Source organism: Dyadobacter sp. HNCC25DJ185 (assembly GCF_056895195.1).
The window spans coordinates 115344-576716 of the sequence record NZ_JBXHAR010000006.1 but is presented as its reverse complement, the minus strand read 5'-3'; the positions used below and the strand labels follow the sequence as shown (position 1 = coordinate 576716).

Annotated in this window: 405 protein-coding genes, 7 tRNA genes and 1 riboswitch (2 of these 413 running past the window's edge); of the genes, 246 read left to right on the top strand and 166 right to left on the bottom strand. The window is 45.2% G+C overall.

The genetic code is table 11. The features are described 5' to 3' along the window. On the bottom strand, positions 1-350 hold the start of the coding sequence (gene atpD / locus AC1XUF_RS20025) for a F0F1 ATP synthase subunit beta (RefSeq protein WP_483343598.1). It extends 1165 nt beyond the left edge of the window; the window shows 350 of its 1515 coding nt (coding positions 1-350); its start codon is at positions 348-350; its stop codon lies off the left edge, out of view. Positions 351-521: 171 nt separating this feature from the next. Between atpD and AC1XUF_RS20020 the strand changes: the two genes are divergently transcribed. From AC1XUF_RS20020 to AC1XUF_RS19995, 6 genes are all read left to right on the top strand, one after another. After that, positions 522-3185: a tetratricopeptide repeat protein gene (locus AC1XUF_RS20020; protein ID WP_483343597.1), complete on the top strand. Its 2664-nt coding sequence runs from the start codon at positions 522-524 to the stop codon at positions 3183-3185. Positions 3186-3224: 39 nt separating this feature from the next. Beyond that, on the top strand, positions 3225-3677 hold the full coding sequence (locus tag AC1XUF_RS20015) for a hypothetical protein (RefSeq protein ID WP_483343596.1): 453 nt from the start codon (positions 3225-3227) through the stop codon (positions 3675-3677). Between the two features lie 44 nt (positions 3678-3721). Continuing rightward, entirely contained in the window at positions 3722-4432 is a 711-nt protein-coding gene (locus tag AC1XUF_RS20010; protein WP_483343595.1) for an ABC transporter ATP-binding protein, read from the top strand. Between the two features lie 133 nt (positions 4433-4565). Further along, the gene (locus AC1XUF_RS20005; protein ID WP_483343594.1) at positions 4566-5288 is read left to right on the top strand and encodes an RluA family pseudouridine synthase; all 723 of its coding nucleotides are present in this window, start codon (positions 4566-4568) and stop codon (positions 5286-5288) included. Positions 5289-5362: 74 nt separating this feature from the next. Continuing rightward, positions 5363-6088 (top strand): hypothetical protein, encoded by a 726-nt coding sequence (locus AC1XUF_RS20000; RefSeq protein WP_483343593.1) that lies wholly within the window; start codon positions 5363-5365, stop codon positions 6086-6088. Positions 6089-6145: 57 nt separating this feature from the next. Next, positions 6146-6919 carry a hypothetical protein gene (locus AC1XUF_RS19995; protein WP_483343592.1) on the top strand — a complete coding sequence of 258 codons (774 nt, stop codon included), beginning with the start codon at positions 6146-6148 and terminating at the stop codon, positions 6917-6919. A gap of 60 nt (positions 6920-6979) precedes the next feature. Here the strand turns inward: AC1XUF_RS19995 and AC1XUF_RS19990 are convergent, their stop codons facing one another. Together AC1XUF_RS19990 and msrA are read right to left on the bottom strand one after the other, a co-directional pair. Beyond that, positions 6980-7510 (bottom strand): hypothetical protein, encoded by a 531-nt coding sequence (locus AC1XUF_RS19990; RefSeq protein WP_483343591.1) that lies wholly within the window; start codon positions 7508-7510, stop codon positions 6980-6982. 140 nt (positions 7511-7650) lie between these two features. Then, the gene (gene msrA, locus AC1XUF_RS19985; RefSeq protein ID WP_483343590.1) at positions 7651-8244 is read right to left on the bottom strand and encodes a peptide-methionine (S)-S-oxide reductase MsrA; all 594 of its coding nucleotides are present in this window, start codon (positions 8242-8244) and stop codon (positions 7651-7653) included. 200 nt (positions 8245-8444) lie between these two features. Between msrA and AC1XUF_RS19980 the strand changes: the two genes are divergently transcribed. After that, positions 8445-8984 (top strand): CopD family protein, encoded by a 540-nt coding sequence (locus tag AC1XUF_RS19980; protein WP_483343589.1) that lies wholly within the window; start codon positions 8445-8447, stop codon positions 8982-8984. Between the two features lie 38 nt (positions 8985-9022). Here the strand turns inward: AC1XUF_RS19980 and AC1XUF_RS19975 are convergent. From AC1XUF_RS19975 to hpt, 3 genes are all read right to left on the bottom strand, one after another. Beyond that, positions 9023-9106, bottom strand: a tRNA-Leu gene (locus AC1XUF_RS19975). 69 nt (positions 9107-9175) lie between these two features. Further along, complete coding sequence (locus AC1XUF_RS19970) at positions 9176-10576, bottom strand: MBL fold metallo-hydrolase RNA specificity domain-containing protein (protein ID WP_483343588.1); 1401 nt, start codon at positions 10574-10576, stop codon at positions 9176-9178. A 44-nt stretch (positions 10577-10620) separates the two neighbouring features. Next, the gene (hpt, locus tag AC1XUF_RS19965; RefSeq protein ID WP_483343587.1) at positions 10621-11148 is read right to left on the bottom strand and encodes a hypoxanthine phosphoribosyltransferase; all 528 of its coding nucleotides are present in this window, start codon (positions 11146-11148) and stop codon (positions 10621-10623) included. Between the two features lie 111 nt (positions 11149-11259). On the opposite strand from hpt, the gene AC1XUF_RS19960 reads away from it, so the two are divergent. Beyond that, positions 11260-12483 carry a tetratricopeptide repeat protein gene (locus AC1XUF_RS19960; RefSeq protein WP_483343586.1) on the top strand — a complete coding sequence of 408 codons (1224 nt, stop codon included), beginning with the start codon at positions 11260-11262 and terminating at the stop codon, positions 12481-12483. Here AC1XUF_RS19960 and AC1XUF_RS19955 read toward each other — a convergent pair whose 3' ends face one another. The 5 genes from AC1XUF_RS19955 to AC1XUF_RS19935 form a co-directional block, all read right to left on the bottom strand. Then, entirely contained in the window at positions 12484-13845 is a 1362-nt protein-coding gene (locus tag AC1XUF_RS19955; protein WP_483343585.1) for a dipeptidase, read from the bottom strand. Between the two features lie 99 nt (positions 13846-13944). Further along, positions 13945-14601, bottom strand: coding sequence for a glycerol-3-phosphate 1-O-acyltransferase PlsY (plsY, locus tag AC1XUF_RS19950; protein ID WP_483343584.1), 657 nt, complete (start codon positions 14599-14601; stop codon positions 13945-13947). 153 nt (positions 14602-14754) lie between these two features. Beyond that, entirely contained in the window at positions 14755-19446 is a 4692-nt protein-coding gene (locus AC1XUF_RS19945) for a hypothetical protein (protein ID WP_483343583.1), read from the bottom strand. 55 nt (positions 19447-19501) lie between these two features. Then, entirely contained in the window at positions 19502-20335 is an 834-nt protein-coding gene (gene prmA / locus AC1XUF_RS19940; RefSeq protein WP_483343582.1) for a 50S ribosomal protein L11 methyltransferase, read from the bottom strand. A gap of 117 nt (positions 20336-20452) precedes the next feature. Further along, a complete protein-coding gene (locus AC1XUF_RS19935; RefSeq protein WP_483343581.1) occupies positions 20453-22267 on the bottom strand; it encodes a glycosyltransferase in 1815 nt (604 codons plus the stop codon). A gap of 380 nt (positions 22268-22647) precedes the next feature. Here AC1XUF_RS19935 and AC1XUF_RS19930 point away from each other — a divergent pair, with 380 nt between their 5' ends. After that, positions 22648-24165, top strand: a complete 1518-nt coding sequence (locus AC1XUF_RS19930) for a glycoside hydrolase family 10-like protein (RefSeq protein ID WP_483343580.1) — start codon at positions 22648-22650, stop codon at positions 24163-24165. Between the two features lies 1 nt (position 24166). Then, a complete protein-coding gene (locus tag AC1XUF_RS19925) occupies positions 24167-25384 on the top strand; it encodes an NADH-quinone oxidoreductase subunit D (RefSeq protein WP_483343579.1) in 1218 nt (405 codons plus the stop codon). Positions 25385-25524: 140 nt separating this feature from the next. On the opposite strand, the gene AC1XUF_RS19920 is transcribed toward AC1XUF_RS19925, so the two are convergent. Further along, entirely contained in the window at positions 25525-26535 is a 1011-nt protein-coding gene (locus tag AC1XUF_RS19920) for an aspartate-semialdehyde dehydrogenase (RefSeq protein ID WP_483343607.1), read from the bottom strand. An 81-nt stretch (positions 26536-26616) separates the two neighbouring features. Continuing rightward, positions 26617-27207: a 5-formyltetrahydrofolate cyclo-ligase gene (locus tag AC1XUF_RS19915; RefSeq protein WP_483343578.1), complete on the bottom strand. Its 591-nt coding sequence runs from the start codon at positions 27205-27207 to the stop codon at positions 26617-26619. A 153-nt stretch (positions 27208-27360) separates the two neighbouring features. Between AC1XUF_RS19915 and AC1XUF_RS19910 the strand changes: the two genes are divergently transcribed. From AC1XUF_RS19910 to AC1XUF_RS19895, 4 genes are all read left to right on the top strand, one after another. Further along, a complete protein-coding gene (locus AC1XUF_RS19910) occupies positions 27361-28572 on the top strand; it encodes an NADP-dependent isocitrate dehydrogenase (protein ID WP_483343577.1) in 1212 nt (403 codons plus the stop codon). Between the two features lie 187 nt (positions 28573-28759). Then, on the top strand, positions 28760-29956 hold the full coding sequence (locus AC1XUF_RS19905) for a BamA/TamA family outer membrane protein (protein WP_483343576.1): 1197 nt from the start codon (positions 28760-28762) through the stop codon (positions 29954-29956). Between the two features lie 104 nt (positions 29957-30060). Further along, positions 30061-31290 carry a pyridoxal phosphate-dependent aminotransferase gene (locus AC1XUF_RS19900; protein WP_483343575.1) on the top strand — a complete coding sequence of 410 codons (1230 nt, stop codon included), beginning with the start codon at positions 30061-30063 and terminating at the stop codon, positions 31288-31290. Positions 31291-31437: 147 nt separating this feature from the next. After that, positions 31438-32508, top strand: a complete 1071-nt coding sequence (locus tag AC1XUF_RS19895; RefSeq protein WP_483343574.1) for a 2Fe-2S iron-sulfur cluster-binding protein — start codon at positions 31438-31440, stop codon at positions 32506-32508. Between the two features lie 63 nt (positions 32509-32571). Here AC1XUF_RS19895 and AC1XUF_RS19890 read toward each other — a convergent pair whose 3' ends face one another. The 11 genes from AC1XUF_RS19890 to lipB all read right to left on the bottom strand — a co-directional run bounded on the left by AC1XUF_RS19890 (position 32572) and on the right by lipB (position 44865). Further along, entirely contained in the window at positions 32572-34428 is a 1857-nt protein-coding gene (locus tag AC1XUF_RS19890; RefSeq protein WP_483343573.1) for a M56 family metallopeptidase, read from the bottom strand. A 2-nt stretch (positions 34429-34430) separates the two neighbouring features. Further along, positions 34431-34805 (bottom strand): BlaI/MecI/CopY family transcriptional regulator, encoded by a 375-nt coding sequence (locus AC1XUF_RS19885; protein ID WP_483343572.1) that lies wholly within the window; start codon positions 34803-34805, stop codon positions 34431-34433. 190 nt (positions 34806-34995) lie between these two features. Continuing rightward, positions 34996-36120 (bottom strand): DNA polymerase III subunit beta, encoded by a 1125-nt coding sequence (gene dnaN, locus AC1XUF_RS19880; RefSeq protein ID WP_483343571.1) that lies wholly within the window; start codon positions 36118-36120, stop codon positions 34996-34998. Between the two features lie 104 nt (positions 36121-36224). Continuing rightward, on the bottom strand, positions 36225-37877 hold the full coding sequence (gene gldG / locus AC1XUF_RS19875; RefSeq protein WP_483343570.1) for a gliding motility-associated ABC transporter substrate-binding protein GldG: 1653 nt from the start codon (positions 37875-37877) through the stop codon (positions 36225-36227). A 115-nt stretch (positions 37878-37992) separates the two neighbouring features. Continuing rightward, positions 37993-39000 carry a phytanoyl-CoA dioxygenase family protein gene (locus AC1XUF_RS19870; RefSeq protein WP_483343569.1) on the bottom strand — a complete coding sequence of 336 codons (1008 nt, stop codon included), beginning with the start codon at positions 38998-39000 and terminating at the stop codon, positions 37993-37995. Positions 39001-39026: 26 nt separating this feature from the next. Then, the gene (locus AC1XUF_RS19865; protein ID WP_483343568.1) at positions 39027-39920 is read right to left on the bottom strand and encodes a 3-keto-disaccharide hydrolase; all 894 of its coding nucleotides are present in this window, start codon (positions 39918-39920) and stop codon (positions 39027-39029) included. Between the two features lie 87 nt (positions 39921-40007). Continuing rightward, positions 40008-40379: a GxxExxY protein gene (locus AC1XUF_RS19860; RefSeq protein ID WP_483343567.1), complete on the bottom strand. Its 372-nt coding sequence runs from the start codon at positions 40377-40379 to the stop codon at positions 40008-40010. Positions 40380-40461: 82 nt separating this feature from the next. Next, positions 40462-42897, bottom strand: coding sequence for a ribonuclease R (gene rnr / locus AC1XUF_RS19855; RefSeq protein WP_483343566.1), 2436 nt, complete (start codon positions 42895-42897; stop codon positions 40462-40464). Between the two features lie 46 nt (positions 42898-42943). Then, on the bottom strand, positions 42944-43687 hold the full coding sequence (locus AC1XUF_RS19850; protein WP_483343565.1) for a 3'-5' exonuclease: 744 nt from the start codon (positions 43685-43687) through the stop codon (positions 42944-42946). A gap of 38 nt (positions 43688-43725) precedes the next feature. Continuing rightward, positions 43726-44139 (bottom strand): hypothetical protein, encoded by a 414-nt coding sequence (locus AC1XUF_RS19845; protein ID WP_483343564.1) that lies wholly within the window; start codon positions 44137-44139, stop codon positions 43726-43728. Positions 44140-44142: 3 nt separating this feature from the next. Then, the gene (gene lipB, locus AC1XUF_RS19840; RefSeq protein WP_483343563.1) at positions 44143-44865 is read right to left on the bottom strand and encodes a lipoyl(octanoyl) transferase LipB; all 723 of its coding nucleotides are present in this window, start codon (positions 44863-44865) and stop codon (positions 44143-44145) included. 169 nt (positions 44866-45034) lie between these two features. Between lipB and AC1XUF_RS19835 the strand changes: the two genes are divergently transcribed. From AC1XUF_RS19835 to AC1XUF_RS19795, 9 genes are all read left to right on the top strand, one after another. Continuing rightward, positions 45035-45394 carry a YraN family protein gene (locus tag AC1XUF_RS19835; protein WP_483343562.1) on the top strand — a complete coding sequence of 120 codons (360 nt, stop codon included), beginning with the start codon at positions 45035-45037 and terminating at the stop codon, positions 45392-45394. Between the two features lie 80 nt (positions 45395-45474). Continuing rightward, positions 45475-46344 (top strand): sugar phosphate isomerase/epimerase family protein, encoded by an 870-nt coding sequence (locus tag AC1XUF_RS19830; protein WP_483343561.1) that lies wholly within the window; start codon positions 45475-45477, stop codon positions 46342-46344. A gap of 2 nt (positions 46345-46346) precedes the next feature. Beyond that, complete coding sequence (locus AC1XUF_RS19825; protein WP_483343560.1) at positions 46347-49253, top strand: PVC-type heme-binding CxxCH protein; 2907 nt, start codon at positions 46347-46349, stop codon at positions 49251-49253. A gap of 111 nt (positions 49254-49364) precedes the next feature. Continuing rightward, positions 49365-52118 (top strand): DUF1553 domain-containing protein, encoded by a 2754-nt coding sequence (locus AC1XUF_RS19820; protein WP_483343559.1) that lies wholly within the window; start codon positions 49365-49367, stop codon positions 52116-52118. Positions 52119-52204: 86 nt separating this feature from the next. Further along, entirely contained in the window at positions 52205-53680 is a 1476-nt protein-coding gene (locus tag AC1XUF_RS19815; RefSeq protein WP_483343558.1) for a DUF1501 domain-containing protein, read from the top strand. A 14-nt stretch (positions 53681-53694) separates the two neighbouring features. Continuing rightward, positions 53695-54018, top strand: a complete 324-nt coding sequence (locus AC1XUF_RS19810) for an L-rhamnose mutarotase (protein ID WP_483343557.1) — start codon at positions 53695-53697, stop codon at positions 54016-54018. A 15-nt stretch (positions 54019-54033) separates the two neighbouring features. After that, positions 54034-55530 (top strand): c-type cytochrome domain-containing protein, encoded by a 1497-nt coding sequence (locus tag AC1XUF_RS19805; RefSeq protein WP_483343556.1) that lies wholly within the window; start codon positions 54034-54036, stop codon positions 55528-55530. A gap of 52 nt (positions 55531-55582) precedes the next feature. Beyond that, complete coding sequence (locus tag AC1XUF_RS19800) at positions 55583-56488, top strand: sugar phosphate isomerase/epimerase family protein (RefSeq protein WP_483343555.1); 906 nt, start codon at positions 55583-55585, stop codon at positions 56486-56488. A 3-nt stretch (positions 56489-56491) separates the two neighbouring features. Next, on the top strand, positions 56492-56935 hold the full coding sequence (locus AC1XUF_RS19795; RefSeq protein WP_483343554.1) for a barstar family protein: 444 nt from the start codon (positions 56492-56494) through the stop codon (positions 56933-56935). Here AC1XUF_RS19795 and pnuC read toward each other — a convergent pair. Continuing rightward, positions 56932-57549 (bottom strand): nicotinamide riboside transporter PnuC, encoded by a 618-nt coding sequence (gene pnuC / locus AC1XUF_RS19790; RefSeq protein ID WP_483343553.1) that lies wholly within the window; start codon positions 57547-57549, stop codon positions 56932-56934. The two genes, AC1XUF_RS19795 and pnuC, sit on opposite strands and share 4 nt — an antisense overlap. Positions 57550-57752: 203 nt before the next feature. On the opposite strand from pnuC, the gene mfd reads away from it, so the two are divergent. Together mfd and AC1XUF_RS19780 are read left to right on the top strand one after the other, a co-directional pair. Continuing rightward, the gene (mfd, locus tag AC1XUF_RS19785) at positions 57753-61109 is read left to right on the top strand and encodes a transcription-repair coupling factor (protein WP_483343552.1); all 3357 of its coding nucleotides are present in this window, start codon (positions 57753-57755) and stop codon (positions 61107-61109) included. Positions 61110-61211: 102 nt separating this feature from the next. Then, positions 61212-62480: an SUMF1/EgtB/PvdO family nonheme iron enzyme gene (locus AC1XUF_RS19780; protein ID WP_483343551.1), complete on the top strand. Its 1269-nt coding sequence runs from the start codon at positions 61212-61214 to the stop codon at positions 62478-62480. A gap of 56 nt (positions 62481-62536) precedes the next feature. Here the strand turns inward: AC1XUF_RS19780 and AC1XUF_RS19775 are convergent, their stop codons facing one another. Then, positions 62537-63229: a ComF family protein gene (locus AC1XUF_RS19775; protein WP_483343550.1), complete on the bottom strand. Its 693-nt coding sequence runs from the start codon at positions 63227-63229 to the stop codon at positions 62537-62539. Positions 63230-63297: 68 nt separating this feature from the next. Here AC1XUF_RS19775 and AC1XUF_RS19770 point away from each other — a divergent pair, with 68 nt between their 5' ends. After that, positions 63298-64659 carry a dihydroorotase gene (locus AC1XUF_RS19770; RefSeq protein ID WP_483343549.1) on the top strand — a complete coding sequence of 454 codons (1362 nt, stop codon included), beginning with the start codon at positions 63298-63300 and terminating at the stop codon, positions 64657-64659. On the opposite strand, the gene AC1XUF_RS19765 is transcribed toward AC1XUF_RS19770, so the two are convergent. The 3 genes from AC1XUF_RS19765 to AC1XUF_RS19755 form a co-directional block, all read right to left on the bottom strand. After that, a complete protein-coding gene (locus AC1XUF_RS19765; RefSeq protein ID WP_483343548.1) occupies positions 64645-65067 on the bottom strand; it encodes a (deoxy)nucleoside triphosphate pyrophosphohydrolase in 423 nt (140 codons plus the stop codon). The genes AC1XUF_RS19770 and AC1XUF_RS19765 overlap by 15 nt on opposite strands. Before the next feature lie 83 nt (positions 65068-65150). Then, the gene (gene ruvB, locus AC1XUF_RS19760) at positions 65151-66176 is read right to left on the bottom strand and encodes a Holliday junction branch migration DNA helicase RuvB (RefSeq protein ID WP_483343547.1); all 1026 of its coding nucleotides are present in this window, start codon (positions 66174-66176) and stop codon (positions 65151-65153) included. 65 nt (positions 66177-66241) lie between these two features. Then, the gene (locus tag AC1XUF_RS19755) at positions 66242-68998 is read right to left on the bottom strand and encodes a PKD domain-containing protein (protein ID WP_483343546.1); all 2757 of its coding nucleotides are present in this window, start codon (positions 68996-68998) and stop codon (positions 66242-66244) included. A gap of 338 nt (positions 68999-69336) precedes the next feature. On the opposite strand from AC1XUF_RS19755, the gene AC1XUF_RS19750 reads away from it, so the two are divergent. Continuing rightward, positions 69337-70368: a PorP/SprF family type IX secretion system membrane protein gene (locus AC1XUF_RS19750; RefSeq protein ID WP_483343545.1), complete on the top strand. Its 1032-nt coding sequence runs from the start codon at positions 69337-69339 to the stop codon at positions 70366-70368. 93 nt (positions 70369-70461) lie between these two features. Continuing rightward, the gene (locus AC1XUF_RS19745; RefSeq protein ID WP_483343544.1) at positions 70462-71250 is read left to right on the top strand and encodes an NIPSNAP family protein; all 789 of its coding nucleotides are present in this window, start codon (positions 70462-70464) and stop codon (positions 71248-71250) included. A gap of 65 nt (positions 71251-71315) precedes the next feature. Here the strand turns inward: AC1XUF_RS19745 and murQ are convergent, their stop codons facing one another. After that, positions 71316-72122: an N-acetylmuramic acid 6-phosphate etherase gene (gene murQ / locus AC1XUF_RS19740; protein ID WP_483343543.1), complete on the bottom strand. Its 807-nt coding sequence runs from the start codon at positions 72120-72122 to the stop codon at positions 71316-71318. Positions 72123-72437: 315 nt separating this feature from the next. Between murQ and ilvD the strand changes: the two genes are divergently transcribed. The 13 genes from ilvD to AC1XUF_RS19675 all read left to right on the top strand — a co-directional run bounded on the left by ilvD (position 72438) and on the right by AC1XUF_RS19675 (position 87231). Beyond that, positions 72438-74120 (top strand): dihydroxy-acid dehydratase, encoded by a 1683-nt coding sequence (gene ilvD / locus AC1XUF_RS19735; RefSeq protein ID WP_483343542.1) that lies wholly within the window; start codon positions 72438-72440, stop codon positions 74118-74120. 328 nt (positions 74121-74448) lie between these two features. Continuing rightward, positions 74449-76209 carry a biosynthetic-type acetolactate synthase large subunit gene (gene ilvB / locus AC1XUF_RS19730; protein WP_483343541.1) on the top strand — a complete coding sequence of 587 codons (1761 nt, stop codon included), beginning with the start codon at positions 74449-74451 and terminating at the stop codon, positions 76207-76209. 20 nt (positions 76210-76229) lie between these two features. Continuing rightward, positions 76230-76763: an acetolactate synthase small subunit gene (gene ilvN / locus AC1XUF_RS19725; RefSeq protein ID WP_483343540.1), complete on the top strand. Its 534-nt coding sequence runs from the start codon at positions 76230-76232 to the stop codon at positions 76761-76763. A 59-nt stretch (positions 76764-76822) separates the two neighbouring features. Next, positions 76823-77869 (top strand): ketol-acid reductoisomerase, encoded by a 1047-nt coding sequence (gene ilvC, locus AC1XUF_RS19720; protein ID WP_483343539.1) that lies wholly within the window; start codon positions 76823-76825, stop codon positions 77867-77869. 86 nt (positions 77870-77955) lie between these two features. Further along, a complete protein-coding gene (gene ilvA / locus AC1XUF_RS19715; protein ID WP_483343538.1) occupies positions 77956-79212 on the top strand; it encodes a threonine ammonia-lyase IlvA in 1257 nt (418 codons plus the stop codon). 51 nt (positions 79213-79263) lie between these two features. After that, positions 79264-79572 (top strand): nucleotidyltransferase family protein, encoded by a 309-nt coding sequence (locus AC1XUF_RS19710; RefSeq protein WP_483343537.1) that lies wholly within the window; start codon positions 79264-79266, stop codon positions 79570-79572. Then, positions 79553-79906, top strand: a complete 354-nt coding sequence (locus AC1XUF_RS19705; RefSeq protein ID WP_483343536.1) for a HepT-like ribonuclease domain-containing protein — start codon at positions 79553-79555, stop codon at positions 79904-79906. The genes AC1XUF_RS19710 and AC1XUF_RS19705 overlap by 20 nt, the downstream gene beginning before the upstream one ends. A gap of 5 nt (positions 79907-79911) precedes the next feature. Continuing rightward, on the top strand, positions 79912-80760 hold the full coding sequence (locus AC1XUF_RS19700; RefSeq protein WP_483343535.1) for an AraC family transcriptional regulator: 849 nt from the start codon (positions 79912-79914) through the stop codon (positions 80758-80760). Positions 80761-80948: 188 nt separating this feature from the next. Further along, the gene (gene leuC, locus AC1XUF_RS19695) at positions 80949-82352 is read left to right on the top strand and encodes a 3-isopropylmalate dehydratase large subunit (protein WP_483343534.1); all 1404 of its coding nucleotides are present in this window, start codon (positions 80949-80951) and stop codon (positions 82350-82352) included. A 22-nt stretch (positions 82353-82374) separates the two neighbouring features. Beyond that, complete coding sequence (leuD, locus tag AC1XUF_RS19690; RefSeq protein WP_483343533.1) at positions 82375-82971, top strand: 3-isopropylmalate dehydratase small subunit; 597 nt, start codon at positions 82375-82377, stop codon at positions 82969-82971. A 21-nt stretch (positions 82972-82992) separates the two neighbouring features. Beyond that, positions 82993-84558 (top strand): alpha-isopropylmalate synthase regulatory domain-containing protein, encoded by a 1566-nt coding sequence (locus AC1XUF_RS19685; RefSeq protein ID WP_483343532.1) that lies wholly within the window; start codon positions 82993-82995, stop codon positions 84556-84558. Between the two features lie 185 nt (positions 84559-84743). Next, positions 84744-85814 (top strand): 3-isopropylmalate dehydrogenase, encoded by a 1071-nt coding sequence (gene leuB / locus AC1XUF_RS19680; protein WP_483343531.1) that lies wholly within the window; start codon positions 84744-84746, stop codon positions 85812-85814. Between the two features lie 262 nt (positions 85815-86076). Beyond that, positions 86077-87231, top strand: a complete 1155-nt coding sequence (locus AC1XUF_RS19675; RefSeq protein ID WP_483343530.1) for a 2-isopropylmalate synthase — start codon at positions 86077-86079, stop codon at positions 87229-87231. A gap of 140 nt (positions 87232-87371) precedes the next feature. Here AC1XUF_RS19675 and purU read toward each other — a convergent pair whose 3' ends face one another. After that, complete coding sequence (purU, locus tag AC1XUF_RS19670) at positions 87372-88205, bottom strand: formyltetrahydrofolate deformylase (protein WP_483343529.1); 834 nt, start codon at positions 88203-88205, stop codon at positions 87372-87374. 135 nt (positions 88206-88340) lie between these two features. Here purU and AC1XUF_RS19665 point away from each other — a divergent pair, with 135 nt between their 5' ends. Next, positions 88341-88826, top strand: coding sequence for a GAF domain-containing protein (locus tag AC1XUF_RS19665; RefSeq protein WP_483343606.1), 486 nt, complete (start codon positions 88341-88343; stop codon positions 88824-88826). Positions 88827-88906: 80 nt separating this feature from the next. Here AC1XUF_RS19665 and AC1XUF_RS19660 read toward each other — a convergent pair whose 3' ends face one another. Beyond that, positions 88907-89203 carry a muconolactone Delta-isomerase family protein gene (locus AC1XUF_RS19660; RefSeq protein ID WP_483343528.1) on the bottom strand — a complete coding sequence of 99 codons (297 nt, stop codon included), beginning with the start codon at positions 89201-89203 and terminating at the stop codon, positions 88907-88909. 273 nt (positions 89204-89476) lie between these two features. On the opposite strand from AC1XUF_RS19660, the gene AC1XUF_RS19655 reads away from it, so the two are divergent. The 6 genes from AC1XUF_RS19655 (at position 89477) to AC1XUF_RS19630 (ending at position 95404) form a co-directional block, all read left to right on the top strand. After that, the gene (locus AC1XUF_RS19655; protein ID WP_483343527.1) at positions 89477-90046 is read left to right on the top strand and encodes an RNA polymerase sigma factor; all 570 of its coding nucleotides are present in this window, start codon (positions 89477-89479) and stop codon (positions 90044-90046) included. Beyond that, positions 90018-91553: an outer membrane beta-barrel protein gene (locus tag AC1XUF_RS19650; protein ID WP_483343526.1), complete on the top strand. Its 1536-nt coding sequence runs from the start codon at positions 90018-90020 to the stop codon at positions 91551-91553. The genes AC1XUF_RS19655 and AC1XUF_RS19650 overlap by 29 nt, the downstream gene beginning before the upstream one ends. Positions 91554-91626: 73 nt before the next feature. Continuing rightward, entirely contained in the window at positions 91627-92856 is a 1230-nt protein-coding gene (locus AC1XUF_RS19645; protein ID WP_483343525.1) for a serpin family protein, read from the top strand. Positions 92857-93051: 195 nt separating this feature from the next. Continuing rightward, a complete protein-coding gene (locus tag AC1XUF_RS19640; RefSeq protein ID WP_483343524.1) occupies positions 93052-94350 on the top strand; it encodes an LVIVD repeat-containing protein in 1299 nt (432 codons plus the stop codon). 1 nt (position 94351) lies between these two features. Then, positions 94352-94936: a hypothetical protein gene (locus tag AC1XUF_RS19635; RefSeq protein ID WP_483343523.1), complete on the top strand. Its 585-nt coding sequence runs from the start codon at positions 94352-94354 to the stop codon at positions 94934-94936. A 93-nt stretch (positions 94937-95029) separates the two neighbouring features. Further along, complete coding sequence (locus AC1XUF_RS19630) at positions 95030-95404, top strand: META domain-containing protein (protein ID WP_483343522.1); 375 nt, start codon at positions 95030-95032, stop codon at positions 95402-95404. Positions 95405-95418: 14 nt separating this feature from the next. Here the strand turns inward: AC1XUF_RS19630 and AC1XUF_RS19625 are convergent, their stop codons facing one another. Both AC1XUF_RS19625 and AC1XUF_RS19620 read right to left on the bottom strand, forming a co-directional pair. Next, entirely contained in the window at positions 95419-96540 is a 1122-nt protein-coding gene (locus AC1XUF_RS19625) for a glycosyltransferase family protein (protein WP_483343521.1), read from the bottom strand. A 4-nt stretch (positions 96541-96544) separates the two neighbouring features. Then, positions 96545-97411: a UDP-2,3-diacylglucosamine diphosphatase gene (locus tag AC1XUF_RS19620; protein WP_483343520.1), complete on the bottom strand. Its 867-nt coding sequence runs from the start codon at positions 97409-97411 to the stop codon at positions 96545-96547. 174 nt (positions 97412-97585) lie between these two features. Here AC1XUF_RS19620 and AC1XUF_RS19615 point away from each other — a divergent pair, with 174 nt between their 5' ends. From AC1XUF_RS19615 to AC1XUF_RS19595, 5 genes are all read left to right on the top strand, one after another. Further along, a complete protein-coding gene (locus tag AC1XUF_RS19615; RefSeq protein ID WP_483343519.1) occupies positions 97586-99034 on the top strand; it encodes an energy transducer TonB in 1449 nt (482 codons plus the stop codon). 127 nt (positions 99035-99161) lie between these two features. Beyond that, a complete protein-coding gene (locus tag AC1XUF_RS19610; protein ID WP_483343518.1) occupies positions 99162-100025 on the top strand; it encodes an SPFH domain-containing protein in 864 nt (287 codons plus the stop codon). Position 100026: 1 nt separating this feature from the next. After that, entirely contained in the window at positions 100027-100212 is a 186-nt protein-coding gene (locus tag AC1XUF_RS19605; RefSeq protein ID WP_483343605.1) for a type II toxin-antitoxin system antitoxin, read from the top strand. Positions 100213-100260: 48 nt separating this feature from the next. Beyond that, positions 100261-102441 (top strand): S9 family peptidase, encoded by a 2181-nt coding sequence (locus tag AC1XUF_RS19600; RefSeq protein WP_483343517.1) that lies wholly within the window; start codon positions 100261-100263, stop codon positions 102439-102441. A gap of 16 nt (positions 102442-102457) precedes the next feature. After that, positions 102458-102730 (top strand): hypothetical protein, encoded by a 273-nt coding sequence (locus tag AC1XUF_RS19595; protein ID WP_483343516.1) that lies wholly within the window; start codon positions 102458-102460, stop codon positions 102728-102730. A gap of 31 nt (positions 102731-102761) precedes the next feature. Here AC1XUF_RS19595 and AC1XUF_RS19590 read toward each other — a convergent pair whose 3' ends face one another. From AC1XUF_RS19590 to AC1XUF_RS19580, 3 genes are all read right to left on the bottom strand, one after another. Further along, entirely contained in the window at positions 102762-104282 is a 1521-nt protein-coding gene (locus AC1XUF_RS19590) for a M28 family peptidase (protein WP_483343515.1), read from the bottom strand. Positions 104283-104345: 63 nt separating this feature from the next. Further along, the gene (gene hemB, locus AC1XUF_RS19585) at positions 104346-105326 is read right to left on the bottom strand and encodes a porphobilinogen synthase (RefSeq protein ID WP_483343514.1); all 981 of its coding nucleotides are present in this window, start codon (positions 105324-105326) and stop codon (positions 104346-104348) included. 96 nt (positions 105327-105422) lie between these two features. After that, positions 105423-106109, bottom strand: coding sequence for a response regulator transcription factor (locus tag AC1XUF_RS19580; RefSeq protein ID WP_483343604.1), 687 nt, complete (start codon positions 106107-106109; stop codon positions 105423-105425). Between the two features lie 168 nt (positions 106110-106277). Between AC1XUF_RS19580 and AC1XUF_RS19575 the strand changes: the two genes are divergently transcribed. The 3 genes from AC1XUF_RS19575 (at position 106278) to AC1XUF_RS19565 (ending at position 109193) form a co-directional block, all read left to right on the top strand. Further along, complete coding sequence (locus tag AC1XUF_RS19575; RefSeq protein ID WP_483343513.1) at positions 106278-107297, top strand: alpha/beta hydrolase; 1020 nt, start codon at positions 106278-106280, stop codon at positions 107295-107297. Between the two features lie 114 nt (positions 107298-107411). Then, positions 107412-108233 carry an enoyl-ACP reductase FabI gene (locus tag AC1XUF_RS19570; protein WP_483343512.1) on the top strand — a complete coding sequence of 274 codons (822 nt, stop codon included), beginning with the start codon at positions 107412-107414 and terminating at the stop codon, positions 108231-108233. A 150-nt stretch (positions 108234-108383) separates the two neighbouring features. Beyond that, a complete protein-coding gene (locus AC1XUF_RS19565; RefSeq protein WP_483343511.1) occupies positions 108384-109193 on the top strand; it encodes a hypothetical protein in 810 nt (269 codons plus the stop codon). A gap of 10 nt (positions 109194-109203) precedes the next feature. Here the strand turns inward: AC1XUF_RS19565 and AC1XUF_RS19560 are convergent, their stop codons facing one another. After that, a complete protein-coding gene (locus tag AC1XUF_RS19560) occupies positions 109204-109851 on the bottom strand; it encodes a Uma2 family endonuclease (protein ID WP_483343510.1) in 648 nt (215 codons plus the stop codon). Positions 109852-109918: 67 nt separating this feature from the next. Next, a complete protein-coding gene (locus tag AC1XUF_RS19555; protein ID WP_483343509.1) occupies positions 109919-111460 on the bottom strand; it encodes a YifB family Mg chelatase-like AAA ATPase in 1542 nt (513 codons plus the stop codon). Positions 111461-111595: 135 nt separating this feature from the next. Between AC1XUF_RS19555 and AC1XUF_RS19550 the strand changes: the two genes are divergently transcribed. Continuing rightward, the gene (locus AC1XUF_RS19550; protein ID WP_483343508.1) at positions 111596-112582 is read left to right on the top strand and encodes an N-acetylmuramoyl-L-alanine amidase family protein; all 987 of its coding nucleotides are present in this window, start codon (positions 111596-111598) and stop codon (positions 112580-112582) included. A 225-nt stretch (positions 112583-112807) separates the two neighbouring features. Here the strand turns inward: AC1XUF_RS19550 and AC1XUF_RS19545 are convergent, their stop codons facing one another. After that, positions 112808-113656 carry a TIGR01459 family HAD-type hydrolase gene (locus AC1XUF_RS19545; protein ID WP_483343507.1) on the bottom strand — a complete coding sequence of 283 codons (849 nt, stop codon included), beginning with the start codon at positions 113654-113656 and terminating at the stop codon, positions 112808-112810. A 52-nt stretch (positions 113657-113708) separates the two neighbouring features. After that, positions 113709-114749: an aminoglycoside phosphotransferase/kinase family protein gene (locus AC1XUF_RS19540; protein ID WP_483343506.1), complete on the bottom strand. Its 1041-nt coding sequence runs from the start codon at positions 114747-114749 to the stop codon at positions 113709-113711. Positions 114750-114864: 115 nt separating this feature from the next. Here AC1XUF_RS19540 and AC1XUF_RS19535 point away from each other — a divergent pair, with 115 nt between their 5' ends. Further along, a complete protein-coding gene (locus AC1XUF_RS19535) occupies positions 114865-115842 on the top strand; it encodes a 1-acyl-sn-glycerol-3-phosphate acyltransferase (RefSeq protein WP_483343505.1) in 978 nt (325 codons plus the stop codon). Positions 115843-115844: 2 nt separating this feature from the next. On the opposite strand, the gene AC1XUF_RS19530 is transcribed toward AC1XUF_RS19535, so the two are convergent. Beyond that, positions 115845-116900 carry a VOC family protein gene (locus tag AC1XUF_RS19530; RefSeq protein WP_483343504.1) on the bottom strand — a complete coding sequence of 352 codons (1056 nt, stop codon included), beginning with the start codon at positions 116898-116900 and terminating at the stop codon, positions 115845-115847. A gap of 286 nt (positions 116901-117186) precedes the next feature. On the opposite strand from AC1XUF_RS19530, the gene aroB reads away from it, so the two are divergent. Further along, the gene (aroB, locus tag AC1XUF_RS19525; protein WP_483343503.1) at positions 117187-118221 is read left to right on the top strand and encodes a 3-dehydroquinate synthase; all 1035 of its coding nucleotides are present in this window, start codon (positions 117187-117189) and stop codon (positions 118219-118221) included. Between the two features lie 88 nt (positions 118222-118309). Beyond that, positions 118310-118885 (top strand): DUF4136 domain-containing protein, encoded by a 576-nt coding sequence (locus tag AC1XUF_RS19520; protein WP_483343502.1) that lies wholly within the window; start codon positions 118310-118312, stop codon positions 118883-118885. Positions 118886-118947: 62 nt separating this feature from the next. On the opposite strand, the gene mraY is transcribed toward AC1XUF_RS19520, so the two are convergent. The 5 genes from mraY to rsmH all read right to left on the bottom strand — a co-directional run bounded on the left by mraY (position 118948) and on the right by rsmH (position 125239). After that, positions 118948-120159, bottom strand: coding sequence for a phospho-N-acetylmuramoyl-pentapeptide-transferase (gene mraY, locus AC1XUF_RS19515; protein WP_483343501.1), 1212 nt, complete (start codon positions 120157-120159; stop codon positions 118948-118950). A 71-nt stretch (positions 120160-120230) separates the two neighbouring features. Then, positions 120231-121712: a UDP-N-acetylmuramoyl-L-alanyl-D-glutamate--2,6-diaminopimelate ligase gene (locus tag AC1XUF_RS19510; protein ID WP_483343500.1), complete on the bottom strand. Its 1482-nt coding sequence runs from the start codon at positions 121710-121712 to the stop codon at positions 120231-120233. 8 nt (positions 121713-121720) lie between these two features. After that, positions 121721-123865, bottom strand: coding sequence for a penicillin-binding protein (locus AC1XUF_RS19505; RefSeq protein WP_483343499.1), 2145 nt, complete (start codon positions 123863-123865; stop codon positions 121721-121723). Between the two features lie 6 nt (positions 123866-123871). Beyond that, positions 123872-124288: an FtsL-like putative cell division protein gene (locus AC1XUF_RS19500; RefSeq protein WP_483343498.1), complete on the bottom strand. Its 417-nt coding sequence runs from the start codon at positions 124286-124288 to the stop codon at positions 123872-123874. A 33-nt stretch (positions 124289-124321) separates the two neighbouring features. Further along, a complete protein-coding gene (gene rsmH / locus AC1XUF_RS19495) occupies positions 124322-125239 on the bottom strand; it encodes a 16S rRNA (cytosine(1402)-N(4))-methyltransferase RsmH (RefSeq protein ID WP_483343497.1) in 918 nt (305 codons plus the stop codon). 139 nt (positions 125240-125378) lie between these two features. On the opposite strand from rsmH, the gene AC1XUF_RS19490 reads away from it, so the two are divergent. The 4 genes from AC1XUF_RS19490 to AC1XUF_RS19475 all read left to right on the top strand — a co-directional run bounded on the left by AC1XUF_RS19490 (position 125379) and on the right by AC1XUF_RS19475 (position 130281). After that, positions 125379-126623 carry a peroxiredoxin family protein gene (locus AC1XUF_RS19490; RefSeq protein WP_483343496.1) on the top strand — a complete coding sequence of 415 codons (1245 nt, stop codon included), beginning with the start codon at positions 125379-125381 and terminating at the stop codon, positions 126621-126623. 139 nt (positions 126624-126762) lie between these two features. Continuing rightward, on the top strand, positions 126763-127236 hold the full coding sequence (locus tag AC1XUF_RS19485; RefSeq protein ID WP_483343495.1) for a MarR family winged helix-turn-helix transcriptional regulator: 474 nt from the start codon (positions 126763-126765) through the stop codon (positions 127234-127236). 18 nt (positions 127237-127254) lie between these two features. Further along, positions 127255-129660: a 3-hydroxyacyl-CoA dehydrogenase/enoyl-CoA hydratase family protein gene (locus AC1XUF_RS19480; protein WP_483343494.1), complete on the top strand. Its 2406-nt coding sequence runs from the start codon at positions 127255-127257 to the stop codon at positions 129658-129660. A gap of 174 nt (positions 129661-129834) precedes the next feature. After that, positions 129835-130281, top strand: coding sequence for an RrF2 family transcriptional regulator (locus AC1XUF_RS19475; protein ID WP_483343493.1), 447 nt, complete (start codon positions 129835-129837; stop codon positions 130279-130281). Here the strand turns inward: AC1XUF_RS19475 and AC1XUF_RS19470 are convergent. The 7 genes from AC1XUF_RS19470 to AC1XUF_RS19440 all read right to left on the bottom strand — a co-directional run bounded on the left by AC1XUF_RS19470 (position 130273) and on the right by AC1XUF_RS19440 (position 138225). After that, entirely contained in the window at positions 130273-131889 is a 1617-nt protein-coding gene (locus AC1XUF_RS19470; RefSeq protein ID WP_483343492.1) for a hypothetical protein, read from the bottom strand. The two genes, AC1XUF_RS19475 and AC1XUF_RS19470, sit on opposite strands and share 9 nt — an antisense overlap. Positions 131890-131893: 4 nt before the next feature. Beyond that, a complete protein-coding gene (locus AC1XUF_RS19465; RefSeq protein WP_483343491.1) occupies positions 131894-132841 on the bottom strand; it encodes a glycosyltransferase in 948 nt (315 codons plus the stop codon). Positions 132842-132896: 55 nt separating this feature from the next. Beyond that, entirely contained in the window at positions 132897-133973 is a 1077-nt protein-coding gene (locus AC1XUF_RS19460) for an NAD-dependent epimerase/dehydratase family protein (RefSeq protein WP_483343490.1), read from the bottom strand. A 240-nt stretch (positions 133974-134213) separates the two neighbouring features. Then, positions 134214-134468 (bottom strand): hypothetical protein, encoded by a 255-nt coding sequence (locus AC1XUF_RS19455; protein WP_483343489.1) that lies wholly within the window; start codon positions 134466-134468, stop codon positions 134214-134216. A 77-nt stretch (positions 134469-134545) separates the two neighbouring features. Continuing rightward, the gene (locus tag AC1XUF_RS19450; protein ID WP_483343488.1) at positions 134546-136279 is read right to left on the bottom strand and encodes a M3 family oligoendopeptidase; all 1734 of its coding nucleotides are present in this window, start codon (positions 136277-136279) and stop codon (positions 134546-134548) included. A 395-nt stretch (positions 136280-136674) separates the two neighbouring features. Continuing rightward, a complete protein-coding gene (locus AC1XUF_RS19445; protein WP_483343487.1) occupies positions 136675-136905 on the bottom strand; it encodes a DUF433 domain-containing protein in 231 nt (76 codons plus the stop codon). Between the two features lie 48 nt (positions 136906-136953). Further along, the gene (locus tag AC1XUF_RS19440) at positions 136954-138225 is read right to left on the bottom strand and encodes a cation:dicarboxylate symporter family transporter (protein WP_483343486.1); all 1272 of its coding nucleotides are present in this window, start codon (positions 138223-138225) and stop codon (positions 136954-136956) included. Positions 138226-138443: 218 nt separating this feature from the next. Here AC1XUF_RS19440 and AC1XUF_RS19435 point away from each other — a divergent pair, with 218 nt between their 5' ends. The 6 genes from AC1XUF_RS19435 (at position 138444) to AC1XUF_RS19410 (ending at position 145478) form a co-directional block, all read left to right on the top strand. Further along, positions 138444-138791 carry a DUF6686 family protein gene (locus AC1XUF_RS19435; RefSeq protein WP_483343485.1) on the top strand — a complete coding sequence of 116 codons (348 nt, stop codon included), beginning with the start codon at positions 138444-138446 and terminating at the stop codon, positions 138789-138791. Positions 138792-138799: 8 nt separating this feature from the next. Then, the gene (locus AC1XUF_RS19430) at positions 138800-139633 is read left to right on the top strand and encodes a heme/hemin ABC transporter substrate-binding protein (RefSeq protein WP_483343484.1); all 834 of its coding nucleotides are present in this window, start codon (positions 138800-138802) and stop codon (positions 139631-139633) included. A 5-nt stretch (positions 139634-139638) separates the two neighbouring features. Beyond that, a complete protein-coding gene (locus AC1XUF_RS19425) occupies positions 139639-140748 on the top strand; it encodes a FecCD family ABC transporter permease (RefSeq protein WP_483343483.1) in 1110 nt (369 codons plus the stop codon). Then, positions 140745-141542 (top strand): heme ABC transporter ATP-binding protein, encoded by a 798-nt coding sequence (locus AC1XUF_RS19420; protein ID WP_483343482.1) that lies wholly within the window; start codon positions 140745-140747, stop codon positions 141540-141542. Before AC1XUF_RS19425 ends, AC1XUF_RS19420 begins: the two co-directional genes overlap by 4 nt. A 30-nt stretch (positions 141543-141572) precedes the next feature. Beyond that, positions 141573-142622: a hemin-degrading factor gene (locus tag AC1XUF_RS19415; RefSeq protein WP_483343481.1), complete on the top strand. Its 1050-nt coding sequence runs from the start codon at positions 141573-141575 to the stop codon at positions 142620-142622. A 303-nt stretch (positions 142623-142925) separates the two neighbouring features. Beyond that, positions 142926-145478 (top strand): adenosylcobalamin-dependent ribonucleoside-diphosphate reductase, encoded by a 2553-nt coding sequence (locus AC1XUF_RS19410; protein WP_483343480.1) that lies wholly within the window; start codon positions 142926-142928, stop codon positions 145476-145478. 73 nt (positions 145479-145551) lie between these two features. Here the strand turns inward: AC1XUF_RS19410 and purB are convergent, their stop codons facing one another. After that, the gene (gene purB / locus AC1XUF_RS19405) at positions 145552-146907 is read right to left on the bottom strand and encodes an adenylosuccinate lyase (RefSeq protein WP_483343479.1); all 1356 of its coding nucleotides are present in this window, start codon (positions 146905-146907) and stop codon (positions 145552-145554) included. Between the two features lie 152 nt (positions 146908-147059). Here purB and AC1XUF_RS19400 point away from each other — a divergent pair, with 152 nt between their 5' ends. Beyond that, complete coding sequence (locus AC1XUF_RS19400; RefSeq protein ID WP_483343478.1) at positions 147060-147800, top strand: MIP/aquaporin family protein; 741 nt, start codon at positions 147060-147062, stop codon at positions 147798-147800. 2 nt (positions 147801-147802) lie between these two features. Here AC1XUF_RS19400 and AC1XUF_RS19395 read toward each other — a convergent pair whose 3' ends face one another. Both AC1XUF_RS19395 and AC1XUF_RS19390 read right to left on the bottom strand, forming a co-directional pair. After that, positions 147803-153265, bottom strand: a complete 5463-nt coding sequence (locus AC1XUF_RS19395; RefSeq protein WP_483343477.1) for an alpha-2-macroglobulin family protein — start codon at positions 153263-153265, stop codon at positions 147803-147805. A gap of 139 nt (positions 153266-153404) precedes the next feature. Further along, a complete protein-coding gene (locus tag AC1XUF_RS19390) occupies positions 153405-154628 on the bottom strand; it encodes a 4-hydroxy-3-methylbut-2-enyl diphosphate reductase (RefSeq protein WP_483343476.1) in 1224 nt (407 codons plus the stop codon). 200 nt (positions 154629-154828) lie between these two features. Between AC1XUF_RS19390 and AC1XUF_RS19385 the strand changes: the two genes are divergently transcribed. The 3 genes from AC1XUF_RS19385 (at position 154829) to AC1XUF_RS19375 (ending at position 157124) form a co-directional block, all read left to right on the top strand. Next, entirely contained in the window at positions 154829-155392 is a 564-nt protein-coding gene (locus tag AC1XUF_RS19385) for an RNA polymerase sigma factor (protein WP_483343475.1), read from the top strand. 90 nt (positions 155393-155482) lie between these two features. Beyond that, on the top strand, positions 155483-156091 hold the full coding sequence (locus AC1XUF_RS19380) for a hypothetical protein (protein ID WP_483343474.1): 609 nt from the start codon (positions 155483-155485) through the stop codon (positions 156089-156091). Further along, a complete protein-coding gene (locus AC1XUF_RS19375) occupies positions 156051-157124 on the top strand; it encodes a hypothetical protein (protein ID WP_483343473.1) in 1074 nt (357 codons plus the stop codon). Before AC1XUF_RS19380 ends, AC1XUF_RS19375 begins: the two co-directional genes overlap by 41 nt. An 8-nt stretch (positions 157125-157132) precedes the next feature. Here AC1XUF_RS19375 and bshC read toward each other — a convergent pair whose 3' ends face one another. The 7 genes from bshC to AC1XUF_RS19340 all read right to left on the bottom strand — a co-directional run bounded on the left by bshC (position 157133) and on the right by AC1XUF_RS19340 (position 167448). Then, the gene (gene bshC, locus AC1XUF_RS19370; protein ID WP_483343472.1) at positions 157133-158683 is read right to left on the bottom strand and encodes a bacillithiol biosynthesis cysteine-adding enzyme BshC; all 1551 of its coding nucleotides are present in this window, start codon (positions 158681-158683) and stop codon (positions 157133-157135) included. Between the two features lie 135 nt (positions 158684-158818). After that, positions 158819-160633, bottom strand: a complete 1815-nt coding sequence (locus AC1XUF_RS19365) for an acyl-CoA dehydrogenase family protein (RefSeq protein ID WP_483343471.1) — start codon at positions 160631-160633, stop codon at positions 158819-158821. A gap of 131 nt (positions 160634-160764) precedes the next feature. Further along, entirely contained in the window at positions 160765-163653 is a 2889-nt protein-coding gene (locus AC1XUF_RS19360; protein WP_483343470.1) for a putative Ig domain-containing protein, read from the bottom strand. A gap of 1 nt (position 163654) precedes the next feature. Further along, on the bottom strand, positions 163655-164770 hold the full coding sequence (locus AC1XUF_RS19355; RefSeq protein ID WP_483343469.1) for a glycosyltransferase: 1116 nt from the start codon (positions 164768-164770) through the stop codon (positions 163655-163657). Further along, on the bottom strand, positions 164770-165774 hold the full coding sequence (locus AC1XUF_RS19350; RefSeq protein WP_483343468.1) for a glycosyltransferase family 2 protein: 1005 nt from the start codon (positions 165772-165774) through the stop codon (positions 164770-164772). Before AC1XUF_RS19350 ends, AC1XUF_RS19355 begins: the two co-directional genes overlap by 1 nt. A 105-nt stretch (positions 165775-165879) precedes the next feature. Then, the gene (locus AC1XUF_RS19345) at positions 165880-167058 is read right to left on the bottom strand and encodes an acetyl-CoA C-acyltransferase (protein ID WP_483343467.1); all 1179 of its coding nucleotides are present in this window, start codon (positions 167056-167058) and stop codon (positions 165880-165882) included. A gap of 156 nt (positions 167059-167214) precedes the next feature. Then, positions 167215-167448, bottom strand: coding sequence for a PspC domain-containing protein (locus AC1XUF_RS19340; protein WP_483343466.1), 234 nt, complete (start codon positions 167446-167448; stop codon positions 167215-167217). Positions 167449-167745: 297 nt separating this feature from the next. Here AC1XUF_RS19340 and secA point away from each other — a divergent pair, with 297 nt between their 5' ends. Further along, on the top strand, positions 167746-171087 hold the full coding sequence (gene secA, locus AC1XUF_RS19335; RefSeq protein WP_483343465.1) for a preprotein translocase subunit SecA: 3342 nt from the start codon (positions 167746-167748) through the stop codon (positions 171085-171087). A gap of 146 nt (positions 171088-171233) precedes the next feature. Next, positions 171234-171893: a phosphatidylserine decarboxylase family protein gene (locus tag AC1XUF_RS19330; RefSeq protein WP_483343464.1), complete on the top strand. Its 660-nt coding sequence runs from the start codon at positions 171234-171236 to the stop codon at positions 171891-171893. Positions 171894-171905: 12 nt separating this feature from the next. Here the strand turns inward: AC1XUF_RS19330 and AC1XUF_RS19325 are convergent, their stop codons facing one another. After that, entirely contained in the window at positions 171906-172535 is a 630-nt protein-coding gene (locus AC1XUF_RS19325; protein WP_483343463.1) for a rhomboid family intramembrane serine protease, read from the bottom strand. 25 nt (positions 172536-172560) lie between these two features. After that, the gene (locus AC1XUF_RS19320) at positions 172561-173535 is read right to left on the bottom strand and encodes a polyprenyl synthetase family protein (RefSeq protein ID WP_483343462.1); all 975 of its coding nucleotides are present in this window, start codon (positions 173533-173535) and stop codon (positions 172561-172563) included. A 218-nt stretch (positions 173536-173753) separates the two neighbouring features. Here AC1XUF_RS19320 and AC1XUF_RS19315 point away from each other — a divergent pair, with 218 nt between their 5' ends. Next, entirely contained in the window at positions 173754-174584 is an 831-nt protein-coding gene (locus AC1XUF_RS19315) for an aminotransferase class IV (protein WP_483343461.1), read from the top strand. Between the two features lie 56 nt (positions 174585-174640). Here AC1XUF_RS19315 and AC1XUF_RS19310 read toward each other — a convergent pair whose 3' ends face one another. The 3 genes from AC1XUF_RS19310 to AC1XUF_RS19300 form a co-directional block, all read right to left on the bottom strand. Beyond that, complete coding sequence (locus tag AC1XUF_RS19310) at positions 174641-175498, bottom strand: hypothetical protein (protein ID WP_483343460.1); 858 nt, start codon at positions 175496-175498, stop codon at positions 174641-174643. A gap of 134 nt (positions 175499-175632) precedes the next feature. After that, complete coding sequence (gene thiL, locus AC1XUF_RS19305) at positions 175633-176652, bottom strand: thiamine-phosphate kinase (protein ID WP_483343459.1); 1020 nt, start codon at positions 176650-176652, stop codon at positions 175633-175635. Positions 176653-176731: 79 nt separating this feature from the next. Further along, positions 176732-177187, bottom strand: a complete 456-nt coding sequence (locus AC1XUF_RS19300) for a hypothetical protein (protein ID WP_483343458.1) — start codon at positions 177185-177187, stop codon at positions 176732-176734. A 135-nt stretch (positions 177188-177322) separates the two neighbouring features. Here AC1XUF_RS19300 and AC1XUF_RS19295 point away from each other — a divergent pair, with 135 nt between their 5' ends. The 31 genes from AC1XUF_RS19295 (at position 177323) to AC1XUF_RS19145 (ending at position 207543) form a co-directional block, all read left to right on the top strand. Then, a complete protein-coding gene (locus tag AC1XUF_RS19295; RefSeq protein WP_483343457.1) occupies positions 177323-177556 on the top strand; it encodes a cytochrome b5 domain-containing protein in 234 nt (77 codons plus the stop codon). Between the two features lies 1 nt (position 177557). Then, complete coding sequence (locus AC1XUF_RS19290; RefSeq protein WP_483343456.1) at positions 177558-178409, top strand: N-acetylglucosamine kinase; 852 nt, start codon at positions 177558-177560, stop codon at positions 178407-178409. 16 nt (positions 178410-178425) lie between these two features. After that, positions 178426-179679: a sensor histidine kinase gene (locus tag AC1XUF_RS19285; RefSeq protein WP_483343455.1), complete on the top strand. Its 1254-nt coding sequence runs from the start codon at positions 178426-178428 to the stop codon at positions 179677-179679. Further along, positions 179676-180362, top strand: coding sequence for a response regulator transcription factor (locus tag AC1XUF_RS19280; RefSeq protein WP_483343454.1), 687 nt, complete (start codon positions 179676-179678; stop codon positions 180360-180362). Before AC1XUF_RS19285 ends, AC1XUF_RS19280 begins: the two co-directional genes overlap by 4 nt. 92 nt (positions 180363-180454) lie before the next feature. Further along, the gene (gene rpmB, locus AC1XUF_RS19275) at positions 180455-180694 is read left to right on the top strand and encodes a 50S ribosomal protein L28 (RefSeq protein ID WP_254561589.1); all 240 of its coding nucleotides are present in this window, start codon (positions 180455-180457) and stop codon (positions 180692-180694) included. A gap of 88 nt (positions 180695-180782) precedes the next feature. Beyond that, positions 180783-181274 carry a 2-amino-4-hydroxy-6-hydroxymethyldihydropteridine diphosphokinase gene (gene folK / locus AC1XUF_RS19270; RefSeq protein ID WP_483343453.1) on the top strand — a complete coding sequence of 164 codons (492 nt, stop codon included), beginning with the start codon at positions 180783-180785 and terminating at the stop codon, positions 181272-181274. A 285-nt stretch (positions 181275-181559) separates the two neighbouring features. Further along, positions 181560-183932: a TonB-dependent receptor gene (locus AC1XUF_RS19265; RefSeq protein WP_483343452.1), complete on the top strand. Its 2373-nt coding sequence runs from the start codon at positions 181560-181562 to the stop codon at positions 183930-183932. Between the two features lie 23 nt (positions 183933-183955). Continuing rightward, positions 183956-184885: a DUF4249 domain-containing protein gene (locus tag AC1XUF_RS19260; protein ID WP_483343451.1), complete on the top strand. Its 930-nt coding sequence runs from the start codon at positions 183956-183958 to the stop codon at positions 184883-184885. A gap of 86 nt (positions 184886-184971) precedes the next feature. Further along, positions 184972-186093, top strand: coding sequence for a DmpA family aminopeptidase (locus AC1XUF_RS19255; RefSeq protein ID WP_483343450.1), 1122 nt, complete (start codon positions 184972-184974; stop codon positions 186091-186093). A 308-nt stretch (positions 186094-186401) separates the two neighbouring features. Further along, positions 186402-187052 carry a response regulator transcription factor gene (locus AC1XUF_RS19250; RefSeq protein ID WP_483343449.1) on the top strand — a complete coding sequence of 217 codons (651 nt, stop codon included), beginning with the start codon at positions 186402-186404 and terminating at the stop codon, positions 187050-187052. A gap of 145 nt (positions 187053-187197) precedes the next feature. Next, the gene (locus tag AC1XUF_RS19245; RefSeq protein WP_483343448.1) at positions 187198-187380 is read left to right on the top strand and encodes a response regulator transcription factor; all 183 of its coding nucleotides are present in this window, start codon (positions 187198-187200) and stop codon (positions 187378-187380) included. A gap of 22 nt (positions 187381-187402) precedes the next feature. Then, positions 187403-188566, top strand: coding sequence for a hypothetical protein (locus AC1XUF_RS19240; RefSeq protein ID WP_483343447.1), 1164 nt, complete (start codon positions 187403-187405; stop codon positions 188564-188566). A 235-nt stretch (positions 188567-188801) separates the two neighbouring features. Beyond that, a complete protein-coding gene (locus AC1XUF_RS19235; protein WP_483343446.1) occupies positions 188802-189746 on the top strand; it encodes a hypothetical protein in 945 nt (314 codons plus the stop codon). Positions 189747-189775: 29 nt separating this feature from the next. Further along, positions 189776-192268 (top strand): ATP-dependent Clp protease ATP-binding subunit, encoded by a 2493-nt coding sequence (locus AC1XUF_RS19230; protein ID WP_483343445.1) that lies wholly within the window; start codon positions 189776-189778, stop codon positions 192266-192268. Between the two features lie 27 nt (positions 192269-192295). Next, entirely contained in the window at positions 192296-193150 is an 855-nt protein-coding gene (locus AC1XUF_RS19225; RefSeq protein ID WP_483343444.1) for a hypothetical protein, read from the top strand. Positions 193151-193204: 54 nt separating this feature from the next. Continuing rightward, positions 193205-194350 (top strand): fibronectin type III domain-containing protein, encoded by a 1146-nt coding sequence (locus AC1XUF_RS19220; protein WP_483343443.1) that lies wholly within the window; start codon positions 193205-193207, stop codon positions 194348-194350. A gap of 52 nt (positions 194351-194402) precedes the next feature. Then, the gene (locus AC1XUF_RS19215) at positions 194403-195227 is read left to right on the top strand and encodes a fibronectin type III domain-containing protein (protein ID WP_483343442.1); all 825 of its coding nucleotides are present in this window, start codon (positions 194403-194405) and stop codon (positions 195225-195227) included. Between the two features lie 6 nt (positions 195228-195233). After that, positions 195234-196364, top strand: a complete 1131-nt coding sequence (locus AC1XUF_RS19210) for a hypothetical protein (RefSeq protein WP_483343441.1) — start codon at positions 195234-195236, stop codon at positions 196362-196364. After that, on the top strand, positions 196361-197749 hold the full coding sequence (locus tag AC1XUF_RS19205; protein WP_483343440.1) for an OmpA family protein: 1389 nt from the start codon (positions 196361-196363) through the stop codon (positions 197747-197749). The genes AC1XUF_RS19210 and AC1XUF_RS19205 overlap by 4 nt, the downstream gene beginning before the upstream one ends. Before the next feature lie 17 nt (positions 197750-197766). Beyond that, positions 197767-198771 (top strand): hypothetical protein, encoded by a 1005-nt coding sequence (locus AC1XUF_RS19200; protein ID WP_483343439.1) that lies wholly within the window; start codon positions 197767-197769, stop codon positions 198769-198771. Next, positions 198771-199070 (top strand): PAAR domain-containing protein, encoded by a 300-nt coding sequence (locus AC1XUF_RS19195; RefSeq protein WP_483343438.1) that lies wholly within the window; start codon positions 198771-198773, stop codon positions 199068-199070. Before AC1XUF_RS19200 ends, AC1XUF_RS19195 begins: the two co-directional genes overlap by 1 nt. A gap of 42 nt (positions 199071-199112) precedes the next feature. Further along, on the top strand, positions 199113-199562 hold the full coding sequence (locus AC1XUF_RS19190; RefSeq protein WP_483343437.1) for a hypothetical protein: 450 nt from the start codon (positions 199113-199115) through the stop codon (positions 199560-199562). Positions 199563-199644: 82 nt separating this feature from the next. Continuing rightward, a complete protein-coding gene (locus AC1XUF_RS19185; protein ID WP_483343436.1) occupies positions 199645-201021 on the top strand; it encodes a DUF5458 family protein in 1377 nt (458 codons plus the stop codon). Continuing rightward, positions 201021-201428 (top strand): type VI secretion system tube protein TssD, encoded by a 408-nt coding sequence (gene tssD, locus AC1XUF_RS19180; RefSeq protein ID WP_483343435.1) that lies wholly within the window; start codon positions 201021-201023, stop codon positions 201426-201428. The genes AC1XUF_RS19185 and tssD (AC1XUF_RS19180) overlap by 1 nt, the downstream gene beginning before the upstream one ends. Before the next feature lie 2 nt (positions 201429-201430). Further along, positions 201431-201931 carry a type VI secretion system tube protein TssD gene (tssD, locus tag AC1XUF_RS19175; protein WP_483343434.1) on the top strand — a complete coding sequence of 167 codons (501 nt, stop codon included), beginning with the start codon at positions 201431-201433 and terminating at the stop codon, positions 201929-201931. After that, on the top strand, positions 201932-203773 hold the full coding sequence (locus tag AC1XUF_RS19170; RefSeq protein ID WP_483343433.1) for a type VI secretion system Vgr family protein: 1842 nt from the start codon (positions 201932-201934) through the stop codon (positions 203771-203773). 44 nt (positions 203774-203817) lie between these two features. Next, a complete protein-coding gene (gene tssD / locus AC1XUF_RS19165) occupies positions 203818-204234 on the top strand; it encodes a type VI secretion system tube protein TssD (protein WP_483343432.1) in 417 nt (138 codons plus the stop codon). A gap of 51 nt (positions 204235-204285) precedes the next feature. Continuing rightward, complete coding sequence (locus tag AC1XUF_RS19160) at positions 204286-204813, top strand: T6SS effector amidase Tae4 family protein (protein WP_483343431.1); 528 nt, start codon at positions 204286-204288, stop codon at positions 204811-204813. 54 nt (positions 204814-204867) lie between these two features. After that, a complete protein-coding gene (locus tag AC1XUF_RS19155) occupies positions 204868-205875 on the top strand; it encodes an OmpA family protein (protein ID WP_483343430.1) in 1008 nt (335 codons plus the stop codon). Positions 205876-205912: 37 nt separating this feature from the next. Next, a complete protein-coding gene (locus AC1XUF_RS19150) occupies positions 205913-206800 on the top strand; it encodes a hypothetical protein (RefSeq protein WP_483343429.1) in 888 nt (295 codons plus the stop codon). A gap of 11 nt (positions 206801-206811) precedes the next feature. Further along, positions 206812-207543 carry a hypothetical protein gene (locus tag AC1XUF_RS19145; RefSeq protein ID WP_483343428.1) on the top strand — a complete coding sequence of 244 codons (732 nt, stop codon included), beginning with the start codon at positions 206812-206814 and terminating at the stop codon, positions 207541-207543. Between the two features lie 5 nt (positions 207544-207548). Here the strand turns inward: AC1XUF_RS19145 and AC1XUF_RS19140 are convergent, their stop codons facing one another. Next, positions 207549-208316: a TssN family type VI secretion system protein gene (locus tag AC1XUF_RS19140; protein WP_483343427.1), complete on the bottom strand. Its 768-nt coding sequence runs from the start codon at positions 208314-208316 to the stop codon at positions 207549-207551. Between the two features lie 81 nt (positions 208317-208397). On the opposite strand from AC1XUF_RS19140, the gene AC1XUF_RS19135 reads away from it, so the two are divergent. From AC1XUF_RS19135 to AC1XUF_RS19110, 6 genes are all read left to right on the top strand, one after another. Further along, complete coding sequence (locus AC1XUF_RS19135) at positions 208398-208826, top strand: GPW/gp25 family protein (RefSeq protein WP_483343426.1); 429 nt, start codon at positions 208398-208400, stop codon at positions 208824-208826. A gap of 209 nt (positions 208827-209035) precedes the next feature. Continuing rightward, complete coding sequence (locus AC1XUF_RS19130) at positions 209036-210820, top strand: type VI secretion system baseplate subunit TssF (protein WP_483343425.1); 1785 nt, start codon at positions 209036-209038, stop codon at positions 210818-210820. A gap of 9 nt (positions 210821-210829) precedes the next feature. After that, positions 210830-211732 (top strand): type VI secretion system baseplate subunit TssG, encoded by a 903-nt coding sequence (locus AC1XUF_RS19125; RefSeq protein WP_483343424.1) that lies wholly within the window; start codon positions 210830-210832, stop codon positions 211730-211732. A 172-nt stretch (positions 211733-211904) separates the two neighbouring features. After that, on the top strand, positions 211905-212312 hold the full coding sequence (locus tag AC1XUF_RS19120) for a hypothetical protein (protein WP_483343603.1): 408 nt from the start codon (positions 211905-211907) through the stop codon (positions 212310-212312). 135 nt (positions 212313-212447) lie between these two features. Continuing rightward, positions 212448-215426 carry a protein translocase subunit SecDF gene (secDF, locus tag AC1XUF_RS19115; protein WP_483343423.1) on the top strand — a complete coding sequence of 993 codons (2979 nt, stop codon included), beginning with the start codon at positions 212448-212450 and terminating at the stop codon, positions 215424-215426. A gap of 129 nt (positions 215427-215555) precedes the next feature. Then, positions 215556-217208 (top strand): amino acid permease, encoded by a 1653-nt coding sequence (locus tag AC1XUF_RS19110; protein WP_483343422.1) that lies wholly within the window; start codon positions 215556-215558, stop codon positions 217206-217208. A 73-nt stretch (positions 217209-217281) separates the two neighbouring features. On the opposite strand, the gene AC1XUF_RS19105 is transcribed toward AC1XUF_RS19110, so the two are convergent. The 9 genes from AC1XUF_RS19105 to recQ form a co-directional block, all read right to left on the bottom strand. Beyond that, on the bottom strand, positions 217282-217569 hold the full coding sequence (locus tag AC1XUF_RS19105) for a hypothetical protein (RefSeq protein WP_483343421.1): 288 nt from the start codon (positions 217567-217569) through the stop codon (positions 217282-217284). Positions 217570-217698: 129 nt separating this feature from the next. Then, positions 217699-217911 (bottom strand): hypothetical protein, encoded by a 213-nt coding sequence (locus tag AC1XUF_RS19100; RefSeq protein WP_483343420.1) that lies wholly within the window; start codon positions 217909-217911, stop codon positions 217699-217701. 48 nt (positions 217912-217959) lie between these two features. Next, positions 217960-218541: a hypothetical protein gene (locus AC1XUF_RS19095; RefSeq protein ID WP_483343419.1), complete on the bottom strand. Its 582-nt coding sequence runs from the start codon at positions 218539-218541 to the stop codon at positions 217960-217962. Next, positions 218507-218680 (bottom strand): hypothetical protein, encoded by a 174-nt coding sequence (locus AC1XUF_RS19090; protein WP_483343418.1) that lies wholly within the window; start codon positions 218678-218680, stop codon positions 218507-218509. The genes AC1XUF_RS19095 and AC1XUF_RS19090 overlap by 35 nt, the downstream gene beginning before the upstream one ends. A gap of 168 nt (positions 218681-218848) precedes the next feature. Continuing rightward, complete coding sequence (gene lhgO, locus AC1XUF_RS19085) at positions 218849-220048, bottom strand: L-2-hydroxyglutarate oxidase (RefSeq protein WP_483343417.1); 1200 nt, start codon at positions 220046-220048, stop codon at positions 218849-218851. 28 nt (positions 220049-220076) lie between these two features. After that, the gene (locus AC1XUF_RS19080; RefSeq protein ID WP_483343416.1) at positions 220077-221270 is read right to left on the bottom strand and encodes an anhydro-N-acetylmuramic acid kinase; all 1194 of its coding nucleotides are present in this window, start codon (positions 221268-221270) and stop codon (positions 220077-220079) included. A gap of 78 nt (positions 221271-221348) precedes the next feature. After that, complete coding sequence (locus AC1XUF_RS19075) at positions 221349-222464, bottom strand: PSP1 domain-containing protein (protein ID WP_483343415.1); 1116 nt, start codon at positions 222462-222464, stop codon at positions 221349-221351. A 118-nt stretch (positions 222465-222582) separates the two neighbouring features. Further along, complete coding sequence (purD, locus tag AC1XUF_RS19070; protein WP_483343414.1) at positions 222583-223872, bottom strand: phosphoribosylamine--glycine ligase; 1290 nt, start codon at positions 223870-223872, stop codon at positions 222583-222585. Between the two features lie 51 nt (positions 223873-223923). Then, positions 223924-226137 (bottom strand): DNA helicase RecQ, encoded by a 2214-nt coding sequence (gene recQ / locus AC1XUF_RS19065; RefSeq protein WP_483343413.1) that lies wholly within the window; start codon positions 226135-226137, stop codon positions 223924-223926. Positions 226138-226233: 96 nt separating this feature from the next. On the opposite strand from recQ, the gene AC1XUF_RS19060 reads away from it, so the two are divergent. Then, positions 226234-227208: a KpsF/GutQ family sugar-phosphate isomerase gene (locus AC1XUF_RS19060; RefSeq protein ID WP_483343412.1), complete on the top strand. Its 975-nt coding sequence runs from the start codon at positions 226234-226236 to the stop codon at positions 227206-227208. A gap of 67 nt (positions 227209-227275) precedes the next feature. Here the strand turns inward: AC1XUF_RS19060 and AC1XUF_RS19055 are convergent, their stop codons facing one another. The 5 genes from AC1XUF_RS19055 to rpmG all read right to left on the bottom strand — a co-directional run bounded on the left by AC1XUF_RS19055 (position 227276) and on the right by rpmG (position 230674). Next, on the bottom strand, positions 227276-227752 hold the full coding sequence (locus tag AC1XUF_RS19055; RefSeq protein ID WP_483343411.1) for a DUF4293 domain-containing protein: 477 nt from the start codon (positions 227750-227752) through the stop codon (positions 227276-227278). Positions 227753-227822: 70 nt separating this feature from the next. Next, positions 227823-229133 (bottom strand): 30S ribosomal protein S12 methylthiotransferase RimO, encoded by a 1311-nt coding sequence (gene rimO, locus AC1XUF_RS19050; protein WP_483343410.1) that lies wholly within the window; start codon positions 229131-229133, stop codon positions 227823-227825. Between the two features lie 128 nt (positions 229134-229261). Further along, the gene (ftsY, locus tag AC1XUF_RS19045; protein WP_483343409.1) at positions 229262-230224 is read right to left on the bottom strand and encodes a signal recognition particle-docking protein FtsY; all 963 of its coding nucleotides are present in this window, start codon (positions 230222-230224) and stop codon (positions 229262-229264) included. A gap of 86 nt (positions 230225-230310) precedes the next feature. Further along, entirely contained in the window at positions 230311-230463 is a 153-nt protein-coding gene (locus AC1XUF_RS19040) for a DUF4295 domain-containing protein (protein WP_483343408.1), read from the bottom strand. A 28-nt stretch (positions 230464-230491) separates the two neighbouring features. After that, entirely contained in the window at positions 230492-230674 is a 183-nt protein-coding gene (rpmG, locus tag AC1XUF_RS19035) for a 50S ribosomal protein L33 (protein WP_026632037.1), read from the bottom strand. A 275-nt stretch (positions 230675-230949) separates the two neighbouring features. On the opposite strand from rpmG, the gene AC1XUF_RS19030 reads away from it, so the two are divergent. The 3 genes from AC1XUF_RS19030 (at position 230950) to AC1XUF_RS19020 (ending at position 234266) form a co-directional block, all read left to right on the top strand. Next, positions 230950-231495, top strand: a complete 546-nt coding sequence (locus AC1XUF_RS19030; RefSeq protein ID WP_483343407.1) for a c-type cytochrome — start codon at positions 230950-230952, stop codon at positions 231493-231495. An 87-nt stretch (positions 231496-231582) separates the two neighbouring features. Next, positions 231583-233079 (top strand): Asp-tRNA(Asn)/Glu-tRNA(Gln) amidotransferase subunit GatB, encoded by a 1497-nt coding sequence (gene gatB, locus AC1XUF_RS19025; protein ID WP_483343406.1) that lies wholly within the window; start codon positions 231583-231585, stop codon positions 233077-233079. Positions 233080-233111: 32 nt separating this feature from the next. Further along, a complete protein-coding gene (locus tag AC1XUF_RS19020) occupies positions 233112-234266 on the top strand; it encodes a redoxin domain-containing protein (RefSeq protein WP_483343405.1) in 1155 nt (384 codons plus the stop codon). A gap of 72 nt (positions 234267-234338) precedes the next feature. Here the strand turns inward: AC1XUF_RS19020 and AC1XUF_RS19015 are convergent, their stop codons facing one another. Continuing rightward, complete coding sequence (locus AC1XUF_RS19015) at positions 234339-235217, bottom strand: Rossmann-fold NAD(P)-binding domain-containing protein (protein WP_483343404.1); 879 nt, start codon at positions 235215-235217, stop codon at positions 234339-234341. A 19-nt stretch (positions 235218-235236) separates the two neighbouring features. Between AC1XUF_RS19015 and AC1XUF_RS19010 the strand changes: the two genes are divergently transcribed. Next, positions 235237-236247: a gliding motility protein GldB-related protein gene (locus tag AC1XUF_RS19010; protein ID WP_483343403.1), complete on the top strand. Its 1011-nt coding sequence runs from the start codon at positions 235237-235239 to the stop codon at positions 236245-236247. A 50-nt stretch (positions 236248-236297) separates the two neighbouring features. Next, complete coding sequence (locus tag AC1XUF_RS19005; RefSeq protein WP_483343402.1) at positions 236298-237383, top strand: complex I subunit 1/NuoH family protein; 1086 nt, start codon at positions 236298-236300, stop codon at positions 237381-237383. Positions 237384-237386: 3 nt separating this feature from the next. Here the strand turns inward: AC1XUF_RS19005 and AC1XUF_RS19000 are convergent, their stop codons facing one another. From AC1XUF_RS19000 to AC1XUF_RS18990, 3 genes are read right to left on the bottom strand one after another with little or no spacing between them, the layout of a single operon-like run. Then, entirely contained in the window at positions 237387-237854 is a 468-nt protein-coding gene (locus AC1XUF_RS19000; RefSeq protein WP_483343401.1) for a DUF3299 domain-containing protein, read from the bottom strand. A 59-nt stretch (positions 237855-237913) separates the two neighbouring features. Then, positions 237914-239155, bottom strand: coding sequence for an ABC transporter permease (locus AC1XUF_RS18995; protein WP_483343400.1), 1242 nt, complete (start codon positions 239153-239155; stop codon positions 237914-237916). Between the two features lie 41 nt (positions 239156-239196). Continuing rightward, the gene (locus AC1XUF_RS18990; RefSeq protein WP_483343399.1) at positions 239197-239823 is read right to left on the bottom strand and encodes an ABC transporter ATP-binding protein; all 627 of its coding nucleotides are present in this window, start codon (positions 239821-239823) and stop codon (positions 239197-239199) included. Between the two features lie 145 nt (positions 239824-239968). Here AC1XUF_RS18990 and AC1XUF_RS18985 point away from each other — a divergent pair, with 145 nt between their 5' ends. From AC1XUF_RS18985 to AC1XUF_RS18970, 4 genes are read left to right on the top strand one after another with little or no spacing between them, the layout of a single operon-like run. After that, on the top strand, positions 239969-240979 hold the full coding sequence (locus AC1XUF_RS18985; RefSeq protein ID WP_483343398.1) for a hypothetical protein: 1011 nt from the start codon (positions 239969-239971) through the stop codon (positions 240977-240979). 46 nt (positions 240980-241025) lie between these two features. After that, entirely contained in the window at positions 241026-241688 is a 663-nt protein-coding gene (gene porG / locus AC1XUF_RS18980; protein WP_483343397.1) for a type IX secretion system protein PorG, read from the top strand. Positions 241689-241692: 4 nt separating this feature from the next. After that, positions 241693-242235 carry a DUF2911 domain-containing protein gene (locus tag AC1XUF_RS18975; RefSeq protein WP_483343396.1) on the top strand — a complete coding sequence of 181 codons (543 nt, stop codon included), beginning with the start codon at positions 241693-241695 and terminating at the stop codon, positions 242233-242235. Between the two features lie 25 nt (positions 242236-242260). Further along, entirely contained in the window at positions 242261-243148 is an 888-nt protein-coding gene (locus AC1XUF_RS18970; protein ID WP_483343395.1) for a S1 family peptidase, read from the top strand. A gap of 30 nt (positions 243149-243178) precedes the next feature. Here the strand turns inward: AC1XUF_RS18970 and AC1XUF_RS18965 are convergent, their stop codons facing one another. Then, the gene (locus AC1XUF_RS18965) at positions 243179-243910 is read right to left on the bottom strand and encodes a YjjG family noncanonical pyrimidine nucleotidase (protein ID WP_483343394.1); all 732 of its coding nucleotides are present in this window, start codon (positions 243908-243910) and stop codon (positions 243179-243181) included. A 342-nt stretch (positions 243911-244252) separates the two neighbouring features. On the opposite strand from AC1XUF_RS18965, the gene AC1XUF_RS18960 reads away from it, so the two are divergent. From AC1XUF_RS18960 to AC1XUF_RS18945, 4 genes are all read left to right on the top strand, one after another. After that, positions 244253-244852, top strand: a complete 600-nt coding sequence (locus tag AC1XUF_RS18960) for an RNA polymerase sigma factor (RefSeq protein WP_483343393.1) — start codon at positions 244253-244255, stop codon at positions 244850-244852. Continuing rightward, complete coding sequence (locus AC1XUF_RS18955; RefSeq protein WP_483343392.1) at positions 244827-245075, top strand: hypothetical protein; 249 nt, start codon at positions 244827-244829, stop codon at positions 245073-245075. Before AC1XUF_RS18960 ends, AC1XUF_RS18955 begins: the two co-directional genes overlap by 26 nt. Before the next feature lie 62 nt (positions 245076-245137). Further along, positions 245138-245791: an endonuclease III gene (gene nth, locus AC1XUF_RS18950; protein WP_483343391.1), complete on the top strand. Its 654-nt coding sequence runs from the start codon at positions 245138-245140 to the stop codon at positions 245789-245791. An 86-nt stretch (positions 245792-245877) separates the two neighbouring features. Further along, on the top strand, positions 245878-246732 hold the full coding sequence (locus AC1XUF_RS18945) for an FKBP-type peptidyl-prolyl cis-trans isomerase (RefSeq protein WP_483343390.1): 855 nt from the start codon (positions 245878-245880) through the stop codon (positions 246730-246732). A 64-nt stretch (positions 246733-246796) separates the two neighbouring features. Here AC1XUF_RS18945 and AC1XUF_RS18940 read toward each other — a convergent pair whose 3' ends face one another. Genes AC1XUF_RS18940 through AC1XUF_RS18925 form a run of 4 tightly spaced genes read right to left on the bottom strand, consistent with a single transcriptional unit; the run spans position 246797 to position 251545 of the window. Beyond that, a complete protein-coding gene (locus tag AC1XUF_RS18940; RefSeq protein WP_483343389.1) occupies positions 246797-247930 on the bottom strand; it encodes a DegT/DnrJ/EryC1/StrS family aminotransferase in 1134 nt (377 codons plus the stop codon). After that, on the bottom strand, positions 247927-248532 hold the full coding sequence (locus tag AC1XUF_RS18935) for an acetyltransferase (protein ID WP_483343388.1): 606 nt from the start codon (positions 248530-248532) through the stop codon (positions 247927-247929). The genes AC1XUF_RS18940 and AC1XUF_RS18935 overlap by 4 nt, the downstream gene beginning before the upstream one ends. Then, positions 248529-249122 carry a sugar transferase gene (locus AC1XUF_RS18930; RefSeq protein ID WP_483343387.1) on the bottom strand — a complete coding sequence of 198 codons (594 nt, stop codon included), beginning with the start codon at positions 249120-249122 and terminating at the stop codon, positions 248529-248531. The genes AC1XUF_RS18935 and AC1XUF_RS18930 overlap by 4 nt, the downstream gene beginning before the upstream one ends. Before the next feature lie 14 nt (positions 249123-249136). Continuing rightward, a complete protein-coding gene (locus AC1XUF_RS18925; RefSeq protein ID WP_483343386.1) occupies positions 249137-251545 on the bottom strand; it encodes an alpha-ketoacid dehydrogenase subunit alpha/beta in 2409 nt (802 codons plus the stop codon). Positions 251546-251751: 206 nt separating this feature from the next. On the opposite strand from AC1XUF_RS18925, the gene AC1XUF_RS18920 reads away from it, so the two are divergent. Next, the gene (locus tag AC1XUF_RS18920) at positions 251752-252150 is read left to right on the top strand and encodes a DUF1573 domain-containing protein (protein ID WP_483343385.1); all 399 of its coding nucleotides are present in this window, start codon (positions 251752-251754) and stop codon (positions 252148-252150) included. A gap of 52 nt (positions 252151-252202) precedes the next feature. Here AC1XUF_RS18920 and AC1XUF_RS18915 read toward each other — a convergent pair whose 3' ends face one another. After that, on the bottom strand, positions 252203-255109 hold the full coding sequence (locus AC1XUF_RS18915; RefSeq protein WP_483343384.1) for a putative LPS assembly protein LptD: 2907 nt from the start codon (positions 255107-255109) through the stop codon (positions 252203-252205). Between the two features lie 73 nt (positions 255110-255182). On the opposite strand from AC1XUF_RS18915, the gene AC1XUF_RS18910 reads away from it, so the two are divergent. The 4 genes from AC1XUF_RS18910 to AC1XUF_RS18895 all read left to right on the top strand — a co-directional run bounded on the left by AC1XUF_RS18910 (position 255183) and on the right by AC1XUF_RS18895 (position 259595). Next, a complete protein-coding gene (locus tag AC1XUF_RS18910; protein WP_483343383.1) occupies positions 255183-255980 on the top strand; it encodes an N-acetylmuramoyl-L-alanine amidase family protein in 798 nt (265 codons plus the stop codon). 27 nt (positions 255981-256007) lie between these two features. Further along, on the top strand, positions 256008-256973 hold the full coding sequence (locus AC1XUF_RS18905) for an MlaD family protein (RefSeq protein WP_483343382.1): 966 nt from the start codon (positions 256008-256010) through the stop codon (positions 256971-256973). Positions 256974-257081: 108 nt separating this feature from the next. Next, complete coding sequence (locus tag AC1XUF_RS18900; RefSeq protein ID WP_483343381.1) at positions 257082-258695, top strand: acyl-CoA carboxylase subunit beta; 1614 nt, start codon at positions 257082-257084, stop codon at positions 258693-258695. A 21-nt stretch (positions 258696-258716) separates the two neighbouring features. After that, entirely contained in the window at positions 258717-259595 is an 879-nt protein-coding gene (locus AC1XUF_RS18895; protein ID WP_483343380.1) for an NAD(P)-dependent oxidoreductase, read from the top strand. A 35-nt stretch (positions 259596-259630) separates the two neighbouring features. On the opposite strand, the gene AC1XUF_RS18890 is transcribed toward AC1XUF_RS18895, so the two are convergent. Beyond that, positions 259631-259918: a hypothetical protein gene (locus AC1XUF_RS18890; protein WP_483343379.1), complete on the bottom strand. Its 288-nt coding sequence runs from the start codon at positions 259916-259918 to the stop codon at positions 259631-259633. Positions 259919-260016: 98 nt separating this feature from the next. Here AC1XUF_RS18890 and AC1XUF_RS18885 point away from each other — a divergent pair, with 98 nt between their 5' ends. From AC1XUF_RS18885 to AC1XUF_RS18875, 3 genes are read left to right on the top strand one after another with little or no spacing between them, the layout of a single operon-like run. Then, a complete protein-coding gene (locus AC1XUF_RS18885) occupies positions 260017-261954 on the top strand; it encodes an SGNH/GDSL hydrolase family protein (RefSeq protein WP_483343378.1) in 1938 nt (645 codons plus the stop codon). Further along, the gene (locus AC1XUF_RS18880) at positions 261951-262265 is read left to right on the top strand and encodes a DUF4160 domain-containing protein (protein ID WP_483343377.1); all 315 of its coding nucleotides are present in this window, start codon (positions 261951-261953) and stop codon (positions 262263-262265) included. Before AC1XUF_RS18885 ends, AC1XUF_RS18880 begins: the two co-directional genes overlap by 4 nt. Then, positions 262262-262561: a hypothetical protein gene (locus tag AC1XUF_RS18875; RefSeq protein ID WP_483343376.1), complete on the top strand. Its 300-nt coding sequence runs from the start codon at positions 262262-262264 to the stop codon at positions 262559-262561. Before AC1XUF_RS18880 ends, AC1XUF_RS18875 begins: the two co-directional genes overlap by 4 nt. A gap of 1 nt (position 262562) precedes the next feature. Here AC1XUF_RS18875 and AC1XUF_RS18870 read toward each other — a convergent pair whose 3' ends face one another. Continuing rightward, positions 262563-263474 (bottom strand): 2-oxoadipate dioxygenase/decarboxylase family protein, encoded by a 912-nt coding sequence (locus AC1XUF_RS18870; protein WP_483343375.1) that lies wholly within the window; start codon positions 263472-263474, stop codon positions 262563-262565. 220 nt (positions 263475-263694) lie between these two features. Between AC1XUF_RS18870 and AC1XUF_RS18865 the strand changes: the two genes are divergently transcribed. The 3 genes from AC1XUF_RS18865 to AC1XUF_RS18855 all read left to right on the top strand — a co-directional run bounded on the left by AC1XUF_RS18865 (position 263695) and on the right by AC1XUF_RS18855 (position 269793). After that, complete coding sequence (locus AC1XUF_RS18865) at positions 263695-266016, top strand: PSD1 and planctomycete cytochrome C domain-containing protein (protein ID WP_483343374.1); 2322 nt, start codon at positions 263695-263697, stop codon at positions 266014-266016. Positions 266017-266152: 136 nt separating this feature from the next. Continuing rightward, positions 266153-267610, top strand: a complete 1458-nt coding sequence (locus AC1XUF_RS18860) for a DUF1501 domain-containing protein (RefSeq protein ID WP_483343373.1) — start codon at positions 266153-266155, stop codon at positions 267608-267610. Next, positions 267610-269793 (top strand): chitobiase/beta-hexosaminidase C-terminal domain-containing protein, encoded by a 2184-nt coding sequence (locus tag AC1XUF_RS18855; protein WP_483343372.1) that lies wholly within the window; start codon positions 267610-267612, stop codon positions 269791-269793. The genes AC1XUF_RS18860 and AC1XUF_RS18855 overlap by 1 nt, the downstream gene beginning before the upstream one ends. Here AC1XUF_RS18855 and proC read toward each other — a convergent pair whose 3' ends face one another. Continuing rightward, positions 269794-270597 (bottom strand): pyrroline-5-carboxylate reductase, encoded by an 804-nt coding sequence (gene proC, locus AC1XUF_RS18850; protein WP_483343371.1) that lies wholly within the window; start codon positions 270595-270597, stop codon positions 269794-269796. 303 nt (positions 270598-270900) lie between these two features. Between proC and AC1XUF_RS18845 the strand changes: the two genes are divergently transcribed. The 5 genes from AC1XUF_RS18845 (at position 270901) to AC1XUF_RS18825 (ending at position 279488) form a co-directional block, all read left to right on the top strand. Next, entirely contained in the window at positions 270901-274329 is a 3429-nt protein-coding gene (locus tag AC1XUF_RS18845; protein WP_483343370.1) for a transglutaminase family protein, read from the top strand. A 29-nt stretch (positions 274330-274358) separates the two neighbouring features. Next, on the top strand, positions 274359-276917 hold the full coding sequence (locus AC1XUF_RS18840; RefSeq protein WP_483343369.1) for a circularly permuted type 2 ATP-grasp protein: 2559 nt from the start codon (positions 274359-274361) through the stop codon (positions 276915-276917). Beyond that, positions 276907-277782 (top strand): transglutaminase family protein, encoded by an 876-nt coding sequence (locus AC1XUF_RS18835; RefSeq protein ID WP_483343368.1) that lies wholly within the window; start codon positions 276907-276909, stop codon positions 277780-277782. Before AC1XUF_RS18840 ends, AC1XUF_RS18835 begins: the two co-directional genes overlap by 11 nt. A gap of 149 nt (positions 277783-277931) precedes the next feature. Further along, positions 277932-278912, top strand: coding sequence for a pyruvate dehydrogenase complex E1 component subunit beta (locus AC1XUF_RS18830; protein WP_483343367.1), 981 nt, complete (start codon positions 277932-277934; stop codon positions 278910-278912). A 189-nt stretch (positions 278913-279101) separates the two neighbouring features. Further along, on the top strand, positions 279102-279488 hold the full coding sequence (locus AC1XUF_RS18825; protein WP_483343602.1) for a TraR/DksA family transcriptional regulator: 387 nt from the start codon (positions 279102-279104) through the stop codon (positions 279486-279488). An 80-nt stretch (positions 279489-279568) separates the two neighbouring features. Here the strand turns inward: AC1XUF_RS18825 and AC1XUF_RS18820 are convergent, their stop codons facing one another. Then, positions 279569-280789 (bottom strand): metallophosphoesterase family protein, encoded by a 1221-nt coding sequence (locus AC1XUF_RS18820; RefSeq protein WP_483343366.1) that lies wholly within the window; start codon positions 280787-280789, stop codon positions 279569-279571. A gap of 45 nt (positions 280790-280834) precedes the next feature. Between AC1XUF_RS18820 and AC1XUF_RS18815 the strand changes: the two genes are divergently transcribed. Then, positions 280835-281668 carry a polysaccharide deacetylase family protein gene (locus AC1XUF_RS18815; protein ID WP_483343365.1) on the top strand — a complete coding sequence of 278 codons (834 nt, stop codon included), beginning with the start codon at positions 280835-280837 and terminating at the stop codon, positions 281666-281668. An 11-nt stretch (positions 281669-281679) separates the two neighbouring features. On the opposite strand, the gene AC1XUF_RS18810 is transcribed toward AC1XUF_RS18815, so the two are convergent. The 4 genes from AC1XUF_RS18810 to AC1XUF_RS18795 all read right to left on the bottom strand — a co-directional run bounded on the left by AC1XUF_RS18810 (position 281680) and on the right by AC1XUF_RS18795 (position 284993). Continuing rightward, positions 281680-282843, bottom strand: coding sequence for an acyltransferase family protein (locus AC1XUF_RS18810; protein ID WP_483343364.1), 1164 nt, complete (start codon positions 282841-282843; stop codon positions 281680-281682). Then, positions 282822-283343, bottom strand: a complete 522-nt coding sequence (locus AC1XUF_RS18805) for a KdsC family phosphatase (RefSeq protein ID WP_483343363.1) — start codon at positions 283341-283343, stop codon at positions 282822-282824. The genes AC1XUF_RS18810 and AC1XUF_RS18805 overlap by 22 nt, the downstream gene beginning before the upstream one ends. Before the next feature lie 63 nt (positions 283344-283406). Continuing rightward, positions 283407-284210, bottom strand: a complete 804-nt coding sequence (locus tag AC1XUF_RS18800; protein ID WP_483343362.1) for a Rossmann-like and DUF2520 domain-containing protein — start codon at positions 284208-284210, stop codon at positions 283407-283409. 51 nt (positions 284211-284261) lie between these two features. Next, positions 284262-284993: a 3-keto-disaccharide hydrolase gene (locus AC1XUF_RS18795; RefSeq protein ID WP_483343361.1), complete on the bottom strand. Its 732-nt coding sequence runs from the start codon at positions 284991-284993 to the stop codon at positions 284262-284264. 223 nt (positions 284994-285216) lie between these two features. Here AC1XUF_RS18795 and AC1XUF_RS18790 point away from each other — a divergent pair, with 223 nt between their 5' ends. The 15 genes from AC1XUF_RS18790 to ftsZ all read left to right on the top strand — a co-directional run bounded on the left by AC1XUF_RS18790 (position 285217) and on the right by ftsZ (position 299666). After that, entirely contained in the window at positions 285217-285834 is a 618-nt protein-coding gene (locus AC1XUF_RS18790; protein ID WP_483343360.1) for a hypothetical protein, read from the top strand. 180 nt (positions 285835-286014) lie between these two features. Further along, on the top strand, positions 286015-286458 hold the full coding sequence (rplM, locus tag AC1XUF_RS18785; protein WP_483343359.1) for a 50S ribosomal protein L13: 444 nt from the start codon (positions 286015-286017) through the stop codon (positions 286456-286458). A 3-nt stretch (positions 286459-286461) separates the two neighbouring features. Next, positions 286462-286848 carry a 30S ribosomal protein S9 gene (rpsI, locus tag AC1XUF_RS18780; protein ID WP_483343358.1) on the top strand — a complete coding sequence of 129 codons (387 nt, stop codon included), beginning with the start codon at positions 286462-286464 and terminating at the stop codon, positions 286846-286848. A gap of 84 nt (positions 286849-286932) precedes the next feature. Next, positions 286933-287757, top strand: a complete 825-nt coding sequence (rpsB, locus tag AC1XUF_RS18775) for a 30S ribosomal protein S2 (protein ID WP_483343357.1) — start codon at positions 286933-286935, stop codon at positions 287755-287757. Between the two features lie 126 nt (positions 287758-287883). Further along, on the top strand, positions 287884-288720 hold the full coding sequence (tsf, locus tag AC1XUF_RS18770; RefSeq protein ID WP_483343356.1) for a translation elongation factor Ts: 837 nt from the start codon (positions 287884-287886) through the stop codon (positions 288718-288720). Between the two features lie 135 nt (positions 288721-288855). After that, positions 288856-289443 (top strand): RNA polymerase sigma factor, encoded by a 588-nt coding sequence (locus AC1XUF_RS18765; protein WP_483343355.1) that lies wholly within the window; start codon positions 288856-288858, stop codon positions 289441-289443. Between the two features lie 100 nt (positions 289444-289543). Then, positions 289544-290473 carry a DUF3078 domain-containing protein gene (locus AC1XUF_RS18760; RefSeq protein WP_483343354.1) on the top strand — a complete coding sequence of 310 codons (930 nt, stop codon included), beginning with the start codon at positions 289544-289546 and terminating at the stop codon, positions 290471-290473. A 25-nt stretch (positions 290474-290498) separates the two neighbouring features. Continuing rightward, the gene (gene mscL / locus AC1XUF_RS18755; protein WP_483343353.1) at positions 290499-290828 is read left to right on the top strand and encodes a large-conductance mechanosensitive channel protein MscL; all 330 of its coding nucleotides are present in this window, start codon (positions 290499-290501) and stop codon (positions 290826-290828) included. A gap of 149 nt (positions 290829-290977) precedes the next feature. Then, positions 290978-292321, top strand: a complete 1344-nt coding sequence (murD, locus tag AC1XUF_RS18750) for a UDP-N-acetylmuramoyl-L-alanine--D-glutamate ligase (RefSeq protein WP_483343352.1) — start codon at positions 290978-290980, stop codon at positions 292319-292321. Between the two features lie 30 nt (positions 292322-292351). Then, positions 292352-293506, top strand: coding sequence for an FtsW/RodA/SpoVE family cell cycle protein (locus tag AC1XUF_RS18745; protein ID WP_483343351.1), 1155 nt, complete (start codon positions 292352-292354; stop codon positions 293504-293506). Between the two features lies 1 nt (position 293507). After that, the gene (gene murG, locus AC1XUF_RS18740; RefSeq protein WP_483343350.1) at positions 293508-294605 is read left to right on the top strand and encodes an undecaprenyldiphospho-muramoylpentapeptide beta-N-acetylglucosaminyltransferase; all 1098 of its coding nucleotides are present in this window, start codon (positions 293508-293510) and stop codon (positions 294603-294605) included. A 30-nt stretch (positions 294606-294635) separates the two neighbouring features. After that, on the top strand, positions 294636-296027 hold the full coding sequence (murC, locus tag AC1XUF_RS18735; protein ID WP_483343349.1) for a UDP-N-acetylmuramate--L-alanine ligase: 1392 nt from the start codon (positions 294636-294638) through the stop codon (positions 296025-296027). A gap of 25 nt (positions 296028-296052) precedes the next feature. After that, a complete protein-coding gene (locus tag AC1XUF_RS18730; RefSeq protein ID WP_483343348.1) occupies positions 296053-296829 on the top strand; it encodes a cell division protein FtsQ/DivIB in 777 nt (258 codons plus the stop codon). Between the two features lie 15 nt (positions 296830-296844). Further along, positions 296845-298194, top strand: a complete 1350-nt coding sequence (gene ftsA, locus AC1XUF_RS18725) for a cell division protein FtsA (protein ID WP_483343347.1) — start codon at positions 296845-296847, stop codon at positions 298192-298194. A gap of 41 nt (positions 298195-298235) precedes the next feature. Next, positions 298236-299666, top strand: a complete 1431-nt coding sequence (gene ftsZ / locus AC1XUF_RS18720; RefSeq protein ID WP_483343346.1) for a cell division protein FtsZ — start codon at positions 298236-298238, stop codon at positions 299664-299666. A 52-nt stretch (positions 299667-299718) separates the two neighbouring features. Here the strand turns inward: ftsZ and AC1XUF_RS18715 are convergent, their stop codons facing one another. Next, the gene (locus AC1XUF_RS18715; protein WP_483343345.1) at positions 299719-300261 is read right to left on the bottom strand and encodes an NADPH-dependent FMN reductase; all 543 of its coding nucleotides are present in this window, start codon (positions 300259-300261) and stop codon (positions 299719-299721) included. A 253-nt stretch (positions 300262-300514) separates the two neighbouring features. Between AC1XUF_RS18715 and accD the strand changes: the two genes are divergently transcribed. Both accD and AC1XUF_RS18705 read left to right on the top strand, forming a co-directional pair. After that, the gene (accD, locus tag AC1XUF_RS18710; RefSeq protein ID WP_483343344.1) at positions 300515-301357 is read left to right on the top strand and encodes an acetyl-CoA carboxylase, carboxyltransferase subunit beta; all 843 of its coding nucleotides are present in this window, start codon (positions 300515-300517) and stop codon (positions 301355-301357) included. Between the two features lies 1 nt (position 301358). Further along, on the top strand, positions 301359-302336 hold the full coding sequence (locus tag AC1XUF_RS18705) for a radical SAM protein (RefSeq protein ID WP_483343343.1): 978 nt from the start codon (positions 301359-301361) through the stop codon (positions 302334-302336). Here AC1XUF_RS18705 and AC1XUF_RS18700 read toward each other — a convergent pair. Further along, positions 302333-302812 carry a nuclear transport factor 2 family protein gene (locus AC1XUF_RS18700; RefSeq protein ID WP_483343342.1) on the bottom strand — a complete coding sequence of 160 codons (480 nt, stop codon included), beginning with the start codon at positions 302810-302812 and terminating at the stop codon, positions 302333-302335. The two genes, AC1XUF_RS18705 and AC1XUF_RS18700, sit on opposite strands and share 4 nt — an antisense overlap. Before the next feature lie 62 nt (positions 302813-302874). On the opposite strand from AC1XUF_RS18700, the gene smpB reads away from it, so the two are divergent. The 21 genes from smpB to AC1XUF_RS18595 all read left to right on the top strand — a co-directional run bounded on the left by smpB (position 302875) and on the right by AC1XUF_RS18595 (position 325730). Next, the gene (gene smpB / locus AC1XUF_RS18695; protein WP_483343341.1) at positions 302875-303333 is read left to right on the top strand and encodes an SsrA-binding protein SmpB; all 459 of its coding nucleotides are present in this window, start codon (positions 302875-302877) and stop codon (positions 303331-303333) included. Positions 303334-303480: 147 nt separating this feature from the next. Then, positions 303481-303990, top strand: a complete 510-nt coding sequence (locus tag AC1XUF_RS18690; protein WP_483343340.1) for an HNH endonuclease — start codon at positions 303481-303483, stop codon at positions 303988-303990. A gap of 209 nt (positions 303991-304199) precedes the next feature. After that, positions 304200-306014, top strand: a complete 1815-nt coding sequence (gene rpsA, locus AC1XUF_RS18685; protein WP_483343339.1) for a 30S ribosomal protein S1 — start codon at positions 304200-304202, stop codon at positions 306012-306014. 83 nt (positions 306015-306097) lie between these two features. Then, positions 306098-306168 (top strand) — tRNA-Cys (locus AC1XUF_RS18680). Positions 306169-306443: 275 nt separating this feature from the next. Further along, positions 306444-307733, top strand: a complete 1290-nt coding sequence (locus AC1XUF_RS18675; protein ID WP_483343338.1) for a c-type cytochrome — start codon at positions 306444-306446, stop codon at positions 307731-307733. Between the two features lie 48 nt (positions 307734-307781). After that, complete coding sequence (locus AC1XUF_RS18670; RefSeq protein ID WP_483343337.1) at positions 307782-310877, top strand: TAT-variant-translocated molybdopterin oxidoreductase; 3096 nt, start codon at positions 307782-307784, stop codon at positions 310875-310877. 48 nt (positions 310878-310925) lie between these two features. Continuing rightward, on the top strand, positions 310926-312359 hold the full coding sequence (gene nrfD, locus AC1XUF_RS18665) for an NrfD/PsrC family molybdoenzyme membrane anchor subunit (protein WP_483343336.1): 1434 nt from the start codon (positions 310926-310928) through the stop codon (positions 312357-312359). 37 nt (positions 312360-312396) lie between these two features. Further along, positions 312397-312927 (top strand): DUF3341 domain-containing protein, encoded by a 531-nt coding sequence (locus AC1XUF_RS18660; protein WP_483343335.1) that lies wholly within the window; start codon positions 312397-312399, stop codon positions 312925-312927. A 14-nt stretch (positions 312928-312941) separates the two neighbouring features. Then, entirely contained in the window at positions 312942-313550 is a 609-nt protein-coding gene (locus AC1XUF_RS18655) for a c-type cytochrome (RefSeq protein ID WP_483343334.1), read from the top strand. A 35-nt stretch (positions 313551-313585) separates the two neighbouring features. After that, entirely contained in the window at positions 313586-314947 is a 1362-nt protein-coding gene (locus tag AC1XUF_RS18650; RefSeq protein ID WP_483343333.1) for a quinol:cytochrome C oxidoreductase, read from the top strand. Between the two features lie 21 nt (positions 314948-314968). Next, positions 314969-316075 (top strand): cytochrome c oxidase subunit II, encoded by a 1107-nt coding sequence (locus AC1XUF_RS18645; protein WP_483343332.1) that lies wholly within the window; start codon positions 314969-314971, stop codon positions 316073-316075. A gap of 28 nt (positions 316076-316103) precedes the next feature. Continuing rightward, positions 316104-317987 (top strand): cytochrome c oxidase subunit I, encoded by a 1884-nt coding sequence (locus AC1XUF_RS18640; protein ID WP_483343331.1) that lies wholly within the window; start codon positions 316104-316106, stop codon positions 317985-317987. Next, on the top strand, positions 317962-318990 hold the full coding sequence (locus tag AC1XUF_RS18635; RefSeq protein WP_483343330.1) for a COX15/CtaA family protein: 1029 nt from the start codon (positions 317962-317964) through the stop codon (positions 318988-318990). The genes AC1XUF_RS18640 and AC1XUF_RS18635 overlap by 26 nt, the downstream gene beginning before the upstream one ends. Before the next feature lie 17 nt (positions 318991-319007). After that, positions 319008-319898, top strand: a complete 891-nt coding sequence (cyoE, locus tag AC1XUF_RS18630; RefSeq protein WP_483343329.1) for a heme o synthase — start codon at positions 319008-319010, stop codon at positions 319896-319898. 23 nt (positions 319899-319921) lie between these two features. After that, positions 319922-320509: a cytochrome c oxidase subunit 3 gene (locus tag AC1XUF_RS18625; RefSeq protein ID WP_483343328.1), complete on the top strand. Its 588-nt coding sequence runs from the start codon at positions 319922-319924 to the stop codon at positions 320507-320509. A gap of 12 nt (positions 320510-320521) precedes the next feature. Further along, positions 320522-321292, top strand: coding sequence for a cytochrome c oxidase subunit 3 (locus tag AC1XUF_RS18620; protein WP_483343327.1), 771 nt, complete (start codon positions 320522-320524; stop codon positions 321290-321292). A gap of 29 nt (positions 321293-321321) precedes the next feature. After that, a complete protein-coding gene (locus AC1XUF_RS18615) occupies positions 321322-321651 on the top strand; it encodes a cytochrome C oxidase subunit IV family protein (protein ID WP_483343326.1) in 330 nt (109 codons plus the stop codon). Between the two features lie 7 nt (positions 321652-321658). Further along, positions 321659-322288 (top strand): hypothetical protein, encoded by a 630-nt coding sequence (locus tag AC1XUF_RS18610; protein WP_483343325.1) that lies wholly within the window; start codon positions 321659-321661, stop codon positions 322286-322288. A gap of 2 nt (positions 322289-322290) precedes the next feature. Then, complete coding sequence (locus AC1XUF_RS18605; RefSeq protein ID WP_483343324.1) at positions 322291-322830, top strand: DUF420 domain-containing protein; 540 nt, start codon at positions 322291-322293, stop codon at positions 322828-322830. Then, complete coding sequence (locus AC1XUF_RS18600; RefSeq protein ID WP_483343323.1) at positions 322827-323108, top strand: hypothetical protein; 282 nt, start codon at positions 322827-322829, stop codon at positions 323106-323108. Before AC1XUF_RS18605 ends, AC1XUF_RS18600 begins: the two co-directional genes overlap by 4 nt. Positions 323109-323207: 99 nt before the next feature. Further along, positions 323208-325730: a glycosyl hydrolase gene (locus AC1XUF_RS18595; protein WP_483343322.1), complete on the top strand. Its 2523-nt coding sequence runs from the start codon at positions 323208-323210 to the stop codon at positions 325728-325730. Here AC1XUF_RS18595 and murI read toward each other — a convergent pair whose 3' ends face one another. After that, positions 325731-326540, bottom strand: a complete 810-nt coding sequence (gene murI / locus AC1XUF_RS18590; RefSeq protein WP_483343321.1) for a glutamate racemase — start codon at positions 326538-326540, stop codon at positions 325731-325733. Between the two features lie 186 nt (positions 326541-326726). Here murI and AC1XUF_RS18585 point away from each other — a divergent pair, with 186 nt between their 5' ends. The 22 genes from AC1XUF_RS18585 to AC1XUF_RS18480 all read left to right on the top strand — a co-directional run bounded on the left by AC1XUF_RS18585 (position 326727) and on the right by AC1XUF_RS18480 (position 349798). After that, complete coding sequence (locus tag AC1XUF_RS18585) at positions 326727-327317, top strand: RNA polymerase sigma factor (RefSeq protein ID WP_483343320.1); 591 nt, start codon at positions 326727-326729, stop codon at positions 327315-327317. Then, positions 327298-328110 carry a hypothetical protein gene (locus tag AC1XUF_RS18580; protein WP_483343319.1) on the top strand — a complete coding sequence of 271 codons (813 nt, stop codon included), beginning with the start codon at positions 327298-327300 and terminating at the stop codon, positions 328108-328110. Before AC1XUF_RS18585 ends, AC1XUF_RS18580 begins: the two co-directional genes overlap by 20 nt. Before the next feature lie 11 nt (positions 328111-328121). Then, positions 328122-329228 (top strand): hypothetical protein, encoded by a 1107-nt coding sequence (locus AC1XUF_RS18575; RefSeq protein WP_483343318.1) that lies wholly within the window; start codon positions 328122-328124, stop codon positions 329226-329228. Positions 329229-329393: 165 nt separating this feature from the next. Next, positions 329394-329476: transfer RNA gene (locus AC1XUF_RS18570), tRNA-Tyr, on the top strand. Positions 329477-329531: 55 nt separating this feature from the next. After that, positions 329532-329604 (top strand) — tRNA-Gly (locus AC1XUF_RS18565). A gap of 86 nt (positions 329605-329690) precedes the next feature. Further along, positions 329691-329762, top strand: a tRNA-Thr gene (locus AC1XUF_RS18560). A 188-nt stretch (positions 329763-329950) separates the two neighbouring features. Continuing rightward, complete coding sequence (gene tuf, locus AC1XUF_RS18555) at positions 329951-331138, top strand: elongation factor Tu (protein WP_483343317.1); 1188 nt, start codon at positions 329951-329953, stop codon at positions 331136-331138. A gap of 100 nt (positions 331139-331238) precedes the next feature. Beyond that, positions 331239-331309 (top strand) — tRNA-Trp (locus tag AC1XUF_RS18550). A 17-nt stretch (positions 331310-331326) separates the two neighbouring features. Beyond that, a complete protein-coding gene (secE, locus tag AC1XUF_RS18545) occupies positions 331327-331518 on the top strand; it encodes a preprotein translocase subunit SecE (protein ID WP_031528323.1) in 192 nt (63 codons plus the stop codon). 24 nt (positions 331519-331542) lie between these two features. Next, positions 331543-332097, top strand: coding sequence for a transcription termination/antitermination protein NusG (gene nusG, locus AC1XUF_RS18540; protein ID WP_015812908.1), 555 nt, complete (start codon positions 331543-331545; stop codon positions 332095-332097). A 76-nt stretch (positions 332098-332173) separates the two neighbouring features. Continuing rightward, complete coding sequence (rplK, locus tag AC1XUF_RS18535) at positions 332174-332623, top strand: 50S ribosomal protein L11 (RefSeq protein WP_138368218.1); 450 nt, start codon at positions 332174-332176, stop codon at positions 332621-332623. A gap of 36 nt (positions 332624-332659) precedes the next feature. After that, on the top strand, positions 332660-333358 hold the full coding sequence (gene rplA, locus AC1XUF_RS18530; RefSeq protein ID WP_483343316.1) for a 50S ribosomal protein L1: 699 nt from the start codon (positions 332660-332662) through the stop codon (positions 333356-333358). Between the two features lies 1 nt (position 333359). After that, the gene (gene rplJ / locus AC1XUF_RS18525; RefSeq protein ID WP_483343315.1) at positions 333360-333890 is read left to right on the top strand and encodes a 50S ribosomal protein L10; all 531 of its coding nucleotides are present in this window, start codon (positions 333360-333362) and stop codon (positions 333888-333890) included. A gap of 86 nt (positions 333891-333976) precedes the next feature. Then, positions 333977-334363 (top strand): 50S ribosomal protein L7/L12, encoded by a 387-nt coding sequence (gene rplL / locus AC1XUF_RS18520; protein ID WP_138368220.1) that lies wholly within the window; start codon positions 333977-333979, stop codon positions 334361-334363. Between the two features lie 322 nt (positions 334364-334685). Continuing rightward, complete coding sequence (gene rpoB, locus AC1XUF_RS18515) at positions 334686-338549, top strand: DNA-directed RNA polymerase subunit beta (protein WP_483343314.1); 3864 nt, start codon at positions 334686-334688, stop codon at positions 338547-338549. Positions 338550-338629: 80 nt separating this feature from the next. After that, positions 338630-342952, top strand: a complete 4323-nt coding sequence (gene rpoC / locus AC1XUF_RS18510) for a DNA-directed RNA polymerase subunit beta' (protein ID WP_483343313.1) — start codon at positions 338630-338632, stop codon at positions 342950-342952. 140 nt (positions 342953-343092) lie between these two features. Next, positions 343093-343419: a DUF3467 domain-containing protein gene (locus tag AC1XUF_RS18505; RefSeq protein WP_483343312.1), complete on the top strand. Its 327-nt coding sequence runs from the start codon at positions 343093-343095 to the stop codon at positions 343417-343419. A gap of 69 nt (positions 343420-343488) precedes the next feature. Further along, complete coding sequence (locus tag AC1XUF_RS18500; protein WP_483343311.1) at positions 343489-343950, top strand: (2Fe-2S)-binding protein; 462 nt, start codon at positions 343489-343491, stop codon at positions 343948-343950. 2 nt (positions 343951-343952) lie between these two features. After that, positions 343953-346097 carry a xanthine dehydrogenase family protein molybdopterin-binding subunit gene (locus tag AC1XUF_RS18495; RefSeq protein ID WP_483343310.1) on the top strand — a complete coding sequence of 715 codons (2145 nt, stop codon included), beginning with the start codon at positions 343953-343955 and terminating at the stop codon, positions 346095-346097. Positions 346098-346234: 137 nt separating this feature from the next. Beyond that, positions 346235-347200 (top strand): hypothetical protein, encoded by a 966-nt coding sequence (locus tag AC1XUF_RS18490; protein WP_483343309.1) that lies wholly within the window; start codon positions 346235-346237, stop codon positions 347198-347200. A 43-nt stretch (positions 347201-347243) separates the two neighbouring features. Continuing rightward, positions 347244-349184, top strand: coding sequence for a KUP/HAK/KT family potassium transporter (locus AC1XUF_RS18485; protein ID WP_483343308.1), 1941 nt, complete (start codon positions 347244-347246; stop codon positions 349182-349184). A 248-nt stretch (positions 349185-349432) separates the two neighbouring features. Further along, entirely contained in the window at positions 349433-349798 is a 366-nt protein-coding gene (locus tag AC1XUF_RS18480) for a hypothetical protein (protein WP_483343307.1), read from the top strand. Positions 349799-349902: 104 nt separating this feature from the next. Here AC1XUF_RS18480 and AC1XUF_RS18475 read toward each other — a convergent pair whose 3' ends face one another. After that, the gene (locus AC1XUF_RS18475) at positions 349903-350154 is read right to left on the bottom strand and encodes a hypothetical protein (protein WP_483343306.1); all 252 of its coding nucleotides are present in this window, start codon (positions 350152-350154) and stop codon (positions 349903-349905) included. 223 nt (positions 350155-350377) lie between these two features. Between AC1XUF_RS18475 and AC1XUF_RS18470 the strand changes: the two genes are divergently transcribed. From AC1XUF_RS18470 to AC1XUF_RS18455, 4 genes are all read left to right on the top strand, one after another. Then, on the top strand, positions 350378-350683 hold the full coding sequence (locus AC1XUF_RS18470; protein WP_483343305.1) for a hypothetical protein: 306 nt from the start codon (positions 350378-350380) through the stop codon (positions 350681-350683). A 543-nt stretch (positions 350684-351226) separates the two neighbouring features. Further along, on the top strand, positions 351227-351649 hold the full coding sequence (locus tag AC1XUF_RS18465; RefSeq protein WP_483343304.1) for a DUF1801 domain-containing protein: 423 nt from the start codon (positions 351227-351229) through the stop codon (positions 351647-351649). Between the two features lie 106 nt (positions 351650-351755). Continuing rightward, the gene (locus tag AC1XUF_RS18460) at positions 351756-353009 is read left to right on the top strand and encodes an MFS transporter (RefSeq protein WP_483343303.1); all 1254 of its coding nucleotides are present in this window, start codon (positions 351756-351758) and stop codon (positions 353007-353009) included. A gap of 32 nt (positions 353010-353041) precedes the next feature. Continuing rightward, a complete protein-coding gene (locus AC1XUF_RS18455) occupies positions 353042-353269 on the top strand; it encodes a hypothetical protein (protein ID WP_483343302.1) in 228 nt (75 codons plus the stop codon). A 12-nt stretch (positions 353270-353281) separates the two neighbouring features. On the opposite strand, the gene AC1XUF_RS18450 is transcribed toward AC1XUF_RS18455, so the two are convergent. After that, positions 353282-354034: a GntR family transcriptional regulator gene (locus tag AC1XUF_RS18450; RefSeq protein WP_483343301.1), complete on the bottom strand. Its 753-nt coding sequence runs from the start codon at positions 354032-354034 to the stop codon at positions 353282-353284. 186 nt (positions 354035-354220) lie between these two features. On the opposite strand from AC1XUF_RS18450, the gene AC1XUF_RS18445 reads away from it, so the two are divergent. Continuing rightward, entirely contained in the window at positions 354221-355804 is a 1584-nt protein-coding gene (locus tag AC1XUF_RS18445; protein WP_483343300.1) for a family 43 glycosylhydrolase, read from the top strand. Positions 355805-355841: 37 nt separating this feature from the next. Here the strand turns inward: AC1XUF_RS18445 and AC1XUF_RS18440 are convergent, their stop codons facing one another. The 6 genes from AC1XUF_RS18440 to AC1XUF_RS18415 form a co-directional block, all read right to left on the bottom strand. Next, entirely contained in the window at positions 355842-356309 is a 468-nt protein-coding gene (locus AC1XUF_RS18440) for a hypothetical protein (protein WP_483343299.1), read from the bottom strand. Then, the gene (locus AC1XUF_RS18435) at positions 356306-356659 is read right to left on the bottom strand and encodes a hypothetical protein (protein WP_483343298.1); all 354 of its coding nucleotides are present in this window, start codon (positions 356657-356659) and stop codon (positions 356306-356308) included. The genes AC1XUF_RS18440 and AC1XUF_RS18435 overlap by 4 nt, the downstream gene beginning before the upstream one ends. A 26-nt stretch (positions 356660-356685) precedes the next feature. Beyond that, positions 356686-356886, bottom strand: coding sequence for a hypothetical protein (locus tag AC1XUF_RS18430; RefSeq protein WP_483343297.1), 201 nt, complete (start codon positions 356884-356886; stop codon positions 356686-356688). Next, complete coding sequence (locus AC1XUF_RS18425) at positions 356883-357065, bottom strand: hypothetical protein (protein ID WP_483343296.1); 183 nt, start codon at positions 357063-357065, stop codon at positions 356883-356885. Before AC1XUF_RS18425 ends, AC1XUF_RS18430 begins: the two co-directional genes overlap by 4 nt. 95 nt (positions 357066-357160) lie before the next feature. Then, entirely contained in the window at positions 357161-360517 is a 3357-nt protein-coding gene (gene porU2 / locus AC1XUF_RS18420; RefSeq protein WP_483343295.1) for a putative type IX secretion system sortase PorU2, read from the bottom strand. Positions 360518-361113: 596 nt separating this feature from the next. Continuing rightward, positions 361114-361302 carry a hypothetical protein gene (locus AC1XUF_RS18415; protein ID WP_483343294.1) on the bottom strand — a complete coding sequence of 63 codons (189 nt, stop codon included), beginning with the start codon at positions 361300-361302 and terminating at the stop codon, positions 361114-361116. Positions 361303-361809: 507 nt separating this feature from the next. Between AC1XUF_RS18415 and AC1XUF_RS18410 the strand changes: the two genes are divergently transcribed. The 8 genes from AC1XUF_RS18410 to AC1XUF_RS18375 all read left to right on the top strand — a co-directional run bounded on the left by AC1XUF_RS18410 (position 361810) and on the right by AC1XUF_RS18375 (position 368799). Continuing rightward, the gene (locus AC1XUF_RS18410; protein ID WP_483343293.1) at positions 361810-363048 is read left to right on the top strand and encodes a phage integrase SAM-like domain-containing protein; all 1239 of its coding nucleotides are present in this window, start codon (positions 361810-361812) and stop codon (positions 363046-363048) included. 4 nt (positions 363049-363052) lie between these two features. After that, positions 363053-364120 carry a hypothetical protein gene (locus AC1XUF_RS18405; protein WP_483343292.1) on the top strand — a complete coding sequence of 356 codons (1068 nt, stop codon included), beginning with the start codon at positions 363053-363055 and terminating at the stop codon, positions 364118-364120. A gap of 66 nt (positions 364121-364186) precedes the next feature. Continuing rightward, a complete protein-coding gene (locus AC1XUF_RS18400; protein WP_041735500.1) occupies positions 364187-364486 on the top strand; it encodes a helix-turn-helix domain-containing protein in 300 nt (99 codons plus the stop codon). After that, positions 364476-365681, top strand: coding sequence for a primase-helicase family protein (locus tag AC1XUF_RS18395; protein ID WP_483343291.1), 1206 nt, complete (start codon positions 364476-364478; stop codon positions 365679-365681). The genes AC1XUF_RS18400 and AC1XUF_RS18395 overlap by 11 nt, the downstream gene beginning before the upstream one ends. 218 nt (positions 365682-365899) lie before the next feature. Further along, complete coding sequence (locus tag AC1XUF_RS18390; RefSeq protein ID WP_483343290.1) at positions 365900-366835, top strand: toprim domain-containing protein; 936 nt, start codon at positions 365900-365902, stop codon at positions 366833-366835. A gap of 122 nt (positions 366836-366957) precedes the next feature. Beyond that, positions 366958-367335 (top strand): plasmid mobilization protein, encoded by a 378-nt coding sequence (locus AC1XUF_RS18385; RefSeq protein WP_483343289.1) that lies wholly within the window; start codon positions 366958-366960, stop codon positions 367333-367335. 43 nt (positions 367336-367378) lie between these two features. Further along, positions 367379-368263 (top strand): relaxase/mobilization nuclease domain-containing protein, encoded by an 885-nt coding sequence (locus AC1XUF_RS18380; protein WP_483343288.1) that lies wholly within the window; start codon positions 367379-367381, stop codon positions 368261-368263. Next, on the top strand, positions 368260-368799 hold the full coding sequence (locus AC1XUF_RS18375; RefSeq protein ID WP_483343287.1) for a hypothetical protein: 540 nt from the start codon (positions 368260-368262) through the stop codon (positions 368797-368799). Before AC1XUF_RS18380 ends, AC1XUF_RS18375 begins: the two co-directional genes overlap by 4 nt. 561 nt (positions 368800-369360) lie before the next feature. Here the strand turns inward: AC1XUF_RS18375 and AC1XUF_RS18370 are convergent. Continuing rightward, a complete protein-coding gene (locus AC1XUF_RS18370; protein WP_483343286.1) occupies positions 369361-370620 on the bottom strand; it encodes an epoxide hydrolase family protein in 1260 nt (419 codons plus the stop codon). 64 nt (positions 370621-370684) lie between these two features. Further along, the gene (locus AC1XUF_RS18365; protein WP_483343285.1) at positions 370685-371542 is read right to left on the bottom strand and encodes an SDR family oxidoreductase; all 858 of its coding nucleotides are present in this window, start codon (positions 371540-371542) and stop codon (positions 370685-370687) included. Positions 371543-371802: 260 nt separating this feature from the next. Here AC1XUF_RS18365 and AC1XUF_RS18360 point away from each other — a divergent pair, with 260 nt between their 5' ends. Together AC1XUF_RS18360 and AC1XUF_RS18355 are read left to right on the top strand one after the other, a co-directional pair. Further along, a complete protein-coding gene (locus AC1XUF_RS18360) occupies positions 371803-372837 on the top strand; it encodes an SDR family oxidoreductase (protein ID WP_483343284.1) in 1035 nt (344 codons plus the stop codon). Between the two features lie 47 nt (positions 372838-372884). Continuing rightward, on the top strand, positions 372885-373703 hold the full coding sequence (locus AC1XUF_RS18355; protein ID WP_483343283.1) for a helix-turn-helix domain-containing protein: 819 nt from the start codon (positions 372885-372887) through the stop codon (positions 373701-373703). A gap of 117 nt (positions 373704-373820) precedes the next feature. Here the strand turns inward: AC1XUF_RS18355 and AC1XUF_RS18350 are convergent, their stop codons facing one another. Both AC1XUF_RS18350 and AC1XUF_RS18345 read right to left on the bottom strand, forming a co-directional pair. After that, positions 373821-374219 (bottom strand): hypothetical protein, encoded by a 399-nt coding sequence (locus tag AC1XUF_RS18350; protein WP_483343282.1) that lies wholly within the window; start codon positions 374217-374219, stop codon positions 373821-373823. A 165-nt stretch (positions 374220-374384) separates the two neighbouring features. After that, positions 374385-374870 (bottom strand): Crp/Fnr family transcriptional regulator, encoded by a 486-nt coding sequence (locus AC1XUF_RS18345; RefSeq protein WP_483343281.1) that lies wholly within the window; start codon positions 374868-374870, stop codon positions 374385-374387. A 350-nt stretch (positions 374871-375220) separates the two neighbouring features. On the opposite strand from AC1XUF_RS18345, the gene AC1XUF_RS18340 reads away from it, so the two are divergent. From AC1XUF_RS18340 to AC1XUF_RS18315, 6 genes are all read left to right on the top strand, one after another. Beyond that, positions 375221-375625 (top strand): nuclear transport factor 2 family protein, encoded by a 405-nt coding sequence (locus tag AC1XUF_RS18340; protein ID WP_483343280.1) that lies wholly within the window; start codon positions 375221-375223, stop codon positions 375623-375625. Positions 375626-375908: 283 nt separating this feature from the next. Then, on the top strand, positions 375909-376265 hold the full coding sequence (locus tag AC1XUF_RS18335; protein ID WP_483343279.1) for an SDR family NAD(P)-dependent oxidoreductase: 357 nt from the start codon (positions 375909-375911) through the stop codon (positions 376263-376265). A gap of 84 nt (positions 376266-376349) precedes the next feature. Next, the gene (locus tag AC1XUF_RS18330; protein ID WP_483343278.1) at positions 376350-377261 is read left to right on the top strand and encodes a helix-turn-helix domain-containing protein; all 912 of its coding nucleotides are present in this window, start codon (positions 376350-376352) and stop codon (positions 377259-377261) included. A gap of 42 nt (positions 377262-377303) precedes the next feature. After that, complete coding sequence (locus AC1XUF_RS18325; protein ID WP_483343277.1) at positions 377304-378221, top strand: oxidoreductase; 918 nt, start codon at positions 377304-377306, stop codon at positions 378219-378221. Between the two features lie 132 nt (positions 378222-378353). Beyond that, entirely contained in the window at positions 378354-379313 is a 960-nt protein-coding gene (locus tag AC1XUF_RS18320; RefSeq protein ID WP_483343276.1) for an SDR family oxidoreductase, read from the top strand. 108 nt (positions 379314-379421) lie between these two features. After that, positions 379422-380129, top strand: coding sequence for a helix-turn-helix transcriptional regulator (locus AC1XUF_RS18315; protein WP_483343275.1), 708 nt, complete (start codon positions 379422-379424; stop codon positions 380127-380129). Between the two features lie 338 nt (positions 380130-380467). On the opposite strand, the gene AC1XUF_RS18310 is transcribed toward AC1XUF_RS18315, so the two are convergent. The 5 genes from AC1XUF_RS18310 to AC1XUF_RS18290 form a co-directional block, all read right to left on the bottom strand. Beyond that, positions 380468-380541: transfer RNA gene (locus tag AC1XUF_RS18310), tRNA-Pro, on the bottom strand. Positions 380542-380836: 295 nt separating this feature from the next. Continuing rightward, positions 380837-384268 carry an efflux RND transporter permease subunit gene (locus tag AC1XUF_RS18305; RefSeq protein ID WP_483343274.1) on the bottom strand — a complete coding sequence of 1144 codons (3432 nt, stop codon included), beginning with the start codon at positions 384266-384268 and terminating at the stop codon, positions 380837-380839. Positions 384269-384382: 114 nt separating this feature from the next. After that, entirely contained in the window at positions 384383-385516 is a 1134-nt protein-coding gene (locus AC1XUF_RS18300; protein ID WP_483343273.1) for an efflux RND transporter periplasmic adaptor subunit, read from the bottom strand. 45 nt (positions 385517-385561) lie between these two features. Further along, positions 385562-386935, bottom strand: a complete 1374-nt coding sequence (locus AC1XUF_RS18295) for a TolC family protein (protein ID WP_483343272.1) — start codon at positions 386933-386935, stop codon at positions 385562-385564. Next, positions 386925-387485, bottom strand: coding sequence for a TetR/AcrR family transcriptional regulator (locus AC1XUF_RS18290; protein ID WP_483343271.1), 561 nt, complete (start codon positions 387483-387485; stop codon positions 386925-386927). Before AC1XUF_RS18290 ends, AC1XUF_RS18295 begins: the two co-directional genes overlap by 11 nt. 609 nt (positions 387486-388094) lie before the next feature. Here AC1XUF_RS18290 and AC1XUF_RS18285 point away from each other — a divergent pair. Further along, entirely contained in the window at positions 388095-389582 is a 1488-nt protein-coding gene (locus AC1XUF_RS18285) for a type III PLP-dependent enzyme domain-containing protein (RefSeq protein WP_483343270.1), read from the top strand. Between the two features lie 243 nt (positions 389583-389825). On the opposite strand, the gene AC1XUF_RS18280 is transcribed toward AC1XUF_RS18285, so the two are convergent. Genes AC1XUF_RS18280 through AC1XUF_RS18270 form a run of 3 tightly spaced genes read right to left on the bottom strand, consistent with a single transcriptional unit; the run spans position 389826 to position 393861 of the window. Then, the gene (locus tag AC1XUF_RS18280) at positions 389826-390350 is read right to left on the bottom strand and encodes a D-glycero-alpha-D-manno-heptose-1,7-bisphosphate 7-phosphatase (RefSeq protein WP_483343269.1); all 525 of its coding nucleotides are present in this window, start codon (positions 390348-390350) and stop codon (positions 389826-389828) included. A gap of 10 nt (positions 390351-390360) precedes the next feature. Beyond that, positions 390361-391386 carry a uroporphyrinogen decarboxylase gene (hemE, locus tag AC1XUF_RS18275; protein ID WP_483343268.1) on the bottom strand — a complete coding sequence of 342 codons (1026 nt, stop codon included), beginning with the start codon at positions 391384-391386 and terminating at the stop codon, positions 390361-390363. Positions 391387-391413: 27 nt separating this feature from the next. Continuing rightward, complete coding sequence (locus AC1XUF_RS18270) at positions 391414-393861, bottom strand: TonB-dependent receptor (RefSeq protein ID WP_483343267.1); 2448 nt, start codon at positions 393859-393861, stop codon at positions 391414-391416. A 74-nt stretch (positions 393862-393935) separates the two neighbouring features. Further along, a riboswitch (TPP riboswitch) is annotated at positions 393936-394029 on the bottom strand. Between the two features lie 695 nt (positions 394030-394724). Between AC1XUF_RS18270 and rocD the strand changes: the two genes are divergently transcribed. From rocD to AC1XUF_RS18225, 9 genes are all read left to right on the top strand, one after another. Continuing rightward, positions 394725-395987, top strand: coding sequence for an ornithine--oxo-acid transaminase (gene rocD, locus AC1XUF_RS18265; RefSeq protein WP_483343266.1), 1263 nt, complete (start codon positions 394725-394727; stop codon positions 395985-395987). Further along, the gene (locus tag AC1XUF_RS18260; protein ID WP_483343265.1) at positions 395984-397375 is read left to right on the top strand and encodes a S41 family peptidase; all 1392 of its coding nucleotides are present in this window, start codon (positions 395984-395986) and stop codon (positions 397373-397375) included. The genes rocD and AC1XUF_RS18260 overlap by 4 nt, the downstream gene beginning before the upstream one ends. Before the next feature lie 118 nt (positions 397376-397493). Next, the gene (locus AC1XUF_RS18255; RefSeq protein ID WP_483343264.1) at positions 397494-399008 is read left to right on the top strand and encodes a GH3 auxin-responsive promoter family protein; all 1515 of its coding nucleotides are present in this window, start codon (positions 397494-397496) and stop codon (positions 399006-399008) included. Positions 399009-399108: 100 nt separating this feature from the next. Continuing rightward, positions 399109-402204 (top strand): AAA family ATPase, encoded by a 3096-nt coding sequence (locus tag AC1XUF_RS18250; protein ID WP_483343263.1) that lies wholly within the window; start codon positions 399109-399111, stop codon positions 402202-402204. An 84-nt stretch (positions 402205-402288) separates the two neighbouring features. Next, entirely contained in the window at positions 402289-403485 is a 1197-nt protein-coding gene (locus AC1XUF_RS18245; protein WP_483343262.1) for a hypothetical protein, read from the top strand. 257 nt (positions 403486-403742) lie between these two features. Then, the gene (locus AC1XUF_RS18240; RefSeq protein WP_483343261.1) at positions 403743-404129 is read left to right on the top strand and encodes a sugar 3,4-ketoisomerase; all 387 of its coding nucleotides are present in this window, start codon (positions 403743-403745) and stop codon (positions 404127-404129) included. Then, a complete protein-coding gene (locus AC1XUF_RS18235; protein ID WP_483343260.1) occupies positions 404126-405223 on the top strand; it encodes a DegT/DnrJ/EryC1/StrS family aminotransferase in 1098 nt (365 codons plus the stop codon). Before AC1XUF_RS18240 ends, AC1XUF_RS18235 begins: the two co-directional genes overlap by 4 nt. Next, a complete protein-coding gene (locus tag AC1XUF_RS18230) occupies positions 405220-406140 on the top strand; it encodes a glycosyltransferase family 2 protein (protein ID WP_483343259.1) in 921 nt (306 codons plus the stop codon). The genes AC1XUF_RS18235 and AC1XUF_RS18230 overlap by 4 nt, the downstream gene beginning before the upstream one ends. Then, complete coding sequence (locus tag AC1XUF_RS18225; protein WP_483343258.1) at positions 406137-406904, top strand: class I SAM-dependent methyltransferase; 768 nt, start codon at positions 406137-406139, stop codon at positions 406902-406904. The genes AC1XUF_RS18230 and AC1XUF_RS18225 overlap by 4 nt, the downstream gene beginning before the upstream one ends. 23 nt (positions 406905-406927) lie before the next feature. Here AC1XUF_RS18225 and AC1XUF_RS18220 read toward each other — a convergent pair whose 3' ends face one another. Then, positions 406928-407806, bottom strand: coding sequence for a PIG-L family deacetylase (locus AC1XUF_RS18220; protein WP_483343257.1), 879 nt, complete (start codon positions 407804-407806; stop codon positions 406928-406930). A gap of 114 nt (positions 407807-407920) precedes the next feature. On the opposite strand from AC1XUF_RS18220, the gene AC1XUF_RS18215 reads away from it, so the two are divergent. Beyond that, positions 407921-408715 carry an SDR family NAD(P)-dependent oxidoreductase gene (locus AC1XUF_RS18215; RefSeq protein ID WP_483343256.1) on the top strand — a complete coding sequence of 265 codons (795 nt, stop codon included), beginning with the start codon at positions 407921-407923 and terminating at the stop codon, positions 408713-408715. On the opposite strand, the gene AC1XUF_RS18210 is transcribed toward AC1XUF_RS18215, so the two are convergent. The 7 genes from AC1XUF_RS18210 to AC1XUF_RS18180 all read right to left on the bottom strand — a co-directional run bounded on the left by AC1XUF_RS18210 (position 408708) and on the right by AC1XUF_RS18180 (position 415628). Continuing rightward, positions 408708-410093, bottom strand: coding sequence for a high affinity choline transporter 1 (locus AC1XUF_RS18210; RefSeq protein ID WP_483343255.1), 1386 nt, complete (start codon positions 410091-410093; stop codon positions 408708-408710). The two genes, AC1XUF_RS18215 and AC1XUF_RS18210, sit on opposite strands and share 8 nt — an antisense overlap. A 108-nt stretch (positions 410094-410201) precedes the next feature. Beyond that, positions 410202-410504: a hypothetical protein gene (locus AC1XUF_RS18205; protein WP_483343254.1), complete on the bottom strand. Its 303-nt coding sequence runs from the start codon at positions 410502-410504 to the stop codon at positions 410202-410204. A 226-nt stretch (positions 410505-410730) separates the two neighbouring features. Continuing rightward, on the bottom strand, positions 410731-411030 hold the full coding sequence (locus tag AC1XUF_RS18200) for a Dabb family protein (protein WP_483343253.1): 300 nt from the start codon (positions 411028-411030) through the stop codon (positions 410731-410733). Positions 411031-411058: 28 nt separating this feature from the next. Beyond that, entirely contained in the window at positions 411059-412150 is a 1092-nt protein-coding gene (locus tag AC1XUF_RS18195; RefSeq protein ID WP_483343252.1) for a sensor histidine kinase, read from the bottom strand. A gap of 166 nt (positions 412151-412316) precedes the next feature. Continuing rightward, positions 412317-413591: a Glu/Leu/Phe/Val family dehydrogenase gene (locus AC1XUF_RS18190; RefSeq protein WP_483343251.1), complete on the bottom strand. Its 1275-nt coding sequence runs from the start codon at positions 413589-413591 to the stop codon at positions 412317-412319. 287 nt (positions 413592-413878) lie between these two features. Continuing rightward, the gene (locus tag AC1XUF_RS18185) at positions 413879-414595 is read right to left on the bottom strand and encodes a LytR/AlgR family response regulator transcription factor (protein WP_483343250.1); all 717 of its coding nucleotides are present in this window, start codon (positions 414593-414595) and stop codon (positions 413879-413881) included. A 1-nt stretch (position 414596) separates the two neighbouring features. Further along, a complete protein-coding gene (locus AC1XUF_RS18180) occupies positions 414597-415628 on the bottom strand; it encodes a sensor histidine kinase (protein WP_483343249.1) in 1032 nt (343 codons plus the stop codon). Between the two features lie 242 nt (positions 415629-415870). On the opposite strand from AC1XUF_RS18180, the gene AC1XUF_RS18175 reads away from it, so the two are divergent. Together AC1XUF_RS18175 and AC1XUF_RS18170 are read left to right on the top strand one after the other, a co-directional pair. Continuing rightward, entirely contained in the window at positions 415871-418312 is a 2442-nt protein-coding gene (locus AC1XUF_RS18175; RefSeq protein WP_483343248.1) for an outer membrane beta-barrel protein, read from the top strand. Between the two features lie 138 nt (positions 418313-418450). Further along, positions 418451-419110 carry a hypothetical protein gene (locus tag AC1XUF_RS18170; RefSeq protein WP_483343247.1) on the top strand — a complete coding sequence of 220 codons (660 nt, stop codon included), beginning with the start codon at positions 418451-418453 and terminating at the stop codon, positions 419108-419110. Positions 419111-419179: 69 nt separating this feature from the next. Here the strand turns inward: AC1XUF_RS18170 and typA are convergent, their stop codons facing one another. From typA to AC1XUF_RS18155, 3 genes are all read right to left on the bottom strand, one after another. Further along, positions 419180-420994, bottom strand: a complete 1815-nt coding sequence (typA, locus tag AC1XUF_RS18165) for a translational GTPase TypA (protein WP_483343601.1) — start codon at positions 420992-420994, stop codon at positions 419180-419182. Between the two features lie 277 nt (positions 420995-421271). Next, the gene (locus AC1XUF_RS18160) at positions 421272-421472 is read right to left on the bottom strand and encodes a hypothetical protein (RefSeq protein WP_483343246.1); all 201 of its coding nucleotides are present in this window, start codon (positions 421470-421472) and stop codon (positions 421272-421274) included. A 1-nt stretch (position 421473) separates the two neighbouring features. Beyond that, positions 421474-421737, bottom strand: coding sequence for a DUF4160 domain-containing protein (locus AC1XUF_RS18155; RefSeq protein ID WP_483343245.1), 264 nt, complete (start codon positions 421735-421737; stop codon positions 421474-421476). Positions 421738-421884: 147 nt separating this feature from the next. Between AC1XUF_RS18155 and AC1XUF_RS18150 the strand changes: the two genes are divergently transcribed. Both AC1XUF_RS18150 and AC1XUF_RS18145 read left to right on the top strand, forming a co-directional pair. Then, positions 421885-423477, top strand: coding sequence for a M28 family peptidase (locus AC1XUF_RS18150; protein WP_483343244.1), 1593 nt, complete (start codon positions 421885-421887; stop codon positions 423475-423477). Positions 423478-423486: 9 nt separating this feature from the next. Continuing rightward, positions 423487-424347, top strand: a complete 861-nt coding sequence (locus AC1XUF_RS18145) for a TraB/GumN family protein (protein ID WP_483343243.1) — start codon at positions 423487-423489, stop codon at positions 424345-424347. A 21-nt stretch (positions 424348-424368) separates the two neighbouring features. On the opposite strand, the gene AC1XUF_RS18140 is transcribed toward AC1XUF_RS18145, so the two are convergent. Both AC1XUF_RS18140 and AC1XUF_RS18135 read right to left on the bottom strand, forming a co-directional pair. After that, positions 424369-424662 carry a hypothetical protein gene (locus AC1XUF_RS18140; RefSeq protein WP_483343242.1) on the bottom strand — a complete coding sequence of 98 codons (294 nt, stop codon included), beginning with the start codon at positions 424660-424662 and terminating at the stop codon, positions 424369-424371. Between the two features lie 158 nt (positions 424663-424820). After that, a complete protein-coding gene (locus AC1XUF_RS18135) occupies positions 424821-426278 on the bottom strand; it encodes an NADH-quinone oxidoreductase subunit N (protein ID WP_483343241.1) in 1458 nt (485 codons plus the stop codon). Positions 426279-426381: 103 nt separating this feature from the next. On the opposite strand from AC1XUF_RS18135, the gene AC1XUF_RS18130 reads away from it, so the two are divergent. After that, on the top strand, positions 426382-427044 hold the full coding sequence (locus AC1XUF_RS18130) for a hypothetical protein (protein ID WP_483343240.1): 663 nt from the start codon (positions 426382-426384) through the stop codon (positions 427042-427044). On the opposite strand, the gene AC1XUF_RS18125 is transcribed toward AC1XUF_RS18130, so the two are convergent. The 12 genes from AC1XUF_RS18125 to AC1XUF_RS18070 all read right to left on the bottom strand — a co-directional run bounded on the left by AC1XUF_RS18125 (position 427045) and on the right by AC1XUF_RS18070 (position 438587). Then, complete coding sequence (locus AC1XUF_RS18125) at positions 427045-428286, bottom strand: alkaline phosphatase family protein (RefSeq protein ID WP_483343239.1); 1242 nt, start codon at positions 428284-428286, stop codon at positions 427045-427047. Positions 428287-428384: 98 nt separating this feature from the next. Further along, positions 428385-428885, bottom strand: coding sequence for a hypothetical protein (locus AC1XUF_RS18120; RefSeq protein ID WP_483343238.1), 501 nt, complete (start codon positions 428883-428885; stop codon positions 428385-428387). Between the two features lies 1 nt (position 428886). Continuing rightward, positions 428887-430209: a signal recognition particle protein gene (ffh, locus tag AC1XUF_RS18115; protein WP_483343237.1), complete on the bottom strand. Its 1323-nt coding sequence runs from the start codon at positions 430207-430209 to the stop codon at positions 428887-428889. Between the two features lie 124 nt (positions 430210-430333). Then, a complete protein-coding gene (locus AC1XUF_RS18110; RefSeq protein WP_483343236.1) occupies positions 430334-430669 on the bottom strand; it encodes a DUF6787 family protein in 336 nt (111 codons plus the stop codon). A gap of 152 nt (positions 430670-430821) precedes the next feature. Then, a complete protein-coding gene (locus AC1XUF_RS18105) occupies positions 430822-432357 on the bottom strand; it encodes a PepSY-associated TM helix domain-containing protein (protein ID WP_483343235.1) in 1536 nt (511 codons plus the stop codon). Positions 432358-432361: 4 nt separating this feature from the next. Continuing rightward, on the bottom strand, positions 432362-434707 hold the full coding sequence (locus AC1XUF_RS18100; RefSeq protein ID WP_483343234.1) for a TonB-dependent receptor: 2346 nt from the start codon (positions 434705-434707) through the stop codon (positions 432362-432364). 45 nt (positions 434708-434752) lie between these two features. After that, on the bottom strand, positions 434753-435139 hold the full coding sequence (locus AC1XUF_RS18095; RefSeq protein WP_483343233.1) for a hypothetical protein: 387 nt from the start codon (positions 435137-435139) through the stop codon (positions 434753-434755). A 2-nt stretch (positions 435140-435141) separates the two neighbouring features. After that, a complete protein-coding gene (locus AC1XUF_RS18090) occupies positions 435142-436272 on the bottom strand; it encodes a cytochrome-c peroxidase (RefSeq protein WP_483343232.1) in 1131 nt (376 codons plus the stop codon). A gap of 15 nt (positions 436273-436287) precedes the next feature. Then, positions 436288-437106 carry an MbnP family protein gene (locus AC1XUF_RS18085; protein ID WP_483343231.1) on the bottom strand — a complete coding sequence of 273 codons (819 nt, stop codon included), beginning with the start codon at positions 437104-437106 and terminating at the stop codon, positions 436288-436290. An 83-nt stretch (positions 437107-437189) separates the two neighbouring features. Then, positions 437190-437588, bottom strand: coding sequence for a hypothetical protein (locus tag AC1XUF_RS18080; RefSeq protein ID WP_483343230.1), 399 nt, complete (start codon positions 437586-437588; stop codon positions 437190-437192). A 74-nt stretch (positions 437589-437662) separates the two neighbouring features. After that, on the bottom strand, positions 437663-438352 hold the full coding sequence (locus AC1XUF_RS18075; protein ID WP_483343229.1) for a hypothetical protein: 690 nt from the start codon (positions 438350-438352) through the stop codon (positions 437663-437665). Continuing rightward, positions 438318-438587 carry a hypothetical protein gene (locus AC1XUF_RS18070; RefSeq protein WP_483343228.1) on the bottom strand — a complete coding sequence of 90 codons (270 nt, stop codon included), beginning with the start codon at positions 438585-438587 and terminating at the stop codon, positions 438318-438320. The genes AC1XUF_RS18075 and AC1XUF_RS18070 overlap by 35 nt, the downstream gene beginning before the upstream one ends. A 411-nt stretch (positions 438588-438998) precedes the next feature. On the opposite strand from AC1XUF_RS18070, the gene AC1XUF_RS18065 reads away from it, so the two are divergent. After that, positions 438999-439679, top strand: a complete 681-nt coding sequence (locus AC1XUF_RS18065) for a MotA/TolQ/ExbB proton channel family protein (RefSeq protein WP_483343227.1) — start codon at positions 438999-439001, stop codon at positions 439677-439679. Between the two features lie 11 nt (positions 439680-439690). Beyond that, positions 439691-440083, top strand: coding sequence for an ExbD/TolR family protein (locus AC1XUF_RS18060; RefSeq protein ID WP_483343226.1), 393 nt, complete (start codon positions 439691-439693; stop codon positions 440081-440083). Between the two features lie 63 nt (positions 440084-440146). Here the strand turns inward: AC1XUF_RS18060 and AC1XUF_RS18055 are convergent, their stop codons facing one another. The 8 genes from AC1XUF_RS18055 to AC1XUF_RS18020 all read right to left on the bottom strand — a co-directional run bounded on the left by AC1XUF_RS18055 (position 440147) and on the right by AC1XUF_RS18020 (position 451124). Further along, the gene (locus tag AC1XUF_RS18055) at positions 440147-441172 is read right to left on the bottom strand and encodes a Gfo/Idh/MocA family protein (RefSeq protein ID WP_483343225.1); all 1026 of its coding nucleotides are present in this window, start codon (positions 441170-441172) and stop codon (positions 440147-440149) included. Between the two features lie 69 nt (positions 441173-441241). Then, complete coding sequence (locus AC1XUF_RS18050; RefSeq protein ID WP_483343224.1) at positions 441242-443089, bottom strand: TonB family protein; 1848 nt, start codon at positions 443087-443089, stop codon at positions 441242-441244. A 3-nt stretch (positions 443090-443092) separates the two neighbouring features. Continuing rightward, on the bottom strand, positions 443093-444895 hold the full coding sequence (locus tag AC1XUF_RS18045; RefSeq protein WP_483343223.1) for a TonB family protein: 1803 nt from the start codon (positions 444893-444895) through the stop codon (positions 443093-443095). Between the two features lie 12 nt (positions 444896-444907). Continuing rightward, complete coding sequence (locus tag AC1XUF_RS18040; protein WP_483343222.1) at positions 444908-445282, bottom strand: BlaI/MecI/CopY family transcriptional regulator; 375 nt, start codon at positions 445280-445282, stop codon at positions 444908-444910. 257 nt (positions 445283-445539) lie between these two features. Then, positions 445540-446979: a pyruvate kinase gene (gene pyk / locus AC1XUF_RS18035; RefSeq protein WP_483343221.1), complete on the bottom strand. Its 1440-nt coding sequence runs from the start codon at positions 446977-446979 to the stop codon at positions 445540-445542. A 26-nt stretch (positions 446980-447005) separates the two neighbouring features. Then, entirely contained in the window at positions 447006-449501 is a 2496-nt protein-coding gene (gene priA, locus AC1XUF_RS18030; protein WP_483343220.1) for a replication restart helicase PriA, read from the bottom strand. 32 nt (positions 449502-449533) lie between these two features. Next, on the bottom strand, positions 449534-450136 hold the full coding sequence (locus AC1XUF_RS18025) for an aminotransferase class IV family protein (protein ID WP_483343219.1): 603 nt from the start codon (positions 450134-450136) through the stop codon (positions 449534-449536). Continuing rightward, complete coding sequence (locus AC1XUF_RS18020) at positions 450114-451124, bottom strand: aminodeoxychorismate synthase component I (RefSeq protein WP_483343218.1); 1011 nt, start codon at positions 451122-451124, stop codon at positions 450114-450116. The genes AC1XUF_RS18025 and AC1XUF_RS18020 overlap by 23 nt, the downstream gene beginning before the upstream one ends. 119 nt (positions 451125-451243) lie before the next feature. On the opposite strand from AC1XUF_RS18020, the gene AC1XUF_RS18015 reads away from it, so the two are divergent. Beyond that, positions 451244-452251 (top strand): YpdA family putative bacillithiol disulfide reductase, encoded by a 1008-nt coding sequence (locus tag AC1XUF_RS18015; RefSeq protein ID WP_483343217.1) that lies wholly within the window; start codon positions 451244-451246, stop codon positions 452249-452251. A gap of 3 nt (positions 452252-452254) precedes the next feature. On the opposite strand, the gene AC1XUF_RS18010 is transcribed toward AC1XUF_RS18015, so the two are convergent. Continuing rightward, positions 452255-453334 (bottom strand): WD40/YVTN/BNR-like repeat-containing protein, encoded by a 1080-nt coding sequence (locus AC1XUF_RS18010; RefSeq protein ID WP_483343216.1) that lies wholly within the window; start codon positions 453332-453334, stop codon positions 452255-452257. A gap of 131 nt (positions 453335-453465) precedes the next feature. Here AC1XUF_RS18010 and AC1XUF_RS18005 point away from each other — a divergent pair, with 131 nt between their 5' ends. Next, the gene (locus AC1XUF_RS18005; protein WP_483343215.1) at positions 453466-453768 is read left to right on the top strand and encodes a YtxH domain-containing protein; all 303 of its coding nucleotides are present in this window, start codon (positions 453466-453468) and stop codon (positions 453766-453768) included. A 64-nt stretch (positions 453769-453832) separates the two neighbouring features. On the opposite strand, the gene AC1XUF_RS18000 is transcribed toward AC1XUF_RS18005, so the two are convergent. The 7 genes from AC1XUF_RS18000 to AC1XUF_RS17970 form a co-directional block, all read right to left on the bottom strand. After that, the gene (locus AC1XUF_RS18000; RefSeq protein WP_483343214.1) at positions 453833-454381 is read right to left on the bottom strand and encodes a DUF4136 domain-containing protein; all 549 of its coding nucleotides are present in this window, start codon (positions 454379-454381) and stop codon (positions 453833-453835) included. A 23-nt stretch (positions 454382-454404) separates the two neighbouring features. Continuing rightward, the gene (gene dnaG / locus AC1XUF_RS17995) at positions 454405-456405 is read right to left on the bottom strand and encodes a DNA primase (protein ID WP_483343213.1); all 2001 of its coding nucleotides are present in this window, start codon (positions 456403-456405) and stop codon (positions 454405-454407) included. Positions 456406-456410: 5 nt separating this feature from the next. Then, positions 456411-457166, bottom strand: a complete 756-nt coding sequence (locus AC1XUF_RS17990) for a TerC family protein (protein WP_483343212.1) — start codon at positions 457164-457166, stop codon at positions 456411-456413. A gap of 324 nt (positions 457167-457490) precedes the next feature. Further along, positions 457491-458480 (bottom strand): glycosyltransferase family protein, encoded by a 990-nt coding sequence (locus AC1XUF_RS17985; RefSeq protein WP_483343211.1) that lies wholly within the window; start codon positions 458478-458480, stop codon positions 457491-457493. Then, positions 458473-459414, bottom strand: coding sequence for an O-antigen ligase family protein (locus AC1XUF_RS17980; RefSeq protein ID WP_483343210.1), 942 nt, complete (start codon positions 459412-459414; stop codon positions 458473-458475). Before AC1XUF_RS17980 ends, AC1XUF_RS17985 begins: the two co-directional genes overlap by 8 nt. A gap of 449 nt (positions 459415-459863) precedes the next feature. Next, positions 459864-461219 (bottom strand): CDP-glycerol glycerophosphotransferase family protein, encoded by a 1356-nt coding sequence (locus tag AC1XUF_RS17975; protein ID WP_483343209.1) that lies wholly within the window; start codon positions 461217-461219, stop codon positions 459864-459866. Continuing rightward, a protein-coding gene (locus tag AC1XUF_RS17970) for an acylneuraminate cytidylyltransferase family protein (protein ID WP_483343208.1) crosses the window boundary here: on the bottom strand, positions 461206-461373 show its 3' portion. The gene runs 576 nt beyond the window's last position; only the last 168 of its 744 coding nucleotides appear in the window; its start codon lies off the right edge, out of view; its stop codon occupies positions 461206-461208. Before AC1XUF_RS17970 ends, AC1XUF_RS17975 begins: the two co-directional genes overlap by 14 nt.

Sequence of the window (461373 nt, the reverse complement as noted above, 5' to 3'; positions counted from 1 at the left end):
TGGATAGAGATACCGTTTGATGAATCAAGAGGGGTAAGACCGTCGATCGCTTCACCGATCACATTAAAAAGACGTCCTTTAATTCCTTCGCCTATTGGCATTTTAATGGGTGAGCCCAGCGGAGTAACTTTCATTCCGCGTTGCATACCTTCTGTACTGTCCATCGCAATGGTGCGGACACGGTCCTCACCCAAATGCTGCTGGGTTTCCAGTACAACTTTCTGACCGTTTGGTTTGATGACTTCTAACGCATCAAGGATAGCCGGGATGCTCGCGCTGTCCTCAAACGATACGTCTACAACTGGTCCAATTACCTGCGTAATTTTTCCTATGTTTGTCGCGTTTGCCATTATATAAATTTGATTATCTCAGGTGAGGTTATTTTCAGACCGCAAAAGTATGGGATAATTTGGTTAGTACCAATAGTTAGCAAGCTGAATTATTGGATATTTTTTAGATAATCCGGCGATTTTCAATCGAATAATTTTAAAGAATTCCGGAAATGGAGTTTTAAATAATTTATGAAGGAATTTTTTTTCTGGAAAGTCTGGTCTTCCTCCGAGCGTAGAATGACGGTTGCGGCTTTTGTAATCCTGCTCTTGGCTGTGACATTCTTTGTTTTCAAAATCATTGATCCGCTGCAAAATGCAGTGCGCTGGAACGTAGTCAGCGAAATGTCAGATATCAGTACGGTGGTTGACGTCATACAATTAGGGCAGTGGCAATACGGGGTATCCATACCTTCGCACCTGGTTACCGAAACCTTCATGGCCTCTGTGATGGAAGTTGATTTTCAGGTCGTCTACATATTCTGGTTTCTGGCATTGACTGGCCTGACGCTGGTCCTGGCAGCTATGACGACCATGTCCCGGTTCTGGTATCTCACGGGCATGGTGGCGTTTATCCTTTTTCTTGCCTTCTCGAGACTCGAGACATTGGGTGTTCTGGGCGAAGGAAACCGGTTTCTGTTTTTGATAACGGTGATTTTGTATGCCGCAATCACGTACTATTTTCATGCATTCAGGCCTGATCTCGGAATCGCACTTCGCATTGGAGGGGTTGCATTGGTTTCGGTCCTGGTTGTTTTGCTGGTCACTTTCGCATCAAAGTCTGGGATTCCTGCATTAACAGCCGCGACCTATTCTTTTCCCATGTGGCTATTCATAACAGTAGTTTTTTTGTTGGTCAGCTCAACAGAACTAATGGCGGGAATGGTGTGGCTCAGCACTAGCGGCTCAGTTATCAAGGGAAGGTCAGGCCCTCTTAATTTTGTTGTAATCAGTGTATTGTACCTGCTTCTGCTTCTTTTACTATATCTAAAAAACACCAGGAAAATAGATTGGGAGATGACGTTGGTAAACCCGGTGTTTCTTGGGTTGGGCGCGGCTACCCTGGGATTGTGGGGTTTTCGTCGCAGGGCCGATTCAACAGGAAGCATCATTCCGTTCCGGAGCACCGGTTTCTGGCTCTATATTGGGATGTTTATCATTTCTGTCGCATTCGTCGCTTTTTTGGCTGGAACAGCGAATGATCCTGTGCTGGAAACATTGGAAGATGTTGTGGTACAAGGACAACTTGCAATGGGATTGCTCTTTTTCTTCTACATACTCGTAAATTTTTATCCGCTTTTCCGACAGAGACTGGCAGTATATAAGGTACTCTATAAACCGATGCGTTTCGGCCTTACTCAAACACGACTTTTCGGGTTTGCCGGAGTTGTTATTTTGTTTTCAACACAAAAGCTGCTGCCTGTTCATCAGGCTATTGCAGGCTATTTCAATGGATTGGGGGATTTGCACACAATTACGCAGGAGTTTGCTCTGGCCGAGCAATATTACAAGCTCGGATTGCAACAGGAATTCCAGAACCATAAATCCAATTACGCATTGGCTTCGCTTGCATTGAAGCAAGGTGACCGGAATGCTGCTGCTTATTATTTCAGACGGGCTCTTCTTAAAAATCCTTCACCGCAGGCATATGCAGGCTTAAGTGGGATACTGGTTCAGGAAGATCTTTTTTTTGATGCCGTTTATAGTTTGCAGGAAGGGATCCGGAGGTTCCCGGAAAGCGGGGAACTGCTCAATAACCTTGGAATGCTGTATTCGAAGACCAATGTTGCCGACTCCGCCTATTATTATGTGGAAAGGGCCCGGGCTAGCGCCGCTCGTCCGGAGATCCCTGCTACGAACATGCTCGCGATTCTTGCAAAAAGTACAGATTCGGGCTTGTTAGACTCTCTTACCTCTGGTTCTGAAAAGCAAACCTATCTATCCTGGCAGGCGAATTGGCTGGCGGTGCAGAATTTAAGGCAAAGTTTTTCAAAAGAAGGATTCAGCACACAATCAGTTCCGGCAGATTCCCTGCTGAGTGTTTCCGGTCTCGCATATCTTCTGAATTACGCGACCAACCAGGCCAAACACGACAGTTTCCCCGCAAAATTGTTGCCAAAGCTTGCAATAAAAAACCCGATGCTGGCCCAAGACCTTAATTTTGCGGCACTGTACCCTGAGTTTTACAGCGGTGATAAATTGAAAGCCATCGAAACCCTCTCTGCTTGGTCGGCGGAAGATGGGGAAACCAGTAATTTGTACCATAAGGTTTTAGGACATTGGCTGTTGCAATTGGGATTGTACGACAAAGCTATGGAAACCCTATCGGTAGTCGAGGGAGTAGAGGGGACAATAGGGATGGCAGTGGCTAATGCTCTTTCTGACAAAAAGGAAATCGCGGCGGTTTTGTTGGACAAAATTCGGGAAAAGAAAAAAAATGCAGCTATTGAGCAGTTGAAGCAGACACTGTTTTCCGGGGCTAAACCTAAATCATCCGCCGATTCGCTGCTGCTGGCGGCAGAGAATGCGCCTTCCGACGCGAATTATGAAAAGGCAGTCCATGCTAACCCGTTCAAATCAACTGTGGTATCCACGGCCGCGGAATATTTCCGAAAAAAGAAACTAACAGCCAAAGCCTACAAGATTGTGGTAAACGCGCTGAGATATAATGAATATGCCCCCGAAATATGGGAGCAATACGCATATCTGAGTTTGGAACAGGGCTTGATAGCTCAGGGAAATGAAGGTGAAGCGAAAGTCAGGCAATACGCGTCGCCAGCCGATTATCAGCGATTTATGAGTCGCTATCAACCTATGCGGGCACTTATCGAAAAACAACGGGCGGAATTTCAGTGATTTAATATTTTAGTTAGCGCAAATTACACTTCATCAGCAATGTCCTTAACCTGGAAATCTAATTTTACCGGTACGGAAATCAGGATTTTCCGGGGTAAGGTTATCACTGGATTGCTAAAAACCAGCGGCTGGAAAAGCAAAGGTTACGGAGAACTGGATGGAAACCTTATGAGGTTCAAAACCAGGGGTTTTTGGCAAAAGCTTACGGAAATCACCGACATCGATGGAGAAAAGGTTCTTGGTCAGATTCGGTACCGATTTATCAAAGGCGCAGCAACCATTACTTACGATAACCTGGATTATGAATGGAAGTTTGATTCCTGGACTCGCAGAAAATGGACCCTCAGAAATGAGGAGCAGGTTGCTGCATTTAAGCTAAAGGATTTTTGGCAGAAGGAGGGCGAAATAGAAAAAGACGGCATTCCGTCAGCTGTAATTCTTGCGGCGCTGTATGCGTACATCCATTTTCGGAAGGTATCAGCCGTTGCCTGAAAAACCCCATATATTAAGATATTCCGTACTGAAAATATTTCTCCATGAAAATTATAGAAACCACTGACATTTCGAAACGTTACGTAATGGGCAGCGAGGTGATACAGGCGCTGAAATCAGTTACCATTTCGGTTAATAAAGGAGAATATGTAGCCTTTATGGGCCCGTCAGGGTCAGGGAAATCTACATTAATGAATATTATAGGGTGCCTGGATACACCAAGTATCGGGAGATATATCCTGAATAGTAAGGATGTAAGCGATATGACAGAAAGCGAGTTGGCTGAAATCAGGAATAAGGAAATTGGCTTTGTATTTCAGACTTTCAACCTTTTGCCACGTATGTCTTCATTGGACAATGTAGCACTTCCATTGATATACGCGGGTTTGAGCAAGTCCGACAGGACTGAAAAGGCAATGTTATCCCTTAAAAATGTCGGTCTCGAAAATCGTGCGGGACATAAGCCCAACGAGCTTTCAGGGGGACAAAGGCAAAGGGTAGCTATTGCCAGGGCATTGGTTAACGACCCCAGTATTTTGCTCGCTGATGAGCCGACGGGAAATTTGGATTCCAAAACATCTTACGAGATCATGGACTTGTTTGATCAGCTTTACAGTAAGGGAAATACGATCGTCATGGTAACACATGAAGAAGACATCGCCCACTATGCACATCGTATTGTCCGTCTCCGCGACGGACTGGTTGAATCGGATACGATTAACCCGAACCCTACGAAAGTGAGTGCTTTGGTCTGAATGATAACAAACCCGCTTATTAAGATTGGAATAATTACCTTTGTAAAGAAAAAGCTCAGATATTAAACAAGGTCAATCCGAATGAGTTATCCTTAAATGATAATTCATTCGGATTGTTTTTATTGGAACGATTATGAAATTGAATTTCAAAGACATCATATTATTCGAAAATGAAGACTTCCTGGTGGTTAACAAACCACCGCATTTGGCTACACTGGATGAAAGAACCGCGGATAGGGGGGGGAGTGTACTGCGTTTGGCAAAAGAATACAATTCGGAACTTCAGGCCGCTCACAGGTTAGATAAAGAAACGTCAGGTGCACTGGCATTTGCAAAAAATCCAGCTGCATACCGGCACCTTGCCATGCAATTTGAACATAGGGAAGTTACCAAACGCTACCATGCGGTTGCGAACGGCATCCATAACCTGGATAGTATTTCTGTATATCTGCCTATTTTACCCCTCAAAAATGGTACTGCCGTTAAAATAGACCGTGCAGAGGGTAAGGTAGCCGAGACGATTTTTAATACTTTACAGGTTTATCGTGGATACACTTTAGTGGAATGTATACCCATAACCGGAAGAATGCACCAGATCCGTATCCATTTATCGTGTTTGAAAGCTCCTATAGTGTGCGACCCTCAGTACGGTGGAGAGCCTATTTTTCTTTCGAGCCTGAAACGCAAATTTAATTTAAAGAAAGAAACAGAGGAACAGCCTCTTATACAGCGTGTTGCGTTACATGCCCATTCGCTGTCTTTTGCATTGATGAATGGTGAGCCAATACGGGTTGAAGCTCCGTATCCCAAAGATTTTGAAGTGCTTGTGAAGCAGTTGAATAAGTTTGGAATATAATAGCATAGTTTTTTAGTGCAAGTCAGGAAAGTTTGAATAGGTTTAAATCTATTTTTCATCCTAACCATGCCACTATGCGACTACACACATTAAGAAATCTGCTCGTCCTTTTTTCGTCTCTCTTTTTTATTTGCAACGCAAACGCCCAATCTGTCCGAAAAAATGATGTGATTGTGAAACGCGACAGCTCGCGTATTCAGGCGCTTATTATTCAGATGAGCTATGAAAAGATTAATTACAGGGATTTGGGCACTCCTGACAGCGCCAAAACTTATATCTACCTGGACCAGGTTGCACGTGTCCTTCTCAAAAATGGGAAAAATATCAATGTCCGGGATTCAGTGCTCGCAGGAAAGATACCTCCGGATAGTGTCGGTCAATACGCTGATTTGAACAATTTGCCTGCCAATGCTTTTGAGAAAAGTGTCGTGATGGCAAACTCAGATCAATTGCGTGATAAGTTCCGCTATCATAAAGACCGATCGATCGATGGCAAAACCGGGGCCATCGTGTTCACTTCCGTCGCAGTTGTCTCATTGGTTTCAGGAATTATCATTTCTACGACTGGCGACAGTCCCGATAATAAGACGATTGGAAATTCGCTTGCGATAGCCGGCCCCGCAGTGGGGATTGTGCTAGGCACTGTTGGATTCAAGAACTACAAAATACATAGGGCCAAGGCGGAGAAGGTCAAAGCCGAGCTGGAAAGGCGGAACCAGCCACTCACTACTTTCAGGCTGAGCCCAGGTTTTGATCCGTTTAATAAATCAGGCCATCTTACCTTGAGCTTGTCATTTTGATAAGGATTAATTTATTACTTGATTAGGTGAAGATTAACTGATTAAGATCTTTGCGCAATGAAAGTAAATTTACCTAAGCTGCCCGCCCAGCTTTTAGCCCTGCTCTTTATGATCTTCCTGGGTGAGCTCAATGCACAAACGCCCCGGAAACCGGATGTTATCATCATGAGAGATGATAGCAAGCTTGAAGTTTTTATTCAGGAAGTGGACGAAAATTCAGTGAAGTATAAAAAAATAACCGATACAGAAGGGCCGGTTTTTACTATACGCAAAACTGAAATAGCTTCGATCCGCTACGGAAATGGGGATGTCGAAACTTTTGAAGCAGTTTTGGAAATGCCCAGTTACTATGCCCCGTCCCAAACTACGAAGGGGATGAGGCCTCAGGTTACAACTGCTCCTAAAACCGGCAATAAGTTTCTGGACGAAATCCGGTCTTCAACCCCAGACCACCTGAGGGCGACTTACAGATTTTACAAATCGAGATCTAAGGGCGGAATGATCATGGGGATTGCAGGAACTTCTGCTGGCATAATTGTAGCGGGCATAGGTACCGGCATTGTGGCAAGTGCTACGGACGCGAATGGAAATTTTAAAAGTTACCAGGACGAAAGACGCGCCATAAGAGGTGCCTGGATGATGATCGGAGGATTTGCAGGTGCGGTAACTTTCGGGACGGTGGGATTTATCAAGGCAGGGAAAAATGGTTCAAAGGCTGGAAAAATCCGCAGGGAATTGCTGCAAAGAAATGAACCATTGACGTTTCAGGTGGGTCCTGGCTTCAATCCGTCGACTGGCGCTGCTTATGTCACATTACGAATTGGGCTTTAAACGAAAAATCGGCCTGGAATTTCTCCAGGCCGATTTTTAATGCATAGAATTTCGATCTTATCAAAATTTGAAAGCAATACCGGCTTTCAAGGGTGAAGCATTGTAACCAACCTCTGCAAATACACCCATTGTTGGTTTGAAGTAGTAACGTGCACCTGCAAAAGCTCCGAAGAAAACACCGCTGCCATATCCATCATTGTACACTCCGCTGTATCCATCAGGATCGCTAAAAGAAGAAACGCGGTATCCAAGAGCTGGACCAGCATAAAGATCTAGATTGTCGATTTTCAAAAAGTGCTTGCCGTAGTGGTACGAGCCTCTTGCGGCGATGGTTAAAAAGTTGTATCTCCATTTGTAACCGAAATAACCGTAATTCCAGGTGACAAAGTCAGCTTGAGCCCCAACACTTATAAAATCGTGAACGCCACCCTCAAAAGATGCACCGACACCCACGCCGCCGCCGCCGTAGGTGCCGCCTAAGTTAATTCCAGCATTCAACAATTTATCTCCTTTTTCAAACTGAGCAAAAGCTTTTTCCGAAGTTACACTCAGGACAGAGGCAACTAAAAACATAAATAGAATCTTTTTCATCGTAATAGATTAGTTATTGTTAAATAATAATGGCACAAATTAAAGCCTTTATTTTAATGCTTCAAAACTTGTGCCATTCATACTTATTATCCGGGGACTTCTGCCTTATAAGCGGTTTTTCACCACTTTCCGGACAAAGATCAGATGTGTTTGCGGAGTTTGTCCTTGAAGACTTTCTTAAACTTGTCGAGTTTTGGGGCAATCACGAATGCACAATATCCCTGATCGGGGTTGTTTGCAAAATAGTTCTGATGATAGTCCTCTGCCGGATAAAATTTTTGCGCTTTGGAAATCTCCGTCACGATTGGTTTTCCATAAGCGCCGGATTTATCCAACTCCGTCTTTGCCTGCTCGGCCAGGTTCTTTTGTTCGTCGTTATGATAAAAAATGGCCGAACGATATTGCGTTCCCACATCATTTCCCTGACGGTTCAGTGAGGTCGGGTCGTGGCTGCGAAAAAATGCTTCAAGCAGGTCAGCATATGTAATTACTTTAGGGTCATAAGTAACTTCTACACATTCGGCATGGCCGGTTGTGCCTGTACAAACGTCTTTATAATTCGGATTGGGGTCATGTCCACCCGAATAACCGGAAACCACTTTTTTGACACCGTCGAGCGACTCCATCACCGCTTCTGTGCACCAGAAACATCCGGTGGCAAAAGTGGCAATCTGGGTGCCGGTTGTATCGACATGATTTTCGTCCAGTAAGGTAGATGCAGTTTCTTTGTCCATATTTTTCTTATGTTTTTTTTCCGATTGAGCGCAGGATATGACAACCATGCAACACAAAAAAAGAAATGTTAAAACGGGGATGGTGGTTCTCTTCATGTGATATACGTTATTTTTCAATTGGTAACGATTAGCTGAGAAAGAAAGTTTTATCAGCCGTATTCATAAGATATTTACGAAATTTGCCTGCGAAAAGATCTACCATGACGTATCTTCATTTTAAAGCGCTCCATATCATTTTTGTCGTCAGCTGGTTTGCCGGGTTATTTTATATGCCCAGGCTTTTTGTATACCATACAGAGGCGAAGGACAAACCCAGCCCAGAGAAAGAAATCCTTTTGACCCAGTTTACCAAAATGGAAAAGCTGCTGTGGAACGCGATCATGAAGCCGGCGTGCTGGCTTGCATTATTGTGCGGAACAGCGATGCTATATCTAAACCCTGCGTGGCTGGATCAGGACTGGATGCGATTGAAATTGTTATTCGTGTTGGGACTACTGGGTTACCATTCATTTACGCGCAAGCTACTCCTGGAATTGCGGTCTGAAAAGTTTCGGTATACCTCCTTTCAATTGCGCCTATTTAATGAAGTTGCAACCATATTTCTTTTCTCTATTGTGTTTCTCGTCGTTTTGAAGAATACAGTCGACTGGCTTTGGGGGGTGCTTGGGCTTATTGCGTTTGCAGTTGTGATAATGACTGCAGTGAGGATTGTAAGAAGGATAAGGGAAAAGAAGTTATAACTAAAAACGCTGCTCCTGATAACAGGAACAGCGTTTTGTGCCGAAGGCGGGACTCGAACCCGCATGGGGCAACCCCCACACGCCTCTGAAACGTGCGTGTCTACCAGTTTCACCACTTCGGCATTTGAAATTGGGTTGGCAAAAATAGGAAAGACTTGGCAAGTTTTCCAAACTTACTAAGTTTATATCCTTCAAATTTCTACATTTTCGTAAAGGGCGGGAATATATACTTCCTTAAAGCCCGCGTTTTGCAGCTTCAACTTAAATGAAACCTGTGTTTCATACTCTCCATGTACCAGGAAAATTTTCTTTACCCGATCTGCAGTCTGGCAGGATAGGAAATCCAGCATTTCATTGTAGTCTCCGTGTCCCGAAAAGGACTCCATAGATGTTACGTGGCAGCGCACTTCAAATTGTTCGCCAAAAATATCTACATGCTTGTCGCCACGTTTCAAGGCTCCGGCAAGTGTATTGGCCGAAGCATAGCCGACCAGCAAAATGGTGGCAGTCGGATCACCTATGTTGTTCTTGATATGATGCTTGATCCGCCCTGCCTCGGCCATCCCCGAGGCTGAAATGATGATGCAAGGTTCCTTCTTATCGTTCAGGGCAATGGAATCCTCCACTTCTGAAATGTAGTGAAGATAAGGGAACGCAAAAGCATCCCCATCTTTTTCAATATATGCCAGGATCTCGGGATTGAAACATTCGTCATGCTCTTTCATGATTGCGGTAGCGCGTACAGCCAGCGGGCTGTCTATGTAAACCGGGATGTGCGGCAGCTTTCCAGAACTATACAATTGGTCAAGAGCGTAAATTAGCTCCTGTGTCCGGTCGATCGCAAATGCCGGTATGATCAGTTTTCCGCGATTTTGAACGCAGGTTTCCCTCACAATCTTTAGGAGATGCGCATGCATATCGCCTTCCTTCTCATGCAGACGATCGCCGTAGGTAGATTCACAAATGATGATATCGGCTTGCGGGAAACTGTCTGGCTTTTTGAGTATCCTGTCTTCTGGCCTGCCAATATCACCTGTGAATGTCAACTGCGTAAATGTGCCTTTGTCAGGAATGGTCAAATGTACCGCAGAGCTACCTAGCAAATGTGCGGCATCGGTCAACACCACCGCAACTTCACTGTTTTTCCCCAGATAAAAAGTCTGGCCATATTTGACTGTCTTTAACAAAGTCAGTGCATGCGCCGCGTCCTCCGAGTCATATAATTCTTCTAGGAGTGGTCGACCTTGTTTTTCGCGACGTTGATTGATTCTCTCGACATCCTGTTCCTGAATGTGTGCGCTGTCCATCAGCATGACCCGACAAAGATCAGCTGTGGCAGAAGTACAGTAGATCGGCCCGTTGAAGCCCTGCTTGACAAGTCTCGGGATCAGACCAGAATGGTCGATGTGTGCATGTGAAAGTATCAGATAATCAACCTCAGAAGGTTTGAAACCAAATTTCTGGTTAAATTCATCTGTTTGGATGCCCTGAAATAACCCGCAATCGAGTAATATTTTGGTGCCTTTTTCGGTGGTGATCAAATGCTTGCTGCCGGTGACAGTGCGCGCGGCACCAAAAAATTGAATATGCATGCCTGGAGGTTTAGTTGTTGAGATTTGAATGAAGTAATTTTTGGTCAGGCCAGAACATATATCGAATCAAGATTACGGCCCATTCCATTGTAGTCGAGACCATAGCCGACAACAAATTTATTGTCAATTTCAAAACCCTTGTAGCGCATCTTGACGGGAGATTTTAGTGCTTCAGGTTTGTGGAGCAAGGTCGCGATTTCGAGCGATTTTGGGGACATGTCATTAATTTTATCTAGTAACTGTCTCATTGTTAGTCCTGTATCTACAATGTCTTCAATAATAACAACATCGCGATTTTCAAGACTTCTATCCAAACCAAGGATTTCTTTGACCTTACCGGTTGATTCTGTTTGTGCGTAGGACGAAAGCCGGATAAATGTAATTTCGCAGGATAAAGGGATTTTCTTGACCAGCTCACTGGCAAACAAAAAGGCGCCATTCAAAACCACCAGAAAAACAGGGCAACTTTCTTCATAATCCTTGCTGATAAGCGCTGCAAGCTCGGCTATGCGGGTTTCAATGTCTTCTTTTGAAATAAAAGGGACAAATGTTTTATCAAGAATGTGAATCATGTTTGGCGGTGTCGGCTTAATCTGGTCAATATTAACTCTTTTTTCAAAAACCGGGCCGGTGACAAACGTAAAATAAAAAACCCGCGTTAAATAGGACACATTACCCCTGCTATGAAAAGTATTATTAACACCATCATATCCTGTTGTTTAGCTGTAATTGTAATTCCAAAGGCTTCTGCTCAGCTGTATTCTTCTGCCGATCTGGATAAGAATTACGACATGATCCTCAAAAACCCGAGCGTGCAAATCGAGTCGACGGAGGCGATCAATATGCTTTATAATTACAAGTTCGCAGAAGCCGATGCCGAGTTCAGATGGCTCAAATACCGTTATCCGAAACACCCGATGCCCCACTTTCTGATGGGTCTGGCAGAATGGTGGAAGATCGTACCCAATACAGATGACGAATCCCACGACGACGCCTTTCTTGCCCAGATGGATTCGACCATTAACCTTGCCGAGGAGCTTTACGACAAAGAAAACAGTAAGGTAGAGCCGGCCTTTTTCCTTGCAGCGGCTTATGCATTCAAAGGCAGGCTGTATGCAGAACGTGAAAGCTGGGCGAAAGCTGCCATTGCGGGTAAAAGGTCTCTTAAATATTTTGAGCAATGCAAAGGAAACGGTGACCTTACACCAGAGCTACTTTTTGGCGATGGACTCTATAATTATTATGCGGAGTGGGTACCAAAAGAATATCCAATCCTAAAACCGATCCTGGCTCTTTTCCCCAAAGGCAATAAAAAGCTGGGAGAACAGCAGCTTGAGAAAGTGGGCAACAATGCATTTTATACCAGAGTGGAAGCCCGTTATTTTCTCCTGCAGATTTACAGCATGGAAAACGAGTACAGTAAGGCCTACGAAATGGCGAAGTATATGTGGCAGACGTTCCCAAATAATCCTTATTTTGAAAGGTATTTCTGCCGGACCGCTTTCGTTACAGGTAAAATGGTAGAAGCTGAGAAGGCTGCCCAAAATATCATTGACAAGATCAACCAGGGCATGCCCGGGTATGAGGGTGTAAGCGGGAGAAATGCTGCATATGTACTGGCTTACTACAACATGAATTATCACCGCGATTACGATGCTGCAAGCGGTTATTTTAAAAAGGCCATTGAATATTCGACTCAGACCAAATCAACGAATGCGGGATATTACCTTTCGTCATTGATTGGTTTGGGTAAAATCGCAGAGATCAACAAAGATTACGACGAAGCCCTGCGGTACTATAAGATCGCTCAGGATAAGGCGGATAAAAAGTCGAGCCAGGATAAAGAGGCAAAAGCTGCGATTGCTAATTTGAAGAAGATGAAGCGCGAGCAGCGGCGCAAGCGATGATCACTTCTTCAAGTTAGCGTAATGTTTGAAAAACAGTGGTATCGTTTCAATCCCCTTATAATAATTGAACAAGCCGTAACTTTCGTTGGGTGAATGTAGTGCGTCAATATCCAGTCCAAACCCCATCAATATACTTTTTCTTCCTAATTCCTGCTCGAAAAGCGCGACGATTGGAATACTGCCGCCGCCGCGGGTTGGAATAGGTTTTTTGCCAAAGGATTCTTCCATTGCCAGTTCGGCAGCCTTATATTCCACGGAATCGGTAGGGGTAACGTAAGGTAAGCCACCGTGATGCGGCGTCACTTTTACCTTCACGGAGGCCGGCGCTATGGATTCAAAATGTCTCGTAAATAGCTCGCAAATCGCATCGTCATTTTGGTTGGGTACCAGACGCATGGAGATTTTTGCATTTGCTTTGGAAGGTAGAACGGTCTTGGCCCCTTCGCCTATATATCCTCCCCAAATCCCATTTACATCCAAAGTTGGGCGGACAGAAGTTCTCTCAATGGTTGTATAACCTTTTTCTCCTGATACATCATCAATGGCAAGGTCCCTCTTATATTCTTCCAGATCAAATGGAGCAGCATTTAGTGCATCGCGCTGCTCGGTCGTCAAATCCTCAACTTCGTCGTAAAAACCCGGGATAGTAATGTGCCCATCTCTGTCTTTCAGCGAAGCGATCATTTCACAAAGTATATTGATCGGATTTGCAACGCCACCGCCGTACACGCCTGAATGCAAATCCCGATTGGCCCCTACGACTTCTACTTCAACATAAGTTAATCCGCGCAAACCGGTTTCGATGGAAGGAACATCATTGGCGATAATACTCGTGTCCGAGATCAGAATGGTGTCGCATTTGAGCATATCTTTATGATCTCTGACGAATGTGCCGAGATGGGAGGAGCCGATTTCTTCTTCGCCCTCGATCATGATCTTCACATTGCAAGCGAGGGAACCCGTCGCGATCATGGTTTCCAATGCCTTGATATGCATATAAAACTGGCCTTTGTCATCGCAGGAACCTCTTGCATAAATGCGGTCGTTTTTAATTACGGGCTCAAACGGTGGCGAATTCCAGAGCTCATACGGATCAGCCGGCTGCACATCGTAGTGTCCGTAAATCAGTACAGTAGGTAGAGCCGGATCGATCATTTTTTCACCATAAACAACAGGATGCCCTGCGGTTTCATAAATCTCAGCCCTGTCCGCTCCGGCCTTCAAAATGCTGTCTTTTACATATTCCGCAGCTTTTAACATATCATCTTTGAAATTGGAATCAGCGCTTACAGACGGAATTCTGAGCAAATCCAGCAGTTCATCAAGGAATCTGTCGCGGTTATCTTCAATATATTTGTTCATGTCTTAATGTTGTAGTCGAATTGGTCGAAAGGGAAGCCAAGATAAAAAATAACCCCTAAGGTCTGGCCTCAGGGGTTGCTATTTCTTAAAAAAAGAAGGTTACGAGTGACGGTTTGTTTTTGACCTGGCAAAAATGTTAACCCGGTTTTCGTTTCCATTGAGCAATCGTATAATATTCTTTTGATGCGTGAGTACGACCAGCAGGAACATCGTAAACCCGAAAACGACCAGCAACGGCTCCGGATGCCCAAATACGCCCAGCCAGGAAAGTACCGGAAAAGCCAGTGTCGCCAGGATTGAACTCAGCGACACATATTGAGAAGCAATCAGTGTCAGAATAAAGATGGTAATGCAAACCAATGCAAGCTCAGGATGTATTGCGAGCACCATACCCAGCAATGTCGCAATTCCTTTGCCCCCTTTGAAATTTACGAACACAGGAAAAATATGGCCAATGATAGCAACAATCCCGAAGAGTATTTTGTAGACGAGCAATTCTGTCTCGCCGATTTCATTCATGTAAAAAAGCATAGATGCCAGGCAGGTAGCTGTCCACCCTTTGAGCACGTCGATAAGCATGACGATAGTCCCTGCGCGTTTTCCTAAAACACGGAACGTATTGGTGGCGCCGGCATTTCCGCTTCCCTGCTTGCGAACATCAATCCCAAAGTATCCTATTCCGTACCACACTGAACTTGGGATGGATCCCAACAAATACGCTGCTATAATCGAAACTATTACTAAGACAATACTCATTTTGCACTATTCAATGATTAATTTAAATTTCGTTAAGTTTTTCTCAAAAATACAATACTTTAAGGATTTTGCAAGAAATAGTGGTGCAAAACTACGTTTATATATGCGCATTTTCAAATTGTAGCATAAAGTATTGCAATTCTTAAAATTAGATTAGAAACCTTCGGTTGGTTCCGCCTTTTTCTTTTTTTCTTCGGCAGGAGTGGTTACGGCTTTCTTTTTGGTCGTTGCTTTTACAAGCTTGGCCTTCTTCACTGCAGGCTGATAAAAATCATCAAAGCGGTTCACGAACATATCCTTCTCCTCACTTCCGATTGCAACCAGCGACATGTCTTTCGATTTTACATTCTTGGATTTTGCGGTGATCTGGTCATTAAAATCAATCTGCGAAGAAACCACGCCCAGTTCGCCTTGTTTCAGATCAAAATAGTACCAGATATCCGGTGAAGCCTGCAGGTAAAGGCTGAATTCGTCGCCTTCGACACCGCGACGAATTTCAAGCACGCCTTCCATTTGCGCATTCACGTTGTTTCTTCCAAAATGAGCAACTCCAATGGGCCCTTGAGAGTAGTAGGCGGCATGCGCAGCGGACCAGCGCAGGTTTACATTGGATAAGACCATCGGTACATCCAAAATCGGAGAAGCATCAAACAGCGGTTTGTAACCTGCGGCGGTTAATTTAGCATATGCATCCGTTGCTTTGGAGCCTATCAATGCAGACAATTTTTGCGTCAATTGCTCGAAGTCGTCATCCGCAGCAGTGCTGTTTTGTTCTTCAAGATTGGTCTCAACGATTTTTGCTACCAAAGGCTGAGCGATCGGTTCGAGTGCCGGCAGTTTCATCAGAAGCATTGCATTGAAGCCAAATTTCGCACTGTCTACCTGCACTTCCGCACTTCCAACCGTCTGCAGCCAGTCAGCTCCGGTAAGCTTGAATGCGCCGGCGAAAGTAGCCAGGCCGGTTTTATCATCAAATCGTAAAGAATTGGCTTCGTCGATCAATCCATCTGGTCCGGGTGGCGGAGTCACTTTAAACGCTTTGTTATCCTCATCGTAATTCAAAGCTCCCTGCGCCAGGTAAATATCTTCGTCACCGTCGGATTCTTTGGGTGAAAGAAAACTCATATACATTCCCCTGGCTTCATTATAATGCAATCCGACAGAAAGCGGTATTTCGTGCTCGTTTTTAAGGTCTTTGTTGATTTTGATGGCAATGGTTTCTCCGGGATTCTCTTTGTAAACAATCCAGGAACTCTGGAAATCTTTTCTGAATTTGATCACCGGCTTTACAAACCCGTCCAATTGCAGTGAAGGTTCGTAGGCGATCAGATTAATACCGCCTTTAAATTGAATGCGTGGAGAAAGGACCAAATTGTCGGTTTCTTTCACGTCGGCACGGGCAGTGGTGTAGTATTTTACGGGGGCCGCAGCCTGATTGTTATTGTTCCTTGACCTTTTTCCTTCGCTTGCGGCACCCATTTCCCTTAGCTCGAAATTCTGCATTTTAATATTGAAGGTATCCTTCCGGGCAGTAATATATTGGTAGGTCGCGGAGCCTTCAAAGTGGTTGCGGGAATCAATACGAATGTCGGCGTCGCGCATTCTATGGGAGACATTCAAAGTATCGATTTCAATGCGGGCTTTTTTCAGGGGAGCGATTTTTCCTTTGCTGTCTACACTCACATACCCTTTGTCGGGAATAATCTTTACGTCGGCGGTTTGAATAAACGGCACTCCCTTGATGTTAAGCGAAACCTTTTCGATGTCGTACAGTGCTTCCGTACCGTTAAAAGTAAGCCCTTCCTGGTCCGGATCTGTGGAAGTATAAGATGAAGTTTCACCGATACCTTTCATTAAAATCGTTTTTTTCAGCATATCCCACTTCGCGCTTCCAATCAAAGTCTGGTACGAAGCCGTGGGTATCTGCATACCGGACGAATCATTTCCAAAGCCTGTTTCATCCGTAAGGAAATTGGCGATGCCGGTTTTGAAATTGAAATCAACATTGACGTTATTGCCTGTCAGAAGCTTTTTGGTCGACTTAACATCGCTGCTGTTGATCGCAAATGAAGACCTGTTTGCCAGAAACCCGTCCTTGTTGAATTTAATGTCTGCAGAAGAAAGCTCGGAGTCGGCCCTTTTTAATTTGCCATTTCCATATAATCCTGTCGAACGCATCAGCAGGCTGCCTTCCAGATTTGTTGTTCCTTTATAGAATGAGAATGACTTGCCCGTTGTATTGATAAACATGCTGTCTGCGTTGGGGTACCATTTCAATGCATAGTCTTTCAGTTCAACGGCAGGGAAGTAGCCTTTGCCGATGGTCGCTTCTTTAATGCTCGCCACATCTCCGGAGGCCATGAGCGAGTCGGATGTGAGCAGCACATTCTTCGCAGTCATGGACGCAGACATGTATTTCAAAACGGCTTTTGAATGCAAACCACTGTTATCCATCGTCAAGGTATCGGTAAATCGCGCCAGGGCTTTTCCGTCATAAAGTTTGATATCCGTAACCGGCGGCTTATAATCGAAGCCAAGCGAGTTATCAGGCATGCTTTTCAAGATAGTCTGGATAGGAGGGATGATGCCATTGGAATTGAAGGTTCCTTCGAAAATCACATCACGCTTGTCCAGGCCATCCATATCTATTTTAGGGATTTTGAAAAAAACCTCGCGCGGATACAACACGGTACCACGCTCAGGCTGATCGAAAAATACGGTCATGCCGCTTTCGACCACCAAACGCGGCGATTTCTTAATCCCTTTCTGGATACCCGACTTGTTTTTCGGATCACTTAAGTAAAAGGTCCCTCCTTTGTCGTACTTCACGTGACCGCCTACTTCTCCCTGTTGCCCTTTGGCGAATTTTTCTCTTGGCGTAAATGTGATCGAATCGGACGGTGCTACATTAACGAAGAACTGGTTATAGTCAAATTTGATGTTCTGGCCACGAAACTGGTAATTGGAAGCGACCATTTGGCCATTTAATGTAAAGTTCCTGTTTTTGCCTATCACGAGCTTTTTGTCCGAAGGGGTTGCATATATTTTCAGGGAATCGCTGACAATAAATCTCGATACACCCAATACGGTAAGCAATGTGTCGGGCAGGTAGATTGTCGCATTTGCAATTTCTTCATTGGCGGTATATTGGGACGAAACCTGAAAGTTGTCATAATCCGCTTTATCCAGATTGGCGAGCACATACAAAACACCTTTTTTGCTTAATGCAAACTCATCTGTTGTTTTGTTATAAACAAAATAGCCATCCAGGGCCAGCCGCTGCAATGCGTTGCGCAGGATTTTAGGATTTTGCTTGAAATGCGTGGCCAGCTCCTCAGCCAGAAATGCAGACTTTTTGGTTGTCTGCACATAATTGGCAGCCATATTAAGTGGCTGAGAACCATATTCCTTTGCAATTTCCCTGAACCGTTCCTTTTTGAAGAAATCCTGGGATTCCAATCTTACGGGAACAACCGTTTTTCCGTCAATCCGCAAAAACTCAACCTTTTCGGTCGGAAACCGCCATCGCATCGCTTGCGACCAGATATTCATTTTGTGATAAGTGTCCTGGTAGGGCAGGGGCGCATAATCTGTCTTTTCGGCTCGTCCTAATTTGACCAGTCCTTCATCATCATTGTATTTAAAGGTAATGCCGGGATGAAACAATGAATCGCTGCCCAACGGCATTGTATACGAGGCAAACAAAGACGAAATCACAGAATCTTTGAGAACGAATTTCTTGCTTTGCGCAGTAAATGCGAGCTTATCCTTGTACTTGACCTTGATGGTGGAGGGCAACTCACTCAGTGAAGAACTGTACATTTCTTTACCGATCAATGCAAAACCACCTTTGTAATCGATGTTTTTCCTGGATTCTTTCAGCCGGGCGTCAATACCATTGGACACAAACCGGGGATAAGGCGCAGCTTGTCCTCTGGCTTTTTTCACACCGCGATACTCCAGCGTACCCTTGATGGGCGCCGCCAATTGCTGATCATCATGGAGCGTAACATTTTCCGCCAGTAGCTTTGGCTGACTGATGTTGAAGGAATAGCGATCGAGATCTGCGTAAATGGACGAATCTCCGGCCGCCTGCCAGTTGAACTTCCCGTTTTTACCCACAAAAATGCCGCTCTGGAGAGATATGCTCCCATTTGTGGGCCCGAAAACAACAGAATCACTGCCTGTTACCATTGCAAAAGTTGCGTTTTGCAGATCCAGCAGCGCTCCTGAAATAATGGGAAGGGGATTAGATTTGGGGGTGATTACGAAATTGGTATCGACAGGCGTATCCCAGCTGTCGTTCCCGGCTGCTACGTTGGCTTCAGCATTCGCTTTTTCAGCATTGGTGGTGTCGAAACGATATTGATAAGTCCCTTCAAGCAGGTACAGCGAATTGTAATTGGCCGAGTACAGCTTGCGCGTTTCATTGAGGATCCTGATTGTTTCAAATATCTTTTGCAGTGTTTTGCCGTCGGACTTCTCTCCTGCGCTTGAAGCCAGATTGAGAAAACCGTCCAGATTTTCTGGCGATTGTTTTGCGTAAAAATGGGCATTACGCGTAATTAAGTACAATACTGGCCCCGCTTTTTGTCCTTTTGCTACCTGCGTTTTTACAATTGAAGTAAACTTCATCTGCTGGGCAGTGTTGAAAGAGGACATCCAGATGCTGTCCAGCTGAGCTACCGATCGCATATACTGTGCATTGCGGCTGCCGTCCATCATCTTTTTAAATTGCGTCATGAACTGGGTGGGCTCGTCCGGCAATTTCAGATTTTGGGACATTGCATGCTTTCCAAGCAGCATGAAGCAATAAAGGAGTATAGTAAAGCGAATTATTTTCATGTGTCTAGCTATTGGCGGTTAGCTGCTGGCTTCGATTTGCGAAGCTTACTATGGATCAGATTTTCTCAAATACAACGCAAGCCCATTGATTTCGCGTATTTGACCTTAGTTTCCTTAGGCTGTTTTTGAAAGCGCAGTTCTCAATATCAACTTGATCGGCCTCGTAGAAGCCACTGGTAACCAGCCATCCGCCAGGCTTTAAGTGATTAACATATTTGGGTATTTCACTGAGCAGGATATTCCGGTTGATATTAGCCAGGACCCCGCCGAATATTTTTTCCTTTTGAACCTTGTCAATGGTTCCTTGGAAAACCTCGGTTTCAGCAGATAATTCGTTCATTTCAAAATTTTCAACAGTATTTTCAACGGCCCACTCGTCTATATCAAAACCCAGTAAACTTGCTGCTCCCAGTTTTGCGGCCAAAACAGACAAAATCCCGGTGCCGCACCCCACGTCCATTACTGCCAGGCCTGCATGCGGAAGGCTCAGTTGCTCGTTCATGACCAGCCACGTCGTTTCGTGATGCCCGGTGCCAAACGACATTTTAGGCTGAATCAGCAAATCATATGTAAAAGAAGGGTCGGGTTCGTGAAAGGTTGCTCTTACCCGGATTTTATTGCCGACTTCTATCGGCTCGTAGCTCTTTTCCCACTCCTCGTTCCAATTCCTTTTTTCTAACGATTTCCAGCACACTGCTATTGTCGTTAAATTGAGGTATTTGGCCGTCAGGTTCTCCAATTCACTTTGATTAAAATCGCTTTCCTGAATGTAAGCCAGCAAACCCTCGTCCGTTTCCACAAAAGACTCGAAGCCTGCCTCACCCAACTCAGCCATGATTATTTCGGAAAAGTCGGGTTCTACTTTTAATTCTACCTCTATGTAGTTCATTTTGATGCCTGCTTAAATAAAAATAATACCGTTAATTTAAAATCGAATTTTAAATTAACGGTATTATTTTGAATCCGGGGTCGGATCGTGGTTATTAGCCGATTTATAAAGCCAAATTTATGGTTTCTTGCGCTTATTGGCCAGATCATGTGCAGTATCATAATACGACCGCAAATTCGTCCAGTCAAAGACATCGGATATATTTTCAACCCTGTTCCGTTGCATAATCCGGTCACGGCGCTGCATTCTGACAAATTTGAAAAGAATATCGGCCAGTTGATCGGCTGCCTGGGAGAAGGTCTGTGATTTTCTGTTGATCACATAAATACCCCGGTTTTCATAGTCACGCATAATCTGCATGATATAATCCCCGAAACCGGATAAATCGCTGGTCACCGTAGGAACTCCCCGGACAACACATTCGAGCGGGGTATAGCCCCAGGGCTCGTAGTAGCTAGGGAAAACGCCTAAATGGCAACCGCGAACAAACTGGCCATAGTCGAGCCCGAAAAGGGGATTGGTAGAAGAAATGAAATCAGGGTGGTAAACGATTTTCACGCGGTCCCTTTCATTATTAACGAGATTGGCCCTTTTGCAAAAATCGGTAATGCCATCCTCCTCTTTCAAATCGTGCGTAACAAAGGCAGGAAGCTTGTCGGTTTTCCAGCTTTGTATAGTCCTTCTTAGCCGGAGACGCCAATACTCATCCACGAAGTTGTTCAGATCCGGCATTTTATGGTCCGTTCCCGAAGCGGCTGCAAGGAATAGCTTTTCACCAACCTCTTTTTCGATGGCGCGGCAGGTTTCCTGTAATTCGTTCAAGACAGCCCGCGATTGAAGTACGTCGGGATTTACTGAATAATAGGGTTGTTTGGTGACGATGAACATCACTACCGTCATATCCATATTGGCTTGCACCATTTTCCAGTTCAAACGGGCAAGTGCTTCCAGGGTCAGGTCATAACCCTTGTTGCTATATTCGTAGCGGCCAGAAGTAAAGAAGTACAGCGTTTTATCCAGATCAAAGGAATAACTGGGGAAGAAATGGCCCAGGACAAATTCGTGAATCCTTTCTTTATGCTTCAAATGGAGGTTTTGAAATTCATGAACAGCCTGGAAGCGGACTACATTGAGTCCGTTCGGTGTCACCAGGTCAGGCATTCTTCCCAGGAACACTTCACACTCACGGGCAGTAACATCACTCACCGTAGTGAGTACGTGCGCGCTGAGCGCCGCCTGTCTTTCGACCGAGCATTGGGCCAGGATCCCATAATTTTTGGCTTCCTGCTCCCAGTCAAAGAACGGCAGCTTGTTGTAAAAGCCCGAAACATTCTGGGCGAGGTAACGGCCCAGCATGGTGGCGTGGGTGGTAAATGTCATTGCCACTTTCACATTGTCACGTTTCAGGTCGGGGAGTCCGCTGCTCGCCATCCATTCGTGAAATTGGGCTGAAATGTCCTCGCGCTTTGCATTTTCTTCGGCATATTCTTTGAGGAATATCCGGACCAATTCACCGAAGCAAAGGGTTTGGTTAACAAGCGGTTCAACATTGATGGTGGGAATCCGGCTTCGTTCCCATAGGTTAAATTTGATCGTGTCCAGTTCGTGGGCGATACTTGGCAGATCAAAAAGGATTACCCGTGGTTTTCCGGTAACGAGCCAATAGCCGTAATAAACAGTATAGCCCATATCCCTCATTCTCCTCACAACCCTGCCAGCGGGGGAGTCTTCGAGATCAGTGATTAATTCAAATTCGGATGATGCTTTTTTCTCGAAATAAGGACCCAGTAAAAAGTAGTTTTCATCCCACTTTTCCACCATAGCAGGGACCTTGGTTCTTATAACAGTGTATATTCCTCCAACTTGATTACAAACCTCCCATGCAATTTCAAACAGGACGTTTTTCTTTGTGGTTTTAACAAAAGGTTCCAAAATGGGATGTATGTTTAAACGTTACTGGCGGCATTTATAAAGATTGATGTTTCCGTTAAATCACAAAAATCCTTGTAATTACACAATAAATATGCAGAAAAATTATTCACAATTACAATAGTATGTTGTTTGTCTGCCCCCCTCCCTCAACGGCAATTCCCGTCACTTTTAACTTAAAATATGAAAAAGTCAAGAATGCCCAGAAAAGTGTCAGGCTTTTCCATGGGGTTGAATCAGACCTTGATTACATGAATTTAAGTCGCTTCTCGGCTAACTTTGTTTCAAATTACGTTACTTTGATCGGATTAACATTTTGCATTGGTTAGATAGTGAAAAAATTTAAAATAGTTGCGCTTTCCTTTATAATCGTGATGTTTTTAATGGAAAGTTGCATCGCTCAGACCGCTGAAACAGAAATTTTATTGCCTCCTAAAAGAGAATTCAGAGCGGTTTGGATAGCTACTGTTGACAACATAGACTGGCCGAGCAGTAAAAATCTTATTCCAGAGGAACAGCAGGAGGAGTTCTCAAATCTTCTCGATTTTCATAAAAAAGTGGGTATGAATGCGGTCTTCGTGCAAGTCCGTGCAGCGGGGGACGCTTTCTATGCCAAAAGTCCCGAACCCTGGTCGGAATGGCTTACCGGACGCCAGGGTAAGCGGCCTGACCCGATGTGGGATCCATTGGATTTCATGATCGTCGAAGCGCACAAACGGGGCCTCGAATTCCATGCGTGGCTCAATCTGAACCGCCTCGTTCATAAATCTTCAACCAGTGTATCGTCCGAAAATATCAGCCGCATTCATCCCGAATGGATTTTGACCTATGACGGATATAAACTGTTTGATTTCGGCCTTCCGGAAGTGAGACAGTTTATTACGGATATGACGGTCAATGTGGCCCGAAATTACGATGTGGATGGAATCCATTTTGATGATTATTTCTACCCCTATGCTTCTCCGGGCCAGATTATCCAGGATGATGCAACTTTCAAAAAATATGCGGACGGATACACCAATAAGGCGGACTGGCGCAGGCATAATGTGGATCTCCTGGTAAAACAGATCCATGACGGCCTAGAAGCTGTAAAGCCCAAACTGAAATTTGGCATAAGCCCTTTCGGAGTTTGGAGGAATAAGGACAGGGATGCGGAAGGATCAAAAACATTCGGTGCATTGGCATCCTATGACGATCTTTTTGCCGATAGCCGCAAATGGGTGAAAGAGGGGTGGGTGGATTACATTGCACCGCAGATCTATTTTTCATCCGGTTTTGCAAGAGTACCTTATAAGAACATGATCGACTGGTGGACCGAGAATTCCTTTGAAAGACATTTGTACGTTGGCATTGGTGCCTACCGTGTGGGGTATAAAGACAAGGATACACACTGGTCCAATCCTGTGGAGGTACCCAATCAGATCCGGTATTTCAGGGAAAGTGAAACAGACGGAGCTATCTTTTTCAGCTCCAGATCGCTTAAGGCCAATAGCCTGGGCTTTGTGGATTCATTACGGAGAGATTTTTTCCGTTATCCTGCGCTGGTTCCTACCATGCCGTGGAAGGATAAGGTTCCACCACTTTCACCGAAAAGCCTCAAAGCAACGTTGTTATCCAAGGGTTTGGAGCTGGTCTGGGATAAACCCGACGAAGCCTCAGACGGAGACCTGGCCTGGTATTATGTTATTTACCGATTTTCTGCGGATGAAAAAGCAACTGCACACGACCCAAGACGAATCATAGGGATGTGTTATGAAGGAGAAAAATTTGTTGATGTGTCTGCGGAATCCGGAAGGAGATATGTATACTATGTTACCGCAGTTGACAGGCTGCATAATGAAGGAAGGCCGATTGGTCCGCTGAAGGTTGAAGTTCACGATCAGAAATTAGTCAGATTTTAAGATGAGCAATGCGATACAATACGAGTACAAACCAGAGTACCTGACCGTTTCTGTACCTACGAAATATACCGCTGAAAACCTTCGTACTGAGGAAATGGTTCTTAATATGGGGCCGCAACATCCTTCTACTCACGGAGTTCTGAGATTGGAGGTGGTTACTGACGGAGAAGTGGTCGTCGACGTGGTGCCCCATTTAGGTTATCTGCACAGATGTTTTGAAAAGCACGCGGAGGCGCTTCCATTCAACCAGATTATCCCTTATGTCGACAGGATGGATTACGTGGCGGCAATGAACTCCGAGCACGCATATGTAATGGGTGTTGAACGGATGCTGGGTATCGAAAACGATATTCCAAAACGGATCGAGTATATCCGCGTCGTTGTTGCAGAATTGAATCGGCTGGCCTCTCACTTTGTAGCGCTGGGGACTTATGCAATGGATATTGGCGCTTATACTCCGTTTTTGTGGATGATGCGTGACCGGGAACAGATCCTGCGTCTGCTGGAATGGACTTGCGGGGCAAGAATGCTTTACAATTACGTTTGGATCGGAGGGCTTTTCTATGATTTACCGGTGGGCTTCGAAGAGAGATGTCTGGAATTCATCAAGTATCTGAAGCCGAAACTGATCGAATTGCAGCAACTGGTGGTCGATAACAAAATATTTATTCAGCGAACAGCCCATGTAGGTGTGCTGCCTTTGCCGGTCGCGATTAACTACGGTTGTACCGGACCCATGCTGAGGGGCTCTGGATTACGATACGATCTTCGAAAAGTAGACGGATATTCTGTTTATCCAGAACTGGATTTCGAGATACCTGCCGGTGAAGGCAAAATGGGTACGGTAGGCGACTGCTGGGACCGAACCTGGGTGCGTGTTGTTGAATGCTGGGAATCGGTGAAACTCATCGAACAATGCATCATCCAGCTGACCGGTGATTACAAAAGAACGCGCGACTTCGATCCGCAGGCAATGGTCCCCAAAAAGATTCGGCCCAAAGCGATGGACTTTTATGTTCGGGCAGAAAATCCCAAGGGAGAGCTAGGTTTTTATTTCAGAACGGATGGACGTTCGGATATTCCCGTCCGCTGCAAGGCAAGAGCCTGCTCGTTCAATAACCTTTCGGTCATTGGTGAAATGTCAAAAGGCGCGCTCCTGGCGGACTTGGTGGCGATAATCGGCTCGATTGATGTGGTAATGGGAGAGGTGGACAGGTGAGGTTCTTCCTTCACCTCAAACCCCAAAAGGGCTTCATTTCGTACCTGCTAAGAAGTAGAAGTTCCCTTTAAGAGATCAGGGAAAAGAAAAAGAGAGAGCCACTTTTCAGTAACTCTCTCTGCCTATCTTAGTCTCAAACACTAAACTTCCTGTGCAACGCCTACCAGATCATGTTTTGCCAGAAACTCTGCGATCTGAATGGCGTTGGTTGCTGCGCCTTTTCTCAGGTTATCGGCTACGATCCACAAGTTCAGCGTTTTGGGCTGTGACTCGTCGCGACGGATGCGGCCGACGAAGGTTTCATCTTTTCCATGCGCCGTCAGTGGCATTGGATACAGCGCGTTTTTGGGATCGTCCTGCAAAATCACGCCCTCAGACTCACTTAGTAGCTGACGAACTTCGTCCAGGTCAAACTCATTTTCGAACTCAATATTAACTGCTTCTGAATGACCTCCAATTGTGGGGATGCGAACGGTTGTGGCTGTTACCGCAATGCTATCGTCACCCATGATTTTCTTGGTTTCATTCGTCATTTTCATTTCTTCTTTGGTATAACCATTGTCGAGGAACACATCGATATGCGGTAACACATTCAGGTCGATCTGGTGCGGATACACTTTGCCTTTGCTGTGGTCACCGGCACGTTCTGCAAAAAGCTGGTCTACTGCTGCTTTACCCGTCCCCGTTACCGACTGATAGGTGGACACTACAACGCGTTTGATCTTATATTTTTTGTGCAAGGGATTCAGAACCACTACCATTTGAATGGTTGAGCAGTTTGGGTTTGCGATAATCTTGTCTTCTTTGGTTAGTTCACCTGCATTAATTTCAGGAACTACCAGTTTTTTTGTTGGGTCCATTCTCCATGCAGAAGAATTGTCGATAACTGTAATTCCTGCTTCTGCAAATTTTGGTGCAAGTGCAAGTGATGTCCCGCCGCCTGCCGAAAATATCGCAATTTCAGGTTTGGCTGCGATCGCGTCCTCAAATCCGATCACCTTTATCTGTTTACCCTTGAATGTAACTTCCTTGCCAACAGATTTTTCTGATGCAACGGCCAATAATTCCGTTACCGGGAAATTACGCTCTTCGAGCACTTTGAGGATTTCGCCGCCCACCAAACCGGTAGCGCCTACTACTGCGATTTTCATTCTTGCATTGTGATTAAAATGGATAATAATGATTTTCATTTTGCCGGACAGGCAAAAAGTGCCGCAAATTTACAACGAAATTTAGAATTGATAAATATATTCAGGTGTAACACACATATTTAACGGAACATCATATTCATCCAAGTCACTTATTTCCTCAATGGGTTCAAAAAAGGACAAGCCGATTTTAAGTACGTCATTAGTGCATTTTTCCAGAAAACGGTCATAATAGCCCCCTCCATACCCCACCCGGAAACCTTTTTTATCAAAAACCAAAAGTGGGATCAACACAATATCAACCAGCGCTTCATCTACCTTTTCAGAGGTGCCGGGATTAGGTTCCTGTATCTTCCAGCTGTTTAACCGAAGCTCTGTTTGCGGGGTTAATATGTAATGTTCCATTTCACGGGAGCCCGGAATGATGTACGGGACCACGGTTCTGGTGGTGGGTAAATACTTCCATATCCAATGGATTATTTTCCATGTATCTACCTCATTGTTAGTTGAATGAGGTAAAAAAGTGTGGATTGTGCCGGGCTGGATTTTGGCAAAAATGTTTGTGATGACACTGGAAATGACATCGTTTTTAGCTTCAATTTCGCCTGTGACCAAAGCCAGGCGTTTCTCTAAATATTGCTGCCTTAGATCGGCTTTTGTGATCATCTGATTCATGATTTGTATGCAAGCAATATCGTCATTTAACCCAATGCTCCCAACTCCCAACATTAAGTCCAACTTATCCAGCCTATTTTTCAGCTTTTAGCCGATTGTTCGTACTTTCACGGTTTGATTTCAAAATCTTTAACTATCGTATAGAATTAGGACATGAGCAAAATTAAAGTTGACAATCCGGTCGTGGAACTGGATGGCGATGAAATGACCCGGATCATCTGGAAGTTTATCAAAGAAAAACTCATTTTACCGTATCTGGATGTAGATATTAAATACTACGATTTGGGTGTAGAATACCGTGATGAGACCAACGACCAGGTTACAATCGATGCTGCCAATGCGATTAAAGAATATGGTGTGGGTATCAAATGTGCAACCATTACACCGGACGAGGACCGCGTTACAGAATTTAATCTGAAACAAATGTGGAAATCTCCGAACGGAACAATCCGTAACATCCTGGATGGTACTGTTTTCCGTGAGCCGATTGTTATGAGTAACGTTCCGCGTCTCGTAACCAACTGGACTGCACCTATAATCGTTGGACGTCACGCTTTTGGCGACCAGTATAAAGCGACGGATTTCGTGGTGCCTGGTAAAGGCAAGCTGACCATCAAATTCGAAGGAGAGGATGGGCAAGTGATTGAGCATGAGGTGTATCAGTTTAAAGGTCCAGGTGTTGCGATGGGGATGTACAATATCGACGAATCGATCCGTGGATTTGCACGTGCCTGCTTCAATGTGGCATTGGATAAGGGCTGGCCTTTGTACCTGTCTACAAAAAATACGATTCTTAAAAAGTACGACGGTCGTTTCAAGGATATCTTCCAAGAAGTTTACGATCAGGAATACGCAGGCAAAGTGCATTATGAGCACCGTCTGATCGATGACATGGTTGCATCTGCCTTGAAATGGAATGGTAACTTTGTTTGGGCTTGTAAAAATTATGATGGCGACGTTCAATCGGATACCGTCGCGCAAGGTTTCGGTTCGTTGGGTCTAATGACTTCCGTTTTGGTTACACCAGATGGCAAAACCATGGAAGCGGAAGCAGCGCACGGCACTGTTACCCGCCACTACCGCGAGCACCAAAAAGGAAAACCAACTTCTACCAATCCAATCGCTTCTATTTTTGCATGGACACGCGGCCTTGCGTTCCGCGGAAAGCTGGACGGTAACCAACCATTGATCGATTTCTGTCTCGCTTTGGAAAAAGTGTGTATCGAAACCGTGGAAAGTGGCCAGATGACCAAGGATTTAGCAGTTGGTATCTATGGAAATGACGTGAAACATGGCGAGCATTACCTATATACAGAGGAATTCCTTGAAGCTATTGATACGAATCTGAAAGCTTCTTTGGCATAAATAGAATAAATTGTTGAAAGCGACCTGGTTTCTTGCGGAATCAGGTCGCTTTGTTGTTTCCGGGTATCATTTTAGTATTGTAAAGTCAGTACTAAAATATAATCACGGACGCTAATTGGAATTCAGGAATTTAGGTATATCATTTTTATCCATCTTTTTGATCATCAAAGGTCTACAAGGAAATGGCATGCCCTTAGAGACACAAGTTGAAATGATACAGAACGCGGATACAATTCGTCAGCAGGTGCCGATAGCAGATACAACCCTCAAACCGGTGCCACTGAAAGACATCATAGACGTTCTTAAACAAATCGGAAAAAAGAACAGGCAGGATTCTGTTAAAAGTGATACTGCGTTAAAAGTCGGGAAAATATTGTTTTCGATCGTCCCCGCATTTGGTTACACCTTATCTTCAGGGTTTATTGGATCTATTAATGTAAATACTGCATTTTATTCCAGTAACCCACAGAAAACAAGGATTTCGAGCATTACAACCAATTTCATTTACACGCAGTACAAGCAGATCACTGTTCCTCTGCAAGCCAGCATCTGGACACGCAATAATGATTATAACTTCCTGATAGACTGGCGTTATTTTAAGTACCCTCAAGATACCTACGGTCTCGGGCCGGATAGCAAAATAAGTAACGCCGCACAGATAGACTATTCACATTTGCGTTTGCACCAAACGGTTTTGAAAAAGATCGGGGATTCTTTTTTTGTGGGTGCAGGGTACTTCTACGATTATAGATGGAAAATAAAGCAGGAGGATAAAAATGACGATGTTCAGAAATACGGCCTAACGCCAAAATCCACATCTGCTGGCCCGGTGGCTACTTTTTTGTACGATAGCAGGACAAATTCCATCAATCCGCTGAGGGGTTTCTATGCAAGTGCGCAATATAGATCGAGCCTTAAGTTACTTAATAGTACAGCCAACTGGCAGTCCGTCATTGTAGATATCCGTAAGTACTTCAACCTGCCTCAGGGAAGTCAGAATACCCTGGCGTTTTGGAATTATAACTGGCTTACCGTAGATGGAAAACCTCCTTATTTAGACTTACCAAGTACTGGCTGGGACCCTACCAATAATATTGGCAGAGGTTACATTCAGGGGCGTTTCCGGAGCCCGAGGCTTCTATATTTTGAGTCGGAGTATCGTTTTGCGCTGACCCGCAATGGTTTGCTCGGGGCCGTTATTTTTGGAAATGCCCAAAGCGTGTCCAATTGGCCTGCAAACAATTTTACAAAAGTCGCCCCTGGCGGAGGAGTGGGTTTGCGGATTAAAGTCAACAAGAAGTCGCGCACCAATGTTGCGATTGATTACGGTTTCGGGATGAAGGGATCAAGGGGGTTATTTGTGAATCTTGGCGAGGTCTTTTGATAAATCTTAATTGCATTCCATGATCAAAGTGTAAAAACCTGTACCTTTGCGGGCAATTTGTTGATACCGATAGCAGTACCTTCTTTAACTAAATTTTTATTGCAATGTCCGCAGTAGCAGAGCAAGCCCAAACGGGAACACGGTTGTTGGCCGACCGTATCAATGCCCTCGAAGAATCTTCGACACTGGCGATGACCAAAATGGCCCGCGAATTGGCTGCCCAAGGCCATAAAGTAATCAGTCTGAGCGTGGGAGAGCCAGACTTCAAAACGCCCGCACATATTTGTGAGGCTGCCAAGAAGGCCATCGATGATGGTTTTCATGGATATTCCCCGGTCGCAGGTTATCCTGATCTGCGTAAAGCTATTGCCGACAAATTAAAGCGTGATAATCATATAGACTGGAAACCCGAAAATATCGTGGTTTCGACAGGTGCAAAACATTCTCTGGCGAATGTAATCCAGGTTCTGATCAACCCAGGCGACGAGGTAATCATCTTTGCGCCATATTGGGTGAGTTATTCAGAAATGGTGAAACTGGCGGAAGGAAAGTCAGTGGTGGTCAACGGGGCTTTTGACAACGATTTCAAAGTGACGGCGGAGCAACTGGAGGCGGCAATAACACCGCGTACCAAAATTGTAATGTATGCTTCTCCAAATAACCCAACAGGCGCTGTATACACAGAAAAAGAATTAAGAGAAATCGCGGCTGTCTTGGAAAAACACGACGACATATTCGTACTCGCCGACGAAATCTATGAATATATCAATTTCACTGATGAGGGCCACTTCAGTATCGGTTCTATCCCCGAATTGAAAGACCGTGTGATAACAGTAAACGGAGTTGCGAAAGGCTATGCAATGACCGGCTGGCGTATCGGGTTTATAGCGGCGGCGAAGTGGATTGCCGATGGGGTTGAGAAATTACAGGGACAGGTTACGTCCGGGACAAACTCAATTGCTCAGAAAGCCGCGACAGCAGCCTTCAACGGCCCGATGGAGCCGACCATCGAAATGTCAAAAGCATATCAACGCCGCCGTGATTTGGTTGTTGGTTTGTTGAAAGAGATCCCAGGGTTCAAGGTAAATGTACCCCAAGGCGCATTCTACGCTTTTCCGGATGTGAGCTATTATTTCGGAAAATCTGATGGAACTACCACCATCAATAACTCAGATGATTTTTCAAACTGGCTATTGAATAAATCTTTCGTTTCTACCGTTGCGGGCTCGGGTTTTGGTGCCCCTGATTGTATCCGGATATCGACTGCCGCAGCTGATGAAGCATTGGTTGAAGCAGTTGAACGTATTAAGACAGCGGTCGCAACTTTAAAATAAAGTATATTGAAATCTTAAAAGCCTCATAGGTGTTACCTGTGAGGCTTTTGCATTCATTTCATTTATACAAAACATTTATATATCCTGCAAATCAGGATATTTTCGTCGATAAAGTTTACTAATAGCCAGGCGCAAAGGCTCCCCAAAATGAGCAAATATTATTTTTTAAAAGTAAAGGAAATCGAAAAGGAAACCGAAGAGGCCTCGACCATTCACTTTTGGCATCCGATCAATGAAGTGATTTCGTATCGTCCAGGTCAGTTTTTGACTTTATTGCTTCCTCAAGATGATAAAAAAGTGAGGAGATCTTATTCAATGTCCAGTTCGCCCTATACGGACGTTTCTCTGGCCATTACGGTTAAAAGGGTCCCGGGTGGTTTCGCCTCCAATATGTTGCTGGATACCATTCAAGAAGGGGATGTATTGGAAGCAATGGAGCCGATGGGTTCGTTTTTTCCAAAGCAGGCCGATGATCAGGTCAGGCAAGTCGTATTTATTGGAGCCGGTAGCGGGATAACGCCCCTGTTTTCTATTTTGAAATCGATCCTGATGGTTGAAGGAGAGAGTGAGGTTTTTCTGATCTATGGAAGCCGCAACGAAGACAGCATTATTTTCAAAGATAAAATAGCCGCGCTCGAGGCTAAGTATGGAGAACGTCTTAAGGTTATCCACACTTTAAGCCAGCCCTCGGACGAGTGGAAGGGACAAACCGGACGTTTGAACAAATCCCACATTTTGAAGATTATTGAAGCGCTTCCGACTTTGAAGAAAACAGAGGCAGAATTCTTTATGTGCGGACCAGAGGATATGATGGAAGAAGCGCAGCGGGCTTTGGCAATTCTGGCTGTTCCGCAGAGCAAGATCAGACGGGAAAGTTTTTTGACTGCCACCACTGCGCAGCCTGGAGAAGTATCCCTGGAAGACGACGACGAAAATGATTTGAAAGAGAGAGAGATTACTTTATTCTACGAAGGAGCGGAGTATAAGCTTTCGGTCAAGCCACACGAAACCGTTTTGGAAGCCGCACAAAATATGGACATAGATTTGCCTTATTCTTGTCAGGCGGGTATGTGCACAGCCTGCCTGGGACGATGTGTTTCAGGAAAAGTCCATATGGATGAAGAGGATGCGCTTTCACAAGCGGAGATCGATGAAGGTTTTATCCTGACCTGCGTATCGCATCCAATGAGCGATGATGTCATTATCGAAGTGGAATAGAATTGTTTTTCGGAATATATAAAAATGAGCCATAGGGAAACCATGGCTCATTTTTATATCAGATTATTTTTTGGGCGGCGGTGGTGGTGGATTGGGTGTGAGTGCCGGAGCCTTTGCTGGTTTCGCAATGGGTGAAGGGGCCCTTGGTACTGGTGCCTTGGCTGGTGGTGGGAGCAGTATGCTGCGCCTGTTCCCATTTCTGTTCAGGACTGCGATCCTTGCACCTGTCGAATTGTGTACCGACTCGAATCTTTCGAAACCAAGCGTTTCCAATCCCATTTTCGCATTCAGTTCTTCAATTTTTTCATTGATTTGCTGGATTTCGCTTTCCAGCTTACGAATGGGCTCTTCGGCTTTGAACGTCTCCCTGCGATTGGCCGCGATTTGAGAATTTAACTCCGAGATGGCCTCTTCCTGTACTTTGATTTGTTGTTCAAAATCAGCAAGTTGCTTGTCGACATCCGCGTCTCCTGCCTTCCGGTCACGGTCAAAAATTGCCGACCTTTTTTCCATCAGGTCAGACCTCAATTCCATCGCTGTTCTCTTTTTCCATTCTATCTTCTCCATTTCTCGTTGGAAACGCTCCACTTCGAACCGTTGCTTCTCCATTTCCAGATTGATTTCTTCCACACGACGGTTCAAGGGCTCCATTTCGGTTTGGATAGCCTCCATTCTGCGATGGATCTCGTTCATCTTTTTATTCAAAGAATCGTTATCGAAATGAATGTCGGGCACTTCATCAATTTCGACGTCCGTGAGCACTTCGATGTCTGCTTCCGGCGAAACCTCAGTAAGAACAGGTACTTCCATATCTTCAAGGTCCTCGGATACGGTCTTACTTTTCTTCTCAATTTTATGAATTGATTTTTTGGTTTTTGCTTTTTCGACCTTTTGTGCAACAGCATAAACGGACACACCAATTACCAGGCTCATCACAAGCAACATTACGGGCAGGCTCCCAAACGTCCGGGATGACTTGGGCGACAATCCAAGAACACGCTGCACCCTTTGCAATAAAAGCGGTCGTTTCGAAGCAAAAGCCATAGCCATTCTTGGGGCGGTTTGCCACTCAGCTACCTTCACCAATGCATGTGCCAGTGACATTTTGTCTCCGCAGACGCTCAGCGCAATATCGTCGCAGCAATGCTCGCGCTCGGCCCTGACCCTGTCGGAAAGCCACCAGATCGCGGGATGGAAAAAGAAAACCACTTCAACAAATGATTGTAACATGTTAATCAGGTAATCATTTCTACGGATATGCGCCAATTCGTGTGCAAGTATTGCTTCGACCTGAGCCGTTGAAAAACCGGATAGCAGTCCTATCGGGATGAGGACAACCGGACTGAATGCGCCGATGACCATTGGTGTCAGGATTTTTGTTGACTCTTTGAATTCAATGGATTTAGAAATGTTCATTTTTGCAATGATCACACCAAACCTTGAACGCCACTCCCTGTCCATCACAAGCTTGGCATTAAACCGAAGCCTTTCCGTAAAAATCCACCCACCTGCAAATCTTAGCAGCAGAAATGCAGCGCCGATCAGCCAGCAAACCACAAGCTCATTCAGGTGGGCCGACAGCCATAACTGAATTTTGATGGTAAGAGGAAGCTGGTATCCAACAGCCTTTAAAACAGGCGCAGACGCGGAGCCTGTGTAGGAAACAATCGATTTTCCGGCGGAAGCAACAGGGGTATTTTTCATCTGATAGTACATGAATGTCGCACCTGAAACCAACACCTGCATAGCTAAAAAGCCAATTCCTGTCGCATAACGAATGTTGGCTGAGCGTTTACGCAGGAGGTAAAGCGTTGCTGCTGCAAAAATCAGCAAAAGTGTTCCCTGCCAGAGAGAGTGGACCAGGGTCCAGCCAAATGCCGTAACCACAGAGTCGGAAAATAGGTTGGAAATGATTTTCATGGCTAACGATTGTTTTCGAGGTTGTTTAAAAGCTCACGTATTTCGTCTAATTCTTCTTTTGAAGTGGAATGGTTCCCTAATGCCTGCATGACCATTTGCGCAGCCGAGCCTTGAAAAACAGTATCGACCAGTTTGCCTAAAAGATTCTGCTGCGTTTCTTCTTTGCCGAGCAATGCTACATAAATATGGGACCGGCCATTCTCGGTGCGGTACAGCAACCCTTTGTCATGCATGATCTGCATTAGCTTAAGGGTGGTAGTATAACCGACGTCTTTGGTTGCCGAAAGGGCGTCGTGAACTGCCCTAACGGTACTTGGTCCCTCTTGCCAAAGGAAATTTAAAATTTCCAGTTCGGAGTCTGTGGGTTTGATATACATGGCTTGTTATTTACTTACGATAATCTTCGTATCAAATGTCTACGAAAAAAATCGTACTTGCAAGACCTTACTACGATTTTTTTCGTAGTAAAAAGTTAAAATTTGTTAATGTATTGATTAGTAAGGTATTAAAATTAAAAATCCGGGTGACAATCACCCGGATTTTTAATAAAATTTGAATTAGTGGATGCTAAACGTAAGTATTTAGCATTACCGGCATGACAAGCATCAATATGTCTTCATTTTCCTCCTGGTCAACAGGAATAATTAATCCGGCACGGTTTGGAGCAGAAAGCTCGAAAGTAATAGTCTTGCTCGACAGGTTGCCCAACACTTCAATCAGGAACTTGGCATTGAAACCAATCTCCATGTCATCACCATTGTATTCGCACATCAGGCGCTCATTGGCCTCATTGGAGTAATCAAGATCTTCTGCGGAAATGACCAGGTCGTTCAATGCCATTTTCAGGCGGACCTGATGGGTTGTTCTGTTGGAATAGATCGAGATCCTTCTGAGAGAGCTTAGGATTTCCAGCCTGTTAATAGTAAGTGTATTCTGGTTATTGGTCGGGATTGCATTTTCATAATCCGGAAAACGCTCGTCGATCAGACGACATATCATCCTGATATTTCCGAAGCTGAAAAATGCATTGGATGATGTGAACTCGGCTTTAACCGGTACGTCTTCGGAAGGAAGGCAGGATTTCAGCAAATTCAAAGCTTTGCGCTGAATGATCATGGACGTGTCCACATCCGACTTAATATCTGTGCGACGATATCTAACAAGCCGGTGTCCGTCGGTAGCAACGAATGTCGCATTTTCAGTACCCATTTGAACAAAAACACCAGTCATAGCCGGACGAAGATCGTCGGTACTGGTCGCGAAAAGCGTATTTGCAATAGCAGCTCCTAATGAGGAAGAAGAAAAATCGACTGACTGTCCCCGGTTTACGGCAGGAGTCTTGGGGAAATCAATCGGGTTTTCACCGGATAATTTATAGCGTCCATTATCTGAAATAATTTCCGTTCCAAAGGTTTCGCTGTTCACCTGCAATGTAATCGGTTGCTCAGGAAGGCCGCGAAGGGTATCCAGTAACAACTTGGCCGGAATGGCGATAGCACCCTTCTCTGAGGATTCGACTTCGATCTCCGTAATCATCACGGTTTGGAGGTCAGAAGCGGTGACAGTCAGTGAATTTCCTTCCAGAGTCAGCAGGAAGTTTTCGAGTATAGGGACAATTGGGTTCGTTGAAACGACACCGTTTATAGCTGAAAGCTGTTTGAGAAGAACTGATGACGAAACGACAAACTTCATAATTCTTGACGTAAGTGTTTAGATGATAAATTTAATATAGGATCATTCCTAAATCATTTTGTAGGGAACAAAAGTATAAAAAATTACCGAGGTAGCACGGTCTGTCAACCGAATTTTCGAATGCGGATGTAGTATCGCAACGCGCCAAAAATTGCAATCAGCGCGACAGGCAGTAGCAAATTAAGCGCCTGCCAGAATTTTCTGTTTTCCTGGATCTGGATTTTGTCCAACGCCCGTATTTCGATCTGCTTAGTCCTTGCGCTGATCAAACCTTTGGCATCGGTCATGAAATCCAGTGCATGCATCACGAAGTCCTTATTTCCGAAGGTTTGCTTTGTGACCCGGTCGTATCCCAATGGCAAGGGGGCATTACGTTTATAATCATAATCGTTCACAATGATATCCCCGTCCGAACAAATAATGACTTTGCCGGGAATGCCTGTAACCTTGAACTGAGGTGCGCGAGGATCGCCGGGTAAAATGCGATTTTGAAAAAGTGAAGTGAAGGCTCCTTCCAGGAGCACGGCACTCAGCTTTATTCCGGATGTATATTCGGAAGGCTCGGGGTCCTTACGCGCTTCGTTGTAACCTATCAATGCAGGAGCGTTCAGTAACTGCGTATACCGGGAAGTCATCAGCAGAGGGGTTTTCTGTACCTGTGAGCTTCCGCCAACAGTGTCGATAGAACTCAAAAATCTGGAATAGACCGCGTTTAAATTTCTGGTAATCGGGTGTGTCCCGAAATGATTGAGTAGCGGGAAAAACCGCCAGGGCAGGGGCTTGATTTCGGGCTTATCGCCCATATTGCCGACATTCAACAAAATTTCGGCACAATTGAGATCTTTTACAAGGTTGGTGTTAACGCGTGCGCCCCATTTGAAAAGCAGGTCGTTCAGGTTCAGGTCCAATGGCTGGGCATAATTTCCATCCAGGCTGACACTATCGATCCGTGTACCGTCAATGAAGAAGATTGCTTTGCCGCCGCCAACAACATATTGGTCGAACTTATATTTTTCATCTTCCGAAAACGCACTATCGGGTTTAAGCACCATTAAAGCATCCAAACCCTCGTAAGATTCAGGATTGTTCATATCCAGGAACACATCGTAACTCTGCTGGATTGTCGCAATCAGGTCACTTAGCCGGGCAGGTGATATCTGTGTATGGCTTACGATCAGACCGACTTTCTTCCGCTCCTGATTTTCCAGCAGGCGTATCGCCGACGCGATTTCAAATTCCACGCCTTCAACAGATTGGTTAAGCTGTTCTTCGGGCGTATTTGCCTTGTTTCCTTTCAGTAACTGAACCGGAACTGACAAGGTATCATACTGTACTATCACTCCTGGAAAAATAATTTTCTCAGTCCGTTTCCCGTCCTCGTTAGCAAACACATTGGTTGGTACCAATCCACGGTCAACCAGGTTCAAATATTGTTTTTGCCTTTGTTCTTCATTGGAAGCCTGCGAGGGGTCCGAATAATTAATGGTCAGATGACCGTTGGAGTAATTCTTGAATTCGTCCAGCGTTTCGCGTGTCGCGCTTTCGAGACGTTCGAAGCCTGCGGGAAATTCACCGGATAAGTAAACATTTACTGTAATGTTCTTACCCAGGCCATTTAGGAGTTGTTTGGTCGCATCAGAAATGCTGTAACGCTTATCCCCGGTCATATCCAGCCTGAAAAACAGCACGGACGCCAGCCAATTCACTACGGCCAGCACACTTATCAGCAGAACAAACCGAAGTATTGGATTTTTCATTAACCTTTGATTTCCCGTAAGAATATAGAAACAAAAAATGGACGAATCTGTATTGCAGCATTAACGTCCATTTTTTTGCAAAAATATAAAAAACCCGAAACGCGGGGCTTAATAGTTATTTCAGGATATCCTCGGATTGCGGAAAAATCGGATTGTTATAGATATATACGCCATTATAATCCTGCTTTATCGGAATTTGGGTTGGGAAGTTTCGGTGGTAAGGCAACGCTTTTTCGGTGGAATAATGACAAACAAAAGATTTCCTGGTCTGATCGGGATTCGTGATCATCGATCCCCCATGCGCCAGTGCAGCATGCCAGATCAGTACGTCGCCTTTTTTGATCAGAAGTGTTTCCTTGGGAAGTTTGTGTTCGGCGCTGGTTTTGTCCAGGTACTCCGCGAATTCCAGAGGCGATTTTGTAGAGTCGGGTTTAAACAATATGCCCGAACCAAAGTTAAATTTCGGCATTTTATGCGAACCAATATAGTAGTATAGGGGGCCCGAATCGATTTTGATATCTTCGAGCGCAATCCAGGCTGCCGCAAGATGGCTCGGGATTTTAGCAGTGACCCAGGGGAAATCCTGATGCGACGGCTGCTGGCTTCCGTACATGAAGACCAGGCTTTGCATAACTACGACTTTCTGATTAAAAATCGCTTCCAGAAATGACACGATGTAAGGATGTGTCATCAGTTTTTTACCGGCCACGGAGGAATTATGAAAATCATTGATTTTCACGTATTTACCTTGTAAAGCCTGCTTGGGAAATTCCTTAATGTTTCGCTCCTGGTTGGGTTTGAACTCTTCCAGGTCAATACGGACCGACAAATCGTATTTTTCGGGATGGTTAACGAGCTCCCTGAAATCTCCCCAGAACTTATCGATCATGGCCTCGGGAATGATGTTTTCAAGTACCACATAACCGTTTTGGCTCCAATTCCTCAGCTTGTCCGCCATATCATACGGCACATCGAAACGGGGTGGATTTTTCTTGAGAAATCCAGCTATATCTGGGTTTTCCTGATCTATCCAAGGAAGTGTTGATTTTTCAAATTCCTTGAGAGGGAAGTACTGGCTCTTAAGGGATTCTGCCTTGCGTTTGACGCGTTGTAAAATGCTCATATGGTGTATATAGGTTACGTTTTATTTCACTTTCTGAACTTACAGGTCGCATTATCCGGGAATTGGTAATAAGACTTATAATTCGATGCTTTTGGATTCATGCACCCTTTCAGGTTCAGCAACTCGATATTCCTGAAATCGATCGGGTGGCTTTCCGCCTGCAAAGCAATGTATCCGCTCCCCAAAGGTGTATTGTCCTTTTTGATCCACTCCTCCTCGTTACCCACTTTACCGTCTTTAAAAGTATGGTTTTTTCCGACATAACCGCCGCCTATCTTCGGATTTGTAAAGACCAGCACGGTATCTCCTTCGATCAGGTGGTATACAATTGAATCCCCAAGCACGATTGCCTCCGCGCTGACCCATTGGTCTCCATTGTATGTTTTCGAAGTGGAATTGATGCAATGTGCTTCAGCCAGTTTGCCGTCGATATCTACGATTGTCCCAGGTGTGCACAGGTTTCCGGTGGTACGTTCTCCGGCGTTCAGGCCGCCCAGGTATTGCATTTCCAATGAAATCGGGAAATCCTGGTCGAGGCCAAGGCTGGCAGCCGATTGCGAATGCAGCATGATGCCGCTGTTTCTCACATTCCAGGAAGCGCCGCCAGGTACTTGATTGCCTGTAAAGCGATATTGCAAGCGGATTTTGTAATGTGAAAATGGCTTGTTGTAATACATATGACCGTATTCGGTTGTGAATTTGTCATATTCCTTGTAGTTCACACGGATCATGTTGTCTTCAACAATGAAGGTGTGCTTGTAATTATCGTTGACCTTATGCCCTGCGATTTTAATATCCCAGCCCGTGAGGTCCTTACCGTTAAAGAGGGATTGCCACTCTTCTTTGTCGGAAGGTTTCTGGGCGGAAGCGGAGAGGGAGATTAAAAGAAATAGTAATTGAAGATAGCGTCTTGCGTACATACGGACTTTTTGAGTTTTTTGATGCCACGGATTCACGAATAAAACACGAATGCCTTAGTGATCTATTCGTGAATCCGTGGCATCAAATCAAAGTAGTAACCGCCTATATTCTAATCTACCACGGCCAAAATTAACCAACAGACCTAGTTTGTTCCCCGAAACTTTGAGGTAATTAATAGTCTGGGAAACATGCTCATCCGTTAACACAGAAACGCATTTAACTTCCAATATAATCTTGTCAAAAACTACAAAGTCCGCATAGAATTTATGCCTGAGCAAAACTCCGCGAAAATAAACCAGATACTCCCTTTCTCGCTCGAAAAAAATGCCTTTTTGCCCAAACAAAAGCTCCAAAGCATCTTTATAAACGATCTCTGAAAATCCGTGTCCAAGCTCTTTATGGACCTCAATACATTTGCCGATGATGAGATATGATTCCTCTTTGTAAACCAGTTCCACTCTAGAATTTAAAGGTGTATACCTTTAGACGCCAGGAATTGTAGTAAGTAACTGACAGCCGAAAACGATTTGGAAAATGAATTTACCTTTTCCGCTTCTTAGGCTTAGGAGAAGAAGCAGCCGAAACTGGTTTACGGCTGTTGCCTCCGGATTTTCCGTCCCGGGGCTTTCTGCTGCTTTCGCGTGGACCTTCACCACTTCGTGAGCTGCTCCCACTTCTGGATCCACCGCTTCGTGAATTTGCATTACGAGAGCTGCCGCTCCGGGAGCTCCCTCCTCGGCTGAAATCAGGTATAACCCCATCCAGATACAGATCCATGCTACGACGAGCCAGATTGGTATCCTTCACTTTCACTTTCACTGCATCGCCAAACGTGTAAATCTTCTTGGTGCGCTGACCAATGACCCGGTAATTTTCTTTATCCAATTCATAATAATCATCTCCCAGATCGGTCATTCGGATCAAACCTTCTGACGCAGTTTCCGTGATTTCCACGAAAATTCCGAATTCGGTGACACCTGTTATGATGCCGTCAAACACGATTTCTTTGTCCATGCTGCTCATGAACTCGACCTGCTTATATTTAATAGAGGCTCTTTCCGCTTCGGCAGCCAGCCTCTCTCTTTCGGATGAGTGCTTTGCCGCCGCTTCGTAAGCCTCTTTATCCACAGAAGACCCGCCACTAAGATAATGCTGCAGTAACCGGTGCGCCATCACATCTGGATAGCGCCGGATTGGGGATGTAAAGTGAGAGTATCTTTTAAAAGCGAGTCCGAAGTGGCCAAGATCTTCGGTACTGTACCTTGCCTTCGCCATGGTGCGCACAGCAAGTGACTCAATCAGATTTTGCTCAGGCTTTCCTTCCACTTTGGCCAACATTGTGTTCATAGATTTGGCGATTTTGCTTTCCTCGTCCAATTCCAGTTTGAGGCCGAGCTTGGCCGCGAAGGTCGCAAACGTTTTGAGCCGGTCGGGATCCGGCGCTTCGTGCACGCGGTACACCATCGTATTTTTAACATCGCCTTTCGAAAGTGCATATACGTATTCTGCTACCCGCTTATTGGCCAGTAGCATAAATTCCTCGATCAGCTTATTGGAGTCGTGGCGCTCTTTTTGATAGATACCAAGTGGCTTCCCGTTTTCATCGAGGCGGAAACGCACTTCCGGCGTTTCAAAATTGATCGCCCCATTTTTAAACCGTTCTTTCCTGAAAATTTTTGCAAGCGTATTCAATGTCGTCAGCTCTCTTGGAAAATCTCCCTCGCCTGAGTCGAGTACTGCCTGTGCCTCTTCGTAACTGAACCGTTTGTCGGAATGAATGATCGTTCTTCCAAACCATTGTTTGATCACTTTTCCCTGCGGGCTGAGCTCAAAAATGGCTGAGAATGCCAGCCTATCTTCATTTGGGCGTAGCGAACAAAGGTTATTGGATAGTTTTTCGGGAAGCATCGGCACCGTTCTGTCCACCAGATAAACCGAAGTCGCCCTCCTGTAAGCCTCTTTTTCTAATTCTGTACCCGGCAAAATGTAATGCGAAACATCGGCGATATGAACGCCCACTTCCACAATGCCGTCTTCCAGATATTTTACCGAAAGCGCATCGTCAAAATCTTTTGCGTCAACGGGGTCGATGGTAAAAGTGAGCACATTGCGAATGTCCAGACGATTGGAGATCTCCTTTTTTGAAATCTTGTCCGGGATTTTCTTTGCCTCCGCTTCCACAGCTTCAGGAAAATGATAGGGAAGTCCAAATTCTGCCAGTATGGCGTGCATTTCCACATCATTGTTTCCTGCCTCTCCAAGTACCCGAACAATTTTCCCCTCGGCCTGACTTCTCCTGGTAGGCCATTCGGTCACCTTCACAATGACCTTATCACCGTTTTCGGCACTCTCAGTTTCGTTTAGTTCAAGAAAGATCGGGTCGAAAAGTTTCTTGTTATCTGGCTGTACGACTGCATAGCGAGGATTGATTTCGATCACACCGACAATCTCGGCATTGGATCGTTCCACAATCTCTGTTACGCGACCTTCTACCCGGTTTTTGGCGGCATCATTCCTGCCGTTTCGTGAACTCCGGCTATTTTTTGTAAGTATCTGCACATAAACGATGTCGCCATCCCATGCACCGTTCAGTAATTCAGTTTCAATAAAAATATCGTCATCCCGGCCATCTATAACAGCAAATGCAAAGGATTTGTTAACACGGTCGATGCGTCCTTTAAGTCCTTTGTTTACCTGTTTACTTTCAGGTGCCGAAGCGTAAGACCCATTGTTGTAAACCAGTCGCCCGGCTTCTTCCAGTTCGTGGAGTATTTCGTTGAACAACTGACGTACCTTTTTGTCCTGAACACCGAAATGATCGTGGACGTCAAATGTCCGGAAAGTATGTTCGCTGTTTAAATCAAAGAAAGCCGTAATATCCGCTTTCAGGTTATCTATATAGGAAACGATTTGATGAGGCGATTTTTCTGCCCGGTTTTCTTTAAATGTTTTTGTTTTAATCTTGTTTTCTTTCATGTATTCTTTAAAATCTTTGAGTAGTATTTAGCCGAAAGCCGATCGCCTACCGTTCACTTTCAACCCTTGTTATGTTCTCTGTCGGCACTTGTTGGAAGCAATTTAACCGAAGATAAAGCTGTGCCAGCACCACCACATCTTCCCTGCAATACCGGGCAATTTTTGCCAGGTCGTTTTCCTCATAATAAACACGCGTTACCTGATCACCGCTCATTTCATTTTTGCTGCCTGGTACGTTCAATACGGCTGCAAGCAAATCGAGAGAGGTGTAACTTTTATAATCACCAAATTTCCAAAGGTCCATGGTGTCCTGGTGCAAAACTTCCCAGGGTTTCTTGCCGGTTATTTGCAAAGCCTTTGGGATCTCAATACAATGGACCAGCATGCGGCGACAAAGAAAAGGAAAGTCGAACTCTTTACCGTTGTGAGCGCAAAGAACCAGCTGTTCGGCTGGATATTTCTCGATTAATGCTTTAAATTGTAAAAGTAACTGGTGTTCGTCGTCGCCGGAAAAGCTGCTTACCTTAAACGAGAGCTCGTCTTTGTCGTTCCAATAATAAGCGCCGAAAGCAATACAAACGATCTTTCCGAATTCGGCATAAATGGCACCACGGTCGTAAAAGTGCTCGGCATTGCCAACCGATTCGTCGCCTCTTTTTATGGTTAATGCCTTTTTGTCCCAGAGCTTTTGCATCCTTTCCGGGAGCTCGTCGTAGGATGCAAACGCGGAAACCGTTTCAATATCGAGCAGTAAGAAGTTTTTCGCCCGTCTTCTAAATTCATCTGTCATAGTGTGAGTGGTTTTTGGGTAATTGAATGTGCAGGGCTTTAATTGTGCAATACGCCAGGTAAACCGGGAGGGTCGACTTTTATCAGATTCGCCTCGACGATACTGTCCGGCACGAAGATAAACTTTTTATCGTAGATCTGTTTTCCAATGAAATAGCTGACCCAGAATTCGTTATTGAGGTGAAATACATCAGGCATGATCGGTTCTACCACAGCGTGCTCACCGGCTCCGATCTCCGGGAAAAAGTGCCGTAGCGTCGAAGTCCGCTGGTCCGACTTATCGCCCGACTCGCTGTTGCCGTAACCTTTTGAAGTAACAAAAACATTCGTGACCGGCTGCTCATTGCGGTTGATTACGATCACATTCCACTCGTCCTGATCCAATTCATTGGTATGCCTGACAATGGCTACCTGGATTCCTTTGACAGGATGAAAAATAATATCCTTTTTCATTCATTATACTGGTTCCAATTCCATGTGGAACAACTGCGCCAAATGGTTTTTAAGTTTATACGAAACCTCCTCTAAATTTACTTCCGAGCCTAGCTCTTGCGACATAGAAGTTACAGCTTTATCCTCGATCCCGCAAGGGACAATATTTCCAAAATAGGACAAGTCTGTGTTGACATTCAACGCAAAACCGTGCATGGTGACCCACCGGCTGGCTTTAACGCCCAATGCACATATTTTGCGCGGATAAAGCTGCTCTTCAAAATCCAGCCAAACGCCCGTCAACCCTTTGATGCGCCCAGCTTTTAAGCCATAATCCGACAAAGTGAGAATGATCGCCTCTTCCAGCGTCCGCATGTAAAGGTGGATATCTGTAAAAAAGTTGTCCAGGTCAAGGATAGGATAGCCTACGATTTGTCCCGGCCCATGGTAAGTGATGTCGCCGCCGCGGTTGATGCGGTAATATTTGGCTTGTCTTTGGGATAAATCGTCTTCCGATAGAAGCAAATGATCGGGCTTGCCGCTTTTGCCCAATGTGAAAACATGCGGGTGCTGGCAAAAAAACAGAAAATTGGGGGTTACGATCTTTTCATCATCTGCCAATGTGCGGTTCCGCGTCTTCAAAGCCAGTGTTTCGGCAAAAACCTTCTCCTGAAAATCCCAAGCCTCCTGATAATCAATCAGTCCCAAATCACGGAATTGTACTTGCTTATTGATGAGGGTATTCATTTTATCTCCTTCAAATTCATTTTCAATTTTACTAAAACATCGGTTACTTTTCCCTGAATCCAGCGTCTTATGGAAAGGTGGCGAGTGTAGAAGTTTAATACTCCTGAACATCACAACGCTATTTAAGTAGTGAAATGTTCGATTCGGGATTTTTCAAAACAAAAGATAAATGGCAGCACACAACGATACAGGGCACTGGGGAGAAGCCAAAGCGGCGGCGTTTCTTGTTGAAAAAGGATTTGAAATTGTTGAAAAGAATTTTAGAAACCGGTACCAGGAAATCGATCTGATCGTCAAAAAAGATAAGATGCTGATTTTCGTGGAGGTAAAAACCAGGAGCGGCATTGCATATGGAATGCCCGAGGAATTTGTAAATGTGACCAAGGCGAGAGGTATCATGAAGGCTGCCGAAAATTACATTTTCGATAATGATTGGTTATTCGATGTGCGGTTTGATATCATTTCTATTTTGATTTTCACAAACGGGAAAATAGATATCAGGCACATTGAAGACGCATTCAGCAAGTAACGGGCCCGTGCAAAGAGATAAGTAGAATCGGCCCATCCCGCGATTTAGATGTTAACTTTAAGTTTCCTAAATCCGTCATAATGAATTCTGCATCAACAATTGATCGTCGGAAGATGATCAAAGGCAGCGTGCTTTTGTCCGTAGCTGCCTCCAGCGGCATTTTACTCGAACCTCCCTCGGGGCTTCACCTCGGCGCATGTGACTGGTCGGTTGGAAAAACCCTGAACCCCGAAGCCTTTGACCGGGCAAAAACCATTGGATTGCAAGGGATACAGGTTAGCTACAATACCGGCAAAGATCCAATCGGACTCTCAGATCCAGCCACATTAAAATCCATTCAGGAAGCCGCGGCGAGGACTGGCATCAAAGTATCCAGTCTGGCGATTGGCGAACTTAACCGTACACCTTATAAATCCAGGCCAGAAACAGAACAATGGGTCCGTAGCAGTATAGACGCCGCCAAAGCATTGGGCGTGAAGGTGATTCTGCTTGCATTTTTTTCTGACGGCGACTTACGAAATGACGATGCTGGTAAAAAGGTCGTAATCGAAAGACTAAAGAAAGTGGCCCCGCATGCAGAAAAACAAGGAATAACCCTGGGCATTGAATCCTATCTCACAGCACAGGAACATATCGATATCATCGACGCCGTCGGATCGAAAGCTGTGAAAGTCTATTACGATTTTCGGAATGCCGCCGATGCGGGTAACGATGTTTTCAAAGAAGTGCCGATGCTTGGCAAAAACCGCATCTGCGAGCTGCATATCAAAGAAAACGGGTTCAAGCTGGGTGAAGGGACCATGGATTGGCCAAAAATCGCAAAAATGGTCAGGGACATTGGCTACCAGGGCTGGATGCAGATCGAAGGGGCGACACCTCCCGGCGCCGATATAATTACCTGCTACCAGCAAAACCGAAAGTATCTCGAAAGCCTTTTTTCTTTTCGCTAACCATGACTTCAACTACTTTCAATCAGCCCAAAACGGCTCTTTTTCTAGCCGGGACAGCTATGCTGATTCTTTCTGCGATACAGTTCGGCAATCAAAAACCGATTGCCCCAAAACAGTCCGGAAGTCTCGTCAGCATGGCGGAAGATTCGTCGAAACTGTATGTTCCGGATGACCTGGAAGCCACGCTTTGGGCGGAAGCGCCGATGTTTTACAATCCGACGAATATGGATATCGACGCCAGGGGTCGTGTCTGGATTACCGAGGCGGTGAATTACCGTGATTTCAACACCAAGCCTGCCGAGCGATTGAGCCACAAGCAAAAGGGCGACCGCGTCATGATCCTGGAAGATAAGGACGGCGATGGCAAAGCTGAATCCTCCAAAGTTTTCGTAGAGGATACCTTGCTGACTTCCCCATTGGGCATCGCAGTCATTGGAAATAAAACCATTGTTTCGTGTGCCCCAAACCTGCTCATTTATACCGACAACGACGGCGACGACAAGCCCGACAGCCGCGAAGTGTTCCTAACCGGTTTCGGTGGTTTTGACCACGATCACTCTTTGCATTCCCTGATCGCCGGTCCGGACGGTCGCTATTATTTCAATACCGGAAATGCGGGACCGCACAAGGTTACCGACAAGAGCGGCTGGACTTTAAGAAGCGGAAGCCTGTACGTCGGAGGAACGCCTTACAGCAAATTCAATCAGGGAAACCAGAAATCGGATGATGGTAAGGTATGGGTGGGCGGCTTGGCGTTAAGGATCAACCCGGATGGTACCGGGCTCAAAGTATTAGGGCATAATTTCCGTAACAGTTATGAAGTTTGCCTGGACAGCTATGGTAATATGTGGCAGAATGACAATGATGATCAGGTGATTACCTGCCGGGTTTCGTTTTTGCAGGAAGGTGGTAACGCCGGATATTTCTCGGCAGACGGTACCCGTTACTGGCAGGCCGACCGTCGGCCCGGACAGGATATTTTCACAACACATTGGCATCAGGAGGATCCGGGGGTTATGCCGGCAGGCGATAATACCGGCGCAGGTTCACCTACCGGGATTGTCTTTTATGAAGGTGATGCATTGGGCAAAAATTATCGCGGCACTTTGCTGAGCTGTGAAGCGGGGAGAAATGTGATTTTTGCTTATCAGCCTGTAAAAAAGGGGGCCGGATTTACGCTTGACCGTAAAAATCTGATCAGTTCCTTTCCACAAGCCAATGAACGATATGAATGGTATGAAACGGACAATGATTACAGGAAATGGTTCCGCCCGTCCGATGTGGCAGTTGGTCCGGATGGCGCGCTTTACATTGCCGACTGGTACGATCCTGTCGTGGGCGGCCATGCGATGAAAGATAAAAAAGGCTATGGCCGGATTTATCGGATTACCCCCAAAGGCAAAAAAATCACAAACCCAAAACTCGATTTTTCAAACACGGCGGGATTGATCGAGGCATTGCGAAACCCTGCAATTAACGTTCGAACACTTGGTTTTGAAGGATTAAAGAAGAAAGGCGACGCGGTTTTAGGGGACGTTAAAAACTTATTGACCGCTGAAAATCCATTTCATCAGGCCCGGGCAATCTGGCTGATGGCGCAATTGGGTGAAAAAGGAAAGAAGGAAGTTGAAATGCTTTTGACCTCTTCCAATGTTTCGCATCGTTTGACTGCTTTCAGGGCATTGAAGTCGATTGGAGAAAGTGACCCATATCTGGTGCAAATGGCCAAAGATCCGTCGGCTGACGTGAGAAGGGAAGTAGGGATTGCGCTTCGGGACCTGAGTTCTCAACAGACTTTACCAGCGATAAAAGAACTGGTCAATCGTTTCGACGGTGAGGATCCCTGGATGCTGGAAGCGATCGGCACTGCGGCCTTGGGTAAAGAAAAGGAGGTTTACGCTTATGTTCAGCAAAAATTTCCCTCCAGTCCGGACAGATGGGAAAGTGCCAAAGCAAACCTTATTTGGAGATTACATCCGGCTGAAGCGGTCAATGACCTGAAAATAAGGGCATCGTCCGACAAAGTGCCGATGCTTTTACGTCGCAAAACACTTACTGCGATTGGTTTTATTCATGATAAAAAGGCGGTCGGGGCAATGATGGAATTGTCGAAATCAAACCTGCCGGATGTGGCGACGCTGGCTTCTTGGTGGCTTAACTTCCGGAAAACGAATGATTGGGCTGATCTGGCCAATTGGGAAGAAGCAGGTGCTGTTGCCATGACGCCGGGTTATCGCCAAATGCTTGAAATGAAAAAGATTGTCGGAGACAAAAGCCAGCCGCTGCCGCTCAGAATCGAATCTGCGAAAAAGATGGCAGTTGATCCCGACGGAGGCAACATTCTGGTTGATATGCGGGTTCAGGGACAATTGCCGGATACCATTGCCAAATCGGTCAGCGATATTATTTTCAAACATCCCGACCAGAATGTGCGCGTCGTTGCCAGCCAGTTTTTCCCTAGGAATGGAAAGGTTTTGAAGACTGATTTCATTGCCCGGATGACGGCGGTACCGTCCCATGGCGAAAAGATTTTCTTCAATACTTGCGCTGCCTGTCACAAACACGGTGAGAAAGGTGCGGAAATAGGCCCGGACCTGACGCTAATCCACAAGAAATTTGACAAAGCCGGACTACTCGATGCGATCATTAACCCGTCGGCTTCTATGGTTTTCGGATACGAGAGCTATACGATTGTTACCAAGTCGGGCGAAACCTATTTTGGGTTTTTAATGAGCGACGGCGCGACTGTTGTGATCAAGGATGGCGGTGGACAACAGCATTCGATTAAGGCGGACCAGATCAAGAGCAGGGAAAAAATGCCCGCGTCCCTGATGCCGGAACCTACTGCCCTGAACCTGAATGAACAGGATTTGGCTGACCTGACCGGTTATTTGCTGAATTTTAAGTAAATTAAAGCTCCTAAACACGATTTTAACCCAAGTAGGTGGTCTGTTGAAAATTCTTTTTACACCAAATAAAAGGAGCCGAAACACCATTTACTGAAAGAGAATATCCAATCCATGTTTAAAAAAGTAGTCATATTAACCGGCATTTTGGGCCTTACCTATGGCCTATGGTCGTGGTGGAAGAGCAGCGGGGACTCCGGAATTGATTATAACACCCAGGTCAAACCGATTCTTAACAAGCATTGCATGGGTTGCCATGGCGGTGTGAAAAAAGCGGGCGACGTAAGCTTTCTTTTTGAACACGAAATGCTGGAACCGGGCAAATCCGGGAAGATACCTGTAGTCCGTGGCGACGCAGATGCAAGTGAAATGATTCGGCGCATCCTCAGCGACGACCCGGAAGAAAAAATGCCGAAAAACGGTACACCATTGAATGACCACGACGTGGACATTCTCCGCCAATGGATCAATGAAGGCGCTAAATGGGAGAAGCATTGGTCCTATAAAAAAATTGAGAAGCCGGACGTTCCCTCACTGAATAACATTGGAAATTTATTCGGCCTTTTAAATATCGGAGATAAAAAATGGGCCCGGAACGAGGTAGACCATTTTATTCTTCAGAAAGTAAAAGAGAAAGGACTTACCGTTTCGCCAGAAGCGGATCGAGCTACATTGATCAGACGGGTTAGCCTGGACCTGACAGGACTTCCGCCCACAGAGAAGGAGGTCAAGGATTTTGAAAATGACCAATCAGAAAATGCTTACGAAAAGGTAGTTGACCGGCTGCTGAAATCCCCGGCCTACGGCGAGCGCTGGACTTCCATGTGGATGGACCTTGCCCGCTACGCGGATACAAAGGGCTACGAAAGCGACGGAGGGCGTACTATGTGGCGTTACAGGGACTATGTCGTCAAATCGTTCAATGACGACAAGCCTTTCGACCAGTTCACCATAGAACAGCTCGCAGGCGATCTGCTTCCCCGCGAAAAAGATGGCTTTCCAAAAGAGGAAAACATGATAGCGACTGGTTTTCACCGTAATACAATGACCAACAACGAAGGTGGCACAGATGACGAAGAGTTTCGTACTGCCGCTTTGATCGACCGGGTGAATACAACCTGGGAAGTTTGGCAGGGTACTACATTCGGTTGCATCCAGTGCCACAGCCACCCCTACGATCCGATCCCGCACGAAGATTATTACAAATACATGGCGTTTTTCAACAATGCCAGGGATGAGGATGTGTGGGATGAATGGCCGAAGCTGCGGTTTTACAAAGGGGAAGATTCTGCGCGGGTTGAAAAAGTAAAGGACTGGATCAGGCAGAATGATCCGAAGCAATTGCAGGAAGTAACGCAGTTTATGAAGGTGATGGAGCCGAAAATCAATGCCCATAGCTTTGTAAAAGGCGACCAGTCGACGGTGCTGCTGATTTCCTATTATGGAGTAAAAGACAAAGGCAATGCGCGGATTCCCCAGGTCAACCTCTCGGGAGTGGATAATGTGGTGATGAATGTGGCGACCAAAGCCGAGAATGCTGTTTTGACCCTGCATCTAGACAAACTGGATGGGCCAGTGCTCTCACAGATCAAGCTTCCGGTACGGGATACAGTCATTATTGCGCCAATCGCCAAAGCCATTGGCAAACACGATGTTTATCTTTCTCTCAATAGTCCGAAAGCACCAGAAGAGTGGCTGAGGATTACCTGGATGTCGTTTCAGAAAGCATTGCCCGGGGCTGGAAAGCCTGACTATGACAAAATCGTCGCCGATTATGCGACTGTTTTAACCCGTCCGACGGAAGGGATGCCTGTTGTTTGGGAAGGCAAAGGAGATTTTGCAAGAAAGACGAATGTCTTCGTACGCGGCAATTGGATGGTGAAGGGAGCAGAAGTAAAACCTGACGTGCCGAAGCTGTTAGCACCTTTGCCCGCCGGGCGGCGGAAAGACAGGCTCGCGTTGGCCAAATGGATTGTTAACCGCGATAACGCATTGACCGGGCGGGTGATTGTAAACCGTTTCTGGGAACAGCTTTTCGGAAAAGGTATTGTCGAAACTGTGGAAGACTTCGGATCACAGGGCAGCGAGCCAACGCATCCCGAATTACTGGATTGGCTGGCCGTCAAATTTATGGAAGACGATCATTGGAGTGTGAAGAAACTTCTCAAGACCATTACCATGTCCGCGACCTACCGGCAAGCCTCTAAAACGGACCAGGACAAGCTTGAAAAAGACCCTTATAATATCTGGATCTCCCGTGGCCCGCGTGTGAGGTTAAGTGCGGAACAGGTCCGGGATCAGGCATTGGCATGCAGCGGGTTGATCTCGCATAAAATGTATGGCCCGGGAGTCATGCCTCCGCAGCCGGACAAAATCTGGCAGTCACCTTACAGTGGCGAGAAATGGACTTTGAGCGAAGGAGAGGATCGTTACAGAAGAGGCGTTTACACTTATTGGAAACGTACTGCACCTTACCCTTCCATGGTAACGTTCGATGCCCCAAGCCGTGAGTTCTGCCAATCCAGAAGGATATTGACGAATACACCATTGCAGGCATTGGTTACGTTAAACGACCCGGTGTACCTGGAAGCCGCTGAAAAACTGGCGACCAAAATGCAGAAGCGCGGTAAAACACCTGAACAACAGCTGACAGAAGGTTATCGGATGCTTACATTCCAGCCTATCGAACAGAAGAATTTGAATGTACTGGTAAAAGTATATAAACAGGCGCTTACGGCTTACCGGAAAAAGCCTGTTGATGCAGATAGCATCCTCGCTTACGGGAAGGAGCGGTCGCCCGAATTGGCCGCATTAACTGTTTCAGCAAATGTGATGCTCAATCTGGACAATGTGGTAACAAAAGAATGAAACCGTTGGCTTAGGCCGAACGGGCATGGACGGAAGAAAAGATCATTTGCCCCGGGCTTCAGCCCGGGGAGATTTGAAAAAGAAATATGGAAAAGCTGTTAAAAGAATTTCAACACGCGGATTTGCAGCGCCAAACCAGGCGGCACTTTCTGCAATCTGCTGGTTTTGGGTTGGGTGCGCTTGGCCTTGGATCTCTTTTGGGCTCGTGCAGCACCTCTTCTGCCGAAACTATGGGGACTTCCGGGGTTGCCAATGCACGAATCCCACAATTTTTGCCTAAGGCCAAAAGAGTGATCTACATTCATATGGCTGGCGCCCCGTCGCAACTGGAGTTGTTTGACTATAAGCCTGAACTGGTTAAATACCACGGTAAGGATTGCCCTGCTGAATTTCTGGAAGGAAAGAAATTTGCATTCATCCAGGGCGTACCCAAAATGCTTGGTCCACAGGGTAAATTTGCCCAATACGGTCAATCGGGCGCCTGGATGTCCGACTATGTGCCTTATCTGCAAACTGTTGCCGACGAGATCACATTTCTGAAAGCGATGCATACCGATCAGTTTAACCATGCGCCGGCGCAACTGCTGATGCATACGGGAAGTGCCCGGTTAGGGCGCCCGAGCCTTGGTGCATGGTCCGTTTATGGATTGGGATCGGAGAACCAGAATTTACCTGGGTTTATCGTGCTCGCATCCGGAGGGCAGCAGCCTGACGCCGGTAAAAGCGTATATGGAAGTGGCTTTCTTCCGTCGGTATACCAGGGGGTTCAATGCCGCACAGGTGGTGACCCGGTTTTGTATGTGAGCGACCCAAGCGGGATGAACCGTGATATGCGGAAGCAGACCATTGAGGCGATCAATGAAATAAACCGCCAGACTTACGAAGAAGTACAGGACCCCGAGATCCTGACCAGGATCAGCCAATACGAAATGGCTTTCCGGATGCAGATTTCGGTACCTGAGGTAATGGATGTTTCCAAAGAGCCTCAGTTTATATTGGATATGTATGGGGTAAAGCCCGGCGAAGGAACCTTTGCGATGAACTGCCTCCTGGCCCGCAAACTGGTAGAAAACGACGTACGTTTTGTGCAGCTTTTCGATTGGGGATGGGACGGGCATGGTACTTCAAAGGACCATAATGTAGAAGGCGGCTTGCGCCAGAAGTGCAGGGAGTCGGACCAGCCCATCGCAGCATTGATCAAAGATTTGAAAATGAGAGGTTTATTAGAAGAAACGCTGATTATCTGGGGAGCTGAATTTGGGCGGACGCCCATGCAGGAAAACCGTAATGGCCTGGTGATGCCATTTATGGGTCGCGACCACCATTTGGATGCGTTTACCATGTGGATGGCCGGCGGTGGTGTGAAACAAGGATTTTCACATGGAGAGACAGATGAGCTGGGGTATTATGGTGTCAAAAACCGTGTCCATGTCCACGACTTGCAGGCAACAATCCTCCATTTAATGGGTTTCAATCACGAGAAATTCACCTATCCATTCCAGGGAAGGAATTTCCGGTTGACGGACACCGAGGGAAAGGTAGTTAAAGAGATAGTCGCATAAATCATTGATTTTGAATGGAAAATACTAAGGTTAAGGCGTTCCGGATGCAGTTGAAACCGGGTTTTGAAGCAGAGTATAAAAAACGGCACGATGAGATCTGGCCGGAGCTTTCGGAACTTCTTAAAAATGCCGGTATCACCGAGTACTATATTTTTTTGGATCCGATAAGCTTAGCTCTTTTTGCATTTCAGAAGCTGGGAGAGAATGATACAACATCCACGCTTTCGGGATTACCCATTATGAAAAAATGGTGGGACTATATGGCTGATTTGATGGACGTTAATAAAGATAACTCCCCCAAAGTAATCAGTTGTCCGGAAGTTTTTAATTTATACTAAACCCGAAGCAAAAGAATGTCTTACACGCTCCTTCAGGCTTCCTCCTGGGCGATTTTTATTGGAAGGTTCCATCCTGCACTGGTTCATTTTCCCATTGGCTTTTTGTTGATTGCGGCGCTGCTGGAAATTGGGAGGCGCAGCGGGAAAATTCCAGTTTCAGAGCATACAGTCCGCTTCATCCTGTTGTGGTCCGCAGTGGGAGCGACCATCGCCTGTATTTGTGGTTACCTGCTGTCATTGGGCGGAGGTTACGACGAAAAGCTGCTGGGCAACCACATGTGGCAAGGCATTGGCGTGGCTGTCTTTGCTTGGGTGGCCTGGCTGATCAAATCAGATGCTTTGACACGAAAAATCCCTGTTGGCTCAGTTATTTACCTTCCGGCATTGCTCATTGCAACGATATTAACATTAACAGCCGGGCATGATGGCGGTTCGTTGACGCATGGCCAGGGTTATCTTACTCAATACACGCCGGAGCCGTTCCGTGGATTAGCAGGAATGCCCCCGCTTGAGGAAAAAGCGGAGGAAATAAAACCGATTGCAAATGTGGAGCAGGCGGTGGTTTACCATGATATTGTGCAGCCCATATTACAAGCCCGTTGCGCCCAATGCCACAATGCAAGCAAGCAAAAAGGCGATTTGAGGGTCGACCAGCTTACCTTGTTGCTAAAAGGCGGTAAAGGCGGCCCGGCCCTGATTCCAGGCAAAGGCTCGGAAAGCGACATGATCAAACGTTGCCTGCTCGATGAAGGCAACGATGACCATATGCCTCCAAAAGGTAAGCCCCAATTAACGCCTGACCAGATCGCATTGCTATCCTGGTGGATTGACCAGGGCGCGCCTGCCGATAAAAAAGTTTCGGAATTGAAGGCTACAGAAGCCGTGAAGCCGGCACTCGCTTCTTTGAGCGAAGGAGCAGCCCCCGGCGGGGCGCCAAAGCAGGAATCTGCGATTTTAGCAATCAAAGTAAAACCGGCAAGTGAGCAGGCCATTGCGGCATTAAGGAAAGCGGGATTGATCGTCAATACATTATCTCAGGATCAAAATCTCATCGAAGTGAGTGCTGTAAATGCGCCGAATTTTGATGACAAGCAGGTCGAACTGCTTAAACCAGTTTCGGAGCAGATTGCCTGGCTTAAGTTGGGCGATACCAAAATCACGGATGCCGCATTAGAACAAATTGCAAAGCTCCCTAACCTGAATAAGCTGCATTTGGAACATACCGCCATTTCCGACAAAGGTATCGGCGCATTGAAAAATTTGAAATTCCTGGAATACCTGAACGTGGTAGATACCAAAGTGGGCGACGAAGGGCTGAAAGGCGTTGCGGCTATGAAAGGTTTGAGGTCCGTATATGTCTGGCAATCGGCTGTTACCGACAGTGCAGTGAACCAGGTGAGCAGGCAAAATCCTGGTTTGCAGGTTGTAAACGGATTTAATGAGGCTGCGGTAGCGGCGTTTCTGAAAGCGGGCGACACTACTTCTACCAAAGCGGAAACAAAAAAGCTTTGATCCATTCGTTTACATCCAGAATATCCGTTATCCAATGAACCGCCGGAATTTTATGAATACAGCCCTCGCCTCCGCTGGCGTTTTGACGGGCTTCGAAGCTATTGCCGACGCAAATGTCGCCCCTTTTCAGTTTGAAAATAAATGGTCGTTGAAGGTTTTAGGAACAAATTGGGGCTTTGCAGGAAGTACGGATGCTTTTTGCGCGGCCATTAAGAAAGAGGGTTACGACGGGACAGAGATGTGGTGGCCGGGCACTCCTGAAAAACGGAGTGAGCTGCTTGCTGCATTGAAAAAATACAACCTGGAAGTAGGGTTTCTTTGCGGCTCTGGCGAAGCGGATTACACAATGCATCTGGATAATTTCAAAAAGCAGATTAATGCGGCGTCCACGGAATTCGGTCAAAAACCTTTGTATATCAATTGCCACAGCGGCCGCGACTATTTTACTTACGAGCAGAACAAGGCGTTTATAGACCATACTACGGAGGCTACTGCAAAAACGGGAATTCCAATTTACCACGAAACGCACCGCAGCCGGATGCTTTTCGCGGCGCATGTCGCCCGGAATTTTATAGAGAAAAATCCGCAACTGCGACTTACGCTCGACATTTCGCATTGGTGCAATGTGCATGAAAGCTTACTAGCCGATCAGCAAGAGACGGTGAAGCTGGCCCTGTCGCGGGTGGGGCATATCCATTCCCGCATTGGGCATGAAGAAGGCCCGCAAGTAAACGATCCGCGTGCGCCGGAATGGGAGGCAACGGTGAAGGCACATTTGGCCTGGTGGGACGCGGTGGTAGAACACAAAGTGAAAAGCGGCGAGACATTGACAGTTTTGACAGAATTTGGCCCGCCCAATTACCTGCCGACTGTACCTTATACGCACCAGCCGCTAGCCGACCAGTGGGCGATAAATGTGCATATGATGCATTTATTAAGAAAGCGATACTTAAAATAGCTTATGAAAAACACGCACTTTCTGATTGCTAATCAAGAATCAGACATACGGAAGTTTTATCCCAAAGCTTTTCTAGCCAAAGTAGAAGGGAAAAAGGCCGCTACGTTAAAGGAGTTTTTTGATCAGATTGTTGCCGCTCTTCATTTCGAAGAGGGGCCTCTCAAAAATCTGGAAGCTTTTGATGCCATGCTCAATGATCTGGAGTGGATCAAAGAAGAGCAGGTCATTCTTTATATCAGCGATTCGGCGGATTGGCTCTCCAAAGAAAAATCGAAGGAAAAAATCCTTTCTGTAATTGATGTCCTGGACGCTACGGCTGAGGATTGGAAATGGCTGGATGACGATGAAGGTGTGTCAAAGAAAGACCTTAAAATCATTTTTCAGGAATCTTCAGGTATTAAACAACTGTTGGAAGACCAGGAGATTCCCTTTTCAAATCTTGATTAAACCGGGTTGGGCTTGGCCAGTACTTCTCTCCTCCATTGCACATATCCAATCATGGCGAGTACCAGAAAAACGGCATAAAGCAGTGCGGTAAGATGCAGTGATTTGTAAAAATACATAATCACATAGCAGGCATCTGCGATGATCCAGACAATCCAATTCTCGAGGTATTTCCGGGCCATCATCCATTGCCCGATCAGGCTGGCGACGGTTAAGGCAGAATCGGCATAGCTGAAACTGGCATTTGTAAATTGATTGAGCAGAAACCCCCATAACAGGGTAACTACAACGAATATTCCTCCGAAGACGGGATAAAGTTGCCTGGGTGTGAAGGAAACAGTTACGCCTTCATGATCTTTACCACCAAATTTCCACATCCACCAGCCATAAATGCTGGTCACAAAGTAATATCCCTGTAAGCCCATATCGGCATATAATTGTACCTGCCAGAATACGGCTGCATATAAAACGGCATTTACAATCCCGAAAAACCAGCCCAATACGTTCTGCCTCGTATTTAGGTATACACAAATAGCGCCCGTTAAAAACCCCAGGATTTCAAGGGGAGTAGTTGTAAAGCCCCAGAGTGAAATCAATTTATTGAGCCAGTCGATCATGATTAATGAATTGGTAATCGTAAAAATAGGCTATCTATGCGATTTCAGCTTATTTTTGTGTGTAGAGCCAATAGTTAAACAAAAGTGACGTAACTGTTGTTATCTTTTTTTGCCGGTCGGGTAATTTCCTGAAACGGCTTTTTGCGTTTATATTCACCGCGAAGGCACCAACCAAAAAATCTTCGCCCTATTACTTAGCATAATTGGAAGTTAAAGACTTATTAACACTTTACGGAGGGGATAGCTACCTCGATCTTCTGATCACACAGATTGCCTCAAAAAGTCCGGAAGCCGCCCATATTCAAATTAAGGGGCTGGTCGGCAGTCTTGACGCCGTAGTAACTGCTGCGATCCAGCAAAGAAAAAAGAGTCCCGCGCTTTATGTATTGAGCGACCGGGAAGAGGCGGCATATTTTCAGAATGATTTTCAAAACCTGGTAGGAAAGACAGAAGTTTTGTTTTACCCGACGTCTTATAAAAGGCCTTATCACTACGAGGAAGTAGATAATGCCAATGTTTTGATGCGTAGCGAAATTTTGAATAAGCTGAATGTAGGCCGTTCCACGCCTCTTCAGGTTGTAACTTTTCCCGAAGCATTATTTGAAAAAGTAATCAACAAGCGCTCCCTGAAAGCTAATACTTTTTCCGTAAAAATTGGTGAGAGGCTTGATCAGGCATTTTTATCCGAATTCCTGACCAATTATGGATTTGAAATCACCGATTTTGTTTTTGAGGCAGGACAGTTTTCGGTGCGCGGGGGGATCATTGACGTGTTTTCATTTGCCAATGAGCATCCTTTCAGGATCGAATTGTTTGGCGATGAGGTGGAAAGTATCCGCTCCTTCGACCCGGACACGCAACTGTCGATTGAAAGTGCCAAACAGATCAATATCGTGCCGGATATTCAGCAAAAGCTTTCCCAGGAAACAAGGGAATCGTTTTTGAGCTTTTTGCCTGCCGATACGACGATCTGGTTCAAAGACGCCGAGCTCACCTTGGAGGTGATTGAAAACTGTTTTGAAAAAGCGGAAAAAGCTTTGCAGGAAGTGACAAGCGGCGGAATCCAGATTGTCTCGAACCCACAGGATCTTTTTGAAACCCGTAGGGGGTTTCTGAATCATGTGAAACAATTCAAAACAGTTGAATTTGGCAAAAAAGGCTATTTCAAGACAGAAAGCAAGCTGCCTTATTCGTCGAAACCGCAGCCGTCATTTAATAAAGATTTCAAAAGGCTTTTGGATGATTTGTCGGAAAATCAATCCAAAGGGTATGTCAATATCATTACTGCTGACCAACCCAAGCAATTGGACAGGCTGGAGAGGATCTTTGAAGACCTCGACCCGTTTGTGAAGTTTCAGCCCATGCATATTTCCTTACGTGAAGGTTTTGTAGATGATAATGTGAAGGTTGCCTGCTATACAGATCATCAGATTTTTGCCCGTTTTCATAAATACAGGCTCAAGGAAAAATTCACCAAATCTAAAGCAATTACGCTCAAAGAGCTTAAATCATTGCAGCCGGGCGACTTTGTCACGCACGTGGATTATGGTATTGGCAGGTTCGCCGGGATGGAGCGTAAGGAAGATGTGAACGGAACGCCGCAGGAAGCAATCAGGCTGATTTACAGGGACAATGACTTGCTTTACGTAAGTGTTCATAACCTGCATAAAATCGCCAAATACACCGGAAAGGAAGGTTCCCCGCCTGCCATGAGCAAACTGGGTTCGGGCGAGTGGGAGGCAAAAAAATCGAAGGTCAAGAAGCAGCTCAAAGATATTGCACATGAGTTGATCGAGTTATACGCAAAACGCAGGCAAGCCCACGGTTTCCCATTTTCTCCTGATAATTATATGCAGGCGGAGCTGGAATCGTCCTTTTTATATGAAGATACGCCCGATCAGGCAACTGCTACGACCAGTGTGAAAGAGGATATGGAAAAAGGCAGCCCCATGGACAGGCTCGTTTGTGGCGATGTTGGTTTTGGTAAAACTGAAATTGCGATCCGGGCGGCTTTCAAGGCTGTTTGCGACAGCAAACAAGTGGCGGTTCTTGTACCTACCACGATTCTGGCGATGCAGCATTTCAAAACATTCAGCGAACGTTTGGCAGATTTTCCTGCCAAAGTGGGCTATATCAACCGATTTAAGTCGGCTAAACAAATCAAGGATACGTTGAAGGAAGTCGAGGAAGGAAAAATCGATATCCTGATTGGCACGCACCGCATTCTCAATAAGGATGTGAAATTCAAAGATCTGGGTCTTCTTGTCATCGATGAAGAGCAAAAATTTGGTGTAAAAGCCAAAGACAGATTAAAGGAAATGCGTGTTAATGTAGATGTGCTTACCTTAACCGCCACGCCAATTCCAAGGACGTTGCATTTTTCATTACTGGGCGCGCGCGACCTTTCGGTTATTGCGACTCCGCCGCCAAACCGTCAGCCGGTAACTACGGAAGTCCATACTTTCAGTGAAGAATTTATCAGAGATGCAGTTAGTTTCGAGGTACGCCGGGGAGGTCAGGTTTTCTTTGTCCATAACCGTGTGAATGATATTGAGTCGATTGCAAATATTATCCTTCGTCTTGTTCCGGATGTGCGGATTGGCGTTGCCCATGGCCAAATGGATGGCGATAAGCTGGAAAAAGTGATGGTGAGCTTCATAGAAGGAGAATACGATGTGCTGGTTTCTACCAATATCATTGAATCCGGAATTGATATTGCCAACGCCAATACAATTATCATCAATTCGGCGCATATGTTCGGGCTGTCGGATCTTCACCAGATGCGCGGGCGCGTGGGACGTTCCAACAGAAAAGCGTTTTGCTATCTTTTGACACCCTCAGCGGCTACTTTGGCCAGCGATTCCCGTAAACGTTTACAGACGTTGGAAGAGTTTTCGGAATTGGGGGATGGTTTCAAGGTTGCCATGCGCGATCTGGATATCCGCGGTGCAGGTAACTTGCTGGGAGCTGAGCAAAGCGGTTTTGTGAACGATCTGGGATATGAATTGTATCATAAAATGCTGGACGAAGCGGTACAGGAGCTAAAAAATAACGAGTTCAAAGACTTGTTTTCGACCGCCTTGGGATTACCTAAGAACCTGGTGCCAGATACGCAGATTGAGACCGATTTTGCGACTTTGATTCCGGATACTTATGTCAAAAATATTTCAGAGAGGCTATCGTTATATACCCGCCTTGACAATATTGAGACAGAAAACGAGCTGGGTAAATTTGAACAGGAAATTCTGGACCGCTTCGGCCCGATTCCTTCCGAAGTTCAGGACTTATTAAAAACCGTCCGTTTACGCTGGGAAGCAGAGATTTTGCACTTTGAAAAACTAACTTTGAAGAGCAATACAATGAAAGGCTACTTCGTTACTTCGCAGAATGATGAGTTCTTTCAATCGGCCAAGTTCGGACTGGTTATAGATTACATTAAAAAACACCCCAAACAGATTGCATTGAAGGATCAAAAGGGTAAATTGATGCTGATCTGTGAAGATGTAAAAACCATAGATCAGGCCCGGAACATTTTAATGGCGATGACTAAGTCGGAATGACCAAGCCAGAATGATGAAGATATTTTCGATTGATTTCATACATTTGCGGTTTCGCATACTATAAATACCAAACTATTAAGTCACTTTAAAGCAATGATTTGCATGCAAAAGATGGGTACCCGGTCGATCGCGTTGATGTTGATTGTGTTATTAGCGGCTACTTCATGTAGTAAGAACAAGAAGCCAACCAGTCTTAAACCAGGCAAAACCAGTTCAAAAACAGGTTTGGCTTATAATGGTAAAGACGGCTTCGAGGTAAAGCAATACAAAGCTTTGCCAGCAGGTCCCGACCTTGTATATATCGAAGGAGGACGCTTTACAATGGGCTCGCTTGAGGAAGAGGTAATGAGCAGACGGGACAATCCAAAAAGAACCGTAAGTATCCAGTCCTTTTATATGGACCAGACCGAAGTGGCTAACGTCCACTATCTGGAATATTTGAATGCAGTTCAAAGAGACTCATCTGAAGAATTTTACGCAAAAGCGCTTCCCGACACGACTGTCTGGTACAATGAGTTGTCGTTCAACGATTCATATGTGACTATGTACCTGCGCCATCCGGGTTTCCGGCTTTATCCCGTAGTAGGTGTTTCATGGGTTCAGGCCAATGATTATTGCGCATGGCGTACTGCTGCCGTGAGCCAGGCAAACAATACTGCCGGTGCAGCTGCTTCGGGAGGCAAGAAGAAAAAAGGTTTCTCATTCGGTAAGAAGAAAAAGGCTGCTGCTGCTGATGCCGCGGTTGCGGAAGCAGCCGGACCGGCTCCACAGCTCAGAATCGAGAGTGGTTACGTAATGCCTCCTTATCGCCTTCCGACAGAAGCAGAATTTGAGTATGCTGCGATGGCTATGATCGGAACGCAGTATTCTGATGAAAATCAGGCTAATTCAAGAATTTATCCATGGGACGGTTCAACGATGCGCCAGCCGCGCGGACGTAAGCAGGGAACCATGCTCGCTAACTTCAAACGTGGCCCAGGTGATTATGCTGGTATCGCTGGTAAATCCAATGACGGAGCGATTATTACTCAGGAAATCCGCTCGTATCCAGCTAACGATAATGGTTTGTATGATATGGCTGGAAACGTGAGCGAATGGGTTTATGACGTTTATCGCCCGCTTTCCAATAGTGACGTGAACGATTTGAATTCATTCCGTCGCAATGGATATCAGGATGAGGCTAAAAATTATGACTCGAAAAACAGCAACTCGCTGGTGGATGATAAGTTAAGAGTTTTTAAAGGTGGATCCTGGGCTGATGTTGCTTACTGGTTGTCACCAGGAACACGCCGGTATATGGACCAGGATTCTGCGACTGCAATGGTAGGTTTCCGTTGCGCAATGATCGCTACCGGAAGCCATAAAGAATAGTACAATACAGTAAATTTTAAAATAAGAGCCGCTCTCTTTGGGGAGCGGCTCTTATTTTAATGTTGGGCCAATGCGATGGTAAGAATGTAAAACTTCTCGCATCCGGCCTTTAACAGCGTTTGCACGCATTCTTCCAGCGTTGCACCTGTAGTGAGCACGTCGTCCATGATGATTATTGACTTTTGGCTTATTTTCTCTTTGATTTCAAATACGCCTTTTACATTCTCCCGGCGTTCTGTTTTACTTTTGCCGGTTTGCGTTTCCGTATACTTAACTCTTTGTAAAACTGTCCCCGACCACGGTATGCCTGTCGCGAGTGAGAAACCTTCGGCTAGGAGATCACTTTGATTATAACCCCGGATTTTCTTTTTCTTTTGATGAAGGGGCACGCTGACAATTAGGTCAGCCGCAGGCAAGTAACCGGATTCAAGCATTTCCTGCCCGAACATGGACCCCAATAGAACCCCTACGTCCTTATTACCCCTGTATTTGAAAGCGTGAAGCAGTTTCTGGACCTTTCCTTTTTTTGTAAAAAGTAAGAAAGAATGCGTCGAAACCACTTCCGGGGTATTTACAAATTTGTATCGCAAGGCATCCTGATGCAGACTTTTATGGCCAATTCTTGGCAAAGATATACGGCAGGCTGTACATAAAGTTTTCTCATTTCCAACGAGCGCTTTGTCACAACCTTCACAACAGCGTGGGAAAATCAGATCAACAAAATCACTTAGAATAGCTCTTAAATTCATTTTTGAAAGTTTACATTAACTTAATTGGGCCTGACTGAATACCTTTGCGCAATCAATTTTCAGCCGATATGATAACACTGATCGTTAATGCGCTTGTAGTAAATGAGAATACCGTTCAGGAATTAGACGTAATAATTCAGAATGGTCACATTAAAAAAATTGGAAAGGATTTGCAGCACATACCCGCCGACCGGGTTATTGATGCAAGAGGCCAATATTTAATGCCGGGAGTGATTGATGATCAGGTGCATTTCCGGGAGCCTGGACTTACCCATAAGGCTAATATCTACACAGAATCAAAGGCTGCGGTTGCGGGTGGGGTGACTTCCTTTATGGAAATGCCCAATACCGTCCCGAATACGCTGACGCAACAGTTGTTAGAAGATAAATATCAGATTGCAGCAAACACTTCTCTGGCTAATTACTCATTTTTTATGGGAGCCTCCAATGATAATTATGAGGAAGTGATGAAGACTAATCCCGCTAATGTATGCGGGATTAAGATATTTATGGGTTCTTCTACCGGCAATATGCTTGTGGATGCGCCCGAAGTTTTGGAAAAGATCTTTGCAAATGCACCGTGCATTATTGCCACCCACTGCGAAGATGAGCCGACGGTTCGCCAGCGGATGGAATACTTTAAAGAGAAATACGGTGATAAGGTCCCTTACAATATCCATGCTCTGATCAGGAACGAAGAAGCTTGCCTCACTTCTTCTTCATTTGCTACCTCACTTGCGCATCAGAATAAAACAAGACTACACATTCTGCATATCTCTACCGGGGATGAAGTGATTCTTTTTGAACCAGGTATTCGTAGAGATGGTCAAATTTTGTTGGCAGATGGCGAAAAGAAACTGGTGACCGCAGAAGCTTGCGTACATCACTTGTGGTTTGACGCAGAAGACTACCACTCTTTAGGGAATAAGATCAAATGTAACCCAGCTATTAAAGCGCCACATCATAAAGAAGCGATATTGCAGGCGGTACTGGATAATCGGATCGACGTAATTGCGACAGACCACGCACCGCATACCATTGAGGAAAAAGCGCAGCCTTATTGGCAAGCCCCTTCCGGTCTGCCCTTGGTCCAGCATACATTAAATGTAATGCTAGAACTAAGCAAAGCCGGTAAGATTTCTATTGACAGGGTGGTTGAAAAAATGAGCCACGCTGTGGCCGATTGTTTTGAGATCAAAGACAGGGGATATATTAGGGAGGGATATGCCGCGGATCTGATCTTAGTAGATACCAATGCGAATACGCTGGTAGAAACTTCGAATATTTACTCCAAATGCGGCTGGTCTCCTTTTGAGGGCATTAATTTCGGCTCCAGAGTGACACATACGTTTGTATCTGGACATCTGGTATTTGCAAACGGGGAGTTTGATGAAAGTGTAAAGGGGGAGAGGTTACTATTTAGCCGATAGATATTGGTAGTAGTTCTCGATGACATTCAGATCAGCCTCGGTCCAATCGAGGGAGGGCAATTCTTCGGGTTTGAGCCAGAGAATTTGCTCGTGCTCTGTTAAGGTAATTTTGTAAGAATTGAGTTTACAGACAAAAGGGACCAGAACAATTTCACGCCATCCCTGGTCTTTGGTAGTTACGGGCAGCTTGTGAATGATCTCAACTTCTACGTCCAATTCTTCCCTGATTTCCCGAAGCAAAGCTTCTTCATCAGATTCGTTTCTCTCAGCTTTCCCACCAGGGAATTCCCATTTTAATGGAAATGAAAGTGCAGGACTACGTTGGCCTGCGAGCACTTTTCCGTTATGTTCAATCACAGCACAGGGCACCCTCACAACCAACTTTTCGGAAACAAGTACTTCAATCATAGAGGCGGTCAGTAATTTACCGCAAAAATACTACTTCTATCTCTAATTTACACGTTATTGTGAAAAGTTCACATAAAGTACATTCAGAATAATTCGCCGGACCTATGCCGGGGCAATATGCCAAGGTGTTTGAATGCCTTTTCAGTTACTTCCCGGCCACGAGAAGTTCTTTTCATATAACCTTCTTGAATCAGGAAAGGCTCGTATACTTCCTCGATCGTTTCGGCTTCCTCTCCGCAAGCAGTGGCAATGGTCGATAAACCAACAGGGCCGCCTTTGAATTTGTGGATAATGGTATTGAGAATCCGGTTATCCATTTCATCCAACCCGTTTTGATCTACATCCAACGCCTTCAGGGCTATTTCTGCGATGGCGACTGTTACTCTGCCATTGCCTTTTACCTGGGCAAAATCTCGCGTACGGCGCAACAGGTTGTTTGCGATCCTGGGTGTTCCCCTGCTGCGCCGCGCAATTTCGTAGGCAGCATCATCTTCAATCGGAGTTCCCAATATCGCTGCGGAACGTTTTAAAATGGAAGTAAGCAACTGGGCATCATAATATTCGAGGCGGGCATTGATACCGAATCTTGCACGTAATGGAGAGGTCAACATTCCCGCACGGGTAGTCGCGCCGATTAGCGTAAAAGGATTAAGCCCGATCTGAATGCTCCTTGCATTTGGCCCGCTATCCAGCATGATATCGATCTTATAATCCTCCATGGCGGAATACAGATATTCTTCTACAATAGGATTAAGGCGATGAATTTCATCAATAAAGAGTACGTCGTGCTCCTGAAGATTGGTAAGCAGGCCAGCCAGGTCGCTGGGTTTGTCGAGTACCGGGCCCGACGTGATTTTAATACCTGCGCCTAATTCATTGGCAACAATATTGGATAGTGTAGTTTTTCCTAATCCCGGAGGGCCATGCAGCAAAACATGATCTAATGCATCTCCTCTCTGTTTGGCAGCCAGTACAAAGATTTTGAGATTTTCAAGGATTTTGTCCTGCCCTGTAAAGTCGTCAAAAGTGAGCGGGCGTAATGCCCTTTCGATTTCTTTTTCGGTATTGGAAAGGTTTTCTTTATCTCCGGACAGGTAATCCTGGCGCATAATGAAGTGCAGATTAAAACTATTATTTAATCAAAAATAGCGGTTTTAATCTGCAAAAAGAAGGATTATCTGATGACCATGATGGACCCGCGTTTCATAATCGGGGCACGTTCGGGATAATAAAGACTTTCATAAGAGAGCACATAAGGATAGGCTCCCGGCTGCACTTTCAGTCCCTTGTAGGTTCCGTCCCAGCGTTCTTCCAGGTTGTTAGTAGCATAGATTACCTCGCCCCAACGATTATATATCCTGATCTGGAAATTGGTGTAATAGGCCCCGAAAATCTGAAGTATCTCGTTATGTCCCTCTCCGTCGGGCGTGAAAGCATCTGGGATAAAGAAACGCGGCTCGCATTTATCAAGAACATTGGTCGATTGTTCTGTAACACATCCCACAGAGTTAGTCGCCCTGACTATATATTTTCCTTCCTGGCTGACCGTGATTGTTCGCGTTGTATCGCCGGACTGCGGCCATAGATAGGAAAGCTGCCCGACGCCGTTTGCATCAAGAATGACGGACTGGCCATCAGGGATGCATATCATGTTTTCGGGAGCAAGATTAAGGATTGGTGACGGTAATTCTCCAACCTGTATTGTATCAGAGTTGAAACAGTCGTTCCGGTCCCTTACGATCACAAAATAAGTACCAGGCTGCCCAATCGTTACGTCCCTTGTTTTTTCTCCGGTACTCCAATTAAACTCTATCCATCTTTCACTTTGCACGCTCAAAACAATGGAGCTGTCGCGACATAAAGTAGTATCCGGTCCAATTGAAAATGCCGGGGGGCGTCTTAATGTGATTTCGATGGTGTCGGCGGAGAAACATTCTCCTTGTGGGCCGTTAAAGGCGACCGCAATATATCGGCCGGTAGCGACTGCATTGTAGGTTTTTTGACGGCCTACCACCCTTCCGCGATAAATCCACGCGTAAACTTCCGCCTGAACATTCATATCTAGTGGCACGAAATTACCGCAGGTATCTTTATCCGCACCCAAATTGATTTGCGGTGGAGTTTCATATATGGTTACTTCCTGCACAATGGTCGTATCCTTACACTTATTGGTCGCACGCATTCTGACCATGTAAGTTCCGGGCTTGGTGTAGGTGTAAGTAGCTGTTGTTTCTTTCGAAGGTGAGGTAAAGCTACCGTCACCCAGGAAATCCCACTGATAAGTATCCTGGATGGGATCGCAAATGGGACTTGCCTGAAATGTTGTGGGCGCATTGGTACAAAAACCATCCGCTTCAAACCCTGGCCCCGAAGATTCCTGCGTGAAATCCTGGACCATGTTCGGCAAACCTAACTCGCTTTTTTTGCCTCCAAGATTTACGCCATCTCTTTCATATTCTACTCCCGTCAAGGAGTTACCTTCCGGCTCACCGATTACAGCCAGGTATTCGCTCCCCTGAATGGCCATGTAAATACGTCCATCGGACCCAAACTGCAGTGCCCCGAACGTCTGGGTGGAGGAGCTGTCAATGATGATAGCAGTTTCCTCCAATAAACTGTCTGGCAGGGTTAGATCGTATTGTTTCAGATAGGAACTGGTCCCATTTTCTCCCTTGAAGGAGATATACATTTTTTCTCCGGTGGGTGAAAATTCGATACCATAAGCAACAGGCGGGGCAGGCCCGAGGTCAATTAATTTATCATAGGTCAAAACCCCGGTCGAATCATCGAAGTTATATAATTCGACATAATTCTCTGGAGGCCCAGGTATGATCACGGCAAGCTTTCGTTGACCTGTTGTACTATCGGGTGACGAAAATTTCATGTATCCTTCGCCCTTGTTCAGGCTATCGTGCGCCATTCCAAGGGAGGGAGAACTGGTTTCGACCAGGCCCCCCGTCGTAGCATGAAAAATCCTGAATTTATTGGTGCCGTAGTCGTGAGAAATAATCCAATAAGTGCTGTCGCGGTCGTTTCGTGCTGATACTATACGTTCTGTTGTAGGCTGCTGAAGTGTTGTATTTTGTTCAATGATAGCGCCCAGTCCATTATTCCTACGCATGTCCACGACACTCACCGTCAAGAGCTTTTCGCCGTTGATATCAGAAGTTGTAAACACATTAAAAAGGTACTCACAACCTTTGCAGGTAGGTTGGGGCACAATAAGGACGGATTGCGTCGAATTCGGGCTCCCCTTCAAAGGTGCGCAAGTCCCAGAAAAACAGGGCATGACGTCCCCATTCTTGTTCCAAACGGTAATTCCGTCTGAGTAAAAGAGCAGTTGACCTTTTGAATTAGCTATGGCAGATGTTCCTTCGGGGGTGTTTAGCTTTCCATCCGTAATCGGCGTGGGCGGATTATTAGAAAAATCGAGCCCGGCATTTTCGCCAAAATACCATTTTGCACCTTCCTGATTGGAAGGCTCCATACATATTTTCACATTGATCCGATCCTGGATTTTACATCCGTTGGGCATAATCACCTCTACGGAGTAACAGCCCGAGCTATCCACTTTTAGTGTTTGAGTGGTATCGCCCTTCGGGTACCATACGTATCTGGCGCCATCGGGAGCTCCATTTGGATAAGGATCCAGAATGAGCGTATCTCCAGGACAGATAGTCGTGTCGGTTTTCCATTGCTGGAAACTAGGGGGAAGTTCGCCGACCTGAATCACCTGGGATACCGTTTGTGTTGTACCGCCGTTTATCGTCCGGACCAATGTCACAGTGTACGTTCCGGGTGCCATATAGGAATGTTGTGCATTGCGACGCGTATCGGTAGCACCACCTTCGCCAAAGCTCCATTTCCACGCAATGGAAGTACTTAACGTATCACGAAAGGAAGTTGAATCCGCACAATCCGGGTTCTGCATACACTGATTTTGTACCAAAAATGGAGCCTGTGCCTTTGCATATACCGTTGATAACAGTATCAGAAAGAAAAAACAACAAAATATTTGTTGGTACCTATTATAAAATCGCCCCATGTTTCGTTAACTGTTCAAACACCCCTAGCCACCACATTTGATATTCGGATTACTCGACAATACTAACGAAAATAAAATCTTAAAATTTTGTGGGTTATTGTCGCGAAAACCTCTCTAATTTGAATATTAATACGCAATTTGAAGATATTTTGTTAAATTAAATTGGGTAATTTTTTAGAGCCCGTAACCCAACCGCGTTTCGTACGCGGCGCCAAGTTAAATATATGAGCAAGCGTTTACTTTGCATTTTTTTACTGACACTGCTTTGTGTGAAAGGTTGGGGCCAGGATCCGCAGTTTTCTCAATTCTATGCCAATCCATTGTATCTGAACCCGGCCCTTGCCGGAGGTGCATTAGCGCCTCGTGCAACGATTAATTACCGTAACCAGTGGCCATCACTTTCCGCGAATTTCGTAACCACTTCTTTTGGCGCTGACGCCTTTTTTTCCAATTTCAATAGCGGGGTTGGCGTACTGGTTACGATGGATAGCCAGGGCCTGGGTAACCTAAAATCGACTGATGTGGCCTTACAGTATTCCTATCAGATCCAGCTGAACGATCTTACATCTCTGAGATTGGGAATCCAGGGCGGTTTTGCCTCGCGCACCCTAGATTATTTTGGCCTCACTTTCGGTGATCAGTATGACAATGGGGGGCTTACCGGGCAGCCCTCACAAGACCCATTTGCGAAAGGCGGACCAAACGTCTTTTACGCCGATTTTGGCGCCGGAACCATGCTTTATTCCGATTGGTACTGGGTTGGTCTTTCGGCTCACCATTTGAACAGGCCTAATCAGGCATTCTCTTCTTTGACAGAGGCAAGACTTCCGGTAAAGGCAAGTTTACAGGCCGGGTTGCGTATTCCTTTTGCCGGGTACACCTTTCTGGGTGATGAAATTGATAAGGAAAAATCCATATCCCCGGCAATTATGTATAAAAAACAGGGAAAATACGACCAGTTTGATGCCGGTATGTATGTGACGATCGAGCCGCTGGTTTTGGGCGCATGGTACCGTGGTATTCCTTTCAAGAAGTATGCTCAGAATATCAATAATCACGAGTCCCTGATATTTTTGGCCGGCTTCCGCCAGGATAAGTTCTCGATAGGTTATAGCTATGACCTTACTATTTCCACCCTCGGGGCAGGCAGTGGCGGTGCCCATGAGATCTCACTTTCTTATATTTTCCCGCCTCTGGACCCGAAGCCTAAGCGCTCCAAAAGCAGCAAGAGACAGCTTTCTTGTCCGAAATTCTAAAATCAGGAAACGTTTGAAATACTAATTAAGGGTAAACAAGTTGGTTTTTGATCTTTTGAAATAATAATCAACCTGTTTCTTTATTATACCTGTATGTACAAAACTTTAAAGGGTTCCTTTTACATTTCTCTGATGCTTTGCCTGATCAGCTCTTTTGCCCTGGCTACAGCTCCTAAAAGGGAATTCTACCAAATTAAGCTTTATCATTTAAAAAGCAAGGAGCAGGAAAGTCGGGTTGATAGCTATTTGAAAGATGCATTCATCCCGGCTATGCATCGCGCAGGAATAAAGGATGTTGGGGTGTTTAAACCTGTTCTCTCCGATACGGCTGCCGGTAAACTGATTTACGTTTTGATTCCGTTGAAATCTCTGGATCAATTGCTATCTCTTCCGAAAGCACTGGAAAAAGACGCTGCTTACCAGTCGGCTGGAAAAGACTACATTGATGCCGAATATAAAAACCCGCCTTACTTTCGCGTTCAGTCAACGGTTTTGCGGGCTTTTGAAAATAGTCCAATCATGAAAAAGCCTAATTTTTCTACACCGAGAAGTGAGCGGATTTATGAATTAAGAAGCTATGAAGGACATACCGAAAAAATCCACGTCAACAAAGTGAAACAATTCAATGCTGGTAACGAGATTGGTATTTTTGATCGGCTTGGATTTAATGCGGTTTTCTACGGAGAAGTGATTTCTGGTGCTACGATGCCCAATCTGATGTATATGACCACGTTTTCAGATAAGGCTTCCAGAGATGCGCATTGGAAGTCGTTTACGGATGACGCCGAGTGGGGAAAAGTGAAAACGATGCCTGAATACCAGAACAACGTGTCAAAGAACATCACGCTGTTCCTATATCCAACAGATTATTCGGATTACTGAAATTCTAAGGAATATAACAATGAAGTCCCGGCCAGATAACTTCGCCCGGGACTTCATTGTTTGCATCAGCGATTTCTTACCGCATTAATCGCTGCACGGACGTTTCCGTATTCATTTAAAAGTGATTCTGCCTCATCGGAAGAAACATGAAGCTCATCGATAATCATCCGGAGCGCACGGTCCACCAGTTTTTCATTTGTTAGCTGCATGTCCACCATTTTATTTCCTTTTACCTTTCCCAGGCGGATCATGACAGACGTGGAAATCATGTTTAAAACAAGCTTTTGAGCGGTTCCCGCTTTCATACGGGTACTACCGGTCAGAAATTCCGGCCCAACAACCACCTCCACGGGAAATTCAGCGGCCTTTGCTACCGGAGAGCCGTCATTACATACGACACAGCCTGTAAGTAAGCCGGATTCGCGCGCTTTATCTAAACCTCCAATAACGTAAGGCGTTCTCCCTGAGGCGGCTATTCCAACTAGAGTGTCGTTTTCATTGGGCTGATACAACTCCAAATCGATCCACGCCTGCTTATCATCGTCTTCGGCATTCTCCACTGCTTTTCTGATCGCCCCGTCGCCGCCGGCAATGATTCCTACAACCAGGTCAAAAGGCACGCCAAAAGTAGGGGGACATTCAGAAGCATCGACAACACCCAAACGTCCGCTGGTGCCGGCCCCAATGTAAAACAAGCGGCCGCCCTTCTTCATCCTGGGTACGATTTGTTCGACAAGTGCCTCTATTTGTGGAATTGATTTTTTGACTGCGCCGGGCACAGTCTGATCTTCCTGGTTAATGGAGGTCAGAATGTCCGCGACACTCATTTTTTCGAGGTCGTTATAATGAGAAGATGATTCGGTTGTCAGCATTTGATTGGCGTTTTAGAAAAATCAAAATTAAATGTTTTCCTTTTATTGCAGTTTGCAGGGATGAAATTTGGTATTAATCATAGAATATTAACAAAAAAGGAAGCGAAAGTTTGGAAAATAAAAAGATACCCTTCTAATTTGTAACAGATTCCAAAAATTAGCGAAATTTCGCTGGATACATTAGTTACGCTATGAAAGTTTTACTAGTCATTCCACTCATGTTGGTCATGCCCTGAGGCGTGAGTGGGATGATTATAGTTAACACCTCACTCACTGTACTGAGTGAGGTGTTTTTATTTTAATACAAAATTCACCATGACAGAATTAAACAAATTTTCGAAAACCCTTACCCAGGAAGTTACCAATCCAGCAGCTCAAGCCATGCTTTATGGCATCGGTTTGAAGGAGGAAGATTTTGTTAAGCCGCAGATAGGCATTGCCAGCACAGGATACGAGGGCAACCCTTGTAACATGCATTTGAATGGTCTTTCTGTGTATGTAAAGCAAGGAGTTACCGCTAATGATATGGTCGGATTGATATTCAATACGATAGGCGTGTCTGACGGTATGACAAATGGGAACGATGGCATGCGCTACTCGCTTCCCAGTAGGGATATCATTGCAGATTCTATTGAAACAGTCGTTGCCGCACAGTGGTATGATGGGGTCATTGCCGTGGTAGGCTGCGATAAAAATATGCCTGGCGCCATCATGGCGATGGCGCGTCTGGGTCGGCCCGCCATTATGGTTTATGGTGGAACGATCCGTTCAGGACATTATAAAGGTCAGAAACTGGATATCGTGTCTGCTTTTGAGGCATTGGGTAAAAAGTTTGCAAATAATATTTCGGAGGAAGATTTTAAAGGCGTAATCCAGAATTCAATTCCCGGACAGGGTGCCTGCGGAGGGATGTATACAGCGAATACCATGGCATCTTCGATCGAGGCGATGGGATTGAGCCTGCCTTTTAGCAGTTCTTACCCGGCTACCCACGAAGGCAAGCAGGAAGAGTGCAAAAAGATCGGCGCAGCAATGAAAAAGTTGCTGGAACTGAATATTACGCCGAAAGAAATAATTACCAAAAAGTCTCTTGAAAATGCTTTGACCGTAGTGATGGCGCTTGGCGGTTCCACCAATGCAGCTTTACATTACCTGGCGATCGCCAGGTCAGCTGGTCTTCCGCTGACATTGGACGATATTCAGGCGATTTCCGACCGTACGCCGTTTATTGCGGATTTGAAGCCAAGCGGCAAATATTTCATGGAAGATATTTTAGCCATCGGTGGGGTACCTGCGGTTACTAAATATCTATACTCCAAAGGATTAATTCACGGAGACTGCATTACAGTGACAGGAAAAACAGTTGCCGAAAATCTTGCAGAAGCGCCTGACCTTAATTTTGAAACACAGAAAATGGTCTTCCCTTTGGAAACGCCAATCAAATCTAGCGGGCACATTCAGATTATGTATGGTAATCTTGCTCCTACCGGTGCGGTTGCGAAAATCACGGGTAAGGAAGGGATGACTTTTGACGGCGAAGCGAAGGTTTGCGAACATGAGTCTGAGATCATCGAGATGCTTTCCAAAGGCGAGATCAAAGCGGGGCATGTGGTGGTAATTCGAAATTCGGGTCCCAAAGGCGGACCTGGAATGTCGGAAATGCTCAAACCTACTTCTGCTGTGATGGGCGCCGGACTCGGCGACAAAATAGCATTGATTACCGACGGCCGTTTTTCTGGCGGAACGCACGGATTTGTAGTTGGGCATATTACACCGGAGGCATTTGACGGCGGACCGATCGCATTGGTAAAAGACGGGGACAGAATTACAATCGACGCCAATACGCGGCAGCTTATTCTGCACATTTCCGATGAAGAAATGGCAGCCCGCAAAGCAGCATGGGTACAGCCTAAGCCATTGTTCACAAAGGGGATGCTTGGACGATATATCAGGACCGTGAAGTCCGCCAGTGAAGGTTGCGTTACGGACGAAGCATAAGAGCGGATATGGAGAGCAGCGATTTTAGACTAGATAGGACGGTCCTCCTGCGGGGATCATTCGGAGACCAAAAAATACTATTCGAAAAATCGGCTCAGAACAGGCAAGGAGAGATTGGAAGCAGCCCATTATCTAAACTGTATTGCTTTCCAATTTGATTTAGCAAATCCTTTTAAAATGGACAGAAATGTTTTTTCGATGCGAAAGCACTCTTTGATAATGGCAAATCAACGATTTGATTGCGGCAAAAAAGGCAGCAGGGAGGGCAAGGGATATTAATGACATCGAAAATTTTGAAAATTCAGTAGACTAAATAAAAAGACGAGTCATGGAATTTAATGAAAATCAAACACAGACAGTACAAATCGCGGAGCCTGCGGTTTCTGTTGCCAAACCGGAACTGATCAATGGTTCGCATGCGCTGATCCAATCGCTGATCAAAGAGGGTGTCGAAACAATTTTTGGATATCCTGGCGGCGCGATCATGCCGGTTTATGACGCTATTTATGATTATCAGGAGGATATTAATCATATTCTGGTACGTCATGAGCAGGGAGCTGCGCATGCTGCAGAAGGCTTTGCAAGAATGACTGGTAGAGTTGGTGTGTGTTTGGTTACCTCAGGGCCTGGTGCTACAAACCTTGTTACGGGTATTGCCGATGCGATTATCGACTCTACTCCGATGGTTTGTGTGGTAGGACAGGTAGCTGCACATTTGCTTGGTACGGATGCTTTTCAAGAGACAGATGTAATTGGTATTACGATTCCGATCACCAAATGGAATTACCAGATTACCCGGGCGGACGAAATTCCGGAAATCATGGCGAAGGCATTTTACATTGCCAAATCAGGTCGTCCTGGCCCTGTTTTGATTGATATCACTAAGAATGCACAGCAGGAACTGATGTCGAAGTCATTTTCCTACAAAAAGTGTGAAAACCTGATCAGTTACCATCCAAGACTCTCTCCAAAACAGGAACAAGTTGAAGCTGCTGCGAAACTGATCAATGAAGCCAAACGTCCTTTCCTATTTTTTGGACATGGCGTTCAGATCGCCCATGCAGAGCAGGAACTGATCAAATTCATTGAAAAAACAGATATTCCCGCGGCATCTACGCTGCTCGGATTATCATCTGTTTCCGTTGACCATCCTAATTATGTGGGCTGGCTCGGTATGCATGGCAATTATGGAACCAATGTCCTTACCAATCAATGCGACGTGATTATTGCGGTCGGAATGCGTTTCGATGACCGGGTAACCGGAGATTTGAGCCGGTATGCCAAGCAGGCAAGGGTCGTACACATCGAAATAGATCCCGCTGAAATTGACAAGATCGTGAAAGCAGAAGCACCAGTGATTGGCGACGCTAAAATTGCTTTGGAAATGCTCCTGCCGCTTTTGAAAGAAAATAATCACGAAGCGTGGAGAGCGGAATTCAAGAAGTTCGATAAAATCGAAGATGAAAAAATTACGCAGCCCGAACTTGCGCCTACTACCGAGAAAATTAAGATGGCGGAAGTGATCAGGACACTTTCCAATAAAACCAAAGGAGAAGCGGTGGTCGTTGCGGATGTTGGTCAGCACCAAATGATGACTGCCCGTTACTATCAGTTCAAAAAACCAAACTCATTCATCACCTCCGGTGGCTTGGGGACAATGGGTTATGCATTGCCGGCAGCATTTGGCGCGAAGGTAGGTGCCCCTGACCGTGAAGTAGTTGCGATGATCGGCGATGGATGCTTCCAAATGACGATTCAGGAATTGGGTACCATTGCACAAAGCGGTTTGCCGGTTAAGATCATCATTCTCAATAACAATTTCCTTGGCATGGTACGCCAGTGGCAGCAATTGTTTCACCAGAAACGCTATTCGTTTGTGGAACTGCAAAATCCTGATTTCATCACGATTGCAAAAGGTTTTGGTATTGAGGGACATACTTGCGGAAAGCGCGAAGATCTGAATGCTTCATTGGATCAAATGCTGGCGTCGGATAAGCCTTATCTGTTAGAGGTTCTGGTTGAGAAAGAAGAGAACGTATTCCCAATGGTACCGACAGGGGCGTGTGTTGCAGATATCAGGTTAGAGTAAAAGAATAAATATTAGAAATTATGACAACATACACCATTTGTGTTTTTACCGAAAATACGATTGGCATTCTGAACAAGATTACCACAATCCTGACCCGCCGACGTATCAACATCGACAGTCTGACGGTTTCGGAAACGGAACGTAAAGGAATATCGCGGTTTACCATCGTCATCCGTCACGAGTCGCGCGAGGCCGTTGAAAAGCTGGTTCGCCAGATCCGGAAAGTGATTGAGGTATTGGCCGTTTTTGGATATTTAAATGATGACATCGCGTACAATGAGATCGCTTTGTTCAAAGTTTCAACCCCAATTGGCGCTAAGCCTATTGATATTGAAACAATCAATAAAGTTTACAAAGCATGGGTAGTCTATTGGCACCTTACCTATGTAATTATCCAGAAAACGGGTACAGAAGAGGAGATTTTCGAATTTTTCGATTATATCAAACCACACGAAATCCTGGAATTTGTAAGGTCTGGAAGAGTGGCGGTGAGCAAATCCCCTCAGACGTTGGTGGACTATCTTCCTGAGGCTGAGTGGGAGTATTATCAGTAATCGAGCAGCTTTAATATCATATCACTTTAATCGTAGTAAATCAATTTAATCAATAATCAATGGCAAAATTAAATTTCGGCGGGGTCGAAGAAGAAGTAGTAACCCGTGAAGAATTTCCTCTTGAAAAAGCACGTGAAGTACTTTCTACTGAAACTATAGCTGTAATTGGTTACGGCGTACAGGGCCCAGGCCAAAGCTTGAATATGCGCGACAATGGTTTTAATGTAATTGTTGGTCAGCGTAAAGGAGGTAAGTCATGGGACAAAGCCGTCGCCGACGGATGGGTACCGGGCGAGACCCTTTTTGAACTGGAAGAAGCACTGGCAAAAGGGACCATTATTTGCTACCTGCTTTCTGACGCCGCTCAGATCGAACTGTGGCCAACTGTAAAAGCGAACCTTACTGCCGGAAAATCATTGTATTTCTCACATGGTTTCGGTGTAACTTATAAAGACCAAACAGGAATTATCCCCCCGTCTGATGTAGACGTTTACTTAGTAGCCCCCAAAGGATCAGGAACATCACTTCGCCGTATGTTTGTAGAGGGAAAAGGATTGAACTCTTCATTCGCGGTTTTCCAGGATGCAACAGGCAAAGCGCGTGAAAAATGCATCGCCATGGGAATTGGTGTGGGTTCAGGTTATTTGTTCGAAACTGATTTTTATCGTGAAGTGACTTCTGACCTTACCGGCGAGCGTGGAACATTGATGGGTGCAATCCAGGGAATTTTCGCTGCCCAATATGAAGTACTTCGTTCAAACGGACATACTCCATCAGAGGCATTCAACGAAACAGTTGAAGAATTGACACAATCATTGATGCCATTGGTGGCTGAAAATGGAATGGACTGGATGTACGCCAACTGCTCTACAACAGCACAACGCGGTGCATTGGATTGGTGGAAACCTTTCCGTGACGCTACCAAGCCTGTTTTCGAACAACTTTATAATTCTGTAAAAAGCGGCGAACAGGCTTCTATCTCCATCACCCGTAACTCACAACCTGACTACCGCGTGAAACTGGAAGAAGAACTGGCTGAACTGCGCGAATCAGAAATGTGGCAGGCAGGCTCAACCGTTCGCGGCCTACGCCCAGAAAGAAACTAATAAGGATTTCAATTGCCCCGGGCTTCAGCCTGGGGATACAGATAATGGGCTTTGCGAAATTCGCGAAGCTCTTTTTTTAAAATGTCATGGATCACTCGCACTCGACTCCTACTCTCGATAATATTTTTCTGGCCGCAGAGCGCCTTCGCGGTGTGATCAATCACACGCCGATTTTGTACAATGCACATTTGTCAGAGCAATACCAGGCCAATATTTATCTGAAAAGGGAAGACTTGCAAACAGTACGATCCTACAAAATCCGCGGCGCTTACAACAAAATGGCGAGCATGACTCCCGAAGCATTGGCGGTCGGAATTGTGTGCGCAAGTGCAGGTAATCACGCGCAGGGCGTAGCCTATGCGTGCAGGAAAATGGGAGTCAAAGGGGCAATTTTCATGCCGACCACCACGCCGGCGCAAAAGATCAAGCAGGTCCGGTTATTTGGGAAAGAGTGGATTGAAGTGCACTTGGTCGGGGACACGTATGATGATGCCTATCATGCGTCAAAAGAATATCAGGCGGCCACCAATGCTGTTTTCGTGCATCCTTTTGACGATTTGCAGGTAATTGAAGGTCAGGGTACGGTGGGTTTGGAAATCTTCAAAGACGTCGATTTCAAGGTTGATTATTTGTTGATGGCCATTGGTGGCGGCGGTTTGGCGGCAGGGATCTCGACCGTTTTTAAACAACTTTCTCCCAAAACGCAATTGATTGGCGTAGAACCGGAAGGATCACCCACCATGCAGAAATCGATTCAGGAAGGCCACGTGGTGACACTGGAAAATATTGACAAGTTTGTGGATGGCGCGGCAGTTCGCAGGGCGGGAGATATCACTTATGACATTTGCAGCAAAAGTCTGGCTACTGTGCTCCTGGTACCCGAGGGAAAAGTTTGCTCCACCATTTTGCAATTGTACAATGAAGAAGCCATCGTAGCTGAACCGGCTGGTGCACTGACAGTTGCCGCATTGGATCTGATCAAGGATGAGATCAAAGGAAAAAATGTGGTTGCATTGATCAGCGGAGGCAATAATGACATCACCCGGACCGAGGAAATTAAGGAGCGTTCGCTGCTGTATGAAGGTTTGAAACATTATTTCATTATCCGTTTTCCACAACGCTCAGGTGCATTCCGGGAGTTTTTGAATGTACTTGGACCAAACGACGATATAGCTCGATTTGAATACGTGAAAAAAACCAACCGGGAGCAAGGCCCCGCATTGGTAGGGATCGAGCTAAAAAACCGCGAAGATTTCGCGCCTTTGATTGAACGAATGAATGAGAATCGCGTCGTTTATGAATATTTGAACGATCAACCAGATTTGTTTCAGTTTATGGTTTGAATTCAGGATTCATTATATTGTGCTATTATCTGTCTGTTAAACCGGATGTTTATGGTTCAGAACAAGCAACAAATTTTAGATGTACTTCAAACCCAAAAATCCGCAATTAGAGAATTGGGTGCGGAACGATTGGGCTTATTTGGTTCTTTTGCCCGTAATGAGCAAAAAGAGACTAGCGATGTGGACCTTATCGTCGAATTCAAATCAGGTATGAAAACTTACCGAAATTTGTTAAACCTTGCGGATTTGCTGGAAGAAATATTACAGAAGAAAGTGGATTTGTTAACTTGGGAAGGTCTGCCTTCATTTGTTCAGAGAGAAGCAAAAAAAAATATTGAATATGTCTCCTTCGCAGATTGAATTCTTAGAACATATTCAGACTGAGCTTAATTTTCTCTCGCACCATTCAAAAACCGTTACTTTTGAGCAATTTTTAGAAGACGATCTAATTAATCGCGCATTTTTAAGAAGCCTCGAAATTGTGGGCGAAGCGGCTAAAAAAGTCCCCGATGAGCTCCGATATCAGTTTCCGGAAGTAGATTGGAGGGGAATGACCGGCTTGCGGGATGTATTGATACACCAGTATTTTCAGGTCGATTATAAAATCGTGTGGGAGGTCATTACGAACCTTGTTCCCCTCGCAAAGACATGGATTGATCACATCGTCGAAAACGAACGCGATTCTTTGCGATAACCAGGATGCTCCGCGTACCTTCCGACATCAGCTCCCAGGAGTTTGAATCCCTTAAAATTCAGGATATGACTTTTGTTGCTTACCGCAATGAGGTTTATCCATCCAAATACGATGTGTTTTTTGAAGAACATGCGGTTATTGTCGTGCTGGAAGGGGAAAAAAAATTTACAAGCCCGACCCAAGAGGTACATGTTGAAAAAGGGGATATCCTGTTTGTTCAAAGGGGCTTTTATCTGATGTCGGAATCGATTAATGAGTCTTATAAAAGCCTGGTTTTCTTTTTTGATGAAAAACTGCTGAAAGAGTTCGTCAGCTTACATCCCGAGCTTTTTAGCTCAGAAGAACCTGTGACGGTTCTGGAAAATCCAATTCTGTTGCTGAGGTCGGACGATAACTTTGAGAAGTTTATCCAATCGGTATTTCCTTATTTCCGGTCACGGACGGATTTGAAAAATCACTTTCTACGCCTCAAATTTCAGGAGTTATTGCTGCATTTATTGGAGCTCGATAATTCCCGCCAGCTTCGCGCAATACTTTACAGTTTATATAAAGGAGAAAAAGTGGATCTGCCTTTTCTGATGAATAGTTACTATCTCAAGCCACTTACATTGAACGAGTTAGCGAGAATGTCTGGCCGAAGCTTATCGGCATTCAAGCGGGATTTTCAGGATGAATTCAAGACTTCACCGGCACTTTGGCTTAAAAATAAAAGACTGGACTATGCAGACTTTCTTTTGAGAAACAGTACGAAGAATGTGTCTGAGATTAGTACGGAAATTGGCTATGAAAGTGTTTCGCATTTTATTAAGACGTATAAAGAAAAATTCAGTGTTACCCCCAAGAAGCAAGGGTGAGCCTATCCAATAAAGATTTTCGCTCAACTTAGCCCCTGAGACCAAAATCATTATTTTTTGAACCTTTACCGTTATACTTATTCCCTTGAATTTATAGTTATTTGTATCCTCATTTCTGCTTTACGGATAGCTAAGTCTTTGTATTTCTGAAAGTAGTAATGAAGAGGCGAAATTTTAATATTTAAAAAATGAGTAATCAAGCCAGTACCCTTTTTGACAAAGTTTGGGATTCCCATGTTGTCCGCAAAATTGAAGATGGTCCGGATGTATTTTTCATCGACCGTCATTTTATCCACGAAGTAACGAGTCCGGTTGCATTTTTAGGACTCGAAAGCAGAAATATCGGCGTGATGTACCCTGAGCGGACATTCGCCACTGCCGATCACAATACACCAACCATCAATCAGCACCTCCCTGTACAGGATCCGCTTTCGGCTAATCAGCTTAAAGCATTGGAAACCAACTCTTTGAAATATGGTATTTCACACTGGGGACTTGGCCATGCCAGAAATGGGATTGTACACGTCGTAGGACCTGAAAATGGAATTACGCTTCCCGGAATGACGATTGTCTGCGGGGATTCGCATACTTCTACACACGGCGCATTTGGCGCAATTGCCTTTGGTATAGGAACTTCTGAGGTCGAAATGGTTCTTTCGTCCCAGTGTATCATGCAGCCTAAGCCGAAGAAAATGCGGGTGAATGTAAATGGAACATTGGGGAAAGGCGTAACCCCCAAAGATGTTACATTATATATTATTTCAAAACTCACTACAGCCGGTGCTACCGGTTATTTTGTGGAATATGCGGGCGATGTTTTCCGGAACATGAGCATGGAAGGTCGCATGACCGTCTGCAATATGAGTATAGAAATGGGTGCGCGCGGGGGAATGATAGCTCCTGACGAAACCACTTTCGCATATATCAATGGTCGTGAGCAGGCTCCTAAAGGCGAGAAATGGGATGAGGCACTGGCTTACTGGAAAACACTTAAAACCGACGAAGGAGCTGTTTTTGACAAAGAATATAACTTCGATGCTGCTGACATTGAGCCAATGATCACATATGGTACCAATCCGGGGATGGGTCAGGGGATTTCTAAGTCAATTCCTACTTCTGATCAGGTCGAAGGTGGAAAAGCCACTTATGATAAATCCTTGAATTACATGGGATTCCATGAAAACGAATCCATGTTGGGCAAGAAAATTGATTATGTGTTCATTGGAAGCTGCACCAACGGACGAATTGAAGATTTCAGGGCATTTGCTTCGATCGTTAAAGGCCGCAAAAAGGCAGACAATGTTACTGCATGGGTTGTTCCAGGCTCACATATTGTGGAGGCGCAGATTAAAGAAGAAGGTATTCTGGATATCCTGACCGAAGCTGGTTTTGAATTGCGGCAGCCAGGTTGTTCAGCTTGTCTTGCAATGAATGACGACAAAATTCCTGCCGGAAAATACGCGGTAAGTACCTCAAATCGCAATTTCGAAGGTCGTCAGGGTCCTGGGGCAAGAACTTTGCTGGCAAGTCCGCTCGTTGCGGCGGCAGCGGCGGTTACAGGTGTGGTTACAGATCCACGTGAACTTCTTTAATTCAAATCGGAAAAGAAAAAAAATGGCATACGATAAATTCACAGTATTGACAAGTACGGCGGTTCCTCTGCCGATTGAAAATGTGGACACAGACCAGATAATTCCAGCGCGCTTTTTGAAAGCGACCAAAAGGGAAGGATTTGGTGATAATTTGTTCCGGGACTGGCGCTATAACGGCGACGATACCCCAAAGGAGGATTTTGTGCTTAATAATCCCATTTACTCTGGCAAAATCCTTGTAGGGGGACATAATTTCGGAAGCGGGTCAAGCCGTGAACATGCGGCATGGGCTATTTACGATTATGGTTTCCGTTGTGTGGTTTCCAGCTTCTTTGCCGATATTTTTAAAGGTAACTCATTGAACATCGGTATTCTGCCAGTTCAGGTTAGCCCTGAATTTCTGGATAAAATTTTCCTTGCGATTGAAGCCAATCCAAATACCAAATTGGAAGTGAACCTGCCCGACCAAACTATTACAATTCTTGCAACCGGAGAGCAGGAGTCCTTTGGCATCAACGGTTACAAAAAGCACAACATGATGAATGGCTTTGATGATATCGATTATCTCCAGGCGATGAAAGGAGAGATCAGAGAGTTCGAAGAAGAGAGAATTTACTAGTGTGATTGCCGTCAGCCGCTCATGAACAGTCGCTATATTGAAATAATGGATACCACTCTCCGCGATGGCGAACAAACCAGTGGAGTATCGTTTTCCGCATCAGAAAAGTTAACCATTGCGCAGATTTTACTTCAGGAAGTAAAAGTGGACCGCATTGAAATCGCTTCGGCACGCGTGTCGGAAGGAGAGTTTCAAGCGGTGAAGCAGATTACCGATTGGGCCAAGGTCAATGGTTTCTTGGATAAAATTGAAGTCTTAACATTTGTGGATGGCGATATATCCATTAACTGGATGTTGCAATCGGGGGCAAGGGTGATGAATTTGTTGACAAAAGGTTCACTGAACCATCTTACCCATCAACTGAAAAAATCCCCTTACGAACATTTTGAGGATATCCGGAATGTCATTGAACTGGCCGAATCCAAAGGAATTGATTGCAACGTATATCTCGAAGATTGGAGTAACGGCATGCGCAGTTCCCCGGAGTACGTCTTCGCATCGCTCGATTTCCTCGTAACCCAGCCAGTCAAGCGGATCTTGTTGCCAGACACGCTGGGGATTCTGACGCCATCGGAGTCCTATTCTTTCGTAAAGGCCATCGTTGACCGCTATCCAAATCATCATTTTGAGTTTCATGCCCATAATGATTATGACCTGAGCGTTGCGAATGTCATGGAGGCGTTGCGTGCCGGAGCTCACGGACTTCATTTAACGGTGAACGGGATGGGAGAAAGAACAGGTAATGCGCCGCTGGCCAGCACTATTGCCGTTCTTAATGACCTGATGCCGGAGTATAAGACGTCGGTTAACGAAAGGTCGCTTTATACCGTTAGCAAATTGGTAGAGACTTTTTCAGGGATCCGGATACCATCCAATAAGCCAATTGTAGGTGAAAGTGTTTTCACCCAAACAGCGGGTATCCATGCAGACGGTGATAAAAAAAACAATCTGTATTTCAGCAAGTTAATGCCAGAGAGGTTTGGTCGCCAGCGACTTTATGCTTTGGGCAAAACTTCGGGAAAGGCAAATATTGAGAATAATCTGCGGGATCTGGGAATTACGCTTTCGGATGCAGACCTGAAAAAGGTAACTCAGAGAATTATTGAGCTGGGCGACCGAAAAGAATCGGTAACACCGGATGATCTGCCGTATATCATTTCGGACGTATTAGCCAGCAACGCCATCGAAGAGAAGGTGGTAATAGTTAATTACGTCCTGACTCATTCAAAGAACCTGAAACCCTCTGCGACCCTGCAAATTAAGTTCGGAGATGAGGTTTTCGAAGAAAATGCGCAGGGGGACGGTCAGTATGATGCATTTATGAATGCATTGAAAAAAATTTACTGCATAAAGGGGATCAGCCTGCCGATGCTTACGGATTATGCGGTACGTATTCCGCCCGGGGGTAAAACAGACGCTCTTTGTGAAACCATTATTACCTGGGAAATTAACGGTAAGGATGTCAAAACACGGGGACTGGATTCGGATCAGACCGTTTCTGCCATAATGGCTACACAAAAAATGCTGAATTTGATTGGAATACCGGATGAAGTACCGCTCGCGTCGGCTGTGATAGGTATCTCGTGATGACCAGGGGCTAACGCAAACACTGAAAGCTAATCTTTGAGTAATGTAACAAAGCTTTGTTGTGTTTGACCCCTTCGCAGAAACCTGCACCAGCGATTTGATTTGCTTATTGAAGCGGAAGAACTTGCATCGTTTTTTTCTAAACCCAAACAAATATCTTACTGATTATCAATTAATTTAATTTAATGAAAAAAAATATCCTAATCGTTCCAGGAGATGGAATCGGACAAGAAGTAACTGAAGTCGGAAAGAATGTGTTGATAAAAATTGCCGAAAAATTCGGCCACGAATTTGTGTACGATGAAGCTCTGATGGGCCATGTGGCTATCGAAGCTACAGGTAACCCTCTACCAGATGAAACGCTTGCAAAAATGCGTGCGTCTGACGCAATCCTTTTCGGTGCCGTGGGCCATCCAAAATATGATAACGATCCAACCGCGAAAGTACGTCCTGAACAAGGGCTGTTGAAAATGCGCAAGGAGCTTGGATTATATGCAAACCTGCGTCCAATTAAGTTGTTTGATGAATTACTGGGGGCATCTTCGATCAAACCTGAAATCTTAAAAGGATCGGATATCCTTTTCTTCCGCGAATTGACCGGCGATATTTATTTTGGAGAAAAAGGCCGGAAAAACGATAATGACACAGCTTATGATATTGCAGAATACAGCCGCTATGAAGTGGAACGTATCGGGCGCAAAGCATTTGAAGCAGCACGCACCAGGAGCAAAAGATTATGTTCTGTTGATAAGGCGAATGTATTGGAAACAAGTCGTTTGTGGCGCGAGGTTATCCAGGCGCTTGCTCCTGAATATCCAGACATTCAGGTCGAACACCAGTTTGTTGATTCTGCTGCAATGATGTTAATTAAAGATCCGCGCCGGTTTGATGTTGTGGTTACCGCCAATTTGTTCGGTGATATTCTGACGGACGAGGCAAGCCAGATAGCAGGTTCAATGGGAATGCTCGCGTCCGCTTCGGTAGGCGATAGCACTGGCGTTTATGAACCTATTCATGGATCCGCGCATGACATAACCGGAAAGGGAATTGCAAATCCGTTGGCTTCGGTACTCTCAGCCGCATTGCTTCTCGATATATCCTTTGGCCTTAAAGAGGAATCGGAAGCAATTATTTCGGCTGTCGACAAATTGCTGAAAGATGGTTTCAGAACAAAAGACATTGCCGATGCAAGCACTCCTGCCGACAGGCTTCTGAACACGGAAGCCGCTGGTATTGAGCTTTTAAAAAGAATTTAAAATTGGCTAAGTTTCGCCAAATAATATTTGTTAGAACCAAAAGTTATACTTTCTTTGCAGAAGAAACTCGCGGTTAGCGAATTTTCGCAATAGTTTATGAACGCACTAAGAAAAAACTTAAGTCTTCTCATTCTAACAATTCCGTAAGAGCGGGAAAGGTTATGTTTTGATTCTTTCGGAACCCTTTCCTTTACTGGGGAAGGGTTTTATATTATCTGAAAATTATTAAATTAGTGTCCCATTAAATTTTCATTATCTATCAATGAGTAATCGAGTTCAGATCTTCGACACAACCTTACGAGACGGCGAGCAAGTACCAGGCAGCCAATTAACCACGGAAGAAAAGATTGTTGTAGCCAGGCAACTCGAAAAACTAGGGGTAGACATTATTGAAGCTGGTTTTCCCGTTTCAAGTCCGGGCGATTTCAGGTCGGTAGTCGAAATTTCAAAAGCGGTTCGGGAACCCATTATCTGCGCATTATCCCGTGCTGTCCAGGGGGATATCGATGCTGCTGCAAGTGCTCTGGAATATGCGCAAAGAGGAAGGATTCATACGGGAATAGGCTCCTCCGATATCCATATCCAGCATAAATTCAATACAACACGTGAGAAGATCATTGAAAGGGCGATTTCTGCTACGAAATATGCCAAATCAAAAGTGGAGGATGTCGAATTTTACTGCGAAGACGCGGGGAGGGCAGACCTTGTTTTCCTTTCCCAGCTTGTTGAAGCAGTGATCGGTGCAGGCGCGACCGTGGTCAATATCCCTGATACCACCGGCTACTGCCTGCCCGAAGAATATGGTTCCAAAATAAAGTACATATTTGAGCATGTATCCAATATCCATAAGGCTACGATCTCAATCCACTGCCATAATGACCTCGGTTTGGCTACGGCTAACACAATTGCGGGAGTCAACCAGGGAGCCCGCCAAGTAGAGGTGACCATCAACGGTATTGGCGAAAGAGCTGGAAATACTTCATTGGAAGAGGTGGTAATGGCTTTGAATGTTCATAAAGAACTTGGCTTGGAAACAGGTATCAATACGCAATTCATATATCCGACAAGTCAGCTGGTTTCCAAAATGATGCGGATGCCGGTTCAGGCAAATAAAGCGATCGTTGGGCGCAACGCTTTTGCACATTCGTCAGGAATTCATCAAGACGGTTTCTTGAAAAATACGCTTAATTATGAGATCATGAACCCACACGATGTTGGGGTAGATAAATCAGACATTGTTCTGACAGCCCGAAGCGGAAGACATGCGCTGAAGCATCGTTTTGAGCTTCTTGGGTTTAGTTTTGACAAATCAGCATTAGATGAGCTGTATACCCGGTTTCTTGAGGTAGCAGATTTAAAAAAGGAAGTAAACGATGCAGACCTGGTGGACCTGGCAAGAACGGCAATTCCGGTTTAATTAGAATATCATTAGAATTGGTTAACCCCTTGAATCTGAATTTGATGTTTTAAAGATTTTTTTGTAACATTACATATTCAATAACATCCATCAGATTGCAAAAAGCCCTCGGTGATTCTGACTAAGGGCTTTTTTCTTGTTCAAAGGATAATCGTCCTGTTATTGTGAATAAAGACACGATCGTTAAACACGAGCTTTAACGCCTTTGATAAAACAGCCTTTTCAGTGTCTTTTCCCAGCGTAGCCATATCGGAAGCCGTTTGCCGGTGATCGACCGATTTTACATCCTGAGCAATGATCGGTCCGTCATCAAGATCGTTATTAACAAAATGTGCCGTCGCGCCAATGATCTTTACCCCTCTTTCGTAAGCCTGCCGGTAGGGGTTTGCCCCAATAAATGCCGGAAGAAATGAGTGGTGGATATTAATGATTTTATCAGGGAAATGATTTACAAATTCGGGTGTAATGATCCGCATATATTTGGCCAGGACGAGGTATTCCGGGCGATAAATATCCAGCGTTTTGAGGATCATTTGTTCATGTTCTTCGCGCGTTTTGTTTTCGTGGGAAATATAATGAAAGGGAATACCAAATTTTCCTACCAGAGGCTGCAGCAAATTGTAATTGCTGACTACCGCGAGAATATCAGCGTCCAGTTCGTCAAATGCGTAACGGATAAGGAGTTCTCCGAGGCAATGATGTTCTTTCGTGACAAAAAGAACGATATCCTTCTTCTTTTTCGGGTTAATCCTAAGGTTCAGACCTGCCGGCAATTCGGTTCGGAGTACCGTTAGCAATTCGGTAACATCTGTGTCGCCCTCGAATTCGGTACGCATAAAAAAATATTTGGAAGGACTTACATATTCGTCATTGCGGATAATGTTTTGATTATGGTCAAACAGTATTCTTGTAACCTGATAAATTAATCCTTTGTGATCAGGGCCATCCATCAACAGGATATTTCTTTGAGCCATTATTGAGCATGTAAATTAAGGGGCTTCAAATATAGCTTGTTGGAAGCTCATATTAAGTCCCAAATGCAAGTTTTCGATCCATCTGGTAACGATTGGCAAAGAACTTCTGTTTGCCAAGTATTAATTGTTTTGAATATGGCCGAAGAACTTATTATTCCGTTAAATACGGACCGGGCAACTATTTATAGCTCGCTTTTTCCACAAATCCAGGCTTTAGTTGAAACCGAAAGCGACCTGGTGGCTAATCTCGCTAATGTAGCCGCCGCATTGAAAGAAGCCTTTGATTTTTTCTGGGTGGGTTTTTATATTGTAAAAGAGGGACAATTAGTTCTGGGACCTTTCCAGGGGCCAATCGCTTGCACTAGGATCGCTTTCAACAAGGGGGTTTGCGGAGCAAGTTACACCCGAAGAGAAACCATCATTGTTCCCGACGTAGAAGAGTTTCCGGGTCACATTGCCTGCAATTCTGCTTCGAAGTCGGAAATTGTCCTTCCCATTTTCCACAGGAATGGCACTGTAGCCATGATTCTGGACGTTGACAGCGACGAGCTGAATGACTTTAGTGAGGTTGACGCCAGGGAATTAAAAAAAATAGTGAATCTGATAGAAAGGAAGCTTTAAGCACCGAATCAATAAGACCCTTGCTGCCGATCAGGTAACAAGGGTCTTATATTTGAAATTAAGTTCTATAAGGTTAAGTATTAATTCAACGAAAACATCGGCAACCTTAAAGCCACCACATTGTTGAACATCAGTTTCGAAATTTTTGGATCCATATAATCAATCAGCGGGAATTCCGAAACGAGGGACATTACCTCAAATTCAGTTTCTGCCCTTACCACACACCAAAGCCTCGAATAGTCGTCAGACAGTGCATAGGACATCAATTTTCCCTGCTCCATCAATTCATTGATCTTTTTCCTCTGCGCAGGTATTTTTGCAGTAAAGTCTTCTGACATGATCGCAGGAAGCTGAATTTCGACCATATATTGGCTCATAACGATAGAAATTAGGGTTACTAAAATACCTTTTACTTTATTTGGATTCCCTATAGAAGGATATGAACCAATTATTAGTTCCTGAAAGGAATATATCAAAAATGACGAATGCTTTCCTTTTTTCCAACCATTTTAGAAAAGAAGGTGTCGTACCCTTTACGGGTTGTGGCACTCAGGATATTCAAGCCAAACAGACCAAAGCAGTAATCGGCTATCTTTGGATAGAGGTGCTGAAATTAATCATAAACCGAACGAAGCACCCCTAAACTTCGGATGACTTTTAACGAACAGGAATTGGTGAGAGGCTGTAAACAGCGCAACCGGATCGCCCAGAAACAACTTTATGATGTTTTTGGAGGTAAGTTGTTCGCTATTTGTCTCCGATACACCAAAAACCGCGCAGACGCCGAAGATGTTTTGCAGGACGCATTTATAAAAATTTACGAGAATATCGATTCATTTAGAGCCGATAGCCCCCTGGAATATTGGCTGCGTTCGGTGGTAGTAAATACGGCTCTGAACCACTTGAGGCAGCAAAAGTATCTTAAGGAATTAGATGATATCGACGTGCATCATAACGGAATTGCGGACAGGGAATTTACATTGGGTAATTTCCAGATGCAACAATTACTGGAGTTGATTCGGGAGTTGCCGCCGGGATGTCAGACAATCTTCAACCTATATGCGATTGAAGGTTATCAGCATAATGAAATTGCAGAGAAATTAGGAATATCAGAAGGAACATCGAAATCGCAGTATTCGCGGGCGCGATCATTACTTCAACAAAAATTGAACAAGGAAAAAAGATTTGACGATGGATCCGTCCGAAATAAACAGTTTTGAAGGCCAGTGGCGAAATGCGTTGAGAGATGCTTCTGAAACACCTCCCCCTTCTGTATGGGAGGGAATAGAGGCGCGTATGGAGAAGGATAATGAAAGGGGGGTGATCTTGCCGTTATGGTGGCAATCACCAAAAATGTGGTATGCAGCTGCATCGATCGCCTCATTAATATTGGTTGGAGCAGGAATATGGTATTCGGAAAGGGGTATGGGCCGCCATAAAGACGAGGTGCAAATAGTAGCTCAAAAGCCACAAAGTTCGTCGAAGGAGTCTGCCGCATCCACTTCTGAACACCTGGCAGGCAGTGAGCAACAGGATGTTATGGCCAAAAAAGAGGCTTCTCAACCGGAAGCGGTTGTAACGGGACCAAATAAGGGTAGAGGATCTTTGGAAATAGCTTCTAATATTTCACCTGAGAAGAAATCCGCACAAGTTAAAGACAGTCCAGCCAGCAGTCTCAACACAGATAATTTCCAGGCTAATCGGGAAGAGAAAGAGACGATGATTGCGAAACGAGCACTGTCCGGGAGCAAGGAGAGCAAAGAATTTACACCCGCTTTGGAAAATAGTTCAAATGAGCAGGCGCTCTCGAAAGCAGGCATAGCAACTACGGTGGATGAAAGCAATCAGCGAAATATTTCTGTTGAATTACGATCATCGTTACCATACAGTGAGCTTGATGTTCATATGCAAAAGCGATATGTGTTCTTTCGTCCGGAGTTAAAATCTGATGAGCCGGAAAAGTTGAAGACTCATAAGGAATATTGGGCTGGTATTGGCCTGATGCCAGCGGCATTTAATCCGGATGTAAAGATAAAGGAAGCGCCACTGGCATTCTCGAACCAGACACTATCCAATAAAAAGTCCGTTTCTGGATCCAGTGAAGCCGGCGTTTCGTATGCTTTGCAAACGCAGGGAGGCATGCGCCTTTCTAAACATTGGTCTGTGGAACTCGGCGTCAGTTATTTGAAAGGAAATTCAGATTACCAGGGAGGCGGATATGTTCTGAGCGCCTATAATAGCAGTTCTGCCAATGTTTTGGAAAATGCGCTTGCTGGCCTCGCGTCAACACCTGCCCCGCAGGGGCTTGCTGATAAAGGCGGGAATTTTTTTAATGGCGGCTCAATTTATATTGATGTCTCGAAAAAGGTGAGCAACAACTATCAATATTTGCAGCTTCCTGTTCAGGCTGGTTTTACGATTAATCCTGATAAGAGGCTTAGTTATTCGGTTTTGGGTGGTATGATGGCTAATTTCTTCATTAGTAACGATTTGGAATCGGCGTCGGGCGAGATAATTACAACCACCGCAAGTGATGATATTTATCGGAGTATGAACTGGGCCGCGACAACTGGTCTCAGGTTTAATTACAGGCTATCATCCAAATGGAAAGCCAGTTTAACAGGCTCTTATCAGAAAGCGGTTTCCTCTGGTTTTAGATCAAATCAAAGCCTGGATGCGCGTCCATATTTGTATGGTGTTGCTTGGGGAGTTCGGTATTCTTTCTAATACAAGGAGCATGTTCCAACCTTTAATATTCCTTTTGTATCTGAGAATTTAGCCATTCTTGAATTTATTAGCCATGAAAACTTTAAAACAAATCACACTCGTGCCAATTTTGACAATCGCTTTTTTTTGCGGTTGTACCAAAGATAACCCCTCTCCGGTTAATGAAGTAAATCCGATTCAGATCCCGTCAAATATTGCAGAAGGGACATCGGCATTTGCGTTTAATCTCCTTCATAATTTGCAGAAAACTCAGCCCTCGGAAGACAATCTGTTTATTTCACCGCTAAGTTTGCATATTGCATTAGGAATGCTTTTAAATGGCTCGGAAAAAGAAACTGCAGACGAAATTACTAAGACGCTGCAAATGCAAGGTGTTTCCATCTCTGATTTAAACAACGCTTACAAAACATTGATAAATGACTTGCCTGTTGCAGATTCAAAAGTAAGCCTGGGACTTGCAAATTCAATGTGGTATAAAAGTGGATTTCAAGTTGAAAATGATTTTCAAAATATTCTAAAAAATTCGTTTAATTCCGGAATGACTGGTTTGCCATTTGATGACACCGCAAAGGATAAAATCAACCAATGGGCAAGTGACAAAACAAATGGGAAGATAAAGAAAGTACTTGACAGGATAGATCCTAGTAAGGTAATGTTCCTGCTGAATGCGCTTTATTTTAATGGGGATTGGAGCGAAAAATTTGATCCTAAGCAAACAATCGACCTACTTTTCAGAATGGAAAATGGAGAGAGTAAAATGGTCAAAATGATGAACATTGAATCTACCTTCAAAATTTCCAGGGAGGCTAACTACGGGGTGATTGAGCTCCCCTATTCAAGCGGGCAATTTAATATGACGTTGGTGATTCCGCAGGAGGGCAGTTCTATTGATTCGATCTTATCAACGTTTACGGACGCCAAATGGAAAGAATTGTCCGGCCGTATGACCGAGCGGAAAGTCAAGTTAGGTTTGCCCAGATTTAAGCTTGATTATTCTGTTGATTTAAATTCGACATTGAAGCAAATGGGTATTCAGAAGGTCTTTACGCCTGCAGCCGACCTGGGCAAGATCAATAAATTGGCAGAGTTATATGTAGATTTTGTCAAGCAGGACACTTACCTGGCTATCGACGAGGAGGGGACAGAAGCGGCGGCAGTAACTACGATAGGATTTGATCTCACATCGGTTAGCCCCAATGAGCAACGGTTTATATGCGATCGGCCTTTCGGGCTCATAATCAGTGAAAATACTTCCAATACAATTCTGTTTATGGGAAGGATTAAGAATCCGGATAGCAAGTAAGTATGATCTGTTAGCCATTAAAATATTAAAAATAAAAAATGCCGGAAAACCGGCATTTTCGGGGTGCGTTATCGTCCGAAGGCTTTGCTTTCGGACGATTTTGTTTTGAATTACAACCAATTGCAAAATTGAACTGTCATTCGTTTTCAAATGCCTCAGAACTATCTTTTGCTCAACCCCTTAACCTTGAAAACAATGACGCCTAAACTTTTCCGACTACTTCTCTTTTTTACAGCGACTGCGCTATGGTCATGCAATGATCAATGTAAGGAGACACGTGTTACACGCAAATTTACCAATGCAACTTATTCCCTGATGGAACTGCGGAGTCAGGTTAAATCCGAATCGCCGCGTGCGATGGAAAAGCCGGGGAAAATGTATGTTAAAGGAAATTATTTGTATGTCAATGAGATTAAGGAAGGCATCCATGTCATTGACAACAGCAATCCATCTGCTCCTAAATTTATATCCTTCATTAATATTCCTGGTAATGGTGATATAGCAGTCAGGAACGACGTTCTTTATGCCGACAGTTTCTCGGACCTTGTAGCGCTCGATATCAGCAATCCCCAAAAACCGACCGAAGTAGAAAGAATCAAAAATGTATTCAAGTATGGTCTTTTTGATGGAGGCTCTTGGACATTAAATGAATCTATTGGCGCGATAAATGACCAGAACGTCGAATATGTCACAGAAACTGTCAGTGTGAATTGTGAGGAAAATGTGACTCCAACTTGGTGGGGCGGCATTATTATGCTGGCCGACAGGGCTTTCCTGAGCAGTTCGGCAAATGCTTCTGCTTCTCCTCAATCGTCTGGTAGTTCGAGCGGGCAGGCCGGTTCTATGTCGCGTTTTGCACTTCATCAACAATTTTTATATACAGTCGGCCAGAGCGAGCTTCATTTATTTAATATATCCGATCCTGCCAAGCCGAAGGATTTTGCTTTGGTCAATATTGGTTGGGGAATCGAAACCATATTCCCTTATGAAGACAAGCTTTTTATCGGATCTTCGACCGGAATGTTCATATATGATAATAGTAACCCAGCCGAACCCAAACAACTTTCTTCTTTTCAACACGGGCGTGCCTGTGACCCGGTTGTAGTGCAAAACGATATTGCTTATGTTACGCTGCGTACCGGGACAGCTTGCGCGGGAACGCAGAATCAACTGGACCTGGTTGATGTAAGCAATCCCTCTTCACCTCAGCTGATCAAAAGCTACCAAATGGAGAATCCTCATGGATTGAGTATCGATTTCCCGACTCTGTACTTATGCGAAGGAGAGCATGGCTTAAAAGTTTTTGATGTAAAGGACAAGTTTGGGGTAGACAAGCATCAGCTGGCCTATTTCAAGAATATGGATGCATACGATGTGATATCATTAGGCAAAACGCTACTGCTGATTGGTAAGGATGGTTTCTATCAATACGATTCGTCGAACCCGCTGGATCTGAGGTTACTGAGCAAAATTCCAGTTGGTAAAGTAATCTGAAATGAAACACAGCATTTGGATTTTAGTGGCATTAATGTCGCTGAGCAACGGCGCTGAAGCTCAAAATCCTTTTAAAGTCAGATATGTCAATCATACTGAATTTGGAGGATTGTTTGGCCGCGTAAAATATCCCAACGTTTATAATGGTAATCAGGAGCAGGTCGACAATAAGCTTAGTATGACCGTTCAGACATTCAATGGGATACAAGTCAGTAAACGCATAGCAGCCGGGCTAACAGTGGGAATGGATTGGTACAAGGCAGCATTGGTGAATCCTGTTGCGGCAGGATTGCGGTATGATCTTACGCGAAGAGGAAATGTCAAAGTTTTTGGGACACTTGATGCGGGCTATGGTTTCGCCTGGTTTCACGATGATGCGGATGGATATCGTACTAAAGGAGGCATAATGCTTAATCCAGGAATTGGGCTTCGGCTTGGAAAGGATGGGGCAGCGGGATTCACCTTAGCATTTACTTACAAAAGACAAGAGGCATTCGTGAGCAAGCCCCCTCTTTGGGATCAAACTGAACGATCAGAGGACAGAATATATAATCGCCTGGCAATCAGATTAGGTATTAGCTTTTAAATAACCATGAAAAAAATTGTGTCATTCTTCTCCGTAGTTCTTGTATTTGGGCTTACGGCGTTTCAATGCAGTAGGGAACTAAATTGTTGCGTAATGCCGCCCTGCAGTGAAAAATCGACATTAACGGGGTCATGGAATCTAGAATATTTTCAAAATTTCGTAACCGGAACAACGGAGGCTAACCCGCAGCTGGGGCAGGAGGACGTGGTTTTTATATTGAATGATAATGAAAAAGAAGGCCAGATCGACGGCCATACATTTGTAAACGAAGTTTCGGGAACTTATCAACTGGAGCCTGGCTGCGTGATCAAAATTGTCGGATTTGGAGGTACCAAGGTAGGCGAGCCGGGATGGAGCAATAAAGCCTGGTTGACGGCAGGAGCAAAGGGCAACTATCAGATTGTGGGAGATAAACTGACATTGACCTTCACAGGCTCCTCGGAACAAATGGTATTCAGGAAGAAATAAATCGGACGAAGTGATCAATATGAACTCTCAGATTTGATCTTCGACCTGCCCGATTTCTCAAAGCCCTCAATCTCCTTAATAAACGAGGCTTTTCCGGTACTGTACCACGACCTGAATTTCTCAGACTGGTCAATGTGTTTTGGCAGGTAATCCAAAAGAATTGACAGATCGAAGGTTTTGGAAGTTATTCCTGCGCCCGAAATAACCCCGTCTATTGCGTTGCATTCCTGTTCAAAATGGTTGGGTACAGGAACCATCATGACGGGCTTTCCGAAATACCTGGCCTCGCATATCGATTCAAAACCTGCAGTAGTTACCAATGCCCTGCAATTCGCAAGCATATGCAGGTATTTCTCGCTGTTGATGCGGTGGAAAGTGAGTGTTTTACCGTACGCCATTTCGTCCGGAGCGTCGGGATTGTCCCAAAAGCAATTCAGCCTTACTTCGGGATGTTCCGAGTGCCACGAAATAATTTGCTTGCTGAGGCTGTGATGTGTCATGTAAACAAGAAAATAGTCGCCTTTACCGGGTTTGAGACTGATTACTTCCTGACGCAATAAAGGCGGCACCACATTCAGTTTCAGGTCGGGCCTGGAAGTGATTTCCCTGAAGGACAGCGCAAGACGTTTTGCTGCTAACCAAGAGGTCGACCTGGAATTAAGATTAATTAGAAACTGGTTAAAACGACTTCCCTCAGGGAAAACAAATTTAGGATGGAGCAGCAGATATTGATGAGCAATGCACACCATCGGTATTTTTGACCGGTAAATCAGATTGTACAGCCCTCCGTATGTTTCATAGAAGCTGATAATCAAATCAGGCTGGATTTGTTTGATTGACCGGTGGATATATCTTAAGCTTCTGAAATATTTGGGCAAATTGGAAAGATGCGTGTAAACCGTTTTCTGGACATTCATTCCACCGCTCTGAGCATTGTAAATGATATTTGGTGCATCCACATGAAGCAAAGGGGCCTGAATTTGTTCATCAAAAAACTTTGGGATATTCCGTCCTGGTGAGGTTCCAACCATTGCGGCAACAACTTCGTGACCCGCAGAACGCAAAATCTGGCCCATAGAGATAGCCTGGGTCAAATGTCCCCGCCCTTCCCCCTGAACCATAAACAGGATTCGCATATTCTTACAGATAACGTTGGTTTCTCCCGGTCAGAAAGCCGGTAAATGCAACTTGTTTTTCGACAACCGGAAAATTCTCAGCCTGATTTTTAGCTGGGGCCGTCTTCTGAGGCTTTTGGGCAAAAGCTTGCTGATCATAGTAAAGCAGGCTCCAGTTACCGTCAAAATCCTCAACCAACGCGCTTAAAGTTTCAACCCAGTCTCCCGAGTTCATGTACATTACACCATCTATCTCGCGAATCGCGGGATGGTGGATGTGCCCGCAGATCACCCCGTCGCAGTCACGGGATTTGGCAAGTTCAGTCAGCTTTTCCTCAAAATCGGTCATGTAATTCACGGCCATTTTCACCGACTGCTTCACGCGTTGCGAAAGTGAATAATAGGATAGCCCTCTCCATTCGCGGTATTTATTGTAAAATTTATTGACCCACAACAGAAAAGTGTAGCCCATATCACCCAGGTAGGCAAGCCACTTAAGGTGCGTGGTGATCGAGTCGAACACATCGCCGTGGGTTACATAAAATCGTTGTGAACCTGAGTTAAGTATGTAGTCTTTGCGGATTTGAAAATGTTTGCCGAGTCTTAAAGGGATAATCTGATCCAGGAAATCGTCGTGGTTCCCACGTATGTAAATGACCTTGGTTTTGTTTTCCTCGATCATTTTGAGCACCCTTTTAAAAAACATGGTATGCTTACGTTTCCAGACGCCATATTTTTTCAGCTGCCAGGCGTCGATGATGTCACCGTTCAGGATAAGCTTTTTGCAGGTATAGCTCTTGAGGAAACTAGTTACCTCCTCCGCCTTGGAACCTCCCGCTCCTAAATGCAGATCAGAAATGATAATGGTACGAAAGTGAGTTGTATCTCCCATGATACAAATTTTCTCATTTTATATTACCTGGATATTACTCCCAGGTTATCAGTAGGTTAAGTTTTGACTTAAAACTACTTCTACTATAGGGGCTGATATTTTTCAAATAGTAACTATCAGTTAATAAAGAAAGATAACGATCTGGTTTATATTTGCTTTAAAAGCTACTCACCCATGAAAGTTATTGTTACGCTGTTTCTTTTTATCCATTTGACCGTAGCCGGGCAAACGGTTTATCAGGCGCACGAAGTAGAGAAGGTGGCGGAACCCGGCTCCGGAGTCGCCTTTCTGAACCAGTTTATTGCTGCAAACCTTCTAATTCCGTTCAGAAGCTCAGTAAAGGGCTTAAATGGGAGGGTCTACTTAAAGGGGACGGTTGAAACGGATGGAAGTATGACAAACATTGAGGTTATTCGTGGATTGGACACTTTGTGCAACCAGGAAGCGGTGCGTGTGATGGGGTTGTTCAAAGCCTGGCACCCGGCGTTGCTGAAAGGCGAAAAAGTAAGGCAATATGTTTCGTTCCCGGTCACCTTCAAAGCGTTCCCGCAAAATAACTTTGATAGTACCCGGTCTGTGCTGGTCGATTATTTTGACGAGAAATATCTTCCGACGTCAAATCCGAAACAATCTGAATTCAGGCTTATCCTCCCTGTCGATGAGAGAGGTTTTGTAAGTCACGACATTGTATATGAACAAAACAAAGGCGGTAAATGGAAAGAAATAGGGTCCGCGATTTTTGAAAAAAAGGAGATCTGGCACAAGCTGGAATATCCCGGATCCGCAACCGATTCCGTAAAGGCGTATCAACTATCAGCCCGTGACAAAAATATGGCCAGCCATTCTTCTGAGTCGGTTTTTCAGATGGATGGCAAATTACTTGCACACACGCAGTATGGACTACTGAATAAGGTAACCGAATATAAAGCCTACGATCTCGATGGTATGCTTAGGGTTATGCGCGTGTTTTCGGATAGTGTCACCACAGAGATAACGTGGTATGAAAACGGGCAGATCAGGAATGCCACCGAAACAACGGTCCCCAAACCTCCATCCATTGAACAGAAGGTGTATGTGAATGCCTGGGATAAGGATGGCGTGCAGAAAGTCAAGGATGGCGATGGTTATTGGAAATCAATTGAGAAAACATACAATGGAAAATGGTTGGTCGAGGAAGGGCGGGTGTTGTCCGGTGTGAAAAACGGGAAATGGATCGGGAAATGGACCGATAGTACCTTGCACTATGAGGAAAACTACGAACTCGGTGTCCTGGATAAGGGTTTTTCCTTTCATGATGGACAAAAAACGGAGTACACGGTTCCGAAGATCAATCCACAGTTTAAGGGAGGAATTAACGAATTTTATAAATTTCTCGGAACAAATATCCAGTATCCCTGGGATGCTTCGAGAAGGGGCGTTTCGGGCAAAGTGAAGCTTTCTTTTGTAGTCTGCGAAGATGGAAGCCTTTGCGAATTCAAAGTAGAGAACCGCCTCGGTTTCGGGCTGGAAGACGAAGCAATGAGGGTAGTGAAAAAAATGAACGGTATGTGGGAACCGGGAGTACTCAGAGGAAAGACCGTTCGCGTTAAATATTATCTGCCTGTCAATTTCCAATTGAACTAAACGAAAACCATTTATACTTTCTCAAAGCCGGTCAAAGGCTTTGAGATTTTTTTTATCCTAATTTTTTTCGGATGTGATTTTGATTTGATAATATTGTGATATCAATTTACTATCAAAAATCTAAACTATGAATGAGAAGGAATTACGTTCAATGTCGGGCTTCTTGCTCTTTGCAATAGGCCTGGTGATGTTATTTGGGGGTATCCTGTATGTGGTCGTCACTGGGAACCCGCTGGAAGGTATTTTGATTTCGATCATCGGTTTTATTATTCTCATTGGGCTTACGGTTATCAATCCGAATGAAGCGGTGGTTACCACTTTCTTTGGAGATTACATGGGTACCATGAAGCAGAGCGGCCTGCGTTGGGTTAACCCGTTGTTTCGCAGAAAGAAAATTAGTCTGCGGGCACGTAACCTGAATGGACAGAAGCTGAAAGTAAATGACAAACTAGGTAATCCGATTGAAATTGCTGCGGTGGTTGTGTGGAGAGTGGGCGATACTGCAAAATCTTCGTTTGAGGTAGATGACTATGTAAAATATGTGGAGATCCAGTCAGAAGCAGCGGTGAGGCATTTGGCCGGGATTTACGCTTATGATACCATGGAGGATGAAGATCTTAAAATACAGGAAGTCACACTTCGGGACGGAAGCGGAAAAATCAACGAAATGTTAGAGGCAGAGCTTACCGAAAGGCTTAGCCGGGCCGGAATTGACGTATTGGAAGCAAGGATAAGCCATTTGGCGTATGCACCTGAAATTGCAGGGGCAATGCTTCAGAGGCAGCAAGCCTCAGCAGTAGTTGCCGCACGTCGCCAGATCGTTAACGGAGCGGTGGGCATGGTGGAAATGGCTTTGGGCATGTTGTCTGAAAAAGGGATCGTAAATTTGGACGAAGAGCGCAAGGCGGCAATGGTAAGTAACTTACTGGTGGTGCTTTGCGGTGAAAAAGCAGCGACCCCCATTCTGAATGCTGGCACATTGTATCCCTGATATGGCGGAAAAAAAGGCATTTGTTTTACGCGTTAATCCTGATATGCTCAAGGAACTGGAAGCCTGGGCACAGCAGGATTTTCGTAGTTTGAATGGTCAGATTGAATATTTGCTGAGCGAGGCATTGAAAAAGCAAAAACGGACGAGATCAAAAGGCGAAGGACCGCCTGATGAAAAGAGCGATTAAAGTATTAAAATTGTATTATTATAGTTGTCGTACCAATTTCCCAATTCAATGAAGCACCTCATCAGGATTCTATTCCTCACTATTTTATCTGCCCAACTGGTTGCGCAGGTTCCCCCAACTTTTCAGTGGCTCGCAGATGGAACGGGATACCGTGATGTCGATGAAAATGAAATTATCGAGGTAACACTTCCAGCTAACCAACCAAAAGTAGTTATTTCGAAAGCACAGCTTACGCCGACGGGAGGCTCGCCGCTCTCGATAAGAAGTTATACATTCAGCAAGGCTGGGGATAAAGTATTGGTATACACAAATACAAAAAAAGTATGGAGGTACGATACACGCGGCGATTATTGGGTGTATGACATTACTGGTAAAACCTTAAAGCAATTGGGGAAAGGGTTGCCTGCCTCGTCACTCATGTTTGCTAAATTCTCACCTGACGGCAAGCAAGTGGCCTATGTGAGCAAGCATAATGTGTACGCCGAAGATTTGCAGAGCGGCGAGGTCAGGGCACTAACCAAAGATGGTACGGAACGGATCATTAACGGGACGTTCGACTGGGCTTATGAAGAGGAATTCGATTGCCGTGACGGATTCCGGTGGAGCAACGACAGTAAATCCATTGCATATTGGCAGCTGGATGCACGTAAGATCCGTAACTTTTTAATGATCAACACAACGGATTCTATTTACTCCTTCAACATTCCGGTTGAATATCCCAAAGTCGGTGAAACACCGTCTCCATACAAAATCGGTGTGGTAGATATTGCCAGTGCGCAGACCAAATGGATGAACATTCCAGGAGACCCACAAAATACCTATGTTCCGATCATGGAGTGGTCAGGAATGCCTAATGAGTTGGTTATCCAGCAATTGAACAGAAAACAGAACGAGAGTACACTTTTTTATCTCAATACAACCGACGGCAGCGCCAAACCTTTTTACACAGAGAAAGATGCAGCCTGGATCGATATCAAAAGCCGGTGGGAAGACGAACCTGTGGGCTGGGATTGGATCAACAACGGTAAGGAATTTCTATGGGTAAGTGAAAAAGACGGATGGAGACATACTTACCGGGTGAGCCGGGACGGCAAAAAGGAAACTTTGGTTACAATCGGCAATTTCGATATGATCAAACCGGTGCGCATCGATGAGAAAAACAATGCGTATTATTTTATGGCGTCGCCGGATAATGCAACGCAGAGCTACCTTTACAAGATTTCACTGGACGGTAAAGGTAAAGCTATAAGGGTAACTCCGGCGGATCAGCAGGGCACGCATGCTTACGAGATTTCTCCTGAGGCAAAATTTGGCATGCACCGTTTTTCCAATGCAAAAACGGCGCCTTTGACAGAATGGATCTCATTCCCCAAGCACGTATCCATTGACCCTGCTAACTCCATCGCACAATCTGCAGGCAAAATCAATTCGGCTAAGCTGGATATCGAGTTTTTTAAAGTAAAAACTGCTGAGGGGGTCGAAATAGATGCATGGCTTGTTAAGCCAACCCACTTTGATGCGAATAAAAAATACCCTATTGTTTTCTCCGTATATGGAGAGCCTGCGAGCAGTACGGTAAAGGATTCTTACGGAACGGGCAGAAACCGCTTGTACAACGGAAGCATGGCGGACGACGGTTACATTTACGCTTCGATGGATAACCGCGGTACTCCTTCGCCAAAAGGAGCTGCCTGGCGTAAAGCGATTTATAAAAACATCGGAAGGATCAACATCAGGGACATGGATGGCGCCGCCACGGAAATATTCAAAAAGTATCCTTTTATAGACACATCAAGGGTGGCCGTGCATGGATGGAGCGGCGGTGGGTCATCCACCTTGAACCTGCTTTTCCAATATCCTGAACATTTTAAAACCGGTATTGCGGTAGCAGCAGTTGGAAATCAGCTGACTTACGATAATATCTACCAGGAGCGGTATATGGGCGTTCCGCAGGAGAACCGGGAAGATTTTGTAAAAGGATCGCCCATTACATATGCTAAAAACCTGCGCGGGAATTTGTTATATATTCACGGCACCGGAGACGATAACGTGCATTATCAAAACGCTGAAATGCTGGTGAATGAATTGATTAAAGCCAATAAGGTTTTCCAATTTATGCCTTATCCCAACAGGACCCACAGTATCAATGAAGGCGTGGGGACTTCGCAGCATCTCAGGACTTTGTTTACGGATTATTTGAGAAAGAATTGCCCTCCTGGAGGCAGGTAGTTAATGTTATTTTCTAATGGTACCATATCCCTTAGCAGATGTATTGAAAAGACGTTTCAATGTCAATGCATTTGTGAAAGATTGGCCAAAAATCCTTTTGGACGAGTTGACCAATTGTAAAAATCCTCAGCAGGCGGAAATGTTTAAGAAGCAGTTATTTGAAGTAATTGCGGAAAAAATAATAAGTCCAAAGGAATATGAGGATCTCACGGGAGAAGACTTCGATGATCAGGATGACCTGATAGAATGGCTAAAGGAAGTGTGGAGATTACTTTATGGCGACTGGTAAAAGCCAAGAGTAATCTCCTTTGCTAATGACATCATTTCCCATATAATTTCCTGGCGGCCGGCTCATATTTATCGCCGGTGGACCATTGGGGGGCCGTTTTCCGATCCGCGATCAGACGTGCAGCGTAAGTGAATGCCTGGCTGAATTTCAGCAGATAATTAAAATCAATGCTCTCGGGATTATCAGAGACCTGGTGATAGTTTTTCATGATATCCCCATTGAATTCTTTAAAGCCGGGAGTAAATGTAGGTGCCGGAATTCCTTCTTTGGCAAAACTAACATTGTCTGACCGGTCGAATAATCCTTGTTCAGGGGACGGGTCCGCGAAAACGCCCAGCCCAAATGCTTTGCTGGCCGTTTCAATTTCGACACGTGCGCCAGTTCTGTCAAGACCCATTACCGAAACAATGGTCGTGTCATTATAACCAGCGCCATCTGAATTCAGGTTAAATATGCATTTGTTAAGAGGCAATAATGGATGAGCAGCATAATATTTGCCACCCAGAAGCCCAACTTCTTCGCCGGTCAACGCGACGATCAGGACCGAGCGTTTGGGTGGATTTTTGGAAAAGGCCTCCGCGGCAGTTAATAATGCAACTACTCCAATCGCATTGTCCCGTGCTCCATTGAAAATGCTGTCTGCTGGCGTAAAAGCTTGCCCACCTTGCTTACCAACGCCAATGTGATCATAATGAGCAGTCAGGAGAACATATTCCTCTTTTAATTTAGGATCGCTTCCCTGGATAAGACCCGCTACGTTATAACTATTGATCATTTGCGACTTGCGTCCGGCAGTTTTGAAATCCACCTCTTTGGCTGCTCTCAGTGCCCGGGCAAATCTGGCTTCTTTCCCGTTGACCCATGCGTGAGGAATGGAACTGGACGCGGATTTGTCGCCTTCCGCGAGCGACATTTTTTCCCGATCAAAGTTGCGCGTTACAACATTCCAGGGAATGGGGGCATTGAACAGCTCAATAACTCCGATCGCGCCCTTATCGGCAGCAATTTTCCGTTTCTCTGTCGACGTAGCTACAATTTCCGATGGTGTCTGTGTTTCCGGCGTACCGCTTTCGACCAGCACAATTTTGCCTTTCACATCCAAGCCTTTGTAATCATCCCAGCTTTTTGAGGCATTTTCAAGACCAAAACTGGCGTAGACGACAGGTGCTTTCAGATTGGTTTCACCACCATTCATCAATATCCAATCCTGTCCGCTCTTCATGATTTCTGCGTCTGCGGTAATTTCGCCGGTGCCGGCCGGGCCCATTTTTTCAAAAGGGACAGTTTGGAAATAAGAGGAAGTTCCTGTGCCGGCGGGAACAGCGCTAAGGCCCAGCCTGCGAAACTGCTCAGCAATGTATCGTGCTGCTACAAAATTGCCTTGCTCTCCGGTACGACGTCCCAGCAGTTCGTCGGCTGCCAAAAAACGCATATGCGCCTCTGCCTCCGATTTCTTAGCCTGGAATTCAGGGAGCATCGGGGTTTTCTTTTGAGAAAATGTGGGTTGGGTGATGTTGAGAAGCAGGAATGAAAAGAGGAGAAAATTTCTCATGGTTATAGAAAGTAATGCTGTCTAGTGAGATTTAATGCAGGATAACAATTATGAAAACCAAAATTACCCATTCAATATCACCGCTGCTTCCTTCGCGAAATAAGTCAGAATACACTTGGCCCCAGCCCGGCGGATGCTCATCAGCACTTCCATCATGGCGCGGTCGCCGTCGAGCCAGCCGTTCAGTGCCGCCGCTTTGATCATGGCATATTCTCCCGAAACGTTGTATGCGGCAATGGGAATATCAAAGTTTTCATCTAAAAGACGAATGATGTCGAGGTAGGATAATGCAGGTTTAACCATCAGCATATCAGCCCCTTCTTCAAAATCCAGTTGAGCCTCAAGCAGCGCTTCCCGCTTGTTGGCCGGGTTCATCTGATAGCTTTTTTTGTCGCCAAATTTGGGTGCTGATTCCAGTGCATCGCGGAACGGGCCATAAAACGCGCTGGCGTATTTGGCAGAATAAGACATGATACTCACATCCGTAAAGCCATGCGAATCGAGGTGTTTTCTGATATAACCCACCCGTCCGTCCATCATATCGCTTGGTCCCAGGATGTCAGCTCCGGCCTTCGCCTGTGCCAGCGACATATTTCCAAGAATCTCCAAGGTGGGATCGTTCAATATCTTGCCATTTTCAACCAGGCCGTCGTGCCCATCGGAACTGTAAGGGTCCATAGCCACGTCCGTCATGATGACGAGTTCGGGAAATTGCTCTTTGATCGCAGTTATCGCTTTGAGATAAAAGGTATTCTCTTGGTAGCTTTCACTGGCAAACCTGTCTTTTTTGCCTTCGGGATAATTAGGGAAAAGATCGATGACACGAATACCCAGATCGGTCACTTCTTTGAGTTCTTCCAGCAGGTTATCCAATGAAAAACGATAAATGCCAGGCATTGATTTGACCTCAGCTTTTTGGTTAAAACCTTCCTGGACAAACATCGGATATATAAAATCGGAAACGTGCAGGCTCGTTTCCTGGACCAGATCCCTGATTCCTGAAGATTTTCTATTACGTCGGGGACGACGGGATAAATAGATCATTGTAGCTTGTGCGACCAGCTGTCGGCCTTTTTATTTGAGGTAAACACTGAGATATCTTCGGAGAGAACCAACCCGGGAAAACGGAAGTTCCTGTTTTTATCCGACCATTAGTTTAAAACCCTCTCCGTGAAGGTTCATAATCTGGATACTTGGGTCGTCCCTGAGATATTTGCGCAGTTTGGTAATGTAAACATCCATACTGCGTGCATTGAAATAAGAATCGTCGCCCCAGATGGTCTTGAGTGCGAAGCTGCGGCTGATGGGCTGATTAAGGTTTTGACAAAAAAGCTTCAGCAATTCCGACTCCTTGCTTGTTAGCCTTGCCGATTTCTCATGGGTAGTAAGCTGCTGGTGGCTGTAATCAAAAACATACTGGCCCACTTGAAAGACTTTCGGCTCTTCCGGGGCGTCAGGCTGTTTCTTATACCTCCTCAGAATTGCTTCAATGCGCAGCAGCAATTCTTCCCGGTCAAAAGGTTTGGTGACATAATCATCCGCACCTACCCGGAATCCCTGCATGGTATCCTCTTTCATTGATTTGGCTGTCAAAAAAATGATAGGGACATCCCTTCCGCTCATCCTTACTTCTTTTGCCAGGGAAAACCCATCTTTTTTTGGCATCATTACATCAAAAATGCAGAGATCATATTCTTTATCAACAAAACTCTGCCATCCTTTCTGGCCATCAGTAGCTAGGTCGGTAGGGAAGCCTTTATCTATCAAATATTCCTGCAGCAAAGATCCAAGATTGGCGTCGTCTTCGACAAGTAAAAGATTGGGCATTGTGAAAGGCATTTATAATGATGTTTGCAAGATACTAAATCTCAATCTGGAGAAAGGGATCAGGGTGATATTGCTTTTGTGAGAGGGCAGATTACTAATTAAATTAACAATTAACTGCTTAAAACTAACGATCTTTCGAATCTCAGAAACCTTCTTAACTCATAAAAAATGTTAAAATTTCTTCTTTGGATTATTGTACTGATCGCGGTTCTCGGCATCGTGTACTTTGTAGGCCCTAAAATTCCGGAGGCGCGGCTAACCCCGGTTTTACCCACCATTACCTCCGATCTGCCCAAACTGGAAGAGGATATCAATAAGGCCGAACATGCTACTCCGCTGCTGAAACCTGATAATGAGGCCCGCATTGTCTGGGCTGATAGTTCAAAAAAGGAAAAAACGACATATAGCATCGTTTACATCCATGGCTTTGGTGCAAGCTGGGCCGAGGGCGACCCAATCCATAAGCAACTTGCCGCAAGGTATGGCGCCAATCTTTATTTGTCGCGTATGCACGATGCCGGTATCGCCGATACGAATGCTTTTGATGATCTGACGCCGGCCAACTTCCTTGCCGGGGCCAAGCGTGCATTGGCGATCGGTAAAGCGATCGGGGACAGTGTGATTGTGATCGGCACTTCTGCAGGAGGGCTTCTTACGGTTTACCTTGCTGCCACCCATCCGGAAATCAAAGGTGTCGTGCTTTATTCTCCATGTATCGCAGTGGCTAACCCGGCTTTGAAATTGATCACCGGACCTTGGGGCAGGCAGATTTTACATCAGGTCATGGGCGAGCATAACATGGGCAAGGATTCTGTTCCAGAGCAGGCGCAATTCTGGCTGCAGGGTTATCATACCAATGGGTTGATGACCCTGCAGCAAACGATCGACGCCATTGCAAAGCCCGAAATTTTTGAGCAGGTAAAAATGCCGGTTTTTGTAGGGTATTATTTTAAAAATGAAAAAGAGCAGGATCAGGTGGTGTCGGTAAAGGCCATACAGGATATGTTCCGTCAATTGGGCACACAAGCGGAACTGAAAGTGGAGAAAGCATTTCCGGAAGCCGGTGACCATGTTATTGGATCGAGGTTACGGTCAAAAGACATAAAGAGTGTTTATGAGGCCACAGACGCGTTTTTTCAAGAGAAGCTTCATATGAAACCAGTAGAAAAGGCGGTTTCCCGGCCTTGAAAATATAGCCCGGAGATTTTCCCAGGCACGTAAGATGTGGATTAAGCCGTTAAAATGCGTTACTTTGCCGCCTTAAACGGACATATCCTAATTAACTAACAATAAAAGGAAAACATGGGTTACGGTTTATTAAAAGGAAAAAGAGGGATTATATCAGGGGCATTGGACGAGAATTCAATTGCCTGGAAAGTGGCACTGAAAGCGAAAGAGGAAGGCGCCATTTTTACATTAACAAATGCACCGATTGCCATGCGGATGGGTGCAATTAATGACCTGGCCAAACAATGCGACGCCCAGATCATCCCAGCCGACGCCACTTCTATTGAGGATATCGAAAACCTGTTTAGCAAATCTGTCGAGATTCTCGGCGGTAAAATTGATTTCGTGCTGCACTCGATCGGAATGTCGCTGAACGTACGGAAAGGCAAAGAATATGGCGACCTTAATTATGACTGGTTTCAAAAAGGAATAGATATATCGGCGATATCGCTGCACAAGTTTTTGCAGGTTGCCGAAAAACAGGACGCGATCAACGATTGGGGATCAGTTGTGGCATTATCCTACATTGCCGCGCAGCGTACTTACTCTTTCTACAGTGATATGGCTGAGGCAAAGGCCCTTTTGGAAAGTATAGCGAGAAGCTATGGTTATCGCTATGGGAAAGCCAAAAATGTGAGGGTTAATACCATCTCTCAATCCCCCACTAAAACAAAAGCAGGGTCGGGCATTGAAGGGTTCGATGCATTCTATGAATTTGCCGAAAAAATGAGCCCTCTTGGCAATGCTTCGGCAGATGATTGCGCCAATTATGCCATCACCTTGTTCTCCGATCTGACCCGTTACGTGACCATGCAAAACCTGTATCACGACGGAGGATATTCTTCAACAGGTATTTCTGAAGAATTGGTTGAGCTAATCCAAAATCAACATAAGTAGGCTTAATAATATTGCTACTGCGCATAAGAGACCCTTCAAGGCACACGTTTTGAAGGGTTTTATTTCTTTTGTGAAATATTTGCGCCGCTCACCCGTTTGGCGTTGTGTGCTATTTGTGAACGAATTAGTTTAGCCAACTCAATTTGATATATGGATCCTCAACCGAATCGCCCCTTTTTCAGAATCGACAAGCCGATGAAGCTTGTTGTGCTTTCAACAATCGTGACGTTTCTCTTTTCCTGCGGAGCTGAAAGGGAGAAGCCCGCAGCCATACCGGATGCGCCGCTGTATTCCCTCATTTTTTTGGACAAAACGCAAAGCGTACACGTCGACAGAAATTATGTCAATGACAAATACCGGCAGGCCCTGACAGATATCGTTGAAAATAACATGAAGAATAAGGGCGATAAGCTGGAAGTGTATTTTATTCATGAAAACACTTCCAAAGCAAGGGCATTGTCGCTGACTGTCAGAAGCGAAAAGGATAATATGGAAGGCGCCAATGCCACAGACCGGGAAGGTATCGAAACGGCCTTTCAACTTTCTCTTCAGAAGGAGAAGAGCATTTACCTGCGCCAGCTTCTGGCCAAACTCAATCAGCAGAATACAGGTGCCTCCAATTTATCCACCGATATCTGGGCAAGTTTGCCGGTTATTGCAAAAGCCGGGGAAAGCGGTTCGGAAGTCAAAGTGTATTATTTCAGTGATATGGTCGAAAGTGTAAAAGGGCCCGACAGAAGAGATTTTCATATCAAACCACCCAAAGATGATCCGGAGGCTGAGGCAGATGCAAAGGAAGATTCTAAAAAGCTCAGCCAATATGCGATCGGTTCGCCCCAGGTAACCATTGTTTCACCTTTTGAACCTACGGCATCGACGAAAGAAAACAACCCGCACGTAACCCATTATTGGCAGACGTTGTTTCAGGAATTGGGGGGAGTGAGTATAGAAGAGCTTTGAAAGTGGTTTTTTAAAAGCACTGGATGGCTTTCAGATTTTCGGCTTCATTAAAAATCGCTGTAACCGGGATTTTAAAGCCTTCCAGGACGATACTGTTAACTTCACCTTGCGATGAATTGAACATCAGCTGATATTCATTGTCAACAAGATAGTATTGTTCAAGCGTCTGATTTTCAGGATCTATGATCCAGTATTCCTGAATTTTATGAGCCTGGTAGTCTTTGAATTTTACCCCTCTGTCGCGCATTTCGGTGGAATCTGATAGAATTTCTACAACAAAGTCCGGCGCGGGAAATAATGTTTGATTTTCGGTGAAGCGATCTGATTTCTCTTTTAAGAAAAAGCAGATATCCGGTTCATAATCATTTCTGCTAAGAGATATCATTATTTTCTCAATACCTACAAAACCTAGCTCATGCTTTCCGGAGTAAATGCTCAGCAATCTGTATAATAGGCCACAAGCAACATTATGCTTTTTCTTGACAGGCGAATGAACAATAATCTCTCCATTGATGAATTCGATCTTTTCTTGTTCAGTTATTTCGTTGTAGAATCTTATTCTGCGTTCCCGCTCCTTATCCAGAACTTCATTCACTTCCTGAAGCAAAAAATATGCATCAGGCTCGTTAAGAATTTCGGAAAGAATGCGTCGGCTCATCTCTCTTTTTAGAAGTAGTGTTTCCAAATTTAAGAAAATTAAGGTATAAAAGAATGCGGTAACTTCTCTATCCAGCCCAGTTATCCCGGTCCAGGCTCCGATATTGAATCGCCTCTGCCAGGTGCTCTACCTTGATATCGTCACTCTCGGCCAGGTCAGCAATGGTGCGGGAAACTTTTAGAATCCGGTCGTAAGCCCTTGCTGATAAGCCCAGTCTTTCCATAGCTTTGCGCAAAAGTGTTTTGCCAACTTCCTCGATCACGCAGATTTCCTTGACCATTTCGGGAGTCATCATGGCATTGGAATAGATATCTTTCCGGTCTTTAAAGCGTTCGGTCTGACGTTTTCTGGCTTTGATAACCCTTTCCCTGATCTGCTCACTGTTTTCCGATTTACGGTTGGAAGATATCTGGTCAAAAGAAACAGGGGTTACCTCCACATGCAAGTCAATGCGGTCCAAAAGCGGGCCGCTTATCTTGTTAAGGTATTTTTGCACTACCCCCGGAGCGCATACGCACTCCTTTTCCGGATGATTGTAATATCCGCACGGACAGGGGTTCATGCTGGCGATCAGCATAAAGTTGGCCGGAAATTCGACGGACATTCTTGCCCTTGAAATGGTCACTTTTCGTTCTTCGAGAGGTTGCCGCATGACTTCGAGGACAGTCCTTTTGAATTCGGGCAGTTCGTCCAGAAAGAGTACGCCGTGGTGGGCCAGGGATATTTCACCGGGCTGGGGAAATCCTCCTCCACCTACCAGGGCAACGTCGCTGATGGAGTGATGCGGGGCACGGAATGGCCTGCGGGAAATAAGCGTCGCTTGTTTCCCAAGCTTCCCGGCGACAGAATGGATCTTCGTGGTTTCCAGTGCCTCGGGCAGGCTAAGCGGCGGAAGTATGCTGGGAATACGTTTGGCCAGCATGGTTTTACCGGCTCCGGGCGGCCCGATCATGATCGCATTGTGTCCGCCAGCGGCTGTTATTTCCAGTGCCCGTTTGATATTCTCTTGTCCCTGAACGTGTTCAAAGTCGGCATCATATTCATTTTGTGACGTAAAAAACAGGTCCCTGGTGTCTACAACCAATGGATCGATGTGCAGTTTTCCTTCAAAAAAGGCAATTGCATCCGTCAGCGTCTCAACTGGAATTACGTCGATGTTGTTCACAATCGCCGCTTCGTGCGCGTTTTCGGCAGGCAATACAAATCCTTTAAATCCCTGTTTCCGGGCTTCAATGGCGATCGGGAGAACTCCTTTGATTGGCCTTAATATTCCATCAAGAGAAAGTTCTCCCAGAATGATGTAATCTTCGGTATTGAGCTCACAATGGAGCTGCTCGGAAGTAATGAGCGTGCAGAGCGCAATGGGTAAGTCGTAGGACGAGCCTTCTTTTTTGATATCGGCCGGGGCCAGATTGACCACCAGCTTTTGCCGGGGCATTTTGTATCCAAAATATTTGAGAGAAGCTTCTACCCGCTGCTGACTTTCCTTGACAGCACTGTCTGCAAGGCCAACCATGAAAAAACCAATGCCCTGGCCTACATTGACCTCGATGGTGATGATTTGTGCATCTACGCCAAAAACGGCGCTGCCGTATGTTTTTGCTAACATGTGTGTGTAGTTTGAATAATGAATAGGAAGATTTTCGGCAAAAATAGCAGGAAATTGCAGAAATAAATCAATGCCAGGGTAATGCTTGGCCGTCCCCGCAATGCTGCCTATTTTATACCGAAATTGAGAATCACGATGAACAAAATCTATTCTATATTATTCTTGCTCCTGAGTTTTGGCACGTCCGGACAGCATGTGCTTTTGAAAGGAAAGGTTATTTGCATAGACCCCGGACATGGAGGTACTGCTGCCACAGATAGTTACCGGGTTGGGCCGTCCGGCGAGCGGGAGGAATGGATTAATCTCCGGGTGGGGTTAATGCTTCAGAAAATGCTTGAAGCAAGAGGCGCCAAAGTAGTTATGACCAGAACGGAGGATAAGTTCGTACCTCTGCCTGATCGCGCCAAGCTCGCAGTAGATAACAAAGCCGACCTCTTTGTTTCGATCCACCATAATGCGACAGCCGACTCCTCTGTTAATTTTCCGATCATCTATTTTCACGGGAATATCTCTGAAAATAAGGCGAGTGTAGATTTTGGTAGAAACCTTGCTGCCCGCTTGCTGGAATACCTTCACCATAATGGGTCTCCTTTTTCGCTGGTATCTGACTTCACCATTTTTGCGGAGGCGGGGGCATCGGTGCTGCGCAATACTTATGGGATCCCTGCTGTACTGGCAGAGGCTTCGTTTTTTACCAATGCAAAGGAGGAACGAAACCTAAAAACAGAAACCCATAACAGGAATGAAGCAATGGCCTATACGCTGGCTATAGAAGCATTTTTCAGAAAACCAATTGAAAAAATTGAGGCTAAAAATTCCAGAGTGCCGGTTATTCCCGTGTTCAAGGTATTTCAGGAGGCGGAGCGCATGACGCCTATCGCGAAAAGGTGGAAACAGGATTTTGATGAAGCGAATAAGTTGATGGCAAAAAATGATACTGCATCATTAAGGCAGGCTTACGATCTTTTCACCCGCTCCGCGCGCTCATTTCCAGATTCTTATGTCGCCGCTAAATGTCACCAAAACAGGGCGAAAATTTTAGAAAAATGCGGAAAGACGCAGGAAGCGGCCCAGGAATCACAACGCTCGGCCGAATACTATTTCAAACTTTCGGAAAAGTGAGATCACGGATACGAATCTGATGGTTCAATTTGAAGACCATTGTCAGATCCGGCTCAATGAATTACGTATCGTAGGCAGATAATAATACACTGATGCGATAAGTCAGACGAGAATGGTTCAACGACATGGTCTCTTCCAGCAGCGTTTCAATTTCAGTAATTTCAATTGCACGTGAGTCCATAATCATCGTGTTTTAACACATATAAAACAATTGGCTATTCCTGGCTACTCAACAACCGCCGAGACGCAGATGTAAGTCGGGATGATCCCCGTTGCCCTGATCCTTACTTCGGCATCTTCTGCCTGGGTATTACCTGTTAAGACCAGCGCGGTATCCAGGCCAAACTTGTTTCCCCCTAAAATGTCGGTATGTAACGTATCGCCAACCATCAGGATGTCTCTCTTGCTGACATTCGGATAGTTTTTAATATGCTGGTAGGCAAAAATGAACATCTGGGGATCAGGTTTGCCAAAACGTATGAACTGCCGCCCGATGGTATCTTCGATCATCTTGGCCAAAGCGCCTACTGCAATAGAAAGCCGGCTTTTGGAAGCGGGATAGGTTTTATCGGTATTGGCGACAATGACCGGGATATTCCGCTTGCGCAACAGGTTGAGTGTTTTAGTGAGGTCCGTATTCCAGTCAAACCCTTCGTCATCCAGAAACACCAACGCATTGATATTACTCACATCATTGAGATCAAGCTCCCGGATGGAAAGTGTTTTTATTTCGGCAGTTTCGATATAATGGGCCGAATTGTCCGTTCCCAGATAGGCAACAACCCCGTTTCTTACCTTCAGGTCAAGATATTCGCGTGCCAGCATGCCTGACGACACGATACGGTCGGGTGTTACATCATCAATGCCAAGTTTTACATAACTCTGGGCAAGTTCTTCCGGGCCTCTCGACGCATCATTGGTTACCACATAAAAATCTTTTCCCTGTTCCCTCAGGTAGGCAAAAGTATTTTCAATGCCTGGAATCAGACCATTATAAGTTTTTAGGACACCAAAAGCGTCGAAGAAAATAACATCATATTTGGAGATAACCGACTTAAAATTGTCAAGAATCATGTAGCAGGGAGTTGGTGTCGCGGGAGTGAATGTAAGTTAAAACAGACAATTTCTAGATTTTCAAGATCCGAAGGATCTTTTCAGCGTCGAAACCGTCGATGGACGGAAAATATAGCTCGTAAGCTTCCTTTTGTAATTTGGTGCAATAGGATCTGTGAAAGAAGTATTTGCCGTACTTGATAACATAATTGAGGATAAAGAAGCGATAAGCTTCTTTCATAAACCTTACTTCTCTTTCTGTCAGCGGGTATACTTTATGGTATTCTTGCAAAAAGATCATAAACCGGTCTTCCATCAGCGGGCTCATCAGATAACTAAAAACCGTACGATCTCCTACATTGGAAACCACCCGGCTGAAAAAATAGAAATCCATGATACGCGAAGAAACCCTGAACCAGTCATAATCCCATCTCGAGAATAATTTCATATCGTCGGTAACAGAAAAGTTGCCGATATTCCAATCCACAAATACCGGCATTCTATCGAATGAGCTGACATTCAGTCGCTGAATATTTTTCATGAAGATGTCACACTGCTTTTTCAGAATGTGGATATATCCGCGGTGCTCGTATTTACCGGTGTCACTTTCCAATATTTCGAGCAAATGCTGGATGTCGGTGCGAAGGTTCTTCGAAGACTTTGGAATGGCTTTGCTTGCTCTGAAACACGCCTGATGAAATTTAGCGGCCTCCGTTCCAAGTTTTCGGATCTGGTCCTCAGTGAGCCGTCGCGGCAAGCGGTTCATTGCACGGATCGGATTGTAGAAGACCACCCAGGTATCGACAAAATCCTCCTGGTACCGGTAAGTATAAACCTGGTTATTCTTGACCAGTGATTTGGCCAGTACATTTTCAAAGGGGTATAACAAATTGTTGGATAAGGCCTGGATAATCCGGTGGTCTTCCTTAAAATGTTCATATTTGCCAAAATAGGAAAGCTTGGAAATCACCGTGTCGTCATTGTCCAGCGTTACCCTGAAAACGTGATTGGTTGACACTTTGGCGCTGATGTCTTCCACAAACTTTACTCCGATCGAATTATCAAAACCAGCCCATGCATGGCGGATAATTTCAGGATAGTCTTTTAAACGCATTGCGGATTGTCATTAGGTTTCCAGCATGTTGATGCTTGCTCCGGAGAGTTTTGAAGATTCAAAGGTAGCATAAAAAAATAATCCCATAATTTTGTAAAAACTTACCTCTTGTACTTTGTTTTACCTTTTCTCTCGTTTCCTGATCCGGCTGGCACTGCCGATTTATTTAAGAAGGCTTTGTATCACCGGGGAAAAGAAACTCCCACAGCAACTACCGCTGCTTTTCGCCTCCAATCATTCTGATTCATTTTTTGATGCATTGGTCATAGGCTCCGTATTACAAAAGCCCATGCACACCCTCGCCAGAGGAGATGTTTTCAAAAATCCCAAAGTCGCTTTCTGGCTGCGGCAAATCAACCTGATCCCGGTTTTCAGGGGTTCCGAAGGTCGACAATATGTTAAAAATCTGGATGTTACTGCTGACGAAAGCCATCGTGCATTGAAAAAGGGATCCCCGGTACTTGTTTTTTCGGAGGGGATTTGCGTCAATGAGTGGAGACTGAGACCATTGGGGAAGGGAACTGCCAGAATGGCCTATCAGACCTGGTTTGGGGAGGATGCCCTGCCTGAAATGAAGGTAATTCCGACGGGCGTCAACTACGAACACTTCCGTGGCTTCGGAAAGCGGGTTTCGCTCAAATTCGGAGACCCGATAAGTCAGTCGGATATCGCGACAAACCCCCAGGACTACGAAAAATGGCTGCGGGAATTCAACGAGATTTTGACCAGAAAAATGGACAATGAGATTTTGACCATCCCGGCAGACTTACCCAAAGCAGAACAGCTTCAAATGTTGAACGCTTTTTTTGAAGATTGTCCCGGTCCGGGTAAAGGAAATGTTTTACTCCGGGCAATTGGAGTAATCGGTCGGATGATCCATCAGCCCATCCATTCATTTTTTGTAAAAAAAGCGGCCATACTTACCGCCAGGACCGTATTTTACGACTCCGTTTTATTTGGGTTGCTGGTTTATCTCTATCCGGTCATTGTCGGACTGCTTTCTGTTATCCTGGGGGTTTTTGCGGGCTGGTCAGCCGGATTAGGGTTATTTATCGGACTACCACTGCTGGCTTGGGTGGGGAGTAAGTATTAGTTTTAATCCTTCACCCGGTTCAAACTCATCGTTTTCAACATCCAATCCGGCAACGGTTTCTGATTTTTTCGTTTCTGAATATTCAGGAACCAACCTATTTTTTTCAATACCGGTACCTTGTGGGTTTCAACGAGTTCGATCAAAGTACCGTCCGGGTCTTCCAGGTAGGCAAAGCGACCGGCAGCGGACTCCATGCCGAAAGAGCTTTCACTATCGATTGTGAACGGATAACCTTGAGACTGCAGTTTGGTTTTGAGCGAGTTCATATCCAGCGTATCAAAGCACAAATGGATATAACCGCAATCTCCCCAAAAGCGGTTTTCGAATATCTTTTTAGGCGCCCTGTCCAAAGCCTGTATGAGCTCAATCTGAATGTCTCCCAGTAGCTTACTGAATGCACCGTCGGGCGTAAAGCTTTTTCGAAGCAGCATTCGTCTGAACTTCTGGCCCGGAATGGACGCGGGAATATCATCGAATGTACCTGTCAGATCGTAAACCACTTCCAGTGGCCGCAACAGGTTTTCATAAAAAATAACAGACTGGTCGATATCGGAAACCCCAATCACGACACCGGCAACACCTCCGACTGGTTTTCCTGTTTTCTGAAACCAGGAATGATCACTGGTAATCTGAAACGTATTTCCGTAAGGATCATTTCCCCAGAAACCTTCGCCTTCGGGCAACTTAACCAACGGCCCTACCGCGTCTTTCGATTTACTTTTGACCCATTCATGCGCCTTTTTAACGTCCGGAGCTTTGAAGCGTATAGCATTGATTCCCAGGTCGCCAGGTTCGATTTTGAAGTTTGCCGGTTGGGAAGTCCTGCTGGTAAATGACCAGATTTCAAGTCCGCCCCCTCCTGCCATATTGATCGCAAGTACCGCGTGCCTTTGCTGGACTTGGCCGCCAGTATAGGGAGTCATAAGCGGCGCTTCCGCTTTTTCGTCGAAGACGGGGACGTCAAAGCCCAATACTTGCCGGTACCATTTCCAGGCATCAGGGACATTTTGAACACCAATTCCTACTTGTTGAATTCCTGAAATCAGCGGAGCACTCATTCGTTGAGACTATTATTTTAATTTAGTAAAGTAACGGGGGCAATTAGAAACGACAATTTTACGAAATAAAATGAAAACCAGTTATCGTGTAACGGAGTTGAGAAGGAAATGGGAGTGTGGAAAAATTTCTTGGGATACAAAACGTAATTGTTTATTTGGTAAACATAATAATTCCTATCTTTAAAATAGATTTCCAGAATATTCTTTCAAAAAGAAGGAAGTCAACGCATCCATTTGGATGCTCTCATCGTAAGTGTGGTGAGCTTGTCTCAATTCAGGTTTCAGAATGAATCAGTCTGTGGTTATTGCACCGATAAGCGAAAGCTTGCCGGGATTTTTAAGTTCTTTTCAATATTCGAAAATAGTGGTAATAGCGGATAACAATACAAAAAAGCATTGTTATCCAACGTTAAAGGCGGTTTTGCCCAAACATAGTATCGTAACCGTTACGCCGGGGGAGTCGCACAAGACACTGGCAACCTGCGAAAAAATTTGGGATGCGCTCACAAAGGAAGAGTTAGACCGGCACGCGCTGGTCATTAATATGGGAGGTGGGGTTATCGGCGATATGGGCGGGTTTTGCGCGGCAGTCTACAAACGTGGAATAGATTTTATACAAGTTCCAACGACGTTACTTTCTCAGGTTGATGCAAGTGTGGGTGGCAAGCTGGGGATTGACTTTCAGGGTTTTAAAAATCACTTAGGTGTTTTTAACATCCCAAAAAGCGTATTGATCGATCCGGTATTTTTGAAGACCTTGCCGGAACGGGAGCTGCGCTCAGGATTTGCGGAAGTGATCAAGCATTGTCTGATTGCCGATCAAAGTAAATGGGAGGAAATACGGCACCAGGATTTTGAAAAACTCAACTGGCAGGATCTGATCGGTCATTCAGTTAAAATCAAACAGCGGGTGGTCGACGAGGACCCGACTGAGAAGGGACTCAGGAAAATCCTGAATTTTGGGCATACATTGGGTCACGCGGTGGAAACCTGTTTTTTGAACAAAGCAGCTAACCAGCGTCTCTATCATGGAGAGGCTATTGCGGTGGGAATGATCATGGAGAGTTACCTGTCATTCGAAAGAAAAATGATAGACCGGCAGACACTAACCGATATTGAAGAATTTTTGTTTGCCACTTATGGCAAGGTTGATATAACGCCTGAGGATGTTGAACAGATCATTTCATTGACACGCCAGGACAAGAAGAATAAAGGAAAAGAAGTAAGGTTCTCATTGCTGAACGGAGCAGGGCAATGTGCTTATGATATCGTAGTATCTGCTTCGGAAATGCGTAAATCAATAGCTTATTATTTGGGATAGTTGTACCGGGACGTCAGTTTTAAGCTATTGTAGGTTACAGTGTATTCATACATTCTGATATATTTTTATTCATAACCTGACAAATTAAATGCTTATGCTGAGGTCTATTTTAACTTATTCCGCTGTACTATTGGTAACTATAATTGCGGGCTGCTCAAGTGGTAGAAAAGTGTTTGTGGAGCATGATTATAGCTACGAAACCAACTTTAAAGATTACTCTTCGTATACGTTTCTGGAATGTGAGAGAGATACCAATAATCTTTGCACCGAAATTTATGAAGCGATCCGTCGTCAGATGCAGGTGAGGGGATATAAGCTCACCGCCGACAAGCCTACATTACTTGTAAATTACGGGATCTTCTATGATAACCTCCGCTATCAGGGTTATATGCAGCCGGTTATCAAAAATTGGGTTGATACGGAAAATGACGGATTCCGCTATGAGCCGATTAAATACGCACTAGATAAGGGAACGTTAATTGTTTCCCTGATCGACGCAGAGAGTGACCAGGTTGTGTGGAGAGGATACGCTTCCGGTATTTTTAAAGGCGTTGAAAATTCAAATAACCACTATCGCAGCGTAGTAAGGCGTATTTTTGACCAATATCCCTTGTTTGCGAAGGGGTACGATCCAAGGAGGTACAGCGAACAGGTTGGAAGGTAATACTGCCGCCGCCTTGAAAATAACATTGTCACCCTGAGCGAAGTCGAAGGGTGACAATCATTCTATCTCAATTTCAGCGTAGCCAGCGTCAAAATCGCCAGGATAATCCCTACGATCCAAAAGCGCGTTACAATTTTCGATTCGTGGATGCCCTTTTTCTGATAGTGATGGTGTAGGGGCGACATCAGAAAGATCCTTCTCCCTTCTCCGTATTTATTCTTCGTGTATTTAAAATAGCTGACTTGCAGGATGACCGAGAGGTTTTCGGCTATGAAAATTCCGCACATGATTGGGATCAGCCATTCTTTGCGTATGGCCAGCGCCACCACCGCAATAACCCCCCCGAGCATCAAACTTCCGGTGTCGCCCATAAAAACCTGGGCTGGATAGGCATTGTACCATAAAAACCCGACACAGGCCCCAATGAATGCTGCACAAAAAATAACCAACTCCCCGGAATTGGGGATATACATAATGTTGAGATACTGAGAGAACTTGGTATTACCCGACAAGTACGCCAGAACACCCAGCGTCAGCGCAATAATGCCGGAAACACCCGCAGCGAGCCCATCGATTCCGTCCGTAATATTTGCTCCATTGGAAATCGCCGTGATGATAAATATGGCCACGATGGTATAGATGATCCAAGTGTATTCTTCGGGTAATCCGAAAAGCAGCGCCTTATAGTCAAATTCATTGTTTTTCGTGAATGGGATGGTCGTAACGGTCGGATGGATGATATCTCGGTAACGCTGGATTTCACCCAGATTGGAACTTAGCAAAGGCTTGTCGTAAATCCGTATCCTGACATTGTCGTTGAAAGAAAGGGTTACGCCTACGATTAATCCCAAACCTACCTGGCCCACAATTTTAAATCTGCCGTGGAGACCATCTTTGTTGTTTTTAAACTTCTTGAGATAATCATCCAGGAACCCGATCATGCCGGTCCAGATGGCGGTGATGATCAGAAGGACAATGTATACGTTACTTAGCTTTGCGAAGAGAAGTACAGGGATCAGAAGTGACGCCAGAATAATAAAGCCGCCCATGGTAGGTGTTCCCGCTTTTTCCATTTGACCGGCCAAACCCAGATCGCGGATAGATTCACCCATTTGCTTTCTCCTCAGAAAATTGATGATCGTTTTCCCGTAAGTGGCAGCAATGAATAAGGACAAAACAGTAGAGCCCAATGCCCGGAACGAGATATACTGAAAAACCCCGGCACCGGGGACATTGAAATTCTTGTCCAGATATTCGAATAAATAATAGAGCATGTAAGACCTTATTGGGGTGACGGCTGCAAAGTTGGTTTTTTTCAGAGATTACGCAAAAGACGTGACGACTTTTAATTGGAATGTCGCATTTCAAATACCTCCATTAAAACTTCTTTATCGTCAAAGTGATGTTTTACCCCTTTAATGTCCTGATAATTTTCATGTCCCTTTCCCGCGATCAGGATAATATCCCCGGCTTCTGCTTCAAGCCCTGCTTTGAAAATGGCTTCGCGCCTATCGGCAATGACCTTGGTTTTTTTGTAATCCAGGGGGGGGACCCCTTTCTGCATTTGTTCGAGGATATCCAAAGGGTCTTCGAAACGGGGGTTATCCGAAGTAAGTATGACCTGGTTGCTGTATTTACATGCAATTGCTGCCATTTTCGGCCTTTTTCCGGCATCGCGGTTTCCGCCGCAACCCACCAGCGTAATGACCTTTTCATTTCCGCTCCGCAAATGATTGATCGTTTCCAGTACATTCTCCAGGGCGTCGGGCGTATGTGCGTAATCGACAATGCCTACGATATGGTCTGAGGAATGAAACTGCTCGAACCTGCCGGGAGGGCTTTTCAGATTGGACAGTTCGGTCAGTACCGCATCGGCTTTCTCGCCAAGCAACAATGCAGCGCCATAAACCGAAAGCAGGTTGTAAGCATTAAACCGTCCAATAACCCTGAACCAAACCTCCTGCTGATTGATCTCCATGTGCATGCCCGCCAAGGTATCCGAGATTATTTTCCCTTTGAATGTGGCCAGCGTCTGAAGTGAGTAGGTTTCTATTTTAGCGTTGGTATTCTGCACCATAACAGCGCCCCGGCGGTCGTCCACGTTGACCAGCGCAAAGGCCGATTTGGGAAGGGCGTCGAAAAAGCCTTTTTTGGCTTTGACATAATTGTCAAATGTCTTGTGGAAATCCAGGTGATCGTGGGTAATATTGGTAAAAATCCCTCCTGCAAACTTCAACCCGGTAATGCGGTGCTGGGCTACTGCATGCGAGCTTACCTCCATGAAAACATGGCTGCAATTCTTCGCCAGCATTTGAGCCAGGAGCTGATTCAGTGCAATGGAGTCAGGGGTAGTGTGGGTTGAAGCAATAACCTCGTCTTCGATCTGATTTTGCACGGTAGAAAGGAGGCCGCAACGGTAACCTAATGCCCTGAACAGCTGGAAAAGAAAAGTGGCTACAGAAGTTTTCCCGTTTGTACCTGTTACGCCCACTAGAGTCAGGCTTCTGGAAGGATGACCATAGAATGCGGAGGCGATGTAACCCATTGCTTCTGCGGAATCGGGAACCTGAATGTAAGTGATGCCGGTGGTCGTCTTTTCCGGCAGCTCTTCACAAAGAATTGCCGCAGCCCCCAGGTCTGTTGCGGTTTTAATGTATTGGTGACCATCGGTTTGTGTTCCTCTTAGCGCAACGAACAAACTTCCTGGCAGGATTTTTCTCGAATCCAGAATGATACTTTTTATGACAATGTCCGTGGAGCCAAATAGCGCTGCATCCTTCACTTCTTCCAGCAGACTTGCCAGGGTTTTTTCTTGATTGATTTCCATAAATGGAATTACTGTAATGTTAAAAGGATCTTTTTTGCGCCAGTTTCATTATTACCGGGCGGTATCGATTGTTCCACCACTTTACCTGAGCCACGGAAAGTAACCTGGAAACCTTTGTTTTCAAGAATGTACAATGCATCGCGCATCGCCATTCCCTGCAGATTAGGCACGTCGCGCAGGCTTACATTGCGTGATTGCCAGTTTGTTTTTCCCTTTTTATAAAGCGAAGCAGCAGCATATTCGGTTTCTTCGGGAACCGCAGTAAGCTTTAATTCTTGGCTGATGATCTGCAGGTCGGAAGTCTTACCGGCCCATTTCACATCTTTGGCATCCTCGGGAATAGTGTCCTGCACCGGTTTTTGAATGGCTACATCGTAGGCATAAATTCTATCGGCGACCTTCTTGAATACAGGCGCTGCCACGCTTCCTGCGTACCGTGTGTAATCTGCGCCCGAGCTTTTCGGATTGTCGATAATGACGATACAACTATATTTCGGTTTATCAGCCGGAAAGTATCCTGCAAAGGAAGTATAGTTTTTGCCTTCCGTGTAAACGCCATTGATCAGTTTTCGGGCAGTTCCGGTTTTTCCGGCGATCTGATAGTAGTTGCTCTTGATATGTTTGGCCAGACCGCTGTTCACAACGCCTTCCAGCATTTTCTTTACTTTTTTAATTGTTTCGGGAGAGCAAATAGGCTTATCCTCCACGTATGGCGGTATTTTATCTTCTACCCCTTCTGCATTCCTTATTTCCTTCACGATCATCGGCCGTACCCAATAGCCGTCATTTGCAACGGCATTATACAATGCGAGGGTTTGCAATGGGGTCATTTGCATTTCGTAACCATGTGCCATAAAATAAAGCGAATAACCGCTCCAATGTTTGGATGTGCGGTCGCGGATCACGGGCGGCTTTTCTCCCTTCATGTGGATTCCTGTAGGGGAGGTGAGGTGGAACTGTTTGAGGTAAGAAAGATATTTGTCGGGCTTGTTGGCAAAATACTTGAGCATGAGCTTTACAATGCCAATATTGGATGACTTCTCGAGCACTTCCGAAACGGTGATATTTCCGAATCCGCCCCTGTGCGCATCTTTGATCATGTGATTTCGAAATGGAAACGCGCCGGTACCGGTATTTACCATGACCTTGTCGGGGTCTATATGCGTCTCTTCGAGCAAAGCCATCATGGTTGCCAGCTTAAAAGTCGATCCGGGATCATTGCTGCCCGCCAGGGCATAATTGAAATCTTCGATGTACTGATTTTCCCCTCGCTTGGTAAGGTTAGCCATTGCTCTGATTTCCCCGGTTTTCACTTCCATGATGATCACGGAGCCGAAATCAGCGTCCATTTCCATCAATTTTTCACGCAATGCCATCTCCGCCATATCCTGGTAATTCATATCCAGGGTAGTATAAATATCGCGGCCAGCCTCTGGCTGCACATTCAACGCGTCGCCCACCGGTATTTTGATCCCGCTTTCAACCATTTCCACCCAGCCAATTCCCGATTTACCTTCAAGCTTCTTATCAAAGCTGGCTTCAAGCCCGATATAGCCTCTTCCGCTTTTTGCATCAATGCCGCCAATGGTCCTGTCGGCCATCGGACTGAAAGGCTTATAGCGTTTGTAAATGGTTTCAAATTTGCCGCCCCCGCCTTTCCGGCTTTTGGCAAAAAAAGGCCATTTCTTGATTTTTTCGCGGTCCAGATGGCTTATCTCTTTGCTTTTGAGCCTCAGGTAGCGTTTGCTTTTGCTTACTCTGTAACTGATGATTTTCCTGCGATATCCCGCTTCGGTGTTCTCATGAAAACTACGAGCAAGCAGTGATGCCAACTCGTCCACATGATCGTAGAAATAGGCAGAGTCGGATGTTTTTGTGTCCAGTCCGATGAAATAATAGGGAAGTGACGTGGCCAGCAGACTATTGTCATTGGAATAAATATTACCGCGCATCGCCGGGATCGTATCCAGCTTCAGGTCATTTTTGACGGAGTATTCGGCCCAGGTTTTGCCTTTGAATTTATCGTAGTACTGTACCCGGATCAATTTTGCAAAGACCAGGACAGCCAGTAAAAAAAGCATCCAACCGACAGTCCTGGCGCGGGCGATCAGGGCTTTCTTGTTGTTTTGACCACTCTCGATTTCGTTCTTCATGATGGGCTAGTCTTCTTCTTCGTCCTTGACATGGATTTTTTTGGGAGGGGCCAGATTCTCTTCCAGTCCTTCGGATTTCACCTTTTCGATCACGACCGACTGCTTCCGGCTTTTCATATATTCCGAATGGATTGAGGTATATTCTGCACGGAGGTCATCCACTTCTTTTTTGAGCTTAATGCTGTTTCGTACATATTGCTCAGATTGGAACCCGATCCGTTCATAAGCAACCAGCAAGATCACAATCCAGCCGAAGTAATAGAAGTATTTGACCGGCAGACGCTCTTCCTGGCCCGGCAGGTTTTCGCCGAAAACGCGGTCCAATGGGAGGAATTTATTCAGCCAGTTGAATAAATGATATTCCCTTTTGCGTTTGGGAGGTTTTGGAGGAATGGGTTTGGGTCTTCGCTTATTTTCCGCCATACTTTTGGTCATTTATTTTCATGTGTGTTCTGGCTATATTTTTTCGGCAACCCGCAGTTTAGCGCTTCTCGCCCTTGGATTGGCTGCCACCTCTTCGGATGTGGCTTCCACCGGCTTCCGGGTGATGCTTCTCATGGGTTTGATCTCATTGCCATAAAAGTCTTTTTCTACTTCACCGTAAAACTTCCCTTTTTGGATGAAATTCTTCACCAGGCGGTCTTCCAGTGAATGATAAGACATCACCACCAGTCTGCCACCGACTTCCAATACCTCGGGAGCTTGCGTCAAAAACTCTTCCAATACACTGAGCTCATCATTGACCTCAATCCTCAGGGCCTGAAAAACCTGCGCGAAATATTTGTTCTCGCGGTGTTTCGGGGCATAGCGCATCAAGATATCTTTCAGCTCGTTCACCGTTTCAATCTGCGAATTGTGCCGGGCAGAGAAAATGGCCTCTGCGGCAGTCTTCGCATTGATCACTTCACCATACATGCCCAATATCCGCTGTAGTTCTCCCGATGATCTGGTATTGATCACTTCCCGGGCTGTTTTTTCGCTTGCAGGGTTCATCCTCATGTCCAGGTCTGCATCGAAACGTGTGGAAAAGCCCCTCTCAGGTGTGTTGATCTGGTGCGACGAAACGCCGAGGTCGGCCAGGATACCATTTACTTTTGAAGCCTTATGTAATTTCAGGTAACGTTTCAAATGCCTGAAATTGGCGGCGATAAATGTAAATCTTGAATCGTTTTTGAATTCTTCTGCATTGGCTGCGGCGTCCGGGTCCTGATCGAATACCAATAACCTGCCGGTTGTCAGTTTATCCAGGATCGCCCTCGAATGTCCGCCGCCGCCGAAGGTAACATCCACATATATGCCGTCGGGTTGTATCTGAAGTCCTTCAAGGCACTCCTGCAGCATCACAGGCTCATGGTAAGTACTTTGTGGATCCATCTGTTAAAAACAATGTAGCAGGAACTTATTTTTGCCGGGAGGCAGTTACAAACTTAGCAATTTTAATGCGTAGGAATCACCGGTAATAAAGTATTTAATTTTCTCGCTACATTAACGTATCCATGCTAATTCACTGTTTATGAGATTAATTATTTCTGCTGCGGCAACCCTGTTTTGTTTAATTCAAATGGGTTGTAAATCGTCGACCGAAACCACATTGAAAAATGGGATATGGCGTGCAACACTGAGCCGGGACCATCAGGAACTCCCTCTTCTTCTTGACATTTCAAAAAATCCGGACGGCAAAACCTATACCGTTTTCGCCCTGAACGGGGCCGAAAAACTGAAGCTTGATTCAGCCTATTTTGAAAACGATTCTATTGTTATCCCTATGCAGCTTTTTGATGCAAAAATTGTGGCAAAGGCTGAGCCGGAAGCGATGAAGGGGGTGTATTACCGCATTGCAAACGGAGTGGTAGCCGGTGCACTGCCATTTGAAGCAAAAGCAGGCGATCACTATAAGTTCTTTAAAGAAGGGGAGGCGAAGACAACCAATAATGTGACAGGCAAATGGATGACTTACTTTATAGATGACAAAGGCGATTCTACCCAGGCGGTTGGTAATTTTGAGCAGACAGGGACGGACGTTACAGGGTCGTTTCTTACATCCACCGGAGATTATCGGTTTCTGACGGGCAGCGTCAACGGGGACAGCCTTTACTTATCCACATTCGACGGCTCCAATGCCAAGCTTTTCAAAGCTGCGGTGCTGAAAAACGGCTTGCTGAAAGGGCAACTATGGTCGGGTGTGAAAGCATACAAAACCTGGGAGGCGCGGCTAGATCCGAATGCTGCGCTGCCAGATGCGGCAAAACTCACCTTTTTGAAACCAGGCTTTGAAACGGTGGACTTTACCTTCCCGGATTCTGATGGAAAAATATGGTCAATGAAAGACCCGAAATTCAAGGGTAAGGCAGTGGTGATCCAGATCATGGGCTCTTGGTGCCCCAACTGTATGGACGAAACCAATTTCATGGCACCCTGGTATCGGAAGAACAAGGACCGCGGGGTAGAAATGATTGGCCTTTCATTCGAGCGTTCGGATAAGCCTGAAATCGCGAATCCGAAGATCAAAAGAATGATCGACCGTTTTGATATCGATTATCCCATCTTGCTGGCAGGGACCAACACCGACGAAGCCACCGCAAAAGCATTACCCATGCTCAACAAGGTGATGTCTTATCCCACCACCATTTTTATAGACAGAAAAGGAAAAGTCCGCGAGATACATACCGGCTTTTCGGGTCCTGGGACTGGCAAGTATTATGATGAATTCGTTTCTGATTTTAACAGCTTAATGGATAAGCTGATCAGCGAGAAATAAGTATCTTCTTTCAGCGCATCGTCGAGGAACCCGGCGATGCGTTTTTTTTGCCCGGAAAATGGTATGCTTGCATAATATTGGTGCGTTTTCTTACATTTGTGCCTAAGCCATTTTTGAAAATACATGGGTTTTTGAAGCGATGCGAAAGGAAAAAACGATTGATTTCCAGATAAAATGGGCCTGGCATTCGATATCGAGAATGTACAACGCCTATGCAGCTCGTTTCGACACTACCATGGCAGTGGGCTATGTCCTGCTGAATATTGACATAGAAAACGGTACTCCTGCGACCAAAATCGCCCCCTTATTGGGCATGGAACCCAGAAGCCTGGTCCGGATGCTTAAAAACCTGGAAGAACGCGGCCTGATCAAACGGGAGGTCAGTGAAAGCGACAAACGTTTTGTAAGGATCGTATTAACCGAACTGGGAAAGGAAAAGCGGGAGCTGGCGCGCGAAGGAGTCATTTCTTTTAATACCATGATCAGGGACAAAATTCCTCTGGACAAGCTGGTTACTTTTTTTGAAGTGATCAAGGATATCAACAGGCTTGTAGAAGAAGAAAACCAGAAATTGAAGGCCGGCGATATCGGCGATGTGGAAGAAGAATTCTAGAAACCAAAACTTTTAAAAATGAATCGTTCAATCCGTAAAGTTGCTGTTTTGGGCTCAGGAATCATGGGGTCGAGGATAGCTTGCCATTTTGCCAATATCGGCGTAGAAGTTTTGTTGCTCGATATTGTCCCGAAAGAACTTTCAGAAGCGGAAAAAGCAAAGGGCATTTCAACTGAACATCCGGCCTTTCGCAACCGGATTGTCAATGATTCATTTCAGCAGACTTTAAAGGCAACGCCAGCCTCACTTTACAGCCCTGCATTTGCATCAAGGATCAAATTGGGGAATTTTGACGATAACCTGGCGGATATCAAAAACTATGATTGGGTGATCGAAGTCGTGGTGGAAAGGCTGGATATTAAACGGAGCCTTTATGAAAAAGTGGATGCATTGCGCAAACCCGGCACTCTGATCACTTCCAATACCTCCGGAATCCCGATCCATTTAATGGCCGAAGGGCGCAGCGAAGATTTCAGGAAAAATTTCTGCGGGACCCACTTTTTTAATCCGCCGAGATATCTCCGTCTGCTCGAAATCATTCCTACCGTCGAAACGGACAAAAGTGTAACCGATTTCCTGATGCATTACGGAGATCTCTTTTTGGGCAAAACAACCGTTTTGTGTAAGGATACCCCGGGCTTTATAGCCAATCGTCTTGGAATTTATGCATTGATACAAACCATCCGGGTGGCGGAAGAAATGGGCCTGTCCGTGGATGAAGTTGATAAATTGTCGGGCCCGGTTGCCGGGCGGCCCAAATCGGGTACCTACCGGCTCTCGGATGTGGTCGGTTTGGACACGACCGTTCATGTCGCCAGTAACTTATATGCCTCTGGAGAAGGTACCGACGAGTCGCGAGATGCATTTGCCCTGCCGCCGATTATGCAAACGCTGTTCGATAACAAATGGCTCGGGGACAAAAGCGGCCAGGGTTTTTACAAGAAGATCAAAGACGAAAAAGGTAAGTCGGTTATTCTTGCACTGGACTTCAAAACATTGGAATACAGGCCTTCTGAGAAAGTAAAGTTTGCAACCTTGGAAGGCACCAAAACGATTGGGGACGTTTGGAAGAGGTTCCCTGTATTGCTCGCTGGAGAGGATAAGGCAGGTGAATTCTATAGAAAAACATTCGCGGATGTGTTCAGATACGCCAGTTTCCGTATACCTGAAATCTCAGATGAAATCTTCAGGATAGACCAGGCAATTGCGGCAGGCTTTGGATGGCAATATGGCCTTTTTGAAACCTGGGATGCTATTGGCGTGAAGAACATGCTGAGTATCATGGAAAGCCTGAATCAGAACCCGGCTGCATGGGTTTATGAAATGGTTGATGCGGGGAATGAGTCTTTTTATAAAGTTGACAAGGGAGCGAGGTTATACTATGACATCCCTACCAAATCTTACAAGAAGATTCCCGGACAGGATAGCTTCATTTTGCTGAGTAACCTATCTGACAAAATTGTCTGGAAAAATGCAGGCGCGAACCTGTACGACTTGGGCGACGGCATCCTGAACCTGGAATTCAAATCGAAGATGAACACGATGGGTTCCGAGGTCATCGAAGGTATCCAGAAAAGTATCGGTATCGCAGAGAAAGATTTTCGTGGCCTGGTGATCGGAAATGAATCCAGTGAGGCATTTTCGGCCGGAGCGAACCTGGCAATGCTGTTTATGTACGCGATCGAGCAGGAGTTCGACGAGATTAATATGGTTATCGCTCAGTTCCAGCAGACCATGATGCGTGCCCGGTATTCCTCAATTCCGGTGGTTACTGCCCCTCATACGCTTGCATTGGGCGGGGGTTGTGAGCTTAACCTGCATGCGGATAAGGTAGTGGCGCATGCGGAAACTTATATTGGCTTGGTAGAATTTGGTGTTGGACTGATCCCGGCCGGGGGCGGAACGAAAGAAATGGCCCTCAGATGTTCGGATATGTACCAGGCAGGTGACCCGGAACTTAATATTCTTCAGACTGCCTTCATGAACATTGCCCAGGCCAAGGTCTCCACTTCCGCTCAGGAAGCCCGCGAAATGAATTATCTGCAGGATAAGGACCAGATTGTCCTCAACCGCTCAAGGCTGATTGCGGAAGCAAAACAGGCTGCGATGGAACTGGCAGATAATGGATATACCCAGCCCAAACAGCGGACAGATATCAAAGTCCAGGGAAAAACCGGCATAGCGCTTTTTATGGCGGGCATTGCGCAAATGCGCATTGCAAATTACATTTCGGACCATGACGCCAAAATCGCCAATAAGATGGCTTATGTGATCAATGGAGGCGATTTGAGCTATGCGCAAAACGTAACCGAACAATATCTGCTCGACCTGGAGCGTGAAGCATTTTTATCGCTCTGCGGAGAAAAGAAAACACTGGAAAGAATGCAGGGATTGCTCAATGGCGGAAAGCCGCCGAGGAATTAACATAGCACGCACTTTTTTGGTCCGGGGAATTATTGATAAGATATTTTATGTTTTGGAAATAATATGATTTTCCCGTAAAAGTTCGATATTTAGAATTAATCACCTGGAAAAGAGTCCGGAACGAATCCATTTTTACGCATACTAATTCCCCCCTAAAAGTACATTTGATCAACAATGATTTCAAAAAAAGCTAAATATGCCCTGAAGGCCTTAAAAGTTTTGGCGGAGCAGTACGGAAAAGGTCCTGTACTCATTTCCTATATTGCTGAAAAAGAGAAGATTCCGAAGAAATTTCTGGAGGCGATTTTATTGGACCTTCGAAATAACGGTGTGTTGCAAAGCCAAAAAGGTAAAGGTGGGGGCTATTTGTTGAGGGTACCTCCGGGTGAAGTTAATTTCTCGAAAGTGCTCCGGATTATTGACGGACCCATTGCACCAGCTCTCTGCGTTTCTATGTTTTTTTATGGGAGATGTGATGATTGCAAAGACGAGGAGTCCTGCAGCCTAAGGTTGGTACTCGAAAAATGGCGGGACGCAAACCTTGCCGTATTGGACAAAACGACCTTAAACGACTTACTGCAGGCAGAAGCTAGCATAGAAAGGACCGATATATTATCGTGATTCAGCCCGGTCTTTCCTGATATAAAGCCGGGTATCATCGAAGCTTCCGCCAAAAGTGTAGTTTTTAAGAATATATTGATACAACTCAGGGTAACTTTTGATGCCCTGAGTTGTTTTGTTTTGTACCCAGAAGCTGTTTTTCCCTACGGCATCCAACACGAATGCAGGCCTTGTCCTTTCCATATCACTCAGATATCGGCGGCGGTATACGTCCTGCATGGGGTGCCCGAATATAGAGCGTTCCGAATGATTTTCAGCAGTTCCCTGCGCGAGCTGCGCTTCTACGTAATAAGTGCATTGCCAACCCCAGACGACCATATAGTCGCCTTTTTTACTGAATTTTTTGAGTTCTGACACGACGGGGCTTTGGGCGAGCTGCGTGGCGTTCACAGAATAGAAATCGTTTAATTTTCGGGCTTTCACAAAGGAAAGCGCATCGTTACCACCAAACCAGATCAGGATAATAGCAGGAAACAGCATAGCCCACCTGCTCATTTTGCGCAAACCATATCCGGCCAGAAGCGCCCAAGGGAGGATGCAGAAATTGAGGTAATGTATAAAGTCGTTGCCTGATTTGGTTACCGCGTAAATACTTGAAAGGGAAAATAGCCAGATGATAACCGGTACGGCAAAGTCACCCTCTTTTTTTTGTATCGACTGAATAAATCGGATCATTCCGAACAATACTGGAATCAGGGCTGCTATTGTAAATATTTGAAAATCAGTTGTAAGCCCAACTATTTTTATGAACTTGCCTGGAATTCCGGCCAGACCGCTGCCGCCTGCATAGATTGCATTTCCCAAAATATAGAAGTCGACCAAATCTCTAAAAACACCAAACGCAAGCGTCCATACAAGAACCAGGACCGGGAAAGTCAGGCCTCCCAGTACCAGTAAAACCATTGGTGCAAAATCCCTGGTACGACGCAAATAAAGATAGCAAAACCAACCTGCCGCCAATGCAATAACCATCGCTTGAGGTACTGCCTGTAATTTAGCAAACGGAATAGTACCTGCCACAAAGCCAATACAGTAAGCGTTGGGCCTGAACCCCGCCTGAGTATCATTGAACCTTGAAAGCAGCCAGATATTCAGTGACAAAAGAAATACTGGAAGCTGCTCACTGGAATTGTGGACGAAATCAAGTTCCTGGGTAAAAGCAAGGAAGAGCAGAGGAAGAACAATTGTAAGCCGTGCCGTAGCGGTGCCGAACCAATTTTTTAAAGTAAAAAAAAGAAATAGTAGTGAACCGGTTGTACATAGCAGGCCCATCAATCTCCCGGAGGAATAATTGATCTGGAGGCCGAGAAATTTTGGAATAAGTAAAAGATAATTGTCAAGCGGGCCAATGGTCGTCCCATCAACCGAACGCCAGTAAACAGGATCCTGAAAGAGGGTGATGGCGTGACTGAGCATCTGGCTCTCGTCTACATTCAGTTCTCTGTTGAAGACGATCACCGGAAGCCGCATGAATGCCAGCAGCAGTATGCAGATGATCAGGTAAGCGAATGTAGGTATGCGCTTGTAATTACCCGATAAAACGACAATTCCAGCCAATATATAGCCCAAGAACCAGTATACCGTCGGGGAATTATCGAATGAAATCATACGGTCAGCTGAATGTCTCTACTTTTTCCACAAAATCGCGGTAGTGGACGGCTGGGATAAAATGTTGCTGCGAACGGTATTGCAAGACCATAAACACCAGAAAGAGGGAGATCAGGAACGACTGGACCATCAGGATTATCAATGTGCTGCCCAATGTCGACGCCCAGCCAGGGGTGGCGTTACCGGTCAGTTTGAGGAACAGGATGATGAAAATAAACAGAATCGCCAGGCCGGACATCATGATGGAAAAGATCAGAATCCTTACCGCGGTGGTATCCACCATTACTGATATAGCACTGAGTCCGTGCAATACCAGGGACACAAAGTTCATCTTGCTTTCACCAGCAAGACGTTTCGCACGGTTTGTTGAAACGGAATCGTATGGTATCCGGGATTTGATAATGCCTCCGGGGTAATTATTCCAGATCTCAGAAACACGCACGAGATTTTGCAGGCAGCTTTGCGGGATGAGGCTAAAATTTCCGAATGTGATCAGTTTGCCGGTCAGCAATTTGAAAACCAGTTTATAAATCTTATAAAATGACCGGAACATCAGGCTTTCTGTGCGTTTATTGCGCTCAGCGAAAATGATCTTGTCAGGCGCGGTCAGTGACTTGGCAGCAAGCTTGTTGATATCCGAGGGCGCATCTTCTCCGTCGGCATCCATGACAATAACCTTATCGGCAGGCAGATGTTCGGCTACGTAAGAAAGGCCGATTGCAATCGCTTTCTGGTGCCCAAGGTTTCTATATAAACTAAGAACCTTGATTTCCTGGCCGCCAAATGGGGCAAGTGGCTGGCCTCTTTTTTTGGATGAGCAGTCGTCAACAATCAGCAGGGTGGTGTTTTCTTTTATCGTCGCCTCAAGATCTGTATTGATCTTTTGAATCAGAAGGTTCAGCGCCTCCCAGTCATTAAATTGAGGAATGATGATAACAAAGCTTTCTGGCATGGAGAAAAGGTATAAGATCTCCGAAGTTATATATTTTCGGAGATCTTAAAATGATTTAAACCGTTTTTACTCCGAGCCGGGAGGAAATTCCGTCGTGGATCTGCGTAAGGGTTTCAACCAAGCCATATTCCCAATTCCAGGTGGGATAATGGGATTTAAATTTGGACAAATCGCTTACGTACCAGATATGGTCGCCGATGCGGTTTGTTTCGGAATAAGAGTAAGAAAGTTTGTTCCCCGTGATCTGCTCGCACAAAGCGATCGCTTCGAGCATAGAACAGTTGGCAAACCGCCCTCCGCCTGCATTGTAAACTTCGCCCGGACGTGGGTTTTGATAGAAATGCCAGAACATATTCACCAGATCGTGGCTGTGGATATTATCGCGGACCTGTTTTCCTTTGTAACCAAAGATCGTGTAGTGGTTACCGGTGATCGCGCATTTCATGAGGTAAGCCAGGAAGCCGTGCAGTTGTGCTCCTGAATGGTTGGGCCCGGTAAGGCAGCCGCCGCGGAAAACCGCAGTTTTCATCCCGAAGTAACGCCCGTATTCCTGTACCATGATGTCCGCCGCTACTTTAGAAGCACCGAAGATGGAATGTTTGGTATGGTCGATACTGTGACTTTCGTCGATACCATTGGCGAAATAAGGGTGGTTTTCATCGATTTCCCAGCGTGTTTCCAGCTCAACGAGGGGAAGATAGTTGGGGTTATCGCCATAAACCTTATTGGTTGAGGTAAATATAAATACAGCCTCAGGAGCGTGCAGGCGTGTCATTTCGAGCATGTTCAAAGTACCTACCGCATTTACGCCGAAATCTGTAAACGGTTCGCGGGCGGCCCAGTCGTGGCTTGGCTGCGCGGCTGCGTGAACGATCATTTTGATGTCGCTGCCATACTCCTTAAAAATGGGTTCAAGCTGGCTTGCTTCACGGATGTCGGCAGAATAATGTTTGTAGTTGCCAAACGCATCCTGAATTCTATTGCGGTTCCATTCCGTATTTCCGTCGGCACCGAAAAAATACTCCCTAAGATTGTTATCAACACCAATGACCAGATCAAATTTATCAGCTAAAAAAGCAACCGATTCACTTCCAATTAGTCCGGCTGAGCCGGTTACCAATGCTATATTCATGTTTTTGTGTACTTTAAATTGCGTGTTTTTTCCGGGAAACTTGGTTTTAACAAGTCTTGAATACGTAAAGTAAATTAAAAATGTTCAATTGTCACAACCGGGTTATTCAATGGATTCGGGCCAGGAGGATTATATGGCCACAGTGATATTGAAATTGTTCAATCAGGCAGAAACCATGTTGCAAAAAAAAGATATCCCCATCGGAATGAGGATATCTTTAGAATCTATGATAAAATAAGTTTATTGCTTTACAACCGCACTACTGGTTCCTCCGCCGTATAACTTTGCGCGGATATCATTCACACGTGCATCCAATTCGGGCTTGGGATCATACTTATAGGACATCTGGCGAGGTAAAGAATCAGGGCTGACGCCATATACGTACTGATTTCCTTTGTTCAAATCCTTCTGCTCAATGGTATTGTATTTCTGGTACTCACAAGAAGAAAGCAGAGCCACACCTGCAATAAACGCAACTATTTTATTGAATTTCATTTCTTTGATCGTTCATAGGATTGTGCACAAAAATAACCGCCAATTTCATAACCACCAAATCGTGGCCGGACGAAATCTTATTTTTTTAGCTCAGCCAGCTCATTGCGCACAAATTGCATCAGCTGAGTGATATTCTGTTCGGAAAAGTCAAAAGAAATATTGGCTGCCTGGTAAATTTCCCCGATTGTCGCGGTATAGCCTAGTTTCAATGCATCCAGATATCCCTTCAAACCGGCTGCCGGGTTTTCACGATAGTTTCTCCAGACGCCGATCGCACCCAATTGGGCAATTCCATATTCGATGTAGTAGAAAGGTACTTCGAAAATATGTAGCTGGCGCTGCCACACATATTTTTTGAAGTCTTCCAATCCAGCCCAGTCCATTACCGAATCAGTGAATTCTTCATAAATGCCAATCCACGCTTCCGTGCGTTGTTCTGCTGTATGGTCCGGATGCTCGTACATCCAATGCTGGAATTTATCAATCGTGGCGACCCAGGGAAGTGTCTCGATGATCGATTCCAGATGCTGGATCTTAGCCCTTTTCAGGTCGTCTTTATTTTCAAAGAATTCGTCCCAGAAATCCATGGTGATGAGCTCCATAGACATTGATGCCAGTTCCGCCACTTCGGCCGGCGTATGTCTGAACGAGTTCAAGGCAAGGTTCCGCGTCACCAGCGAGTGTACCGCATGCCCGCCTTCGTGTAACAGCGTAACGAGGTCGCGCAGGTTCGAAGTGGCATTCATAAAAATGAACGGCACGCCAATTTCGTCAAGAGGATAATTATAACCACCCGGCGCTTTTCCCTTCCTCGACTCGAGGTCCAAATGCTTCATGGTTTTCATAATGCGTAGGCAATCGCCTAGGAACGGGTCGAGGCGCGAGAAGCAGCGGATTGTCTTGTCCAGCAATTCTTCTCCGGTTTCAAAAGGCTTCAGTGGCGGAAGTCCCTGTGGATCCACCTTTGTATCCCAAGGGCGCAGCTGCGCTACATTCAATGCCTCTTTCCTGGCCGCTGCCATATCGTTCAGCAGAGGAACAACGGCTTTTTTGACAGAACCATGGAAATTGAAGCAATCCTGTGGTGTATAATCGAAGCGCCCCATCGCGGCGAACATATAATCGCGGTAGTTGCTGAAACCTGCATTTTTCCCAACCTGATCGCGCAAGGTAACCAACTTGTTGAGGAGTTCATTCAGCTTTTCGTGGTCTTCATACCTGCGGCCCGCAATAGCCCGCCACGCTTCTTCACGTATATTTCTGTCCGTAGATTGCAAACGGTCCGATGCTTTTTGAAGCGTCATTTCTTCGCCGTCCAGCGTAACCGTCATTGCTCCTGCAATGGCACCATACCGACGTTCCTCGGTCTGCATTTCGGTCATGAGCGGGATGTTCTCTTCGCGGAATATCTCGATCGCTTTCTTCATTCCACGCAAGGTAACGGCATATCCCGGCTCGGTCAGGGAATCCAGAAACGGATTTTCTACGATTTTTTTGTCGAGGGCATTGCCATATTCCGCCAGCTTGGGCTGAATTTCTGTAATAAAAAATTGCAATGCATTGATCAGTCCCTGGTTTGCGGTATCACAGGTCTGCCGGATATATCTCCATGCGAAATTCTCGGACAAATAGGATTCAATTTCGCTGCGGTCTGAAAACCACTGTCTTAGTTCTTCTTCGGAGTTGATCTCCCTGTTTTTCAGGTTTTCAAAAAAAGGCTCGACGTCTTCCCACTTTTTTAATTCAAACGCTTCGCCGATGAAAGATCTTTTGGATCGGGTTGGTATATCAATGGTTTCCTGGTCTGTCATTTTTGCTAAAAAATAATTGTCTGATAATTAATTTAAATCTTCCGTCTGATTAAAATGGTCTTGAACGGATTTTGTTACTGGTAACTGTTGTAAAATGGCCGAGAAAAGGCCCTTCATTTCTTCAGTTAATAATCTTACCAATATTTGAGATATTGCTTTTGTGTATTTAACATCAAATCGTAAAAATAGGACGCTCATGCCTGCAATGTGATGAGCAAAAGCCCATTCACCAAAATCTTCATCCTCAGTGAGAATGATCCCTGGAGGATTTCAGGACATGTTAATGCTAGACTCTTCACCCTGGCCACGATTTGCTTCATCAATGGAGTGGGCATCAGAGCCTGCTTCCCGAATGTACTTGATGAGGCGGTGGTCAATATTTTCATCGGCTAAAATCATGCAGCCGATTCGAGATTTCCCTCATTTGCAACCAGCTCGGCGACAAATTGAAGAGCAGCTTGAATGGAATCCTTTTGTAGCGCCGGATACATTTTTAAGATGTCCTCTATGGAAGCACCTTTGCCAGGCTTGCGGAGAATCGTCTCAACCGTAAGGCGGGTACCTTTGATAACTGGCTTGCCCAGCATCACGCGATGATCAGAAATGATGAAGTTTTTATAATCCATATGAGTAAGCTTTATCAACTTAAAACTATCCAAAAGTCTTAAAATTACCTATATCTTGGTTTGCTGCGGCTGCGTCGCGTCCGTCAAATTATCAGTAACCACATTCTCCGTTTCCTTCACATTGGCGAAAGCATACTGCATTTTGTCACGATCAAATTCCTTTTCATTGTTAGCCAGCCAGATCGTTGCAACACCGTTTCCAATGAAATTGGTAATGGCCCGTGCTTCCGACATAAAGCGGTCGACCCCCAACAGCAGCGCTAATCCTTCAACGGGAATTACTTTGATGGCCGTAAGGGTAGAAGCCAAAACTACAAAGCCGCTCCCGGTCACCCCGGCCGCCCCTTTTGAAGTAATCATCAAAATCCCGATCAGAGAGAGGATTTGCCCGAAAGTTAAATGCACATTGAAAACCTGCGCAAGGAAAATCGTAGCCATCGAAAGGTAAATTGTAGTCCCGTCAAGATTGAAGGAGTAGCCCGCTGGTACAACCAAGCCAACTACGGGTTTGGAGCAACCCATGCGTTCCAGTTTCACCATCAATGAAGGCAAGCCGGCTTCGGATGACGATGTTCCCAGTACAATCAGCAGCTCTTCGCGGATATATTTAAGATACGACCAAAGGTTGATTTTATAAGTTCTCAAAACCAGGCCGAGTACGCCAAAGATGAAGATCGCCATCGTCGCGTAAACGGTACCCATCAGCTTGGCGAGTGGAAGCAAAGTGTGGATCCCATATTTGCCAATGGTATATGCCATCCCGCCAAACGCGCCGACAGGGGCAAAAATCATCACAAAATGAAGTGCCCTGAAAACATATTTGGAAATAAAATTCAGCCAATGGGTGACTTTGTCTTTACCGGAATATTTGCTGAATACCGTACCTAATACCAGCGATACAAGCAAAACTTGTAATGTCACGTTATCGAAGAAAAACTGCAGCCAACTGAAATCGTGGACTTTGTTGGCATATACAGATATATCGCCTTTTTGAAGGTTCCCTGTTACAACTCCGTCACCGGGCCGAATGATATTGGCGACAATGATCCCGACAATCAATGCCAGCGTGGTAACCACTTCGAAATATAACAAGGCTTTTGCACCGACCTTTCCAACTTTTTTCAGATCGCCCATTCCGATAATCCCCAAGGTGATGGTCAGGAAAATGATCGGGTTGATGAAGAGTTTCACAATTTGAATAAAACCTTTTCCCAAAAACTGCATTTCTACGGCTTTGGCCGGAAAATAATGCCCCAGCAATGCGCCGCACGTAATGGAAGTAAGTACCCAAAAAGTGAGGTTCGTGAATAGCTTTTTCAATTGCAGCCCGATATAGGTGAAAGGATTAGGTTAGGATTGGCAGGTCGGTATGACCATGAAATGTATGAATTTACAATGATAAAGTCCGCTACGCGGTTTTCTGGCAGGAAAAGTATTTTTTTATCGTCTATTTATACTTGGTCTAAATTAAAAAGTTATATTTGCCACATGTCGTAAAGTCCTGGTGCGAATGCAAGTTCACTACATTATAAACAGCTATGAGTGAGGAGTCACATTCAAATAATGCATTGCGCATATTAAGCTATTCGGATAAGGGTTACATCGGGCGATGTAATTGCTGTGACCATTTCAATTTCGCATTTGGTAATGTCCTTTTTACATTCACAGAGGATGGCCTGAGGGGTTTTCAATCCGTTTTGCATGATGAGCATCATTTTCATCAGCTTGGTGAACCACTCCCGCACGGTAAAACCCACATGCTCCCGTCACCCATCCCCAATTTCTTCATTTCGTTTGACAACCAGGAGCTGGACCAGATCAGGGACTTGTTTCAGGAAGCACTGCTGGTATTGGAAGTAGACAAAATATTCTCGTATAAAAATTAATGACAACAATGCCCTCGCCTTTCAGATTAGCAGTTGCCTTTATGCTCTTTTGCTTTTACGGATCTCAAACTTTTGCAGGTCAACTCCTGCGCATTGTTTCAGCCAATGGAACATTGAGCGAGATTTTGGTCGGATTGGGGTTGGAAAAGCAAATTGTGGGAGTGGACGTGACCAGTACATATCCCGCATCGCTGGAGAAGCTCCCTAAAATCGGTCACAACCGCAGCATCGCTGCAGAAGGAATCCTGACATTGAATCCCGACATCATTGTATATACCGACCAAAGTATGCTTTCGCCCACAGTGGTCAAGCAGCTCAATAGCTCCGGGAAAAAGCTGGTGGAGTTCAAGCATGAATATTCCAAAGAAGGGGCCATCAAATTGATCCGGGAGATGGGTGCCTATTTCAACGCAAAACCACAAGCGGAAAAGCTGGTGAAAAGCCTGGAAGCAGACCTCAGAAAGATACCTGTTCCAAAAGTGCCTAAGAAGTTGCTCTTTATCTATGCCAGAGGCACGGGTACGCTCATGGTTTCGGGAACAGGCACCGCGCTGGATAAAATGTTCGCGCTGGCTGGCTATAAGAATGCAGTGCAGGGTTTTACGGAATTTAAACCCTTAACTGCCGAATCGCTGATTACGGCTAATCCCGATGTACTTGTCCTTTTTTCAAGCGGATTAGAAAGTCTGGAAGGAATGGACGGACTGCTGAAAGTGCCTGGTGTTGCCAATACCCATGCCGGTAAAAACAAGAAGATCGTCACTATGGATGGCCAGTTGCTGACCGGTTTCGGGCCGAGACTGGGTAAAGCCGCCATGGAACTTGCACAAAAGGTTAATTAAAAAGGATGATAACTGAAACCATCAGCAAACAGCCTGAAACGTATCGGGCAGCCACTTCTGAAAAGCCCTTTTTACCGTCTTCAACCGGGAAAATGCTGTGGATGCTCGGTACTTTACTATTGGCTTGTATCGTTTTTTCAGCTTGTACCGGCGCATTGTCCATCACACCGAAAGAACTGATAGAAATTATAGGGCAGCGGCTTGGGTTAATAAAAGATACGACGGTAGAGGAGCAAAAGTCCATCGTTTTCTGGGTGATCCGGCTCCCACGGGTTTGTCTTGGGGTATTGATCGGCGCGGGACTTGGTATTGCGGGGGCGTCGCTGCAAGGGCTTTTCAGAAATCCAATTGCAGATTCTACGTTAATCGGGGTTACTTCGGGCGCTTCTTTGTTTGCAGTATTTGTGCTGATGCTCAATGTCAAATATTTCAGCATGCTCAATGAGCTGGCCGGGGTTTACAGCATTTCGTTTGTGGCATTTCTGGGAGCGGCAGTCACGACATTTTTTGTATATCAATTGTCTAAAGTCACCGGCGATGGCGGGGTAACTACCTTACTTTTATGCGGTATTGCGATCAATGCTTTTGTTGGGGCCATCACCGGGCTTATGACTTATATGGCGGATGACCAGCAGCTGCGCAGTATTACTTTCTGGAATTTGGGAAGCCTGGGTGGGGCAACCTGGACGTCGGTGCTGGCAGTGGCGCCGTTTGTGGCAATCTCCGTTTTATTTATGCCCTATCTTTCCAAAGCGCTGAATTTGCTGGTTTTGGGTGAAAGTCAGGCCGCTAGCCTCGGGGTTAATATGAAAGCACTTAAACAAAAAGTCGTCCTTCTGGCGACGATGGGTGTAGGTGCGTCTGTGGCCATAGCAGGGACTATCGGCTTTGTCGGGCTGATCGTTCCGCATATTATTCGGTCAACATTTGGTCCCGATCACAAAATACTGATCGTCGGATCGGCATTGGCGGGTGCAATTGTACTCACTTTGGCTGATACCATTTCAAGGACCATCGTAGCACCTTCGGAGTTGCCTATCGGGATACTTACTTCCCTGCTCGGAACGCCTTTCTTTATTTACATTCTCTGGGAGCAAAAGAGGAAAAAGTTATGATTGAGGCGCGCAAAGTAGGTTACAGGGTCAGAGACCGGCGGCTGCTGGAAGATGTAAGCTTTACGGTGAAGCCCGGTGAGTTTTGGGCGGTTGTGGGGGCTAATGGAGCCGGTAAGTCAACACTTATCAAGTTGCTTTCCGCGGAGCATGCACCTTCGTCGGGATCTGTGCTGTTTTTTGAAAAAGATCTCAAAAACTATAAGCTGAAAGAGCTGGCCCGGAAAAGGGCTGTGTTGTCGCAGCAAAATACGATTTCTCTGTCGTTTACAGTACAGGAAATTGTTTTGATGGGCCGCTACCCTTTTTTCGAGTCTGAACCTGCATACAAAGATTTGGCCATTGCGGATGTGTGCCTCACAAAAGTAGGTATCGGGCATTTGCGCAACCGGCATTACCCGACCTTGTCAGGTGGTGAACAGCAGCGCGTTCAGGTTGCAAGGGCATTAGCGCAGATATGGGAGGTTGAAAACGGCCTTTTGCTGCTTGATGAGCCGACTACAGGAATGGACCTGCTGCACCAGTTTGAGACATTTCATCTGGCCAAGGGGCTTACCGGCCGTGGTTTTGCAGTGGTGGCCATCGTACACGATCTTAATCAGGCATTGCAGTATGCCGACAGGGTGTTGATGTTGAAAGACGGCAAAAGTTATGCGATCGGGACACCCGAGGAAGTTTTGACCGAGAAATATATCAAAGCGGCATTCGGCCTGACCGTACAGATCATCCAGCCTGAGCAGGCAGGTTTCCCGATCATTGTCCCGCATGCCGGGCCTGTGACGAACCATCTTTCTTAATGTAAATCTTAATATCCAAACATCAATACAATGAAATCAACCCTTTCACCGGACGGAACTGAATTAAAAGAACGTTGGGCAGAATTTAAAACGGAGAATCCTAAAACCAGGATCCGGGATGCTGCAAAAGCACTTCACACCAGTGAGGCAGAGCTGGTCGCGACGGGAATTGGAGAAACAGCGGTATTACTCGAAGGCGATTTCCGGGAGCTCATCAAACAAGTGGGATCATTGGGATATGTGATGGCGCTTACCCGGAACGACCATGTTGTGCACGAAAGAAAAGGGGTTTATGAAAAGATCTCCTTCAACAACCATGTTGGCCTGGTGTTGGGCGAAGCTATTGATCTGCGTCTATTTCTGGGGGACTGGAAATTCGGTTTCGCGGTTTCTGAAAATGACCGTCATAGCCTGCAGTTTTTTAACAGCTTTGGAGATGCAGCACATAAGATATATCTGACCGATCAAAGCAATAAAGAAGCTTATGGAGCACTGGTTGAAAAATACCGTGCTGCTGATCAGGAGGTTAAGTTGTTTGTTTCAAAAAAAGTAGAGAAGCCTGCCGAGCTGGAAGCCGATGCTGAAATTGACGTAGCCGCCTTCCAGGCAGAGTGGCTTGCGTTGAAGGACACACACGATTTTTTCACATTGCTCCGAAAATATAAATTGTCAAGAAAACAGGCTTTGCGCAATGCGCCGGAAGGCTACGCGTATCAGATCAAACCTGAAAGTATGAAACCTGTTTTTGACGCGATTTCCGAGAGCCAGCTTCCGATTATGGTGTTTGTTTCCAATCCGAACTGCATACAAATCCATACAGGTCCTATCAATAAGATTTTCGTCATGGGGCCCTGGCTCAATATCATGGACCCTGAATTCAACCTGCATTTGCGTGAAGATGCGATTGATGAAGCATGGATCGTGCGAAAACCAACCGAAGACGGAATCGTAACAGGCATTGAACTTATTGATAAAGACGGTGTAATGTTCAATCAGTTTTTCGGTAAACGCAAACCAGGGATTCCTGAGCTTGCCGCGTGGCCCGAATTGCTTGAAAAGACGGTCGTTAGGCTCGGTTGAAACCCAGGCTTAAGGACCGTCGGCCCTCAGAAATCAAACTTTAAAATCAATTTCGCCATAGTAATAAAAAAACAACCGGTTCCAGTTTGAGCCGGTTTTTTTTGTGGGTATTTATTTTGAATCGATTTCACGCTAAATAAAAAAATGTAAACTTTTTGCTTGTAAGAGTTTTGTAAGTAACTCAAAAACAATCAGTTTATATATTTTATCTGTAAACTTTTTTATTTTATATGTTAATTAAAAATTAAATTTTCTACATTTGAAGATTGTTCGCTACTCAAAAATTCTCAAATACACTCACGTATGGATAAGATAACAGCTACCCAATCCCAACAAACTTACACTACCGAGGAGGCTTACCAGGCTTCTCTTCAATACTTTAAAGGCGATGATCTCGCAGCCAGAGTTTGGGTTAATAAATATGCCCTCAAGGACTCTTACGGAGCAATCTACGAAGCTACTCCGGACGACATGCACAGAAGAATTGCGCGGGAGATAGCCAGGGTTGAACAGTTTTACCCCAATCCATTAAGTGAGGCGGAAATCTTCGATCTGGTTAAAGATTTTAAATATATCATTCCCCAGGGGAGCCCTATGACGGGTATTGGTAATCCTTATCAGATAGCCTCCCTCTCCAATTGCTTTGTCATCGGCAACAACGGGGAGTCTGACTCCTACGGCGGTATCATGAAAATTGACCAGGAGCAAGTTCAGTTGATGAAAAGGCGGGGCGGGGTAGGCCATGACCTGTCGCATATCCGTCCAAAGGGTTCGCCGGTTAAAAATTCCGCACTTACTTCTACCGGTATCGTTCCGTTTATGGAGCGTTTTTCCAATTCGACAAGGGAGGTCGCCCAGGATGGCCGACGCGGCGCATTAATGCTTTCAGTTGCTATCAGGCATCCCGATTCCGAAAATTTCATTGATGCCAAAATGGAACAGGGAAAAGTAACCGGGGCCAATGTATCGGTGCGGATTGACGATGAATTCATGAAGGCGGTCGAAGCAGGTACGACTTACCGGCAGCAATATCCGGTCAAAAGTGCTTCGCCGTCACATATTAAGGAAATAGACGCAACCGCTTTGTGGAAAAAGATCGTTCACAATGCCTGGCAGTCGGCCGAACCGGGAATATTGTTCTGGGACACCATTATCCGCGAATCCGTCCCGGATTGTTATGCAGATCTGGGTTACCAGACCGTATCTACAAATCCCTGCGGCGAAATACCGCTTTGCCCCTACGATTCGTGCAGGCTGCTGGCGATCAACCTGTTTTCTTACGTTGATCATGCTTTTACAAAAAAGGCCAAATTCAATTGGGAATTGTTTAAAAAGCATATTGCAGCAGCGCAACGGATGATGGACGATATCATTGACCTGGAATTGGAAAAGATCAATGCCATTCTTGAAAAAATCGATGCGGATCCTGAACTGGATGAGATAAAGCTTGTTGAACGGAATTTGTGGCTGAATATTCAAATTAAGGCCAGGGAGGGCAGAAGGACCGGTATTGGCATTACTGCCGAAGGGGACATGCTGGCTGCGCTGGGCCTGAGATATGGAAGTGATGAGGGTAATGATTTTGCAGTGCAGGTCCATAAAACGGTGGCTTTGGAAGCTTATCGCGGATCGGTACATACTGCTAAGGAAAGAGGCTCATTCACGATTTTCGATTCGGAGAGGGAAAAAAACAATCCTTTTATTCAGAGGCTAAAAGAAGAGGATGCCCAGCTGTACTACGAAATGCTGGAATATGGAAGAAGAAATATTGCATTGCTGACGATCGCGCCCACAGGCACAACCAGTTTGATGTCGCAGACCACTTCCGGGATCGAACCCGTTTTTCTTCCGGTTTATAAGAGAAGAAGAAAGGTGAATCCCAATGACAAAGATATCCGCGTTGATTTTGTAGATGAAGTAGGGGATTCATGGGAGGAATATGTTGTTTTCCATCATCGTTTTAAAGAATGGATGGAGGTAAATGGACACGATCTTACTAAAAACTATTCTCAAAAAGAGCTGGACGACCTGGTTAAAAAATCGCCTTATTATAAAGCGACGTCCAATGACGTCGATTATCTTAAGAAAGTGAAAATGCAGGGCGCCATTCAGAAATGGGTAGACCACTCCATCAGCGTAACGATTAACATGCCCAACGATGTTACAGAAGAACTGGTGGGAGAATGTTATATGGAGGCCTGGAAAGCCGGTTGTAAAGGAGTTACTGTTTACCGTGACGGTTCCCGTTCAGGTGTTTTGATTGCAAATTCAGAAACGAAAGAAGAAACCAAGACCAATGGGCAAACCCCATTCCCAACTGAAAGACCACAAACATTGGAAGCCGATGTAGTCCGTTTTCAAAACAAGAAAGATAAGTGGATTGCATTCATCGGCACGATCGACGGCAGGCCTTACGAGATCTTTACTGGTTTCGCCGACGACGAGGACGGGATCCTGATCCCACGATGGGTCAATGAGGGATTGATTATCAAAAACCGGGAAGCCGACGGCAGCTCGCGTTACGACTTTCAATATAAAAATACCAGAGGCTACAAAACGACAATCGAAGGTCTCTCCTACAAGTTTAACCCAGAATATTGGAACTACGCCAAGCTGATATCCAGTACCTTACGTCATGGAATGCCTATTGAAAAAGTGGTGGACCTGATCAGCTCACTGCAATTGGACGAGGCGATCAATACCTGGAAAGCGGGTGTGGCGAGAGCTTTGAAACGTTACATACCGGATGGTACGGAAGCTGCCAAACAAAAATGCCAGAATTGTAATTCAACGAATTTGCTATATCAGGAAGGCTGCTTGACTTGCAAGGATTGCGGTTCGTCGAAATGCGGATAATTTTTTTAAATGGGAAAGGACTTGCCAAATCTCAAATACTTTGTAAGTCCTTTCCTATCTAAAATAAACCTGCTTAATGTACTTCCTCTACAACCCCCAGATAAGTAAAGGGAGTCAACGCACGCAATTCTTCGCGTATTTTTTCTGAAACATCCAGCGTTTCTATAAAACGTGAAATAGATTCGTGAGTGATCTTTTCGTTCGTCCTGGTCAGTTCCTTTAACGCCTCGTAAGGTTTCGGATAGCTTTCGCGGCGAAGGATTGTTTGGATCGCTTCGGAAACCACAGCCCAGTTTTCCTCCAATTCTGCTTTCAGAACCTCTCCGTTCAGTTCCACTTTGCCTAAGCCTTTTAATAGGGAATTCAATGCAATGGCTAAGTGCGCCAATGGAACGCCGATGTTCCTTAGTACGGTTGAATCTGTGAGGTCGCGCTGCAAACGGGACACCGGAAGCTTGGCAGCAAAGTGTTCAAATAACGCAGTGGCCAATCCAAGGTTACCTTCTGAATTTTCGAAATCGATCGGGTTCACCTTATGCGGCATTGCCGAAGAACCGACTTCGCCCGCTTTAATTTTTTGTTTAAAATAACCCATGGAAATGTAAGTCCACATATCCCGGTTTAAGTCGGTGAGGATTGTATTCAGTCTTTTCAGACAGTCAAAAGTAGCAGCCAGATTATCGTAGTGCTCGATTTGCGTGGTATGGCGGCTTCTTTTTAAACCTAAGCCTTCTACGAAATGATTGGCAAATGCCATCCAATCCTGTTTGGGGTAAGCAGCATGGTGTGCATTAAAGTTACCAGTCGCTCCTCCAAATTTGGCAGAATGCGGGATTTTATCCAGCATTTCCAGCTGGCGTTCAAGCCGCTCAACGAATACCAGGAATTCTTTTCCTACCCTTGTCGGCGAAGCGGGTTGCCCATGAGTGAAAGCAAGCATCGGCACATTTCTCCATTCTATCGACATTCTTTTCAAAACGAAAAGAACCTGGCGGAATAATGGTTTGATCTGGCGTTCCAATGCATCCTTCAGTGAAAGGGGGATAGCCGTATTGTTGATATCCTGAGAGGTAAGGCCGAAGTGGATAAATTCCTGGTACGACTCTATTTCAAGCTTTTCAAATTGTTCCTTGATGAAATATTCAACGGCTTTAACATCGTGATTGGTAACCTTTTCGATATCCTTGATATGCAATGCATCCTGCTCGCTGAAATCCTCATAGATTTTACGGAGGGATGCATATTTTTTCTTGTCAAACTCTGATAATTGAGGGAGGGAAAGTTCGCAGAGCGCAATGAAATATTCTATTTCGACATAAACTCTGTAATAAATCAGGGCGTACTCCGAAAAATAAGCCGAAAGCTCAGATACTTGTTTGTAATAACGGCCATCGACGGGAGAGATAGCCGTAAGTTGATTTAATGACATGATTTTCAATACTCAAATTGATTATCAGGCAAAGTTAGTAGAATTCAGCGTGTTAAAATCGTAAAAACAATACGAAATATTCTTTTTGGGATTTGTATCAGAATTTATAAAACTATTCGCATATTCGCCGCATCAACCTCATTTTTAACCTTATGCAGCCTTCCCCTTTCGTCGGAGAACTAGTCGGAACTATGGTTCTTATTTTACTTGGTAATGGTGTAGTTGCTAATGTAGTACTCAAAAAAACCAAAGGTGAAAATGCCGGTTGGATTGTAATCACGGCAGGTTGGGGATTTGCAGTAATGATCGGAATTTTTGTTGCTAACGCTTTTGGAAGTGCTGCTGCACACCTAAATCCCGCAGTAACTGTCGGATTTGCCTTTCTAAGGCAGGATTACAGCCTTCTTTCCACCTACATCCCGGCTCAATTGATCGGTGCTTTTCTGGGCGCGATCCTGGTTTGGCTTCAATATTTTCCACATTGGAAAGAAACGGAAGATGCCGGGGCCAAGCTGGCGTGTTTTGCAACAGATCCGGCAGTCAGAAGCACAGGTGCCAACTTTGCAAGCGAATTCATCGCAACTATATTGCTTATCGTTGGCGTTGTGGCCATTGGTTATGCGGGTACTTCCGATCCTGAAAAAGGAGGAATTCCGTCTGGTGTAGCGCCTTATCTGGTGGGTATGCTGGTTTGGAGTATCGGCCTATCCCTTGGAGGAACGACCGGCTACGCGATCAACCCCGTTCGCGATCTTGGCCCCAGGATTGCGCATGCCATATTACCGATACCAAATAAAGGAAATTCTGATTGGGGATATGGCTGGATACCCGTTGTGGCCCCCATTGCGGGAGCCATTGTGGGTGGATTAGTTCTGCGTTCTTTTTCCTTTTAATATTATTCGACGGTGATTTTACCACCTCCCGAATAACTTCTGTATTCTCCCTGATACATGGCGTCCGCCGCGGCTGGGCCAACTGTGAATGTACCTTTTGAAATAATGCGCACCTGGTAGTAGAATGACCTTGGCTGACCGCTGGCGGTTGTGAAAAGATGGATGCGGTCGTCACGGATGTCGTAATATTCAGGAATGGCCGCGTCTTTGATCCACGGCATATCCCTTGGTTCGGTAACCCTTGGGTTTTCAATTTCAAAGCCTGAAGGTAGCAAATCGGTCACCACGATGTTTTGTATTGGCAACCCATTAATGCTTGCCAGGGTGAGCTTTACTACAACGAGGTCATTTTGATGAAACTCCGTTACGGGCGCCCCGTCTTTTGTCAAAAATTCTCTTCGGATGCTCAGGCCCTGATCTTCTTCTACATAAGCGCCCGTGGCAGACATTCCCTCTGATTGTGCAAACCAGTAGAGATCCCCTTTTCCATGCGTTTGCACCATCAGCTTTTGATTCACAATCCCTTTCGAGATCTTGACTTCCTTGCCAGTAAATGTGGTTATGGCCTTTCCATTAGACGAAACTGTTGCGGTCACTGTCGATCCCGAAATTTTCTTCGCGAGCTTACCAAGTGCCAAAACTGCAAAGGCAGCTTCCTGGGTATTTAAGTAGGCAGTCGAGGCGATCGCTTTGGATAGCTGACGTGCAATGACCGGGATTTGGAAATTGGCGGGATCGGATTCAAGCAATGTATTGAGCACCAATGATACATTGCGGAGAGGGGATGCGTAGCTATTGTCAAAGTATTGCCTGCCGCTTTCCGTTGTGTAGCTTTTGGGCAGCAGTGAAGCAAAACTCCTCGTATCGCCGGTAAGCTGAAATGCCCCTGCAAGTAAATATCTCGAATCTAATGTGAGCAGATCCGGGTTTTGTTTGTAATAGTTCATAGAAGCCCGATTGGGGCGACCATTCAATGCCAGCACATACAGGGAATAAATGGCTTCCCGACGCGCAACGGTTTTACGAACCTGCGTTCCTGACGCGGGTTGCCCCTCGTAACCCAAACCAGAGCCGTTACTCGCTATAACAACTTCCCTATTGGCAGTTGTTCCGGTTTGTAATGTCAGGTAGTCAATTGCTTTGCTCACTGTTTTTGCATTTACCTCAAAACCCGCCCTTCTGGCTTCTTCTAAAAAATGAACGGCATATGCAGTTGCCCACCAATCTTCCTGGGTGCTACCCGGCCACATGACCATTCCCCCGCTAAAAAGTTGCTGCGATTCTATTTTTCTGATCGCCTGCTGCACGTTTGTCATCGGGTTAAAATCACTCTCCCCCGTTTTGACGGTATATGTCGGTGTTGCCATAGCCTTGGCCAGATCTCCAAAATAGATTTGTGGGAACGCTTTTGAAACGGTCTGCTCGAGGCATCCATAAGGATATCCCAACAGTGTCGAAAGAGCTTTTCCACCTCCTTGAACGAGCGGGGAGCGACTTAGGACAACCTGGCTCCGGCTGGTCGCAGGAATAAATGATGATGAAAGGTCAATAAGGCCTTGTTTTTCCCCTGCTATCAGACCCGAAGCACTGGTTTTTAAAAGTGAGGACGCAGGGCGGATGGTAAGTTCGGTCTGGTTCACAAATGTTTCTCCAAAGGCATTTACCTTAACCGTTATCTTCCCCAAACCGATTGCTTGCAAAGCTTTTACAGAAAATACCGCTCTCGCCTCTTTTCCCGCCGCAACCACTATTTTTTGTTTGATTGGCGACTGCCCAGCAGTGAGTGGGCCGGTGAGTTGAAGCGATACCACCGCATCGGCTGCTTTTTTCTCCGTATTGCTGATGTTAACAGGAAGGATCAGGTCGTCGCCTGGACTAAGAAACCGGGGTGAACCTGTGCTGATCACAACCGGATCGGCTACCTTCATATTACTTGTCGCCGAACCAAATGCATTATCTTTATAAGCTACTGCCATGATCCGCAGGTCGCCACTAAACTGCGGGATGTTAACATCAAAGGTAACCTCTCCGCTTCCGTTTGCATTTAAAATCCCACTCCAGAATGACACCAGTTCGGTACGTCCATTACTCAGCGGGTTGATCCTTCTTTCCAGATCATAACCATCCCCTCCAAAGCTTGAAGTTGCTGTAATTTTCAACTCAGGGAACAACTGAGCATATAGATCGTGACTGGTAACTTCCAGGGCTCTTTTTTGGTAGAAATGACCATGGATATCTGGCGTTTTTGAGTTCTTGATCTGGAGAATGCCTTCATCAACCACGGCCAGGGTAATCTGTGCATTGGGTGTGGTTTTGATCCTGATCCGCTGTTTTGTTTTGGATCTCGATTTTTCGACCGCTGTGATGTTCAGAGGTAGTTTCCGTTCGGGGTCCTCTACCAAAATAGGCGCAAACCCATGCGCCACGGTGAGTGGAATATCGGAGGCATCCAATGTTCGTATTAATGTAGCAGTGACGAAAATGTTTGGCAAATGCGCCTCTTTAATTTCCAGTTTAAATTCAGCGGCCTTTTTCTCAGTTGTAAGTACATGCTGTTCCAATACATTGTTACGCTCCACCGTGATCAGGAGTCGGCCGTCAAACGGGGTTTTAAATAAAACTTTCGCAGACTCTCCAATTTTGTATTTATCCTTGTCTGTTTCCATCAAAACCCTGCCTTCATTGCTTACTTCAAAGGAAGAATATTGTGTATATCCATAGCCATATGCATAGAAGCTGGCCGTGGAATAATGCTCAGCGCCGGGTCGCCGTACGCGGACTTCGTATTCGCCTGATACGGTTGGAACGTACTGGAATAAAGCCCGGCCAGTGGGTAACTTGATTGAATTGGAATAGACTACTTTCTCCTTTCTCCTGGATGTGTATTGCAGCCGGTCATATTTTTTCTCGACAACGGTTTGATATTGAATTCGAACTACTTCCACGCTTGCACTGATGCCGCCCTTCGGAACCCCTTTGTCATTAACACCCACCAGTTCGATGGGGAGCGGAACATTTACGCTGACGTAGGATTCGGGAAACCGGATACCATAAAATACGGGTTGCGTAAATACGTCAAATCGTTGCAGGCGATTGACCGGGCGACCATTTTCGTCGAAAACGGTAACATAGATTTTACCTTCCAATACACCAATATCTTTTAGCCCGGCAGCTAATGGAAATAGCTCGGTTGCCTGTCCATGCTCATTGGTCACGCCTTGCCGACTGTCTCTTTCAAAGGTTGTTTCCGCCGGGATATCGAAGGTAAATTCGGGAAAAGCTTGTGGGAAAAACCCTTTCCGCTTTAAATGCAGCTCCATTTCGTAAGTACGATTTGTAGCGGGCGGGCCAAAGAGGTTCAACGCGGTTGCCATCAACGAAACACCTGCTCCCGACACATATTCCTTTTGCGCACCGCTCAGGTCCACCTTAATCCGGTCGGGCATAAATTCTTCGACACTAACCGCCTGCGAAGCGAGCAACAAATCGTTGGCATTGTATACTTCGAGAATATACGTACCTGTGAGGGCAGCGACATCCATTGCAATCTCTGTTTCAACTGCGCCCTGTCCATTGGTTGTTTTTCGCCAGGTACGGTATTCCCTCCCGTTGGGCGTTACCAGGCGTAATTTCAATGGTATCTCCCTGGCTGTCTGCCAATTCTGGGTCCGCAGAACGGTATTGAAATGCATGGTTTCACCTGGTCGGTAAATGTCGCGCTGGCCATAGATGAACGCCTGGAAACCGGAGGCATTATCCCGCAAGCCGTCTACCTCAAAGCGGGAAGTTTCAACCTGCGTGTCGGTGAGGACGAGGTAGTTGAAATCCTCTTTGTTGCTTGCAGTGATCATGGCGATCTTAAACCCGGGAGCTTTTTCACTGAGTTTTTCAGCATAGCCCACTCCATGGCCATCAGTAGTGAATGTGTGTACATTTTGATTATTTGAGCTGATCAGCGTTATTTCTAGATCGGCTATGGGGTCGTTGGTTTTGATGGAATTGGCGAAAACCCATATTTCATCTTTCCCTTGCTTGACTATCAATCCAATATCAGAAATGGAAACCAGCTTGGTAGCACCCAGATATGCCTCGTCCTTCGAATTAACAGAAACAAGGTACACACCGCGACGCTGATTGTCGTCAGGCAATGCGACATTCAAAGCAGAGATCCCTTTACTTTTTGGAAGGTCTTCCGTTTCAATTGTTTTGTCGACGAGTACATCACTGAAATAACCGTCCTGGTCGTCACTATATTGGTATGAACCTGTTGCTTTGTATTCGTCGCCAACATAAGCATAATCGTCCCAGCGGTTATTTCTCAGATAACTCAGAATGTTATTGGCATATATTTTCGATATCTTAACCTGTACCTTAGGGACATTGACGATTTGCACCCCCACATTTTTCGACCCTTTTGTCGACATATAGACCGCCTTTTTGTTGGAAAACGAAATGGCTGCGGGCATTTTGCCAAAAAATAGGTCGCGCGAAGTTTCCTCTTCCAGAAATGGGCCAAGTGCGCCCTTTAATGTTTGATTGATTACCAGGGCATAAGTATCTATTTCGTTGAATTCTCCACGGATCATAAAACCGTTCTCGGTGGGCTCGGTTTGTACCGGGGTTTCAGGATTGATGCTAAAGCTGGCAGCAATGCTTTCACGGTTGAGTTCCTGTGTAGTAATGATACGCGCGTAGCCGGAGTTGTTTTCAAAACCAGTTTGAATGTCAACAATTTCTAAATGAAGTGGAGAAGGCAGGCTGGTCGTTTTGGATAACGCTTCCTGGCTTGTGTAAGAGGTATTCGGAACCTTGATACCTTTCTCAATAGTGATTGTAACAGGTGTGGAATTGTTATCGGCCTTGCCGGTATTGGTCAACGCAATGGTCACGGAACGCTCATTGGCTGAGGATAAAACCCTGTAATCCAATGACTTGTCGTTTGAATTAATTTTCAGCTTTTCTACTACGCTCTGGCTGGTTACGGGATAATTGAAAGTCAGTCGCATCCGCGCTTCCTGCCGCCCGGTTTCCTGAGAAATCGCCCACCAGCTTTCGATGTTTGCCAATTGCAGGTAAGGTGTGTGGAAGTCGACCGGATCCTTCTGTACGCTATATTTTTTCTCTTTATCGACCTTCTCTACTAATAAATTGGTGAGCTGAGCTTTATAGGTAGTGGCGGCACCGAATCCTGAAACCGGCGAAAAAATGAGCTCATTAGGCGCCGTCCATTTGAATTTACCCTTGACCGCAGGCTCAAACTGGACATACTGCGTGGAGTCCCAACTGTTGAGTTCTTCCGGGGACACTAGGTCTTTGTTAAAGGTAAAGATCAGGTTTTGTGATTGGCTGATCTCATCGGTAAAGTTGGTCCCCGCGATACGGATTTCGTTCAGCGATGAGCAGCTGTTCAAAACCCAGGAGACAAAAAGAAGGCAGAAGATGGATGTGAAAGAGATCTGTTTCATAGAGAAAAGCATATAAAAAACGGATGATTTTTTATGACAAAAAACCATCCGTCTAAATTAGCTTTTCTCAGTCAAATCGCTGGAAATATTAATTCTAAATGATTCAAAGGTCGAGAATCGACTTTAAACGGCACTGGAATCAGAAAGCCTGCATGACCTCCTCAATGGGTTTCGCATTTTCAAAAAACGATAATAGCCGCAGCAAAATCGCTTCTACCACCGCATCCGGGCAGGATGCGCCACAAGTAAGCATGATGCGCACCGGCATTTTTTCGGGCAAGTAACGCTCAGTAATCAGCTCTTCCTTAAGATGCAAGTCGTAATGCCTGATCAGCTCTTTATCCAGAATTTTGTTTACAGATTCAATGAAATAGGTTGGCATTTTTTGCTCACAGAGCTCCACCAAATGGGAGGTGTTGGAACTGTTGTATCCACCAGCAACGATAACCAAGTCAGCATGATGTGTTAGCAATGCATAGGTAGCGTCCTGATTGTCATTGGTAGCGTAGCAAAGTGTGTCCCTGGTATTGGCAAAGTGTGCTTCCACCTGTTCAGGGCGAAGGCTGTAATGCCTGATCATGACGTTCTTTAGGAAATCCGCAATTCCCTGGGTGTCAGATGCCAGCATGGTGGTCTGATTGACCACCCCAATACGCTTTAAATCCTTATCGGGATTAAAATCTTTTGAATACTGTCCCTCAAAATCCTCGAAAAACTGATAAGCGGGCGCAGATCCGGTGATGTATTTTGCCAGTTGCTCTGCCTGCCTCATATTTTCGACCACCACTGTTGGCGCATTTTCTTTACTATGAGAAAACGTAGCCCGGGTTTCTTCGTGATTAGGTTTTCCATGTACTACGATCGTGTAGTCCTTCTCCCCGATTTGTGAAGCGCGGTTCCAGACCTTTTCTACAAATGGGCATGTCGTATCGTAAACAAATGAATTGATCCCCAGCTCAGCCAGTTTGTTCTGATTTTCAATGGTGGTACCAAAGGCAGGGACGATTACGATATCTGTCGTCGTCAGTTCCTCCCAATTAATCAGCTGGGTTCCTTTGGTGTCCATGATAAAGCGCACGCCACGGTCTGTAAGGTCCTGGTTTACGTCGGGATTGTGAATCATTTCGCTTAGCAAGAAGATACGTTTGTCGGGATTCTCCGAAATGGCCTTATAGGCAATATCAATTGCGTTTTCGACACCATAGCAAAATCCGAAATGGCGTGCAATCAAAAACTGGACAGGGCCAAAATCCAGCAGCGTAGGAGCATAATCACGTTTCAGCTTGTCATTTTTACGGCGGAATTCCTTGATCGGTGTAATGATGCGGCTCCGGTAAAAATCAGGAATATTGAACGTTTTCATGTACTAAATTGGTAGATTGCAACTGACAAAATAGGATATTTTAGTGCCAATATTCAAAGATATACCAGCCTTTTTTAACAACAATCACTTGTAACTCTTTGTTCGAATGCGAATTTTTGGAAAAAATACCTGTACATGGTGCAACATGTAATATCTGGTGTTGTCTTTACCTCAGAACGTTCAAAATCTAAACCTTCTGCTTGAAAACACAAATTTATCCCGACCGGCATGTCGAACTGGTGGAGCGTTGTAAACTCGGTGAGCGAAAGGCACAGTACGAGTTATATAAGCATTACTCAAAGGCCATGTTCAACATTTGCATGCGGATTTTGAACCATATGGGTGAGGCGGAGGACGCTTTGCAGGAGGCTTTTGTGGATGCATTCACAAACCTGCACCAGTTCCGTCAGCAATCGACTTTTGGGGCCTGGCTGAAGCAGATTGTGGTCAATAAGGCGATCAACCATATGAGGAGCAGAAAGGTGAAGTGGGTTGAAATGGATGAATTTCAGGAAACGATTGAAGGTAGCGACCGGAATGAAGATTCGTTTGGACTCGATGAAAGCGATACGACGCTGGAAGTGGAACGAGTGCGGAGTACAGTGCAGAAACTGCCTGATGGGTACCGGGTTGTTTTAAGCTTATATCTTTTTGAAGGTTATGATCACGAGGAAATAGGGGAGGTGCTTGGGATCAGCGAAACTACGTCGAGGACGCAGTATATGAGGGCGAAAAGGAAATTGGCGGAAATGCTGGTACGATAATGTTAGTAATTAAATAATTGATTTTGAATGTTTTACTTAAACCTTTGCGGATTTGAAAAAATTATTTACACTTGACAAGTTAATGAATCTATGAAAAATTCTTCTGATAAAAAGGATCGACTGGAGCGGTTTGTACGTGATAATAGGGATGGTTTTGATGCTTTCTTACCGCAGGATTCTTTGTGGAGCCAAATTGAGGCCCAACTTCATCAAGAGATTCCGGTAGTTCCTGAAAAGTCCAAAAAAAAAATTAGGCGATTAAACAACCCCTATTTCGACTGGCGAATTGCTGCCGGTGTTTTTCTGGCTCTTGGAATAGGATTTTTGGCTTACCTCAATAATGAATACGGCATTACCCGTGATCCTCGCGTGGCATTAAAAGTACCCACCTATGCCCGAGAATTCAATCAGTATAATGTTGCAATTGACCAAAAAAGGGAGGAGATCATCAAACTGGCCCGGAATAACCCGGAACTGTACAAAGATTTCGCAGCTGATTTGGAAAGTCTGGAAGTAAGTTACCGCAACTTACGGTCCAACTTATCGGATGCTCCCAACCAGGAAGCATTGCTGGAAGCCATGGTCCAGAACCTACAGTGGCAGGTTGACCTACTCAACCAACAGTTAGATATTTTGCAACGAATTAACAAAGTGAAAAATGACAACAATAAAGAGAACGACAATACACCTGTTATTTAGTCTGGCGGTCATTTTGCCACAGGTTGTATCCGCAATAAACCCCGGGCTCGAAGATCCCGATCCCAAACAAAACGGGTTGGTTGAAAAGCGACGGAATATAGTTAAGGTCTTCGATGTAAAAAGCAATGACTTGCTTACGGTTGACAATCAGTTCGGACAGGTCAAAATTAACTTGTGGAATAAGGAGGAAATCAAAGTTGAGATCATCGTTACAGCCAATGCTCCGTCGGATGAGCGGGCTTCGGATTACCTTGGGGCGGTAACCATCGAAGAAAAACGGGTAGCGGGTAAAATCAACCTGATTACGCATATCGACAGAAGCAGGTTTGGAAACAATGGCTGGAACAATAAAAAAGGAGATAAAAACTTCATCCAGATCGATTATACCGTCTATATGCCCAAAGAAAACGCGCTGGTTGTCAGGAATAAATTCGGGAATACGGATATTCCGTCGTTCCACGCTCCTTTGGTTATTGATTCCAAATACGGAAATTTCGTGGCCAATTTGCTGGATAACGCAGATAATACGATTGACGTGAGTTACGGGAGCGCCAAAATTGGTAAAATGGATGGTGGCAAGCTGGAATGCAAATATTCGAATCTGACGCTGGACCTGGCCAAAGACGTCCTGATCAACAATAAATTTGGCGACTTGAATATCGGGGATGTGATTAATCTGGATGCGGATATTGATTACTCCGGCGCCAAAATTGGTACGATCCGCGGCTCAGGTAAGATCAAGCTGAATTATTCGGGAAACTTCAAAATCAACGAATTGACCAATTCTGCTCAAAATATAGATATTCAGGCTGCTTATTCGTCGGTTGTTCTGCCTGCAGAAGCGAACCAGTTCAATGTTACAGTGAGTTACGGGAATTTTACTTACCCGGCCAGCAATGTGAACTTTTCCATGCAGCCTGCAAAGGATAGCAAGGGGTACAAAATGAAACAGTACCAAGGTAAGATAGGGACCGGTTCGGGTACCAAAATTACCGTGAATTCCAAATATGGGGACGTAAGGCTTAAAGAATAAGGTTTAGCCTATTCTTCGAGGAGCACATTGTATTTGAAATCCATTGGGTCAAAAGCATCAAATAGCTTTTGAATGAAACCCGGATCATTAATGTAGAAATTTAAAAGGTTATCATAACGTTCCTGGGCGATTCCGTTCGGGAACAATTTGTTTTTAAGCCCCAGTAATTGATCAATTTCTGACTCGTGATTGCGTTCCTCCGCTTTTATGATCCGTTTTTCCAGATGTCTCAACGAGTTAAGCAGCCGGGTTTGCTCAGCTTTAACGGCACCAAGCATCGTTTGATCTACGGCTACTGCCTTGGTAAGGATTTCCTCAAAGATCTGGCTAAAAGCGGCTTTCTGTTCTTCCAGTGTGAGAACATGCTCAGAATTTCGTTCGATAAAGGTCTTGCGTAATGCGACCTCGTCCATGAATAGATCTTTGAAATTGATCCTGAGCTTCTGTGCCTTTTTGCATTGATGACCATTGATATACAGGGCAAAGTTCCTTGGCATCAACATGGGAAATGGAACTTCGAAATGGTCGAAGACACCTTTCAGCTGCATCCAATAAGGCACTTCTGACGGTCCACCGATATACGCAAGATTGGGGAGGATAATTTCTTCGTATAAAGGTCGTAAGATCACATTCGGACTAAAATATTCCGGTTGTTTTTCGGCGAGATTCAGGATTTCTTCCTTTGAAAATGTGATATCTGTATTCAGTACTTTGTAAGTATCACCCTCTTTGACGATGCGTTCCCGAAGGTCGTCGTTCAGATAAAAAAGATTGATTTCCCTTGCATGGAGCGGAGTATGATATCCCAGGGAGTTGAGCTTGGTAGTGGTTTTGGTAACCAGCTTCTCGGAAACTGACCCCGTAAGTTCTTCGCGAATAACCGGGAGGAAGTGGCGTTTGAGGTCCGTGTGATCTGCATCGATACTGATCAGGCCATATGGCCCGAATAATTCGTGCATATAACATCGCACTGCATTGGCCAAAGTATCATTTTCGAGGTAGGCTTTTGCAAACAGCAGCGGTTTGTCCGGAAGGCGTTTTAAAATGCCTTCCAATTCTTTCGGGTTCAGTCTCCCTACGGCGCCCTGGTGTTCGCCAGTCCATTTATGCGTCTGACCAAAAAGATGGAAAGATGCTATTTCTTCAAAATCATGATCCTCTGTAGCCATCCAGTAAACCGGTACGAAATCATTTTCTGGATATGCCTTTTTTAAGGCTTTGGCAAGATTGATCGTGGTGACAATCTTATAAATAATGTAAAGGGGCCCGGTAAAAATGTTAAGCTGATGGCCGGTTGTAACAGTGAAAGTGGTTTCTTTCAGGAGTATCGAAAAATCAGGCAGATACGGCAGGCCTTTATATTGCGCAGTCAAAACGTCGACGAGCGTTTTGCGCTTTTCGAGATCAAAATTGTTCTTGTTGACTATTGCTTCTTTTGCATTCTCTAAGCTTGGAAAAACACTATAAAATTCGTCCAGCGCAGGTTTCCGATCCAGATAATCAAGGAGTAACGCAGGAAACTGGCCTGTTGAACGCAGATCCACGGAATGCTGGGTCATGAAAGGTGGTTTTTCAGTAGCTAGTAGAGAATCCAACGCGATGATTTCGATTTTATGCAAAGAACCTCCTACCTAACGTGAAAAGCCGGGAATTTGGTTTCCCAAAATTGCGCAATTTGAGTTAGAATAAAAAGGCTAAAAAGCGTAATCGTTTTTTGCAATCATGTCGTCGGCAATCCGTCGCCGGGCATCTTTCAGGTTCATCGGTTCGATTTTAGTAAACCTCTTGAGACCCATCAGCATAACACGTAATTCATCGCTTTCGGCAAAGCTGGTAATGGCAGATCTTCCAGCCTGGTTCACTTTTTCAACCGCCCGGTTCAGGTAGATCAACACCATATCCTTCTGCAACGTATTTGCTTCTGCTCCAAGCAATTCGATCCGTTTTTCAACACGGAGCAAAACAGATTCGGCGGCATAAATTTCAATCACCATGTCTGCGAGGTTCATGATAATTTCCTGCTCTTCGGACAGCTTCATCATAAATTTCTGTACCGCCGAACCAGCAACCATTAATGCTGCTTTTTTAAGATTTTTGATCACCTTCTTCTCAGCCGCAAAAAGTGTTTCGTCTTCCTCCATGCTGAAATCTGGGATAGACATAATTTCCTTTCCCACCGCCGTAGCCGGCCCCATGAGGTCCAGCTGACCTTTCAATGCTCTTTTTAAAAGCATATCGACGACCAGCATCCGGTTTATTTCATTAGTCCCTTCAAAGATTCGGTTGATGCGGCTATCGCGGTAGGCTCTCTCCATGGGGGCATCTGCCGAGTAACCCATTCCTCCGTAAATCTGAACGCCTTCGTCCACTACATAATCCAATACCTCAGAGCCATGCACTTTCATAATGGCACATTCAACGGCCAGTTCTTCCAATGCTTTTAGTTTGGATTCGGAATCGGACATTCCTTTTGCCTGGTAAGCAGAAATCAGGTCGTCCACGTTTTGACCGACCCGGTAAGCTGCCGATTCTGTGACGAACATGCCCACAGCCATTTCTGCCAGTTTATGTTTGATTGCTCCGAAACCCGAAATAGCGGACCCGAATTGTCTGCGTTCGTTGGCATATTGAATAGCCTGCCGTGCCACCCGTTTGGCACCACCCAATGCCGCGGCTGCAAGTTTAATACGACCGATATTCAGAATATTAACGGCTATTTTAAACCCGTTTCCACGCTCAGAAAGCATGTTTTCAACCGGGACCAGACAGTCGTTGAAAAATAATTGACGGGTATCCGAACCTTTGATACCCATTTTATGCTCTGGTTCATTCATCGTGACGCCACCAAAGGATTTTTCAATAATGAATGCCGTCAGGTTCTTATCAGTTTGCCCGCTTTCCTCAACTTTTGCAAAAACGATCAGTACATCTGCAAAGCCACCATTCGTAATCCACATTTTTTGTCCATTGATCGCGTAATATTTCCCGTCGTCAGTCAGTTTTGCTTTCGTCTTTCCCGAATTGGCGTCTGATCCGGAATCGGGTTCGGTAAGGCAATAAGCAGCTTTCCATTCGCCAGTAGCCAGTTTGGGCAGGTATTTGGATTTTTGTTCTTCGTTTCCGTAATAAAGGATAGGCAGGGTACCGATGCCGGTATGTGCTGAAAGTGCCACGGAGAATGAATTCCCGGCGCCAGTAGCCTCTGCAACCAGCATCGAGGTATTGAAATTCATCCCAAAACCGCCATATTCCTCCGGAACCACCGTTCCCAATAAGCCCAGCTCACCAGCCTTGTCCATCAGCCCCGATATCAGTTCGGGGCTTTTAGCGTAATCTATTTCGTCCAATCTTGGCCATATCTCTTTGCTTAGGAAATCCTGGCAAGTATCTGCAATCATGCGCTGCTCTTCGGTAAACTCCTCGGGAATAAAAATTTGAGATGCTGCTGTTTCCTTAATCAGGAATTCTCCTCCCTTAATAGATTTCTTGCTTGCTTCTGCAACGGCCATATTACTGGATTTTTGGATCTGTTATTAAAAGGTATGCTTGCATACTAATATCAAAGCAAATATAAATTATAAGCGCCCATTATGCATGCGTACCATTATCAAAAAGATGGAAAAGTTGGACTGACGACGGCTTATTTTTTGAAAATTCTAAATTGCTTCAGCAGCGCCCCCTTGGTTTCGAGCCGGACGAAATAGATACCCGAAGGAAGTCCCAGACCTGAAAGGTTGATGTTAGCCAGATTGTCGGAGGTTAGGACGTAGTTTTCCGGCAGGGACATTCTTTTTCCTGAGGCTGTCACAATTTCATATTTGAGACTATCGGCAGGCTGGGTTTCCGGCAGTTTGATATTCAATATTTCTTCTACTGGATTGGGATAAAATGCCCAGTCGGGCATATCCTTGGTAATGTTGACAGTTCCCTTGTAAGATATACTGAACTGGATCGAATTTGTCACAATCGCAGAATCTTGCTTGGCGGCGGTGACTGTCAGCGTGTAGTTGCCCACATACGGGGCAAACCCTAACTCATCTTCATAAAGTGCGTAAGGGAAAGTAGAGGTTGTGGATTTTTTTCGATACGGGCCGTTTAAATCGAAAGTAACCTGATCATATTCGAAATTTCCGTAGGCGTAGATATTGAGCAATGGCGGCAACGAATCATAAGGAAGAATGTCGTCACCGTCCAGATTCCGTATCACACTCTGATCCACTTTACTTCCTCCTTTGACCAATTCAAAACGCAATGCCGGGATTTGGACCAGGATAATAAACGGAATTTCGACATACGCCCCGCCGTTATCATAGGCCCTAATAATCAAGGCGTACTCGCCTTCCTCGGTTGGGGTTCCGGAGAAAACATTCAATGCGAAATTCAACCAGGAAGGACGGTTAACGACCTGTATAGATGAAATATAACCGTCGGGATCCCCAAAAATGTTAGTAGGCAGAATATAATTGAATGGCATATTAATCTGTGCGTACTTGATCGGCAGGTTGCTGCTTGCATAAGGCGGAGCATTCAGGAATTGTGGTTCCACAACACGGATGGTAAAATAAGTTTCCACAAAAGCATTGAGGTCGTCATAAGCTTTGAGAATAATGCGGTATTCTCCTAACTGTGTGGGAGTTCCGCTTAACACGCCATTGGTGAATTTAAGCCAGGTCGGTAGTTCGCTGGCCTCGATTTTTGTTACCGTGCCGTCGCTATCTTTAAATGCACCATTTGGGATGGTGATGCTGAATGGCTTGTTGACGGCGACCATTTGATTGGAAAAATTGCTATCCACAGTAGGTGGTTTATTGGCATTTTCCCTGGTGTCGACGCGGATGGTAAAAAATGCTTCTGCCGAACCGCCTTCGTCGTCAATTCCCTTCACCGTAATTCTGTAGTCTCCTAATACACTGGGTTTACCTCTAAGGGTTGCCCCGTCGTACTGCAGCCAGGCAGGCAATGCGCCAACTTCAATTTTGACGATTGTTCCGTCCACATCCGAAAAGGTATCGATAGGAAGCTTGTAAGCAAAATCTTTATTGACTGGAATGATCTGCATGGGCACAGGCCGGAATACGTATGGCATGTAATTAGAGGCATCCTTCCAGTAATCGGGCGACAGCAAGTCTTCCTGCAAATGGATCAGTACTGGTTTTGGAGCGGCGGGGTTGGCATACGCTCTTTTGGCCCATTCGTCATAGATGACAGCGCTTGCCCCTTTTTTTTCAACAGCGGCGGAGAGTCGGTAACTGACCGAATCAGTATAGGTAATGACGGGGATCGGTAAATTGAGCCAGGCAGCAACGGCAGGTCTGATAAATGCTTCGGATCTCGACATCTGGTCAGCCGTTGAAATAACCACGGCGACAACATTTGCACCCTGTCCAAAATTTTCGTTGATCTGTTTGGCGTGTGCATTATTATCAATGTAAGAACTTACAAATAGCTCGTTCGCAGTGATGAAACTTGGAGGCGCATCACTTTTCAGAATGTCGACTGACCATCGGTGATCGTGGGAAATATTATCATTTACTTTGATACCGTCCGATTTGACATTTAGATCCCTGAAACCCAAAGTGCCTCTTAATACCGAAATTTCATCGAAAACCGAACCATAATCCGACACAAATTTGATAGCAGGATCAATGGATTTAACCGCATCGATCATTTGCTCCATGTATTTCTTGAATACAATGTGCCGGTATATGTACCAATCTTTGCCATATCGCTGCCTGAAAGATTCCCCCGGGTCCCAGGCGGTTGCCGGCGGATTAGCATCTTCAAATTTTTTGAATGTGGTTCCCCAAAGAAAATTAAGACGCTCGATTTTAGTGTAATGTGACTTTAAAAAGGCCTGGAAACCCAAAGTCATGGATTTGGAATAGTCATACACCGCTGAATTTTCTTTCCCGTTTGTGATCAGGTTACCAGGATATTCTCCTTCCTGGGTTGACGTGTTGGTAACAGATACATATAAAAGCTTCTTACTGGTAAGCAGATATTTATAGCGGTTAACGGTTTCTTTCACGAAAGCAACTCCTTTATCAACGATCGGCTGATTGTCGAACCCAAAAAAAGTATCCCCGTAACCACTGTTCAATGGCAGGTTTGAATGACTGAACTGGCTGTCCGAAACCTCCCAAAAACCTTTAATTCTGGTACTATAGCGCCCGAGATGAATGCGGAGGGCCACTTTCATCCCAAGATCGGTTGCGATCTTGATCTGTTCATCGTATTTCGCCCACTGCGGTGTTTCGGTAGGCGAACTAAAATAAACCTTATCCCAGGGAATAGTAATGTAAACGGCATTCATGCCGTATTGGGAAGCGGTCCTGATCAGATCTGGCTCGGGGCCGCGATTGTCCGGATCTGTCAGATTGAGAAGCATCAGGGCGAGATATCGTTGTGAATCGATCTCAGTTGTTCCCTGGGTTGTTTGTGCTGAAAGGGGCGATAAAAGCCAGCCCCAGCAAACAAGAAAAAGCAATACCTTGGTAAAAAAATTAAAAATACGTGTTGAGTTCAGCATGCTAACTGTTTTTGCCAATTAACTTAATCCATTCATTGTAACCATTTTCTACATTGAACTGGCTTGCCACCGCGATGCTTTTTGAACTGTCAGTCGTAACTTCTCCGGTCATCACCGAGCGCATTGCTTTAACCATTTGTCTTACACTCAGATCATCAGTGACTACTCCCATTCCTTGCTGAACAAACTCGGATACACCTCCGGAGGGGAACGACACAATGGGCTTACCTAACAACGCGGCTTCAATCATCACCAGTGGGAACGGATCCTGACGGGAGGTGAGCAAAAATCCATTTCCAAGGTTAAGATAATTATAATAATCTTCTTTTTGCTTCCCGGCAAGATGAATTTTTGTGGCAGCGCGGGAGTTCAGGCACCGCTGCTCCGTATAATAAACCATCCCGTCGTCAATCCGGGCACCTACCCAAATCAAATGGACATTCGGGTCATTCAACTCTTCCGCAATGTCAGGCAGGAAATCGAAGCCTTTTCTTTCAGAAGTCATTCCTGATAAAACCCAAATAAAAGCTTTCTCAGGGATACCCAGTTTTTTCTTTAACTCTATAGTCCTTGCCTCATTTTTCTGAATGAGCGATTGGTCTATAAATGAGTAAAGCAGCCCTACATTTTTTCCTCCCGCGTCCTGGATGGATTTGCAGGTAGTTTGAGAGCAGCCAATCAGTAAATGGGAATAATCTACGATACTTTTAAAGTCTGGTCCGCTCAGATAAGCATAGGTAAGCGGCATTTCATGAAAATGCGTGATGACTTTGATAGCAAATTCTTTTGCGACAACAATCGTTTCAGGGATCATGGTCGTGTTGACATACCAAAAGTCCGCCTTGAATTCCCTGGCTAGTTTCCTCAGGTATTTCAGTGTAGGGTTGATCCCGATATGAAAAGAGATTTTTTGTAAAATATTGAATTGTCTTGGGGCAATATAAACAGGGATATCTGCAGGGAAATCTTTCAGGAGTTCTCCATCGGCAAAGCTGACGATGCCTATATCGAAACGGCTGCGGTCTATCTTTTGTAGAATATACAGCAGCATCATTTCTGATCCTGTCCGGGTAGCATAGGGTGTGAAGAAGAGTATTTTTTGTTTTTCCGTATTCATCAAGAGGCGGTTAACAGATCTATGTTTTCGTGTGGTTTTATCTTAAAGATTCCTTCTTTCAAAAATAGGGTTTTCCAAAAGTATTTCAGAAGTACGCTGGTTTTTCGGACATAGATGCGTTGCGTGTCAAGTTCTGAAAATGGATTGCCGCTACTTTTCAGGTTAAACAGCATTTTCCACACAAAAACGATGGGTATCATAAAAAGGTAATGCGAGATCAGCAGCAGGTACTGGAAAACGCCGTATTGTTTCCGCACCCACAGAAAATTAGATACCTGCATCTGCGTGCTGAACCTGTTGATCCATGAAATCCTAGTGCGACGGAATGGATTATCATTTTCAAGATGGATGAACTTGCAATCCTGAAAATAGCAAAGCTTGCCCAAAGCAGCCAGCCGGCCGGACCACTCCACATCTTCGCCATACATAAAGAAATCCTTGCTGAAACCTCCCGTTTTTTCATATCCTTCACGCCTCACAAAAATAAAAGCTCCCACCAGCCAGTCGTACTGGTCAGGGTCTGGATAATTGGGTTCGGGGTAAAATTGTTTGATGAAACTTTCGATCAATCGTCCGGGAGGAAGGATGAAAAAGGTCCTGCGAAACTCATTGAAACTTTTATAAAATGGCATTGGCGTACCATCCGGGTAATATTGAAGGGCACCGCAAGCCATCACGTCTGGTCGCCGGTTCATCCTGTCGAAGCACCGGCCTATTACATTGTCAGTGACCAGGGTGTCAGCATTGAGCAGAAGGAAATATTTACCTTTTGCAATTGCCATTCCAGCATTATTTGCAATGCCAAAACCCGCATTCCATTCCATATCAATCCATTGCACCGCAGGAAATGCTTTCATAACAGATCCCTTACCGCCGTTTTCTGGATCATTGTCGACAATAATTATTTCAAAATTTACCCCGGTTGTGAATTGATAAATGGAAGTAAGGCAATTGATGATGAGCTGGGGGGACCTGTAATTGATAATGATGACGGATACATCCATGAATCGAGGTGTGCATGTTTGATGGGCAAAAATAAAGAATCTCCCGGGAAGATGGACAACTCTTCCCGGGAGACCGCTAAATAAGTGACAATATTACTGAACGGTTTAATTGAGCCGCTCGTAAATTCCGGCAACGCCCTGACCGCCTCCGACACACGCGGTGACCATGCCATACTTTTGGTTTCTGCGTGCCATTTCATTGATCAGCTGGACCGAAAGCCTTGCTCCGGTTGAACCCAGTGCGTGCCCTAAGGCAATTGCCCCGCCATTTGGATTTACGATTTCGGGATTGATGCCGAGTTCCTGGATAACTGCCAGCGACTGTGCGGCAAAAGCCTCATTCAGTTCGATCTGTTCAATATCTTCCAGTTTCAGGCCAGCCTGTTTCAATGCAACCGGAATAGCAGCTACTGGTCCAATACCCATAATTCGCGGGTCGACGCCTGCTGTTGCATACGATAACATTTGTGCGACTGGTTTGAGGTTGAGCTCGTTTACAAGCCTTTCGGACATTACCAGTACAAACGCGGCTCCATCGGATGTTTGTGAAGAGTTCCCGGCAGTAACCGTCCCTCCTGCTGCGAATACGGGTTTCAGCTTATTTAAAGCTTCGATATTGGTATCAGCCCTCGGGCCTTCATCCTGCGAAATGGTAGTTTCTTTAGTTTTCTTCTTGCCCGATGCTGCGTCGAAATAGGTTTCCTTTACAGTTACAGGGACTATACCATCTGCGAACCAGCCTTCTTTCTGCGCCCGTAACGCCTTTTGGTGAGATTGAAATGAAAACTCGTCCTGTTTTTCTCTTGAAATATTGAAATCCTTAGCGACCTGTTCAGCCGTCAACCCCATGCTGAGATAATAATCCGGATTGCTATGGGCAATGTCGTAATTCAATGCGGTTTTCCAGCCCATCGTAGGCACCAGGGACATAGATTCTGTCCCACCTGCGATGATGCATTCCGCCATACCGGCGTGTATTTTGGCCGAAGCCATTGCAATGGCTTCAACGCCCGAGCCACAATATCTGTTGATCGTAATTCCCGATACATTTTTCGGCAGTGCCAGCAATGCAACGTAGCGGCCCATCTGCATCCCCTGCTCGGCTTCTGGAACCGCATTTCCTACAATTACATCATCAACACGTGAAGGATCAAGTGCTGGTAATTGTGCGAGCAAATGCCTGATAACGGCAGCGCCAAGGTCGTCTGGCCGGGTAAAACGGAAACCTCCTCTTGAGGCTTTTCCAACTGCGGTACGGTATCCGGCGACAATATAAGCATCCATATTTTTGATATGATAATCAGATGAAAGGATCAGGCCTGAATTAATGGTATGCAAACATACTATCGGTAAAAGTAGCAAATATGACTAAAACAACAAACCACCGGAAAGTGGACTCCGGTGGTTTGTAATGACCAATTGCTGATGAATTTCAGAATTTTAGGACGGGATTTTACCTCCTTCAATTGCTTTGGGACGTTTTGCTATGTCTGGCATGACGATCCATAAAATAATATAGAGTAAGACAACATGGAAAGGGACTGGGATAAAAAAGGCCAAAACAAGGATGACCCTGATAACCGATACGTCTATTTCAAAGTAATCTGCAAGGCCAGAGGCTACGCCGCCAATCATTTTGTTGTTTGTATTTCTGAATAATCTGTTGTGGTTCATGGCTATGTCTTTTTATTTTCTTTTTGATGTACCAAAGGTACTGGGTGATACATAGTAGTGGTGCTTTTTCTTTACAAACGGTTGCTTTGGGTGAGAATAGGATGTATTTGATTTTGAAAAAAGTGGTACAAAAAATTAGATCTCGATTAGGATTCTCAAAGATGTTGCACAATACTATTGGCAATGAATTACCTTTGGTATTGAAAATAGGGGCTTTGCTGACAATCTGACATTTAGGTTTTTGCAGGCGTAATATTTTTCAAGGAAAATGATCGGTTAAAAACATACATTAAAATCATGTTTAAAATATTTTCAAAGCTATTTGGCACAAAATCAGAGCGGGATTTAAAAGAACTGGTCCCGTATGTTGATAAAGTCAATGCCGAGTATGCGTTGCTGGCTTCCCTATCCCATGACGAACTTCGGGCTCAGTCCGAAGGATTGAAACAATTGATCTCAGATAGGCTCAAATCCACTGATGAACAAATTGCCAGCTTGAAACAACAGGCGAGCGATGAGCCCAACGTAGATAATAAAGAAGCGATCTTCAAAAAAATAGACGCACTTGAGCTTGACCGCAATAAGGAGCTTGAAAAAGTGCTCCTGGAGATATTACCCAAAGCATTTGCGATAGTAAAGGATACAGCCCGCCGGTTCAAAGAAAATGACCAGGTAGAGGTAACGGCAAGCTATTTTGACCGTGACATTGCGAGTAGGAAATCACATATTACGATACAAGGCGATAAAGCGGTTTGGAACACGACCTGGGACGTAATCGGCCAGCCTATCAAATGGAACATGCTGCATTATGATGTGCAGCTGATCGGTGGGGTCGTTTTACACCAGGGTAAAATTGCTGAGATGGCTACTGGAGAAGGTAAAACATTGGTGGCCACACTTCCGGCATTTCTCAATGCCCTCGCAGGACAGGGGGTTCACATAGTTACCGTCAACGACTACTTAGCAAAACGGGATGCCGAATGGAACGCGCCTCTTTTCGAGTTCCATGGCATGAGCGTCGATTGTATCGATCGTCATCAGCCCAATACCATTGCCCGTAGGAATGCATATAAAGCAGACCTTACTTACGGTACCAATAACGAGTTCGGGTTTGATTATTTGCGTGACAATATGTCACGCACAACCGAAGAGCTGGTTCAACGGAAACACCACTTCGCAATGGTGGATGAGGTCGACTCCGTTTTGATTGACGATGCGCGTACGCCATTGATCATCAGTGGGCCTGTTCCCCGCGGCGATGAGCAGGAATATCTGGAACTGAAACCGCGGGTTTCGAAAATCGTTGAGGCTCAGAAAAAGCTGGCGATGGATTTTCTGAACGATGCAAAAAAGAAAATCGCAGCCGGAGATAAAAAAGAAGGTGGTTTGGCACTGTTCCGCGCGCACCGCGGTATGCCCAAGTACAAGCCATTGATCAAATACATGAGCGAATCGGGTATTAAGGCCCTGATGCAGGAATCGGAAGGGATACACCTTGCCGAGAATCAGAAGTTGATGCCAGTAGCTGACGCGCCGCTTTATTTTACAATTGATGAACGGCACAACAGTATTGAGTTAACGGAAAAAGGAATTGATTTCCTTACCGGGGAATCAGAAGAAACCAATTTCTTCATTTTGCCGGATATAGCTGTAGATCTGGACGCTATCGAAAAGGACCAGTCGTTGAACGAGCAGGAACGTGTGATCAAAAAAGAAGCACTTATCCGCGATTATTCTGTGAAAACAGCCAGGATCCATACCGTAAACCAGCTTTTGAAGGCATTTACGCTCTTCGAGAAAGATGTAGAATACGTGATCATGGACGGAAAAGTGAAGATCGTGGATGAGCAGACTGGTCGGATCATGGATGGCCGTCGTTACTCCGACGGTTTGCACCAGGCTATTGAAGCAAAGGAAAATGTTAGGGTAGAGGATGCGACACAAACCTACGCGACCATCACCCTTCAGAATTACTTCCGAATGTATCACAAGCTGGCTGGTATGACGGGTACAGCGGAGACAGAAGCGGGAGAATTCTGGGAGATCTATAAACTGGATGTTGTATCGATTCCCACCAATGTTACTGCAATACGGAAAGACCAGGAAGATAAGGTATATCGTTCGGTTCGCGAAAAATACAATGCGGTAACCGACGAAATTGTAGAACTCGTTGAGGCTGGGAGGCCTGTTCTGGTAGGTACCACCTCCGTTGAGAATTCGGAGATTATCAGCAGGATGCTGACCCTTCGCAAGATTCAGCACCAGGTTTTAAATGCCAAGCAACACCAACGCGAAGCAGAAGTGGTGGCGGAAGCGGGTAAGCCGGGAACAGTAACCATTGCGACCAACATGGCTGGTCGTGGTACTGACATTAAGCTGACTCCCGAAGCAAAAAAAGCAGGCGGGTTGGCGATCATTGGTACCGAAAGACACGAAAGCCGTCGTGTTGACAGGCAGTTGCGCGGTCGTTCAGGTCGCCAGGGTGATCCGGGGTCATCGCAATTCTTCGTTTCTCTGGAAGATAACCTGATGCGTTTGTTTGGTTCGGATCGCATGGCCAAGGTAATGGACCGTATGGGATTGGAAGAAGGAGAAGTGATCCAGAGCAGCATGATTACCAAGTCCATCGAACGCGCTCAGAAAAAGGTGGAGGAGAATAACTTTGGAATGCGTAAACGTCTTCTTGAATATGACGATGTCATGAACTACCAGAGGGATGCGATTTATACCCGCCGCAGAAATGCATTGTTCGGAGACCGTCTTGCGGTGGATATAGCTAATACCTTGTATGATGTAAGCGACGAGCTTGTAAATACTGCCGGAAGTTACGCCGAACTCGAACTCGCCGTAATCACCACGCTGGGCATGGAGCTTCCATATACGGAAACAGAGTACAACTCGCTTAAACCTGCCGACCGTTCGCAAAAATTATATGAGGCGGCTGAAAAGCAGTATCAGGACAAAAACAATGCAATCGCTCAGAAAGCATTGCCTGTTTTACGCTCCATTTATACAGATCGTGGGGCGACAATATCTGAAATCATGATTCCTTTCAGCGATGGTATCCGCCAGACTGGCGTAGTCGTCAATCTGAAAAAGGTACTCGACAATGAAGGGAAAGAAATGACCCATGAAATGGAAAAAGCGATTGTCCTTTCGTTGATTGATCAGGAATGGAAAGAACATTTGCGTGAAATGGATGATCTGAAACAATCTGTTCAAAATGCAGTTTTTGAGCAGAAGGATCCTTTGTTAATCTACAAATTTGAATCTGTGGAGCTTTTCAAACGCTTCCTGAGCAAAGTTAATTTTGATATGATCTCCTTCCTGATGAAGGCAGATATTCCTCAGGAAGAGGCAGTTCCCGCAACCGCGGTTCAGCAGACAGTTCGCCGTCCTGCGCCGACTCCGGCTTTGCATACCAATCGTGAAGAGGATTTCGACTTGAATATGGATGGACCCGGTGAGTACGCCCGTCCGGAATCTGCTACCAAGGCACAGCCGGTGCGCACTATAAAAATCGCGGATAGGAACCAGAAAGTTTCGGTGCAGTACCGCGACGGACGGATCCTGCGGGATGTGAAATTCAAAAAAGTGGAGCAGGAAGTGAAGAATGGGGAGTGCGTGGTCATTGAATAAATGGCGATACTGACCATCTATAGTAAATTTACAATGCTGCCCCGGCTTTCGAAAATCGATTGTCGGGGCTTTTTCTTTGACAGTAAATCAGTATTTATACGATATTTGCAGCCAAGGTTCGACCATCACAAAAACATCAAACTTGCATGAAGCTGCATAGAGAAGGATATGCAATCATGGCGATTACAGCCATTATATTGATACTGATAAACTTAGGGATCAATTATCTCTTGCCGGAGGGTTATTGGATTCCCAGGTTGGTGTTGATTGGCAGCATCATCATTTTTTTGCTCATCGTTCAGTTCTTTCGCGTGCCTGCCAGGACCGTGCATAAGAGTGACAAACAGATTGTAGCGCCTTGCGACGGGAAGGTGGTTGTGATTGAAGAAGTGGTTGAGACCGAATATTTCAAAGGCCCGAGAAGACAAATCAGTATTTTCATGTCACCGCTAAATGTGCACGTCAATTGGAATCCAGTGAGCGGTGTGATCCAATATTTCAGATACCATGCAGGCCTTTACCTTGTAGCATGGCATCCCAAGTCCAGTACGGACAACGAGCGTACCACTGTAGTAATTCGTACTGTCGAAGGCATTGACATATTATTCAGACAAATTGCGGGAGCCGCAGCACGTCGGATCCGCTGGTATGTGAAAGAGGGGGATAAGGTAGAACAAAGTACCGAAATGGGTTTTATCAAATTCGGTTCACGGGTGGATATCTTTGTTCCGCTTGATGCTGAAATCAAAGTTAATCTTCAGGATAAAACGGTTGGAAGTGTTACCGTTCTGGCCGAACTGAAATAACAAGCCCTGGCATTACGGCCTGAGGGTGCCAAGCCATTCTCCAATCTGTGCAAAAAATCCAGGAACAGAGTCGGGATACACGACTGCCATAAATAGCATCCCAAAAATGGCTCCATACATATGGGCACTATGATTCACGTAGCTGGTACCTTTTCGCGCTTCATAAAATGAATAGCCCAGAAATAGAATTCCGAATATAAAAGCCTTCATTTTTATAAAGAAGTACAAAGCAATTGTCATCGTAGGCGCAAAAAGAATTGCGGCGAAAAGTACCGCTGAAACGCCTCCGGAAGCACCTAGTGAATTGTATTTGGAGTTATTGCGGTGCTTTAAAAAAGTCGGAATATCGGCAACAACAATTCCGGCGACGTACAGGAACAAATAGTAAATGGTGCCGTTCATCCCGAAAAGCATCGCAAAAAGCCTTTCAATCCCCTCGCCTACAAACCACAAGCTAAGCATATTGAATATCAGGTGGCCGAAATCGGCATGCACAAATCCGGAGGTGATAAAGCGGTAATATTCATTGCGATGGCTTACGCGGTATGGATTCATGATCATTTTATCCATAAAACCGTAGTTATTCAGCGCGTAATAGCTGATTCCGCAGGTAATGATCACAAGTATGAGGGTAATTGACATAAATTCTTCGTTGTTTTTGATTTTGTTACTTATCCCTTTCCACCAATTGTTTGACGAAATCCAGCAAGGGTTGTTTTCTTGAATCTTCGATTTTTAATTCATTGAGACTGGCCAGGCCTCTGGTAAAATACGCATTAATTTTTTCTTCTGTAAATGACCTTATTCCAAGCTGTTCGTAAATGTCCCTGACGGCAGCCACCTTTTCGTTATTGTTGAAATCTTCCAGGCTTAACCAGCTTTCCAGCTTGTTTTTCAAAGATCCTTCCGCTTTAGACAATGCTTCGATCAGCAAAAACGTCTTCTTGTTCGCAATGATATCGCCGCCAACCTGTTTACCAAATTTGGAAGGATCGCCATACACGTCCAGCAAGTCATCTTTGAGCTGAAAACCTATTCCCATATTTTCACCTGCCGCGTAAAGCAGCTGAACAGATTCATCATCTGCCCCTCCTAAAATGCCACCTAATTCCAATGCAAATCCCAATAAAACGGAGGTTTTGAGGCGGATCATTCCCAGATACTCCTCTTCGGTGACATTCCACCGCGTTTCAAAATTCATGTCCAACTGCTGGCCTTCACATACCTCTGAGGCTGTTTGGTTAAAGCGCGTCAGAACCTGCCGGAATTTTTCTTGGGGCACGTCCAGAAGCAAATCGTAGGCCCTGATCAACATAACATCACCAGACAGGATTGCTGTATTTGCGTTCCATTTTTCATGGACCGTCGGCTTGCCTCTCCGCAAAGGGGCACGGTCCATGATGTCGTCGTGCATTAAAGTAAAATTGTGAAAAACCTCTACCGCCATCGCCGGTTTGATCGCGCCCGAAAGATCGTCGGTATAAATTGACGCTGCTAACAAGGTCATTAGCGGGCGAAAACGCTTGCCGCCCAGGGCCATGATATATTGGATCGGATCATACAATTCCCTCGGATTCACTCCATAGGAATGCTGGTCAAATTCGATTTGAAGTGTCTGAAGCAATTGTTCTGGGTTACTCATTCCTGGCTAATAGCAACTGGCTCCAAAAAAGCCTTAAAATTTAATTAATGACGTATCGGTGTATCCGACTGATTTCAGATGTATGCAAAGTAGGTAAATATCCGTCTTACCGTAACATGCCTGGTTGAAAATTATGAGTTGGATATATAATTTTCAACCTTAAATATCATTTCAATACCTTTGAGCACAATCAGATTTTAGCCCCAAAACTCACCATCATGCCTTTTTACCAATATTTCAATGGCGACATGCTCCCAATCGACGATAGCGTTTTGAAGACCAACGACCTTGGCTTACTCAGAGGATACGGGCTATTTGACTATTTCAGGACATACAATGGGGTGCCTTTTCGCTGGGATGATTATTGGAAGAGGTTTGAGAATTCGGCGCGCCTGCTGAAATTACCGCTGCCTGTTTCGCAGCAGGAAACGGAAAAGATGCTGGCGGACCTGCACTCCATTTCGGGAGAACAAGATGTGGCTTTCAGGTTTGTTTTGACCGGCGGCTATGCCCCGGATAGCGTTCAGGTAGTGTATCCTAATTTTCTTATCCGTACAGAGCCTTTGCCGCAGGATAACCCTGCCGGGCGGCTGAAGGGAATCAAAGTACTGCCTTATGAGTACGTACGTGATCTTCCTGACATAAAGTCCACGAATTATGTGCATATGGTTTTGATGGCAGACGAGTTGAAACGTCAGCAGGCGGCAGATCTGCTATTTCATAAATACGGCGAGGTAAGCGAATTGACCAGAAGTAATCTCTTTATTTTTCAAGGTGATAAGCTGGTGACTTCCGACAGGAACATTTTGAGCGGGATCACAAGAAAGGTGGTACTGGAGCTGGCTAAGGGACATTTTGATGTGGAAGTACGTCCCGTAACTTATAAAGAGGTGGTTAATGCAGATGAAATTTTCACGACCAGCACTACCAAATGGGTAATGCCGGTCGTGCAGATCGGTGATTTGCCTATCGAGGGAGGATTGGCAGGAAAACGTACGCTTTTCCTTCAGGGGTTGTTCGAAAAATTGGTAGCAGACTGGGGAAAATGAAAAAGTGCTGACGCCTGGGCACCAACACTTTTCAAATGAAGTGTAATAGATTGAGTTTATTTAGGCGCAAGAGGGGAATCTTTGTTCACAATCGGCCAGACGCCTGGTTTTGGAACACTCACTCCCTTTGTCATACCCGGTGTCATGGCATCAGGTCCAAAATAGTACAAGGGCCATCCTTTATAAGTAAGTTGTTTTTTGCCAAAAACGGTAATACTGCCGAAATCCGCCTTATTCAATGCCGACGGAAGATCAGATATTTCCGCAGAGTAAATCGGCCATGAAGCGTCATGAGCCGCATCATTGGTAGTGAAATTATTATTCATGGAAGAATCCTTTGCAAAGGCATAAAGGGTTCTTCCCAGGCTGTCCACCATGAACTGGGTTTCACCGGTGCCTTCAGTCAGGTCGGACTTGTAAGACTTGCCATCCAGGCCTACCAATTGGCTGTTTGCGAGCATTACGGTATACTTGGTTTTAGCAACATACCATCTTGAACCAACACCCTCTCCTTTTACGTCCCCAGCAGCCACGTCGTCTTTGTAATAATACAGCGGCCAGCCTTTATAGGTGGTTTGCGATGTGCCGTCCGAGCGGGTAATCGTTTTGAAATCCGCTGCATTCAGGCCAGCATCCAATTTCATGGAAGCCACATTGGCTACTGCAAAAATTGGCCAGGTTGTCAGGCAGGCCCCTGTACAAACGGAGGTTCCGGTTACATCTTTGGTAAAGAAGTAAAGCGTTTTACCGTCTTTGTCGGTAAGGATTTTGCCAAGCGTTGCATTGTCTTTGAGCTGAATGTCACTTGGTACAACAGGGTCAGGAGTGGTTTCATCATCATTTGAACACGAAAGACTGAACGCCATTAGAAATCCCAGCGCCACCAGCATGCGGGAAATTGAAAAAATTTTCATGGGATTTTAAAATTATTGTTAGAGATGAATTGAATTGTCCCGAGTACGATTGAATCTTTCCGATGGTTGCGCACAAAATAAAAAAGCATAACCTCCTGGGAGGCTATGCTTCAAAAAATCAAGTTCTTGGTATCTTAACTCCAGCCTTGAGCGGTAATGGGTACGCGGCTATCAGCTTTGGTATGCAATACGATCTCCTCTTTATTGCCTGTGATATAACCGATAAAGCTTATTTTCGGATTGTTTTTGATCAGATCGTAGGAAGCCTGTGACACAGTAAAAAGCAATTCATAATCTTCACCACCATTTAATGCAGCAGTTACCGGACCGATATTTAGCTCCGACGCGGCCAGAAATGTTTGTTCATCAATCGGCAGTCGTTCTTCAAAGACGACTGCACCAACTTGCGATTGTGCGCAGATATGCAGTAAATCCGAAGCCAGCCCGTCCGACACGTCTATCATGGAAGTAGGGATCACTCCCGCTTCTTCGAGTTCGTAAATCACATCCATTCGTGCTTCTGGGCGCAATTGTCGTTGAATTACGTAATCTTTGCCTTCCAATTCCGGCTGCATTTCCGGATTGGCCAGAAAAACCTGTTTCTCCCTTTCCAATAACTGTAGTCCCAGGTATGCACCCCCCAGGTCGCCGGTGACACAAAGTAAATCGTTTGCTTTTGCGGTGTTACGGTAAGTGACCTTTCGCTTATCCACTTTTCCGAAAACACTTACGGATATCATTAAACCAGACCGGGAAGACGAAGTATCACCTCCAACAAGATCCACATTGAAATCCTTGCAGGCGATTTTAATGCCCTCGTACAACTCGTCGACTGCTTCTACCGAAAACCGGTTGCTGAGTCCAAGGTTTACTATGACTTGCCGCGGGATACCGTTCATTGCGGCAATGTCTGACACGTTGATCGCAATCGACTTATATCCCAGATGTTTTAAGGGAAAAAATGCAAGGTCGAAATGTACCCCCTCCAACAGCATATCCGAGGTCAGCAAACCAAATTCCTCACCGGTATCGATCACCGCCGCGTCGTCCCCAATTCCTCTAATGGTATCCGGTAAAGCGACTTTTATTCCTTCATTTATTCTTTTGATCAACCCGAATTCTCCCAGGCTGCTGATTTCAGTTCTAGTTTCCATGGAGCAAAATTAACCAAAAAAAGCGAAGCCACTTCCGTAAGAAATGGCTTCGCTTTTTTGTATCTGATGTGTGGAATCGCTATGGATTGGTCAAAGTGTATTCATTGAGGGTACCACCAGTTTTTGAGCTTGCTTTCAATCTGGTTAGCACCACTTTGGCGTCGTCTAATGAAGTAATCGTGTATTCAATTGTTCCACCAGTTCCGGTTGGCTGTGGATTTAAGTCTTTTAGGATCAATTTTGTATCCCCTTCCAGATCCCATGTTCCACTGAATGTTGTCCCGTCAAATTCTGTCAGCGATACTGTTTTCACACCCGAAGCGTTGGTTAATGTAAGTCTAAAACCGGAATAAGCAGGAGTAGTGTTGTTGGATCCGCCTCTTGTGTAAACTATTGTACTTCCGTGTTTGACAGATTCAGCAGTCCAGGCTTTGGCGATACGTTCAGAAACCGGTTTCACTTTCTTTTTACAACCCGTCGCAACCAATGTGAGTACCAGTATTGTACACCAAAGCAGAGAGTAACTTTTTTTCATATTTCTTTTTCATGAATTTCTTACAGAACGCCAAGTTCTTACTTTTTAGTCTTATTATCAAAATATTCATCCAAGTTCGTTTTTAATTTCAGGCCGAACGTCGCTTATCATTAAATTGCCTGCAAAAAGCATAACATGAAAGAATACACCAAAGCACAGCTGGCACTTCGGAACGGGCAGGACCGGGAGGAAATCTGGTGTGCTTATAAAGGCGTGATTTACGATGTCGCACCTTCCCGGTTATGGCGCAACGGACATCATTATGAGCACTGGGCAGGCCAGGACCTTACCAAAGAACTGGGCGATGCCCCGCATACAGACCGTGTTTTTGAACGCTTTACGATCGTCGGAAAATTGCAGCTCCTCTGAAATGCCTCCCAAAACTATTTTAATCGCGGACAGTGGGTCTACGAAAACAGATTGGATTGTAACTGGTTATGGGTCAAATCCGTATACATTTCAATCGGCAGGGATTAACCCATTTTATCAGACAACCGAGGAAATTATTCCCGTTCTGGAAGCTCAGGTTATCCCTTTTTTAAAACATAGGATCAATGCGATCCACTTTTTTGGGGCAGGCTGTGCCGATGAGAAATCAGGTAAGCCGGTTTTCGATGCATTGATGACGACCCTTCCTGCCGCGGAAGCGATAGAAGTTGCTTCCGACATGCTTGGGGCGGCAAAAGGCTTGTGCGGGCACGAGCCTGGTTTGGCATGCATCCTCGGTACCGGGGCTAACAATGCCTTTTATGATGGTCGGAAAATAGTAAAATCGATTGGCTCACTGGGTTTTTGGCTCGGTGACGAAGGCAGCGGATCCTATCTTGGAAAAACGCTTGTCGTGCTTTTTTTGCAGAATGATTTACCAGCTGATCTCCAGGAAAAATTTGCGCATACTTATCCCGAAGTCAACAGACTGTCCGTTTTGGACCAGGCCTATAAGAAGCCTTACCCCAACCGCTATTTTGCAGGATTTTCGCGGTTCATCGCGGATCATATCGAGCACCCTTTTTTTAAAAATATGGTAGGTGAAGCATTCGGACTTTTTGTTCAAAAGTATGTGTTGAAACACCAGGATGCCGCCAGATACCCTGTGCATTTCACAGGATCTATAGCTTACCATTACCAGGCAGTCCTGATCGGCGTTTTGGAGAAGTATGGATTGCAGCCTGGACTTATCTTAAGATCTCCGCTAGAAGGCCTGGTACAATATTATTCATGAAATGATAAAAACTTAAATGTCCCGACGTACCATTCAATCACTGACTGTTTTTTCGGCGCTCCTGATCATCGGTGTCGTCATTACGCAGATTTTCTGGGTAAAACAGGCATTGGATCTTCGTCACAGGCAGTTTAATCAGAATGCGCACGTGGCGTTGCAGGATGTAGCGGCTAAACTGGCCGCTGTAAATGGAGTCATGCAAACGACTAATCCTGTCGAACAGCTTTCGCCGGAATATTTTCTGGTGAACACGAATGCGACGACACAACCCGATTTGCTGGAAGTTTTCATCAAAGACAGTTTTCAAAAACACAACCTGATCACCGATTTCGAAATCGGGATTTATGACTGCACGACCAACAGAATGCGGTATGGCATGTCGTTGAGTACCAAAAACAGCGATAAAATTCCAACACCGACCTCCAACTGGATCAAGACCGACAAGTATCCCTATTATTTTGGCGTGCGGTTTCCCGAGCAGGAGACCTACTTTGCAGGAAGTATCAATGGGGCAATCTGGTCGTCGATACTCGTACTGGTGGCCGTGTCATTCTTTGCATACGCACTGTTTGTCATTCTCAGGCAGAAGCAGCTTTCGGAAGTACAGCGCGATTTTGTGAATAACATGACCCACGAGCTGCAAACGCCGATTTCGACCATCAGAATTGCGGCAGATGTACTGAATTCCGAACAAATTATTGCGCAACCTAAACGCCACAAAAGATATGTGCAAATCGTGCAGGATGAGATTTTGCGGTTGCAAGGACAGGTAGAAATGGTACTTTCGATGGCGAAAGCGGAGCGAAATGCGCTGCATCTGCAAAAGGAAAAACTGGACGCGGAGGAAATGATCCAGTCTGTCCTGATACCTTTCGAAGGAAAAATCAATTTTAAAAACAGGGCAGAAAACAGGCTGATCAAAGCCGACCCTTTCCATTTTCGTTGTATGATCAATAATCTGATAGACAACGCATTGAAGTATTCGGACGATGTGCCTGAAGTTTCAATCGAGATGTATAACAAGGGCAAATGCCTTGTTATTGAGGTAAAGGACCAGGGCATTGGAATTGCACCTGAATACCAAAAAAAGATATTTAACCAGTTTTTCCGTATTCCTTACGGCGACGTCCATAATGTAAAAGGTTTTGGAATCGGACTGAGTTATGTCAAGCAAATTGTGCGGGCGCACCGGTGGAGGCTGGATCTGCAAAGCACATTAGGAAAAGGAAGTACTTTTAAAATCTCGATTCCCCAGAAACAAGAGTCATGAAAAAAAGAATCTTATATGTTGAAGACGACCCGAACCTGGCCTTTGCGACAAAGGATAACCTGGAACAGTATGATTATGAGGTTGCTCATGCAACGGACGGATCTGAGGCTTTGAAATTTTTCGGCAGAGAGCATTTTGATATTTGTGTATTGGATATTATGCTGCCGAAAATGGATGGGTTTACGTTAGCAGAAAAAATCAGGAGTTCGGATAGTCAGGTCCCCATTTTATTCCTGACCGCCCGTGCTCTACAAGAGGATAAGATTAAAGGATTACGCCTTGGAGCAGACGATTACATCACAAAACCTTTCAGTATTGAAGAATTGAAACTCAGAATCGAAGTTTTTCTGAGAAGAAGTAGCTCCGAGCAGCCCGCCTCGTCCAAAGCGGATGCAAGCAAAATCGGCATCTATTCTTTTGATTTTCAGAAACTCACCCTCTCTATGAACGGAAGCGGGCAAAACCTTACCTTCCGGGAGGCGGAAGTTTTGAAATATTTAGCGGAGAGGCCGGATCAGGTGATACGGCGGGACGATTTGCTCAAGGCAATATGGGGAGATGACGATTACTTTATGGGCCGTAGCCTGGATGTTTTTATTTCCAGATTACGCAAGTATCTGTCGGGAGATCCGGAGATTAAGATCGATAATGTACATGGAGTGGGCTTCCGGATTCGGTGGTAATCAGGCTTTTTTGAAAATTTCTTTTAAGGTTGTTTGCTCAAAAAAAATAAATTCCGCATATTTGCACCCTCATTTGGAAAAATTGCAAGTTTATGGCTAAGGTTTGTCAAATCACAGGTAAAAGAACACGCGTTGGAAATAACGTTTCTCACGCTAACAATAAAACAAAACGTAAATTCTTCCCGAATTTGCAAAAGAAACGTTTTTTCCTTCCGTCAACAGGAGAATGGGTTACGTTGAAAGTAGCAACTTCTGCACTTCGTACCATCAACAAAAATGGTATTGAATCAACTATACAAAAGGCATACGACAAAGGAACGCTTACGTTCTGAAAAGATTTACGAGTGAATACCAAAAGGACTTCTCTTACAACGGGGAGTCCTTTTTTTCGTGGATGCAGCTGACCTATTTTACATCCGAATGTATCAATACGGAAACGTTTTTCTTCTTTTAGGATCCAATTTGGGCGATAGGGCCGGTACTTTGCGATTGGCAACACCAATGATTGCGGAAACGGTAGGCCCTGTTATCCGGCAATCTTCCCTTTACGAAACCGAGCCCTGGGGCGTAACCGATCAGCCGGCATTTCTGAACCAGGTCGCTGAGATTGAAACCGGATTGTCCCCGCAAGAGGTATTGAGCAATATTCTGGCCATCGAGCATGAGCTTGGCCGCATCCGATATGAGCGTTGGGGTGCCAGGGTGATTGATATTGACCTGCTCTATTACAAAAATTTCATTCTGGACAGCGCAGAACTCACCTTACCACATCCACGGATTCAGGATCGTCGATTTACATTGGTGCCACTTAATGAAATTGCCCCGGACTTTGTCCATCCATTAATACAAAAAACATCTCGTCAGTTACTTGCAGAATGCATGGATCATAGTAATGTGTCAAAGATATCATAAAAAAGTACTATTTTAAATGATCGCATTCATTTGCAAGGTTTGGCCATTTACTCCTTATTTTAGTCAGTTCATCATTTTTTTCTGTCATATGAAGCTGATTAACACGTGCTTTGTCGGTATTGACTAACTATTCATCATAATTAATCGACTATTTCTTAGGGGAAGCGTAAAGTGAGTTGTCACACTAAAAAGGGAAAAATTCAATTTTGCCTCGATCTTCTGAGTAAAATGGAAGGTGATCCGTCACCAGAAGTAAGGATTAACCAGTAAACAAAAGTAAAGCCCATGAAAATAAAATTATTAAGCTACTTGACACTCATCGTTCTGCTATGCGTCAGCCTGCAATCTTATGCTCAAAACCGACATACCGTTAGTGGATATGTGAAAGACAATGCGAATGGAGAAGGCTTGATCGGTGTCTCCGTTTATGTCCGTGAAGCTGAAACCGGAGTGGTAACCAATCCTTATGGATTTTATTCACTGACCCTTCCTGCGGGTACTTATACACTGGTTTTTACTTACATAGGCTATCAAAAAATCACAAAGGAAGTGCTTTTGGATGGTGATAAAACGGTCAGCATTGAAATGACTGACCAAAACAACCAATTGGAAGAAGTAACGATTTCTACCCAAAAGGAGGATGAAAATGTTCGGGGAATCGAAATGTCGGTGAATAAAGTGGAGATGAAAACCATTCGCAAAATGCCCGCCTTGCTGGGCGAAGTGGATTTGATCCGCAGCATTCAGCTTTTACCGGGGGTTACTACGGTGGGTGAAGGGGCATCTGGTTTTAATGTTCGTGGTGGCGATATTTCCCAAAATCTCGTACTGCTGGACGAAGCGCCGGTTTACAATTCTTCCCACCTTTTTGGGTTTTTCTCGGTATTTAACCCGGATGCGGTGAAGGATGTCAAACTCATTAAAGGAGGAATCCCGGCTCAATACGGAGGCAGAATTTCTTCAATCCTGGATGTGAGGATGAAAGAAGGTAATTCCAAAAAGCGCGAGATCAACGGGGGGATTGGGTCGATCTTTTCAAGGTTGACTTATGAGCAGCCCTTTGCAAAAGGAAAGGGTTCATTCATTGTAGCCGGCCGCCGCTCTTATATCGATATCCTTGCAAAGCCCTTTTTGAATTCAGACCTTAAGGACTCTAAGTTTTACTTTTACGATCTGACCGCGAAGGTCAATTACCAGCTTGGTAATAAGGATACTTTTTATGCTTCGGGGTATTTCGGAAAAGACGTTTTCGGTGGCGGTGATTTCGGATTTGGGTGGGGTAATGTAACGGCGACAGGCCGATGGAACCATATTTTTTCCAATAAGCTGTTTATGAATTTGACGGGTTATTATAGTAATTATGATTACTCCCTGGGGCAGAACCAGAATAAGCCGGACGCCAAAGACAAGTTTGATTGGAAATCCAAGATCATCAGTACCAGTATCAAGCCAGATTTTACTTTTTACATCACTCCAAATAACCAGCTTACTTTTGGCGGACAATACATTTATTACGATACCCGGCCAGGAAAAGCAGTGGCAGTTTCGGAAGGAGAAAATACAGACATCAGCCTGGAACCAAGGTATGCGGATGAATCGGCATTGTACGTGGGTAATGAGCAAAAGCTGACAGACCGGATTTCGCTCCAATACGGAGTTCGATACTCTTATTTCAGAAGCTTGGGACCGGGGACCGAATATACTTACCACGAACTAACCAAAGGACAACGCAAAGAGCCGGTATATCCGGGTACGACCTACAAAAAAGGCGACGTGATCAAGAGTTATGGGAACTGGGAGCCACGGGCGTCGGTCAACATCGGTCTCACTTCCACGGCTTCTATCAAGGCCAGCTACAATCGCACCGCGCAATACCTGCACCTTCTGTCGAACACGGCCGCCAGCTCACCTCTGGACGTCTGGACATTGAGCTCGATCAACATCCGGCCCGAGAAGGCTGATCAGGTGGCATTGGGATGGTTCCAGAATTTTAAGGATAATACCTATGAAGCTTCTGTTGAAGTTTATTACAAAAAGCTGTACAATCAGATCGACTACGTACCGGGCTCAGACCTGCTTTTGAACCAGTTTGTTGCCGGGGATCTGCTTTTCGGGAAAGGACGGGCCTATGGTGCAGAATTTTACCTTAAGAAAAATAAAGGTAAACTCACCGGCTGGGTGAGCTATACCTTGTCAAGGACCGAGCGGCTGGTCGAAACGATCAACAACGATGGCTGGTTTCCTGCAAGATTTGACAAGCCGCACAATTTCACTTCGGTAGCGATTTATGATCTCACAAAACGTCTGACGCTTTCTGCCAATTTTACGATTGCGTCGGGAACACCTGCAACTTTTCCCACGAACAGATATGAATGGGGAGGGTGGCCAATCGGCAATAATTACCAGGGTGCCAGAAATAACAACCGTATACCTGCCTACCATCGCCTCGACCTGGCCGCCACGCTGAAAGCAAAACGAAAGTTGTTCAAAGTGGGTGAAGGGGAATGGGTGTTTTCGGTGTATAACGTTTACAATCGCCGGAATGCGTTCTCGGTTTACACAAGGGCCAATGAGGATACGCCTCTTAAAACGGAGGCAGTGCGTTATTCGGTCATCGGCAACTTTATCCCTGCGGTTACCTATAATTTCAAATTTTAGCTATTAGTCTGAAAATAAAAAAGATGAAAAATTTCAAAAACATAATTCGGAATGCGGCCTGGGGCCTGGCTGCTTTATCCGTCCTGTCGCTGACCAGCTGCGAAGATGTGATAGATCTGGATACGGTTACGGGCCCAAGCCAGCTTGTCGTCGACGGCTGGATTACCAATGAGCCTGGCACACAGACGATCAAACTGACCTGGTCCGCCAGCTACTTTGATAACAGCACGCCGGAACCGGTTTTGGGAGCTACGGTAACAGTGACCGACGACCAGGGAAAAGTATACGCTTTTGAAGATTTGGCTGGTAATGGCCAGTACACCTGGGGTAAAGACACTACCGATACATTGGGGCACGTGGGAAGAACTTACTCTCTCAAGATCACCAATGCAGCCGAGGTTTATACGGCAACCACCCAGTTAAAGCGCGTCCCGACAGTGGACTCCGTAGTTTACACCAAGGATAAATTGCCATTTAAGCCTGATAAAGGTCCGCAGGAAGGCTTTATCGCTGAGTTTTATGCAAGAGACCCGGTGGGAACGGGAGATACATACTGGATCAAGCCCGTCATCAATGGAAAACCGGTCGTTGACAAAGCGACGTCGATTTCTATCGCATATGATGCGGCGTTCAGCGCCGGGGCGCCTTCGGACGGACTGATCTTTATCCTGCCCATCAGGCAGTCGATTACAACGGATTCATTGTATTCGGCTGGAGCAAATGTAGGCGTAGAGCTGCACAGCATTACCAATGAAACTTTTGAATACCTGAAGCAGATCCAGGAGCAGGCGCAAAACGGAGGGTTGTTCGCCACGCCGATTGCCAATATCAAGTCGAACGTCACTAATTCCGATCCAAAGGGAAAAGCGGCGCTTGGCTTTTTCGGCGCTTCGGCAGTAAGCAGAAAAACAACAATTATCGATCCTAAAAAAGCTCGCCCAGACGATAAGTAATTAATGCTGGCAGGACGTTGTCCACTGGTAAACCCACAGTTTGCCGGTGGATTTTTGTTATATTTCAGTTTGAAAAAGAGGATAAAATGAAAAAACTATTACTTCTGATGCTGATATGTTCGCCGGTTCTTGCCATGGGGCAAAAACGGCCAAGAGAGCTAGGCATTAAAATTGGGGTACTGCCGACTGGTAACCTGAACGCGATCACCGATGTTGCCGGCGTAAAGGTCGGGCAGGTGACACTCACTGAGGGTGCAGACATTCGCACAGGGGTGACCGCGATCATACCGCATGACGGAAACGTTTTTCAGCAAAAGGTACTGGCCGCCATGTATATCGGGAACGGATTTGGAAAACTGACGGGTTATTCACAAGTAGAAGAGTTGGGGACGATGGAATCGCCGATCGTGTTGACCAACACACTGAGCGTCCCAACGGCCGCTGATGCCATTATCGACTGGACCCTGGCACAAAAGGGGAATGAGAGTGTAAGGTCTGTAAACCCTGTCGTAGGTGAAACCAACGATGGGTTCCTGAACGATATCCGTGGAAGGAATGTACGAAAGGACCAGGTTTTGAATGCATTGGCCCAGGCTGAAAACGGCGCCGTAGCCGAAGGTAACGTAGGTGCAGGCACCGGCACTGTTTGCTTTGGCTGGAAAGGTGGTATAGGTACGTCTTCGCGTAAATTGCCTGAAAAGCTCGGCGGGTATACGGTGGGTGTGCTGGTACAAACGAATTTTGGAGGCGTGCTGACCGTAAATGGTGTTCCGGTGGGCCAGGAACTTGGGAAATATGCCTTTAAAGAATCGCTGGATAAATCTTCTGATGGCTCCTGTATGATGGTGATCGCAACCGACGCTCCCCTCGATGCAAGAAATCTGAAGAGACTGGCGAAAAGGGCCATGCTGGGTATGGCCCAAACCGGTGGTATCGCAGCCAATGGAAGCGGGGACTATGTGATTGCCTTTTCTACCGCCAACCGCGTACTGCACGAAACTGCTGAGGCAACATTCAATTCCAATTTTCTTCATAACGATTACGTCTCCCCGCTCTTCCTCGCAGCCATCGAATCCACGGAAGAAGCGATCATCAATTCCCTGTTCATGGCCAGTACCATGGAAGGTACCCAGGGGCATAAAGTGGAAGAGCTTCCTAAAGAGAAAGTCCTCGAAATCATGCGAAAGTATGGCCGCCTGAAAGAATGACGCTATCGGGAGGATCCAGGTACTAGTACGGGCAGGCAAGCGTAAGTCTACGTATTTTGTAACCGATTAGTAATAATCGGTATAGACGTATATATATAACAGTCAGTGTTATCCCCTAAGTGTTTACCTTATAGTTGAATTCCCTTAGGTAAATGCTTTCAAGAGTGGAGATAATTTGCTTAATTTTCAGGCCCTTACCCAAATCAAGTAAACTTACTTAGCTATTCCTGTACTTTACCGTGTTGACGGCGGTCAGGCCAATAGGCTACCTTTGGATTCCTAAATCTCCATATTCAACCCCGAAAATTATGGAAGCGTTAATTACTCATGCGTGCCTTGTTCATCCACACCCGTTAGAATGCGAAGCAGTAGCCGAATGGCTCAGAAGACGATCACACATTGAATTGGTAGGTAAGTGCCAAAGCCTGGAACAGATCACCCAGTTGCCATATCTCAAAGAGATCGATATCGTAGTAGTTTTTGCCCATCAGGCCGAAAAAACAGCAGATCAGATATTGAAAATTCGAAAGCTTTATCCCAAACTTAAATTTTTGTTGCTTGCGCCAAGTCCTTCCGTGGAGTCCGTGCGGGAAGTGGTGCGATCCGGAGTGTCAGGGTACATTGTTTTTGAAGCAGAGCTCGATGAATGGGAGCGTGCGATCAGGGCGGTTTCGGAAGGCAAAGTGTATTATGGCCAGGAAGTGATGATAAAGCTTGCCGAAAGCTCGGTGGACAACTATATGCAGGAGCCAACGCCCACTACCAGAGACTTCCTGAGCAAAAGAGAAGTGGAAATCCTCCGGCTGGTTGCCAGCGAATATTCTACCAATCGCATTGCAAACGAGCTGTGTATCAGCGATAAGACAGTGGAAACACATCGCCGGAACCTCTTTCACAAGTTGGGTGTGAAAAATTCAGTTGGCCTTACCAAGATAGCCGTCAGAATGGGCGTAGTGTAGTTTCTGGGTGAAATTTTTCCTGGTAAACCCTTAAAAATGGGTTTGCACTGCTTTGAAAAAATCAGGGTAAATCTTTGAAAAATCAGGGTTTCCGTCGATTGAAACAGCGCTTCTCACAGGACAACTTTGTTCGCGGATTTTAATTATGGAACTGACGAAGCGCGAAAAGGAGATCCTGGATCTCATTATGGATGAGCTAAGCTCCAAGGAAATAGCTGGGAAACTGGATGTGAGCGTATCAACTGTGGAAGCTTATCGCAGAAGCCTTTTCAGGAAATTCGGGGTACGTTCGGTAATTGGGCTGGTTAAGGCAGCCATGAAGATGTAGCATTCACCAAATTTAATTTGACATGGCAGAGCCACGCTATTTGGCAGTGAACTGGGTCGACGGGATGAAAATCTCAAGACAACATTTTGTTGAAGCAGACCACTATCATACAGATCAGATAAGGAGGGGACTGGCTGCTTTTCAGACGCCGCTGAGTTACGGCTTAGTTATTCCAACCGAGGGAACAGAATCTCTGGAAATACAGATCTTGGGAGACGCCAGCCAGCAGATCAGAATCAGGATTGGCGAATGCCGGGCCGTTTCGCCCGACGGAAGCCTTTTGGATATAACTTCATCGGATGATGTCAGGCTGGATACATCGTTAACTACGGTTCAGGACCAATACCGTCTTCCGGCAGGACAAAATATGGTGCTGTATCTGGTTTTAAGCGTTGGATTGTTTGACAGGAAACAGGTAGGTAATCCTTTGGAAAATGAGATCCCGGTCAGGCATCCGTATACTTTGCCTGCCTATCGGATCAATCTTGTGCCGTCTGAAATGGTCAATATCGAACAATGGGGTGGCCCAGGCCTGATCATTGGAAAGCTGGAATATTACAATGGTGAGCTGAAAGTCATGCACGATTTTATCCCGGCGAGCAGGACGGTCAAGAGCCATAAGGGTTTGCGTGAATGGTACAACCGCTTTGGCGGATATCTGAGTGAGATGGAAACGTATTTGTTTCGTATCATGCAAAAAATCAAGATGAAAAGTCAGAAAAGTGCATTGTCGGACAGTGTGCAGCTGATGGTGGAGCGGCTCGTCAATGTATTCGCTATGGTGAATGTGTCTTATCAAAGGCTGATTCCCTTCGAACAACCCGCCAATATGGTCGTGAGCATGGTTCAGGGCGCACAAAGCATCCGCACCTCACTGGAATGCCTGACCGACCGCGAAAAGGAAGAAGTATTGGGTTATCTGGGAGAATGGGCCGACGATTCGCCCGGGAGTTTGGAAAAACAGATCACATCCGTGATTCAAGTGGTTTACAATCATAATGATATGTTGCCCTGCCTGAAAACGATCGATACATTTTACAGCATTTGGACAGCACTTTTCTTGAAACTGAGCCAATTGGAATTCATTGGAAAACGCAAAGGACAGCAGGTATTTATCATCGAAAGCCCTGTGCACGATCCGCCGGTACAGCCGGAAAAAACAAAATCACGATGGAGCCCATTGTGAAATAGGGCGGACATTGGGGCGATGGGTATTGTGGCCCATCATTCGGGCAATCACGGGATGGAGGAGTGTGTATGATGGGCGCCGAATACCCCTATTACCCCCTATTCCGTCGGTTTTAACCGACGGAAAATGATCGGCAGTAAGCCGCTTCGCTCGGTAGAGCCGGCGACAAAGTCGCAAACAAAAGCAATCAATGACCGCCGGCTTCAGCCGACGGATTAGCACCGGAAAAAAAATGGACCCAGTCAACAAAAATCAGCGAAAAACGGCAATTGGGAAGTTCATTGGCATGTACATGCTGTCGCTTACCTTTCCGATATTGGGATTATACCTGCTGCTTCGTGTGCCAGGCTCCGTAGGCGAGTCAGAGACGAAGCGTTACAAGGGAATTGTGGATGAACAATTCCCGATGCTTACGGATACAGACACTTTGAGCAACATTTCAAGAAAAGTAATCCAGCTGGACGGCGCGTACAGCAGCGCCACCGACGAAATGTCCAAAGCGACTGCGCGTACCCAACTGGTTGATATAGAAAGCCGGATCAACAGCATTATGAGCCATTTCAATGCATTGGCCACTTCGGCAACACACGAACAGAACAAGCGGCTTTCGCTGGGAATCGCCAAGCTGACCGAAGCATTGGTGACCTACCGCCAGACAATTTCCGAGCTCCGCAGGACGCTGGACAGCAAAGGGATCGATGTGCAGGTAGTGAATGATCTGCGGAACCAAATCAACATGAAAGACCTGGAAATCAAGAGTATGGAACGTCAACTGCTGGCCGGCGCTGCTGCGGGTGGCGGCGGAGGTGGCGGCGGTGCCGATAAGGAGTTGCAAGCCAAATTGGCCCAGACACAAAAGGAACTCGACAGCTATAAATCAGGAAAATCGGGCGGCGGGGGCGGAAGCGGCGACATTGCGGCGGTGCAAAAGCAGCTGGACGAATGTTTGTCGGCCAAAAGCGGCACTGCGGTTACTTACCGGGAATGGCTGAAATATTCCGAAGCAGAGGGATACTACCAGCTGATGACCCAGGGAAATCTCAGGAAGAACGACCGAAGGGTTTACTACGACCAGGCGAAACAGATCTACGATGGACTACAGCTTTCAACAGCCAACAAGGAGATGAAAGCAAAAGCGACAGAAAGGCTTATCAGTTTACAGAAAAATCAGCCCTAGGACTACCCAACTTTCTTCCCAACTTTTCCATGCAAACCGAATCACTCAGATACGCGATCAGCGTGGCGCAATCATTGGCGCGTGAATACCGGCAGGAGCGTTTTGGCCCACCCCATTTGCTCATGGGGTTGCTGCATAACGATGTCGGCCTTGCCTCAGAGCTGGTGATGGCAGGAAAGGATATCTCCTATTTGCGTGATTGGACAGAGGTAAGACTTGAAGAAAGTCCAAAATCAGTCAAAGTTCCGGAGAACCCGCAGGCGGATAACACTGCCGCTGCCTGCCTGGAATTGGCCGAGCTGATTGCATTACAACTGAATATCGATACCAATCCACTATGCACACTGGCAGCAATACTCAAACCGGGAGTTGGGTTTTCTGCCGACCAATTAAAATCGCTGCCCGTTTCGCAGAAGGAAGTGCTGGCACTAAGCAGCCAAGACAACGCAAAACCTTCGGAAAGCAATGATTCGGAGGAAAATAGGACAGCCTCAAAGCCGACAGGCACGATCAAAACGGGCACAACGAATCTTGAAAAATACACCTCGGACAAAACGCAAAAAGCAGCCGACGGCAAAGCGGATTCGGTGATTGGGCGCGACCGGGAAATCCGTCAAATGGCTGAAATTTTGGGAAGGCGAAGTAAACCCAATGTGATACTGATCGGTGAGCCGGGTGTGGGAAAATCCGCCTTGGTGGAAGGATTTGCCAAACTGATTTCGGAGAAAAAAGTACCTCAGTTACTTCAAAATGCAAAGTTGCTGGAGGTGGATCTCGGTGCGCTGGTGGCGGGGGCTTCTTACAAAGGCGAGGTTGAAGAACGTTTGAAAGGGATTCTGAATGAAATAAAAGCTTTTGACAAAATAGTTTTATTCATCGACGAGATTCACATGTTACTGGATCCAAAAGGATCGATTGGCACAGGTGTTTCGCAATTGCTGAAACCGGAACTGGCGCGTGGCGAAATTACCGTCATAGGTGCTACTACTCCCGAGGAATACCGAAAATACATTGAGAAGGACGAAGCGTTTTCCCGCCGGTTTGAGATATTGAATGTGGACGAACCGGATGAAGCCACAGCAACCCGCATGATCGAACACATATTGCCGGTTTACGAAGCGCACCACGGTTTAAAAGTATCAGCAGGAACTGCGGCTGAGGCAGTTAAACTGTCAAAAAGATACATCAAAGAAAGGCGGTTGCCAGATGTGGCTCTGGATCTGCTCGACAGGACAATGGCCGCAATGCGCCTGATGGACGAGGTTTCGGAAACAGAACTGTCCACATTACAAAAGGATCTTGATGCACTATTAGCCATAGATGAAGCCGAGCGGGTACATGAACTGCGGTGGTTTGCAAGGCAACTTCCAAATCGCCTCAGTCCATTACTGATCGGCAAGCTGGATGAAGCAGGTGCGGAAGAGCTGGAAACCGCGGAAGGTATTCACGTCCATTTAAGTACTAAAATCGCCGCCTTGCAGGAACTGGCTGCACAAAGGTCGGAAGGTGTTGGAAAGAATGAAGTGGCAGCCGTGATTTCGCACAAAACCGGCATTCCGCTGGGGAAACTGCAAAGCTCGGAGCGGGATAAGCTGCTCGGAATTGATGAAGTGTTGAAAAAAAGGGTAGTGGGGCAGGACCAGGCCGTGAAAGCACTGAGCGAAGCGATACTGGAATCCAGATCGGGCCTGATCAAGGCAGGGCAGCCCATCGGCTCATTTTTCCTGCTAGGGCCTACGGGCACCGGTAAAACCGAAATCGCGAAAGCGCTGGCCGATTTTCTCTTCAATGATGAATCGTTTTTGATCCGGTTTGATATGTCGGAGTTCAAGGAAGAACATTCGGCAGCATTGCTTTACGGTGCGCCTCCGGGATATGTAGGTTATGAAGAGGGAGGTTTATTAGTGAATAAAATCCGCCAGAAACCGTACTCCGTAGTCCTTTTTGATGAAATAGAAAAAGCGCACCCGTCTGTTTTTGACCTTTTCCTGCAAATCCTGGATGAAGGAAAATTGCACGACAGGCTTGGCAAGGAAGGTGATTTTTCAAATGCGGTGATCCTTTTCACTTCCAACATTGGCCAGGAGCACATTGTCGCCGATTTCAATAAAGGCATCGTGCCGAAATCCAATGATCTCATGGAAATCATGGCGAAACATTTCCGCCCCGAATTCCTGGCGAGGCTGACTGAGATCGTTCCTTTCGCGCCGATCTCCGAGGATAATGTGGTCAAAATATTCAGCATTCACCTGCGCAGCCTGACGGATTTGCTGGAAAAACAGGGCATCGCATTAGAACTGACGCCGGAAGCAAGAAAGCACATTGCGATGCAGGGTTTTACGCCCAGATATGGCGTGAGGCCACTGAAAGGTGTGATCCGCAATATGCTGAGGCGGCCGATCAGCCGGATGATCATTTCCGGGGATGTGGAAAAAGGGTCGGTGATCAGGCTGAGTCTCGGCGAAAATGACGAAGTGGTTTGGGATACGCAAAAGGAAAATCAGGAAGTGGCTGCTTCCTGACATTCGGAACGTTTAAAAGTCAATCTTATGCAAATTCATTTTTTCAGAAGTGCCAGACGCTGGGATTCTGCCCTTCTGCCCATGGATGACAACACGTTCGGGCTTATTCTGCAGTTCAGGGTGAGGCTGGTGCGGGTGGAGCCGGACACACGGTTTTTCATGTCAGATACTTATGCCACCGGAAACGGCCGCCTGCACGATACTTACGGAACATTTCACCTCGATACCTGGACAAACCAGGAGTGGGAGGCTTATAAAACGAATTTTGTGAATGTGGTCCAGCGGCACTGGAGCGACAAATTCGTACTCGACCCCGACCGTGCATGGTACCGCCCCAGGATGGGCGCCAACCTCACCTCCGCGATCATTCAATGCGGATTGTCGATCGAGCTGGTTGAAACTTCCGCGCAGGCGCATCAGACATTCAGGATCATTCATCCGCAGGAAACCAATTTCAGGTCTTATGTGGAAATGTATAACCGCACCGGCCTTTTCACGCACCTCGATCTTGAACCTCAGTGGGGCGGCGGGCGACTGACGCGGGTGGGCAGCGCCAGGCACAGCATTGATTTTTTGCAGACCACCATCAACCATGAATTTGGACATACGCTGGGACTGAACCACGTGAATGGTGTGGGCAACAGTGATAATAACTATGGGATCACACTGGAACAGCGTGAAAACCAGATGGGTCTGGGTGGAAGGCTCACTTCCAGGCACGGCCGGCCCTGGCTGAATAGTCTCGTCGACCGCCATCACGTGGTTCCGGAGCGCAGACATTTACCCGAAGACAGGGTCAAGTTTACGGTGCGTGTCGATAGTCCGCAGCTCATTGAATATTGGGATGACGACTGGCAGCCGGTTGCCACGGCCGCACATTAATGTACTACACCGCGAATTGAGAGGCTTGTGTTTTTGGAACAAAAAATTTAGAAAATGAAAAGGTTTACCATTTGCCTGATTGCGTGCCTTACGGTAATGCTGAATGCCTGTAACTTGTTCGGGCCGGTAGACCCGCTTGCGCCGCAGGTTTCAGAAGTGACAATCATTGCAGTGACCAACTCTTCGGTGAAAGTGAGCGCGACGGTTTCGGACCCGGATGCCAAAAATAGCCGCCAGGAAAAGAAAAGCGGCAAAATCCAGGATTTCGGCTTTGTGTACGGGGTGATGAATGATCCGACACTTGAAACCGGGTTTGTTGAAAAGAGCGGGCAAAGTATCACGGGATCGCCTTACAACTTCGAGGCGCAGATCACCCGGCTTTCTTCTCAGCAAAAGTATAATATCAGGGTTTATGCCAAAAATGAGGGCGGCGGCATTGTTTACGGCCCGACCGCAACATTCACGACCGGCAACTTTGTGCTGCCGACGGTAAGGGCGGTCAGTGCTACAAATGTCCAGCAAACCAGTGCGACGATTAATTTCAGCATCTCAACAGTCAATGCCAATGCAACGATCAGCAGCTATGGTATTTATTATTCATCTACAAATCAGTCCCCTGGATCCGCCGATTCGAAAGTACAGGTGACGGGCACAGTCAGCACGGGCAACTATACGGCTAATCTGGATAAACTGACACCAGGCACCACTTACTATGTAAAAGCCTTCGCTCAAACGAATGCTGGTGCGGCTGTCAGTAGCAATGTGGTCACATTCACAGCCGGGCAGCCTGCGATTTTGAAGGATACGACATTCGTGATGAATTTCTCGAATATGTATGACCTCGAAACCGGCAGTTTTCCTGAGCGGAGCGGTATGGAGGATCTCTACTGGTATCCATATAACCAGCCTGCGGGTATTTATCCGAAAAACGGGGCTAAGTTCTTCGTCATGGCGACAGGTACTGATTATAAAACATTGAAATACTCCGACCTGCTGCAACTGAATTACACAGTCGACTTCATCGACGGCAGCTACACGACCAAAAACAACAAACTGTCCAACGGAACAGTGGTAGCCTACGTGACCAATGTAGGCCATTATGGAAAAATGCGGATCAACTCGAAGGGGTCGGACCGGTCGGAACCGACGGCTTCGGGCGGGGACATGGAAGTCTCGATCACGACTTACAACAATGATTAGTAAAACGTATAAGCATTATCGTTAAAAAACTTAGGGGTAAACCCTGATCAATATGAAAAATAATCCTGTTCGCCATGTTGTGATCCTGTTGCCGGGCCTTTTGATGTCCTGTAATATGTTCTCGCCTGTCGATCCGCTTCCGCCGGTGATTCCTGCATTGGAAATTGTGGAGGTGAAAAGGAATGAAATAACGGTGAATGGTAAAATCGAGAAGCCGAACTTTAAGAACAGTCGTCAGGAGAAGAAAAGTGGCGAAATTAAGGAGTATGGGCTGGTTTACGGTACTAACCAGAACCTGGATGTGCAGTCGAGCCCGGTGGTGAAGCTGGGTACCACCGCAACATTGCCCATCAGCATTCAAAACCAGAAGATCACCGGGCTGACGGCGAACACGCAATATTATGTGGCGATTTATGCGAGAAATGAAGGTGGCGGGATGAGTTACGGTCCGGCAGTGAATGTAAAAACTGCCGACCAACCGACCATTTTTACCAATAAGACATCGGTGAAAGTCACATTAAGCGGCCCGGCACCTTACGATCTCGATGAAGGGAAAATTGTTGCGACAGGCGATGCGCAGACAGACCTGACGATGGAGACTTTCGACATTTCCGGAAGAGGTACTGTGCTCAGTCTTACGCCGGTTGGCGGGGCAGTATTCAAGAGTATGGGGATTCTTGATTTTAACAACATTACCTACCTGAACCTGCTGAATATCACGGATTACAAAGCCGACGCATTATCGATTTTGATGAATACCACCACTGCCAATACGGTGATCGCCTACAAAACGGGCAGCGGGCGGTTGGGCAAGCTCAGGATCGAGGTGCTGAACGGTAAAGAATTGACAATAAGCCTGGTAGCTTATGATAAATAACACGAAATGATGAAATACACCTATACACTTTTACTGGTTTTGACCACATGCTGCTCGATGGCGCAGGATCGTATCTGGCTGGATAATGGTAATCCGGTGCAGGCGAAGCTGAGCCGCGCCATGGATAGTAAGCTGGAATGGGTCGCCGCCGATGGTATCCCCAGAATTTACAATAGAAAGCGTTTTCTGGTGGTTTTTTCGGCCAGCGGGCAGTTTATGGTCATTTCTGAATTAAATGAAAATACCAACAAGGCGCAGTCGCAGATCGAAGCATTTTATAAATCGCCGCCCCGGAATGTGACCCAGGATATCATTGTAAAAAGCGTCCCGCTGACGGTGATTGCAGGCTCCATTTCCTACGAAAGTGATGAAGTGATCAACTACCTGACGACGGATAATAACCCGGCATCGATCAACAAAGAGGAAGTGGCCGCAGTGATTTACCGCGACGGCCGGCATGAAATCCTGCGGGATGTGGTGGACGTGGCGCCGCTGCTGGCGCTGGCCCACAAAGAGATCGAGAAAAAGGAGCGGGAGATCGAAAGAAAGGAGCAGGAAAAGCCTAAACCACAACCAGCTCCTGTGGCAGCGAAACAGGAAAAACCCGCGCCGCCGAAAGAACCGGCAAAGCCATTTTTGTCTGACCAGGAGTACAAGGATTATAGTGCGAAAGGCATCCGGCGCGTGGATGAATTCACCTCCTATCTGCGGATTATCGGGGACAAAAGTTTGAAGTCGGAGGACAAAAATAGGGCTGTACAACAGGCTCTTAGCTTGTTTGAGCCGCAGGCGACGGTAGCGGTCAGCTCATCCAAAGGCGTGAAGAAATATCCTGTCAAAGAATATCTCAACCGGCTGAAACTGCTGCCTTACAGCAAGATCAACATTACCTGGAATGAGGTCAAATATGTGAGCGAACTGAAACAGGAGGCTGATGGAAATTACTACGGTACGATCGCGGCGCAGCAGGTTTTTGAGGGATTTGCGGCCAACGGAAAAGTGGCTTACGGGGATATCACGAAGAAAAACATTCGTGTGAAACTGGAATCGTATCAGAAAACCGTCGACGGAAAAGATACGGTAAACTGGCAGGTATTGCTTGGAAATATAGGTGTCGAAACCAGTGAAGGACAATGAAATACACTCGGTTTTTATTGGCTAAACTGTTGGCAGTGGCCTGGACCTCGCTCCATGCACAATGTGGCTTCCTGGCCGGCAAGGTGACAGAAATCACCGGAACTGTACCGCTGGCAGCGACGATCTCGGCAAAAACCGACCAGGGAAAAGTGCGGCTGGGCAAGGCGGATTCTTCGGGGGTTTTCAATGTGGAAATGCCCTGCAATGTGTCGATGATCACCATTGAGGCGGGTAAGCACCAGTCGCTGCACATTCCGCTGAATGCCGATTCCAAGCTGGAAGGGACGTATTTTGTGAATTTTGCATTGATGCCGCTCGGCAAGCAAACCAGCGACGAGCCTTATGCGCAATCGGAGCAGACGCATTTTGAATTGAAGGATACCGTCAGGGCGCAGACGTCGATCATCAGAAGATTTGAAGTGAAAGATGCGGTTACCAACCAGTCACTGCCGGCGGAGATCTGTCTTTATTTTACCCAAAAACAAAAGAAGGACTGTTTCCATGTGCTGGTTTCGAAACCTTCGGCGGAGATTGTTTTTACGGAAAAAGATATTGTGGCGATGGAGGTGAAAGCGGCTGGCTACCAGGCATATAATGGGAATTTAATTTTGGATAAAACCGATGAGGAGCCGCGTACCTACATCATCAAGCTGAACCGGATGCATACCATTTTATCGGTAAACATTATCAATGCCAAAACAGGCATGCAGGTGCAGCTGATGGAAGAAAGCAAGTCGGTGATACCCTGGAACCGGATCAATGACGGACATTATTATGCGGAAGTTTCTCCTGGAAAATCGTACAAGCTGGGTGTGAGCGGCGCGAATCAGAGCGATTTCAGTACGGCGGTGGCATCATTGAAGGAAGGATTAACATTAAAATCATTGCGGATACCCGAGCGGGAATTGTCAGCGCCGGTTGCAGTGAGACCAATCGCGGGGGATGCAGGTGCACCTGCCGCGGGGTCGCCTGCCACGGGAGCATCTGCTGCAAGTTCGACGGCTGAAAGACCAGTACGAAAAACCGGAATCACCGCTTCCGACAAGACGCTCTATTTTCCTAAAAGTGACTACAAACTGCCCATGCAATCACGGACTTACCTGGATTCGGTGGCAAGCTATATTCTTGAAAATAAGGGAAAAGGATTGAAGATTACCGGGCACACCGACAATGTGGGCAACCCGAATTTGAATACAACATTATCCGAATACCGGGTGCGGGTGATCACGCGATACCTGGTGAACAAGGGTGTCCCGGAGCGAATCATCGACGGCGAGGGCGTCGGCAGCAAGCATCCGGTGGTGCCGAATGATACTGAGGAAAACAGGCGGAAAAACCGGCGGGTGGAAGTGCAAATAATTGATATACAGGAAACAAGTAATTGAAATCTGATTGATACACAATGAAAAATTTTACAAACCTGAAATGGAATTTCCTCCTGGTAGCGGGGCTGCTTTTTGCGGGACAGGGATTTGCACAAACATTGAGCCGGAAAGATGCGGACGAAATACGGGTGCTCGCCAGGGAAAAAGTAAAAGGCCTGAATGACCTGCTGAATGCGATCGCCAACGAAGATCTGAGCAATTACGAGCGCAGGTACCTGATGATGAACAGCTACATGCCCAGCAATGACCAGATTTTCACCAATGACGGCGTGATCGTGGAAGACGATACCGACCCGAAAGTAAAAGGCAGCGCGCCTGGACTGGACACACCGATTGAAAAGTACCTGAGCAACTTCGACCTGTTTTATACCAAAACCGAAACCAATACCGTCGAATTCACCAATCTCGTGGTAGGCGATGTGAAATTTGATAAATACCCTTTCGTGAAAGTTTCTTATACCCAACATTTTAAGGGTAAAAGCAACCGGGACAACACACCTTATGCACCGGTTTCCCGCGTAGCCGAGCTGCGCGCCGACAAGTCAGGAAATGACTGGATCGTGTCACTGACAAGCGTAGCATTCAACTCCGCCGAAAATGCGAAAGCTGCGCCGGTAGCGCCCAAGCCATCAGCCGCTTACGATTCTTTGTCAAAGAAAAAAGACCCGGCAGTAGCCCAGCAGCCTGCGGAAAAACGGACTGCGACAGCGCAACCTGCCAGCACCCAGCAAACCGACCGTCTGTCACAGCAACTGAGCGAAATCAGTCAGGCGCGGGCGAAAGAAGCCCGGAAATGGGGCGCGATCAAGCTGGGCGCGGGCGTGGCAGCATTGGCATTTGGCGCGGTGACTTATAGCATGCTCAACAAGGATTATAAGGATTACAAGAATAAAATCGCTGATGCAGAAGGTTTTACAAGCTACGCGAAGCCGGGCGTTTTCATCTCGATCGGCGCGGCGGCAGTGGGGATAGGCGTTTCGGTCAGCAGCATTTTTGATTTTAAAACCGCGAAAGGGAAATAATGGGACAGCCAGCAGCGAGAGTCGGGGATATGCATGTATGCCCCATGGTAACGCCGGGGGTGCCGCCGGTGCCGCACGTAGGCGGACCGATACTGCCTCCGGGCGGGCCTACTGTACTCATCGGCGGAACGCCTGCGGCTTGCGTCGGTGACATGTGCGTGTGCGTCGGGCCGCCAGATGTGATCGCGATGGGTTCCACCACGGTTTTGATCGGAGGGAAACCTGCTGCGAGGATGGGGGACACCACCGCACATGGAGGCAGCATTGTCATCGGTTGTCCGACGGTTTTAATTGGCTGAATAAGAAAGTATTAACAAGATTAACCTTAACCATATACAGTTATGTTCAACTACGGAATAGGCGGAAATGAACGCAAGATCGACCAGTCGAGTGAGGGTATCGCGGACATTCCACAAAACAGGACCCTTTTTGCAACGCAATTAACCGGCGACCCTTCTCCGAGGCCGGAAATGGTGTATGACCTGAAAACGACGGAGGAAGTTTTTGCGCATTACCAGCCCGAAGCCGAAGTGGAGTTCATCACACAGGACGGAAGTTTTATCAACGAAAATTTCAGGTTTAAAAATCTGGGTGATTTTGGTAAAAAAGGCATCATCGCGCAGAGTGCGTTTTTACAGGACCTGGACGCCAGAAATGAAGCCTACCAGCAGGTAGTGAGGCATTTGAAGGTAAACAAAATCCTGAAAGCCGCATTGGAAAAGCCGGAGGCGAAAGCCGCATTATTAGGAGTGTTCCAAACGCTGATCAACGAGCTGGAAGAAGCGGGGTGAAAAGAATGAGTTAACTCAAAATTCACCGGCCGCATCGGCGACCAATTCAATCATTCATTCAAAAAAATAAAAATATAACCCCATGGCAAACGGAGCAAAAACAAACGAAGATGCATCACCGGTTCAGGGCGCATTGAAGGAACGCACCGCAGTACCTCTGGAAACCGGGCTGCCCCTTCTTGCCAAGTACGGAAGCTACGATCTCGTAGAGACCATCATAGAAGGCGCGGCTAACATCAATCCTGAGAAAAAAGCACGAAAAAAAATATTCCTGACAGAAGCCGATAAAAAGAAAGAGCGCCAGCAGTTGAAAAAACGGCTTGAACTCTGGTCGGAGCTGCTGAGCAGCGCGGACTCGGTTCCTGAAATGATCGAAATTGGCCAGAAACAGGCAGATACCGCATTCGAGTTATTGAAAGAAAACCTTGGGAAAGCGGTTGAGGAGCTGCGCCCGCTGGAACAATCATATCGCTCAGTGGCGATGTTTTTCAAGAATACGGATCAGGAAAAAGTCAAAAACGTAACGTTCCTGAACGCGGCGCCGGACCAGTTGCAAGACCTGGACGTGACGACTTTTATCGATGCTGTGGGGGAAGAGCTTGCCGCAAAATACGACCGTCTGGATTTGCGCGAAAACTACTCCATACTGAATGTGCCGGGGTATCTCGGCTCGGGCAAAGTGGTAGACAAATGGGCGAAAATGGCATACAAAAACAAAACCATGCTCGTCACAGATTTCATGCATCTGGATGCGCCGGAGGACGTGATGGAGCTTTTCGAATCGGCCAACCTGACGGGCGGCTCGGCACATTTATCCAATGTGATGATGACCTGTAACTGGCTGGTAGGCAGGGCTAAGCATGCGGATCTGGGCGAAGAGGAAGACCTTTACATACCACCATCCACTGCTTTGGCGGGTAACCTTTATAAAACCCTGATGTCGCAGGTGGCAGCCGGTAAAAAGCACGGAACATTGAGCGAGGTGGATGGCGTGCGTTTTCCATTGAAAAAATCGGAAATCGCGGATCTTGAAAAAATGGGCCTGATCCCCATGGTGAACGAGTACAGCAAAGTCATGGCTTTCTCGGCCAAAACATTGTTCAACGGCGACAATGTGGGTTTGCAAACTTACTCGGTCGTGCGGGTGTTCGATTATATTACCAAAGTACTTATCGACTTCCTGAACCGCCGGGCTTTTGAAAACTTTGACTATAATACCAAAAACGATCTTAAAAAGCAGATTATCAAGTTTTTGGATAGTGTGACCGGCCCGGGTAAACTGATTGAGAAATTCAGCGTGATGCGTTTTGAGCAGGATAAAAATCAAAAAGACAAGGTATACCTCGATATCCACATGGTGCCGTATTTCCCTGCCAAAAACTTCATGATCGCATTGACGGGACAAAAAGGGGATGATTTGGATGCGGCTGCCTGGGCGGCGGAGTATGCGCAGCAATAATGGCTTTCAGCAGCACTCTTAAAGTCGACGGCGACCACGAGTACAGTGTCATGTTCATGCGGTTTGAGTTGCATCAGACGGTGGACGACGCGATGTCTATCACTTCGCCGATTCAATGGGCGCATTTGTATATGGAGCTGGAAATGGTCATGGACGACTTCCTGATCGAATGGGCCAATAAACCGTCGCAAAAATATGACCTGGCGGTGGAGCAATTTGGAGAACTCGGGTCTTTTAAGACGCTTAATTTTAAAGAGGCTGTTTGCATTGAGTTTGTGGAAGAGTTTGACGATGGTACCGACGATCTGGACAAAGCCTTGACTAACCGGTTGCAGAATTTCATTACCTGCCTGACGATCACGGCTTCGAGTGTGGAGGTCAGCGAAGCGAAACTGGAAAATTTTTAACAATGGCCGAACAGGACGCTACGATTGGTGTAGAAGCACATTTTACGCTGGACGGCAAGGAATTTCTTGTCAAAAAAGTATCGTACGGGTGCAATCGCAATGCCGACGAGCGGGGCAGTCCGACGGACGCACCCAAGGTAAGGCTGATCCGGATGACGATCGCGCCCAAACAGAACGATGATTTTGCATTGCTCTATGATTGGGCCTTTAAAAATGACCGGCAGCTAAGCGGCCAGATTGAATTCAAATACGACAACGATTCGCAGGTACTCCGGAAAATGGAATTCGAGGATGCTTATTGTGTAGGGTTCCGGGAGTCTTTTCTGGCGAAAGCAACCACCATCAGGGGACGAACACTGGCGCATGTTCCTGACGCCAAATCATATATGCCCAAGCATCGGGGAAAGGATTATTTCCTGAAAGAAGCAAATGCAGACCTGGTGTACGAGCTGGTATTGCTGCCACAGACAGTCAAAATCGGACAGGTCGAAATCAAAAGCTAAATGGCACGACAGGTAAACACTTCCATTGAAATCGAAGGCGGCAAGGAGATCAAGCGTCACCTCGGCCTGGTGATCGAGCAGGATTTGTTTGCGCATCACTGGTTTGAGCTGCTGGTACCTTTTGATCAATTGGAGGACGAGGGCGAGCATTTTTTTAACAAATCGCACCGGGCGGTGATGGGTAAGAAAATTACTTTCTCATTCAGCCCGCGGCTGGGTTCCGATTCTTTTGATTTCACATTTCAGGGCATTGTGACCGAGATCCGGCTGCGGAGCTTGAGCGATATGAGCAGTGTATTTGTGCTGAAAGGATACAGTCCGACGATTGTTCTGGAAGATTCGGTGCAGAGGCGGTCTTTTTTGAGAGGATCGGTGCAGGATATTTTCAATACGGTGTTGCAGCCTTACCCGCAAAACCTTTTAAGAAAACAATTAAATCCTGAAAACGGAGGGCGCAGGGTGCCTTTTACCCAATACAATGAAAGCAATTACAAATTCCTGAGCCGGGTGGCCGATAGTTGCTGCGAGTGGTTTTATTACAATGGTAAAGAACTGGTACTGGGGCATGGGAATGATCATCAGGAGGTTGACTTCCTGGTGGATGGCTTGCAGAATTTCGATGTCGCATTGAAGCTGCACCCGTCGCAGTTCAGTTTTGAGGGATATAACTATACGATACCCGAAGCCTATACCGGTCAATCCAGCTCGCAGAATGTGGACGGACTGACGTCGCTGAGCGAGTTCGCGCTGGACCAGTCGGATACCCTTTTTGCGCAGACATCCTTGCTGCCTTCTCCTGAAATTATCAGCGGGCAGAGTGAGGTGGATGAGTTGACAAAAATGGAAAAATCGGCCCGGGTAACTTCCATGGTGGATTTCCGGGGCAGCGGCGAAACGCCGACGATGAGTGTGGGGACGGTTTTGACGGTAAAAGGGCAACGGTTAAATGAGCGGGGCGAGCAGTATGAAGAGAATTTTGGAAAGTATCGCGTGGTACATATCCGCCACGAGATCAATACGGCCGGGAGTTATCAGAATACATTCAATGCCGTGCCGGAGTCAGCGCAGCATCCGCCCAATAACCCGCACGTGAGAAACCCGCTGGGCGAAACCGAGCAGGCGGAGGTGATCGCGAATGACGACAGCGACAGCCTGGGCAGGGTGCGGGTGAAATTCTTCTGGAGCCAGTCGCGCCAGCAGGACCAGGAGTCGATCTGGATGCGGGTGGGGACATTCCATAACTCCGAAGGCCGGGGTGTGAACTTTGTGCCGGAAATAGGCTCGATGGTGATGGTGGGTTATGAGGGTAATCTGGCCGAGAATCCTTTCGTGATGACGAGCCTTTATCCCAAACCCTCGGAGGATATTGCCTATACCAATGATAATAATGATATCAAGGTCATTGCCACGCGGTCAGGCAACATGATGGTTTTTATCGACAAAGACGGTGATGCCAAAATACAGATCAGTAACCGGAATAAGCTGGATACATTTCTGGAATTCAGTTTCAAAGACGACGGGATCATTCACATGGAGGTTGAAAACGGGTTGATCGAATTCAAATCCAAGGACGTGAATGTGGAAGCATCCAATAACATTACGATGAAGGCCGATTCGAAATTTGAGGTACAGGCAGGAAGCATTTCCATCAAAGCCGATCAGGAAGTTAAAATAGAAAGCGGCACGTCGACCGACATTAAAGCAGGTACCGAATTGAATGCGGAGGGAACAGCCAGCGCGAATGTAAAAGGCGCTCAGGTGACGGTGGAAGGCGATGCTACGGCGGAGCTGAAAGCCAGCGGACCGACGACCATCAAAGGAGCAATAATCATGTTAAACTAAATATATCCATCATCTTTTCTTTCACTTTTTAACCAATTACAACTATGCCAGCTTCAAGTTTTGACGCGTACTTTACCTGGGACGGTGGTCCCTCAGGCGACGGAATCGCCGTTATTTCATGCAACTATTCTTTGTCCCAATCCATAGACGATAAAGGCCGTGTTTCTTCCAAAGTATATGGCGGGACGGTATTTATTCAGGTAGATTCATCGAGTGCTTCGGATAGTCAGGGGCTTTGGGAATGGATGGTGGATCCGGATGGGAAGAAATCTTCTGCGAAAATCACATTCAAAAATGTGGACGAAGAGCAAACCCAGAAAGAACTGGAATTGACGGACGTTTACTGCGTCCAATATAGCGAAAGCTTCATCGAAACCGGCTCTATGCCGATGACGACGAGCCTTACCTTGTCTGCGAGAGAAGTGAAGTTATTTGGCACCCCGCATACCAACCGCTGGTAGGACCTATCAGGCCGCTGACTGCGGTTGGCGGCCGTTTTAACTAAGAAAATTATGATTTTTTGTGATTTTCAAACATTGCTCAACAACCACCCTTATCACTCGATTGAGTCCATGAAAATGGGGGGCGGAATACAATCCTACATTGGTAATCATCAAGAAACGTGTACGATTGAGCTAAGCTATGCGATGAATAAGTCGGGTCTTTGGATACCCGACGACCTGCCAAAGTCGCCGCTTCTTGCGGAAGGGAAAGTTCGCAGCGCGAAGGATGCAAATGGAGACAATTATATTTTCAGTGTCGTGGATATGACTGTTTACCTGAGTAAAGCGTATCCGCCTGTCGATAATTACAGAGCGGGAGACAGGGCAGGGTTTGTGAAACAGTTAGGGGTAAGAAAAGGAATCATTGCATTGGGTCACCGGCATATCTCGCTTTGGGATGGCCAGCATTATGTGCATGAAGAGAAGTTTTATGATCTCTGGAGTGGTCCGTATGCAGCCAGTGCCATCAAAAGAGGTATTTTCTTCTGGGAGGTAAAGTCATTCGCAGATGAATTGAAGGACATGTATGGTTTCTAAATTTTTCCGAACTCGTTTTATCGCAGTTCATTCAGCTTAATTTTTTCAAAAGCTATGGCATATGATGTTCAGAAAATATCCGGGAATATAGGTGGCTCGGTGCCATTGGCTGCAGCAAGACTTTCCAATTTTCGGACAGGTAACAGCGAACTATTGCCTTCGCATAAGGCCTGGATCGAAACGGAAGTGAAAGAGGCTTTGCTGGTTTCGCCATACGCCTGGATCGACATTCACGGTTATGCCAGTCACCTCGGCACGACGGCAGGTTACGATAACCTGAGCCTGTCCAGGGACCGCTGCCATGCTGTTAAGACTGCGATAGCAAGAAATTTCAACAAGGCCACATTTAACATTGAGGCAGCTTACGGAGACTCAGCTAGTCTGGGCGGCGCGAATAATGATGATGGTTACTGGCGCTCGGTGGAGGTTTATGTTTTTGGATCAAAACCTCAAAAGAAAAATATTCCTCCGCACGACCCTGTGGTACTGTTTGAATCTCCCGAATGGTTTGTTACGAATTTAAGCCTGACCGGAGCGAGCGTAGCTTCTCCTGTTGGAGGCGGAGGGTTTTATGAGGGTTCGATCACATTTAAGAACGGTTCGGGAACGAAATATGAGGGACCAATTGCAATAGCGGGGTTTTCAATCGGGTTGAGTGTGGGGATACCCGGTTTAAAAGCGGATAAGCTTTTAGGGAAGGCAATTAAGTTTTTGCTTGAAAACGGGGGTTTTAGTCACGCCGAATTGCCATCCGGAACGATTGGGATTGTCTACAAGAACGACCAAAAGATAAAGAACCTTAAAGCCCAGCATTTCGCGGGCAGCTGTACCATGTATTTCATTTCGGGCAGTCCGGTGCTTGCCAGTTATGGTGTTTATCTGCTTTTGTTCGGCCTTCCCAAAGTAATCGGCGAAGCGGCCGATATACCCTTCAATCTGATGACACCGCCAACTACTCTTGCCACACAGGCAAATGGCTATGCGATCATTTCATCGGGAGGGGTAGGGTTTGCAACTTCATTGGGTGTGAGTGCCAATGCTTTTTCAGGGGCTGTTGCCTGAAAAGGATGGGGTGTTTTAGAATATTAAAGCGTGTTTTATGGCAGATGCAGTAGTCCACATCGGACCGGGTATGCAATTGGCGGCGGAATATTATCAGCGTTGCAGCTTTGACGTGATGGGACCGGGACGGATCACGACAGGGCAGATCATCAGTTTCACCACTTTGGAACAATTACTGGACAATATCATCAGCAGGAGTGAGGTAATGCACCTGATTGTCTCTCACGGATCGAGTGTAAATGGACTGCTAATGCCTTTCGCGACCGGCTCCAACTTCACCGCCACCGGTGGGGTGATCGGCGAGCTGGGGCGATTGGCGAAGGCGGCTGTTCCACATTTGGCCCAAAATGCACATCTACCAAGCAGCACATCGACGGTCGTCGACCTGGCTTCTAAAATGGGCGTCAGGCCGGAAGTGGCGGTGCGGCTTGCAGAAAAATTTGTTGGGGTACAGAAAAAGAAGCCGATCATTTTTATCCGCGGATGTAACATTGGGGCCAATCAGCCTTTATTGCTGGAATATAAGGCGGCTCTGGGTGCCCGGATGATTTCCGCACCCAAATGCCGGATGTTCTTTCTCCGTTTGAGGCCCCACCTGCCCGGCAGGCGGCAAACAATCAACGCAATTTCGACCGGCTCGCCGACTACCGCCAATACCCGGCGCAGATCCTTCAGACCATCGACCGGAAATCTGCCGGTTCCAATGGTGATTGATGTAAGGGATATTGACGGACATACCCGGGTCGATAACGAATCTTTCCAGTCCGCACCGGACCCGGCTAATGGCTGGGCCAGGTTTTTCAATTTTGACTGGAACGGCGGTTTGCCCAATACGTTCATCATGCCGGTGATGTGGGAAAATGATGAAACCACTTACCATTGCCCGAACGAGGAGGGATACCGTCAAAAACTTGTATTTGTTTAACCCGTTGTCTTATGCCTGCTTTTCATTATGCCCCAAATATCATCGTAGGCAGCGGTACCGGTCCGATTGGATGGAGCGGGTTTGACCTGAATGCCTACGAAACAGGTACACTGGCCGCACTGGAAGAAATTGTAAAAAACAGCTGGGTGGGTTATGGCCTGATCATGGTGATCCGGGAACTGAGCGGGCAGATTATCATCACACCCAATTTCAGTAGGGTGTGTAATGCAACCGCGGCCTTGCCGACCTGGAATGCAAAGAATCAGGTTGAAATCATTTACACGCCCGACGTTTTCGGAAAAGTGTCCTGCAATGGGCCCGGGTTCAGGGCGGATGAATTTCTATTGCACGAGCTGGTCCATGCTTACAGGAGGATGAAGAACAAAAAGGTAGATATGGTGAAGCTGGATGTGCCTGGTTTCAGGTATGATAATGTGGAAGAGTTCGCGTCCATTCTTTATACCAACATCTATATGTCGGCTAAAAACAGGGGCGCATTGCGGAAAGATCATTTGGACAATACCGCGTTGGCCCCTAATCTGTCGACCAGTCGCGGGTTTTTATTTGGGGTAAAAAAGCATGCATTGCTGGTGCATAACCTGATTTGTGAAGATTATCACTTTTGCCAGACCTACGCAAGAAGGGACGGCGGGGCATTTAATCCAATCAATTACTTTTTGTCAAATTCGGCGGAAGTAAGCAAGCTGATCGAATGGCCCAAACCAATGGTAGCCGATGATTGATTAAATTAGCCACGTACGGCTACGATGGTTTCGTTGTCGACAATGCTGTTGGCCTGAAATGTGAGATCAGGGTCCATGTATATGCGGCGCTTGTACCAGGGACCTTTTTTGTAGAATAACCAGCCGTATGGATTGCCTTCGGGGCTAAGATATTCGATCGGACTTCCTGAATTGCGGTCGTTATAATCGTTCAGGAAAATAAAAAAGAGCTCACCGAAAAGCATAGCATTGGGCGCTTTGGCGCGAAAGTTGGTAAAAGTACTTTCGTTGAATTGCTTGGTAAACTCAAACTGGATAACCAGCACCCGCGAAAGATCCAGCAAATCCATATCCGGCAGAGGCTGGCCGACCGGATAGTACCATTTTTTATATTCTCTGAGCGGAATTGCCAGGTAGCTCTGGTATACTTTGGCAACGAAGATAGGGAACAGAAAACCGATCAGTGCTGTGGCCATTCCAATGCCTTTCATCAATTCCTGAATCAGTTTATGATAAAGAAAAACAAGCAGGAAGGCAGTCAGCAGAGATATTAATAATGTAAAACCAATCGCTTTGATGGAGCCGTTTTCGAAAAGGGGACCAAACCATTGGGATAATAAATAAACATGCAGAATGCCCAGAATCAGAAAACTCGTCATCGCCATGGGATAGGCATCGCGGTAATCGCTGATCCAAAAACCGAAAGAACCAATGACGACAAGGAATGCAATGGTTACGACTGCATATAAAACCTGAAGACGTTGGGTAACAGTTTTAAAGAAAGGCAGTTTCATCGAGAAATGGGGACGATTTTATTGGCAGACAAAAATAAGATACACTTTCATTAATGCAACCACATTTTAGCAATCGCCGCTATGCAGGAACAAAACTACGCATTACCCCTGGCGCTTGACCGGCTGATAGCGGGACAGCCGCATCCGAAATGCTCGGACAAAGAGGCGATCCATCAGCATTTGTACTTGTTGATGGTCACGCATTTCGACGAATCGCGCTTTGACAGCTTTTATGGCTGCGCGCTTTGGGAACACGACTTCGCGGTTTTGTCCCAGATCAAATGGAAAGACCTGATCCGCGAGTCGCTGGAAGAAGCGATAAGCAGGTATGAGCCCAGACTTACCAATGCGAAGATCCGGGTTGAAGTAGAAGAATTTGAGGTCTTGACAAAGACCAACAACTATGTCCGAAAACGGGTTGGTGTGGAGGTAAAAGCCACGATCAAGCGCACGAATGAGGCATTTGTGTTTTTTGAGAGGATTTTTATATCGCCGTTGTCGATTGAATGATGCCGAACCAAGTCACCCAGAGCCATTTGTCATGCTGTGCGCAGTCGAAGCATGCCTTTTGGCATACTGAGCGAAGTCGAAGCAAGCCACTGGCTGGGCACAATGCAAAAAAGGCATCCTGCCGAGGCAGAAACGTGCTTCGACTTCGCTCAGCATGACAAAGGGTTCTTAGTGTGAGACAGTAACATCTGACTATTACCTGACTACTTATGAATCAACCACTCTATTCCAAAGAAAATATATCCAGGCGTTTGTTAAAACGTTCCGCCGAGCTATGGGGCTACGACGAATCGCACCTGGACCAGTTCGACCCGCTGGTCAAACTCCTGATCGAAGCCTGCTCAGTAGAGTTTGAAAAAGTGGGACAGGAAATTCAGGGTACCGAGCTTCGGCTGATGATGCGGCTGGCGGAAATCCTTTCTCCACAAACCCGGAACGCCCCCAAACCAGCCCATGCAGTAGTGCAGGCACGTTCACTGGAACCGCTCGGATGGGTTGAGCCAGAAACGCAATTGGTTTGCAAACGCAATGTGGTGCGGAAAGGCGAGCCTTCTGAGATCTTCTTTTCGCCCGCTGCCCGCTACCCGATCGTGAATGCGGCCATCGTCCATTATGTGACACCCCATGCAATTTACGGCATTGAAAAAGGCGCGCGAACGCTGGTAGCCAGTGGACGGCCGCAACCCGGAGCGGATCAAAATCTTTGGGTAGGTCTGGAAGTGGATCCAGGCATTACTTCGTGGAGAGGTTTCCGTTTCTTTTTTGATTGGATCAATGACCCGGGCATTTTCAGGTACCAGGAGTTCTTGCCGCTGACGATTTGGGAAGGAAACCAGCAACCATTGGAACACGCTATTGGATTGCAGGAAGATGGGGCGATTAGCGATGAGCTGGTGTATGATAACAGCTTTATAAGCATCAGTAACTCCGATTCCTGGGAAAAGGGCAAGATCAAAACGGAAGCTTATCCGGCGGAATTCGAAAGGATTTTCGACAACCGGACGCTGCAAATGCTCAAAAAGCAACTGGTTTGGATCAAGGTGAAATGGCCTGATGCCTTTCCGGCCGCTGGTTTTGAAAATATGACTGTCGCTATCAATGCCTTTCCGGTTTTGAACAAGCAATTGCATAAGTTGACCTACCGCCTGCAATCGGGCCTGAATGGCGTTGCGTTGCCTTCGACGGACGCATTTTTGGGAATTAATACGGTGGTCAACCAGAAAAATCAGGTATATGCTCCTTCGGGATCCAATCAAAACGGCGGAGAGGATAACGGTGGACAGGTATTTACCCTCCGCCAGCAAGGGGTTGGCAGGTTCGACCAGCGAAATGCGAAGGCGGTTCTTTACCAATTGATGGAATTGCTTCGTGACGAGGTAACCGCTTTCAATGCGATCGGTGAGGATTTTCTGGCGCCCTTATTAAGGGAAATCGGCCAGAATATGGCCCGGATAGAGCAGAAGCTGGGAGCGAAGAAGGCCAGTGAAACCACCGCGCAGCCTTTTCTGGTGATCAAAGGCGAGAAAAACCCGGATGTACTTTTTGTTTCTTATTGGACCACGTTGTCGGAATCGGCCAATGGGCTTCCCGCCGGGACGAAGCTGCAATCGTATGCCGCAACGGGCATCAGTAACTCGGATATGGTGCTGCTGACGCGCACGTCGGGAGGCAAACCCAAGCCGGATGAAACGGAATATGTGCAGGAGCTTCGGAAAAATATCATTACCAGGAATAGACTCGTAACGCTGGAAGATATCAAGACTTTCTGTTTCTCTGAATTGGGCGACAGGCTTAAAGGCGTTCAGGTGAAACCGGGTTTCGTAAAGGGCACGATGCCCGGTCAGGGTTTTGTGCGCTGTTTGTCGGTGTTGCTTACACCTTCGTTTGCTGCTGGTAATCAGTCCGATTGGGCTAACTCCTGCCAGCTTTTGCAATTGAAGATCCAGAAACTTTCGACCGGGATGTATCCGGTGCAGGTGCTAACCGCTAATTAAGAAGCTCAAATGATAGCAGAACAAGCCGCTGATCTCAGGGCGGAGTTTATCGCAAGTTCCTGGCTGGAAGACGGGCTGTCTGCCGGTGATATCCTGTTTCGTTCGCTCGGTTCGTTCAAGCGGCGTAGCCACCAGGATGTGGAAGCGGTGACGGAAAGCGAAGTTGGGAACTTCAAAGGACAGGTTATTGAGTCCAACCGCAGCGGAATTTATGATTATTTGCCCGAGCAGCTTTTCCATTTACCTTCTTCCAATTCGATCAATACTTTAAAAAACAAGGTTGACGAAATCAGGTTACAGCGGGAAAAGGAGCGGAAATCCAGGATTTTTTTCCTGCCATTGGAGCAGGAATTTTTTCTGAACCGGGTTAGTCTCATGCAGCTTGAACAACGTGCATTTGAGCTGGCCCCGGATTCGTATTTGCTGGAAGAGCTGAAAAGTTTCTGGCAGGTTCCGGAATCGGTACCGCAGGAAATGTTTGCAAAATTGCTCCCGGTATTGCCTTTTGTGTCCGAAACCCGGGGAGATATGGAGATGGCCAGCGAAGTTTTGTCTTTGGTACTGAATTTTCCGGTGGAGATCAAAAGCATTTTTGGTAAAAAATATAAACTCGATTCCGAAGCGCGATTAACGGATTCCAGGCTTGGCATGGATACCATGTTCGGCGGCGAAATTGAAACTTATCAGGCCGAGTTGCTGATAGAAATACAATTGGCGACACAAGGGGAGTTGGAAGCTTGTATTCAAAATACTGATTTTCATGCACTTACTAATTGGCTGGCCGGCTGGTTTATTCCTGCGGAATGTGATTACAGCATTGTATTGAAACTGGATCCGGCAGCATCGGTTTTACAATTAGCCGATGAAAATACCATTGCGCCGAGGCTGGGTTATGCCAGGCTGGTCGGGTAGCTATTGTTTCGGTTAATAGGTCGTAGCACCATTTGCACATATTATTTACCTGAAAATGCATGGAAGGCGAAATAATGTTTGAATGTTTATATCGTTTCGTGTAAAAAAAATAGTTTGCGATTCTGATTTTTTAAAACAAAATTTGCGGCTTCAACTGGACAGGTATTTGAAAGTGAAAACAGTAAGGCGCTCCTCAGCAGGGGTTATCAACCAGACAATCAGCTTAATGCTCGCCGTCATGCTTTTGATGGTAGCAGGAGCGCGTTTCTGGTCTGATCATGCTGACACTGTTCAGCAATTCGCTTCCAAAACAAAGGAACTTAGCAAAGACCTTTCTAAAAAGCAAGCTGCCCAATCCACTGATTCCAATCAGGCCAGAGTAAGTACGCTGTCGCTCGACGCGGTGATTACGCCGGCCATCTCTTTCGATTTTTCTCATTACTTCTATTTTGTACCTCAACCGGCCTGGCAGTTCATCGTCAGCAAAGCGGTGGTCCGGTTTACTTTTGAGGAGCCCTTTTTTCTGGTCTCCTATTTTCACCGTATTTTCGGAAGGTTTGTAGTCACCAACGCCCCCTGACCCTTGCTGCGGCAAGGTTTCCCGGCTTTTGCCAGCTCCCCCAATAATCTTTTTGTAACGAATCGCTGCCTGATTCCAGGCAGGTTCAATCTGTATTTCTGTCAGCATATCAGTTTAATTTTTTCATAAAATACAATGACCAACAAAAATGGAATAATAGGGTTAACCATTGTGATTGCCCTTATTAGCGTCTATTATCTCTCCTTCACTTTCGTTTCCAGAAATTTCAAAAGCAAGGCAGCCGCTTATGCGACTGATGCAAAAGGCGAGGTAGATGTAGCCAAAAAACAACATTACATCGATTCACTCTGGCGTGAAGATGTGTATTTGGGACATACCTTGCAGGAAGTGACAGAGCGCGAGCTGAACCTTGGGCTTGACCTTCAAGGCGGTATGCACGTGGTTCTGGAAGTTGCTCCTGCTGATATCCTGAAAGGAATGGCCGGAGGAAACGCACGTAGCGCGGCTTTCCAAACTGCATTAAAGAAAGCTGGCGAAGATAAGTCTGCCAGCAACAGCGGCTTTATCAATCGTTTTGTGGCTGCTTACAAAGAAGCGGCGCCCAATTCCAGCCTGGCTTCGGTATTTGCGACCAGCGCCAACCGCGGCAAGATCAGTAGCAATTCTTCTGACGCTCAGGTAATTAAAATGTTGAACACGGAGATCGACGGTTCTATCGACCGAGCATTTCAGATCACACAAGCCCGTATCGATAAATTCGGCGTAACCAACCCAAACATTCAGCGCCTGCCTGGACAGAACCGTGTACTGGTGGAACTTCCGGGAGTGGATAACCCTGAGCGTGTACGTCGTTTGTTGTCGGGAGCTGCGAAACTGGAATTTGCTGAGGTATACCTGACCAATGAATTGGGCGCAGGCCTGGAAGGTTTGGGTAAATATCTGACGAAACAAGCTGAAATCGAGAAAGCGGCTGCTAAACCGGCTGCTGCAACTGCAAAAGTTGATACTACCAAAAAATCTACAACTGGCGGGCTGGCTGAGCAGCTTGCTCAGAAAAGTGCTGCTGATTCTACGCAGTCGGATTCATCCAAAGTGGCGGCGCAAACTGCGGCATTGACCAGCCTGTTTGTTCCAATGCCGCAAGGCCTGGGTGTTTATTTGAAAGATACCGCCCGTGCTGCAGAAATTCTTCGCCGCCCTGAGGTTCGGTCATTGTTCCCGGCCGACCTGGTTTTCATGTGGGACCGCAAAGGGACGGAAGCCGGTGCTAACCAATTGATCCTGCCTCTGTATTTTATCAAAAAGCAAAATGGCGAAGCTGCCATGGAGGGCGACGTGATTGTGGATGCAACGCATGATTACGACGACCGTGGCCGTCCGGAAGTGACGATGCGTATGAACGGCGAAGGTGCCCGCAAGTGGCGCTCACTTACGGCCCGCAGCATTGGTCGCCCGGTAGCGATCATCATTGATAACCTGGTTTACACTGCGCCGACTGTACAAGGCGAGATTCCGAACGGTAACTCAAGCATCACAGGTAGCTTTACGGTTGAAGAAACAAAGGATATGTCCAACGTGTTGAAAGCGGGTAAGTTGCCAGCTCCGACACACATTGTGGAAGAGGCGGTAGTAGGTTCAACTTTGGGTGCTGAGGCCATCAGCGACGGACTTTGGTCGTCTGCAATCGGTCTGCTGATCGTATTGGTGTTTATGGTGGCTTACTACAACAAGGCCGGTTGGATCGCTGATATCGCGCTTTTGATCAACTTGTTCTTCCTTTTGGGAGTGATGGCATCTTTGGGAGCGGTTCTGACGCTGTCCGGTATTGCGGGTATCGTTCTCTCGATCGGTATGGCCGTGGATGCGAACGTACTGATTTATGAAAGTATCAAGGTTGAAATTGAGGCGGGGAAACCTTTCGCTCAGGCGATCAGGGACGGGTTCAAACATTCTTTAACTGCGATCATCGACTCCAATGTTACGACCTTGTTGACAGGTATCATCCTTTACACTTTTGGGACCGGACTTGTATTGGGTTTCGCCACGACGCTGGTATTGGGTTTGTTAACTTCCCTGTTCAGCGCGATTTTCATCACTCGTCTGTTGCTTGAAAACCAGATTAAAAAAGGAAAGGTATTCAATTTCTATACGGGTCTGACCAAAAACTGGTTCAAAGACAACCACTTCGATTTTGTATCGCAGCGCCGCCGTTTTTACGTAATTTCTTCCATCATCATTGCGATTGGAATCGGGTCGTTCATTTTTAAAGGCTTTGGTCTGGGGATCGATTTCAAAGGTGGCCGTTCTTACGTAGTCCGCTTTCAGGATAAAGTGGACGCTGACCAGCTTCGTACCGATATGGATGAAGTGTTAGGTTCGGCAACCGAGGTGAAGACCTTTGGCGGCCAGGACCAGGTTAAAATCACTACGGCGTACCTGATCGAAGAAACTACGCCTGAAGCAGATCAGAAAGCTGAGGCGAAGGTTTTAGAAGCCACTAAGAAGATCGCGAATAACCCTGCTAAGATCGTAAGCTCAAATAAAGTGGGGCCAACGATGGCGAAAGATACTTTATGGTCAGCGGTTTATGCGGTGCTTCTTGCATTGGCAGCAAACTTCATCTATATCCTGATCCGGTTTAAAAGAGTGGCGTTCAGCTACGGTGCTGTGATGTCCCTTTTGCATGACGTGGTGATTATCCTTGCCATCTTCTCTCTTTTTAACGGCTGGTTGCCATGGTCGTTGGACATCGACCAAGCTTTTATTGGGGCGATCCTGACGATGATTGGTTACTCGATGAACGATACCGTCGTTATTTATGACCGTATCCGCGATTACCTGGCAGACGACAAAGCACGCGGCCAAAGCCTTTCAGTAGTTATTAATAACGCTTTGAACAGTACGTTGAGCCGTACTGCGGTAACCGGTATCTCGGTGATCCTGGTGTTGATCGTCCTGATGATTTTCGGAGGGGCGGTAATCCGCGGATTTACGTTCTGTATGTTGCTGGGTGTGATCGTGGGAACGTATTCGTCACTGTTCGTAGCGGCACCCATTGTGGTTGACTTGCTGCAACGCGAGAAGAAAAAAGAGCCTGCACTGACGGTTGTAGATCCTGCAGCACCGGCGGCTTCGAAGAAAGTAAAAGCCTAAGGAACAAGAATAAAAAAAGGGTGAGCTTTGTGCTCTCCCTTTTTTTATTTTGTCCAGATACGTATTTAGCAAATTTTTCTTTTAGTTTTATAGGTCTTTCAAAATCCTCATAACACCAACTCAGTATTTATGGCAAGTCAAATTTGGATTAAAAAACCTCTTGATAAATTAATGCAAGAGTCCTCAGGTGAAGGAAACCAGTTAAAGCGTACCCTGGGTCCTGGTAGTCTGATTGCACTCGGGATCGGAGCGATCATCGGTGCCGGGCTATTTTCCATTACAGGAGGGGCAGCAGCCAATCAGGCTGGTCCTGCAATTACCATTTCCTTTATCGTAGCGGCTTTGGGCTGTGCTTTTGCAGGTTTGTGCTACGCTGAGTTTGCTTCGATGATTCCTGTTGCAGGAAGTGCATATACTTACTCTTATGCAACCATGGGCGAATTTATCGCCTGGATCATCGGCTGGGACTTGGTGCTTGAATACGCGGTGGGTGCGGCAACAGTAAGTATTAGTTGGAGTAGATATTTAGTCAAGTTTTGTGAAGGATTTGATGTGCATTTACCCACGGCACTCACAGTTGGTCCGTGGGACGGAGGTATCATCAATTTGCCGGCTATTTTTATCGTAATCCTGATGAGCTTGCTTCTGATGAAAGGCACAGAAGAAAGCGCGAAAGTCAATGCAGTGATCGTAGGATTAAAGGTGATTGTAGTGATTATTTTCATTACCCTTGGCTGGAAATACATCAATGATTCGAACTATGTACCTTACATTCCTGAAAACACAGGCACATTCGGGGAATATGGATTTAGCGGGATCGTTAGGGCTGCGGCCATTGTGTTCTTCGCTTATATTGGTTTCGACGCGGTAAGTACTGCGGCCCAGGAAGCTAAAAACCCTAAAAAGGACATGCCGATCGGGATTTTGGGCTCGCTTGTGATTTGTACTATTCTTTACATTCTTTTTGCCCACGTGATGACGGGGGTTACCAATTATACTGCTTTTAAAGGACAGGACGGTATTGCGCCGGTTGCTGTTGCGATCGAGCACATGGGAAGCGCGGATGCATCGGGAGTGATCCATCCGGATTATCCCTGGCTGAACAGGGCTATTATTGTAGCGATCCTTGGCGGATATGCGTCGGTGATCCTGGTGATGTTATTGGGCCAGAGCCGTGTATTTTTCAGTATGAGTAAAGATGGACTTTTGCCACGTGTATTCTCAAGCGTTCATCCGAAGTATCAGACTCCGGTGAAGAGCAATGCGATGTTCCTTGTTTTCGTAAGTCTTTTCGCTGCTTTTGTTCCTGCGAGAGTGGTGGGTGAAATGACCAGTATCGGAACGTTATTCGCCTTTATCCTGGTTTGCGTTGGTATCATGGTCATGCGTAAAAAGATGCCTGATGTAGTCCGTCCGTTTAGAACGCCACTGGTGCCGCTGGTACCGATCCTAGGCGTGGCGACGTGCTTTTTCATGATGGCTTTTCTTCCATTGGATACCTGGATCCGGCTTTTTGTGTGGATGATCATTGGCTTTGATGTGTATCTCTGGTACGGTATCAAAAACAGTTTCCTATCCGACCGACTGCCTGCTTCTGTTTTAAAGGGAAGTAGAATCGTCGCGCAGGTAGGCCTGGCGCTGGCTGTGGGGCTGGGTATCATTGCTTTTGCCCATCACGTGCAGACCGATGGTGAGGATGTTGGGATCTACTACTTTTCGTTGATTTTCGCTGTCATCCATTTGGTTACATTCGGGATGGCGTCGATTAAAAAAGCAGTATAATAATAGAGCTTTTCAAACGAAACCGAGGTTATCCCGTCTAATCGGAATAACCTCGGTTTCGTTTGAATGCTAATCAATAAAATCCTGGCGTAATGCGATGATTGTTTTCATTGAGTTTGGAAAGCAATGTGGCCGCCCTGAGTTGATTGGCAATGTCTACCCGCATTTTCGGAGTAACATTTTCCAAATCCTTTGCAAAAAGAGACGCTTCGACAAGCGAGTTCATGGAACCGATGATTTCCGAGCAGCTATCCGTTTGAAAAAACTCCCTGACATCTTGCAGCAACGCTTGTTCACTCTGCGAAAGATTCGTTTTCGAATTGTTGGCCGCATTGTTTGTTGAATTCTGAAATGTGTTCATACATTTACGAAAGTTTGATTGTTAAATTGATTAAACTGGCCCGGGTGTTGAAGTTTGGTCACAGAAGCATCCGGGTTTTTTCTTTGCATATTCTAGTCGAGTTTTCCGACTAATTTCGGGTAAAAAAATTTATTTTGGTGTAAAAGTGACTACCGTCTGAACATCTACGTTCCCAAATTCTGTTAGTATCTCCTTCATTCTTTTTTCAGAAATCCCTTGCTGATAAGTGTAGTCTTTCCAAGCACTTGTAAATTTTCCCTTCTTAATATCAGGCGCCAAGCTAGGATAAATGCTCTTACACCACCACTCAAAGGCTTCTGTAACAGAAGCAAACTTTTTCATTCCTCAAATATACAAATTAGTCCGAAATTCCGACAAGTTTTTTTGGAATCATTTACATTCAATTCGGCACTCAAGAGAAGGCGGATACCCTTTTGAAATCAACTCATCTCTGATTTCAAATGCAGTAAGCTTTATCTGTTCTAGTTTTGAGCAGGTATTGGGTACCAGTAGCATCATATCAAACTTATCGCCACTCCACATATTTGATCCGCTGATAGCAATCCTGGTAACCTTCTTGCTTATTAACCTGCAACATTCCGTATACCAGCGAGCAAATGTGATTTTTCTGTTTCGTTGCCTGCCATCCGTTGTATCGTACATCACCAACATCGATCTTTCAGGATACATGTCGATGACATGGCATAGTATCTGGAAGACCGTTGCTTTAATTTTTGCGTCATACTTGTCCACAAAAAAACCTTTGGATTGGCTGATTCGCTTTAATCCAAAGGTTACAATGTCATCTTTTACTAGCGGATACTCTTTGAAATAGGCCGAAGCATCTGCGAAATAGCAGGAATAATAAAAGCCAGATTCAGTTTGAAAAAAGTATTCTTTGTCACCGCCTTGATATTCGACGGTGTAATCATAGGCCTTAAACGAACCTAACTCCTCTGGCATGTAATTCATCCCTGGTTATTTTTCCGTCATAGAACAGATTAATAGATTCTTGATCCGCTCTTACTTTTTCAATGAAGCGGGTCAATCGATCCTCTTTTTTTGCACCATTAGCAGCTTCTGCCACAGGTGCTTTTGCCGTTTTGTTCATGGTTTTTTGGTTTCGATTTTAACTTTTTTGAACGTAGTAATGAGCGACAAGTCTTTTCAGGGAACTTATCAGCGTGAATAAAAGTAGAGAGAAAAATTTAATTTTCGAAACTGGGTATTAAATTCAATTCCCCGTGGCTTAAGCCGGGGTGGGGAAACCCACCAAGAATCAAACCCTCGCCAAAACCCGCTCTGAAACCGTTTGCCCAATCGACAACGAAGAAGTCGCCGCCGGCGAAGGTGCATTGCAAACGTTAATAGCCGTTTTATTCTCGATAATTGAAAAATCATCCAATAACCCGCCATCATAATCGCAAGCTTGCGCGCGAACGCCCGAGCCACCAGGAACCAGATCCTCACTTTGAATCTCGGGAATAAGCCCCTGTAATGCTTTCGTAAAAGCAGCTTTGGAAAAAGAGCGGTAGTATTCTCCCATGCCGGTTTTCCAATATTTCATGGCCACTTTCCTGAATCCAGGCCAGGCCAGGGATTCCATCAGTTCAGGGAAATTGATGTCCAGCTTGTCGTAACCCTCGCGTTTAAAAGCAAAAACAGCATTGGGCCCGGCTTCAATGCCGCCTTCAATCATTCTTGTAAAATGAACGCCAAGGAAAGGGAAATTGGGGTCTGGAACAGGGTAAATCAGATTTTTGACCAAATGATGTTTTTCGGGCTTAATCTTGTAGTACTCGCCTCGGAAAGGAATGATCCTCACTTTAATATTTTCAGGCTGAGTTAATTGGGCAACTTTGTCAGAATAAAGCCCGGCGCAGTTTACTACCAATCGCGTTTCAAACAGCTTACCGGTTGCCGAAACGACTTCTGAGTGCGTGTTGCGGCTTTTGATATCAATGATCCTTTCGCCAAAAAGTATTTCGCCATCCAATCGTCTGAGGCATTCGGCGTATTTTTCGCAAACCGTTTTATAATCGATGATTCCGGTGTAGGGTACCCAAATGCCTTCCAAACCATGCACATGCGGTTCAATTTCACGGATTTCGGATTGGGAAATCATCCTGTTTTCTGTTAATCCGTTTTGCATGCCTCTGTCATACAGATTTTTAAGCAAAGGCCTTTGGTCTTCGGAGGTAGCGACGACAATTTTCCCGCATAGATCATAATGTACGTTTTCGCGGTTGCAGAAATCGATCAGCATCTTATAGCCCCGAATGCAATTGGTGGCTTTTAGGCTACCAGGTTTATAGTAAAGACCGGAGTGGATTACGCCGCTGTTGTGGCCGGTTTGGTGTTTGGCTACTTCGTTTTCCTTTTCAAGGAGGAGGACTTTCAGAGAAGGTTTCTGCTCTTTAATGCGAAGTGCTGTGGCCAAGCCCACAATGCCGCCGCCGATGATGGTAATGTCGTACATGCTTCAAAAATACTGTAAGTTATGTTTTCTAGCCCGGAAAAGAAACCTTTCCCATACTCACACCAGGGACCCCTTCTTTTCCGCCAAAAAATGATTGTGTTCCTGCAATTGTTTCATTGGCCAGCACGGCGAATAAAACGGCTTCCTTGGCATCTCCGGCGACACCAAGCTCGTCAATCAATGCAACTGGAGCATTCAGGTTTTTACGAATCTTTTCCATCAATACCGAATTATGGGCGCCGCCGCCGCTTGCGTAGATCGTGTAAGTTTCGCCGGAATTCATTACAGTTTTAATGGCGTCCGAAATGGTATCCGCGCTTAATTGGGTGAGTGTCGCGATGATATCGTGGCGGGAAAGGGATGTTAACCTCGATTTCTGGATTGCCGCCTCCGTATATTCAAAATTGAACACTTCCGGGCCAGTTGTTTTTGGAAAAGGCAGCTTAAAAAAAGCCAGCGACTTTAGTTCTTCCAACAATGGTAGGCTCACATTTCCGCTCGCGGCAATTTCGCCGTCCTTATCGTAAGGTTTGTGGAAAAATCTTCTTGTATATGCGTCCAGTAGCGTATTTCCAGGGCCTGTGTCTGTCGTGAAAACAAGGTTTGGATCCAGGTTTCCAGGCAAAAAAGTAAAGTTGGCGATGCCTCCCATGTTCAGCAGGATCCTGTTTTCTCCTCTTTTTGAAAAAAGAAAATAATCACCATACACTGCCAATGGTGCTCCTTCTCCTCCCGCCGCTATGTGTTTCTGGCGAAAATCGCTGATGGTTATGACGTTGGTTTTGACAGCGATATGGTCGCCGTCGCCGATCTGTAATGTGGCATTCGGGAAATCAGGAAGTTTGTGCTGCTTTTTGGGTGCGTGAAAAACGGTTTGCCCATGACTTGCTATCAGATCAACTTCATTGGCTGCCATGTTCCATTCTTTCAGGCAGTCCAGGATCATTTGCCCATGCGTGGTGCCGATATATGGGTTAAGCAAGCAAAGCTGCTGAAAGTCGATCTCACGTTTGGCGAAAATTTTCCTGATTTCGACGCGGAAGCTATCCTGGTAAGGCACCGTGGCGAATTTGTCCAGTGTGAGCACGGTATCCGAGCCACTGCCTTCGATCCTGCAAAGTGCCACGTCAAGCCCGTCTAGAGAGGTACCAGACATCAAACCAATGATTGTCCTGGTTTGGGCATTGGCGATAGCATTAAGCTTTTCAATGAATTTTTTCATAAACCAATGATCGTAAAAAAAGAAGCCAAGTTTATAAAAACCTGACTTCCGTACAACGTTAGTATGATCGCTAACTTCTCAGCTTTTCGGGGTAGCCGAAGCTTGTGGCTTACCTTGGTTACCCTGATTATTAGGATTGTTCGGGTTATTCTTATTTTTTCCAGACCTGTTTTTCTTCTTTTTCTTCTTCTTCTGTTCCTCGCTGTATTTTTTGTCTAGATTTTCCAGATCGCTGTTGATTTTTCCAGGTGCTCTGTCAAGGCTTCTCTCAGGCTCCGGAGTAAGGATTTCCAGCGATTCGGGAATGATATTGTTTTTGTTCAGTTCTATGATTTCCAGCACCTTATCAATAGCCACAGGATACCAGTTGGTGTCTTTGTCAAAACCAAACCACATGATCTTTTTGAAGATATCGGTCTTTTGCAGCGTCGCAATACCCTTTTTGGTTTTCAGAGGAGCGTCTACTGTCGGGATATCCCGCAAAGCGTCGATGTAAGTTTCCAACTCGTAATTAAGGCAGCATTTGAGCCTTCCGCATTGGCCCGAAAGTTTGGCGGGATTGAGCGAAAGGTTTTGATAGCGTGCCGCCGAAGTTGAGATATTCTTGAAATCGGTCAGCCAGGTAGAGCAACACAATTCGCGGCCACAAGATCCCAATCCACCCAGGCGGCTGGCTTCCTGGCGCAGGCTGATCTGGCGCATTTCAATCCGTACCTTAAATTCCGAAGCCAATGATTTGATCAGCTCGCGAAAATCGACGCGTTCTTCCGACGAATAGTAGAAGGTAGTCTTGGTATTGTCTGATTGGAATTCCACATCGGAAAGCTTCATATTCAGCTTCATTTCCCGGATAATTTCCCTTGTGCGGTAAAGCGTGGGCATTTCACGGGCGATCGCCTGCGTATGCTTGTCGAGGTCTTTTTCGGAAGCTACGCGGTAAACCACGTGCATGTCGTCACTGATGACCACGTTCTTACGTTTCATTTGAAGCCTTACCAGTTCTCCCTGAAGAGAAACAGTACCGATATGCTGTCCGGAGGCCATTTCACAAACGACGTAATCGCCTGTGACGAATTCCAGTTGATTGATATTGCGGAAATATTCTTTTCTTCCACCTTTAAATTTGACTTCGACAACATCAAAACGCTGTCCCGACGGCACATCCATATGACTGAGCCAGTCGAATACATTCATCTTGTTGCATCCGCCCGTTCCGCAATTTCCTTTGCTTCCACATCCCGCTGCTGCCGATCCATTAGTACCGCAGCCCCCGGATGTACATGATCCACATCCCATAATTAGCTCCCCTTCATCAATCGTTATAACGAATTAAATCCACACCTATATCGTGACGAAAGTATTTCCCCTCAAACTGAACGGCCTGTGCAGCGCGTTGCGACTTATGAACTGCGTTTTCAAGAGAATTGGCCAGGCCAGTCAACACCATTACCCGGCCACCGTTCGTCACGACTTCAGTATTTCCATTAAAAGTAGTGCCAGCATGAAACAAATGCACGTCTTCTACTTTATCACTTCCTGAAATCACCTTTCCTTTTTCAAAATCTCCGGGATAGCCGCCTGATACCACTACCGTAGTAACGGCTATTTGGGGAGAAATGTGCATTTCGAAATCGTTCAGTGTTCCTTTGGCCGTAGAGGCCATTAGCATTGCCAAATCAGACTGGATTCGCGGAATCACCACTTCGGTTTCCGGATCGCCCATCCGAACATTGTATTCGATCACGTAAGGTTCACCTTTTATATTCATTAATCCTATAAAAATGAAACCTACATATTTGATACCCTCACTTTTTAGGCCGGCCAGAGTCGGTTTGACCACTTTTTCATCAACTTTCCGCAAAAAATTAGCATCGGCAAAAATAACGGGCGATACTGCGCCCATACCGCCGGTGTTCAGGCCGGTATCGTTTTCTCCAATGCGTTTGTAATCTTTGGCTTCGGGTAAAATTTTGTAATGCTCTCCGTCAGTTAAAACAAAAACAGACAATTCCACACCTTTTAAAAACTGCTCTATCACAACTTTATTCCCTGCATTTCCAAACTTGCCATCCAGCAGCATTTCTTTCAATGCGATCTCGGCTTCTGCATGTTTTTCAGCGATGATAACGCCTTTTCCCGCCGCAAGTCCGTCGGCTTTCAATACGATGGGAAGTGAATGTGCTTCCAGATATTCCAACCCAATTTCAAGTGTTTCGGCAGTAAAAGTCCGTGAAGCTGCGGTGGGTATACCGTACTTCTGCATGAATTGCTTGGAGAAGTCTTTACTTCCTTCCAACTGTGCCCCGGCTTTGTTGGGGCCTATGATCTTTACTTTCGATAAATCTGGTCTTGATTCAAAATAATCGACGATGCCATTTACCAGGGGCTCTTCCGGCCCCACGATCACCAGCTCGATACTATTATGTATGATCGCACTGGCAATTGAATCAAAATCATTGTAAGAAATAGAAAGGTTCGTTGCTACACCCGCAGTGCCCGCGTTGCCGGGAGCTACAAATAATGTGTCACAAAGAGGACTTTGGGCAATTTTCCAGGCAAAGGCATGCTCTCTCCCGCCTGATCCCAATATAAGTATGTTCATAAACTGGTTAAAAAAATCCGCTGACATCCGCGGATATGATCTGTAAGGGTTTTAGTTTGCGAGTTCAGATAAAAATTTGATGCGCATCAGTCTTAACTCTTCTTCGCTGATCTCGTCATTCGCAAATTCGTCCAATGCTACGGCAATGTTGTCGGTTTCCGCAGTCATAAAATAATCATAAATATCTTGCTGCCTTTCACGGTCGATCACCTGATTGATATAATAATCCAGGTTAAGTTTGGTACCGGAATAGCAAATGTGCTCCACTTCTTCAATGACATCGGCCAGCTCGAGATCTTTCACCTCGGCAATTTCATCCAGGCTTACCTTGCGGTCCACTTGCTGGATAATGAAAATCTTGATCTTGGATTTATTGACAGTCGACTTAATAACGACATCCTTGGCCGTTTCTATCTCATTTTCTTCGACATAACGTGTAATAAGGTCGATAAACTGCCGTCCGAACTTCTGCACCTTGCCCATTCCGACGCCGTTGATCTGCGCCATTTCCTGCTGGGTAGTAGGGTAGGTAGTTGCCATTTCTTCCAACGACGGATCCTGGAAGATCACATACGGGGGCAGGTTTTTTTCCTTGGCTACTTTCTTGCGCAATGCTTTGAGCATTCCCAGTAATGCCTCGTCATAGGCATGTGCGCTGCCGCCTCCGGTGGCCGCATCTTTGTCGTCGTCCTCTGGCTTAACTTCCTCCTCTTCGAAATTATGGTCTTTATGAAGCGTAATCTGGTAAGGATCGTTCAGATATCGCGCTCCTTTTTCACCAAGCTTGATGACACCGTAATTTTCAATGTCTTTTTCCAGGTAATTGAAAATAACAAGCTGGCGGATCGTCGAAATCCAGTAGTCACGGGATTCATTTAATTCCAATCCTTTGCCATAAACTTCCAGCTGGTCATGCTCGTAACTTTTAACATACTGGTTTTCTGTTGCGGTCAGTAAATCTGCAATGTGATCGCCATCAAAGCGTTGCTCGGTTTGTGCAACTGCTTTTAACACCAGGATTACATCCTCCTGAACTTTGCTTTTTTCAGTTGGTTTGATACAGTTATCACAGAAGCCGCAATCTTTTTCAAGATATTCCCCAAAATAGCTCAACAGTTGCCTTCTGCGGCAAACGCCCAGGGTCGAATAGGCAACCATTTCATTCAGCAAATGGCGGGCATTATCCCGTTCGGTCACTGTTTTGTCTTTGTTAAATTTTTCAAGCTTCTGAATATCCTCGTAGCTGTAGAACATCAGACAGTTACCTTCCAGCCCGTCGCGTCCGGCGCGGCCAGTTTCCTGGTAATACCCCTCTAAAGATTTGGGAACATCGTAGTGGATCACAAAACGCACGTCTGGCTTATCAATCCCCATTCCAAAGGCAATGGTAGCGACAATCACGTCTGCTTCTTCGTTCAGGAACGCATCCTGATTGGCCATACGGGTGTTGCTGTCCAGTCCGGCGTGGTACGGTAATGCCCGAACGTCGTTCACATTGAGCAGTTCCGCTACTTCCTCCACCGTTTTACGGCTCAGGCAATACACAATTCCCGACTTGCCTTTGTTATTTCTGATGTATCGGATCAGTTGCTTTTTGACATCCTTTTTAGGTCGGATCTCATAGTACAGGTTCTTGCGGTTGAAAGAAGATTTGAAGGTCTCAGCTTCTTCCATCTGCAGGTTCTTGCGGATATCCTGCTGCACTTTCGGCGTCGCTGTGGCAGTAAGGGCAATGATAGGTAACTGGCCAATGTTTTCAATTATTCCATAAATCCGCCGGTATTCGGGCCTGAAATCGTGGCCCCATTCCGAAATACAATGCGCTTCATCAATGGCGACAAAGGATATGTTTGCTTTTTTAAGAAAATCGAGGTTGTCCTCTTTAGTAAGGGATTCAGGGGCTATGTAAAGCAATTTCAGGCTCCCGTCCAAAGCATCTGTTTTCACACGGGCCATTTCGGCCTTGGTAAGGGTCGAATTGAGAAACTGGGCATTAATGCCAAATGCCGTCAACTGATCGACCTGGTTTTTCATTAATGCAATGAGGGGTGAAATTACGATGGTCAGGCCGTCGCTGACTAGAGCGGGCAGTTGATAGCAAAGTGATTTGCCGGCCCCCGTTGGCATGATTACAAATGTATTTTTACCTAGGAGAATATTCTGAATAATAACTTCTTGCTCCCCTCGAAACTGGCTGTATCCAAATATTTCTTTTAGTTTCTCTTTTAACGTGTCTAAGACAACGTGATCAACCTGCTTTACCATACTCTGTTAACAAAATGGTTATCCCCAAACTTCTTTATCTTTGCTTTTTTTGAAATGAATTTTGACGATTCTATCCCTTTAAACTGTGTTTCAGATTTGAAATTAATAAAAAATATTCAGTCAATAGCAAAAGAAGTAATACGGCAGGAGGCAGAAGCATTGCATAAAATTGTTGAACTGATTGATGATGAATTTGAAAGGTGCGTATATGCTATTTTAAACTCCGGAGGCCGCGTGGTTATTTCAGGTGTAGGCAAGAGCGCTATTGTGGGGCAGAAGATCGTAGCTACCTTAAACTCAACGGGTACGCCCTCTCTTTTTATGCATGCTGCGGATGCAATTCATGGCGATCTGGGCATGATCCAGGATAATGATATCGTGCTTGTGATCTCAAAAAGCGGGGATACTTCCGAGATAAAAGTACTGGTTCCATTACTTAAACGGATCGGTGTGACCATGATAGCCATGGTGAGCAACAAGGAATCTTACCTTGCCAAAAACAGTCAATATATTCTACATGCATATGCGTCGAAAGAGGCTGATCCTCTGAATCTTGCGCCTACTACTAGCACATCTGTGACCATGGCTTTGGGCGACGCGCTGGCTATTTGCCTCCTGGAAGCAAGAGGCTTTACCCATGACGATTTTGCCAAATTTCATCCGGGAGGTTCATTAGGCAAGAGGTTGTATTTGAAAGTATGCGATATATATCCTCATAACGCGCTGCCAATGGTTTCCACTGGTGCCACTTTGCAGGAAGTGATTCTTGAAATGACTTCCAAAAGATTGGGCGCCACTGCGGTAAAAGATGCTGACGATCAAATGATTGGAATTATTACCGACGGAGATTTGCGAAGAATGCTCAAAGAGCACCAGGCAAACCGCATCCTTCATCTTACGGCTGCCGATATTATGACAAAGTCGCCTATATCCGTTTCTCCGGAGGAGTACGCAGTGAATGCATTGGAAATCATGCAGTCCAAAAGTATAACCCAGGTTGTGGTCGTAGAAGAAGGTAAAGTGCTGGGCTTCGTGCATTTGCACGATTTACTGCGGGAAGGGCTGGTTTAATTGTCCAGTTGAGCGGAGCCGAAACGTGCCAAAGAAGTTTCGGCTCCGCTCAACTGGACAATTCTGACTATCTGAATCTTTTCGATTGCTGAACAGTGCGTTCGTCTTTTCTGATAAACCGGTTGGCAAACACATTGGCCAACATTGCTCCCACTAATCCATAAAATCCGATATCGTACTTGCCAGGAAGCGCGGGATCAAACAATTTGGCGGTTTTATAAAAGGTAAAATAGATAACCAAACCCATGATAACGGTCATCAATATAGAATTGACGGCACAAAGCGCCGATTGAAGAACTCGATTACGGAATTGAAAAATGGAATAGGCTGAAATCCCCGCTACCAATATTGCGAGCACTATGAGATAATAAACGGGCTGGACATTGGATTGCACCTCGTTTACCTGGTGGGTCAGTTGAATAGCGGTTAATTCGGCCTTTTGCGTGCCCGTCATGGACACTTTGTTCCAGATCGGAAAAGCGAGAAAGAGCCCCATCCCTACGATTGCTATGGCTAAGAAGATGGTTTGGATTCTTTGTAACATGTCTTAAATGATTATTCTGAAATATTTAACGGGCAAATGTAACAAGGCGGGATTTGAGGAAAAAGAGAATCTAGGAAATCACTTCAGCATATAAGTCAAACTCTTCGGCGGAGGTGATTTTTACATTCGCAAAATCGCCCAATCTCACATATTGGCTGGCAGGAACGAGTACTTCGTTATCCACTTCGGGAGAGTCGAATTCTGTTCGACCAATAAAATGCCCGCCTTCTTTGCGGTCAAAGAGCACTTTGTAATTACTACCTATTTTTTGCTGGTTCAATTCGTATGAAATTCCTTGTTGCAGCTCCATAATCGCATCAGCACGTTCCTGCTTGATATCCGCTGGAATGTCGTCGGGCATCGTGTAAGAATGCGTGTTATCTTCGTGAGAGTATTGGAATGCGCCTAACCTGTCGAACCGCATTTTTTCGACAAAATCATAAGTTTCGTCAAACAGTGCTTCGGTCTCACCTGGATGCCCCACGATTAGTGTTGTCCTTAGCGTGATCCCAGGCACTTTTTCCCGGATTGTTTGAATCAAAGCTTCTGTTTTTTCACGGGTAATCCCTCTCCGCATTGACTTCAATATTTCTGTTGAACCCGATTGCAAAGGCATATCCAGGTACTTGCAGATATTACTGCGCTCGTTCATTACGTCCAGAATGTCCATTGGAAAGCCTGCCGGATATGCGTATTGTAACCTGATCCATTCAATGCCTTCCACATCGGAGAGCTGGGCAAGGAGGTCGGACAGATTTCTTTTTTTATAAATATCAAGACCGTAATAAGTCAGGTCTTGCGCAATCAGGATCAGTTCCTTTGTTCCACGTTTCGCAAGTGATTTTGCCTCTTTCACCAACTCATCTATTGGTCGGGAAACATGACCGCCGCGCATGATCGGGATCGCGCAGAAGCTGCACGGCCGGTCGCAACCTTCGGCTATTTTCAAATAGGCATAATGTGTTGGCGTGGTCAGCAGGCGTTCGCCCACTAATTCGTGCTTGTAATCGGCTTTCAGCGTTTTGAGCAGGCGAGGAAGCTCATTAGTCCCGAACCAGGCGTCTACCGTAGGGATTTCAATCGAAAGTTCGTCTTTATAGCGATGCGATAAACAACCTGTTACATACACTTTGTCTACCATTCCAGCCGCTTTGGCATCTGCATAGCGAAGAATAGTATTAATCGATTCTTCTTTCGCATTGTCGATAAATCCGCAGGTATTGATGACGACGATCTGGGAATCGTCTCTTTTGGATTCGTGGGCTACTGTGAATCCGTTTCCTTTGAGCTGTGTGTAAAGAACTTCCGAGTCCACCAGGTTTTTGGAACAGCCTAGTGTTACGATATTGACTTTATTCTTGATTATTCCTTTGGTTTTCATTGGGATTAGCTATTAGCGCGCAGCTGTAGCTATTGGCTTTAAATTAGGAGATAATGCAATTCCTGTGTTATCGAATCAATTGATAATGAACTGCTAAATGGGGCGCAAAGTTCGGGATAATCTAATAATTAGCCAATCTTTTTAAACAAAGAATCAACAAACTCACTCCGGTCAAATACCTGAAGATCATCCATTTTTTCTCCCACGCCGATGTATTTGACAGGGATTTTGAACTCGTCAGATATGCCAATTACTACGCCACCTTTGGCAGTTCCGTCCAGTTTGGTGATCGCCAAAGCAGTTATCTCGGTAACTTTTGTAAATTCCCGGGCCTGTATGACAGCATTTTGTCCTGTGCTTCCATCCAGTACTAATAAAACCTCATGAGGTGCATCAGGAATGATCTTTTGCATCACCCGTTTGATTTTGGAAAGCTCGTTCATCAGGTTGACTTTGGTATGGAGGCGGCCTGCGGTGTCAATAATAATCACGTCCGCTCCAATCTCCGTTCCTTTTTTTAGTGCATCATAGGCTACTGCGGAAGGATCAGTGTTCATGCCGTGATCTATAACGGGGACATCTACCCGTTTACCCCATAATTTTAACTGGTCCACTGCTGCGGCCCTGAATGTATCCGCAGCACCAAGTACCACCTTATGTCCCCTCTGATGGAATTGGTGGGCTAGTTTGCCTATTGTGGTTGTTTTCCCTACACCGTTCACTCCCACAACCATAATTACATAAGGTTTAGGCAGGTGTTCGGTTTCAAAACTATCCCTGATATCGACCGATTTATTCTCCGTAAGCAAGGCGGCAATCTCGTCACGCAGGATGCCGTCGAGCTCCGCCGTAGTCGCATATTTATCTCGGGCTACCCGTTCCTCGATACGTTTAATGACTTTTACGGTTGTCTCAACGCCGACATCCGAGCTGACCAGAATATCTTCCAATTCATCAAGAACGTCTTCATCGATGGTCGTTTTGCCTACAATGGCGCGGGAAAGTTTGCCGAAGAAACTATCCTTGGTTTTTTCGAGGCCTTTATCTAATGTTTCCTTTTTCTCTTTTGAGAAAAAACCGAATAAACTCATAGTGCTTATGTTATAGGACCAAAAATAAAACAAAAAAGTCCCAAAAGGGACTTTTCATCAGCGCAATATCAAAACCTTAAATCACCTTAGCTTTTCAAGGCACCCTGAACACCGTCAAGGGGAACGATTTCTTCTTTGAAGGTATAAGCTCCGGTTTTTGGGGATCTTACGGCTTTAATCACTTTCGCAAATGCTTTACCACCTTCTTTTTTCAGGGTAGCAACTACTTTCTTTGCCATGTCTGTATATTTTTTAAAGTTTAAAACCTTATTTAATTTCTTTATGGACGGTATAGCGTCTCAGAAAAGAATTGAATTTTTTCAATTCCATACGGCCTGGCGTATTTTTCCGATTTTTTGTAGTCACGTAACGTGACATACCTGGAACACCACTATCTTTCTGTTCTGTGCATTCCAATATGACCTGTACTCTATTACCTTTCTTAGCCATTGCTTTACATTCGTTTTACAAATAGGAGTGCAAAAGTAACAACATTAAATATTAATCACAATATTATCTTTTAAATAAAGTGTAAAAATTTGCACAGATTCGGTCTTGCAGGCTCTGTTAATGCCTTGTAAAGCAAATAGGTAACTTTAGACAAAGTGAAAAAGGCCTCTAATTTATGACAGTGATATGAAGGAAATCTAACGCAAACTTAGTTTCTTCGTGTGATGATTCAATATCAAACCTTAATCTGGCGGAAATTCTTAAAATTGAAAACAATGACTCTTAAAAAAAGTGCTTCCGGGGCTCTTGTCGCTCTGGCAGTTTCCATGTTCATCGGTTGTTCTTCCAAGGAGGACCGTGACAAGTACGATCACTATTACGGATCAGGAAGCAAGTCCAGGGAAGAAACGGCGCTCGTAGAGCTTCAGAATGAAAGAAAAAATCAGCCTGAAAAACCTGCTGCCGAAGCCTCACCTGCTCCTGTTACTCCCGACTCATCGAAAGCGAAAACGGCTGACACTTCAAAAGTAGCTTCCACTCCGGCCGCACCTGCCGCGGCGACGAAACGTAAACCTGTTCCTGCTGACGTTCTGGCTTTGCTCAATAAGCATGCATGTTTTGCCTGCCACCAGGCTTACGACAAAGTAATCGGACCTCCTTATTCGGAAGTTGCCAAAAAGAAATATACGCCTGATCAGATCGTGGAACTTGTCCACAGTCCGAAGCCGGAACATTGGCCGGGATATCCTCCAATGGCGCCTCTGGCACACGTTCCCAAAGCTGATATTGTAGTGATTGCCAACTGGATCAATTCCTTATAATCACCACCACTTGTGGTAGAAAATACGGGCCGTTCATGCTATGGACGGCCCGTATTTGTATCTTTGTTTAAGCATTAATATTAAAATATGATTCAAAACGTATTCCGCCCCTCAGACATTACCGATGAACTTTTGGCAACTTATGAAACCGTCATAGGCCTTGAAGTTCATTGTCAGCTTTTAACGGAATCCAAGTTATTTGCTACGGACTGTAATCTTTTTGGTGCTGAACCGAATACCAATATTGGCCCGCTGACCCTGGCGTTGCCTGGGACATTGCCGAAAGTGAATAAAAAAGCAATCGAATATGCCGTCCGTCTAGGATTGGCCTGCGGATGCGCTATCAGTAGGAAAACCATCTTTGACCGTAAGAATTATTTTTACCCCGACCTTCCCAAAGGCTATCAGATATCTCAGGACAAAAAGCCAATATGCTTGAACGGAGGTGTTACCATATCTATTAAGAATGCCCAGGGGCAGCCGGTAGAAAAAGCAATCCGTTTTCACCATATCCATCTGGAAGAAGACGCAGGCAAGTCGGTACATGATGGCAGTTTTACGGAAACGCTTTTGGATTATAACCGGGCAGGAACGCCTTTGGTTGAAATGGTTTCTGAGCCTGATTTGCGATCGGCTGAGGAAACTGGTGCTTTTGTCACGGAAATCCGCCGTCTCGTCAGATATCTTCAGATCAGCGACGGAAATATGGAAGAAGGCTCTTTGCGATGCGATGTAAACGTTTCGGTCAGAAAAAGAGGAGCTGCAGAATATGGTGTCAAGGTTGAGATCAAGAATATGAATTCAATCCGTAATATGATGCGGGCGATCAGCTTTGAAGAGAGAAGACAAGTTGCTTTGCTCGAAAGCGACCAGGAAGTGCAGCAGGAAACCAGGATGTTTGATGTGGAAACCGGTCAGACTTACGGGATGCGTGTGAAGGAAACGATGAACGACTATCGTTATTTCCCGGATCCGGATCTTAGTCCGATCGTTATTTCAGAGGAGTGGCTGAACAGCATTAAAGATAGTATGCCTGCATTACCGCATGAACTCCGGGAGAAATTTGTTCGGCAATACGGGGTGCCGGCTTATGATGCGATGGTATTGACGGATACACGCGAAATGGCTGCCTATTTCGAGGAAGTTTGTACCAAAACAAGTGCTTACAAAGCAGCCTCCAATTGGTTGATGGGGCCAGTGAAATCGTTTTTAAACGAGCATGAAGGAAACATCGAGCTTTTTCCGGTGAGTGCATCAAATCTGGCGGCACTGATAGAGTTGAGCGAATCAGGTGTGGTAAGCCACTCTGTAGCTTCGCAGAAGATTTTTCCAATGTTGTTAAAAGAGCCAGACCGGTCTCCATTCGACATTGCAACGACAAATAACTGGTTGCAAAACAGCAATACAAATGAGCTTGAATCGTTGGTAGATGAGGTTCTCAATGCTATGCAAGACAAAGTATTAGCATACCAAAAAGGCAAAAAAGGATTGATCGGGCTATTTGTCGGAGAAGTGATGAAAAAGTCAAATAACGCTGCCGATCCTAAACTGGTTAATCAATTGCTTGCTAAAAAATTGAGTTAGTCACACATTCAACACAACAAATATTGAAGATTATGAAGGGTTTTATCAAACAAAGTATCATCATAACAAGTATTGCTTTTTTGAGCCTTCAATCTATGGCGCAGCTTGCACCAAAGGAATTTAACATAACGGGCAAGGTAAAAAACGCGTCAAAAGGCGAAAAAGTTATTCTTTCACAATCTTCCGCCGGAGGGTCCTCCATAAAAGTTGACTCTACCCAATTGGCTGCCGACGGCAGTTTTGTATTGAAAGGAACGGAAAAGGACAGAGGCAGCTTTTTTTCATTGAATATAGCTGATCGCCAAAAGGTTGTTTTATTGGTTGAAGGTGGCGAGAATTTCAATATAGTGGCCGATGGTACTGGAAGGGATAGCAAAGGAAACGGTGGGAAATATGAGGTTACCGGTTCCAAAAATATGGAATACTATCACAAGGTTGACCAACTCATGCAAAATTTCGCTGCCAAAGTGACCAAATGGAATGAGGAATACGCGGCGGCGGAGGAAAAAAAAGATTCGAAAAAAATCGCCGAAATCCAGGAGCAGTTCGCAAAAGCCGATCAGGAACGTTTGGATATTATCAAAAAGATGATCCCTGAGATGGGCACTTCGCTGGTGGCATTATTCACGGCGAATAATTTCCTGAGACCAGAAAATGATTTGGAAACATTGAAAAAACTCGCCGAGGAATATTCGAAGGTAGAGCCTCTTCCAACACTTGCAAAAGGATTTATTGGCGGGGTTAAAAGAATTGCGGGCCTGGCGGTCGGCGAGGTGGCGCCTGACTTCACGCTGAATAACCCGGAAGGCAAACCGATCGCATTATCGTCTTTGCGCGGAAAGTTTGTACTAATCGATTTTTGGGCTTCCTGGTGCGGGCCTTGCCGGATGGAAAACCCCAATGTGGTACGGATGTACGATAAATTTAAAGACAAAGGTTTTGATATTTACGGAGTTTCACTGGACGATAATGAAAAGGCATGGAAGACGGCAATCAGCAGGGATAATCTCAAATGGCAGCACGGATCTGAGTTGAAAAAATGGAATTCGGGCGTTGCCCAGGCTTACGGTGTAAATGCCATTCCGGCTACTTTTTTATTGGATAAAGACGGAAAGATAATAGCGAAGAACCTAAGAGGCCCTGCTTTGGAAACCAAGCTGACAGAGCTGCTCGGAGGTACTCAGTAATATATATTCACTTTGGTTAAAATAATGCTAAAATCCGTGGGGCTGCCTGCGGATTTTTTTGTTTCAGCAAGCTCAAAGTTCGTCTTCTAGACAGTAATAGAACAATAGCGGATCCGGAAATCTAAATTCGTAAGTATATGCATTATTGAATTTTTTACCTGAGATGACCTTGAAGCTCGGAGGGATCTTCGGTGTTGTGAATGTAGGCGTTTCCAAGTTAAATCGTTTGCAGGTATCCTCGTAAATTTCCTTTCTCGTGGGGTGTAAGGGGGATACGATATTGAATGTCTCGTCTTTTGGCTCATTCTCAAGAATATGCATGATAATACCCACAGCATCGTCACGGTGAATGTAATTGACGGGGATTGACCCCGTTTCCATGCCCTTTTTCCCTTTTACATAGTTGCCTGGATTCCGGTTGTAACCCAATAACCCTCCAAGTCTGAGAATGGTAACTGCCTTTTGGGGACGCAGGGCTTGGACCAGATTTTCGGCCAACACCATCTCCGGAGAAGCCGATTGCTCTGGAATTATCACATCGCTTTCTGACATGACCCGATTGAGATCAGGGTAAATTCCTGTTGAACTGATGAATATCACTTCATTAATCCGGGAATTCTTTATTTCTGTAACTATGGCTTCGATTTGTTTTGGGTAAAATCCCGGTTCATTCTTTGACAGCCGCGGCGGTAAGGAAATGATAAGAATGTCGGCATCGAAAAATGGAATTATTGAATCTTTATCAGCTGATAAACCGGGAGTAAGGGTCATTAAATAACCCTGTATGCCATGATCCTCGAATTTTTCAATTTTGGACGGAGAAGTTGTGCTGCCTTTGATTTCCCAGGTACTATGCGCTTTCCGCAAACGTTCAGCTAACGGAAACCCAAGCCAGCCACAGCCCAGGATGCTTATTCGTTTTTTTTCTACTTTTGAGCGTTTGTCTATCATGATCTTATTCTTTCATCGAATGGTTTATTTCAGAGGCCTGATATTGCTTGCCCTTATCACATTCATTTCTTTTTCTTGCAAAACGGATGATAAACAAGAAGCAGACGCCAGCTCGGAGCAATTGACGCTTGTTTCTGAAAATCTGGACGAGCAACTTTCAAGTTGTAAGTCGGTGGAGGAAGTACAAGGTTTTCTGAAGAAGCACACTGTGTTATCGAGATTTTATTTTGCAGACTCCCCGGTAGATTCATCCAGATTAGCTGCTCAATTGTTCAATATTTTTCAAAATCCTGATTTTCAAAAATTCAGGATGCAACTGGATTCCCTGGTTGGCGACCGGAATACGCGAATCGTGCAACCCTTGTCACTGGCATTTAAGCAAATCAAGCATTATTACCCCGGTTTTCAAGCCCCGAAAATACAGTTTATAGTTACTGGTTTTACAGGTAACGATCTGTATATATCAGATTCATTGATAGTGATCGGGTTGGATTATTTTGGCGGGCCGTCCGCCATGTTCAGGCCCAATGTGTTCGATTATCAGTTACGGCGTTATCAAAAGGAATACATTGTTCCTTCGATCGTCTTTTTTGAATCGAATCGTTTCAACCGTACCAGTCCCGGGGATAATTCTTTGCTGGCCGATATGATCGGGTATGGCAAAGGATTTGAATTTGTAAAGCAAATCCTACCTGAAACGCCGGACAGCCTTATTGTCGGTTTTTCTGAGAGCGATCTGAGACGCACGTACCATAGCCAGCAGGACATTTGGAGCTACTTTATCGCCAGTAAGTTATTGTATGAAAAGAGTGATCTGATTAAAAGGAAATTTATCGAAGAGCGCCCGTTCACAACAGAAATTGGGGAGAAGGTGCCAGGAGCTATAGCGCGATGGGTGGGTTGGCGGATTGTAAGCAAATTTATGGCTGAAAATCCAGACGTTTCGCTGGTTCAATTGATGGATATCGACAATGCGCCGAGGATCCTTCAGGAATCGGGATATAAAGGCCAGCCCGAGGAAGAACCCTGAGATTTTTGATTAGTTTTGCAGCGACAGATTTCTACTTCAAATCACCTTTAATGCCGTTTACGCTCATATTCTTCCTGCTCCTTGTCCCTGGTTTTGTGGTGATCGGCGTATATCTTGAGCGTAAGGTATCCGCGTTTATTCAGGATCGCATGGGACCTATGGAAGTGGGTAAATGGGGTTTATTGCAGCTTTTTGCCGATTTGCTCAAATTGCTCCAGAAAGAGGACATTGTTCCGAGAGCTGCCGATCGTAGTTTATTTCTAGTCGCTCCTTTTGTCATTTTCGTGTCGGTATTCGCAGGTTTTGCTGTAGTTCCGCTTGCGCCCGAGCTGGCAGGTTCAGGAGCTGCGGTGGGCGTATTCTTCCTCCTGACGATTGTGTCTGTGGATGTCGTGGGACTTTTGATGGCGGGATGGGGATCCAATAATAAGTTTGCTCTTTTCGGTGCCATGCGGGCTGTGGCCCAGATCATATCTTACGAAATTCCACTGGGATTGTCTATTCTTTGCGTCGTAATGCTGACCCAAACGCTCGATTTGCAGTTGATCAGCTTTCAGCAGGGAATTTACTCGAGCGAAACCGTATACCTTTTTGGAATAAAAAAGCTAGGGATTGATGTGACAAAGATAGGAGGGTTTCTATCCTGGAATATCGTTCGCAATCCTTTTCTTTTATTGGCATACATCGTGTTTTTTATTGCATCATTGGCCGAGTGCAACCGGGCTCCATTTGATTTGCCGGAAGGGGAGTCGGAGTTGGTAGCCGGGTTTCATACCGAATATTCGGGGATGAGGTGGGCTATTTTCATGTTATCCGAATACGGGATGATGTTGCTCGTGGCATTGTTAGGGGCCATACTTTTTTTAGGAGCCTGGAATACACCTTTTCCTAACATTGGACCTTTAAAATTAGCAGATTGGACAAGCGGGGAACCCGGAACCTGGTTCGGCTATGTGACCGGGATTTTCTGGATTTTGAGTAAAGCTATGTTTGGGGTCCTGATTCAGATGTGGGCGCGCTGGACACTTCCCCGTTTGCGTGTAGATCAGCTTATGTACCTGGGCTGGAAGGTATTAACCCCTGTTGGCCTGGTTTTATTTTTTATTTCGGGCGTCTGGAGACTGATAGGAGTCTAAGTTTTAATTTGCGATTTCCGCAGCATCCAGGATATAGTTCATTTGGTAGATATCGTCTGCATTGAGCTTTAAAGTACCCGTAAAAGTCAGCCGCTCATCAGTCTTGTATTTCCGTCCATCTTTTTTCTTAAAATTCAACGTCATAACAGTCTCCGGACCTGCTCCGCCACAAAAAAAGCAAGCGCTGAAAGGGAATGCTGAAAGCACATACAAGTTGGCATCCAGGTCAATCGGAAGGATATAACCGGTTATGGAAACTTGCTGACCTTTCAGTTTCTGTACGCTGGGCCCAAATGTGGGGTGAAGCATATAGATAGATTCTTCGGCATACCACTTCTTTTTAAAGGTAACATCCCGCAAAATTTCCCAGGTTACTTTAACGGGTTCTCCTGCAGGCAATATGTCGGTAGGTTTAAATCCCAATAAAAGGGAAGCTCCGAAAAGAAAAAGGGCTGCTTTTACAGATTTCATTGATGCTTGATTTATAGGTTAAAGTACTCCAGACTGCGGGAACAAATTTAAGTACATTATCATTCCTCCGCCAGGGTTCTCGATATATTCAGATTGTAAATACCCAGGGACGGAAGTGCAGCTGCGATAGCTCCGATGGCCAGCGCCCCAAAAAACAGTAAGACTTCTTCGGGAAGAAGGGCAAATCCTTTTAACGAATAATGAAAATCCTGTTCTGCGACTTCCGAAAAAAGCAACAATCCAATGCGGCTCACAATCACCCCTGCAAAAAACCCGATCAGGGCCAGCGTTATTCCTTCAATTAACAACATCAGAAAAAGCCTGCTGCGGGTAGCGCCCATCGAGAGCATGAGCGCCATCTCATATTTCCGTTCCTTTAGAGAGTTGTAGAGCGAAATAAAAACGCTCACTCCTGCAATGACAATGATAACTAGCGCCAAGGCCCTGAGCGTTTCGACCCCGACGCCGAGCAAGGAAAAAAGTCGGTTGATCTCGATGCTAGGCAGCGCGGCCTGCATGGATGTGTTTTCGTTTATCTGGCGGGGAATGGTGAGCAAGCCCATTGGGTTACGGAATTGGATCAGCGCGCTCGTAACTTGTTTATTTTCATCGTCGGGTTCGGCGTCGGTCACCCCTGGCAGGGGGTGGTGTTCTTCTTTTTCAGTTGCTCCAGTTTGTCTGCCCGGATGGTCATGAATGTCCCATATACTGGAAAGACGTGTCAGGATAAGTTGGTCAACAACACTTCCACTGGGATTAAATATCCCTGTTACTTTGTACTTTTTTTCTCCGTGCTTTTCACCGTTCGCATCCAGTCCGTGTGAACTTGAAAAGAGATCGCCTACTTTCAGGCCCGCATTTCTGGCTACTTTGCTTCCGATGGTAACCTCCATAGATGCATTATAGAGCATCCCCTCAGAAAGTTTAGCCTGAAAATGGTCGATATATTTTGGTGTCGTACCCACAATCCTGAACCCCTGATAGCTATCGCCCATAGATAGTGGAATTACAGTTTTCACAAATGGATTCTTTCTGAGGGAGTTAACTTCCGAAAGCGGCACATTTCCGGTAGGGGCATCGATCTGATAAATGCTGGATAAAATCAATTGGAGTGGGCTTCCTTTGGCACCGACAACCATATCGATCCCTCTGATATTTCTTTTGAATTGTTCGTCGAGCTGTTTGTTTAATAACAAAAGCAGAGAGATCATACCTATCCCCAAAGTGAGCAGAAGGGCGCTCAAAAAGCTGTTAAGCTTTTTCTCGATGAGGTTAGCAATGCTTATTCTGAACAGGTTCATCCTGATTGGCTATATGGGTTATGTTAACTGCCAGGCTGACTTTACAAAATCACCTGATTGGCAAATTCGTCTTTCAACCTTTGATCATGTGTGACTACCACCAGACTGGCGCCTATTGACGCCGATTGTGTTTTGAGCAATTCAATCACCTTTTGACAATTGTTGTCATCCAGACTTGAAGTGGGTTCGTCGGCCAGAATTACATTGGGGTTATTCATCAGCGACCGGGCAATACTGACACGTTGCTGTTCACCCTGGCTCAGCTGTGCTGTTTTCTTTGAGAGATGATCCGCAAAACCCAATTGCTCGGCCAGGTGTGCAGCCTTTGCACGATCTTGTTGTTTGTTTGCCAGGTAATTGGAAAGCAAGATGTTATCCAATACTGATAACGCCCTGACGAAATGAGGACGCTGAAAAATAATGCCGATATTTTTCGACCTGACATTAATAATATCTTCCTGGGAGAACCGGCTGGCTGGTTTTTCTGCAATGTAAATTTCTCCCGAATCCGGTTTCAATAGCAAGGCGAGAAGGTGTAGGAGGGTAGTTTTTCCCTTTCCAGATTGACCAAGGATCAATAGCGTTTCTTTGTTTTTACAGCTGATGTCGGGGAAATGGAATTTCTTTTGAGCGGAGTAAGAAAAGTGAAGATTGCTACTCGTAATCATCTTTGAATCTTTTTTGAATACAAAATGATAAGCAAGTTAAAAAAGATAAGCACTACAAATAAATCTTGGCGAAATACGTTGAAATGGTGATACAACCTGAAGAAAACCAACAACTATCCTATTTTTGCAAAAAAATCGATCTCAAATGCGTAGACATTTTGAACTGAAAAGAGTATCCGGAGCGCTGACTTTGATCTTAACTTTTGGGCTATTGTTAACAAACGGGGATACTCAGGCCCAAAGCCGCGGCATCTTTGTTCCATATTCTACTGCAGGGTTTGGTATCGGGACTTCCAGCTATTACGGAGATCTTGCGCCTTACAGACGCCCTTTTGCTTCCACATTTTATATGATGCGCTGGAGCGTTGGTGGTAATTATACTCGTCATTTTACGCCGCGTCTGGCTGCAAGGGCTAGTTTCATCTATGCCAGGATTGCAGGCGACGATTACATCATGAATCGCAGTTCGAAACACGAATCCAACATATTTTATGCTAGAAACCTCCAGTTCCGCAATGACCTGAAGGAATTTTCAATTCAGGGTATTTTTAAACTTACACCAGATAACCGCAGCTATGACAGACGTCCTCAGTTGGGCGCGTATCTTTTTGCTGGCGTGGCTTTAACGGCCCATAATCCAAAAGCACTGGATTCCTTACATGGCAATTGGGTGAAATTGCAACCCTTAGGGACGGAGGGCCAGGGTAATGAGGGTTATGCCAAGCCTTATTCGCTGGTACAATTCGCGATTCCGGTGGGAATAGGGGTGAGGTACAAGATCAATTCCAAATTTGATATTTCGGCTGAGTTGGGCTTCAGGAAGACATTTACAGATTATCTGGATGATACTCATGGAAACTATGCAGATCCTGCTTTGTTTGCCGATAACCCAGTTGCACTCGCCCTTTCAAACAGGTCGACAAATCCAGTGGCGGTTAGAAAAGGCGCGGACAGGACAGAATCTTTAAAGAAATTTCTGGTTGTTAATTACGGATTAGAAACCAATGACCCGCTGGCTGCATTGCCAACGACCGGATTTGCGGCACCAGGCACGGCGAGAGGCAATAGTCCAAGCTATACCGACAATTATTTATTTGGTATGATACATATCAATTATATGTTGCCTTCACAAATCAAATGTCCCCCACTTAAGTAATTAGGATACATTGAAGTACTTTTTTAGAATTTCAGAGGATAAATACTTGATCCGATTATTGGCAGCAGGTATTTATTTTTTTGCAGTTTGCGGCAGTTCAGCTTTTGGCCAGAAAATAGAACTGGGTGTTGGGGTCGGTGGCTTTAATTACAAGGGTGATATTTCTCCATCACTAAGAGCTCGCTTTTTCAAACCTGGCGGCAGTCTATTTTTTCGGTTTAATCCCAATCAGGCGTTGTCTCTTAGAGCCGAACTGGCTGCTGGGTTGATCGGCGCAAAGGATAAGTATAGTAAGGACCCATTCCAGCAGGAGCGAAATTTGTCTTTCCGGACGTCCATTTTAGAAGGCAGTGCTGTCGCGGAATATAACTTCTTAAATTTTCAGGAACGCAGGTTCGCAGTCAATTGGAGCCCTTATTTGTTTGGAGGCATCGGCTATTCCAAATTCAATCCGGATATTCAGACAAGTGCATATAAGACTAGCGGCCTGGTACTGCCTTTTGGAGTTGGAATAAAGTATCAGATAAAGAGGCCCTGGAATATCGGTTTGGAATATGGCACAAGAAAGACTTTTACAGATTATCTGGATAATTTGGGCGGGCAGCCTTTGACCACGGATAAAATCCAGGGCGACCCTTCATTAAAAGATAATTATTACTATGTTAGGCTTTCAGTAAGCTATACTTTTTACAAAATCGTTTGTCCGTGACCATATGAAAAAAATTCTCCTTATCCTCTTAGGAGTAATAGTTGTTGCTTCAGTCATCTTTTTAGGAATCAGGAAATATACGAAATCATTTAGCCCCGAAGCTATTGCTGAAACAGAGCAGAATGGTGTGAAAATCAAAGTCACATACAGCAAGCCAGGTAAAAAAGGACGGCTGATATTTGGAAGAGAACAAGATAAAGCTCTGGTTCCTTATGGTAAAGTATGGCGTACTGGCGCAAATGAAGCAACCTTAATTGAATTTGCGGAAGATCTCCTGATAGCTGGTAAACCCGTTAAAGCGGGTACCTATTCGCTTTATTCGACCCCAGGACAAAGCAGTTGGAAAATCATTTTGAACTCTGAGACCGGACAGTGGGGTACCGAGTACAACGACGGGAAAAATGTATTAAAGGTCGAAGTTCCTATACGTATCAGGCCTTCCGTACAAGAGCTGTTTGATATTTATTTTGAGGAAATTCCATCTGGAGTGAACATGGTGCTAAGCTGGGACCAGACTGAAGCATTAGTTCCTTTTACGCATCCATAAACAGGACAGGCTTACCAGATCTTCTATGTTTGTTGACGCAATTGAAAAGGTAGACCAATTTACAAGACCAGTCCATTTCATTTTCAGGTACTACACAGGGAGCGACATTGTCCCGGGCACAGCGACGCTCTTTTTCGTCAACGACGATGGGTTTGCAGTGACCTGTAAACATGTAGCCAGGCAGATTCTGTATGCAAAGTCTATCTATGAGAACTACCTCAGATTCAAAGGCGAGCTGAGAAAATTTGAAAAGGATCCCGGCTACGATACACAGCGACAACTATTGGAATCCAGATTTAAGATTTCCTCCGAAAATCCGATCCGTATTCTTTTTAATTTCATTCACTGTGTCCAATCCTACAAGGGGTTGATGATCCACCTCCACCCGAGTCAGGACCTGGCGATCATCCAGTTTCGGGATTTTGCAGTGAAGCAGTATCAGGGATGCGCGAAATTTTTAAAAAATAGCCGTCTTGTTAAACAAGGCCGATATTTGTGCCGACTTGGTTATCCTTTTCCAGAGTTCACAAATTATCGGTACAATAAAGATACCGGTGACATCGAGTGGATAAAGGAGGGTAAAGTCAAGACGCCGAGCTTCCCAATCGATGGAATAATCACCAGGCATATTGGTGAGGGAAATGAGGTTACAGGCATTGAAATGAGTACTCCAGGGCTAAGAGGACAAAGCGGCGGACCTCTTTTTGACCAGAATGGATTGATTTATGGAATGCAAAGTTCCACGAGACACCTTCATCTTGGGTTTGATCAGGTAAATAGGGAGGTAATTTCAGACGGTTATCGAAGGCGTGTGTCGAATTACCCTTTCCTGAACGTTGGACAATGCGTTCATGTGGATGTCATCAAGTACTTTCTGAAAGAGAAAAAAATCACGTTTACAGAAGGTGACTAGTGCAGGTTACAATTGTATTTCAGGCTCTAATTATAAAATATACATCAACTCCCCCAGTCGGCGGATATCATAGGTTGGGCGCTCATCAAACTGCAATCCAGCGGGGTTAAGGTAGGCGGTATCTAGTCCTACTTTTTTTGCTCCCATGATATCTGCAATCCAATTGTCGCCAATCATAATGCTTTCATTTTTATCTGCCTTTGCGGCGTCCAGCGCAAATTCGAAAATCAAAGGGTCGGGTTTCTTCGCATTGGCGGTTTCAAAAGTGATGATGTTACTGAAGAAATGGCTAATTTCTGAGCTCGCAATTTTTTTCGCCTGAATTTCATTGAATCCATTGGTGATGATATGCATATTGTAGCCTGCCTTACTGGTATAGTTTAATAGTTCCAGGGCCCCTTCCAGCAAATGTTTTTTGTCTGGAAGCGCGCGAAGATACAGCTCCCCAATTTCTGTATGATTGGGCGGGCACTCCACTCCAAGCTCTGCAAATACTAATTTAAATCGATTTTCACGTATATAGGTATGGTGCAGTTTGCCTTGGTCGAATGCATCCCATAGCGATGTGTTAATCTTGAGAAAACATTGAACAAATGCCTCAATAGACGCTATTCCGTGCTGTTTGAGGGTTAAATTGTGAAAAATTTCTTCTAACGATTCGGAAGAGTTTTTTTCGAAATCCCATAGCGTGTGATCCAGATCAAAAAAAATATGCTTGTACTTCATATCTGGTAAAAATCCAATAATTATTAAAAAAATCAAATTGTCCTTAAAACCCTAATTTATGAAAGTTCAAGGTTGAAAGTGATCCAATAACACCATATTAGCCGTACATTTATTTGATAAGTTCTGTTATTTATTACAAAAAGAATAGGAGTGCAAATTGGTAGTAGAATATTCCTAGAAATACGCCTTGCTTGTTAACATCTGTTAATAGTAAGTAATTTACAAAAAAAGGAACCGAAACATTTGCAAATTATTTTTCAAATCTATTTCTTTGATTCGTATAATTCGAAATACAAACAATCACTTCATTTTTTCACCAAACAGAAAGGAGAAACAATATCGACGAACCGCTCTACGTTAACTAAATCGAATAGTAAAATGGAGAAAGTCCAAGTTAGCGACAGTGAGTTGGTAACATTGTATGTCCATGGTAATGAAAAGGCCTTTGAAAAGCTTGTTCAGCGCCATAAATCAAGAATATACACCACTATTTATCTAATTGTCAAGGATCAATATGTAGCCGAAGATTTATTGCAGGATACATTTATTAAGGCCGTCGATACGATAAAGGGGGGTAGATATAATGATGAGGGTAAATTTTTGCCGTGGATTATACGAATCGCACACAATCTCGCCATTGATTATTTCAGACGCGATAAACGCTACCCCAATGTAGTGTTCGAAGATGGAAGCAGTGTTTTTAATACGCTGGATTTTTCGGAAGATTCCGTGGAGTCAGTCCAGATTCGTCAGGAGACACATGAACAACTGCGGGAGATGATCCAGCGGTTACCTGATGTTCAAAAGCAAGTACTGATCATGCGCCATTATGAGGACATGAGCTTTCAGGAAATTGCTGATGCCACGGGTGTGAGTATTAATACGGCATTGGGTAGAATGCGTTACGCGTTGATAAATCTGCGTAAACAATTTAACCAACGTGCCCCACAGTATGACAAAAACTTTTACTTACGATGATGTTGTAAGGTATTTATATGCCGAGACAACAGACAATGAAAACGATCTGATTGTTGAAGCGTTAGCGCTAGACGAGAATTTGATGAACTTTTATCTCGATTCTCTTGAAATACAGAGTCAGATGAATAAGATTACCAGAACCCCATCAGACAAGGTAATCGCGGAAGTTTTCAAATATTCACAGCAATTTTCGACTAAAAGACCTGCTGCCCTTTTGTACTGATACAAAGCAGCAGGTCTTTTTAATGCCGGCCATTCCTTAATGGCCGGTTTTTTCCATTTCTCATGAAAAAACAGGAACGTTTCAAGCTTTTTCTGGACTACTTTACTAAAAACTTTCCCGAACCTGAAACAGAGCTACGCTATTCTGATCCATATCAATTGTTAGTAGCGGTTATTCTCTCTGCACAGTGCACCGATAAACGTGTCAACATAGTAACTCCTCCGTTATTTGAACGCTTCCCGGATCCGCAGGCCCTGGCGGTTTCTAATGCCGAAGAGGTCTTTACCTATATCCGATCAATTTCTTATCCTAATAACAAAAGTAAACATCTCGTGGGCATGGCCCGAATGTTGGTGGATCAATTTCATTCAGAGGTTCCAGCCAATATTGAGGATTTACAAAAACTTCCTGGTGTGGGACGTAAGACCGCCAATGTCATTGCTTCAGTGATTTTTAATCAGCCAGCTATGGCGGTAGATACGCACGTTTTTAGGGTGTCACACCGGCTGGGATTGGTACCTCTGACAGCGAAGACTCCACTAACTGTGGAAAGGGGATTAGTCAAGTACATTCCAACTAACCTTGTACATAAGGCACATCACTGGCTGATATTACATGGACGATATATTTGCCTTGCAAGAAATCCGAAGTGTTTCGAGTGCCCACTAACACACTTTTGTAATTACTTCGAGAAAAACGTGAAAGTGGAAGTTTAATAGTCTATTGCAACCAATGGCGGAATGAAGGAGTCTACGGTTAGGTTACAAGGTTTTATAAATCGTTTTTAGAAAGAAAGTTAACAATGAAGCGTATTAATTTAGTATTGGGTTGGTTGTTCGTGATGGTTTTAGGACTATCCGGTTGTATGAATTCGAACGGTAGTCAGGACGAGGAGAAAATTGCAGAAAATGAGACAGCCATTGCAGCATACCTGAAAACAGATAGCTTGGGATCAAGTGCTGTTAAAGATAGTTCAGGTCTTTATTATATGATCCGTAAGTCCAATCCATCGGGTGAGCGTGTGAAGACGGGAGACGCGGCTACTGTGAAATTTACAGGCTATTTATTGAATGGAGCAAAGGTGTTGTCTGTGCCAGGAGACTCAGTATTCACTTTTCCGGCTGAGGGCTATTCAACTGGTTTTGCTGGCTTGGAGCGAGGTATTTTTCTCATGAAAACGGGTGAAAAGGCGAGTTTTTTACTCCCATACTATCTGGCTTTCGGAAATGTTGAGAGGGTGAACATTCCTGCGTATTCACCAATTAGATTGGAAGTAGAGTTCCTGAAAACACGTACGGAAGTGCAACAAATAGATGATTTTCTTTTGAAGAAAAAGTTTGTGGTATCTGAGAGGACGGCAAGTAATCTGGTTATTGTGAGAACTAATACAGTTACCGGGGATGCTTTAGGCACTGGTAAATCAGTGAGTGTTAAATATGTAGGTAAGTTTCTGGACGACAAAAAGTTTGATGAAGGAACACTTAACCTTACTACTGGCACCAACGGAGTTATCGCCGGTTTTGATACTGCAGTTCAGAAAATGCGCAAGACAGAAAAAGCTATTATCATTTTTCCGTCTGCACTGGGATACAAGTCGACTGGATTTGGGTCTGTTCCTCCTTATACTCCGCTGCAGTTCGAGATCGAGATTCTTTAATAGGGTGTAAGTTAGATATAGAAAATGATAAGAATCGCCAGCAATGATTAGCCAGCGGTTCTTATCATTTTTTGCTATGTAATAGGATGATAATCTGGCATATACGGAAGATGGTCTCTTCATCCAATTCTGAGCCCGAAGGGAGGCAAATGCCATTTTCGTAGAGTGTCTGGGCGACATTTTCTCCGAAATACGGCGCCTTTGAAAAAACCGGTTGCAGGTGCATTGGCTTCCACAGCGGCCTGCTTTCAATATTTTGTTGCAGTAGTTTTGATCTCAACATTCCCGGTCTAATTCCTGAAAGTTCGCTCTGAAAGGTTATCGTAGTCAGCCACCTGTTGGAGATAGCCTCCAAGGGCTCTTGTTGAAAGCGGATGTAATCGATTTCGGTCAAATACTGCCGATACAGGTTAAAATTCACGCGGCGTTTTGCAATTCTTGATTCCAATACTTCCATTTGACCTCGTCCAATTGCTGCGCAGACGTTGCTTATACGATAATTATAGCCTACTTCAGTGTGTTCAAAATGTGCTACTGGCTCTCGTGCCTGTGTTGCCAGATAGCGTGCTTTTTCTGCTAATTTTCGATCGGCGGAAAGAAGAGCGCCACCTGCTGACGTTGTAATGATTTTATTGCCATTAAACGAAAATATTCCCAGGCTACCAAAAGTGCCAAGTTTTTGCCCGTGGTACTCCGAGCCCAGTGCTTCTGCGGCATCTTCGATCAATGTAAGGTCGTATTTTCTGCATATTGACAATAGTTCATCGAGTTTGCACGGCATACCGTATAAGTGTACACAAATAACGGCTTTGGGTTTTTTCCCAATCCTGATGTAATGCTTTACTGCCGTTTCAAATGCATCTGGGCAAATGTTCCATGTTTCAGGCTCACTGTCAATAAAAACCGGAGTTGCATTTAAATACAATATTGGGTTAGCGCTGGCGGCAAATGTAAGCGACTGACAAATTACGATATCCCCACTTTCTACACCCGAAACAATCAAAGCCAGGTGCAAGGCTGCTGTACCGGATGAAAGTGCAACGATATGACTACTTCCGGTATACAGACTTAGATCCTTTTCGAACGCTTCGATGTGAGGGCCGGCTGGCGCAATCCAGTTGCTATCAAATGCTTCTTCGATATACTTTATCTCTTGACCTCCCATATGTGGAGGAGAAAGCCAGATTTTTGATTTCATAGTGTGCTTGATAATGATATGATTCTTCCCGGGTTGCCATAAATTAATGCTCCGTCGGGAATGTGCGTTGTAACAATAGTTCCCGCGCCAATGGTACAGTTTTTCCCAATTCTTTTGTTCGAAAGAACAGTACTGCCCGCACCGATAAGCGTGTTTTCGCCAATGGAGACGGTTCCGCAAATGATAACACCAGGTGCCAGGTGAACAAAGTCCCCAATTTCGCAATCATGTTCAACAATAGCGCCGGTGTTTACGATTACATGGGCACCGATTTTAGAAGCGGCTTGGACAACCGCGTTATGCATCACTGCAATTCCATGGCTCATAACCACATCTGGTGCAATTAAAGCAGAGGGATGAATCGCGTTTCCGTATCGATGCGTTATTTGGCCGCTCAGGGTACGGCGGGTTTCATTGTTTCCGATTGCTATGATTATAGGTTCGTCATGAAAGAGCCGATTGGAATATGTACCTGCTACCGGAAAACCTGACAGGTCCTTTTTCTGAAAATCATCATCAAAAACTGCCCTAACTTGTTTGCCCGATGCATTCAGGATGTTGAAGATCACTTTTGCGTGTCCCCCTGCCCCGTAGATGATCATATGTGCGATTTGATTTGAAATTTTTCGACAGTGCAGGTGTTTGAGTTGTTAATACCTTCTTGTAACAAGACTTTTTTAAATGTCAATATCAAAATTTTGAGATCGACTTTAAATGACTGATTTTCGACATACCATACATCATAAGAGAATTTCTCTTCCCATGTTAGCAAGTTCCTCCCACGCACCTGGGCAAGTCCGGTAAGACCAGGAAGTACGGAATGTCGAAGACGTTGTTGGGAACTATACAATGGAAGGTACTCAGCCAAAAGCGGCCGCGGTCCGACCAGGCTCATGTCGCCACGCAATACATTGTAAAGCTGGGGAAGTTCATCTAATGAAGTCTTCCTAAGGAAATTCCCGATGGCAGATTCCACGGAACCTTTGGAGCCGACAAGTTGCCCGTGCATAGAGCGAAACTTGAACAAGGTAAAAATCTTTTCGTATTTACCCGGCCTCCGTTGAAGAAAAAAAGGCTTTCTGAAATGAAGCCAGAGGATAGTAGTGATACAAATAAAAAGCGGTGACAGGACTACTAATCCAGTTCCCGCCAGAATGATGTCAAAAATTCTTTTTCCTGACTTCTGATACATGAAAATCAATTACGTTAAAACAGCTCCGGATAATGGTCGGGCTCTGCTTCACGCATGATTTGATAAACAGTTTCAAAAATATCGTCCATATTAGGTTTTGAGAAATAATCACCGTCTGACCCATAAGGAGGGCGATGATCCTTTGCAGATATGGTCGCTGGCGCTGAATCAAGCCAACGATAAGCATTCTGCTTTTCTATAACCTGTTGCATCATATAACCAGATGCACTTCCAGGCAAGTCTTCATCTGCGAATACGACCCGGTTGGTTTTTTTTATGGACTCCACGATACTGCTGTTAACATCAAATGGTAAAAGTGTCTGTACATCGATCACCTCGACATCAATACCCACACCTTTTAATTGTGAAGCGGCCTCCATTACAATACGGCACATGGAGCCATAGGTAACAACAGTAATATCATTTCCTTCACGAATTATTTCCGGAACGCCCAATGGGACGCATATTTCGCCGATATTGTTAGGCAGAATTTCTTTTTGGCGGTAAGAATTAAGTGGTTCAATGATCAATCCCGGGTCGTCGCCTTTCATCAGGGTATTGTAAAAACCTGCCGCCTGAGTGAAGTTTCGGGGTACAATGACATGAATACCGCGAAGGCTGCTTAGCATCGTGCCCATCGGAGAACCAGAGTGCCAGATTCCCTCCAGCCTGTGACCTCTTGTACGCACAATAACCGGGGCTTTTTGCCCACCGGCAGTTCGGTATCTTAAAGACGCAAGGTCGTCGGTAAGGGTAGCTAATGCGTAGTAGATATAGTCGAAGTATTGGATTTCGACGATCGGGCGCAGCCCTCTCATTGCCAGCCCGATCCCCTGACCAATGATTGTTGTTTCACGAATTCCTGTATCAGTGATCCTTAATTCACCGTATTTTTCCTGCAGACCCGCAAATCCTTGATTTACATCGCCGATCATTCCAATGTCTTCACCCAATGCGACAACTTTTGCGTCTCTTTCAAAAAGTGCATTGAAGTACGAACGAATAATTTCCCTTCCGTCTACCGTAGGACTATCCTCAGAAAATTCAGGATCAACGGCTTCTACCAGCATGGGAGACTCAGATGTGTCGCTATAAAGATGCGTATTGAAACGTGCCGCATTTTCTGTCAAATGAGTGCGCAGGAATGCCTTGAGAGTATCTTTGAGAGGATTTTCTTCTTTTGCGATGATTCGCAACGCCTTGCGTACGCTGGCAATCATATCCCTCCGGACTGGCAGGTATGTCTTGGAAAGTTCGAGGACTACGTTGCTCAAATCGCTTGCAAAGCTGCTGTCGCGTCCTGTTTCCTGAATGATCTGGATCGTTTCCAAATATTCCCTGTCCAATTCTTTTCGATAAGCTTGCCAGGCCGCATTTCTTGCCTGTGCCGCTTTTTCCTTCGATTCTGATTCTATTTGTTCCAGGTCTTCGTCTGTCGCATACCCGTTTTTGAGTATCCAATCACGAAACCTTAGGTTGCAATCGTGCTCGATTTCCCAGTTAAGCCGCTGTTTCGACTTATATCGTTCGTGCGAACCTGAGGTGGAATGGCCTTGCGGTTGTGTAAGTTCAGTCACATGGATTACTACTGGTACCTGCTCTTCACGGCATATGTTGGCAGCTTTTTGATAAGCCTCTATCAATGCCGGATAATCCCAACCATTTACGGAAATGATTTCTATACCAAGCTCATCCTCATTTCGTTGTAGGCCAGCAAGTGCTTTTGAGATACTCCCTTTTGTAGTTTGGTATTCAATTGGGACCGAAATGCCGTAGCCGTCATCCCATATCGATGTGAGCAATGGAATCTGCAGAACTCCGGAAGCATTCATTGCCTCCCAAAACATTCCTTGAGACGTGGAAGCATCACCAATCGTCGCAAAAACGATCTCCTTTCCCTGATGGGAAAAGGTGGTCATACCATGTAATTCTTTATTTTTCTTGAATAATTTAGAAGCGTACGCCAATCCGACGGCCCTGGGTATCTGACCTGCTGTGGAAGAAATATCACATACAGAGTTGTATAATTTCGTCTGGTCAAGCCATTTTCCGTCTTCATCCAGCCACCTTGTAGAAAAGTGACCATTCATGGAGCGGCCCCCCGTGCTGGGTTCATGCGCCAAATCGGCGTGGGCATACATCTGAGCGAAGAACTCCTGCCAGGTGAGATTTCCTACTGCAGCTTCTATGGTCTGGTCCCGGTAGTACCCTGAACGGAAATCCCCTGGTTTAAAAGCCTTCGCAAGCGCGATTTGAGCGACTTCTTTACCATCTCCAAAAATGCCAAACTTAGATCGACCGCCCATGGTATCCTTTCTTCCCAGTAAACTTACCTGACGACTTTCGCACGCTAAGCGGTAGTCATTGATAATATTTTCTTTAGTCAGAACATGGGAACCGGTCAAACTATCATTTTGAAGCATAAGCAAGGAACAGGATTGAATCCGTAGTTAAATTACATTTTTTTGAATGCACACCAAAATTACGCCGGAAAATAATAAACGCCTTCCTTGTGCGTATAACTTTTAAGTCTTCTGTTAATATTGGTTAACGATTATTATTTTTCTTATTAAAACATTAATCTTGTTTGCTAATTATTTTTTTCACCACTTAATGTCTAGTCATAGTTATGAAAGTATTTTTTTCAGCGCTGGTTCTTCTGGTAGGCCTTACTACCATGAGTTTTGCTCAAAAAGGTGTTTTGAAATTCAAAGAGGAAACACACAAATTCGGTAAGGTACCACAAGGAACTCCTGTTACGCATGAATTTACGTTCGTTAACACAGGTACCGACCCTGTTGTTCTTTCTAATGTTACCGTATCTTGCGGATGTACAACTCCGGTTTGGTCAAAGGATCCCGTATTGCCAGGCAAAACAGGTACTGTAAAGGCTACTTTTAATGCAGCGGCGTCTGGTCCGTTCAACAAGCCGGTGACTGTTTTCAGTAACACAGAGGGAGGGTCTATTACCTTGTACCTGAACGGGGAGGTAGTTCCAAAAGCTGCCACAAAACCCTCATCAAAGTAATTTTGCCAGGATATTGGCAGGCCGGTCCGGAAGGGTCGGCCTTTTTTATTGGCTAGTAGGCCGATCTGTCGTAGAAAGAACGGCGGCGGGTCACTTTCAGATCCTGCAATATCGCAGATTTTACCTTCAGCGTGAAGTTATAGTTACTTACCCGGGAGGCGGCACCGGCGAACGGCGTCCAGCTGAAATTCATCTCCCAGCAATGCAGGTCGCGATAAAGGGTTAGGGTCGTAATGGTGGGCGAAAATGCGGTAAAGTCAAAACCCGTATTTACGCTTATCTTGAAGTTCTTCGATAAACTCAGATCGCCGGTCGCCTGCACCGCCTGAATAAGCGTTGCTTTCGAAAGGCCAGGTTTAGTCAGGCCAAAGTTATAGTTCAAAGACAGGTTCCAGGGAATATTGAAATCCACATAAAGCTCTGGGTTTTGCGCTATAAATTCCTTTTGCTCCGCTGTGGCAGCTGAATTACTGGCGGTGTTGGGGTTGTTGGGCTGTGTTTTGTTTTTATCCGAGCTTTTGGGCGAAAAACTGGTGCCGAGCGTGAACCCTAAACTTTGCAGGTTGGCTAATCCTTGCCCCTGTGTGATCGCATATTTATTCACCTTCGTGCCTACCTGGCTGGTCAAAATCCTGGGATTCGCCTCGTAAGCATAGGGGTCCAGGTTCATATTAAAGTTCAGGTTCAGATTCTTGCCGATGCGCGCATTGGCGTTAATGGTAATGTTAGAGAGATTAAGCGAGTCCGCTAGCAAATTGTAGCTTCCACCCAAGCTTAGGTTGTCAAGCAACGACACTTTCTCGAATTGTGCGGCTGCGGTATCACTTTTGGATTTCAGCTTCATTTCGAAAGAGTTATTCAAACTGAACGAAACAACGCTGGAAGCCATCCCATTGCTTACGCCGCTGCCTATCCCTCGGAACCTCGAGAGAGAATATTGTTTCAGTTCTCCCTGGCGATTATATACATTGATCTTTTGATAAAATCCAAAAGCGTCTCCAGTAAAATCAGGAGTGTAAGTAAATGACAATGAAGGGATAACGGTGTGCCGAATGGCTTCCAGCCGCCTTCCCCGTACAAAGAAGGTCCCATAGAAACGGGTGTTCATGCCCGCCCCAAAATTGTAAGAATATTCAGTACCGGCTTGTTTCAAGGTGTCTATCGTCACCTTATTGTTTTCACCCACCCTGTAATTGTATTGTTTTGTGAAAACCTCGCCTTGCAGGGAGATGCTGGGCGTGATGTTCACAAAGCGCAACACCTTAAAGTTGGGTAGCGAGATAGGCAAGCTGTAACGGCCTGTAAACTGTGCATCACGCAACATCTCCGGCAGGTTTCCGATGTTGAATGGGACAACTTTGGTTGTGTTTAGGCGGGTGGTATCAATCTTATTGTCTATTTCGAATCCCAGGCGACTATACGAGGTGTCAATGGCCGTCAATGAGTTAGTCAATGTATAGTTTCCGCTGAAGTCAAGACCCAGCCGGAAGCTTTCATACCACCGACCTCTTCCTCCTTTCAAAGCAAAAGGGGCTATCTGATTTACGCCAAAACTAAAATCAGAGGATACATTAGTCTTTCCGCCCTTTCTTTTATTTCCGTCGTTCGGATCTGCCTGCCCAAAGTTTTGGTTAACCCGTAAACTGGCAGCCGCACGCATGTATTGTCCAAATGTCCGATTGTACTGAACAGACGAACTGGCGACATTGGAAATATACTTTTGAGTATCGAATGCCTGAAACTGGTTGTAACTATTACTACTGACATTAACGTTTGCAGAGAATTGAGAATTACCTCTTGGTTTTGGTGCATGTGACCATACCACACTGAAATCATTGGTTACCCCGCGTCCCAAAAGCCTGTCAACCTCGTCACTTGATTTGTTCTTATTAAATCTCAATGCAAGGTTTCCACTGTATTGGTAGCGCTTGATGTAGGTCGATGCCACGCCCAATCCCCAGCTCCCGGTGGAATAAATCTGGCCGGTTACAGTGGCATTGATGTACTCGCTGATCGCAAAGTAGTAGCCTCCTTCCCGAAGGTAAAATCCGCGTCCGTTCGGTTCTTCTCCGTAAGTCGGGAAGATAATACCACTGGTGCCGCTTTCTTTCTTTTTTGGAAAAGGGAAAAAACCAAAAGGCAATGCAATAGGCAGCGGAACATCGCTGATCACCAAATTGAATGGACCAGAAATCACCTGCTTTTTATTGACCATCTTAATCTTTGGCGCATTGATGAAATAGTGAGGGTGTGTAAGATTACATGTGGTGTAAATGGAGTGCCGGATATAAAAATTGCCTTCCGCGTCTTTCTTTACTTTCTCCCCACGGATATTGCCGTCGCCTTCCTGAGTTACAATACCATGAATGAGCGCCTTTTGAGATTTGAAATTATACCTGATCTCTTTGGTATTGTAGGTTTCGGGGCCATCTTTAAAAATCGGCTCGCCTACCATTTTCTTTGCCGTGGAATCATAAGTCCCAATGGCGTACACTTCATTTGTGACCCAATTTAGCCTGATGTAGTTGGCTTTGAGATTGATTGTTCCGTAAGTAACATCCGCATTGCCATACAAATGCACCTGTTTGAGGACGGCATCCATGATCGTGGAGTCTTCGGCGGTGTATTGCACTGTATTTTGCAGGTCGTCCGGATTGGAAAGTGTATCCGTAGCAGTCGAGTCGGCCGTTAAGTTTTTGTTAATGAGAGAGGTATCGCCTTTTGACAAGGCTGCATTAGACGTACCCGGCTTACCGGTACCTGAAGTGTCTGTACCGGTTTGTTGATTCGCTTTAAGAAGAGCATCCGCTGATTGTTTGTCAGAAGTTGAGACTTTCTGCTTACTCTGATTTTTCCCGGACCCCTTGGAGCGCTGTTGCACACAAGCTAAAGTGCTGAACAGGAGAAACGCCACAACTACAGACGATATAATAATCGCCTTTCTTTTCAGTTCTAACAAATAGAGTATTTTTGCATACGAATTCAAAATTAGCAGAGAAACCTCTAACGAGTTACGCCCCAATTAAAAAATAATGTTAAAAGTTCTTAAATTAGTAATTGTAGCCAGTTTTCTGCTCGCAAGTCTCTCTTTTGTATTCCGCCAAGAACCGGACAACCATAGATCCCCCAGTAAAGTAAATACCGTTGTTATTGATGCAGGCCATGGTGGCAAAGACCCCGGGACAAGGGGCAGCAGCACCAAGGAAAAAGATGTTGCCCTGAAAGTGGCACTCGAATTGGGCCGCAGGATCAAAGAGGAAACTCCCGAAGTCAAAGTATTGTTCACCCGGTCAACCGATGTTTTTATCGAATTGGGGGAACGCTCTGCTTTTGCTAACCGGAATAACGCGGATCTGTTTATTTCTATTCATTGTAATGCAACACCAAGGTCCAGGTCGGTCAGGGGTACGGAAACGTATGTGATGGGTTTACACAAGACAGAGGGAAACCTGGAAGTAGCGAAGAGGGAGAACTCGGTTATCCTACAGGAAACCAATTACAAGCAAAAGTATAAAGGCTTTGATCCGAATTCTCCGCTTGCACATATTATGCTGGCCAACTATCAGAGCGCTTTTATTTCAAGTAGTCTACGTCTGGCTGACCAGATTGAGAAGAAATTCCAATCAGTATCCGACCGCGAAAGCAGGGGAGTGAAGCAGGCGGGGTTCCTGGTATTGTGGCGGTGCGCTATGCCCGCTGTTTTGATCGAAACGGGCTTTTTGTCTTCACCCGACGAAGAGGAATACTTAAGTTCAGAAGATGGCCAGAAGGAGGTCGCGGAGTCCATCCATCAGGCTTTTATGGCCTATAAAAAAGATATGGACCGGTAAATGAGTGAATTCAATTAATTTTAGTCCATGAAATTATCAAGAGAAGCAAAGGTTGGGATCATGGCGTTATTTGCTTTGGTCATGCTGTATTTCGGCTTTCATATCCTCAAAGGCTCCGACGTTTTTTCCAGAACCTATCAATATTATGTGGTTTACGACAATATCGATGGTTTGACAGCCTCCAATCCTGTATTGCTCAACGGCTTAAATGTAGGAAGGGTGCAGGAAATCAAATTATTGCAAAGCCGTGGAAACCATCTCCTTGTTTCTATCGATGTTCAGAAAGGAGTTGTGTTGCCAAAAGGTACGGCAGCTGTTCTCGCCGACGGCGGACTTCTGGGAGGGAAAGTGATCCATTTGGCAATAGGTACCGGGCCCGCATTGCAGGATGGTGATACCCTTTTGCCCAAAAAGGAATCAGGTATTTCGGCAGTCTTGCAAGAACAGGCATTACCTTTGGTTACCCACGCCGATTCGCTCATTAAAAATTTGAACCAGGTTGTAGCTGGTTTTCAGGAAACCGGGTTGATACTGAATCAGGTACTAAAAAATTACAATCAGACAGGCAGCAATCTGCAGGGACTACTTAACGAAAACCGGGCAAATCTGCTGGCGATGACTTCCAATCTGAACAAGTTATCGACCTCATTGGTAGAAACCGAAAAGGAATTGAAACCGCTTCTTGCAAAAACAGGCACATTAGCAGATTCGTTGAGTGCATTAAGATTAGGTGAAACCATGCATAATGCAAATCGTACCATCGGAGAATTGCATACCCTTCTCGCAAGTGTAGAATCGGGCAAGGGAACCGCCGGAAAACTGATTAAAGATGAAACACTTTATACCAATATCGACCGTACAATCGTCAGTCTCAATAAGCTGCTGACCAATCTTCGGGAGCATCCGAAACGGTACATTAATATTTCTGTTTTCGGGAAGAAAGACAAAGGTCCGGCTGAATCGCCGCTTGATACCACCACAAAAATCAAATAGGCGGGTTCGATCATGATCACCTCAAATTAAAATTCAAGTCGTTTGCTTACCGGTGAACGACTTTTTATTTTTGGTGATAACACTGTCACATCTTCATCGCAAAAATCAATGACCAGCCAACAAAGCCTTCCAGAACTATTAACTACGCTTCACGCCAGATACGAGCAGGTAAAGCTGGGAGGAGGTGCAAAGAAAATAGCAGCACAGCATCAAAAAGGAAAGTTGACAGCGAGGGAGAGAATAGATTATCTCATTGACCCGAATTCCTATTTTCTGGAAATTGGCGCTTTTGCAGGTAACGGAATGTATGAAGAGGAGGGGGGGTGCCCTTCGGGTGGAGTGGTAGCCGGGATCGGATATGTGGCTGGGAGGCAATGCATGATTGTCGCCAACGATGCTACTGTGAAGGCAGGGGCGTGGTTTCCGATCGCTGCAAAGAAGAACCTTAGAGCACAGGAAATTGCCATGGAGAACCGTTTGCCGGTTATTTATCTGGTCGACAGTGCGGGTGTTTATCTGCCAAGGCAAGCAGAGGTGTTTGCGGATAAAGAGCATTTTGGACGTATTTTCAGGAATAATGCACAGATGTCCGCGATGGGTATAATTCAGATCGCAGCGATCATGGGCAGTTGTGTTGCAGGGGGGGCATATCTTCCGATTATGTCCGATGAAGCTTTCATTGTGGAGGGGACGGGTTCATTATTTCTGGCAGGGCCTTTTTTAGTCAAATCGTCAGTGGGCGAGGACGTAGATGCTGAGTCGTTGGGCGGAGCGACCATGCATTGCGAGATTTCCGGAGTTACCGACAACAAATTTCCGGATGACAAGTCATGCCTGGACGCGATAAGAAGGCATGTCGATAAAATCGGGAAACCCAAATCAGCAGGTTACGACCGTAAAATTCCGCTAACCCCCAATCGGGATGCGGAAGAAATATACACCCTTTTGCCCGTGGACAGGCTGAAACCATACGATGTCTTGCCGATTTTGGAATGCATTGTGGACGGTTCTGAGCTCGACCAATACAAACCCGATTACGGTAAAACTTTGATTTGCGTCTATGCACGTGTGGACGGCTGGGCAGTGGGCATTGTCGCCAACCAACGTAAAATGGTTAAATCGGGGAAAGGGGAAATGCAAATGGGCGGCGTGATCTATGGCGAATCAGCGGATAAGGCAGCCCGTTTTATCATGAATTGCAATCAAAAGAAGATCCCGCTCTTATTCTTCCATGATGTGACCGGTTTCATGGTAGGAAGCCGGGCGGAGCAGAGCGGTATTACCAAAGATGGTGCAAAGATGGTCAATGCAGTAGCAAATTCGATTGTTCCCAAATTCACTTTTATCATCGGTAACTCGTATGGCGCGGGCAACTACGCCATGTGTGGGAAAGCTTACGACCCGAGACTGATATTTTCCTGGCCAACAGCTCAGATGGCCGTCATGAGTGGCGCGACGGCGGCTAAAACACTTCTGCAGGTGCAAACCGCAACATTAAAAGCAAAAGGTGAAACGTTAACCGAAGAGGCGGAGAACGATTTGCTTAAACAAATCACTGACCGATATAATCGGGAATTGTCGCCTTACTATGCAGCGGCACGGTTATGGGTGGACGGAATTATAGATCCGGCAGAAACGAGAAGGATAATTTCAGCAGGTATCGAAGCTGCCGATCAGGCGCCCATTGAAAAACAGTTCAATGTGGGCATTTTACAAGTTTAACATCAACTTAAATATTGAAGTATGTCTGAAGAAATAGCATTTCTGGGCCTGGGAAACCTGGGCATGCCTATCGCCGAAAGTCTGATCAATTCAGGATATGAATTAACAGTTTGGAACAGAACGTCTTCCAAAGCCGGGCCACTTGCCAAACTTGGTGCAAAAGTGGTGGAAGAACCCATGGATGCCATTGCTCCGGGCGGTATTGTAATATCTGTTCTTGCAGATGACGCAGTATTGGAGGAGGTTTTCTCAATGGAACTGGTTGAAAAATTGGGAAAAGGAGGCATTCATATTTCAATGAGTACCATATCTCCTGAAACTGCCCGGCAATTGAGCAAAATTCACGATTGGTACGAGGCGTCTTATGTAGGCGCACCGATTTTTGCGCGGCCCGAAGCGGTGAAGGCAGGAGTAGGGAATATTGCAATATCAGGCAAATCAGAGGCTAAGGAAATTGCCAAACCTATCCTTCAAACTTTTGTCAAAGGGATTTGGGATTTTGGGGAAGACGTGGGAGCAGCCAATGTAGTAAAACTGGCGGGGAATTTCATGATCGCGGCTAGCCTGGAAATGATGGGAGAAGCATTTACAATGGCAGAGAAAAATGGTATCTCCCGCCAAAGTATTTACGAAATGCTTACCCAGACACTTTTTGCCGCTCCGATCTTTCAGAATTACGGGAAGTTGGTGGCGCAACAATCTTATGATCATGTTGCTTTCCGCCTTCCATTGGGGTTAAAGGATATCAATCTGACTTTGCAGACCGCTTCAGACGCAAATGTACCTATGCCACTGGCGGATCTGATTCGTAACCGTTTTATATCGGCGATTGCAAAAGAGAGGGATAACCTGGATTGGGCGGCGCTCGCGATGGGAGCTTCTGATGACGCAGGGCTGTAATAACAAAACGGGGAGCGCAGCTCCCCGTTTTGTTATTACGCTTCTCTTAGCTCCATCAACATCTCATCAGTAATATTATTTTTCGATTTAAAGTCGGATACGGTTTCAGTGAAAGAATTTTGGAGGTCCTCCACTTGCTGCAGATTTTTATAAACCCCATCATATATTTCATTCAGCGATTTATCCAAACCCTGCACATTTACGTTCATATTCTCAGTTTCGATCTGACCAATTTTCTTGATCACCGCAGTCTCGCTGTTCTTCAAATCTTCTATTTCACGGAGAATTTTCTCCATAGTCTTAAACTTTTCGATCTTATCCATGAGTCTGTATTAGATTGTTTAATCCTTAAACGTTCAAATATCATACCACCGGGCAGGTAACTATCGGTAAATTCAAAGGTTTTGCTCCTTTAAAAACTATGAAAAAGATACTTTTTAAAGGCTTTACCGCCATCCTCCTTTACGTTACAAATGTCGCTGCTTTCGCCCAGATTGAAGAAAAAACGTCTTCCTGGAAAGGTTTTGATAAAGTAGAATTCAAATTTGAGAACCGCGACGCATGGTACGTAAAACCCCATCAGGCCATAGCCGGCAACCCGTGGGTCTGGCGGGCACATTTCCCCACATGGCACACAGAAATGGACAGTATCCTGCTTAGCAGAGGCTTCCATATTGTTTATGTCAATACCAATGATATGTTCGCGCATCCCAGGGCCATGCAGGTTTGGGACGATTTTTATGATTACCTGGTCAAGCAAAAGCAATTTGCCCCCAAAGTGGCATTGGAAGGGGTAAGCCGTGGGGGATTGTATGTGTATGGGTGGGCCAAGAGAAACCCGGATAAGGTAAGCTGCATTTATGCCGAAGCGCCGGTTTGTGATCCTAAGAGCTGGCCTGGAGCGAAAGGAAAAGGTTTGGGATCGGAAAAGGATTGGCAGGCCTGGAAAGATCTATTCAAGCTTTCAGAGGAAGAAGCACTCCAATTCAAGGATATTCCTTTAAATGATCTTGCCGGTTTGGCGTCTTTCAAAGTCCCGATCCTGCATGTGATAGGCTTGCAGGACAAATATGCGCCAAATGCCGAAAACAGTGATTTATTGGTAAAAAACTATTTGCAGCTCGGGGGCCCGATCAGCGTTTACCCGATGACACGCGGAGAGCAAACATTGGAAGGGCACCATTTCCCGATCGAACATCCGGAAATACTCGCCGATTTTATCATGTCTAACAGCGTACCGGTATCGAAGCCATTGTCGCACGAGCCTTACATAGAAGCCAATAGAGGATTGGGTAATGCCTTTGAGAAATTCAGAACTACCAAAAAAGGTACGGTTGCATTTTTGGGAGGATCAATCACTCATAATACCGGCTGGCGCAATAAGACGACACAGTACCTCCAGGAGCATTTTCCGGATACGGAATTTACGTTCATTGCAGCAGGTATCCCTTCATTAGGAAGTACGCCTCATGCATTCAGGTTTAGCCGTGATGTATTGCAAAAAGGCACGCCCGATCTGCTTTTTGTAGAAGCTGCAGTTAATGACCGTGGAAATGGATTTAGTGAAAAAGCCCAGATACGCGGTCTGGAAGGTATTGTTAGACAGATGTATCTCAAAAATCCCAATGCAAATGTCGTTTTGATGGCCTTCGCGGAGCCGCATAAAAATACCGATTACGATCATGGTAAAGAGCCTGTTGAGGTGGCCGTACACCAAAGGATTGCGAAATATTACGGAGCTGCATACATTAATCTCGCCAGGGAAGTTTATGACAGGATCAAAGCGGGTGAATTCAATTGGAAATATGATTTTAAAGACTTGCATCCTTCTCCATATGGTCAGGAGGTTTATTTTCAGACGATCAAGGAGCTGCTGAAAAAGGAGTCGGAGCCGACGAAGGAAATAAGGCTTCCCGCTCCAATCGATAAGTTTTCTTACGAAAAGGCCAGCTATCATGCGCTTGGAGAAGCTAAAAACCTGAAAGACTTTACATTGGTAAATGATTGGAAACCTGCGGACAAAGTTTCTACGCGGGATGGTTTCGTAAATGTTCCAATGCTCGTCGGAGAAAAAGCGGGAGCCTCTTTTGACCTGGAATTTAAAGGCCGTGGCGTGGGGATTGCAATCATTTCAGGACCGGACGCGGGAATATTAACCTGTACAATCGACGGCAAAAAACCGCAAAAGCTCGACTTATTCACCCAATGGAGCAACCAACTGCATCTGCCCTGGTACCTGATGCTCGGAGACGAATTAAGCTCCGGAAAACATCAATTGCATTTGACTATTGATCCAGGCAAAAATGAAAAGAGCATTGGGAACGCCTGCCGGATTGTTTACTTTTTGGTGAATGAATGATTAATCTGGATATTTATACATTGTACTCACACACGTATCACATAAACCAATGCCGGAAATTTCACGTTTTTGGAATTACGATCTATATGTATTTCAAAGATCATTTGCCACCCCATTTTCATGCTTTCTATGGAGATCTGGAAGCTCAGTTTTCCATAGAAACCGGAAATATGATCATTGGAGATTTGCCAAGAAAGCAAATACGTTTGATCCAGGCTTGGGTGGAGATATATCGTGAGGAGTTATTTCTGAATTATAGAGAAGCTCAAAGCGACAATGGGCAACTAAGAAAAATAAGACCATTGCAATGAATCCCAGAATCAAAGAAATATTATCAGTCGACCCTTTTACGATCAAAGCTCTTTGGAGCGATGACAAAGTAAGAGCGATAAATTTTGGGGGATTTTTGAGGGAGTATTTTGGCAAGAAGGAAAGTCTGTTTTACAAAATATTGCAACCAGAAACTTTTGTTAATGCTAAAACAGACGGCAAAACCATTTATTGGGATAACATCACAAAAATGGAGGATTACAATGGAGAGCTGATCGACGCTCCCCTCGATTTTGATCCGGACATGTTGTTTGATCAGTCAGAGTTAATTCCCTGAATCACTTCAAAGTCTGCGTCGTGTAAGTGCTCTCAAAAATCTTATCCGCATTACCAGCCTCAAAACCGTCGCGACGATGTTTTCTTTTAATTTCGTTCAGAGGCAGGTCTTGAAATTCCGGTAGTATCCTTCTTTCTGCAAACTCAACATAGGAACCCGAAATTGTAAGATGTGCTCCGTCGGCGAACTCGGCATGGATCATTTCTGCGACGGTCGCACTTTGCAATAAGCCGCCATCCGGGCTGATCTTTATTTTGCCTCCGGAAGTATTCAGCTTAATTCCATTTTTTTCCAAAAATGCATTGAAAGTTGCGACAGAATTGTAACCATCCGGCAGGTTATGCACGCTGATTGTAAAGTGATTAAGGTAATATCTGTTATAAATCACCCAGGCGGCGTATTCGCTTTCAGTTAAAAGCGCCTGATAATCGGGAGCAGAGGGCGTGCGCCAAAGCGGACGGTGCAGGAAAGCATCTACTTCCAGACCATTGTCCAGGTCAAGGGAATCGACCGGATCACTGGTTACTTCATTGGTATAACTCCGAATAATTTGCTGGCTCTCCTCTGAAAGATCTCCCACTCTCAATTCGCTCACAAATATCCTTGGATCTGTTTCCCTCGGGGGACTGTACCACCAGGCATCCAGCTTTTTACCTTCAAAAAAATAATGGTCACGCTTTTCATAGCCGTAATACTGAAATATTTTCTCAAAAGACTTAACGCCCAGTTGCGGCACTCCCATCGTCCGGAATGCGATATGGTCATTTTCAATGTCGCTTGCGCTTTGGACGATCCCTTCGCGGACCATAGCGTTCAGGATAATGCCTACATCCGGTACCCTTTCTTTGTAGCGACGCATCAATCCGTCCAATACCATGTCCAGTGTCGCTAGTTTATCTGACGATGTGCTCATATTCAGGCAATTAAAAAGGTAAATATTAAATTAGTTAGCCGATGGATAGAAACGACCTTTTTTCATGCTTTAATGACCGTAATTAAACGATTTGTAAGATCTGGCGTGATCTCGTTTTTATTTAGTATTTCAAAAATAGGAAGGCTGAACCAAATTATTGCTGCGTTAATTTGTTATAATAATTGTGAGGAAAAATATAAGTAACCGAAGTTATTTCAAAATGAGAAAACAGCTTCTCGTTTCAGCAGGCATTTTGTTCGTCATGGCGATCATGGTGGTGTCTTGTTTCCAGAAGAATAGTGCGTCGAAGCGAAATTCTTCCAATGAGACAATCAGCTACAATTTCAATGTAAGGCCCATTCTCTCCGATAAGTGTTTTGCGTGTCACGGACCCGATGCAAAAAAGCGCGAGGCAGGCCTCCGTCTGGATATGGCTGAAAGCGCCTATGCGAAACTGAAAGATGGAAAAGGCGTAGCGATTTTTCCAGGCGATCCCGCAAAGTCAGAGTTATACAAAAGAATTACCTCCGTCGATCCGGAATACCAAATGCCCACTCCTGAATCTCATTTAGGTCTTTTGAATGAAAATGAAATTTCCACCATCAAAAAGTGGATCGAACAGGGAGGGAAGTATGAAAAACACTGGGCGTTTATCGCGCCGGCAAAGCCAGCGTTACCTGAAATTGAAAAAGAGGATTGGCCTAAAAACGAGATCGATTATTTTGTGCTGGCCAAAATGGATGTACAAGGGTTGGCTCCTAATGAAGAAGCCGACAAGAGTCATTTGCTGAAAAGGGTATCCCTCGATCTCACCGGCCTGCCGCCATCAATTGAAATGCAGAACAAATTTGAGGCCGATCGGAGCGATAAAGCATATGAAAAGATTGTCGACGAGCTGCTGAATCAGAAGGCTTACGGCGAAAAAATGGCTGTTTACTGGCTTGATGTCGCCCGGTATGCCGATTCGTATGGTTATCAGGACGACGAGATCCGGACCCAGTGGCCGTGGCGGGATTGGCTGATCAACGCTTTTAACAAAAACCTTCCCTACGATCAGTTTCTGACCTGGCAGATTGCCGGGGATATGCTGCCCGACGCAAGTAAAGAGCAAATCCTGGCGACCGCGTTTTTTCGAAATCATAAATACACCGAAGAAGGCGGCGTGATCCCGGAAGAATACCGCATTGAGTACAATATTGATAAGACAAAGACTTATGGGATGGGCATATTGGGCCTTTCTGTGGAGTGCGCCCAATGCCACGATCACAAGTACGACCCGGTTTCGCAGGAAGATTATTACCGGCTTTTCGCCTTCTTCAACAACTCCAGAGAGGTAGGCTACGAGGGAGATGTGTCACAATCGAAACCTGCCAAGAACCCGATCATGACGATTAATGATGAAGAAGCCAAAACCTTGCTGAAATTCATCAACAGGCCGGATACCAGCCGTCTGATGGTTTCTGTCCTCGGTGACCTGGATACTTTGCGCCCGACACATATCTTGAACCGGGGCGTTTACGATGCCCCCGGGAGGGTCGTTACCGCATCTGCGCTTCCCGCGGTCATGAAATTCGATACGACCAAGCTTCCCAAGAATCGCTTGGGACTTGCCAAATGGACCGTGGACAAGCGAAATCCGCTCACAGCAAGGGTTTTTGTGAACCAGGTATGGCAGGAATTCTTCGGGAGGGGTATTGTAAAGAGTACCGGGGACTTTGGTATGCAAGGAGAATTGCCAACAAACCCGGCTCTATTGGACTGGCTTGCGGTTGACTTCATGGATAACGGCTGGAACATCAAACGTTTGGTAAAACAGATCGTTACATCCGCTACTTACCGCCAGTCTGCCAAAATCACCGATGACAAACTGAAGGCAGATCCTGATAATGTTTATCTGTCACGCGGCCCGAGGTATCGGCTTTCGGCTGAATTCGTGAGGGATCTGGTTTTATCGAGCAGCGGGTTGCTGGTTACGAAAATTGGGGGGCCAAGTGTGAAGCCTTACCAGCCCAAAGGCCTTTGGGAAGCCGCGACTTCCGGCCGGGGCCAGCTTGCCAAATACCGCCAGGACAGGGGAGAGGCGCTCTACCGGCGAGGAATGTATACATTTATCAAGCTCACGGTGCCACCGCCCTCTATGATCATCTTCGACGCAAGTAACCGTGACCACTGCGAGGTAAAACGTTCCAAAACCAATACACCGCTGCAGGCATTAGTCATGCTCAACGATCCGACCGTACTCGAAGCATCCCGCGTTCTTGCTGAACGTCTGACATTGAAACCGACGGACGTAGGGGATAAAATTACAGAGTCTTTCCAGCGCATTGTGTGCCGGAAGCCGACGGATAAGGAATTGAAACTGCTCGTCGACTATTACAATGACGAAGTGGGTATTCTCTCGAAAAATAAAAAAGAAGCACATAAAGTACTGAACATAGGAGAGCATCCGCATGAGGAAAAAGTGCCCGAAGACCAGGCGGCGGCATTGATGCGGATCATCAGTACACTGTATAACATGGAGGAAACAATTGTAAAAAGCTAAACTATTGGCTGTTAACTAATAGCCAATAGATTTTGCGTCTTTGAATCCATGATGTTGAAATATGATAAAGACACTTTCACAGAAAGATATTTTATAATAAGCTAGCAGCCAGTCGCTGACATTTCAAAGTTTTCCCATGGAAAAACCGGTTTTTGATTACGGAATGAATACCACCCGCAGGCATTTTTTATCCAGGCTGAGTCTGGGTTTAGGTAGCGCTGCATTGGGATCGTTATTGATACCCGACATATTTAAAGGAGGCGGAGAGAACGCGATGGACGATATCGTTGCCGGATTACCGCATTTTGCGCCCAAAGCGAAACGGGTAATATACCTTTTTCAAAACGGTGCGCCATCGCAGCTGGATTTGTTTGATTACAAACCCATGCTCAACAAAATGCACGGGGAAGATTTGCCTGAATCTATCCGGGGAGGGCAAAGGCTGACTGGCATGACGGCCAATCAGGCCAAGTTCCCGCTCGCAGGATCGATCTTCAATTTCAAGCAGCATGGAAAATCCGGTGCCTGGATCAGCGAGACACTCCCGCATATTGCCGGCATTGCCGATGATCTTTGTTTTATCAAATCCCTTAATACAGAAGCGATTAACCACGACCCCGCGCTCACTTTCTTTCAAACGGGCGCGCAGGTGGGGAATCGTCCAAGTATGGGCGCGTGGCTGAGCTACGGGTTAGGAAGCGAAAACCAGAATCTCCCCGGCTTTTGCGTGCTGCTTTCAAGAGGAAAGGGCAATGGTCAGGGGGTTTATTCCAAATTATGGACCAATGGGTTTTTGGATTCCGTACATCAGGGCGTACAGTTTAGCAGCGGTGAAAATCCGGTGTTATATCTCAATGACCCGGAAGGGATGGACCGTCCGGAACGCCGGAAAATGTTGGATAAACTTTCGGAACTGAATCACAGCACATACAGTGAATTCGGAGATCCTGAAATCACCGCCAAAGTGCAGCAATATGAAATGGCGTTCCGGATGCAAACGGCTGTTCCCGAAATTACGGACATGAGCAAGGAGCCCGAGTCCATTGTGAAAATGTACGGCCCCGAATGCCTGGTCCCCGGTACTTATGCTGCCAATTGTCTTTTGGCAAGAAAGCTTTCGGAGCAGGGCGTGCGTTTTATCCAGCTTTATCATCAGGGGTGGGATAGTCATGGTGGGTTACCCAATGAGATCAAAGGCCAATGCCTGGATGTGGACCAGTCGTCGGCTGCGTTGGTTACCGATTTGAAACAAAGAGGCTTATTGGACGAGACGCTGGTGATCTGGGGCGGGGAATTTGGACGTACCAATTACTGCCAGGGAACACTCACCAAAGACAATTACGGCCGCGACCACCATCCGCGCGCATTCACGGTCTGGATGGCGGGCGGTGGGATCAAGCCCGGGATAGTGTATGGTGAGACGGACGATTTTGGATATAACATCGTGAAAGACCCTGTGCATGTGCACGATTTTCATGCGACAATACTTAACCAGCTTGGCCTGGATCACGAAAAATTAGTTTATAAACATCAGGGCCGCCGCTATCGTTTGACTGACGTGGCCGGAAAGCTGGTGAAAGGAATTATCGCTTAATGAAGTCAAAAACCAAACCCTCGTCAGATTTCCCCTTCGATTGGAAAAGGCTGATTTACAATCTGGCCTTCTTTTTAAATGGTTTACTGGTATTCCTGCTGCTTTTCGAAAACCGGCTGGTCGTCCCGCACTGGATGCAGGCTGTCGGGCGAATGCACCCGCTGGTGTTGCACTTTCCGCTGGTGGTTTTGCTCCTTTATTCGTTCTGGACCATTATTATCGAAAAACCAGATTCAACCCGTTGGAACGGCGACCTGGCGGATACGCTGTTGCTCATTGGAACATTTACAGCTGTTATCGCCGCTTTCTCGGGATTTATTCTTTCAAAGGAAGCGGGTTACGAATCGGGGACGCTTTTCTGGCATAAGTGGCTGGGTATTGCAGTTTCATTGACCAGTATCATCTGGTACAGCTTTATAAAATACATTCAGCCATGGACGCTGCCTGCGAAATTGATTGCAGTGGCTTCCGGCCTTTTACTTTTGATTGGTGGACACCTTGGGGGCAATCTGACACATGGCGAGGATTTTTTGATTTCTCCGTTGGCTGAGCCTCAGGCAGCGGATCGTAAGGTATCATTTGAAGAAGCAAAGGTCTACGCGGATCTGGTTGAGCCGGTGCTAGAACAGAAATGTTATTCCTGCCATAATGCCGAGAAATCAAAAGGCAACCTGCAAATGCAAACGCAGGCGTTATTGTCGAAAGGTGGAAAGAATGGCATATTATGGGACACTACCCAGGCCGATTTGGGGTTGATGCTACGCCGCATTCATTTGCCGCTGGATGACAAAAAGCATATGCCTCCGCGTGGAAAAGCCCAGCTGACGGACGAGGAAGTGGTTTTGCTGGCCGAATGGGTCAAAGCTGGAGCCAGCTTTGACCAGGAAGTTAACACGCTTTCTCCCCAAAATCCGGTTTACTCCTACGCACAAAACATTCTGGGAGGTGATCGCACCGAGGAAAAGTACGATTTCAGCGCGGCTGATCCGGAACAAGTGAAGCAACTCAATACCACTTATCGGCTTATTAGGCCTTACTCAGCCGAATCACCAGCACTTTTTGTGAATTTTTACAATAAAGCGGCGTTCAAAAGCAGCGATATCAATGATCTGTTGCCATTGAAAGGACAGCTGGTTTCCATGGACCTGAGCAAAATGCCGGTTAAGGATGAAGATCTGAAAACCATTTCCCAATTCGCCGAGCTAAGAAAATTGCTGCTCAATTTCACGGACGTCCAGGGAAATACCCTGGCGGAACTGAAGAAACTGTCCAAACTGCGGGAATTGTCATTGAGCGGCACAGCCGTAAAAATGGCCCAGGTGAAAGAACTGGAAACTATGCCAGGCCTGAAAAAGGTGTACGTATGGAGCACAGGCCTATCTGCCGATGAGCTGGCGCAACTCAAAAAGGTTAAGAACATAAGCTTTGAAGCGGGTTACCGGAGCGATACCGTGATACTTGCACTGAACCCGCCGATTATTGAAAACGAAGAACAGATCCTTTTGGGCAGCACGCCGGTCAGGATGAAGCACCAGATTCCGGGAACTGTGATCCGTTATACGCTGGACGGTTCAGAGCTGGACAGCTTGCATTCGCCGGTCTATTCGAAGCCTTTTTTAATTACCAAAAACACGAAAATAACGGCCAAAGCTTTCAAAAACGGCTGGTATGGAAGCAAAACGGTGGATAAGTTTTTCTTCAAATCCACTTACCACGTCGACAGCGTGCGTCTTTTAACCCAGCCTGATGTCAAGTACCGGGCGAAGGGCGGCGGTACTTTGGCGGACGGCATTAAAAGTGCGAGGGAATCCGGAAGCGGCAACTGGCTGGGTTATCGGGATGGTGATTTTCAGTCCTTTGTTTATTTCAAAAAACCTGTCAAAGCCAGCAGCGTGACTTTGAGCATGCTGCGAAATGTCGGAGGGTATATTTTTCCTCCAACTCGTATCGAGGTTTGGGGAGGAGGCGATGAAAAAACAATCAAGCTTTTGAAGGTGATCTCCCCGGAAATGCCGGTGAAGGAAACGCCTAATGTGGACGATCTCGCTTTTGAAGCAAACTTTGCGCCTCAGGAATTGAGCTGTATCAAACTGATTGCAAAACCTTTGGCAAAGTTACCGCCCTGGCATCCGGGAAAAGGAGAGAAGGCCTGGGTTTTTATCGACGAAATAATCGTGAATTAGCTATCCTTTGGACAATTCCGTGGATCTTATCTGAGCCGCGATAATTCCTCCTTTCAAAGTTTCGTCCAATTGCCCGGCCTCAAATTCCCTCAATGCCGCCTCGGTAGTCCCGCCTTTTGAAGCCACCGCCTTAATGAGGTCGTCCAATGATTTGTCGGCAGTATTAATCAAATGATAGGAGCCCAGCATGGTCTGCTTAACCAATAAAGCCGCAACAGATTCTTCAAAGCCCATTTGTTTGCCCGCTTCAATCATCGCTTTCACGACATAGAAGAAATAAGCAGGACCGCTCCCGCTCAACGCAGTTACTGCATTTAACTGATCTTCATCTTCCAAAAAAACCGACCTCCCGGTAGCATTGATCAGGTTTTCAATTTTCCTTAGCTGGTTGATATCCACTTCGGGCGAAGCAGAGTAAGCGGTAATTCCCATACCCAGCATGGCCGGCGTATTGGGCATCGCGCGGATTACCGCTTGATGATTGAGGGCATTCTGTATGATCTGAATGGTAATGCCGGCCATGATCGATAGCACAACCTGGCCAGGTTGCACAACCGCTTTCAATGCTTCGGCAACGGATATAAAATCCTGTGGTTTCACGGAAAGGATGATCAGGTCATATTCACCGATCTGCGGCCCGATGACACCGGTCAACACGCCGGGCTGAAAACTGGTGAGGGTTTCCATGCGGTCGGTACTTTTTTCTACTAGTAAGAAGTCTTCTTTTTTTACAAGGTCAAATTTCAGGAATGCCCGAGCGAAAGCCATTCCCATATTGCCGCAGCCGATGATTGCAATTTTCATTCTGAAAGAATTATCAAGGATTTAGGCGAATTACGTAACTTTTATAGAATAATCAGCCTGGTTGGCTCATTTACAGATTTTTCTTTTGGAATGAATTGGCAAACCGGTATGTTACGGACGATACGGGATTTTACGTGCACCTGGTGCCTAACAGAATTCTCAAATAGCCAATGAAAAAAAACAATATTTTGCATAACTTTTTTATTGCCGGTTTATATTTTGAAAACCAAGTAATATCCTTTTTTTTAGATTTAGATTTTCCTTTTTCACCAAACTATCCTAGTTTATTGTTATACTCCTATTATGGCTATAAAAGTTGCTATTTCGCATAAAACAAAATATAAGTTCGATCGGAGTGTTTCACTTTCACCGCATATTTTTCGCCTCCGGCCCGCGCCACATTCCAGGACTGCGATTGAAGGATATTCTTTAAAGATTTCACCTGAAAACCATTTTATCAACTGGCAGCAGGATCCTTTCGGTAATTACCAGGCAAGGGTTGTTTTTCCCGAAAAGGCTACTGAACTGAGCATTGAAGTGGAAGTGATCGCCAAATTGCAGGTTATCAACCCCTTTGACTTTTTTGTGGAAGACTATGCGGAGAAGTTTCCGTTTGCTTACGAAGAAGGTCTGAAAAAGGAACTGGGCCCCTATCTCGAAGCGAGGGAATCGGGTCCGAAATTGATGCAATGGATTGCTGACAATAAACCGGCTGACGGCATTAAGATCGTTGATTTTCTGGTGCATTTAAACCAGCGGATCTTTAATTCCATAGGCTATAATATTCGGATGGAAGCAGGTGTGCAAACTTGCGAAGAGACCCTGACGATCAAAAGCGGTTCCTGCCGGGATTCTGCCTGGATGTTTGTGCAGGTGTTGAGGCACCTCGGTATCGCGGCACGCTTTGTTTCGGGATATCTCGTTCAGCTTACGTCTGATATCAAATCATTAGACGGGCCGTCTGGTCCCGAGGAAGATTTTACCGATTTGCATGCCTGGGCAGAAGCCTACATTCCGGGAGCAGGATGGATCGGGTTGGACGCCACATCCGGGCTTTTTGCAAGTGAAGGACATATTCCTCTGTGCTGTACACCGGATTATGCAAGCGCAGCGCCGGTCTCGGGTGCTACCGATATATGCGAGGTTACATTTGAATTTGATAACAAGGTTTATCGTATACACGAAGATCCCCGCGTCACAAAACCTTATACCGAGGAACAATGGGCTGCTGTCATGCAGGTGGGGAATGATGTGGAAAAGGATTTGCAGGAAAATGACGTCCGGTTGACCATGGGCGGCGAGCCTACTTTCATTTCTATTGATGATTTTGAATCCCCGGAATGGAACACAGCTGCCGACGGGCCTTTGAAAAGGCAGTTGGCATATGATCTTTCCCTGAGATTGAAAAAGCGTTTTGCGCATGGCGGTCTTTTACACTTTGGTCAGGGCAAATGGTATCCCGGTGAGCCTTTTCCGCGCTGGCAATATGCGTTGTACTGGAGAAACGACGGCTTACCGATGTGGCGCAATGACGATTTGATTACCAAAGAAGGGCAAACCAAATACACCTTTCGGGAGGCGGAGCTTTTTACGACAGAACTGACCAAATTTCTGGGCATAGATACCAATAACATCACCCCTGCTTACGAGGACCCGATTTATTGGGCTTTGGAGGAAGGCAAGATCCCGGTTAACGTAGATCCGTTAAAGGTGGATCTGAAAGATTCTATTGAGAGAAGAACGCTGGCAAAATTGCTGGAGAAAGGCCTGAACAATCCGGCGGGTTTTATTTTGCCGGTAAAATGGGACGAAGCGGGAAAACATTGGGCAAGTACGGCCTGGCAGTTCCGGCGGAATAACTGTTTTCTGATTCCGGGTAATTCGGCGATTGGTTACCGGCTTCCTCTGAAATCCCTCCCGGAGGTCTCCAAAGAGCGGCGCGAGCAGCCTGTCGACAGAAGCCCGTTTGAAGATTTGCCAGTATTGGCCGATTACAAGCCCATCGTTCAATCGCGTTACGGATCTGTTGCACCACCCTATGAACTACCATTTAATGTGCAGCCGGTAGAAGAAGAGGAAGAAGGTAAAAAAGCAAAAAAACAGGAAGAGGAGGATAAGGCACTGTTATTTGATGTTCCCATTATCAAGACAGCCATTTGCGTGGAGGAGAGGGACGGCATCATCTACATTTTCCTGCCCCCGACGGATTATCTGGAACATTACCTCGACTTAATGGCTTCCATTGAGGCCACGGCTGAAAAATTGAAAATGCCGGTCAGGATAGAAGGTTACCCTGCTCCTTCGGACTATCGGGTGCAGAAGCTGATCGTTACGCCCGACCCAGGCGTGATTGAGGTAAATATCCATCCTTCCAAGACCTGGCAGGAACTGGTCGACAATATCAGCGCATTGTATGAAGAGGCATTTTTCTCGCGACTGGGTACTGATAAATTCATGGTTGATGGCCGCCATACCGGAACCGGCGGAGGTAACCATGTTACGATTGGCGGTTCAAAGCCTGCTGACAGTCCTATACTGAGACGTCCCGACTTGCTGAGAAGCCTGCTTACCTACTGGCAGCATCACCCCGCGCTTAGTTATTTGTTTGCAGGGCCATTTATTGGTCCCACCAGCCAGGCGCCCAGGATCGATGAAGGCAGGGACGAAAGATTATACGAAGTAGAAATCGCATTTGACCAGATCCCGGAGGATAAAGAAGTTCCATTCTGGATGGTGGACAGGATCTTCAGGAATTTATTGGTCGATATAACCGGTAATACGCATCGTTCCGAATTTTGCATGGACAAGCTGTATTCGCCAGATTCTTCGACGGGGAGGCTGGGGATACTCGAATTCCGTGCCTTCGACATGCCGCCGCATAAGCACATGAACCTGGTGCAGACTCTGCTGGTCCGCGCTTTGATTGCCAAATTCTGGAAAGAACCCTACAAGCATAAGCTGATCCGCTGGGGAACCGAGTTGCATGACCGTTTCCTGCTGCCGCATTTCGCCTATCTGGACATGGTAGATGTGGTGAACGATCTGAAAGATTCGGGGTACCATTTCGATATTTCCTGGTTTGACCCGTTTTTCGAATTCCGTTTCCCACATTACGGTGGGATCAAGGTGGATAATATTCAATTGGATTTGCGGCTTGGAATAGAGCCCTGGCACGTACTGGGAGAAGAATTGTCCAATTCGGGAACAGCCCGTTTCGTGGATTCTTCATTGGAGCGTCTGCAGGTAAAAATCAGCGGTTTTGTGGAAGGAAGGCATATTTTGGTATGCAATGGATGCAGGGTGCCACTCCGCAGTTCCGGGATTAAAGGGGAATATGTTTCCGGAATTCGTTATAAAGCCTGGAATCCACCCTCTGCGTTACACCCTACCATCGGGGCGGATGCGCCCCTGGTTTTTGATATTGTCGATACCTGGAATAACCGTATATTGGGAGGATGTACCTATTTCGTTTCGCACCCGGGTGGACGCAGCTTTGATACCTATCCCGTAAATAGTTTTGAGGCAGAATCGAGGAAGATCAGCCTGTTCCAGGGTTTTGGGCATACGCCTTCTTCCCGACAGGAAGTCCCTATTATGGAGAACACAACCAGCGGTGTTTCGCGATTTGTAGCGGAGACGAAGAAGGAAATGAAGGCAGATACACCGATTGAATTAATTAATCCGGAATATCCAAATACGCTGGATTTACGTAAATACTGGAAATCGAAATGATTTCATGCATAACCCTACCGAACTGAATCATGCTTACCGAGGCTTCCGTGAACCTTTTAGAATATTATACAAGTGGATTGAATTCATACGATGAAGTCCTGGATCTGAACGGAGTTGTGAAGCCTCATTGGAAAGCACTTTTTTCGACACTGGAAAAACTGGGAATTGGTGAATTGAACAGCAGGAACCAGGAGATTATCAGCAAGCTCCGGGAAAACGGGGTTACATACAATGTTTATGGAACCCCCGACGGCCTTAACCGTCCCTGGCAGCTCGATCCAATCCCTTTTCTGATTGAAAAAAAAGAATGGAACGACATTGCGAGAGGTCTCAGGCAAAGAGCCACGGTACTGGATTTGATGTTGAAAGACCTTTACGGGCCGCGAAATCTGGTGAGAGATGGTATTATCCCGGCTGAGCTGGTTTTTGATAATACTGGTTTCTTCCGCCCGTGCATTGATATCAAACTGCCGTCCAATCAGCAATTGACTCTGTTTGCTGCCGATATGGCCCGCGGTCCGGACGGACAGATGTGGATCGTGGACAATCGCACACAGGCACCTTCCGGCTCGGGATATACGCTTGAAAATAGGGTTGTAATGAGTAAACTGCTTCCAGAGCTGGCTCAGGGAATGTACGTCAGTAAATTGTCCCCGTATTTTAACAGTCTCCAGAATACCGTTTTAAGGCTTTCGGATAAGAGTAAGGACGCGCCGAACATCGTTTATCTGACACCCGGCCCCAATAACGAAGCCTATTTCGAGCATGCCTATCTGGCCTCGTACCTCGGATATACATTGGCCCAGGGCGATGATCTTCTGGTGAGAAACGGCTCTTTGTGGCTTAAATCCATTGATGGTTTGCAAAAAGTGGACGTGATCATCCGTCGTATCGACGACGATTGGTGCGATCCGCTTGAACTTCGCGAAGATTCCCGGCTGGGCGTTCCCGGGTTGTTGCAGGCGATTCGCATGGGAAATGTGCAAGTATTGAACGCGCCAGGAAGCAGTGTACTCGAAAATCATGCTTTCCTGGCATTTATGGAGAATATATGTCAGTATTTTCTCAATGAAAAGCTGATAATGCCGTCTGTCGCTACCTGGTGGTGCGGGCACGCCAAAGAGCTTAACTATGTGCTGGATAATATCGATGAGCTGATCATCAAAAAGGCAAACCGGAAAAGTAAATTCCGCTCCATTTATGGAAGGTTGCAGACTGCGAGCCAGAAAGAGGACCTGAAACGGATGATCTCCCTTGCCCCGCACGAATTCATTGCACAGCAAGAAGTGAGCCTTTCTACCACACCCTCCCTGATCAATGGCCACATAGAGCCGCGATATGCAGTGCTGCGGGCGTTTATGGTAGCCGATGAAAATGGATACCATGTGATGCAAGGCGGTTTGACGAGGAGTTCGGCAGATAAAGATCGCTTTGTTATCTCCAATCAATACGGAGGTTTATCAAAGGATACCTGGATTGTATCCAACAAAACGGAAGAGGTGCAGGAGAAAATAACATTATCGATTCCAGCATCGGTTAATAAGCATGTGTCCCTGCCAAGCCGGAGCGCGGAGAACCTGTTTTGGGTAGGGCGCTATTGTGAAAGGACCATGGCGGTTATCAAGTTCATGAACATCACCATCAATGTCCTTAACCTGGACCGCAATTTCGGTGGTTCTGCCAAACAGGAGCATATCAAGGTCTTACTGCAATCACTTACCCATTTGTCTGCTACTTATCCCGGTTTTCTGGACGACGTGGAAGATAAATTCTTGGATCCCTACAAGGAAATCATTGACATGATTTCCAATACCGGGAGGCCTGGCTCGGTTTCGGCCAATATCGGCGCTTTTCTGAATGCTGTTGGCGCGGTGCGTAATCAATGGGATTTGGAGATATGGCGTATTGTGGATTTGATCGACAACGGTTTCCACGAGATCAGGAACGCTTCGAGCATGAACAGCAATAACATTCAGAAAACATTGGACGGGCTTTTCAATCATATGTTCACTTTTCTGGGAGTGATTGCAGAAAGCATGCCCAGGGACAATAGTTTTTTACTGCTCGAAACAGGAAAGCTGATCGAACGTATCTTGTCGAGGATCAGCGTGATACAATCTAATTTCGGAGTTAAAAACGCGCCGGCTGTCGAAAATGAACTCATTGAGGCTACATTGATTAACCATCATTTGCTAGTCAATTACAGGCAGATCTACAAATCGCATCTGAGTGTTGAAGCCATGCTTGATATGGTTCTTTTGGAGAAAAAGTTACCTTATTCTCTGGCTTACATGCTGGACGAACTGAAAAAGAACCTGGGCAAATTACCAGCGACTACTCGTGGTGAAAGGTTAAATGAGGCCGAAAAAAATGTCTTAAAAGCATCGACCCTGATCAAGCTGGCAGATATTGCAGATTTAAGCAAAAGCAATGCAGAGTCGGATAGGGAAGAGCTTTTTGATTTGCTTTCGGAGGTTTCAAAGCTGATCAGCTCTGTATCTACCACGCTCACCAACATGTATTTCAGCCATACTTTAATGCATCATTCGTTTTTTGAACCAGTGGACTACGACACCGATGAAATATAAGCTGATCCATAAAACGGAGTATAAGTATGCACAGGCGGTTAATAATTATCATAGCCTGCTCTGCCTTACTCCCCGGACGCTGAATAACCAGGTTTGCAAAGATTTTACCATTGAAATTACCCCTGAGCCATCGCAGATCATCAAAAGGACTGATTTCTATGGGAATACAACGCATTATTTTTCGCTTCATTCTCCCCATAAGAGTTTGACGGTACTTACCAAAGGCCTTGTAGAGCGGATCTGTGAAAGTACCGGTTCGCTATTTATACCCTCCGAAATTACCTGCGCGGCAGTAAGGCAGAGGCAATTGAAGGACCGTACACTCAAAATTTCTTTATTGGAATACATGCTGCCCAGTCCGTTGATCAAGTGGGACCAGGGGATTACTAATTTTGCAAGGGACTGTTTTCAGGATAACCGGCCATTGTACGAATGTGTCCAGGCGCTTTGCAGGAAAATTTATACCGAATTTGACTTTGTGCCAGATTTCACGACAATTCACACACCGATCAAAGAAGTATTGATTGCTAAAAAAGGGGTCTGTCAGGATTTCTCACATCTGGCCATCGCTTGTATCAGGAGCTTTGGCTTTGCGGCACGGTATGTGAGTGGTTACCTGGAAACGCTTCCACCCCCCGGGAAGCCCAAATTGCAAGGGTCGGATGCGTCGCATGCGTGGATATCTGTTTTTATCCCTGATTACGGCTGGTGCGATTTTGATCCTACCAACAATGTGGTTCCAGGTGAAAGGCATATTGTGACCGCCTGGGGGAGGGATTACAGCGACGTACCTCCGCTGAAGGGTATTATATTTAGTTATGGGAAACACACGCTGAAAGTAGAAGTGGATGTAATTCCGGTTTGAGAATTGACCTCGTTTCTCTAATTTTACCAGACGTTTGAAATTAAAGTGTACAAAACCTCTTTTGATGTAACCGCAAAGTTAAACTCAACGATCGAATGCAGGGTTTTGCGATGGTTTCTTCTAAGAATTAAATAATTATAACATTACGAATGAAAGAAATAGCATTTAGAGATGCCATTCGCGACGCTATGTCGGAAGAGATGCGCCTTGACAAAAGTATTTTTCTGATGGGCGAGGAAGTTGCAGAATATAACGGTGCCTACAAAGCGAGTCAGGGAATGCTGGACGAGTTCGGGCCGGAAAGGGTAATTGATACTCCAATTGCCGAGCTTGGATTTGCCGGAATCGCGGTAGGCGCGGCCGGGAACGGACTTCGCCCGATCGTTGAATTCATGACATTCAACTTTTCATTGGTCGCTATTGACCAGATCATCAACAGTGCTGCGAAAATTCTTTCTATGTCGGCGGGCCAGTACGGCTGCCCGATCGTATTCCGCGGGCCTACCGGCAACGCGGGCCAATTGGGAGCCCAGCACTCTCAGAACTTCGAAAACTGGTATGCCAACACACCCGGTTTGAAAGTGGTTGTCCCGGCCAACCCTTATGATGCCAAAGGACTTTTGAAATCGGCTATTCGCGATAATAACCCAGTGATTTTCATGGAATCCGAGGTGATGTATGGTGATAAGATGCAGGTTCCGGAAGAAGAATATCTGATCCCACTTGGAAAAGCAGATGTGAAACGTCAGGGAAAAGATGTAACCATCGTTTCTTTTGGTAAAATGATTCCCCGTGTAGTTTTGCCTGCGGCGTTGCAATTGGAGAAAGAAGGTATCGATGTGGAGATCGTGGATTTAAGAACAGTTCGTCCGATCGATTATCCTGCGGTTATCGAATCCGTCAAGAAAACAAACCGTTGTGTGATCGTGGAAGAGGCCTGGCCGCTTGCTTCGATTTCTTCGGAAATTACCTACCATATTCAGCGTCACGCTTTTGATTATATGGACGCCCCGGTGATGCGCGTGACCAACCGCGATGTGCCGCTTCCATACGCTCCCACGCTGATCGAAGAGATTTTGCCAAATGTGAAAAGAGTGGTAGATGCAGTGAAGGCAGTCCTCTATAAATAGGAACAAAATCAGATTAAGCAAAGCCATTTCCTGGAACAGGATTTGGCTTTGTTAGGTTATACTCCAGAATATCAGTGTCAGTTTGCATCTGTTAAGAAGTCGTAATTAATTTTAAATATTCCCAAATAAGCAGAATACTAGTACTTTTGTACTTTAAAACACTCCTTGATAATAACAAAATCAACTTAGATTATGCAAGAAGAACGCACAAGATATTCGGAGGAAGAGCTAAAGGAATTTGAAACACTCATTCGTGGAAAATTGGAAGCAACCATGAGTGAACTCAATTATATCAAAGGAGGACTTAGCAAGAAAAACGATAGCGGAACGGACATCACGGCCGGCTCTGCCAAGCTGGTTGAGGATGGCGCCGACGCCAGCGAACGTGAAAATTTGAGCCAGTTAGCGGCCCGTTTGCAGAAGTATTCGATCCAATTAGAAAATGCCCTGGTACGTATCAAAAATGGCACTTACGGCATTTGCATTGATACAGGTAAACTGATCCCAAAAGAACGTTTGCGCATCGTACCCCACACCCAGCAGACGATTGAGGCGAAGTTAAGAAGGGCTAGCTAGTAATTTGATCAAGAAAGCTTTGAAGGACAAGTGATTGTGAAATTGCTTGTCTTTTTTATTTAATCATTTCCATGGGAAACTCACTCACCTTCAGTCCCCAGCACCTCCCTGAAAACCTCCAACAGTCCCTCCGAGGGCTCCTGTCCCTTGTTTTTCGTTTTGAAATATTCCAGGAACAACTTTTCCATACTCAGTGAAAGGTCAATTTCGGAGTTGTTTTCGGCTACTTCCGCCTTTTTGATCTGCGGAATGATTTGAATAATTCCGGAATGTGCTTCCATCAAACGCTTTTTGTCGGCAGCTTCCAGATAATTGTCCGAAATAATGGTGAGCTCTATCAGATCCTCCCCATGCTCTTGCAACCAGGAAATGGCATCTTCGATGCTGTGGAAGCTTTTTCTTCTCAGTTTTTTGCCTTTCAGCAATTCGATCGGGCGGTAGCCGATCAGTTTTCCAGCTTCTGCTTCAATGAGGACAACGTATTTGGTTTGATTGACTTCCGAAAAACTATAAGCCAGCGGACTGCTTGAATAAACGGCGGGAGCAGGTTTTTTGTCAACCACCTGATATCTGTGCAGATGGCCCAATGCAATGTAATGAACCTGCTTGGGGAAATTCTCGGTAAAAATGGCCTGAGCTCCTCCGATATGCAGGATAGGGCGTTCATCGTCGGGTTCTTCCGGCATAGGGCCGCCTTTTTGCATCACATATAAATGCGTGGCGAGCATGTTGAAACCCTTGTCGTCCAGATAAGCATCAGCCAATTCTTTCCAGTGTTCCTGCAAATTCGTCCTCAGTGCTTCTTCCGAATCCTCCACGCCAAGGAATGTTTTAAGCCGTTGCTCATTGGCATAAGGGGTATGCAGGATTCGAAGTGGAAAATCACAATTGGGAAGCATGATTTCGATAAAACCTTTTGCCGTCCTGATGATATCGACTTTACCCTGCGTGCAGAAGGGTTTGACTTCCGTATTCGGAAATCCTACGAATAAAATCCCGCATACCTTCGCTAACGCATCAGGTACCTGAATGCGTTCAGGGGAGTCGTGGTTGCCGGCAATCGCGACGACTGCGCGGCTCCCGTTGTTGGAAAGACGGTGTAACGTGCTGTATAAAAGTTCGGTAGCTTCTGAGGAAGGATTAAAATTGTCAAACAGATCACCAGCAACAACCACAGCATCGACAGATTCTCGTTCTGCTATTTCGCAAATTTCTTCCAGAACAAGCCTTTGTTCGTCGAGCCGGGAATACAGGTCGAGCTTTTTGCCGATGTGCCAGTCTGCCGTATGGAGAATTTTCATTTTGTGTGATTAATTTAGCGAAAATAACATTTCATCCCCGAAGTATTGAGATATCCGCGATCAAGGTTTAGCTGGCTTTTTGAGATAAAATGGGCTATTGCCTTCTTTGGGACTGCATTCACGGCTTGTCAGTCTGAAACCGAAAGTCACCGTAAAGCGGGAATCGCCATTTCATTCGACGATCACTTTATCGACGAATGGTATGCACTCAGGCCGTTATTCCAAAAATACAATGCAAAGGTTACCTTTTTCATTACCTGTCCCGACAGCCTTTCGGTAAGCGAAGTTGCCAAGCTAAAACAGTTGGAGAAAGAAGGTCATGAAATTGGCTATCACAGTACTACCCACGGTAAATCAACGGAGCTAATCGCATCAGTTGGCCCCGCCAAATACGCTGAAATTGAGTTGAAGCCCGGGCTGGAATATATGGCGGCCAAAGGATTCTATCCAAAATCCTACGCCCACCCAGGAGGCAATCATAATGATCAGGTCGACTCAGTATTGCTGGCTAATGGTTTCAAGATTCTCAGGGATGTAGGCATTTCCAGAAGAAAACTGTTTGGTGTGCAGATTTACGCATTGGCACCCCGGCTGATGAACTGGATCTACTATCAGTTTAATCGGGAAAATCGGGTGGATGCGTTGCTCATTGACACGGATTCTGGCGTCACAGGGCAGGAAATGAAAGAGGCGATTCAAAAGGCGAAGGACGAAAACGCTGCATTGATGGTTTTCGGGCATGAACCTTTATATGCCAACCCTAAAAATGGTGCATATGGGTTTAGTGTAGAGTTTCTGGAGAAAATATTGGAAGAGGCGCAGCGCCAAAATCTCCGATTCTATACGATGTCCGAACTTCCGGAGCAAACGGGCAATTGATTGGATAACTGCTAGCGTCCAAATTTCCGATCTTTGAAAGCCAGTAATGGTTTTTCGAAATAGGAATAGGAAATAGAGGCAACCAGCACCGAGCCGGCAAATGTCAGGAGATAAAGAACCGTTTGATAAACAGGCCCTTCCCATTTCGGAGAATAAACAGTGAGTACATTAATGACCAATACGATCACGACCACGTGGTATATGTAAAGTCCATAGGATATTTTGCCCAAGTGGTTCATCACCGGGTTATTCAGACTGATGACTGTGTTCGGGTTGCAGGAGACATTGAGCACAAAAAAGGCAAAGAAGACCGCGTAAACTTCAAGAAAGCCATTGAAGTGGATTCCTGAAAAAAACAAGACCGCGAGCAACGAATAAGCGGCTATCTGTACATCTTTCCTGAAAATCACATTCATTATCCTGGTTTTATTTTTGTAAACGAGCCATGCGCACAGTCCGCCCAATGCCATGGTCTGAATACGAAACTGGCCGACGAATGTGGTAATGATCGCGTCTTTCATTTCTTCGGACGGATCTATAAAATACAGGCCCAGATATAACATACCGGCTGTGATGGACAGAAATGCGAGGATAATCGGGATACGCCTCCTCGGATATTTGATCAGCCAGGGCCACAAATAATAAAACTGCTCTTCCACGCCGATAGACCAGGTTTGGGCACACCAGTAGGGAAGATCATACAGCACAAATGCAAAATTGGGAAGTACCAGTAAGAGCAAGGTGAGCCGCTCGGTTACGTGGATTTTTAATTTTTCGTCGGTACCGGGATAATCGAGGAGACTGATGTGAGAAAAAACAAAAAAGGACAATCCGATGATCAGAAAGTAAATAGGCCAGATCCTGAATACCCGGCGCAGATAGAATTTTTTGGCGTCCACATTGCCAAACCTGCCTTTTTCTTCAAGCAGCAGATAAGTGATCAGAAACCCGCTCAGAACAAAAAACAAACCAACCCCAAGCCGACCTGCGTGTTGGATAATCGGTGAGTCGTATACATTTGAGATTCCCAGGGCATGTTTGGCCTGTTCCAGATGATGGAAAACTACCAAAAGCGCCGCAATGCAACGAATGCCATTCAGATTAGGGAAATAACGCTTTTTTTCCAATGGTTCCACTCCGGGTTTCTTCTCGTTTATTCGAACCAGGACATCCATTTTCCCTGCGCTTTCATGACCTGTTCAATGAGATCGCGGACGGCGCCATGACCTCCATTTTTTGGAGAAATGTAATCAGCCAAGGCAAGTATTTCTTCGGCTGAATCCGCCGGGCAAGCTGCAAGAATACCGGTGCGCATGACCTCGTAGTCGGGCAGATCGTCGCCCATGAAAACCACTTCATCTTCTGTGAGGTTCTTCTCGGCCATATATTTTTTGAAGACAGGTAACTTGCCGTCTGGCGAAGTGCCCAGGAAAATGTCTTTGACACCCAGGTACTCCATGCGTTTGCGGACGCTTATCTGGCCCTGAGCTGATATAATAGCGACATTGTAGCCAAGCCTGACGGCACGATTAATCCCATAGCCGTCCCTGACATTAAAAATACGGGGTTGCTCGCCCGACTCCAGAGCGATTACGCTCCCATCGGTCATGACACCATCGATATCAAAAATAAATGTGGTAATGCGCTGGAAACGATCCGTTAACGTAGAATCCATGAAAAGTTAAGTAGTGAATCCGCAAATATAGCCTAACTTTTTTCCAGACCGCAGGGCCGGTGATTATTTTGAAATGTAGAAGTTGCGGATCTTGTCGGTCATGAGCCTGTAGATATCGGTCCAGTCCTCATTGGTTTCCTGCAGATATTCCAGGTGACGGCTGGTAGTTTTCCAATCACCGCGCCTTGCCGGACCGGTCTGCCCGAGGGAAGGGTCATGGGATTGCATGGCTTTGTAAATGGTGGTCTGAATTAAAGGTTTGAGCAATTCAAAACTCAGTTGCTCGCGTTCCAGCAGATCGTGCGAAACACTGAGGAGGTAATTGGTAAAATTGCTTGCAAAAACCGCTGCCACATGCAGAATAAACCTTTCATCAGAATCCATCCGGTTAACATTGTCACTGACACTTTGAGCCAATTGGATCAATTTGTTTTCGATGATCTCATTCTTGGATTCTATACAAAAAGGTAGCTCTTTGTAATCCATTTCGATGTTTTTGGTAAATGTCTGTAATGGGTAAAAGACGCCGGTATGAACATATACGTCGCTGTAAATTTCAACCAGGTTTTGAAATTCAGCGAGCGATCTGGTTCCGGAGGTATGGACTAAAATGACCCCTTCCGGCAGCACAATCCTTTCGAGAACACTTTCGATGGCGTCGTCGCTGACGGCGATCACAATGACTTCCGCTTCGCTTTCAGAGAAATTGAGGTCGGGCTGGATGTTCGTGTCGTAGAGGTTGGAGGCGAGATGCCGGGCTTTCTGGGTATCTCGGCTGTAAACTTCACAGATCCAATGCCCTGCATCTTCAAAAGCTTGCGCAAGATGCCAGGCGACGTTCCCGGAGCCAATGAAAGAGATTTTCATGCAGAAGAAGAATTAACCCGTAAGATATCGGAGGGAGGGCAACTTCGCAAATCAATTCACCACAGGTGCCGTTTGATCAGCCGAAGTGATGCCAGCAGGGAGTTCCAGGATGCGGATATTGCGAAAATGAATTTTAGCGCCTTCCGCTTCAAGGCATATATAACCTTTCTTTCGCTCGGAGCCGCGCAGGCCATTTACAAATTTACCGTTGACGGATAATTTTACAGTTCCGTCCACACAAACAACCACATATTTGTTCCATTCGCCTTTTCCTCTGCACCGTTTTTCCAGGGATTTGCTTCTGATACCCCGCGGATTATCGGGTATGGCTGTCATGCCCATTGTCGGAAACAGCTCGCCGTGGACGTAATCTTCGGTTGCATGGTGCTGCGGCGCGTATTCCAGCTCGAGCATTTGTACCTCAATCGCTTTCGTCAGCGGGTCATTTTCCTGCGGGGTTCCTTCGCTCCAGATAAAAACACCCGAATTCCCGCCAGCTTCCATGTGTTTCCATTCGATTTCCAGGATGAAGTTTTCGTACTGGCGGTCACTTCTCATGACGCCGATTGGTTTTCCTGAGCAGATAAGTGTCCCATTTTTCACTTTCCAGGTTTCTTTGGAAGTGTTAACATCTATCCAACCATCCAGATTTTTTCCATTGAAGAGAGGTCTGAAAGAGAGCATTTCAAATTCCTGTGAAAAGCATAAAGAGCACAGGAAGAAGATGTTGAAAAATGTAAGTATGAATTTTAAAAGGGTATGGCGGGTCGGAGTTACTTTCATGGATTCTCGGAAAAGGAATTTCAGGATAATAAAGGATTCTGACGCTAATCATGCAATATCACAAATCTTCTCATTAGGAAAGCTATATTTACTTCGTTTATCACCAGCTTAAAATATTATTTTCACCACACTGTTAAATTGGAATTACCCGATGAAAAGTCTTTACCTATTACCTCTACTTGTAGTCTGTGCCTTTGCTGCTTATGGTCAAAATAACTCAAATGTGAGCACAGGAATCGATATCGGAGCAGGTTTTAAGAATTACGCCTGGGCCCCGTCAGTATTGTATCATGAAGAGATAGGTTTCAAGGGGGCGCATTGGCTGAAATTTGGCCTGGGCATCAGGGGTTGGGGATATTATGGAGGGAGGGTTAATCTTTTCACAAAAGATGAAAGGAATTATCTGGAATATGGTCAGGTGTCGGCCAACGGAGTCAGCTTTGTGGTTGGTGCGAATATCAGTTTCTGGCGGATAGACTTAGGCGTTAATACAGACCTGGCGGGCCTCGCTTTTGGATCAAAGCGCCATGGTTATTATGAAAAAACAACTACTGCCCCCGGTATCGGCAAGCCTTACTACAATACTTGGCTGGCCACTTCGCCGGTCATGCTGAATGCGCTTCCATTGGTTTTGAAGAATCACAATGGCCAATCAGAGACCTATGCCCGGATACACGTCACCCGGAAACTGGGATTGAAACTGGGATATCTTTACGGGCAAATAGCTTATTTAACTAAAAAAGCGGGAGGGGAAAAGGTATTGCTGGATGACCGGCAACGACGTGTTTACAATACTTATGGGCTTCCTTATGTTGCACTTTCCTTTTCACTATCGGAATAAATCAGCGTCGCGATCCGATGTACGGAACTGTTAAATGCCTACCTCAGCCTCTCAGGAGCGAAATTTCTCAAACGTACTTGTAATTCAATTTGTTAAACGCTATATTTGCACTCCCATTTTGCGATGGACTGTCTTGTCACAGTGTAATATATTGAAAATCAATTAAATTTTTTGTTAATCGTGGATACGTTAAGCTACAAAACCATCTCGGCGAACAAAAACACAGTAAACAAGGAGTGGATTGTTGTGGATGCCCAGGATGCAGTTCTTGGCCGTTTGGCCAGTGAGGTTGCGAAAATCATCAGAGGCAAACATAAAGCAAGTTACACCCCTCATGTGGATTGTGGCGATAACGTAATTGTTATCAACGCCGATAAAATTAAGTTGACTGGTAAGAAGATGACCGACAAAATTTATGTCCGTCACACAGGCTACCCAGGAGGTCAACGTTTTCAGACTCCTCGCGAGTTGCTCGAAAAACACCCTGAGCGTGTGATCGAGAAAGCCGTTAAAGGCATGCTTCCAAAGAACCGTTTGGGACGTCGTTTATTCACTAACCTGTTTGTCTACGCTGATGCAGAACATCCTCACAGCGCTCAGCAACCTAAACAAATCCAGCTGTAATTCATGGAAGTGATCAACACAATTGGCAGAAGAAAAACAGCCGTGGCCCGTATTTATATGACGCCAGGTAAAGGAGATATCAAGGTAAACGGCCGCGATTACAAAGAATACTTTCCATTTGAAGTTCATCAGATCGTTCTTCAGCAGCCTTTCGCTACAATCAGCGGTGGTAATGGTTATGATATCAAAGTAAACGTAAGAGGCGGTGGGATCTCAGGTCAGGCGGAAGCAATCCGTATGGCAGTTTCCCGTGCTTTGGTCGAATATAACGGAGAATTCCGTGGACCATTGAAGAAAGAAGGATTTCTTACCCGTGACCCACGTATGGTTGAACGTAAGAAATACGGACGCGCCAAGGCCCGCAGAAGATTCCAGTTCTCGAAACGTTAATATTATCAGGTCCAGACAGTACTTATCGTGCCCGATGTGCTGTGCTGCGTAATTAAAACATTTTTTTAAAACTCAAATTTGGCAATGGCACAAATAGAATATAAAGAACTATTGGATGCAGGTGTCCACTTTGGTCACCTTACCCGCAAGTGGGATCCACGTATGGCTCCGTACATCTTCATGGAGAAAAACGGGATCCACATCATTGACCTGAACAAAACATTGAGCTGTATCAATGACGCTGAGGCTGCGTTGAAGCAAATTGTTCGTTCGGGACGTAAGATCATGTTTGTTGCTACAAAAAAACAAGCGCAGGAAATCGTAACAGAAGAGGCAAAACGCCTTAAGATGCCTTACGTAACTGATCGCTGGTTGGGTGGTATGCTTACAAACTTCGGTACGATTCGCAAGTCTTTGAAAAAAATGCAGACTCTTGAGAAGATGCTAAAAGACGAAACCACGGTTAGCAATATTGCGAAGAGAGAACGCCTGATGCTTACACGTGAAAAGGATAAACTGGAAAGAGTGTTAGGTGGTGTAGCTGACTTAACCCGCCTTCCTGCTGCCCTTTTCATCGTTGATGTAAAACGCGAGCACATTGCGGTTTCAGAAGCAAAAAGATTGAACATACCCATCTTTGCGATCTGTGACACAAACTCAAACCCTGAACTGGTTGACTTCCCGATTCCAAGCAATGATGATGCATACAAGGCAATTTCATTGATCACCCTGGCAATTGGAAAAGCAATTGAAGAAGGTTTGATGGAACGCAAACAGGACAAGGACGATCAGCGCTTGGTTGAGGAAGAAGAAGCCAAACGTCAGGTAGACAAAGGCAGTGAGGAAGCTGCTCCTGCACCACGTGCAGAAGTTGCTCAAGAGGCCGTCGCTGAAAGTGATGAAGAATAATAATTAGGGCGATATGGCTTGGGTTACCAAATCCACGTATGTATCTGATTAGATAAAAATAGCCCATAGCCATTTTGCTATGGGCTATCATTTTTTAAAAAGGAATACTTTATATAAAATCAAATCATGGCAATTACCGCACAAGATGTAAACAAACTCCGCCAAATGACTGGCGCGGGCATGATGGATTGTAAGAAAGCACTTCAGGAAGCTGATGGTGATTTTGAACAAGCTGTTGATATTCTACGTAAACAAGGACAAAAGGTTGCAGCTAAACGCGCTGACAACGCTGTTTCGGAAGGAACCGTACTTGTCAAGATCAGCGCTGACGGAACAAATGGAAAACTGATCGCACTTGCCTGCGAAACAGAACCGGTTTCCAATGTTGAGGATTTCAAAAATCTGGCTCAGAGCATTCTGGATAAAGCAGTAGCAGATGATATTTCTGACAAAGAAAGTTTGCTTGCTTCTACGTTGGAAGACGGCCGTCCGGTAAGCGAACACATCGTGGACCTGGTTGGTAAACTAGGCGAGAAGCTTGAAATTACCGCATACGAGAACATTACTGCTGATCAGGTTGTACCTTATATCCATTCAAATGGGAAACTGGGTGTATTGGTCGCTTTTAATGGCGTAAACGGAACAGATGTTAACGAACTCGGAAAGGACGTTGCAATGCAAATCGCAGCGATGAAACCAATCGCGCTTGATAAGGACGAGGTTGACTCGGCAACTGTAGAACGTGAAATCGAAGTTGGAAAAGAGCAGGCTCGTGCAGAAGGCAAACCCGAAGCGATGTTAGAAAAAATTGCCCAGGGCAAACTGCAGAAATTCTACAAGGATAATACGCTTCTGAATCAGGAGTTCGTCAAAGATTCTTCCTTGACGATTCGTCAGCTTTTAGAAAAAACCGCGAAAGGATTAAGTGTAAAGTCTTTCAAACGTGTGGCAATAGGCGGATAGAATTTTCTGATAATAAAAATATATTGACAACGCCTGGTATGTATTTGTATACCAGGCGTTGTTTTTTAATATTTACGGAAAATATAAATCTTCATCCCGTTTTTCACACACTGTCAGTGCTATTAATAATTAAGAATGATCGAAAAATCGGCCAAGGCGCAAGCGCCTCAGACTGCATCCGACGAAGAATTAGTAATACTTTTCATAGAATCCAAGGACAACCGGTACTTTGAAAAACTTTATGAGCGATATGCTTTAAAGGTTTATAAAAGATGCATGCTCCTGACGAGGGACTCTTCCAGGGCAGAGGACCTTACCCATGACGTATTTCTTAAACTGATATTCAAAATGAATACGTTTAAGAAAGGTGCAAAATTCTCAACGTGGCTTTTCTCGATTACCTATAATCACTGCATGGATGTGATGCGGATGAGCAAACGACGTATTGTCACCGTGCACAGGGATGATGAAGACATGGTGGACGAACTCGATATATACAGGATTTTTGAAAGTGAGGAGGTGGATACTCAGGCACTAAAAGTAGCGCTTGAACAACTCACCCTGGAAGAGAAGGCGATGATTTACCTGAAATATATCGACGAAAAAAGCATAAGGAACATCGCCGAGATATTTAGTATGACAGAGGGGGCCGTCAAAATGAGATTGATGAGGTCACGCGAAAAGCTCCGGAAAAAATACCTCGATGCTATTCTGTGTGGGTGACCTTAAGAGTTTTTGAAAAAAGCATTACTTTAACAACCCTCCCAGAACAACTAGATTTCTTAATTTGACTCAATAATCCTTTTCACTAAAATTATTGAAAATGAGGGGAAAATTTCAATTCACTTTTTTTCTACTTCTTCCGTCCCTGTTTCCGGCAGCCGTTCCCGGATTTTCTCAAAATGTTGACCTGTCCAATTCTCTCAATGCAGGTAAGCTTAAAACTCCTGGCGATACAATCTGGAAGAAAATAGAGTTTGGCGCTAATTTAAATCAAGGTTCCTTTAGTTCGAACTGGACGGGCGGAGGGGTCAATTCTGTGGCGCTCGGGTTGTTCTTCAATGCGCTGAATGAAAAGAAAAAGGGAAAAAACTCCTGGCGGAATGACTTTCAATCGCAGTATGGTATTGTCCGGAACAAGGGACAGCAGAGTCGCAAAAACGTAGACAGGGTATTTTTTGATACTAAATATAACCGGGAACTTACCGGAAAATGGAGCTTGTTTGCGAATATCAACTTCCTATCGCAGTTTGGGGCCGGATATAAATATTCATCCAATGCCGATACTGCGGTGATTAAGGACAAAGTTTCCGGAATCTTGTCCCCGGCCTATCTGACCGAAGCAATCGGTATCGAGTACCGGCCAGTACCTTATTTCTTTCTGGATTTTGCCCCTGGGGCGCTTCGTCAAACCATCGTTGTGGACACTGATTTGTATGTGAACACTCCCGATCAGAAAAACTATGGAGTCCCCATTGGTAAGCGTGCCAGGACCGAGGCTGCGCTGATTCAATTGGTCGCCAATTTTGATAAAGACATTGCCAAAGACATTAACCTGAAATTCAGATATCTCCTGTATTCCAGTTTTAAGCACCCTTTGAATATCGACAATCGCCTGGATGCCATGCTGACTGCCAAGGTCAATAAATACGTCAATGTCAACCTAGGTGCGATCGTGGTTTATGATCAGGATCAGAGCGATAAGGTACAGGTTGCCCAGGCGCTTAGCATTGGGTTCCTATATTCTTTTTAATTTCTTTAACTAACCTCAACTTCTTATGATTCAGGAATTCAAAACCTTTATTGCCCAGGGCAATGTACTGGATTTGGCTGTCGGTGTTGTCATCGGAGCAGCGTTTGGAAAAATTACAACGTCCCTGGTGGAGGACATCATCAACCCAATATTGGGCTTGATGATTGGTGGAGTGGATTTTACGCAACTCAAGATTGTACTCAAGCAAGCCGTAGGAACAACGCCTGAGGTTGCGGTTAAATACGGGAATTTTATCCAGGTACTTATCCAGTTCGTCATTATCGCCTGGGTGATTTTTATGATCGTTAAGCTGGCAAACAGGTTGAGATTGTCTGAATCAATGAAGAAAGAATAGCCTCGTCGGAGGATTTTTGGTTGCATAAAGAGGCATAGTTAATGTGCCTCTTTTTTCTTCAGCAATTGGGAAGGAAGTCAAAAAAGTTTTCCGCAAAAGATTTACCTTCGTAGCCTACGCTAGGTCGTTTAACGTTTAAATCAGGTTTTGTGCAAAAAAGAGTTGTTATTTTGGGTGGTGGGGAAAGCGGTGCCGGGGCTGCTATTTTGGCTAAATCCAAAGGTTTTGATGTCTTTTTATCTGACAAAGGGCAGCTGCAGCAGAAATATATAGACAGACTTGTCCAGGAAAATATTCCTTTCGAGCACGGCCGGCATTCTGAAGGAATCATTCTCAATAGCCATTTGATCGTAAAAAGCCCGGGAATTCCCGATACCGTACCCTTAATCGTTGCTTTGAAGGAAAGAGGGGTACCCGTGATCTCGGAAATTGAATTTGCAGCGGGGTACACTAACGCACGGTTGATTGCCATTACCGGCAGCAATGGCAAAACAACGACAACTCTTCTCACCCATCACCTTCTTAAAACAGCCGGTTTGAACGTAGGGCTAGCCGGTAATATAGGCGATAGTTTTGCATTGCAGGTTGCTGAGCAGGATTTTGACTACTATGTGTTAGAAGTCAGCAGTTTTCAGTTAGATGATATTGTCAGTTTCCATCCTTATGTTTCGATACTGCTCAATATAACTCCTGATCACCTGGACCGTTATGGCTACAATTTCCAAAACTATGTTGACTCCAAGTTCAACGTAATCCGTAATCAGACAGAAGAAGATTTTCTCGTTTATTTTGAAGATAGCGAAGTACTTAGATCAGAATTATCAAAAAGAAACCCGCCGGTAAAACAGGTTGGTATTTCTCTGGAACAGGAACTATCCGGAGGAGCTTATCTGGCAGGTGAAAAACTGGTATCTCAGGTTCAGGGAAATTCTTTTGAAATAGAATTTAACCAGCTTCCAATTAAGGGTCCACATAATGCAGTTAATGCCCTAGCGGCAATTTCCGTTGCCCAGATCCTGAAAGTGGCGGAGGAAAAAATAGCAGAGGGCTTGAAGTCTTTTGAAAATGCCCCTCACCGGTTAGAGGAGGTGAAAGTGATTGATGGTGTAACTTATATCAATGATTCCAAAGCCACCAATGTTGACTCTGTTTTTTACGCACTGGGCAGCTTTAATCAGCCGATTATTTTGATAGCCGGAGGTGTGGATAAAGGGAACGATTATAGCCAGATCGAGGAATTGGTGCGTAATAAAGTGAAGGGCCTGATTGTTTTAGGAAAAAGTTTTGAAAAGTTGCAAAACTATTTTTCGAGAATAGTGCCGCAGATTTATATCACCCAGGACATTCAGGACGCTGTTAATAAGGGCCGGGAATGGGGTGTTCCGGGTGACGTCGTGTTGCTGTCACCGGCATGCGCCAGTTTTGATTTGTTTCAGAACTATGAGGATAGGGGCGATAAATTCAAAGCGGCTGTTGGGAAACTCGTCAAATAATCAACATTTACATTGCTAGCAAATACCAACATGGATTTCTTGCAAAAGACAAGAGACGATACGCAAGCATGGTTTGCAAAAAACCTTAAGGGGGACCCCTGGATTTGGGGTATCTGTATCGTGATGCTGCTATGGAGCGTTGTCGTTGTGTACAGTGCCAGTGTGAAGGATGCGTATAGCCAGATGGATGGAAATACCGAATACTATCTTTACAAGCACGTGTTACTCTGCGCTGTTTCGCTCGTAGTCATGTTCTTTATTCACCGGATACCTTATATTAAATTCGTATATGTGACCCGGCTGGCGGTCTGGAGTTCTATCCTGTTACTGATATTCACGATGTTTTTTGGTACGTCAGTCAATGATGCTGCCAGATGGATCGAAATCCCGGTTATTGGTCAGCGTTTTCAACCTTCGGAATGGGCAAAAGTCGCGCTGATAGCACATTTGTCGCTGATCTTGGCGCGGCATATCAAGGGTGGCTGGAATACAAGAGAACTTTTTATGGAACCTCTGTCGCTTGTTGGGGTAGTTTGTGGCCTGATCTTTACCAGTAATGTATCGACGGCCGTCATGCTTGCGGGAATTTGTTTTTTGCTCATGTTCGTGGGAAAAGTTCCTTTGCACTACCTGTTTTTCACGGCGTTTGGGCTCGTATTTTTCGCAACGATTGCAATTCTTTTGAATTCTACCCAACGCGCAGGCACTGCTCAAAACCGTATTTCTGCCTTTTTTGACAAAGATATCGTGGTATACCAATCCCAGCAGTCCTATATGGCGATGGCGCGCGGAGGATTGTATGGCGAAGGGGTTTCTAAAAGCCGACAGAGAAGGTTTCTTCCTGAACCTCAAAAAGACTTCATTTTCGCTGTGACAGTGGAAGAATACGGGACCCTGGGTGGCTCCATTCTTATAATTTTTTACCTTATTCTCCTTTATCGGGGACTTAAAGCAATTGAGGCAACCAAACGTCCTTTTGGAGGGCTACTTTCTGCCGGACTTACATTTATAGTGGTGAGTCAGGCATTTTCGGCTATGGCTGTGACAGTGGGACTGGTACCCGTCACAGGCCAAACATTACCCTTTTTTAGCCAGGGAGGCACGTCCCTGATATTTACAGGAATTGCAATGGGGATGATCCTTAGTGTAAGTCGGGGCGAAATCTTGGAAGAGAAACGCATTTGAAATGTCAAAAAAAGTGATTATCAGCGGTGGCGGTACCGGCGGGCATATTTATCCGGCCATTGCGATTGCCGACGCATTGAAGCAGAAGTTTCCAGGACTAGAGGTGCTTTTTGTAGGTGCTTTGGGGAAAATGGAGATGGAGAAAGTGCCCAGAGCAGGTTATGAGATTATCGGTTTGCCGATCGCTGGAATAAAAAGGGCCATTTCCATCGATAATCTCGCGCTTCCGTTTAAGCTCGTCAACAGTCTGATGAAGGCTAAGGGCATTATAAAAGACTTTGGGCCCGACGTGGCTGTAGGGGTAGGTGGTTTTGCAAGCGGTCCGTTGCTGATGATGGCTTCTCTTGCGGGAATCCCTACGTTAATCCAGGAGCAAAATTCTTATGCGGGCATTACCAACAAGTTTCTGGGGAAGAAAGCTGCCAAAATCTGTGTGGCATACCCGGGCATGGAGGCATTTTTTCCAAAAGAGAAGCTGGCTCTCCTTGGTAACCCGGTCAGGAGCGATATAGTAGATGTTTCTTCAAAATACAAAGAAGCACAGGTACATTTTGGCCTGGTCCCTGATAGAAAAACGTTATTCGTAATGGGAGGAAGCCTTGGGGCAAGATCTATCAATGAAAGCATTAATGCCGGCTTGGAAGAATTACTTAAAGCGGGGTATCAGGTTCTCTGGCAAACGGGCAAGAGCTATATTGATACCGCATTGGTAACTATCGAAAAGCTAGGTACGGATCATGTTAAAGCCTTTGATTTTATTTATACAATGGATCTCGCCTATGCGGTTGCAGATGTGGTGGTGTCAAGGGCGGGCGCGCTTTCTGTTTCAGAATTATGTCTGGCTGCAAAGCCTTCTATATTAGTTCCTTACCCTTTGGCATCGGAGGACCATCAAACCAAAAACGCATTGACTTTGGTAGAACAGGGTGCCGCCTGGATGATCAACGACGCTTCGGCTAAGCAGGATTTGGTTTCGCGGGCGCTTGATTTACTGAATGACATTGGTCAGCAGGCAACTTTGAAGGCCAATATCCGAACACTGGCCAGGCCTTCTGCAGCCAGCGATATTGCGGATGAAATATTGAAATTAATCAGATAAATTTTAGGATACAGCGCTATGTCATCTTCAATGACGAATTGGAAATTCATTTATTTTGTTGGGATCGGAGGTATCGGTATGAGTGCGCTCGCCCGTTGGTTTCAAGCAAACGGCTTTGAGGTGGCAGGCTATGACAAGACCATGACACCGCTGGTCGAGAAACTGATCGAAGAGGGAATTGAAGTAACACTGGATGATAGTGTTGAAACGATACCAGAGGCGTTTAAAAGAGATTCGCAACAAACACTTGTTATTTATACACCTGCAGTTCCGGTACATCATATACAAATGAACTACTTCCGGCAGAAGAACTTCCTGATTTTGAAGCGTTCGCAGGTTTTAGGAATTCTTACTAAAAATCTTAGAACGATCGGGGTAGCAGGTACACATGGAAAAACAACTACTTCTTCTCTGGTCGCGCATATTTTAAGACACACTCAGGTTAACAGTGCCGCGTTCCTTGGCGGTATCACTCAAAATTACGGTACCAATTTGCTTTTGAATGAGCCCACCGAAAACTTGGAAGAGGTTTTCTGCGTGGTTGAGGCTGACGAATTTGACAGGTCGTTTCTCACGCTTTTCCCTGAGATAGCGATTGTAACGTCTACGGACGCCGATCATTTGGATATTTACGGTGAGCATGAATCCGTATTGGCGTCGTTCCGTGAATTTGTCAGTCAGATTGATGAGGGAGGGGCGCTTTTTATGAAAGACGGGCTTGCACTTGCCTCCAGTACCAAGGCCGATGTCTATACTTACGCTCTGCAAAGCGGGGCCTACCGTGCCAATAACATTCACATTGAAAATTCCCGTTTTGTTTTCGATTTGATTTATCCGAACGGAATGATCGCTGGTATCGCTATGAAGATTCCAGGGTATCATAACATCGAAAATTCCATTGCAGCCAGCGCCGTGGCACTTTATATTGGGATTTCACCGGAAAAAATCAAGGAAGCGCTGGAGAGCTATAAGGGCGTAAAAAGGCGCTTCGAATACCAGCTGGAAGAAGATACGAAGGTCTATATCGACGACTATGCACATCACCCTGCTGAAATTGAAGCATTCCTGTCATCCGTTAAAGGGCTATACCCAGGCAGGCATGTGACCGCTATCTTTCAACCGCACCTGTTTACTCGCACACGCGATTTCGCGGACGGATTTGCGGAAAGTCTTTCACTGGCAGACCGGCTTTTGCTGCTGGATATTTATCCTGCAAGGGAGCTGCCGATTGAAGGAGTTAATTCCGAAATGATCCTGGAAAAGGTCAAGTCGACGGACAAGCAACTGGTTAGTAAAGAGCAAGTACTGGCCATTCTGGCGAATCTTGACACGGATATTATAGTTACCATTGGAGCCGGAGATATTGATACTTTAGTGCAGCCTTTACGGCGGCAGCTCAAAAACTCATTTGCTAATAATTAGTAAAAGCATTTTTAATATTACTAAGATGTTACGTAAATTTGATTATTCATGGCTTTTGTTGAAACGTAGCTTATGGCTGATACTGCCCATCGCAGGAATTGGTATGGCCGAAAGCAGGCTTGGTAATCAGCGCTGTAACAATCTCGTTATTTCTATCAAGGGGGATTCGGGGGCACGTTTCTTAAACCAAATGGATGTCCGTATGCTTCTTACCGAAAACGGTAGCGACCCATTGCTGGGAAGCAAATTGGAAGATGTTGCTTTGAACGATCTTGAAAACCGGGTCAGAAGGAACAAATTGATCAGAAAATGCCAGGTTTATCGTGACCTCAGGGGTAATATAGTTGTAGAAGCAGAACAGGAGAAACCACTTGCGCGCTGGATCAGCACTTCAAAAAATGGGGAAACGCGGAGTACGTCGGGATACTATATTAACGATGAGGGCGTTTTTTTTCCTCTATCAGACAGTTATTCAGCAAGAGCATTATTGGTTTCCGGGTCTTTTTTTAGTGACTCGAAGAAAATGCAGACCGTGAAAGGGTTATCTGTCATGGAACTGCTTCGTTTCCTGGATTCAGATCCTTTTTGGAAAGCCCAGGTTGCTCAGGTAGATGCCGATAAGGACGGGGAAATTCATTTGATGACAGTACTGGGAGATCAGAGGATCGAATTTGGTACAGCTGAAGATTATCAATCTAAATTTAAAAAGCTTAGAATTTTTTACGACAAAGTGCTAAGTCAGGATTGGAGCAGATTTAAAAGAATTAGTGTTAAGTTTCAAGATCAAATCGTTTGTGAATAATAATTCACCATCAACATGGCACACGAAAAAATTGTAGTAGGGGTAGATATTGGAAGTACAAAAATAGCCGTGATTGCTGCACAAGGGTCCTCTTCCGGATCCCGACAGAATAACATAGAAATTTTGGGCTTTAGTGAAGTGGCAATGCCTTCTGGGGCCGTGGTCAACGGCTCGGTTGAAAATATAAAGCAGGTTGGTGGGGCAATCAGAGAGGCTTTGCAGGAAGCTTCATCCCGTTCTGATCTGGACATTGGTATCGTCAATGTAAGTTTTGGTGGCTCGCATGTAAAAGTAAGCGCCCAGAGCGACGGTGTGATCAGGCCTTCGGCTTCGTCCGGGGAGGAAGTGACCCAAAGAGATGTGGACCAGTTGGTGGACGATATGTACCGGGCGAGGGTAGAACCGAATTTTGATGTACTGCACGTATTGCCCATGGAATTTGTGGTAGATAATTCGATGGGCGTTCGCGAACCTGTAGGAAGGACAGGAATCAAATTAGGGGGAAATTTCCTGATTATCTCTGGGGACAATCAATCTATTCTGCGCACAAAGAAAAGTTTGGCTGATGCAGATCAGAACCTGAAGTGTGATAAGATGGTTTTTGGGCCGCTTGCAACAAGTTTGGCGGTCCTAACAGATAATGAGAGGAAAGCGGGAATTGCCCTGGTCGATATCGGGGATCATACAACCGATCTTGTAATCTATCACGACCGCATCATCAGGCATATTGCCACGTTTCCTATTGGAGGCCGTCACATTACGAGTGATCTGGCTATTGGATGTGGAATTCAATATGAAAATGCCGAACAATTAAAAAAGGTATACGGATCGGCGATTTCAGCTGAGATTCCCCTCAACATTGAAATTTTGGTGAATTTTTTGACAGGCAGGGCTCCCAAGCCTGTACTGAAAAGGAATGTGGCGTTGATTATTGAGGCACGTTTGAAAGAAATTGCGGCAATGGTTTATGCTGAGATTATCAATTCGGGCTATTTGGACAGACTGATTGGCGGAATTGTCTTAACAGGAGGCTCAGCCAACATTGAAAACATTGAGAATCTTTTTGAAAAGGTAACTGACATGGCTGTCAGGGTAGGTTATCCCGAAAACCTGGAAAGAACGCCAAAAGCTGAAGCAGTAAGCAATTCCACTTTTACTACTGCGATCGGTTTAGCCTGGGCAGGTCTCAAATCCATTGATACGAGGGTTAAGTCAGTCTGCAAACCGGCAACCGCTTTCAATACGGGTGTGGTTCAAAGAGAAAAGCCGAGGGAAGTCAAAGAACCTGTGAAGAAGAGCGTGACTTTCTGGGATAATATCAACAGCATCATTGGTAAGAAAGATGATAGTTTGGGAGACTATTGAAAACTGACAGCAGAAGTTATACGAACTCAACCCCGGGAATTATGAACACAAGCTTGTTACAATCTTTAGACCAGGATTACATAGTGAACGAAATCGTGAAAGACCAGCCGAGTGGCGGAAGACAAGGTGAGCCTGCAATCATTAAAGTTATCGGAGTTGGCGGCGGCGGCAGCAATGCCGTCAACTATATGTTTGAGAAAAAAATTACAGACGTTGAATTTGCTGTCTGTAATACGGACAGGCAATCGCTCGCGAAGAGTCCCGTGCCTGTTAAAATACAACTCGGAGCTACCCTGACCCAGGGGTTGGGTGCTGGCACCGACGCTGTAAAAGGCAAGGAAGCTGCTCTGGAAACAATTGAAGAGATCAAAGGTTTACTTGGAGGGTCCACCCAGATGGTATTTATCACAGCCGGAATGGGTGGGGGTACGGGAACAGGTGCAGCGCCGGTAATTGCTCAGCTTGCCAGAGAAATGGGTAAGTTAACCGTAGCTGTGGTAACGGCACCATATACCTGGGAGGGGCTTGACAAAAAAGAACAGGCATTGGAAGGTATCGAGCAACTGAAAAAATATTGCGATACCGTTCTGGTCGTGTTAAATGATAAGTTGGAGGAGTTATATGAAGATATGACTATTACACAGGCATTTGCTGAGGCCGATGGTATACTTCTCAACGCTGTGAAAAGTATTTCAGAAATCATCACAACCAGCGGAAATATCAACACGGATTTCAAAGATGTAGAAAAAGTGCTGAAGGGCGCAGGACAATCTGTAATGGGTACTTCTGAATCAACCGGTATTGACCGTGCTCAGACGGCCATCAAAGAGGCGTTAGATTCTCCGCTTTTGAATGACAGAGACATCAGGGGAGCAAAACGGATCCTGGTAACACTTGCGACGAGTAAGAAGAAAGAGGCGACAATGAAGGAACAGCGTGAGATATGGAGCTACGTCCTTTCACAGGTCGGCGGAGAAGCAAGGATGTTCAAGCTGGGTACGATTACCGATGAATCCTTGACGGACAAACTGCGTGTAACAATTGTTGCCGCAGGGTTTGATAGTTTGGAATCACCGATTCCGGGGATGCAGCTAAGTAATCGTTTCGGAGCAAAGACAGATTCTTTTGTCAATGACAGTTTCATGCAGGATACGACCCAGCCGGAAGAGGAATTGGTGCTTACAGCAGAAGTTAGCGAAAATACATTAACGGGGCCCGCCGACATTGTCCTGGAGCAGGATATTATTACATCAGGATTTCAGCAGTTAAGCAATTCATTAACCGAAGTAGAGGATAATAACGATTGGGAAGACGAAGAGGCTGAAAGGATCACCGTTATGGTCAATTCATTCAGGGATAAGCTGGTGAAATTTGCTGACCTGGAGGGTCCGGCATTCCGTAGAAGCAGGGTAGAGCTTTGGAAAAAACCAGCCATACCGGCGTCTGAAATGGAGCAGCACTGGTTGAAATAAATCAATAAAGCAAAAGGGAGCGACTAGCTCCCTTTTGCTTTATTGAAGTTCATTAAAAATGAATTATCTGCCCTGCCTGTATTTCGAGCAACTCTTTATATAACGCATTTGAAATCGACTTATCCTTATAATGCGTCCGGATCTGACCTAATTTTACTCTTAATGCCAAGGTGTTCATGCCCAGATAGCTGAAGACATCGTTTAAATGGCTTAGTGCAATTGCAGCACCCTGCATGTTGGACGACAAGCCAACGAGTGCGGCTTTTTTGTTGGCAAAGCTGTTAGGGTAGGGCAAGCCATCGATAAAGGCTTTAAGCACCCCAGGATAGGATCCATTGTACTCTGGAACAATAAAGACAAACTTATCAGTTTTTTCAAGTAATGATTTCAGACTGTTGAAATCCTCGTTTTTACCCGAGTTTTCGTAAAGCGCCGAGACGGTGAAATCATGAGGGAGATTGACGAGGTCCAGAATGATACTGGGTGCATTGTGCTGCGTAAGTAGGTCCTGATAATATTCAGCAATTTTTCGCGACATCGAGTTTGGTCTGTTGGTGCCAACGATAATTACGATAGGGAAATTACTTGTACTCATTGAAATGCGGTTGATTAACTCCTTTTGCCGTAGGGCTGTCTGAAAGCAGGTTATTTTGTTAACAAATTATCATCAAAATTGTTCAAAAGCTGTGGCAGCGGCAAATCAAAACCCGCCGTACGACGAATTCGGGGCTTCCTAGTTTTCAGGATACCGAACAATTATTCTTATATTTGAGGCCAACGTTCATCACGAAAATCGGATAAGTACTTAGCATTTAAGTGTTTATCGAGATATTAACCCACATAAATATATGTCCTGGTTTATTCGGAAAGAGAAAGGTATCAACACACCGACCGAAATGAAGCGAGAAGCTCCAGACGGTTTATGGTATCAATGTCCAAATTGCAAAAAAATTACCCCTACCAGAGAACATAAGCAGAATGCTTTTACATGCCCTCATTGCAATTATCATGAGAAAGTAGGCTCAGATGTATATTTCAACCTCCTGTTTGATGATAACGAATTTATAGAACTGGACGAGAACCTGACGTCCGGAGATCCGCTGCATTTTGTTGACACAAAAGCATATCCAGACCGCATTAAGTCGACTATGGCTAAAACCGGTTTGAAAGATGCGGTGAGAACAGGTCATGGGAAGATGAATGAAATCAGCATTGTAATTGCCTGTATGGATTTTAATTTTATTGGGGGATCCATGGGCTCGGTGGTTGGAGAAAAGATCGCCCGCGGGATTTCATATGCATTGGAACATAAGTACCCTTTTCTAATGATTTCCAAGTCCGGCGGTGCGCGCATGATGGAAGCGGGATTTTCGCTAATGCAAATGGCAAAGACCTCTGCCCGTCTTGCACAACTATCCGAAGCCAAAGTACCTTATATATCGTTATTAACAGATCCTACCACTGGAGGTGTTACAGCATCTTACGCTATGCTGGGAGATTTCAATATTTCTGAGCCGGAAGCGCTGATTGGATTTGCAGGGCCGAGGGTTATCCGTGAAACGATTGGTAAAGATTTGCCCAAAGGCTTCCAGAGTGCAGAATTTGTACTAGAGCATGGATTCCTCGATTTTATCGTTGACAGAAAAGATTTGAAGGATAAGTTAACAAGTCTGCTCACCATGCTTCGCTGATATGCGCCTGGTATCCCATCCGGTTCTGTGTAACTATTATGTAACATATCGTTGCAATGCGTCATGCAGCTTCTGTGATATCTGGGAGAAGCCTTCGCCGTATATTACAGTTGAAAATCTAAGAGAAAATCTAAGGGATTTAAAGAAATTGGGGGTCAAGGTGATTGACTTTACGGGTGGGGAGCCCTTGCTCCACCGTCAACTTGATGTGCTCTTACGTGAGGCAAAGGCAAATGGAATGATCACTACGGTTACCAGTAACGGCCTTTTGTATCCCAAATATGCTGAAAAGCTCCGGGGACTTATCGATATGCTCCATTTTTCCCTGGACTCACCGGATCAGGAAGAACATGATAAATCCAGGGGCGTGAAGTGTTTTGATAAAGTGATGGAATCCATTGAAATCGCCAGATCCTTTGGAGAAAGACCAGATATTATTTTCACAGTTTTTGAAGATAATATTGGCAAGATACGTCAGCTCTGGGAAGATATCTGCCTGCCCAATAATCTGGTACTGATACTTAACCCTGTTTTTGAATACAATAACGTTGGCTCGAATCTGTCAAAGGAATCATTGAAGGAACTCTTGTGGTGGGCGAAACAAAAGAACGTTTATCTCAACGAGGCATTTATTCAATTGAGGCTGGACGGAGGTAATCACGTGGATGATCCGGTATGCAAAGCTGCAAGTACTACGATTGTTATATCTCCCGAAAATAAGCTGGTCTTGCCCTGTTATCATTTGGGGCTCAAAGATTTTCAAATCGAAGGCAAGCTTTTTGAGCTTTATCACTCCGATGAAGTGCAAAAGCTGGTCGCTTTGGAAGGCCGTTTGCCAGCTTGTGAAGGCTGTGCAATTAATTGCTATATGCAGCCTTCGTTCGCAGTTGAAATGAATCGTTACTGGTGGAAGGCATTACCAAGCACTATCAAGTACAACCGGATGAAAGGAACTTGGAAACAAATGGTCAGGTTCTAGTCTCCGCGGCATTGGTCTTTTCTTCGCGTGTCCGTGATATCGCTGATTTTCCAACCCGTTTTTTGTTTTACCAAGGTAAATATGTTTACCCCGCAGTGCGAGAATTTTTCTCCAAGGTAAAATTTGTAAGGGGCCCATACGACCGCCACGGGCCCATCGACGGATATTTTTACTTCATAAATCTTTTCATCCCATTTTTCATTGTGCGGTGTACCTACCGCCTGCATAAATCCAACAATATCGCTCTTGTGAATAATCAGTGAGTCTGCGGCATTTTTAGAAACAGAAGTAAGCGTGCAAGTCGGGAGAAAAACCTTTCTTAACATGGTCGAATCGCCTGTCCGCATTCCATCAAAGAGCATATCAACGGCTCCCATAATATTTGGATCATATTCTTGACAACGTGCTTGGGTAGAGCAAAGGAGAAATGTACCGAAAAGCCAGCTAAGTCCCATTGTGTGTACAGTCTTGTTCATGAGTTGGTATAGTTTTAACAATAAATTAATTTTGAACCCTTTTCTTAATTCCAGAGTGTAATATGTCTGAAAAAATAGTTAAAAAAGTAGATATAAAGAATCGGCGGGCATCGTTCGAATACTTTTTCCTCGAAGAATTTACTGCGGGTATATCGTTGACCGGTACGGAGATCAAATCGATCCGGCAGGGAAAAGTGAATTTCCAGGATGCATATTGTTTGTTCATGGACGGAGAGTTGTTCATTAGAAGTCTTCATATTTCGCCATATACCGAGGGGACGCATTATAACCATGAGCCAATGCGTGACCGTAAATTGTTGATTACTAAAAGAGAACGAAGAAAACTGATTGAAGGATTAAAGGATCAGGGCCTAACCATTATCCCGGTCAGGATGTTTACCAGTGACAGGGGCTTGGCGAAGCTGCACATCGCTCTGGCAAAGGGTAAAAAATTGTACGATAAGCGCGATACGATTAAGGAAAGAGACATCAAGCGCGAAACCGATCGGATGAACTTTTGATAAATTCGTTAAAGAGGTCGGGCAGGAGGCTAAATACTATCATTTGAGACACATAATGAAATTATCTTGGCCCCACTTTCGGAGTTTGCGGAGCGGTTTTTATGGTAAAAAATTCCTATATTGTCGGAATTAACTACCGCAAGGCTCATGGGTAAAGTACTGGTTCTTAATCAAGATTACAGCGCGTTAAGTGTTTGCACAGTTCCGAAAGCGTTTTTGTTAGTCTACATGAACAAAGCTGAAATGTTGGCCGAATCCCCGCAGCATTACCTGCGTACGGTCAACGATCAGTATCCAATGCCAATCGTAATCCGCCTCAACCGCTACATTCACATTCCTTACAGAGGCGTAGTTATGACCAGGCAAAATCTTTTCAAGCGGGATGGCAACCGATGCCAGTATTGTGGAACACATGACAATCTGACACTGGATCATGTGATCCCGAAATCAAGAGGTGGAAAAACCACCTGGGATAATTTAGCAACGGCCTGCAAAAGATGTAATTCGCGGAAAGGCGATCATACCCCCGAGGAAATTGATATGCCACTGAGGCAGCGGCCTTTTCGTCCTTCTTTCCTGATGTTTATCAGAGATTTCTCTGGGCTGGCGGACGACGAATGGCTTCCTTACCTGGGAGCTAAGGAGAGAGCCTATTGATAAACAGCATTGCGGGCCACCCGATGCCTGGACGAGCCTTGTAAGGGATTTTCTTCCCTTTACTTTTTCAAATAAAATTTCCAGATCTCTTCGGAAATTCTTCTCAAAACGCGTACTTTTGCGCTCTCATTTTCTAAAAATGCTTGTTTAACTAATTTTCAGCTATTTAGCTCGGGAGCTGATGTACAGAAGAGCGATGATTCCTATTTATGTCTAAGGAAAAACAAAATCAACCACTTCCCGATTTTGATTGGGATAAAGCAGCTGACAAAGGTTTTGGTACAGGATATTCATCCGCTGACCGTGATCGTTTGGAGCAAATGTATGAGACTACCATTTCACCTGTTCAGGAAAAAGAAGTAGTAAAAGGCGTGGTAGTTGGTATTACAGACCGCGAAGTGATCCTGAATATCGGTTTCAAATCCGACGGTATCGTTTCGTCCAATGAATTCCGCGATTTGCCAGGAATGAAAATCGGCGATGAAGTAGAAGTTTATGTTGAAAATCAGGAGGACGCACAAGGCCAGCTTGTTCTTTCACGTAAAAAAGCGAAAGTTATTACTGCATGGGATAACATCCAGAAATCATTTGATGAGGATGTGGTGATCGATGCAAACGTGAAGAGAAGAACCAAAGGTGGTCTTATCGTCGATATATTTGGTATTGAGGCTTTCTTACCTGGTTCACAAATTGATGTGAAACCAATCCGCGATTTCGATATTTTCGTTGGAAAGCGTATGGAAGTTAAGGTTGTGAAAATCAACTACGCAAACGACAACGTAGTAGTTTCTCACAAAGTGTTGATTGAAAAAGACCTTGAAGCGCAACGTCAGCAAATTCTGAACAACCTTGAAAAAGGTCAGGTATTGGAAGGTGTGATCAAGAACATGACCAACTTCGGTGTGTTCATCGATCTTGGTGGCGTGGATGGTTTGTTGCACATCACCGATATTTCTTGGGGACGTATCAACCATCCTTCCGATCTGTTGTCATTGGACCAGAAACTCAATGTGGTTGTATTGGATTTCGACGAAGAGAAAAAACGTATCTCTCTTGGCTTGAAACAACTTCAATCTCATCCATGGGATTCTCTGGCAGAAGACATTCAGGTTGGTTCGAAAGTTACAGGTCGCATCGTTAATGTTGCAGATTATGGTGCTTTCCTTGAAATCAAACCGGGAGTTGAAGGCCTGATCCACGTTTCTGAAATGTCATGGTCGCAGCACCTGCGCAATCCTCAGGAATTTATGAATGTAAATGATGAGATCAGTGCGGTTGTATTGACCCTTGACCGTCAGGAACGCAAAATGTCTCTTGGTATCAAGCAATTGACTGAAGATCCTTGGACTCAGGGTTCATTGAAAGAGAAATATGCAATTGGTACACGCCATAAAGGTGTTGTTCGCAACCTGACCAACTTCGGTTTGTTCATTGAGCTGGAAGAAGGTATCGACGGACTTGTTCATGTTTCTGACCTTTCATGGACCAAGAAAATCAAACATCCTTCTGACTTCGTGAAAGTGAATGACGAGCTGGAAGTCGTAGTTCTTGAATTGGATGCAGACAACCGTCGCTTGGCTCTTGGGCATAAACAGCTGGAAGAGAATCCATGGGATACTTTCGAAACAATCTTTGAGGTTGGGTCAGTGCATAAATGTACAATCGTAGCAAAAGGTGATAAATTCGCGACACTTGAACTTCCTTATGGAATTGAAGGCGTTGCCGCAATTAAAAACCTTGCTAAAGAAGACGGTACCCTTGCAGAGGTAGGTGAAAGCCTGGATTTCACGGTGCTTGAATTCCTGAAAGACGAGAAGAAAATTGTTCTTACTCACTCAAAAGTGAAGAGTGCGCCAATCGAGGAAAAGAAAGAAGATAAGCCGGCAAGATCGGCGCCTGCTAAAAACACGGGTTCTTCCGACGCAACACCAAAAGAGGCTGAGAAATCAACCTTTGGCGACCTTAGCGTTTTGTCTGCTCTGAAAGAACAGATGGAGGAAAGTGAAAAAAAAGGTAAAAAGTAAATACCATAATGCTGAGTAGCCAAAATTTTGGATACTTTTGCACCCGGAATAGCTGTCGGCCTAGCTGGCAGCTATTCAAATTTGGTTCCGTGGCCGAGTGGCTAGGCAGAGGTCTGCAAAACCTCGTACAGCGGTTCGAATCCGCTCGGAACCTCACCAATAACCGGCGCGCTGAGTATTAATTTTGCGCACAAATAATTAGCTGAAAAATACCATTTAGGGGGATTCCTTTTTAGGCCTTCAAAATGGTATTTTTTTTGTTAAATATTTGAAAATCAATATAATATTGGTCTGAACTTTAATCGAATTTTAACCTATAAATTAGACAAATTATAAATAAGATGGCGGTTCAAAATATCCCCGAAATACTTTTGTGGATAAAAAATCGTGAACTAGTTTTGTCTGCTGAAGAATAATGAATAGTTGATTATGAATATATCATTCCGTACGGACGCTAAATTTTGTTCCTATTTTAGTTGCTCAAAAATCTTTATAGCTATTCTCGTAGCTGTATTATTAAGCCTGCCAAATTTAGTTTCTGCACAAGATAGCACCGCCACTGCCGGTGCTGCTCCCGCCGGTGGCGGAGACGCTGCCAAAGGCGAAACAATCTTCAAAAACAACTGTGCTCAGTGCCACGCTACAACCGATGAGCGTGTGGTGGGGCCAGGCCTTAAAGGTGCAAGTACACGTCATGATTTTGCATGGCTCTCGAAATGGGTACGTAACTCGCAGGCTGTTATTGCATCGGGCGATCCTTACGCGGTAAAGCTCTATAACGAGTATTCAAAAGCCCAAATGACAAGTTTTCCTAATTTATCGGACGACGATATTAAAGGAATTTTTGCCTACATAGATAAAGCAGCTACTGCCGCACCAGCCGCTGCGGCACCCGCTGGTGGAGCTGCCGCTTCTGGTGGAGATTCGAAAGGCGAAGGTCCATCAGATCTGTTTATGATCGTCTTGGCAGCCTTGGTAATTGTGATGTTGCTGGTACTTGGCGTTTTGGTTGTAATTGTATCCTTGTTGTCAAAGGCAGTGAGCGGTGAAACCGCAGAAACGGCTAAGCCTGACTTTATGACCAGTCTGGGTAATTCATTGAAACGAATTTCAATGGATCCGGCTATTAGGTCAGCCACCATGTGGATCTTCGTATTGCTGGTCTTGAAAGCAACTTTGGACGGTGCGTATAATGTCGGTGTTCAACAAGGTTATGCGCCAAAGCAACCTATTTCATTCTCGCACAAGCTGCATGCAGGCGAGTATAAGATAGATTGTAATTACTGTCACACGGGTGTTAACCGTGGTAAGTCCGCCCATATTCCTTCCGCTAACATTTGTATGAACTGCCACGGTGTCATTAAGAAGGAATCTCCTGAAATTCAGAAAATTTATACTTCCATCGAGAATAACCAGCCCATTGAATGGGTTCGCGTCCATAACCTTCCCGATCTCGCTTACTTTAACCACGCACAGCACGTAAACGTGGGCGGACTAGAGTGCCAGAATTGCCACGGAGAGGTTGAGAAAATGGAGGTAATACAACAACGTTCTTCGCTTACCATGGGATGGTGTATCGACTGTCACCGTAAAACAGAAGTAAATACGAAAGACAATAAGTATTACGATAAGTTGGTGCAGCTACATGCTGGCGAAAGCAAAGAGGCACTTAAAGTAGCTGATATAGGTGGTTTGGAATGTTCTAAATGCCACTATTAATCAATAGAAATTAATACCGGATACAACTCATTTGTATTGAATAGTTTTATGGAAAACATTAATAAAAGATACTGGCGGGGACTTGAAGAGCTGCGGAATGACGAAAAATTTGTAAAAGAAGCAGGTTCAGAGTTTGGGGCAGGACCAACTGAAAGCCAATATGAGAGTTTGGTTGACGGTGTAGGTACCCATCGCCGTGATTTTTTGAAAGTTCTTGGTTTTGGAATGGCGGCTGTTTCTCTTGCAGCCTGCGAAACGCCTGTTAAGAAAGCTATTCCTTACATTAATAAACCTGAGGGGGAATTCCCTACCATTGCCAACTGGTATGCATCGACTTATGCAGAAGGTGGTGATTACGCAAGCATTTTAGTTAAGACACGTGAGGGAAGACCTGTTAAGATAGAAGCTAATTCATTATCGAAAGTTTCAGCTGGTGTTAGTTCTCGCGCTCACGCTTCTCTGTTAGGTCTGTATGATAATGAGAAACTGAAGGGGCCCAAAAAAGGAGCAGATACGAAAGTGAGCTGGGAAACTGTTGATCAGGAGATCCAGGCTCAATTGTCTCAAACGGCTGCCAAAGGAGGTGCAATCCGCATCCTTTCATCGACCATTTTAAGCCCGTCCACAAAAGCTGTCATTGCAGACTTTACTGCTAAATATCCGACTACTACCCATATCGTTTACGATGCCAATTCATCTGCCGCTATTCTGAAAGGGAATGAGCTTTCTTTTGGCAAGGCGATTTTACCTTCCTACGATTTTAGCAAAGCAAAGGTAATTGTAGGTATTGATGCAGACTTCCTTGGAACATGGATTGCACCGGACACTTTCTCAGCGCAATTTGCTGAAACCCGTCGGGTAAGTAGTGATAAGGAAGGTAAAAAGGATATGTCGCGGCACTATCAATTTGAATCGGTTCTTTCGATAACCGGATCCAATTCAGATTATCGGTCCGCGGTTAAACCTTCTCAGCTGGGACTTGTTGTAACTTCTCTATATAATAAGGTTGCAGCTAAATTGGGTGGGACAGCCATATCATCTGCGCCTATTCAAGTTCCGAATCTGGACAAAGCTGCTGCTGAATTGGTTGCCGCCAAAGGTCAGGCATTGGTAGTTTGCGGCATCAATGACCCCTCTGTTCAGGTAGTTGTAAATGCACTTAATAGTTTGTTGGGAAGTTACGGCTCTACCATCAATCTTGACAAGCCTGCTTACTATCGTCAAGGAAACGATGTAGCAATGAATCAGTTGGTGGATGAGATCAAGGGAGGGAAAGTTTCCGCTTTGATTTTGTTTGGTGCTAACCCGGTTTATGATCATCCAAGAGGCGCTGAGTTAGCTTCTGCTCTTCCTCAGATTCCGTTGAGTATATCGTTTAACGATCGTGCCGATGAAACATCTTCACTTCTGAAGTATATCTGCCCTGCTCCTCACTATCTGGAATCCTGGAATGATGCGCAGCCAGTAGCTGGATCATATAGCCTTACACAACCAACAATTAGCCTTATTTTCAGCACGCGTCAGGCTCAGGCCAGTTTACTGAAATGGGCTGGTTTACCTTCTGACTATCATGAATATGTGAAGGCATATTGGAGAAAAAATATTTATACGCAGGGAGGTTCGGGTGACTTTGAACAATTCTGGATTAAGTCATTGCATGATGGTGTTTACGACACCAGTGCAACTGTGGGCGGTTCAGGCAATGCTTTTTCCGGGGATATAGTTGCTGCGGCTTCTAATATTGCCAAGAAATACAAAGCTTCTACTTCTTCTATTGAGCTTGCGTTATTTGAGAATTTGGCGCTCGGAAATGGATTTGCTGCAAATAACCCTTGGTTACAGGAGCTTCCTGAGCCGGTAACCAAAGCATGTTGGGACAATCACGCTTGTATTTCTCAGAAAACAGCCGCAGAACTCGGCGTCGTGCAGGGTGATGTCGTGAAGGTGGATATCAAAGGAAAATCTGTTAGTGTTCCGGTTATTATCCAACCAGGACAAGCAAACGGAACAGTTGCAATTGCGATAGGATATGGCCGTGAGAAAGCAGGGAAATCCGCAAATGGCGTTGGCAAAAATGTTTATCCGCTAGCATCGTTTTCCGATGGATTTTTGTCTTTTGCTCCCGGTGAAGTTACAATTTCAAAAAAAACTGGTGAAACCAGAGAAATTGCTCAGACTCAGACGCATAATACAGTGATGAACCGAAAGTCGGTTTTGCAGGAAACGGTGCTTGCACATTTCCAAAAAGATCCGATGGCAGGAAGGTTTGTACCTAAGATTCCAACCTCAGAGGGAACTGTGGACGCAACAGATCTATCCCTTTGGAATGGTCATAAATATAAGAACCATTCATGGGGTATGGTTATTGACCTCAATACCTGCTTTGGATGTGGATCTTGTGTGATCAGCTGCCAATCGGAGAACAATATTCCGGTTGTGGGTCGCCAGGAAATTATCAATAGCCGTGAAATGCACTGGCTGAGAATTGACCGCTATTATAGCAGTGATGCTGATGTGGAAGATTTGAGAGGGCTTGAAGTTGCTTCAGAAAACCCAGAAGTGACCTTCCAGCCGATGCTTTGCCAGCACTGTAACAACGCTCCTTGTGAGACCGTTTGTCCGGTTTTGGCAACTACTCACAGTTCTGAAGGATTGAATCAAATGACATACAACCGTTGTGTTGGTACAAGATACTGTGCAAACAACTGCCCGTATAAGGTTCGGCGTTTCAACTGGTTCAAATATTTTGACAACGACAACTTCGATTACAATTTCAATAATGATCTTGGCAAAATGGTCATTAACCCTGACGTTACTGTACGTTCAAGGGGAGTAATTGAAAAGTGCTCGATGTGTGTTCACAGAATTCAGGATGCCAAACTGACCGCTAAGAAAGAAAGAAGGCGCATTATTGATGGTGAGGTTAATGTAGCTTGTGCTTCTTCCTGCCCAACAAACGCAATTACTTTCGGAGACATGAATGATCCAGAAAGCAGGATTTCGAAAATGCTGGAAGTAGAAAGAGAGGGCCGCGCGTTCCATATGCTTGAAGAAATCAATGTTCGCCCGCAAATATCTTATCTCACCAAAATCCGCAATAAGGAGGCAGTGGTAAAGGGGGCTGAGGAAAAAGAACACGCTTAGTTATACATAGTAGAATCGAAGATTAACTCATTATAAATAATTTGTAATATGCATGTTACTTCACCTGTAAGAGAACCGCTGATTCAAGGTGGGAAAACGTACGCAGACGTAACGGAAGATATTTGCCGCCACGTGGAAAGTACTCCAACCAAGGAATGGAAGATTGCTTTCGGTATCTCCCTTTTGGTGTTGGCTTATGGATCTGCCTGTCTTGCATGGACTTGGTGGGAAGGCCTTGGTGTTTGGGGTTTAAATAAAACAGTAGGCTGGGCCTGGGATATTACCAACTTCGTTTGGTGGGTGGGTATTGGTCATGCTGGAACCCTGATCTCTGCTATCCTTTTGCTTTTCCGTCAAAAATGGAGAACGTCAATCAACAGAGCAGCAGAGGCGATGACGATCTTCGCGGTTATCTGTGCTGCGTCATTCATCTTAATGCACATGGGGCGTCCATGGATGGCCTATTGGGCTCTACCATTGCCTAATGCATTTGGGTCTCTTTGGGTTAACTTCAATTCGCCGCTTGTTTGGGACGTTTTTGCGATCAGTACTTATTTCTCCGTATCGCTTGTGTTCTGGTATATCGGTTTGATCCCTGATCTTGCTACGATCCGTGACCGTGCCACTAGTAAAATATCCCGTTTCATGTATGGTACTTTTGCAATGGGCTGGGATGGTTCGGCAAAAACATGGGCCAGATATGAATACATCAGCTTAATCCTTGCCGGTTTATCCACTCCTCTTGTACTCTCGGTTCACACAATTGTAAGTATGGACTTTGCTACCTCGGTAATACCGGGCTGGCATACAACAATCTTTCCGCCATACTTCGTGGCGGGTGCGATTTTCTCAGGATTCGCCATGGTGCAAAACCTGATGCTCATCACACGCGTCGTTTACAAGTTGGAGGATTACATTACACTGGAACATATTGAAACAATGAATAAGGTAATTACCCTGACCGGTTCTGTTGTGGGGGTTGCCTATATTACTGAGTTTTTTATCGCTTGGTACGGAGGTGTTGAATACGAATACTATGCGTTTTTTAATCGTATGACCGGACCGTACTGGTGGGCATATTGGGCAATGATGACTTGTAACGTAATTTCTCCACAGCTTTTCTGGTCGAGAAAGCTTCGTCGCAGCATTACATTTACGTTCTTCATTTCTGTGGTCGTAAACATTGGGATGTGGTTCGAGCGGTTTGTAATTATTGTAACATCGCTGCACAGGGATTATATACCTTCTAGCTGGGCCATGTTCTCTCCAACCAGATATGATATTGGTGATTACATTTTCTCATTCGGTTTATTCTTTACGTTGTTCTTGCTTTTCTCCAAATACCTACCAGTTGTGAATATGGCCGAAGTGAAGGCGGTGTTAAGATCGACATCTGCCCAGCTACCCTCAAAAATCGCAGGAGTTGCTAAAGTGAGGCAACGTGGAACTGCTCAGCCAGTTTACAATAAGGATAAGGAATAGGTAGTAGACTTACAGATATTTAATTATAAGTAATAGTATGGCAGAATTATCTGGTAAATATTTAGTCGGAGTTTATGACGACGACGATACTGTCCTTCACGCAGTACCAAAGCTTAGAAAGGCAGGCGTAAAAATTAAGGAGGTGTATTCTCCTTTTCCAATCCACGGAATGGATGATGCACTGGGCCATCCTAGAACCAGGATAGGTATAGCTGCCTTTATGTTTGGCGTAACAGGTTGCCTTTGTGCGTTGACTCTGACCATATGGACAATGGGGATTGACTGGCCGATGATTGTAGGTGGCAAGGATCCCATTTCTATTCCAAACTATATTCCGGTCACTTTTGAATTAACGGTACTTTTTACGGCTTTCGGAATGGTAATTACATTCCTAATCTCAAATGGACTTGGACCCGGTACGCATTTTCATCCAAGATTTGACGTTCGTTCTACCGACAACAAATTTGTCATGGCGATAGAATTGGGCAGGAATTCGATGAGTGAAGAGGAGATCGCCAGGGCTTTAAAGGACAGCGGAGCAGAGGAAGTCAACGTTAAACAATTTTAAAGGAGTTCTAGACAATGAAATTTAAAAGTTTAAATAGATATCTGCTGGTTACCGCCGTTCTGCTTGCAACTGTTTCCGGTTGTAAAAAGGATCCCAACAATCCGGGAAAGGAATATGCTCCTAATATGTATTTGCCTGTTGGCTATGAGCCTTACAAGCAAGAGAAACCCAATCCGATCAATCCAATGGGATTGACCATGAGGTTACCTGTTGCCGGAACTGTGGCAAGAAGAAATTACAAGACATCGTTCGGAGAATCGGATTCTGCAACTGTAGACCTGATGGTTTATAACATTCCTGCCGACAGCATTTCAGTCTCAGAGAGAGTTTTGAAAAACCCGATACCACTCAATGAAAAAACGGTTGCGGAGGGAAAGGTTTTATATGACAGATATTGCCAGCATTGCCACGGTGCAACTGGTGCTGGTGATGGTAAGGTAGGAGCGATGTACAAAGGGGTTCCAAACTATGCCAGCGACGCATACAAAAATTTGAACGAAGGGCATATTTTTCATGTGATCACCTACGGAAAGGCTCGCATGTGGCCTCATGGCTCTCAAATAAATCCTGAGGAACGCTGGAAGATTGTGCATTATGTACAAAAACTGCAGAAAGGGGCTTAATTAGAATTTTGATAACAGAGAAATAAAATTAAATAATGGCATCAGCACATTCGATTCCTTCTATTGAAGAACGGTTTGAATTTACATCGGAAGCTAAACGGAATTTACTCATCGGTGGCGGTGTTGGACTGGCTCTTGTATTATTAGGAGCTTACCTCGCTGCAACAGGTGGGGGCGGCCATGAAGCAGCGGCACATGGAGCAGAACACGCTGCGAACGCATTAGGACATCCGACTCCAGAAAATACCGCTGCCGGACATCACGCAGCGGCGGCAGAAGTTGGTCATCATGCAAAGGGCTGGATGTCTAGGATTTGGGCTAATCTTTGGGTAAATGGAGTGTACTTCACCGGCATGTCGGTAGTTGGGATGTTCTTTATTTCTTACAATTATCTGGCGCAGGCTGGATGGTCGGCAGTTTTCAAAAGGGTGCCAGAAGCGCTACCAGCTTTTTTGCCATTCACTGGGATCGTCTTACTTGTAACTTTCTTTTTGGGAGGACACGGTTTGTTTCACTGGACGCATGAAGGCCTTTACGAAGTAGGCGGGCCGGAGTATGACAAAGTCATTGCGGGAAAAAGAGGTTTTTTGAATACGCCTTTTTTCGTGGGAAGGCTTGTGCTTTATTTTGCTTTATGGTATGGTTTGTGGCGAGTGATTCGTAATCTTTCTTTGCAGGAAGATGAAATTGGAGGTACAGAATTTTACGAAAAATCTATCCGGTTTGGAACTGCATTTCTGGTAGTATTTGGAGTAACTTCCTCTACATCGGCCTGGGATTTTGTCATGTCGATAGATACGCATTGGTTTAGTACCATGTTTGGATGGTATACACTTGCAAGCTGGCACGTAGCTGGTCTGGCTGTTATTACGCTTACCATCGTTCTGCTGAGGGAGAGAGGGTATTTAAGAGCGGTTAATTCGAGCCACATGCGAGACTTGGGTAAATTTGTTTTTGCCTTCAGTATTTTCTGGACTTATGTTTGGTTCGCCCAATTCCTGTTGATTTATTATGCCAACCTTCCGGAAGAGACGATTTACTTCCTGGAGAGGTTCCGTGGATATGGAGGGTTTTTCAAGGCACCGTTCTTTATTACTTTGTTTTTGAATTTCTTCTTTCCTTTCCTAGTATTGATGACTAGAGATGCCAAGTACACGCATTCGATTCTTAAAGTCGCGTGCTGGAGTGTAATTATTGGGCATTACATGGATTTTTATACGAACATTATGCCTGGATCGGTTGGAGCAGCGGCGGAATTTGGTCCACTGGAATGGGGATTCTTTGTGATATTCCTTTGCGGATTTGCTTATTCGATCGCGACACAGTTGGAGAAGGCTAATTTGATACCTAGGAACCACCCCATGTTGGAGGAGTCATTGCATCACGATATTGCCTAATTGCAAAACCAGTTTATTATCATGTATATTTTAATCGCATTAGTTGCTCTTGTTTTCGTGGTTCTCACTGGTGTTGTGATTTCCAGGTTACAGAATGTACTTAAGAATATTAAGAAGTCCGATTCGGAAGAAGTGCAGCCGACCGGCAATAAAGTAAACGGGGCTATGTTTATAGTGGTTCTGGTTGTTGGCGCCGTCGCAATTACTTGGTCTTACCTCCACGCAAGAGAATTTTTCTTGCCGGAGGCATCCTCGGTTCATGGCAGAAGAACGGACGACCTCTTTTGGTTTTCTATGGGTATTCTTACAATTCCGTTCATTTTTGTAAACTTCCTTATTTTCTTTTTTGCCTGGAAGTATCAACATAAGGCTAATCATCGCGCCTCTTTTTACCCAGAAAATCACAAGCTGGAGCTGATATGGACTATTGTTCCGGCAATCGTTATGGCATTACTGGTATTCACAGGATGGAAAGCGTGGTCAGATATCACTTCTGATGCCCCAAGGGACGCTGAAGTCATTGAAATTACGGGTAAGCAATTTAACTGGATCGTTCGTTATGCAGGGGTAAGCGATAACAAATTGGGTAACTATAACTACAAGCTTATTGATTCGCAGAATGAGGTTGGGATAGATTTGTCAGACGAGAACTCGTTTGATGACTTTACTACTCCGAGTGAAATGCATATTCCGGTAAACCGCCCGGTTCTGTTAAAAATTAGAGCCCGCGATGTTTTACATAGTGTTTTTATTCCGCATATGCGGGTGAAAATGGATGCCGTCCCTGGTATGCCAACCAAGTTTTGGTTTGTACCGGATAAGACTACCGCAGATATGCGTTCTGAATTAAATAATCCGAAGTTTGACTATGAGATTGCTTGCACGGAGGTTTGTGGTCAGGGACATTTCTCAATGAAAATTAGGCTGATCGTAGAGGATGAGGCATCTTATAGAAAGTGGTGCTCTGAGCAAGCTACTTTCCTGCAAACTTATCCTGAATATCTGGCCAAAGTGCCTGAGAATTTGAAAGCCAAGGCAATGAAATATGTGCCAGCAGAAGCAAAAACCCCCGCAGATAGTGCATCGACCGCGGGAGGTGGTACAGGAACCAGTGCTAGTCTACGCTAATTAATAATTTTAAATACAGTAAAAGTATATGTCAGCTATTGAAGGATTGGAAACAGCTCACCATCACGCAGAAGAGCATGAACACCACCATGAGGCACAAAACTTTTGGCAGAAATATATATTTTGTGAAGATCACAAAGTAATTGCTAAACAATATCTGATCACGGGGATCCTTTGGGCGGTAATTGGGATTAGTATGTCTGTTGTTTTCCGTATTCAACTTGGACTACCGGATTCTGACCTTTCATGGTTGAAACCGATTCTGGGAGGATGGATCAGTGATTCCGGGAAGCTGGATCCTAATTTCTATCTCGCACTGGTGACCATGCACGGAACGATCATGGTATTTTTTGTTTTGACTGCCGGTCTAAGCGGAACGTTCAGTAATTTCTTAATTCCGTTGCAAATCGGTGCCAGGGATATGGCATCGGGCTTCATGAACATGTTGTCCTACTGGTTCTTCTTTATGGCCAGCGTGATCATGTTTGTCTCGTTGTTTTTGCAGAATGGCCCAGCAGCGGGTGGATGGGTTATATATCCGCCCTTGAGCGCCTTGCCACAGGCGCATCCGGGCTCGGGAATGGGTATGACGCTTTGGCTTGTGAGTATGGCATTGTTCATTGTATCTCAGCTGTTGGGAGGTATTAACTATATAACCACAGTTATTAACCTACGGACACGTGGAATGTCATTTGACCGTCTTCCCCTTACAATCTGGTCATTCCTCATCACAGCTGTATTGGGATTGATTTCTTTCCCGGTTCTTTTTTCGTCTGTTTTGCTACTTATTTTCGATCGTCACTTCGGAACCAGCTTTTATCTGTCAGATATTTACATCAATGGTGAAGCCCTTCCGAATGTCGGGGGTAGCCCAATTTTGTTCCAACATTTGTTCTGGTTTCTGGGGCACCCGGAGGTATACATCGTTTTGTTACCGGGTTTAGGGATTACTTCCGAGGTAATTGCAACGAATTCACGTAAACCAATTTTTGGATACCGTGCAATGATCGCTTCCATGCTAGGCATTGCATTCCTTGCATTTATCGTGTGGGCTCACCATATGTTTGTAACGGGTATGAACCCCTTCCTTGGGTCCGTATTCATGTTCCTTACATTAATTATTGCGGTTCCTTCCGCGGTGAAGGGTTTTAACTACATTACCACATTATGGAAAGGTAATATTGTGTTTACACCCGGAATGCTGTTTTCCATTGGTTTGGTGTCCTTGTTTGTTTCAGGCGGGTTAACAGGTATTATTTTGGGTAACAGCGCGTTGGACATTCAATTACATGATACTTATTTCGTTGTTGCTCATTTTCACCTGGTAATGGGTGCGGCATCTGCTTTTGGTCTTTTTGCGGGTGTTTATCACTGGTTCCCAAAAATGTTTGGCCGAATGATGAATACAACGCTGGGGCAAATACACTTCTGGTTTACTTTCATCGGTATTTATCTGGTATTCATTCCTATGCACTATGTGGGTATCGCAGGTTTCCCACGGAGATATTATCAGTTTACCAGCTACGATTTTACCCATAAGTTCATGGATATGAACATGTTCATATCGATTGCTGCAATTTTATCATTTCTTGCCCAGTTCATTTTCTTGTGGAATTTCTTTTACAGCATTTTCAAAGGTAAAAAGGCTCCTCAGAACCCATGGCGCTCAAATACATTGGAATGGACAGCTCCAATCAATCCTGGTCACGGCAACTGGGTAGGGCCGATTCCTGCTGTATACCGCTGGTCTTATGACTACAGTAAACCTGGCGCCAAGGAAGATTTTATTCCACAGAACATTCCGTATTCTCAAACACTGGAATCTAATTTCCCTCATGAAAATGAGCTGATCTCTACGGAAAAGGCGATTGAGTCACAAAACTTCAATGACCAGTTCAACGTATCACACTGATTTTAGTGCCAGTCGCCGTTTTCGGCGATTGGCACTAAATACTGTCATCACACTCTATTTTCTGATTATTGCAGGTGGAGTTGTGAGGAGTACCGGTGCGGGAATGGGATGTCCCGATTGGCCTAAATGTTTCGGCAGATGGATTCCTCCAACAGAAGCTTCTCAGCTACCAGCTAATTATAGGGAGATCTATGGCGCTAAATTAAAAGGGGAAATTGAGTTTAATCCTGTGAAGACATGGATTGAGTATGTAAACAGGCTTTTAGGAGCGTTTACGGGAGTTATGATTTTTCTCACGTTGCTGGCTTCAATCCCTTTTTTGAAATCAGGAAACAAGCGAATTTTTTTTTTCAGCCTTTCAGCGTTTTTGTTGGTAGGAATTCAGGGCTGGCTAGGCGCGAAAGTTGTTTCCTTTGAGTTGTTGCCAATTGTTGTGACATTACATATGCTCCTGGCAATAGTTATAGTGTTTGTTCTGCTTTATCTATTCGCCTGGTCAGGTTTCGCAAAGGGATTTTTACCTGATGTCGGTAACGAAAGGGGTGGTTTAAATAGGATTGGACTAATTGTGATGGGTCTGTCGCTTTTCCAGATCTTACTTGGAACTCAGGTGAGGGAAGTGATGGACGAAGTAATCGTGAAATTGGGGTATGCTGCCCGGAGTGAGTGGATCAGTGAACTTGGAATGAAGTTTTACATACACAGATCGTTTTCGTTGATCGTTTTGGGGTTTAACTTATTTTGGATTAATAAAATACGGAAATCAGCGCTTGGAAATACGGTAGCTGGAGACATAGCAAAGGTTTGTTTTGCGGTTTTATTAGCAGAAATTTGCACAGGGTTATTGATGGCTTATTTAGGGGTACCTCCATTTGCGCAGCCGCTCCACTTAACATTTGCAATTTTAATGATTGGTTTACAATTCGTGATTTGGCTGATGATTAACGCGAATAAGTATTTAACGTATCGAGAGCCGTCCGCAGCAGGTCAGCAAGCCATTTAATATTGTATTTCACAAACATGATATCAGCACAGAAGGATATTACGACGACTGGGATTAGAGAGAAACTGGGCATTTTGTTTGAATTGCTTAAATTCAGATTGGCTTCATTAATTGCTTTTTCGGGAGCGATGGGGTATTGCTTAGGTGCGAGGGATGTGAAGGCAGTTGATATGATTTTCTTTATTTTGGCGTCAATCGGAATAACCGGTGCTGCAAATATCATTAACCAGATCCTGGAAAGGGATTATGATAAGTTGATGAAGAGAACTTCGTCCAGGCCATTGCCTAGCGGAAGGATTACAACAGAGCACGCGGCGATCTGGGCAGTGATTTTGGGAGTTACTTCATTAACGATTTTTGTTTTTGTATTTAATCTCAGCGCCGGGCTGATTTCATTGCTTTCACTTGTTCTTTACGGATTCGTTTATACGCCCTTAAAAAGGGTAGGGCCAATTGCGGTATTTGTAGGTGCTTTTCCGGGAGCTTTCCCTCCGATGATAGGCTGGGTTGCCGCTACAAATCATTTTGGTCTTGAGCCTGGAATTTTATTTGCAATCCAGTTTTTTTGGCAATTCCCGCATTTCTGGGCAATAGCATGGGTTTTAGACGAAGATTATAAGCGTGCAGGGTTTAAGTTATTACCAGCTAATGGATTGAAAGACCTGGATACAACTTTCAGAATCATGATTTACACGCTGTTTTTGCTTCCAATCGGATGGCTACCTTATAAATTAGGAATGACCGGAATCAACTCGGCTTTTGTCGCGACTGTTTTTGGAGTTCTGTTTCTCGCTCAAACATTTCATCTGATGCGGACTTGTACCGATAAAACGGCCCGCCAACTGATGTTTGGGTCATTTATATATTTGCCGATTGTGCAAATTGCTTTCTTGTTGGATAAATTGTGAAATCGAAAATCAGTTTGTGAGAAATGGAGAATGTTCAGCAATATAAAATAGAAAAGGAACCGCAGGCTACATTGGCAATGGACCCAATCAAGTTCATCCTGTGGCTTTTCCTGGTAAGCATCATTATGTTATTTGCTTCTCAAACCAGTGCTTATCTGGTGCGCAGAGCAGAAGGGAATTGGTTAGAATTTGAAATGCCCCGCATATTTTGGTATAGTACGGCCGTGCTGATAATCAGTAGCGGAGCCATGCAATGGGCCTATTTTTCGGCAAAAAAAGATCAGTTCCAACAATTGAAAATAGCAATTTCTATTACTTTTGTACTTGGCCTTGCCTTCCTTTGGATGCAGTTTGAAGGATGGAGGGAGCTGGTAAAGATGAACGTCTATTTTGTAGGAAATCCGTCAGGGTCATTTTTTTACGTGTTTACCGGCTTACATGGGTTTCACATTATCAGCGGCCTTATTGTTCTGCTTTATTCTTGGATAGCGGCATTTAAGCTACGGGTACATGCCAAGAGCCTGAGAAGGATACAGATCTGCGCCACCTACTGGCATTTTTTAGATATTCTGTGGTTATACCTTTTTGTTTTTTTATTGACCTTTAATTAATACTTTTTATCAATGGCTGCAAATGTAACAACACCTGGCGCGATAGAACCCAAAATGTGGATGGGGGGCATTGAGCCTATGAAAGCGAGTTACGGAAAACTGATGATGTGGTTTTTCCTCATCTCAGATACGTTTACTTTCTCCGCCTTGCTGGTGGCATATGGCACAGCCCGGTTTAGTTTCCCTGCATTTGCAGGTGAGGCTGCCAATTTTACATTTTCAAATTTGTATTGGCCGATACCAGAAAAGGTGTATGAGTCTGTGCCTTTTCTGCACGGAATCTCGTTACCGCTGGTTTTTGTAGGTATCATGACCTTTATTCTGATTGCAAGTAGTGTGACGATGGTACTTGCAGTGGAAGCAGGACACAGAATGGACAGGGCTAATGTTGAGAAATATATGCTTTGGACTATTCTGGGAGGGTTTACTTTTCTGGGTTGCCAGGCATGGGAATGGACTCACTTTATACACGGAACAGATGCAGGTAGTGTTATGAAGGTGATTGAAAACGGGTCATGGGTTGAAAAAACGGTATTTGGAGCGAATCTGCATGAGAACCAATACGGACCTCCTGCCTTTGCGGACTTTTTCTTCTTTATAACCGGATTTCACGGGACCCACGTTTTCAGTGGTGTTATTTTGAATATTCTGATTTTCTTCCGGTCTGCCACGGGTTTCTATGATAAACGTGGCAGCTACGAGATGGTTGAGAAAGTCGGGCTTTACTGGCACTTTGTTGATCTGGTGTGGGTATTCGTATTTACATTCTTTTACCTGGTTTAAATTATCGAACAATATAATTTCTAAGTCAAATGTCGGAAGTACATCACGTTCACAATCAGGATCCGAATGCAGGTGCTGAACAACGTAAAGCAATCTGGAAAACTTTCTGGATACTGCTTGTTTTAACCACGCTCGAATTCGTAATTGCTTTTACAGTTCCTCATGGTACGTTAAAAGTTTCTGTTTTTATCGTCATGACCATTGTTAAAGCATTTTACATTGTAGGTGAATTTATGCACTTGAAGCATGAGACGAAATCTCTGATCTGGAGCATTCTGGTACCTATCATTTTTGTTGCTTGGTTGATTTTAGCACTGATGCTTGAAGGAAATGCTATTTTCAAAGCGATATTTGATTAGGACATAGATGAAAAATTTTTCCAAAGCCGGATTGCTGATTGTAACATTAGTAATTCCGGCTTTGATTTTTATCTTTTTAAAATTTTTCGCTAGAAACCACTATGACCTGCCCTATTTTAATCCACAAACAAATCAGCAGGGAGGCGTAATAGTCGAAAAAGGCGATACTCTGTTTAAGAGAGTCGACATAGTTTGTGGTGATCTCGGTTCTGAAAAATGGAACGGCAAACTGACAGTAGTAAGTAACCTGCCAGAGCAATGTGATGATGATTGCAAACGCCTGAATGAGGAGTTACAACGTATTTACTCCCTCAGGAGCGAAATTATGGAGCTCCAAATTTTGACATTTTCTGAATCTCCCAACACAAAAGTGGCAAGTTTGCCTGCAGAGATGGGCAAAAAGGGCTGGGGGATCGTCGCAGGATCAAAAGGTAAGATCGATAGTTGTTTTCACCAGGGACAGGCAATTTTTAAAAGAGACACGAGCTATACCAAGTTGCAGGACAGGCTAATGCTGGTGGATAAAAATGGATATGTGAGAGGTTATTATAACGGTATTGACCCTGCTGAAATAGATCGTTTAATGGCCGAGATTAAAATTCTTGATTACGAAAATGAAATAAGCACACAAAAATAACTATGGCAACAGTAACGATAGAAAAGAAACCCAAATACGAACGTCTCATCAATGTGCTGGCAGTGGCAATTCCGGTTGCTGTGGCAGTTTTACTTGGTATCCGTCAGAAGATTGATCTGGGAGAGTGGACCAAGGTGTTACCGCACGTAATCGGAGTGATTAATTCCTTGACAGCCGTTTTGCTTATTGCTGGTTTTTATTTTGTGAAAAATAAAAATATTGCGGCTCACCGTCAGGCGATGACGGCCGCTTTTATGTTAGGAGCTATTTTTTTGATTTGCTATATCCTATACCACGTCTCAAATGAGTCGACGCCCTACGGCGGGGAAGGCATAATTCGGCCTATCTATTACTTCTTGCTGATTTCGCATATCTTACTCTCAATAGGGGTTGTATGGTTTGTATTGAGGGCAGTATACTTCGGATATACCCATCAAATCGCACAACATAGAAAGGCAGTAAAGTGGGCGCTGCCCATTTGGTTATATGTCAGTATTAGCGGTGTTGTCGTTTATTTGATGATTAGTCCTTATTACGTATGAAAAAATTAGCAGTCATATCAGGTTTGGTAATCCTTTTGATTTTCACGGGAATCGATTCCTGGGCACAATGTGCGATGTGCAGGGGCACCGTCGAAAGCTCGATGGGTAACGGCAGAAACAATGTGGGTGTAGGCCTCAACACAGGCATCATGTTCCTTTTTGTAATGCCTTATTTATTAGTAGCCGTAATTGGCTACCTGTGGTACCGAAACAGTAAGAGAAGTCAGCAGGAACGACAATTTGTGACTACCAGGGTGAAACAGGCGTATCAGGGGTAATTCAAGGTCGAAAAAGGAATGTGGGCGAAACTGGGAACGGTTTCGCTTTTTTTATACGTAGAAAAATGATCTTAGGACTTTAATCAAAAACTCATTCCTATGCGTCTCACGTTTGTTTTCCTGATTCTCTTAAAATCTGCATTGCTTTATGCACAGAACATATCTACTGCAAAGCCGTGGACTTATTGGTGGTGGATGGGGAGTGCCGTCACGAAAGAGGACATTTCAGCTCAATTACAGTTTTTTAAAAGATCAGGGGTTGGCGGCGTGCATATTATCCCCATCTACGGAGTGAAGGGATACGAATCAAGGAATATCCCCTTTCTCTCGGTACAATGGATGGAAGTAATGCAGTACACTGTCGGAGAGGGGAAGCGGCTCGGAATCGGAGTGGATATGACAACCGGTACAGGCTGGCCATTTGGAGGGCCCAATGTGGACGCTTCTATGGCAGCCCAAAATATGAGTGTCAAGGACGGAAAGATAATAGTTACCGGGACCAAACAAATGGTGAAAAGGGCTGCCCCGGGTGGAGAAGGGTTGGTTTTTGACCCATTTAACCCAAACGCGATGCGGAAATATCTAACCCGGTTCGATTCTGCTTTTACAAATATCGCCAACCTGCCCAGGTCGATGTATATGGATTCGTATGAAGCCTATGGGGCCAATTGGACGGGCGATTTTAAAGCGCAATTCAGCGAGCGTCGTGGCTACGATCTGGAAAGTGTATTATCTTTTTTAACTGATACAACGAATAAACCGGAAGCCGAATTGGTAAAGATAGATTATCATCAAACGCTGGCGGAACTTCTTTATGAGCGGTATGCCTTGCCATGGACGAAATGGAGTAAAGAACACGGATTCTTAACAAGGTACCAGGCCCATGGATCCCCGGGTAATTTGTTGGACCTTTATGCCGCTGCAGATATTCCTGAGACCGAGTCTTTTGGTACAAGTCGTTTCGCGATACCTGGGTTGCGGGTCGATACCGATTATTCGATTGATCAATTTGGCACGCCTAACCCGCTGGCAATGAAATTCGCTTCGTCAGCCGCCAATCTCACGGGTAAAAAACTGGTAAGTTCAGAAACCGGGACTTGGTTGGCCAATCACTTTAAGGTGTCGTTATCGCAGGTGAAACCGGAAATTGACGAGTTATTTGTGGCGGGTATCAACCATGTATTTTACCACGGGACCACCTATTCGCCGGAAAATGAACCATATCCAGGCTGGTTGTTTTATGCCTCGACCAATTTTGGAAAGACATCTCATTTTGCCGATCAGTTTTACTTATTGAATGAATATGTTCAGCATTGTCAGACATTGCTGCAAAACAGCCAGCCGGATAATGATGTTCTGGTCTACTTTCCTATACACGACTTGTGGGCAACGAACGCAAAATCTGCGGGTCATGTACATTTATTGGAAGTGCACCATGTCGATCGCTGGTTATTGGATTTGCCATTCGGGAAGCTTGCGCAAAAGCTTTGGAAAGAGGGATTTGCATTTGATTATGTTTCTGACTTGCAGTTGAAGCAAATATATCTTGATAGAAACGGAAATCTTAGTTCTGGTAACACAACCTACAAGACACTGGTGATACCTGCGAGCACTTATATGTCCGCGCAGACTCTGGCTGAGCTGAAACGTTTGTCGGATACTGGCGCGAAGATAATCTTTGAGAAAAAATGGCCGTCCAAGGTCACAGGCTTTGCTGATCATGCGGAACATCAGAATCAATTTGAACAGCTGTTAAAAGCGCTTTCGGAAACAAAGAATGTAAGGATATCTAGTGATATTGTCCATGATTTAAATGCGAATGGGGCAATTCAAGAAGGCGGGTTAGCAAAAGATGGACTGAATTTTATCCGGAAGAAAACGGGGAAAGGTGCCGTGCTGTATTTCGTAACTAACCTCGGTAATCAGTTCAAGGAAGGTTGGCTACAGGTTGGAAAAGCAAAAATGGTTTCTAAAGATGATCCGATGCAGGGCCAGTCTCTGATGACACATCGGAAAGGAAAAAAAGGGGAGGAGTTTTTTCTTTCGTTACCACCGGGCAAATCCTGCTTTCTGGAAGCAGCGGCAAATGGAGCGGAGTTTCCGGAAACTGGTATAGCGAAAAGGGAGTTTGAGATTTTGGGTGATTGGGAGTTGAATTTTGTAAAGGGGAGACCTAGCCTACCAGCCACTGCCCGGATTTCGAAATTACAATCATGGGCCGTGTTGCCGGATTCAGCAGAATACTTCTCTGGGCGGGTTTCCTACAAAATCCGTTTTGATCTTCCACGAAATTTGCTGAAAACCGTAACGTTGATTGACCTGGGGGATGTAAGAGAGACTGCACAGGTTAAATTGAATGGCAAGGAAATCGGCACGGTATGGTGTATTCCTTTCCAGTTGCCTATTTCTTCTGAAATTTTAAAACCAAAGGACAATGTGCTGGAAGTTGAGGTAACTAATTTGTCCGCCAATTACATGAGGCTTCGCGACAGGCAGAAACCCGACTGGAAGAAATTTTATGATATCAACGTTGCCGATATCACCTATAAGAAGTTCGATGCATCCAAATGGGAACCAATGCCATCGGGCTTACTTGGACCGGTTAAACTGATTTATGAATAATTACTCCCAGAGAGGATAATGTTCCAGCTGAATCTGCTGGCCAAAAAAGATGTTCGTAGACTGTTCAAAAGACAATGTATAGTCGGAAACATAAAACTGCCTTACGCCTTTTCCTTTTTCATTAACCAGATAGTGTTGTTCCAGTAATGCTTTAAGTGACCGGGCAACGATTTCGGAAGTATCCAGAATTTCTGCATTCCCCTTATAGAATTCGCTGATCTGATTCTTGATCAGTGGATAATGCGTGCATCCAAGGATCAGGGCTTCAATATTGGAGAGGAGGGGATCAGAAAGGTAATTGGCAATAATGCTTTCACTGATGTTATTGTCGAAAAAACCCTCCTCAATCATAGGTGCCAACAAAGGAGTTGCCAGGGACTTCAAATGAATGCTCCGGTCTAATGCATCTATCTTTTTTTTATAGACATTGGATTGCACGGTTTGCTTGGTTCCAATCAATCCTATTGTTTTTCCTTCATAGTGTTCCTTAATATAGTCGACCACGGGATCGATTACATTTAAAACCTTGGCCTTGCTTCCAACATATTCCCTTACCAATTCATAAGCGGCCGCTGATGCGGAGTTGCACGCGATAAGTATCAATTTACAATTCTGCTGAATGAGCATATTGCAAATTTTGATAGAATAAGCTTGTATGGCAGCGGTAGACTTGTCACCGTAAGGAAGGTGTGCGGTATCTCCGAAGTAGATGGTATTTTCCTGCGGTAAAAGCTTTGTAACCGCGCTGGCGACAGTCATTCCGCCAATACCACTGTCAAAAATTCCGATTGGGGCCGAAGAGTCGAGCATGTAAAGTCTTTCAAATGATTAATAATCTCGTCCTCAAAACTACGGGAACGTATCCAATTACTTTCTGAAAATGAGAACAAAATTGGCAGTCATTTTGACGAGAAGAGAATAATAGCAAAAAACTTGAATGCCCCGTGCAACCTCATTGTAAAGAATGAGCATCTTGCTGTCGAAACCACCAATAGAATGGGTCGAATTTTAGCACTATTTAGCCAGGAAGCACAGCTTGTCAAGGCGCTCAGGAAGTCAGATCCAAAGGCGCAGCGGCAAGTTTACGATAAATACAGCGCTCGCATGCTGGGTTTATGCTTCCGTTATATATGTGATGAGATGGCGGCCGAGGATGTGATGGTGGAGGGTTTTTTGAAAGTATTTGGGAAGATCGGCCAGTTCAACGAAGAGGGAAGTTTTGAAGGCTGGATACGCCGGATTATGGTCAACGAGGCGCTTGGTTACCTGAGGAAGCAAAAGAGGATTTTGGAGGATACGTTATCTGACGACGCAAACAATGTCCCGGACTATGTTCAGGCAGACCAGAATCTGGAAACTGAGGAGCTACTAAGCCTTATCGAATCTTTACCGACAGGCTATCGCACCGTTTTTAACTTGTACGCCATCGAGGGTTATGCCCATATTGAAATTGCCCAGATGCTGGGAATCACAGAAAGCACTTCCAAATCGCAATTGCACCGTGCACGTGCATTGCTTCAGAAAATGGTCGGTGATTGGGAAAATGATTTTAAAAAAAAAGTAGAATATGAAAAAGCATCCGGTTGATGATCTCTTCAAACGCAGGTTAGCGGATTTGAATAAAAAACCTTCTGAAAATGCTTGGCTTAGAATCCAGGAAAATACCGAAGCGCGACGTCGGCCTGCGGTATGGATATGGTATGCGGCTGCAAGTGTGACTCTGGCTTTGATTACCGGATATCTGGTTTTAAGAAATGACCATGAGGGCTTGATCGGGCCTGCGATAAGCCAGAAAACAATCGCATCTGTGAAGAAAAAGGAGGCAGCTCCACCTCGAGAAAAGAAGAATCAGGTTGATGATCATCAAATTGCAACAGCAATAGAAAAAGAACTATTGCGGAATGATGAGAAGGCCTCTTACAATAAGAGTGACGCAGTTGCCCCGCAGAAGCCGGTTACCGAACAAGAACCCATAATCAACAAAGTGGAAGTTCCCATTGCTACGATTGACGACGTACCGGTTGGGCCGAATGCTTTAAAGGCAATCGACATTCCGAAATCTCCTGAGATCACAAGTTTGAAACCATCTGCAGATGGAACAAATTTGCCAGTCCTTGAGAACGGAAAAACGGAACCAACGATAACGATTGTGGTGGCTGTCAAGACAGACGAAGACCAACTAGACGAAAAACCGAAGACTTCGCGGTTTTCAAGAGTTTTTCGCCAGCTGAAAAATGCGAGAGCCGGCGAAAAGGTGGATTGGGAGGAAGTAGGCTTTAACCCCAAAACGCTTGTTGCGCGGGTCGACGACCGTCTGCGCTCCAAAGAAGAAAAAACATCGGATAGAAATCAAAATTCCAAAGAAAGGACAAAACTGTAATTTACTTAGCCATGAAAACAAAATTATATATTAGCCTTCTGTTCTTTTTTGCACTGGCCACTATTCGTGCAATAGGTTCTGAGAAAGTACCAGGGGGCACGGCGTTGGGAAAAGATTCGATCATCGTTACATTCGGCGACAAAACACGCCTGGTTATTTATGGTGAAAACAGAAAGGAGCTAGAAAAGATCATGAAATACGATCTGAACGCTTTATTGAAGGATTTGAAAGTCAAGCTAGATAGCACCAGTGGTGATACCACTTATTTAAGGGAAGAATTGAATGGGAATCGGTATTTGAAGGATGATATGGAGAAAAAGGAAAAGGACTACGTAAGAATTGGTCTCAGGGGCGTGCATGTAAAAGACGGAGATACTCAGGTGACAATTAATGCAAAAGGTGTTGAAGTCAGGGAAGGGGATCACGAAATATCGTCTGATTCAACATATAGGCGCATTGGAAAGCGGTTTTACAGATCCCATGGAGGCTCAAGTCCGCGGAAGGGATTCAATATTGCTGCCGGACTTAATACCTATGGCGAAAATCCTTCGGTTGCAGAATACGATAAAGCCGATTACGATCTCAAACCTTTTGGGTCCCGCTTCATCAGCCTGGGCTACATCGCAAGCACGACTGTTGCCCGGGGAAGGAATGCCAGGCTGCATTTTGATTTCGGCGCTGATTTTTCCTGGTACAATCTGATGTTCGATGGAAATAATACGATCGATAAAAATGACGAGCGTGTGGAATTCCCACTAGTGAAAGACGATACCGGTAAGGAAGTCCAAATGAAAAAGACAAAAATGGTAGTGCCGTACATTAATCTTTCATTTATGCCGACTGTAAGTTTTCCTCATTCTTTCATCTCATACCTTAGCGCAGGGGTTTACGGTGGTTACCGGATTGGAAGCTATACGAAGTTACGTCGGGAAGGCAGTAAGGATGTGGATCATGTGAGAAAGAACTTCTATCTCGAAGACTTGCGATATGGGTTGTCGGCAGAGATTGGGATCAGAAATTTCCCGGATTTATTTGTCAGCTATGACATGAACAAGCTATATGAGGAGAATAAAGGGCCTGCTGTTAGAATGTTAAGTTTTGGTGTAAGGTTATTTTAATGCTAAAAAGGCTGAAATAAAGGCAGAAATGAAGGGTTTTCATTTCTGCCTTTATTTTTATTTATTTTTTTCTTCAAACAATTTGAGAATTTAAGAAAAGGGTATAATTTTGCGACTCCAAAAAGTGAGACGAACGGTTTTCACGGTTGTGTTGAAATGTTGTTCGGGGGTGTACCAGAGTGGCCAAATGGGGCAGACTGTAAATCTGCTGGTGTATGCCTACGGTGGTTCGAATCCATCCGCCCCCACAGTTTGCGCCAGATTTGCTCTTGAATTACCAGTCAGGAAAAGGCAAAAACATATGCGGAAGTAGCTCAGCTGGTAGAGCGATAGCCTTCCAAGCTATAGGTCGCGAGTTCGAACCTCGTCTTCCGCTCATTAATACACCATCGAAGCGATTAGCGAAAACATTCAAATTGAAACTTTTTCGCTAATCGCTTTTTGGTTGTAGGCAGATTTTTTGCCGTTGTAGCTCAGGGGTAGAGCACTTCCTTGGTAAGGAAGAGGTCGGGGGTTCAAATCCCCCCAATGGCTCTAGAAGAAATGAGCATTTCTTTAACAGGAAGAAGTAGGGCTCTTCAAACCCCACTATTGGCTCAAAAGATTTTGATTCTGTATTTGGTTAATTGATTTATGGAGGGCTTGGTATAAGAGCCAAACAGGATCAATCTAGTGTTTAATAAATTCGTAACAACTTTTTTAATTTTAAGCGTACTTAAGTCATGGCAAAAGAGACGTTTGACCGCTCGAAACCCCACGTAAATATTGGTACTATCGGGCACGTTGACCACGGTAAAACTACCCTTACAGCAGCAATCACAACTGTACTTGCTGAAAAAGGTTTCGCACAAAAACGCGATTTCTCATCAATCGATAACGCACCTGAAGAGAAAGAGCGTGGTATTACAATCAATACTTCACACGTAGAATACCAGACTGCCAATCGTCACTATGCGCACGTTGACTGTCCAGGTCACGCGGATTACGTGAAGAACATGGTTACTGGTGCTGCCCAGATGGACGGCGCTATCATCGTGGTTGCGGCTACGGATGGACCTATGCCACAAACTCGTGAGCACATTCTTCTTGCACGTCAGGTAGGTGTTCCTCAACTTGTCGTGTTCATGAACAAAGTGGATATGGTTGACGATCCGGAACTACTTGAACTTGTTGAAATGGAAATTCGTGAGCTTTTGAGCTTCTACGAATATGATGGAGATAACATTCCGGTGATCCAGGGTTCTGCTTTGGGTGGTTTGAACGGCGATCCAAAATGGGTTAAAACAATCGAAGAATTGATGGATGCTGTTGATAGCTACATTCCAATTCCTCCACGTATGACTGATCTTCCTTTCTTGATGCCTGTTGAAGACGTATTCTCGATCACTGGTCGTGGTACTGTTGCAACCGGTCGTATCGAGCGTGGTGTGATCAACTCTGGTGATCCTGTTGATATCCTTGGTATGGGTGCAGAAGGTCTTAAATCTACCGTAACTGGTGTTGAGATGTTCCGTAAAATCCTGGATCGTGGTGAAGCTGGTGATAACGTAGGTCTTCTTCTTCGTGGTATTAATAAAGAAGATATCCGTCGCGGAATGGTAATTTGCAAGCCAGGTTCTGTAAAACCTCACGCAAGTTTCAAAGGAGAAGTCTATGTTCTTTCAAAAGAAGAAGGTGGTCGTCACACTCCATTCTTCAATAAATACCGTCCTCAGTTCTACTTCCGTACCACGGACGTAACTGGAGAGATTACACTTCCTGCCGGTGTTGAAATGGTGATGCCAGGTGACAACATCACAATCGAAGTGAAATTGATCAACAAGATTGCTATGGAAAAAGGTCTTCGCTTTGCGATTCGCGAAGGTGGACGTACCGTAGGTGCTGGTCAGGTAACAGAAATTCTTGACTAATCTGTTAAGTAATAATGGCAAGTGCATTTCGTGAAGAAATGCACTTGTTTTTTATAATAAAATCGTATCTTTGCAGCCCGAAATAACGGTTGTGTGATAAACGGGTGTAGTTCAAGGGTAGAATAGCGGTCTCCAAAACCGTTGATGGGAGTTCGAATCTCTCCACCCGTGCATAATAAAAAAGAAAAATGGAAAAATTTACTTCTTTTTTGAAAGCGTCCTGGGAGGAAATAACCCAGCATGTGACATGGCCTCCTTTCAATGAATTGCAGGCTAACACAACCTTGGTGCTTGTGGGATCTCTCATTTTTGCATTTGTAGTAGGTGTGATGGATTTTGTCTTCGAAAACGCACTGAAATTGTTTTATCAGTCTTTCTAAGGCTATTTTAACCCCACAGATGGTATGAGTAGTCTAAATTGGTTTGTATTAAGGGCAGTGTCTGGACAAGAAAAAAAGATCAAGTCCTACATTGAGAATGAGATAACACGTCAGAAACTGAATGAGTTTGTTCCGCAGATTCTGATTCCGTCCGAGAAGATCTATGAGATGCGTAACGGAAAGAAGCGTGTTAGGGAGAAAAATTTCTTTCCCGGATATATAATCATTTCGGCTGACTTGTCTAAGGGCGAAGTTCTACACATTATCACGAGCATTCCAGGAGTTATAGGCTTTTTGGGTAATGCTGAAGGAAATTCAAAAGTGCCTGTTCCACTGAGGCAATCAGAAATAAACAGGATACTCGGGAAGGTGGACGAGGCGGAGCAGCATGAAGAAGCTCCAAGTATGTCTTTCATCAAAGGCGAAACCGTAAAGGTTGTCGATGGCCCATTCAGTGGATTTATTGGATTGGTGGAAGAAGTATTCGACGAAAAGAAAAAACTCAATGTAGTTGTAAAAATATTCGGGCGTAATACACCCGTGGAACTCAGTTACGCACAAGTAGAAAAGGATAGTTGAAAGACTAACGGGCAGGGTAAGCTTCCACTTGCATGTGAGCCGTTAATCAATCAATGAATCGACAAATTCCAAAACAATGGCAAAAGAAATAGGTGGATACGTCAAACTTCAGGTAAAAGGTGGCCAAGCCAATCCTTCACCTCCAATTGGACCTGCATTGGGTTCCAAAGGTTTGAATATCATGGAGTTTTGCAAGCAATTCAATGGCCGTACCCAGGATAAAATGGGTGTGGTATTGCCGGTAGTTATTACTTACTATAAGGATAAGTCTTTTGACTTCGTCATTAAGACCCCCCCGGCCGCGATTTTGCTTCTGGAAGCATCAAAAGTAAAGGTAGGTTCGGCGCAGCCCAACCGCTTGAAAGTAGGCTCGGTATCATGGGATCAGGTTCGTACGATCGCTGAAACTAAAATGCCGGATTTAAACTGCTTTACGATTGATTCTGCTATGAAAATGATTGCGGGAACGGCTCGTAGTATGGGAATTACCGTAGCAGGCAAGGCACCATGGGAAGAAAACAACTAAGCGTAAAATTACTAATACGCTAAAGAAACAAAGAACATGGGAAAACTGACCAAAAAGCAAAAAGAAGCTCTTTCGAAATTCGACGCAAATCAAGCTTACTCTTTAGAGGCGGCAGCGGATGTACTTAAGACGATTTCTTACACGAAGTTTGATTCTTCCGTGGATATCGATGTCCGTTTGGGCGTTGATCCTCGTAAAGCAGATCAAATGGTGCGTGGCGTGGTAACCTTGCCACATGGAACCGGAAAAGAAGTTCGTGTATTGGTTCTGTGTACTCCCGATAAGGAGGCAGAAGCGAAAGAAGCAGGAGCAGATTATGTTGGTCTTGATGAGTATATCCAAAAGATAGAACAAGGCTGGACAGACATTGACGTAATTATCACAATGCCAAGTGTAATGGCAAAAGTGGGACGTTTAGGTAAAGTGTTAGGTCCACGCGGACTTATGCCAAACCCTAAATCGGGAACGGTGACCCCTGATGTAGCGAAAGCTGTGAAAGAAGTAAAAGCTGGTAAAATCGACTTTAAAGTTGATAAAACCGGAATTATTCATACAAGCGTTGGAAAGGTTTCTTTTGGAATTGACCAGCTTGCGCAGAACGCCCAGGAAGTTATCAATACCTTGGTTCGCCTTAAACCATCTTCGGCAAAAGGTACTTACGTAAAGAGCATTCACTTGTCAAGTACGATGAGCCCGGGTGTTTCTATTGATAAAAACACGATTCCAGGATTATAATATGACACGGGAAGAGAAAGCAGTAATTATAGACGAGTTAAGTCAAAAATTCTCGAGCACGCCATACTTCTACATTACCAGCGCTAACGGCATGTCCGTTAAGGAGGTAAATACCTTAAGAGCTCAATGCTTTGAAAAGGGTATCGAGTATCGTGTTGTTAAGAATACTTTGATTAAAAAAGCGCTAGAAACATTGGATACGGATTATTCCTCTTTTGACGAAGTCCTCAAAGGATTTTCCGGAGTAATGTTTCACCCGGAGTCAGGTAAAGTTCCTGCTCAACTGATAAAGGAGTTTAAGAAAAAAGGCGGAAGCGACAAGCTTAAATTTAAGGGTGCTTCTGTTGATTCATCCGTGTTTGTTGGTGAAAGCCAGCTAGACGTTCTAATCGCTCTGAAATCCAAGCAAGAAATGGTTGGAGAGATTATCGGATTGTTGCAGTCGCCTGCTAAGAATGTGATCGGCGCCCTTTCAAGCGGTGGACACAAATTGGCTGGTATCTTGAAAACTTTGTCTGAAAAAGAAGACTAATAAAAATAGCCAGGCTAGGCTCTCCGGGTAGAAGAAAATGGAGCTTTAAATCATCTTATTGTATAATCAAAAAAATCTAAATAAAAATGGCAGATTTGAAAGCTTTCGCAGAACAGCTTGTTAACCTAACGGTTAAAGAAGTGAACGAATTGGCTACAATTCTTAAAGACGAGTACGGTATTGAGCCTGCAGCTGCTGGTGCAGTAATGGTAGCAGGTCCTGCTGCTGGCGGTGGCGCTGATGCTCCTGTTGTTGAAGAGAAAACATCTTTCGATGTGATTTTGAAAGCAGCGGGCCCAAGCAAACTAGCTGTTGTGAAATTGGTTAAAGACCTTACCGGCCTTGGACTGAAAGAAGCGAAAGAATTAGTTGACGGTGCTCCAAAACCTGTTAAAGAAGGAGTTGCAAAAGACGAAGCTGAAGCTTTGAAGAAACAACTTGAAGAAGCAGGTGCCGAAGTTGAAGTGAAGTAATTTGCTTTATAGCAGCAACCTATAGTTCAGAGGATTGGGCCTGGCACTCGCCAGGTCTTTTCCTATTTTGCATATATCCCAAACGAAAAACTCTTTTTTGACGTTTGGACTAGAGGGCCGGTTTATAATGTAACCGGTATTCCATTTCTTCTTCCAGGATAATTTGCCCGAAACACTTCTTTACTCGTAGAAAAGATAGAAAAGGGGCTATTATTCATTCTCTACGAGGCATTAGATTAGGTTTAAAAATATTTAAATGCCATACGTTTTGTATAGATCACTGACGTACTGGTTTTTCTGCTAACCCAAATCAAACATAGCCTTGGCTACAATTAAAGCAACACCTAGAAAAAACTTCTCGAGGATTAATCAGATTATCGATTATCCAGATTTGCTAGGAATCCAGGTACAATCGTTCAGGGATTTCTTCAGTCTTGATACTTCGGTAGAAGATCGTTCCGGAGAAGGATTGTACAAAGTTTTCGCCGAAAACTTCCCTATTGCCGATTCACGCGACAATTTCGTACTGGAATTCATCGATTATCTCCTTGAACCGCCGAAATACTCGGTTGACGAATCTATTGATCGCGGGCTGACTTATGCAGTTCCGCTTAAAGCTAAATTACGGTTGATCTGTAATGATGCTGACCATGAAGAATTTGAAACCATTGAACAGGAAGTATTCTTAGGAAACATTCCTTACATGACCGAAAGGGGTTCATTCGTAATCAATGGTGCAGAGCGTGTGATCGTTTCGCAACTTCACCGTTCACCTGGTGTGTTCTTCTCTATGAGCAAGCACACCAACGGTTCAAAACTGTATTCAGCGCGTATTATTCCGTTCAAAGGTTCATGGATTGAATTCTCGACCGATGTGAACAACGTCATGTACGCGTACATTGACCGTAAAAAGAAATTCCCAGTAACTACGCTTTTGAGAGCGATTGGTTTCGGATCTGATAAAGACATTCTTGATTTGTTCGGATTGTCGGAAGAAATCAGCGCAACCCCTGCCAACTTGAAAAAAGCTGTAGGGCGTCGTTTGGCTGCGAGGGTTCTTCGTACCTGGACAGAGGATTTTGTAGATGAAGATACTGGTGAGGTGGTTTCCATCCAACGCAATGAAGTGTTGCTGGAACGCGACTCTACAATTTCTGCCGATGACATCGATGTAATTACTGAATCTGGTCAGAAATCAGTAATCCTTCATAAAGAAGATATGAATGTCGCGGATTATAACATTATCTATAATACGCTTCAAAAAGATAGCTCAAACTCTGACAAAGAGGCTGTTGAGCAGATATACCGCCAGTTGCGTAATGCAGAGGCGCCTGATGAACAAACTGCCCGTGATGTAATCCAAAGTTTGTTTTTCAGTGACAAACGTTATGATTTGGGTGATGTAGGTCGCTACCGTATCAACAAAAAGCTGGGTTCTGATACCAGCCTTGATGTTCGCGTTTTGACTACCGGTGACATTGTTTCCATCGTGAAGTATCTGATCGGTTTGATCAATGCCAAAGCGGTTGTAGATGATATCGATCACTTGTCAAATCGTCGCGTTCGTACAGTAGGTGAACAGCTTTACGCTCAGTTCGGTGTAGGTCTTGCTCGTATGGCGCGTACCATCAAGGAGCGTATGAACGTGCGTGATAATGAAGATTTCAAGCCTGTTGATTTGATCAATGCGCGTACATTGTCTTCTGTCATCAACTCATTCTTCGGTACTAACCAGCTGTCTCAGTTCATGGATCAAACCAATCCGCTCGCTGAGATTACGCATAAGCGTCGTATGTCCGCACTTGGGCCAGGTGGTCTTTCCCGTGAAAGAGCCGGTTTCGAGGTTCGTGACGTTCACTACACGCACTACGGTCGCCTTTGTACCATTGAAACACCTGAAGGTCCGAACATTGGTTTGATTTCCTCTCTTTGCGTTTTTGCAAAAGTGAACGGAATGGGCTTCATCGAAACTCCCTACCGCGTGATCGATAGCGCTGGTAAGCTGACCGATGAGCTGATCTATATGACTGCCGAGGAAGAGGATTCCAAATACATTGCTCAGGCCAATGCCTCGGTTGATAAGGAAGGAAATTTTACGGTAGAAAAAATCAAGACACGTTTCGAGGGTGACTTCCCGATGGTTGACCCGTCGCAGGCATCTTATATGGACGTGGCCGCCAACCAGATTGTATCGGTAGCAGCTTCATTGATTCCATTCCTGGAACATGATGATGCGAACCGTGCATTGATGGGATCTAACATGCAGCGTCAGGGAGTTCCTCTTTTACGCCCACAAGCACCTATCGTAGGAACAGGTCTTGAAAAACGCGTTGCGATGGATTCGCGCGCGCTGGTTGTAGCCGAAGGCGATGGAGTGATCGAATTTGTAGATGCTAAGAAAATCGTTGTGAAGTATGATAGAACAGATGAAGACCGTCTCGTAAGCTTTATTGAGGACAGCGTTTCTTATGATCTAGTAAAATTCCGTCGTACTAACCAGGATACTTGCCTTAACCTTCAGCCAATGGTTCTGAAAGGCCAGAAAGTGAAGAAGGGGGAAGCACTTTGCCAGGGATATGGTACCGAAGGTGGCGAACTTGCTCTTGGACGTAACCTTTTAGTAGCATTCATGCCTTGGCAGGGATACAACTTTGAGGATGCGATCGTGATTTCCGAGAAAGTGGTTCGTGACGATATTTTCACCTCAATCCACATTGAAGAATTCGAGCTGGAAGTTCGTGACACCAAACGCGGAGAAGAAGAGTTGACTGCGGAGATTCCAAACGTAAGCGAAGAAACCGTTAAGAATCTGGATGAAAACGGTATTGTGCAAGTTGGTACAGAGGTAAAAGAAGGAGATATTCTGATTGGTAAGATTACTCCAAAAGGAGAGTCTGATCCGACTCCGGAAGAAAAACTACTCCGTGCGATATTTGGAGACAAGGCTGGCGATGTGAAGGATGCTTCTAAAAAAGCGCCACCATCTATGAAAGGTGTTGTTATTGACACAAAGCTTTTCTCTCGCCCAACCAAAGAAGAGCGTGCAAAACATAAAGACGAGCTTCGTCTGTTGATGAAAAAATACAGTCGTGATTTGACTGCATTACGCGGAAGAATCATTGATAAGCTGGTTCAATTGACTGACGGCAAAACAACTCAGGGTGTTAAGCACAAATTCGGGGATGAATTGATCAGCAAAGGAATGAAGTTCAATGTGAGGAATATCTCTGAAAACTTGTTCCCTGCTAATAACCCATACCGCGATGAAAGCCAGTATGCAGTACCTGAAGAAGTAAACCTGATCGGTGACGTTCTGACGGATTCATGGACTGAGGATGCTGAGACAAACCGTCAGGTGTCACTTGTTTTGAAAAATTACCTGAATGCTCGTAGCGAAATCATGGGCCGTTTCAAACGTGATCGTTTTGCGCTTGAAGTGGGTGATGAGCTTCCCGCTGGTATCGTGAAATTGGCGAAGGTTTACATCGCTAAGAAACGTAAATTGAAAGTAGGAGATAAAATGGCGGGTCGTCACGGTAATAAAGGGGTTGTTGCCCGTATCGTCCGTGATGAGGATATGCCATTCCTGGAAGATGGAACACCGGTTGATATCGTGTTGAACCCACTGGGGGTACCTTCACGTATGAACATCGGTCAGATCTATGAAACCATCCTTGCTTGGGCAGGGTTGAAATTGGGCCGTCGTTATGCGACACCAATTTTCGACGGTGCAACAGAAGCGGAAGTAGCAGCGGAGTTGAAAGAAGCGGGCTTACCAGCATGGGGCCGTACTTATCTGTACAATGGTTTGAGTGGTGAACAATTTGACCAGCCGGTAACCGTGGGTCTGATGTACATGATGAAGCTTGGCCACTTGGTTGACGATAAGATGCACGCCCGTTCAATCGGACCATATTCACTTATTACGCAGCAACCTTTAGGTGGTAAGGCGCAATTCGGTGGCCAGCGGTTTGGAGAAATGGAAGTGTGGGCGCTCGAAGCATTCGGTGCATCCCATATTCTTCAGGAAATCCTGACAGTGAAGTCAGATGACGTTGTTGGCCGTGCCAAAGCATACGAAGCAATCGTGAAAGGTGAGAACCTTCCGAAACCAAATATTCCGGAGTCCTTCAACGTACTTGTTCACGAGCTTCGTGGATTGGCTTTGGAGATTACGCTGGACTAATTTATAGTCGTTGGCGCGCGAAAGCGCGCCATCAGAAAATCAAATTGAATTTCGACTTTTAGACAAACGACTTTTTAATTATGTCTTTCAAAAAGAACAAAAAACTAAATAGTGATTTTTCCAGAATGACCATCAGTCTGGCGTCACCTGAATCTATTCTTGAGAGTTCATTCGGTGAAGTGACCCAGCCTGAAACCATCAACTACCGGACCTATAAACCGGAAATGGGTGGCTTGTTCTGCGAGCGTATTTTCGGGCCTGTGAAGGACTGGGAATGTCATTGTGGAAAATACAAACGTATCCGTTACAAAGGTATTATCTGCGACCGTTGTGGTGTGGAGGTGACTGAGAAAAAGGTACGGCGTGAGCGTATGGGCCACATCGAGCTGGTAGTTCCTGTAGCACATATCTGGTACTTCCGCAGCTTGCCGAACAAAATCGGTTACCTGCTTGGATTGTCTACCAAAAAATTGGATCAGATAATTTACTACGAGCGATATGCAGTAGTTCAGCCAGGTGTTAAGGAAGAAGATGGTGTTAGCTATCTTGACTTCCTGACAGAGGACGAATATCTGGATATTATCGACAAGTTGCCTCGTGAAAACCAAATGCTTCCTGACACGGATCCAAATAAGTTTATCGCGAAGATGGGTGCTGATGCGCTTGAAATGCTTTTGAACCGGATCAAACTGGATGAGCTATCCTACGAACTGCGTCACCAGGCAGCTACTGACACTTCTCAGCAACGTAAAGCGGAAGCTTTGAAACGTCTGAAAGTGGTTGAGGCATTCCGTGATGCGAACACCCGTATCGAAAACCGTCCTGAGTGGATGGTGATCAAAATGGTACCTGTAATTCCACCGGAACTTCGTCCTCTTGTACCTCTTGACGGTGGTCGTTTTGCAACTTCCGATTTGAATGACCTGTATCGTCGTGTGATCATCCGGAACAACCGTTTGAAACGTCTGATCGAGATTAAAGCGCCTGAGGTGATCTTGCGTAACGAAAAAAGGATGTTGCAGGAAGCCGTTGACTCGCTTTTTGATAACAGCCGTAAAGTAAACGCGGTACGTTCGGAAGGTAACCGTGCATTGAAATCCCTTTCTGATATGCTGAAAGGTAAGCAAGGACGTTTCCGTCAGAACTTGCTGGGTAAGCGTGTCGATTATTCAGGTCGTTCGGTAATTGTTGTAGGGCCTGAATTGAAACTGCACGAATGCGGTTTGCCAAAAGATATGGCGGCGGAATTATTCAAGCCATTTATCATTCGCAAGCTGATCGAGCGCGGGATTGTTAAAACTGTAAAATCAGCGAAGAAGATCGTAGACCGCAAGGACCCTGTGATCTGGGATATTTTGGAAAACGTGTTGAAAGGACACCCTGTTCTGCTTAACCGTGCTCCAACATTGCACCGTTTGGGTATCCAGGCATTCCAGCCTAAGCTGATCGAAGGAAAAGCGATCCAATTGCACCCATTGGTGTGTACTGCATTCAACGCTGACTTTGACGGTGACCAGATGGCCGTTCACGTGCCATTGGGTCAGGAAGCCGTTTTGGAAGCGTCTATGCTGATGCTTTCTTCGCATAACATCCTCAACCCTGCCAACGGAGCGCCGATCACGGTACCTTCGCAAGATATGGTTTTGGGTCTGTATTATGTTACGAAAGGCCGCGTAAGTACTCCTGAATATCCGATCATTGGAGAAGGGAAAATCTTCTACGGACCAGACGAGGTGGTTATCGCCATTAACGAGGGAAAACTTTCGAAACATGCGAATATCAAATGCCGTCTGAGAGTTCGCAATGATGACGGAACTTTCGAAACCAAGTTGACTGATACCGTGGCTGGACGTATTCTGTTCAACCAGGCGGTTCCTGAGGAAGTTGGTTATATCAATGAATTGTTGACCAAGAAAAAACTTCAGCAGATCATTGGCTTGGTATTCAAAATGGCGGGTGTTGCCCGTACAGCTCAATTCCTGGATGAAATCAAAGAACTTGGTTTCCAAATGGCCTTCAAAGGCGGTTTGTCAATGGGATTGAACGACGTAATGGTGCCGGAAGAGAAAGAGAAACTGATCGAGCAAGCTAAAGCAGACGTTGAAAACGTTTGGAGTAACTACTTGATGGGTCTTATCACCGAAAACGAACGTTATAACCAGGTGATCGATATCTGGACTCGTGTTAACTCACGAATCACAGAGACGTTGATGAAACAACTGGAAACAGATCAGGGTGGATTTAACTCCATTTATATGATGATGCACTCAGGTGCACGTGGATCGCGCGAACAAATCCGTCAGTTGGGTGGAATGAGGGGTCTTATGGCCAAGCCTCAGAAAAACATCGCAGGTGGTGCAGGTGAAATCATTGAGAACCCGATTCTTTCTAACTTTAAAGAAGGTCTTGACGTTCTTGAATACTTTATCTCGACGCACGGTGCCCGTAAAGGTCTTGCAGATACGGCCTTGAAAACGGCTGATGCAGGTTACCTTACCCGTCGTTTGCATGACGTTGCACAAGATGTAGTTGTTGTTGAAGAGGACTGCGGATCACTCCGTGGTATTGCAATCTCCGCATTGAAAGACAACGAAGATATTGTTGAGCCACTTTCTGAGCGTATCCTTGGACGTGTAAGTGTCCATGATGTATTTGATCCGTTATCAGGTGAAATTATTCTGACTTCCGGACAGGAAATCACCGAAGAGATCGCTTCCTATATTGACGAAACCAGCATTGAAACGGTTGAAATCCGTTCGGTACTGACTTGCGAAACACGTAATGGTGTTTGTGCAAAATGCTACGGACGTTCACTCGCATCGGCACATATGGTAAATATCGGTGAAGCTGTGGGTGTAATTGCATCGCAGTCAATCGGTGAGCCTGGTACGCAGCTGACACTTCGTACATTCCACGTGGGTGGTACGGCTTCGAACATTTCAGTTGAAGCAAACATTAAAGCGAAATTCGATGGTGTTATCGGTTTTGAAGATCTTCGTCTTGTTCAGTCTGTAAATTCAGAAGGAGATGAAGTAACCGTAGTAATGGGACGTTCAGGGGAAGTTAAAATTACAAATCCTGAAACAGGTCAATTGTTGATCTCGAACAACGTACCTTATGGAGCGCACCTTTTGGTAAAAGATGGCGACAAGGTTTTCAAGGGACAAGAACTTTGTACCTGGGATCCATATCACGCAGTGATCCTTTCGGAGTTCACAGGAGCAGTTTCCTTTGATGCAATCGAAGAAGGCATCACATACCGCGAAGAATTTGATGAGCAAACCGGCTTCCAGGAATCGGTAATCATTGAAACACGTGATAAAACCAAAAACCCGGCTATCGTGGTGAAAGGTAAGAGTACGCTGTTGAAAGACCAGACCGAAAAAGGTTATAACCTCCCTGTTGGGGCACGTTTGGTGGTGAAATCGGGTACTGCCATTAAAGCGGGTCAGCCTTTGGCGAAAATTCCTCGCGTAGTTGGTAAAACCCGTGATATTACCGGTGGTCTTCCACGTGTGACCGAATTGTTCGAAGCCCGTAACCCATCTAACCCTGCTACGGTTTCTGAAATCGACGGTGTGGTATCTTATGGTGGTGTGAAACGTGGTAACCGTGAGATTCACATCGAATCAAGAGACGGAACTCAGCGTCGCTATATGGTGGCCCTTTCTAAACACATTCTGGTTCAGGATGGGGACTTCGTAAGAGCAGGCGATCCGCTTTCGGACGGGGCAATTACTCCTGCGGATATCCTTTCTATCAAAGGACCAACTGCAGTTCAGGAATATCTGGTGAATGAAATTCAGGAGGTATATCGTCTGCAAGGTGTGAAGATCAACGATAAACACATCGAGTGTATCGTACGTCAGATGATGCAGAAAGTGGAAATCCTGGATGCTGGTGATACCAACTTCCTTGAAATGCAGCCAGTTGACCGTGTTGTGTTCCGTGAGGAAAATGATAAGATCCTTGACATGAAAGTGGTCGAAGATGCTGGTAGCTCAGAAACACTGAAACCAGGTATGATCGTGTCTGTTCGTCGTCTGCGTGATGAGAATTCAAGCTTGAAACGTCGTGACCTTAAATTGGTTACTGCGCGTGACGCACAGCCAGCGGTGGCAAAACCAACATTGATGGGTATCACACAAGCTTCTTTGGGTACCGAAAGTTTTGTTTCTGCGGCCTCGTTCCAGGAAACAACAAAGGTATTGAGTGAAGCAGCTGTTCGTGGAAAACGCGACGAACTGAAAGGTCTGAAGGAAAACGTAATCGTTGGTCACTTAATCCCTGCTGGTACAGGTATGCGCCAATACGAAAGCCTGATTGTCGGATCGAAAGAGGAATTCGATGCGCTTACGGAATCGCGTGATAAGCAATCCCGTAAGAAAAGAGAGTTAGTCTAGTAAGACAGTCCTATTTATAAAAGAGCCGGTTCTGCCTATGCAGGCCGGCTCTTTGCTTTTTGATGCTGTTTATTTTTAGTAATTTACCCAGCCAAAGACTTTGAGCTGTCGGCGGCTTGCAGCTATTCAACAATCAACTCATGAAAGAGGATAAAGAAAACGAACAACAGATTAACGTAGAATTGTCGGAAGAAATGGCAGAGGGAGTTTATTCCAATCTCGCCATGATTGCCCACTCCAACAGTGAATTTATTCTGGATTTTATACGTCTGATGCCAGGTGTTCCCAGGGCAAAGGTAAAGGCGCGCATCATCATCACTCCAGAGCACGCAAAGAGACTGATCGCCGCATTGAAAGATAACATTCAGAAATATGAAGATCAATATGGCATGATCCAGAGTTCACAGGATAACGAGCCCACGTTCAATTTCCCGATTAGCTTTGGTGGTCCGGGCGGAGAGGCTTAGGATCAACATCTTGCACTTTTTTTGTAACTTAGGTCGCTTCTCAGTAAGAACCATCTCAATTTATTCATCATGGCGTTATTCAAACTTTCAGTTAACAATCGCGCATACAACGCAGACGTAGAGCAGGACACTCCGCTTTTGTGGGTATTGCGCGATAATTTAGGATTGGTAGGTACGAAATATGGCTGCGGGATTGCTCAATGTGGCGCCTGCACCGTACATCTGGATGGGAAAGCGGTAAGATCTTGTGTCCTTCCGGTTTCAGCTGTTGGAAAGTCAAAGGTTACAACTATTGAGGGATTGTCTGAAAAAGGTGATCATCCCGTGCAAAAGGCCTGGGACGAAGTGGATGTAGCGCAATGCGGTTACTGTCAGGCAGGTCAGATCATGACCGCGGCGGCGTTTTTGAAGGAAAAGCCGAAGCCCACAGACGAAGAAATCGTAGCTACGATGAGCGGCAACATCTGTCGCTGCGGAACTTATCACCGTATTCGCGAAGCCGTAAAAGTAGCCGCCTCTAAAACTAATTGACTATGGGAACATTAGATCAGACATCCAGACGTGATTTCATGAAAATTGCCGGTGCTGCGGGCAGCGGGTTATTTTTGGGATTCAACTGGTCCAATTCAAATGCTTTGCCTGTGGTGGTGGATGCCAAGGAAATCGCAGCAGGTTTGATACATTTTAATGCTTATCTCTCAATTGGTACGGATAATACCGTCACGATTGTATCACCGAATCCGGAAATAGGCCAGGGGATTAAAACTGCTTTTCCAATGGTGGTGGCTGAGGAACTGGACGCAGATTGGAGAAAGGTTAAAACAGTTCAGGGTAACCTGGACACAACGATATTTGAAAGACAGGTTACCGGCGGCAGCGGCGCTGTGCCTCATTCCTGGGAAAGACTTCGTAAGGCTGGTGCTACCGCAAGGTATTTATTGGTTGAAGCTGCAGCCTCTACCTGGAAAGTACCTGCCTCCGAATGCAGCACCGAAAGCAACAAAGTGCTTCATAAAGCTTCAGGCAAGTCACTTTCTTATGGGGAACTGGCAGAAACAGCTTCAAAATTAACCGCTCCCACGGAGATCAAATTAAAGAATGAAAAAGATTTTAAACTGATCGGACAGGCGGTCCGTAACGTTGACAATCACAACATTGCTACTGGCAAACCGCTTTTCGGACTGGATTTTTATAGAGAAGGGATGCTTTTTGCGGTGATCCAGAGGCCCAAGGCATTTGGCCTGAAACTGAAATCCGTCAATGCGGATTTGGCTAAATCCATGCCGGGAATCGTGGATGTAGTAACGTTCGAAAATAGTGTGGCGGTGGTAGGAAAGTCTACCTGGCAGGTAAAAAAGGCTAAGGATGCGCTGAAAATTGAATACGAGAAGGCAGCGGACCTGGAAAGCTCGTCAGACCATAACCGGATTTTTTCGCAGCTGATGGACAGTGGGCAGGCAACCGTTCGGCGCAAAAATGGGGATGTAGATACCGCATTCAAAAATGCGGCCAAAGTCATTAAAGCGGAATACCAATGTCCTTTCCTGCCTCATAGCCCATTGGAGCCCATGAACTTTTTTGCGCATGTTCGTGAAGACGGCGTTGAGCTGGTAGGGCCTACGCAAACTCCTGATCGGGCCCGTACTGAGGTAGCCAAGTTGACTGGAATCGCCCCGGAAAAGATCACGGTAGAAATCACCCGTCAGGGAGGAGGCTTCGGCCGCCGACTGGCCGCCGATTACGTAATTGAAGCAGCCCAAGTTTCAAAACTGGTGAAAGCTCCGGTGAAGGTCATATGGACACGGGAAGATGATATGACTGGCGGCACTTATCGTCCGGCAGTCAGGTACCGTTTTGAGGCGGCTTTGGATGCAAAAGGAGAGCTGATTGGCTATAAACTAAGAGGTGTTGGGATGAACTCAGGAAATCCGACACGTGAAGACAATTTTCCATCAGGCTCGGTGGATAACCTTCTTATTGATTCCGTTGAGCATAAATCACCGATTACCACTGGCCCCTGGCGGGCCCCGATCACCAATTTCCTTGCCTACGCAGAGCAATCCTTTATCGACGAGATCGCGGAGGCCGCAGGTAAAGACCCGGTTGAATTTAGGCTTGCGCTCTTGGAAAAAGCAAAAAAATCACCGGCAGGTGATGTTAAATATGATGTGGACAGAATGATTGCAGTCATCAAAACCGCTGCGGAAAAGAGCAACTGGGGAAAGAAGAAAGATGTTTACCAAGGATTCAGCGTTTATTTCTCGCACCGTTCCTATGTGGCCCAGGTTGGCGAAGTGAAGATTGAAAAAGGGAAACCCGTTTTGAAAAACATTGTCGCTGCGGTGGATTGCGGTATTGTGATTAATAAAAGTGGATCATTGCAGCAGGTAAGAGGTGGTGTTGTGGACGGTATTGGACATGCCATGTTCGGTAACCTGACATTCAAGGACGGAACGCCTGATCAAAACAATTTCAATGGTTTCAGGCTGATAAGAATGAATGAAATCCCCGAGGTGGAGGTGCATTTCGTGGATAATGGCATTTCACCGACTGGGTTGGGTGAACCTGCACTGCCGCCAGCAGGTGGTGCAGTTGCAAATGCTTTCTACAAGGCTACCAAGCAACGTCTTCGTAACCAGCCGTTTATTAATGAAGATGCCTTTAAAGGAATTTCTTAGTATTTAATTAAGCTAAATGAGCAGACAGTAAGGTGAAAATGTGATACGGCATTTTTATCTTACTGTCTTTTATTTGGAGAGAGTTCTTCGTTGCCGCTTTTCGATTGTTTATCCTAAACCTTACATACTAAATGAAAATGAAATTATTAACCGTCTTGATACTGATAATCAGTAGCATCACTGCATTCAGGATCGCGGATTTTCCGGAAACGGAGATTGGAAACGGTATCATCAAAGCGAAGCTGTATTTACCCGATGAGACAAAAGGATACTATCGTGGGACGCGTTTTGATTGGGCGGGAGTGGTGCCGAGCCTGGAATACAAGGGACACTCTTATTTCGGGAAATGGAATCAGGCCCCTTATGATGCTAAACTGCACGATGCAATTATGGGCCCGGTAGAAGAATTTACGCCATTGAGCTTTGAAGAAGCGAAACCGGGCGACCCGTTTGTTAAAATAGGGGTAGGTACCCTTGTCAGACCAAATGAACGTGGTTACTCATTTGCAACCGACTACGCTGTTAAAAATCCCGGAAAATGGACGGTTAAGCCTGGGAAAAACCAGGTGGAATACACTCATGAACTTGTCGACGATCTGGGCTATTCTTATGTTTATAAAAAAACATTGAAACTTGTAAAGGGAAAGCCGGAACTTGTTTTGGAGCATAGCCTCAAAAATACAGGTAAGAAAACCATTGAAGCCAATACTTATAACCACAATTTTTTCATGATCGACAACGAACCCTCCAATGAAAATATCAGGATTGTTTTTCCTTTTGACGTAAAAGGGGAGGGGAAAGGTTTTGGCAGCATCATCAATGCAAAAGATAAGACTTTGAGCTATACCCGTGAGGTCGTCCAGGGTGATCAGGTATTCAGCGCCGGGTTGCAGGGCTTTGGCACGTCTTCCAAAGATTATGACATCAGGATTGAGAATACAAGAACCAAAGCCGGCGTAAGAATCACCTGCGATCGTCCTGTGGAGAAGATCGTTTACTGGGCTTGCCCTACCACATCCTGCCCGGAACCCTATATCAAGATCTCAGCGCAGCCTGGACAGGAGATCAAATGGCAAATCAATTACGAATTCTATACTTTTTAATACAGATCTCATGGGCTTCTGTTTAGCTCTTTAATTACTACAAATGGGTTCGCATCAACATCTTGACAAAGCATCGGCGGCAGGTTTGCTCGTTGCACTCGGTATCATTTATGGGGACATAGGCACATCGCCTCTGTACGTAATGCAGGCGATTATTGGTACCGGCCAAATTTCTGACGAGGTTGTATATGGCGCGGTTTCCTGCATTTTCTGGACGCTCACACTTCAGACGACCATCAAGTATGTCATCCTGATTTTGAGGGCGGATAACAAAGGTGAAGGAGGGATACTGGCGCTTTATGCATTGGTAAGACGCAAAGCTGCCTGGCTAACGGTGCCAGCAATTATCGGGGCCAGCACGCTGCTTGCCGACGGCATTATCACTCCGCCAATTTCGGTTTCATCGGCTGTGGAAGGATTAAGGATTCTCTATCCGCACATTCAAACGATCCCGATCGTCATTGGCATACTAACCTTGCTGTTTATCATACAGGTTTTTGGTACTACAATAGTTGGCCGGGCCTTCGGACCGGTCATGATGATCTGGTTTTTAATGCTGGCCGTCCTCGGTGTTTCTCAGGTATCGGGCCACCCCGAAATATTAAAATCCATCAGTCCTTATTATGGTTACCAATTATTAGCGAACCATCCTGGAGGTTTCTGGATGCTTGGGGCAGTATTTCTGTGCACAACCGGAGCAGAAGCTTTATATAGCGATCTCGGGCACTGTGGCAGGGGCAACATTCGGATTAGCTGGATATTTGTCAAGATATGTCTGATATTGAATTATTTCGGACAGGGTGCATGGCTGATTGTGCATTCCGGGGATTACCTGAACGGGAAAAAACCTTTTTACGCCATTATGCCCGACTGGTTCCTGCTGCCTGGTATTGCTATCGCAACGATGGCGACCATTATTGCCAGCCAGGCATTGATTAGCGGATCTTTTACATTGATTTCAGAAGCTATTCGCCTGAATTTCTGGCCAAAAGTGAGATTGGTTTACCCTAGCGATAAAAAAGGCCAGCTATATGTTCCCAGCGTCAACTGGCTGCTATGGGCCGGTTGTATTGGTATCGTTTTGTATTTCAAGGAGTCGTCCCATATGGAAGCGGCTTACGGATTGGCTATCACACTGACCATGATCATGACTACGTTGCTGATGTCGGTCTATTTGTATGCCAATAATTTTAATAAAGGTTTTATCGCCGCCTTTCTGATTGTATATATGGCCATTGAAGGGTCGTTTCTGGCTGCCAACCTGCTCAAATTTACGCATGGCGGCTGGGTGTCCCTGCTATTGGCAACAATCATTGCATTTGTGATCACCGTCTGGTTAAAAGCCTTCTATATCAAACTCCGCCTTACGGAATTCGAAAGTCTTGAAAAATACATTAACCCTTTAAAAGAACTCAGCAACGATATCAGTATTCCAAAGTATTCGACGCATCTGATATTCATGTCCAATGCGTCGCATGAATCGGAGATCGAGAGCAAGATTATCTACTCCATTTTTTACAAGCGTCCCAAACGGGCTGATATTTACTGGTTTGTGCATGTAGATACAACCGACGAGCCTTATACGATGGATTACCACGTCAATGTCCTGGCAGAAGACGATGTGATCAAGGTTACTTTCCGTCTTGGTTTCCGCATTGAGCAGCGGATCAACTTGTTCTTCCGGAAAGTCGTGGAGGACATGGTACTGAACAATGAGGTGGATATTACAAGCCGGTACGAATCGCTTAACCGCCAGAACATCACAGGAGATTTCAGGTTTATCGTTCTCGAAAGGTATTTGTCCATTGAAAACAACCTGCCTTTTATGGAAGAGCTGATCATGAAGATTTACTTTGGTATTAAAAGCATTACCACTTCAGAAGACAAATGGTTTGGGCTTGATAGCAGTGCGGTAAAAGTGGAGAAGGTACCTTTAGTTTTGACGCCCGGCGAACGCATTAGAATGAAACGGGTTTATAGCTAGAGTATCGAAATATTTCTATCCAAAATTTATTTAATTATTTTTTTGTCCGCTGTTTTTCCTCTGCGGTGATGGGTATTCAGATACGCAGTTTGTGGATAACAGTTTTATTTATAGCCCGTTTAGTCCGGGTTCGTGTGGTTATGGCGCTGTTTACGTGGGCTTTTTATTTTACAGATTCTGGAATGCTTTTAATAGTGAATGAGTTACCTGGATTTTCCAGCTTCATCAACTAAAATCAGAACTGAAAAATGAAAGCTTTTCGTGCAATGACAGTGGTCGTGTGCCTCGCAGTAGCGGGCGCAGGCTACGCGCAGACAGCCCCGGTTGCGGGGCAGCCTGTACCGCAAACCAATCCTGCCCCGACAACGCCTGAAACCGATAAGAAATCGGAGTTCAATGCCCCGCAATCCCCGTCAAGACCTGCTCAAATCCCATCAGAAGACACTTTGATTAAGAGTCAGAGGACTTCCGGTGCAGTAATGCAGGACACGCTTGTACCTTCATCGGACAGAAAAAAAGACCGTATGGGCCGTCGGAAAAACAAAAAGGGTACATCAGAAATGGATGATTCCACTTCGACAAACGCGAAGACGGATACGATCAGAAAACCTTAGAGCGTAGATTTTATACGTCAAAAAGGCCAGAAAGCGATTCCTGGCCTTTTTGATTAAGACTTTGAGTGTCAGTTTGATACTGATAGATTGACGGAGCGTTCAGTCTACCCATTGGAAGGGATCTGAACCGCTGGTTCCAGCTCATATTCCCAGAAGGGTTGCGTTACGACAGCTTTGTTCTCATTTACCCAGGTGCACCATACTTTACCATTATAAGCCCTCTTGATGATAGGAAGCGACAAATTGCCATTCGCATAAGTAACAGTTTCGACGATTTGGTACTCATCTACCTGCATTAACCTGGATCCGTTTTTTTCCTTCACCCAGTCGTCTTTTACAAATTTTAGAGTGACCATTGGATTTGAATTTAGGAGAAAGTTTTGGTAGCGTCTTCCAAATGTCGTGCCATATAAATAATACATTTTTAAGGTCGATTGCCTAATACCGCTGATCAGATATAGTCACGTAGAATTATTTCAACAAAAATTCAATAGCACGCATCCCGGCAGATTCCAAGTGCGTATATGGGAAGTATTTGGTATCCAAGCAGTTTCTATGATCAAATAATCTACCTGAACCATGCGGAGCAATAAGAAAACGGTCCTCTCACTTAGCAACGAGAGTTTTAAACACTACCTGCTGTTACAGTACGTCAGCAATTCCACCGACCCCAAATGGAGGCGACTACATTTAGTTTCTCAGGACATGATCCAAGCTGAAGTTTGGATTCAGCTTCATAATTATGCGAAGGCGGATGTAGAAAGCCGCGGCGGCCGGTTGACCGGTTATGAAGTGATCAATGAAAGAATTGTAAGGCACGACCGCATCAGGACCAATTTTTGGCCCGCTAACTGGATGTGGGTGATATCAAGAAAAGACGCATAGTTTGTTGAATTATGCTGGTTTTAAAGGGACGGTTTTTCAGCCGTCCTTTTTGATTGATATTTTCACTTTAAGGGTTTAAAGAGTAATCAAAATGGCCATTAAGCCGGTCAATCAGATATTTTGTTTATTACGCTTATTTTTGTTTTTTAGAAGCTGATGATAGCACAAACGCAAGTCTTTATTTCTGGTGCCGACAGTTTAAATCTTTCCGGGTACCGGCAATAATTCTTGACCCAAATGGCGATTTGCTTGCTCTTACCGAAGGCAGTGCAGATGGAAGGCGCGACTTTGGAGATAAAGATATTCGCCTCAAAAGAAGCAAGGACATCTCTGATATTCAGTCGGTCAACCAGAAAGGGATACTAAATTCCGAGTGGTGGTTATCCGTTCCAACGGAGAAATGAAATAGGCCACCACACCTATTTTGATAACCATCTGCCCGACTAGTTACGGAGGCAATGTCCTGATTATAAGTCTATTGTTTTTGAAAGAATCAATGAGAAGAAGTAAGTAAACCGGATTTTCAAACGATCCATTTTCAAAATGGCAAAGAACAAAACCACCGAAACATCTCTCAGCGTCAGCGACTTTATGAATGCGGTTGCCGATGAAACCAAGCGCAACGATAGTTTCCGCATCGCCGAACTGATGCGGCAGCAAACTGGTCTTGAACCGAAAATGTGGGGGCCAAGCATTGTCGGTTTTGGAAGCTATCATTACAAGTATGACAGCGGGCACGAAGGCGACGCACCACTGATTGGCTTTTCTCCACGAGCTGCATCCATTACTTTATATATGGGTTCTTTTCCTAAAAAAGAAGCACTATTGCAAAAGCTCGGAAAACACAAAACCGGAAAGGGTTGCATATATGTCAATAAGTTGAAAGACATTGATCAGGAAGTCCTTGCCGAAATGATTGCTGATTCCTTTCAAAGCGCAAAAAGTAAATACCCGTCGGGGGAGTAGCTCCAAAATTGTAAATATTAATTTTTTGATAAATTATTATAAAAACTTGTTTTTGGCATTTTCTGATTTTATTTTTGAATTCAATCAAGTTAGTGCGTTAAGTTAAATGAGGCAAAACTCTATCTGTTGGATTGTTGTGTTGATGGTTTTTGTTGCCACAGGATTAAGTTTCTTGGACCGACAGGTGCTGTCTATCGCCATCATCAAAATCCAGAAGGAGTTTGCATTTGACGATGTGGCTTACGGCTGGGTTAACACCAGTTTTTTATTGAGCTATGCATTGATGTTTACCTTAGGAGGATGGTTGATAGATCGTTTCGGCGCAAAAAAGGGTTTGGCCGGAGCAGTGGGCGTCTGGTCAGTCGCCAATGCATTACATGGTTTGATGACCAGCCTTCCCCAGCTGCTGGCTTTTCGATTCTTTCTCGGCATGGGTGAGGGCGCCTGCTTTCCCGGTGCGGCGAAGACTGTATACCATTGGTTTGACAAAAAGGAAAGGGCATTCGCCAATGGTATTGCCATTGGCGGGTCGGCGATCGGAGCGGTGATTGCGCCGCCTTTAACCATTTACATTTCTGAATATTACGGATGGAGGGCGGGGTTCGTGATCCCGGGCCTCATTGGTATTGTCTGGGTGGTTATTTGGTTGCTTGTTCCCTGGAATAAAATCAATATGGTTGGTTCACAGGACGATGACAGTGCTATAGCTGCCATACGATTTACGACAATCCTGAAATTCAGACCGACCTGGGTGTTTGTTTTGATGCGTTTTTTACTGGATCCTGTGATGTACTTTATGATGTTCTGGATCCCGAAATACCTGAGCGAAGTGCGAGGCGTGCCATTTGAAAGGATAGGCAGTTTGTTTTGGGTGCCCTTTCTGGCGCTCGGTATTTCAAATATACTGGGTGGCTTTCTTTCCGACCGGCTGGTTAAAGCAAATTTAAGTGTCAATACGGCCAGAAAAACGGTAATGGGAATAGCTGCTTCACTTACGCTGGCTGTCCCGATGATCGCTTATGTTTCGGCTGTGGAAGCTGCTGTGGCTTTAATGGCGCTTTACATGCTTGCGCATGGATTCTGGATCACGAACTATATTACTTCTATCTCGGATATATTCGGTCAAAAGGCGACTTCCACGGTCGTGGGGCTTTCGGGTACGGCCGGGGCGTTGTCTAGTTTGATACTTAACCCGTTGATAGGTAATATGATACATCAGTACAGTTACAAGCCGCTTTGGATTGCCTCGGGACTGTTATATCCGATTGCATTTGTGGCTTTCGTACTTCTGGTTCCCAGGATCAGGCCGCTATTTCAAGAAAACACTGAAGCTGAGCCGACGCCGGATATAGCAGCATAGCATGGATCGGCAAAAAACAACAGGTATATCATGTGCCCGGTGAGAAAGGTATTGTTAAGCGTTTCCAGGTGAGCGGGTTAAAAGGCGCAAAATTTTGGGTATATGCTTCCGACAGGGTAACCGAAAGTCAGTTCCACGCTTATCTCAATGCAGGCTATCCCCAGAAAACGGGCAGGGTTACCTTCAAAAAAGGGGACGAAAAGTGGGGAGATTATTTTGCGGTCGAAAATGTCACTGGCAACCTGGTCGTATCCTGGTAGACAACCTCTCTGCTAAGTCATATCGTTGTAATCCGGGTTGGCGCTGATCGCGAACTTGTATTTGTCACCACGGTAATAGGACCTTTCAATCTCTACAACCTTATCATCTTTACAGATCACCGCGCTGTCGAGGATAAACATCGGTGTGGATTTGGTGAGCTCAAAATTGTTCATTTCCGAATCCGGCTCAACGATTTCAGTACTGAGCGTTTGCTTTACTTCTTCAATGCGCAAATGATAAGTGTTTTCGTAGACTTTGAAATAGGATATCTCGGTAGGCATCCGGTTAATTTTCGGGCAAAGGCTCAGCGAAATGTATTTGATCTCGTCCTTGATGATCTCGTCGTCGGCATAACGAAGCTGGTGGATTTTCAGGACCGGACCTTGTACAATGAAATGCTTTCCTCCTATGTCTGAGGAGATACCATCGTCCAGGATTGTTTTTTCGAGAACCAGGTTATGCGGTTCGAAGCCCTCAGCGATCAGGCTTTCGTGAAACCCGCGCCTGGTAGCGTTGATCGAGCCCAGTGTCCGGATCAGATGATGGCCCACGGTACGGTTCAGCACAAATGTCCCTTTTCCTTTGATCCGCTTTGCCCAACCTCTGTTTTCTATTTCGAGCAGGCTTTTCCGGGCGGTTGTATTGCTTACGCCGTAGTTTTTGATGAGCTCATTTTCCGAAGGGATTTTGTCGCCCGGCTGTAACTCGCCGGATTTGATTTTATCGATGACGGAGTCACTGATGCTCTGGAATTTCGGTCTCATGGTGAAGTTAGGCGCAGCAAAAGCATTAAAAGAGGGTCTAAAATAAATAATTAATCGATGATAAGCAGCAAAATGTATAAGAGATAGATCAAATCCGATATGTAAAGCGGGCCTGGGAAGGTATTAGATTTGTAAGAATATTTTTGTGATTCCGATAAATGTAAATACTTGCAAATGAATAATATAGTGAGAAAGATAGTTTTGTTTTTATTACTGATTGTACCTTGCGCAACGGCACAATCCCAAAACGCAGGTAAACCGAAAAAGTCGCGAAACGGCAAAGGCAAGCTGGAACCTGTTACCATTATCAATTTCAATCAATCGGGAAGGCAGGTCACCAGATTTGATATCGCGGGAGATGCGGTAGATGCGCATGATGGGGAGATTGCGTATTTCGACGGGACTTACTATTTGTACGGTACCAGCTATGACTGCGGATTTGCCTGGCAAAACAAGACAGCCCCTTTTTGTGGTTTTAAAACCTATTCTTCACCGGACCTGGTCCATTGGACGGACAGAGGTTATTTGTTTGATGCAAAAAACCCCGTCTGGCAAAGCCGCTGCAATGGAAATACATATGGCTGTTTCCGACCTCACGTGATCTTTAATCAAAAGACCAGCCAATATGTTTTGTGGGTCAATGTATATGACAACCGTGTGGGGTTCAGGGTCTTTACAAGCAGTGAACCGACCGGGCCGTTCACCGAAGTTGAAAATCCTAGGCTGGCGGTTAACAACGACGCAGACGTGGCTGGGCTGAACAACGGGGATCACGATACCTTTGTGGACGAGGACGGTACTGCATACGTTGCCTACACCGATTGGCGGACGAAAGGGACCATTGTAATCGAAGAGCTGACCCCAGATTATCTTTCGGGAACCGGCCGGCACGTGAAAGCCATTACCCCCGGGAAAACAGAAGCGCCAGGATTGATGAAGCGAAATGGAATTTATTACCTGCTCTATTCCGATCCGAATTGCGGATACTGTTCAGGAACGGGAACTTCCTACCGGACAGCCAAATCACCTCTGGGTCCTTGGTCTGAGGGTATCAAAATCGGCGATAAGTCCTGCGGAGGGCAGCCATCATTTGTTTCGACGATCCGCTTTAATTCCGAAACCGTCTATTTGTACGGCAGCGACCTGTGGAACAATGCGGCCAAGAACGAAGCGCTTGCCAACTACTTTTGGGCACCGTTAAATTTCGATTCGACCGGGGCAATTAAACCTATTCTTTGCAATCCTTCGGAGAATGTCCATATTCGAAAGGGAAAGGCTTCTGAACTTGCAATGACAAGGAACTTGGATAATACCTCAGGAATTCAAGGTTTTACGACCCAATGCGATATTAGCAAAGGTGTACAGCGTACCCAATCTTTTGTACCTAAAAAGTCTGGGATATTGTCTTTGGTCCATTTCACAACATTCAGGAATGGCTATCCTGACGCAGGGCTCGAAATAGCGATTTTTGCTTCAGGCCATGCAGGTGCGCCCATCGGGCCACCATTGTATGCAACGGTCGTGCATGCAGATTCAATGGGTTGGGCCGCGAAAAAGATCTCCATTGCACCTGGGATAACAGTCGCCAAAGGCGGGAAATATGTGATTGTCGTGAAATCGGAAAGTACAGCCGGATGTTACGGATTTGAGTTCAATGATTCGCTCCCTTATCCGGCGGGTGTGGCAACATTCAAAGCTGGCGGCAATGCGGACTATGTAGTCGATAAAAACCGCAGTCTGAAGTTTGAAACTTATGTCAGAGGCAAATAGAGATTTGTTGCAACTGCATGACGAAAAGGTCGATCCATTACAGGGTGAGCCCAAAGCCAGTCCTGACGGAACCCAGTACATGTTTGGTTTCAGGCTGGATTTTCAGAAGATTGTAACTAAGGTTTACAGAAAGATCAAGATAAGCCCGTTTGAACAGTATTTGCTGGTATCCTGTCCCTGCTCCCAGTCCAAGATGTTTCTTCGCCCTTCCGACACTGAATATGGTTTCACTGTCATAGTAGACGAAATCGCTGTACGGGCCTAAATAAAGCCCTGATAAGTTATTTCCTCCGGTACCTTTTCTCAAAGCTTCTTTTTGATCAAGATAATAACGAAGATGGAGCGAAGGCTGAACCTGGAAATCATTGCTGACAAGCTTTTTATCAGCGGGTAACGATAGCCCGTATGAAGCAATGCGCAGGTAGTCTGCGATCAACTGGGCGTTCAGAGAAAAAGGGCCGCTCTTAAATTTTCTTTCATAAGCCAGTCCGACAGTGCCATTCATAAACTGAGAAGAAATGTAAATTTTGGGCCATAACAATTTCCATTGCTGCTGAAGAATTCGTCACATCGCAAAACCTCGCACAAGACCGTGTTTTTGTTGCGTTTCCAATCCCCAAAGGCCAGTCCCATGCTTGTCCGGGAGGCGATGGAAAAATCACTTTTTTTGTCTGGGCTGTAAATGGGAAGGGCCGGGTAATATCCTTTCAGGTATTTTTGGTAAGATATGCCGACGGCGAATTCCACGCGTCCGTAGTTGAGAAACCTTCGCTGCAATCCGAATTCAAGACCTATTTTTGATAATTGGTAGTCAGCAGTTCCTCGTCCCCAGCGTTTTTCTGCAACAGCTGCCACAAAATTTCCTGTAAAGTTGTTGACGCTCACGCCCTGCTCAATTCCATAATACCATCTCCATAAACGGTACCTGCCAGTGTTCCCGAAAAGCCTGATTCCCGTCCCCAGGCACCATTGGCCCCGATTGAAAAAGCAGGCAGTAGCTTGTATTCGTAGCCCATGTTGTAGGATGTACTTTGGATCTTCCCGTTTTCCAATGAAAAGACGTAATTCGGATAGAATGTCAACCCCAGTTTGTATATATATGCCGCGTAGGCACATACGTCATAAACACATTCTCATATTCGTCGATAAACCGGTACTTTTCAATTGAAGCATGCTCTTCTAAGTAGGTTACACAAACGCTATCCTGTGCAAGCAGAGCCTGAAACGGCAGCAGAAATAGAACCGATAGTAAAACTTTCATAGCGAATGGTTATGGGCAGGTTGCTTACCAAAGGCTTTGGTTTAAAGCAAGGAGGCCATTGCCGCAATGAAACGTTGTGTGGGGCGGCTAAAAATTTATCTGACCAGGAGCACTTTACCGGTAAGTGTTTGGAAGGATATATTCTGATTATTGATCAGGAAAACCTTATAAGTAAAGAGGCCGGATTCGGTATAAGAGGGCAGCCAGTACCATTCTGAAGTCAAAGACCATATAGGGATAGAAAAACTTTTGTCCTCCACCGCAACGCCACGCAGATCGTAGATTACGTAACGAATTGATTTTAAATCAAAATGTCTGGCAGATTTTAGCTCAAATCGGAGATAGGAAGAAGCAGGATTTGGACTCACCACCAGCTTCGTAGCGAGGTCTTCCTGATCGATAATCTCAAAACGTATCCTATATGGTTGCGAAATCGCATTTCCAGAACGGTCTCTGGCATTGATCAGAAGTTCATAAATCCCAGTGGTCAAATGGGTCGGGTAAGTCAATCGATAGGCCCGGATACTCATGGAATCCAGTTCTATGCTGCTATTGGTATAAGTTATTTTCTCGAAATCACATTTATCATCGCCACATTGTTTGACATAAATGTCGATCAGTGCAGTATCGGGGAAAAGCTGCCTGTCATCGGACAAAAGAAGATTTAAGACGGGATTGGGTGCGATCATTTCGTCTTCTTTGATTCGTCTGTCATTAAACCTGACCGTTAACACCGGAGCGATGTTGTCTTTTACATTTTTGGATGAGAATGAAGTTTTACCTTTGATTAAATCCCAGTCGATGATCAACTCTGCGGTATTGTTTGCGACAGTGAGCTCGCTGATGGTGTGCTTCGGGTCTATCTGGACCTGGATGCTCTGAATATCCTTTGAGTTAAGAAAGGAAATCAGCAAAGTGTCTTGAAAGGCAAACGACTTTAAAGACTCCGCCCTAGCGACACTTCCCTTCTTCCCAAAATAGGTGACCGTCAATGGAATATTTTGTCCATTTACAAACCTGCCGTTATTTGAAATGACTACGCTAACTCGAACGGAATCAGACGCTTCTATGGATTTAGTTGCTGATTGGGAATTGAGAGTAATGCTCTCGTCAGGATCGAGGGAATAATCGGGTTTGTCAACTGTAATCACTCTCAACGCCGGATCTCCCTGTAACAGGGATTGATGGACGTTTGCCAAACTGTAGGGATCTTTATTTTTTGATACAATATCGTCAGCTACAGCCAATTGAATTTTTCCAATTGGAAGACCGATTGTAGCCGAATCCACGAACATGTAATGGTATAACCTCTGAAGATATTTTGCAGCGGGACTTACGAAGCTTTCAAAAGAGTTGGCAACAATGGCTACCGTTCCTCTGTCTGGAGCCAGCAACCAGTCAAGCGAAAGCGTAATCCTGTCACCGGCATTTGGGTTTTTCGGATGGGTGTTGAACCTTGCACTGAAGATGTTTCCGACGCCACAGCCATTGAAATACATCATAGGATATTTGTGCAGGTTATTATAACCCCTTGAAGCATCAGTAATATAACCGATATCCAAATCCGTAACAATAGGCGACCCATGCCCGAAAAAGGTGATGAGCCCGGCTCCTTCATTTACATCGGCAGTAATATTTACACGCTCGGGTTCCTCCATCGCTTGCTGTTTCACAAATTGTTTCACCTTTCCTCCAAGCACACCGTTGGTGACCGCTGGCTCCAACGCCTGCAAAAAGCCCTTTAACTGCGTGATTTCGTCTACCGTTTTGCCGCCGTTCAGATGCAGGACATTCTTTCGCCAGCCATAATTTGCTGTGCTTTTGCTTTCGTAATCCTTTACTTTTTGCAGATAATCAACAATGTTCTGGTTTGTCAAAGCAGCCAGGCGACCAACCGGGATCGCAGGAATATCTGTAGGCGTGCCGGCTAATCCCTCTACGAGCAATATATCGGAGGCAGGATATCCAATTGTAGGTACTTCTTCGGGAAGCTCTCGTACCATTCTCTCATTATGTGTGATGGACTTTCCGATCAGGAAAAGATGTTTGTCCTTTCCTCCCTCAGTAAGCATATACGACATAAACTTTCTTATTGCTACCGGACTTGGTTCGCCGTAGTTGAATTGATTATAGATATCTTTTATGTTGACAACCAATGGCTTAAAGCTTCCTCCCGCCCCAGAAGCCCGATAGTTGGCGTATTGCGTAGCACCTTGATATAAACTATCAGTAGTAACGATGATATAGTTGGGCTCCTTAGGAATAAAGGCTTTGAACTTGATTTCCCTGATCTTGGCAGCATCTACATTGACTACCTCACTCGTAGCCACCAAAAGCTGGTTTTTGCCGGGCATACGAGGAACCATCAGATTTTCGTAGTCCCCTTTTATGATAATGGGATTATAGGAGTCAGTAATATCCAGGAAAATGAAGTTTGGCGACGTCCCTCTGGCGGAGATTCTGCTCCATGTATCTTTTACGGGTTCGAGCCCGAATTCTTTACTTAGTTGATTTTTAGTTTGAAACAGCTGAGGGAATTGAATAGAAAAATAGGCCAGGGAAATCCAATCCGGCTGTCCGGTACTGATTTTTTTTAAGGCCAGGATCCCATTCTTGTCGGCATCAGTATCTTCAGGCAAAAGATCAAACGAATATTCTGTTCCGTTAAAACCGGAATTTCCAAGAGTGGTTACAAGACGTAAAGATTGGGCAGTTTTACCAACATATACGCCAATTTTACGGTCGAGATCGCTTCTGCCATGGACCAGCAATTTGATCGTCGGCTTTTGAACGTTATTGACAAAATTGGTCAGCTTGAATTTTTTAACGATCAAGGCGCTATCAGCTTTTCCGGTCCTGCTAGCAGCCAACTCGAAATAACTATTAAAAAAGGCGGGCTTTGTATGGGCAACCTGTGTACTGAGAGAATATTCTTCTTGTGAAACAACCGTAAGTGTCGCTTGATGAAACGGCAATATTGAAACCTTACTGTCGACAGCCTGATTGACAATCTTGGCTCTGTTACCCACACTTTCACTGACCGTCAGAAAGTAAGAGCTTTCATCTGAATACATACTAAAATATGGATTCAGCCGGGAATTCATGGGTCGGTATAACAGCGAATCGCTTGCACCGTCGTTGGGGACGGCATAAAACAGGATTTCGCTGTTAGATGTGCTTATGATGGACACTTGCTTACCTCTCCGCCACAGCTGAAATTTTTCAGGCGAGTCGATCGGGAAAGTTTTCGGCAGGGAGGAAAAAGGTATTTTGTGTAATCCTTTTTTTGCTATTCCAATTTTTACGTAGGGTTTGCCATAGTTAATCCAACTATTGGCATAAGGCGCATCCCATTGCGCATATGCCCCAAATTGAATCAGGAGGGCAGCAAGAAGCAGCTTAATGCTGATTGAAATCCCTTTTTTGTTACTGATGAGTGTACTTGTTTGCATGCTTGATGTACCAGCGGCTTTTTGGTGAAAGAAGACTGCCAGCTGCCGTGATTATGAAGATGTATCGGGAAGTGACAGATTCGCAAGATGTGTTTTGCTTTCTTTTAAACCCTTTCTATTTATCAATCGATTGGTACGAGTTAGCTAATGGCAGGTGGGGTTCGCCGTCGTCAGAAGTGGAGTGTGGTCTCAGTGTCTGCGATCAGCACCTGCACTAATTCTGCCGCTTTTGTATGTTTAGAGCGAATGGATTTTTGTCCTGACCAGAAATTGATCATATCTTTTATGTCTTTAACCGCGCTTTAAGATGATGAAGCAGGATAGGTTCCGGTTGGAGAATCCAGTGCACGCCTCAGAAAAGAGGGACGGTGCCCACCCGCTTCAAATCCTGCAGCGACAGTAGCGTCGACCTATGCCTCTTCCATAAACGGGGCTTTATCTAATGTCGTAGCCGCGCCAACCAGTTTAATGCAAAGCCTCCGGGCTTCATCCAGTATTTTCAGAGGATGGAATGCCAAAAATGAAACTAAAAACGGCAGGCCTGATCTCCAAAAGTACTTCCATCTGTTTCCGGAACTTGGAAGGGATATTTGGATTTAATTCAGGGAGTGGAATATAAGCGAATCGAAGTAAGGCTTGAAGAATGCTGCTACTTTTTCCAGACTTTCTGTGGGATAATTCATCAAGTCTGCATGGACGACCGAAACCAAGAGGTTGATATTGAAAGGCTTATCTGTTTTGGATTTAATGGCCAGCCCTGCCTGAAGCAACTGTTCCGGGGGCAAGTATAAGCGCCAAAGCTTCCTAATCCACCAGCATTGCATCATACTGCGGCCGAAAGTTCCGGAGTTGAAAACCGCCTACCATCGGACCTGGGAAGATTGGATATTTGATAACAAGGAGCTGGGTTATTCTGGTTTGGTTCCAGATGGTGTTGAATGGTTTGATTGGTTCTCTGAATGTTAGCAATCTAGTCGTACAAAATAGAGTTAAAATTTGGATGTTAAAATGGAGTTGAAACTTTCGCAGCAAGGCATTTTTCACAATGCCCTAAAACCAAAAAAGCCCGGTCGTAAGACCAGGCTTTGTCGGGATGACAAGATTCGAACTTGCGACCCCTAGCACCCCATTGGATATTTATTGTATTATTCCAAGAAGTTTTGTTAAGCATGATTATCATAAAATGCTCTGAATGAGCATTTTGATTATTTTTAGTAACTTTGGTTAACTTACGTTAGACACGAAATGTTCGACCTATGTTCGACCTATGTTCGACCTAAAGTTGTAGTGCTATGGCTATTTCGACCAAGTTTGTATTACGGAAGAAACGTGATTCGGAGGAAGTACAGTTCCCGATAATGCTGCAAATCATTATCGACAGAAAGAACCTTCTGGTGAGTACGAGGAAGATATGTTCGGAAGTTCAATGGCAGCCGAAGTTTCAATCCGTTGCAAAAACACATCCGAAGCACAAGGAAATTAACCTCCTGCTTCGCACCATTGAGTCGGAGGTAGACTTCATGATCATTTCTTACGGGAAGCAAAATAAGCGCCCCTCGTTTGACGAAATCAAGGCGCTGGTCAAAAAACTGACTGGCGGCCACACTGAACCTGAAAAGAAAAAGCTGTTTGTACTTTTTGAAGAACACATTGCCAAGCTGAGAAGTCAAAACCGGCTGGGCAGTGCAGAGTCGCATAACTCGACGCTGAAAAGTCTTAAACACTTTATGAACCAGAAGGATCAGGATATCCTCTCGATCGGCTTGCCATTCATTAACCGTTATGAACAATGGCTGATCGACAAAGGCTGTACAATCGTCACGAGAAGCTTTTATCTGAGGACCTTCCGCACGCTCTGGAAAGTCGGGATCAAAGAAAACTATTATCCCGAAACGCACTACCCCTTCAAAGACTTCTCTTTCTCTAAATACAATAACCCTCGCACGAAAAAGAGAGCAATCTCGAAGGAGCAGATCGAACTGATTGCAGGAGCCGAAATTGATCCGGGAAATGACACCCTGATCAACTCACGTAATTATTTTCTGTTTAGCTTTTACTGCCGAGGCTTGAACTTTACAGACCTGGCAGAATTGAAATGGGCGAATATTGTTGATGGCGAGCTCCATTATGTTAGATCCAAAACAAAGGAAGAGTTTCGGTTTCGTTTGCACCCTTCAGCAGTTCAAATATTGGATCACTACAAAGATCTGAAAGGTAACAGCGATGCTGGCTTTGTGTTCCCAATCCTGTACAAGCGTCACGCAACGATTCAATCGGTTCGGGATCGAAAGAAGAAGATTTTGACCAGGGTTAACAAACAAATTAAAGAGTTGGGCATATCCCTCGGTATTTTGAAGCCTTTGACAACCTATGTGGCCAGGCACTCGTATGCGACCACGCTTCGGCGAAATGGTATATCCAAGGAGAACATAGGGAGATCGTTGGGGCACGATAGCTTGAAGACCACTGATATTTATCTGGAAGACATAGGAGACCCTGTCTTGGATGATTTGATCAACTCAACGATTTGAACGAATGTATTTTTTTAATTTGCCAGGCTTCGATCCTGATCTTGGTATAAACTTGGACGATCAAGGACGGTTTCCGTATCTGAGATTCGTGGATCATGTTTTTCGCAGAGGAAACGTAGACTACCTATCACGCAACTTCCATTTTGAAAACATTGCCGATAAAGCAACGCCGCCGATATTTCTAAGTGAACCGAACCTAGAAGCCATTTTCGACCTGAAAGACCGGAAGAATGTCATCGTAGACCATCATAACCCAATCTCCGGTTCTTACGCCGACGAACTGAGAGCGCAATTTGACAAAGGTTACTTCGACGCGATGAAGGAATATCCACAACAAATAGTCTCTATTTTCTACAATCCTGACAACGAAAGCAAAATCGCTCATTTGGAGCAATTCATCGAATTTTGCTCCTATCATTTATACTTTGAGGGGTTTGCTGTTCCATCCTGTTTATACACGCTCGGATTCATCCAGGCCTACCTTGTGCGTGCGTGTGGCGATAGAATAAATATGCTACGTCTTCCTAAAAACAGACCTTCTGTCGTGTCCCGGAAGCAGGAATTGCCAGAAGCCGAAGTGCAAACGAAAGGCCCTGAGCGGATTCCACTAGACTATGCGGTTGATGAAATCATAGCCATGTGGTTGATCCTGGTAGATGCGTGGAAATGCAAGGCAGTGGGCTCGATTCAGGTTTTTACTAGTGAAGGCGAAGTGTTGCAGCTCCTCGGAATGATGTTCGAAGAAAAAGCAGGCAGACTGCCCAGACCTGAACACAAGTACTTTGAAATGCCTCCGGGAAACTACGAGAGGGTTTTAAACCTGCTTATGCACGCGACCTATAAGCTGAATACAGATAGAAACAATATTGGGCTTGACAGATACTGTCAATTGCTGCTCGATACATTTTCCTGCTATTCGAAAACAAAGCTAGAAAGCCTTCGGAGTAACATCAATAAAGCACGTGGCAACATCGTGCAGAGCATTGGCAATCTGACTGATAGCCCTCATTCTAAAAATGTTTTGAAAACATTAAGGAAAATAAACGAGTACGGAGTTGAAGACCTGACTTAGTCAACTTCATATTGTTTTTCCCCGATTTTCTAGCCTTGCTTTGCCCATCACCAAAACGCAAAAGGGATGAGCACAACAGTTCTAGTTTCAATGAACGATCAGCAGTTATCGGAGTTGATCGAGTCTTCACTGCGCCGGGTTTTAGAGTCAAAACCGGAGGCTGCCGCCGATACCAGTGACACTTTGCTGGACACCAAGGAGGCCGCGCGCCTTACCAAATACAAGGAGACTTCCATTTATGGGCTGGTGAAAAGGAAAAAGATTCCATTTTGCAAAATGGAGGGAAAGCTACTCTTTTCACGCAAGGAGCTCCTGGAATGGATTGCCAATGGTCAGCAAAAAATCGGAGGTAGTCATGAAAGATAATTCGGTTTACCTGCGCATCGGTACCAGTTACTTTAAGAAAGTCAACCGGCCACTATCCTCCGGAGACACGATTTCCTCGTTGATCCCCTGGTCTGCTGAGTGCATCCGGCTGGATCACAGCCGTGACTATTTGAAAGACCGGGTGGATTGCTTCGACGGATTTTGTTTTGTACCGAGCCACTTGGACTACCAACAAAAGGTCGGCGGGTTCTACAATCGCTACCAGCCATTCCGGCATGAGACGCGGCAGGGGGATGCCTCGGTAATATTCCAGTTCCTCGGTCACATTTTCGGCGAGCAGATCGAGATGGGTTATGATTATTTTAAAATCCTGCTCGAACGTCCGACCCAAATCCTGCCTATCCTGTGCCTGGTCAGCGAGGAGCGTGGAACCGGAAAGACCACATTCCTGCATTTTGTCAAATCCATCTTTGGCGAAAATATGACGATCAACAGCAACGAGGATTTCCGCTCCAACTTCAACATCGAATGGGCGCAGAAACTGGTCATCGGGGTGGACGAAACGTTCCTGGATAGAAAGGAGGATTCAGAGCGGATCAAGAATCTGAGCACGGCTCGGTTTTACAAAGTCGAGGCCAAAGGTCATGACCGGCAGGAGGTGGAATTCTTCGGAAAATTCATTTTGTGCAGTAACAATGAAGATCACTTTATCATCGCCGAGCCAGGGGAAATTCGTTATTGGGTGAGAAAGGTGCCACCACTAAAATCAGAGAACCACCACCTGCTTGCCCAGCTACGGGCCCAGATCCCGTTCTTTCTGCATTTTTTGGTGAGCCGTGACTTCGTCCATTCCAGTAAAACAAGAATGTGGTTTACTGCGGATCAAATTGCGACACCTGCATTGAAAAAGCTGCTGAACCAAAATCGGAATAAGCTGGAAGTGGAGATCGCCCATATCCTGCTGACGATCGCAGATGAAAAGGAGCTGGATGAAATCCGGTTTTGCACTGGCGATGTCCAGGACTGGCTCAATAAAAAGCACATCCGTTTCAAAGACCTCTCACAGATCAAGCGGATCCTGCAAAATGCCTGGAAGTTGAGCCCGGCGAGTAATTCACTCACTTACCCGCAATACAAATTTTTAACCGACGGTTCCGTCTTCGAGCAGACCGGCAAGGGCAGGTTCTATACCCTATCCCGAAGACGTATAAATGAGCTCAACGAATTGCCCTAATTTTTGATGCTTTGATGCGCATCATATTTAATTAATTGATTAATAAATAATTACAACGCATCAAAATCCGCATCAACGCGCATCAATCCCAAAATAGCGATGCGGCCCCTGATGCATTTTGATGCTTTTCTGATGCGGGCTTAAATGATTAAAATCCAATCAGTTGCAAGCTCTCCGCATCAATTCATCAATTTTTTCACTTTCAAGCCCCAGTAATTATGACTTGCGAGCAAGCCAAACAGATATCTATGGTAGACCTGCTGGAACACTGCCATATCCGTCCTCAATATGTGAGGGGACAAGAACATTGGTATCTCTCCCCGTTCAGAGATGAGAAAACGCCTTCATTCAAGGTCAATGCGCGATTGAATCTCTATTATGACCACGGTAGCGGTCAGGGAGGTGATATTATTGATTTGGGACGCACCCTGTTTCGCTGCGATACGAATGCTCTGTTGGAAAAATTGGATTCTGGCCTTTTTCTATTTCAACCGCAAGACCTAAAATCGACGGGCTTGCACATAGACAATGGCGTTACCTCGGCGAGGGCTCTCGATCCATCTGGCATCCACATTACTGCTTTAAAGGAGTTAGGCAGTAACCCGGTAATTACCCAGTACCTGGAATCGCGCGGTATCGATCTGGCCATTGCGAAATCATACTGTCGCGAGGTATACTATCGGGTCGGCGACAAGAATTATTTCGCCGCCGGTTTCGAAAACCGGTCGGGTGGCTATGAGCTGAGAAGTGCCTATTTTAAGGGCTCGAAATCTCCGAAGGATATATCCCATATCGAGAATGGCCATAGCTCGGTCTGCGTGCTGGAAGGCTTTATGGATTTTTTGTCGCTTCTCTCGCTTCGAAAACAGGAGCAGATCCAGACCGACTTTGTAGTGCTCAATTCGATAAGTCTGGCAGAACGAAGTGTGGACATTGTCAAAGGTTACAGCACCGTATTTCTATATCCGGATCACGATGCAGCCGGGAAAAAGCTGCTTGAAAAATTCGAGAACGCGGGGCTCAATTGCGTCGATGCCTCTGGTATCTATAAGGATTATAAGGACCTGAATCAGCTGCTGGTTGCAAGCAAACATCAGGAAAAACAGCCACAACATCGGTACTGTCACAGGAAGTACCGAGGTCTGGGCCTCTAAGTTTCTTTAAGGGAGCAAGTTTGTGTTTTCGCTTCGCAAAAACTCGTTCCGACGCCGCCGAAACTCAAACTTGCTTTTTCTCCCGATGGTCGCAAAAGGTAATCAACAGATTTTGTCAACGAATGAAAGAGGTAGAAAGCATGGAGCAACAGTCACACAAATCCAAAGGCGGAAGGCCGCCCAAAAAGGTCAAACGAAACGCGCAGCTGATGGTCCGGCTTTCAGAGACCGAGCGGTTTTTGATCGAGTCCAAAGCCAGCGATGCAGGCCTTCGGCCAAGTACCTGGCTGAGGCAAGCGGCTAAGAAAGCCAGGGTTGTTGCGCGGCTTTCAGCAGAGGAAGCAGGTTTCATCAGAATGTTGGCTGGCTTGGCCAATAACCTAAATCAGCTACTCAGGTTTACAAATATGCAGGGGCTGCTGTACGAGACAAAAAAAGCCACACAGCTTCTATCAGACATTGATCATTTACTCAAAAGACTAACCAGCGATGATCGGTAAGATAGTGATAGGATCAAGTTTCAGTGGGGCAGTCAGGTATGTCATGCAGAAAGAGCAGGCTATCGTGCTTCATGGAGAAGGGGTCAGGACCCAGGATGTAAAATCAGCTATCCATGACTTCAATGCCCAACGCCAAATGAATCCCGAGCTGGGCAAGGCTGTCGGCCACCTGGTGTTGAGTTGGAGTGCGTTCGACAAGGATAAGCTCTTACAAAAGATCATGGTCGAAAGGGCGGCTGAATATATGGCTAAGATGAAAATCCAAAACACCCAATATTTGGTTGTTGAACATCGCGATACCAACCAGCCTCACATTCATATTATCTACAACCGGGTTGATAATGCTGGCAAATCGATCTCCGACCGGTTCCAGAAGCGAATGAATCAGAAGGTTTGCAAGGAGATGACTTTGGAACATGGCTACTACATGGGCAAAGGAAAAACGCTGGTTAACCAAGCGAAGCTTAAAGGGATTGATAAAACGCGTTATGAGCTGGCAGATCAGATCAAGATGGCAAGCAGATCCGCCATGAATTGGAAACAATTCGAAGGTATGCTTTCATCGAGCGGAATTGTCCTCATCTACAAATACAAGTCCGGTACCGATCAGATTGAAGGTATCAGCTTCCAGAAGGATGGAACGGTGTTGAAGGGCTCAAAAATGGACCGAAGCATGAGCTTTCTGGCACTTGATGGAAAGCTGCGGGAAAATTTTCAACAACAGATGTCGATTAGGCGTCGGATGTGGGAGCGTGGGACACCACCACCGACGCAAGAAAAAATGCCATCTCACCGATATGGTTTGCCAAACTACAAGGAAGAAAACTTGCTGAAAGACTTGATGGATCCGATAAATCAATATGACACTGTTAATCCGGAGCTTAAAAGAAATCACAAACGCAAAAAATCGAGAGGACTACATTTATGAAAGATATCGAAGATAAACTGGATGAGTTCGAGCAGATCCTAGCTATACTGGTAAAAAAGATTTCAATGTTGGAAAGCTTATTGATTGATCCGAAAGTCCCGGTCGATGATTTAGCCCGTCAAATGCTGGCAGACATTCAAGCAAGCTTGGCAAAAGTGCCCTCGGGGAACATGATGCTTTCTGAGCTAATAGGTATTCGAAAGCGCCTTGATGCGTTATCGCATACTCTGGAAAATCCTAAGCCAGTTACATTCGATTGGAAGGCTAAAAGTTACTTCATTTCCTTAGCGGTTCTACTTTCTACTACCGCCGCTTCGATTGCGACGGTTAGATGTTCGAATGAGGAAATTGAACAGGCGAGCCGAACTGCGGTGAGATATGAAGTGGCTCAGCAATTATCTCCCCGTTTAACGGGTATGATCGATCAAGCCTTCGACCAAACAACGGAACCCTCAGTAGATTCGCTTCGGCACGCCTGGGAGTTGCTGGAAACAAATTCGCACAAGCCTGAAAGTAGCAAGCGGAAAAGGCGATGAAGGAAGTACGGTTTAACGTCCATAACTGCAATACACTGTAATTAGATTACATGCACCACTAAACTGTATCGTTTAAGGCCGGTTTTCGCGAAAAAACTACCTGGATGCAATTCATGCCGCGGAGTACGGAAAAACGACCGGATTAATGTTACGCAATAACAAATAGATAATATCTATATCTAGCGCAAAAAAGCCTGATCATCTTGACCAGACTTCGAACTCCTTGCTTTGAATTGCTTAACTGTATTCAGTAGCGCTAGCCAGGGAAGGCAGTATTGCCTGTCAATGTACCTTTGCTTGATTTCCAAACCCGGCAACTTCTACTTTCCGTCCTATTGCTGTATCATACCACCAGCTGTAATAGTAGCGCCTCTTTCAAAATCAGAATATACATGCCAGTAACGGATCTGAGTGACAACAAACTTGGTAAAGGATATCATGTAAAATTGAGGATGCAGTCTATCCGGGAGGCTGGGTTCAGGCAAACCCAGATAGCAAACGACAACTTTTCATGAATCAGCGCTATTCATTTACGCAGTTCTCATGCAGTTGTTTTCGTATTCAATTGCTACGAAAAGACCTGAATGCATCTCTCAGGTCATCAACATATAGCTCCGGTTGTTCCATTGCTGCGAAATGTCCGCCTTTTGGCATTTCCTTGAAACGAACCACATTATAACCACGTTTAGCTACTGATATGGGTGCATGGGTAAAGGCGAAATCGTAAGGATATTTAGATATCATTGTGGGAACGCTGACATAGCCTGGCCAGGATGATTTCATCTCTGTCATTGCTCCACGATAATACCAGAAGCTGCCGTCAATGCCATTGTCATTGATGATATAAAGCATAATGTCAGTTAACAGGCGGTCTTTTGATATCACCACATCCAGATTGCCTTTGTTATCCGACCAGGACCAGAATTTTTCAGCAATCCATGCGGCTGTTCCCAGCGGACTATCGTTGAGCGCTACTGCCGGCATCATCGGTTTTCGAGCTTGCATCCGCCAATAGTCCATGCTCGCCGTTCTGAAATCGTCACCTGCCTTGAAATAGGCCTTTTCTTCTGCTGTTTGTTCTTTTTCAGGAACAGGTACACCAGGGAAGAAATTCAGATGGATACCTTTTACATTTTCCGGGTAATTGTACCCCAACAAAATAGTAGCACCTGCTCCCCAGTCACCGCCCTGTGCGTAATAGCTCTTATATCCAATCACTTCGGTCACCAGCTTATTCCATAAACGGGCGGTGGTAATTCCGTTAACCGGTTTATTAGGCATGGAGGAAAATCCGAAGCCAGGCAATGCAGGGATGATCAGTGTAAAGGCGTCTTCCGCTTTGCCGCCATATTTGGAAGGATGGGTAAGCGGGCCGATAACATCAAAAAATTCAAAGGTTGAACCCGGCCAGCCGTGGGTTATGACCAATGGCAAAGGATTTTTACCTTCCCCTTTTATAAAATAGAACTGAATATCCATGTCTTCTACATGCGCTTTATAAAGCGGGTAACTATTCAGCAGCTTTTCCTGCTTGCGCCAGTCATATTTTTTTATCCAATAATCCTGAAGTCCGGCAAGCCATTTCATGTCCATACCCGTTTCCCAATTGGATTCTGCACCCTCCGAAGCAGGCATTTGCTTCGGTATCCGTCCACTTTTAACCCGTTCCATAACAGAATCCAGCCTGGCCTGCGATACTTTTATTTCGAAAGGTTTGACTAGTTCAGGGTGAGCAAAATCAGCCTTGCTGACTACATTTTGGGCCGATAAAACAGCCGCTGAGAAGTTCAGTATCATGGTTATTAAAAGGAGCTTTTTCATAATGATCATTTTTAGAAGAAAAATAAGCGGTTCGGAAGCGATTGCCTCCGTATTACCAGGTGGATCAGGCAGTGTACTTTGCCAACCATTTAGCTTTGGTGGCTGCCCTTGCATCAATGAATTCCTGATCGGTTCCTTCGGCAATGGGGTCCAGGGGGAAGCGTAATGGACGGGTCCCATCCTGCATACTCACCAGTTTCAGGATACCGTCTGCAATAGTCTGAGGATCCATGTTGTACTGTGCCATCTTTCCGAACAGCGCGGTACCGATGGCGTTGAATTTCTCTGTCGCTGCTTCGCCGTAGGCGGTGGTGATTTTCGGCTTATCCGAATGCACGCCGGCCTTTGATCCGTTGGTCATTTCAGTAGGATAAACACCCGGTTGAATGGTGACATTCTCTATATTATATTCCGCCAGTTCATCCTGTAAGCCTTCCGATATAGATTCAACGCCGAATTTAGAGGCCAGATACGGCACCATAAATGGCAGGGTATGGCCGCTTGCACCAGAAGTGATATTGATGATGAGGCCTTTCCGAGCCTCGCGCATGGCGGGCAGCACTCCCTGGTAAGTCCTGACTACGCCATAAAAATTAACTTCAAACATTTCTTTGATCTGATCGATGCTATAGGCTTCTAAAAGGCCAAATCCTGTTACTCCTGCGTTATTGATCAATACATCGATACGGCCGTATTTCGCGAACACCCCGGCAAAGGCCTTTTTAACCGACTCATCCTTTGTCACATCAATTTCTACAACATCAACGTGGGGTAATGCTGATAGATCCTTTGCAGGTCCTGCATTTTTCCCGGCGATGTCACGCATGCCCGCAATTACCCTATAACCCGCATTTGATAAAGTGATGGTCGTCAGTTTACCAAATCCTGTACTTGTTCCTGTAATGAAAATTATCTTTTCCATGATCTTATTTTTTTGTTTTTGAATGCCCAAAATTGCATTTATGCGGACAGTCCCACATTGATGTATGATAAAAAGGAGCATTGATAAATGTCAATAAGAAGCGCCGGATATGGCATCTAAAATGTGGGTTGATTAAAGATCCATCGATTTCATTTAACAGAAACTTAGCAAAATGAACGCCACAACAAAATAGAAAAGGACACCACAACAAAACGTAATGGCTAAATAAGGAGGAGATTTGCTTTATAAATAGAAAAGCAATGGAAACAAGAAAAAATGAAACAGTATTGGTTACCGGAGGATCTGGCTTTGTAGGAAGTTACTGCATTATACAATTACTCAGGGAAGGGTATAAGGTCAGAACCACCATCCGGTCATTAGATAAAGTAGACACATTAAAGGAAACACTGTTTGCCGGCAATGCCGAAAACATGCAAAACCTTACTTTTTTTGCGGCTAACCTCACAAGCGATGAGGGCTGGGATCAGGCTGTGGCTGGATGTGATTACATCCTTCATGTGGCTTCCCCGTTTCCGGCGGGAGAACCCAAAGACGAGAATGAGGTCATCATACCTGCACGGGACGGCGCTTTACGGGTGTTGCGCGCAGCGCAAGCTGCAAAGGTTAAGCGGGTGGTATTAACCTCATCATTTGCCGCAATCGGTTATTCCATTAATCCGAAGAACCACGTTTTCACCGAGGCAGATTGGACTGACCCCAATATAGCATTACCAGCCTATATTAAATCTAAGACGATCGCAGAACGCGCTGCCTGGGATTTTATGGATAATAGCGCCGGTGATATGGATTTAGTTGTCATAAATCCCGTTGGGATCTTTGGTCCTGTTTTAGGAAAAACTTTTAGCAGTTCTATCGGCATGATCGTGCAGTTACTTTCAGGAAAGATGCCCGGGACACCGCAACTATCGTTCGGCATTGTGGATGTCCGTGATGTAGCTGATATCCATATCAAAGCAATGAAAAATCCTTCGGCTAGCGGCCAGCGGTTTCTGGCAACATCAGATGGATTTATGTCATTTCCTGGTATTGCCAAACTATTAAAAGCTGACAGGAATTTACCTGTTGACAAAGTACCATCCAAAGTTTTACCGAACTGGCTGGTAAAAGTAAGCGCATGGTTCAAGCCGGAATTGAAAACTATTGTCCCGCAGTTGGGCGTGGTGAAAACATTGTCAAATGCAAAAGCGAGATCTGTTTTGAACTGGGCCCCACGTGCCAAAGAAACCACGATTATAGAGACGGCAGAAAGTCTTGTTAAATTTAAGGTAGTATAATTAACATTATTATATTCTTCGACGTTTGACTTGATAAATCTCTCATTATGATATCTGCTCATGAACAGCCCCAGATACTGATTTCCTGTTACTACAAGAAATCAATGACCGGAGAGGATATAGTAAACCGGCATGCTTTTGCTTATCAGATTACAGGAAGCCTGACCGTTCAGGATGGACGAGAGAAGGTGACCTTTCAGCCGGGAGACTTTCGCTTCAATGTTCGTAACAGATTAGCTAAATTTGTTAAGCAACCTGGTGAAAGTGAGCCCTTCAGCTCGCTTTCCCTGCAATTTGATGAAGAAACATTACGGGAATTCGCCGATGAGCACCATCTGATCGCAGAAGCGACATCTTATGTTCCGCCCTCGTTCCAACTCCAAAAACATCCGCTTCTTGAGAATTTTGTAGATTCGCTGCAGCATTCACTTCCATACTTCGGCTACGAAAACAGTGATTTGATGAAAATAAAATTGAAGGAGGCTTTGGTTGTTCTCCTGAAAGTGCAGCCTGAATTGAAAAACATACTTTTCAATTTTCAAACTCCTGGCAAGATCAACCTTAAGGCATTCATGGAGCGGAATTTCCGCTTTAATTTAAGCCTGGCACGGTTTGCCTATCTCACTGGGAGAAGTATATCGACCTTCAAACGCGATTTTTTAGAGGAGTTTTCGATGACACCGGCAAAATGGCTGCAGCAGAAAAGATTAGATGAAGCTTATTATCTGTTGAAAGAAGAGAACTTTAAAACCACCGATGTATACACAGAAGTAGGATTTGAAGACCTTTCCCACTTTTCTTTTGTGTTCAAAAAGCATTTCGGGGTTAACCCTTCTAGTATCTCCTTAGCTAATTCTAGGTTTTAAAATTTCGCTATACAAAATCATAGAACCAATCGCTATGATGATTTCGATACTCTTTGCGACCAGACTGCACCCAGGCAAGTATAATATCAATTCCCACTATTACCATCAGCGACCAGGTCATTCAGCCTTTACGCTTTCCGGGATCAGATCCTGGTACAACCCAATTACTGTTTCATTACTCAAAAGCAAGTGGCAATAAATAAATGCATTACTAATCATTTCGATGTTGCCCAGTAGTTTAGCTCCTGAATTTTGCATCAGTAATATCATCTCACCCAGACTTTCGACGTTATATCCAATAACTACATTTGTGTTTTTAAATAAGTATTCAGGATAGCATGATCCGGGTCCGTAGAACTCCATTATTGTTCCATCCTTCATTCTGTAAACCGCCAAACCAGGGTCAATCGGTATTCTTTTTAGTTTCAGCCCATTGGACAATAGTACCTTAAACATGTCACCATCGGCAGTACCCGTTTTAACCGTGATCCGATTTATCGTTTTAGTCTCTTTCATGTCATTCAGTTTATTTAAACAAAGATTGGCCGGTCAGTTAAACTATAAGCCAAGGTCGGCTACTCCGGGCAAGCAAAATTGAATGATTAAAAGCATTTGAAAATTGACATAAAATAAAATAGCACTTGATTTATATCAAGTGCTATCAATTTAGGCAGAAGAATTTCAGCGTTTAGCGATCTGTTTTCTGACCCTGCTTAATGTTTCTGCGGTAATGCCTAAATAAGATGCGATCATGCTTTGCGGAACACGCATATTTAAATGAGGAAATTTTTCCAGAAGGCTTAAGTATTTTTCCTCAGCGGTCAGGCTGATGAATGTATGGATTCTGTTTTGAGCAACGAGGAAGCTTTTTTGTAATATGGCATTGATCATATTGTTGAACGCAGGTACCTCAAAACACAACTGGTCAAATTTTTCCTTGCTGATCAGCGCCACTTCCGAATCTTCTATCGCGTCAATATTATAAATTGAAGGCAGACCAGTCTGAATGCTTTCCCGGTCGCCAATCCACCAGTTTTCTATGGCGAAATTTAAGATATGTTCGCCCCCCTTATCATCTACCGTATAGGTGCGCAAACATCCCTTGGTAACAAATGCATGGTTCTTGGTGACATCGCCCTCCTGACTGAGATACTGTCTTTTTCTCACTTTTTTTATAACTGCCGCTGCGACAACTAGATCCAGTTCCTCTGCCGTGTAGTTGCCTTTTCCTTGTAGATATGTTTTAAAAACCTCGATCACTGGTAATCTATTGTGGTGTTAAGTATACGGACTAAATATAATGAAGAAATATTAATCTGATGATACTATACCTCAATACACGCTAACTGCAGCACCAAGCTATATTGAAATCAAACCGATCATTGGATATCAAGAAAATGGAAACACCGGGAATTGATATAAATCAATCTTATTTCTTACGATAGGTCAATGGACGTGGCCGATGAACAAGCCATTTTTGCAGTGTCAAAATAACATAAACATTTAAAATCAGAGACATGAAAACTGCAAAGGAATTATTGCTGAACTATCTGGAAAACGCAGGAAACCCTGATTTTCAGATCGAACTATTCGCCGACGACGCTGTATTTGAACTGCCTTACCTGGCAAGCCTTGGTATACCCGCGCGATGGGAAGGCCGAGAAGTATTATACAACTTCTTAAGTAATCTGCCAAAGACATTCCCCGGATTCAAATTTAAAAACATTCAGATCCATATTGACACACCTGATCAAGCTTTTGGTGAGTATGAGGCCACAGGTGTTATTGCGTCAAACGGCAAAGATTACGCGCAGCACTATATGGGCCGTGTCATGGCGGAAAATGGTAAAATCAAATTGATTCGCGAAGCCTTGAATATGGTGCCGGTTGTCAGAGACATTAAAGGTATTGTTATAAACTAATGATGAATAAAAGCCTCCCGCAAGTAGGGTTAATAATCCCTTAATGCTGGAGGTTTAACGTTCATTGACGACTACATATTAAAACACTTATGATCAGAATCTTGCGGTTTTACTTTCGTAAGTTTATCGTTTTGCCAATCTGAACACCCTCACTGTATCCGGTGTTCACCATGAAAGAATTTCGGATCAAAAACGTCAATTCGGAAACAACCTTCCTCGATCTGGAAACATCCCAAAGCTTTTTGCAGCCCAACTTTGCATGATCAAAATATCAGACAAGATCATGCAAAAAACAATTTTCGTTACCGGGGCTTCATCAGGATTAGGAAAAGCCACCGCCAAATTATTTCAAAACAAAGGTTGGAAGGTCATCGCAACCATGCGTAACCCTGCATCGGAAACAGAGTTGAATCAACTCGACAACATTACGTTGCTTCCTCTCGATGTGACAAACCCATTACAAATCAAAGAGACCGTGAGTCAAGCACTTGCCCTGGGCGATATCGATGTGGTATTTAACAATGCGGGTTATGGTCTAATGGGTCCATTGGAAGCATTAACAGATGACCAGATCCTTAAAGAAATCAACACCAATTTATTGGGCGTGATCCGCGTCACACAAGCTTTTATCCCCGCTTAGCACTTTATGCCAGACGCGAGGAAATTGGCCAGCTGGCAACTATGCGTGAGATCAAACAATTATTTATCGGATAAATTTGCAACCATGCAGCTTATAGAATCCATTTCCGAATTTCACCGTTTGCTTTCGCTCCCGGCCCCGTTACACCCGCTCGTGAGTGTAATCAATGTTAAGGATGTAAAGCCTTTGGACAGTCATATCTGGGCCAAATTTTCTGCCAATTTCTATTCCGTTTCAATCAAACATGATGTGAAGGTCAAAGTGAAATATGGTCAGCAATACTATGATTTCGACAAAGGCGTCATGAGCTTTTCTTCTCCCAAACAGGTGCAAGCCGTCGAACTCGATGATTTAAATTCGCTGATCCAGGATTGTGGTAGCGGTTGGATGCTTTTGTTTCATCCTGATTTTTTATACGGGCATGCACTGGGCACCACCATCAAAAGCTATGGATACTTTTCATACGAATTCAATGAGGCCCTGCATCTCTCAGAGAAGGAAGAACAAACCCTCGCCGAGATCTTCACCAAAATTGAAAGTGAATACCAATTCATCGACGCCCACACGCAGAACATCATTTTGACGCAGATCGAGTTGTTGCTGCAATACTGTGACCGGTTCTACCAAAGACAATTCATCACCCGCAAAAAAGCGAGCAATGCACTATTGGTCCAGTTCGAGAGGATCGTAAACAAATATTTCGATTCCCAGACGGCCATAGACCGCGGTTTGCCGTCTCTGGAAGATATTGCCTCCCAGCTAAACATCTCGCCCAGATACATGAGTGATATGCTGCGCACATTAACGGGCCAGAGCGCCCAGCAGCACATACAGGAAGTGATTATTGAAAAGGCAAAAGAAAAGCTTTCGACCACCACCCTCTCCGTTGCCGAGATAGCCTACGAACTGGGGTTCGAGCGGCCTCAGTCCTTTAATAAGTTATTTAAAAATAAAACCAACCGGACACCGCTGGAATTTAGGGCAAGTTTTAATTAAACATATCTCAGTCAGTTGAGCTGACTTACAATCAAAATTTTCATGGAAAAGTGGACTACAGATAATATCCGGGATCTGTCCGGGAAGACTATGCTTGTTACCGGAGCCAATTCGGGGATTGGATTTGAAACCAGTTTAGCATTAGCCCAGAAGGGTGCTCATGTGATTATGGCTTGCCGTGATCAGAGAAAAGCAGATGAAGCAAAAGAGCAGGTAATCCGCATGGTACCGGATGCCCGGATTACGCTTATGAGCCTGGATCTGGCTGATCTGGATTCTGTCAGAAAATGCGCGGAAGCTATTTTACAGACCAACGATCAGCTACATGTGCTCATCAACAATGCCGGGGTGATGGCCACGCCTTACTCTAAAACAAAGCAAGGGTTTGAAATGCAGATCGGCACCAACTATTTTGGGCACTATGCTTTGACAGGCCTGCTCTTACCGCTCGTGCAAGCAACGCCAGGTTCGCGGATCGTCTCACTTTCAAGCCTGGGTGCTAATTTTGGAAAGCTTGATCTTGAAGACATCATGAGTGAGCGTAAGAAATACAAAACCTATGATGCTTACAGCCAGGCAAAGCTGGCCAACCTGATTTTTGCATTGGAACTGGCCCGAAAGTTGGAGGCGTCCCAGTCTGAAACCATTTCCATTGCAGTGCATCCGGGCGGCTCACCCACCAATTTGCAGCGAACGAGCGGCTTTTTGATGGCCAAGATCATTACACCACTGCTTTCTCAATCTGCCGACAAAGCCGCTTTACCCTCCCTGCTTGCAGCGACGGATTTTTCCGCAACCAACGGCAGTTACTGGGGACCAGCAGGATTTATGAAGCTTAAAGGTTATCCTGGCCCTGCTGCAATCCCAAATCAAGTAAAAGACTTAGCGGCAGCCAGCAAGTTATGGCAGCTGGGAGAAAAGTTGACCGGGGTTAAATATCCATTTTATGTCAGGATGTGACTAGTTGGGATAAAGCAGCCTTTGAAAATTATCACTAAGCTGAACGCTACAACAAAGTAAAATTGAACTTCACAACAAAGCTGCCCCTCCTCATATAGCTGAAATTTGCATCAGAATCTAAAAGAAAATACAATGAACAATCAAACAGTGTTAGTAACCGGGGGAACCGGATTTGTGGGGATCCACACGATTTTACAACTTTTGCAGCAAGGATATAAAGTAAAAACGACGCTTCGGACATTGTCAAAAACGCAAAATATCGTTGACGCATTGAAAGAAGCAGGACTTGCCGATTTGTCAAGATTATCTTTTTTTGAAGCAGACCTTACTAGCGATAATGGCTGGAATGAAGCCGTCAGAGGTTGCGACTATGTCTTGCATGTTGCCTCCCCTTTTCCACTCGCAGAACCCGAAGATGAGAATGATCTCATTATTCCTGCCCGCGACGGCTCGCTCAGAGTCTTGAAGGCGGCCAGAAATGCGGGCGTCAAAAGGGTGGTTCTTACTTCATCGTTTGCAGCGATCGGCTATGGCGTGGATCGCAATGGACATATTTTCGACGAAAACGATTGGACTGACAAAAGTGCCGCGATCCCAGCTTACATTAAATCCAAAACAGTTGCAGAGGAAGCCGCCTGGGACTTTATTAGAAATCAGGGCGAAGGCATGGAGCTGGTAGTTATCAATCCTGTAGGAATTTTTGGTCCTATCATCGGCGGCATCTATCCTGCTTCCTATGAGGGGGTGATCCAAGCAATCCTGGATGGTAACATTAAAGAAAATCCGCCTTTTACATTCGGTGTAGTAGATGTACGCGATGTGGCAGACATCCATATCAAAGCAATGCTCCTACCCCAGGCTGCCGGGCAACGTTTTTTGGCTACGTCGGAAGGAGCAGTGAGTTTTTATGATGTTGCCGAATTAATCAAAAAACAGCGTCCCAAAAGCGCATCTTTGATTGCCGACCTGCAACCAACAGCAGCAGAAGCCTACACTAAAATGTCGAACAAAAAAGCCGTAGAAACTTTTGCCTGGCATCCGCGCAGTAAGGAAGAAGCGATTTTGGCAAGTGTGGACAGTCGGCCGAAGTGATTAAATTTGAGGAAAAATTGTTATTGGATAGTGGAAATTAACAAAATACACTCCTGCCATCTGGGTCCCGAAATTTCTCCGGAATACTTCATACCCGAGCACTATTTCATGTTTCTCTTAAAGGGTTCTATGAAGGCGTACGATGGCAACAAACGCTACTCGGTGCAACCGGGCGACTATTTTGTCGCCCGGAAAAACCATTTGATCCATTACACCAAGTTCAAGGAAGATGATCAGTTTGAAAAAATTATCATAACCCTGGACGAGCCATTTTTGAGACGGTTTTTGGAGCGGCATCCTTATGCTTACCAACCATCGGAGTATTCCGATTCCTTTTTATTTGTAAAAGAGAACAATTTATTGAAGCACTACATCCAATCTTTGGAGCCTTATTATCTGGGCAGCTTGGAACTGGATGAGACTTTTGCGGATTTAAAACGGGAGGAGTTATTGCTGATTTTGCTCAAATCCCAGCCTGGGCTTGCCAATATTTTCTTCAGTTTCGGAATACCGGATAAAATCGACCTGGAAGAATTCATGAACAGGAATTTTCGCTTCAATATCAGTATCCAGCGGTTTGCATTTCTGACAGGAAGAAGCGAGTCATCCTTTAAACGTGATTTCCAAAAGACTTTTGGAATGACACCAGGAAACTGGTTAAAAAAGAAAAGGTTAGATGAAGCCTATTTTCAAATCACCCAGTATCATCAGCGGCCTAGCGATGTTTATCTAGAACTTGGCTTCGAAGATCTATCTCATTTTTCCTATGTTTTTAAGAAACAGTTTGGAAAAGCACCCTCACAATTGACTTTCTAGCCGCATACATTCTTTGCAAGATTTGTGTGTACAGTTAAAGGTCCATTACATTGAGTATATTGAACTCTGATAGTTGTTATTTAGCTCCAAGCCTATATCTGCCGTTGCCGTCCAAATTACATTTAAACCACCGTATAATCGAACACCGGGTGAGTTAGTTGATCAAATAATTCGATTTTAGATGCCCCGTTTTAGGGAGGTCAAACTCTAAAAAATGACAAAATCAGTTCAACCGGAATCAGAAAAACTCAATGAACCTGACAAAAAATGTTCGACCTATGTTCGACCTAAGAAAAAAGCCACTCACAATTTTCATTGTAAGTGGCTGATAATCAATGTCGGGATGACAAGATTCGAACTTGCGACCCCTAGCACCCCATGCTAGTGCGCTACCGGGCTGCGCTACATCCCGTATTCTTTCGGGTTGCAAATGTAATGATCTTTTTAAGTTGAGTCAATTTTTCTCAGGAAACCTGCACGATTTGTCAGAAAAATATTCGTGAAACCTTGTGGATGATCTGATATTTGCGCGGCTGTTTTTTTCAAGATTGTCTGCTCAGCTGCAAATTTCCCCATTTTCGGAGCTACTCAAGTCAAGGGTCAGTGGGATGGCAAACGATTTGAGCGACGTCAATGCCTGACGAGCAAGCTGGATAATATAAAAAAAACCGGTCTTAAAAAGGCCGGTTTTTAAATAGACACTATTCTTAAATTGTTTCTTGCTGCCAGTTTGGATTCACCTGCTCAGGTTTTTCCTTTCTGAACCACTTATCCCTGATGCGCTCATTGACGTAATACATGCAAGGCACCATGACTAGTGTGAGTATGGTCGAGAAGGTCAATCCGAAAATGATCGTCCAGGCAAGTATATTCCAGAAAACGGAGCTTGGTCCCCCTATAATCAGGTGTGGTTCGAGATCGCGGAACAGACCAACGAAATCGACCGTGATGCCCAACGCCAGCGGAACAAGCCCGAGTACGGCGGCCGAGGCCGTCAGCAATACCGGGGTCAGACGGATCGCGCCCCCCTCGATGATCGCTTCACGCATGGGATACCCCCTTCCCCTGAGTTCTTCGATGAACTCAATGAGCAGGATACCGTTCTTTACCACTATACCTGCCAGGGCAATAATACCCACACCCGACATGATAATAGAGAAGTCTTTATGGAAGATCACAAAACCAAGCAACACCCCGATCAGCGAAAGAACAATGGTGAAGAAGATAATGAACGGTTTCACTACGGAGTTGAATTGGGTTGCCAGGATCAGGTAGATCAGCAAAATTGCTGCGCCGAATGCGGTGCCGAGAAATGACATCGACTCGTTCTGTTCTTCCTGCTCACCACCCATTTTAATAATATATCCGTTTGGCACCTGCATATCCGCAATCACAGTTTCGATCTGCGCTACAATCTCGTTGGCATTATACCCAGGCAAAACATCCGAACCCAGGGTTACAATCCTCGATTGATCCTGCCGGTTGATCTGGCTGAACGTGGTTGAATAGTGAATGTTGGCGACAGACGTGATGGGTACCTGACGTAAAGCACCGCCCATCACCATGTCACGGTATACCACATTCAGGCTCAGTAATTTTTCTATCTGCTCCCGGTCGTCTTTTTGCAGGCGGACCATGATCGGGTACTCGTCCTTATCGTCCCTGAATTTGGATACTTCCAGGCCAAACAATGCAGTTCTGACCGCTAATGCAACCTGTTGCGAGCTGATACCTTCGCGCTGTGCTTTTTCACGGTCAATGTCGATCACAATTTCAGGTTTATTAGTTACCAGGTCGGAGCGGAGTTGGTCGATACCTTCGATACCCGAATCCTGCACTTTCTGCAGCACATCTTTTTCCAGTTTTTGAAGAATAGCGAAATCATCTCCTGAAATCTCAATGGAGATCGGTTTACCGGTTGGCGGACCTACTGCTTCTCGTTCTACCGAAATTTCAGCGCCCGGGATACCCTTTACGGCTTCACGGATTTTGCGTAAAATAACATCTGATGAGCGGCCGCCCCTTTCTGTTCCGTAGACGAAGGCTACCGTCACTTTGGATTTGTGCGGGGTTGCCGAGCGGTCGGGATTATAAGGGTCACCGGCATTTTTACCAACATTGGCAATCACCGAGTTCACCATATCCATCGCTTTTTCTTTTTCCAAAACATCGAAAACCCGTTTTTCAATGATCTTGGTCACAGAGTCAGTCACTTTGGCATCGGTACCGATCGGCATTTTGGTATAGACATACACATAATCAGGGTCGCCGCTTGGGAAGAACAATACTTTTGGCTGAGCGATGCCTGTAATGATGAACGTCGCTACTAGCAAGACAAGCATGGAAACGATCGCGATAACGGGCCTCCAGCCTCTTAGTAACCAGTCGATCAGCTTACGGTAATTGTTTTTCAGCGCCGGCAATAGGCGGTCCTGGAATGGGACCAGGATTCTTGGTGTCAGAATATAATGATTGAAAATCCAGAGTACGAGGATGAAAACCACGAAGTTGCCAATACCGCGATCGATCAGGTAGCCCAGTATGGCTGCTACTGTTAAAATGATCAATGGCCGGCGGATTCCTTTGAAGCTGGTATCGTGTGCTTCTTTCTCATCGTCATGACGGCCCATGAATGATACCGCAAAAACCGGGTTCATTACATACGCCACAAAAAGCGAGGCCCCTAATGTGATGATCAATGTGAGCGGCATGAACTTCATGAATTCACCTACAATACCGGACCAGAAAAGCAGGGGAAAAAACGGCGCAATGGTGGTTAACGTACCAGAGAGTACGGGGAGAAACACCTCGCCGGCAGCTGCTTTTACTGCTTGCTGGATCGTCCAGTCCTTGTGCTGGTTAAAAAGCCTGTGCGTGTTCTCGATTACCACAATCGCATCATCCACGACCAGACCGATACCGAGCAGGAAGGCGAAAAGGACAATGGTATTCAAAGTAAACTCGGTTCCTACCATCGGCCCGATGATGGGCATCATTACAAAGGCCACAAGTGCCGACAGTGGCACGGACAAGCCTACGAAGATCGCATCCCGGACCCCCATGAAGAACATGAGTACCATGACCACGAAGATAAAGCCGAGTACGACGGTGTTGATCAGGTCATGCAGATCTGCACGTGTCTGGATAGACGAGTCGGCAGTAATTTTGATGTCCAGTCCGGAGGGAAATCTGTTCTCCTTATAATTGGCAATCACATCTTCGATTTTATCAGCCGCTTCTACCAGGTTTTCTCCCGAACGTTTGATCACGTTCAAGGTGATAACCGATTTATTGGCCAGCCGGGCAAAATCCTGCTGCTCTTCAAAATCGTCTATGACATCGGCGACGTCACCCAGGCGGACGGTCGCGCCGGTTGAAGTACGGATGCGGATATTTGCCATGTCGGCCACATTGGTATATTCACCTTTTACACGTAGTGTCCGGCGCACACCTTCTACATTGAGCTCGCCGCCGGATACGTTGATGTTTTCACCCTGTAATGCAGTTTGCACATCGTAAAATGACAAGCCTGTCGATTTCATGCGATCCAGGTTTACATTGATCTGGATCTCGCGGTTCAACGCACCTAAAATATCTACCCTGGTAATTTCGGGCAATGCTTCAATTCCATCCTGCAAATCTTCGGCGTACTGTTTTAGTTGTTTCAGTGAGTAGTTGCCGGCAATGTTGACGTTCATGATCGGGAATTCCGAGAAGTTAACATCCTGTGCGGTAGGACCAGAATCGAGGTTTTGGGGTAAATCCGTTTTTGCCTTATCGATGGCGTCCCGCACCCTTTGCAATGCGACTTCCACTGCAACGTCTGGTGTAAATTCGACCAGGATTACAGACACATCCTGCAATGCATTGGATTTGATCTTTTTTACCCCGTTCAACGACTTAAGTTGTTTTTCGATGGGCTTGTTGATCGTGTTTTCAATATCGGCAGGAGCTGTTCCGAAGTAAACTGTATTGATATAGATCTGCGGGATTTTGATATCCGGGAATTGTTCTTTTGGCAGGTTGTTGTAAACCATAAACCCGGCTAACGTAATGATAAACGTAAAGATGTAGATCGTCGTCCGGTTCTCTACGCACCAGTTGGTGAAGCCAAGGGTTTTATATTCATCAAATTTCATAACGCTAATTTTGAATGAGTGACCGGGTCGCCGGTGCGATGACTGAATGAGCGAATTGAAAATCAGTCCAATTCGTGACTATAAATGACCTCTTAACAGGTCACCACCCGTTTTTTAATAGCTGATAGGCTGGCCGTCGGACACCTCCTGGTAACCCAGTGTGATCAGCTGATCTCCTGCCGACAATCCGGAAAGTATTTCGACTTTGCCATTGTAGCTCAAACCGGTTTTTACTTCTTTAGCTTTGGCCACCTTTTTATTGCCTTCTGTAACCGCTACGTATACGATATGGCCTTTTTCCGTGCTTTGTACAAAGTTCTGGTCGATCGCCAATGCGTTTTTACTGGTGGCATCGTTGATCTGGACATTGGCCATCATATTCGGCTTAATGTCTTTGTCTGAAGGAAGGTTAGCTTCGATGGTGAAAGTTCTGGAAAGCGGGTCAACTGCCGTACTCACGAAAGATACCCGTGCTTTGAACTCTTTTTTCAGGTCGGGGAATTTGACGATCACTTCGTCACCTTTCTTAACGCTGGCCGCATACGTATCGGAAACTTTCGCCAGTACTTTCAGATTGCTCAGGTTAACAATCCGCACAACGCCGACGCCGGGAGAAGCCATTTCGCCGACTTTCACATTCACCATATCCACTACACCGGCCATAGGAGAGACGATGTTGGTTTGGGAAAGTTGGGTATTCAATGTGCTCAACCTCCTTTCCAATGATTCTTTGTTATTCTTAGCCTGGATAAACTGTATCTCGGTGCCAATCTTCTGGTCCCAAAGGTTTTTCTGCTTTTCGTATAGCGTATTGGCCAGGCTCAATTGCGTTTTCAATTCCTCGATGGATTCCGTCAGGATGCTGTTATCAACTTTTCCAATGAGGCCTCCGGCTTTCACGAAGTCGCCCTCCTTGACATACATCGCTACCACGGCGCCGCCCGATTTCGGGGTTACCATGACGTTGTTTTTTGCGTCCACTGTTCCCTGAAGCTCCACATAATGGCGAAAGGTTTCTGAATCGAGCGTATCGATGGATACTGGCTTGACTTTGGCCTCGGACACTCTGTTAGGTTCAAGTTTGCTGATCTCAATTTCGAGCGCTTTGATTTTTTTCTCGTTTTCGACCTGCGCTGCTTTCAGTTCAGCCAGTTCTGCTTTTTTACCTTCTACTCCTTCTTTTTTCTCCCCGCCGCAGGAAGTGAGCAAGGTGGCAAGGACTGCGATGAGCAAAATATTTTTTTTCATGGTATTAGTAAGTAGCTGGTTCAAATTTTGTTATTGGCGTTAAGATTAATTTTGAGTTTCGATATAAAGCTCTCCTCTTGCTTTGCTCAAATCCACTTTGGCGATCATCAGGTCGTAAAGTGCGGTAAAGTAATTGGTTTGAGCTTCCTTGAAGGATGATTCTGCATTAATCACTTCTATGTTGGAACCTACACCTTCTTTGTATTTGATCTTGGAGACCCGGACAATTTCCTGTGCAAGATCCAGATTGCGTTTCTGTGTTTCCAATGTGGCAAATGCATTTTTGATGTTTATGCTGGCCTGATTACTCTCCAGATCTATCGATTGTTTCAGCAAAGTCTGGTTATTCTTGACCTTGTCGATCGCTATTTTCTTTTGCTCTATCTGGTATCTCTTAGAGAACCCGTCAAAGATCGGCACATTGAGTGTGATCGATAAAACGGAGTTGTTGAACCATTTCGACCCAAATAAGTCACTGAAGCTATCGCGACCATTGTTATGTCCGTAACCTACAGAAGCGGACAAACTGGGCAGATAACCAGCCCGTACATTCCGGAGGTCCAGCCCGGCCAGTTTTTCCTGGGTATTCAGTAAGGAAAACTCGATCCGATTTTCATAGGATACGCCTGCCCGGCTGCTGAGCGTTCTGAGAGAATCAATGTTTACTGCATTGATGTCGTCGGTTAGTCTGATCGGTTCGTCAGCAGGCATTGCCATTTGATATTTAAGAAGCGCATAACTCAGATCAATGAGATTCTGTACTTTTTGGCGTTCTGTCTGCAGATTGTTGATCTGGACTTCGATGCGATTAACATCCAGAAGCTCCACGAAACCGTTGGCGTTCATGGCTTTTGTTTCGCGCATGAGCGAATCAACCCTGCCAATGTTAAGATCGAGTAGTTTTGCACGCTCCTCGGCTACCTGTGCTGAATAGTAAGCCTTGGTTACCGCTTCGGCGACAGATATTTTTGAAGAGGTGATGTTTTTCTGAGCCAGTTCGCGGTAAGTGGCAGCGGCTTTCAGCCCAATAAAATAAGAACCATTGAAGATCAGCTGGTTCAATGTTGCCGAAGCAGATCCTTGGTATTGAACACCGAATTTCAGAGCTACCGGTGGCGCGTCGGCAGGGGCAGTTGGATCGGCGAAGGTGGCCGGTAAAAAGAAACGCTGGATGATCAGGTTGTCAGTAAACGTAAAATTGCCGTTTACCTGGGGTAATCCGGCAGCCCTTATTTCTCCAATCCTGGCTTCTGCTGAGACAGCATCCAGTTGCGAATTTTTGACGTTCAGGTTATGCTTAATAGCATAGTCTACAGCTTGCTTCAGTGTGAAGCCGCCTTCTTGTGCCCGTAGTGGAACGAAGCTAAATAACATCGCCAGCAAAAACAGACTGCCGCGAATGACCTGGTTATTTTTCATGGAAATTGATTTCAATTGCTGATTTATCTTTTATGGTGTTGTAGTATTCAAATCCTTTTTCCGAAAGGACACCCCTCAGAAAATGTAACAGGAACTGCATTTGAACGCGCATCGTCTCGAATTTCTTTGCAGGGAACAGCGTGGGGTCAAACGCCATCACGACCTGCTCGACCCGGAGTATACAAAGTACTTCAATATCGATGTCCGGACGATAGAGGCCTAGTTCAATTCCTTTCACCAGATTATCGCGGATGCTCCTGATGATGTATTCATGCTTATAAGTTTGAAACAGTTCCCAGGCAGCCGGGTAATACTTCTTCAGGTCGTACAGCAGGGTTGGGTTCATGTTGGCAAGCGTATCCCGCATCTGGGTAGAGGCGTACATCATCTGTTCAATTGGATTGGAGGCCTGCTCGTCCAATTTTTCCATCTCACATTTCTGCGACATAATCTCTTGTTCGATTACCAGTGCCAGAATTGCTTCTTTGTCAGAATAGTGTTGGTAAATGGTCCTTTTTGATATACCCAAATCTTTGGCAATATCATCCATTGTGACGCTTTTGATCCCATAGCGCCAAAACAGATTACATGCTGATTTTATAATTCGATCTTTCACATGGCAAATTTGAAATATTCGAATGGCAAAAACTAAGAAAACTCTGAAAATTTTTATAGTTTTCTAATGCTTTTTTAATCTGAGGCTGCAAAAGTAAAAACAAAAGTCTGATAATCGTCTTCAAATGGTTGATATTTAGCTGATTAATATTTTACATCAACAGAAATTTTCCATTTTTTTAATGGTTTGAGAATAGAATTGAGTTAATGTTTGAAATTGACATGAAATATAAAATTGTAAAATAGCAAGAATTAATATATCGAGAGCATAGTGCTGAATGATTATTTTTGTAACCTATAAGGTACTTTTAGCTTATTTAAGAGCCTAAATGTAGAAAGAGATTAAAAGGAGTCGCAACCAAAAAATTATCAGGCGGATTATTTGAGGTATGAACTTGTGAAAACAACAGATAAATCTATCTTAACAGGGAATGATTTAGTAACAAACCACGTTTGGAAATGACGCATATTGTGCTCAAATTTCGGGTCTTTTCGTTCCTATCATAACTTATATTCACTAATTGCTATCGAGACAAACAAATCAATGAAAAGCAGCTACATTGACCTGATTCAGCAGACGTTTGAGTTTCCTACCATGGAATTTAATGTTGATAATAATGAATTGCTGTTCAACAATGTACCATTGATGGATATCATCAAAGAACATGGTACTCCTCTGAAACTGAATTATTTGCCTAAAATAGGGGAGCATATTTACAACGCGAACATGTTTTTTCGCAATGCTTTCAAAAGGCACAATTACAAAGGGACATACACTTATTGCTATTGTACGAAGTCTTCCCATTTCAGCTTTGTGCTGGAAGAAGCTTTGAAACATAACATACATATAGAGACTTCGTCGGCATTCGATATTCCTATTCTTCGAGAATTGTACCGTCGTGGCAAGGTTACCAAAAACACGTTTATCCTTGCCAATGGTTACAAACTCCCAAAATACACCCAATACCTGAGCGAGCTGATCAACGAGGGCTTTAATGTGATCCCGATCCTGGACAACCTGAAGGAGATCGAGTCTTACGAGCAACAGGTAACTGCCGATGTGGTTAATTTTGGGATGCGTATTGCGACGGACGAAGAACCTAATTTCGCTTTTTATACCTCTCGTCTGGGTATCCGGTACAACGACGTGCAGCAGCTTTACAAAGAGAAGATTGAGTCTAATCCGCGTTTCAAGCTAAAAATGCTGCATTTCTTTATCAATACAGGTATCAAAGATAGCGCGTACTACTGGAGTGAGCTTACCCGGTTTATGTTCAAATACTGCGAAATGCAGAAGATCTGCCCAGAACTGGATTCTATCGATATTGGAGGCGGGTTGCCTATTCAGACGTCACTGCAATCCAATTATGATTATCAGCAAATGATCGACGAGATCATTGAAAATATTCAATGGATCTGTAACAAGAACAATGTCCCGGTGCCCCACATTTTTACTGAATTCGGCAGCTATACGGTTGGAGAAAGTGGCGCGGTTATTTACGAGATTATCGACAAGAAATTGCAGAACGACAAGGAGTTATGGTATATGATCAATGGATCGTTTATCACGCAGCTCCCCGATTCCTGGGGTATGAACCAGAAATACATCATGCTTCCGATCAATAACTGGGATAGTCCGTACCAGAAAGTGAACCTTGGAGGGCTGACTTGCGATTCACAGGATTTCTACAATAGCGAAATGCATAGTGCAGATTTGTATATGCCTATTTTTGAGGAAGATACAGAAAAGCAATATATCGGGTTTTTCCATACAGGTGCCTATCAGGAATCGCTTGGCGGATATGGCGGCATTCAGCATTGCCTGATCCCTGCCCCAAAGCATGTTTTGGTGGAGAGGGATGAAGAGGGTCATATTACTACACGTGTTTTTGCCGAGGAGCAAAATAGCGATTCAATGCTGAGGATCCTTGGTTTTAAGGACGAACCTTTCACAACTTCTGTGAGCAAAACAGAGAAAGGCAGCGGCGAACGTATCGAATCTGAAGAGGAACTGGCCGAAACAAAAATTTGACCTCTCTTATAAAGTTCTTTGAATGAGTTCGTTGTTAGTCAGAATGAAATACTCATTCAAAGAATTTTTTATATTTTTGCGGTGACAAAATCTTATACGAACAGGAAAATGAAAAAGATCTTACTTCTTCTTGCGGTTTGCGGAACATTAGCGGCTGCTTCATGCACCAAGCATGCCTGCCCTGCATATGGCTCGGTTCAAAAACCAGCATCGCAGCCAGGCCCCTCATCCAGGGCTTAATTTTTAACTATTCAATATTATTCTCGCAGCTTCAGATAGGTTAGGTGCGGAATAGTCCCCTTCTGATCTTTCGTTTTCCGGAACGATTTGAATTGTTCTGACCCCCGCTTTTTTCCCCGCCTGCATATCTCTGTCCCTATCCCCTACCATCCAGGACTTGCCAGGATCGATGTTATACTTCGCTATTGCCTTTTCCAGCATGAGCGAGCCAGGTTTTCTTGAAAGGGAAAGACCCGAGTTTTGGGGATGGTAAGGAGAGAAATAGAGGTCGTCCAGCGAGTTATCGGAGGCTTTCTGCATTTCCTCATGAATCGCGTAAACCTGTTCTTCGGTATACAAACCTTTGGCAATGCCAGCCTGATTGGTAATTACAATCAATAAATATCCCGCCCGCTTTAACGATTTCAACGCTTCGGGCACACCTTCCGGGATAATGAGGTCTTCCAGATTATACACATAATCAGGGCAATCTTCATTGAGCACGCCGTCCCTGTCCAGAAAAACGCATTTTGTTTTCGGTAAAATCATAAATGGGGTACTAACAGGAGAATTCTTTGACCGAATCAATAAAACAGCGCACTTTGTCAGGATCTGTATCCGGATACACGCCATGTCCGAGATTGGCAATGTACCGTTGTGTTCCGAATTGTTGAAGCATTTTTTTGACTTCAACCCGGATCTGGTCATAAGAAGCATACAACACGCATGGATCGAGGTTTCCCTGTAATGTCTTATCGGGGATTAGCATTCGCGACTCTGAAATATCCATATTCCAGTCCAGACCTACTACTGAGCAACTTAGCTCGCCGATTTCCTGTCGGGCAAAAAACGCGCCTTTGGCAAAAACAGTAACCGGAACCTCAATGATGGCGTCACAGATCTGCTTGATGTAGGGCAATGAAAAAATACGATATTGTTCGGGGGATAAGATACCCGCCCAGGAATCGAATAGCTGTACGAGGTCTGCACCCGCTGCGATCTGGGCCTTCAGATAGGCGATGGTGCTGTCCGTTATTTTCTGCAGCAATTGATGCGAGAATTCGGCATCTGCATACAAATGTCTTTTAGCGACCGAAAAGGTCTTGGATCCTTTTCCTTCTGTCATGTAGCAGAAAATGGTAAAAGGAGCCCCGGCAAACCCGATCAAAGGCACTCTGTCTTCGAGACCTTGTTTCGTGAGTTTAATTGCATCGAGCACATATTTGAGATCCGTCTCAGGCTCGGCAATATGCAATTTTGCAAGATCATCGATGGTATGCACGGTACTGGGGAAAACCGGGCCGCGCTGCTCGATCATTTCATAAGGTAAACCCATCGCTTCGGGAATAACCAATATGTCCGAGAAGATTATGGCGGCATCCACGCCCAGGATATCCACCGGCTGCAACGTGACTTCCGCGGCCATTTCAGGCGTGGTAGCCAGCGCTATGAAACTTCCGGCTTTTTCTCTGACAGCCCTGTATTCGGCCAGAATCCGTCCGGCCTGGCGCATCATCCATACAGGCGTGCGCTCCGTTTTTTCACCCTTTGCCGCACGTAATAGAAGGTCATTTTTCAAGTTCATGCGGCAAAGGTATGGAGAAAGTATATATCAAAACCTAAAATTCAACCCGATCAGGAAGTTTGTTCCTGCTTGTGGAAAGTAGAAATTTTCCTGGGTCAGGGCGCCTCCGGCAAAGTAGCCGTAAGTGTAGCCGTTGGATTCGTATTTCTCGTTCAATATATTGTTAGCCAGTAAGTTGAAAACAATTTCCTTGGCCCAGGCTGGTTTGATGGTCCATGAAAGGCGTAGATCGTTGGTAAAATAGGCATCCAATTTACGGCTTTCGGTTGAGGTATTGTCCAGGTATTGTTTGCCGACATATTTGGAAAGAAGAGCTAGCTCCAGGTTTTTTCTGACCACAAAAGTGAACTGGCTTCCTGCGATTACGTTGGGAGAAAACGAAATATCCGATTTGCCGTGATTAACGGTGTTGTAGCCGCCATCATCATAATTCACGATGTATTCGGTGAAATTGTCGATTTTGTTTTGGCTAAAAGTGGCATTGACGTTCCATTTCAGGAATTTATTAAATACCGTAGCTCCTTCCAGCTCAATACCGGTACGATAGCTTTTGGGGACATTTACCCGGACGGAACTTCCTACGTCGTTGATTTGACCAGTCAGTACCAGTTGATTCTTGTAGCTCATCAGATAGTAATTCGCTGATAAAGCCCACCTGCCGGTTTGCGTTCTGAAACCCGCCTCCACATTGTGCATCCTTTCGCTTTTGGGGAACAAGCCAGCCGTTGAAGAGGTGAAATCGTCACGGTTGGGCTCGCGGTTGCCCATGCTGTACGATGCATACGCCGAGCTTCTGTCTGAGAGTTTGTAAGTAAGCCCGGCTTTGGGGTTCACAAAGTTGTAAGACTGGTCGTAGGCCAACTGAACCAAATCATTATCGATTCCGGAGATATGATGACTTACATTCCGGTATTGCAGATCAGCAAAGGCATTGAGCTTATCGGTGAATTGGTAATACAGTTTTCCATATAAGTTGAAATCCTTTTTAATTCCTTTTCCATAGTAATACTGGTGGTCGTTTTCAATATCACCAGCATTCCGGGCCCAGATAATCCTACCATAATGATCTCCATCGTACTTATTCCAGCCACCGCCAATGCTGGCTGTAAGCTTTTTGAAACTATTAAAGTCCAATGAAAATGTGGACCCATAAAAGTAATTATCCAGCCAGCGGCGGCGTATGATATCCGTTTGGCCCAGGGTGTCTTTGCCGATCACCACATTCGGCAGATTGTAATTTGAATAGCTATCCCCGGCGCGGTATTGTTCATAATAGCCCAGGCCGCGTACCAGGAAACCATTGAGGTTAAAAGTCCATTGATCGCTCAAATTGTGAGACGAAACGACCTGGTAGTGATCCTGCCGATAGTTGTCGACCTCATTTTTGTAAGTGTAGGAATTGTAAGTCCGGTTGTTGGAATTGATAAGGTTTTCGGCGTCTTTTTCACCGAGACCATTGCGGTCAATATAGGCGAGAATCCCTTCGCGGTCACCCCTCCGCTTTGCTTCGGGCACTCCGTTCCAGGATTGATAGGTACGTTCTTTTCCGGAAAATACATTGACGCGAACAAAGCTTTTCTTACCAAAATAGCCTCCTGACAAATAATAAGAATGCAGTTCCGATGATGCACGGTCCACATATCCGTCGGAGGAAACGCGGGATAGTCGCGCGTCAAAAGTGAACTTATCTTTAATCAATCCGGAGCCAAGCTTGATGGTATTTTTGAAGGTATTAAAAGACCCGTATGAGTTATTTAACTCGGCATAGGCTTCTTGCCTGAAAGCATTGGTGTTGATATTGACAGTCGCGCCGAATGCGCCCGAGCCATTTGTGGAAGTTCCTACACCGCGCTGAATCTGGATGCTGCTCACTGAAGAAGCAAAGTCGGGCATGTTGACCCAGAATACGCCCTGGCTTTCGGCATCGTTGTAGGGAATGCCATTGACGGTCACATTGATGCGTGTAGCGTCGGAGCCGCGAATGCGTATCCCCGTGTAACCCACGCCACCTCCGGCGTCGCTCGTGCTTACCAGCGAGGGTGTAAAATTGAGCAGTACCGGCAAATCCTGTCCCAGGTTCTGCTTGTCAATGGCCGCGGCAGTAATATTGGAATAGGCCATCCCGGTTTTGTCATTCACCCGGGTTGCATTAATAATCACTTCATCAGCCTGGAAAGTGCTTTTTGTCAGTTTGATTTCCAGTGTGTTTGTTGAAGAAATTTCAACTTTTGTGGTCTGATAACCGATGTAAGAGACGTCCAGTGCAGCGATATTTTCCGAAATATTTCTCAGGATAAACTTTCCTTCCTGATCGGAATTGGTACCTCGCACTTCGCCGGCTTTTACGGAAGCACCAGGTAATGGTTTGCCGTCTTCGGCGTCAACGATCCGTCCGGAAACGGTTTTTTGGGCAATAACAGGAGTCAGCAGGATGCTGCAAAGCAGCATGAGCAGATAGGCAGTAACGTTTCGCATTGCGATAAAATGTTACAACAGGCAGGGGCCACCTATCTTGGGTTGAATAAAAATTTAAGTTTGGTCAGCCAAATAACTTTCGGCCTTCTCTTCCTACGCCGGCATTACCCGGATCAGGTTTATGGGTATGATCTCAGCCCGTTTGGTAGGGCACCCCTTGAGATTATGCTGCAAAGCTACGTCAGAATCGGCGATTATTGCAATCAAAATGATAGTTATTGTTCGCGACCCGGCGAAATGGCTGGATTTTGACTCATGTGAGAAATTGAAATGATAATAATCCTTTTGTCGGAATCATCGACAAGGAAATGAATCATGAAAGGAAAGACATCAACAATTGCAGTGTGGACTTTTGAATATCTCACGGTATAAATTTCCGGATTGGACGAGATTTTTTGACTTTGCTTCTTACTGAATTAACAAATCGTTTTCCGAGGCCAGGTTGTTGTTCAGTATACCAGATCGCGGCTGCCTGATATCGTTTTTTGCGGAGGATAAAATTACAGGCTTATATGTCATAGCTCCTCCTCAATTTCATTCATAGAAGAATTGAAATCAAGAAGTTGAGTAGAATCGTTTTTGTAATTTTCCAATCTGATTAGAACCAGATCTTTATGCCATAGGGGAGTATCACCGGTTTCTTCCGGTTCAATATCCTGATATTTATTTTTCAGTTCGTTCCATTCTTGAATGGGAATGTAAACGCCTTTGCTGTCGGAGATTTATTGCAATTGCATGACAATGCCTGCTTAGTCATTACAAATATAATCTTTTGGCCCGAGCAAAACAGAACGCTAAAATCAGTCGCAGCTTTTCATTATTTTTACGTAACTCAATACGGTCTTTTAATACTCAATATCATAATGCCTAACTATACAGACACGATGGACGTAGGTGCTTCCCAGCAGGCAATGGAGCTGGAATACAGATATGGCGCCCACAATTATAAACCCATGCCTGTTGTGCTGGAAAGAGGTTCGGGTGTGTTTGTATGGGACCTGGAAGGAAAACAATATTTCGATTTCTTGTCTGCCTATAGTGCCGTAAGCCAGGGCCACTGCCATCCATATATCATCGACGCGATGACGCGGCAAGCCCAAAGGCTCACATTGACTTCCAGGGCATTTTACAATGACCGGCTGGGAGAATGCGAGAGATTTCTTTGCGACTATTTCGGGTATGATAAAGTTCTGATGATGAACTCAGGCGTGGAGGGCGGCGAAACCGCATTGAAGCTTACCCGGAAATGGGCATACAAAGTAAAGGGCATCCAGCCGGACCAGGCTAAGATGGTCTTCGCCTCCGGCAATTTTTGGGGAAGGACATTGGCTGCGATTTCGGCCTCCACAGATCCTTCCAGTACCAATGATTACGGGCCATTTCTTCCGGGTTTTACAATTGTTCCGTATGATGATTTGAATGCACTTGAAGATATCTTCAAAAGTGATGCCAACATTGCCGGTTTTATGGTTGAGCCCATCCAAGGAGAGGCGGGCGTGGTAGTTCCGAAAGAAGGGTATCTAAAGGGTGTAAGGGATCTGTGTACCCGATATCATGTGCTTTTTATAGCAGACGAAGTGCAAACCGGCATTGGACGTACCGGCAAACGTCTTGCATGTGACTGGGAAGGCGTAAAGCCGGATATCCTGGTTCTGGGAAAGGCTTTGTCAGGAGGCACAATGCCAGTTTCAGCAGCACTGGCAGACGATGAGATCATGCTGACCATCGCTCCGGGGGAGCATGGCTCCACATATGGCGGTAATCCGCTGGCATGTGCTGTTACCATTGCAGCCCTGGAGGTAGTAAAAGATGAAAAACTGGCAGAAAATGCCGAGCAAATGGGCCAGCTTTTCCGGAGCAGAATGCTTGAATTGAAGGGGCAATGCTCGCTGATCGAAATCGTCAGAGGAAAAGGACTTTTGAATGCCATTGTAATCAATGACAGTGAAGACAGTGCGACAGCCATGAACCTTTGTTACAAAATGATGGAAAAAGGCCTGCTTTGCAAGCCGACCCATGGCAATAAAATTCGCTTTGCACCGCCGCTGGTGATCAATGAAGAACAAATGAATGAGGCCTGTGATATTATTAAAGAGGTATTTCTTGAAATGAACAACACTCTATGAAACTGAGATTTTTCCTGCCTGTCATTTTGCTGGGAGCGTTACTGGTCTCCTGTAAAGATAAAACCGTAGATCCGGCCAATGAAACCGAGACAAACAAGTGGATTTACGACAATATGAAGTACTGGTATTACTGGAACGACCATATCACAGCTACACCAGATTATAACAAAGACCCTGCAAGTTTTTTCGAATCGCTGCTTTATAAATACGATCCTACTTTAAGGCCCGACGGCGACCGGTTTTCCTGGATCCAGGAAAGCGCCGATGAACTGCAGGCATCTCTGGCTGGTGAATCCAAAACACCGGGAATGGAATACAAGCTGGTGTACTACCCTACCGGGACCACCAATGTAATCGGTATTGTATTGTATGTGATACCCGATTCTCCCGCTGCCAAAGCCGGGTTTGTGCGTGGGGATATTTTCAGCAGTGTCAACGATCAGAAGCTGACGGGGACCAACTACAGCCAGCTTTTAAATTCCCAGGACAAAAAGACCTATACATTAGCCAAAATTGACAAAGACGGAGTTCTGGAAGAGGGAACTACCAAGAAAGAAGTGACGCCTATCGTTTTGCAGGAAGACCCGGTTTTCTTTGATACTGTTTTTACCTATGGGGCCAACAAAATCGGTTACATAGTGTATCATCAGTTTATCCCTGAACCTTACAAAACCAGTAACGGGCAGTTTGACAAGGAACTGGATGCTATTTTTACCTCGTTCAAAACGAATAATATAAATTCCCTTATCGTTGATCTGAGGTATAATCCCGGCGGGTATGTCAGTTCGGCCACAAACTTCGCCAGCCTGATTGCGAAAGCTACCGCTAATGATATTTTTTATTATAAAGAATACAATGACGAGGTAACCGAAACCAATCGCAAGAAATACGGGGATACCTTTTTCTACGACAAGTTCATTGTTAAAAGCCAGAACATCGGCTCAAATTTGAACCAATTGTTTTTTCTCGTTTCTTCCCGCTCGGCTTCTGCCAGTGAATTGCTGATCAACGGGTTAAAGCCTTACATGACAGTCAAACTGGTAGGTAGCAAAACAGTCGGGAAGAACGTAGGGTCCGTTACGTTGACCGGTGCGGATAAAGGGATCAAATGGGGGCTGCAGCCAATTGTTTCTAAATCATTAAATAAAGACCATCTTTCTGATTACAGCACCGGTTTTGTTCCTGACTATCCCGCCAGCGAAGGTGTAATTCTGTATCCATATGGAAACCCGAAGGACCCGCTGCTGGGAGAAGCCCTGTTTCAGATTACCGGTACGCGTGTTGCCAGACAGGGAAAAGGGGCGAGGGTTCTAAAGGAAGAGGAAGAGCAGGAAATCACGTCTTCGATTGTAAAAAAAGCAGGCGGCAGCAATATGTTTTACAAGTAATTACACAGTCAGAAAACCTTTTCCAATGGTGCAGGAACAGCCCGCCGCTGCTCGTGCACCATTTTTTATTGCTATTTTTACAAGCTTGCATCTGGCACTTCAAACCGAATAATGATTTATGAAGCTGGTTAATGATATGACTGTCTGGTTTTTAAAGCGGCGCTTTGAAAGGATAGAACAGTTTATGAAATATCCCGTAGAAACCCAGCAACGCATATTTTCCGAATTGATTGAGACTGCGCGCTATACCGAGTGGGGAAGCCGCTACAATTATGGTCAGATCAAGGCGATAAGGGAATTTCAGGAGCAGGTCCCTGTATCCACCTATGAAGACCTGTACCCCTATCTGGAGAGAGTGATGAAGGGCGAGCCAAATGTGCTCTGGCCGTCCCCGATTGAATGGTTTTCCAAGTCTTCCGGTACTACCAATGCCCGAAGCAAATTCCTCCCTGTTTCTCCTGAAGCACTGGAAGAATGCCATTATGAAGGTGGTAAGGACATGATGACGCTCCTCATCAATAATCGTCCGGATACCCGGGTTTTTGATGGAAAAGGCTTGTCGATTGGAGGTACTTTGCATGCAAATCCCTTTGATGATTATACTCAGGTTGGCGACGTTTCGGCGGTGATTATGCAAAATCTTCCCTCCTGGGCTGAGTTTATGAGGACGCCGCCGCTGGAAGTCGCATTGATGGACCACTGGGAGCATAAGCTGGAAAAGATGGCTTCCATTTGTTCCCAGGAAAATGTGACCAGCATCTTGGGTGTGCCCACCTGGACAATTGTTTTACTGGACCAGATACTGGAAAGGACAGGAAAGCAAAATATGCTGGAAGTATGGCCCGATTTTGAGGTTTTTGTTCACGGAGCGGTTTCTTTTGAACCCTACAGGGACCTGTTTATGACCAAATATTTTCCTTCAGATCAGGTCTTATATCTCGAAACTTATAGTGCGTCCGAGGGTTTTTTTGCTATTCAGGATGATGTGAAAAGGATTGGGGAAATGCTTCTCATGCTCGATTATGGCATTTTTTATGAGTTTATTCCCATGGACGAGGTCGGCAAAAAGCACCCGAAAGCATTGCTTTTGGAAGAAGTAGAGATCGGCAAAAACTATGCGATGGTCATCTCAACCAATGCGGGTTTATGGCGGTATTTGATTGGCGACACCGTGAAATTTACCTCAACTTATCCTTTCCGTATCAAGGTAAGTGGCCGTACCAAGCATTTCATCAATGCATTTGGAGAGGAAGTGATCGTGGAAAATGCAGATTACGCTATTAAAATGGCAGCCCAAAAAACGGGATCGCTGGTTGCAAATTACACTGCCGGGCCTGTTTATATGGGCGATGGCTCAAGAGGTCGGCATGAATGGATTATTGAATTCACCCAAATACCCGATGATTATAGTGAGTTTGAAAACGCGCTTGATGTCGCTCTTCGTGAAGTGAATTCGGACTACGACGCCAAAAGGTATAAGGATATGGCATTGCTGCCCCCGCTGATCCATTTTGTTCCTGAAGGGACTTTTTACTCCTGGATGGGAAAACTCCATAAACTCGGAGGCCAGAATAAGGTCCCAAGACTAAGTAATGACAGGCAGTACCTGGATGATTTGCTGGTGATGTTATAAGGCTGTTAGCTTTTAGTTTTTTTGCAAGATGCATTGCCTTGATCCGGACGCCTACCAAATGGAGCTATTGGCTAACAGCCAATAGCCAATAGCTACTACAATGATCCCCAAATATCTTAAAATAAGAGGCCTTTATTCTTATCAGACCGAACAGGAGATCGACTTTGATCCCTTGACCGATGCATCCCTATTCGGGATTTTTGGGGCCGTAGGCAGTGGTAAGTCGTCCATTTTAGAGGCAATCACTTTTGCTTTGTACGGGGATACCGAGCGATTGAACAAGTCGGGCGACGACCGGACTTACAATATGATGAACCTCCGATCGGATGATTTGCTGATTGATTTTGAGTGTATTGCAGGGAAAAATGGTGCCAGGTACAGGTTTACGGTGAAAGGAAAGCGCAATAGCAAGAATTTCAAGGAGGTCAAGACTTTTGAAAGAAAAGCATACATCTGGCAGGACGAGCGCTGGCTCCCGCTGTCGGAAAACGAATCTACGGAAAGTATCATTGGGCTGAGTTACGACAATTTCCGGCGGACTATCATCATTCCGCAAGGCAGGTTTCAGGAATTTATTGAGCTCAAAGATGCCGAGCGGACACGCATGATGAAGGAACTTTTCCAATTGGAGAAGTATGACCTCAGCCGTCAGGTAGGTTCTTTGGCCAAACAAAACGATCTGGCGTTGTCCAATGTGGACGGGCAGCTGATCGGCCTGGGCGAAGTGACACCGGAAATGATTGAGGCGGAGGAAAAATCACGAGAGGCGATCCGGGCGGAAATCAAGAAAGTAGCGGAAGAGCTATTGATGCAAACGACGCTCGAAAGTCATTTTCTGAAGCTCAGACAAACGGCTGAAAAAATCTCGGCACTCCGAAATCAATTGGAGATTCTGGAAAGCCAGCGACCGGCCATGAAGCTCCGGGAGGAAAGATTAACAGCCTTTGAAATTTGCTCGGTTCATTTTAAATCGGTTTTGGATCAGAAGAGGAACCTTACCAGTGCAGTCGCAAGAGATCAGGATTTGTATGACAAAAACCTGATCAGGACAAATGAATTGGCAGGGCTATTGGAAAAGCAAAAGGGGGTTCTGCTCCAGCTGAAACCGCAATATGAAAACCGGCAGGAGCTCCTGCATACCGCCGATGAACTGGGAAAAGTAATGCAGATCGTGGAAGGGGTGGCTGCTGCGGAGAAGAGGAAGGATGCCCTGAAAAGAGGAGAACAGCAACTGGCGGACAAAGAAGCTTCCATTGAAACACTGAAAAAGCAAAAGCTCCACCAAGAGCAGGAAAATGATTTGCTTAAAAGTAAATTGTCTGATATTCAAAAATTAAGTCAGGTAAAATCGTGGTTCGCAGGCTTAGATAGCCTTTCTGAAATCCGGCAAACGATTAAAAGTGAGGCCGAGGCCCTGCAAACCGAAATTGTGAAACTTCAACAGGAGCTGACCCAAAAGAAAGAGGAAATGAACCGGGGTTTCTCTCTTACACTTTCTGACATAAACCCGGAATCGTTTCAGAATGCTGTTCAGGAGTTTTTTCGGCTCAATGAACAAGAACAGAATGCCCTCAGTAAAGAAATTCTGCGTATCCACACGAAACTAGCCCTCCATCAATACGCGGGCAATTTGGAAGAAGGAGTTCCATGTCCGCTATGCGGCGCGGAACATCATCCGGCTGTCCTGCATGCTGATGATGCAATTTCAAAAGAGCTGGCGGTTTTTGAAAAGCGGGTATTGCAGCTTGATCACCGTGAAAAATCAGTGCGGCTTTTGCAGGCCCCGATCGAGAAGCTTTTTATTCAGATTGAAAATCTGGAAAAGCAAAAGGACGCTATTAAGCTTCGGTTTGCAGATGCTAAAGCCCGCCTTGCGCAGCACGATAAGGAATTTGTGTGGGAAGAGTTCGATAAAAATGATCGCGAAGGGTTTGAAAAGCATTTTGCTGAGACAAGTGGAATTCAATCACAGATCAAAGATGGAGAAACTGTGCTAAAAGCGATTTCCGCAAAAATGGATGTCGAATTACAGGAAAAAACAGAGAAGATCGAAAAGCCGCTGCAAGTTCTGCGCGATGATATACTGAAATTGGAAAACACGGTTACGACCTTGCAAAGCCAGTTGCAAAAAGTAAATTACGAGGACTTTAAGGGGGGTGGGGTGTCCGGAATTGCTGAGCAGATGATCACTTTAAAAGCGAAATTTGATGAGATAGTTCAATTGTTTGAACAGACGGAAAAGCAAGCCGAACAGCTTGAAAAGGAAAAAGATAGGTTATCGGGGAGTCAGACAACCTTGCTGAACGCACTGGAAGCGAATAAAAAAGGCCTTTCCGAAATACAACATGACATTGACGTAAAGCTCGCCGAATTTGGCCTTGGCCCGGAAAGTCACGTGGTCGAGATCCTGTCGGGGAACATTCAGATCGAGCAGGAAAGAAAGGTAATTTCTGATTTTAAGTTTGCATTGGACACGACGGTCAGGGATCTCACGAACTTGGCAAGCGAAAATGCGGAACAGCAATATGATGCTGAAAAGTACGAAGCAGTTATCAAAGCAAAAGAATCTTTGACAGCGGCCCTGCAAAGCTTGCAAAAAGAAGAAGGCGGCTTGGACAGATCATTGAAGAAAATGGCCGACGACCTGGCGAGAAAGTCCGTTTTGGTGAAAGAAAAAGAGCGCCTTGAGTTGCGCGAAGAGCATTTGGACAACCTTGCGAAACTTTTCCGTTCAAGCGGGTTTGTTGATTATGCTTCGAGTATCTATCTCCAAAATTTGATACAGGCGGCGAACCACCGTTTCCATCAGATGACGCATCAGCAGCTCCATCTTGAACTGGGTGAAGGTAACAGTTTTTGGGTGAGGGATTTACTGAATGGAGGACACATGCGGTTATTGAAAACGCTTTCGGGAGGACAGAAATTTCAGGCGGCATTGTCTCTCGCCCTGGCACTTGCGGACCACATTCACATTCGGAATAAATCAAAGCATAATTTCTTTTTTCTGGACGAGGGATTTGGGTCACTGGATAAAAATGCATTGCAAACGGTTTTTGATACATTGAAATCCCTGCGCAAAGAAAACCGGATTGTCGGGATTATCAGCCATGTGGAGGATTTGCAACAGGAAATCCAAACGTATTTGCGTATCACTGAAAGTGAAGAGGGCAGCCGGATCTTACCGAGCTGGAAATAGCATTTTCTTGCCGCTGGTGTTACCTGGCTTTTGCATAAAGCATTAAAACGTATATTTGAGATGCGATTTGGCTTCTGAGCGTTTATGATTTTAGAACACTTCTACAAAGCTTTCTTTTCTTGGATTGAGTTAAAATTGTCGGCAAAGGGCTGGTTGTGGAAGCTTACCCTTTTTTCCTTAGCACTTTCTCTTTTTCTCGCTTTCCCGCCCTACACGCTTCTTTTGGATTATCTGAGGGATGGTAACTCCCTCGACGCCTGGGTATTCGTCCGTAACCAGGGCCAGGATTTGCTTCATCCCAGGGATATGGCTTATGACGTAAGAAGAGAAAACATGATTTTCAGGTGGACTTTGCCTGTATTGTCGTTTCTTACCAGCCATAATGTGGTGCTTATCCTGCTTCTTCAGGCAATATTAGGCGTGTTGTTCCTCAAAAAAATAGGCGAATACATTTATGCGCTTTCTGAGGATAAAGTGCTCACTGCACTGTTTGTACTATCCCTTGCCAATACGTTCGTATGTGTCTGGACGTTTGCTGATATTCATGGATATGGTGATGGGTTTGCTTATTTCTTTCTGCTTTTAGCATTGCTCAGCAGAAATCCGTTTGTCATTTTGGTTTCTTTGCAGATTGCATTTTTCACCGACGAGAGAGCGGTTGTCGCCGGCGGTTATCTGATACTTTGGTGGATGGCGACCAAGGCTTATGCGCAAAAGGACTTTGGCTTATTATCTCTTCTGAAATCTGCTTTTACGGGTGAAAGCCTGGTGGTATGGATAGGCTGGGTGGTTTATTTTGGCGTGCGGTTTTATGTTCAAAAACACTACTTCCCCCATCACAGCTACTCCACGATAGGAACGCCGGTTCTCTTTGCCAATGCGCACCGGAATGGCCTTGGCAGCAGTATATGGGGAGCTTTTGAAGGGACGTGGCTGCTGATTCTCTCGGCGGCGCTTGTACTTTGGTTATCAAAGCATTACTGGCTTTTCGCCGCACTTGGTATTGGCTTTGCGGTGCTGGTTACCACCGGTATTTACGTCCATGACATCGACAGGGCGCTGGCTTATGGATTTCCGTTTATACTGACAGCAATGTATATACTTTTGAACTCAGCTTCCCGCCGGTCTCTCAAAATCATCCTCTTCTTCACAATGGTCGTATGCGTGTGCCATCCGCAGGTTTTTTACATGGGCTATAATAAAATCTTATGGCTTGAACCTCTGCCTGTTAAGGTATTCATGTATGTGGACAGGTTGATGCATTGGAATTTTTTTAGCTAAAACCTTCTTAACAATTCCATTTATTTTCATAACAAAAAGAATATTGGGTTGAACTGCCATATTATGATATAAAAAACTATTTGAGATAATGTGTTGATTATAAAATAATTAATCATTGCCGATGGATCAACCGATTTTTTATGTAAATAGGAGTTTTGTATTTTCAAGGGAAAATGCCGGTTCGGATAAATTTTTAGGATGGAAATTTCCGAAAGAAAGAACGCTGTAGTTTACCCCCTAACATAAGATTTTAAAACATGCCTCATTTAATTGAATTAGATACTTTTAACACGGATTCGGGCAATCTCACCGTGTTTGAAAAGATTATTCCGGGGACAATTAAACGTGTTTTTTATATATACGGCGCAGGAGAAACCCAGCGAGGAGGGCATCGGCACCACAAAACCTGGAACGCCTTGATCTGCATCCACGGAAGTTGCCGCATTTATTCTAATGACGGAACGAAGGAAGAATACTTTATTCTGGATAATCCCATATCCTGCCTGATCCTGGAACCGAAAGACTGGCATGTCATGGATCGCTTTTCGCAGGATGCTATACTTTTGGTACTATCCAATGAATACTATGACAAGGCGGATTATATCGATGAGCCTTACCTACTGAACCAGATTATTTCTCAATGATCCCATTTCTGGATTTGAAACAGGTCAATGCACCCTATCTGGAGGCCATTGAAAAGGCATCTGTTCGTGTTATTCAGTCAGGATGGTATGTTCTCGGAAACGAACTCAAAAATTTTGAAGAGTCCTTTGCAGACTACTGCGGCGCGGAACATTGTATTGGGGTAGCGAATGGTCTGGACGCAATTACCCTGATATTGAAGGCAATGGACCTCCCGGCAGGTAGCGAAGTGATTGTGCCTGCTAATACCTACATTGCCTCTGTGCTGCCGGTCAGCTATTTAGGATTGAAACCTGTTTTTGTCGAACCGGATCCTCGCACCATGCTTCTGGACCCCTCGCGGATCGAGCAGCAAATTACACCACTCACCCGCGCGATCATCACGGTGGATCTTTACGGAAGAAGCTGCGAAATGCAGCCAATTCTGGAAATCGCCCGACGCCATCATCTGAAAGTCATTACCGATGCCGCCCAATCGCACGGCGCGATTTATCAGGGGAAGAAAGCAGGCAGTCTGGCAGAGGCAACGGCTTTTAGTTTTTATCCCACCAAGAATCTTGGCGCATTGGGCGATGCTGGAGCCGTTACGACTTCCGACACCGAACTGGCGGAAAGGATCAGATATTTGAGGAACTATGGTTCCGTGATTCGTTATCAAAATGATTATCAAGGTGTAAACAGTCGTTTGGATGAAATACAGGCAGCTATCCTAAGTGTTAAATTGCCTTATCTTGACAGTGAAAATCACCGCAGACGCGAAATTGCCAAACGGTATCTGGTCGAGCTGAAAGTGCAGGACCTTATTCTGCCGCCGGCCGACCGCTGGAATGAGGACGCCTGGCATTTGTTTGTAGTCAGGCATCCCCGCAGATCAGAATTTATCGATTATTTGCATTCAAAAGGTATTCAGACCAATGTCCATTATCCGGTGCCCATTCACTTGCAAAAGGCTTATCAGGCATTCCGGCATTTGAGTTTGCCACTAACCGAAGAAATTCACGAGCAGGTGGTTAGCCTGCCGTTAAATCCGGTTCTTACTGACGAAGAAGTTGCGTATATTATTCAAACGGTTAATCAATTTGGTGATCAGGCATGAAGCTGTCAGTCGTAATTCCGGTTTATAATAGTGAAAAGACGATCAAGCCGCTGGTGGGGAAGCTGCAGCATACGCTGGCCGGGATCAGCTTTGAAATTGTATTAGTAAACGACGGGAGCCGGGACGGTTCCGAACGCGTGGGAAAACAATTGGCCGAAACCTACGCCAATGTTCGTTTTATCTCTTTACGTCGCAATTATGGAGAGTTCAATGCGGTAATGTGCGGACTTAACTGGGCTTGCGGAGACTATTGTGTGATGATCGACGACGATTTTCAAAATCCTCCGGAGGAAATTTTAAAACTGGTAGAAACGGCAGAAAGTGGGGATTATGACGTAGTTTATACCTATTACGCTAAAAAACAACATTCAGTAGGCCGAAATCTGGGCAGCAGGTTTGTGAACTGGCTCACCAGCTATCTGCTGAATAAGCCCAAAGACCTTTATTTGTCAAGCTTCAAATTGATCCGCAGAGAGGTAGTCGAGGAAATAATCAAATACCAAGGTCCCTATCCTTACATCGATGGCCTGGTTTTCAGGATTACACGCAATATCGGTACTGTGCAGGTGGCCCATTTGAAACGGGAAGAAGGGATCTCCAACTATACCTGGCAAAAGCTGATCTCCCTTTTTCTGAATATCCTTTTCTGCTATTCCTCGCTTCCTATCCGTTTCTTTATGCCTATCGGCCTGGGACTTTTTGGCCTGGGCTTCTGCCTCCTGTTTTTCCTGACGATTCATTGGATGATTGGTCCGGACCCAAAAGGCTGGCAGGTGGTCACTGCAACATTCATTTTTATCGGAGGAATACAATGCACCCTCCTGAGCGTGCTGGGTGAGTATATAGGCAAAAGTTTCATGGCTCAGAGCGGCCAGCCGCAGTATGTGATCAAGTATAACAGCGGGCAGGAAATATGATCGACAACCGGCTTGAATACCAGCGCATGTACGATGTAGAGCGGAAGCTCTGGTGGTATCAGGTCTTGCACGAAAAGGTTTTAAAGCAGATCAAAAAACAATTCGGAACTTCTGTAGCTGATCTGCGCATTTTGGACGCGGCATGCGGAACGGGCGGCTTGCTGACATTCTTGAAAGAAAATGGGTATCCCAATCTGACAGGCTTTGACTACTCTCAACACGCAATCGAATTCTCGAAAGAGCGTGGTCTTTTAGTTGGTTTCGGCGATCTGAGAAGGGTAGAAGATTACCGTCCTGGGGAAACGTTTGACGTCATATGCTGCAACGACGCCTTGTATTTTCTTACAGATGAGGAGATTGTAAATGCGTTGAGGGCTTTTAAAGCGCGATTGAATAAGGATGGTTTGCTGATCATCAATATCCATGCGTTTGAAGCATTTTCGGGCACGCATGACCTTGCAGTGGGAAGTCAGCGGAGATTTGAGTTGCGCCATTTCAAATCATACAGCAGTGCTGCCGGTTTAAAGATTGGTTACAGCACTTATTGGCCTTTTGCGCTTTCGATCCCCATTCTGGCGGTGCGTCAGTGGCAAAAATTCAGGATTAGAAGAGATGGGATCAACGCAGAAGATGTTGATTCGGATGTCAAATTTCCCGGAAATACGATCAATTTAGTGCTCAAAGCAATTGTGAAAACAGAGTCATTTTTACTTTCCAGTGCGCCTTTCGGCAGCTCACTGTTTATGACAATGAAACCCCTTTGAGGGAGACAATAGGTATTGTCACGTTATTTTTTCGAGAACCCGGAGTTGTTTACCTTTTCAAAAAGCGCTTTTGCTTTACTTAACCCCATTTCACCATTTGTCGCGAAATACAGGAACGTTTCCAGTTCGCCGCGGTGCATGGCCTGGTTCATATCGCCACTTTGCGATTTATGTGCCGCTTTCACCCAGTCTGCTACGATCATATAACTGTGCTTTTTATCCTCGCCGAAACTGTAAGACCGGTCAAAATCGAACACCGGTGCCGAGCTGCTGACATTTGTTTCGGGGTAACCCTCCAGGCCGGTAAATTTGATTTCGCTGTCCTTATTTCTTGACTGGCCTCCCAAAACAATGGGTTTGTTTATGCCCTTGAACCGCTGAACAGCCCTGATCGCGCTAATTGAAGCCGTTTTATGATGAGCATGCTGTCCTTCACTGGGGATCAGGCAAAATACAAAGTCATAATTCCCTTTTGCCAGGATCTGGTCGAGGCGTTTTTCGACATATTTAATGTCCCAGTTTTTGCCTTCGAGATAGGGTTTTTCATTGCGGTTGTAATAGTCATCCAGTTGGTCGAGAAAGAAAAAATTGCCGATACCCATAATCTCCCCGGAAGCCATGATTTCTTTTTTTCTGATCAATGGCAAATGTTTCCTGCCGATTACAGAATCAACCATATTCATCCCATAATAGCTGGAAGCTACCAATCCATTGTAACCACCGGAAGCATCGGTGATCAATGCAAGGTCTGCCGATCCTTTGAGTTCATGTGTGATTTTAAAAACAGTCACCGGGAACATGGTTTCATCGTCGGGGTGGGCCGTGACAATCAGGATCCTTGGACTTTGAGCAAAAACGGAAATTTGAACCAGGGAAAACAGAAGAAGATAAATGTTTTTCATATGGACATTTTCTTTGGGTGATTTGTTATCGGGATACCGGTTTTCGGGTTAAGGGTCATATAGATTCTGATACTTCTAAAATCAGTTAATTTCTTTGAATAATACTAAAAAATTATGGATTTACAATTAAAAGGAAAAACTGCCTTTATCAGCGGCTCGACGCAGGGAATTGGGTTTGCAATTGCGCAAAACCTGTTGAAAGAAGGCGTAGCGGTGATCATTAATGGAAGGTCGGAAAGCAAAATAGCCGAAGCTGTCAAAAGGCTGAAAGAGTCTTTCCCCGATGAAAACGTTTCAGGCATTGCAGCGGATTTCTCAAAAGTGGACGAAGTAAATGCATTGCTGGAAAAGCTGCCGGACGTTGATATACTGATCAACAACGCTGGTATTTTTGAGCCAAAGCCATTTGCTGAAATTACGGATGAAGAATGGTTTAAGTTCTTTGAAGTGAACGTGTTAAGTGGTGTACGTTTATCCCGCTACTTATTCCCTAAAATGCTCGCGAAAGACTGGGGCCGGGTTATTTTTATATCCAGTGAATCCGGGGTAAACATTCCCGAGGAAATGATTCACTACGGAACCACAAAAACTGCGCAACTTGCTATCAGCAGGGGTTTATCGGAACTGACAAAAGGGACCAACGTGACGGTTAATACGGTAATGCCCGGGCCGACGAAATCTGAAGGAGTGGCAGAATTTGTGAAGCAGCTGGGAGCAGCCAATAACACGTCGGCTGAGGAAGCAGAAAAGGACTTTTTCAGAACAGCAAGACCTACCTCATTGCTGCAGCGCTTTGCTTCCGTAGAAGAGATCGCTAATCTGGTCACTTACATTGCCAGCCCGCTTTCATCGGCAACCAATGGATCTGCTTTGAAGGTAGACGGAGGTGTGGCGAAGTTCATTATTTAAATTCAGTTTTTGGGAATAGTCTGGCCAGGATTATTCCCAAAAACATTCCGGTGAGGCTGGCAAGCAAACCATAAATCAGTGGAGGATATGCTGTTCCGAACAATACGCATAAAAGCCAGACAACCAGCCCTGATACCATCGATAAAATGCAGCCCACCTCGTTGGTTGCCTTCCAGTAAATGCCAGCTGCCAGCGGCACAAAAAGGGAGACTAGGCTGAATACGGATGACTCGGCAACAAGCTCGAAAATACTTTCTCGCGTGATAGCCAGGATAATACAAATGAATGTTATAGCAACAATCCCAATGCGGATAATGCGTAGCAACTGCTCATCATTCAGTTCAGGATTAAAGAATTTGAAAATATTCTCGCCCAGCACGGCAGCCGGGGCCATGATGGCACTGCTGGTGGTACTTAATATAGCCGACACCAACGCTCCGAAGAAAATGATCTGGAGAGGGAGATTCATATGTTTCAGGATCATATTCGGGATGATCATCTGACCTGTTTTTTCCACCTGGGGGTAAAGGTGATGGCCACAAAGCCCGATAAAAAGCGGCAGAAGCGCGACCGTAAGATACATAAGCGAAGAAAGTAATGTTGACTTCACTGCAACATCAGCAGATTTTGCTGACATCACCCTTTGAAAGACATCCTGCTGTGGAATGGAACCCAGCCCGACGGTAATCCAGGCTGCTAAATATTCGGCCGAGGCCTTCAGGGTGAATTCGGGGTAGAAACGAAAGAAGCCTTCCGGGGCAGTCTCGATAAGCGGTTTGAAACCGCCAACTTCTTGATATAAAACCACTGCAACGATTATCAGGCCTGCAATGATCATGATGGTCTGAAGAAAGTCGGTAATCGATACGGACCACATTCCGCCCCAAATCGTGTACATGATCACGACTATCGAACTGCTTAGAATGCAGGTCGTAAGAGACCAGCCTAGGATTACTTTAAGCACGAATCCCATGGCCAGTAACTGGGCGGCAATCCAGCTGAAATAGGAGGGAATGATCAAGACTGCAGACAGTAGCTCTGCATACCTTCCATACCTGATGCGAAAAAAGTCACAGAAGGTAATGATATTCATTTTATAAAACTTCCTGGCGAAGAACAGTCCAACGAGCAAGAGGCAAAGAGCAGCCCCGAAAGGATCTTCTATCACTCCAAGAAGGCCATTTTCTACAAATTCAATGGGAGCGCCCATGATTGTTTCGGAGCCAAACCACGTCGCAAAAGTCGCCGAAGCAGCCAGCGCCAAAGGAAGGCGCCGACCGGCAAGCAAAAAATCCTGCGTAGTAGAGATCCGTCGGGAAGCCCAAAGGCCGATACCTAGGTTAGCCAGGAAGTAGGCAAGGATGGAAAATGCAAGCATTTAGTGAATTCCTGTAGTGTTTGAACCTGCAATTAATTGAAACAAAACAGAAATAAAAAGCCGGGCTTTCATGTTGAAAGCCCGGCTGGATATGCGAATGGTGAATAATTATCTTGGACCGTAACTGCGGTTTCTATGACCGTAATGATTTCCGCGGTTGTATTGTTGCCTGTAATGGCGGTTGTCGTATCTGCTCGACCGGTACCGGTCTGCGTGTATGACCCTTCTGTGAGGTGGCCTTACAACCACTACCCTTGGCGGCGGCGCTACACGATATCCGTAACCATAACCCCCGGGCCGGTAACCGTAATCATATCCGGGGTTATAAGATGCCCTGTAAGTACAGGACGAAATGCTAATTGCTGCAATAATCGTAACGATAACCGACAGCAGGAACCTATTTGTTTTCACGGCTTTAGTTCGTTTTGTTATGTTGTTAAAACGATTGCCGGAGGTTAAAAGTGCCCCAAGGGCGTTTTGCAAAGGGGCGATGTGAGCATCCTGAGATAGTTATCCACACATGACAATACAGCTAAATGTGCGTTAAAATGCTGTAAATGCGGATAATAAGAAGTTGTTAACAGGTTATCCACATTGTCGCTGTGGATAACCTGTTAACAAATATTACCACTTGTTATTAAGCTTCCACATCGTAGATAAGCACCTTTTCCCAGAGATGGGCGCAGTCTTCAACAAATTTTTTGTGGAGCGGATGAACCTGATAAACATCATGGGCAGCTTCGTCTGCAAAGATCAGGATCTCTGCGAAATCGTAAGTTGCGTCGATAACCGGCCTGCGGGTAGAGGCCGGGGTACCGATGTAGGCAGTTTCGATGGATTCTATTGCTTCCAAAGATTTAATTCCGGCAAGCAAAGCACTTTTCGCCTCATCGTTGTCTTTTTCTTTCAGCCAAAAAAATACGTTATGTACAAACATTGGTGTTGGTTTATGGAGTTATTAATTGTTAAGGATTCAGTTGTGGCACTGGTTCTTCTTCGATAGGGTTGGTCATTGCGTTCAGATAGGCTTTTTCAAGCTTAAATGAGAATGTAGTCCCTTTGTCTGGTTTGGACATTACAGCAATTTTGGTGTTATGTGCGTTTAAAATGTGTTTTACGATCGCCAGTCCAAGCCCTGTGCCTCCAATTTCCTTGCTCCGGCTTTTATCCACTCGGTAAAACCTTTCAAATATACGGTTCAAATGCTCATGTGGGATACCAGGCCCATTATCCCTCACAGCGACTTCCACATATTTTTTGCCCTCATTGAAATGAACAATCACTTTCCCGCCTTCATTTCCATATTTAATTGCATTTTCAATCAGGTTCAGCATCACCTGTTCCATTCGGTCGGCGTCGGCCTTAACCCAAACTTCCGGCATATCGTCGGGCTTCACCTTCAGTGCAACACCTCTGTCCTGGGCGATGTTTTCCAGTCGGCTGAATATATTCGTTGTCATCAGCCGCATATCCATGGGCGTCAGGTTCATTTTTATGTCACCTGTTTCCATTTGAGATAAAACCAGCAGGTCTTTTACCAGAACATCCAGGCTATCCAGGTTCTTGGCGGCTTTTTTCAGAAAGCGTTCACGTACATTTTCGTCTTCCATGGCACCGTCCAGCAAGGTGTGGATAAAGCCCTGGGCAGCAAAAATGGGTGTCTTAAATTCATGGGAAACGTCGGCCAGAAATTCGCGTCGGAACAATTCCAGCTTTTTTAGCTCGTCAATTTCTTTTTGTTTTTTGGTCACATACACAAAAATCTCGTCGTTGATGGTCTTCATCGGGTTGGATTCCTGGATGAGTTTTTTGCGGGGAGTCATATTGAAATCCCGCATTTTGAGCTTATGAATGGTCCTGTACATTTTATTGACTTCCCGGAAAACCAAAATGTCTATTGTATAAAGAACCAGGAAAAAAGAAGAAATGAAGGAAGAAATGGCAGATACGAACAACATCCCTTTCGAAACACCTTCCACAAAAGCCAGGAAAGTCGTGGTAATCAGGGATATGAGGAATGCCAGGATAAAGGCAATAAATCGGGGACTCAGCGACATAATATCAACATTATTGCTATAAAGTTAACATTTCTGCCCCGAACAAAGCCCGGATTTTTTATTGGGCAGGGTTTCTTAATGGTTTGGTAATATTGAAGTGAAGGTCAGATATAGTCATTTCGACAGCACCTGACCTTCATTCGACCGGGGTGGAATTTAAGATGTCCTAAAACCCTCCACGGAATTTGTATGTACTTGAAACCTTATCAATGGCGACGATATATGCCGCAATGCGAAGGGAGATTTTATATTTCAATGAGACTTCGTAAACCTTGTCGAATGAATCCTTCATGATACGGTCGGTGCGTCGGTTGATGCGTTCAAGCGTCCACTTGTAGCCGATGCGGTTCTGGACCCATTCGAAGTAGGAAACGGTTACGCCACCTGCGTTGGCGAGGATATCCGGCACAACCATAATGCCTTTTTCATTGATAATATCGTCGGCTTTGGAAGAAGTGGGGCCATTGGCACCTTCCACGATCATCTTTGCCTGGATTCCCGAAACATTTTTGCGGGTGATCACGTCTTCTTTTGCGGCAGGGACCAATACATCCACCGGCAGCATGAGCAGTTCTTCGCCTGGAATTTGTTCGGCACCGGTAAATCCTTCGAGCGAACCGTTATTGCGATCGCGGTACGCTACCGCGGCCGCTACATCAATGCCTTTGCTATTGTAATAGGCACCTGAAATATCACTCAATGCATGGATAGCAACCCCGCGTTCGCGCAGAAGCAAAGCTGCGTGGGAGCCCACGTTGCCAAATCCCTGAACCGCCGCCGTAGCACGATAAGGGTTAATCCTAAGTTTTTCCATGCCCGATAAAGCAGATACCATCACACCCCGGCCGGTTGCTTCTGTCCTGCCCAGTGAACCGCCCAGTACCAGTGGCTTGCCGGTTACCACTGCCGGCACAGTCATGCCCTTTGATTTGGAATATTCATCCATTAACCAGGCCATTTCTCTTGGGCCGGTGCCCATATCAGGAGCAGGAATATCCTGGTCGGGGCCAAAAACGTCCAATAAGGCAGTCGTATAGGCCCGCATCAAACGCTCGATTTCCCCGGCAGACATTTCTCTGGGATTACAAGCTACCCCACCTTTTGCGCCACCGTAAGGGATGTCCACGACCGCGCATTTCCATGTCATCCAGGCTGCAAGTGCGCGTACTTCATCCAGGTTTACATCGGGATCAAAACGGATGCCTCCTTTGCTTGGGCCCAGAATGGTGGAGTGGATTACCCGGTAACCTTCAAATGTTCGGATCTCGCCAGAGTCCATTGTAACTGGCAGACCGACAATGACTTGCTTGCGCGGTACTTTTAATATATGATACATTTCTTCTGAAATTCCCAGAAGTTCAACGGCCTTGTCAAATCGCTGCATCATTGACTCCAATGGATTTTCTTTATCCTTGATCGGAGCCGGTTCTATATACGACATTGCTGATTAATTAAAGTATTGATAATAAGTATGTTAATGAATGTTCTATCTTCAATAACACAAACTTACTGTATTTGTTTCTATAAAAACAAAAAACTAAAATTTCTTGAAATAGTATAATAAATGTAAAAAAGTAGATTGTTCTATGTCATTCCAAAAGGCTGGAACGAACGGGCAGTGGTGTGGAAGAAACCCAAATATGATAGAAGGTTTCGCCAAATTCGTAGAATGTAGAAAATAGGAAATTTGGTGAATATTTTTTCAGTAAAATTGGATGAACCACATCCTCAGGAGCTCAATCCCAGTTCTTTCAGGAAGCCTTCCCGGTAATTGCTTCCGACTGGGATTTCGGTTTTACCTATAAAAAGCCGGTTACCTTCTATATGGTCAATCTTTGATTTATTGATAATAAAAGACCGGTGAACACGGACAAACATCGATTTGGGAAGTAAATCCTCAAACCCTGAAAAGGTCATGGATGGAAGAAGGGTATTCTGCGAAGTCACGATTTTGGTGTAATTGCCGCTGGCTTCCGCGTATAGCAAATCATGAAAAAGGATCTTGAAAATCTTTCCGTCGGTTTTGATGAAGATATAATTTTCTGCTTTTTGATCCGGATTTTCGAGGGCGGGATAGGAGAGGATCTGCAGGCGGTCCACTGCTTTGTCCACCGCAATAATGAAGCGTTCCAGGGAAAAGGGTTTCAGCAAATAATCACATGCCGACAGTTCGAAAGCATCCAGGGCATATTCCTTGTAAGCAGTCGTGAAAATGACCTGAGGCGGATTTCTCAACGTTTTTAGAAGAGAGACGCCATCCAATACCGGCATGTTGATATCCAGAAATAAAATATCTGCCTTTTGCTGATGTAAAATAGCTTTGGCCTCCATTGCGTTTCCGATGGAAGCCAACACCTGCAGATAGGGAATCTGCGCGCAATAGCTTTTGATGATTTCACGCGCAATAGGCTCGTCGTCGACGATCAGGCAGTTGATTTTATTCATATCATTTTGCTTTTATTCTCAGAATCACATTGTAAGCAGTTTCACGCTCGTCGATGGTCAGTTCGTGATCGCCGGGATATAATAATTCCAGTCGCTTTTTTACATTAGGGAGCCCAAAACCGCTGCTTTTGTTCAGCATCTGATTTTTCGCGCCGGTTTTATTGCATGAATTTTTTATGGAAAACAGGATCAGGTTGTTCCAGGTTTTCAGGGATATCTCCATGTAAATGAGATCGTCGGCTGTGTTTTTGGAATGTTTGAAGGCATTTTCTATAAAGACTATCAGTAGCATCGGGGCAATTCTAATGCTTGTATCGGTCAGTTTTTCGATGTCGGTTTTTAAAACCAGTCTCTCTCCAATCCTTATTTTTTCAAATTCGATGTAATTATCAATATAGGCCAGCTCATCTTTGAGCGGCACAAAGGTTTCGCTGGAATCATAGACGGAATATCTTAGCAAATCGGCCAGTTTTAAAAGTAAAGGTGGGATCTTCTCATGCTGTGTGATGGAAAGCCCATAAAGGTTATTGAGCGTATTGAACAAAAAATGGGGACTTAATTGGGATTGCAGCAGATGTAATTCACTCTGACTGTGCGCAGCCGCGCTTCGCGCTTCCTGTAATTCTTTTTTTCCAATGGTCCTGACCACCTTGATCAGCATGCCCAATGTGACACTGCTGATCAGAAATGGCAGCCAATAGAGCAAAATATGCAGGGCCGGGGCTCCCTCAAATGGAAATGCAAGCTGAGCGAAAAGTGCAATGCTGCTGACGACCAGCACGGCCACCAATGACAATACCACGCTTTTGAGATCCTTTATCCTGATGATCAGGAGTTCTGCAAAGTACCTGCCGATAAAAATCGCGGCCAAAAAGAAGACGGTAATGGCAGTAGCAACGGCTTCATCGCCATTGACATGCATGGTATTCATCAGAAAATCCATGGCAATCCAAACCGGGGCGGCGGTTAATGCTGCCAGGAGGAAGTATACTACGCCTGAATTCTTCTGTATTTGATCTGATAAAGTGCTCATCTCATTTTGATTGATCTGTAATGATCACAAATGTCTGCGTCCGGATCTCCTGATTTTAATGATCCTGCCGAACAAGCCTGAATGCTTGACGGAAACCTCAATTATCATTTCAAAATGTTTTGACATTCCAAAACAACGTTCCGTCAGCGATCTGGGAAGTTACGACACTATTATTTTCCCCCGCCACCTGTGCGGCCAATATTTGCTTCATAAAAACGGAACAACCATTTATTGATGAAGCCATGAAAACGTTAAGCACATTTCTGATGATTCTTTTTTATTCCATTGCCCTGCGGGGGCAAACGGTGAACACCATTTCGGGCACGGTGAAGGATACCGGCAATGAGGTTTTGCCCGGCACCACGGTCCGCCTGATTAGAGCGCAGGATTCTACATTTGTCAAGGGCGAAATCACCGACGTATCCGGAAAATTTCGGGTAACGGGATTTGAAAACGGAACTTACCTGCTGGACATAACTGCATTGGGTCAAAAGCGGTTTGTCAGTCTGCCGTTGACGCTGGACAGCGCGCATCAGACCATTGTTTTGCCGGTCATCATCCTGCTTCCCGCTAAAAGTGTGGAATTGAAAGAGGTGACCGTGAAGGCTAAAAAGCCTTTGATCGAGCAGCAAATTGACCGGACCATTGTAAATGTAGAATCGATGATCAGCAGCGCGACAAGCAATACGATGGAGGTTTTGGAAAAAACACCTGGCGTATCGGTGAGCAGCAACGGCGAGATCAGCCTGAATGGAAGAAGCGGCGTGTTGGTTTTGATTGACGGCCGGAGCACTTATATGTCAGGCGCGGACCTGGCGGCCTATCTTAAATCGTTACCTGGTGGACTTCTGGATAAAATTGAACTGATTGATAACCCATCGGCCAAATACGACGCGGCCGGTAATGCAGTAATTGATATCCGCCTGAAAAAGAACCGGATCGGCGGGCTGACCGGGAGCATGTCTGCCGGGATGAGCCTGGGCAGATACGCCAGAAGCAATGATGCGCTCAACCTGAATTACAGCCGCAAAAAAGTAAATCTGTTTGCAAACCTAGGTTACGGCTATGAAAAGAATTATGGCGAAGACGTATTTGACAGGCGATTTTACAATGCATCATCCGACCTGATTTCTTCTGTGGATCTGACCAATAACCAGGTTTACAAAAACAAAAGTATCAACGCCAACTTTGGGCTGGACTTTGCCGCGACGCCGAAAACGACTTATGGGTTGATCTTCAATTTCAATAATGGGAAAAGGAATGGGGTGTTTGCATACGATAGTAAGAATTATGATGCCGCACATCAGCTGGCAGTGACGGGTTCGGGGAGTACGAGGGGCGGGGATAAGCGGGATAATACCGGCGTCAACTTCAATATGCTGCACAAATTCAATACGGGCGGAAGAGACCTTTCTGTGGATGTCAACTATCTGCATTACCTTAACAATGGAAATCAGCTTTTGCAAAACCGTGCATTTGAGCCGGACGGAGCACTTTTGGAACAGGAGGATTTCAGATACCGCGTCCCCTCAGACATTCACATTTACACCGCCAAGGCCGACTATGCGCACCCGCTTCCAAACAAAGCCAAAGTGGAAGCCGGTTTTAAATCGAGTCTGATCAAAACAGATAATGTGTTCAACTACTATAATTTGAAAGAGGGCAGTGAGACGCTGAACAACACCCAATCCAATCATTTTAAATACAGTGAAAATATCAATGCGGCTTATCTGAATGGACAGAAATCGTGGAAACGATTGGGTTTGCAGCTTGGCCTGAGGGTAGAAAATACCAATATTGAAGGTAATCAATTGGGTAATGAAGAAGTGGCAGGGTCCGCATTTACCAAACATTATACAGGCCTGTTCCCGAGCGCTTACCTGAGCTTTAAACCAGATAAAAAAAAGTATAATACGCTGGGTTTGATGGCTGTGAGGAGAATCAGCCGACCTAATTATCAGTTGCTTAACCCATTCCTTTTTCTGCGCGACCAATATACTTACAGCTCAGGTAATCCTGACCTGAACCCGCAATACCAAAGCCGCCTGGAATTAAAATACCAGAGAAAGCAATGGCTGAATATGGGATTGAGTTACAATCGATTTAAAAATTCCATATTTCCAACCACGCAGACGCTGGATACGATTTTCTTAAATAAGCCGGATAACATTGCGGGGGGATTTATGGTACTGCTCAACACCAGCATATCCGCATCGCTTGCCAAATGGTGGTATACCAACACCACCCTGCGGCTTTCCAGGGTTGGGCTCAAAGGGAAAGTGCTGAATGCCGATCTTGATTTCAAAAGCAACATTGCCCGGCTGGAATTGAATAACTATTTCACATTAGGAAAAACAGTATCAGCTGAACTAAGCGGCTACTACGCAAGCCGCGACTTTACCGGCCAGACAGTCACCAGCGGCATGTACCGCCTGAATGCATCGATCCAGAAAAAGATATGGGATGGGAAAGGAAGTATCCGGTTATCCTTTGACGATATCTTCCACTCCTGGGTTTACCACAACCGCTCTATTGGGTTGATACAATCGGAGTATTTTCAAACCAACAGAACGGACACACAGCGAATTGGACTTGCATTGACCTATCGCTTTGGAAAAGATACATTTACGAGAAAGCGGAGACATAACAACAACGCCTCGGATGAGGAGAAGGAGCGGATTTAACCGAAGTTATTACAAAGCTATTTTCGTTAGATAAATGGAAGGATCCGCAGGATAAAGAATTTGCCACCCACCCAAATGCTCCCGCTTGATTTGTGAGAAATTCAGACAACAAATTTTTCACACTTAATTTTTATTGAAATGATCAAGTTTAGTAAGGGAGTACGCTTATCCATTGGCATTTCCTGCTTAGCTGGAATGCTGTTCATGACCGGTTGCTCGAAAGAGGAGGCGCAAGCGCCGCAGCCGGAAGTAGGGAAAGTTAAAACTGGGGAGGAAATGCGAGGGATTGGCCTGTACTTTCCTCCTACCATCGGAGCCCCCTGTATTAAATGTGGACCGTACGGATGGACTGCAGATAGTTACACCCATGGAATATCAAGTTACAAGTATTTATATGGCAATCCTGCGACGGAGTGGGAAAAACAATTACCTGCCTTTTTGCCTGGTTCAAGCTCAGTATTTACCATGTACAGTTCCGGCGGCACTGCTATCGCTAAAATCGAAGGGTTGACTCCGGGTAAAAAGTATAAGTTAACCTTCGATATTGCCACTTCTAAGGTGAAAGGGGAGAACACTAATTATGGTGGCGGCGCAGATATAAGGGTTTTCAACGACTATTATGAGTCTTACAAGTATGTAGAATACGCTTCGCTGAATGGAAATTGGGGAAAACAGGAGTTCATTTTTACTGCAAAAAAAGATTCAGATCGTTTGTTAATACATAGTCTGTCTAGTGACGGAACTTACTTTTACACGAATCTGCATGTAGGATCAAATGCAATTCAAGAGGTACAGTAGCAGGATGAAAACAGAAAACGGCCGCTATTCTCAAAATAGCGGCCGTTTTCTGTTTTATTAAATAACCTATTAAGCCATTTCCATCTTCGCCCCAAATCTCTTCCGGTCATTCTCTTCCAGATAGATCTTCCGCATACGCATGCTTTGAGGCGTCACTTCCAGATACTCATCTTTTTGAATGTATTCCATCGATTCTTCTAGAGAGAAATTGATTTTCGGAGCGATCCTTAATCCGTCATCCGTACCCGAAGCACGCATGTTGGTCAGTTTTTTCGCTTCCTGAAGGTTTACCACGATATCGTTCGGGCGGTTGTGCTCGCCGATTACCTGGCCACCGTAAATTTCATCGCCCGGCTCCACGAAGAAACGGCCGCGGTCCTGTAATTTATCGATGGTGTAACCCGTAGCAGGTCCTGTATTTTTAGAAATGATAGAACCGCTGATACGTCCTGGAATTGGGCCACGATAAGTACCGAATTCCTTGAAACGGTGCGTCATCACGGCTTCACCTTGTGTCGAAGTCAATACGTTGGAACGCAGACCGATCAAACCCCTTGAAGGGATCAGGAATTCAAGGTGCTGCAAATCGCCTTTTGGCTCCATGATCAGCAACTCGCCTTTACGCTGAGTAGCTAATTCAATTACTTTACCAGCAGTCGATTCAGGAACATCCACTACCAATGTTTCGATTGGTTCCAGACGCTCACCGTTTTCATCTTCTTTGAAAAGCACCTGAGGCTGGCCCAGTTGCAATTCGTAACCTTCGCGACGCATGGTTTCAATCAAAACCGACAGGTGAAGGATACCACGTCCGAAAACAAGGAATTTGTCTTCGGTATCCGTTGGCTCAACACGCAGTGCAAGGTTTTTCTCGGTTTCCTTCATCAAACGGTCACGCAAGTGGCGAGATGTCACAAACTTTCCTTCTTTGCCAAAGAATGGGGAGTTATTGATGGTGAACAACATATTCATCGTTGGTTCATCCACCGCAATACGGGCGATCGGCTCGGGGTTTTCAAGATCAGCGATCGTGTCACCGATTTCGAAATCTTCAATACCAGTTACCGCGCAGATATCTCCGGCTGTCACTTCCGATACTTTCACGCGTCCAAGACCTTCAAAAGTCTGAAGTTCTTTTACCTTCACTTTTTTGATCACACCGTCAGCCTTGCAAAGCGACAATGTTTGTCCTTCCTTGATGGTTCCGCGTTTCACGCGACCGATCGCGATACGGCCAACGAACGCATTGTAATCCAGAGAAGTGATCTGCATTTGCAGGGTACCTTCGTCAATCACCGGTGCCGGGATGGATTCGATGATGGTGTCCAGCAAAAATGTAATGTTATCAGTGGGGTGCTGCCAATCCGGGCCCATCCAGCCTTGTTTTGAAGAGCCATAAACGGTCACGAAGTCGAGTTGATCTTCGGTAGCGCCCAGGTTGAACATCAAATCAAAGACGTTTTCCTGAACTTCCTCAGGACGGCAGTTTTCTTTATCTACTTTGTTTACGACCACGATTGGTTTCAAACCTAAATCGATGGCTTTTCCCAATACAAAACGTGTTTGGGGCATTGGACCTTCAAATGCATCGACCAGCAACAATACGCCATCCGCCATTTTAAGTACGCGTTCCACCTCACCACCAAAGTCTGCGTGACCTGGTGTATCAATTACATTGATTTTGACATCTTTGTAACGCACCGATACGTTCTTAGAAACAATTGTAATCCCACGTTCGCGTTCCAGGTCGTTGTTATCAAGGATCAGGTCGTCAAATTCCTGATTGTCCCGAAAGAGCTTAGAAGCATGGATGATTTTGTCAACCAAAGTGGTTTTACCGTGGTCAACGTGCGCAATGATTGCGATGTTACGAATGGCTTGCATTTTTCTTTTAGATGAATTGTTTACGATCCATTTAACCTGTAACAGATTGGTTAACAAGAACCGCTGTGTTTGTTTGACTGAAGTTTCGTCAAATAAGGTGCAAATGTACGACTTTTTCCCTGAATAACAGTATTTTACAATTAATTTATTGTTAATAGCTGAAAAAGAGGCATTAGGCTAGGAGAAGTGCAAAAAGTGAAGAAAAATATCAGAATGTTTCAATTTTGGACTCTGACATATTGTACAGGTTATCGGGGTCAAAATCGACGCGGTTATCTCAGGTTAGTGTGCCATAGGAGTCCAGCTGCACAGATTTGGAATAATCTGGATCAGAAAGACGGCTAACCAGGCCGCCATTTATCTCTTTATATTCTTTAATCATATTTTCCAGGTTAACGCTTCGTACCTCGCCTGTACTAAATAAACAGGCAATCGTGTAATCCTGAATCGATACTATCTTTTTAATGTAGTCTAGCATGTCAGCTGAGCAGGATTATTTTATCCCACGACTTAATCTCCTTGCCTAAGTTTTCAAAGTTTTCCAGCAATTGCTCCTCATGTAAAATTGCCCGTGCCTGAACCAGTTTCAACTGTTTGACCGGAAGGTAGCCTTCAATAAGCTCGGCAGTTTGAATCCCGATGACCGCTTTGTAGTCTTGGAACTCGGCGTGAAAATGAGGAGGATGATGGTCATCAAAAAACATTCTGATAATGATTTCGTAAAAGCGGCTTATTTCTGGCATAATGAGTGTGTGTAATGAGGTCGATAGACAGAGCTACAAGGCATTCCGATTAAATAATTGTCTTATTAACGATTAGATATCAGAATTTTGCAATCGCCTTCTCCTTTTACGTTCTTTGTGAGAACTGACATACCACTAAATTTCAAAATGAAGAAAAATCGAATAGCCGGGTTGTTGCTGCTTGGAACAATCCACGCGTTTGCTCAGGACGACGCGACCAAATACGCCGGAAGCATTACGCCGGAAGATTTGAAGAAACACTTAACGATCATTGCCTCAGACAGTCTCGAAGGACGGGATACCGGATCTCCCGGGCAGAAGAAGGCCGCTGAATATGTTTCCAAATACTATAAGGACTATGGTTATCTGCCTGCTGCCACGGCCGCAGATGGTTCGAAAAGCTATTTGCAAAAATATAATCTGTACAAGCGCAGCTGGGGTGAAGTTTATGTCAAGGCAGGTGGTACGAAGTATGAATTCAACAAGGATTTTTTTCTCAATGGACTTATCGACGTACCTCAGGAGGCGGGCTCCGCGGTCGTAATGGCGGGCTACGGTATTGAGGATAAGGGTTATAGTGACTATGCCGATCTGGACGTGAAAAACAAGTCGGTTGTCATTTACGAAGGCGAACCAAAAAATGGAGGAGAGAAATATTGGTTGAGCGGTAACAGTGAAAGAACCAAATGGAGTGGCCCGGTTAGCTGGAAGGAAAAAGTGAAAGTGGCAAAGGAAAAGGGAGCCCTATATGTTTTCATTGTCACGGATAAAACCGGTGAGGATTGGAGCAAAGAAGTCAGACAACATGCGGTGATGACCAGGAGATTCAGCGCCCCTACTTTGAAGCCCGTTCAGGAAAACCCGGAAAATCTGGCTGCATTTGTTATATCTCCTGAAATAGCTGCGCAGATCCTCGGCAATTCCGTTCAAAAGCTGGATGAAAACAAATTGCAGATTGATAAATCGGGCAAATCGTCCTCAAAGAAAATAACAGGTAAAGTAAGTTTACTTGCGGCGAGGGTCAGCGATACGATAGACACTGAAAATGTGGCTGCTTTTATGGAGGGCACGGACAAAAAAGATGAGGTTCTGGTCATCAGCGCGCATCTGGACCATATTGGAATCTCTCCCAATGGTGAAATCAATAACGGTGCCGACGACGACGGATCGGGGACCGTTTCGCTGCTCGAAATTGCACAGGCATTCAGCAAGGCCAAGGCAGATGGCAAAGGCCCCCGCCGAAGCATTCTTTTCCTGAATGTGACCGGTGAAGAAAAAGGGTTGTTTGGCTCGGAATATTATTCTGAGAATCCCTTGTTCCCTGTCGAAAAAACGATCGCTGACTTAAACATTGATATGATTGGGCGGGTTGATGAGGCGCATAAAAGTGATCCGAAATACGTGTACCTGATTGGTTCGGACAAGCTTTCCTCCAAGCTCCATGAGATCAGTGAAGAAGCCAATAGGAAGTATGTGAACTACAAGCTGGATTATACCTTTAATGATCCCAAAGACCCAAACCGCTTCTATTACCGTTCGGATCATTATAATTTCGCCAAGCTAGGTATTCCGGTTATTTTCTATTTCACCGGCGTCCACGAAGACTATCACAAGCCAGGTGACGATGTGGAAAAGATCATGTTCGACAAGCAGTCTTCGATTGTAAAACTGGTTTTCTACACGGCCTGGGAGCTTGTTAACAGAGATGAACGGATTGTAGTAGATAGCCACAAGCAATAATTGACTGATATGCGAAGGATTTGGTGGGGTTTACTTTTTTGTCTTTTTTCCAGTTACGGCCAGGCGCAAAAGCCGACTGAAAATTCGCTGCTCTGGGAAATCAAAGCGCCAGGGGCAGAGAAGCCCTCTTACCTTTTCGGGACTATACACCTGATTTGTCCCAAGGATTTTTCATTAAGTGATTCCCTGAAAGCCTCTTTGGCGCGCACCCAGCAGGTAGCTTTGGAAATCGACATGGACGATCCGGCCATGTTGACGACCATGATGAAAAGCATGAATATGAAGGAAGGAAATGAGTTGAAAAAGCTGATTTCTGAACAGGAATATGCGCGCCTAAGTCAGTTTTACAAAGATTCCGTCGGGATGGGGATTCAGATGTTGGAGAAGGCCAAACCTTTTATGCTGATGGGGCCGGTTTTTAGTGCGGTACTGTCGTGCCAGCCGCAATCCTATGAAATGGCTCTGGTTGAACTGGCTGCAAAGCAAAAATCGGAAGTGATTGGAATTGAAACGCTCGAAGAACAAATGGCCATTTTCGATTCAGTCCCCTACAAGGATCAGGCAAAAATGATCCTGACTCTGATTGACAGCTTACCCTCTGCTAAAAGGGAATTTGCCAAATTGATCTATTTGTATAAATTTCAAAAAGTGAACGAGTTATATGAGATGACGATGAAAAGCGAATTCGGAATGGAAGGGAATGAGGAAATAATGTTATTTGCAAGAAATCAAAAATGGATTCCCAGAATGAAAAAGATAATCTACGAAAAACCGACTTTTTTTGCCGTAGGCGCCGCGCATTTGGGTGGAGAAAGAGGGGTTATCGCATTATTGCGGAAAGAGGGGTATCAGGTTAGGGCTGTGCGTTAGTTTAAGGCAACCAGGCAGATGCTAATAACCGTTATACTGCGACCGATACAAATTATACCTGCTCAGAATGAAATCTCTGTTACTACGTGAAAATTTTTGCAGCGTATTTTTGCCTTTCAAATCTAATTTCTCGCCGATCACATATCGCATATTTTTGAAAGTACGCTTTTTCAGGTTCAATGCGATCATAATGTCCTGATTGCGAAATTCATCTGCCAGTAAGACAAGTATTTTCCATTCTGTAAGTTTTAACAGCGAAAAACAGTCTTCGGTGAACTCAGTTCGGCCAATTGCCGGTAGGGTAGGGAGTGTCATTTTTAGCGTGTGAATGAATGATTAAAAGGGATTCCTTTTTACACGCTGAGCAGTTGTAGAAACAAATATATGGAGAGATTTTGAAAATTAATTTGATCAGAACACCTCAATTTTTGACATGTTTCGAGACTAGGGTAATTCAAAATAATTACAGGTGATCAAAAGGCCGAAATCCATTTCGTCAGCCAATCCGGCCTGAAAAACAGGATCAGTATAGCCAGGCCGAGAATTCCCGCTACCAATTTACCAGTTAAGCTTCTGTTCATCAGAAGCTCGGAGTGCTTTGAATTTTTGAAGAATAACAGGTAGGGAAACTTCAGATAGTAAGCCAGGGAGATCGCAGCATTCAGTATCCCTCCGATCAGCAACCACAACATCCAGGGAAATTCCTGTTGGCGATAACTTTCCCAGAGGGCCGAAAATATCAGCAGTTTAGACGTGAATCCGGCAGTGGGTGGAAGGCCTGCCAGCGCAACCATTACCACCGTCAGGATACCCGATACCCACACGGCGTGCCTACCTAGTCCTTCATAATCAGCAAGCTGTGTTTCAGCACGAGGCTGCAGTAGATCAATCAGGAAAAAAGCGCCGAGGTTGACGATTACGTAGACCGACGCGTAGAAAACCGCGGATTCAAATCCGAAACGGTTATAGGCGGCTACCCCGACCAGCAAATAACCAGCCTGAGCAATGGAGGAGTAAGCCAGCAATCGTCTTGCATTGGTCTGCCACAAAGCAGCTACATTTCCAACAGTCATACTGATCAACGCAATTCCTCCCAGAACCGGGAAGTATTGGGCAGGTAAAATACCTGCCAGCCGCATCAAGACTAATATCACTGCGGCCTTCGGAGCAACTGATAGAAAAGAAACCAGGGGTGTCGGCGCGGCTTCGTATACATCCGGCGTCCAGACGTGAAAAGGGACCAGCGATAGCTTAAAAAGTAATCCGGCAAGCGTAAGTACAATGGTGACCGTTACTACGAAATTGGGATTATTGGATAAGCCGTCTGTCATCATTACATTGGTAATGTCGAGCGTGCCCGTCAGACCGTAAACAAATGAAATCCCGTATAACATCATGGCTGAGCTGGCCGCGCCAAAAAGGAGGTATTTGATTCCGCCCTCCGCAGCTTTTCTATACGGGGACAAGGCAACCAGTAAGTAAGAGCTGATAGAAACCAACTCTAATGAAAGGTATATCGACAGAAAATGTGTGGACATACTCAGCAGGTTCATGCCCAGCACGGCGGCAATCAGTAGTGCGTGATATTCGGGAGGAAAATCATATTTGAGGATACGGACGTGGATCAGTGTGAAAATCCAGGAAAATGTAATGAGGATTTTAAAATAAACGGCCTGTTTGTCAAGAAATAATAAGGGGTGGAAGCGGAATGAGGGTTCGTCATTCCATTGGCCTAAAAGTATTGCCAATGTGACAATACCTCCTGCCAGCGCAATGTTTTGAAGGTATATGGACGTTTTAGGCTCTTTAAACCGTTTCAGGAAAAGCAATTCAGAGAGAAGAAAAAGGCAAAAAAGAAGGGCCAGAAAGATTTCCGGAATGATTCCGGCCAGACTTTGGCGTATATCTATGAGCTGTTCGCTGATATCCAATGGAACGGGTACAATTTTTTTGGCAAAAGTACTGAAAGATGACAGGGAATCTAAACTCTCCGGTTTCCAGACTTCGAACTTATCAAATTAACCAACTTAAAACATGAAATATTTACGAAGATTTTTTTTGCTATCGCCCATGCTGATTGCATTCGCGGTTGTTGCGCAGGATTCTACGGGACTTTCAGGTACACCATATAAGGAAACACAAGCAGGCGGTGCGAATTCGACTTATCTGTTCAAAGAATGGTACACGGGAAGTGTAAGGACTAATGACGATAAAGTGCATGACGGCGTGAAGCTGCGGTATGACCTGGCGAAGGACGAGCTGGAATACATGATAGATTCCAGTATGTACAGAGTTTCGACGGGGATTACGGAATTCAACCTCCCATCGGGCACTGATTTGTATATCTTCAAAAACGGCTATCCGGCGGTTGCCGATTATACTGGTAAGAGTTTTTATCGGTTGCTTTATGATGGAAATACGAAGCTTTTGAAGAAATACGCGAAGCCAATCCAATTGGAAAAGGCGTCTGCTACAACCAATATCGATCCTTCCGCCAAGCTTTACATTTTAAAAGACAACAAGATGAATCCTGTAAACCTGAGCGACAGGAATAGTTTTCTCAAACTGCTTTCGGATGAAAAAAACAAGATGCAGTATGTGATCCGCGAAGAACAGCTTGATTTCGCCGGGGACGATGACCTGATCAAGCTGCTGGAAGAATACGATTCTTACAAGGCGGGAAGAGGAGGTAACTAGCTATTTCTCAACCACCCAGCTATTGGCATTGTTGTATTTCGCCTCCAAAACGATCTTATAAAAGCCGGAAGGATATTTACTGATATCTATTTCGGCTTTTTCATTGGCCACCTCGACCTCATCCATGAGATAATAAAGATCGCGACCGCCAGTCTTGAAATTATTTTTAGTGCTCAGCCAGATTTTCGCTTTTCCTTGCTTCTCAATAGCTTTCCAGGAGAGCGTAATCTTGCTTCCTTCTTTTGCAGTTTTCAAACTGGTAGCAGATATTTTGCCGGCAAAAGGGATTCCGTCGATCTCAAATGATTGCTCTTTTGGGATATTGATTTCCATATGTTTGGCGACTGTCGGCATGATATCTACGATGCCAGGCGTGTTTTTGAAGGATGCATTCAAATCCTTTGCATTGGTGACGATCCAGGTGCCACGTTCTCTGTCCGACTGCCCGCCGTGACCTTTGCCGTCTTTTGGACTGCGGCCGTGATCAGTTGTGACTACCATCAGCCAATCTTCGTTGAATGTTTTCTCGCGATACGAAATCGCTTTCCAGATTCGGCCCATCTGATCATCCATCATTCCGATGGCCTTGTGGAATTGCTCGCTGTCGCCGTAGCGGTGACCCATGTCGTCGGTAAATTCGAGGTATACCCACGACATATCCGGTCCTTGTTCCTGAATGTAGGCGGCGGCCTCATTCACTACTTTTTCATCAATGTTGTGAATGTACTGGGCAGTTTTGTCGTGTGGGAAATGTACAGTATCCAGTTCAAAACCGTCGAAAGAATAGTCCAGGCGCAGTTTTTCGGTTTGCGGAAGTCCTTCTCCTACGAGTTTTGTACGGTTATCCAGCCAGGTAGAAAAGACGGCAGTCTTCTTATGCGGATACTGGCTTTCAAAAAAGCGGAATAACGTCCAGTAATTGTAATTCGGGTCCTTGATATCGTTATCCCAAACATTGTGTTTGTTGACCCAGGTACCGGTGAGCAAACTATTGTATCCTACTGCTGAAATCGTCGGTGTTTGCGAATAGGTATCTTTTCCACCGCCTACATAAGCACGCGTGTAGCCGCCCACTTTGGTGATCGCGTCCAGGTTGGGCGTCGCGACTTTTTCCTTGCTATCGCTTGAGATACCGTCAACGATGACAAAAAGCGTTTTTTTAATTTTTGATTGGGCAAAAACGCTATTGCTGGAAGTTGCTATAATTGCGAGGGAAAGCAGGGTAGGGAGATATCTTTTCATAAAGGGATGCAGTGGTTCTGGAACAAAAGATGCCCTCAAAATAAAGGTAAAATTACCGGATTTGAAGGCATTGAGAGACTAAGAAATTATTAACAATATCAAGGATTGGCAGGCTGTGCTGGAATCACTTCCTCTTTTTTCTTTTTTCCAAAAACATAAACCAGCCCGAAATGGCTTTTCAAAACCCCGCTGTCAAATTTGTCCTTCACATAGGGATTCAATTCCAATGCGACCTGGATGTTGCGGTTTTTAGGTAAAGGAGATATTCTCGCACCAAAATTCAGCGAGTATCCGTCTATTGTGATCAGATCTGCATTAGCGTCCGCAATGCGGTAAAGCGGATTCAATCGCACGCCGCCACCCAGGTACCATTGCACCACCTCGCCTCTTTTGAGGTTGATGATTGGCAAAATGTCTACACTGAGGCTGCTGAATAAGGAATTGGTCTGAAAACGGGCATCCAGCCAAACTGCTTTCCGGGAGTTGGTACTGATGGAAAGCAGGCTGCTCCACGGATAATAGCCCACGGAAGCCTGCGCTTTCAATGTTTCAAAACTGCAAAGGAATAAAAGAGTGACGACTAGCAGGAGTTTCTTCATTTTATCGACGTACTGCCTTCCCTAGTTTGCCCGCAGCCTGCATGGTATTCATCTTCTTCATCATCCGGCGCATTTCGTCAAATTGCTTGATCAGGTTGTTCACCTGCAAAATCGAAGTTCCGCTACCAGTCGCGATCCTCTTTTTGCGGCTTCCGTCGATAATATCCGGATTTTCGCGCTCTTTTTTGGTCATCGATTGGATAATGGCCTCAATGGGTTTGAAGGATTCATTGCTGATATCCAAATCTTTCATCGCACTTCCCATCCCGGGGATCATGCCGATCAGATCTTTCACATTACCCATTTTCTTGATTTGCTGCAATTGGCCGAGGAAGTCGTCAAAATCGAATTTATTCTGACGCATTTTGGCGTTGATGCGTTTCGCTTCGTCTTCGTCAAAAGCCTGTTGCGCCCTTTCAACCAGCGAAATCACATCACCCATCCCCAGGATCCTGCTCGCCATACGATCGGGATAGAAGGAATCCAGGGCCTCCATTTTTTCGCCGGTACTGATGTATTTGATCGGCTTATCTACAATCTGGCGGATCGATAATGCCGCTCCACCTCTCGCGTCGCCGTCTAATTTGGTTAATACAACACCGTCAAAATCAAGTCTTTCATTAAATGTTTTGGCAGTATTTACCGCATCCTGGCCGGTCATCGAATCGACCACGAAAAGGATCTCGGACGGCTTTACTGCGGATTTGATGTCCTGGACCTCCTGCATCATTACCTCATCAACCGCCAAACGCCCCGCCGTATCGACGATCACAATCTTTTTGCCTGTTTTTCTGGCGTGGGCCACCGCATTTTGGGCAATGCTGACAGGATTTGTATTTTCTATTTCTGAAAAAACTTCTACGCCCACCTGCTCTCCTAATACTTTCAGCTGGTCGATCGCCGCCGGGCGGTACACGTCGCAGGCAACAAGCAGTACCTGGCGGCCTTGTTTTTTTAGAAGCGTAGCGAGTTTCCCGGAGAAAGTGGTTTTACCGGAACCTTGCAACCCAGCGATCAAAATCACTGCCGGATCGCCTTTGATGTTGATTCCTTCGGCCTGGCCGCCCATCAGTTCGGTCAGCTCTTCCTGAACGATCTTGACGAACATTTGTCCGGGCTCCACGGAGATCAATATCTTCCTATCGAGCGCTTTTTCGCGGATACGGTCGGTTATTTCTTTGGCAACCTTGAAGTTAACATCGGCGTCGACCAATGCTTTGCGCACCTCTTTGGTAGTGGCGGCAACATTTATATCGGAGATCCTGTCCTTTCCTTTTAGTGTGCGGAAGGCGTTGTTAAGTTTGTCCTGTAAGTTTTCAAACATGGAATATGCTGTATGATTCTGATCCTAATTCAAATAATTCACAAAGGTATAAATAAAATAAGGAGTACAGGAAAGGGAATCCTGCACTCCTATCAATTCAATAAGCTTATTTATTTCCTGAAAACTAGTTTTTCGACTTAAACTTCGCGGCAATCCAGCGGAACATTTTCTTTTCTTTTTCCCAGAAAAATGAGAATTGGCCCAATAAGAAGCCATATAAAAGCAAGAGGCTTTGGTAAGTCGGGAAAATGAAGAGGATGTAAGTGACGGTTTTCAACCACATCGGAGTGGCGTTGTCGTAACCCAGCAAATGAAAAAGCCCTTTGCGTAACCAAACTACGGACGAGCCTGACAAGCTGAACACCGCCAATACCAGTAAAACCTGCCTGGTTGTTTCCAATCCCCATCTTTCCTGCATTTTACCCAACCAGGGCTGCGCACTTTTTTCTTCCCCTTGCATATATATTGTTAATTGAACGTCTTAAAATTTTCACAAAGAAACAACGCGATGCGCATTTATCCTTGACTTTAATGAATGTTTAATCCTGATTTTAGTCATCGGAAATGCGCCATTTAACGAGTACCAAAACGGCCTTTTCTACTTGCATTGCCTCATTTGATTTTCAAAAATACCAGAAAACCAAGGATACCGACCACGAGCACGCTGGCGGCGGCGAAAGTCATAATTCCGTCGCGCAGGTTTTTGCCCAGAAAATCGAGGTAGCTGTATTTGTGTAAAAATGCAAAGCTGAAACCTTCGCGCCGGTTGCCGTCTTCCACTTTGGTAGAGAGCCTTGCCGTAGTCGTCTCAATATAGTAAGTAGTATGCTCAGGGGTATCATAAGCCAGCTTTACGACTGGCAATCGTTTGTTAACGAACCCATATTCGCCTGCAAAACTCGTAACCAACGATGCTTTCTCCACCTCCGCATCCGAGATAGGAGAGGAAATCTGGGCTTCCATCAAGTCGCAGCAGCTTGCTGCATTGCGCTCCTCCTGGGCGGCAAATTTGCGGGAAAGGTATTTGGCGAACTTGATATTCCCGTCGGCCAGGATTTTTCCATCTTTGATATTGGTATAATCAATGACCGTCTTGTCCGTTTCCCAATCTTTCCGAACGGTTTGCCAGAAGATATTCTCGCCCCATTTGACAATCGCAATATTGGAAACGCCTTTCAAATCAATAATCGACGCCTGGGCTACGTCCTCGGTTTTGATGACCGGATCGTATACATATTTTAAACGTTCATCCGGATCCAGCTTTTGTAAAGCATGATAGGCGCCGGAAAAGGCGAATGTGAAAGTTACTATGCTCGACCAGATGCCAATAGACCGATGGTATTTTCTCAAAGTACTGCGACTGTTTCCGGATTTTGCGGGTTTGAATTTTTTCCACATCAAACCGTAAATCACGATGCCGGCGACTGCAGAGAAAATGATGAGGCTCAGAAAAGTGACCATCAAAGTAATCCGGAGGGTGTTATTGACGATCAAATCCATAAAACCCCAATTATGGAAGGTTCCGAAAATCCAGATAAACGCCCTCCTGCCACCATCATTAAATGTTGCAAACCGGCTTTGGGCAGTTTCGACATAGATATCCATTTTACGGGAGTCGTCGAAACTGATTTTCCAGACAGGCAGGTAGCGGTTGACGTATTTGTACTGGTCTGTGAATGAGGTCAGCCGGGTACTGGACGCGATCGGAGATTTCTGATCTCCCAGCATAAACCGCGCCATGTGCTCCGCATATTTTCGATCGCCTTCCAATAGCTCTTTGCCGGTTATTGCATTGAAATACCGAAGGTTGTCTGTGATGTCTTTGACCTGGAAATAACTGTTTCCGTCAAATTTGACCAAGCGAAAATTCTTGAACTCGGATATTTTGTTCTGAATCAAAACTTCTCCCAATTGCAGTTTCACATCTGCGGGAGTCAGTTTTTCGGGTTGGTAAAATTCCTTTGCGATGCTGGTTTTGAACCAATGAGACATAAATGGGTGCATCACCCCGGAAGCCGTCCAGAAAATCGTCGGAACGATTGCGAGGAGGCCCAGTATCCGGTGCCAGCGGTAAATATTCCTGCGGACCACTTTCCCCATCCTGCTTTTCAGGGAATCTTTTGGTTTGATTTCTATTTCTCCGATCATGGTATTATTTTTTTCCGGTGAAAGTGTATTGGACGCCAAAAACGAATGTCCGCGGGGCCGCTGCATTGTAGGTGGTGCGGTCGGTAGCATTGTTGCCGCGGGTTGCATTGGTTGCGTAAAGCACGTCGGTGAGATTCAAAATGTTGGTAAACAGCTCAATGCCTTTCCAATGGTAGCCAAGCCGGGCATTCAGGACATCATAACCTTCGTATTTGACGGTATTGACCTGATTTTGATAGTAACTCGCCACATGCTGCCACTCCACTGACGAGCGGAAATTCCTGAACCATTTGGGGTAGTAACTTAATTCGGAATTCCAAAGCCAGCGCGGTGCGGAGGGCATATCCTTACCATTTACATTCTTGATTGCATCGGATTCCCTGTTGCTCAGAGTGAACTCGTCGTAACGATGTATGGCGCTGGTACCGCCGAAACGTAAGAAAAATTCCTTGGTAGGCTTGTAGGTAATCCCAAATTCCACGCCGCGGTGCAAGGTTTTTCCCGCAGAAAGGTAATCGTAGGAATTGTCAGGCAGCCTGATATTCAGCAGCTCATTGCGGCCGTTCATTTGGTAAAATGCCAGGTCAACATATACCTTATTGTTCAGCAGCGCAGCCCAGCCGCCAATTTCAGCATTATTGAATTGCGCGGGTTGCAAATTGTAGTAGAACATATCTCCGTTGGGCAGCGGGGTGGTTCTTTTTCTGAAAATGGAGGTAAGCCCGGGAGGCGAAAAGCCGGTTGAATAATTGGCATAAATCCCCTTTCCTTTGCCCAGATCATAGGTAGCGCCAACTTTCGGAGTGACTTTGCTGTAAGATTTGCTGCCGGAAGTTTTGTCCAGAAAATTGGTGTAGTTAAAGGACATCCTGTCGTAACGCAAACCGGCAGAAATACGAAGTTTTGGCAAAATCTCGAAATCGTATTGGAGATAAGCTGCCGCATTTTTGATATCTGCATCGTAATCGGCATTCTTATCATTGGGACGTTCTTTGACGATCGTATATTTTTCAACAGACTTTTTATCCGCCCTGAGCTGGGCCGCCAAATCAATCTGGTAGGACCAATAGCTCGACGGGGAAAAATCCAGAACCGTTCCCGCGATCAATCTGGAATTCAGAAAGCTAAATCGATGGCTATGCTGTGCAATCACGCCAATACTTTTGAAATCACTCGAATTTACCTCTCCGATTGCGGTCGACTGGCCGGACACCCATCTGATCCCATAATTGGGATTTTGTCCGTGCTCATTTTTGCGGGCAAAGGCGGTAATAAAACTTTGGGAACCGTTTTTCCAATCTTTTTCAAACGTAAGTCTGCTTCTCAGGGAGTTGGATTTGCGGTATGTGAAATCGGTTGTGCTCACATACTTACGCGAGTAAAACGCTACGCTATCCACACTTCCGCTCGTCTGCGAGTCGTATTTATTGTAAGAAAAAGTGTAGATCAGCCTCGCCGATGGATTGAAATGATATTCCAGCCTGACATTGAGCGAGTTTTTGTCGTAATCGGAGCTTTTCATCCAGCTGTCCCGTTGGCGTGCTACAAAGCCGCCTACGTAGATACCGAATTTGCCCGTCATTCCCCCAGCCCCATATTGCAGCCGCTTATAACCCCATTGATCGGCCTGGATACCGATCTTGGCAGTAGGTAAAATGGTAGGTCGCTGGGTAATGAAATTAACTGCGCCACCCACAGCTTCCGGGCCATAAATAGAAGAAACCGGACCTTTTACAACTTCCACCGAACTGATCGCAAACTGGTTAAATTCAAGAATCGAATTATGGTTAAAAATACCCATGGGACGAATCGGGACGCCGTCCTCCATGTACAGAAAGTACGAATTAGTCGTAAAAGGCTGCCGGATCGCCATCGAATGCTGTTCATTGCCCAGGTTAACCATCATGACACCGGGCACTTTGTTCACAATTTCATACATCGCTGTTGGCTTGGCCTCGTCGATCATCCTGGGAGTTAACTTGGAGATGGCGATCGGACTTTCAGTGCGGAGCGAAGCCTCACGATTGCCGGTAACGACTACGGATTGTAAATTCTCAGTGGCCGATTCAAGCCCGATAGCCACGGCTTTTTCATGGCTGACGGTTATTTCCTTGGCTGAAAAACCAATGCTGGAAATTTTAATCTTCGCATTTTCAGGATTTCCGGGTAACTCGAAAAATCCGTTGTAATCGGTTGTTGTCCCAATGTTTGAGGAAACAAGTTGTACGGTTGCGCCAATAACAGGCTCTTTGGTTTGGGTATCGAACACTTTGCCGTGGATGGTTTGCGCAAATGATGTTACAGCGAAACCACACAGGACGAGTGCCTGTAAAAATATTTTCAGGTTCATTATGATTTAGATAAAAGATAAAAATTCATTCTGGTCGATGCTGACTTATGAATTCATCTTTTTGGGCGGGCGCAAAAGGGAAGTAACTGGTGCAGAATAAAGGCTCAGCTGGTGAAAGAATGCCTTTTTTTCGGAAAGAGTGAAAGCCGGGGAGTCAAAAGTATAAGCAAAAACAGAGGGTACAAAAAGCTGGATAACCGGCGTGTTCTGTACTTTTTCCGATGTTTCCTTGTCCTGTTTCTCCTGTTGTTGTTTCAGTTTTTTCGCGAGATAGCATTTACCATTGCAATGCAGCTGGGGCTTATCCCGGTTTTCGCAAAGGACTTTGGCAATGTATTCCCGGTTCAGTTTAAAATAGGCGATCGTTCCCCACGGCGTGAGCGTGGGCAGCAGTATTGAGAAAAGCAATATATAGGATACAAATATTCTCACGCTTAAAAGGATGTTCCTATTCCTGGATCTGAAAAACGTTTGTCTGTGATAAATTGATCGTCATTTAATGTTTTCAGAAATGCAATGATCGCCTGCTTTTCTGTTGCTGTAATTGCTATTCCACGTTTTTGACCAGCTACCTGTAGCAACGGATCCAAAGAAGGCGATACAAAAATGCTGTCTTTGCTGGTGCTTTGGTCATTGGCATAGTGGCTCAATACTTCCTCCAATGTGGTAAAACGGCCATCGTGCATATAAGGGGCAGTTAATCCAATGTTTCTCAAACTCGGCACTTTGAATTTCAGTCTGTCTGCCTCGTTCAGGGTAATCGCATATCTTCCCTGATCATTGATTTTATTGGGTATCAAACCATTATTTCGGAAACTTTGATCTGTGAAAAGTTCCGAGCTGTGACATGTGCTGCATTTCTGCTGGAAAAGCGTTAAGCCTTGCTTTTCCAGTGCAGTTAGTGCCGATGCGTCGCCTTTTAAATAGTAATCATAGCGGGAAGAGGCGGAGACCATCGTCATCATGAATTGTGAAAGTGCCTGCATCATTTTATCCGATGTAATTTCATCGGTACCAAATGCCGCTTTAAACATTTTGGGGTAATCAACCTGCTTGGCGGCACCCGCAACCGGCGTTTTCTTTAATTTCTCAATTACATTACCAACGCGTTCCCCCATTTCTACCGGATTTTGAATGGGAACAGGTGGCACCATATCCAGATCGTGCACGCCGCCGTCCCAGAAAAAGGAAGTATTCCAGGCCAGGTTCTGAACTGGTGGTGCATTTCTGTTTCCCAGCAAATCGTCCACGCCGTGACTCAGGTCGTGGCCATGGTGCGTGAAAGCCGAAGCTTGCTGATGGCAGGTACCGCATCCGATTTTATCAGTCCGGGATAGGATACCGTCATAAAATAAGAACCTGCCCAATTCCACTCCTTCCACTGTGAGAGGATTCTTGGAGATATCATAAACCGGATCGGGAAAGTAGGATGGCTTGGTCCATTGCAATGGGGTAGGCTTGTCGGTGTCTGGATCAGGCTCGGGATTTTCTGGATCTTTATGGCAGGAAGCTGTTACCTGAAACAGGCAAAAAAGCAAACCGCAAAAAAGTAAAATCCTTTTCATTGAATTCAATTCCAGTTAATTGGGCTGTATTTTGCTTAGCCTGAACATGCTGACGTAGTTATCGGCAACGTTTTTAGAAGAGTCGCTGTACATGATGGCACTACTTGTCTTAATGCTCAATTGCGTTGGTCCGTCGAAAATTTTAAGCACATCGGCTACTAAGGAAACCTGCGGATGTAATAGCTTGGAAACAGTTGCTTTTTGGGCCCCGAAATCGATTTTGGTTTTACGGATATTGTTCAGTGTTTTTTCAGTACGTCCTCCAAATCCACCGATATGGTAGTAAAACTTACCGTTTGGAGAGGTCGCAAAGTCAGAGGTACCTTCGATTTTTAGGAAAATATAACCAGGGTTCCAATCCCAATACATACCTTCCTCATTCACAGGGCCGGTATCTTTGTCTAAAACTCCTTTGCGTTTTGAAACATCCGAGACACTTCTGAGACTATCGACACCAATCAAAAATTCGACCGCGGAATATTCTCCGACTGGCACATTGTTGATCACAGCCTGTTGTGAAGCCGCATTGTTTTCCCGGATCAGAAAATAGCTGGAGTCCTGCGGTACCGTGTAGCTGGTGCCGTCGGTTTTGAGCAACTTGATGTTCGAGATGAAATAATTGAGCGTACTTACTGTAAAAGTTTCGCCGACGGAGTTCTGGTAAGTTTCGGTATTGAGCTTCAAATCTTTGCTGCCAGCCACATTGTCAAATTGAATGCTCAATGCCCCTGTTTCGGAAGTGTCTGGATTGTCATCGTCAGAGCAGGAAATAGTTGAAAAGCCCAGCGACATAGCCAATGCCGTGGAGAATAGAAATGAAAATGCTCTTTTCATAATTCTATAGTTAAGGATATTGAAAAAAGAATGGTGTTTTACCTAAGAGATAAAACAGAAAAAGCGCAGGAATTATGCGAAAATCAGCTTAGAGGAGGATGAAAAATATCATCGGGAGAAAGATAGGCGGCAAACGGATTGGCATAGGGGAAATTCAGTTCCCGAAGTATTTCAAAAGCAGCAGCAGCCTGAGGTAAAAAGCTGAAATTCGTGCGGCTGTCCATCACATAGTCCAGCAATCGCGCCATGTAGTTCTTTTCAGCCTGCCGTTTTTCCTGTTCTTCCAATGCTGCCATTCGTTTGGCAAGATAGCATTGGCCATTGCAATTCATTTGTGGACGGGTACGGTTCTCACAAAGGTTGGCTACAATATACTCCCGCCGGATTTCAAAGTCGAGATATAACAAAGGAATCACCCATACTTTGATCAGCATAAGGCTCAGCAAGCTGAGGGAGATCCATTGTTTGACTTTATTTCCCAAGTTTTAGAATTCCTTTGCTACAAAGGTATTAACCGATGATCAAAAATGTTCGTTTTTAGGCGATTTTAATCCCATTACCTGGTTTTATAAAAGAGTTGCAAAGAGAAACTGCCTGAGAGTAAGAATGACTTATTGACACCTGCCGGCGTATAACCGACGCCGGGAAAATACTGAGACGGAACTTCCGGTGACGCACGCAATGCAGCGGTGTTTCTAACCTGTATGCGTAGTGAAAGCCGCTCACTCAGCGTGACACCGTGTGCAAAATACGCTTCAAACCCAACCGCAAACTGATTTTGCATTTTATACTGTTTTTCGTAGTTACCGAAAGTCGGGCCGTCGAAAGAAACGTTTCCAGTATATTCCGACAAAGAAACCATTGGCCCAAAGCCAAAGAAATGATTATGACGCGGATGTTGTATTTCGTAAGCTCCCCGCAGGTAATATCCTCTGAACCGCTGGTCAGGGTCGAATTTACTTTCACTGTTTGTTGTACCCTTTGCAAAACCCGCACCAAGAATCAGGTTCCGGTTTGCCTTGTGCGCAGCCCACCGGTAATAGGGTTCAATCATGATGGTTTTCCGGATAAGATACTTTTCAGGAAGAATGAACGAAGGAATACTCTTAATGATGTCGATTCCTGCATATTGCCTGGGATGCGAGTCCACCTGCGCGCGTATGACATCAATGCATGCCAACAGAAAGGTGTGGTGATCAGGACCAATTTTTTCATGGGGTGACGTCAATTGAAATGCCGGGAGCATAGGAATGGAATACGGGTTGCTTGCCCCAGAGAATGTAGCCTCCATAATCTACCTCCACTTTTGAAAAGGTTGATCTGGCATTTGGGCCATGCGCCGGCTTGTCTGCGTCCACAGTAAATCCGCATCCTTGCTTTACTTCAAATTCCCTTTTATAGAACAGCGTCAGGGTATCCGCTTTTTCTTTTGTAAAAAATAAGAATGTGGTGCTGTCAGCATTGAGCGAAATGGGAAGCACGCAAGAAGGGAAGGGTTTTTTTAGTAATTCTGCGCTTGACTTAAAGGCATCGCGATTAATTACATGCAATGCACTGACCGAATCGATCTGCAGAGAATCGGCAGAAAGGCGGATTGTTACAAATAGTTCATGCTGTGGCCCGCAGTCAATACAGCTGTTGAGACAGAAGCAAATCAAAATAAAGAATACATGTCGCATGATCAGGCCAAAGAAAAGCTTACTTGAGCTCGACACCAGAAAGACAGAAAGCGTTGCGTCAAGTACAGCTCATCCGGTGACTCGGTAGAGTAATTTTCCTATATTTGCCCTTTAAACAATATGGGGGCACTTGCTCCGTTTATGTTCAAAGTTGTTTTTACACCCAATCGACCTCAGTTTCATTAGCTTAACCATTCACTTTTTATCTCACATATGATGCTTCTGCAAGCACTTACTGACTCTACTATGGCAGCTCCCGTTGCCAATCAGGGACTTTCCGTCATAGATCTTCTCGCAAAAGGGGGCTGGGTAATGTTGCCACTCGGACTTTTATTTCTGGCAACGCTTTTTTTGATCATTGAACGGTTTTTAGGGATTAATGCGAATGGGAAGATTGAGCCGCAGTTTGTTGATAATGTAAAAGACTTTATTCAGCAGGGAAACTTAAAATCTGCCGAATCGCTTTGCCGGAACCAGCGCAATGCAGCAGGCAGAATTTTCGAGCGTGCAATCGGACGGATTGGATATCCGATCAAAGACATTGAGACAACGATCGAAAATGCGAGCCAGATTGAGATTCAGAGAATGGAAGGTAACTTGCCCTATCTCGGTGTGATTGCAGGTATAGCGCCCATGCTTGGTTTTGTGGGTACGATTTCGGGTATCATCCGTATTTTTTACGATATCTCCATTTCCAACGACTTTAATATCAGCACGATTGCAGGTGGTATGTACGAAAAAATGATCACTTCTGGCTCTGGTCTGATTATTGGTCTGATCGCTTACGCAGGTTACCACTTGCTGAACATGAAAATAGACGGATTTGCTTTGAGACTGCAAATGGCCGCTTCGGATTTCCTGGATGTATTGCAAAAGCCGGTAGCTGCTAAGTAAAATATAGAAATATGAAAATACGTCGCAAGGCCCGGTTTGCCCCGGAGGTGTTCACGCACTCTCTGAACGATATCATGTTTTTTCTTCTGCTGTTTTTCCTGATCATTTCCACGATGTCCAATCCGAATGTGATCAAACTGATGCTGCCAAAAGCTTCGGCTACCCAGCAGATGTATAAAAAACAGATTACATTATCAATAGATGAGCACAAAGGCTATTTTATTGATAAAGAGCCTATACCATTTGACCGACTGGAAGCAGAACTGCAAAGTATTTTTGCCAATGTTGAGGAAAGAACGATTGTTTTGAGAGTAGATAAAAATCTGGCAGTTCAGGATCTGGTAGATGTACTGGAGCTGGGGGCCAAGAATGATATTAAAATGGTGATGGCAACTGCCAAATAACCGAATATAATTAAAGCAAAGCGGCCCTGGAAATTCGAGTTTCAGGGCCGCTTTATTTTAGCACTATTGTTGCGCACTTAGATAGATTTGCTCTACAATCGCTTGTAGAACAGCACCTTCTTCCGCACTGCAAATATTGCTCGGCTTTCCGGCGCAGGCGTCGAGAAATGCGGCTGTATTTTTAAGCTGAATGTCGGGAACTTCCAGATGCGGGAATGCCATATCCGTCAGCTCACCCGCGAATTCGGTATATAGCGTAAAAGGGTTGAGCAATGCTCCTGCTTTGGTTCCAAAAACTTCCAGGTTTACGTTTTTTTGCAGCTGGGTATTCAATGCAAAAGACGTAGATAAGGATATGCTGGCATTATCAGGAAATGATAAGTGCGCAAAGCATCCATCCTCGACTTCAAATTTTTCGGCATCCCAGCCGCCCATTAAGCCCTTGCCGCCTGCTTTTCCAATATAGTCGTAAGTATTTGCTACAATGCGGTCAGGCATTTGATAATCCAGAATGCCCAGCGCCAGATCCAGAATATGAACACCAAGATCGATCAGCGCGCCTCCGCCTTGTATTTCTTTATTGGTAAAATTACCCCAGCCAGGAATGCCACGCCTCCTCAGATAGTTGGCTTTGATATGGTACACCTTACCCAACTGGCCTGTCCTCATGCATTTTTGTAACAATGCGTATTCATCCGTTTGTCTCAACTGGAAGTTGTACGCCAGCACTTTGCCCCTGCTTATTGCAAGATCGGCCATTTCCCGGGCTTGTGCCCTGCTCATGGCAGGAGGTTTTTCACAAAAAACGTGACAACCCTGTTCAAGTGCCTGGATTGTAAAGGGGTAATGCAGATTGTTGGCTGTGCAGTTCACAATCATATCGGGCCTTGCTTCACTCTTGTACATTTCCAGCGCGTTGTCGAATGCGAAGGGAATCTGATGTTTATCGGCGAGCGCCTGCGCCTTGTTTTTGTCACGACTGCAAATCGCCGTGATTTCAACCCGGTCTGAAAGTGCTTTTAACGCTGGAATGTGGTTGTCGTCGGCAATGTGGCCTCCGCCGATGATAGCTGCTTTGAGGAGTGACATGCGGGATGTTTGATAATGGTTCGTGGCTTGCTAAAATAGCGAAACATTATCCAAATCGAATGTTTAAGCTCAATCCTGGTTTACGGGAGGCCTACCTTGTCTGGAAAGCGCGGATGGCTGCCTTTGGAACTTGTAGGACGGGGTAGGGGGTATTGTGCTATGAACCAGCATATTATAGTTCCTGAAGTGCCTTAATTTTTTGGTGCTATCTATTTTTGGTGTCGGTTTTTTATTGGGATTATTCCCCGAAAAATCGATGAACTTATTGAAGTACATTCCCAGCTCGGTCATCGTAGACAGGATCATAGGTTTTTCTTTCTCAAGCAGCCCCTGTCTGGTTTTTTGTTTTGCTTCTTCCAGATCAAATTTGACTTCAATTGCCTGCCTCGCTCGAATTGGCTTTCCATTTTGAATGGCTGGCTCCCATTTTGGCATTTCCTTTACCAACCTGATAGCCTCCATATCCAGTCCAAATCCGACACCTTTTATAATCACTATATCGCCTAATGTACCATCTTCGTCCACCGTAAACTGAACGAACACAATGCCCTGGACACTTGCTTGCAGTGCCGGGTCGGGGTATTGGATGTTTTCATGCAAGTAGCTGAACATCGCCTCCTGTCCGCCAGGGAACTGTGGTTTTTGTTCGGCAATTGTGAATACACCCTTCATCGGATCTGGCGTATTAACGATATCGTCGTTCACGGATTTCTTATCAGCGCTTCCAATGACGGGCAACGTGTCGGCAATGATTTCATGGTTCGTTTGAAGGGTTATGCCATAGAAGGTTTTGTTGCTTTCAACACGTATTTCCTCTGATTTGAAATTGATATGTGTGACCGCAAGCTTCCCGCCGACCGGCATATTCGTCAGTGCAAATTTTCCATCTTGATCTGTCGCGATTCCTCTGGTCGTACCGGCCAGAATGATTATCGCATCGGGGATTTTGGCCCCGTTTTCGTCCAATACAATTCCATTCAGGTTAATTGTTCCGTAACTGACCATTGCCACCTTGTCGGCGACCGGCGCAGTGTTCGCGGGAGCTGGTTGTTGGGGTATACGTTTACGGGCGGCAGTTAGAAAAACGGCAAATAATGTTATGGGCACAATCAGCAGATATTTTCCAAGTAACCAGCGTGACGTGCGATTTTTATAGATCATCCGGATGCGGCTTTTAAGCAAGGACGAATTGTAAAAATGGTTGGTGATTATCCTTTGCGGTACATTTAAGGCGTATGCAACAAGGAAATTGGCGTAATCGTCGCGGTTCGGAACCTGTTGGTCTGCCAGAAATTCGTGAACGGCCTGCATGGAACGTTTGTAGAACCAAGCTACGGGATTGAACCAAAAAGCCACTTTCAGCAATTCAGCCAAAATGATGTCCAAGCTATGTAGCTGGCGGATATGCACAAATTCATGCCTGAGAATGACATCGGGATTACGTTCATAGTCATTTCTGCTGATTACAAGCCATTTAAAAAAGGAAAAGGATCCTGTCTCCGCGGGCTGTACGCTCTCCTGTAACACCAAGGTATAACTGTCCACGTTCAGCCTCTCTCCGTTTCGGATTGTTAAATAAAGTTTGTAAAAAGATAATGAAAGCCGGAAAAGCATGGTGACCACTCCTAATCCATACAACACAACCAGGGCCAGTTCCCATCCCACGCTTTGTTCCGGGACCTGATGAGAGGCTGTCAGTGCTGGGGATACAGATACATTGTGTAAAGTCTGCGGAACTACAACCTTGTAGGTTTCTGAAAATGTCACAAATGGCAGTAGGAACGAAATGATCAGTGAACCCAGCAAGTAAAATCGGTTCCAGAGAAAGAAAGTATGATTGCGGAACAGCAGCCAGTAACAACTGTAAAACAAGACCAGGGCCGCATTGACCTTGGCAAAATAGAGGAGCGTTTCCATGATCTATTTTTTTGTCGTAATCATGACAACCCCATTGCGTCCCTCATCGCCGTACGTTGAAGTCGCGCTGCTGTTTTTCAAAACGCTGATGGCTTTTATATCATCCGGATTTAGTTGGCTGTAGCCTTCTGAGCCACGTTTTTCCTGTTTTTCTCCATCGATGATAATCAATGGATCGCCGGACAATGAGTTGCCCCTAACCTCTACTTTTGTGTTGGATAGTGAGTTGTATCCAGCGACTTCGCCTTTTGCAGCATCATTTTTAAATCCGTTGTTATATGCCGAAATATTGACGGCTGAATTGGTAGATTGTACAAAAGATTTCCGGGGCTCCGCCGCCGCCATGATTTCACCTGTGAGCATAGCTTCATTCTTTGTGCTGATTTCAACGACGCCGCTTTTAGCTGTCTCTCCATAACGTGCTGCTGCTTCTCCATTTTTGAGCACATTTACATGAGCAATGTCCGATTCAGGAATTTTGGCGACTTTGTCCTGATCAATGATTTTGCCATCCAGGACAAATAGGGGTCTTGATCCTTTTAAATCTAGCCCTACACCGGCAGTCCTTTTTTTATCGCTCTCGTCGATTTGGAAATTAATGGGCAGATTATACCTTACATTCACAGCTTTGCCGTTTTGTTTGGCGGGTTTCCACTTTGGAAATTGGGATAAAACCCTTACAGCTTCTTCGTCGCAGCCATAGCCAAGCCCTTTTAAAACCTGTATATCCGCCACATCACCGTTTTCAGTTACAACGAAGGAGAGAAATACCCTTCCCGCTATATTTGACTTGACGGCTTGCTCCGGATATTTTAAGTGATCACGCAGAAATTCATACATCGCCTTAATTCCTCCGGGAAACTCAGGCTGTTGTTCCACTACCGTGAAAACCTTTTTATCCGCAATCGCCTCCTTAGCCAATGCTACTTTTTCCTCGGCAATTGGCTCTCCACTCTCCTGGCGTTCGCAACCGGCTATGATCAAGGCCGAAAAACCAATCAAACTCAGTGCAATCGCGTAGGTACCGAGTAACCATTTCGAAGTCCTGTTTTTGTAAATCATCTGAATACGGCTTTTAATCTGTGATGGTTTGAAAAAGTGATTCGTAAGTGAAGCGACCGGCGCATTCAGGGCATAGGCAACCAGAAACTTCGCATAAGTCTCCCGGTTTGGTGCCTGCTCATCAGCCATGAATTCGTGCACTTCCTGAAATGAGTGTTTGTAAAGCGAAAGTATAGGGTTGAACCAGAAAATCACCCTCATGACTTCTACAAGCAATATATCCACACTGTGCCACTGCTGCGTATGCACCATTTCGTGCCTCAGGATCGCGTCGAAATGGTGTTCATAGTCGCTCCTGTTGATGACGATCCATTTAAGGAATGAGAATGAGCCGATGCGATTGGAGTCAATCAGAACAACCTTGCAATCGTCCAGGTCGATGATTTCACCCGCATTCAGAAATTTTCTGAGTTTCAGAATGTGGCCAAATAGATAGTAGGCCGAAATGGAAAAACCAATTGCATAAATCATCCAGATTGCCTGAACCCAGGTGACGATTGGTTTTGGGACTTCTTGCACCTGCGAAAGAGTGAAGGGGGTTGCGGTTATCTCGTATGTAATGGGAAGCATCGGGGCACTTTCCGGATAAATGATAAGCGGAAGTGTAAATGCTGCACACAGCGAGCCAAGGAGATAGATGCGGTTCCACTGGAAGAAGGTGTGGTTACGCAGCATGAGCCAATAACAGGCGTATAACAATATCCAATACAAATTAACCTTGCCGAAATAGATTAAAGTATCCATGGCTAACAGATTTTAGTGATCGTTTTTATGATCGTTGATCAATTTCATAATTTCATCCAGGTCCTTTGTTTTAAGGTCGTTGTCTTTCACGAAGAATGAAACAAGGTTGGGTAGGGAGTTGTCAAAGTAATTGACCATCAATTGCTTCATTTCGTGACGCTTATACTCTTCTTCGCTGATGAGCGGGAAATATTCGTGCGTTTTTCCATAAGCTGTATAACCTACTACTTCCTTTTTCTCGAGGATCCGTATGATCGTCGAAACGGTGTTGTAGGCTGGCTTGGGTTCCGGGATCTCTGCCAGGATATCTTTGACAAATGCTTTTTTAAGTTGCCAGAGTATTCTCATTATTTCTTCCTCGGCGCGGGTAAGCGTGCGAATTTCCATGATTATTTGTGGGACTTTTAGTACTAATTAAACCGGTAAATCAAAGTTAATACTATTTGCTTAGTTCCAAAACTATTTTATTAGTTATTGTGAAAAAATAAAAAAGCGGTGAATAAAGTCACCGTTTTGGCCTCGTGTGATTTGGTTGCGTGCCAGGCAAACGTTCAGTAGGCGCAGGTATTCGAAACGCTGCTATCCAGAAAAGCAAAAGCAGCAAGGACAAATCCCTGCTGCTTCCTGGTATTGAATGCGGCTCTTTATTCGACGACGCTCAATTTTACTGTATTGGTCTTACGTTGTCTCGAAACAGGCATGCTCAACGTATTGATGAAAACATCACCCTTCTGCAGCTCACCCTTCTCTACAAGGAACAACTTGATATCCTCAATCAGATCGTCTGTTGAAACTCCCTGATCGCGGTCATAATAGAATACTTTTGTGCCCCAATAAAGAGCGAGCTGGTTCATGAGCATTTTGTTACTCGTGAAAATCAGCAGGTTGGCTTTTGGCCTGTGGTGAGATAACCTAAACGAAGTGTAACCCGAACGAGTAATCCCGATGATTGCCGCAGCTTGTGTATCGCGCGCTAATCTACAGGCACTCATCACGACATTGTCGTTTAATTTATAAATACCTGCATTTTCATTTACAAAAGCGTGGTGTTTGAAATAAATGCTGTTGGTAGAAGATTCAACCTTCTCGATCGTGCGCGTCATGCTTTCGACAGCGAGAAGCGGGTAACGTCCGGAGGCCGTCTCCGCACTGAGCATTACAGCGTCTGCACCGTCCAGAACTGAATTCGCTACATCGTTAAGTTCCGCGCGGGTAGCACGTGGACTTTCAATCATGCTTTCCAGCATCTGAGTGGCAACGATAACCGGTTTTCCTGCTTTGTTACATTTGTCGACGATCATTTTCTGGATCATCGGTACTTCTTCCGCAGGAAGCTCAACACCCAGGTCGCCGCGGGCAACCATAATTGCATCAGTGACTTCAATGATTTCGTCAATATTTACAATTGCTTCCGGTTTTTCAATTTTGGCAACCACGCGGGCCAGTTTCCCCTTATTGGCGATGTATTCTTTTACTTTGGTGATTTCCGCAGCTGTACGCACAAAGGACAATGCAACCCATTCAACGTTATGCTCAAGACCAAAATCCAGATCTTCGTAATCCTTGGCTGTCACCGAAGGCATCGAAACTTTGGTATTTGGCAGGTTGACCCCTTTCTTCGATTTCAGGTAGCCTCCATAAATTACTTCCGTAACCACGTCGGTCCCGTCCATTCCTGTTACGAGCACTTCCAGTTTTCCATCATCCATCAGGATCCTGTCGCCTATCTTCACGTCATTGTACATACCATCGTAGGGAGTGCTTACTTTCTCGGCCGTACCAAGCACTTCGGTATTGGATAAGATCAGCTTTTTGCCGGCTTCAATCAATACCCCGTCTTTTTCGGAAACCAACCCGATACGAATTTTAGGCCCTTGTAAATCCTGCAGGATCGCAAGGTTCAAGCCATATTCTTCATTGATTTCACGAATGGTATTTAATCTTAAAAGATGATCGGCGTGGGTACCGTGGGAGAAGTTAAGCCTGAAAACGTTGACTCCGGCTTTTGCCAATGCATATAATGTTTCTTTTGTTTCAGAGGCGGGGCCTACGGTTGCAACAATTCTTGTTTTTTTGGAAGACATAGATGGATATGCAGTAAGAAATGATTTTATAAGCAATCCACGTCGATGACAACCTGGATGCTCTTTAATGTCTTATCGGTTAATGTGTCAATTACCTTTTCCTGAATAAATGACTTTGCCGCCTTAAAATTAATCTTTTCTCGCTCAAGTTTGATGAGAATATCGAACAAAAACTGATTTCTCACTCTTTCCACCAAAGGCGGCTGCGGTCCCAAAACCCGGCTTGAACCAAGGTTGGCGGTAAGCTTTTCGGCCAGGATCCTGGCAGCTCTTTGGGAAGTGTTTTCGTCTATGTGTTTGACAGTGACCTTTATAAGTCTTGTAAAGGGAGGGTAGCCGAATTTTTCTCTCTCGGTGATCTCGGCATCATACATCCCTTCATAATCATTGGTGACGATTCTTTCCAATAGTTTTTGAGCAGGATTGGCCGTCTGTATTAAAACTTTGCCTGGCTTATCCGCCCGTCTCCCCGCCCGGCCACTCACCTGGGTCAACATTTGGAAAGCGCGTTCGGAGGCGCGGAATTCCGGAAAATGAATAATCCGGTCTGCATCGAAAATCCCCACCACACTTACATTATCGAAGTCCAGCCCTTTGCTGACCATTTGGGTCCCGACCAAAATATCAATTCCTCCTTCTTCAAATTCCCGGATGATCTGTTGATAGGCATTTTTTGCCCGAGTTGTATCCAGGTCCATACGCTGCACTCTTGCTTCCGGAAACATCAGGTGGATCTCGTCCTCAATTTTCTCGGTACCGTAACCCATCGTCTTTACTTTAGGCGAGCCGCAATTCGGGCAGGTTCTAGGAACTTCTTCCTTGTGTCCGCAATAATGACAGCGTAATTCCTTCATTTTCATGTGGTAGGTAAGGCTGACATCACAATTGGGACATTCAGAAATCCACGAGCATTCTTCACATTGCAGGTAAGGCGAATACCCCCGCCGGTTTTGAAACAGGATCGTTTGCTCCTTATTCGTGAGATTGTACTGTAGATGTTCGAGCAAAACAGATGAAAATTCATTTTTCATCTGGCGCTGCTTCTTTTCCTTTTTTGTGTCAATCAATTGAAAAGTAGGCAATGCGGCATTTCCGAAACGCTCCTTCATTTCTACCAGTCCGTATCGTCCGCTTTTTGCGTGATAATAGCTTTCCAATGAGGGGGTCGCGGAGCCTAGTAGTGTCTTCCCTTTGTGCATATAGGACATAATGACCGCCACGTCTCGGGCATTGTAGCGCGGCGCGGGATCATGTTGCTTGTAGGAAGTTTCGTGTTCTTCATCTACAATGATCAATCCAAGATTATCGAAAGGAAGAAAAATAGCTGATCTTACACCGACCACAAACTGAAATTTCCCATCCAAAATCCCTTTCCAGACTTCAACGCGCTCATTATCAGAAAATTTGGAGTGATAAATACCCATCATATCCCCAAAAACTTTTCGCAATCGTACCACAATTTGAGTAGTCAGGGCAATTTCCGGCAAAAGAAACAGAACTTGGGAGCCGCTTTGGAGTACTTGTTTGATCAACTCAATGTATACTTCTGTTTTGCCGCTTCCGGTGATCCCGTGGAGCAATACCACTTCTTTTTCGGCCAGTAGCTCCTGAATTTGCCTTGAGGCTTCCTTTTGCGAATCCGACAGCGTGATATTGGCCATATTGCCGGCAGGTATGTCTTCAAAACGGGAGATGAAAACTTCAAACTGCTCAAAAACGCCCTTTTTGATCAGAGTAGTTAAAGAAGCATCCGAAATCGCATCATCCTGGGCAAAAATAGACTTATCAAGCCCCTTTTGATTTAGCTCAGCATGATTGTACACCGGGACGTAACTTAGGAATTTAAGAAGGATGTCCTGCTGTTTCTGGTTTTTTTCCAGGGAAGCAGCCAGTTTTGAGAGCGACTCATTGGTCAGGTAGGCAGACGATAAGCGAATCTTTTTCACAACTTTCGGTTTATACCGCTCCTTTACTTCCTCATAGAGGATAACCGCACGTTTGCCTACCAGCGATTTGATCATCGAGGTGATATTTGATTTCTGCAACAACCTTTCTACTTCCTCGTAAGAGAGTGTCTGATGCTTTTTGATTTCTTCGATTACAATTCGTTCCTGGTCGGTCAGAAGGTCATCATACTCGAATTCGGGATTGAGCTGGATGCGTGATTGGCTAGTAATTTTAAGCCCTGCCGGCAAAGCGACATTCAGTACTTCTCCAATATTACATAGATAATATTCAGCAACCCAATTGAATAATTCGAGTTGCTTAGTGGTTACGATAGGTTGATCGTCAAGTAATTCAAGGATGTATTTTGCCTGATACTTCACAGGGGGTGTGGTGTGTATTTTGGCAGCAACGGCGGTAATAACCCTTTTCTGTCCGAATTGCACAATAACCCTTGCCCCGACCTTAATGAGGTCGCTCATTTCCCTGGGAACCCTATACGTAAATAAAGCTGGAACCGGGACAGGTAAGATCAGATCAGCGAATAAAGTGGTTTCTTCCTCGAAGAAGGAGGTCATTGATGAGCAATTTGTTTATCGAAAGATACGAATTAAGCAATCAGTTCGACGGGTAGAACAGTTGACTTCTCCCATCCGATCATCGCATTAAAAAGCCTGATGTGGCTGTATTTTGATATATCTTCTTCTGAAATATTGGCTTCGTGAATCACACCCGAATCTAATAAAAGTGCCCTCTGCGTTCCAGGAAGCAGATAAGTTGACGGAGTATACCATTTCGCTCCGTCCCGGAAAGCCACATTGCAATAGAAAGAATCAGTTACCATTCCGTTTTTAATGATCAGGACCTCATCACAGTCTTTTCGTTGCGCAAACAGGGTGTCCAGTTGATCACGGTCATTGTATTTAAAGGCGTAGTCTATGCTATCATCGTAAACCTTCTGAATTTTCTTGATTGTTCTTGTTGAATACGGCTCCCACCTGATATGGTCGATTTCTTTGCCGTACGCGACCCTGCATTTGTGGAGGTCATTCCCGACGCAGTCTGGAAGAGTGATCAACTCCGACAAATCCCAGTGATCGGTAAATCCCCAGAGCTCTCTCCGGGTGTTATTCAATCTTGATTCGTGGTACGAAAGGTTTTTCAAAATACGATTTTCGACACAAATCGTTTCAATACACAGTGTGCGGGACATGGCTGAATGGAAGGTAAACTTTATCAATTAATTCCTGATATTCATTTTCTGCTCGGCTGAGTGCGGTAATGCCGCCACCACTTTTAAAAATCAGCTTGCCATTCTGATTTTCAATAAACCGGATCATCACTGCACTTTCAAAAACTTCTCCATCGAAATAACCCATGACACCGGTATAATAACCTCTTTCGTAGCCTTCCACTTCTTTGATAATCCTTAATGTACTTGGCTTTGGAGCACCGGTAATAGAACCGGCCGGCAATAGTTTTAAAAGCAGGTCACCGAATTTTCCATTGAAGTCCTCCGGCAAAACTCCCGCAACCTCCGAGCTGACCTGTAATAAAGCTTTGTCATTGGTTTCAATCCGATCAATATATCGATACCTTTCGACCCAGACTTTTTTCGCGACCATGCTCAGGTCATTGCGGATGAGGTCAACGATGGTAGCATGTTCGGCGGCTTCTTTCTGGTCCGCCAGGATTACATCTTCAGCATTGGGTACCGAGGCATCAATGGTACCCTTCATGGGGAAGCTGGATATGCTGTCGCCTTTGATTGTTACAAAAATTTCAGGCGAAAAGCAGACAAATTCATTTTTGTATAAAAAACGGTACCGGGCCTCACTGTTTTCATAAATATCCCTGAGACTAAGATTTGTGTCAATGGGAGTTGGAACGGAGAGGTTAACCAGAAACGAGTTTCCCGATTTCAGGTTAGCTATTACGTGGTCAAATTTCTTCCTGTAAATTTCGAATGGAACGGGCTCCTTAGTAAGGTGAAAATCTGGTGTCAATCCGGTATCTCTCAACAAATCATGGTTAGAGAATCCTTTAAAGTCAAAAAGCACATCCGTTGGGCCAGGATCTGCCAGCTTCCAGGCAAGTGGTTTTTCAAACTGGTAATCTATAAGAAATACGAAAGGGGTTTTTGATTTTCCCCATTCATTAAGATTACCAACAAAATTGTCGACTGCTTCGGTCAATCTCAAAAGGATCTAATTGAACATTTCCAACAATGAGCTAATTTACAAAGTTCAGAAACCAATATCTAAATTAGGGGGTTAAAAGAGGGAGGAAAGAGGCCCGACAGCCGACAGTTACTTAACAAATGCATATATACGACGTTATCATCATCGGAGGCGGGCCTTGTGGACTTGCCATGGGCATAGAGCTTGCCAAAAGCGGTCTGGACTATCTCATTTTGGAAAAGGGTAATCTGACAGAGTCCATCCGGCGTTATCCAAGAAGGATGAAATTTTTCTCTACTGCCGAGAACATTGAGATTGGAGGAATTCCTTTCGCAATTTCCGATGTCAAGGCCAATCGCAATGAGGCGCTCCAATATTATCGCAAAGTAGCCGGTTACTATCACCTTAATTTCAAATTATTTATTGATGTGGACCGTGCCGAGAAACAGGCGGACGGCACCTTTTTAACCTATTCCAATGATGGCCAGGTTTTTCAATCCAAGAATGTAGTATTGGCAACAGGCTATTTTGATGTCCCCAGAATGCTGAATGTGCCGGGTGAAAACCTACCGCACGTTTCGCACTATTATGATGAACCCTTCAGATATTCCTATACCAATGTGGTCCTGGTGGGCGGTTCGAACTCTTCTGTTGAGGCTGCACTTGAGTTATACAGGCATGATGCCCACGTAACAATCGTACACAAGGAGGCCGATTTTCGTACTAAAGTGAAATACTGGCTTATCCCCGATGTTAAAAACCGTGTAAAGGAAGGGAAGATCCATACGCGTTTCAACAGCGTAACCAAGGCAATCGAGCCGGGAAAAATCCAGATCGAGAACCTGGAGAGCGGTGAGACGGAATGGCTGCCGGCTGATTTCGTCTTTCTACTGGTAGGTTATCTGCCCGACGAACATCTGCTTACAAGGTGTGGCGTGATTTTAAACCCGGTAACCAAAGTACCGACTTTCAATTCCGACACTTTTGAAACCAATGTACCCGGGCTATACTTGTGCGGTACCGTAATGGCCGGTGTCTTTACCGAGAAAGTATTCATCGAAAACGGCCGCGAACATGCAGCTGCTATTGCGGATCACCTGGCGGGCAGGGAAGTGCGGAAGGTGAAGGAACTGATTGACCGGATATAAGGATTATTCGTCGTCAATTAATTTGAGCTTTCGTTTCCTCTTTTTCATAGACACTTTTTCAATTTTCCCAACCAATCCGTTAGCCCCGACGGCATAGCCGACATTTGCCGCAAAGCTGACGGCGTGGAACCCTTCCTTCCCAAGAGGCCGCCAGCTTTTTCCTTTGTCAATACTGTAACTGCTTCCCGACGGCCCGGTTGCAATTAGAGCGTAATCATCCGAGCGCAGTTCTGTTTCCCCGGTCCAGATCGCGTCTGTTTTATGGTAAAGTGCCACGCATTCTTTCAGACCCGCTGGCTTTGTCATACCCGCGAGGTGCCAGGTTACACCCCCGTCCTTCGTCATTAATACATTCTGGCTCGAATCTGTGGTTTTCTTGTAGTCTCCGCCGACAGCGATCCCATGTTTTTTTGTCCAAAACCGCAAACCAAATATGCCGCTGGTTGGCCCAGCTGGTAATGGGGTGGATGCAACCTGCCAAGACTGACCATAATCCTCGGACCTGAAAACGCGCGCCATTTTGCTTCCACCTGTTCCGATGTACGCAGCCCCCTTACCGGTTGTCAGTATCGAAGTACCACTAGCTGCAAAGCAGGCTTCTCCCGGTTCTGCTGCCGGACGTTTTTCCATAGGCATTTCCTGCCAGCTTTTTCCGCCATCTTCGGTAGTCAGGATAAACAGTTTTCCCTCCGTCGGATCACCCAGGCAAATGCCTCTATTTTTATCCCAAAAGTCGATTCCATCCAGAAAAACCCCATTTTGTGTAGTTTGATACACAAGAACCCAACTTTCTCCCCCGTCGTCTGTTCGGTAAATTTTGGCTTTGCCCTGTTCCGAAGGGCCAGCGCTCATTGCGACTACGGTTTGCCTATTGAAGGCGTAAATGTCACGAAAATCGAGAGAATCTGCACCTGGCACTTTGTAGGTAGTCCAGGTTTTTCCGCCGTTGAGCGTTTTGATGATTGTGCCCTTTGTGCCGCCTATCCAGCATGTGCTGGGATTAACAGCGTGCACTGCGCGCATATGTATTGCTGGCTTGATGTTATAGATCGTCCATTGCGCCGATGCCAGATGCGCCAGCATGAGGCCGGTTAATAATAATAGGCACCGGAAAAGCCTTGCCGACGTATATATGTTCTTTATTGGGTAAATTGGCACAGTATTTTTAATCTTTACAGTTCTAATTCATTATAAACACAAAATAGGAAATTCATATGAACAAGAATCAAAAATTTTTGATCGCATCTATTGGCGCTTTATTCACAGGCATTGCGATTGGCCTTTTGGTTGCGCCTAAAAACGGAAAAGACACCCGTAAGTTGCTTAAGAACAAGGCTAACGACCTGGGAGGTACAGCAAAAGATAAATATGAAAAGAGTTTGGAGGAGCTGTCTGTTTTGGCGGATAAACTGAAAGACGGATTTTTGAAAAACGTGAATACTGTAAAAGACAAGGCGACAACGGTTGCAGAAAATGTAAATGATAAAGTTCGCAATGTCGTGAACAACAATGCATAGATCCCCATATCAAGGACATTGAAAGGGCGGTTTCTTTAAAGAAGCTGCCCTTTTCTTATGGATTCTATTGGGGTATTTCGTCCATGATATCCTTGACAATCTTATTGATATCATTGGTGAAGTTTTTACTTTTTTCAGGAATGATCCCGCTTCCGCCGCCCTGCCAGACCATCTTGTTGTTGGAAGTGTCGACCAGGTCAATCATTAAAGTCCCTTCACGGTATTTTCCTACCACAATCTCCTCGCTTTTCCACGAGTACCTGCGCTGCCCCATGTATCTCGGTAATCCCTCTGTCCTGAAATCTGTTTGCCTGGTTTGCAATTGCTGTTTAACGGATAGCGCTATGTTGATTTTAAGATTGGCATCGCGGGCTTCATCCAAACCTCTTGCCTGAAGGTTCTGGGCAATGGCAGTTTTAATAATGCTTATGTTTTTCTCAAAATTTTCAGGAATGGTATCGCCGCTTGCTTCAATATCGTAAAAGCCGAATGTGGCGTAGTCGGCCAACCTGAAACCTGCTTCCTTTTTTGGTTTTAAAACTTTATAAGAAGATCCGCAGCTCGAAAAAAGGAAAAGGAACAGGAAAAAAAGCAGGTGTAAAGGGTTTTTCATAGTCTGAATCATCTGCAAATGAACTATCCGATCACGCTCCCCAACTCTTTGGCCGCAGCCATACTGATACTTTTATAGTGCATAAACTCGGTCATAACAGCGTTTTGCTCCTCTTCGGACTTTGCCTGAACCGCCTGTTGAAGACATACCTTCATTTTTTCTTCAATAAATGCTTTCTTGAGCCGCAAGATGTTATTAAAAGCGGTTTTGTCCAATACATCGACTTCAAACGGCACATAAATCTCATACTTTTCAGCCCACAATTCGCTCAGTTCGTGCTTTGCAGTCAACCATTCTATAGCAAGACTGCGAATTTCAAATTCATGATGTTGTAAAAAATAGTCGGTAGGCAGCACGTACCCTCGATTGAAGTTTTCGCGAAATAATGTCAGTAAGTGGTGGAAAACGGGATCTTTAAAGTCAATTCCGTCAATCTGTCCCAAAACATATTGGCAAACTGTAATTGTTGGTTCCAGTTCTTTGGTTCCGTAAACGACCATTAGTTTCACAAAAGCCTCTTCCTGGTAGTGCAATTTGCTCCGTGGCGGGGTTTCCGTCACGTCTTTTTCAGGAACAAACAAATCATCCGGGACCTCGAAATCTCCTTGCAATACCCGGCTCATACCTCCTAAATCATCAGGACCTTCGGGAGAAATTACTTCCGGGCGCCTGCGTTCTTGTGGTTTTTGGGACTGGAGTTTTCTGACCAGCTTATTACCTTCTGTGATCAGCATTTGTTCATCCACTTTCATCATTTCTGATGTCCGATGGAAAAACACCTGACGTTTGATCGCGTCCGGTATTTTCACAATGCTATTGACAATTTCTCCAATGACAGCAGCCTGCCTGAACGGATCGTTGCCGGCATCCTGCAACAGGATTTCGGTTTTGAAGGAAATAAAATCCTTGGAGGCCTTTTTTAAATGTGCCTTGAATGCTTCTGCACCCACTTTTCTTACAAAACTGTCCGGATCGTCGCCGTCTGGGAACAGGACAATATTTACGTTCAGCCCTTCCTCCAGAACGAGGTCCAACCCTCGTAATGCGGCTTTTATGCCAGCTATATCTCCGTCATAAAGGATTGTGACATTTGGAGTAAAGCGTCCGATCAGACGTATCTGCTCCACAGTAAGCGAAGTGCCGGACGAGGCCACAACATTCTCAATACCGGCCTGGTGCAGCGATATTACATCCGTATAACCCTCAACCAGGTAGCAATGATCCTGCTGCCGTATCGCATTTTTTGCTTGAAATATCCCATAGAGAACGTCACTTTTATGATAAACATCCGTTTCGGGAGAATTCAGATATTTGGGTTGATTGGCGCCTTTCTGGTTTGCGCTGGATTTGAGTATCCTTGCACCAAAGGCGATCACCTTGCCGGAAACGTGATGGATCGGAAATATCACCCGTCCTCTGAATCGGTCGTAACCGGCCGTCGTGCCACCTTCTCTATGAATGAGCAAGCCTGCTTTTTCAAGCAATTCAGCGGAATAGCCTTTTTCCAATGCTTCTTTTGAAAAGGAATCCCAAGTGTCCAGACTATAGCCCAGTTCGAATTTTTTGCGAATTTCTCTGGTAAAACCCCTTTCGCGAAAATAGCTGAGGCCTACCGCCTGTCCTTCTTCACTATGGTCGAGTTGGTGGTGATAAAAGTTTTTGGCGAAATTTAAAATGATATAGAGGCTTTCCCGCTCATTCTGACGAAGGGTTTCTTCATCTGTGAGCTCCTCTTCCTGAATTTCAATATTGTACTTATTGGCCAGATACTTCAGAGCCTCAGCGTAGCCTATGCCGTCAATATCCATCACAAATTTGATAGAATCACCTGCGGCACCGCAGCCAAAGCATTTATAGATCTGCCTGGAAGGGTTTACATTGAAGGAGGGCGTCTTTTCATTGTGAAATGGGCAGCAGGCCGAATAGTTTGCGCCTTTTTTCTTAAGAGATACGAAATCCCCCACCACTTCCACGATATCGGCGGCGTGCTTGATACGGTCAACGGTTTCGGGGTTTATGCGCATGTTAATCAGTTAACGCGGTCCCGCAGTTTTACAGGGCCTTCTTTAGTATTTTTATCGAGGCGCATGTTCAGCAACTCCACCAGGAAAGAAAACGCCATTGCGAAATAGGCGTAACCTTTTGGAATTTCATAGTGGAACGCCTCGGCTACCAACAGGGTACCAATCATCAACAAAAATGACAGCGCTAAAATTTTGATGGAAGGGTGACTATTTACAAAATCGCCGATTTTTCCCGCAAATGCAATCATGATGAAGGTGGAAGCCACGACTGCCGCGATCATGATCGGTATTTCTTTCACCAAACCAACTGCTGTTAACACGGAATCAAAAGAAAAAATGATGTTTAGCAGTGCGATTTGAGTCAATGCACTTCCAAAGGTCAGCGAACCCTTGGCTACACCATCTCCCGAAGGTTTATCTTCTGTTTCTCCCTCCAGTTTATGGTGAATTTCTTTTGTGGTACTATAAAGGAGGAAAAGGCCGCCGCCCAGCAGAATCAGGTCCCGGCCACTAAAACCATGTCCGAAGAGGGTCAGAAGATCCTGTTTCAATCCTATCACCCAGGAAATCGCAAAAAGCAGTGCTACTCTGAGTACCAAGGCGATCAGCAATCCATTATTCTGTGCTTTTTTGCGTTGAGAAACCGGAAGCTTTCCGGCGACAATTGTAATGAAAATGATATTATCTATGCCCAGAACGACTTCTAGCAAGGTCAAAGTAAGTAAACTTATCAGCGCATCGGCCGTAAAAAACGCTTCCATGGATAAAAGTTATGATGAGTATGTTTGTACGAAAGTAATCAGGTGTGTCAGTTTGAGCAATAATTAAATTATATTTCCTTAAATTTGGTGCCCTGGCTTATTTCGGTCTAGTTGTTTTATAGAATTGTCCATCATTTTCTTATTAGAATTTAGAAATTCACAAACGAAAGTTTTTTTCTAATTACTTTAGTTTGTTATTTTGCGGTATTGAAACTTAGTGAAGAAACTATCAATCGAGATATATAGATATTAAAAACATAGTGTGTGTATAGTGTGAAACAGGGCATGGAAATTTTTCTATGCCTTTGTTTTTTTACCATTCTGCTACAATTTTCGCTTCGCGGTACCGGTGAACCAGGAATAGACCCTTAATAGCTCGTCCATCGCCTCATGGCCAGTTGCATTTGCCACGGATTTCTCCAGCAACTTTCCTGCTAGTGCGACGTCTTCCTCCCAGTTTATTTTACTCACATCACTAAAAACCTTGCAAAATGTCGGGCGGGTTACAGCTGATGATGCAAGTACTGGAATATTTAACCCGAGTGCCTCGTGAATGGATAAGCATACGCCGTCGGTGGTGGTGTTGCGGATGAACGCATCCGATGAGCACAGTATATTTCTGAAATCGTGCAGCCCGGTAATGAAAACCACGTTTATGGGTAGTGTGCCCCATTTTTTTTGGAGAAATGCCGTATAGTTTCCGGAAGGATCGGAAACAATCAATCCGACTTTCGGAGATTTGCTGAGGTGCTGTAACAAGGCTGAAATTCCGTACGTCTCTTTCCCATTCTTGTCAAAAGTGAGGTTCCAGGCATTGGTAGAAACGACCAACGGATGGTTTTTTCTGAATTCACGCAGAGTTTTTGCGATTGCAGGATGGATAGCGCCTAACGGAGGTGGCGGAAGATAGGTTGATATAAGTTGCGCTTTTTTATTCCATACGAGCGCATTTTTTAAACTTTCCTCATTTTGGACAATCGGAACAGTACATAGCCAGGCTGAGATATTGACAAGCCAGTTTGGAACACAGCCGTACCGCCCCCAATTTCCATGATATGTGATCAGCAACGTCTTATTGGATAAACGAAAAAATACGGCTAACAAAGCCTGCAGGTATGGCCGGGAAACATGAAGATGGCAAATACGGTGGGTTAATATTTGAAAAATGACTTTAAAGAGCGGCTCTTTCCCAAAGTCGCAAAAGATATAATCGGAGAAATTCCGGCACTTCAGGTTTTCAAACAATCTGCTTACATGAACGGATACCCCACCAACAGGCGGAGGGACTTTTCCCACTATAAGAATTTTACCCATTTGTGGAGAAGTTGTCTGACGGCACTATGCTTTTTCCATAAAAGTAGAGGCAGAGTAACAGAACAGGTGCGATGCAATTTACCGTGACGCTTTTGGCAGGAATAATGACAAACACGCTGCCGACGGTGTGATTGAAAATGAGGTAAAAGATCAGACTGGTAAGGAGGAGTGTATATTTCTTGCCCACCCGGATCGTGCGGAAAAGTGAAATTGCAAGCACTGTAAAAACGGCATACATATAGATTGTCCCCAGCAGCCCTTGTTCAGCCAGCAAAGTGTAAAATAGAGAATGTGCTTCCCTATAGCCTGGACCGAGTATTTCAAAACTTCCTGTGCCATGGCCGAGCAGCGGTTTTTGGAGAAATAGCGCATAAGCAATGTCGTGTATGCTGGTCCGCCCGCTGTTTATCTGTAATTTCTCAATGACTGAGGAGGCTGACTGGAAATCTCCAAACCGCAATGCCCAGAAGTAATTGAGATCCTGCTCTCGGAAAATGGTCATGCATTTTTCTAGGAATGGTAATACGATCAACGACGAAATCAAGAGCTGTGCCATTTGTTCAGCCCGGGAAACAAGCAGGATGGAAATCAGCAGGTAAGGTGTAAGAATAAAGACAGCGCCCCGGGAAAAGGAGAAAATGACAACGCCGACCAAAATGCTTAACAATACCAGGAAGATAAGAATGTGCATTTTACTGCGTCGGAGATAGAGTAATGCAAACGGCCAAAGCAAAATGAAATAAGCCATAGTGACATTGGTGTCGGATATGTTCCTGGTTGCCAAAAGATTATCGGAACCTTTGTACTCGGCCCCGGCGATAATTAGGCCAAAAGTGCCCAGACCGAGGACGACATATAACAAGCACAGGTATTGCTCTATTTCTGATCGGAAATTGATTGCGCCCATCGCGTTCCGCAGGTAAAGAAAATACATGGGTAAGATCATGAGAAACAGTAAAGAACCACCTACTGCAATTTGGGATAGGTTAGGCGAGATGCACAGAAAGTAAAACTGGACTGCTCCCCACATAAGCATAAATAGTTTCTCAATTTTATTTAACAAAACATTTGTGCTTAGAAAGAAGATAAAAAAATAAATGGTTAGGATTATAAATGGAAAAAGCCGCCATAAGGAATTGGCCCCGGCTGGGAATGAATACTTCTGAAAGAGGTGTAAGAACTGCGTGAAAACAGGAATGCTCAGCACATGGAACAATTTGTGCCGCGATCTGAAAAATAGTGCAAAAAAGCAGTAGGTATAAAAGGAAAAGACAACAGTTGTCTGAAATGGATTGTCACCTATAATCAGTATCTGGTCAAATATTTTGCCTGAAATTGCGACGATAATGAAGGACAGTAACGCCTTTTGGCCTATTTCTATCATCAATGTAACCATTCTTCAACGATTCGTAGTATTGCTGGAACTGATTCTGGCTTATCATAATAGAGGATCGGCAGGGCTGCCTTAACATAATTTTTATTTGGAGTTTGGCCTCGCAAATTCGTGTCCAGAAGGGAAAACAGTTCTTGTTTGCTGAACACTTTCTGATCGGTTCCAAGCCGGTTTAATGGGAGTTGATGCGCATAATCATAAAGCCGTTTCACAGACTGGTGATAAGGCAAGCCGTATTTCCCGTCGTATGCAATGCTGATAACTGGTTTGTTACAAGCCGCAGCGTCCAGATGAATTGTTGAGGCGACCTGGACACATACATCACAGTTTTCGAGCATTTCGGCGAGTGAATACAGGAAGTTAGGGTGGGGCAGCCATTTGTAAAATACCTGCTCAGGTTTTGTAGCCGAAATCCCCGGATGCCATAGCAGCAGGTTAGGTATTTTCAGAAATGGCTTATAAAAATGAAACGGGTCGGAGGGGTGGCATCTTATTATTGCAGTAATACGTTCGTTGTGCCGAACGTATTCAGCCAAATCTGCAAGGACTAGATCCTGAGTTGGGAAGTGTTTTCGGGCACTCGTAGCAAAGAGAATAATTTTGTTTTGCGGAGATATGCCAAGCCGGTTGCGAAAGCCAGTCGGGCTATTGCTTTTGTTATGATCTCGGAAATAAATGTCAAATCTCGGTATCCCGGTAATAAACACTTTCTCCTGCGTATTAAAAATGGAATAAAACTTTCTGAACTCGTTCGCCATCATCTCGTTCCATACGAGTATATAGTCATGTCTTGCATTGATTACGCCTTTTGAGGTAAGGTTATCCCAGCTGATCACCATCGCCAGGGTTTTGATTTTAAGTTTAGAAACAGCGTTGATAACAGTGTTTTCCCTGATGTCTAACGGAGATGAAGAGATAACCCCGTCGAAACGACCATTGCACAGTTGGCAAAAACCCATTTTGCGTTCGGATAGAAAAATAATGTGCCTCCGCAAATTTTTGAGAAGGCACTTTGAAAGGCTTGGCAAAAACCTTAGCAGACTGGCTAATTGGATGATGAAACGTTGATGAACGCTTTTTGTTCGCGTCTTGATCGACTCCGTTTCTATTTTGAAATGAATTGAAAAAATCGTTTTCTCCATTTGGCGGAGCAGCCGCATCAACTTTCCCTCCTTAGGTAACTCCATGTTTACGAGGTCCACCATTATGTTATAATGCTGGTTGATATGCAAGATCTCCGCGTGGCCGATCATAGTCGAAAGTAGGCTGACATGGTATTTTTCCGACAGTTTCGAAAGAAGACCGCTATGGATTAAGTTCATCGCCGCAAAGCTATTTGTGATCATGATTAAGATCCTTTTTCTGTCCTGGACTTCTGCGTTGCAATTCCCGGGATGCCATTTGCCAGTCATATGGGGTGTCGATGTTGATATTGGAGTCATTATTAAGTACCAGGCCTGCAATCTTCCCGCCCAGCAGTAAACCTTTTTCGATGAGAGC

Coding starts and splice junctions, on each gene's coding strand:
- AC1XUF_RS19835 (WP_483343562.1), top strand. CDS start 45,035: ATGGCAGCACACAACGATACAGGGCACTGGGGAGAAGCCAAAGCGGCG.
- accD (WP_483343344.1), top strand. CDS start 300,515: ATGTCCTGGTTTATTCGGAAAGAGAAAGGTATCAACACACCGACCGAA.
- AC1XUF_RS19340 (WP_483343466.1), bottom strand. CDS start 167,448: ATGAACCACAACAGATTATTCAGAAATACAAACAACAAAATGATTGGC.
- AC1XUF_RS19765 (WP_483343548.1), bottom strand. CDS start 65,067: ATGATTGAAGTACTTGTTTCCGAAAAGTTGGTTGTGAGGGTGCCCTGT.
- AC1XUF_RS18125 (WP_483343239.1), bottom strand. CDS start 428,286: ATGAAAAGATATCTCCCTACCCTGCTTTCCCTCGCAATTATAGCAACT.
- lipB (WP_483343563.1), bottom strand. CDS start 44,865: ATGAATACCCTCATCAATAAGCAAGTACAATTCCGTGATTTGGGACTG.
- AC1XUF_RS19195 (WP_483343438.1), top strand. CDS start 198,771: ATGGGACAGCCAGCAGCGAGAGTCGGGGATATGCATGTATGCCCCATG.
- AC1XUF_RS19710 (WP_483343537.1), top strand. CDS start 79,264: ATGGTTCAGAACAAGCAACAAATTTTAGATGTACTTCAAACCCAAAAA.
- AC1XUF_RS19350 (WP_483343468.1), bottom strand. CDS start 165,774: ATGGATGTATCCGTCATCATTATCAATTACAGGTCCCCCCAGCTCATC.
- AC1XUF_RS19810 (WP_483343557.1), top strand. CDS start 53,695: ATGGAAAATACTAAGGTTAAGGCGTTCCGGATGCAGTTGAAACCGGGT.
- AC1XUF_RS18250 (WP_483343263.1), top strand. CDS start 399,109: ATGATCCCCAAATATCTTAAAATAAGAGGCCTTTATTCTTATCAGACC.
- AC1XUF_RS19435 (WP_483343485.1), top strand. CDS start 138,444: ATGAGTGAGGAGTCACATTCAAATAATGCATTGCGCATATTAAGCTAT.
- AC1XUF_RS18260 (WP_483343265.1), top strand. CDS start 395,984: ATGAAACTGAGATTTTTCCTGCCTGTCATTTTGCTGGGAGCGTTACTG.
- AC1XUF_RS19620 (WP_483343520.1), bottom strand. CDS start 97,411: ATGGGAGATACAACTCACTTTCGTACCATTATCATTTCTGATCTGCAT.
- murQ (WP_483343543.1), bottom strand. CDS start 72,122: ATGCTGACAACCGAATCATCTTCTCATTATAACGACCTCGAAAAAATG.
- recQ (WP_483343413.1), bottom strand. CDS start 226,137: ATGGTAAAGCAGGTTGATCACGTTGTCTTAGACACGTTAAAAGAGAAA.
- leuD (WP_483343533.1), top strand. CDS start 82,375: ATGGCATACGATAAATTCACAGTATTGACAAGTACGGCGGTTCCTCTG.
- AC1XUF_RS19290 (WP_483343456.1), top strand. CDS start 177,558: ATGCCTCCCAAAACTATTTTAATCGCGGACAGTGGGTCTACGAAAACA.
- secA (WP_483343465.1), top strand. CDS start 167,746: ATGTTTAAAATATTTTCAAAGCTATTTGGCACAAAATCAGAGCGGGAT.
- AC1XUF_RS19530 (WP_483343504.1), bottom strand. CDS start 116,900: ATGAGTGCTCCGCTGATTTCAGGAATTCAACAAGTAGGAATTGGTGTT.
- AC1XUF_RS18495 (WP_483343310.1), top strand. CDS start 343,953: ATGGGAACATTAGATCAGACATCCAGACGTGATTTCATGAAAATTGCC.
- AC1XUF_RS18225 (WP_483343258.1), top strand. CDS start 406,137: ATGATCGACAACCGGCTTGAATACCAGCGCATGTACGATGTAGAGCGG.
- AC1XUF_RS19235 (WP_483343446.1), top strand. CDS start 188,802: ATGGACCCAGTCAACAAAAATCAGCGAAAAACGGCAATTGGGAAGTTC.
- AC1XUF_RS19130 (WP_483343425.1), top strand. CDS start 209,036: ATGAATCAACCACTCTATTCCAAAGAAAATATATCCAGGCGTTTGTTA.
- rplJ (WP_483343315.1), top strand. CDS start 333,360: ATGACACGGGAAGAGAAAGCAGTAATTATAGACGAGTTAAGTCAAAAA.
- AC1XUF_RS18860 (WP_483343373.1), top strand. CDS start 266,153: ATGGAAAAACCGGTTTTTGATTACGGAATGAATACCACCCGCAGGCAT.
- AC1XUF_RS18855 (WP_483343372.1), top strand. CDS start 267,610: ATGAAGTCAAAAACCAAACCCTCGTCAGATTTCCCCTTCGATTGGAAA.
- rpsI (WP_483343358.1), top strand. CDS start 286,462: ATGGAAGTGATCAACACAATTGGCAGAAGAAAAACAGCCGTGGCCCGT.
- AC1XUF_RS19215 (WP_483343442.1), top strand. CDS start 194,403: ATGAAAAATAATCCTGTTCGCCATGTTGTGATCCTGTTGCCGGGCCTT.
- ilvB (WP_483343541.1), top strand. CDS start 74,449: ATGGAATTTAATGAAAATCAAACACAGACAGTACAAATCGCGGAGCCT.
- AC1XUF_RS18715 (WP_483343345.1), bottom strand. CDS start 300,261: ATGAGTACAAGTAATTTCCCTATCGTAATTATCGTTGGCACCAACAGA.
- AC1XUF_RS18580 (WP_483343319.1), top strand. CDS start 327,298: ATGAAAAAGCATCCGGTTGATGATCTCTTCAAACGCAGGTTAGCGGAT.
- AC1XUF_RS19365 (WP_483343471.1), bottom strand. CDS start 160,633: ATGGCCGTTGCAGAAGCAAGCAAGAAATCTATTAAGGGAGGAGAATTC.
- AC1XUF_RS19075 (WP_483343415.1), bottom strand. CDS start 222,464: ATGAATGTATTCGACTGGCTCAGTCATATGGATGTGCCGTCGGGACAG.
- rpoC (WP_483343313.1), top strand. CDS start 338,630: ATGTCTTTCAAAAAGAACAAAAAACTAAATAGTGATTTTTCCAGAATG.
- AC1XUF_RS18040 (WP_483343222.1), bottom strand. CDS start 445,282: ATGGAAATTCGCACGCTTACCCGCGCCGAGGAAGAAATAATGAGAATA.
- AC1XUF_RS18440 (WP_483343299.1), bottom strand. CDS start 356,309: ATGAATGGCACTGTCGGACTGGCTTATGAAAGAAAATTTAAGAGCGGC.
- priA (WP_483343220.1), bottom strand. CDS start 449,501: ATGACCTCCTTCTTCGAGGAAGAAACCACTTTATTCGCTGATCTGATC.
- AC1XUF_RS19230 (WP_483343445.1), top strand. CDS start 189,776: ATGCAAACCGAATCACTCAGATACGCGATCAGCGTGGCGCAATCATTG.
- AC1XUF_RS19265 (WP_483343452.1), top strand. CDS start 181,560: ATGAAAATAAAATTATTAAGCTACTTGACACTCATCGTTCTGCTATGC.
- AC1XUF_RS19200 (WP_483343439.1), top strand. CDS start 197,767: ATGAAAAATTTTACAAACCTGAAATGGAATTTCCTCCTGGTAGCGGGG.
- AC1XUF_RS19205 (WP_483343440.1), top strand. CDS start 196,361: ATGAAATACACTCGGTTTTTATTGGCTAAACTGTTGGCAGTGGCCTGG.
- AC1XUF_RS19020 (WP_483343405.1), top strand. CDS start 233,112: ATGAAGGGTTTTATCAAACAAAGTATCATCATAACAAGTATTGCTTTT.
- ilvD (WP_483343542.1), top strand. CDS start 72,438: ATGACAGAATTAAACAAATTTTCGAAAACCCTTACCCAGGAAGTTACC.
- dnaG (WP_483343213.1), bottom strand. CDS start 456,405: ATGCGCATAAACCCCGAAACCGTTGACCGTATCAAGCACGCCGCCGAT.
- AC1XUF_RS19225 (WP_483343444.1), top strand. CDS start 192,296: ATGCAAATTCATTTTTTCAGAAGTGCCAGACGCTGGGATTCTGCCCTT.
- AC1XUF_RS18365 (WP_483343285.1), bottom strand. CDS start 371,542: ATGGAAAAGATAATTTTCATTACAGGAACAAGTACAGGATTTGGTAAA.
- AC1XUF_RS19665 (WP_483343606.1), top strand. CDS start 88,341: ATGGCCGAAGAACTTATTATTCCGTTAAATACGGACCGGGCAACTATT.
- AC1XUF_RS19125 (WP_483343424.1), top strand. CDS start 210,830: ATGATAGCAGAACAAGCCGCTGATCTCAGGGCGGAGTTTATCGCAAGT.
- AC1XUF_RS19635 (WP_483343523.1), top strand. CDS start 94,352: ATGAAACACAGCATTTGGATTTTAGTGGCATTAATGTCGCTGAGCAAC.
- AC1XUF_RS19980 (WP_483343589.1), top strand. CDS start 8,445: ATGACGTATCTTCATTTTAAAGCGCTCCATATCATTTTTGTCGTCAGC.
- AC1XUF_RS19090 (WP_483343418.1), bottom strand. CDS start 218,680: ATGAACAAAACGGCAAAAGCACCTGTGGCAGAAGCTGCTAATGGTGCA.
- AC1XUF_RS17975 (WP_483343209.1), bottom strand. CDS start 461,219: ATGATCACAAATAGCTTTGCGGCGATGAACTTAATCCATAGCGGTCTT.
- ilvA (WP_483343538.1), top strand. CDS start 77,956: ATGGATCACTCGCACTCGACTCCTACTCTCGATAATATTTTTCTGGCC.
- AC1XUF_RS18015 (WP_483343217.1), top strand. CDS start 451,244: ATGCATATATACGACGTTATCATCATCGGAGGCGGGCCTTGTGGACTT.
- AC1XUF_RS19260 (WP_483343451.1), top strand. CDS start 183,956: ATGAAAAATTTCAAAAACATAATTCGGAATGCGGCCTGGGGCCTGGCT.
- AC1XUF_RS18155 (WP_483343245.1), bottom strand. CDS start 421,737: ATGCCAGAAATAAGCCGCTTTTACGAAATCATTATCAGAATGTTTTTT.
- rplL (WP_138368220.1), top strand. CDS start 333,977: ATGGCAGATTTGAAAGCTTTCGCAGAACAGCTTGTTAACCTAACGGTT.
- AC1XUF_RS19285 (WP_483343455.1), top strand. CDS start 178,426: ATGTCCCGACGTACCATTCAATCACTGACTGTTTTTTCGGCGCTCCTG.
- AC1XUF_RS19575 (WP_483343513.1), top strand. CDS start 106,278: ATGTTAAAATTTCTTCTTTGGATTATTGTACTGATCGCGGTTCTCGGC.
- AC1XUF_RS19615 (WP_483343519.1), top strand. CDS start 97,586: ATGAAAGTTATTGTTACGCTGTTTCTTTTTATCCATTTGACCGTAGCC.
- AC1XUF_RS19250 (WP_483343449.1), top strand. CDS start 186,402: ATGGAAGCGTTAATTACTCATGCGTGCCTTGTTCATCCACACCCGTTA.
- AC1XUF_RS19315 (WP_483343461.1), top strand. CDS start 173,754: ATGCCTTTTTACCAATATTTCAATGGCGACATGCTCCCAATCGACGAT.
- AC1XUF_RS19005 (WP_483343402.1), top strand. CDS start 236,298: ATGCCGTTTACGCTCATATTCTTCCTGCTCCTTGTCCCTGGTTTTGTG.
- AC1XUF_RS19955 (WP_483343585.1), bottom strand. CDS start 13,845: ATGAACAAATATATTGAAGATAACCGCGACAGATTCCTTGATGAACTG.
- AC1XUF_RS18215 (WP_483343256.1), top strand. CDS start 407,921: ATGGATTTACAATTAAAAGGAAAAACTGCCTTTATCAGCGGCTCGACG.
- AC1XUF_RS19750 (WP_483343545.1), top strand. CDS start 69,337: ATGAGCAAGCGTTTACTTTGCATTTTTTTACTGACACTGCTTTGTGTG.
- rplK (WP_138368218.1), top strand. CDS start 332,174: ATGGCAAAAGAAATAGGTGGATACGTCAAACTTCAGGTAAAAGGTGGC.
- AC1XUF_RS18990 (WP_483343399.1), bottom strand. CDS start 239,823: ATGATTACGAGTAGCAATCTTCACTTTTCTTACTCCGCTCAAAAGAAA.
- AC1XUF_RS18485 (WP_483343308.1), top strand. CDS start 347,244: ATGGGTTCGCATCAACATCTTGACAAAGCATCGGCGGCAGGTTTGCTC.
- AC1XUF_RS19560 (WP_483343510.1), bottom strand. CDS start 109,851: ATGAGCCGACGCATTCTTTCCGAAATTCTTAACGAGCCTGATGCATAT.
- AC1XUF_RS18245 (WP_483343262.1), top strand. CDS start 402,289: ATGATTTTAGAACACTTCTACAAAGCTTTCTTTTCTTGGATTGAGTTA.
- AC1XUF_RS18645 (WP_483343332.1), top strand. CDS start 314,969: ATGTATATTTTAATCGCATTAGTTGCTCTTGTTTTCGTGGTTCTCACT.
- AC1XUF_RS19580 (WP_483343604.1), bottom strand. CDS start 106,109: ATGCCCAATCTTTTACTTGTCGAAGACGACGCCAATCTTGGATCTTTG.
- AC1XUF_RS18595 (WP_483343322.1), top strand. CDS start 323,208: ATGCGTCTCACGTTTGTTTTCCTGATTCTCTTAAAATCTGCATTGCTT.
- AC1XUF_RS19685 (WP_483343532.1), top strand. CDS start 82,993: ATGAACAGTCGCTATATTGAAATAATGGATACCACTCTCCGCGATGGC.
- AC1XUF_RS18370 (WP_483343286.1), bottom strand. CDS start 370,620: ATGAAAAAGCTCCTTTTAATAACCATGATACTGAACTTCTCAGCGGCT.
- AC1XUF_RS19600 (WP_483343517.1), top strand. CDS start 100,261: ATGAAGCACCTCATCAGGATTCTATTCCTCACTATTTTATCTGCCCAA.
- AC1XUF_RS19300 (WP_483343458.1), bottom strand. CDS start 177,187: ATGAAAAAAAGTTACTCTCTGCTTTGGTGTACAATACTGGTACTCACA.
- AC1XUF_RS19390 (WP_483343476.1), bottom strand. CDS start 154,628: ATGAAAACGTTCAATATTCCTGATTTTTACCGGAGCCGCATCATTACA.
- AC1XUF_RS19190 (WP_483343437.1), top strand. CDS start 199,113: ATGTTCAACTACGGAATAGGCGGAAATGAACGCAAGATCGACCAGTCG.
- AC1XUF_RS18305 (WP_483343274.1), bottom strand. CDS start 384,268: ATGAAATTTGATGAATATAAAACCCTTGGCTTCACCAACTGGTGCGTA.
- AC1XUF_RS18065 (WP_483343227.1), top strand. CDS start 438,999: ATGATGCTTCTGCAAGCACTTACTGACTCTACTATGGCAGCTCCCGTT.
- AC1XUF_RS19325 (WP_483343463.1), bottom strand. CDS start 172,535: ATGTCAATTACCCTCATACTTGTGATCATTACCTGCGGAATCAGCTAT.
- AC1XUF_RS18880 (WP_483343377.1), top strand. CDS start 261,951: ATGATTAATCTGGATATTTATACATTGTACTCACACACGTATCACATA.
- AC1XUF_RS19610 (WP_483343518.1), top strand. CDS start 99,162: ATGAATGAGAAGGAATTACGTTCAATGTCGGGCTTCTTGCTCTTTGCA.
- AC1XUF_RS18620 (WP_483343327.1), top strand. CDS start 320,522: ATGGCTGCAAATGTAACAACACCTGGCGCGATAGAACCCAAAATGTGG.
- AC1XUF_RS19915 (WP_483343578.1), bottom strand. CDS start 27,207: ATGAATCAGATGATCACAAAAGCCGATCTAAGGCAGCAATATTTAGAG.
- AC1XUF_RS18805 (WP_483343363.1), bottom strand. CDS start 283,343: ATGGATTCTACGTTAACGGATCGTTTCCAGCGCATTACCACATTTATT.
- AC1XUF_RS19430 (WP_483343484.1), top strand. CDS start 138,800: ATGCCCTCGCCTTTCAGATTAGCAGTTGCCTTTATGCTCTTTTGCTTT.
- AC1XUF_RS18605 (WP_483343324.1), top strand. CDS start 322,291: ATGGCAACAGTAACGATAGAAAAGAAACCCAAATACGAACGTCTCATC.
- hemE (WP_483343268.1), bottom strand. CDS start 391,386: ATGAACTTGAAAAATGACCTTCTATTACGTGCGGCAAAGGGTGAAAAA.
- AC1XUF_RS19220 (WP_483343443.1), top strand. CDS start 193,205: ATGAAAAGGTTTACCATTTGCCTGATTGCGTGCCTTACGGTAATGCTG.
- AC1XUF_RS20015 (WP_483343596.1), top strand. CDS start 3,225: ATGTCCTTAACCTGGAAATCTAATTTTACCGGTACGGAAATCAGGATT.
- secE (WP_031528323.1), top strand. CDS start 331,327: ATGGAAAAATTTACTTCTTTTTTGAAAGCGTCCTGGGAGGAAATAACC.
- AC1XUF_RS18375 (WP_483343287.1), top strand. CDS start 368,260: ATGAAAGATATCGAAGATAAACTGGATGAGTTCGAGCAGATCCTAGCT.
- msrA (WP_483343590.1), bottom strand. CDS start 8,244: ATGGACAAAGAAACTGCATCTACCTTACTGGACGAAAATCATGTCGAT.
- AC1XUF_RS18460 (WP_483343303.1), top strand. CDS start 351,756: ATGAGGCAAAACTCTATCTGTTGGATTGTTGTGTTGATGGTTTTTGTT.
- AC1XUF_RS19500 (WP_483343498.1), bottom strand. CDS start 124,288: ATGGCGGAAAATAAGCGAAGACCCAAACCCATTCCTCCAAAACCTCCC.
- AC1XUF_RS19145 (WP_483343428.1), top strand. CDS start 206,812: ATGCCTGCTTTTCATTATGCCCCAAATATCATCGTAGGCAGCGGTACC.
- AC1XUF_RS18025 (WP_483343219.1), bottom strand. CDS start 450,136: ATGTCCCGCACACTGTGTATTGAAACGATTTGTGTCGAAAATCGTATT.
- ftsZ (WP_483343346.1), top strand. CDS start 298,236: ATGAACACAAGCTTGTTACAATCTTTAGACCAGGATTACATAGTGAAC.
- AC1XUF_RS19845 (WP_483343564.1), bottom strand. CDS start 44,139: ATGAAAAAGGATATTATTTTTCATCCTGTCAAAGGAATCCAGGTAGCC.
- tsf (WP_483343356.1), top strand. CDS start 287,884: ATGGCAATTACCGCACAAGATGTAAACAAACTCCGCCAAATGACTGGC.
- AC1XUF_RS18935 (WP_483343388.1), bottom strand. CDS start 248,532: ATGATCATCTACGGGGCAGGGGGACACGCAAAAGTGATCTTCAACATC.
- AC1XUF_RS19240 (WP_483343447.1), top strand. CDS start 187,403: ATGGCAGAGCCACGCTATTTGGCAGTGAACTGGGTCGACGGGATGAAA.
- AC1XUF_RS19245 (WP_483343448.1), top strand. CDS start 187,198: ATGGAACTGACGAAGCGCGAAAAGGAGATCCTGGATCTCATTATGGAT.
- AC1XUF_RS19775 (WP_483343550.1), bottom strand. CDS start 63,229: ATGAATTTAAGAGCTATTCTAAGTGATTTTGTTGATCTGATTTTCCCA.
- AC1XUF_RS19470 (WP_483343492.1), bottom strand. CDS start 131,889: ATGATTTCATTCGATAATTCCCCGACGGTATACTGGTTCTTGGGCTAT.
- AC1XUF_RS19825 (WP_483343560.1), top strand. CDS start 46,347: ATGACTTCAACTACTTTCAATCAGCCCAAAACGGCTCTTTTTCTAGCC.
- AC1XUF_RS18350 (WP_483343282.1), bottom strand. CDS start 374,219: ATGAAAGAGACTAAAACGATAAATCGGATCACGGTTAAAACGGGTACT.
- AC1XUF_RS18110 (WP_483343236.1), bottom strand. CDS start 430,669: ATGCAAGGGGAAGAAAAAAGTGCGCAGCCCTGGTTGGGTAAAATGCAG.
- AC1XUF_RS18385 (WP_483343289.1), top strand. CDS start 366,958: ATGAAAGAGGTAGAAAGCATGGAGCAACAGTCACACAAATCCAAAGGC.
- AC1XUF_RS19640 (WP_483343524.1), top strand. CDS start 93,052: ATGACGCCTAAACTTTTCCGACTACTTCTCTTTTTTACAGCGACTGCG.
- AC1XUF_RS19375 (WP_483343473.1), top strand. CDS start 156,051: ATGACAACAATAAAGAGAACGACAATACACCTGTTATTTAGTCTGGCG.
- AC1XUF_RS18340 (WP_483343280.1), top strand. CDS start 375,221: ATGAAAACTGCAAAGGAATTATTGCTGAACTATCTGGAAAACGCAGGA.
- AC1XUF_RS19925 (WP_483343579.1), top strand. CDS start 24,167: ATGAGCAATGCGATACAATACGAGTACAAACCAGAGTACCTGACCGTT.
- nth (WP_483343391.1), top strand. CDS start 245,138: ATGAAAAAACAGGAACGTTTCAAGCTTTTTCTGGACTACTTTACTAAA.
- AC1XUF_RS18600 (WP_483343323.1), top strand. CDS start 322,827: ATGAAAAAATTAGCAGTCATATCAGGTTTGGTAATCCTTTTGATTTTC.
- AC1XUF_RS19110 (WP_483343422.1), top strand. CDS start 215,556: ATGGCAAGTCAAATTTGGATTAAAAAACCTCTTGATAAATTAATGCAA.
- AC1XUF_RS19040 (WP_483343408.1), bottom strand. CDS start 230,463: ATGGCAAAGAAAGTAGTTGCTACCCTGAAAAAAGAAGGTGGTAAAGCA.
- purD (WP_483343414.1), bottom strand. CDS start 223,872: ATGAACATACTTATATTGGGATCAGGCGGGAGAGAGCATGCCTTTGCC.
- AC1XUF_RS18320 (WP_483343276.1), top strand. CDS start 378,354: ATGAACAATCAAACAGTGTTAGTAACCGGGGGAACCGGATTTGTGGGG.
- AC1XUF_RS18760 (WP_483343354.1), top strand. CDS start 289,544: ATGAGGGGAAAATTTCAATTCACTTTTTTTCTACTTCTTCCGTCCCTG.
- tssD (WP_483343434.1), top strand. CDS start 201,431: ATGGCCGAACAGGACGCTACGATTGGTGTAGAAGCACATTTTACGCTG.
- pyk (WP_483343221.1), bottom strand. CDS start 446,979: ATGTCTTCCAAAAAAACAAGAATTGTTGCAACCGTAGGCCCCGCCTCT.
- AC1XUF_RS18800 (WP_483343362.1), bottom strand. CDS start 284,210: ATGAAAATCTCTTTCATTGGCTCCGGGAACGTCGCCTGGCATCTTGCG.
- AC1XUF_RS19815 (WP_483343558.1), top strand. CDS start 52,205: ATGGAAAAGCTGTTAAAAGAATTTCAACACGCGGATTTGCAGCGCCAA.
- AC1XUF_RS17980 (WP_483343210.1), bottom strand. CDS start 459,414: ATGTATTTTCTTTACCTGCGGAACGCGATGGGCGCAATCAATTTCCGA.
- AC1XUF_RS19510 (WP_483343500.1), bottom strand. CDS start 121,712: ATGGAAATCAATCAAGAAAAAACCCTGGCAAGTCTGCTGGAAGAAGTG.
- AC1XUF_RS18920 (WP_483343385.1), top strand. CDS start 251,752: ATGAAAGTATTTTTTTCAGCGCTGGTTCTTCTGGTAGGCCTTACTACC.
- AC1XUF_RS18220 (WP_483343257.1), bottom strand. CDS start 407,806: ATGAAAAACATTTATCTTCTTCTGTTTTCCCTGGTTCAAATTTCCGTT.
- AC1XUF_RS18940 (WP_483343389.1), bottom strand. CDS start 247,930: ATGAAATCAAAAATCTGGCTTTCTCCTCCACATATGGGAGGTCAAGAG.
- AC1XUF_RS19540 (WP_483343506.1), bottom strand. CDS start 114,749: ATGCGTTTAAAAGACTATCCTGAAATTATCCGCCATGCATGGGCTGGT.
- secDF (WP_483343423.1), top strand. CDS start 212,448: ATGACCAACAAAAATGGAATAATAGGGTTAACCATTGTGATTGCCCTT.
- AC1XUF_RS19865 (WP_483343568.1), bottom strand. CDS start 39,920: ATGTACGCAAGACGCTATCTTCAATTACTATTTCTTTTAATCTCCCTC.
- AC1XUF_RS19780 (WP_483343551.1), top strand. CDS start 61,212: ATGCAAAAGATGGGTACCCGGTCGATCGCGTTGATGTTGATTGTGTTA.
- hemB (WP_483343514.1), bottom strand. CDS start 105,326: ATGATCTATTTATCCCGTCGTCCCCGACGTAATAGAAAATCTTCAGGA.
- bshC (WP_483343472.1), bottom strand. CDS start 158,683: ATGACCCAGCATTCCGTGGATCTGCGTTCAACAGGCCAGTTTCCTGCG.
- AC1XUF_RS18325 (WP_483343277.1), top strand. CDS start 377,304: ATGGAAAAGTGGACTACAGATAATATCCGGGATCTGTCCGGGAAGACT.
- AC1XUF_RS18055 (WP_483343225.1), bottom strand. CDS start 441,172: ATGTCACTCCTCAAAGCAGCTATCATCGGCGGAGGCCACATTGCCGAC.
- AC1XUF_RS19490 (WP_483343496.1), top strand. CDS start 125,379: ATGAGATTAATTATTTCTGCTGCGGCAACCCTGTTTTGTTTAATTCAA.
- AC1XUF_RS19850 (WP_483343565.1), bottom strand. CDS start 43,687: ATGACAGATGAATTTAGAAGACGGGCGAAAAACTTCTTACTGCTCGAT.
- AC1XUF_RS19550 (WP_483343508.1), top strand. CDS start 111,596: ATGAACAAAATCTATTCTATATTATTCTTGCTCCTGAGTTTTGGCACG.
- rimO (WP_483343410.1), bottom strand. CDS start 229,133: ATGAAAACCAAAGGAATAATCAAGAATAAAGTCAATATCGTAACACTA.
- AC1XUF_RS20020 (WP_483343597.1), top strand. CDS start 522: ATGAAGGAATTTTTTTTCTGGAAAGTCTGGTCTTCCTCCGAGCGTAGA.
- AC1XUF_RS19030 (WP_483343407.1), top strand. CDS start 230,950: ATGACTCTTAAAAAAAGTGCTTCCGGGGCTCTTGTCGCTCTGGCAGTT.
- AC1XUF_RS18090 (WP_483343232.1), bottom strand. CDS start 436,272: ATGAAAAGGATTTTACTTTTTTGCGGTTTGCTTTTTTGCCTGTTTCAG.
- folK (WP_483343453.1), top strand. CDS start 180,783: ATGTATCAATACGGAAACGTTTTTCTTCTTTTAGGATCCAATTTGGGC.
- AC1XUF_RS18480 (WP_483343307.1), top strand. CDS start 349,433: ATGAAAGCTTTTCGTGCAATGACAGTGGTCGTGTGCCTCGCAGTAGCG.
- AC1XUF_RS18195 (WP_483343252.1), bottom strand. CDS start 412,150: ATGTCGCTGAGTCCCCGATTTATTGCCTTTATCCTGGCATTCCTCATA.
- smpB (WP_483343341.1), top strand. CDS start 302,875: ATGTCTGAAAAAATAGTTAAAAAAGTAGATATAAAGAATCGGCGGGCA.
- AC1XUF_RS19460 (WP_483343490.1), bottom strand. CDS start 133,973: ATGAATATAGCATTGGTAACCGGCTCAGCCGGACTAATTGGAAGTGAA.
- AC1XUF_RS19135 (WP_483343426.1), top strand. CDS start 208,398: ATGCAGGAACAAAACTACGCATTACCCCTGGCGCTTGACCGGCTGATA.
- AC1XUF_RS19485 (WP_483343495.1), top strand. CDS start 126,763: ATGCGAAAGGAAAAAACGATTGATTTCCAGATAAAATGGGCCTGGCAT.
- AC1XUF_RS18745 (WP_483343351.1), top strand. CDS start 292,352: ATGGATTTCTTGCAAAAGACAAGAGACGATACGCAAGCATGGTTTGCA.
- tuf (WP_483343317.1), top strand. CDS start 329,951: ATGGCAAAAGAGACGTTTGACCGCTCGAAACCCCACGTAAATATTGGT.
- AC1XUF_RS18465 (WP_483343304.1), top strand. CDS start 351,227: ATGGCAAAGAACAAAACCACCGAAACATCTCTCAGCGTCAGCGACTTT.
- AC1XUF_RS19010 (WP_483343403.1), top strand. CDS start 235,237: ATGGTTTATTTCAGAGGCCTGATATTGCTTGCCCTTATCACATTCATT.
- gatB (WP_483343406.1), top strand. CDS start 231,583: ATGATTCAAAACGTATTCCGCCCCTCAGACATTACCGATGAACTTTTG.
- aroB (WP_483343503.1), top strand. CDS start 117,187: ATGAATCAGTCTGTGGTTATTGCACCGATAAGCGAAAGCTTGCCGGGA.
- AC1XUF_RS19320 (WP_483343462.1), bottom strand. CDS start 173,535: ATGAGTAACCCAGAACAATTGCTTCAGACACTTCAAATCGAATTTGAC.
- AC1XUF_RS20010 (WP_483343595.1), top strand. CDS start 3,722: ATGAAAATTATAGAAACCACTGACATTTCGAAACGTTACGTAATGGGC.
- gldG (WP_483343570.1), bottom strand. CDS start 37,877: ATGAAAAATCCAATACTTCGGTTTGTTCTGCTGATAAGTGTGCTGGCC.
- AC1XUF_RS18690 (WP_483343340.1), top strand. CDS start 303,481: ATGGGTAAAGTACTGGTTCTTAATCAAGATTACAGCGCGTTAAGTGTT.
- AC1XUF_RS19505 (WP_483343499.1), bottom strand. CDS start 123,865: ATGAAGAACGAAATCGAGAGTGGTCAAAACAACAAGAAAGCCCTGATC.
- ruvB (WP_483343547.1), bottom strand. CDS start 66,176: ATGCGCCAGGATTACCTGTCCGGAGATAAAGAAAACCTTTCCAATACC.
- AC1XUF_RS19805 (WP_483343556.1), top strand. CDS start 54,034: ATGTCTTACACGCTCCTTCAGGCTTCCTCCTGGGCGATTTTTATTGGA.
- pnuC (WP_483343553.1), bottom strand. CDS start 57,549: ATGATCGACTGGCTCAATAAATTGATTTCACTCTGGGGCTTTACAACT.
- AC1XUF_RS19630 (WP_483343522.1), top strand. CDS start 95,030: ATGCCGCCCTGCAGTGAAAAATCGACATTAACGGGGTCATGGAATCTA.
- AC1XUF_RS18255 (WP_483343264.1), top strand. CDS start 397,494: ATGAAGCTGGTTAATGATATGACTGTCTGGTTTTTAAAGCGGCGCTTT.
- AC1XUF_RS19960 (WP_483343586.1), top strand. CDS start 11,260: ATGAAAAGTATTATTAACACCATCATATCCTGTTGTTTAGCTGTAATT.
- AC1XUF_RS19990 (WP_483343591.1), bottom strand. CDS start 7,510: ATGAAAAAGATTCTATTTATGTTTTTAGTTGCCTCTGTCCTGAGTGTA.
- AC1XUF_RS18335 (WP_483343279.1), top strand. CDS start 375,909: ATGCAAAAAACAATTTTCGTTACCGGGGCTTCATCAGGATTAGGAAAA.
- AC1XUF_RS19140 (WP_483343427.1), bottom strand. CDS start 208,316: ATGAAACTGCCTTTCTTTAAAACTGTTACCCAACGTCTTCAGGTTTTA.
- AC1XUF_RS18975 (WP_483343396.1), top strand. CDS start 241,693: ATGAAAAAAATTCTCCTTATCCTCTTAGGAGTAATAGTTGTTGCTTCA.
- AC1XUF_RS18795 (WP_483343361.1), bottom strand. CDS start 284,993: ATGAAAGTAACTCCGACCCGCCATACCCTTTTAAAATTCATACTTACA.
- AC1XUF_RS18390 (WP_483343290.1), top strand. CDS start 365,900: ATGACTTGCGAGCAAGCCAAACAGATATCTATGGTAGACCTGCTGGAA.
- AC1XUF_RS18635 (WP_483343330.1), top strand. CDS start 317,962: ATGACCAGTTCAACGTATCACACTGATTTTAGTGCCAGTCGCCGTTTT.
- AC1XUF_RS18610 (WP_483343325.1), top strand. CDS start 321,659: ATGAAAAATTTTTCCAAAGCCGGATTGCTGATTGTAACATTAGTAATT.
- AC1XUF_RS18235 (WP_483343260.1), top strand. CDS start 404,126: ATGATCCCATTTCTGGATTTGAAACAGGTCAATGCACCCTATCTGGAG.
- rpmB (WP_254561589.1), top strand. CDS start 180,455: ATGGCTAAGGTTTGTCAAATCACAGGTAAAAGAACACGCGTTGGAAAT.
- AC1XUF_RS19080 (WP_483343416.1), bottom strand. CDS start 221,270: ATGAAAAAATTCATTGAAAAGCTTAATGCTATCGCCAATGCCCAAACC.
- AC1XUF_RS19570 (WP_483343512.1), top strand. CDS start 107,412: ATGGGTTACGGTTTATTAAAAGGAAAAAGAGGGATTATATCAGGGGCA.
- AC1XUF_RS18105 (WP_483343235.1), bottom strand. CDS start 432,357: ATGATCGGAGAAATAGAAATCAAACCAAAAGATTCCCTGAAAAGCAGG.
- rpsA (WP_483343339.1), top strand. CDS start 304,200: ATGTCTAAGGAAAAACAAAATCAACCACTTCCCGATTTTGATTGGGAT.
- AC1XUF_RS19755 (WP_483343546.1), bottom strand. CDS start 68,998: ATGCAGAACCCGGATTGTGCGGATTCAACTTCCTTTCGTGATACGTTA.
- AC1XUF_RS19625 (WP_483343521.1), bottom strand. CDS start 96,540: ATGCGAATCCTGTTTATGGTTCAGGGGGAAGGGCGGGGACATTTGACC.
- AC1XUF_RS18870 (WP_483343375.1), bottom strand. CDS start 263,474: ATGAGCACATCGTCAGATAAACTAGCGACACTGGACATGGTATTGGAC.
- AC1XUF_RS19425 (WP_483343483.1), top strand. CDS start 139,639: ATGATAACTGAAACCATCAGCAAACAGCCTGAAACGTATCGGGCAGCC.
- AC1XUF_RS18885 (WP_483343378.1), top strand. CDS start 260,017: ATGAAAAAGATACTTTTTAAAGGCTTTACCGCCATCCTCCTTTACGTT.
- AC1XUF_RS18130 (WP_483343240.1), top strand. CDS start 426,382: ATGAAATATTTACGAAGATTTTTTTTGCTATCGCCCATGCTGATTGCA.
- hpt (WP_483343587.1), bottom strand. CDS start 11,148: ATGATTCACATTCTTGATAAAACATTTGTCCCTTTTATTTCAAAAGAA.
- leuC (WP_483343534.1), top strand. CDS start 80,949: ATGAGTAATCAAGCCAGTACCCTTTTTGACAAAGTTTGGGATTCCCAT.
- AC1XUF_RS19280 (WP_483343454.1), top strand. CDS start 179,676: ATGAAAAAAAGAATCTTATATGTTGAAGACGACCCGAACCTGGCCTTT.
- AC1XUF_RS18840 (WP_483343369.1), top strand. CDS start 274,359: ATGCTTACCGAGGCTTCCGTGAACCTTTTAGAATATTATACAAGTGGA.
- AC1XUF_RS18985 (WP_483343398.1), top strand. CDS start 239,969: ATGCGTAGACATTTTGAACTGAAAAGAGTATCCGGAGCGCTGACTTTG.
- AC1XUF_RS19400 (WP_483343478.1), top strand. CDS start 147,060: ATGCAGCCTTCCCCTTTCGTCGGAGAACTAGTCGGAACTATGGTTCTT.
- AC1XUF_RS19455 (WP_483343489.1), bottom strand. CDS start 134,468: ATGAAATTCAATAAAATAGTTGCGTTTATTGCAGGTGTGGCTCTGCTT.
- proC (WP_483343371.1), bottom strand. CDS start 270,597: ATGAAAATTGCAATCATCGGCTGCGGCAATATGGGAATGGCTTTCGCT.
- murG (WP_483343350.1), top strand. CDS start 293,508: ATGTCAAAAAAAGTGATTATCAGCGGTGGCGGTACCGGCGGGCATATT.
- AC1XUF_RS19945 (WP_483343583.1), bottom strand. CDS start 19,446: ATGAAAATAATTCGCTTTACTATACTCCTTTATTGCTTCATGCTGCTT.
- AC1XUF_RS18845 (WP_483343370.1), top strand. CDS start 270,901: ATGGCTATAAAAGTTGCTATTTCGCATAAAACAAAATATAAGTTCGAT.
- AC1XUF_RS18000 (WP_483343214.1), bottom strand. CDS start 454,381: ATGAAAAACCCTTTACACCTGCTTTTTTTCCTGTTCCTTTTCCTTTTT.
- AC1XUF_RS19930 (WP_483343580.1), top strand. CDS start 22,648: ATGGAAAGTTGCATCGCTCAGACCGCTGAAACAGAAATTTTATTGCCT.
- AC1XUF_RS18185 (WP_483343250.1), bottom strand. CDS start 414,595: ATGAATAAAATCAACTGCCTGATCGTCGACGACGAGCCTATTGCGCGT.
- AC1XUF_RS18660 (WP_483343335.1), top strand. CDS start 312,397: ATGGCAGAATTATCTGGTAAATATTTAGTCGGAGTTTATGACGACGAC.
- AC1XUF_RS19000 (WP_483343401.1), bottom strand. CDS start 237,854: ATGAAATCTGTAAAAGCAGCCCTTTTTCTTTTCGGAGCTTCCCTTTTA.
- AC1XUF_RS19905 (WP_483343576.1), top strand. CDS start 28,760: ATGCCCTTAGAGACACAAGTTGAAATGATACAGAACGCGGATACAATT.
- AC1XUF_RS19150 (WP_483343429.1), top strand. CDS start 205,913: ATGGCAGATGCAGTAGTCCACATCGGACCGGGTATGCAATTGGCGGCG.
- rnr (WP_483343566.1), bottom strand. CDS start 42,897: ATGAAAGAAAACAAGATTAAAACAAAAACATTTAAAGAAAACCGGGCA.
- AC1XUF_RS19015 (WP_483343404.1), bottom strand. CDS start 235,217: ATGATAGACAAACGCTCAAAAGTAGAAAAAAAACGAATAAGCATCCTG.
- AC1XUF_RS18730 (WP_483343348.1), top strand. CDS start 296,053: ATGTTACGTAAATTTGATTATTCATGGCTTTTGTTGAAACGTAGCTTA.
- AC1XUF_RS18190 (WP_483343251.1), bottom strand. CDS start 413,591: ATGTCGTATATAGAACCGGCTCCGATCAAGGATAAAGAAAATCCATTG.
- ffh (WP_483343237.1), bottom strand. CDS start 430,209: ATGTTTGAAAACTTACAGGACAAACTTAACAACGCCTTCCGCACACTA.
- tssD (WP_483343435.1), top strand. CDS start 201,021: ATGGCTTTCAGCAGCACTCTTAAAGTCGACGGCGACCACGAGTACAGT.
- rpsB (WP_483343357.1), top strand. CDS start 286,933: ATGGCACAAATAGAATATAAAGAACTATTGGATGCAGGTGTCCACTTT.
- AC1XUF_RS18230 (WP_483343259.1), top strand. CDS start 405,220: ATGAAGCTGTCAGTCGTAATTCCGGTTTATAATAGTGAAAAGACGATC.
- AC1XUF_RS18270 (WP_483343267.1), bottom strand. CDS start 393,861: ATGCGAAACGTTACTGCCTATCTGCTCATGCTGCTTTGCAGCATCCTG.
- AC1XUF_RS18925 (WP_483343386.1), bottom strand. CDS start 251,545: ATGCTTCAAAATGATAGTTTGACCGGTTCCCATGTTCTGACTAAAGAA.
- AC1XUF_RS18575 (WP_483343318.1), top strand. CDS start 328,122: ATGAAAACAAAATTATATATTAGCCTTCTGTTCTTTTTTGCACTGGCC.
- AC1XUF_RS18705 (WP_483343343.1), top strand. CDS start 301,359: ATGCGCCTGGTATCCCATCCGGTTCTGTGTAACTATTATGTAACATAT.
- AC1XUF_RS18625 (WP_483343328.1), top strand. CDS start 319,922: ATGGAGAATGTTCAGCAATATAAAATAGAAAAGGAACCGCAGGCTACA.
- AC1XUF_RS18890 (WP_483343379.1), bottom strand. CDS start 259,918: ATGGATAAGATCGAAAAGTTTAAGACTATGGAGAAAATTCTCCGTGAA.
- AC1XUF_RS19590 (WP_483343515.1), bottom strand. CDS start 104,282: ATGAGAAATTTTCTCCTCTTTTCATTCCTGCTTCTCAACATCACCCAA.
- rpmG (WP_026632037.1), bottom strand. CDS start 230,674: ATGGCTAAGAAAGGTAATAGAGTACAGGTCATATTGGAATGCACAGAA.
- AC1XUF_RS18970 (WP_483343395.1), top strand. CDS start 242,261: ATGTTTGTTGACGCAATTGAAAAGGTAGACCAATTTACAAGACCAGTC.
- AC1XUF_RS18490 (WP_483343309.1), top strand. CDS start 346,235: ATGAAATTATTAACCGTCTTGATACTGATAATCAGTAGCATCACTGCA.
- AC1XUF_RS19055 (WP_483343411.1), bottom strand. CDS start 227,752: ATGTTACAAAGAATCCAAACCATCTTCTTAGCCATAGCAATCGTAGGG.
- AC1XUF_RS19420 (WP_483343482.1), top strand. CDS start 140,745: ATGATTGAGGCGCGCAAAGTAGGTTACAGGGTCAGAGACCGGCGGCTG.
- AC1XUF_RS17985 (WP_483343211.1), bottom strand. CDS start 458,480: ATGGGTAAAATTCTTATAGTGGGAAAAGTCCCTCCGCCTGTTGGTGGG.
- AC1XUF_RS20000 (WP_483343593.1), top strand. CDS start 5,363: ATGCGACTACACACATTAAGAAATCTGCTCGTCCTTTTTTCGTCTCTC.
- AC1XUF_RS19355 (WP_483343469.1), bottom strand. CDS start 164,770: ATGAATACGGAAAAACAAAAAATACTCTTCTTCACACCCTATGCTACC.
- AC1XUF_RS18315 (WP_483343275.1), top strand. CDS start 379,422: ATGTTTCTCTTAAAGGGTTCTATGAAGGCGTACGATGGCAACAAACGC.
- AC1XUF_RS18180 (WP_483343249.1), bottom strand. CDS start 415,628: ATGAGCACTTTATCAGATCAAATACAGAAGAATTCAGGCGTAGTATAC.
- leuB (WP_483343531.1), top strand. CDS start 84,744: ATGAAAAAAAATATCCTAATCGTTCCAGGAGATGGAATCGGACAAGAA.
- AC1XUF_RS19920 (WP_483343607.1), bottom strand. CDS start 26,535: ATGAAAATCGCAGTAGTAGGCGCTACCGGTTTGGTGGGCGGCGAAATC.
- AC1XUF_RS18140 (WP_483343242.1), bottom strand. CDS start 424,662: ATGACACTCCCTACCCTACCGGCAATTGGCCGAACTGAGTTCACCGAA.
- AC1XUF_RS18005 (WP_483343215.1), top strand. CDS start 453,466: ATGAACAAGAATCAAAAATTTTTGATCGCATCTATTGGCGCTTTATTC.
- thiL (WP_483343459.1), bottom strand. CDS start 176,652: ATGGAAACTAGAACTGAAATCAGCAGCCTGGGAGAATTCGGGTTGATC.
- AC1XUF_RS18120 (WP_483343238.1), bottom strand. CDS start 428,885: ATGAAGAAACTCCTGCTAGTCGTCACTCTTTTATTCCTTTGCAGTTTT.
- AC1XUF_RS19210 (WP_483343441.1), top strand. CDS start 195,234: ATGATGAAATACACCTATACACTTTTACTGGTTTTGACCACATGCTGC.
- AC1XUF_RS18895 (WP_483343380.1), top strand. CDS start 258,717: ATGTCTGAAGAAATAGCATTTCTGGGCCTGGGAAACCTGGGCATGCCT.
- AC1XUF_RS19995 (WP_483343592.1), top strand. CDS start 6,146: ATGAAAGTAAATTTACCTAAGCTGCCCGCCCAGCTTTTAGCCCTGCTC.
- AC1XUF_RS19450 (WP_483343488.1), bottom strand. CDS start 136,279: ATGACAGACCAGGAAACCATTGATATACCAACCCGATCCAAAAGATCT.
- AC1XUF_RS19820 (WP_483343559.1), top strand. CDS start 49,365: ATGTTTAAAAAAGTAGTCATATTAACCGGCATTTTGGGCCTTACCTAT.
- AC1XUF_RS18395 (WP_483343291.1), top strand. CDS start 364,476: ATGAAAGATAATTCGGTTTACCTGCGCATCGGTACCAGTTACTTTAAG.
- porU2 (WP_483343295.1), bottom strand. CDS start 360,517: ATGCAAACAAGTACACTCATCAGTAACAAAAAAGGGATTTCAATCAGC.
- AC1XUF_RS19645 (WP_483343525.1), top strand. CDS start 91,627: ATGAAAACTTTAAAACAAATCACACTCGTGCCAATTTTGACAATCGCT.
- murI (WP_483343321.1), bottom strand. CDS start 326,540: ATGCTCGACTCTTCGGCCCCAATCGGAATTTTTGACAGTGGTATTGGC.
- AC1XUF_RS19255 (WP_483343450.1), top strand. CDS start 184,972: ATGAAAAAACTATTACTTCTGATGCTGATATGTTCGCCGGTTCTTGCC.
- nrfD (WP_483343336.1), top strand. CDS start 310,926: ATGCATGTTACTTCACCTGTAAGAGAACCGCTGATTCAAGGTGGGAAA.
- AC1XUF_RS18405 (WP_483343292.1), top strand. CDS start 363,053: ATGTATTTTTTTAATTTGCCAGGCTTCGATCCTGATCTTGGTATAAAC.
- AC1XUF_RS18585 (WP_483343320.1), top strand. CDS start 326,727: ATGGGTCGAATTTTAGCACTATTTAGCCAGGAAGCACAGCTTGTCAAG.
- AC1XUF_RS18640 (WP_483343331.1), top strand. CDS start 316,104: ATGTCAGCTATTGAAGGATTGGAAACAGCTCACCATCACGCAGAAGAG.
- mraY (WP_483343501.1), bottom strand. CDS start 120,159: ATGCTCTATTATTTATTCGAATATCTGGACAAGAATTTCAATGTCCCC.
- AC1XUF_RS19475 (WP_483343493.1), top strand. CDS start 129,835: ATGATTTCAAAAAAAGCTAAATATGCCCTGAAGGCCTTAAAAGTTTTG.
- AC1XUF_RS17990 (WP_483343212.1), bottom strand. CDS start 457,166: ATGGAAGCGTTTTTTACGGCCGATGCGCTGATAAGTTTACTTACTTTG.
- ftsA (WP_483343347.1), top strand. CDS start 296,845: ATGGCACACGAAAAAATTGTAGTAGGGGTAGATATTGGAAGTACAAAA.
- AC1XUF_RS18355 (WP_483343283.1), top strand. CDS start 372,885: ATGATATCTGCTCATGAACAGCCCCAGATACTGATTTCCTGTTACTAC.
- ilvN (WP_483343540.1), top strand. CDS start 76,230: ATGACAACATACACCATTTGTGTTTTTACCGAAAATACGATTGGCATT.
- AC1XUF_RS18835 (WP_483343368.1), top strand. CDS start 276,907: ATGAAATATAAGCTGATCCATAAAACGGAGTATAAGTATGCACAGGCG.
- AC1XUF_RS18410 (WP_483343293.1), top strand. CDS start 361,810: ATGGCTATTTCGACCAAGTTTGTATTACGGAAGAAACGTGATTCGGAG.
- AC1XUF_RS19380 (WP_483343474.1), top strand. CDS start 155,483: ATGAAAAATTCTTCTGATAAAAAGGATCGACTGGAGCGGTTTGTACGT.
- AC1XUF_RS19800 (WP_483343555.1), top strand. CDS start 55,583: ATGAATACAGCCCTCGCCTCCGCTGGCGTTTTGACGGGCTTCGAAGCT.
- AC1XUF_RS18810 (WP_483343364.1), bottom strand. CDS start 282,843: ATGGATGTCCTGGTTCGAATAAACGAGAAGAAACCCGGAGTGGAACCA.
- AC1XUF_RS18505 (WP_483343312.1), top strand. CDS start 343,093: ATGAAAGAGGATAAAGAAAACGAACAACAGATTAACGTAGAATTGTCG.
- AC1XUF_RS18050 (WP_483343224.1), bottom strand. CDS start 443,089: ATGGAAACGCTCCTCTATTTTGCCAAGGTCAATGCGGCCCTGGTCTTG.
- rplA (WP_483343316.1), top strand. CDS start 332,660: ATGGGAAAACTGACCAAAAAGCAAAAAGAAGCTCTTTCGAAATTCGAC.
- AC1XUF_RS18470 (WP_483343305.1), top strand. CDS start 350,378: ATGCGGAGCAATAAGAAAACGGTCCTCTCACTTAGCAACGAGAGTTTT.
- AC1XUF_RS19410 (WP_483343480.1), top strand. CDS start 142,926: ATGGATAAGATAACAGCTACCCAATCCCAACAAACTTACACTACCGAG.
- AC1XUF_RS19545 (WP_483343507.1), bottom strand. CDS start 113,656: ATGATTCTTGACAATTTTAAGTCGGTTATCTCCAAATATGATGTTATT.
- AC1XUF_RS18285 (WP_483343270.1), top strand. CDS start 388,095: ATGAAAAGCAGCTACATTGACCTGATTCAGCAGACGTTTGAGTTTCCT.
- AC1XUF_RS18945 (WP_483343390.1), top strand. CDS start 245,878: ATGAAGCGTATTAATTTAGTATTGGGTTGGTTGTTCGTGATGGTTTTA.
- AC1XUF_RS19900 (WP_483343575.1), top strand. CDS start 30,061: ATGTCCGCAGTAGCAGAGCAAGCCCAAACGGGAACACGGTTGTTGGCC.
- AC1XUF_RS18615 (WP_483343326.1), top strand. CDS start 321,322: ATGTCGGAAGTACATCACGTTCACAATCAGGATCCGAATGCAGGTGCT.
- AC1XUF_RS18655 (WP_483343334.1), top strand. CDS start 312,942: ATGAAATTTAAAAGTTTAAATAGATATCTGCTGGTTACCGCCGTTCTG.
- AC1XUF_RS18765 (WP_483343355.1), top strand. CDS start 288,856: ATGATCGAAAAATCGGCCAAGGCGCAAGCGCCTCAGACTGCATCCGAC.
- AC1XUF_RS19895 (WP_483343574.1), top strand. CDS start 31,438: ATGAGCAAATATTATTTTTTAAAAGTAAAGGAAATCGAAAAGGAAACC.
- AC1XUF_RS19890 (WP_483343573.1), bottom strand. CDS start 34,428: ATGAAAATCATTTCCAACCTATTTTCCGACTCTGTGGTTACGGCATTT.
- AC1XUF_RS19595 (WP_483343516.1), top strand. CDS start 102,458: ATGGTACCATATCCCTTAGCAGATGTATTGAAAAGACGTTTCAATGTC.
- AC1XUF_RS18380 (WP_483343288.1), top strand. CDS start 367,379: ATGCAGAAAGAGCAGGCTATCGTGCTTCATGGAGAAGGGGTCAGGACC.
- AC1XUF_RS18295 (WP_483343272.1), bottom strand. CDS start 386,935: ATGAAAAATAACCAGGTCATTCGCGGCAGTCTGTTTTTGCTGGCGATG.
- AC1XUF_RS19705 (WP_483343536.1), top strand. CDS start 79,553: ATGTCTCCTTCGCAGATTGAATTCTTAGAACATATTCAGACTGAGCTT.
- AC1XUF_RS19970 (WP_483343588.1), bottom strand. CDS start 10,576: ATGCATATTCAATTTTTTGGTGCCGCGCGCACTGTCACCGGCAGCAAG.
- AC1XUF_RS19465 (WP_483343491.1), bottom strand. CDS start 132,841: ATGCCAGAAAGCTTTGTTATCATCATTCCTCAATTTAATGACTGGGAG.
- AC1XUF_RS19105 (WP_483343421.1), bottom strand. CDS start 217,569: ATGAACACATTTCAGAATTCAACAAACAATGCGGCCAACAATTCGAAA.
- plsY (WP_483343584.1), bottom strand. CDS start 14,601: ATGAGTATTGTCTTAGTAATAGTTTCGATTATAGCAGCGTATTTGTTG.
- AC1XUF_RS18175 (WP_483343248.1), top strand. CDS start 415,871: ATGAAAACGTTAAGCACATTTCTGATGATTCTTTTTTATTCCATTGCC.
- AC1XUF_RS19885 (WP_483343572.1), bottom strand. CDS start 34,805: ATGTATATCAAACCCACAGACTCCGAACTGGAAATTTTAAATTTCCTT.
- AC1XUF_RS19555 (WP_483343509.1), bottom strand. CDS start 111,460: ATGTTAGCAAAAACATACGGCAGCGCCGTTTTTGGCGTAGATGCACAA.
- lhgO (WP_483343417.1), bottom strand. CDS start 220,048: ATGTACGACATTACCATCATCGGCGGCGGCATTGTGGGCTTGGCCACA.
- AC1XUF_RS19295 (WP_483343457.1), top strand. CDS start 177,323: ATGAAAGAATACACCAAAGCACAGCTGGCACTTCGGAACGGGCAGGAC.
- AC1XUF_RS19655 (WP_483343527.1), top strand. CDS start 89,477: ATGACTTTTAACGAACAGGAATTGGTGAGAGGCTGTAAACAGCGCAAC.
- AC1XUF_RS18820 (WP_483343366.1), bottom strand. CDS start 280,789: ATGAAAATTCTCCATACGGCAGACTGGCACATCGGCAAAAAGCTCGAC.
- AC1XUF_RS18400 (WP_041735500.1), top strand. CDS start 364,187: ATGAGCACAACAGTTCTAGTTTCAATGAACGATCAGCAGTTATCGGAG.
- AC1XUF_RS19520 (WP_483343502.1), top strand. CDS start 118,310: ATGCTTATGCTGAGGTCTATTTTAACTTATTCCGCTGTACTATTGGTA.
- AC1XUF_RS19445 (WP_483343487.1), bottom strand. CDS start 136,905: ATGGATTATAAAAACTTCATCATTTCTGATCATCGCGTGATGCTGGGC.
- AC1XUF_RS18830 (WP_483343367.1), top strand. CDS start 277,932: ATGAAAGAAATAGCATTTAGAGATGCCATTCGCGACGCTATGTCGGAA.
- ilvC (WP_483343539.1), top strand. CDS start 76,823: ATGGCAAAATTAAATTTCGGCGGGGTCGAAGAAGAAGTAGTAACCCGT.
- murC (WP_483343349.1), top strand. CDS start 294,636: ATGACGAATTGGAAATTCATTTATTTTGTTGGGATCGGAGGTATCGGT.
- AC1XUF_RS19605 (WP_483343605.1), top strand. CDS start 100,027: ATGGCGGAAAAAAAGGCATTTGTTTTACGCGTTAATCCTGATATGCTC.
- rsmH (WP_483343497.1), bottom strand. CDS start 125,239: ATGGATCCACAAAGTACTTACCATGAGCCTGTGATGCTGCAGGAGTGC.
- AC1XUF_RS19910 (WP_483343577.1), top strand. CDS start 27,361: ATGAGCAAAATTAAAGTTGACAATCCGGTCGTGGAACTGGATGGCGAT.
- tssD (WP_483343432.1), top strand. CDS start 203,818: ATGCCAGCTTCAAGTTTTGACGCGTACTTTACCTGGGACGGTGGTCCC.
- AC1XUF_RS19770 (WP_483343549.1), top strand. CDS start 63,298: ATGATAACACTGATCGTTAATGCGCTTGTAGTAAATGAGAATACCGTT.
- AC1XUF_RS19310 (WP_483343460.1), bottom strand. CDS start 175,498: ATGAAAATTTTTTCAATTTCCCGCATGCTGGTGGCGCTGGGATTTCTA.
- AC1XUF_RS18425 (WP_483343296.1), bottom strand. CDS start 357,065: ATGAAAGTTTTACTATCGGTTCTATTTCTGCTGCCGTTTCAGGCTCTG.
- AC1XUF_RS18450 (WP_483343301.1), bottom strand. CDS start 354,034: ATGAGACCGAAATTCCAGAGCATCAGTGACTCCGTCATCGATAAAATC.
- AC1XUF_RS18670 (WP_483343337.1), top strand. CDS start 307,782: ATGGAAAACATTAATAAAAGATACTGGCGGGGACTTGAAGAGCTGCGG.
- AC1XUF_RS19160 (WP_483343431.1), top strand. CDS start 204,286: ATGATTTTTTGTGATTTTCAAACATTGCTCAACAACCACCCTTATCAC.
- AC1XUF_RS18700 (WP_483343342.1), bottom strand. CDS start 302,812: ATGAACAAGACTGTACACACAATGGGACTTAGCTGGCTTTTCGGTACA.
- AC1XUF_RS19660 (WP_483343528.1), bottom strand. CDS start 89,203: ATGAGCCAATATATGGTCGAAATTCAGCTTCCTGCGATCATGTCAGAA.
- AC1XUF_RS18170 (WP_483343247.1), top strand. CDS start 418,451: ATGATCAAGTTTAGTAAGGGAGTACGCTTATCCATTGGCATTTCCTGC.
- purB (WP_483343479.1), bottom strand. CDS start 146,907: ATGTCATTAAATCAACTTACGGCTATCTCTCCCGTCGATGGCCGTTAT.
- AC1XUF_RS19095 (WP_483343419.1), bottom strand. CDS start 218,541: ATGAATTACATGCCAGAGGAGTTAGGTTCGTTTAAGGCCTATGATTAC.
- AC1XUF_RS18160 (WP_483343246.1), bottom strand. CDS start 421,472: ATGCTAGACTACATTAAAAAGATAGTATCGATTCAGGATTACACGATT.
- dnaN (WP_483343571.1), bottom strand. CDS start 36,120: ATGAAGTTTGTCGTTTCGTCATCAGTTCTTCTCAAACAGCTTTCAGCT.
- AC1XUF_RS18900 (WP_483343381.1), top strand. CDS start 257,082: ATGACCAGCCAACAAAGCCTTCCAGAACTATTAACTACGCTTCACGCC.
- AC1XUF_RS18010 (WP_483343216.1), bottom strand. CDS start 453,334: ATGCTGGCGCATCTGGCATCGGCGCAATGGACGATCTATAACATCAAG.
- AC1XUF_RS19675 (WP_483343530.1), top strand. CDS start 86,077: ATGAGTAATCGAGTTCAGATCTTCGACACAACCTTACGAGACGGCGAG.
- prmA (WP_483343582.1), bottom strand. CDS start 20,335: ATGAACTACATAGAGGTAGAATTAAAAGTAGAACCCGACTTTTCCGAA.
- AC1XUF_RS18360 (WP_483343284.1), top strand. CDS start 371,803: ATGGAAACAAGAAAAAATGAAACAGTATTGGTTACCGGAGGATCTGGC.
- AC1XUF_RS18910 (WP_483343383.1), top strand. CDS start 255,183: ATGTTAAAAGTTCTTAAATTAGTAATTGTAGCCAGTTTTCTGCTCGCA.
- AC1XUF_RS18145 (WP_483343243.1), top strand. CDS start 423,487: ATGCGAAGGATTTGGTGGGGTTTACTTTTTTGTCTTTTTTCCAGTTAC.
- AC1XUF_RS18240 (WP_483343261.1), top strand. CDS start 403,743: ATGCCTCATTTAATTGAATTAGATACTTTTAACACGGATTCGGGCAAT.
- AC1XUF_RS19185 (WP_483343436.1), top strand. CDS start 199,645: ATGGCAAACGGAGCAAAAACAAACGAAGATGCATCACCGGTTCAGGGC.
- AC1XUF_RS18200 (WP_483343253.1), bottom strand. CDS start 411,030: ATGTTTGTACATAACGTATTTTTTTGGCTGAAAGAAAAAGACAACGAT.
- AC1XUF_RS19870 (WP_483343569.1), bottom strand. CDS start 39,000: ATGAGCATTTTACAACGCGTCAAACGCAAGGCAGAATCCCTTAAGAGC.
- AC1XUF_RS19745 (WP_483343544.1), top strand. CDS start 70,462: ATGTACAAAACTTTAAAGGGTTCCTTTTACATTTCTCTGATGCTTTGC.
- rocD (WP_483343266.1), top strand. CDS start 394,725: ATGCCTAACTATACAGACACGATGGACGTAGGTGCTTCCCAGCAGGCA.
- nusG (WP_015812908.1), top strand. CDS start 331,543: ATGAGTAGTCTAAATTGGTTTGTATTAAGGGCAGTGTCTGGACAAGAA.
- AC1XUF_RS19345 (WP_483343467.1), bottom strand. CDS start 167,058: ATGGATGCTTATATTGTCGCCGGATACCGTACCGCAGTTGGAAAAGCC.
- AC1XUF_RS19360 (WP_483343470.1), bottom strand. CDS start 163,653: ATGCTGAACTCAACACGTATTTTTAATTTTTTTACCAAGGTATTGCTT.
- AC1XUF_RS18475 (WP_483343306.1), bottom strand. CDS start 350,154: ATGGTCACTCTAAAATTTGTAAAAGACGACTGGGTGAAGGAAAAAAAC.
- AC1XUF_RS18085 (WP_483343231.1), bottom strand. CDS start 437,106: ATGAAAAGAGCATTTTCATTTCTATTCTCCACGGCATTGGCTATGTCG.
- AC1XUF_RS18300 (WP_483343273.1), bottom strand. CDS start 385,516: ATGAAAAAAAATATTTTGCTCATCGCAGTCCTTGCCACCTTGCTCACT.
- AC1XUF_RS18905 (WP_483343382.1), top strand. CDS start 256,008: ATGAAATTATCAAGAGAAGCAAAGGTTGGGATCATGGCGTTATTTGCT.
- AC1XUF_RS19650 (WP_483343526.1), top strand. CDS start 90,018: ATGGATCCGTCCGAAATAAACAGTTTTGAAGGCCAGTGGCGAAATGCG.
- purU (WP_483343529.1), bottom strand. CDS start 88,205: ATGGCTCAAAGAAATATCCTGTTGATGGATGGCCCTGATCACAAAGGA.
- AC1XUF_RS18290 (WP_483343271.1), bottom strand. CDS start 387,485: ATGGATGATATTGCCAAAGATTTGGGTATATCAAAAAGGACCATTTAC.
- AC1XUF_RS19795 (WP_483343554.1), top strand. CDS start 56,492: ATGAAAAACACGCACTTTCTGATTGCTAATCAAGAATCAGACATACGG.
- AC1XUF_RS19700 (WP_483343535.1), top strand. CDS start 79,912: ATGCTCCGCGTACCTTCCGACATCAGCTCCCAGGAGTTTGAATCCCTT.
- AC1XUF_RS19395 (WP_483343477.1), bottom strand. CDS start 153,265: ATGAAACAGATCTCTTTCACATCCATCTTCTGCCTTCTTTTTGTCTCC.
- AC1XUF_RS19480 (WP_483343494.1), top strand. CDS start 127,255: ATGAATCGTTCAATCCGTAAAGTTGCTGTTTTGGGCTCAGGAATCATG.
- AC1XUF_RS19565 (WP_483343511.1), top strand. CDS start 108,384: ATGGATCCTCAACCGAATCGCCCCTTTTTCAGAATCGACAAGCCGATG.
- AC1XUF_RS18955 (WP_483343392.1), top strand. CDS start 244,827: ATGACAAAAACTTTTACTTACGATGATGTTGTAAGGTATTTATATGCC.
- AC1XUF_RS18675 (WP_483343338.1), top strand. CDS start 306,444: ATGAATATATCATTCCGTACGGACGCTAAATTTTGTTCCTATTTTAGT.
- AC1XUF_RS20005 (WP_483343594.1), top strand. CDS start 4,566: ATGAAATTGAATTTCAAAGACATCATATTATTCGAAAATGAAGACTTC.
- ftsY (WP_483343409.1), bottom strand. CDS start 230,224: ATGAGTTTATTCGGTTTTTTCTCAAAAGAGAAAAAGGAAACATTAGAT.
- AC1XUF_RS18930 (WP_483343387.1), bottom strand. CDS start 249,122: ATGTATCAGAAGTCAGGAAAAAGAATTTTTGACATCATTCTGGCGGGA.
- AC1XUF_RS18995 (WP_483343400.1), bottom strand. CDS start 239,155: ATGAACCTGTTCAGAATAAGCATTGCTAACCTCATCGAGAAAAAGCTT.
- AC1XUF_RS18100 (WP_483343234.1), bottom strand. CDS start 434,707: ATGAACCTGAAAATATTTTTACAGGCACTCGTCCTGTGTGGTTTCGCT.
- AC1XUF_RS19100 (WP_483343420.1), bottom strand. CDS start 217,911: ATGAAAAAGTTTGCTTCTGTTACAGAAGCCTTTGAGTGGTGGTGTAAG.
- AC1XUF_RS18060 (WP_483343226.1), top strand. CDS start 439,691: ATGAAAATACGTCGCAAGGCCCGGTTTGCCCCGGAGGTGTTCACGCAC.
- mscL (WP_483343353.1), top strand. CDS start 290,499: ATGATTCAGGAATTCAAAACCTTTATTGCCCAGGGCAATGTACTGGAT.
- AC1XUF_RS18045 (WP_483343223.1), bottom strand. CDS start 444,895: ATGGATACTTTAATCTATTTCGGCAAGGTTAATTTGTATTGGATATTG.
- AC1XUF_RS18150 (WP_483343244.1), top strand. CDS start 421,885: ATGAAGAAAAATCGAATAGCCGGGTTGTTGCTGCTTGGAACAATCCAC.
- cyoE (WP_483343329.1), top strand. CDS start 319,008: ATGATATCAGCACAGAAGGATATTACGACGACTGGGATTAGAGAGAAA.
- AC1XUF_RS19415 (WP_483343481.1), top strand. CDS start 141,573: ATGAAATCAACCCTTTCACCGGACGGAACTGAATTAAAAGAACGTTGG.
- AC1XUF_RS18280 (WP_483343269.1), bottom strand. CDS start 390,350: ATGATTTTACCGAAAACAAAATGCGTTTTTCTGGACAGGGACGGCGTG.
- AC1XUF_RS19830 (WP_483343561.1), top strand. CDS start 45,475: ATGAATTCTGCATCAACAATTGATCGTCGGAAGATGATCAAAGGCAGC.
- AC1XUF_RS19170 (WP_483343433.1), top strand. CDS start 201,932: ATGGCACGACAGGTAAACACTTCCATTGAAATCGAAGGCGGCAAGGAG.
- AC1XUF_RS18865 (WP_483343374.1), top strand. CDS start 263,695: ATGAGAAAACAGCTTCTCGTTTCAGCAGGCATTTTGTTCGTCATGGCG.
- AC1XUF_RS18650 (WP_483343333.1), top strand. CDS start 313,586: ATGGCATCAGCACATTCGATTCCTTCTATTGAAGAACGGTTTGAATTT.
- AC1XUF_RS18075 (WP_483343229.1), bottom strand. CDS start 438,352: ATGCTCCCGGCATTTCAATTGACGTCACCCCATGAAAAAATTGGTCCT.
- AC1XUF_RS18875 (WP_483343376.1), top strand. CDS start 262,262: ATGAATCCCAGAATCAAAGAAATATTATCAGTCGACCCTTTTACGATC.
- AC1XUF_RS18330 (WP_483343278.1), top strand. CDS start 376,350: ATGCAGCTTATAGAATCCATTTCCGAATTTCACCGTTTGCTTTCGCTC.
- AC1XUF_RS19155 (WP_483343430.1), top strand. CDS start 204,868: ATGGCATATGATGTTCAGAAAATATCCGGGAATATAGGTGGCTCGGTG.
- AC1XUF_RS18210 (WP_483343255.1), bottom strand. CDS start 410,093: ATGCTTGCATTTTCCATCCTTGCCTACTTCCTGGCTAACCTAGGTATC.
- AC1XUF_RS18960 (WP_483343393.1), top strand. CDS start 244,253: ATGGAGAAAGTCCAAGTTAGCGACAGTGAGTTGGTAACATTGTATGTC.
- typA (WP_483343601.1), bottom strand. CDS start 420,994: ATGCAAGCCATTCGTAACATCGCAATCATTGCGCACGTTGACCACGGT.
- AC1XUF_RS18500 (WP_483343311.1), top strand. CDS start 343,489: ATGGCGTTATTCAAACTTTCAGTTAACAATCGCGCATACAACGCAGAC.
- AC1XUF_RS19330 (WP_483343464.1), top strand. CDS start 171,234: ATGAAGCTGCATAGAGAAGGATATGCAATCATGGCGATTACAGCCATT.